Below are 461,373 nucleotides of genomic sequence, written 5' to 3' on the forward strand. Positions count from 1 at the left end.
CTGCAGAACGAGACCGCGCTCGATCCCGAAATCCGCTCGTGGCTGGCGTTCGCCGTGCAGAAGCTGGAAGAATTGCGCATCCTGGCCCATGCGCTCGACCATGGCCGCTCGCAGGTACAGCTCGAATTGGTCGAGAATGCGGCCGCGATCGACCGCCGCCGCGCCTCGAAGCGCGTGTCGAATCCTCAAGTAGCGCAGGCCCTGGGCGCGATCACCCCCGAGCTGGGCCGGCGCGCCAGCAGCCACGCCGAACGCAGCCTGCAACAGGCCGCCCTGCTCCAGCTGCCGAGCTACCCGACCACCACCATCGGCTCCTTCCCGCAGACGGCGGCGATCCGCCAGGCCCGCAATGCCCATAAAAAAGGCGAACTGGATGCGGAGGCCTACGAGGAAGCGATGCGCGCCGAGATCGCGCGCTGCGTGCGCGAACAGCAAGCGCTGGGGCTGGACGTGTTCGTGCACGGCGAGGCCGAACGCAACGACATGGTCGAATACTTCGGCGAGCAGCTCGACGGCTATGCCTTCAGTCAGAACGGCTGGGTGCAATCCTATGGTTCGCGCTGCGTGAAGCCGCCGATCCTGTTCGGCGACGTGCGCCGCCCACAGGCGATGACGGTCAAGTGGACCACCTACGCACAGTCGCTGACCGACAAACCGATGAAGGGCATGCTGACCGGCCCGGTGACGATACTGAACTGGTCGTTCGTGCGCGACGACCAGCCGAGGTCCGTGAGCTGCCGCCAGCTGGCGCTGGCCATCCGCGAAGAAGTGCTGGACCTGGAGCGCGCCGGCGTGCGCGTGATCCAGATCGACGAGGCGGCCCTGCGCGAAGGCTTGCCGCTGCGGCGCGGCGAATGGAAGGACTACCTGGACTGGGCGGTCGAGTCATTCCGCATCACGGCCAACGGCGTGGCGGACGAGACCCAGATCCACACCCACATGTGCTATTCGGAGTTCAACGACATCATCGCCGCGATCGCCGCCATGGATGCCGACGTGATCACGATCGAGACCTCGCGCTCGGATATGGAACTGCTGGACGCTTTCGACGATTTCCAGTATCCGAACGAGATCGGGCCGGGCGTATACGACATCCATTCGCCGAACATCCCGAGCCAGGATCACATCGTGGACCTGATGCGCAAGGCCGCCACCCGCATCCCCCCCAACCGCCTGTGGATCAATCCCGACTGCGGCCTCAAGACCCGCAACTGGGAAGAAGTGCTGCCGGCGCTGCGCAATATGGTGGCGGCGGCGCACACCCTGCGCGCCGCCTGAAGCCAGCCCTCAGTTGGTCTTTTTCAGAAAGTCGCTGACCGCCTTCACCAGCAATGGCGAGACCGGCAGCGACGGGTCGCTGTAGGCCGCGGCCTGCAGCGCCAGGTCGGCCCGCACGTGCTTGAAGATATGGTTCATGCCGGGGATGATGGCCAGGGTCGCATCAGGCTTGGCGCGATGCAGCCCGTATGCCTGGGCCACCTCCACCTGGATGTCGGTATTGCCCTGGACGATCAGCACCGGCATGGTCAAGGCGGCGATGCGCTGCGACGGCACGTACTTGAACCACGAGATCACGTAGGGCTGGATACTCGGCCGGTAAGCAGCCATCAGCGCGGGCGGCACCTGGTCGACCGTCGCGCCGTTCTCGAGCGCCGCCAGGATGCGCTCGTTTTCCTTGTCGAGCTCGGGCGGCAGCTTGCCGGCAAGCTGCTTGCGCAGGATGGCCGGGGCGCCGTCGGCGGCGCCGGCGATCGAGACGAAGGCCGCGGCGCCGGCCTGCTGCGCCGCCAGCATGCCGATCAGGGATCCCTCGCTGTGACCGATCACGGCCACCGGGCCGAAGCGCGCATCGGCCTTCAGCTTGCCGAGCCAGGCCGCGGCATCGTCGACGCCGGTCTCGAAGCGCAGCTCGGATTCAGGCGGTCCGGCCGCCAGGCTGGCGGCCACGCCGCGCTTGTCGTAGCGCAGCGAGGCGATGCCCTCCTCGGCCAGCGCCACGGCCAGCATCCTGAGGCTGTCGTTGCGGCCCGGAATCAGGGGGTTGTTGCCGTCGCGGTCGGTCGGGCCGGAGCCGGCGATGATCAAGGCGACTTTCAGGGTACCCTGCGGCTTGCCCTCTAGGGCGGCCGGCAATTGCAGGGTGCCGGCGATGCGGCCGGTCGGCGTGTCGAGATTGATGTGTTCTTCGGTCGTTTGGGCCGACGCGATGCCGGCGGCCAGGAACAGCAGCAGCGTGGCAACGAGGCTGGTGGCGGATTTCATGCGCGCTCCGCGGTGATCGTCCTGGGCGAGACCGCCAGGACCGTCAGCCAGCCCAGGAAGGAAAAGCAGCGCTGCAAACCCACGAAACACAGGAACCAGACAGCCCACTGCGCGGCGCTGAACTTGACCGGCTGGTACTGAATTCCGGCCGCGTGCAGCAACCCGATCGTCGAGATCGCCGTGAGGATCACCACGGGTATGAAAAACCACCACTTCCTTTCAAGCTCTGACATAGCATTCCTCATTCAATATCATTCACGCCGCCACCGGCAGGCCGCGCTGCGCCAGGCAGAAATCCTGGATCCGTTCCAGCGCCGCCTCGGCTTGTCGCTGGTCCAGCCCCGCCCCGAAATGGTAGCGGCGGGTAGCGGTCTCGATCTCGATCCGGCCATGGCCGAAGCCGAGGGCATCCCACTTGGCTTCCGGCGTCCAGGCCTCCGGCGCCGGCAGCAGCCGCAGCGCGCGGATCTCGTCGGGCCGGAAGGCCAGCTCGATCGGCGGCAGCTCGCCCGCAGGGGCGATGTACAGCTCATCCCGGAACACGAAATTGCGATACAGCGCCCAGGCGGCCACGCTCACGATGGCCAGCGCGCAGGCGGTGAAGATGACGACACCGGGCGACAGGTCGCGCTGCGCGCCGCTGGCCAGGCCATAGACCAGCAGGCAGACGAAGCAAAAGGACATGCACGCGGCAAAGCCGCGCTTCTGGGTTGGACAGACGATATGCAGGACCAGGCTGGCGCTCATTCCTTTTCTTCGAAAACGGCCTTGACCGTGAAAGATACCACTTCTCGGAGAATGGAAGATGCGCGGATTCTCTCGCGTCCTACATTCCCGGCTCCAGCGCGCCCATGAACCAGCCCAGCTCTCCGTCCAGCGCGGCCCGGATCGGTCCCGGCGTGAGGCCGGTCCAGCGCTTGAACGAGCGCCGGAAATTGGCGGCGTCATGAAAGCCCAGGTAGCGCGCGACCTGCTCGTTGTCGGCCCGCTCGACCTGGAACAGCCACAGCGCCACATGGGTGCGCACCTGGTCGAGCTCACCCTGGAAATGGGTATGGTGGCGCAGCAGCTGGCGCTTGAAGGTCGCCGGGCTGACGCCGAAGTCGGCGGCGGTGCGCTCCAGCGTCGGCGCCGTGCGCACGTTGGCCAGCAGATAGTCGTACAACGCGGCCAGGATGCCGGGTGCGCGCGCCTCTTCCTGCTCGGCGGCGCGCTGCGCCAGGCGCGCCGCCATCTCGCTGGCGCGCGGCCATGGCCGGTCGAGCCAAGCCGCCGGGAGCAGCATGGCGTCGAGCTGGCAACCGAAGCGCAGCTCGGCGCCCAGGTGGACGTGGTGCTGCTCGACGTGGCGCGGGGCGCCGCGGTTGAAGCAGAAGCGCCACGGCAGGCGCTCGCCGCCCAGCCAGCGGCACAGCGCCACCACCGCCGTCATGTGCATCTCGACCAGGGCCGGCCGGAGGCCGGGCGCGCCATAGGCCTCGACCCAGTACAGCAGCGCCACCTCGCCCCAGGTCTCGAAGCGCGGCCGCAACAGCGGCGTCAGGCGCGCATGGAAGCGGCACAGGGTCTGCAGCAGCGCGCGCAGGTCCGGGGCCTGCACCAGCGCGTGGCTGGCGGCGCCGTCGTGACCGGGCAGCAGCAGCTGGCCCAGCATGAAGCTGGTGTCGGGGCTGTCCAGCGCATGCAGGGTGTTCGCCAGTTGCTGCAGGTATTGCGCCGGCGCCACCAGGCAGTCGGGATGCAGGCCTGCCAGCAAACCCGTATCGCGCAGCAGGTCGGCGTCGCTCGCATCGCGCGAGCGGCCGTATTCCAGCGCCAGCGCGGGCTGCTGCCGCGCCGGGATCGACGGTTCTCCGGCCGGCTGCCAGGCGATCACACGGCGTCCATCTGGCGGCACAAGTCGGACAGCAGCGCATCCGGCGCGCCCTGGGCTGGCGCGCAACCGTGGCGCAGCGAGATCCGCACCCGGCCCTTGGGCGCATGGTGGCGCATCGAGGACACCATGCGGCACAGGTGCTGGGCGGCGTCGCGCGCCTCGCCCTCGTGCAATCCGGGCATCAGCACCGCGAAGCGGTCGCCCGCATAGCGGCACAGCAGGTCTTCGTTGCGCAGGTTCAGGAGCAGCATGTGCGCCACCGCCTGCAGCACGCGGTCGCCCTCCGCCTGGCCGTGTTCGCGGTTGATGCGGTGGAATTCGTCGATGTCGAACAGTACCAGCGCGCAGCCCTGGCCATCGTTGCGCCGGCTCTCCAGGCGCAGCTGCTCGCGCAGGTAGGCGGCGTCGGCCAGCTGGGTGATGCGGTCGAACGGGCGGTGGTTGCGAAACAGCCGCTCGCGCTTGCGCATGTGGTCGGACAGCGTGGCCTGCTCGAGCCTCCAGTAAGCCATGCCAACGGTGAGGACCAGCATCCCGAGCGGCAGCAGCGACTCCAGCGCGTTGTCCCACAGCGCCGCCTTGTCGACGTCGACCACCTCGTCCAGGCAGTCGGCCCAGGAACCGAGCATGATGCAGGCCAGGCCCCCGGACAGCAGCCGCGTGACCAGCCCGTCCGGTCGGCTGGACAGCACGATCAGGCACCACAGCGCCGCCAGCAGCGAGGTGCCGCCCTCGCTGGCGATGTCGACCCAATCCCATTCGGCCATCGGGATAAGCGACCCGGCGCCGACGAACAGGAAGGCAAAGGCGCCGAGCAGCGCGCCGATCAGCAGGGCATGGCGGATCACGTTGGACATGGGCAGCGTTCGAAGTGGATCGCCGGAACATAGCGCAGCCAGATGACCGCAGGATGACAGGATGGCAAAGCTGTGGCATCCCGGCACGGAGTCCGAACGGCTCACGTCGCATGGCGTCCCATCGCATTCACCCGCCGCCGCCCTGCGGCGTGCGCCATGGGTGGCGGGTCATTTCAGCTCATCTCCGGTCTACGCAGGCGCTCTTGCGGACCGGCGTCACCAGATCGTCACATTGAGACACCAGAATCCGCCCCACTCCAACTATCTTCTTGCCCCCATGCGCCATCTCGCCCTCCCCGCCGTCACCGCCAGCCTGCTGGCCGCCGCCGGCGTCCACGCCGCGCCGGCCCCGGCCCCGGCCGTCGAATCCAGCGTGGTCGTCACCGGCCAGCGCGCCAGCCTGGCGCGCGCCATCGCCGCCCAGGAACAGGCCGACAACATCGTCAGCGTCGTCAGCAGCGACGACATCGGCCACCTGCCGGACAAGAACGCCGCCGAGGCGCTGGCGCGCGTGCCGGGCCTGTCGGTCCAGCGCGACCAGGGCGAAGGCCGCTACGTGGTGGTGCGCGGCCTGGACGCCGACTACAACAGCGTGACCATCAACGGCGCCCTGGTGCCCTCGCCGGAAGCGACGCGCCGCGCGGTGGCGCTGGACGTGCTGCCGGCCGGCCTGGTGCGCTCGCTCGAAGTGACCAAGTCGGCCACGCCCGACCAGGACGCCAACTCGCTGGGCGGCACGGTCGAGGTCAAGACCCTGTCGGCGTTCGACCTGCCGGGCAAGCTGCTCAGCGTCGGCGTGGCCGCCAGCCACGACACCAACACCGACCAGAACAGCCCCAGCGCCAACCTGCTGTGGGCCCAGCGCTTCATGGACGGCAAGCTGGGCATCGCCGCCGGCCTGTCGGGCGAGAAGCGCAAGTTCGGCTCGGACAACGTGGAAACGGGCGGCGCCTGGGACGGCAACCGCCTGGAAGGCTTCGAGATGCGCGACTACCTGCCCACGCGCGAGCGCCGCGCCGGCGCCGTCAACCTCGACTACCGCCCGGACGCCAGCACCAGCTACGCCCTGCGCGGCTTCCTCAGCCGCTTCTCGGACGACGAGTCGCGCGACCGCATGACCGTGGGCGACTTCGAGAACGACGACGAAAGCGTTGTCGAAGGCGAGCTCGCCCCGGCGACCGTCGAGCGCCGCCTGCGCCAGCGCAAGTACACGCAAGAGATCCGCTCGCTCACCGGCTCCATGGACCGCCGCTTCGGCGACGCCTGGAAGATGCGCCTCGAAGCCGCCACCAGCCGCGCCACCGACGAGACGCCGAACGCGATCAGCGACGCGCGCTTCACCAACGTCGAGAGCTTCGAGGGCGTCGGCTTTGCCAACGCCCGCGCCCCGCACCTGATCGCCCCCGCCGGCGTGCTTGATGCCGCCAACTACGAGCTCGATTCGTTCGCGATCGAGCGCGCCTACGCCAAGGACACCAGCCACCAGCTGCGCCTCGACCTGCAGCGCGAATTCGACGCCGGCGACTGGAGCGGCGCGCTCAAGTTCGGCGCCAAGGCCACCCGCCGCGACAAGCGCACCGACACCGACGCCTGGGAATTCGGCAGCGACGACCCGGAAGACGGCGATTACTGGGGGGCCGGCCCGACCTCGATGAGCGCCTTCGTCAATGGCACACGCATCGACTACCCGTTCGGCAACCTTGGCTACACGCTCGACCCGAACCTGGTACGCGCCCGCCTGGCCGGCCTGAACCGCGAGGGCGCGCGCGCGATCGTCGACTCGGCGCTGGACGACTTCAAGCTGCAGGAAGACATCGACGCCGCCTACGTGCAGGCCAGCCTGCGCAGCGGCGCCTGGTCGCTGCTGGCGGGCGTGCGCGCCGAGCGCACCCGCTTCAAGGCCGACGGCTCGCAAGTGACGGACGAAGAAGAGATCACGCCGCGCGGCGCTGCGCGCTCCTACACCAACTGGCTGCCGGGCGTGCACCTGCGCTACGACCTCGACCAGCACACCAGCCTGCGCGCGGCATGGAGCAACTCGGTGGTGCGCGCCAATTTCGCCCAGCTGGCGCCGGGCGTCAGCCTGGATGGCGACGACGAAGCCACCATCGGCAACCCGGACCTGAATCCGCTGCGCTCGCACAACCTGGACCTGGGCATCGAGCGCACCATCGGCGGCGACGGCGTGGTGTCGGCCTATGTCTTCACCAAGGATATCAAGGACTTCACCTACGCCACCGACCTGGCCGGCCGCGGAGACTGGGTCGGCTTCAATAGCGCGATCTCGTACGCCAACGGCGAACAGGCGCGCGTGCGCGGCATCGAGCTGGCCTGGCAGCAGCCGCTGCGCATGCTGCCGGCGCCGTTCAACGGCCTGCTGATCGGCATCAACGGCGCCATCACCCACTCGCGCGCCGATATCGACAGCGCCGATGGCGACGGCGGCGTGGCTTCGCGCAGCATCCGCATGCCGGGCCAGTCGAACCGCATCGGCAACCTGATGGTGGGCTACGAGTCCGGCCCGTTCAGCGCGCGCCTGGCGATGAACTACAAGTCGCCCTACCTGCTCGAACTGGGCGAGGACGTGCTCGACGCGAGCCAGGACCGCTACGTCGACACCCAGAAGCAGCTGGACTTCTCGATGTCGTTCAAGCTCGACAAACGCTGGCAGCTGACGTTCGACGCCAGCAACCTGAACAACGAAAAATACTACGTCTACATGGGCGACAAGTCGCGCAACGCGCAACATGAACAATATGGCCGCACCTTCAAGATCGGCCTGAAAGCGAGCATCTTCTAATGAAAAAAATCGTTTCCCCGATCGTTGCACTCATCGTCCTGGCGGCGCTGCACGGCGCCGCAACCGCCGCACCGCAAGTGGCAAAGGCGCCGCTCGATGCCGACGAACTGGCTGCCCTGCCGGGCGGCGCCTGGCTGGCGCTGGACAAGCGCGGCCTGCGCCTGGTCGGCGCCGACGGCATCGACCGCACGACGCTGGCCCTGCGCGGCGAGCGGCTCGACCTGCGGCCTGACGTCCATCCTTCTTCAGGCGGCGCGCTGGCGGTGCTGGTCGACTCGAACCTCGAACAGGCCCAGCCCATGCGGATCGACCTGGCGGCCGGTACGCTGACCCGCCTGCCGGCGATCCCGAGCGCAGGCTTCGGCATCGAGGCGGCCTGCATGTACCGCGACGCCCAGAACCTCGACCACGTGTTCCTGGTGGGCGCGGATGGCCAGGCGCAGCAATGGCTGCTGGGCGAGCCCCACCGCCTGGTGCGCCGCCTGGCGCTGCCGACCGGCGTCGAACACTGCCGCGTCGACGACGCCTACGCCACCCTGTTCGTGGCCGAGGAAGGCATGGGCCTGTGGGCCTATGGCGCCGACGCCGAAGGCCCGTCGGCACGCACGCCGGTGGCGCTGCGCACGCCCTATGGCAAACTGAAAGGCGAGATCCAGGGGTTGGCCGCGCTGCCTGGCGGCGTGGCCGCCCTCGGCGAGAACGGCGAACTGCTCGGCTGGCGCCGTGCCGGCGCCGCATGGCAAGCATTGCCGGCGCGCGCGCTCGGCGCCAAACAACTGGTGGCCCTGGGCGGCGGCTCCCTGATGGTGCAGACGAAAAAAGGCTGGCAGTCGCCGGCCCTGGCCTGGAAAGCCGGCAGCGCGCCGCCGCGTTCCCTGCCGATCGTGATGCCGCGCATGCAGACCGCGCCGGTGGCGCAGATGGGCGACGCGGCCGACGACCCGGCGATCTGGGTCAACCCGCTTGATGCCAGCAAGTCGCGCATCCTCGGCTCCAACAAGAAGCAGGGCCTGCTGGTGTATGACCTGGACGGCCGCCAGACCCAGTTCCTGGCTTCCGGCCGCCTGAACAACGTCGACGTGCGCCAGGACCTGCGCTTCGAGGGCCAGCGCGTCGACCTGGCGCTGGCCACCCAGCGCGACGAGCAGGCGATGGTGCTGTACACGATCGACGCCGGCGGCGAACTGGCGGAAGCGGCGCGCCTGCCGACCGGCCTGGGCGACATCTACGGCACCTGCCTGTACCGCACGCCCGAAGGCGGCCTGGACGCTTTTGTGAACGACAAGGACGGCCGCTACGAGCACTGGCAGATCACCCGCAGCGGCGGCAAGTACGGCGCCAGGCTGGCGCGCCAGTTCAGGGTCGCGACGCAACCCGAAGGCTGCGTGGCGGACGACCGCAGCGGCCTGCTGTTCGTGGGCGAGGAAGACAAGGCGCTGTGGGTCACGTCGGCAAGGGCCGACCAGCCGGCCAAGCTCGAGATGGTGATGCCGGTGGGCGAATGGCTGCACGACGACATCGAGGGCATGGGCATCTACCACGGCGACAAGCGCAGTTACCTGGTGGTGTCGAGCCAGGGCAACAGCAGCTACGTGGTGTTCGATGCGGCGCCGCCGTTCAAGGTGCGCGGCGCGTTCCGGGTCGGCATGGATCCGGTGGCCGGCATCGACGGCGCCTCCGAGACCGATGGCCTGGAAGTGAGCTCGGCGAACTTCGGGGGCCCGTACACGCGCGGCATGCTGGTAGTGCATGACGGCTTCAAGCGCATGCCTGAAGGCGCCCAGAACTACAAGGCGGTGGCCTGGGACGATGTCGCCAAGGCCCTGAAGCTGGAAGATTGAGGCGGCGCGGGTTCCACCAGGTGGCTGCTCAACCAGCGCGCCACCTCGGCCGCCCGCTCCTCGATCCGCGGCCCGAAGCCCTGGCTCGCCAGCAGCGCGATGCCGTTCGGGTTGCGCAACACGCCCGGCGCCAGCACCGGCTGGCCGCTGGCGGTGTCGATGAAGAACGGCGCCAGCTGCGCGCGCAGCAGCGGCGCCAGCACCAGGTTGTGCGAGGACACCAGCACCAGGTCGCGCTCCGATAACTGTTCCAGCACGGCGCAGGCCGCCGACACCGACTCCAGGTGGTTCGTGCCGCGGAAGACTTCATCGATCAGGCAGATGCCCGGCGGCTGGCCGGCAACGTCCAGCAACTCCTTCGCGCGCCGCAGCTCCGCCATGTACAGGCTCTCGCCGCCCAGCAGCGAATCCTCGTTCTGCATGCTGGCGCGCACCGGCAGCGCCGGCAGGCAGGCGCGCGTCGCGTAACAGAAGCCGAAGGCGCGCGCCGCGATCGCGTTCAGGCCCACCATGCGCAGGAAGGTGCTCTTGCCCGAGGCGTTCTGGCCCGAGACGAAGGCGCCTTTTCCTTGCAACGTCACCGACAGCGCGACCGGCTGCGCCATCAGGGGATGGACGCCGCCCTCCAGCACCAGCGTGCGCGCGTCGCCGCGCTCGGCCCAGCACCAGCGCTCCATCGCTGCCAGGTGACGCGCCAGGGTCACGTCGGCCTCCAGGTTCGCGCAGGCCAGGTAGCACTCGCGCAGGAAGGCACGCTCGGCATGCACGATGCGACGCGTCTTGAAATGATAGACCACATTGGCCGCTGCGAACCAGTCGGCGTATTGCAGCGCGCCCGGGATCATGCGCAGGCTCAGCGAGCGCGCCAGGCGCACGTGCAGGCGTTCCGCCCTCGGGCGCGCCGCCACGAAAGGTTCCAGCAGCTGCCCGCCCTGCCCGCCCAGCAGGCTGGTCGCGCGCAGCAGCGCGTGCAGCGCGCGGATGGCGGCGGCCCATTCCTCGAGCGGGCGGTGCAGGCGCATCTGCAGCGCCATCAGGGGCGCTAGCGCCGCCAGGGTCAACATCCAGCCCAGCGGCTGGGTCGCCAGGGCGGCCAGCGACAGCAGCAGCGCGAGCGGCAGCAGCCATAGCCAGCGCGGCCACCACGGGATTGTCGGCGCCGTATCCTGGAACAGCAGGCCGGCCACCTCGGCATCGGCATGGCGCAAGGCAGACAGGCTGGCGTCGATCGCATCCAGCCGCGCCGGGTCATCCATCAGCGCCTGCAGGCGCGCGCGCTGCGCGACGCATGCCGCATCGTCGATGCCGGCTCGCAGGCGCCGGTGCAGCACCTGGCGCGCGAAGATGCTGGCCTGGGGCGCCAATTTTTCTTCGTACGATTCGAGCAGCAAGTCGTTCCAGGTCTGGTCGTCGATGCCGGCGGCGCCATCGAGGCGATACAGGCGCTCGACCTCGTCCGGGATGAAGAAATGGCGCCGCGGAGGGGCGGGTGGGACGAGCGCGAGGCTGCGCCACAGGTCTTGCAGGCGGTCGAACAACGACACTGATGGACTTTCTGGAGAACCGGCCGCGCCGGGTGCCAATCCAATATACGGGTCGATTGCCGTCTTGCAAGATCGAAAACATTTATGGACTGAAATTACCCGTGGCGCATGTTCAACATTGAATTCGACAATGTACGTTTCCAAACATACCGGTTTCCGAATCGCTGGCACGATCATTGGCGCAAGGCTCCCACAACAACGACCAAGAAAGGTAGGCCCCGATGAAACGCGCTTCGCTCGCAGCCGCGCTATGCCTGATGTTCGGCTCCGCCACCGCCCAGCAGGGTGACGGCACCCTGTTCTCCACCAAGATCAATGTCTGGAAACCCAACAAGGTGGAGGCCACGCCGGAGCGCATCGCGGCGCTGAAGGCCCCGCAAGGCTTCACGGTCAGCGCATTCGCCACCGGCCTCAAGAACGCGCGCATCATCGCGGTGGCGCCGAACGGCGACGTGTATGTGAGCCGGCGCGACCAGGGCGACGTGCTGCTGCTGCGCGACGCCAACGGCGACGGCCGCGCCGACGGCGCGCCGGTCACGGTGGCCAACCGCGCCGGGGCTCACGGCCTGGCGATCCGCGACAACAAGCTTTACCTGGTCACCGTCAAGGAGCTGTTCGTGGCCGACATCAAGCCGGACGGCCGCCTGGGCGAACTCAAGATGCTGCTCGGCGACCTGCCCGACTCGGGCCAGCATCCGAACCGCACCATGGCCTTCGGCCCGGACGGCATGCTGTACCTGAGCGTCGGCAGCACCTGCAATACCTGCAACGAGAGCAATGTGGAAAACGCCACCCTGCTGCGCGTATCCCCCGACGGTAAAAGCCGCACCATCTTCGCCAGCGGCCTGCGCAACCTGATCGGCTTCGGCTGGCATCCGACCACGGGCGAGCTGTGGGGCTTCGACCACGGCATCGACTTCCTGGGCGACGACGTCCAGCCCGAAGAGATCAACAAGATCGAGCTGGGCAAGCAGTACGGCTGGCCGCATGTGTACGGGGCCGGCGAGATCTACCCGCAAAGCACCCCGCAGGGCGAGATCACCAAGGAACAGTGGAAGGAACGCAGCACGCCGATGGTGCTGGGCTATACCGCGCACGCGGCGCCGATGCAGTGGGCATGGGGCGCCGGCAGCGCCTTCCCGGCGGAATACCAGGGCGACGCTTTCGTGACCATGCGCGGTTCGTGGAACCGGGTGCCGGCGTCGGGCTACGAGATCGTGCGCGTGCGCTACCAGGACGGCCAGCCAAAGTCCGTGGAGCCCTTCGTCACCGGCTTCCTGACGGATGGCGGCAAGACCCATATCGCGCGCCCGGTCGGCCTGGCGCTGGCCAAGGACGGTTCGCTGCTGATGGCGGACGACGCCAACGGCGTGATCTACCGCGTCGCCTACACCGGCGCCAAGGCGGCAACGGCCATGCCGCCGAAGGCGCCGGCCGGCCCCACGGAACAACAGGTCAACAAGGGCAATAACGTCCCCCTGGCGAACAAGCGTCCCGAGACCGACGCCAAGGGCCAGGTGAGCGTCTCTTCGTCGAGCTTCGCCAACAATGGCGCGATGGACGAGCGCTACACCGAATACGCGGACGGCGTTTCGCCGGCGCTGTCGTGGAAACCGGTGGCCGGCGCCACATCGTACGCCGTCATCATGGAAGACCCGGACGCCAAGCCGGTCACGCCCTTCGTGCACTGGGTGATGTGGAATATCCCGGCCACCATCACCAGCGTACCGGAAGGCGTGCAGGAGCAGCCCCGCCTGTCCGACCCGGACGGCGTGCTGCAGGGCCGCACCACGCGCGGCGCGCCCGGCTACTATGGTCCCAAGCCGCCGGTCGGCGAGTCGGCGCACCGCTACCACTTCCAGGTCTATGCCCTCGACAAGATGCTCGACGTGCCATTCGGCGCCGACCGCGACCAGGTGCTGGCGGCGATGAAGGGCCATGTGCTGGCCAAGGGCGAAATCGTCGGCAGGTACGGCCAGAAGCAGCAGCCGCAGAAGTGAGCGCGCCGCGGACAGTCCTGTCCGCGAACGACCGCTGGGAGGCCGGACGGACACCGCGGACAGCGGCGTTCGCCGGGCCTCACCTTATGAATCAATAACTTACATCCTGGCATGGATCGTGCTGTAACGACAAGCAACCCGTCGTTACTGGACACGCCATGATTCGCGATACATCCCTGCAAGACGCCGTCGTCGCCCCACAGGCCGGCCACAACATCAAGCGCCGCGCGCTGCTGCTAGGGGGCGCCGTCGCCCTGGCCGCCGCCAGTTTCTCCCTGTACGCCGCCTGGAGCGGCAGCGAGCATTCCGTCTCCGCGAGCCGCGTGCGCATCGCCGAAGTCCAGCGCGGCACCCTGGTGCGCGACGCCGCCGTCAACGGCCGCGTGGTGGCCGCCGTCAGCCCCACCCTGTATTCCACCGCCCCCGCCACCGTCAACCTGAAGGTCGCCGCCGGCGACACCGTCAAGAAGGGCGACGTGCTGGCGGTGCTCGAGTCGCCCGACCTGACCGACGCCCTCAAGCGCGAAGTCTCGACCTACGAACAGCTCAAGGCCGAGGTGGCGCGCCAGCAGATCCTGGCGCGCAAGCAGCAACTGCTGGCCAGGCGCGAAGCCGACACCGCCGAGATCGAGCGCCTGTCGGCCCAGCGCACCGTGGAGCGCTACGACAGCGTGGGCGTGGTCGGCATCATCGCCAAGATCGACTACCAGAAGGCCCAGGACGCTCTCAACTCGGCCGGCATCCGCGCCAAGCACGCGGCGCAGGCGGCCAACCTCGAAGGCGACGACGTCCAGCTGGCGATCCGCACCAAGACCAACGAGATGGAGCGCGCGCGCCTGTCGATGGCCAACGCCCAGCGCCGGGTCGACGAACTGACCGTGCGCGCGCCGGTGGACGGCTTCATCGGCACCCTGAACGTCCAGAACCGCATGGTGGTCATCGCCAATGCCCCGCTGATGACGCTGGTCGACCTGTCCAAGCTCGAAGTCGAGGTCGAGGTGCCCGAAACCTATGCCGGCGACCTGGGCCTGGGCATGAGCGCCGAGATCACCCTGCCCTCGGGCCGCGCCACCGGCAAGCTGTCGGCGCTGTCGCCCGAGGTGGTCAAGAACCAGGTGCTGGCGCGGGTGCGCTTCGACGGCGAGCAGCCCAAGGGCCTGCGCCAGAGCCAGCGCGTCAGCGCGCGCCTCCTGATCGAGGAAAAGCCGAACGTCCTGATGGTGCAGCGCGGCCCGTTCCTCGAAAACGAAGGCGGCCGCCACGCCTACGTGATGCGCGACGGCGTCGCGCAGCGCACGCCGATCCAGGTCGGCGCCACCAGCATTTCGGCGGTCGAGATCCTCTCCGGCCTGCAGGCCGGCGACCGGGTGGTGGTGGCCGGCACCGACGCCTTCGAGAACGCCGCACGTGTTTCGATCAACTGACATTATCCAGAACAAGGAGCCAACCATGCTGCGCATGACCAACCTGAGCAAGGTGTACCGCACCCACATGATCGAGACGCACGCGCTGCGCGGCTTCGAGATCCACGTCAGCCAGGGCGAATTCGTCACCGTGACCGGTCCGTCCGGCTCGGGCAAGACCAGCTTTTTGAACATCGCCGGCCTGCTCGAGGAATTCACCTCGGGCGAATACGTGCTCGACGGCGTCAACGTGAAAGGCCTGGACGACGCGGCGCGCTCGCGCCTGCGCAACGAGAAGCTGGGCTTCATCTTCCAGGGCTTCAACCTGATCCCCGACCTGAACCTGTTCGACAACGTCGACGTGCCGCTGCGCTACCGCGGCTTCAATGCGCGCGAACGCAAGGAGCGCATCGAGGACGCGCTGGCCAAGGTCGGCCTGGCCTCGCGCATGAAGCACTACCCGGCCGAGCTGTCGGGCGGCCAGCAGCAGCGCGTGGCGATCGCGCGCGCGCTGGCCGGCTCGCCCAAGCTGCTGCTGGCCGACGAACCGACCGGCAACCTGGACACGCAAATGGCGCGCGGCGTGATGGAGCTGCTGGAAGAGATCAACGCCGCCGGCACCACGATCCTGATGGTGACCCACGACCCGGAACTGGCGGTGCGCACCCATCGCAACGTGCACATCATCGACGGCCAGGTGTCCGACCTGGTGCGCCGTTCGCCGTCGCTGGTCGACAGCGTGGCTTCCGTCCCAGCCTGAGGAGCGGCCATGTTCGGCTATTACTTCAAGCTCGGCGTGCGCAGCCTGCGCCGCAACCGCTACCTGACCGCGCTGATGGTGCTGACCCTGGCCATCGGCGTGGCCGCGAGCGTCTCGACGCTCGCCATCCTGCACGCGATGTCGGGCGACCCGATCCCCTCCAGGAGCGACCGCCTGTTCGTGCCCTTCATCGACAACGCCCAGCCCGAAGGCTATATCCCGGGGTCCGAGCACATCGACATGCAGATGACCTACAAGGACGCGACGAACCTGCTGCGCGCCAAGCCGGGCGACCGTGGCACGGCCATGTACGGCACCGGCATGCCGATCGAGCCGCCGCGCACCGACATCCCGGCCTTCACCGGCTATGGCCTGGCGCCGACGCGCGACTTCTTCGCCATGTTCGAGGTGCCCTTCCTGCACGGCCAGCCGTGGAGCGTCGAGGACGAGACGCGCGGCGCCAACGTCGTGGTGCTGAGCCGCGCGGTGGCGGAGAAGCTGTTCGGCGACGCCAGCCCGGTCGGCCAGCGCCTGCGCATGGGTGGCGAACCGTTCACCGTGGTGGGCGTGCTCGACGAATGGAATCCGATGCCGCGCTACTACAAGCTGATCGGCAGCGGCCCGGCCACCGGTGAAGATTTCATGATTCCCTTCACCACCGCGGTGCGGCGCGAGTTGCCGGCCTACGGCAGCGTCAACTGCAGCGAGTCGCGCGATTCAGGCTTTGCCTCGCTGCTGGCCTCGGAATGCACCTGGATCCAGCTCTGGCTCGAAACCCGCTCCGGCATGGACCGCGCCGACCTGCACGCCTTCCTCGAAAACTACGCGAGCGAGCAGCGCAAGATGGGCCGCCTGAAGCGCCAGGCCCCGGTCGAGCTGTACGACGTGATGGAATGGATGGAAAAGCAGAAGGTGGTGGGCAACGATACCCGGCTGTCGGCCTGGCTGGCGTTCGGCTTCCTGCTCCTGTGCCTGGTCAACACCGTCGGCCTGCTGCTGGCGAAGTTCTCGGTGCGCGCCTCCGAGGTCGGCATCCGCCGCGCGCTGGGCGCTTCGCGGCGCGACATCTTCCGCCAGTTCCTGATCGAGACCGGCGTGGTCGGCCTGGCTGGCGGCGTGCTGGGACTGGCGCTGGCCTTCGGCGCGCTGGCCCTGATCGGCATGGAAAGCAAGAGCATGGCGGCCGTGGCGCGCATGGACTGGCAGATGCTTGCCTTGACCTTCGTGCTGTCGATCTGCGCCGCGCTGGTCGCCGGCCTGCTGCCGACCTGGCGCGCCTGCCAGGTGACGCCGGCCATCCAGCTCAAATCGCAATAATCATCAGGAGGACTGAATATGGAAATCCGACCAATCCTGTCCGCGCTGCTGCGCAACAAGACCGGCCCGATCCTGGTGGCGATGCAGGTCGCCCTGAGCCTGGCGATCCTGGCCAACGCCCTGCACATCGTGAACGAACGGCGCGAGGTGGCGTCGCGCCCTTCCGGCCTCGACGACGAAGCCTCGACCTTCTACTTCTCGGTGCGCAACCTGAACCAGGACACGCCCGAGCAGATGCTGGCCACCATCAAGCGCGAGCTGGACGTGCTGCGCGCCGTGCCAGGCGTCGTGGCCGCGGGCCAGGTGTCGCAGATGCCGATGTCGCAAAGCGGCAGCACCACCAGCGTCGCCGCCGATCCGCGCCAGGAGCGCGAGAGCGCCTATGCGTCGGCCTATATGTCGGACGGCGCGATGGTCAAGACTTTCGGCCTGAAGCTGGTCGAAGGCCGCGACTTCCTGGCGCACGAGATCCAGGAAGTCAACCAGGCCACCAACCGCGATCTGCCGACCACGATCCTCATGACGAAGGCGCTGGCCGAGAAGCTGTGGCCCGGCGCGCCCGCGGTCGGCAAGACCATGTACTTCGGCACCGGCAGCGAAGCGCGCGGCGCCCAGGTGGTCGGCGTGGTCGAGCTCCTGCAGACCATCCACGCCGAAGTGGGCCAGGATGCCGAGTATTCGATCCTGATCCCGGCGCTCATGTACGGCACGCCCGGCACGATGTATGCGCTGCGCAGCGAAGCGGGCCAGCGCGACCGCGTGATGCGCGAAGCCGAGCAGGCGCTGCGCAAGTCGTCGGCCACGCCGATGATCCTGCGCATCGCGACCGTCGAGGGCGACCGCAAGGACCGCTACCGCGCCGACATGGCGCTGTCGTGGATGCTCGTCACCGTGAGCGCGCTGCTGCTGCTGGTGACCTGCAGCGGCATCGTCGGCATGGCCAGCCTGTGGGTGACCCAGCGCCGCAAGCAGATCGGCGTGCGGCGCGCGCTGGGCGCGCGGAGAATCGACATCCTGCGCTACTTCATCGTGGAAAACGTCATGATCACCAGTGGCGGCGTGGTCGGCGGCGTGCTGCTGGGCGTCGGCCTGAACCAGCTCCTGGTGAGCAAGCTGGAAATGACGCGCCTGCCGCTGCCCTACCTGATCGCCGGCGCCCTGCTGTTCTGGGCGATCGGCATCCTGGCCGCCTATGGCCCGGCCTGGCGCGCGGCCAGCATCTCGCCGGCGCTGGCCACCCGCAGCACCTGACCCGGACAGTGCTATGCTGGCGGCCATGCCCACAGTTCTCATCATCGACGACAATGCCGCCGTCGCCATGGCGCTCGAAGTGCTGTTCTCGCTGCACGACATCGCGGCGCTGCGCGCGGCCTCGCCCGAGGAGGGCCTGGACCTTCTCGGCCGCGAACCGGTCGACCTGGTGATCCAGGACATGAACTTCACGGCCGACACCACGTCGGGCGAGGAAGGCGTGGCGCTGTTTCGCGAGATCCGCCTGCGCCATCCCGACCTGCCGGTGATCCTGCTCACCGCCTGGACCCACCTGGATGCGGCGGTCGACCTGGTCAAGGCGGGCGCCGCCGACTATCTTTCCAAACCCTGGAACGACGAGCGCCTGCTGGCCACGGTCGGCAACCTGATCGAACTGGGCCAGGCCAATCGCGCGCTCGGTAGCCGCCTGCAGCGCGAACGCAAGGCCAAGCGCGAGCTCGAGCTGAACTTCGACCTGCGCGGCCTGGTGTGGCAGGACCCGGCCACCGAACGCGTGCTGCACCTGGCCTGCCAGGTCGCGCGCGCCGACGTGCCGGTCCTGATCACGGGGCCCAACGGCACCGGCAAGGAGCGCATCGCCGAAATCATCCAGGCCAATTCGACGGTGGCCGACGGTCCCTTCGTGGTGCTCAATTGCGGCGCCCTGCCGTCCGAGCTGATCGAGGCCGAGCTGTTCGGCGCCGATGCCGGCGCCTATACCGGCGCCTCGAAGGCGCGCGAAGGCAAGTTCGAGGCGGCCGACGGCGGCACCCTGTTCCTCGACGAGATCGGCAACCTGCCGCTGGCCGGGCAGATGAAGCTGTTGCGGGTGCTGGAAACCGGCCGCTTCGAGCGGCTCGGCTCGAACCGCGAGCGGCAGGTGAAGGTGCGCGTGATCAGCGCCACCAATGCGGATCTCTCTGCGATGATCCGCGCCGGAACCTTCCGCGAAGACCTGTTCTACCGCCTGAACGTGATCGAGCTGCGCCTGCCGCCGCTCGCGAGCCGTGCGGGCGACATCCTGCCGCTGGCGCAATCATTCCTGGCGCGCGGCAAGGCCCTGCATCCGTCGGCCGAAGCCGCTTTGCTGGCCCACCCCTGGCCCGGCAATGTGCGCGAACTCAAGAACGTGATGGCGCGCGCCAACCTGCTGTCGGGCGGCGACACCATCACGGTGGCGGACCTCGGGCTGCCCGCGGCCAGCCTGCCGGCCCAGGACCTTGATCCCGACCGCGACGCCATCGTGGCGGCGCTGGCGCGCGCCGGCGGGGTGGTGGCGCAGGCGGCAAACGAACTTGGCCTGTCGCGCCAGGCGCTGTACCGCCGCATGGAGCGGCTCGGGATCGAACGTCCGTGAGCGAACGCCAGGCGCCGGCCCGGACCAGGTTCTCGCTGGTCACGCGCCTGTCGGCGCTGGTCGGCACCCTGCTCGTGCTGGCCATGCTGGCCGCGCTCGGCCTGGACGCCCTGTTCCCCGGCCGCCCGCTGCTGGTCGCGGGCCTGTGCCTGCTCGGATTGCTGCCGGTCGCGATCATCACCCTGCGCGCGCAAGTCCAGCCGATCCTGTCGCTGTTTCGTGCGCTGGAAGGCACGGTGGACAGCTACCGCGACGGCGATTTTTCCTTCAGTCTGCATTGGCCGCACAACGACGAGCTGAGCGACCTGATCGCGGCCCATAACCGGCTCGGCGCCGTCCTGCGCGAGCAGCGCCTGGGCCTGGCCCAGCGCGAGCTGCTGCTCGATTCGATGGTGCAGAACACGCCGGTGGCGATGCTGCTGGTGGCGGATACGGTCGGCCACGCCGGCATCATCGTCTATGCCAACGTCGCCGCCCGCCAGTTGCTGGCGCATGGCCGCAAGCTCGAGGGGCACGCCCTGCGCGCCGTGCTCGACGAGGCGGCGCCGGCCCTGCGCGAAGCGCTGGCGCGGGGCGGCGACGGCCTGTTCAGCGCCGGCGAAGGCGAGAACGAAGAGGTGTATCACCTGGCGCGCAGCACCTTCAACCTGAACGGCCGCCGCCACGAACTGCTGCTGCTGCGCCAGCTGACGGCCGAACTGCGGCGCCAGGAAGTGCAGACCTGGAAGAAGGTGATCCGCGTGATCAGCCATGAGCTCAACAACTCGCTGGCGCCGCTCGCCTCGCTCGCGCATTCCGGCGCCGAGCTGGTGCGGCGCGGGCAGGTGGAGCGCCTGCCGCAGATCCTCTCGACCATCGGCGAACGCACCCGCCACCTGGAAAGCTTCATCCTCGGCTATGCGCGCTTCGCCAAGCTGCCCACGCCGCGCCTGGAAGCCTGCCCGTGGCCGGAACTGGTAGCACGCCTGGCCGGCCAGGTCGATTTTTCCGTCGAAGGCGAGTTGCCGCCCGACCCGGCCTGGGTCGACGCCGCCCAGCTCGAGCAGGCGCTCCTGAACCTGCTCAAGAACGCCCATGAATCAGGCTCTCCGCCGGAAGACGTCCAGCTGCAGGTGCGGCGCGTGCAGGACCAGCTGCGCATCGACGTGCTCGATCGCGGCAGCGGCATGAGCGAGGCGGTGCTGACCCAGGCGCTGGTGCCCTTCTATTCGACCAAGCGCAGCGGCACCGGCCTGGGGCTGGCGCTGGCGCGCGAGATCGCCGAGGCCCACGGCGGACGCATCCTGCTCGCCAATCGCGACGGCGGCGGACTTGCCGTCACGCTGTTCCTGCCGGCGCTGCCGGCAGCTTCCCCACCCTGAAAGGACATCATGCTGACCGTCATCGGCAAGGCCACCTCGATCAATGTGCGCAAGGTGCTGTGGACCTGCGCCGAACTGGGCTTGCCGTTCGTGCGCGAGGAGTGGCAGGACGGCCACGCGGCGCTCAATCCAAACCGCATGGCGCCGGTGCTGGTCGACGACGGCTTCGTGCTGTGGGAATCGAACACCATCTGCCGCTACCTGTGCGAGCGCCACGCCGGCGCATCGCTGTGGCCGGCCGAGGCGCGGGCGCGCGCCCGCGTCAGCCAGTGGATGGACTGGCAGGCCACGGAGCTGAACACCGCCTGGCGCTATGCCTTCATGGCGCTGGTGCGCCGCAGCCCGGCGCACCGGGACCCGGCGCTGATCGAGGCCGGCATCGCGGGGTGGAACCGCCACGTCGGGCTGCTCGATGCGCACCTGGCCGCGCATGGTCCCTGGGTCGCCGGCGCCGGCTTTTCGCTGGCCGACATCGTGCTCGGCCTGTCGGTCAACCGCTGGCTGATGACGCCGATGGCGCGGCCCGACTATCCCCACGTGACGGCCTGGTACGCGCGTGTTGGAGAACGTCCGGGCTTCGGCACATGGTGCGGCAACGGGGTGGCATGAGCCGTCTCTGGTAAGATCGGCTCTGATTTTCCAGCCGCTCGACCATGCCGCCGTCCACCATCGATCCCCGCTTCGCCCAGCCCGGCCATCCGCCCGCCACCATCGACGAATTCGAAGGCGTGCGCTTCCTGCACCTCGGCACCTCCTGGGTGCAGGGCGCGATGCGCCTCGCCAAGCCGGACACGATCGAGCTCGAATACGTGCAGATGATGATGATGTGGACGCTGTTCCAGCGCGCGCCGCGCCACATCGCCCAGCTCGGGCTGGGCAGCGCCGCGCTCACCAAGTTCTGCTACCAGCGCTTTCCCGAGGCGAAGGTCACGGCGGTCGAACTCAATCCCAACGTGATCGCGATCTGCCGCGCGCTGTTCGGCCTGCCCTATAACGACGCCCGCCTGGACGTGCGCGAAATGAATGCGCTCGACTTCGTGCTCGACCGCGCCAACCATGGCAAGTTCGACGTGCTGCAGGTCGACCTGTACGACCAGGACGCGCGCGGCCCGGTGCTCGATTCGGTCGAGTTCTACCAGGGCTGCCGCGATTGCCTGGCGCCGGGCGGCGTCATGACCGCCAATGTGTTCGGCGACTTCAGCAACTACGACAAGAACTTCCTGCACATGGAGCAGGTCTTCGACGCCGTCGCCTGGCTGCCCGAGGTCCACGATGCGAATATCGTCGTGCTGGCCTTCGGAGAGGCTCCCGAACTCGACTTCGCGGAGCTGTACGAGCGCGCCGGCGAGATCAAGCGGCGCCTGAACCTGCCGGCCAAGAACTGGGTCAACGGCCTCAAAGAGTGGATGCGCGACCACTCGTGATCGTGTGGCGCGGCGTGGGCGGGCGGCGTCCCGGACGGGGGCCGGTCACGCCCAGTTCGGACGCCGGCACCGGCGCGCCGAGCACCGCGAACACCGCGCCGCAGGGTTCGCGCTCCAGCGCCAGCACCGGGAACACCCGTTCGAGATTGGCATACTTGGCCCAGGCGCCGGCGCCGCGCGACTGGCTCGGCGGGATCGACATCGCGGCAAAGCCGCGCGCGCCGCTCTCGAGCGCCGCGATGCTGCGCACGCGGGCGGCGCGCGCTTCTTCGTCGGCCCGTCCGGCCTCGCCGGCATCCATGCAGCGCACCCGCAGCTGCGCGCCGGGCAGCGGATGGTCATGGATCTTCTGGTTGGGAGCGTGCCAGAGCTGCATCAGCACGATGCCGGTCGGCCCGTGGGCGTCCCAGGCGCTTTCGAGGCTGCCGTGGTGCTGGAGGCCGTAGCGCTTGCATAGCTGGGTGATATTCATCTAGTCGTTCCGTTGCCGTTGGCGCCGCTCGCGGCTGCGGCGAGCGGCGGGATCCTGCATGGCGCGCAGCAGGATCTCTCGTGAGACATCGCAGCTCTCGAGGTACACCAGCCCGGCCGACACGCCGCGCGTCTCGGCCAGGAACAACGCATATTCGGTAGCGAGCGCGGACCGCTCGTCGATTCGTCGTTGGATCATGATGTGGCTGCCTACGAAGTGCGGCGAAAGCGCCGGCTTGAGATGTAATGCTAAAGCCACTCGGCAGCACACCCTTGGAAATCTTGTTAGAGAACGTAACAATCCAGCAAACTCTCTGCAGCAACATTTCTTACCAAAAAATTTCTTTATTCTCAATGCATTACCCGACACTCATGAAAATGTCGTGAAGTGTGAGGGCGCGTCTCTTTTGCGCGACGGCCACCCTGCCTATTTACCTTCGTATTTACTTATTTCAATAACTTCGTGGTGTAGCGACATGCCCCATTGCTAACATCAAATGACATCCGGACAGGCGGATGACATGACAAAACTCAATGCAGGGGGAAGAGGATGACCAAGAAGTTGAACAAGAAAACACTGCCGCAACGCGCCCTGCTGGCGTCGGCACTGATGGCGGCGCTGGCGCCGGCCAGCGCCCAGGAGACGGACAGCAATATGTCGCAGGTCGTGGTGCTCGGCTCGCGCACCCAGGCCAAGACCGCACTCGACACCGCGGTTCCGGTGGGCCTCATCAACAGCAAGGACATCCAGTCCGCCGGCACGCTCGAACTGGGCAAGGTGCTGCAAGACCTCGACCCCTCGTTCAACTTCACCAGCACCTTCGTGAGCGACGGCACCGACATCATCCGTCCCGCCACCCTGCGCGGCCTGGGCCCTGACCAGCTGCTGGTGCTCATCAACGGCAAGCGCCGTCACCAGCAAGCCCTGGTCAACGTGCAGCAGACCATCGGCCGCGGTTCGGCCGGCACCGACATCAATGCGATCCCGCTGTCGGCGATCCAGTCGATCGAGGTGCTGCGCGACGGCGCGGCGGCGCAGTACGGCTCGGACGCGATCGCGGGCGTGATCAACATCATCCTCAAGAAGGGCGCCGGCAACGGCACTTTGAGCGCCAGCGCCGGCACCACCGACGAAGGCGATGGCGACACCTATTCGGCCAGCGCCAACCGCGGCTTCGCGCTGGGAGCCGACGGCGGCTACCTGAACCTGTCGGTCGAGGCCAGGAAGCGCGACGAAACCAATCGCGCCGGCCCGGACACCCTGCGTGTCGACCCGCCGCGCGTGACCCAGCGCCTGGGCGACAGCAACGCCAAGGACTACTATCTGTGGATGAACTCAGCGATCCCGACCGCCGGCGGCGAACTGTATGCCTTCGGCGGCGCCTCCAAGCGCAAGGGCGATTCGGGCGGCTTCTTCCGCCCGGCCGAGGATTCGCGCAACGTGCCCGAGCTCTATCCGAACGGCTTCCTGCCGAATATCGTGACCACCGTGCAGGACGCTTCGCTCGCCGTTGGCTACCGCCACGACCTGCCCAACGGCTGGAACGCCGACGTCAGCGTCAACCACGGCCGCAGCCAGCTCAAGTTCCACGAGCGGAACTCGGTCAATGTCAGCTACTGGTACGAGAACGGCGAATCGCCGACGTCGGCCGACACCGGCACGCTCAAGTTCGAGCAGACCACCTTCAACCTCGATTTCAAGGGGCCGGTGAATGTGCTGGGCGGCGAGCTGTTCGTTGCCGCCGGCTTCGAATGGCGGCGCGACAACTACGAAATCGAGGCCGGCGACCCGGTCTCGTACCAGTATGGCCGCAACAACAATCCGGCCATCATCATCCGCGACCAGAACGGCGGCATCGCCGCCTCGGGCATCCAGGGCTTCCCCGGCTACACCCCGAGCACCGCGGTCGACGAGGGCCGCCACAACACCGCCTACTACCTGGACCTCGAGCGTAAGTTCGGCGCCAGCGTCACGCTCGGCGCCGCGGCGCGCCACGAACGCTACTCGGACTTCGGCAACACCACCATCGGCAAACTGAGCCTGCGCTGGGACCCGAGCCGCACGGTCGGGATCCGCGGCAGCGCCTCGACCGGCTTCCGGGCGCCGGGCGTGCAGCAGAAGTTCTACAGCTCGGTCTCGACCAACCTGAACGCCGCCGGCGTGCTGACCGAGACCCTGACCGCGCGCGAAGACAGCGCCGTGACGCGCGCCTTCGGCATCGCGCCGCTGCAGGAAGAAACCTCGAAGAGCGCCAGCATCGGCATGATCCTGCGCCCGAGCCAGGGCTTCTCGCTCACCGCCGACGTCTACCGCACCAAAATCGACGACCGCATCGTCTTTTCCAGCAATATCGCGCCGGAGTCCGGCCCCTGCCCGACGCCGGCCGCCTGCCCGATCCGCAACATCCTCGATCCGCTGCGCGTGGGCCAGGCCCAGTTCTTCACCAATGCGATCGACACCACCACCACCGGCTTCGACCTGGTGGCGCAGCAGACCATCCGCAGCCAAGGCTCGACCCTGGTGCTGTCGGGACAGCTGGGCTTCAACAAGACCGAGGTCGACGACCGTCACTCGCAGTCGCCGGTGCTCACCGGCGCCCAGCTGTTCGACGACGCCCAGGTGACGCTGATCGAACGCGGCCAGCCGCGCAAGCACCACGTGGTGTCGGCCGACTACACCACCGGACCGTGGAACGTGACGGCGCGCGCCAACTACTTCGGCGAGGTGCAGGGGCAAGGGTTCACGGCGCCGTTCGTGCAGATCTGGGAGGCGAAGTGGATCGTCGACCTGACCGGCCGCTATGCCTTCAACAAGAACCTCAGCCTGTCGGCGGGCGTGAACAACCTGTTCGACACCTATCCGACGCGCTGGGACCCCGAACGCGCGGCGCCTTTCCCGCAGATGGGCTTCACGCACTGCTGGGAGACCTGCCCGTTCGGGATGAACGGGCGCTCGGCGTATGTGAAGGCGGACTATACGTTCTGAGACTGGCGCGCTCGGCTCAGCGCAGTGCCGAGCGCAGTCCAGACGCCTCGAAATACACATGGCGGACCACCGGATTAGCGGCGCCGATCGCCGTTTCGATGCGGGCGATCGCCTGCTCCACTTCACCGATCTGCAGCCCACGGCGGAATTTCACGGAAGCTGCGAGCAGCACCTCCTCAGGGCCCAGCTGCATGGTGCGCAGGCTTTCCACGCTCTCGAGCGCCGGCTCGCGCAGGAACAGCGCGCGCAACGACTCCAGTTGCGCGCCGTCGATGCCCTCCCCCACCAGCAGGCCGCCGGTCTCGCGCGCCAGCGTGACGGCCGCCCCCACCAGCAACAGCCCGATCAGGATCGACGCCACCGGGTCGGCGTAGGGATTGTCCAAATAATGGCCGACAGCGATGCCGGCGGCAGCGATCGCGATGCCCAGCAGCGCGGCCGAATCCTCGATGAATACAGTGAATACCGAGGCGTCCTTGCTGGCGCGGACCGTTTGCCACAGCGTCATGCCGGGACCGCGCTTCGCGTTGAGCGCCTTGCGCGACACATTCCAGCTATAGCCCTCGAACAGGGCGGCCGCGCCCAGGACCACATAGTTCCATAGCGGGTCCTCCAGTGGCGGCGGATCCTGCAGCGCCGCGACGCCGTGGTAGATCGACAGCCCGCCGCCCAGCGAAAACACCGACAACGCGACGATCAGCGCCCAGAAGTACAGGGTTTTTCCGTAGCCGAAAGGATGCTTGCGGTCGGGCTTGCGCGCGCTGCGGCGTTCGCCCAGCAGCAGAAGCAGCTCGTTGCCGGTATCCACTGCGGAGTGGATGCCCTCGGCGACCATCGCGGCGCTGCCGGTGACGCCCGCTACGATGAACTTGGCGATGGCAATCCCAAGATTGGCCACGATGGCCGCGTAGATTACCTTGCGCGAATCCTGGCGCGGCGGTTCGGGCGCCGCGCCGCGTTCGCCGACCTGTGCTGCTTGATTCATACTTTTCTCCCGTTCGAGTGCACATGATGGAGCACTGCGTTACGGAGATCCGTACGGCCACGCACCTGCCGCTACCTGCGTTCGCGCCACCATAGCAGCAGCATCGCGGAGGCGAAGGCCAGGGCGAACGGCCAGGCCGGCATCGGGCGAGTCGGCCCTTCCTGGGCGCCAAGCGGCGAGCGGGCGGCGTAACGCGCCGTGGCGTCGCGTTTTTGCATCGCTTGCCACTGCGGCCAGTCGTTTTCCGCATACACGTAGACGGCATGCGCGCCCGCCTTGCGGTCCGCGATCTGCAGCCAGCCGGACTTCTGCGGCCACAGCGCGACGCAGGAAGCGTCGGCGCGATCGGCGCGGGCTTGCCAGCGCAAGGCCTGCTTCAGTTCGGGGAACGCGACCTCGCCCTCGACGCCACGGGCGCAGACTTCCAGGCGCTGTCCGGGCAGCGGCATCTCGGCGCCAGCCAGCCATTCGGTCTCCTGGCGGCGCTCGACGCCGACGCGGTCGAGCACACCCTGCCACCAGAGCGCCAGCTTGCGCGGTTCGGCGATCGCGTGGCGGTGCCATTCGCTCACGCCCAGCCAGGCGATGCGGCCCTTTTTCCAGTCGCGGGTCCAGACCATGTCATCCGCGCCGAGCCAGGGGCCGGCCTCGCGCGCCGTCGGCAGCATCGGCGCCAGCGGCATCTCCAACGGGGCCTCCAGCTTGCCGCCCAGCGGCTGCACGCGCAGCGGCAATTGCAGGGTGCGCGACCAGACGCCCGGATCGTTCGCATTCCCGCCCAGCACCAGGAGCGGCATGCCGGCGGCCACGCGCTCGAGCAACGCGGCACGTTCGCCGCCACCCATGCGCTCGAAGCGGGCGGCATCGATCACCATCAGGTTAGGCGCCGTCATCTCTTCGCGCGGCTGTTCAAGGCGGGTGATGTCGCGCCCCAGCGTGACCTGCCAGTCGAGCAGCGCGCCGCTGCCGGCCAGCAGGTCGTTGAGCACGCGCAGGTCGAACGACGGCGCGCCGAAGCGGCCCACGACCTGCAACTGGACCGGCTCGTGCACGGTGAACGGCACCGGACCTTCGGCGATCACCTTGTCCTTCGCGTCCAGCAGGCGCGCCTTGAGGACGACGCGCTCGGCCACCGGCGGCATCCACTCGACGGTCAGATTGCCCGCGCCGCGCGCCTGCGCGATCGGCTGGCCGTTCTCGGCCAGCAGTTCCAGGCGCGCTTCACTTTTGTCTTCGCGCTCGACCTTGAGGGTGAACAGGCGGCCCAGGGCCAGCTGGCTCGGGAAGTCGAGGCGCAGCGCGCCGCCCTTCGGCGCCTGCCAGGCGAGCGGCAGGGCCGGCAGGTCGTTCCATGCGGCGGCGCGCAGGCCGTCGCCTTCGAGACGCAACGCGTTCACGCCCTGGAGCGAGGGTAGCAACGACAGCGGCGGCGCGGCCGGGTCGACGGCGAGCGTGCGGCCGGCCTCTCCGGGCACGCGCAGGTCGGCCGCGAACAGGCCCAGGGCAGTGGCCGCGACGACGACCAGCAGCGCGTCCAGCCACTGGCGGCGGCGCAGGTAGAGCACGGCGCTGACGACGCCGGCCAGGGCGATGAGGCCGATGAGCAGGGTCTGGTTCATGGCGCGCCCGCCTCGCGCCAGTGGCGTGCGAACGGCGTCTCGACCTTGCTGCTGGCCTGCAGCAGCACCTGGCCCTCGCCGGCGCCGGTGCGCAGCCAGGCGCGCAGCACCGGACGGCAGGCGATGCAGCCGTCGGCCACGTCCTGGATCGCGCGCTGGGCGGCCAGGCGCTGTTCGTCGTCCTTCAGGCGCGTACGCACCCAGTCGTTGGCGGTGCGCATCCACAGCGCAGGCAGCGCGGCCTCGCCTGACAGGGAGGCCACCAGCGCGCGCAGTTCCTCCGGCAGCGGCGACGCTTGCGCCGCCTGTTCGCGGCGGTAACTGGCGGCGCCGGCCATCTCGCCGGTCATGCGTTTTTCTTCCTTGATCGGCGGCGGGGTGAAGGCGGTCTTGTGCAGGTAGATGCGTTCGGCCTGCTGCAACTCCTTGATCGCTTCCAGGGCCTTGTGCTCGGGCGGCAAGGCGGTTTTTGGCGCGATCGCGCGCAGCGACTTCTCGGCGTCCCACATCGCGACCAGCGCGCGGCGCAGCACCTTCTTGGTGCCCTCGTCGTACATGGTCGCGTTCTCGGCCTCGTCGTGGGCGTGGCCATAGGTTTCGAGGATGTGCTGGGTCTGGTTCACGATGGCGCTTTTGCGGGTGTTCGGGCTGCCGTGGTCGTGGCCGTGGCCTTCCTCGTGCGGATGCTCGCCGGGGCCGTGCTCATGGCCTTCGTGATCGTCATGCTCGTCCTGCTTTTGCGCGCCGCCGGTGCCGGAACCGGCGTTGTCGGCGAACAGCGTCGACTCCTCGCCCAGGAACTGGCCATAGCGCCGGCGCAGCTGCGCCTGGTCGTTGGCGATGCGTTCGCTGCGGTCGCGTACCTCGTCGGCCGCGATCTTCGTCCCGCGCATGTCGGCGATGAGTTGTTCGGTGTCGATGATGATCTGGCGCTGGCTGCGCAGCGACGCCGGCTTGACCAGCGACGGCATCGCCGCGCTCTCTTCTTCTGCCTCCTGTTCCGGTGCCGGCCGGCGCACGGTGTAGGTGGGCGACTGCACGGTCTGGGGACGGCCGGCGTTGTCGGTCGCGCGCACGAAGAAATACAGCTCGTCGCCCGGCTCCATTTCCAGCTCGGCGAGCGACCATTGCTTCGACCAGTCGCGCCGCTTCGGATCGCTGGATGCCGGCAGCGGCATCTCGCGGTCGGTGAACTTGACGTTCTCGCCGCTGCCGCGCGCCAGCGTCATGTGCAGGGTGGCGCGCCGGATCGCGTAGTCGTCGCGGATCCGGATCGCCATCGCAGTGCCGGTCGCGTTCTCGCGCAGGTCCTGGATCATCTGGGTCGGCGCAGCGATCGTGATCTCGGGCGGCTGGTCGGGGATGACTCGCAGCGTGTGGCGCTGGCCGCGCCAGCGCCACACCACCGACTCGGTGGCGGTCCAGCGCGCGCACTCCTTGCCCGGCTCGAGCACCTGGCCGTTGCCCAGTTCGATCCTGTTGTCGCCTGCCGTGCCGTCCTTCAGGCACCAGCTGACCACGGTCTGCTCGGGCGCCTGCAGGTCGCGCGGCGCCGATTCGGATGCCTTGATGCCGGTATAGGCCGGCGGCGCCAGCTTGATGGTGAGTTGGGCCAGCGTGGCCGCGGTCGCGCTGCCGACCGGGCTCGGCGCCACAGGGGCCGCGCCATCGGACGGCCTGGTGGTGGCATACCACACCATCCCCGCCAGCACGGCGCTGACCAGGATGATCGGATAACCGCTCGACACATGGCGCGCGACGATCCGGCGCAGCTGGGCCGGCGAAATGACGGCGTCCAGGCGGTCGAACAGGCGCTGCTGCTGCAGGCGGGCGATCGGCGAATCGGCCTGCTCGAGCAGGGCCGCGCTGTCCTCCATCTCGGGCACGGCGCCGTCCAGCCAGGCGGTCCACTCGAAGGTGACGCGGCGGCGCAGCTTGACCCAGTCCAGCGCGCACCAGCCAGCCCAGGCCAGCAGGCCCGGTCCCGAGGGAATCGCCAGCCATGGCAGCGCGCCGCCTATCCACAGCGGCAGGCGGCGCAGCTGGGCTGCGCGCCATACCCGTTTGGTGATCTCAACGCCTCCGTGCATGCGTGAGACTCCTTTCCAGTACGAAGAGTGCGGCCAGGACGGCCAGCAGGACGCCGCGCAGCGCGCCGCCCGGTTCCGGCGCATCGGCGGCGCCGCTCGCCGTGAATGCCTGCGACGCCATCATGAATGGACGCGGGCCGACGTGCAGCTGCTGCCAGTCGTCGAGCAGCGCGCGGGCGGCGTCCGGATCTTGCGGCGGCCAGTCGGCATGATGCCACAGGCGGCCGCGCGCGCTGTCGGCGTAGCGCAGGCCGTCCAGCGCAGGCGCCTTGGCCAGTTCGGGGAAGGCGGACGGGTTCGTCACCCACCACAACGACGCGCGCAGCGAGGCTGGCGGGGCTGCGGCGCGGTCCCAGACGATCAGCGACGTCGCGGCGCCCGGCGTGTCGTCGATGACGATTTTCTCTGGCCCGCCCTGCGCGATGAACATGCGGCGCCACTCGGCGGCGCGCTCGCTGGCGATGTGGACGTGGCGCTCGACCCTGGCGGGCGTGGCGGCCTGGGCACGCACCTCGACCGCACGGCCGAACGCCGGCCTGGCGGCCGGCATCGGCACGTCGCCCAGCACCAGCAGCCGCGCGTCCGATCGCCACTCGCGCTCGTGCGTGTGCACCCAGCCCAGGGCCTGCGCGGCGGGCAGCGTCACGCGCTCGGCGTTCGCCAGGCCGGCTTGCGTCGCTTCGCGCTCGACCCATGCGGGGTCGGCGCCTTGCGTCACCACGACCGTATCGCCGCGCCACGGATAGACCGGGTCGGCCAGCCAGGCGATGAGCGCCAGCAGCAGCAGGCAGCGCACCAGCAGCAATAGCGGGTTGCTCCAGCGCCAGACCCGTGTCTGGCGCGGCTCGGTGCGCGGCAGGAAGCGCGCGGTCGCCATTGGCGCCGCCTGGTTCTGCACGCGCTTCTTGCGGTGCCACCAGATCGGCAAAATGAGAACAGGCAGCGCGAGCCACCAGAGTGCATTCATGGGTTACCTTCCCGGACGTCGCAGCCAGCGCCGCAGCACCTCGATCGGCGACTGCTCGATCGCGGCCAGGGTCAGCGGCATATCGTTCTTGCGGCACTGCGCCGTGAGGGTATCGAAGTGGGCTTCGCGGTTGCGGCGGTAGCCTTCCTTCAGGTCGGCGCCGAAGCGGAACACGCCCTCTTCGCGTTCCGGATCGCGGTAGGCCAGGTCGCTGGAAAAGCTGGCGTCGACCTCGGCCTGCGTCTGCAATCCCAGCACACGCACGTCGTGGCGCATCTGGCGCAGGCGAATCAGGGCGACCGACAGCGGCGACGGCCAATCGAGCAGGTCGCTGGCCGCATAGATCGCGCTCGGCGACTGGGCGAAGTGCAGGCTCGCCTTCAGGGTCGCGGCATCCGGCAGGTCGCCATCGGGCTCGGCGCGCTGGAGCTGGGACAACACGCGCTGCAAGTGGCGCGGTCCGCGCAGGGCCGGCGTGAACGCCACCTTGCCGCCACCGAGCACCACCAGGCCGAAGGCGTCGCCCTGGCGCTGCGCGATCGCGGCGACGCAGCCGAGCAGCATGCGCGCGTAGGCCAGCTTGTCGAGGCCCGGGACGCTGCGGCTCGGTTCGGCCATCGAGGCGCTGGCGTCGAGCACCAGCCAGACCGCCACGTGGCTGTCGCGCTCGGCCTCGCGCACGAAGTAGCGGTCGGCGCGCGCGGCCAGCTTCCAGTCGACGCGGCGCCACTCGTCGCCGGGCACGTAGGCGCGGTATTCCGAGAACTCGACGCCCGCCCCGCGTTCGCGCCCGGCGTGGATGCCATGGCCCAGGCCCGCCAGCACGTGGCGGATCACGAGGTCGAGCTTTTTCGTGTGCGCGATCAGCGCGGTATTGGCTAACGACATGCAGCGAACGCCCGTTACGGAACCTTGATCTCGCTCTGCAGCGCCTGCAGCACGTCGGCGATGGCGATGCCGTCGGCCTCGGCCTCGAAGTTGCGCAGCACACGGTGCGCCAGCACCGGCAGCAGCATGGCCCCGATGTCGTCGCGGGTCACGGCCAGGCGGCCCTGCATCAGGGCGCGCGCCTTGGAGGCCAGCACCAGCGCCTGGCCGGCGCGTGGGCCGGCGCCCCAGCCGATGTGTTTTTTCACCGCGTCGACCGTGGTCTCGCTCGGACGGGTGGCGCGCACCAGGCGCGTCGCATAGCGCACCAGGTGGTCGCCGATCTCGATGTCGCGCACCAGCTGCTGCAGGCGCAGCAGGGTCTCGACGTCCATCACCGGCTCCGCATCCTGCAGGCCGGCATGGGTGGTGCGCGAGACCATCAGCACTTCTTCGTCCTCGGTCGGATAGACCACGTCGATGCGCAGCAGGAAGCGGTCGAGCTGGGCCTCGGGCAGCGGATAGGTGCCGGCCTGCTCGATCGGGTTCTGCGTGGCCAGCACGAAGAAGGGACGCGGCAGCTTGTGGGTCTGGCCGGCGAAGGTCACCGAACGCTCCTGCATCGCCTCCAGCAGCGCCGACTGGGTCTTGGGCGGGGCGCGGTTGATCTCGTCGGCCAGCAGCACCTGGGTGAACACCGGACCGGGCTGGAAGCGGAACACGCGCTGGCGGGTGCTCGCGTCTTCCTCCAGGATCTCGGTGCCGACGATATCCGACGGCATCAGGTCGGGCGTGAACTGCACGCGGCGGAACTGCATGTCGGTGGCTTGCGCCAGCGATTTGACGAGCAGGGTCTTGCCCAGCCCCGGCACGCCTTCGACCAGCGCGTGGCCGCCCGCCAGCAGGCAGGTGACGAGCAGTTCGACCACCTCTTCCTGGCCGATGATCACGCGCGCCATGCTGGCCTTCAGTGCGCCCACTTTCGCCGTCAGGGCGGCGATATCCTGTTCATTCCACGCTACTGCATCTTGTTGCGACACTGGTCATGCTCCCAACGCATATTGAATGATGTTCACCGCGAAGCGGGTGTTGTCGACCGCGAGGAAACGCTTGTTGCGGAAGTCGTAATCCCATTCGCAGCCATAGTCCTTGTTCGAGTACAGCACGCGCACGCGCCCCCCGATCTCGATCGCCTTCAGGTACTCGTGGACCAGGTCGTCGCCCCAGCCATTGAGTTCCATCGACGTCGTCGGCGGCCCGTCCTCGAACTTGAAGAAGCACGAGTACAGCGGATGGTTGTTCGGGATCTTCTTGAGCGCATGCAGCCCGAAGATCTTCGCCATCTCGGCCTCGAACGACTTGGCGAACAGGCCGTCGATGTCGTGGTTGCAATCGTCCACGAAGACGAAGCCGCCGCCGCGCACGTACTTCTCGAAATTGCTCCGTTCCGCCGGGGTGAACTGCACCAGCTTGTGGCCGGCCAGGTAGCAGAACGGCGCCTGCAGCATCTTCGGATCCGACAGGGCCACCATGCGCTCGGTCGTATCCACCTGCAACGTGGTGTACTCCACCAGGGAGTTCAGCACGTTGCTGGGCATGCGGATATCTACGTCCCAGTTGCCCGATTCATACATCAGGCGCGTGAAGTAGAAGTCGTAACTCGCCATTTACATTCGCAACCGTCAGACCGCGTCGGACAGCGAGGTGAAGTTGAAGTCGCGCACCTTCATCGGCGGCAGCACCATCTGGAACGGCACTTCGTCGCCGCCGATGATCTGCGGCTTGCCCAGCTCGTCGATATTGTTCAGGATCGTGACCGGGCTCTCGTTGAAGCGGAAGTTCTTGAGCGGGTACTTGATCTTGCCGTTCTCGACGTAGAAGGTGCCGTCGCGGGTCAGGCCCGTGAGCAGCAGCGACTGCGGATCGACCATGCGGATATACCAGGTGCGGGTGACCACGATGCCCTTCTTGGTGCCTTCGATCAGCTCTTCCAGCGACTTGGTGCCGCCGGCCATGATCATATTGCCGTGGCCCGCGGTGGCGCGCTTGCCGGTCTTCTGCGCCCAGTAGCGCGAGTAGTCGAGCGAGGCGACGCGGCCATCCTTGACCAGCTCGGTGCGTTCACGCGCCAGCAGCGATTCGTTGTCCCATGGCGCGACCGGCACGTCCTTGTCCCACGGGTCGGCCCAGATGTTCACCTGGCTGTCGAACAGCTTGTCGCCCAGGCGGTTCTTGCCGCCGGCCTTCGACAGGAAGCTGCGGCCCTCGTCGGCCGAACGCGCGTCGAAGGCGCCGAACATATTGCCGAGGATTTCCGAGGTCGCCGCCGGCTCCAGGATCACGGTGTAGCGGCCCGGTTCCAGCGCGCGCGCCTCGACCGAACGCAGCGCCTTCTCGATCGCGATCTCGGCCGCCTCACGCGCGTCGAAGCGCGCGGCGTCGACCGCCGAGCGGGTCACCCAGCCGGAACCGCGGCCGTCTTCGGTGCGCGCGGTGAGGCTGAACGACAGGTCGGTGAAGTCCTGGTGGCCGAACACGCCGTTCGAGTTGGCGATGGTCGAGAAACGGGTGCTGTCGGTGAAGAAGCCGGCGGTGACCAGCTTGTTCTTGCGCGCCAGCTCGATGCAGGTGGCCGCCACCTCGGCCCGGAAGTCCGGGTCGATCGCCGCGGTCTTGGGCACGAAGGTGGTGGTGGAGCGGTATTCCTGCTTGGCGATGGCGGGCATGAATTCCGGATTTTCGGGCGCCAGCTTCGCCAGTTCCTCGGCGCGGCGCACGGCTTTTTCCAGCGACTTGTCGTCGAATTCGTTGATCACGGCGGTGCCGCTGCGCTTGCCGAAGGCCACGCGCACGACCAGCTGCATGTCTTCGGTCAGGCCGGCGGTCGACACGCTGTTGCGCGCGAAGCGCACGTTGCCGACGCGGCTGCCTTCGATCCCCACCGTGCACTCGTCGGCTTTCGACAGCGACAGCACGCGATCGGTGATACGTTTTGCTTGTTCCTGATTCAGGGATTTCATCCTGGTCTCCTTATCCGATCTTGCGTGCGGTATTGATGACGTTGATGCCGTTGAAGCGGGTGGTGCTCGATCCGTGCGACACCGCGCTCACCTGGCTCGGCTGCCCCTTGCCGTCGAAGAAGGAGCCGCCCATGCGCCAGTCGCGCTCGTCGCAGATGGCCGAGCAGGCATTCCAGAATTCCTGGGTATTCGCCTGGTAGGCCACGTCCTCGAGCGGGCCGGTGATCTTGCCGTTCTTGATCTCGTAGTACAGCGTGCCGCCGAACTGGAAGTTGTAGCGCTGCTGGTCGATCGAGTAGGAGCCGCGGCCCAGGATATAGATGCCCTTCTTGACGTCCTTGACCATCTCGTCCGGGCTCAAGCGCGCTTTGCCCGGCTCCAGCGAGACGTTCGGCATGCGCTGGAACTGCACCGTGCTCCAGCTGTCGGCGTACGAGCAGCCGTGCGATTCCTTCTCGCCGATGATGTGGGCCTGGTCGCGCGTGGCCTGGTAGTTGACCAGGACGCCGTTGCGGATGATGTCCCACTGCTTGGCCGGCACGCCCTCGTCGTCGTAGCCGATCAGGCCCAGCGAGCCTGGCGTGGTGCGGTCCGCGACAAAATTGACGCGCTCGGCGCCGTACTTGAATTTCTTGCTCTGCCACTTGTCGAGACCCACGAAGCTGGTGCCGGCATAGTTGGCTTCGTAGCCGAGCACGCGGTCCAGTTCCGTCGGGTGGCCGACGTTTTCGTGGATGGTCAGGAACAAGTGTTCGGGGCTGAGCACGAGGTCGTACTTGCCCGGCTCGACCGACTTGGCGCTGAGCTTCTCGCGCGCCTGCCTGCCGGCCAGGCGCGCATCCTCGACGATGTCGTAGGACTTGGTGTACAGCGTGGTGACGCCGCCGGCGGCGCGCACCTTGTCTTCGGGACGCGCGTCGAAATATTCATAGCCCATCGAGGCCGGGGCGCCAAGGCCGCCGCGCGAGCGGAACTTGCCGGTGGCCTTGTCGACCGCGGTGGCATTGATCGGGGCCCACAGGCGGTGCACGTCCTGGTCGATATAGGAGCCGTCGGTCGAGGCGAAGTACTTTTGCTGGTTGATCTGGAACAGCGAGGCGGTCATGAAGTTCGCGCCCGCGTCCAGGCCGGCCTTGTTGGCGGCGATCAGCATGTCGGCCTTTTCCTTGACCGGCAGGGTGCGCCAATCCTTCTTGATCGGCGTGGCCCACGCCACTTCGCCCACGCCCTTGACCGGCGCCAGGCGCACCGGCTCGATCTGGAGTCTGGCGTTGGCCTTGGCGATCGCCACCGCCTGGCGCGCGGCCTGGGCGACGCCGTCCGCGGTCATGCTGTTGGTCGAGGCGAAGCCGTAGGCGCCGTCGGCGATCACGCGCACGCCCACGCCGCTCGATTCGGTATTGTTGATGCTTTCGACGTTCAGGTCGCGCGTGACGATGAACTGGTTCAGGTAGCGGCCGATGCGCACGTCGCAGTACGACGCGCCGGCCTGGGTGGCCGCGCCCATGGCGGTGTCGGCCAGGACCTTCTTGGCGCTTGCCGCCATCGGCTTGAGCAGGTCTTCGGCCGCGATCGCGTTGCCGAACACCGGAATGAGCATGGCGCCGGCAGTGCCGGCGCCGATCTGCAGGAATTTACGACGTTCCATGAATTCTCCAGGTGCGGTGCCCTCGGGTGGCATCCGCGTGGGCGGACAAGCCGCCCACCCTACGTTAAACGGCGTCCGACAGCGACGTGAAGTTGAAGTCGCGGATCTTCATCGACGGGATCAGCATCGAGTAGCGCGCTTCGTCGGCGCCGATCACCACCGGCTTGCCGATCTCTTCGATATTGTTCAGCATCGTCACCGGGCTTTCGTTGAAACGGAAGTTCTTGATCGGATGCTTGATCTTGCCGTTCTCGACGTAGAAGGTGCCGTCGCGGGTCAGGCCGGTCAGCAGCACCGATTGCGGGTCCACCATGCGGATGTACCAGGTGCGGGTGACCAGCACGCCCTTCCTGGTGTTGGCGATCAGCTCCTCGGTGGTCTTGTTGGTGCCGGCCATGATGATGTTGCCGGCCGCGCCCACCGCGCGCTGCTGCTTCTGCTGCGCCCAGTAGCGCGAGTAGTCGAGGGCGTTGATCTTGCCGTCCTTGACCAGCTCCACGCGTTCGCGCGGCAGCATGTCGTTGTCCCATGGCAGCACGGCGACGTCCTTGTCCCATGGGTCGGACCAGATGTTGACCTGGCTGTCGAACAGCTTGTCGCCCAGGCGGTTCTTGCCGCCGGCCTTCGACAGGAAGCTGCGGCCCTCGTCGGCGCGGCGCGCGTCGAAGCCGCCCAGCATGAAGGACAGCAGGTCCGACGTCGCCGCCGGCTCCATGATCACGGTGTAGCGGCCCGGCTCCAGGGCCTTGGCGTCGACCGAGCGCAAGGCCTTCTCGATCGCGATCTCGGCCGCTTCGCGCGGGTCGAACTTGGCGACGTCGCGCGCAGAACGCTTGACCCAGCCCGAACCGCGGCCGTCTTCGGTGCGCACGGTCAGGGTGAAGTCGAGCGAGGTCGCGACCTGGTGGCCGAACAGGCCGTTCGAGTTGGCGACGGTCTCGAAGCTGGTGCGGTCGGTGAAGAAGCCGGCCGAGACCAGGCCGCGCTTGCGGCAACCCTCGATCGCGTAGGCGGCGGCCTGCGCGCGGTACTCCGGATCGATGTCGGCGGTCTTCTGCACGAAGGTGTCGGACGGCTTGTAGGCGGTCTTGGCGATCGCCGGGATGAATTCCGGATTGTCCGGCGCCAGCTTCGCCAGGTCTTCGGCGCGGCGCACGGCGCGCTCGATCGACTTGTCGTCGAACTCGTTGATGGTGGCCGTGCCCTGCTTCTTGCCGAATGCGACCTGCACCTGCACGCGGGTGTCGTCGGCCAGGCCGGCGGTCGAGACGGCGTTGCGGGCGAAGCGGATGTTGCCGATGGTGCTGCCTTCGATGTTGACGATGCACTCGTCGGCCTTGGTCAGCGACATCACGCGATCGCTGATCTTCCTGGTTTGTTCCTGGGTCAAGATGCTCATGTGCGTCCCTGCCTTAGCCGATCTTGCGAGCGGTGTTGATCACGTTGATGCCGTTGAAGCGCGCGGTCGACGAACCGTGCGAGACGATGCTGATCTGCGGCGGCTGTCCCTTGCCGTCGAAGAAGGAGCCGCCCATGCGCCAGTCGCGCTCGTCGCAGATCGCGCTGCAGCCGCCCCAGAATTCCTGGGTGTTCGACTGGTAGGCCACGTCTTCCAGCATCTGGCCGATCTTGCCGTCCTTGATCTCGAAGAACAGCTGGCCGCCGAACTGCGAGTTGTAGCGCTGCTGGTCGATCGAGAACGAGCCGTCGCCGATGATATAGATGCCCTTCTTGATGCCCTTGACCATCTCGTCCGGGGTCAGCCTGGCCTTGCCCGGCGCCAGCGACACGTTCGGCATGCGCTGGAATTGCACCGTGTTCCAGCCGTCCGCGTACGAGCAGCCGTGCGATTCCTTCTCGCCGATGATGTGGGCCTGGTCGCGCGTGGCCTGGAAGTTGACCAGGATGCCGTCCTTGATGATGTCCCAGCGCTTGGTCTTGACGCCTTCGTCGTCGTAGCCGATCGCGCCCAGCGAACCCGGGGTGGTCTTGTCGGCGAAGATGTTGACGATCGGGGCGCCGTACTTGAAGCTCTTCGACTTCAGCTTGTCGACCGTGGCGAAGCTGGTGCCGGCGTAGTTGGCCTCGTAGCCCAGCACGCGATCGAGCTCGGTCGGGTGGCCGACGTTTTCGTGGATGGTCAGCCACAGGTGTTCCGGCGACAGCATCAGGTCGTACTTGCCCGGCTGGACCGACTTGGCGGTCAGCTTGCGCTTGGCGTCGCGGCCCGCGGCGCGCGCGTCCTCGACGATGTCGTAGGTCTCGGTGTACAGCGTGGCGACGCCGCCGGCGGCCTTGATCTTGTGCTCGGGACGGGCGTCGAAGTATTCATAGCCCTTGCCCACCGGGGAGCTCAGGCCGTCGCGCGAGCGGAACTTGCCGGTGGCCTTGTCGACCGCGGTGGCCGACAGCGGCGCCCACAGGCGATGCACGTCCTGGTCGATATACGAGCCGTCGGTCGACGCGAAGTACTTCTGCTGGTTCACCTGGAACAGCATCGTGCGCATGAAGTTGGCGCCGCCTTCCATGCCCGCCTTGTTGGCGGCGATCAGCATGTCGGTCTTCTCCGCGATCGGCACCGTGCGCCAGTCCTTGGTGTACGGCGTGCTCCACGAAACCTCACCGACGCCCTTGACTGGTGCAAGCTGCACCGGTTCGGTCTGCAGCCTGGCGTTCGCTTTCGCGATCGCCACCGCCTGGCGCGCCGCGTTGGCGATGCCGTCGTTCGACATGTCCGAGGTCGCGGCGAAGCCGTAGGCGCCGTTCACGATGACACGCACGCCGACGCCGGCCGATTCGGTATTGGCCACGTTCTCGACGTTCAGGTCGCGGGTGGTGATGAACTGGTTGAGATAGCGTCCGATGCGCACGTCGGCGTAGCTGGCGCCGGCCTTGGTGGCGGCGTTCAGCGCGACGTCGGCCAGGGCCTTCTTGGCGGCGACGGGCATCGTGCTGACCAGTTCCTCGGCAGCGATCGCGCGACCGAATGGCAACAGCATCGAGGCGGCGGCCAGGCTGCTGAGATTGAGAAAGGTACGGCGTTCCATGTGTTCTCCTGAATGACCTACTTCCGGGCAGCGGTTCCGCAAACAGCTCGGCGCCGCTCTTGTATGTACATCGCTATTGTTTTGGATTTGCCTGTGTGCCACGCGGCAAACCTCTCAACGATAGCATCGACTTAACGTTTTGAATAGGCAATCTTTGTGCCACCTCAATGCAATGTTCTCTGCCTGTGCAAGGCACTGTCAGTACAATGAATATTCCACGCATATGCATATACGGCGAACGCTTGACTATGGAGGTTGCCTGTTCGATCATCCTCGGGCTGACGGCGGCGAACCGCCTGCCGTCCCACCCACCAAGGAGACCTCGCACGATGAAACGACTGATCCTGGCCGCGATGCTGGCAACCGGCCTTGCCGGCGCCGCGCACGCGGACGACGCCCTGAAATCCGCCATCGCCGGCGAACACCGCGCCGCCGCCAACAAGGCCCGCGACACCTATCGCCATCCTTACGAAACCCTGACCTTCTTCGGCATCAAGCCGAACATGACGGTGATCGAGCTGTCACCGGGCGGCGGCTGGTACACCGAGATCCTGGCGCCCTACCTGCGCGACCAGGGCAAGCTGTATGGCGCCGTGCCGGACGCCGAGAGCCGCGGCGGCAAGGCCTTCCGCGACAGGCTGGCGGCCAATGGCGCCGTGTACGGCAAGGTGACCCCAGTCCAGTTCGCGCCACCGGGCAACATCGCGCTGGGCGCGCCGAACAGCGTCGACATGGTGGTCACCTTCCGCAACCTGCACAACTGGCTGGGCAATGGCGACGACGCCGTGCTCACCGTGCTGAAGGAAGCGCACAAGGTCTTGAAGCCGGGCGGCGTGCTGGGCGTGGTCGAGCACCGCCTGCCGGCGAAGATGGAGCAGGACGCCAAGGCCTCGAGCGGCTATATGCACGAGGCATACGTGATCCGCATGGCCGAACGCGCCGGCTTCAAGCTGGCCGCCAAGTCGGAGGTGAACGCCAATCCGAAGGATACCGCCGACCATGAAAAAGGCGTGTGGACCCTGCCGCCGGTGCTGGCCAACAAGGACAAGGACCGCGAGAAGTACCTCGCCATCGGCGAGAGCGACCGCATGACGCTCAAGTTCGTCAAGCAGTAGGCATAAGCGCCACGTCGCGAAGGAAGGCCGGTATTCCTTCGCGACGATTCCCGTATTTCCTTTTGCGCCGCGTGTGGTTATTCTTCGGGATGCATCCTGAACCGTCCATTCGAAGGAAACCATGAAGACTCTGCCGACATTGCGCCTGGCCGCCCTCCTCCTTGGCGCCTGCGGCGCCGCGCACGCCCAGGACACCGTGCCGCCCGAGGTCCAGGCCATGCCTGCTCCCGCTCCTGCTCCCGCCCCGGCGCCCGCCGTCGCGCCCGCAGTTGCTCCCCCTGCCGCCAAGAGCGCCGTGCCCGCGCCGGTCCTGCCCGCGGTCGAGAACTCGGTCGTGAAGATCTTCGCCACGATCCGCCGCCCCGAACCCTATAAACCCTGGACCAAGGCGGCCCCAGCCTCGGTCACCGGTTCCGGCGTCATCATCGAGGGCAAGCGCATCCTGACCAATGCCCACGTGGTCGGCTACGCGAGCCAGGTCGAGGTGCAGGCCAGCCAGTCGGGCGACAAGGTGGCGGCCAAGGTGATCGCGCTGGCGCGCGGCATCGACCTGGCCGTGCTGGAACTGGAAGACCCGTCCTTCTTCGACAAGCGTCCGCCGGTGCCGCGCGCGCCCGTGCTGCCCGACGTGCGCCAGCAGGTGTTCGCCTACGGCTATCCGGTCGGCGGCAACTCGCTGTCGACCACCACCGGCATCGTCTCGCGCGTGGAGTTCGTCAACTACGGCGCCTTCAGCTCGGGCCTGCGGATCCAGATCGACGCCCCGATCAATCCCGGCAACAGCGGCGGCCCGGTGGTGTCGGGCGAGCGCATGGTCGGCCTGGCCTTCGCCGGCGCGGCCAATGCGCAGAATATCGGCTACGTGATCCCGAACGAAGAGATCGAACTGTTCCTGCGCGACGTCGCCGACGGCCGCTACGACGGCAAGCCGCTGCTGCACGACAGCGTGCAGACGCTGGAGAATCCGGCGCTGCGCCAGTTCCTCAAGCTGGATAAATCGGTCGAAGGCGCGGTGGTGCACCGCCCCTACCGGGTCGACGCCAGCTGGCCGCTGAAGGAGTGGGACGTGATCACCCATATCGGCGAGCACGCGGTCGACAACCAGGGCATGGTCAAGCTGGGCTCGAACCTGCGCGTGCGCTTCCAGTACCGCATCCAGCAGGTGGCGAAGAACGGCAAGGTCTTGATGACCATCATCCGCGGCGGCAAGCAGATGAAGGTCGAGGTGCCGGCCACCGGCCCGCGTCCGCTCCTGATCTCGGACCTGGACGGCGGCTACCCGTCCTACTTCATCTATGGCCCGATCGCCTTCTCGCGCGCCACCAGCGAATTCATGAGCTTTGTCGCCGGCAGCGCGCCGGGGATGAACGCCTACGCCTTCAACGCCAGCCCGCTGGTCACGCAGCGTGGCGACTCGCCGACGCCGGAGCGCGAAGAGCTGGTGGTGATCAGCGCGCCGTTCTTCCCGCACAAGCTGGTGAGCGGCTACAACAATCGCTTCGGCTCGGTGATCGAATCGGTGAACGGCGAGAAGGTGCGCAGCCTGCGCCACCTGGTGGAACTGCTACGCGACCTGAAGGACGAGCAGGTGGTGCTGCGCTTCGACCAGCGCTACGGCGAGACCATGATCCTGCCGCGCCAGGCGACGCTGGCGGCGACCGAGTCCATCCTGTCGGACAACGGGATCAGGACGCAGGGGTCGGAAGACATGATGAAGGTGTGGGAGCGCAAATAAGCTCCCCGCCATGAAAAACGCCCGCGAACATGCGGGCGTTTTTTTGTCTTACTTCGCCTTTTTCACGGGCGTGAACAGCAGGTCCTGGAAGTCGTAGCTGAAGTCGGTCTCGGTCGACACCGGCTTCATGCGCAGGCGCTCGATCGAGCCGTCGTGATCCAGCGAGAAGGTCGCGTAGGCGTCGGCATTGAAGTTGCGCTCCTTCCAGCGCACGATGAAGGTGTCGTGCTGGAAGTGCTCCATCTCGCCGGTCAGGTCGGGGGTGCGCGAGAACGACATCACCAGCTTGCTGCCCTGGCGCCTGACGGTCGCCTTGCCATACCAGGCGTCCTCGTACTCGCCTTCATAGTCCCACAGCGGCAGCGACGGCTTCGAGGCCTTGGCGCGGCTGGCGCTTTCACCCTTTACGCGCGCCGCTTCCTTTTCGCGCGCTTCGCGGTCGACCTCGGCGATGCGGCCGATCCAGTCGGTCGGCGCCACACCCAGGTACTGGTCCAGCAGGCGGTATTGCAGCGCATTGAGCGACGGGCCGCTTTCGGCATTGGTGAAGATCGCGATGCCCAGCTTCGCTTCCGGCACCAGCATCACGCGCGAATAGAAGCCCTGCAGCGCGCCGCCGTGCATCGCCACCAGCTTGCCCTGGTAGTCGCGCAGCTGGAAGCCCAGGCCATAGGCGAAGAAGTTCGGCTTGGTCGCCGCCAGCGGTGGACGCGGCTCGTTGATCTTCATCGGCGTCTGCGCGGTCCACATCTCGCGCGCCTGTTTCTCGGACCACAGGCGCACTTCCTTGCCGCCCGCAGCTTGCGGGAGGCGGCCCTGGTCGAGCAACACGTTCATCCAGCGCGCGATGTCCTCGGCATTGGTGTTGATGCCTACCGCGCCGATCGCGTTTGCCACCGGCATCGGCTTGACCACCGCCGCCTTGCCATTGATCTTGCTGTGCGGCGCCGACACGTTCATGCCCGGCTTGTGCTGATCCAGGCTGGTGGTGGTGGCCTGCATGCCGACGGGATCGAGGATCCACTCGCGCATGGTCGCGCCCCAGTCCTTGCCGGATTTCTGGGCAATGATCTTGCCGGCCACGATGTACAGCAGGTTGTCGTAGGCGTAGCTGTTGCGGAAGCTCGTCGCCGGCTTGATGTAGCGAAGGTTGTGGATGATCTCGTCGGTGCTGAAGGTGGTGGTGGGCCACCACATCAGGTCACCGGCGCCGAGCCCCAGGCCGCTGCGGTGCGTGAGCAGGTCGCGCACCGTCATCTCGGCCGTCACGTACGCATCGTACATGCGGAAGTCCGGCAAGTGCTTGATGACCGGGTCGTCCCATTCCAGCTTGCCCTGGTCGACCAGCATCGCCAGCCCCGCCGCCGTGAAGGCCTTGGAGTTGGACGCGATCTCGAAGATGGTCTTGCCGTCGACCGGCGTCGGGTCGCCGAGTTTACGCACGCCGAAGCCCTGGGTGACGAGGACCTTGCCGTCCTTGACCACCGCGATGGCGATGCCGGGGACGTCGAAGGTTGTCAGGACGCGGTTGACGTCGGCTTCCAGGTTGTAGGCGGGCGCCGCCGCGGTGGCGGCTGGCGCGGCGGCGGTCTGTGCAACAGCGGCGGTCGTGCACAAGGCGAGCAGCAGCGCGCCGGCGAGTCGGTTCATGGTCATCATTGCTTGCCCATCGCCTTGTCGACGCTCGATTGCGTCTCTGGGTGGTAACGCTCGCGCGCCTTCTTGTAGATGCCTTCGGCCCAGGCGCGGTCGTCCGGTTTCTCGCGCAACGCGGCGTACAGCGGCACCACGAACTTCTGGCGGCCCACGCTCATCAGGAACGCTTCGAGCTGCGGACGCACGGCGCGGTAGCCGGCGTGCACCGAGGCGCGGTAGAAGCGGAACGCGACCTCGTTATTCCTGGTGTTGGCCAGGCCGTAGGCGCGGTCGAGTTCTTCCAGCTTCTTCGCATCGGCCTTGTTGTCGATATCGTTCAGGAACTTCATCCACTCGGCGGCGTTCCAGTCCTTGGCCTTCAGTTGATTGGTCGAGACCGTGCCCTTGATCCAGCCGTCGATCGAGGCATTCAGCTGCGCCAGGCGCTGCGAGACGGCGCGTTGGCCGCTTTGCGGGATGCCGGGACCGTAGATCCACTCGTCCAGCTCGGCCTCGCTCATGATCTTCGGATTTTTCGCCAGCAGGTTCTTGCGCAGGTAGTCCAGGAACTGGTCGTTGGTCACGCTCTGGAAGGCGTGGCCGTCGAACCAGCCGCGCAGGAAGGTGTCGAAGGCGGCGCGGCCGGCGCGCTGCTCGAGCGTGTGCAGGAACCAGGCGCCCTTCGGATAGGCCAGCGAGGTGTCCGGGTAGTATTCGGCCGAGGTATCCGGCTGGCGCGAGACCAGCGCCTGCTTCGCCGGCGGCAGGTCCTTCAGCATCTCCAGCGCCTCTTCCTGCTCGAGCTGCAGGTTCATGAGGGCGACTTCCTTGCCGTAGATCTCCTCCAGGATGCGGGTGGTGACGTAGGTGGTGAAGCCTTCGTTGAGCCACCAGTGCTTCCACGAGGCGTTGGTCACCAGGTTGCCCGACCAGCTGTGCGCCAGTTCGTGGGCGATCAGGTCGACCAGGCTGCGGTCGCCCGCGATCATGGTCGGGGTCAAGAAGGTCAGGCGCGGGTTTTCCATGCCGCCGATCGGGAACGACGGCGGCAGGACCAGCATGTCATAGCGTCCCCAGCGATACGGTCCGTACAGCTTCTCGGCCGCTTCCACCATTTTTTCGGTGTCCGCCAGTTCGTACTCCGCCGCCTTGATGCGTTGCGGCTCGGCGTAGACGCCGGTGCGCCCGCCGAGCGTGCGCGCTTCGAGCTCGCCGATGCCGATCGCCAGCAGGTAGGACGGAATCGGTTGCGGCATATTGAACTTCCAGCCGCCCTTGCCGGTGGCCTTCATGTCGTTATCGGCGCTCATCACCACGCGCAGCCCTTCGGGCGCCTCGATGCGCGCGCTGTAGGTGAAGCGCACCGCCGGCGTGTCCTGGATCGGCACCCACGAACGGGCATTGATCGCCTGCGACTGGCTGAACATGAACGGGTACTTGCCCGACATCGTCTGCACCGGCTGCAGCCATTGCAGCGCGGTGGCGGTCGGCGCGGTGCGGTAGTGGATGCGCACCTTCTTCTGCTGGTCCGGCAGCTTGACCTGCAGCGGCTGGCCCTTCTCTTCGTCGAACTTGCCGAGCGAGTAGTCGGCCTTGCGCCAGGCGCCCTTCGCATCCTGCGCCTCGATCTTCGAGATGGTCAGCTCGCGCGTGTCCAGGTCGAGCGTGGTCGCCTTCTTGTCCAGCCAGTCGAGCGTCAGCTCGGCATAGCCGTCCAGGCTTTTCTTCGCGAAGTCGGCCTTCAGGTCCAGGTGCAGGGCGGTGGTCTTGACCTGGTCGTATTTGGCGTAGCTGAGGGGATCGAGTGCGAAGGCGTAGGCGCTCCAGGCGCCCAGGAAGGCTGCGGTGCTGGCGCGCAGCAGGGTACTTTTGTTCATGGTCTCTCGCAGGGAAGGTCGGCCCGGCAGGCCGAGGCGGGTGCAGGATAGCATGCACGCCTGGCCAGCGAAAGCGCGCCGCCCGCGCGATAAATACACATGCCGGCGCAGCGACAGGGCCGCGTCTGCTATGATCGCGGCCTTCCTCCTGCTTCACCCGACTGATGGACGCCTTTCTCGTCTCGACCGGCATCGTGGGCCTCGCCGAGATCGGCGACAAGACCCAGTTGCTGGCTTTCCTGCTCGCCGCGCGCTTTCGCCGCCCCCTGCCGATCGTGTTCGGCATCCTGGTCGCGACGGTGGCCAACCACGCCTTCGCCGCCGCCGTCGGCGCCCTCGTCAGCGAGCTGCTGGGCCCTGGCGTGATGCGCTGGGTGCTGGGCCTGTCCTTCCTCGGGATGGCCGCGTGGGTATTGACGCCCGACGAGATCGACGCGGAAGAAGCGCAACTGGCGAAGTACGGCGTGTTCCTGACCACCCTGATCGCCTTCTTCGTGGCCGAGATGGGCGACAAGACGCAGGTCGCCACCGTGGCGCTGGCCGCGCGCTATGAATCGATGGCCGCCATCGTCGCCGGCACCACCTTCGGCATGATGCTGGCCAACGTGCCGGCCGTGTACTTCGGCGAACGCATCGCGAACCGCGTGCCGCTCAAGCTCGTGCACGGCATCGCGGCGCTGATCTTCGCGGTGCTCGGCATCGCGACCCTGCTGGGGATGGGCGAAGGACTCGGCTTTTAGTCTTCCTGCATGACCCACACCGGCGCCGACCACAGCACGTTGCCGTCGTCCTGGGTTACCTTCGCATAATAGAAGTGCGCGCCAGGGCTCGGGGTGAAGGTGGTCTCGGCCTGGTCCGACATCTGGGTGACCGTGCCATTGCGGCCCGGGACGCCTTCCATGATCGCGACCGAGGCCGCCTTCCGGCCGGTTGAACTCGCAAAATTCGTCACCAGCGCGAGCGGTCCGCGATTGGTGAAGCGCTCGCCCATCATCCGTCCGTTCGCGGTCAGGACCAGTTGCGAATCCTTGTCCATCGTCGCGAATACGCGGCGCGCCTTGAGCGCTTCGACGAAGGTGGCGCGGCTCAGGGCCGCGCCGTTCGGCAGCAGCACGCCGGTGCGGTTGGTGAACGACGCGCCCCAGTTGGCGCAGTGGTTGTCCTGGTTGGTGCTGAAGGCCAGGCGGTAGCCCGCTTCCAGCAAGCGGTTGCAGGCGCCTTCGAAATTGCTGCGGCGGGTCTCGGTCTCGCTGACGTTGGTCGAGAACGCGGTGCTGTTCATCACCTCGCACAGCGCCATCGCTTCGCCGCCGTCCTCGGTATAGGCGAGCGGCACGCCATCGACCTGGAACTGGCCCGAGTGCGCCGGATGGTTGAACTGTCCCACCCAGCCGCGCTCGCGCATCAGGGTGTACAAGGCCGCGTAGTCGCCGCGCGGCGTCACCGTGTCGGCCATCGGCTCGCCTCTGGCATTGGTCTCCCAGCCCAGCAGCTCGTCGCTGTTGAAGATGTTGATATGGCCGCCGTTGTTGATGACGCCCCATTCCAGGCCGTACACCGCGAGGAAGTCCGGGTGCTTTTTCGAGAAGCTGGCGGCGCTTTCCAGGCCGGCGCGGTACAAGCCCTTGGCGGCGGCGGGGTCGGCGTCCGGCGCGCTGCCCTCCGAGCCGTCGTACATGTGGTTGTGTTCCGAGGCGACCAGGATGTCGAGGCCGCGCCCGCGCGCATAGGCGAAGGCGTGGTCCGGGCCGTGCGGCGACTTCAATGGCGATTGGGCGCCCTTGCACTCGGCGATGTCGGCGCCGCCGTCGCTGTGGTTGGTCTGGCTGTGCAGGTTGCCGAGATAGACCGTGTAGGGCAGCGCCCCGGGCGCCGGCACGGCGGCCGGCGCGAAGGCGCGCGCCAGCGGCGAGAATGCCGGCATCGCGGGCAGCGGCGGTGCGCCGACCGCGATCTCCCAATCCTGCTCGGCGTCTTCGTGCGCGTCGCCGCGCACCGACGCGCGCAGCCGGACGCGATAGATGCCGCTCGGCGCCGGCGCCAGTCCCAGGCGGCCGGACCATGGCACGGCAACCGTCATGGCCTCGCCCGTGAACGGCGCCGCGCCGCGCCAGCGCAGGGCGACGCGGCCGTCGGGTCGGACCAGTTCGACCCGCCAGTCGACGGTGGCCGCGCGCGCCAGGCCGGGATAGGCGAAACTCAGCGTGAAAGTCCGCGCCGCCGCGGCCTGGAACGGCGCGAGCAGGGTGGCTTCGAATTCCTGGTGTTCTGCGGGCGCGGCTTGCGCCAGGCCGCAGCACAGCGACAGGGCCAGAAACGGGGAGAGGAATGAGGTTTTCATGATGCAATTTTTGCAATTTCATGCCTCATTCATATTGACCAGCCTCCCATAAAAATTGTCATTTCGTCCATAGGTTTTGATGAATTTCAATCATGACAACTTGCAACGGACGAGATAGCCGTTTATGTTGGCAGCCTCATGATCGACAAGCTCGAACTCACCCACCTGCGCACGCTCGACGCCCTGAACCGCTTCGACACCATCTCGGCGGCGGCCGAGCACCTGGACGTCTCGCAGCAGGCGGTCAGCCTGCAACTGAAGAAGCTGCGCACCATCCTGGGCGACCCGCTGTTCGTGCGCACCGGTCAGGGCATGGCGCCGACGCCGTATGCGAAACTGATCGCGCCTCACATCGACCAGGTGCTGGCCGGGTTGAACGGCATTCCCCTGCCCTTCGAGGTCCGGCCCGAGCAGGCCGAGCGCACGCTGGTGATCTCGGGCACCGACTACACCCAGAAGGTGATCGTGGCCGACCTGGTGCGCACGCTGAGGGCCGAGGCGCCGAAAGTGAAGGTGGCGGTGGTCGACATCGAGGTCAGCGCCCTCACCCGCAAGCTGCACCAGGGAGAAATCGACCTGATCTTCACGGTGGATGGATACGTGGCGCCCGGGCTGGTGACGCAGCCCCTGTTCCTCGAGCAGTACCGCTGCGTCAGCGGCAACCGCGCGCTGGCCGAGGGCGGCGTCATGCCGCTCGAAGCGCTGATGGCGCACGACTTCATCGTCACCAATCCGGGCGCGGCCAGTTTCACGGGGTCGGCCGACGGCTGGCTCGCGCGCCAGGGATTGCAGCGGCGCGTGGTGGCGTCGGCGCCGTCCTTCTTCATGGCGCTGGAATACCTGAAGGGATCGGACCTGGTCGCGTTCATGCCATCGCGCCTGCTGCCCTGCGAGGGCGTATTCGAGATCGCGCTGCCCAAGTACCCGCCGGGCTACCAGGTCGTGGCCGCCTACCATCCGAACGCGCACAACGATCCCTTCATTGCCTGGGTGCTGGAGCGGGCCAAGGCCTGCCTTGTATCGGCTACAAGCCGCGCTTGATTGCGGCGGCGGGCGCGCATGCCTAAGCTGGCGCCTTTCAACGCAAGGAACCCGCATGAGCATCGAACGCATCAATCCCCCTGCCCTGTACGACGGCGCCCCGCATGGCCTGTCCCACGCGACCATCGACCATGACACCGGCCTGGTGTTCGTATCGGGCCAGGTCGACTGGGACCGTGAGTACAAGGTCAAGCACACCACCCTGGCCGAGCAGACCGAAGGCGCGGCGCGCAACCTGATCGCGGTCCTGGAGGCCGCCGGGTCCTCGGTCGAGCAGATCCTGCAGCTGCGCGTCTACGTGCGCGGCGAGATCGGCGAGCACCTCGAGACCGTGGCGCCGATCCTGGTGCGCCACCTCGGCCTGCCGCGCCCGGCCCTGACCGGCATCGGCGTGGCCTCGCTGGCGTCGCCCGACACCCTGGTCGAAATCGAAGCGGTCGCCAAACGCCGCGCGCAAAATGTTTAGTAAACTGGCTAAACAGATGGGCTGAAACACGGTAAAGATTGCTTGGAAACCAGTCTCCACATATAAGTTTCACTTGGGTATAGTGCAACTAAAAGGCGGCGCCCGTCGCTGCTGCCACGTGTGGAGACCTCATGACGGCCAGACTCAATTTCGGACAACTCTCGATCGCCGCCAGTGCGGCATTCCTGTTTAGTGCAACTCCTGTCCTGGCCGCCGCGCCGGGCAGCCCGGCCGAAGCCGTGGACGTCTTCATCGGCACCGGTGGCGACGGCCACACCTTCCCCGGCGCCAGCCGTCCCTTCGGCATGGTGCAGCTCAGCCCCGACACGCAGCACCGCCACTTCCGCCAGAGCTATCCCTGGGCCTCGGGCTACAACTACGCCGACAGCTCGATCCTCGGCTTTTCGCACACCCACTTCTCCGGCAGCGGCCACTCCGACCTGGGCGACGTGCTCCTGATGCCCTACAGCGGCGAGACCAAGCTGGAGCCGGGCTATCCGGAGCGTCCGTTCTCGGGCTACCGCTCGCGCTTCTCGCACGACCAGGAAAAGGCCGAGCCGGGCTACTACGCGGTGCGCCTGAAGGACCATGAAGTCGATGTCGAGCTGACCGCCAGCGAGCGCGTGGGCCTGCACCGTTATAAATTCAAGGCCGGCGAGCCGGCCAAGGTGCTGCTCGACCTGCGCACCAGCATCTACAACTACGACGAGAAGAACCTGTGGGCGCGCCTGCGCGTGCGGAGCAGCACCATAATCACGGGCATGCGCGAGACGCGCGGCTGGGCGCCCGGCCGCCAGGTGCACTTCGCGATCCAGTTCTCGCGCCCGATCGACACCCGCCAGCTCCTGAACCGCGAAGAATCGATTCCGTATCGCGGCTTCGCTCCGCCCGGCAAGACCCCGGCCGACAAGGCGCTGGTCGAAGGCAAGCAGCTGATGGCCGACTTCAACTTCGGCGTGCCGCAGGACGGCACGCTGCTGGTGAAGGTCGCGCTGTCGGCGGTGAGCGAAGACAATGCGATCGCCAACCTGGCCGAGATGCCGGGCTGGGACTTCGACCAGGAGCGCGAGCGCGCCGGCAAGGCCTGGAACGACGCGCTGGGCGCGGTGAAGGTCGAGGCAGAGGGCCCGATGCGCACCAAGTTCTACACCGCCCTGTACCACACCATGCTGGCGCCGTCGCTGTTCATGGACCTCGACGGCAGCTACCGCGGCCCGGACAACCAGGTGCACAAGGCGAAGAACTTCCGCTTCCACTCGACCTTCTCGCTGTGGGACACCTACCGCGCGCTGCACCCGCTGCTCACCATCGTCGCGCCCGAGCAGCGCAACGCCGACTTCGTGAACTCGCTGATCGCCTCGCAGCAGCACAGCCCCTACGGCATCCTGCCGGTATGGCAGTTCCACGGCCTGGAAACCTGGTGCATGATCGGCTACCACGCGGTGCCGGTGATCGCCGACGCCTACATGAAGGGCATCCGCGGCTTCGACGCCGACAAGGCCCTGGCGGCGATGACGGCCAGCGCCGAATACGGTCCCTACGGCGGCCTGGAACACTATATGAAGCTGGGCTACGTGCCGATCGACCTCGAGAAGGAAGCGGCGTCGAAGACCGTCGAATACGCCTTCGATGACTGGACCATCGCGCGCATGGCCGAGAAGATGGGCAAGAAGGACATCGCGGCCCGCTACTACAAACGCGCCCAGAACTACCGCAACGTGTTCGACAAGGAGACCGGCTTCATCCGCGCCCGCAAGTCCACCGGCGAATTCCGCACCCCGTTCAATCCGGAGCAGTCGAACTTCGGCAGCGACTATACCGAGGGCAGCGCCTGGCAGTATTCCTGGTATATGCCGCACGATAACGCCGGCCTGATCTCCTTCCTGGGCGGCGACACCAAGCTGGTGAGCAAGATCGACCAGGTGTTCGACGCCAAGGTCGACGAGACCGTGTACGCCCACATGGAAGACATCTCGGGCCTGATCGGCCACTACGCCCACGGCAACGAGCCTTCGCACCACGTGGCCTACCTGTACAACTACGCCGGCGCGCCATGGCGCACCCAGGAACGCCTGGCCAACATCATGGCCACCCAGTACAGCGACAAGCCGGACGGCCTGTCGGGCAACGACGACCTGGGCCAGATGTCGGCCTGGTTCGCCTTCACCGCGCTCGGCTTCTACCCGGTGGCCCCGGCCAGCAACGAGTACGTGATCGGCCGTCCCTTCCTGGACAAGGCGACCCTGAACCTGCCGAACGGGCAGCGCTTCACGGTGCGCGCCGATAACCTGTCGACTGCCAACGGCTACGTCGGCCGCGTCACCCTGAACGGCAAGCCCTTGATGCGCACCTTCATCCGCCACGAGGACATCATGGCCGGCGGCGAACTGGTGTTCACCATGCAGGCCACGCCGAACAAGGATTGGGGCAAGGAACAGAACGCCCGTCCCTACACGCAGACCAGGTACTGACCGGGGGAAGCGCGCCATGGCCGTCACGATCCGCGACATCGCCCGCGCCACGGGCTACTCGATCGGCACGGTCTCGCGCGCGCTGAAGAACCAGGACGGCCTGACCGACAAGACGCGCGAGCGCATCTGCGCGGTGGCGCGCGAGATGGGCTACGACTTCGCCAAACTGCGCGAGGGCGACGTGCGCCGCATCGCGTTTTTGCTGCACCGCCAGCACAACACGCAGTCGGCCAGCCCGTTCTACCTGCCGGTGCTGCACGGCGTCGAGGACGCCTGCCGCAAGCGCGGCATCGCGCTGTCGTTCGTGGTGGTGGGCCCGGCCGAGCCGGTGCTCGACCTGGTGCGCCTGCACCAGCCCGACGCCCTGCTGTGCGCCGGCTTCTTCGAGCCCGAACTGGTGGCGGCGCTGCGCGACACCGGCAAGCCCCTGGTGCTGCTCGACATGCGCCTGCCCGGCTACCGTTCGGTCAATCCCGACCATGCGCTGGGCGGCTACCTGGCCACGCGCCACCTGATCCGGCAGGGCCGGCGCCGCGTCGCCATGCTCACCGGCCCGCTGGCCCACCACAGCATCCTGGAACGGTACCGCGGCTTTCGCAAGGCCTTGTTCGAGGCGCGCATGCTGGCCAATCCCGACCTCGAGGTCCAGCTGCCCAGCATCGGCAACAGCCTCGACAATGTGCGCCAGGCGGTCGACGCCCTGCTGGCGCGCGAGCCGCGGCCGGACGCGCTGTTCTGCTACAACGACAGCACGGCGCTGGCCGCCATGCGCCACTGCCTGGAGCGCGGCCTGAAGATCCCGCACGACATCGCGATCGTCGGCTTCGACGACATCAGCGCCGCCTCCAGCGCGATCCCGCCGCTGACCAGCATCCAGATCGACAAGGATTTGCTGGGACGGATGGGCGTCGATTCGCTGCTCGAGAGGGTGGACAGCGCGAGCCTGGAACAGACGCTCGCGGTCCAGCTGGTGGTGCGCGAGAGCAGCAACGACGACTGAGCGCTTTGCTGCCGCACCTGCTGCCGCACCTGCTGCCGCAAGCGGCTCAGAAGTGGTATTCGGCGCGGATCATCGGCGTGCTGGCGCGCTGTCCGCGCCCGCCCGTCGTGGCGCGGGTATTGCCGAACTTGTTGTTCCAGAACTGGTATTCGAGGCCGACACGGAAGCGGTTCTTCTTCTGGCCGAAGTGGGCGCCGACGTCGTACATCAGCTGCATGTCGATATTGGTTTCGGCCCCGGTCGGGTTGCCGGTTTCGTCCAGCCCCTTCTCGGCGATGAAGTTGGCATAGCCCTCGAAGGCCCAGCGTTCGTTCAGCGGAATGCCCCAGCTGACGTTGAGCATCGGGTGGTTCTCGTACTTGTAGCGCCCGCGCACGTCGGAGATCGGGGCGAAGGCGCCGCTCGGCGCATTGCTTTCGCGGATCAGGAGGATGCTGGTGCTGAGGAAGCCCGGCACGTCCCACATCAGGGTCGGCCCGACCACCAGCATGCGCTTGAGCGAGTTGTAGCCGACGTCGCGCTTGGTGTTCAGGTCGAAGCCGGCGGTGAGCCCGACGCCCTTCACCTTCCCGAAGCGCAGCTCGCGCCCGCTCAGCGCGCCGATGTCGAGCGTGTGGCGATACAGCAGGTAGGCTTCCTCGGCGCCGGAACTGCCGCCGAGCGAGCGCGGATCGTTGCGGTCGGACTTGAGCCAATCCAGGTTGAAGTAGTTGCTGCCGTACTTGTAGCCGCTGGCGTGGGTCAGCGCCAGGACGTGCTTGTCGATGTGTTCCGGATTGAAGGGCTCGGCGAAGCGGCTGCCGTAGCGCCAGCTGATGGCGGTGTCGCTCCAGTCGAGCGCCTGCGCTGGACCGGCCGCGAACCCCGCGGCCAGCAGGCAGGCGCCGAGGGCGCGGGTGATGATGTTCATGATCTTGATCCTATGCTTCGGGCGCTCTCGGGTCGCGCGCAACCCGCAATTCTACCTTGTGGTCACGCCGGTCGTCGCGCAGCATGATGGTCCAATCCGGGCAGGGTTGGCCGTCCAGCAGCATTTCTTCGGGTCCTTCGGTGGCGCGCACCGTGATCTCGTAGAAGGCGCCGCGATGACGGTAGCGCAGGCTGAAGCCCTCCCAGCCCGGCGCCAGGCGCGGCCTCAATGTCAGCGCATCGCCGTGGCGCTCCAGGCCCAGCAGCGCTTCGACGAACAGCAACCAGGTCCACGCCGCCGCCGGCGTGACGACGCCACCGATGGCGCGGCCGGCATGCGGCGCGATCGTGCGCAGGCCGCCGCTCATCAGGTAGGGCGGTCCGTCGTCATGCGTCATCGGCTCGAGCATGCGCGCCAGCTGCCATGCGTGGCCGGCGTCGCCCAGCCGTGCGAGTCCGGCCGCGGCCCAGGCGGTGGCGCGGTGGTCCTGGCCGGGGCTCGACGGCACCCGTTCGCTCCATTCGCCATCCACCGGCGGATCGCAGCGCGGCACGGCGCCGCCCGTGCGCAGGCGCCGCACCGCCGCGCGCAGCGCCTGCGGGCCTTGCGCCGCCCCGGCCTCCAGCGCCCAGCACTGGGTCGACAGCTCGACGCGGCAGGCCGCATTGGCGATCGAGCCGAGGGCTGTGCTGCTGTCCAGCCAGGTCCAGCGATACCAGTCGCCGTCCCAGCCGTGTTCCTCGCACTGCGCGCCCAGCGCCAGCGCCGCGCCGCGGCAGGTGGTGGCGAAACCGAAGTCGCCGCGCCGGTCGGCCACCTCGGCGAAGCGCTGCAGCACGGCCGCCATGAAGAAGCCGAGGCGCACGCTCTCGACGCGACCGGCCACCCCTTCCTCATGCAGGCGCCCCGCCGCCGGCGGCAGGCCGCGCGGCCCGAAGCGCAGGCAACCGCGCAGGCCGTGCACGCAGTGCTGGTACAGATCGTCACGTTCCGACAGGCGCACGGCCAGCAGCGCATGGTCGTCCGTCACTGCGAGATAGCGCGTCAGCGCATAGGGCAGCCACAGGAAGTCCTCGACATGGGCCCCCGTCGTGAACGCGGGCGCGGCGCGCAGCAGGGCCTCGCGCAGCAGTTCGGGGCGGGCGTGGGCACAGGCCAGGGCCGACTGCAGGCGCAGCGCCGGGTCGCGCTCGCCCATCATGGCGCCGATCGCCTGCCAGGGCAGCCAGGCGTTGACGCGCAGGTCGAACCCGGGTTCCGGCGTGCATGCGGTGACGGCGCCGAGCGTGTGGTCCCACCAGTCGCGCAGGCGCTGCCATGCGGCGGCGGCGGCCTGCGCCGTGCCATGGCGCTGCACGACCGCGCTGGCGTCCAGGCTCCCGGGACCGGCCACGCCGAGCACGAAGACCAGTTCGCACTCGGCGCCCGGCGCCAACGTGACGCCGACCTGCAGCGCCGCGCACGGGTCGAAGCCGGCGCCGGCAATGCCCGACAACCCGGCGCGCCCCAACGCCGCCGGGCGTGCGATGGCCCCGGAACGGCCGATGAATTCCTGGCGGTCGCAGGTCACGGCGACCTGCTCGGCGTCGACGTGGAAGAACGCGACCTTGTCATGGAAACCCGCGCCGAAGACGTTGCGCGCCAACAGCGCGCCGCTGGCGAGGTCGCGTCCGGTCACCACCTGCAGACCGGGCGGCGCGTGGCGCTCGTCCAGCAGCCACTCCACATACCCCGTCGCGCTCAGGCGGCGCGGCGCATCGCTGTCGTTGCGCAGGCGCAGCACGCTGTACTTGAGCGGCGCGTCCTGGGCCACGAAGCAGCGCAACTCGGAATGGATGCCGTGGACAAGGTGTTCGAACACGCTGTAGCCGATGCCATGGCGCGTCGTGTACGTCTCTGATGACGGCGCCGGCCACGGCGTCGGCGACCAGACGTCGCCACTGTCCTCGTCGCGCAGGTAGAAGGCTTCGCCGCCCTGCGGCGCGACTTCGTCTTCTCCCCCTGCGGTCAGGCGCGTGGCGCGCTCGCCGCTCCAGCTGACGGCATGGCCGCGCTCCGAGACGATGCTGCCGAAGGCGTCGTTGGCCAGCAGGTTGATCCACGGCGCCGCAGGCGCGGCGATGCCGGCGCCGCTGCGCACCACGACCTCGCGGCCGTCCGGCAAGGCCTCGGTCGCGGGCGAAGGCGGATTCGCCGCGGTCCATGCCTGCGCCGGCGTGGCGGCGACGAACGGCGGCGCCGCCGCGCCGGCCGCGCGCTCGGCGCGGCGCAGCTGGTCGGCCAGGTCGCCGCGCTCCCCGGAGAGCAGCACGCTGGCGGCGGAGCGCAGCAGGATGCGGTCTTCATGCGGCACGTCTTCCTTCAGGTGCAGGTGCAGTCCGCCGGGCTGGTCGAAGCTGGACGGATCGACCAGCGGCGCCGCCAGGTGCATCAGGGCTTCGCGCGCCGCGCGGCTGTCGCACAGGACCAGCAAGTCGACCGCCAGGCCGTGGCCGCGCCAATAACCGTGGGCCTGCAGCAGCTGGCGCGCGAGGCCGGTGTCCGGCCCCTCGCCCAGTTGCAGCAACAGCAGCGGCAAGTCGCCCGTGACGCCATATGCCTGCAAGTCGGCCCGCCCGCGCAGATTGCGCGCGATGACGGCGGGATCGGCGCGCAGCGCCGGCGCGGGCTGCAGCAGGCAGCCAGCCAGGCGGTTGATCAGCTGGGCGTCGGCTTCGCCGATCTCGGCGCGGCGCAGCTCGGCCTGGGCCAGGGTCCAGGCGGCCTCGATCGCGTGGTCGACCTCGTGAGCGACCCCATAGCGCGCCGCCAGCTCGCGCGCCAGCGCGCGGCTGGAGGCGGCGCCGAGCACCAGGTCGACCGTGATCTCCTGCTGCGGCGCCAGGGTCACGCTGCGCCGCAGCGCCAGCAGCGCCTCGTCGGGCTCCGGGTCCAGGCCGGGCAGCGCGCCGCCCTGGCTCACCGCCTGCGGCCGGCACAGCTCATGGCCGCGCCCGATGAAGCGCGCGCGATTCGTTTCCACGCTCGGCTGCCCCGCCGTCTCGCGCACCGTCATGCGATGCACGAGCACGGGCGCGCTTGGTGCGGTCAAGCACAGCAGGCTGTCGGCGCTCGCGTCGAACTCGATGCGGATGCTGCTGCGGCCGCCTTCTTCCAGCGGCGGCCCGGCCAGCGCCACGCAGCCGGTCAGCTCCAGGGTGAGCGTCTCAGGCGCGCGATTGACGATGCGGATACGGCGCAGCTCGACGTCGTCGCCCGGGGCCACCACCGCGTCGGTGCGCATCTCGATGCCGTGGTCCACGCGGCGCAGGCTGGCCCGCCCTTCGGCCAGCACCGCCTCGACCTCGTCGGGCGCCGGCGCGCCGGGCAGCAGGACGTTGGCCCAGGTGGCGCCGGATGCCGTGTCGCGCACGTGAAGCGCCAGGCCGCTCTCGCCGGCCCCGACTCGCGTCAGTACGGTTCCCTCCCAGCAGCTGGCGCCGGCGCCCGCGCTGTCGACGACCACGTGATAGCGGCCGTTCGACAGCAGCTGGACTTCCGGCAGCGGCGAAGCGTCCGGCTTGAGCACGCGCGCGTAGGGGCGGGCCGCCGCGACGCCGTCGAGCGCCACGCCGGCATCGATGCGCAGGGGCGGCTCGGCGCCGGCCGCCGGCGCCGCCTCTTGCAGCAGGCCGAGCGCGGCGCGCAGTTCGGGATCGCGCGCGAAGCGGCGCTGCATCGGTTCGCCCTGCAGGTGGCGCGCCAGCGCCAGCAGGATCGTGGCCTGGTGGCGCGCGAGCTGGGCCCGCACCACCGCCTGGCGTTCGCCTTGCGGCAGGCGCGCTGGCGCATAATCGAGCGCCTCGTGGAAGCCGGTCTCGCCCAGCAGGCCCTGCTCCGCCATGCGGCGCAGGTTGGCCGCCGCCAGCGCTGGCGCCGCGCTGAGCGCCAGCGCCGCGCCATGGGGCGCGGCGACCAGGTCGTCGGCCGCCCTCCGCCGCAGGGCCGCGGCGTCGATGCCGAAGCGCCCGATGCGGTAGCGCGCCGCCGCGTCGACCGCGTTGCAGCCCGATTCCGTATAGCCCCACAGCAGCCCGCGGCCCTTGGCGTGGGCCGCCTGCAGGCGCGCCACAGCCCGGCCGGCGTCGTCCAGCAAGGTGTCGCGCCACGACGGCATCACGAGCTGCGGCGCCAGATAGTCCGCCAGCGCGCCCGCGCGCGACAGCAGCAGCGCGCCGGCCCCCGTCATGCGCAAGGGACGGCCGAGCGACCACCAGTGCTGCTGCGGCAGCTGGTCCTGGGCGACGGCGGCGAAGCTGGCCATGCGCGCCTCGGACGCCAGCAGGTCGCAGCTGTCGCCGTCCAGGCGCCCCCCGCGCCCCTCGCGCACGTGACAGCCCGTGGCCAGCAGGCCGGTGGACGGGTCGACCAGCGCGCCGAAATCCACGCGCGCCGCTTCCCGCGCCTGCGCGGCCAGGCGCGCGATGCTCTCCATGCGTTCGCGCGCGCAGTCGCGCCCCTGTGCGACCAGCTGGGCCAGGCCCTCGTTGTCGCCTGGCGGTTCGAGCGCGGCCAGCTCGCGCAAGGTCGGGATGCGGGTCAGGCCGGCATCGAGCACGTATTCCTGCGCCGCCCGGGTCCACGGCGTGAGCGCATGCAGGTCGTCCAGCTGCGCCGCGCACTGCCGCGCCAGGCGCGCCGTCCAGGCGCGCAGCGTGGGGTCGGCGGGGTTTGCTTTTTCCGGCAGGCCGGCGTCCAGCTCGGCCGCCCTGGCCGCGACCGTGCGCAGGCAGTCGGCCAGGCCCGGCAGGGTATCGGTGGCGCGGCAGCGGCCCGGCGCCAGCGCTTCGCCCAGCGCGTCCAGCGCCGGCAGCTGGCCGGGCGGCGCATGCTCGCGCACCACCAACAGCGTGACGCGGATGCCGTCCAGCGCGGCGGCGTCAACGATCGGCCGGTCGGGCAATTCATCGAGGCCGGCGGCGAAGGTGCGCAGCGCCAGCGCCAGGCCCCCGCTGGCCGCGGTGTCGACACGCGCCGGTTCGAGCGGAGCGAGCGTGACGCCGTCATACCATTGGAAGGGGTGGCCATGCCAGCGCTCCAGCAAGGCCATCGACGCCAGCGCCTGTTCGCTGCGCGCGAGCAGGCCGCCCAGCGGCAGATAGCCGAAGTCGCGCGCGCTCAGGGTCGCCAGCAGGGTCGAGCCCATGCCGGCGGGCGACATGCGCTCGTCGACGGTCGGTTCGGAATGGTCGAACACGGCTTCCGGCGCCAGGCCGTGCCGGCCCGCGCCGTGCTGTTCGAAGAAGGCCCAGCTGCGGCGCGCCAGCGTGCGCAGGAACAGCGTCTGCCCTTTCGCCAGGCGCATGCCGCGCCGCGCCGGCTGGCTGACCCACCAGGCCAGCACCGGCGACAAGAACCATACCAGCAGCAGCGGCGCGGTCGCGAACAGGGCGTAGGGGTTGGCGAAGGTCAGGAGCACCGCGACGCCGACCGCCAGCAACGGCGCGAACCACATCGTGCGCCAGTTGTTCTCCAGCGCGCTGCTGGGTCGCGCCAGCGCCGGAGGACGCAGCTCGAGCAGCTTGCGGCGGCTCACGTCGCGCCGCCACAGGCCGCGCACGACCGCGTCGGCGTCAAGCCAGGCCCGGTGCGGCAGGAAGGCCAGCGCCAGCGCGGCGCGCACCAGGGCCGTGCGCGCGCCGCGCGTCCAGGCGTCCAGGTGCTGGCGCAGCGGCGCATCGAGCGCGCGGCCGGCCAGCGTGGCCAGCATGTCGAGCAGCGCCGGCAGCCAGAGCGGCGCCAGGATGGCCACGGTCCAGAACACGGGCGCGGCCAGCAGGCTCCAGCACAACACGAGCAGCGCGATCGACGCCGGTGCGGCCAGGCTCCCGGCCAGCGCGTCGAACAGGCGCCGGCGCACCCGCGCGGCGCGCAGTCGCTCGGCGCCGCGTCCGAGGCGGCGCGCTTCCTGCCAGGCGGCGCGCAAGGCGCGATGGCGGCGCAGCGCGTGTTCGCCATAACTGCCCGGATGCGCGGCATCCAGCCGCAGGTCGCCCACGCGCGCGGCGCGCAGGCGGTCTTCCTCGACCGCGCCGGGTTGCGCCCGGCCCTCGTCGCGCAGCTCGAGACCCATCGCGCGGCGCCAGGCATCGACGTCATAGATCGCGGCCCAGCCGTGGCCACCGGCGGGCCACAGGCGCTGGTAGCGCACGGCGTCCCGGCCCGGCAAGGAGGTCGTGATTTGCGGCAGCAGCATGGCATGGCCTTCCAGCACCCGCCCCGCTTCGTCCTGCAGCGCCCGGTGCAGCGGGTGCGCCATCGCCGCCACCAGGCCGCGCGCGGCGTCGCGCGGCAGGCCGGTATCGGCGTCGAGCGCGATCACATAGCGCATCTCGGCCGCGGCGCCGAGATTGCCGGCCGCGTGCGCGAAGCGGTCGCGCACGCCGCACAGCCAGGCATTCAGGTCGGTCAGCTGGCCGCGCCGCCGTTCGCGGCCGATCCAGGCCTGCTGGTCTTCGCTCCAGGCGCGCGCACGCGCCAGCAGCATGAAGGGACCGTCTCGTTCGCCGCCGTGCTTGCGGTTGAGCGCCTCAATCGCAGCGCCCGCCTGGGCCAACAGGGCGGCGTCCAGAGGCAGCGTCGCTTCAGGCGCGTCGGGCAGGTCGAGCAGCAGGCAGAAGCGCAGGCGCGGATCGCGGTTGCCGAGGTAGCGCACTTCGAGGTCTTCGCACAGCGCCGCGAGCTGCGCGGCGTCGGCCGGCTGCGCCGACACGGCCACCAGCGTGCGTGCATCGTCAGGAATGCCGGCCGCCACGTCGATGCGCGGTGTGGCCTGGGGCCGCGCCAGCCAACGCCCGGCCATGCCCATCAGGGCGCGCGCCAGGGCGCCGGCAACCGGCAGCGCCAGGATGCCCATCAGGACCAGCAGCAGCGGCCCGGCCCCGCCCTGCCAGGCATGGACCAGGCCCGCGCCCGTAAACAGCAGGGCCAGCGCCGCCGTGGCGCCCGTCTGCATGCCGGGGGAAGCGCCCTGCAATGCGGCGCGAACGCGCGGCGCCCATCCGCGCCGTCCGCGCAGCCTGGCCTCGAGCGTCGCCAGGCCAGGGCCGGCCAGGTAGTGGCCCACGTGACGGATGCGCATATCGAGCCCGCCCTCGCCCGGCGCGCGATGGACGCCGGCCAGCGCGATCGCTTCTTGCGCCACCGCGGCTTCGCTCACGCCGAGGGAATGCGCCAGGCGCGCGACCGTGTGGCGGTAGCGGTCGCGCGTGGCGCCGTCCATGCGCGCATAACTGCCGTCAGGATCGTCGCGCAGCAGCGCATCGACCACGCCCAGGCGCTCGGCGAAGGCGCGCCAGTCGACGCCGCCCAGCGCGCGCAGGCTGGCCAGGGCGTTGCCGGCGGCGACGGCTTCCTGCGCCTGGCTGCTCCTCTCGTCCTGCGTCAGCCCGGCGATGCTGCCCTGGCCATCGGCCAGGCGCGCATCGATCCAGTCCAGTACCTGGGCCAGCGGCGCGCCGCGACCCTGCAGGCGGCGCGCCAGTTCGACGATGAAAGCGCCGTTGTCCGCGTCTGCGCTGCGCGCCATGTCGGCGAACAGCAGCACCAGGTCGCCCGGGCGGGCCTCGGCGGTGTCGAGGAAGCGCGCGGCCCAGGCGGCGGCGCGCTCGCGGCCGGCGCAGGCATGCGCGGCGCGCGCGGCCAGCGCGGCCAGCCGGTCGATCAGCGCGAGACGCAGCAGCGCGGGCAGCGCATCGAGTTCGGCGACGCGCAACGGCGCGCCTTCCTGGCCCGCGGCGAGGACGCGCGCCAGTTCTTCGATGTCGACCACGCCGTCGGCGCGCGCCACCGCATCGAGCGCCAGGCCCCAGACGCGCGCGGCGCCGTCCTGGGCGGCGACCTGCCGCGATTGCGCGCGCGCCAGCCGCAGCTGGGTGTCGAGCAGGTGGTAGCCGTCGAGCAGGCGCGCGCCGGCGGGAGGCAGGTCGATCCCGGCGCGCACGGCGCGGTCGAGCATTTCGCAGGAACGAGCGATGCCCTCCGCATTCGCGGCCGGCAGCGGCACGGAGGCGGCGGCGGCGGCGCCATGTGGCGCATGCTGCCCCGCGGGCATCTTGTCGTTCTCAACTTTCAACGGGAACCTCGGGACGGAGGCGTGCGCGGCGGACCGCCGGAGGACGGGACACCCTAAGGCAATCAGGGCAAGAAACCAGACAAACGATGCTGGGCGCGCACGGCTGACTCCATGCTAGGGAAAGGTACGAAAAGTTACCGTGCGCTGGCGTACACACCGCCTGCCGAGCCGGCAGGCGGCCGGGGAATCGTCAGACGGCGAGCGCGAAACCGCCGGCCAGCGAGCAGGCGCGCGGATGGCCCAGGGCGCGCAGGGTGCGCGCGGCGCGGGCGCTGCGTGCGCCGCTGCGGCACACGAACAGCAAGGGGCGGGCCTCGGCGCCCAGCCAGGCGGCGGCATGTTCCTTCACGCTCGCCAGCGGCACGTTGAGCGCCGTGCGGCCGTGCAGTTCCACCTGGCCGGCGACGCTGTGCTCGCGCGCATCGCGCACGTCGACCACGATGGCGTCGGGATGCGCCGCCAGCCAGCCGCGGGCCGCGACGGCGTCGAGCTCCATGCCGGCGTCCATGCCGGCGTCCAGCGCGGCGTCAGGCGGCGCCGCATCGGGCGCCGCCGCCGGCGCCGGCGGCATTGCCAGCGCCGCCCCGCAGCGCGCGATGCGTTCGCAGGCCAGCGCCAGCACGGCGTCGTCCAGCAGCGGCCCGATCGACAGGCGCACCGCCGACGCGCTGCGCCAGGCCGGCAAGCCCATCGCGTCGAGCACATGGCTCGGCGCCGCCTTCGATGCGGCGCAGGCCGAGCCGGCGCTGACGCGCATGCCGGCGGCATCGAACAGGTCGAGCAGCTCGGCGCTGGCGACGCCCGGGATCGAGAAATTGAGCGTGGTCGGCAAGGTGTGCGCCAGCGGCGCGTTGAACACGATGCCGGGAAAGGCGCGGGTCAAGGCCTCGGCCAGGCGCGCGCGGCAGGCTTGCAGCGCCTCGGTGGCATGGAAGGTGTCGCCGCGCTCCAGCGCTTCCAGCACCGCCCCCAGCGCCGCGATGCCGGCCATGTTCTCGGTGCCCGAGCGCCCATTGTCTTCCTGGCCGCCGCCGCAGATCAGCGGCGTGAACGGCGCGCCTTCGCGCACGTACAGCATGCCGATGCCCTTCGGCGCATGCAGCTTGTGGCCCGAGAACGGCGCGTAGTCGATGCGGCTGGCGTCCAGGTTCAAGGGCAGCTTGCCGAGCGCCTGCACGCAGTCGACCATCCACAGCGCCGGGCTGGCCGTTTCGATCAGCGCCGCCGCGATGCCGTCCAGGTCGGACACCACGCCGGTCTCGTTGTTGGCGGCCATGGTGCAGACAAAGGCGAGGCGCGGCGCCAGCGCGCGCAGCACGTCCAGGCGATGGCGGCCGTCGGCGTCGACCGGCAGCACGCGCAGTTCGAGGCCCGTGCCCAGCAGCCGGTTCCAGTGCGCCAGGCTTTCGGACACCGCCTTGTGCTCGGTGGCGCCAATCAGCACCACGTCTCCGCATGCTTCGCCGCGCGCGCGCCGTTCGCGCACCGCGCACAGCGCCGACAGCGCCGCGGTCTGAATCCCTTCGGTGGCGCCGCTGTTGAACATCAGCCGTCCGTTCGGGGCGCCCAGCACTCGCCGTGCGCAGGCGCGCGCGCCCTCGCGCAGCGCCCGGGCGCGCAGGCCGCTCGCATGGCTGCTGCTCGGATTACCGAAGCACTCCTGCAGCGCGGCCATGGCGGCAGCGGCGGCGGCAGGCAGCACCGGCGAAGTCGCGTTGGCGTCGAGATAGATTTCGGTGATCATGGATTAGCTGCCAAAGACATAAAAAAAGGTGTCGCACAACACGTTATTGTCCAGTAATATGGTACGGAATTACGCCAATCGAAACGTCCCAAATTTCTCGATTTGTGGGCTGTTAATAGAATAATTATTCTTATAAACACGCTTTACGGAATATGAACTCACTCGACAAGTTTGATTGTGCGATTCTCGCCGCCTTGCAGGCGGATGCAACCCTTTCCATCTCGGGTCTGAGCGAAAAGGTCGGCCTTTCCAGCACGCCCTGCTGGAAACGCGTCAAGCGCCTCGAAGAAGAAGGCTATATCGAAAGCCGCGTCAGCATCGTCAACCGCGAAAAGGTCGGCCTGCCGGTCACCGTGTTCGTCAGCATCAAGACCACCGAGCACGACGAGAAATGGCTGGCGCGCTTCGCCGCCGCCGTGGTCGCCCTGCCCGAAGTGCTGGAATTCCATCGCATGAGCGGCGACGTCGACTACCTGCTCAAGGTCGTCACCACCGACATCGCCGGCTACGACCGCTTCTATAAAAAGCTGATCAAGGCCGCGCGCCTGACCGGCGTGTCGTCCGCGTTTTCGATGGAACAGATCAAGTCCACCACCGCCCTGCCGCTCGAGCTGATCTCGCACGGCGTGCCGGCCTGAGGTCGCTCCGAATCCTTACGCCGGGTCTTTACGCTGTCGCTTAACGCTTTCGCCGGCCGTGCGAATCGTGCGATGATGGCGGCCGTTGACATCAACGGAGACCAAGGGAATGCGATCGAAAATTAGGATGGCGCCGCTGGCGCTGGCGGCGTTAATAGCGTTGATCGGCACTCAGGCAACCGCCGCGGAGCAAATCGTGAAGATCGGCGTGAGCGGCCCGCTGTCGGGTTCCAACGCCTTCGCCGGCAAAGACAATGAGAACGGCGTGCGCCTCGCCATCGAGGAACTCAACGCGCAGAAGATCCAGGTGGGCGGCAATGTGCTGCGCTTCGTGCTGCAGTCCGAAGACGATGCGGGCGACCCGAAACAGGGCGTGACGGTGGCCCAGAAATTCGCCGATTCCGGCGTCAAGTACGTGCTCGGCCCGTACAACTCGGGCGTGGCGATTCCCGCTTCGCGCGTCTACAACGACAACGGCATCCTGATGTCGACCGTCGGCACCAATCCCAAGATCACGGCCGCCGGCTACCAGACGGTGTTCCGCATCGTGGCCAGCGACACCCAGGTGGGCGCCTCGGTCGCCGGCTATGCCGCCAAGGAGCTCAAGGTCAAGAACGTCGGCGTGATCGACGACCGCACCGCGTTCGGCCAGGGCATCGCGATGGAGTTCAAGCGCCAGGCGCAAAAGGCCGGCATCAAGGTCGCGGGCCACGAATTCACCAACGACAAGGCGAGCGACTTCGCCGCCATCCTGACCTCGCTGCGCGCCAAGAAGGTGGACGCGATCTTCTTCGGCGGCTACGCTCCGCAAGGCGCCCCGATGGCGCGCCAGATGAAGCAGTTGGGCCTGAACGTGCCGCTGCTTGGCGGCGACACCCTGTGCAGCCCAGAGATGGCCCGGCTGGGCGGCGAGGCGGTCGGCGAGAACGTGCGCTGCGCGCAGGCCGGCGCCATCGTCGCCAAGCAGCCGGGCGGCCCGGCCTTCCTGGCCAGCTACAAGAAGCGCTTCGGCCGCGATCCGGACGTCTACGCGCCGTCGTTCTACGACCAGACCAGGTTCATCGCCCAGGCGATCCAGCAGGCGAAGTCGGTCGACGCCAAGCAGGTCGGCGCCGCGATGCACGCGATCAGCTACCAGGGCGTGGTCGGCGCTTACGGCTACGACGCCAAGGGCAACCTCAAGAAGACGGCGGTGACGGTGTACACCTTCAAGAACGGCGCGTTGACGCCACTGGCCAGCTACTGACCCAACAAGGAAAAAAAATGAGAGAGAACTTCAGGCTCGGCGCGCTGGCGATTGGCGCCCTGCTCGCCTGCGCATCCGTCCAGGCCGCGCCGGCGCCCGACACCGCGCCCGCCAAGCAGAAGGTCGCCACGACCGAAGCCGGCAAGGCGATCAACAAGCTGGTCGACGAATACTACGAGGCCTATGCCCGCTTCGAGCCGGTGTGGGCGACCGAGAGCGGCGACGGCCGCTTCTTCGACCAGCTCGGCCTGTCGATCGCGCCGAAGAACCGCGACGCGCAGTTTGCGCTGTACCGCGGCTACCTGAAGCGCCTGGCATCGATCCCGCGCGAGCGCCTGAATGCGCACGAGCAGGCCAGCTACGACATCGTCAAGTTCGAGCTCGAGACCGCGCTGCGCCTGGGCGCCTTCCCCGAGCACCTGCTGCCGATGGACCAGATGTTCAATATGCCGGCCTTCATCGCGAACTACGCCGGCGGCGAAGGCGCGCAGCCGTTCGCCACGCCGAAGGACTATCGCAATTACCTGAACCGCCTCGACCAGATGGTCGCCTACATCGACCAGTCGATCGCGAACATGCGCGAAGGCGTCAAGCGCGGCATCGTGCATCCGCGCCAGCCGATCCAGTCGCTGCTGCCGCAGCTCAAGCAGCTGCAGGCCAAGAGCGCGGAAGCCAGCATCTTCTACACCCCGATCAAGAAGCTGCCGGAAGGCTTCTCGGCCGCCGACAAGCGCAACCTGCTTGATGCCTATCGCACGACGATCGGCAAGCTCAATCCGGCCCTGGATCGCCTGGCCAGCTATGTCGAGAAGGACTACCTGCCGAAGACCCGCACCACGGCCGGCTGGAACGCGCTGCCGAACGGCGCCGAGTGGTACAAGGCGCGCGTGGCGGCGATGACCACCACCGCCATGACGCCCGAGCAGATCCACGCGATCGGCCTGAAGGAAGTGGCGCGCATCCAGGGCGAATACGGCAAGATCGGGCCGAAGATGGGCTACGACGGCCCGGCCGCCGGCCTGCCGAAGTGGGTGTCCGAGCAACCGAAGTACAAGCCGTTCACCACGGACCAGCAGGTGATCGAGGTGTTCCAGAAGCTGGACACGCAAGTGCGCGCCAAGCTGCCGGCCCTGTTCACCCTGATGCCGAAGGCGCCGCTGGAAGTGCGGCTGGAGCCGGAACTGACGCGCGAGACCGCATCGGACCATTATTCGGCGCCGGCGGCGGACGGCTCGCGTCCGGGCGTGTTCTGGTCGGTCGTGAACGACCCGACCAAGTACGGCCGCACCGGTATGGTCACCCTGTACCTGCATGAAGGCCAGCCGGGCCACCACTTCCACATCGCCCTGCTGCAGGAACTGGGCCTGCCGAACTTCCGCAAGTTCGGCGGCAACACCGCCTTCACCGAAGGCTGGGCGCTGTATGCCGAGACCCTGGGCAAGGAGATGGGCCTGTTCGAGAAACCGGAAGACTATTTCGGCCACCTGAACGACGAGATGCTGCGCGCCGCGCGCCTGGTGGTCGACACCGGCATGCACAGCAAGGGCTGGAGCCGCGACCAGGCGATCAAGTACTTCCGCGACACGCTGGGTTACTCGGAGCTGGAAGCGCGCGCCCAGATCGAGCGCTATATGGTGATGCCGGGCCAGGCGCTGGCGTACAAGATCGGTTCGCTGAAGATCATGGAACTGCGCCAGCGTGCGCAGGCGGCGCTGGGCGACAAGTTCAGCCTGCCGAAATTCCACGAGGTCGTGCTGGACGAAGGCACCTTGCCGCTGGCGGTGCTGGAGGCGAAGGTCGATCGCTGGATCGCGGCGTCGAAGTAAGACGCGGACCGTAGGGTGGACGGGAGACCCGTCCACGCCACGCGATTCACGTGTCAGCGATGCGATCGCGATTCCGCAGTTAGCGCATGATCATGAAGACCGGATAGCGGTTCCACTCCGGCTCGCGATAACGCGCGCAGTTGGCGTAGATGAAGTCGAGCACCGCTTCCTGGCTGCTCAACAAGCCGGGATTGGCAGCCTTCCACTCGGCGAACTTCGCCGCCAGCTCGGGCTCCTCCGCCAGCAGTTTCTCCGCCTCGTCCTCGAACACATAATCCGAGTAATGCTCCTTCTTCTCCAGCACGCTGTTGAAGAAGCCCCAGCGGAAGAAGCTGTCGTGGGCCAGCGGCTCGAGCGTCTCGACCGCGTAGCGCGCCCGGTCCTGGTCCAGCGGCACGATGTAGTCGCCGGCGCGCAGCAAGACCTGGCCGACGCGGCGGTCCAGCGCCACCTCGTCATGGAATAGATGGCCTTCGTAGGCCGACGGGCGCGAGGTCACCGACTGAATCTGGTAGTACGTCACTTCCTGCAGGCGATCCGCTTCGATCCTCTCCATGCGCACGCCATTCCACTCCAGGCGTTCGATCGCCTCGCGCCACTGCTGCGGCACCACATAGGCTTGCGGCGCCGGCACCGCGACATCGACCGGGAAGCTGTTGTAATAAGCGATGTCGCGCTCCCACGGGCTGCTGCGGTCGTAGTACAGGCGGGTGTAGTCGCCGATGACGCTCTTCTTGTACCTGGCTTCGTAACCCTTGAAGCGGAAGCTCGCCGGATTGGCTTCGTCCATCTTCCAGCGCACCGGCCACGCGTCTTGCTTGCGGCCTTCCTCGCGCGCCGCGCGGCGCAGCGCCTGGATGCGGTCGGCGTTCTTGACGGTGAACTCGAGCGCCACTTCGACCAGCGCCACCATCGACTCGTAGCGGTCCTTGAACGGCTTGAGCATGTGCGTCTCGGGCATGAAGCCGATCGTGTGGTGCAGCGCCGCGTAGCCGGTCGAGAAGCGCGCCGTCTCGAGGAATTCGGCGATGCCGTGGTCCGGGCTGTCCTTGACCGGGTTCACGTAGGGGCAGGTCGGCCAGCCGCGCGCATCCATGCCGGCATACATCGCCGGCAGCATCTCGGCGCGCAGGAATTCGCCCAGCCCGCCGCCCAGCTTGTCGGCCTGGGTGTGGATCAGGGTCATCGTGTAGCTGTAGTCGGCGCCGTTGGAGGTGTGGGTGTCGACCATCACGTCCGGATCCCAGCGCATGAACAGTTGATTGAACGTGCGCGCTGTCAGGGTGTCGCACTTGACGAAGTCGCGGTTCAGGTCGAGGTGGCGGCTGTTGCCGCGAAAGCCGAACTGCTCCGGGCCGTCCTGGTTCACGCGCGAGGTGTCGGCGCGGTTGAAGCTGCCGTCCACGTTGTACAGCGGGACGAACAGGAACACGGTCTTGCCCAGCGCACCCAGACGCCCAGGCTCGACGCAGAAGTCGCGCACGATCGCCATGCAGCCGTCGACGCCTTCCGGCTCGCCCGGGTGGATGCCGTTGTTGTTGAAGAAGACCGGACGGCCGGCGCGCTTGATCGCATCGACGTCGAACACGCCGTCGCTGCTGACCACGCCCGCATGGATCGGCACGCCCGCATCCGACACGCCCACTTTCTCGAAGCGCAGCACCGAAGGGTAACGGCGCGCGAGGTCTTCGTACCAGGCGATGCATTCGCCCCAGGTGGTGGTCTGGTTCAGGTTGCCCTTCTCGTAGGGCGTCAGCAATTCAGTGGACATGGATCTTATCGTTGTGAGGTGGATGCTTCGGAAATCGTCGCCGGCACGCTTGGCGCCTGGGCCGGCAGGTTGAGCGGCAACGCGATCGCGACGTCGGTGCCTTCGCCCGGGCTCGAACGCACCTCGATCGTGCCGTGCAGCGCATAGGCGCGCTCGCGCATGCCGATGATGCCGATGCCTTCCGAGGCGCTGGCGGTGTCGAAGCCGGCGCCGTCGTCGACCACGCGGATGCGCAGCATGCCCTTGCCTTCGTCCAGCAGCAGGCTGACGTGGGCCGAGCGCGCGGCGGCGTGCTTCATCACGTTGGACAGGGCTTCCTGCACGATGCGGTAGGCGGAAATCGCCAGCTCGTTCGACAGGCGCGCGAAGTCGCCCTCGCTGTGCAGGTCGAAGCGGCAGCCGGACGTGGTGTCGTAGTGGCGCACCATCTCTTCCACCGCGCCGTGCAGGCCCAGCATGTCGAGCACCTCGGGACGCAGGCGGCGCACCAGGCGCCGGCCGTTGGCGTACAGGTCGAGCGCCAGCTTGGTGATGGCCTCGGACTTGCGGCGGATCTCGTCGACTTCGGGCCCTGGCGGCGCCTTGGCCGCCAGCAGGCCGATCGACTGCGCTTCCAGCCGCGCCGCGATCAGGGAAGCATTCAGCTCGTCGTGGATCTCGACCGCGATGCTCTTGCGCTCGTCCTCGATGATCTCGTTGACCTTCTGGATCAGCTTGCGCTTGTCGGCGTCGGCGCGCAGCGCCTCGTTGCGCGAGGCCAGCAGGTCGCGCGTGCGCTCGGCCACCTTGTTCTCGAGGTCGCGCTTGGATTCTTCCAGCGCCAGCGACATCTCGCCGATCGAGGCCTGCAGCTCGCCGATCTCGCCGCCGGTGGTGACCGGCGGATGCACACGGAAGTTGCCGCCCCGGATCTGGCGCAAGGTGCCGATCGCCTCGCGCAGCGGCACGATCAGCGAGCGCGCCAGCACCCAGGCCAGGATGCCGCTTGCGGCCAGCGCCAGCGCCGCCATCGACAGCTCGATCTGGAAGCGGTCGGTCTGCTTGGCCATCATGTTCGCCGGCGACATCGTCACCCGCACCCAGCCGACGACTTCGGTGGTGAGCGTGGGCGGGCGCGAATCGCTCGATGCCGACACGTGCGGCGTGCCGTTGTCCGAGAACAGGTTGATCCACACCACCTGCTTGCGGATCGGCGCCTCGTAGAAATGGGCCTGGGCGTCGCTGGCCGAATCGGACACCACGCGCACCGCGGCGCGCCCGCTGCCGTCGATCACGTCGACCTTGTAGATGCTGCGGTCGGACTGCACCAGGCCGTTGATGGTCAGGCGCAGGTCGGACAGGTTGCCCGAGATGACGTTGTATTCGGACGTCTCGGCCAGCGCGCGCGCCAGGATGCGTCCGCGCTCGGCCAGCTCCTCGGCCACCTGGGCGCGGTGCGCATACCAGGAATACCAGACGAAGGAGGTGAACAGCAGGATCACCGGCAGCATGGTGATGACGGCCATGCGCCGTCCGACACCCCAGCCGCGCCAGAAACGCAGGTTCATTGCAGCGCCGGCGCGCGCCGCGCGAAGTTGCGGGCGGCGTCGGTCACGCGCAGGTCGAGCGAACTGGCCACCCCTTCGTTGATGATGGTGCGGAAGTAGCGCGGGAACTGCGGCGGATCGAGTTCGCCGGTGCGCACGAAGTCGGCGGCCAGCTCGGCCACCTGGGCGTTGATCTCCTCGATCTCGGAATACGTGGTGGCCAGCGCGCCGACCTTGACCATGTCGGCCGAGAAGCCGATCACGCCCTGCTTGCGGCGGTAGGTCGAGAGCAGGATGTTGCGCACGTTCTCGGCGTTGTAGATGTCGCTGTCGGGCAGCGCCAGCAGGGTCTCGGCGCGCGTCATGCTGTTGAGTGTGTGATTCAGGTCGTCGCCCGGCGCGTACATCTGGATCTCGGTCGCGTCGTGCAGCGCCGGCTTGAGGAAGGCGGTGTCGGGGCCGAGCAGCACGCCGACCCGCACCGGGCGGCCGTACAGCAGTTCGGCCAGGCGCATCTGGTCGTTCGGCGCCGGCTCGGCATAGATCGCGGTCATGGCCATGCGGCGCGGCTTGGGCAGGCGCGCGGTGAGCGTGCGCCACACCTGGCTCGAGGTATAGGCCGAGATCACCACGCAATCGCAGCGGCGCGACAGCGCGTCGCGCAGCGCGGTCGGGCCGATCGCCACGTACAGCATGCGGCGCTTCTGCGCCAGCTCGGTGCGGAAGGCCGCGAAGGTGGGCACCAGGCGCTTGTACAGGTCGTCGGCGATCCGGTGGGTGACGGCGCTGTCGTCGCCGGTCAGGATCTGGAAGCGGTAGCCCTGCGCTTCTTCGCGTTCGCGCTCCGCCTGCTGGGCGGCGTGGACGCTGCCGGCCGCCAGCGCCAGCATGAAGGCAAGGGCCAGCAGCGGCGCCAGCGCGGGGGCGCGCCTGCGCTGGTGGGGCATGCGGCGCGGGAGGATGGCCATCGCGTCAGGGCTCGATCAGGCCGTGCTTGACCGCCAGCAGGGTGATGCTGGCCTGGCGGTGCACGCCCAGCTTTTCCTTGATCGACTGGCTGATGTTGCTGATGGTCTTGGTCGACAGGTCGAGCCGCTCCGCGATCTCGGCATTGGTCATGCCCTCGGCCATCAGCTTGAAGATTTCGAGTCCGCGCTCGTCGAGCTGCGACTGCGGCGTGACTTCGCCGCGCACTGCCATGCTGGCCAGGCGCGACGCGATATGCGGCAGGAAGTACAGCTTGCCCTCGTGGGCGTGGCGCACGGCGGTGGCCAGGTCGGCCGGGTCGCAATCCTTGGTGACGAAGGCGTGGGCGCCGAGGCGGTAGGTTTCCTTGATCAGGCTGTCCTGGTCAAACTGACTCAGGAAGACGATCTTGGCCGCCGGGTCGGACTTGAGGATGGCCTGGGCCGCGTCCATGCCGGTCAGCTCGGTGCCGAAGCGCATGTCGAGCACGGCGACGTCGGGGTGCTCGGCGGCGTACAGCGCGGTCGCCTCGCTCGGGGTCTTGGCCTGCCCCACCACCTGCATGCCCGCCGCTTCCAGCGACATGGCGAAACCGGTCATGACGATCGGGTGATCATCCGCGAGCATGACGCGGATGGGTTTGTTCTGTTCTGCCAATTTGATTCTCCTGGCGCGTGGCCGGTGTGCGTTGCCAGTGTCTGGCGTTGCGTTGGCCGGGCGAAAAGCCACGGCACAGTTGGGAATTATTTCATACAACGGGCGGGGAAGCGAATGGAAAGGCGGGGAGATTTTGTGCGCTCCGGTCCGTATTTTTGGGGCGCTTCCTTTCGCTGGACGCGTGGATGGCGAAGTCGTCCACCCTACGGATGGGCTTGCTTGGTACGTTGTCGCACACACAACCAGAAACAAATTTACTAGATTATGGATTTGCAAATTGCTATGACATAGCATATATTGATTCCAACGAGCTGTAGATATGCATTCTTCCAAGGTAGTAAACTTGGCCATCCCGAGGGGTCCCAGGACGAATAAAGGAGGTTGCCATGCATTTTTCTGACATCAATCAAGGCGCCGGCGGCAAGGCCGGCAAATTCGCCCTGGTGGCCGGCCTGCACGTGCTGGTGGCGATGGGCGTCATCAGCACGATGAACGCCAAGTCGATCTCGCTGCCCGCCATGCTCGAAGACAAGCTGGTGTGGATCCAGCCCGAGGTTCCTCCACCTGCCCCGCCGCCGGAGCCACCGAAACCCGTCGCCAAGGCCGCACCGCCCGACATCGTGGTGCCGGAGGTGGAAGTCGAGGTGCCTGCGCCGCCGCTCGAGCAGGTGATGGAGGCAAGCACGGAGCCAGCGCCCGAACCGGCCCAGCAAACCCAGTCCGAGGCTCCGCCGCAGCCCGCCGCCGCGCCGTCGTCAAACAGCGGCCAGATGCGCAGCGCCGTGCTGGCCGACGCCAACGGCTGCGCCAAACCAGACTATCCGGTGCGCGCTGCGCGCAATGGCGAGACCGGGACCGTGACCCTGGCGCTGCTGGTCGGGGCCGATGGCCGGGTGCAGGACTCGCGCATCCAGTCTTCCAGCGGCTCGCGTGAACTCGATCGCGCCGCCGTGCACGCCCTGAGCCTGTGCAAATTCCAGCCGGCGATGAACGGCGGCACAGCCGAAGCCGGATGGGCGCAGCTCGCCTACGTCTGGACACTCGAGTAAGCCCCTTTTCCTCTTGCAGCCCGCCCCTCTTCATCCGGCGGGCTTTTTTTCGCCCGGCTTTTTCGTTCCTTTGACAGGTGCATAGACGCCTGCGCGGGCGACATCCGCTCACAACAACAATGGAGAGAGAACACATGGATGCAACGAGCGCAGCAATACCGGCGATACGTCTCACCGGGTTCATGCACGCCCTTGCCGGCTGCCTGGGACTGGCCGTCCTGGTCATCCTGGGCTGGATGGCGTTGACGCGACAGGCACCGCCCGAGCCGAAGGCGGAGATCGCGGCCGGCAGCTGGAACGCCCGCGTGCAGGAGCACATGCGGGTGCTCGCGGCCAGGCCGCGTTCGATCGCGACCGAAGGCAATGCCCAGGCGCGCGCATACCTGGCGGCGCAGCTGCGGGCGATGGGCCTGGCGCCGGCAGTGCAGCGCGCCACGGTGCGCAAGTCGGTCGTCTACTACTTCGGCGCCATCCACAACACGGTCGGCGTCGTCCATAACGTCGTCGCCAGGATTCCCGGCAGCGCGCCGGATGCTGGCCGCCGCCCGGCGCTGCTGCTCACCGCGCACTACGACAGCGGCAACGCTGGGCGCGATGCCGCGCGCGGCGCCGCCACCATGGCGGCCCTGCTCGAAACGGCGCGCTTCTTGCGCACCGCGCCGCCCGCCAACGACGTCGTGCTGCTGTTCGCCGACGGCCACCACGTCGGCGCGCTGGGCGCCAAGGGCTTCGTCGAACAGCATCCGCTGGCCCCGAACATCGGCCTGGCGCTCAAGTTCGATCCTGCCGGCGACGGGGGCCTGCGCATGGTCGAGACCAGCGGCGCGGGCGGCGCCGCGCTGTCCGGCTGGATGCGCGCCGCGCCCGAGCTGCGTGGCTCCTCGCTCGAGACGACGTTGGCGCGCATGCTGAACGACGCGCCGCACATCGGTCCGCTGGCGGCGCTCGATACGCCGGTGCTGCTGTTCGCCGGCGGCGAAGCCGATCCGCGGCAGCTGGGCGACGCGATGCTGCGCCTGGCGCGAGCCTACGGCGACACGCCGCTCGAGCGCGGGGCGCAGACGGCCGCCGCCTATTTTTCGCTGCCCGTCGTGGGCCTGGTGCAGCACGCGGCGTGGCTCGCCTGGGCGCCGACGATCCTGTCCTGCCTGATGCTGGGCTTCGCCTGGCGCCGCCTGTTCGGCGCGGACGGCGCGGTCGAGGCGGCGCAAGGCGTGTTCGGCGTGTGCTTCCTGCTGCTCGTGGTGCGCGTCGGCAGCTGGACCTGGCGCGAAGAGGTGGCCGCCGCCGGCCTCGCGGGCGAGCAGCGCCTGCCGCTGATGGTGTTGGTCGTGGCAAGCTGCGTCTTCGTCGCCGGGCTGTATCTGTTCCGGCGCAGCGTCGGCGCCGCGGCGATGGTGCTCGGCGCGCTGGCCTGGCCCGCGCTGACGCTGCTGCTGGTCGTCTTCTTCTTGCCCGGCGCCGCCTACGTGCTGGCCTGGCCGCTGGCGGCGGCGCTCGCCGCCTTCCTGGTATTGCAGTCGCGCTGGGGTCAGCGCCAGGCCTTCGCCCCGCGCCTCCTGGTGCTGGTGGCCGGGCTGGCGCCGGCCGCCGCGCTGTTTCCGTCTGCGCTGCGCGATGCCTGGCTGCTGCTCGCGCCGCACCACATGTACCTGCCGCCGATGCTGATGGCGCTGCCGATGCTGTGCTTCGCTTGCCTGCTGCTGGTGCTGCGCATGGCGCCGGCCGTCGCCGCCGCGCTGGCGCTGCTGGCCGCAAGCTGCTTCGCCCTGCCGGGACAGGCGGCGCCGCGCATCGCGCTGCCGTCCACATCCGATGGCCTCGAACGCCTGGTCTACTACAAGGACGCGAATACCTGGCGCGCTTACTGGCTGCTGCCGGAGCAACCGCTCGACGACTGGCGCCACCAGTTGTTCCCCGGCCGCCAGCCGACCATCTTCGTCGAAGTCTTCGGCTGGAACAGCCCGCGCCAGTGGTATGCCGAGGCGCCGCGCGAGGACGCGATCGCCTTCCCGGAATGCTTCGCCCTGCTCAACACCGTCGGCAAGGTGCGGCGCGGCACGTTCACTGTGCGTTCAAAAAACCGCGCGCCGCACATCGAGCTGCGCATGTCGGGCGCCAAGGCGCTGCGCTCGCGGCTCGACGGCGTGCCGCTCACGTCGAAGGAGGCGCCGTGGATGCTGTCGCTGTACGGGATGGAAGACCGGATGCTGCACTTCGAGATCGAGAGCGCGCCGGACGAGATTTTCGCGATCACGGTGCAGGAGCGCATGCCCGGCGTGCCGCGGCATCTGCTACCGTCGCGCGAGCAAGGCGCCCCGTATTTACGGGAACAATCGGGAATGACGATGTCGACCGATATCCTGCGATTTTATTGAGAACTTGTCATAGAATGTTCCGCGCACGCCACGAACGTGCCCTTCCCGATCAACTCAAGTCGCAGGATTTTATGTACAAGATCGTCTCTTCCCTCGTCCTCACCGCCCTCGCCGGCAGCCTGGCGCTGGCCTATCCGGCCTATGCCCAGAACGTGCAAAACGTCCAGGAAGCGCCGCTGCGCGCGCACCTGGCCCACCTGTCGTCCGACGCCATGGAAGGCCGCGGCACCGGCCAGCGCGGCGGCGAGCTGACCGTCGCCTACCTCGAGGCGCAGGCGAAGGCCGCCGGCCTGAAGCCGGCCAACGGCAGCAGCTTCCGCCAGGCGGTCAAGATCGCCGGCGTGCGTTCGCTGCCGGCCAAGAGCGACATCGCGATCACCGCCGGCGGCAAGGCGCTGCCGCTGCAGTTCGGCGCTGACTGGGTCTGGGGCCCGGGCGACGGCAAGGCCGACCACAAGCTGGACGCGGACCTGGTCTTCGTCGGCTACGGCACCGTGGCGCCGGAAGAAGGCGGCTGGAACGACTTCAAGGGCATGAACCTGAAGGGCAAGGTGCTGGTGATGATGGTGAACGATCCGCTGCCGACCGCGGCGGAGCCGAACCGCTTCAACGGCGAAGGCCTGACCTACTACGGCCGCTGGACCTATAAATTCGAGGAAGCGGCGCGCCAGGGCGCAGCCGGCGCCATCCTGATCCACACCGACAAGTCGGCCTCGTACGGCTGGAGCGTGGTGCAGAACAGCTGGGCCAACGCCGAGCGCTTCCAGCTCACCGAAGGCAAGGTCGGCACCGGCCTGCAGGGCTGGATGACCGATGACACCGCGCGCAAGGTGTTCGCCGCCGCCGGCCAGGACCTCGATAAACTGCGCGCCGCGGCCGAAGACAAGAACTTCAAGCCGGTGACGCTGAAGGCCCGCCTGAAGGGCACGGCCCGCGCAGAGGTACGCAAGCTCGAAGAGTTCAACGTGGCCGGCATCGTGCCCGGCACCGATCCGAAACTCAAGGACGAAGTGGTGATCTACACCGCCCACTGGGACCACATGGGCAAGCAGGGCACCCAGGGCGACACCATCTTCAACGGCGCGGTCGACAACGCCTCGGGCACCGGCGCGCTGCTGGCGATGGCGGAGCAAGCCGTCAAGCACCCGGCCAAGCGCAGCCAGATGTTCCTATGGGTGGCCGCCGAAGAGCAAGGCCTGCTGGGCAGCGCCGCCTACGTCGCCAAGCCGCTGTGGCCGATCGCGAAGACCGCCGCCAACCTGAACCTGGACAGCCTGAACTGGGTGGGCCTGGTGAAGGACGTCAGCGTGCCGGGCAGCGAGCGCACCGAACTGGGCGCGATGGCGGCAGCCACCGCCCAGGCGATGGGTTTGACCGTCGCGCCAGCGAAACCTGACCTGGCCGGCGGCTACTTCCGCAGCGACCACTTCAGCTTCGCCAAGGCCGGCGTGCCGGCGTTCTCGGTGGGCGCCGGCCGCAGCTGGGTAAAGGACGTCGAAGCCAACAACGCCAAGGCCGCGACCTACCGCGACAAGTACCACCAGGCGTCGGACGAATACGATCCGAACTGGGACCTGTCGGGCATGGTGCAGCAGGCGCAGTACACGCTGAACCTGGGCCGCGCAGTGGCCGACGCGCCGAAGATGCCGGCGTGGAAGGAAGGCGATCCGTTCGGTAAGGCGCGCGCTGCCAAGTAAGAAATCAGGCAAGCGCTCGACATGAACGCGCCGGAGGACCACACTAGGTCCACCGGCGCGTTTTTTTTGGCCGACCTTTTTTGAGAGCGAACGATGCGCGAAGAAGACCTGGTGCTCGGCGACGGCCGCACGCTGCACTTCTACGACCTGGCGCCGCCCGGCGAGCAGGAGCTTGTCGTGTTCTGGCACCACGGCACGCCAAACATCGGCCGCCCGCCCGAGCCGCTGTTCGCCCTCGCGGCGCAGCTGGGCATGCGCTGGATCGGCTACGACCGCCCGGCTTATGGCGGCTCGTCGGAACGCAGCGGGCGGGACGTCGCTTCGGCGGCCTTCGACGTCGAGCGCATCGCCGACCGGCTGGGCGTCAGGCGCTTCGCGGTGATGGGGCATTCGGGTGGCGGGCCGCATGCGCTGGCTTGCGCCGCCCTGCTGCCCGAGCGGGTGGTGGGTGCGGTCAGCATCGCGGGCCTGGCGCCGCCCGATGCGCAGGGACTCGACTGGTTCAGGGGGATGGGCGCATACGGGGCGGCGGGGCTGCGCGCGGCGGCGCAGGGGCGCGCGGTCAAGGGACATCACGAGGCGCTCGGGCTCGCGTTCGACCGCGAGATGTTCACGCTTGAAGACTGGGACGCGCTGGCGGGGTCGTGGTCATGGTTCGACAGCGTGGTGGGACCGGCGGTGGCCAAGGGACCTGACGGCGCGATCGACGACGATATCGCCTATGTGACGCCGTGGGGATTCGATTGTTCGCACATCGCCTGTCCGGTGCTGTTCGTGCATGGGGTCCAGGATCGCGTGGTGCCGGCGTCGCATAGCGAATGGCTGGCGCGTCACTGCCGTTGGGCCGAGCTGTGGCGGCAGCCGGGCGATGGGCATATCTCGATGATGAACTACGCCGCGTCGAGCCTGGTGTGGCTGCGCGGGCAGTTGCGGGCGGACTGACCGACCTTGCGGCGGATGGCGCGCCGTGGGCCGCCATCCGTTTTCTGCTGCGAGTCGTGGCTTACTGGATCACGCCGCAAGCCATGCGGCCGCCTCCGCCACCCAGCGGCGCCGGGTGATCGGAGTGGTTGTCGCCGCCGACGTGGACCATCAGGGCCTTGCCCTTGATATCCGACATCTTCAGGCGCGGGGCCAGGACCGGGTTGGTGGCCATGCCCTTTGCATCCACCGTCAGCGCCGGCAGATCGCCCAGGTGGCCGTCGCCCCATGGAGTGCCGTGCTTGCCGGTCTTGGCAGGATCGAGGTGGCCGCCCGCGGCGCCGGCCGGGACGGTCTTGCCGTCGGCCTGGTTCGGCGCGCAGCTGCCGTTGGCGTGGATGTGGAAGCCGTGCAGGCCCGGGGTCAGGTCCTTGAGGTCGGGCGTGAGCACCACGCCGTACTTGGTTTCGCTGAGCTTCACGGTGCCCACGGTGGCGCCATCGCCTTTTTCGGTGGCCAGCTTGAGGGTCACGGTATTGTCGGCGGCACTGGCGGCAGCGCATACGGCGCTCAGCAGGACGGCGCTCATCCATCGCATTTTCATTGTTTGCTCCTTCAAAGATATCTACAGGATAGTAAAAAGCCAATTCAGTGTAGACCAATCCCATGCATTGGGGCGTCCTGCTGACTTGGGTTTTACTGGCGACAGCGGTTCTGTTCGGGTTCATTCAGTGCTGTCGGGATACATGAGTTACGTGGGGCCACGGTGATCGGATGCAATCGAATACGATTCGCCGACGCGCAAGTGCGCACGTTTGAGGAGGGGCAGATTGGCGCATCCACCGCTGGCTAAGCTGACCAGCAACGCCACGTGGTTTGACCGGAACTCCACTCTGAGAGAACGCTGTGCCTGAGCGCATTTGTCCAGCATGCCATGCCGATGATACCGAGGCCGTCGACTCAGTCGATCGGGCGGATCTGATCCGCAGTTATCGCCAGAAAGGTATCGAGGTCGGCGCCTATCTTCATAGCGGCAGCATTACCTTGTGTCACTGCCACCATTGCGAACTGGGCTTTTTCGATCCAGCCTGCGTGGGTGATGGTCTCTTCTACGAGCAGCTGCAGACCCAGGACTGGTACTACCAGGACGACAAACCGGAATACGCCCAGGCGGCGACGCTGGTACGACAAGACAGCTCGGTCCTCGAAGTCGGCTGTGGCAAGGGAGCATTCCGGCGCTGGCTGCCGCAATCGATCCGGTACACCGGGCTCGAGTTCAATGACGAGGCCATACAAAAAGCGCGTGCGGCTGGGCTAGACGTCAGGAAACAGCCGGTCGAAGAGCATGCCGCCGTGGGCTCTCGCTACGACGTCGTGTGCGCTTTCCAGGTGCTGGAACACGTCGAGCATCCTAAACAGTTTTTCCATGCCTGTGTCCAGGCGCTCGAGCCCGGTGGAATCCTGATGATCGCCGTGCCGGCTCAGGACAGTTTCCTGGCCATCGCACCGAACTCTCCGCTCAATATGCCGCCGCATCACGTGACGCGTTGGACCGACCGCGCACTGACCAATTTGGCCCACAGTGAAGGCTTGCGCGAAGTCGACATCTGGCACGAACCCGTTGCCGACTTCCACAGAGACTGGCATGCGACAACGTTGGCCTACCACGCGCTGACTCGGTTCGGACTCTATCAGCCACGTTTGATCGACAACAGCGTGCGCTACCGGCTGCTGGCCCGGATGGTGCGTTTGCCTGCGGTGCGGAGGTATCTCGTACGAAGCGCACTGAAGGCCAGTCCCCGATTGGCAGTTGGGCACACCGTGATGCTGATTGCTTCATGAGCTCGAAAGACTTTCGGATGCGGCATCCCTCTCTTCGAATATTACTGACGCTTGCCTGCTTCGCCTGCCCCAGTATCGTGATGGCAGAAGTCAGCGACAAGGAACCGGTTGCTGTCCTGTTTTGGCAAGTGGGCCTGGCTGCAGCGCTTCTGTGTCTCTTCACCGCCCGCCTGAGGCCATGGCTTGGCGCAGTTTGCTTTGCTCCCGCAGCAATCTGGTTTGCCAGTCTGCTCCTGGAACTTCACTCACCCGACGTTAGCCTATATCTGCGACTTGAACAGGGCAACGGTTACTACCTGCAAGCATATGGCGCCTTCGCGCTTGCCGTAGCCGGACTGGTTGCCGGCTACCTGTGGCACCGCAGCAAACCGCCCTGACGATCCCAAGCGATGACCCATCAGGCAAAAAAAAACGGCACCCCTCAGGGTGCCGTTTTCGCTAACAACTTACGCGATCACTCGCCGTCGTCATGCTGCTCAGCCGAAGCCTGTGCAGTCTGCTGGTCTTCCATCGCCTGCAGCTCGGCAGCCATATTGGCCTTCTCTTGCTGCAGCAGTGCCTGACGCTCTTCCGCTTCCCACACTTCCTTCTCCTTGCGGGCGCGGTGGAATGCCAGACCGGTACCGCCAGGGATCAGGCGGCCGACGATGACGTTCTCTTTCAGGCCGCGCAGACCATCGCGCTTGCCCATGATCGCCGCTTCGGTCAGCACGCGGGTGGTTTCCTGGAACGATGCGGCCGAGATGAACGAGTCGGTCGACAGCGATGCCTTGGTAATACCCAGCAGCACGTTTTCGTACTGCGCCGGCAGCTTGCCGACGGCGTTGACCTTGTCGTTCTCTTCCAGCAGTTCCGAACGCTCCACCTGCTCGCCGACGATGTAGTCGGTGTCGCCTGCATCGGTGATCTGAACACGACGCAGCATCTGGCGAACGATCACCTCGATGTGCTTGTCGTTGATCTTCACGCCCTGCAGACGGTACACGTCCTGCACTTCGTCCACGATGTAGCGGGCCAGCGCTTCGATACCCAGCAGGCGCAGGATGTCTTGCGGATCGGCCGGGCCGTCCACGATCATCTCGCCCTTGTTCACCACCTGGCCGTCGTGCACCAGCACTTGCTTGTCCTTGGTGATCAGGAACTCGTGCTTGTTGCCGTCCATGTCGGTAATTTCCAGGCGCTGCTTGCCCTTGGTCTCTTTACCGAACGCCACGGTACCGGTGACTTCCGCCAGCATGCCCGCGTCTTTCGGCGAACGTGCTTCGAACAGTTCGGCAACGCGCGGCAGACCACCGGTAATGTCACGGGTCTTCTGCGATTCGGTCGGGATACGTGCCAGCACTTCACCCACGGTCGCTTGCTGACCGTCCTTGACCATGATCAGCGCGCCGACCTGGAAGCCGATCGTCACGGCGTGTTCGGTGCCGGCGATCTTCACTTCCTGGCCTTCTTCGTTCAGCAGCTTGACCTGCGGACGCAGCACCTTGCCCGAACCACGACGCTTCGGATCGATTGCCACCAGGGTCGACAGGCCGGTCACTTCATCGACCTGACGTGCGACGGTGACGCCTTCTTCGACGTTCTCGAAGCGGATCGTACCGGCGTATTCGGTGATGATCGGACGGGTCAGCGGATCCCAGGTCGCCAGGGCGGTGCCAGCCTTCACGGTCTGGCCATCCTTGACGATCAGGGTCGCGCCGTACGGCACCTTGTGACGCTCGCGCTCACGGCCGTGGTCGTCGGTGATCAGCACTTCGCCCGAACGGGTAATGACGATTTGCGCGCCCTTGCCGTTGGTGACGTAACGCATGGTCGCGGTGAAGCGGACCGTACCGTTCGACTTGGCTTCGACCGACGATGCCACTGCTGCGCGCGATGCCGCACCACCGATGTGGAAGGTACGCATGGTCAGCTGGGTACCCGGCTCACCGATCGACTGCGCTGCCACCACACCGACTGCTTCGCCGCTGTTGACCAGCATGCCGCGGCCCAGGTCGCGGCCGTAGCACTTGGCGCACAGGCCGTAGCGCGTGTCGCAGTTCAGCGGGGTGCGGACCTTCACTTCGTCGATGCCGACGCGTTCGATCTCTTCGACCATGTCTTCGTCCAGCAGGGTGCCGGCTTCGTACAGGGTTTCCTGGGTTTCAGGGTTGACGACGTCGGTGCCTGCCACGCGGCCGAGGATACGGTCGCGCAGGGCTTCGATGACTTCACCGCCTTCGACCAGCGCCTTCATGTGGGTGCCGTTGCTGGTGCCGCAATCGTCTTCGATCACCACCAGGTCTTGCGTCACGTCCACCAGACGACGGGTCAGGTAACCCGAGTTCGCGGTCTTCAGTGCCGTATCCGCCAGACCTTTACGAGCGCCGTGGGTCGAGATGAAGTACTGCAGAACGTTCAGGCCTTCGCGGAAGTTCGCGGTAATCGGCGTTTCGATAATCGAACCGTCCGGTTTCGCCATCAGGCCGCGCATACCCGCCAGCTGGCGAATCTGGGCTGCCGAACCACGGGCGCCCGAGTCGGCCATCATGTAAATCGCGTTGAACGATTCCTGGGTGCCTTCGGTGCCGTCGCGCTTGGTGACCGGCTCGATCTTGAGCTGGTCCATCATCGCCTTGCCGACTTCATCCGAGGTCTTGCCCCAGATGTCGACGACCTTGTTGTAACGCTCGCCGGCGGTAACCAGACCCGAGGCGTACTGCTGCTCGATCTGTTTCACTTCGGCTTCGGCGGTCGCGATCATGCCCTTCTTGACGTCCGGGATCAGCATGTCGTCGACGGCGATCGAGATGCCGGCGCGGGTCGCCAGGCGGAAGCCCGACTGCATCAGCTTGTCCGCGAAGACGACGGTCGCACGCAGGCCGCACTTGCGGAACGACGTGTTGATCAGCTTCGAGATTTCCTTCTTCTTCAGCGCGCGGTTCAGCACCGAGAACGGCAGGCCTTTCGGCAGGATCTCGGACAGGATCGCACGGCCAACGGTGGTCTCGTAGCGGGTCAGGGTCTGGTCGAAGCCGCCTTCGGCGTTCTTCGGGAACTCGACGATACGCACGGTGATGCGGGTCGCCAGTTCGACTTCCTTGTTGTCGTACGCGCGGATGACTTCCGACACGTCCGGGAACATCATGCCTTCGCCCTTGGCGTTGATCGCCTCGCGCGACGCGTAGTACAGACCCAGCACGATATCCTGCGACGGCACGATCGACGGTTCGCCGTTCGATGGGAACAGGATGTTGTTCGACGCCAGCATCAGGGTACGCGCTTCCATCTGCGCTTCGATCGACAGCGGCACGTGGACTGCCATCTGGTCACCGTCGAAGTCGGCGTTGAACGCCGCGCAGACCAGCGGATGCAGCTGGATTGCCTTGCCTTCGATCAGGACCGGCTCGAACGCCTGGATACCGAGACGGTGCAGCGTAGGCGCACGGTTCAGCATGACCGGGTGTTCTTTGATGACTTCTTCCAGGATGTCCCAGACCACTGGCTCTTGCACTTCGACCAGCTTCTTCGCGGCCTTGATGGTGGTCGCGAGACCCATCAGTTCCAGCTTGTTGAAGATGAACGGCTTGAACAGTTCCAAGGCCATCAGCTTCGGCAGACCGCACTGGTGCAGTTTCAGCTGTGGACCCACCACGATGACCGAACGGCCCGAGTAGTCGACGCGCTTACCCAGCAAGTTCTGACGGAAACGACCGCCCTTGCCTTTGATCATTTCGGCCAGCGACTTCAGCGGACGCTTGTTGGCGCCGGTCATCGCTTTGCCGCGACGGCCGTTGTCCAGCAGCGAGTCGACCGCTTCCTGCAGCATGCGCTTTTCGTTACGCGTAATGATCTCTGGTGCGCGCAGTTCCATCAGGCGCTTCAGGCGGTTATTACGGTTGATGACGCGGCGATACAGGTCGTTCAGGTCGGACGTGGCGAAACGGCCGCCGTCCAGCGGGACGAGCGGACGCAGCTCTGGCGGCAGGACCGGCAGAACTTCCATGATCATCCACTCAGGCTTGATGCCCGAACGCTGGAACGCCTCGAGCACTTTCAGGCGCTTGGCGTATTTCTTGATCTTGGCTTCGGATTTCGATTCCTTGAGCTCCACGCGCAGGGCTTCGGCATCGCGGTGGATGTCGATCGAGCGCAGCAGTTCACGGATGCCTTCGGCGCCCATGAATGCGGTGAAGTCGTCGCCGTACTCTTCGTACTTGGCGGCGTAGTCGTCTTCCGACATGATCTGGCTCTTCTTGAGCGGGGTCATGCCAGGATCAGTGACGACGTATGCTTCGAAGTACAGCACGCGTTCGATATCGCGCAGGGTCATGTCCAGGACCATGCCCAGACGCGACGGCAGCGATTTCAGGAACCAGATGTGGGCAACCGGCGAGGCCAGTTCGATGTGGCCCATGCGCTCGCGGCGCACTTTAGCCAGGGTAACTTCGACGCCGCACTTTTCGCAGATCACGCCGCGGTGCTTCAGGCGCTTGTACTTGCCGCACAGGCATTCGTAGTCCTTGATCGGGCCAAAGATCTTGGCGCAGAACAGGCCGTCACGCTCGGGCTTGAACGTACGGTAGTTGATGGTTTCCGGCTTCTTGACTTCGCCGAACGACCACGAACGGATTTTTTCAGGCGACGCCAGGCCAATCTTGATGGCGTCGAAACTCTCGTTTTGCTGAACTTGCTTGAATAGATCGAGCAGTGCTTTCATGTATCACTCCAGAGGTGATTGATTCTGTACTGAGTACTACTACCGCCAGCTTCTCGCCGATTTTCGCCGGCGTTTGCCCAACCCGCTAGTTTACCCTAAAAAGCGTCATCCCCGCGCAGGCGGGGATCCAAGTTTGCCGGCGATATCACCGGGCTTAGGCCCCGGACTGCTCCGGGGCGACGGGTCAAGGGCGCGGGCCTAACCCGAAGGCTGGCGGCCATGCTGGCCCTGCTTAGTTGCGCTCGAGATCGATGTCGATACCCAGCGAACGGATTTCCTTCACCAGCACGTTGAACGATTCCGGCATGCCGGCGTCGATCACGTGGTCGCCCTTGACCAGGTTCTCGTACACCTTGGTACGGCCGTTCACGTCGTCCGACTTCACAGTCAGCATTTCCTGCAGCACGTACGATGCGCCGTACGCTTCCAGTGCCCACACCTCCATCTCACCGAAGCGCTGGCCACCGAACTGGGCTTTACCGCCCAGCGGCTGCTGCGTCACCAGCGAGTACGGGCCGGTCGAACGCGCGTGCATCTTGTCGTCGACCAGGTGGTGCAGCTTCAGCATGTGCATGAAGCCGACGGTGACCTTGCGCTCGAACGCTTCGCCGGTGCGGCCGTCGAACATGGTGACCTGGTTCTTCGACGGCGTCATGCCCAGGTGGGCAGCGATGTCGTCCGGGAACGCCAGGTCCAGCATGCGGCGGATGTCTTCCTCGTGGGCGCCGTCGAACACCGGGGTCGCGAACGGCACGCCGTTCTTGAGGTTCTGCGCCAGGCTCAGGATTTCTTCATCGCTGAAGCTGTCCAGGTCTTCCTTGCGGCCGGTTTCGTTGTAGATCTTGCCCAGGAAGGTGCGCAGATCCGCCGCCTTCGCTTGCGCCTGCAGCATTTCGCCGATGCGCCAGCCCAGGCCCTTCGCTGCCCAGCCGAGGTGGGTTTCCAGGATCTGACCGACGTTCATACGCGACGGAACGCCCAGCGGGTTCAGCACGACGTCGGCAGGACGACCGTCCGCCATGAACGGCATGTCTTCCACCGGCACGATACGCGAGACCACACCCTTGTTACCGTGGCGGCCCGCCATCTTGTCGCCCGACTGCAGGCGGCGCTTGACGGCCAGGTAGACCTTGACCATCTTTTGCACGCCAGGCTGCAGTTCGTCGCCCTGGGTCAACTTCTTGCGCTTCTCTTCGAAGGCCAGGTCGAACTGGTGACGCTTTTCGTTGATCGATTCCTTGATCGCTTCCAGCGCGTTCGCGGTGTCGTCGTCGGCCGGACGGATGTCGAACCAGTGGAACTTGTCCAGGTCCGCCAGGTATTCCGAGGTGATCGCCGCGCCCTTGGCCAGCTTCTTCGGACCGCCGTTGACGATCTTGCCGACCAGCATACGCTCCAGACGCTCGAAGGCATCGCCTTCCACGATACGCATCTGGTCGTTCAGATCCAGGCGGAAACGCTTCAGCTCGTCGTCGATGATCTGCTGGGCGCGCTTGTCGCGCTGGATGCCTTCGCGGGTGAACACTTGCACGTCGATCACGGTGCCGACCATGCCCGAAGGCACGCGCAGCGAGGTGTCTTTCACGTCCGACGCTTTTTCGCCGAAGATCGCGCGCAGCAGTTTTTCTTCAGGCGTCAGCTGGGTCTCGCCTTTCGGGGTGACCTTACCGACCAGCACGTCGCCGGCTTGCACTTCGGCGCCGATGTAGACGATGCCCGATTCATCCAGGCGCGCCAGCTGGTTTTCTGCCAGGTTCGAGATGTCGCGGGTGATTTCTTCCGCGCCCAGCTTGGTGTCGCGAGCGACCACCGACAGCTCTTCGATGTGGATCGAGGTGTAACGGTCGTCCTTGACGACGTTTTCCGAGATCAGGATCGAATCCTCGAAGTTCAGGCCGTTCCACGGCATGAACGCCACCAGCATGTTCTGGCCCAGTGCCAGCTCGCCCAGGTCGGTCGATGCGCCGTCGGCAATCACGTCGCCACGGGCAACGCGGTCGCCAACCTGCACGATCGGACGCTGGTTGATGTTGGTGTTCTGGTTCGAACGGGTGTACTTGATCAGGTTGTAGATGTCGACGCCGACTTCGCCAGCCTGCGCTTCATCGTCGTTCACGCGAATGACCACGCGACCGGCATCGATGTAATCGACCACGCCGCCACGCAAGGCCTGCACGGTGGTGCCCGAGTCGACCGCGACGGTGCGCTCGATACCGGTGCCGACCACGGCTTTTTCTGGACGCAGGCAAGGCACGGCCTGGCGCTGCATGTTGGCGCCCATCAGTGCACGGTTCGCATCATCGTGCTCCAGGAACGGAATCAGCGATGCTGCGACCGACACGATCTGGCCCGGGGCGACGTCCATGTACTGGATGCGCTCTGGCGAGACCAGGATCGTTTCGCCGGCTTCACGCGCCGAGACCAGTTCGTCGACCAGCTGGCCTTCGTCGTTGATCTTCGCATTCGCCTGGGCGATGATGTAGCGGCCTTCTTCGATCGCCGACAGGTATTCGATCTTGTCGGTGACTTTCGAATCCTCGACCTTGCGGTACGGGGTTTCCAGGAAGCCGTATTCGTTCAGGCGGGCGTACAGAGCCAGCGAGTTGATCAGGCCGATGTTCGGGCCTTCAGGCGTTTCGATCGGGCACACGCGGCCGTAGTGGGTCGGGTGCACGTCGCGCACCTCGAAGCCGGCGCGTTCGCGGGTCAGACCGCCCGGTCCCAGTGCCGAGACGCGGCGCTTGTGGGTGACTTCCGACAGCGGGTTGGTCTGGTCCATGAACTGCGACAGCTGCGACGAACCGAAGAATTCGCGGATCGCGGCCGAGATCGGCTTGCTGTTGATCAGGTCGTGCGGCATCAGGTTGTCCGCTTCGGCCTGGCCGAGGCGTTCCTTGACGGCGCGTTCCACGCGCACCAGGCCGGCACGGAACTGGTTCTCAGCCAGTTCGCCGACGCAACGCACGCGGCGGTTACCCAGGTGATCGATGTCGTCGACTTCGCCGCGGCCATTGCGCAGCTCGACCAGGATCTTGATCACGGCCAGGATGTCTTCGTTCGACAGGGTCATGTCGCCGGTCAGTTCGTCACGGCCGATGCGGCGGTTGAACTTCATGCGGCCGACAGCCGACAGGTCGTAGCGTTCCGGCATGTAGAACAGGCCGTTGAACAGGGCTTCGACCGATTCTTCGGTTGGCGGTTCGCCAGGACGCATCATGCGGTAGATCGCCACGCGTGCGGCGGTCTGGTCGGCGGTGTCGTCGGTGCGCAGGGTTTGCGAGATGTAGGCGCCCTGGTCCAGATCGTTGGTGTACAAGGTCTGGATGTCGGTCACGCTGGCGTCGCGCAGCTTGCCCAGCAGTTCTTCGGTCAGCTCGTCGTTGGCCACGGCGATGATCTCGCCGGTGTCCTGGTCGACGATGTTCTTGGCCAGCACGCGGCCCAGCAGGTAATCTTCCGGCACCGAAATGCTCTTGATACCGGCGGCTTCGATGTCACGGACGTGCTTGGCGTTGATACGCTTGTCCTTGGTGACGATGGTCTTGCCCGACTTCGGATCGACGATGTCGAAGCGCGCGACTTCGCCGCGCAGACGCTCGGAAACGAACTCGAGTTCGCCGCCGTCGTTACGCAGGGTGAAGTTGTCGAAGACGAAGAAGTTCGCCAGGATCTGTTCCGGCGTCATGCCGATGGCCTTCAGCAGGATCGTTACCGGCATCTTGCGACGACGGTCGACGCGGAAGAACAGGATGTCTTTCGGGTCGAACTCGAAGTCCAGCCACGAGCCGCGGTAAGGAATGATACGTGCCGAGAACAGCAGCTTGCCCGACGAGTGGGTCTTGCCGCGGTCGTGTTCGAAGAACACGCCAGGCGAACGGTGCAGCTGGGAGACGATGACGCGCTCGGTGCCGTTGATCACGAACGAACCGTTCGTGGTCATCAGCGGCAGCTCGCCCATATAGACTTCCTGCTCTTTCATTTCCTTGACGACTGGCTTGGTCGGCGATTCCTTGTCCAGGATCACCAGACGCACCTTGGCGCGCAGCGGCGACGCGAAGGTCAGGCCACGCTGCTGGCACTCTTTCACGTCAAACGCAGGGTCGCCCAGCACATACGACAGGAACTCGAGGCGCGCAAAACCATTGTGCGACACGATAGGGAAAATCGAGGAGAAGGCCGATTGCAGGCCTTCGTTCTTGCGCGAGGACGGAGCGAATTCGGCCTGCAGGAAGTTCTCGTAGGATTCCAGCTGGGTAGCCAGCAGGTAGGGAACGTTGTGAACGTTGGCGCGCTTCGCGAACGACTTGCGAATGCGCTTCTTCTCAGTAAATGAGTAGTGCATGGACACTCCGTGAGTGACAGAAAGGATGGAGAATTCAGGAATTGCCAGTGGCGAACGCCACTACCACACGCAAGCCCTGAAGTCTCTTACTCTTTCGCGCCAGATGAAAAGGACAAGCAAACTGCTGTGATACGATGCTGCTGAAACGGGGTACTACTTATTCCCTGTCGCCATGTAAATCTCGACGTTTGCCGCAGGGACGACAAAAGAGCCAAAGCCGCATCCCCTGCCTTCCGGCAGGTTTTGCAAGCTTTGACTCCCGCGCTGGGCACTGTATTTCAAGCGCCCGGTGCTTATGTATTACTTCAGCTCGGCCTTGGCGCCAGCTTCTTCCAGCTTCTTCTTAGCGGCTTCAGCGTCAGCTTTTGGCAGGGCTTCTTTCACGGTCTTCGGTGCGCCGTCGACCAGGTCCTTGGCTTCTTTCAGGCCCAGACCGGTGATTTCACGGACTGCCTTGATGACGCCGACCTTGTTCGCGCCGACTTCCGACAGAACAACGTTGAACTCGGTCTGCTCTTCAGCAGCAGCTGCACCGCCAGCGGCGCCGCCAGCTGCCGGTGCTGCCATTGCAGCTGCCGACACGCCGAACTTCTCTTCGAATGCCTTGACCAGTTCGTTCAGGTCCATGACGGACATTTCGCTCACTGCGTTCAGGATATCGTCTTTGCTAATTGCCATTTGAAACTCCAGTTGTATATTGTGTGTAGTTAGTACTTGAGAAAAAAGGCTGCGCTATTAAGCTGCAGCGGTTTCTTCGGCTGCAGGAGCAGCTTCCGAACCTTCGCCTTTTTTCGCTGCCAGTGCAGCCAGACCACGTGCAAAGCCCGACACCGGAGCCAGCATGACGCCCAACAGCTGCGAGATGAGGACTTCACGGGATGGGATGCTTGCCAACGCGGTAACACCAGCTACGTCGAGCTGCTTACCTGCGTAGTTACCGGCTTTCAGGACCAGCTTGTCGTTGGTTTTCGCGAAGTCGGCGAGGACTTTAGCGGCAGCAACGGCGTCGTCCGAGATCGAGTAGATCAGCGGACCGGTCATGGCGTCAGCCAGCGGGGCAAACTGCGTGCCTTCAACAGAGCGGCGAGCCAGCGTGTTCTTCAGAACACGCAGGTACACACCCTGGGCACGTGCGGTTGCACGGAGCTTGGTCAAGTGACTAACCTGGATGCCACGGTACTCAGCCACGACGATGGTTTGCGCAGTTGCTACTTTTGCGGAAACTTCTTCGACGACGACCTTTTTGTCATTCAGATTAAGACCCACGGTCAATCTCCTTAAATGATATGAACGGATGTCCATATCGGTTCGAACACACGGCGTCCGAAGTTAAGAAGTCTTAAAACTGGGCGGATACATTCACACAGCTGGACTACAAAACTTGTTCGGGTACACCATCTGCGTTGGGTGGTCTATTAACCGTCAGCTCAACCTCTGCTTTCGGCCCAACGGTCTTTGATTGCCTGCCGGGGCGGTGTTCAGCTCCGACAGCCCAAAGATGCGCCCAGTGCCGAAGCACCGGGACTTAATGCTGTTACTTAGGCAGCAGCCGAGATCGAAGCGTGATCGACACGGACGCCAGCGCCCATGGTCGACGACAGGGCGACCTTACGCAGGTACACGCCTTTCGAGGTGGCCGGCTTGGCCTTGTTCAGTGCGTCGATCAGGGCGACCAGGTTGGTCTTCAGATCTGCGTCGCTGAACGACTTGCGGCCGATGGTCGCGTGGACGATACCTGCCTTGTCGGTACGGTACTGGACCTGACCGGCTTTGGCGTTCTTGACGGCGGTAGCGACGTCAGGGGTCACGGTGCCGACTTTCGGGTTCGGCATCAGGCCGCGTGGGCCCAGGATCTGACCCAGGGTACCGACGATACGCATGGTGTCTGGCGAAGCGATCACGATGTCGAACGGCATGTCGCCGGCCTTCACGCGCTCTGCCAGGTCTTCCATGCCGACCACGTCGGCGCCGGCTGCCTTGGCAGCTTCAGCCTTGTCGCCCGAAGCGAACACAGCGACGCGCACGGTCTTGCCGGTGCCAGCTGGCAGCACGACCGAACCGCGGACCACTTGATCCGACTTCTTCGGGTCCACGCCCAGTTGAACGGCGACGTCGATCGACTCGTTGAACTTGGCGGTGGCGAATTCCTTGATGATCGACACAGCGTTGTCGAACTCATAGACCTTGTTACGGTCAACTTTTGCTTTGATTGCTTTGACGCGCTTGGACAGCTTAGCCATTACAGACCCTCCACCGTGATGCCCATCGAACGTGCCGAGCCAGCGATGATACGCACTGCTGCGTCCATGTCGGCGGCGGTCAGGTCCGGCTGCTTGGTTTTTGCGATTTCTTCAGCTTGAGCGCGGGTCAGCTTGGCAACCTTGTCGGTGTGCGGCTTGGCCGAGCCCTTGGTGATGCCGGCGGCTTTCTTGATCAGGTAGGTTGCCGGTGGGGTCTTCATCACGAAGGTGAAGGACTTGTCGGCGAACGCGGTGATCACGACCGGGATCGGCATGCCTGGTTCCATACCCTGGGTCTGCGCGTTGAACGCCTTGCAGAATTCCATGATGTTCAGGCCACGCTGACCGAGTGCAGGACCGATCGGTGGGGATGGGTTTGCCTTACCAGCTGGGACTTGCAGCTTGATAAAGCCAATGATTTTCTTTGCCATGTCTGGCTCCTATCTTGACTTGAGTAGTAGCGCCCCACCACGACTACTCGTCTCGGCGGGGCTCCTCTTACCGGATTCCGCCTGACTACTGCGACGCTCCGATTAAAGCGTTTAGACCTTTTCGACTTGCCCGAACTCCAGTTCCACCGGAGTCGAACGACCGAAGATGGTGACTGAGACACGCACCTTCGATTTTTCGTAGTTGACTTCCTCGACGTTGCCGTTGAAGTCGGTGAACGGGCCTTCCTTGATGCGGACTTGCTCGCCCACTTCGTACAGCACTTTTGGCCGTGGCTTTTCGACACCCTCTTGCACCTGCTGCATGATCTTGTCGATCTCGCGTGCTGGGATCGGGGTCGGCTTGTTCGATTTGCCGCCGATGAAACCGGTGACCTTGCTGGTGTTCTTCACCAGGTGCCAGGTTTCGTCGGTCATTTCCATCTCAACCAGCACGTAGCCCGGGAAGAAGCGGCGCTCGGAAACGGCTTTGGTGCCGTTGCGCATCTCGACGACTTCCTCGGTCGGCACCAGGATCTGGCCGAACTGGTCTTGCATCCCTGCGCGCTCGACGCGCTCGTTCAGGGCGCGCATCACGCTCTTTTCCATGCCCGAATAGACATGGACGACGTACCAGCGCTTGTTGCTGACCGGGACGCTCAGCGGCGCAGCCGCAGCGTCTTGTGCCGGGACATCGCCCGGCACTGGTGCATTGTCTTGCACGTTATCGCTCATGTTATTTCCAACCCAGGACAAAGTCGTACAACAGGAGCTCGAGAAGCTTATCCGTGCCCCACAGGAAAATCGCCATCACGACCACGAAGGCGAACACGATGCCGGTGATCTGCATGGCTTCGCGGCGGGTAGGCCAGACGACCTTCTTGGTCTCGCGCACCGACTCCTTGGCGAAGCTCAGGAAATCACGGCCAGTGGTGGAAGTCCACAAAAGCAGGACAGCAAAAACTAAACCAGCCACGAGGGCGCCTGCGGCGACCAAGGCTGGTTTGTTCTGGCCAGTCAGGTAGAAGAACCCGACGACGCCTGCAATCGCTGCAACCACCGCCAGCGCGACCTTGAACTTTTCATTCGAGGTGCTGACAGTTTGCACGGATTGATTAGACATTCTTCTTTACTTTCGGTGCTGCGCACCAGAATTCGGTGGCAGGGGCGGAGGGAATCGAACCCGCGACCTTCGGTTTTGGAGACCGACGCTCTGCCAATTGAGCTACACCCCTACGAAAACTTTACTGCTGAATCCAGCATTATACAGCAAGCGCGCGCTCGCTGGCAATGCTGTTCGAGGGAAACGGAGATGTTTCCGTTTCCCTCTATCGCCTGATGAATTAGGCGATGATTTTTGCCACGACGCCGGCGCCGACGGTACGGCCGCCTTCGCGGATTGCGAAGCGCAGACCTTCTTCCATCGCGATCGGAGCGATCAGCTTGACGGTGATCGAGACGTTGTCGCCTGGCATGACCATTTCTTTGTCTGCTGGCAGTTCGATCGAACCGGTCACGTCAGTCGTACGGAAGTAGAACTGAGGACGATAGTTGTTGAAGAACGGGGTGTGACGGCCGCCTTCGTCTTTCGACAGGACGTAGATCTCACCGGTGAAGTTGCTGTGTGGCTTGATCGAGCCTGGCTTTGCCAGAACCTGACCACGCTGCACGTCTTCACGCTTGGTGCCGCGCAGCAGCAGACCGACGTTGTCGCCAGCTTGACCTTGATCCAGCAGCTTGCGGAACATTTCCACGCCGGTGCAGGTGGTCTTGACGGTGTCAACGATACCGACGATTTCGATTTCTTCGCCGACTTTGATCACGCCGCGCTCGACACGACCGGTCACGACGGTGCCGCGGCCCGAGATCGAGAACACGTCTTCGACTGGCATCAGGAAGGCGCCGTCAACAGCACGTTCCGGGGTTGGGATGTAGCTGTCCAGGGCTGCTGCCAGGCGGGTGATGCACTCTTCGCCCATTTCGCCTGGCTGGCCTTCCAGCGCCATACGTGCCGAACCCTTGATGATTGGCAGGTCGTCGCCTGGGAACTCGTACTTCGACAGCAGTTCGCGCACTTCCATTTCGACCAGTTCCAGCAGTTCTGCGTCGTCGACCAGGTCGCACTTGTTCAGGAACACGATGATGTATGGAACGCCAACCTGACGCGCCAGCAGGATGTGCTCGCGGGTCTGTGGCATTGGGCCGTCAGCGGCCGAGCACACCAGGATCGCGCCGTCCATCTGCGCAGCACCGGTAATCATGTTCTTGATGTAGTCGGCGTGGCCTGGGCAGTCAACGTGAGCGTAGTGACGGTTTTCGGTTTCGTACTCGACGTGCGCGGTGTTGATGGTGATGCCGCGTGCTTTTTCTTCTGGAGCCGCGTCGATCTGGTCGTAGGCCTTGGCTTCGCCGCCGAATTTCTTCGACAGGACGGTAGCGATTGCAGCCGTCAGGGTGGTTTTACCGTGGTCAACGTGACCGATGGTGCCGACGTTCACGTGCGGCTTGGTCCGTTCGAATTTACCTTTTGCCATTTCAGACTCCTAAGATCTAACGATATTTTGGGGATTACCAGGCACACCTGACGGACGAGTGCAACGCGACTGCCGTACAAAATTCTGGTGCCCTTGACGTGGATTGAACACGTGGCCTCTCCCTTACCAAGGGAGTGCTCTACCACTGAGCTACAAGGGCTGATTTTTGCGATGTAGAAACCACCGCACTAACTGGAGCGGGTGAAGGGAATCGAACCCTCGTCGTAAGCTTGGAAGGCTTCTGCTCTACCATTGAGCTACACCCGCGAGGTACAACTTCAAATCCGACTTCACGATCTTCTTTTTGGTGGTGGGGGCTGGATTCGAACCAGCGTACTCAGAGAGGGCAGATTTACAGTCTGCTGCCTTTAACCACTCGGCCACCCCACCGCGAAGAACCGCAGAGTATGAAGCAAGCTCAACGTACTGTCAATCAGGTTTTGGTAGAAGATTTTCTACTTCGCCTGACAGCGTTGCTTCGGGGCGTGATTGTAACGGTCGGACTGTAAAGCTGCAAGGGTGATTTTGCCAAGTGCGAAAAAATCTTTATGAACTGATTCGGAATAGTTCCGACGGCACGTCCGCAGAATCGGACAACCCTACGGGTTCGGCCCCGCCGGCGCCAGCGCCGCCAGCACCTGCGCCTTGAGCGCCTTGATCAGGGCCGTCTCGTCCGGCGCCACGCCCTCGGGCGCGGGGAAGATGCGGTCGGCGTAGATCAGGCCCAGCCCGGCCTTGCCGACCACCAGCGGCAGGACGATGAAACTCTCGGCGTCCGGCAGCAAAGTCTTGTACCAGGCCGGCAGCAGGTCGCGGATCCTGGGGCTGAAGGCGTCCGCGATCATCATGTCGGCGTCGTTCTCGAGCGCCAGGTGGAACACGTCGCGCGTGAAGGCGCAGGGGAAGACGAAACCGTCCTGCAGCGGGGCGCTGCCCTCGCCCAGCGACACCCGCGCGCGGAACTGTTTCGTGCGCGCGTCGCGCAGGCAGACGGTGGCGAAGCGGAAGCCCAGCGCGCCGTACAGGGTCTCGAGCACGGCCATGATGATGTCGTTGAGGCCGGCGCCGGACCCGCCCAGCAGGGTCACGTCCTGCACGCCCGCCAGCAGCAGGTCGCGCGCATTCTTCGGCTTGCCGCTGGGGTGGAACTCGCCCTCGTCGTCCTCGCCCGCGTCCAGGGTGGCCAGCGCCAGCACGTTCGGCAGGCTGCTGGCGGCCTTCGGATCGGTCTTCGGCGCGCGCTCCATGTTCATGCTCTGCAGCATGCCGTTCATGCCTTCCTGCACCTCGTCGTACAGCGCCACCATGGCCGGATGGTCGACGCCCAGCGCCGCGCCATAGCGCCGTATCAGTTCCTGGGTCTCGGTCGCAGCGGCCGGATCGTGATGGCGCCCCATCAGGCGCGCCACATCGCGGCTGAAGGCGGCCACCTGCCGCATCCATTCGTCGCGATCAAACGCGGCCTCGAGCGGTCCCGGCGGCAGCGTCGCCTGGGCCTGCACGATCAACCCTGGCATCTGCCACTCGCGCAAGATCGCCTCAGACAAAACCTCAAAGCTGCAGCCCAGGATCAGCTGCGCAGCCTGGCTGGGAGTATGCTTGCCGGCCGCCACGAACGCGGCGATTTCCCGGTAGCGCTCCGGCTCGTGGCTGGCCAGCAGCAGCGCGCCCAGGTTCTTGAACAGCGCGCAGATCGCCGCTTCCTCGGCCCCGGGGATCGGGCTGTGGCGCGCCAGCTCGCGGCCGACCAGGCTGGCGCACAGGGCGGCTTCGAGCTCCACCCGCACGCCGTGCTCGGCGGTGTCGAGCGCATCGACCAGCAGCATCGCCAGCGCGGCGGCGCGCACATTGTCGAAGCCGAGCAGGGAAATGGCGCGCGAGATCGTCGTTACCGGCGTGCCGGACAGGGTGCGGTACTGGACCGTGTTGGACAGGCGCAGGATGCGCTGGGTCAAGGCGACGTCGGACACCACGTAATACGCGAGGTCGGCCGTGCCCAGGTCGTCGCTATATCCCATGCCGATCACCTGTGCGATGGCGCCGCCCAGCGTGAACATGCGTTCGGTGCCGCTGAGCTTGCGCATCAGGGCGGGTCGCACGCGGCGCGGGGCGCAGTCCTGGGGGATGTCGGCCATGGCGTCGCTCCGCTCAGCCGGCCTTGCGCAGCGGCGCTGCAGCATGCGCGCCTTGTTTGTATTGTTTCAGCACCTGCTGGTGCAGCGCCGCCAGCGCCGGCAGCTTGGGATTGAGCGCATCGAGCTTGCGCACATTGCCGATCAGGCCCGGCAGCTGGGCGCCGAGGCGATTGTCCCAGCCCTCGTGCTCGAGGCAGCGCAGCACCGCCAGCGCGGCATTGAAGGCCACCGCAGGATTGCTCGGCAACTTGGTGGCCGCTTCCAGCATCAGCCGCACCGCGCCCTGGTAGTCGCCGTCCCTGGCGCGCGCGGCGCCGCCGGCGACCAGGTCGACCACCTGCTGGCGGCTCTGCTGGGCCAGCGTCTGCGCCAGCTCGCCCTTGCCGGCCTGCTCCAGCACGCCCATGGCGCGGGTGACCATGGCGTCGCTCGAGGCATTGCTCATCACCTCGCGCACGATCTCGGAAGCGCCTTCTTCGCGGCCATTGTCGATGCAGGTGCGCGCCAGCTCGAGCTTGAGGTCGGGCGACAGATTGGGCGCATCCTTGCTTGACGCCAGGGCCGCGCCCAGCGCTTCGCCCAGGCGCTGCTCGTTGCCGGTGTATTCGTGCACCAGGGCCGAGGCGATCGCGCTGCACAGCGGGGTATTGGCGCGCCCGCCCATCGAGCGGTCGAGGTCGCGCACCATGGCGGCGGCCCCGACGGGATCGCCCTTGTGCACCAGCGCGCGCACCAGCTTGACGTGATCCTCGGGGTCGCGAAATTCGGAGTATTTGGCCTTGCCCACCACCTGGCGCAGGGCTTTCTCGGCGGTGTCGACGTCGCCCGCCTCGAAGGCGGTGTCGGCCAGGGTGCGCAGGCGCCGCACGGCATGCGGCGACACCGCCACCGCGTCGCTCAGCACCGCCTGCGACTTCTGCAATTCGCCGACCGCCGCGTGGGTGCGCGCCAGCCAGTCGTAGGCGTCGACGAAGTTGCGGTTGGTGTCGACCAGGTCTTCCAGGATGTCGCGCGCCTCGGTGAATTGCTTGCGCACGAACAGGGTCTTGGCCAGGCCGAGCCGGGCCCAGGCGATCGCCTTGATCTCGACCAGGTGGCGATAGATCGGCTCGGCCTGGTCGGCCTGGCCCAGGAACATGTGCAGCTCGGCGCGCAGGCGCAGGAAGTCGACCGCGTAGCGCGCGTGCAGGCGCTGGCCTTCGATGCAGGCGGCGATCGCCTCCTCCTGGTCGCCCGCTTCCATCAGGGTGTACACCGGCAGGAAGGCATTGCGCTTGTCGAGGGCGCGTGCGATGCGCTCGAGCAGGCGGTCGGCGGTGAACGGCTTGAGGATGTAGTCGGTGGGCGCCAGCTCGGCGGCGCTGACCACCTTGCTGTGGTTGCCTTCGGCCGTGACCATGAAGAACATGGTGGCCAGCTGCATCAGCTTGTGGTGGCGCAGGTCTTCCAGCAGTTGCTGGCCATCCTGGCCGCCTTCGAGGTCGTATTCGCACAGGATCATGTCGAACTGGCGCAGGCCAAGATGCTTGACGGCCTGGTTGGAGGTGCTGGCGTGCTCGATCCGGGTCAGGCCGCACAGCGTGAGCATGCTGTGGATGCTGGCCCGCATCCCCGCGTGGGGCTCGATGATCAGGGCCGTCAGGCCTTCCAGTTCGTTCATGATGGTCCGTGTAAGCCTGCGTTGGGCGTGGCGCCGCGGCTGCATGGGCGCGCGGCATTCGGCCAGTATATTACGGCGCGGAACGAAAATAATGAAATCGGGGTAGGTCCTGACACGAGAAAGTGTCAGTACGCCGAAAAAACGACAGCCAGCTGATTGTGGGCCGCTTATTGAATATCGGCCGCAGCCTGGCGCAGGGCCGTATGGCGGCCGTCGCATTCGGACTTGCTGGCGCCGTCGACCACGTTCTGGTAACGCACCTCGTACTTGCCGGCGGCCAGCTTGTCGAAGGTGAAGTTCGAGCGCTGCTGCACGAAGGCGTGCCTGACGTTGGCGCGGCGGTCGAGGTCGTACAGCTTGACGAATACCGGCGCCGCGTTGGCGCTGTTGTCGACCACGACCTGCATCTCTGTCCCCTCGTTGCCGACCGGGTAGCCGGGCAGGTAGGAAGACTCGAGCGGCCAGGGATCGCCGCTGGGCGACGCCAGGGTCTGCAGGTCGGTGCTGCAGTCGGGGGCGCGGGCCGGCACCGCCAGCTGGGTGACGGCGAGCGCGCGCACCTCGGGCGGCGGGCCCTTGGCGCCGTCCGGGCCGATGCGGCGGGCCCAGTCGTCACTGCTGGCGTCGACGCCCAGCGCGTCCGGGCGGCCGGTCTTGACGGGGTCCTGGGCGATGCCGCCCCAGGCCAGTGCGCTCGGGATAATGTTGGGTTGTTGTTCGATCGTCAGCACGGCGACGACGGCGCCGGCCACGAAGCAGCCCGACATGCCCAGCCACCAGCGCGGATTGCGCCACTGGCGTTTGCGGCGCGGCTTGGGCGGCGGCTGCCCCTCCCAGTTGTCGGCGTTCTTGCGCGGCTGGCCTTCCTTGGCGTTCGAGCTTTCCAGCCACTCGACTTCCCACTCCTCGGCGGCGATCCATTCGTCGTGCTCCTTGCGGCGGACGGGATCGGACAGGACGTTGTAGGCGGTATTGACGACCGCCATGATGCGGGCGGACTTTTCGTCGCCCGGGTTTTTGTCGGGGTGATATTTCTGGCTCAGGGCCTTGTAGGAAGCACGAATGACTTCCTGGGGCGCATGACGCGACACCTTCAGGTTGTCATAATGTGTATGAATCTTGGCCATGATCTGTCAAGTCTACCCGCTTCTACCCTGCGCGTTTTGTCTGTCCTCGGCCGAAGCCCGTCATGTGACGAGACGCGGGAATATCTCACAGCTTAGCCGGATTTGTGTCCGCTGTGCAAGATATCATAAAGTCTACAAGCGATGACTGCGGTCCGCGCGCACGATTGGCTCTGGCAATTCTACGTCCTGTCCGACCACCAGGACCTTGAACAATTCGCCCATTTCAGCAGGAGAAACCAGCTTTTGCACGGCGCGCGACCGGGGCAGGAAATGCTTGGCGTCTTCGGGGTCGTTTTCCAGCAACAGTTCGCCGATCCCGGCACCGAGCAGGAAGGAAGCCTGGCTCATATACGCCAGCACCGGCAGGCCGGCATCCTGGGATGCCAGCGCCATCGCCGTGAAATCGACGTGGGCGGTGATGTCCTGCAGGCCGGGCAAATAAAAGGGATCCGGGTGCGCATGGTGGCGGTAATGACACATCAGGGTGCCGCCGATGCGCTGGTCGAGGTAATACTCGTGGGCCGGGAAGCCGTAGTCGAACAGGATGGCGGCGCCGCGGCCGCCCGCGAACATCGCCGCCAGCGAGCGCATGAAGCCGGCGCCGACCGGGTGCAGTTCGGTCACATAGCCTTCGATCATCTGCTCGTGGTCCGGCACCTGGCGCGCCAGCTGGGCGGCCAGTTCAGCGCCGAGCGGCGCCTGGACGAAGGCGAAGGCGCCGTCCTCGACCGTGACCATTTGCCGGCGCCAGCCGTCGCCGGTACGGATCACCAGCTCGACCGGCATGGCGTCGAGCACCTCGTTGGCCAGCACCACGCCGCTGAACCGGTCCGGCATGGCGTCCAGCCAGCGCATCTGCGGCAGGTCGGCCAGGTTGGCCTGCTGGCGCGCGCGCAATTCGCCGGACAGTTCGATGATGGTGTAGGAGCGCACCTCGACACCCTGCCTGGCCAGCTCGGCCAGGACGTCGCGCGCCAGGCGGCCGGTGCCGGCGCCGAACTCGATGATGTCGGGCGCGCTTTGGGCGATAATAGCGGCTGCCACACGCGCCACGGCCGCCCCGAACAGCGGCGTCATCTCGGGCGCGGTGGTGAAGTCGCCGCTCGCGCCGAGCTTGGCCGCGCCGCCGCTGTAATACCCGAGCCTGGGCGCATACAGCGCCAGTTCCATGAAACGAGAGAATGCGATCGCACCGCCGTGCTGTTCGATGTCGGCGGCGATGAGCTGTTGCAGGGAATGGGACGCGGCCAGGGCGTCGGTATCGGGTGCGGGCAGGGACATGCCGGCATTGTAGCCAGAATAGCTTTTATCAACAATTTAAGACAATGATGACGGATAGCCCTTCGATCTCCCTGCCCCGGGTCGCGCTCGTGACCGGCGCCGGCCGTCGCCTGGGCCGCGCGATCGCGCTCGGCCTGGCCCAGGCCGGCTGGGACCTCGCCCTGCACTACCGCCATTCCGAAAGCGACGCGATCGCGACCCGCGACGCCATCCTGGCCCTGGGCCGGCGCGCCGCGCTACTGCAGTGCGACCTGTCCGACGAGGCGGCGGTACGCCAGCTGGTCGGCCAGGCCAGCGCGGCGCTGGGGCCGCTGTCTTGCATCGTCAACAACGCTTCGTTGTTTGAATACGACAGCGCCACCGCGTTCTCCTGGGAGCTGCTCAACGCCCATATGCAGGCGAACGTGGCCGCGCCGGTGCTGCTGGCGCAGGAATTGCACGCCGCCACCGCGGAGGGGCGGCAAGCCGTCGTGGTCAACTTGCTGGACCAGAAACTGTACAATCTCAACCCGGATTTTCTGTCGTACACGCTGTCCAAGGCGGCCCTGCACACGGCGACCACGATGCTGGCCCAGGCGCTGGCGCCGAAGGTGCGCGTGGTCGGCGTCGCTCCCGGCATCACGATGGTGTCGGGCGACCAGAGCGAGCAAGGCTTCGCCGCGGCGCACCAGATGACGCCGTTGCGGCGTTCGTCGACCCCGCAGGACATCGCCGACGCCGTGGTCTACGCCGCATCGGCGCGCGCGCTGACCGGCACCACCCTGCTGGTCGATGGCGGCCAGCACCTGATGCCCTCGCAGCGTGACGTGATGTTCCTGACTGAACCAAATAACTCCACCAAATAAGGCTATCCCATGTTGTCCGCCCTGTCCCACCCGAGCTTGCGCGATTGCCGCCGGCTGTTCCTGCGCAATTACGAAGTGATGATCAATATCGGCGTGCACGATTTCGAGAAGAAGGGCGAGCAGCGTGTCCTGATCAATGTCGAGCTGTACATTCCGCTGGAGCTGTCGACGCCGAAGGCGGACCAGCTGGCGGAAGTGGTCGACTACGATTTCATGCGCGAGACCATTGCCCAGCGCATCGCCAAGGGCCACATCCACCTGCAGGAAACGCTGTGCGACGACGTGGTGGCCGCGATGCTGACCCACCCGCGCGTGCGCGCCGCCGGTGTGTCGACGATGAAGCCGGACGTCTATCCGGATTGCGAAGGCGTCGGCGTCGAAGTATTCAGGATCAAGGAAGAAGCATGAACGAAACGGTGATTGAACGCGTCGTCGAAGACGACTTCCCGACTGCCGAGGCCGGCATTGACGCGAAGAAGCAAGAGAAGATCGCACGCGAGGACAACAAGCTGCACAAGCGCCTGTGCCGCCTGGTGGGCCAGGCCATCGGCGACTTCAACATGATCGAGGACGGCGACAAGGTGATGGTCTGCCTGTCGGGCGGCAAGGACAGCTATGCGCTGCTCGACATCCTGCTCACCTTGCGCGAGCGCGCGCCGATCCACTTCGACATCGTCGCGGTCAACCTCGACCAGAAGCAGCCGAACTTCCCGGCGCATATTCTCCCGGCCTACCTGGACAAGCTCGGCGTGCCTTATCACATCGAAAACCAGGACACCTACAGCATCGTCAAGCGCCTGATCCCGGAAGGCAAGACCACCTGCTCGCTGTGCTCGCGCCTGCGGCGCGGCATCCTGTACCGCGTGGCCGACGAACTCGGCTGCAACAAGATCGCCCTGGGCCACCACCGCGACGACATCCTCGAGACCTTCTTCCTGAACATGTTCTTCGGCGGGAAGCTGAAGGGCATGCCGGCCAAGCTGGTGTCGGACGACGGCAAGCACATGGTGATCCGCCCGATGGCCTACGTGAAAGAAGCCGACACCGAGCGCTACGCCGAGGTGAAAGGTTTCCCGATCATTCCGTGCGACCTGTGCGGCTCGCAGGAAAACCTGCAGAGGAAGCAAATCAAGAACATGCTGCGCGAATGGGAAAAGAAGCATCCGGGCCGGGTCGAGAACACGTTCTCGGCGCTGTCGACCGTGGTGCCGTCGCATTTGCAGGACCGCGACCTGTTCGATTTCGTCGGCCTGAAGACCGATGGCGTGCCGAATCCGCTGGGCGATATCGCGTTCGACGAGGAGCCGTGTTCGACGCCTGCGGCGAATACGATTTCGTTGACGCAGCTCTAAGAGCAGCGCATCGAGGAAGCAGAGGCCGGTGCCTCTGCTTTTTTTTCGTCATGATATACGTGCGGAACGACGACATGACCGACACCTCTGCGAGGCCCAGCCTGCAAGCCCATTACGACACGATGTGGGAGCACGCCTTTGGCGCGATCGCGCGTGGAGACGTCGATTGCGACACGCGACTTGCGGCCGGTCCCGACCCGCGCCGCGGCATCAGCCTGATCGCGCGTCCCGGCCCATCGCTGCAGGCGCGCTTCGACGGCCTGCTAGACTGCCTGGCGGGCGCCGAACCGCGCCAGTATCGCTACCCGGCAGCCGATATGCACATGACGATCCTGTCGCTGCTGACCGCCGGCGCCGGTGTCGCCATCCACCCGGCGCTGGTGGACGACTATTTGGCCGCGGCCCGGGCCGCCGTGGACGGCATCGAGGCGATCGGGATCGACTTCGGCGGCATCGCGCTGTCGCGCGGTGCGGTGATGGCGCGCGGCATTGCACGCGGCCCAGCGCTGGAAATCCTGCGCGAGCGCCTGCGGACGGCATTGCGCGAGCGGGGCCTCGACGGCGCGCTCGACCGCCGATACCGCCTGGTGACCGCGCATATGACGCTGTTTCGCTTCACCGAGCCCTTGCGCGATGCGGCGCGTTTCGCCGCCCTGCTCGACGCGCTGCGCGACGAGCCGCTCGGCGTCATGCGCATCGAACAGGCCGAACTGGTGGTCAATGACTGGTATATGTCCAGCCACTCGCTGGTGCGGGTGGCAGCGTTGCCCCTCGCCGGGCCGCAGCGCGATGCCAGTTTCCACGGTCGCCCTCTCCCAGATACCGAAGCCTGAGTTCCGCCGTGCTACGCTGGCGTCACCTCCACCGCCTAGAGAACCGCGATGCGCCTGCCTTTGAGCCAAGCCCCACGCCTGCTGCGAAACATCTTCATTGCCCTTGCCGTGCTCGTCCCAGGCACTGCCCTTGCCGAGCCCAGCGCGATCTACCTGGTCCGCCATGGCGAAAAAGCCAGCATCGGCAAGGACCCGGCCCTGACGCCGCAAGGCCAGCTGCGCGCCCAGAACATCGCGGGGATCCTGCAGCGCACCGGCATCCAGGCCATTTTCAGCACGCCGACCGCGCGCACGCTGCAGACCGCGCAGCCACTGGCCCGCCAACTGGGCTTGCAGGTCGAGCAGTACGACCCGGCCCGGCCGAAAGCGCTGGTCGACAAGGTGAAGACGCTGCGCGGCCCGGTGCTGGTGGTGGGCCACTCGAACACGCTGCCGGAACTGGTGCGCCTGTTCGGCGGCGAGCCTGGTCCCGATATCGCCGACGACGAGTACGACCGCCTCTACCAGCTCACGCTTGACGCCGGCGGCGCGGTAAGGACGGTCATCCTGACGTCCCTGCCTGCATCCGCCAGCGCGCCCTGAGCGTGGCCAGGCGTCAGGGCGCGACGTTCATGCGCAGCACCGGATACACGGGAACTACTGCCGGAACTACGGGGTCAGGTCTGACATTTGGACACGGCCTCTACAATGATTTGCTTTTATTTGCCCTCTCAAAGCCAGCAATCGCTCGGCTGACCGTTTTGGTCGACACACCAAACACGCGTGCTATTTCCGACATGGTGAAGGCGGTAGACGCGTAAGCACGTGCCATTGCCTCGCTCCTGTCCGGATACCGGTCCTGATAGTCGGACAATGGAAGCGCAACGGCACGTCGTTCAGATCTCTTTGTTTCTATAAGCTCTTCGGATTGCTGCAGTTGCTGGTGCACCAATATGAAGTTTTCATCGCCAAGCAGAATTTGATGGCGTGTAGCCTCCAATGGACTCATTTGCCCAAGGCCAGCAAGAACAAAATCCTGATATGCCGCGATCGCGCTCGTCGGCGTATTACCAAACTGCCTTAGAAGCCAGTTGCGCTCAAGCCAGTCGGGTGAAATGTCATCCCCTATAAAATAATGGTAGCTGCTCCATCTCCATTCTTTCAGCGCCGCCACGGTGTTAGCGCGTAGAGGATTTAGAACAATATAACGGGAAACCTCTAGCAGATAGCTATCTTTCTGCACCAATACCGCCTTATAGCGCCCTTGAAACAAGTGGCCAACAACACGATGCCGTCGATTGAAATACTGTGAATAATGACCGTTGAGTTGGCGCATGCAACTCGGTAGATTCCCTTCCACCGTTTCAATCAATAAGTGGTAGTGATTGGTCATCTGGCAAAAACTGTGAATGACGCAATGATAGCGTTCGCAAACCTTCTCCAGAACGTCTAGCCAAATACGTCGATCGGCATCATCCCGAAAGATCGATGCGCGTCGGTTTCCGCGCGACGTCACATGGTAGAGCGCCCCAGGAAAATTAACTCTAAGTGGTCGTGTCATCCGATAACGGTACTGGATCGGCAACCACCAGCGCTGAGATCGCTCAGACTTCCAAGGAACCTTGATTACTGCTGAACTCGTGTCCAAATGTCAGACCTGACCCCGATGTTACCGTGACCCCGATGTTACCGATATTGATTACTGCTGAACCCGTGTCCAAATGTCAGACCTGACCCCGATGTTACCGATATTATGCTGACCCCGATGTTACGTGCCCCCGGTGTTGCGATGTTAGTCGTTCAGGCCACCAAAACAAGGACATGGCATCGTATTTGCGCGACACGCCCGCATTTCGATTATTGAACACCTGGACTTTCGTTGACCGTTTTACCAAAAAACCGTGACATGGTGATCTACATCCATGCACGGTGCATGAATGGTGGATAGATCACTAGTCACGGAGGGATATCGTGGATTATGAATACAAGGTCAATGGCCAGACGGTTCGTTTGGCGGAAGATCCAGATCTGGTTGGCGTACGTTATCTGGAGCCGGCGCCGCATAGCCTGCGGGCGGCATTCTCCAGCAGTGTCGGGGCCGACGTTACCGAACGCATCGAAATCCCTAATGAAAAATTCACCTTACTGAAATCCCCGTCCGCGGCGCCCATGTCGGTGAGCCATGCCGTCAACGCGGCGGTCGGCAACCGGCCTGCCGGCGTTGCACGAACGACGCCCGTGTTCAAGCTGGGCGAAACCCGGGTGCTGGCCACGGACCGGATCCTGCTGGGCATGAAAGACCCGGCCACCCCCGTCAGCGGCTTGCTCAAGGACGTGAACTATGAATCGATCGCGCCACGCGGGTTCGGCGAGTACACGGTTACCCTGGCGCCCGATGTCGATCCGCTGGCGACGGTCCAGCAACTGGCGCCAAGCGAAGACCTGGCGTATATCGAGCCGGACTTCGTCAATCTGATGGTCAAGCCCGCGCTTGACGATGTCTCGGCCGATGCTGCCGCCCAGGGCGGCCCGGGCAGCGAGCGCGCCTACGCCGCGCGGCAATACGCGATACAGCTGACCGCCGCCGACCAGGCCTGGAAGCTGGTTCAGGGAAATCTCGCAATCAAGATCGCCGTGCTGGACGACGGCATCGATACCCGGCATCTCGACCTGCGCCAATCGGTCATCGCCGGCTACGACGCCTGCGACAAGGACAATTTTCAGGAGCCCAATGCCTGGGACGGCCATGGGACGGCGTGCGCAGGTCTTGCCGCGGCGGTTCCCAGCAGCACCGATGGCGTCCGCGGGATCGGTGGCGGCTGCTCGATCATGGCGGTCCGGATCGCCTATTCCGACCGGCCGCGCGGCGTCTGGACCACCAGCCCCGGCCAGATCGCCGAGGCGGTCGACTGGTGCTGGCAAAACGGCGCCTCGGTCCTGAGCAATAGCTGGAGCGACACATCCGCGTCGAGCGCCGTCATCGCCGCTTTTGGACGTGCGCTGACGCTTGGTCGCGGCGGCAAGGGCTGCGTTGTCGTCGTCGCGGCGGGCAACAGGCCAGGACCGGTCGGTTTTCCAAGCAACCTCCCCGGTGTGATCTGCGTGGCCGCATCCACGCCGAAAGATGAACCGAAGACGCCCTCCAGCGACGATGGAGAAAACTGGTGGGGCTCCAGTTACGGCCCTGAAGTACTGGTCGCCGCCCCTGGGGTCAAGAACTATACGACCGACATCACCGGGCCGGCCGGCTACAACCCCGGCGGCGATTACTATCCCGGCTTCAATGGCACCTCGTCCGCCACGCCGCTGGTCGCCGGGGCTTGCGCCCTGGTGCTGAGCGCCAACCCCACGCTGTCCGGCGCCCAGGTGACGGCCATCATCGCGCAGAGCGCCGACAAGGTCGGCTCGGTGTCCTATGTCGATGGACGCAACGACCAGATGGGCTATGGCCGCCTGAACGTGCTGAAAGCGGTGCAGCTGGCAATAACGTCGTAACGGCCCGGGCATCCACGACCCGAGCGGAAACACATTAACCCCGGACCGGTACGGAGGCGCCACCATGAAAACGCTGGTCACGACCCTGGGCGCGGTAGCCAGCCTGTGCGGCTGCGCCAGCTCGCTGCATATTTACGATGCGGGCAACAGGCAGGCGCCGGGCGTTCCGTTCAGGACGCACGAAACCTATGTCAAGACAGGGACGCATGACAAGGCGAGCGACGGCGGAAACTGCGAGCCGGCGCAATTCGTTACCAGCGCCACCCTGGCGACCGGGGCCTTGTACTACGCCAAGGTCGTCTCCGCCCAATTCGCCAAGACGGAATTCCACGTCAAGTATGGCGACAGCGGGGCGATCAGCGAGATCAGCCTCGGCACGGAGCCCTCCGCCGAAGCCCTGACCGCGGCCAAGGAATTCGTCCAGACCGTCATCCCGCTCGGACCGGCTGCGGGAGCCAGTCCCGCGGCGGCACGCGCGCCGGCGAAGGCCTGCGATGCCGGCGAGCGCGACGTCAAGTTCATCCGTCTCGACGACTTCATCCAGGGCAGCCGATAAGGGGTTCAGGGCGCGCTATTTGCGCGCAGCACCGGATACAGGTTCAGGCGCTCGTCATACGACGAATGGCGCTTGGCGAAGAACTCCAGGCGCGCCTGCGGATTCTTGGCGAAGGCCGGATCGCTGTCCAGGCGCTCCTGGAAGGCCTTGGCCACGGCCGGGTCGGCCGCCATCTGCTCGCGCGCGACCTCCTCGGCCACGTAGTCCTCCATGTATTCCTTGCGCTCGAAGGCCGTGTTGAACGTGCCCCAGGCCAGCAGCGAATCCGGCGCCTGCGGCTCCAGCATCGCCACCACCAGGCGCGCCTTCGGCTGCGCGATCGGCACGAACAGCGAGCCTGCCGCGACCGGACGGGCTTCCGCCTTCCACTTGCCTTCCACCGTCAGGCGCTGGTGGCCTTCGACCGAGGCCGCGGCCAAGGTTGCCTTGTCGGCGCGGAAGGACTGGAGCTGGAGGTCTTCCTTCGTCTTGTCCAGCTTGCGGAACTCGACGCCGTGCTGGCGCAGCTTCTCGCCCACGATCGCGGCGTAGGCGGCGGGCACGATGTAGCCGGCACGCGGCGCGGTGACCTGGAAGTCGGCCACGATGTCCTGCCACAGCGGCACGCGCCATACCTGTGGCTTGGTTTCGTCGTAGCGCGTCATCAGGGCGCCCGAGACTTCCGACGGCGTGCGGGTGTAGGCGTAACCGTTGAAGTTAACCATTTCCTTCTTGTCGGAGGCCTTGTACGACAGCGCCACCGGCTGGTTGCCCAGCTTGGCGGCGCGCGCGTCGGCCGCATACGCGGCCTGCTGCCATTGCTTGCCGTTCTTCGCCACCTGGTCGAGCACCGACACCACGGTGTTGCGGGTGATGCGCACGCGCACCGGATATTCCTTCCACGAGTGGGTTTCGACCAGCATCGCCATGCGGTTGCGCAGCTGGAAGTAGCCGGTCGAGAAGCGCGGATCGGACACGCCGTCCATGAAGCCCGACATCGGATCGTCATGCTTCACGAAGGACATGTAATAGGACTGCGGCGTCGAGCCTTCCTTGGCGATGTCCTTGATCACGTTGGTGCGGAGCAGCAGGCCGGCCTTGCGGAATTCCGGGTCGCCCGAATACACCGGCTCGACCTGGATCGAGATATCGTGCTGGAACTTGGCGCCATTGGTCGCGTGCAGGTCGACGTAGACCAGTGGATCCCAGGCGTTCACCAGCGCCAGCATGGCCTGCATCTCGGGCGCGTCGGCCTTCAGGTAGTCGCGGTTCAGGTTGTAGTTCTGGGCGGTGGTGCGCCAGCCCATCTCGACCGGGCCGCGCTGGTTCGGGCGGTTCCACTTGCCGAAGCGCTCGTGGCCGTCGACGTTGAACACCGGGACGAAGATGAACACCTGCTTGTCGAGCGCGCCCTTGGCCGCGCGGCCTTCAAGCGCTTCGCGCAGCGCCAGGAAGCCGGCGTCCTTGCCGTCGATCTCGCCGGCGTGGATGCCGCCCTGCATCAGGGTCACCGGCAGGCCCTGCTGTTTCGCCGCCTGCGGGGTGAACACGCCCTTGCCGTTCACCACCAGCGCCTTCATCGGGCGGCCTTCCGGCGTGACGCCGAAATCGATGCACCGCACCTGCTTCGGATACGCCTGCTGGAATGCTGTGCACAGCGCGATCGTCTCGTCGTAGCGGCCGGTGGCGGTGAAGCCCGAGCGTTCCGACACGGTGGTCAGGTCGGGAGCGGCGTGGACGGATTGGCTGAGGGGAATGGCCGACAACAGGGCCAGCAGTAACGCAGAACGGATCATTTAAACTCCGAGGATTTTTAAAAAGAAATTATAACCTCGGAAATAGTCCTTGAACCAGCAGATCCTGTCGACATCACTTCTCATCGAACTCTTTAAACTTCCAAACGCCTTTTGTCTCTTACCAACTCATCTTTCACTTTTAATCTTAGAGACTTATAGGACTCCAAATCAGTCTGCACCTCGATGAGCAACTGATCTATGCTAGCCTCTTTCAATACAATATTTCTATTTCGAAGCTTTTTAGAAAAACTCTCAAGATTTTTAAATTCACCCTCAAGTTCCGATAAAGAATTTTCTACAGCCTTAGTAGCGGCAGCATGCTGCGCTCGGCGTTCGTGCATATACTCTCGCGAAATTTTTTCAATATTAGAGATTGCCAGCCTCATTGACTCAAGCTCCTTCTCCAATTGCACCCCCTTGGAAACCAAGCTCGATTTCTTCTTCTCTATTACACTTATGAGTCGTGCGCCCAGTTGCTGATTTTCAATTGCGCGCAGCGCCTCTTCATTTGTACACAAACCAAGAATAATTTTCTTTTCCAGCTCATAAGTCCAAGCATCCAAGTTATCTGCCAGTTTTCGTTGATTCAACAACAAAAGAAGGAAGTACAATGCAACAATCAGAAATACAGTTTTTACCTCTAGCCTGGATAGCCAATTATCGGGATCGGTCCACAGCAAGACATTATCATAGACGATAGAAAACAAGATTACGAAGAAAAACCCTACCGCGAAGATCTTTGATGATTTAGACTTCCCAAATAATCGATTTGCGTCCTCATGATCAGCTTTCCCGAATAGCTCACTCAAAATCAACAGAGACATAACTAGAGAGAAAACTGCTGTCCCAACAGTAAAACCCCATAGCACTCCACAAACAATAAATGGTGCTGAAAAGATCGCATATAGAGTTGCCCAGAAGAGAGCAAGATCTGTTCTAGAGGCCATCCATGCAGGCAAAAATCGTAGATCTGACCTACTACCCTGAACCCTTACTGCTACGCCTAAATTTATTGTAACAATAAAAATTTGACAGATTACCGTTGCCCAAAGAAACACTTTTTCAGAAAGTATTGACTTAGTTGGATCCAACAAGGCCCAGACGATCACCCCCATTGCCCCGAAAATTACCCAGATATTAATTCCACTCAGTCTTGCCCTAATTTCTGTTTCTTTTTGCACATTCCGCAAATAATCAAAAATTTCTTTCCTCGAAATAGGTTCAGCCAAATCGCCAGATTTATCCATGAATTATCATTGTAGGCAGCAATTGATCATTTTTACACCCTGGATATATGTAAAATTTATAAATCACATCTATTTGGTATAAATCGAAATTTCCATGACCTCCGGCCGCACGATCCGCATCGGCACGACGCGCGCCCTGGCCGTGGTCGAGACCGGGCAGGCACCATTCGCGCGGTAAGCCAAGGCCGTGGCCAGCAAGCCTTCGTTCTGGTCTCCCACCGGCCGCGACAGGTCGTCGCTCGCCTGGCAGGTCGGCGTAAAGCCGTCGGTGAAGTCGCCGAAGCCCTTGTGGTTCACGCCCTGGAACTCGATCGAGAAATAGGTCGTGCCACAGTTCGGCACCGGCGTGAAGCCGTAGGGCTTGCCGCAGGTGGTGCCGCCGATCTGGATCACTTCGATGTCGGCGCCGCGCAGGCCGTTGATCACCGATTCGCTGGCCGAGCAGGTGCCCGGGGTGCTGAGCACGGTCACCCGTTTCAGGCCCAGGGTGGGCAGCGGCGTGCCGGTGCGTAGCGGGTTGCTCGAGGCGAAGCCCCAGGCGGTCGAGCGGAACATGATCGGCTGGTAGGCCGGCGTCTTGTCGTTGTAGCGGGATTGCTCGAACACCTTGCCGCTCGTCGACGCCGGGCCGGCGATCATATAGGCCAGCTGGCTGGCGACGTACAGCAGGCCGCCGCCGTTGTAGCGCACGTCGAGCACCAGGTCGTTGACGCCGGCCTGCTGGAAGGTGACGAAGGCGTCGTACAGCTGCTTCTCGGACACGGCGTTGAAGCTGTCGAAGGTCAGGTAGCCGACCTTGCCGCTGGCGGTCTCGATCACCTTGACGTTCTTCACCGGCGCCAGCACGACCTCGGCCCCGACCAGCGTCGCCTCATAGGCCACGCCGGCGCGCTGCAGGGTGAAGCGGTGGGTGGTCCCGGCGGACGCCGGGAACAGCCCGGCATTGATCCGGTCGACCGAGGCTTCATCGTCGGCATTGACGAAATCGACGCCGTCGACCTTGAGCAGCATGTCGCCGCGCAGCAGGCCGGCCGCGGCGGCGGGCGAGCCCGGCTCGACCGCCGTGATCAGCCAGGTGCGCGGCGCCAGGCCATCGGCGTTGCGGCTCCAGGTGATGCCATAGCCCAGGTCGATGCCCTGGGTCTGCATCGCCTCCCACTCGGCGGTCGGATAGGTGAAGTGATAACGGTCCTTCGGCTTGCCGCTTGCGGTCAATGCCGGCGTCTTGAGCACCGCGAAGTAGTCGAGCGCGCTCTTGAAGTCGGCCATCTTGTAGGTGTTCGGGATCTCGTCGTACCAGAGGTAGTACTGGTTGGCCCAGGCGCGCAGGAATTTCAGCTCGTCGAGCAGGGTGCCCTGCACGTCGGGATAGGATTTGCCGCTCGCATCCAGCCCCGTGCGCGGGACGGCGCACTTGTTCCAGTAGCTGCCGTAGGCGTCGCCCAGCAGGTTCGGGTTCAGGTCTTCCGGCGTCGGCTGGGTGGCGACCGGCGGTGTCGGGACCGGCGTCGGCGCCGGCGTCGTGGGCGCCGGATTTTGCGCCACCGGAGGCGCGCCGACGCTCGGGGAACCGCCGCCACCGCCGCAACCGGCGAGGACGAACAGCGCGGCGAGCGCACTGGGAATCAAACGCAATGGGAAGGTCTTGCGGGAGGTAGATAGCGAGCTCATGCGTCCGATTATAGACGCCGATATCCGGGCCGAATACAACCAACTGTAACGGTTGAGGCTAGAGCACAACGGCTGATATCAATCGAACAATCGTTGGCCTGACACTGAGCGCGTGGATGGCCGAACCATCCACGCGCTCACGATCAAGCCGCCCGTGGCGTCACGTCCGGCGCATGAAACGCCGCCACCAGCGCCGCCTCTTTCTCCCTGGCCGCCTTCAGGTGACGCTCCTTCACGTGACCGTAGCCGCGGATGTCTTCCGGGATGCTGGCGATCGCCACCGCTTGCGCCAGCTTGTCCTCCGTCAGCTTCGGCAGCAATGCCGTCACCGTCTCGCGGTATTGCTTGACCAGGGCGCGCTCCATCCTGCGCTCGGCCGTGTAGCCGAACACGTCGAAGGCGGTGCCGCGCAAGCCCTTGAGCTTCGCCAGCACGCCGAAGGCGCTCATCATCCACGGGCCGTACTCGCGCTTGATGGCGCGGCCTTCCTTGTCGTGCCTGGCCATCAATGGCGGCGCCAGGTGGAACTTCAGCCTGGTGTCGCCTTCGAACATGGCGCCGATCTTCTCGCGGAAGGCCGGGTCGGTGTGCAGGCGCGCGACCTCGTACTCGTCCTTGTAGGCCATCAGCTTGTAGTAGTAGCGCGCCACGGCTTCGGTCAGGCGCGTGCCCTTGCCGAGCCTTTCTTCCTGCGCGCGCACCTGGTCCACAAAAGCCTTGTACTGGCCGGCATAGGCCGCGTCCTGGTAGGCGGTCAGCAGCTCGATGCGGCGGCTGACGATGTCGTCCAGGGTCTGGATGCGCTTGAACTCGACCACCTTCGACGGCAAGGCGGCGCGGCTCACGGCGGCCAGGTCGTGCGCGGCGCTGCGGCCCCAGTTGAAGGCCGCCTTGTTGAAGGCGACCGACACGCCGTTCAGTTCGATCGCCTTGAGCAGCGAATTTTCCTGCAGCGGCACATGGCCCTTCTGGAAGGCATAGCCGAGCATAAACATATTGGTGGCGATCGCGTCGCCCAGCAGGGCGGTGGCGATTTGGCCGGCGTCGATGAAGTCGACGTTGTCCTTGCCGCAGGCTTGCTGGATGGCGCCGCGCGAACCCTCGGCCGGGAATTGCCAGTCCGGGTTCTTGACGAAGGCCGCGGTGGTCGCGCCGCTGGCGTTGACCGCGGCCCAGGTGCGGCCCTCGCCCATGCGGCTCAGGGCGTCGCGGCTGGCGGTGACGATCTGGTCGCAGCCGATCACCAGGTCGGCGCTGCCGGTGCCGACGCGGGTCGAGTGCAGATCGGCCTGGCGTTCGGCCAGGCGCACGTGCGACATCACCGGACCGCCCTTCTGGGCCAGGCCGCTCTGGTCGAGCACGATGGCGCCCTTACCTTCGACGTGGGCCGCCACGGCCAGGATCTGGCCCACGGTCACCACGCCGGTGCCGCCGACGCCGGCCACCAGGATGCCATACGGCGTCTCGACCGACGGAATGACGGGCAGCGGCAAGCTTGGCGGCGCCGCCTCGGCGCTCGATGATTTCTTCGGCTTCTTGAGCCCGCCGCCTTCGACGGTGACGAAGCTCGGGCAAAAGCCCGATACGCAAGAAAAGTCCTTGTTGCACGAGGACTGGTTGATCTGGCGCTTGCGGCCCAGTTCGGTTTCCAGCGGCTCGACCGACAGGCAGTTCGACTGCACCGAGCAGTCGCCGCAGCCTTCGCACACGGCTTCGTTGATCACGACGCGCTTGGCCGGGTCGGGGAACTCGCCTTTCTTGCGACGGCGGCGCTTCTCGGACGCGCAGGTCTGGTCGTAGATCACGGCCGACACGCCCGGCATTTCGCGCAGCTCGCGCTGCACGTCCATCAGCTCGGAACGGTGGCGCACCGTGGTGCCCGGCGCCCAGGCGTAGTCGCTCGGGTATTTATCGGGTTCGTCGGTGACGACGATGATCGGCTTGACGCCCTCGGCCGCAATCTGGCGGCTGATCATGCCCGGGTCGAGCGGGCCGTCGACGTTCTGGCCGCCGGTCATCGCGACCGCGTCGTTGTACAGGATCTTATAGGTGATGTTGACCTTGGCCGCCACCGCGGCGCGGATCGCCAGGATCCCGGAATGGAAGTACGTCCCATCCCCCAGGTTCACGAACACGTGCTTCTCGTCGGTGAACGGGGCCTGGCCGATCCAGGTCGTGCCTTCCGCGCCCATGTGCGTGAAGGTCGACGTTTCGCGGTCCATCCACAACACCATATAGTGGCAGCCGATGCCGGCCATGGCGCGCGAGCCTTCCGGCACCTTGGTCGAGCTGTTGTGCGGGCAGCCCGAGCAGAAGTACGGGATGCGGTCGGTCTGCGGATTCGGTTTCGCCGGAATGTTCTTGAGCACCAGCTCCTTCGCTTCCAGGAAGGCGATGCGTTCCTTGACCCGCTCGGCGACCGGGTGGCCGGCGCAGTAGTGCGAGATGCGCGAAGCGATGGCGCGCGCGATCTGGGCCGGATTGAGCTCATAGGTCGCCGGCAGCAGCCAGTCGCCGTGGCCCATGCGGTTCTTGTTGCTCCATTCGCCGGTATCGTCGAACTTGCCGACCACGCGCGGACGCTCGCCGTCCGGCAGGTTGTACAGCTCCTCCTTGAGCGCGTATTCCATCACCTGGCGCTTTTCTTCGACCACCAGGATCTCGTCGAGGCCGCGCGCGAACTCGTGCACGCCTTCGGCCTCGAGCGGCCAGGTCATGCCGACTTTATACAGGCGCAGGCCGATGTCGCGCGCGGCCTGCTCGTCGATGCCGAGGTCGGCCAGCGCCTGGCGCGTGTCCAGATAGCTCTTGCCGGCGGTGATGATGCCGATCTTCGGCCGCGGGCTGTCCCAGATGATGCGGTTGAGTTTATTGGCGCGCGCATAGGCCAGCGCGGCATACCATTTGTGGTTGCTCATCCGCACTTCCTGGTCCAGCACGGCGTCCGGCCAGCGGATGTTCAGGCCATCCGGCGGCAGCTGGAAGTCGGTCGGCGTGACGATCTGCACGCGCTCCGGGTCGAGGTCGACCACGGCGCCCGATTCGATGATGTCGGTCACGCACTTCATCGACACCCACAGGCCGGTGTAGCGGCTCATGGCCCAGGCGTGCAGGCCGAAGTCGAGGTATTCCTGGACCGAGGATGGGTACAGCACCGGGATGCCGCAGTGGGTCAGGATGTGGTCGGACTGGTGCGCGGTGGACGAGGATTTCGCGGCATGGTCGTCGCCGGCCAGCACCAGCACGCCGCCATGCTTCGCGGAGCCGGCGTTGTTGCCGTGCTTGAACACGTCGCCGCAGCGGTCGACGCCCGGGCCCTTGCCGTACCACATGGCGAACACGCCGTCGTACTTCGCGTCCTTGTACAGGTTGGTCTGCTGGGTGCCCCAGACGGCGGTCGCCGCCAGGTCTTCGTTCATGCCCGGATGGAACTTGACGTGGTGGGCGTCGAGGTGCTTCCTGGCCTTCATCGCGGTCTGGTCGACGGCGGTGACCGGCGAACCGCGGTAGCCGGTGATGTAGCCGGCGGTGTTCAGGCCGGCCTTCAGGTCGCGCTCGCGCTGCAGCATCGGCAGGCGGATCAGGGCCTGGGTGCCGGTCATGAAGGCGCGGCCGCGCTCGAGCGTCCATTTGTCGTCGAGCGTGATGTCCTGTTGCGGTTGGGCGGGCTGACCGGGCTGCGAAGGCGCGGGCGGGGATGACTCCGGCGGCGCCAGGTGGGCGCGGTCCGTGGGTGCGTTCATGGTGTCTCCAAGATTCTCATGGCGGATACGTCGCGGCGCATTTCCTGCATCTCGCTGACCGTATGTGAGCCAGTATAGTCCTGCCCCCCAAGCATTAAATTCCAAACAATTCCCCCGTCTTCTTGAATTGCGCAATAAAATTGCCATACAAAAGTCTGCAATGGGGTGGGTATGTCAAAGATTGAGCTGGATAAAACAGACCGCAAGATTCTGGAAATCTTGCAAAGCGATGGCCGGCTGTCGAACCAGGACGTGGCCGAAAGGGTAAACTTGTCGCCCTCGCCCTGCCTGCGCCGCATCAAACGCCTGGAAGAAGCAGGCGTCATCCGCCAGTACGTGGCGCTGCTCGACCCGGACAAGATCGGGCTTGGGCTATTGGCATATGTGAATGTGCGACTGGAAAAGCACAGCGAGGTAGCGAGCGCCACCCGCCAGCCGGGCTTGCCGGCGACGTCGCCGCGCAACGATTTCGCGGTGTCGGTGGGCACCTGGCCCGAGGTCGTGGCCTGCTACGCGATGACCGGCGACATGGATTTCCTGCTGCGCGTGCACGTCGAGGACATGGACCACTTCTCGCGCTTCATGATGGGCACCCTGCTCAAGCATCCGGCGGTGCTGGACGTGAAGTCGAGCTTTGCGCTGCAGCGTATCAAGGAAACGACGGCGATGCCGCTGGTGTGAGCACGTCATCCCCGCGTAGGCGGGGACCCAAGGTGCCTTTACTTATTTTTTCGGTGTAAAAAATTTCACCGCCGCGCGGGCATTGGCCTTGACCGTGTAATCGATCGCCGCGAACTGCTCTTCCAGCGCCTCGGCCATCACGCTGCCCGGGCTGGGCGGCGGCAGTTCGAGGTGGGCGTCGGCCTCGCCGTATTCGCGCTTGATGCGCATGCCGGCCTTTTTGGCGATATGCATCATGGTCTGGTTCGAGGTCAGGCATTGCATATACAGCGTGTCGACGTCGGAATTGCGGCAGTGGATCGCCGCGCGCTGGAACAGGCGCGTGCCCACGCCCTGGCCGCGCGCCGACTTCGACACCGAGACGCCGAACTCGGCCACCTGCTGCTTGGTCGTCGACTTGCGCCCGTCGGCCGAGGCGAAGGCAAGATGGCCCATCCCGACCAGCTGGAATACGTTGTTCACCACGCCGAACACGATGTCGCGCGAGAAATCGATCTTCGCGACGTAGGCCGTGATCTGTTCGTCCGGGATCATGCTGCCGAAGCGCAGCAGGCGGTCATTGCTGTCCAGCGCCAGCAGATGGCGCAGCACGCGACGGCGGTCGCGTTCGCCCAGTTCCTTGACCAGCACCGGCGGCTGGCCCTTCTTGCCTCTCAGGCCCTGGATCCAGCGGCGTAAGGGATTGTCCAGCATCTCGATACCTTCACATACTGCAACATTCGGATTCTAGCCGATCGGGTCCGCATTGGCGGCGCGATCGGTATTGTCGCGCGCGGCGCCGTCCAGCGCCAGTCCCGCCGGATGCTCCAGGCCCAGCCATTGCGATTGCGGACTGACCACGAACCGCCCCTTCCCGGCCTGCTTGGCCGCGTACATGGCTTTGTCGGCGTCCGCCAGCAGCGCTTCCTGCCCGCGCGCGGCGCCCGCCTGGCCGCGCGCGCTGGCGATGCCGATGCTGGCCGAGATCGTCACCACGTGGCCATCGGCCTCGGTGATCGATTCGATTTCGGCCAGGGCCAGGCGCGCCACGCGCAGCGCGCCGGCCTCGGAGGCCACGTCCTCGAGCAGGATCACGAATTCGTCGCCGCCCAGGCGCGCCAGCGCGTCCTCGGCGCGCAGCCTGGCCTGCACCCGGCGCGCGACCATCTGCAGCACCAGATCGCCGGCGGCGTGGCCCCAGGTATCGTTGACCGCCTTGAAACCGTCCAGGTCGATGAACATCAGCACCACCACGCTGTCGCGGCGGTCGGCGCGCGCCAGCGCCCGCTCCAGCAGGCGGGTCAGCTGGCGATAGTTGATCAGGCCGGTCAGGCTGTCATGCTGGGCCAGGCGCTCGAGCTGGCGCGACTGCGCTTCGAGCTCGGCGGTGCGCTCGGCCACGCGCTGTTCCAGCGTCTCGTTGGCCGACTGCAGGCGGCGGTTGACCACGCCGATGATGCGGTAGCTGCGGCGCAGCCGCGCGCCGGCGTACACCAGCAGCACCATCAGCACGGCGCTGTAGGCGAACAGGTAGCCGCGAAAGCGCTGGCGCTCCAGCAGCACGGCGTCGAAGGAACGGTCGAACTCGCGCTCCAGGCGATCCAGCGCGGCGGCGCTGCCGGCGGCGGCGATCTGCGCCTCGAGCAGGTTTTCCAGCGGGCGCTTTTCCAGGATCACGCGGCAGCTGGCGATCACGGCATCCATCTTGTCGTTCACGGCCGGCGAGAACGCGATCTGCTGGGCCGCCACGTCGCCCAGGATTTCGTCGATGCGCGCCGCCAGCACCGGGCTCGGCGCGATGTTGTAGCGCAGGGTCTCGGTCAGCAGCGCGTTCAGGGTGGTGTCGAGCCGCACCACGATGCGGCCCGGCGCCAGCGCGCCTTCGATGCCCGAAATCTCGGTCTTGAGGTCGGCCACGGCCGGCGGCATGTGCAGCAGTGCCGCGCGCAGCGGCGGATTGTGCTTGGCGAACTGGGCAACCAGTTGCTCCTTGCCCTGCAGCGCCTCCTGCAACTCGGCGTAGGCGGACTGGGCGTCGCTATCGCCGGTGAGCGGCAGGGTGTCGCCCAGGCGCGCCATCAGGTCGTGCATGCGCGGCAGTTGCGAAGCGAGGTCGAGCGGCGTGGCGGCGCGTCCCGTATGCGCGCGCAGGATGTTGGCATCCCATTCGGCGTCGAGCTTTTCGAGCTCGCGCAGGTTCAGCATGACACTGTTGCGGATTTCCGGGTCCACCGTCTCGGTGCGGACATAGAGAAACACCAACACCGCGCTCATGAAGATGACCGCCAGGCTTGCCAGAAGCACACGACGGCGCCGGCACCAACTTGCAACACGCCGTGCCAGCAAGGTGAACATCGTTTTTCTCCAACGCAACAATTTACAGTTACTGAAGGATAGCAAAACGTTTGGCCGCACCGCACGAACCGTGTAACTACATGTAACGAAATCCTGTCAATACAGGTGAATTAGTTGTCTTGATGCAACACTTGCCGTACGGCTTCGACGCGCGCGGCATGAACGGCCCCCGGAATCTCCGCCTTGCGCTCGGCGTGACGGGCCGCGACCTCGCCGGCGTTGACGGCGCGCGCCGCGTCCAGCGCGCGCGCCAGGTGCGGTCCCTGGGGCCGCTCGCCTTCCCCGCAACCGGCCGCCAGCAGCATCTGGGCGAAGCGCTCCGGTTTACGGAAGGCGTCGCAGCGTTCGAACAGCGTGACGATGGCGTCGGCGGGCAGCGCCAGCGCCCGGCCGACCTCGTCCCGCTCGCGCGCCGTCATCACGGCCAGGTCGCGGCACTCGTTGGGCACCTTGAGGCGCTTGCACACGGCCTGGATCGGCTCGACGGCCGCCAGAGTGCGCATCAGCACGGCGAAGCGCACTTCCAGCGGATGGCCGAGTGTGGCGGCGCGGTCGATCGTGCGCAGCGCCGGCTCGCTCCACAGCGCGTCCAGTTCGGGCAGGATGCGCGCCAGCGCGCCGCAGTCGCGCAGCACCTCGAGCATGCGCGACGGCTGGCGCTCCATCAGGCCGCGCGCCAGCTCCTGCCAGACGCGCTCGGGCACCAGGGCGTCGACCTCGCCCTCGTCGACCATGCGGCGCATCAGGGCGTTGGTATCGTCGGCCACCGTGAAGTCGGGCAGGCGCGCGGCGAAGCGGGCGATGCGCAGGATCCGCACCGGGTCTTCGGCGAAGGCATCGGACACGTGGCGGAACAGGCGCGCCTGCAGGTCTTGCCGGCCGTTGTGCGGGTCGACGATGCTGCCGTCCTCGGCCTGCGCCATGGCGTTGATGGTCAGGTCGCGCCGCACCAGGTCCTGCTCCAGGGTGACGTCGGGCGCGGCGTGGAACACGAAGCCGTGGTATCCGGGCGCGGTCTTGCGCTCGGTGCGCGCCAGCGCGTATTCCTCCTGCGTGTGCGGATGCAGGAAGACCGGGAAATCCTTGCCGACGGCGCGAAAACCGGCCTTGATCATCTGCTCGGGAGTAGCCCCGACCACCACGTGGTCGTGGTCCTTCACGGGCAGGCCCAGCAGGGCGTCGCGCACGGCGCCGCCGACGACATAACTGCGCATCGTCATTCGCCCGGCAGATCGGCGTCGTGCAGCGGGGTCGGGTCGGTCTCGGCCATGGCTTCCTTCACCCAGCGCGCCACCGCCGGGTGGGCCAGCACGCGGTCGCAATAGGCCTGCAATGCCGGGGCCAGCGCCACGCCATAGGTCTTGAAGCGGCACACCACCGGCGCATAGAAGGCGTCGGCGATCGAGAACTCGCCGAACAGGTACTGGTGGTGGCCGAAACGCGACAGGCAGTCTTCCCAGATCTCGCAGATGCGGCCGATGTCGGCCTGGGCGCCGGGCGTGCGTCCGCGGCCCGGCAGGCGCGCCTGGATGTTCATCGGCATGCTGTTACGCAGCTCGCCGAAGCCGGAGTGCATCTCGGCCACGATCGAGCGCGCCAGCGCGCGCGCGGCCACGTCTTGCGGCCACAGATGTTTATCAGGGAACTGCTCGGCCAGGTACTCGACGATCGCCAGGCTGTCCCAGACCGTCATGTCGCCCGACATCAAGACCGGCACCCGGCCCGCGTGCGAGTAGCGCGCGATCTCGTTGGCGGTGTCGGGCTGGTCGAGCAGGACTTTCACTTCGGTGAATGGAATGCCGAAGGCGACCGCCGCGACCCAGGGCCGCATCGACCACGAGGACAGGTTTTTGTTACCGATGATGAGGGTTAAACCGGGGTGTCGGGTTGCGTCGAGCGTGCGGGCAAGGATGGGGTCGCGTTCGATGGTCTGCATGGTTTGTCGTTTATTTTTCAGCGCCCGGCATGGGTGCGATAGGCGTCGAGGCGGTCGTGCCGGTTGAGGTAGTGCGGCGCGGCCGACTCGATCGCCGTGAGCTTGATCCCGAGCGACTCGGCTGTCAAGGCATGGGTGTCGGCGGCCACGACATTATCGACCAGCATCGAATCGAGATTGTCGCGGCTGACCAGGGGATCGCCCGGCAACAGCTCGAACAGCCGCGCCTGCAGGCGCGCCGCCCAGTCGGGCAAGCCCAGCACCGGGCGCTCGCGGCCGGCGAAGCGGCCCGCCAGCCGCACCAGCTGGCCCAGGGTATACACGGCCGGGCCGCCCAGCTCGATCGTGGCGTCGCGCAGGTCTGGCCGGGCCAGGGCGATCGAAAAGGCGGCGGCGACGTCGCCCACGTACACCGGCTGGAAGCGCGCGCGGCTGGCCGCCAGCGGCACCAGGGGCAGGTGGCGCTGCAGGCGCGCAAACATGGTCAGGAAGTGGTCGCCGGGACCGAACACCACCGAGGGACGGAACACGGTGGCCGCGACCGTCGGCTGGCTGCGCGCGGCCAGTTCGCCGTCGGACTTGGAGCGGCCATACATCGATGGACTGGACGAAGGATTGGACGAATCGGCGCCGAGCGCGCTCATGTGCAGGTAGCGCGGCACGCCCACGTCGGCGCAGGCGGCGGCGATGCGGCGCGGCAGCTCCACGTGCAGGTGGCGGAAACCCTCGCCATAGGGCCGGCCGTGGCCGCCATGCAGCACGCCGACCAGGTTGATCACGGCGTCGCGCCCGGCCAGCAGCTTGCGCAACACGGCGTCGTCGTGGATATTGGCCACCTCGACGTCGACACCCGGCAGCATGGTCAATTGCTTCGCGCTTTCGTAGTGGCGTACGGGCACCAGCACGCCCACGCCGTCGTCGGACAGCCGCGCGGCCAGGTGCTGGCCGATGAAGCCGGTGCCGCCGATCAGCACCACGTTCGGTGGCCGCACGCTCACGCTCATCCTCCCCGGCTCAGTCCAGGACCGAAGCGCTGCCCGGGCGCGGGCTGATTGTGCCCAGGCGCGCCTTCAGCGATTGCGGCTTGCCCTCGAAGATCGAGGCATAGTTGGTGGCATTGGCCATGACGTTGCGCACATAGCCGCGCGTCTCGGTGAAAGGGATGGTCTCGACGAAGATCGCGCCTTCCATCGGCGCGTCGAGCCGGCCGCGCCAGGTGCGGGAACGGCCCGGGCCGGCGTTGTAGGCCGCCGTGGCCAGCACCTGCGAGCCTTCGAAGTTCTCGAGCACCATATTCATGTAGTTGGCGCCGAGCGTGATATTCGTATGCAGGTCGTTGAGCATGGTGTGCACGAAGTTATCCAGGCCAATCTTGGCCGCCACCCACTTGCCGGTGGCGGGCATCACCTGCATCAGGCCCGAGGCGCCGACGCCGGAACGGGCGTCGCGGATGAAGCGCGACTCTTGCCGGATGAGGCCATACACCCAGGCTTTATCGAGGCTCAGGCCCTGGGCGGTGGGCTTGAGGACCTCGAGATGGGGCGCCGGGAAGCGCTGGTCGTAGCTCAGCTCGGTGCGCGTGCGCAGCGAGGTCTCGACCATGCGGTCGAGGTGCTCGTTGCGGCGCGCCAGCTCGGCGGCGGCCAGCAGCTGACGTTCAGACAACCCGCGCAAGCCCCAGTTCCATTCGCGGTTGCCTTCCGCGCGCAGGCTCAAACGGTAGAACTTCAGCGCCCGCTGCAGGCTCGCATTATTGGTCGCCTGCGACAGTTCCGGCGCCGTGATCGGCGCGACCGGCGGCGGCGCGACGATCTGGTTGCCCAGCTCTTCATGCGCCAGCTGGGTATAGAAGGTGGTCTGGGCGGCGATGCCCTGCCACAGCGCGCGCGCCTCCTGCGTGCGGCCTTCGGCCTGCAGGGCGCGGCCCAGCCAGTAGATCCAGGTCGACTCGGCGCGCAGGTTCGGCGGCATCGCCTCGATGGTGGCGCGCACTTGTTTCCAGTCGCCGCGGCGCAGCGCCATGCGCGCCTTCCACTGCATCTGGAATTCGGTGAGCGTCGCGCCCATGGCGCGGTCCCAGTAGCCGTGCGCCTCGGGCGCCAGCGCGATCGAGGCCGCCAGCGCCACGCTGGCCCAGCCGATGGCGCGCTCTTCGCTCGACAGTTGCGGCCCGTTCTTTTCCAGGCTCGCGACGGCGATCTTGAGCGTGGTGCGCGCCATGCGGCCGACCGCCACCAGGTACAGCTCACGTTCGGCGCGGGTCTTGCCGACGCCGCGCGCCAGCGCCACCGCCGGCAGGTCGACCGCCTGGGCGGCGCGCGTTTCAGGCAAGCCCAGCAGCACGGCGACGCGGCGCGCGGGCCCGGTGGCATTGTCCAGGCCGGCGATACGCAGCTGCCACAGCAGGTCGGCCTGGGTGAACTGGCCGTTGCCGGCCAGCTGCGCGATCAGGCCACCGCAGGCGTCGCCATAGCCGGCCGGCGTTTTCAATAATGCGCGCGCTTCGTCGGCCACCCGCTCGCCGCGTTCGGCGCGCGCCAGCAAGGCGTAGCAGCGGATCTGCAGGCTGCCGGTCCCGGCCAGCGCGCCGGCTTCGCGCTCGAAGGTATTCCATTCGCGCCGCTTGCCCAGCTCGATCAGCCATTCGGCGCGCAGCTGCTCGGCCACCGCCGTGCCTTCATGGCGGCGCAGCACCTGCAGCACCTCATCCTGGATGGCGTCGGGCAGGCGGGGTTTCAGACGATAATAGTCGACGTAGGATGCCAGCGAGTAATTCGACGGCAGGCGCGAGGCGATCGCATTGACGCGCGCGCCGTCGTTCTGGCGCGCCGCTGCCCGCAATAGCAAGAAATTGTCGTCATCGGCGCGGCTGTCGGCCACCAGCGCCGGCCCGGCGGCGGGCACGCCCACCGTGCCGGCGCCGGGAACGGACGGCGCACCGGCCGGGATGGGCGGCAGCGCCACGTCGGGCGCGGGTGCATCGGGGTCTTCCTGGGCCATCACGCCTGCAGGCAGTGCGCAGGACAGAACAAGGGCAATAGCGGCCGGCCACAAGCCGGCTGACAATTTCGATTGAAACATCCACAACTCTCACATTACGCTGCATTGAAACCATGACCGGCGATCAAAGAATACCACGCGCCTCCGCGCCTCCACCAGACACGGCAGCGAGCAAACTTGCCCAACAACAGGACAAGGCGCTGTTGCGCAACACGCTCAAGGCGCTGCGGCGCGCGATCGATCCGGCCACCAAACACGCCTGGGACGACCGCATCGGCGCGCGGGTGATTGCCTGGTGCCGCGCGCATTCCCACGAAACGCTGGGCGTGTACTGGCCACTGGCCGGCGAACCGGACTTGCGTCCAGCCTACGCGGAATTGGCTCAAGCAGGCGTACGGCTGGCATTGCCGGTGGTGGTCGAACGCGATGCGCCCTTGGGATTCGCCGAGTGGCTGCCTGGTGAGCCGACGGTGACGGACCGGCTGGGCGTGGCGGTGCCGACCGAGCTGCGGATGATCGAACGGCCACCGGCTTTGCTGGTGCCCTGCCTGGGCTTCAATGCTTTAGGGTATCGGGTGGGGTATGGGGGCGGGTTCTATGACCGGACGCTGGCGCCCGAGCCGAGGCCGGCGACGGTGGGGATCGCGTATGCGTGCCAGTTGGTGGCCTTCGATGGCGACGCGCACGACGTGCCGTTGGATAGCGTGATTACCGAACGTCACGATGATGCGAACGTGATTTGAACGCGTCGGCGGCGAAGCCGCCAACCCTACGTAGGGTTGGCAGCTATGCTGCCGACGCGTTCAACCGGCTGCTGAACAGCCGCGGATCAAGCCCGCAACCGCTGCCAGATCGCCGTCGTCGGCGCCGCCTGGTTCATGCTGTAGAAATGCAGCCCCGGCGCGCCGCCCGCCAGCAGGCGTTCGCACAGCCCCGTCACGACGTCCAGCCCGAAGGCCTTGATCGAGGCGCTGTCGTCGCCGAAGCTGGCCAGCTTGAGGCGCACCCAGCGTGGAATCTCGGCGCCGCACATGTCCGAGAAACGCATCAGCTGCATATAGTTCGTGATCGGCATGATGCCGGCCACGACCGGCACATCGACACCCAGCTTGCGCACATTGTCGACGAACTGGAAGTACGCGTCGGCATTGTAGAAATACTGGGTGATGGCGGCGTTCGCCCCAGCCTGCACCTTGCGCGCGAACGCCTGCAGGTCGTCCTGCGGCGAACGCGCCTGCGGGTGCATCTCGGGATAGGCCGCGACCTCGATGTGGAACCAGTCGCCGGTTTCCTGGCGAATGAATTCCACCAGCTCGCTGGCATAGCGCAGCTCGCCCGCGCCGCCATAGCCGCTCGGCAGGTCGCCGCGCAAGGCCACGACGCGCCGGATGCCGCTGTCCTGGTATTGCTTGAGGACGTCGCGGATCGATTCGCGCGTGGCGCCGATGCAGGACAGGTGGGGCGCGGCCTCGTGGCCGGCGGCCTGGATCTCGCGCACCGTCGCCAGCGTTCCCTGCTGGGTGCTGCCGCCGGCGCCGAACGTCACCGAAAAATACTTCGGATTGAGGTCGGCCAGCTTTTCGCGCGCGATGCGCAGTTTCTCGGCGCCTTCCGGCGTCTTGGGCGGGAAGAACTCGATACTGAAATCAGGAGTTTCCATCTTTGTCGGAAAGAAGCAAGGTAGAGAGCGCCCACGAAATGATGCTGTACAGGATGGCTGCCAGGAAGGCCGACCAGAAGCCCGCCACCTGGAAGCCGTCGACCACATTGGAGACGAGCCAGAACAGGAAGGCGTTGATGACCAGGATAAACAGGCCCATCGAGACTAGGGTGACCGGCAGGGTCAGGAGCACCAGCACTGGACGGATCAGGGTATTGACCAGTCCGAGCACCAGCGCCGCGATCAGGGCGGTGCCGATGCTGGAAACTTCGACGGAGTGCATCAGGTAAGGCAGGGCCATCAGGGCCGCGGCATTGATCAGCCAGGTAACCAGCAAGCGCATCGGTACAGACTTTCGTGGTACGCGTACGCCGCACGCAAAAAAGGTACGGCGCACGGTGTTTAGATAAACGAAACGTCCCGAAGGACGTTTCACATGACTACGAGCCGCTACCGATCAATAACGGTAGTGTTCCGGCTTGTACGGGCCTTCCTGGCTCACCGAGATGTAGTTCGCCTGCTCTTCGGTCAGCGTGGTCAGCTGGGCGTTGAGCTTCTTGAGCTGCAGGCGCGCCACTTTTTCGTCCAGCTTCTTCGGCAGCGTGTACACGCCCACCGGATACTGCGCGGTGTTCATGAACAGCTCGATCTGGGCGATGGTCTGGTTCGCGAACGACGAGCTCATCACGTACGACGGGTGGCCGGTGCCGCAACCCAGGTTCACCAGGCGGCCTTCGGCCAGCAGGATGATGCGCTTGCCATCGGGGAAGATGACGTGGTCGACTTGCGGCTTGATGTTGTCCCACTCGTATTTCTTGAGCGCGGCGACTTCGATTTCGTTGTCGAAGTGACCGATATTGCAGACGATCGCCTGGTCCTTCATCTTGAGCATGTGCTGCTCGGTGATGACGTGGTAGTTGCCGGTGCAGGTGACGAAGATGTCGCCGTGTTCGGCGGCGTAGTCCATGGTCACGACGCGGTAGCCTTCCATCGCCGCCTGCAGTGCGCAGATCGGATCGATCTCGGTGACCCACACCTGCGCCGACAGCGCGCGCATGGCTTGCGCCGAACCTTTACCGACGTCGCCGTAGCCGGCGATGACGGCGATCTTGCCCGCGACCATCACGTCGGTGGCGCGCTTGATGCCGTCGACCAGCGATTCGCGGCAGCCGTACAGGTTGTCGAACTTCGACTTGGTGACGGAATCGTTGACGTTGATCGCCGGGAAGGCCAGCTTGCCCTCTTGATGCATCTGGTACAGGCGGTGCACGCCGGTGGTGGTTTCCTCGGTCACGCCCTTGATTTCAGGCAGGCGCTTCGAGTACCACGACGGATCGCGCGCCAGGCGGCCCTTGATCGCGTTGAACAGGCAGATTTCTTCTTCCGAACCCGGCTTGTCCAGCACCGAGATGTCCTTCTCGGCGCGCACGCCCAGGTGCAGCAGCAGGGTCGCGTCGCCGCCGTCGTCCAGGATCATGTTGGCGTGGTTGTCGCCTGGCCATTCGAAGATGCGGTGGGTGTATTCCCAGTACTCGTCCAGGGTCTCGCCCTTGATGGCGAACACCGGGGTGCCGACCGAGGCGATGGCCGCGGCGGCGTGGTCTTGCGTCGAGTAGATATTGCACGATGCCCAGCGCACGGTGGCGCCCAGGGCTTCCAGGGTGCGGATCAGGACCGCGGTCTGGATGGTCATGTGCAGCGAACCGGCGATGCGCGCGCCCTTCAGCGGCTGCGTCGCGGCGTATTCTTCGCGGATCGCCATCAGGCCCGGCATCTCGGTTTCGGCGATGCGGATTTCCTTCTCGCCCCAGGAAGCCAGGGAGATGTCGGCGACGATGTAGTCTTGGGAGTCTTTGAGTACGGCGCTCATCACGCCCTCCTTTCAATGTTTAGAAAAAAGTAACGTGAGCGCAGTTGCTTGGATATCCGAGCCTGGCAGAGGGGGACCTCTCTGTCGCAACGCTCCTCGGAACGGGGTAGTTTAGCACGCCTGGATGGCGGGGGGAATGCTTGTTGGATCGCGGGATGGCGCGTGGGGTCGGCGGCCATGCCGCCGACCCCACGGTCGTTGACGCTTATGCCAGGCCGGCAGCGGCGCGCAGTTCGGCCGCCTTGTCGGTGCGTTCCCAGCTGAATTCCGGCTCTTCGCGACCGAAGTGGCCGTAGGCCGCGGTCTTGCAATAGATCGGGCGCAGCAGGTCGAGCATCTGGACGATGCCTTTTGGACGCAGGTCGAAGTGCTCGTTGACCAGGGCCGCGATTTTCTCGTCGGAGATCACGCCGGTGCCTTCGGTGTACACGGTGATGTTGATCGGACGCGCCACGCCGATCGCGTAGCTGACCTGCACCTGGCACTGGCGCGCCAGGCCGGCGGCGACGATGTTCTTGGCGACGTAGCGCGCGGCGTAGGCGGCCGAACGGTCGACCTTCGACGGATCCTTGCCGGAGAACGCACCGCCGCCGTGCGGGGCTGCGCCGCCGTAGGTGTCGACGATGATCTTGCGGCCGGTCAGGCCGCAATCGCCCTGCGGACCGCCGATGACGAAGCGGCCGGTAGGGTTGACCAGGAAGCGGGTTTTATCCAGCCACTCGCGCGGCAGGGTCGGCTTGATGATCTCTTCGATGACGGCTTCTTCGATCTGCGAATGGGTGACGTCGGGGTGGTGCTGGGTCGACAGCACGACGGTGTCGACCGCGACCGGACGGCCGTCGACGTAGCGCAGGGTGACTTGCGATTTTGCGTCCGGACGCAGCCATGGCAGGCGGCCATCCTTGCGCAGCTGCGACTGGCGCTCGACCAGGCGGTGCGAATAATAGATGGCGGCCGGCATCAGCTCTGGCGTTTCGTCGCAGGCATAGCCGAACATCAGGCCCTGGTCGCCCGCGCCTTGGTCCAGATCGATGCCGGCGCCTTCGTCCACGCCTTGCGCGATGTCCGGCGACTGCTTGTCGTAGCAGACCATGACGGCGCAGCCCTTGTAATCGATGCCGAAATCGGTATTGTCGTAGCCGATGCGCTTGATGGTGTTGCGCGCCACCTGGATGTAGTCGACGTTGGCGTGCGTGGTGATCTCGCCAGCCAGCACCACCAGGCCGGTGTTGCACAGGGTTTCGGCGGCGACGCGCGCGGTCGGGTCTTGCTCGAGGATGGCGTCGAGGATGGCGTCGGAAATCTGGTCAGCGACCTTGTCCGGGTGGCCTTCGGAGACGGATTCGGAAGTGAAGAGGTAGTCGTTCGACATGTAGGCTCCAGTTACTGTTCACATGAATTGCCGCAGCAAACTGTTGCCTGCGACGCTTTAGCGACATTTATATTCCGCTTCGCAAGTTGTCTGTTAACTCGGCGGATCCAGCATAAAGTGGTATTTTACGCTTCCTTGGAATTTTGGTGTGGAAACGCACGCGCAAACGCAACGCGATCCGACACCCATCAATCGACATGTTAGTAGTCATTTTCCGTATCTTATCTATTTTCCCGTTGCCAGTCCTGCACGCCTTGGGCGCCGCGCTGGGCTGGCTGGTCTATTGGCTGTCGCCGTCGTACAAGCGCCGCCTGCGCGCCAACCTGGCCCAGGCCGGCTATGACGCGCACTGGAAACAGGCCGTGTCCGAGGCCGGCAAGGCCGCGATCGAGCTCGCCTTCGTGTGGTGCGCCAAACCGGAACGGGTTGCCAGGCATGCCACGGTGGAAAACTGGGAACTGGTCCAGGAAAAACTCGACGCCGGCCGCGGCATTGTGTTCCTGACGCCACACCTGGGCTGCTTCGAAATGACGGCGCAGCAGATCGCGCTCAAGACGGCGTTGACGGTCATGTATCGTCCGCCGCGCAAGGACGCGCTGCGGCCGCTGGTCGAAGGCGCACGCGCGCGCCACAACCTGCACCTGGCGCCGGCCAACCTGTCCGGCGTGCGCATCCTGGCCAAGACCCTCAAGGGCGGACAGCCGATCGGCTTGCTGCCCGACCAGGTGCCACAGGAAGGCGAAGGCGTGTGGGCGCCCTTCTTTGGCCGCAACGCCTATACGATGACCCTGCCGGCCAAGCTGGCCCAGCTGGGCAAGGCCGACATCCTGCTGGTGTACGCCGAGCGGCGTCCGCACGGCGCCGGCTACATCGTGCGCTTCGTGCCGTTCGACGGTGACCTGAGCGGCAGCGCCGCCGACCAGGCGGCGGCGATCAACCGCGCCATGGAGCAGCTGATCGCGCGCGCGCCGAGCCAGTATTTCTGGAGCTACAACCGCTACAAGCAGCCGGAAGGCGTGGCCGGTCCGGAGAGCGAGGTCGCGGCATGAGGGTATTGCTCGGAATCCTGTGGCTGCTGCATTTCCTGCCGCTGCCCATCCTCGGCCGCATCGGCGAATCGATCGGCAGCCTGATGTTCATGATCATGGGCCGGCGCCGTCACATCGCGCTGACCAATCTGCGCCTGACCATGCCCGAACTGGACGAGCGGGAACGGCGCCGCATCGCGCACCGGCACTTTCGCGCCTATGCGCGCAGCATCGTCGAGCGCTCGATCCTGTGGTGGGCGCCCGAGGAACGCGTGCGCAGCCTGATCCAGGTCGAGCCGGCGGTGCCGCAGGCCGAGATGGAAGCCGGCCCCACGATCCTGCTGTGCCCGCACTTCGTGTGCCTGGACGTGGCCGGCGTCGCCTCGCGCGTGATCCCGGTGTGCAGCATGTACGTGCCGCAAAAGAACGAAGCCTTCGACCGCCTGCTGCGCCATGGCCGCGAACGCTACGGTCCGGTGCGCCTGGTGACGCGCAAGGAAGGCATCAAGCCGATCCTGCGCGCGCTGCGCGACGGCCTGCCCTACTTCATGCTGCCGGACATGGATTTCGGAGAAAAGGATGCCGAATTCGTGCCCTTCTTCGGCGTGCAGGCCGCGACCCTGACCGCGCTGGGGCGCATCGCCGCCACCACCGGCGCCAAGGTGATCCCGGTGATCGCGACCTATCTGCCGAACTACCAGGGCTGGCGCGTGCGCTTCTACCCTGCATGGGAAAACTATCCGGGCGACGACATGGTCGAAGCGACCCGCCGCATGAACGCATTCATCGAAGAGCGTGTGCGCGAGGCGCCGGAGCAGTATTTCTGGACCCACAAGCGCTTCAAGACCCGTCCGCCGGGTGAACCTTCGCTGTATGATTAATTTATGAAACTGAAATTCACCAAGATGCACGGCGCGGGCAACGACTTTGTCGTGATCGACGCCATCAACCAGAAGATCGACGTCGACGGCATGAGCGCCGACGGGTGGCAGCGCCTGGCCGACCGCCGCTTCGGCATCGGCGCCGACCAGATCCTGGTCGTCGAGCGCCCGGTCGACGCCGGCGTGGACTTCCGCTATCGCATCTTCAACAACGACGGCAGCGAAGTCGAGCAGTGCGGCAACGGTTCGCGCGCCTTCGTGCGTTTCGTGGTCGAGAAAGGCTTGACGCGGGAACGCAGCATCCGCGTGCAGACCATGTCGGGCATCATCAATCCGCGCCTGGAAGACGACGGCAACGTGACGGTGGACATGGGCGCCCCGCGCCTCGATCCGGCCGAGGTGCCGTTCGACAGCGCCGGCCTGGACGGCAAGCCCGAAGGCGAGGACACGCTGTGGCCGTTGCCGGTCGGCGGCGAGGCCACGCAGATCTCGGTGGTCTCGATGGGCAATCCGCATGCGGTGCAGGTGGTGCACAACGTCGACACGGCGCTGGTGGAGCAGACCGGCCCGCTGATCGAGCACCATGAGCGCTTTCCGAAACGCGTCAACGCCGGCTATATGCAGGTGGTCGACCGCCATCATATTCGCCTGCGCGTGCATGAACGCGGGGCCGGCGAGACGCTGGCCTGCGGCACCGGCGCCTGCGCGGCGGTGGTCGCCGGCATCCGGCGCGGCCTGCTCGATTCGCCAGTGCGCGTGTCCGCCCGCGGCGGCGAGCTCAGCATCGCTTGGGCGGGAGTGGGCCAGCCGGTCTACCTCAGCGGACCGGCGGTGTCGGTGTTCGAGGGCGAAGTCGAAATCTGACGCCGCCGTCACCACGTTCCAGGGCGCCGGTGGCGCCCTTTCCATTCGCAGTCCTGTCTGTTTTCAGGCCGCCAGCTCGATGTCGGCGCCGCCGTCGGCGTCGTTGCCGGGGATCGCCACATTGAGCAGGGTGCGCAGCCGGTACAGGCGCTGCCGATAATTTCCTTCCGGCCCAGCCAGACCGCAGTCGACCTGCTCGAACAGGCGCACGATGCGATCCAGCGCCTCGCGTTCCTGCGCCGATTCCACCATCACCAGCCGCCGCTTGCTGCGCCCGTAACTGGCGCGGATGTCGATGACGAGGCAATGGCCCTGGTCGGCGGCCCCCACGTCCAGCAGCAGCGCCTCGGCGCGCGACAGGCCGAACAGCGCCGCCAGCTCGATGCGCGCGGCCAGCAAGGGATGCGCCGCCAGCGCGTCGGTGTGGCTGGCCAGCAGCCGCCCGGTTTCGGTGTACGGCGCGGCCGTGGCGCGCGGCGCGATCTTGCGCAGCAGCTCGACGGCTTCGTGCGAGCCCTGGGCCGCTGCCTTCTGCAGCCAGTACACGGCGCGCACGTCGTTGTTCTCGTTCTCGCGGCGCGCGCGCCAGGCATTGTGGCCGCATTCGAGCTGGGCGTCGCGATACCCCATCTCGGCGGCCCGCTGCAGGTAGCGCTGGGCATCGGCCACGTTACGCTGTGAAAATTCGGGCTTGATATAGATGCGCGACAGCGCATACCAGGCCTCGGCCAGGCCCTGCTCTCCGGCCAGGTTCAGCCACCGGATCGCTTTCTTGAAGTTGGCGACATGCGCGTTGGCGACATGCGCGTTGGCGACGTGCGCGTTCGCGACATGCGCGTTCGCGACATGCACATCCGCGACCTGGCCATTGCTGCAACGCCTGCCATCGACCCGCATGCGCGCACAGCGCAGGCCCAGCGCCAGCTGTGCATGGGCGTCATGCTCGGCCGCGGCCAGCTCCCAGAACACGGCCGGTTCGCCCGGTTGGCAGCGCGCCGCCGCCGTGCCGGCGTCCAGCGCCTGCAGGCCGCTGACGCCATCGAGGGCCGGGTCGAGCAGGCGCGCGCAGCGCGACAGCAGGGTGATCTCGTCGGGGGCGAAACGACGCATTTCTCCTTGTTCGCCGCGCTCGCTGACCAGCGCGCGCGCCTGCGGCAGTGCGCGCTCGAGGTAGTCGTCCCAGCGGCGCGCCGTCCACGCCTCGTCGAGCGCGGCGTACTGCGCCGCGCCGGCGCCTGGCGGACGCGGCGACCGTTCCTGGCCGGACTGGGACACCGGCGGGCGCGCCGGCGGACGCCCGGCGGCGCCGGCCGCGGACGCCGGCTGCGCCGCGCCGCTCGGCGCCGCCGCCCGCGTACCGGGCTGGGCCGCGGGCGGCCTGCCCTGCCGCTGCGACAGCAACCATTGCGCGTGCGGGAAGCCGGCGCGCGCCGCGTCCTCGAGCGCCCGCACGGCCTTCGGATGCTGCTGGGATGGCGCTGCCGCCGGATCGAGCACCAGCTGGGCGAACACCAGGCCGGCATGCAGGCTGCCGTCGTCATAGGCACGCTCGTACCACTGGGCGACGGCGCCGGCGTTATGCTGGGCAAGCTCAAGAGGAATATGGTTACCGATCAACTGCCAGGCAGGTGGACAGTCTTGTCGAGCCGCACGTTCAAGCCAGTGGAGCGCCGTCGGCAGGCTCTGCGGGAGTCCGGCGCTGCCGAACAAATACAGCTTGCCCAGCTCGAGCTGGGCCGCCACCTGCCCGGCGCGGGCGTTGCGAATGATCGCCAATTCTTCGCGGTTAGCCATCGTTGGAATACGTAAAAAAAGTGAGTCGGCAACACGCAGCGACGACGGCATCACGGCCGTCCGGCCCCATGGCGCAAGCCGGCCTGGCGAGGTTGCCAATATACAAGGTATTGACAGGGCCTGTCGCCGCTCATGCAAATTTGGCCAAAGTCTAAGCCGCTGCAGCCGGCGATTCGATTCGATTCCGGGGTGAGTTGACGGGGCGCAAAGCTGGTTCAAGCGGATGAAACCGGCCACCCTGGCCGCACGACATCAACGCATGCTCGCGCTCGCTTCATGGATGAACGCCGCCGTCCATTTCTCGGACGCAAAAACCGCCGGCTTTATGTCATGCAAAAGGCATACGTTTCAAAAATACAACAGCACGATTGGATTTATTAGCGATCTACCAAGCGCGCCACTGATAATTGACCAAATAGCCAGCCCTGAAGTTTGAAACAATCAAGGTGACCCGAGCGGCCGGCCTCGACGTTCTGCATGCGCTCACCTCGATCCTGGGAACACCGATAATGAAGAAATCTCTCCTGGCCGTCGCACTGCTTGGCGCTTGCGCCGGCGCGGCCCATGCGCAGACGTCGGTGCAGGTCTACGGCAACCTCGATGCCGGCATCGTCAAGCGCAGTGGCGAGAACGTCAGCATCGGCAAGCGCGCCGCCAACACCCTCGGCATCCGCGGCACCGAAGACCTGGGCAATGGTTTCAAAGCACTGTTCCACCTTGAAATGCGTTATGAGCCGGATACCGGCAGCAGCGAGATCGGTCCCGACGGCAATCAGCGCCAGCTGTTCCAGGGCCAGAGCCGGGTCGGCCTGCAAGGCGACTTCGGCATGCTGCGCATCGGCCGCGGCCTGACTCCGTTCCATGAAACCATCGGCAACTTCGAACCCTTTCATGCGATCCCGACCGCGGGCGGCTTCTATACCGACCTGAGCGTCGCCGGCTACAGCTCGCAACCGCTCGACCCGGTCGGCGCATCTGGCAACCGCTGGTCGAACGCCATCTGGTACAACTCACCGATCGTCAATGGCTTCCAGCTCAACACCGCGATCGCGACCAGGGAAAACAATGGCGGCGTCGCGGTGATCGGCCGCGGCAGCGCCGGCGCGCCGCAGTATCCGGTCGGCGCCGAAGCCTCGGCCAATCCGTTCTCGGTCTCGGCCACCTACAACAACGGCCCCGCCGCCCTGATGGCGGCCTACGAGCGCAATGCGATCGAGTCGAAGGTCTGGTCGGTCGGCGCCTCGGTCCAGGCGACCCCGGAACTCAAGCTCATGGGCACCTTTACCAGGCTGGACGAAGACCACACCCGCCTGTTCAACGACGATACCAGTTCATGGGTGCTGGGCGCCAACTACACGCTGGGCCCGGGCAGGTTCCTGGCTGGCTACGGGCAGAAGGACACCGATGGACTGGAGAAGGTCAGGCAGCTGTCGCTGGGCTATGAATACAGCCTGTCGAAGCGCACCTATCTGTACATCGACGCTTCGCGCAAAAAAGGCTTGCTGACCAATCCGGGCAACGTCAACCAGTACGACATCGGCATCCACCATTCGTTCTAGACGTTCTGGCGTGAGGCGATCTGGCGCAACCAGCGTTGTCCCTGTCGTCCATCATCCATGTAGTGTTTTCACAACGCCAATCTACCCTCGGCGTGTTCGCGAACGAGCGTTCTGTACAGTGCGCCATGGCAATGGCATATTGGTAGAGCGAGCTTATGCATCGCGACAAGAAAATAATATGGAGACACGATGAAGAAAAGCCTGATCGCCGCCCTGCTCGGCGCTACGTTTGCATGCTCCGCCCTGGCCCAGACCAGCGTCCAGATCTACGGCATCGCCGATGCCGGCGTGATGTGGCAAAAAGGTGGACCGACCAAGATCTATAGTGGCGGCGCCGACGGCTCGCGCCTCGGCATCCGGGGTAGCGAAGACCTGGGCAATGGCTACAAGGCCATCTTCAACCTCGAAGCCCGCGTTGAACTCGATAACGGCTCGCAGCAGCCGGCCCTGATGAATGACAATCCGGGCGTCTACCTGCTGCGCGGCATGGACCAGATCCCGCAAGCCATCCGCGACCGCTTGCAGGCGGCGATCCAGCCGCCGGGCGCGCCGGCCGTCAACCAGGAAAAAGCCCTGTTCGACCGCACCGCGATGGTCGGCCTGATCACCCCGATCGGCGCCGTCATGCTGGGCCGCATGTACACCCCGGGCTACGAAGTGTTCAACATGGCCGACGCCTTCGAATCGGGCACCGCCGGCACCTGGGGCCACGTCACCGGCGGCACCGCCGGCTTCACCGCGCTGGGCGCCGACATCCGCTCGCAGGAAGCGATCCAGTACCGCATCGCCCTGCCGAACGGCCTGGGCGGCTCGGTCATGTATGGCGCCCGCAATTCCGGCTACCTCGGCCGCTATTACAAGTTCCGCGCCGGCGCCGTCACCTATAAGGCCAACGGCTTCGACGTCGGCATCGGTTACAACCACGGCTACGACATGCAGAACCGGCCGAGCCTGCGCACCCTGACGGTCGGCGGTTCCTACGCGCTGAACGACAGCTGGAAATTCTTCGCCGGCTTCCACAGCCAGCGCAACCAGAATTCGGCGCTGCTGCCGGATTACCTGGCTGGCTGGAACCAGGCCGTGGTGCCGGCGCTGGTGGCACAAGGCGTCCCGCAGGCGACCCAGGCCGCCCTGCTCAGGATCTTCCAGACCAATATCACCGCCAACACCCAGCAGGACGCGAACAGCTACCAGGTCGGCGTCCACTATCGTGTCGGCAACGGCCGCATCGTGGCCTCGTACGCGCACCAGAACGACCGCCTGGCCTCCAACAGCGACGCCGACCTGTATGCGGTGGGCTACAACTACTACCTGTCCAAGCGCACCGACCTGTACACCGCGCTGGCCTTCATCAAGAACGATAACGAGGCGCAGTATTCGCCGGGCACCTCGGGCAATCCGGGCGGCTTCACCGAAGCGCCGGGCGCCGACGGCCGCGCCTTGCAGCTGGGCATCCGTCATCGTTTCTGACGCGGTCCGCGCAGGCATGAACACCGCGGCCACGGCCGCGGTTTTTTTTTGATCGCCGGATCAGCGCAGCGGCGTCGCGCTCGCTGCAGCAACCGGAGCAGCAACCGGCGCCAGCACCGGGTTGTCGCCGCGATTGCGCGCCGGCGCCTTGTGCACCATGGTGTAGGCGTAGTCGACGCCCATGCCGTAGGCGCCCGAATGCTCGGTGACGATCTTCATGACCGCGTCGTAGGTGTCGCGGTTCTTCCAGTCGCGCTGCCATTCCAGCAGCACCTGCTGCCAGGTCACCGGCACCACGCCGGCCTGCACCATGCGCTGCATGGCGAAGTCATGCGCATCCTTGGTGGTGCCGCCCGAGGCGTCGGCCACCATGTAGATCTCGTAATCTCCTTCCAGCATGGCGCACAGCGCAAAGGTGGTGTTGCACACCTCGGTCCACAGGCCGGCCACGATGACTTTCTTGCGGCCGTTGGCAGCCAGCGCATCGCGCACTTTCTGGTCGTCCCATGAATTCATCGAGGTGCGTTCGAGGATCGGCTTGCCCGGGAATACGTCAAGCAGCTCCGGATAGGTATGGCCCGAGAAGCTGTCGGTCTCGACCGAGGTGATGATGGTCGGGATATCGAAGACCGAGGCCGCCTTGGCCAGTCCGACGACATTGTTCTTCAGGGTCTGGCGGTCGATCGACTGCACGCCGAACGCCATCTGCGGCTGGTGGTCGATGATGATCAGCTGCGAGTTTTGCGGGGTCAGGACGTCGAGTTTCGGATTGTGCATGATGGTTCTCCCAGGTTGTGTATGTGTAAACCATCGAACTGATCGACGCTGGATCGAGGCCTTCTGCCTGTTCCGTTGCTTCGTGTTCGATGCGATGGAGCCATTATGCGGTGCTGAAACGCCAAGGAAAAACGGAAAAAATATCAACATTTCATCGAAATTTTCGAACATCGATTTTGCCTCTATCCCATTGGCCGGGACGACCTGTCCCTGCTGCGGCAAGCCGCGTGGCAGGATGGCGCCGGCGGCATGTTTGTTCGCCGGCGCCATGCCTGGGTCGGGTAGAATGGGAGAATCATTTTCACGCCGGACCTCCCTCACATGAGCATCGCACCACTGGACGCCAACGCAGTCGCGCAATACCTGATCGATCATCCGCAATTTTTCCAGGAGCATGCCGGCCTGCTGGGCGAAGTGAAGCTCTCCAGCCCGCTGACCGGCCGCGCCGTGTCGCTGCAGGAGCGCCAGATGGAAGTGATGCGCGACAAATTCCGCGCGCTCGAGCTGCGCCTGTCGGAGCTGTCGCGCCGCGCCGAAGAGAATGCCGGCATCGCCAACCGTTTCCACGCCTGGACCCAGGCCCTGCTGGTGTCAAAGGGTGGCGCCGCCATGGCGCGCGACCTGGCCGACGGCCTGCGCACCCATTTCATCGTGCCGCAAGTCACCCTGCGCCTGTGGAATGTGGCGCCGGAGCATGCCGGCGAATGGTTCGCCCAGGGCGTGTCGGACGACGCGCGCATCTTCGCCAACAGCCTGCGCGCGCCATATTGCGGCCCGAACAACGATTTCGAGGCGGTGCGCTGGCTGGACGATGCGGAATCGATCCGCTCGACCGTCATGCTGCCGCTGGGCCAGCCGGGCCAGAGCTTCGGCCTGCTGGTGCTGGGCTCGCCCGATCCGGCGCGCTTCACGACCGCGATGTCGACCGATTTCCTGGTCCACATCGCCGCCACCTCGACCACCGCGCTGGCGCCGCTGCGCGCCTGAGCCAGCGGCCATGGACTGGGCCGCACGCTACCTGGCCGAGCTGGCTACCCAGCGCCAGCTGTCGCCGCACACGGTCGACGCCTACCGGCGCGACCTGGCCGAGCTGGCCGACCTGGCCGGCCACGCCGACTGGCCCCGGCTGACCCACTTCGACATCCGGCGCTACGCCGCCAAGCTGCATGCCGGCGGCCAGTCGGCGCGCACGATCGCGCGCAAGCTGTCCGGCTGGCGCGGTTTCTATGCCTGGCTGTCGAACCACACCCCGCTGGCCGCCAACCCGGTCGACGGCGTGCACGCCCCGAAACGCCCCAGGAGCCTGCCCAAGGCGCTGGCCGTCGACGATGCCGTGCAATTGATGGATGCAAATACGCGCGGCCACGCCGAACCTTTCGAGCTGTGCAACCGCGCCATGTTCGAGCTGCTGTATTCGAGCGGGCTGCGGGTATCGGAACTGGCCGGCCTCGATATCGCCTGGCAGGATGCGCGCGCCGGCCAGCCGGCCTCGCTCGGCTGGCTCGACCTGCAGGCCGGCGAAGTGGTGGTCACCGGCAAGGGCAGCAAGATGCGCCGGGTGCCGGTCGGCGGCCCGGCGCGCGAGGCGCTGGCGGCCTGGCTGGCGGTGCGTCCCGCCGCGCGCGACGGCAGCGCCGCCCTGTTCCTGTCGGCGCGCGACACCCGCATCTCGCCGCGCGTGGTGCAGAACCGGCTCAAGCAGCATGCGCTGCGCGCCGGCGCCCCGGTCCACGTGCATCCGCACGTGCTGCGCCACTCGTTCGCCTCGCACCTGCTGCAATCCTCGGGCGACCTGCGCGCGGTGCAGGAATTGCTCGGGCACGCCAGCATCACCTCGACCCAGATCTATACGGCACTCGATTTCCAGCACCTGTCGAAGGTGTATGACGCGGCCCATCCGCGCGCCAAGGCCAAGTAATCGCCTGACCGACGCAGGCGCGCCATTCTGGCCACATCCCCGGGTTGATGGTTTGAACTCGATCAAGCCCGGACACTGTTGATGGTGAGCTTGCAAGAATTGCGGCATAATCCCCCGGTTCTTTTGTCCAACCCCCAACACGAGTAGCGTACCAATGGACCTGATTCCCAGCACCATCCTGACCGGCTTCCTCGGCGCGGGCAAGACCACCCTGCTCAACCGTATCCTGCAGGAAGAGCACGGCATGCGCATCGCCGTCATCGAGAACGAATTCGGCCAGGAGAATATTGACAACGAAATCCTGGTGCAGGATTCGAGCGAGCAGATCGTCGAGATGAACAACGGCTGCATCTGCTGCACCGTGCGCGGCGACCTGATCGTGGCATTGACCAACCTGGCGCAAAAGCGCGCCGCCGGCGAAATCAGTTTCGACCGCGTGGTGATCGAAACCACCGGCCTGGCCAACCCCGGCCCGGTGGCCCAGACTTTCTTCGTCGACGAAGAAGTGGGCGCCAACTACCTGCTCGACGCCGTGGTGACCGTGGTCGACGCCCGCCATGCGATGGACCAGCTGACCCAGAACGAGGAAGCCCAGCGCCAGGTCGGTTTCGCCGACAAGATCCTGCTGTCCAAGACCGACCTGGTCGACGCCGCCGCCGTCGAGACCCTGAAGGCGCGCCTGCACCGCATCAATCCGCGCGCGCCGATCGCGACCAGCGACTTCGGCCGCGCGCCGATCTCGGACGTGCTCGACCTGCGCGGCTTCAACCTGAACGACAAGCTGGAACTGGATCCGGATTTCCTGAAGGTCGAGGAAGCCCATGACCATGATCACGACCACGATCACGCCCACTGCGGCCACGACCATGCGCATGGCGAAGCCTGCAATCACGACCACCACCACGGCCACCACACCGACGACATCGCCGCCTTCGTGTTCAAGAGCGAGCGCGCCTTCGACCCGGAACGCCTGGAACAATTCCTGGGCAGCCTGGTGCAAGTCTTCGGTCCGCAAATGCTGCGCTACAAAGGCGTGCTGCGGATGGAAGGCGTCGACCGCAAGGTGGTGTTCCAGGGCGTGCACCAGATCATGGGCAGCGACGTGGGACCGAAATGGGGCGAAAACGAGACGCCTGCCACCAAGATGGTCTTTATTGGTAAAAATTTACCAAAAGACGTATTTGTCCGCGGACTTGAACAATGTTTGGTATAAACTACATCGGTTTGACCGGCTGTTGAGGATCGCATGACGACCCGCCGCGACAGTTTGTCGCGGCCGACTCGCCGGACCGACCGGTGCGCTATATACTAGCCGCCAGCCTGCTGTAGCGAACTGTCCTTGCTGCATATGCGGCGCGGCCAGAGAAGGGATGGCGCCAGGTCGCCATCAAGGCAGCTTGCCTCACGCACACCTTTATCGGGTATAAAGTTGGCAAGCTGATAAAATGAAAACCTCTGTCGTATCGAAGGCATCATGACTAAAACAACGAAACCGAATACCGCCCAGCCCGAAGAACGCCTCCTGACGGAAGAAGAGATTCGGGCGATGAGCGATGACGACTACATGAATCCGGCCCAGCTCGCGTTCTTCAAGAACCGTCTGCAGGAACTCGAGAAGGAACTGCTGAAGAACGCCGGCGAAACCACGGAACACCTGCGCGAAACCGTCCTGGTTCCCGACCCGGCCGACCGGGCGACGATCGAGGAAGAACACGCGCTGGAACTGCGCACCCGCGACCGCGAACGCAAGCTGCTCAAGAAAGTGCAGCAATCGCTGCAATCGATCGACGGCGGCGAATACGGCTGGTGCGAAGAAACCGGCGAGCCGATCGGCATTCCACGCCTGATCGCCCGCCCGACCGCCACGCTGTCGCTGGAAGCCCAGCAGCGCCGTGAGCTGAAGCAAAAACTGTACGGCGACTGATTTATCGCCGACGCCATCGAGAAAAGCATGCGAGGGATCGCATGCTTTTTTTGTTTGCGCGCCCGTCTTCCGGCATGACTGCGCACGCTTCACGCGCCATGCATATGCTATCGTTTCCCATCGGATACACTAGGCCGAGCGGCGTGTGCGCAGCACACTGGCCGAAGGTTCGTGCTATGGTCTGGCACGGCTGGCCTAATTGACAACGGTGAGCATGGGGCTTTTCTCCTTCCTGAAGAGAAAGAACGACGATGCGGGGGTGCGCGATTGGCCGCCGCCCGAGTCGCGCCTGCGCGGCGAGCCGTCGCGCCTGGACACCGAGGCCGAGCGCGAACGCCAGCGCGAGATCGCGCGCGCCACCGCCGCCAAGATCGACGAGATCGAGCTCGCATTCGCTTCCGACATGTTCGACGACGAGCCGGCCTGGGGCAGCGGCGTGCGGCGCCCGGCCGCTGGCGTCGCGCCTGCGGAACATGACATCCCGCCCCAGGCCGCGGCGCCCGCCAGCGCCCCGGCCATCGACGAAAGCGCCATCCTGTACGCCAACGGCCAGCCTGACGCGGCCGAACAGCTGCTGCGCGCCTGCCTGCCGACCCTGGGCCGCGCCGAGCGCCTGCCGTGGTGGATGTTGTTCGACCTGTACCAGGCCGATGGCCGCGAAGAAGCCTTCGAAAGCGTGGCCATCGACTACGCCAGCCATTTCGAGACCTCGCCGCCGGCCTGGAAGCCGCTGCCCGCCGCGCCCGCCGCAACCGCTGCGGCCCGTCCTGGTCCCGGCCTGGCTGCGGTCGAGGCCTTCGCCCCCAGGATCGACGCCAGCGTCGCGGCGCCGCTCAAGCGCGTGCTGGATGCGCCGGCGCCGGTCGTGCGCCTCGACTTCGGCCGGGTGACGGCGATCGACGCCGACGGCGCCGCCTGCCTGCTGGCGGCGCTGCAACAATTACGCGGCGCCGGCCGCGAGCTGGTGCTGGCCGGCGCCGACACCCTGCTGGCGACCCTGCGGCCGATGCTGGCGATCGGCCAGCGCGACGCCAGCCCGGCGCCCTGGCTGCTGCTGCTCGAGCTGCTGCTGTTGACCGGTCGCGAAAAACAATTCGAGGAAGCGGCGATGGATTACTGCGTCACCTACGAGGTGTCGCCGCCCTCGTTCGAGGCGCCGCTCTACGTGTCCACCGCCGCGCCGGCGCCCGGCCATGGCGACCGCTTCATGTTGCCGGCGGTCGTGAGCGGTCCAGAAACCAGCCTGCTGGCGGCCATTGACGCCTATGCGCTAGAGCGCGAGACGCTGGTGCTGGACTGCTCGCGCCTGGCGCGCATCGACTATGCCGGCGCCGGCAGCCTGCTGGCGCGGCTGGATGCGCATGGCGCCGCCGGCCGCGCGGTCGAGCTGCGCGAACTGAACCATCTCGTCGCCACCCTGCTGCGCCTGCTCGGCGCGGGCGATGGCGTACGGCTGTATCCGCACCGCTACTGACCGATCAGAGCCAGCCGAAGGCCAGCAACAGCAGCAAGGTCACGACCAGCGACACCAGGATCGAGCCAAGGCAACCAAGCTTGTTGGAAAAAAATAAGAACATCGTTTAGCGGCTCCATTCTATCGGCGTCGGGACAGCGTACAGGCCGCTGCCCGCGCCGGGCGCACATTTGGCCTCGAGCATTTAAGGCTGAGCTAATCTTGCAATCCCGCGCACGATCCCCACCTGCTGTTGGCTAGAACATCACGAGGTCAAAATGGAACAATTTCACGGTACAACCATCGTCAGTGTGCGGCGCGGCAACCAGGTCGCGCTGGGTGGCGATGGCCAGGTCACGCTGGGCAATGTCGTCATGAAGGGCTCGGCGCGCAAGGTGCGCAAGCTGTACCAGGGCAAGGTCCTGTGCGGATTCGCGGGCGGCACCGCCGACGCATTCACGCTGCTGGACCGCTTCGAAGGCAAGCTGGAAAAACACCAGGGCAACCTGCTGCGCGCGTCGGTCGAACTGGCCAAGGATTGGCGCACCGACCGCGTGCTGCGCCGCCTGGAAGCGATGCTGCTGGTGGCCGACCGCGAGTCGACCCTGATCATCACCGGCAACGGCGACGTGCTGGAGCCGGAAGACGGCATCGGCGCCATCGGTTCGGGCGGCGTCTACGCCCAGTCCGCCGCCAAGGCGCTGTACGAGAACACCGACATGGCCCCTAGCGAAGTCGTCAAGAAGGCGCTCACCATCGCCGGCGAGCTGTGCATCTACACGAATATGTCCCACATCATCGAGACCCTGGATTGATATGAGCAGCATCATGAACATGACCCCACCCGAAATCGTTTCCGAGCTCGACAAGCACGTGGTCGGCCAGGGCAAGGCCAAGAAGGCGGTTGCCATCGCCCTGCGCAACCGCTGGCGGCGCCAGCAGGTCGACGAGAGCCTGCGTCATGAAATCACGCCCAAGAACATCCTCATGATCGGCCCGACCGGCGTCGGCAAGACCGAGATCGCGCGCCGCCTGGCCAAGCTGGCCGACGCGCCCTTCATCAAGATCGAGGCGACCAAGTTCACCGAGGTGGGCTATGTCGGCCGCGACGTCGACACCATCATCCGCGACCTGATCGACATCGGCGTCAAGCAGACCCGCGCCAGCGAAGCGAAAAAGGTGCGCCAGCGCGCCGAGGACGCGGCCGAGGACCGCATCATCGACATCCTGGTGCCGCCGGCGCGCGACTTCGGCTTCAACACCAGCAGCGGCAACGGCGATACGAAGGAAGGCGAAGCCACGCGCCAGACCTTCCGCAAGCGCCTGCGCGAAGGCTCGCTCGACGACCGCGAGATCGAGATCGAAGTGGCCGACGCCGCGCCGCAGATGGAAATCATGGCGCCGCCGGGCATGGAAGAAATGACCGAGCAGATCAAGTCGATGTTCGCCGGCGTGGGCAATGCGCGCAAGAAGCCGCGCAAGCTCAAGATCAAGGAAGCGATGAAGCTCCTGATCGACGAAGAAGCGGGCAAGCTGCTCAACGAGGACGAGCTCAAGCAGAAGGCGATCGCCAACGTCGAGCAGAACGGCATCGTGTTCCTGGACGAGATCGACAAGATCGCGACCCGTTCCGAACACGGCGGCGCCGACGTCTCGCGCGCCGGCGTGCAGCGCGACCTGCTGCCGCTGGTCGAGGGCACGACGGTGAACACCAAGTACGGCATGATCAAGACCGACCACATCCTGTTCATCGCCTCGGGCGCCTTCCACCTGTCGAAGCCGTCGGACCTGATCCCGGAACTGCAGGGCCGCTTCCCGATCCGCGTCGAACTCGAATCGCTGTCGATCGACGACTTCAAGAGCATCCTGACCTCGACCCACGCCAGCCTGACCAAGCAGTACGAGGCGCTGCTGGCGACCGAGGGCGTCAAGATCGAGTTCGTGGACGAAGGCATCCATCGCCTGGCCGAGATCGCGTTTTCGGTCAACGAGCGCACCGAGAACATCGGCGCGCGCCGCCTGTACACGGTGATGGAAAAGCTGCTCGAAGAGATCTCGTTCAGCGCCGGCTCCGAGAAGGACCAGGTGGTGCGGATCGACGCGGCCTATGTCAACGAACGGCTCGATGCGCTGGCGGTCAACGAAGACCTGTCGCGCTACGTGCTGTAATTATCTCGGCGGAGGCCCGCATGGCGAACAAGGCATTGGCGACACGGCAGAAGATGCGCCTGCGGGTCGAACCCTCGCAGCAGTTCGGCAAGCCGCGCAACCCGATCGCGGCGCTGGCCAAGGCGCGCTCGGCCGGGCCGCATGCCAAGCCGCTGTCGAGCGAGCGGCATGAGGCCAAGCGGGCGCTCAAGCAGGCCAAGCTGGTGGCGGACGAGGACGACTGAGCCTGCGTCAGCCTGATCAAGAATTTCTCCTTGCGGACACTTCGGTGTCCGCTTTTTTTCGTCCATCGGCCCGGCGCGCCGTTCGTCGCATGCGCCTTGTCCCTGTCCCCGTTCAACGGTAGAGTCAAGCGTCGTCATTCTTTACGGATACCATGAGTTCACCCGACCTGATCCTCGACGCCCTGCGCGCCCGCCTGCGCGCGGCTGGCATCACCTACAAGCTGCTGGCCGAGCGCATCGGCGTGAGCGAATCGAGCGTGAAACGCATGTTTGGCCAGAAGGACATGGCGCTGTCGCGGCTGGCCGAGATCTGCCAGGCGACCGGCATCCCGCTGGAAGAACTACTGCGCGGCGCGCTCGACACCCGGCCCCGGCTGGATGCCCTGAGCCTGCCGCAGGAGCGCTCGCTGGTGGCCAATCCGCGCCTCTTGCTGATGGCGATTTGCTGCCTCGGCCACTGGAACGTGGAACAGGTCGTCGACACCTACAAGCTGAGCGAGGCCGAGTGCATCACCCTGCTCGCCGAACTCGACCGGCTGGGACTGATCGAACTCAAGCCGCTGAACCGTTACCAGCTACGGGTGTCGAACGCATTCCGCTGGCTGCCGGATGGGCCGGTGCAGCACTTCTTCCGCGAACACGTGGTGGAGGATTATTTTGCCGGACGCTTCGACGGCGCCGGCGAAGCGCTGATGTGCCTGCCGGCGCGGCTGTCGCCTGCCAGCGCAAAAGAGTTGTCGCTCAAGATCGAACAACTGGCGGCGGAACTGGCGCGGCTGCACCTGAACGACCGGCGCCTGCCGGCCGAAGAGCGCGAAGGCTATACCTTGTTGCTGGGGTTCAGGTCGTGGGAACTGGCGGCGTTTACCGCACTGCGACGCTGATGGGCTCGGTGTGGTGAAGAGGCGATAAGAGCCTGCCGCCGCGCCGCTGCCCTTATTGGGTGATCGGTTGCTGGGTCTGGTTCATCGGCGGCGCATTCGGCGGCATCTGCACGTTGTTGCGGCTCTGCTGGGTCGGATCGCCCTGCTCCGGCGGCGGATCCTGCGGCTCTTGCGGCGCCTGCTGGTCTTGTGGCGCCTGCTGCTCTTGCACCACTTGCGCATTTTCCGGCGTGGTCGGCGTGCCCTGCGGACCGCCGCCCGGCGGCGGCACGCTGCGCATGGTGGGCGGCACGCTGACCACGCCCGGCGCGGTCTGCGGCTCCATGGCCGGCGCCGCAGCCTGCGGCATCTGCTGCTGCATGCGCGGCTCCGGCGGCATGATCGACGTCGACTGGCCGGTATCGGGCGCCAGTTCCACCCGCTTCATCACGCCGCCATCCGACAACATCACGTAGCGCCGGTGCACTTCGGCGACGGTCACGCCCGGCGCGATCTCGCGGCCGACCCGCACCGCCTTCGGCGGCTGGCCGTCGGCCACCAGGATGACCGCGCTGTCGGCGCCGGCCGACACCACGCCGGTGAGCTGGAAATTGGAAATCACCGCCGTCGGCTGGCCGCCGAACAGCGTTGCCGCCGCCTCGGGACTCGGCGGGGGCTGGGTCGCGACCGGCGCCGCCGCCAGCGGCCGTTGCTCCGGCTTGTACAGCTGCAGCACCCAGTAGGCGATCGAGGCCGCCAGCAGGATCAGGGCAAGCAGGCTGAGAAGAAGAGGCAAACGCTTGTTCATATTATTGACTGCCATTGTTTTACTGCACCAGCTGGTTGATTTCGATGATCGGCATCAGCACCGCCAGCACGATCAGCAGCACGACCAGGCCCATGGCCAGGATCAGCACCGGCTCGAGCAGGCCGGCGATGGTGAGCGTGCGGCGCTCGAGGTCGGCCTGCTGCGAATTGGCGGCGCGCTCGAGCATGGCCGGCAGTTCGCCGGTGATCTCGCCGGCGCGGATCATGTGCACCAGCATCGGCGGGAAATGTTTTTGCGCCGACAGCGCGCGCGCCAGGCTCACGCCTTCGCGCACGCTGCCGGTGGCCTGCTCGACCAGCTCGCGCATCGCCACGTTGGACAGGGTTTCGCGGCTGGTGTCGAGCGCGCGCAGGATGGGCACGCCGGAACCGGTGGTGATCGCCAGCGTGCTGGCGAAGCGCGCCGTATTGAGGCTGCGCTCGAACTTGCCGTAGATGGGCGCCGTCAGCAGCCAGGTGTGCCAGCGCCGCTTGAGGTCGGGATTGCGCAGCGCGCGCCGCCATAGCCAGAACGCGCCGCCGATCAGGATCGCGCAATAGATGCCGTAGGCGCGCACGAAGTCGGACACGGCCAGCATGACCACGGTGAGGAAGGGCAGCTTCTGCTTGGTGTTGGCGAACACCGAGACGATCTGCGGCACCACATAGGTGAGCAGGAAGATCACGATCGCGAACGCGACCACGGTCACGATCGCCGGATAGGTGAAGGCCAGCCGCACCTTCTGCACCAGGGCGTTGCGGCGCTCGATGTAGTCGGCCAGGCGCGACAGCACGCGCGAAAGCTGGCCGATCTGCTCGCCCGAGGCGACCAGCGCCCGGTAGATCTCGGCGAAGTCGCGCGGGTGGTGCGACAGCGCGGTGGAGAATGGCGAGCCGCCGATGACTTCGGAACGGATCGAGGCGATCAGGTCGCGCATATAGGCGCGCTCGGCCTGCTCCAGCAGTGCGGTGAAGGCTTGCTCGAGCGGCAGGCCGGCCTCCAGCAGGCTGGCCAGCTGGCGCGTGAACAGGGCCAGCTCGTTCTGCGACAGGCGCTCGCCGATGCCGCGCGCGCGGGTGACGCCCGAGGCGTCGACCTGGGCGGTGATCGCCTCGACGTTCAGCGGCGTCAGGCCTTGGGTGCGCAGGTCGGCGCGCGCCGCGCGCGGGCTGTCGGCGTTGACCACGCCCTTGCGGGTGGCGCCGCCGGCGTCGACGGCTTCGTAGCGAAATGCCGGCATCAGTCAGTTCCCATCCGCATCTTAATCCTTTGTCACGCGCACCAGTTCGGCGCGCGTGGTGGTGCCGTCCGCCAGCCAGCGTTCGCCGTCGTCGCGCATGGTCTTCATGCCGGTCGCCAGCGCCGCATCGCGGATCTCGGCTTCGGAGGCGCGGTTGTGGATCTGGGAACGGATCTGCTCGGTGGTCTCGAGCAGCTCGTAGACGCCGACCCGGCCATGATAGCCCGTATGGCCGCAGCGCTCGCAGCCGACCGCATGCCAGGTGGACCCGTCGAAGGTCTTGCACTGCGAGCAGAGCTTGCGCACCAGGCGCTGGGCCATCACGCCCAGCAGCGACGAGGACAGCAGGAACGGTTCGATGCCCATGTCCAGCAAGCGCGTCACGGCCGAGGCGGCATCGTTGGTGTGCAGCGTGGCCAGCACCAAGTGGCCCGTGAGCGAGGCTTGCACCGCGATCTGCGCCGTCTCCAGGTCGCGGATCTCGCCGATCATGATCACGTCGGGATCTTGCCGCAGGATGGCGCGCAGCGCTTTCGCGAACGTCATGTCGATGCGGGCATTGACTTGCGTTTGGCCGACGCCGTTCAGGTCGTACTCGATCGGGTCTTCCACCGTCATGATATTGGTGGTGGACGCGTTCAGGCGCGACAGCGCCGCGTACAGGGTGGTGGTCTTGCCCGAACCGGTCGGGCCGGTCACCAGCACGATGCCGTGCGGCTGGTTGATCAGGCGGTCGAACTGCGGCAGCATGTCTTCGGCCATGCCCAGGTGCGACAGGTCGAGGCGCCCTGCTTCTTTGTCGAGCAGACGCAGCACGGCGCGTTCGCCGTGGCCGGTCGGCAGCGTCGAGACGCGCACGTCGACTGGTTTACCGCCCACGCGCAGGGTGATGCGGCCATCCTGCGGCAGGCGCTTCTCGGCGATGTCGAGCTGCGACATGATCTTGATACGCGAGATCAGCGAGGCGTGGATCGCCTTCTTGGGGCGCACGATGTCGCGCAGCGCGCCGTCGATGCGAAAGCGCACCACCGAAGTCTGCTCGAACGGCTCGATGTGGATGTCGGACGCGCCTTCGCGCAGCGATTGCGTGAGCAGCGCATTGATCATGCGGATCACCGGCGCATCGTCGGACGATTCCAGCAGGTCTTCGATGGCCGGCACGTCCTGCAGCAGCTTGGTCAGGTCGAGGTCGGCGTCGAATTCGTCGACCACCTGCGACGCGTCGCCGCCGCCGCCGGCATAGGCGCCGGCGATGGCCGCGTCGAGCTCGTCACGGTCGAGGCGGCGCAGCTGGATGCGGCCGAAACGGCGCGAGACCTCGGCGATGGCGGCTGGCGCGGTGGCGCTGGACACCAGCACTTCGACGCTCTGGCCCGGTTCGCCGTTACCGCGCGCCAGCACGCCGTGGTCGCGGGCGAAGGCGTAGGGCAAGAGATTGTTCATGATTTAATTTCCGTTCGGTTGCTGCACCGGACGGGTTGGCGCGTTTGGCACTGCCGCGCCGGGCATGACCGCGCCCGATCCAGATTCAGACACGCCCGCCCCCGGCGCGGTTCCCGGCACGGTTCCCTGATGGCGCGACGCCGCGCCATCGTTGGATGCGCCCGGCGCCGCGTTCGGCGCCGGCTGGCGCTGGACCGGCACGGTCGCCATGCCGCCGCCGACCGGCGGCTGGCCGTTCACCAGCGGCGGCAGTTGCGGCGCGCCAAGGTCGCGCAGCAGCGCCGACGATTCGGGTTGGGCGGCGGCGCCGGCCGCGCGCATGTAGTCGTAGCGGTCCATCGCGATCGAATTCGAGGCTTCCTTGCTGCGCACCACGACCGGCCGCAGGAACACCATCAGGTTGGTCTTCACGCGGCTGCGGGTGCGGTACTTGAACAGGTTGCCGATCACCGGGATGTCGCCCAGGCCGCGCACTTTCTCTTCGCCATCGCCTTCGCTGTCCTCGATCAGGCCGCCGAGCACGATGATCTGGCCGTCGTCGGCCAGCACATTGCTCTCGATCGCGCGCACGTTCGTGGTCAGGCCGGATTCGGCGTTGCGGGTCGACGCATCCACGCTCGAGTTCTCGTGGTAGATCGCCATCTTGATGGTACCGCCTTCCGAGATCTGCGGCCGCACGCGCAGCAGCAGGCCCACGTCTTGCCGGTCGACGGTCTGGAACGGGTTGCCGCCGCCGGTGGTGCTGTTGGTGGCGAACGAACCGGTGATGATCGGCACGTTCTGGCCGACCTTGATCACTGCGAGCTCATTGTCCAGGGTGAGCATGTTCGGCGTCGACAGGATGTTGGCGTTGCCGTCGTTTTCCAGCGCACGCGCCACCGCGCCCAGCCCCAGTTCGCCGCCGACTTGGCGGAACAGGCCGAAGGTCAGGCCGGTCGGCAGGCCCGTCAGGCCGCTGGTGCCGTTGGTGGCGCTCGTGCCCTGGGCCGCCGCCAGCGCCAGGTTGACGATGCTGTTGTTCGAGCCGCCGCCGTTGAAGTTCTGCAGGCCGCCGAACCGGTATTTGCTGTCGGAGTCGCCGGTGGCGCCGACCCATTGCACGCCGAACTCGGATGCCTTGTTGGAGGACACTTCGACCACCAGCGCCTCGATATAGACCTGGGCCCGGCGCACGTCGAGCTGGTCGATCACCGAGCGCAGGTTGCGGTACACCGCATCCGGCGCGGTGATGATCAGGCTGTTGGTCGAAGCGTCGGCCTGGATGAATCCCGAACCCTGGCCGCCGCCCTGGGCTCCTTGCTGCCCCTGCTGGGTGGCGCTGTTGCCAGTACCACCAATGCCGGTACTGCCCTGCAGGCCCTGTTGGCCGCCGAGGCCGCCCTGCCCGCCCAATCCGCCCTGGCCTGCCTGGCTGCCGATGCCGGACTGGATCGAGCTGCCCTGGGTGCCCTGCTGCACCTGCAGGGCCGAGGTGTCTTGCGACACCACCGCGCGCAGGGTCTGGGCCACGCGCGTGGCTTCCGCGTTCTTGAGATAGACCACGTGGATATTGCCCTTGCTCGAGCTCTCTTGATCCAGGCGGGCGATCAGGCTCTTGGCCAGGTTGGCGCGCGCCTGCGACGGCGCGCGGATCACGACCGAGTTGGTGCGCGGGTCGGCCAGCACCGTGACCCGGCCCGAATCGCCGCCGGCGGCCGGTTCCATCAGGCGCGTCACGAGCTGGGCGATGTCGCTGGCGATCGCGTTGCGGATCGGGATGACATCGAGGTCGGCCGCCACCGGCGCGTCGAGCGCGGCGATGATGCGCGCCAGGCGGCGCAGGTTGTCGGCGTAGTCGGTGATGACCAGCGTATTGTTGCCCGGGTTCGCCATGATGGAGTTATTGGGCGAAATCAGCGGACGCAGCACGGCGGTGAGGTTGGCGGCCGACTCGTAGGACAGATAAAACACCTGGGTCGCGATCTGGTCGCCGGTGGCCTTGCTGGAGCGCACGCCGCCGACCTGGGTCGGCGAGGACTGCAGCTTGGCCTCGGCCTCGGGCACCACCTTGGCGTAGCCGTCGCCGCTGGTGACCACCGCGAAGCCCTGCAGGCGCAGGGTCGAGGTGAGCAGGCCGAAGGCTTCGGTCTTGCTCAGCGATTTTTCGGACACCAGGGTGAGCGTGCCCTTGACCCGCGGGTCGATGATGAAGGTCATGCCGGTGTAGTGACCGATGGCCTTGATCACCGACTCGATGTCGGCATTGACGAAGCTCAAAGCGGCGGCGTTCGCGCTGTCCTGCGCCAGCGCGGGCAGCGGCAGCGCGACCATCGTGGCGGCGCAGCACAGCATGGCGCCGGCCGCAAGGCGGCGCAAGGCCGGCAGCTGCATGGCCGAAAAGTCGAGGTGCGCGAAGGTGGAGCGGTCTGTTTTCTTCATTATCTGAACTCGAGTGCGATTACGTTTTTGCCGTTCACCATCCGGCGCTGGCCCAGCAGGTTCAACATGGTCCCGAGCTGGTCCTCATAGCCGTCGGCGGCGCTGGCCTGGCCCGAAAAGCGCAGGCGTCCATTTTGCAGTACACCTGAGCCCGACAGCAGCAAAGCGCCGCGCACGGTGCGCAGGGTCAAATCGGCCTGCGGTCCACGCCAGTCCATGATCATTTCATAACTGCCAAGCGGCTTGATGGGCGACATGCGCGCCCCCATATCGCTCATCGACAGGACGGTGCGCCCCTGCACCGTCACGGTGTTCTGCTGGCGCAGCAGGTCCAGCGCGTTCCAGGACAGCCGGATGCGGCCGCTCGGCGCCAGCGTATTGAGCGGCGCACCCAGGCCCGACAAGCCCTCGGCCGGCAGCAGCAGCTCGCCGGCATTGACCTGCCAGCGCGACCAGCTGCCTTCGATCCGCACCGGGTTGGCCAGCGCCTGGGGATTTTCCAGGCTCATGCTGACCTGGCCCAGCACCACCAGCGGCGACAAGGTCCAGGAAAAACGGCCCGGCAACAAGGGCGTGACCGACCCGCCCGGTCCCGGCGCCCCGCCGATAAAGGCTGAGCCGCGCCAAAGCGTACCCTGCGCATCCCCCAGCGTCAATCGACCGCCGGTCTGGCGCTCGACTATCGGGCCGAGCCAGGCCGCCGGCAGGAAAGCCAGCACCGTCGCCACTACCGCCAGGATGACCAGCAGGCCCCACGTCAGCGCCCGCCTCATGAAGCCGGATCGCTGCGCTGGCGCAGCGTGAGCGTGGCGTCGACCTGGCCCAGCGCGGTCTGGGCGCTGAATTGGGCGTCCTGCACCATCAGGCGGCTCTCGCGCCGCTGGGCGTCGAGCCAGGCCATCAGGTTGGCAAAGGAAACATTGTTGAGCTGAACCTTGGTGAACTCGCCGCTGACCGACAGCGAGGCCGGCTTGAGGCCGCGCCCCGCCATGCTGGCGGTGAGCGACTCGTTCGTGACTGGCGTGACGGCGGGCGCCGGCTCGCTGGCGGCGGCCCGGGCTTCGCCGGCAAGCGCCTCGAGCTGGGCCGCCTGCTGGCGCAGTTCGGGCAAGGAACGGCGCAATTGTTCGCGCCCTTCGAGCGCGGGCTCGAGCAGGACGAGATAGAACAGCGCCAGCGCGGCGACGGCGCCGCCGACCAGCAGGAACTTGCGCTCCTGCTCGGTGCGCGCGATCCAGTAGGCGGTGGCGCGTTCGCGCAGCCCGCTGATTTTGCCGGCGAAATTCATTGCGTAACTCCAGGTTGCGAGGCGCCAGTGCTGCGGATCAACCAGGTGTTGGCGTCGGGCGCTTCCAGGCTGAGGTGGCGTGCCGCCAGGGCCGGGCGCAGCTGGTCTGCGGCGCCGGGATTGGCAGACTCGGGTTTGACGCGCACCGTGAGGGCGCGTTCGCGAAACTCCATTGACGCAATCGCAGGCGGCGCGCCGAGGCCGCCGATGGCTTCGCCGAAGGCAGCCGCCATCCAGGTGAATTCGTCGCCGCCCACCTCGCCGCTGCCGGCCCTGGCGCGCGCGATATTCTGCTGCATCTGCGCCACCGGGTCGATCGCCGGCTGGCCCGGATACACCGAGCGGAACGTCTGGCTCATCTGCTGGCGCACGGCGTCGGCCTCGCGCTTCAGCCCCAGCCACTCGACGTTCAGGCCGATGACGTTGACCACCAGCGCCGCCAGGGCGAGCCGGATCGGCCAGCGCCAGCGGCGCCAGTCGCGCCGGGCCACGCCGGCCGTGCCCAGGCCGGGCACCAGGTCGAGCGCGGGGCCGACGGCGCCGCCGTTGTTGCTGCCGCGGGCGCCGGCGATCCAGTGCGCCCAGTTGTCGCTCTCGAGGGTGACGCCGGGGCCGGCCTCGGCCAGCAGCGCCTGGTACTCGCCCAGTTGCTCGTGCTCGACATACAGCACCAGCGGCGCATCGCCCGCCAGCGCGCGGGCCGTCTGCAAGGCCACCACCGGGGCGCCGTCGAGCGCCAGGCCGAGGCCTTCGTACTGGCTCTGGCGCAGGATCAGTTCGCCCTTGCCGAAGGCGGCGCTCACGCTGCCTGGATGCAGGGGCAGGCACAATTGTTCGGGCACGGCCACCACCGCGCGCGCGCCCATTTCCAGCAACTTGCGCACCAGCGGCTCGAGCCAGGCCTGCTGCACCACGGCCACCGGACGGCGGCCGTCGGCCATGGCCGGGCCGGCCACCAGCACGCAATCGAGCGGGTCGCCCAGGATATATTCTTCGACCAGGGCCGGCAGCGCCGCGCGCAGGCGCGCGCCGGCCAGCGGCGGCGCCTGCACCGCCAGCAGGGTGACGTCGCTGGCGGCCAGGATCAGCACCACGCGCCGGCTGGCTGCGACCACGTCGCCCAGGTTGCGCAGCGCGCCTTCGCCCTGCTGTCCGATGGCGCCGTTGTCGCCGACCATCGCGAACCGGCACAAGGCGCCTTCGCCTTCGCTCCTGGCCGGATGCCGAATATAAAGAGTAGTCAAACCGTCTCGCTTTCTTCTAGTTCTGGCGGGTCCAGATCACGGTCACACCATTGGCGGGACCAAGGTTGGCCAGGCTGCCTTTCTGCACCAGCGACTCCGCGTCCAGCGCCGCGCGGTCGAGGCGGATGCGGCTCTGCACCAGGAAGTAATTGCTGGTGATGCTGATCTTTGGCTGTTCCACCGCTTCATCCCTGCATTGCACTTCGCTCAAAAACTGCTGGACGTCGTTCCACGGCACCCGCTTGCGCTGCTCGACCAGGGCATTGGCCTGGGAGGTCGAACAGCCAGCCAGGACCGCCGCCAGCACCTCGGCCGGCGCCGTGTTCACGTTCACCGTCGTTCCTTGCGCCGGCAGCACGATCACAAACGGACGCAAGGCCTCGACCGTCTCGGGCTTGACGCCCTGCACCGCCAGCAGGTCGTCCACCCGCATGAGCGGCATCGGGTTGCCCTTGCGCGGCGTCTGCGCAGTGTTATTGTTGCCCGCCGCGTCCGGATCCACCGTCAGCGCCTGGCCGGCGGCGACGAAATCGGCGATCGGCCGCGCCAGCCGCGGCTCTTGCCGCAGATTGGTCAGCAGGCGGCCGAGCACCTCGGTCTCGATCGGTTCGCGCTTGCCGCCCGTTGCCAGGTTGTTCAGATTGTATCGCGCCGTCGCGTCGTATACCTGACCCGACAGGGATGCATTGAAATTTTCTCCCTGCACCCGCTCGCGTTCGATGTACTGGTCGAGCCGGGTTTCGGCCAGCGGCGTGGCCCACACCTGCTCGAGCGAGATGCGCCCGCCGAAGGGCTGGCGCAGGATCACGCTGGCCCAGTCGAGGGCGCCGCGCTGGATCCACTTGGTCTGCAGCTGCAGGCGCTGGTTTTCCATCGAGCGCACCTGCACCTGCTGCTGCCAGAACAGGCTGGCGACGATCGAGATCGCCAGCGTGGTCAGGAGCAGTGCGGTGACCACGGCGACGCCGCGCTGGCGGCGCGGTAGGGGCACGGGCCGCATCAGGTGCCTCCCAGCAGGAAAGACTTGACCATCGGCTGGCCCAGGCCCTGCACGGTGAGCGCCACCTGCACGCCGGTGGGCTCGCGCGAGCGCGCCGGGCCCAGGCCCGGATCGACAGGCGGGGGTTCCTGCTCGCCATTGCCGCCGACCGCGGTCGGCTCATTACGCCAGGCATTGTTTTGCCAGCCCTGTACCTGCATGCCGGTCACGCCCACCTGCAGCACGACCGACGGCGCATTCTCGGCCGGCGCATCGGACGCGATCGCCTGCCACAGCTGGGCGATGTGATCGAGGTCGCGCGTGCCGGGCGACTCGCGCCGCATCAGCTGGCCGTTGACCACGCGGTAGCTGACCACCTGCAGGCGCGACGGCTCGTGTTCGACGAACACCTTGCGCACCAGGGTCAGGCGGTCGGCATCCCACAGCAAGGCCGGGCGGCCGCGCATGATGTCGTTGCCGGCCGCGTTCTCGCAATCGTTCTGCATCTGGGCGAAGGCCAGCTGCATGCCGCGCGTGATTTCCATTTCGTGCGTGAGCGCCACGCGCGCGCGCACGATGCCGTCCAGCCCGCGCCAGCCGAGCACGGCCACCATGGCCAGGATGCCGATCGCCACCAGGAGTTCGACCAGCGTGAAGCCTGCATGCCGCGACCTGGCGTTCATATCGGGGAAGGCCTCAGGACCAGTTGGATGAGTTTGACAATGCGGCGTCCCGGGTTGTCGGCGTCGAACACCGAGACTTCGATCCTGCGCAACAGTGGATTGGGGCTGGACAGCACTTCTTCTTCACATACCAGGTTCAGGTCGCCTTGCGGGCAGGGAAAGCTGCGCTTGCCGATCGCGGGAAACTCGCGGCCCAGGCGGATCTGCACCAGCCGGTTCTCGGCCGACCAGGTCGCCATCATCGAGGCGCGCAGGCCGGCGCTGTTGGACGTCAGGCTGCCCACCGCGCGCAGGCCGGCGGCCAGCGCGGTGCCGACGATGACCAGCGCCACCAGCACTTCGAGCAGGGTGAAGCCAAGGCTTCTGCGAAACGGCATCATGGTCCTCGGCATCATTCGACGGTAAAGTGGCCGACGCCATCGGCGCGGATCGCGACCGCGTTGGCGCCCGAGGCCAGGGTCAGCACGAAGGGACGGTCGACCGGCTCGCGTCCGAAGGTGATGCGCAGCATATCCGGGCCACCCGTTCCGGACGGCTCGAGCACGAGCCGCAGCGGCGGATTCTTGAAGCTGCGCTCGCGCAGCAGGTCGTCGCGCGTGACCGGTTCCCAGCCGGTGTCGCCGCGCACCATGAAGCGGTAGCGCTCGCCGTTGGCCTCGAATGCGACCAGGCGGTTGCGCACGATGGCTTCGTCGCGCGCCAGCTGCAGCAGCAGCGCGATGCGCCTGGCCTCGTTCTCGAGGTCCTGGCGCGGGCTCGGGATGGCGTTCAGCGTAGCCAGGCCCAGCGTGATGCCGATGATGACCATCACGACCAGCAGCTCCACCAGGGTGAAGCCGGAGGATGCGCCCCGCGCGCGCCAGGCCGGCATGGGAAAGATGTCTTAGTGCCAGGAACCGACGTCGGCGTCCTCGCCGTTGCCGCCCGGCTGGCCGTCGGCGCCGTAGGAGAACACGTCGATCTCGCCTTTCACGCCCGGCGACAGGTATTGGTAGGAGTTGCCCCACGGGTCCTTCGGCAGCTTCTCGATATAGCCGCCTTCTTTCCAGCCGTTGGCGGCCGGGCCGGAGGTCGGCTTGGCGATCAGGGCATTCAGGCCCTGCTCGGTGGTCGGATAGCGCTGGTTGTCGAGCTTGTACAGCTTGAGGGCCTGCATCATGGTGGCGATGTCGACCTTGGCGGCAGTGACGCGCGACTCGCCCGTGCGGCCCAGCAATTTAGGCACGACCAGGGCGCCGAGGATGCCGATGATGACCACGACGACCATGATCTCGACCAGGGTAAAGCCGCGGGCGCGACGTTGTGTACGTTGGAAATTCATATGCAGTGTGATTAGGCTGGTGAATCGGTAGAGCCGGGACAGTATACGGCCGAAATATGACAAGATAATACTGCGGATGAATCTGCGTACAATTACTGTGCGAACGATTACATCGCTACCGGCAGCGGGTGTGCAATTGTAAGCTACCTACGCTCGTCACGACACCTTGGATCCGCGCCGTTAAGCGTGTCCTCATCAAACCTGGCTAGCGCCTGGCGCACACCGGGCAGTCGGGATTGCGCGCCACCTTGACGCCAGTCCATTCCATGAATTTCCCGTCCAGCATGAGAAGGCGGCCGACCAAGGGCTCGCCGACGCCCGCGATCAGCTTCATCGCTTCGGCGGCCTGGACCGCGCCGACAATGCCGACCAGCGGGGCGAACACCCCCATGGTGCTGCACGCAACGTCCTCAAAACCACTGTCTTCTGGGAACAGGCAGGCATAGCACGGGGTGTCGGGCTGGCGCGGGTCGAACACGGACAGCTGGCCGTCGAAACGGATCGCCGCCCCCGACACCAGCGGCACGCCGGCAGCGACGCAGGCGCGGTTGACGGCGTGGCGGGTGGCGAAGTTGTCGCTGCAGTCGAGCACGACGGTGGCCGTGCGGGCCAGCGCCAGCAGGCGCTCGGGGCCGGCCCGTTCGTTCAGGGCGACGACCTCGATCTCGGGATTGATCGCCAGCAGGGCCGCGCGCCCGGAATCGACCTTGGGCTGGCCGATGCGTTCGGTCGTGTGCATGACCTGGCGCTGCAGGTTGGTGAGGTCGACCGTGTCGTCGTCGACCAGGGTGATGCGGCCGATGCCGCCAGATGCCAGGTACAGCGCCGCCGGCGAACCGAGGCCGCCGGCGCCGATCACCAGGGCATGGGCCTCGAGCAGGCGCTGCTGGCCTTCGATGCCGATATCGTCGAGCAGGATGTGGCGCGAGTAGCGCAGGAGCTGGTTGTCGTTCATGGGGTCACCCCGACATCATTTCTTCGGCGACGCCTTCAATTCGGGCAATTTATGCTCCGCCCCCGGCAACGGCGCCGGCGCGGGTTTGTCTTCGTCGGGCACGCCCTTGGCCAGTTGCACCGGCAAGCCCTTGAAGTGCTTGATCGCCTGCGCCAGCTGGAAATCGTCCTGGCCGCCGAACTCGATCGGCTTGCGGTCCTTCAGCAGCGCCAGCGCGCGCTGCTGCTGCGCCAGGCTGGGGTTCTGGTCCTTGGACGCCGCTTCTTTCTTCTCGCCTTCGGCCGCCAGGTGGCGCTGGAGGTCCGCTTCGCGCACGCGCAGGGCGTTCAGCAGGTCGCCTTCCGCGCTTTCGTCGACCCGCATATCGGGTTCGATGCCGGTGGCCTGGATCGGCCGCCCTTTCGGCGTGTAGTAGCGCGCCGTGGTCAGCTTGATCGCGGTGTCCTCCGACAGTTGCCGCAAGGTCTGCACCGAGCCCTTGCCGAAGGTGCGGCTACCCATCACGATCGCGCGCTGGTAATCCTGCAGCGCGCCGGCCACGATTTCGGAAGCCGATGCCGAGCCGCCATTGACCAGCACCACCATCGGCACCGATTTGAGGCCGGCCGGCAAGCCCGCCAGCGGGTCGCCGCGCTGGGCATAGAACTCGCGCCGGCCATAGAATTCCTGGTTCGAGTCCGCTATCTGGCCCTTGGTCGACACGATCACCTGGTCCGGCTGCGGCAGGAAGGCGGCCGAGACGCCGATCGCGCCCGGCAGCAGGCCGCCCGGGTCGTTGCGCAGGTCGAGCACCAGGCCCTTGATGTCGGGTTGTTCGGCGTACAGTCCCTTGGTTTTCTTGGCCAGCTCGTCCAGGGTGTTTTCCTGGAACTGGCTGATGCGCAGCCAGGCATAGCCGGGCTCGACCATCTTGGCCTTGACGCTGACCACCTTGATTTCCTGGCGCGCGATCGGCACCACCCAGGGCTTGTCTTCGCCGGGACGGGCGATGGTGAGCGTGACCTTGCTGCCGACCTTGCCGCGCATGCGCTTGATCGCCTCGTCGGACGACATATTGCGCACGGGGACATTGTCGATGCGGGTGATCAGGTCGCCCGGCTTGATGCCGGCCTTGAAGGCGGGCGTATCCTCGATCGGCGACACCACCTTGATGTAGCCGTCCTCGTTCGAGATCTCGACGCCGACGCCCACGAACTTGCCCTGCACCGCTTCGCGCATGTCGCGGAAGGCCTTGGGATCGAGGTAGACAGAATGCGGATCGAGCGAGGCGACCATGCCGCCGATCGCTTCCGACAGCAGCTTTTTATCTTCCACCGGCTCGACGTAGTCGGTCTTGATCAGGCCATACACGTCGGCCAGCTGGCGCAGCTCGTCGAGCGGCAAGGGCGCGCCGGCCTTTTGCGCATGGGCCGACAGCTGGAACGATGCCGCCACGCCGACCAGGACGCCCACGCCGACCAGCCCGAAATGCTTTGCTTTCATGCCCATGTTGACCCTTGTTGTACCTAGAACCGGACCCAGCCCGCCGGGTCGATGGCCTTGCCGCGATGCCTGAGCTCAAAGTATAGCCCCGATTCCTCGTTGCCACCGGTATTGCCGGCACTGGCCACCGCCTCGCCGGCGCGCACGCTGTCGCCGGGACGCTTGAGCAGCGACTGGTTATTGCCGTAGATCGACAGGTAGCCGTCGCCGTGGTCGATGATGATCAGGTTGCCGAAGCCGCGCATCCAATCGGCGTGCACCACCCGGCCCGGGGCCACGGCGCGCACCTCGGCGCCTTCCGCGGCCTTGATGAAATTGCCCTTCCAGGTCGGGCCGTCGCCGCGGCGTCCGCCGAAGCGGGCCACGACGCTGCCGTTGACCGGGCTGGCCATGCGGCCCTTGAGCGACGCGAACGAGCCGCTCGGCGCGGCCGGTCCCAGCATCGGCGGCGCCGGTTCGTTCGACCGGGTGTCTTCCTCGACCGGCTCCTCGGCCACGATCGGCGCTTCCTTGATCGGTTCGGGCATCGGCTTCGGCTTGGCGCCCGGCTTGGCGTTTTCGCGCGCGATGCGCTCGCGTTCGCGGTCGCGCTCGGCCTTCTCGGCCGCCGCCTTGGCGCGCGCCGCCGCCAGCGCCCTGGCCCGCGCTTCCGCGGCGGCCTTGGCCTTGGCGCGTTTCGCCGCCAGGGCGGCCTGGCGCTTGCGCTCGGCTTCTTCCTGCTCGCGGATCAGGCGCTCGAGGCGGGTGACCAGCCCCGACATGCGTTCTTCGTCGCGCTCCAGGCGGTCGGCCTGCTTGCGCTGGTCGGCCAGGCGGGTCGACAGGTTGTTGAGCAGCGCGGCGCGCTTGGCTTTTTCTTTTTCCAGCAGCGCCTTCTGGTCGAGCTGTTCCTGGGCGATTTCTTCCAGCTCTTGCTTGGCGTTCTCGACCTTGTCGCGGTTGGCCTCGACTTGCGCCAGGTTGCCGCGCAGCGAATCCAGCAGGCGCGCCTGGGCCTGGGAAACATAGGCCATCAGCTGCAGGTCGCGGCTGATGCGGTTCGGGTTGTCGCCGGACAGCAGCAGCTTGATCCGGTCTTCGTTGCCAGCCACATAGTGTTCGCGCAGCAGCCTGGCCAGCTGCTTTTGCTGGGCGGCGATGGTCTGGTTCAGCTGTTCCTGCTGCGCGGCCAGGTCTTGCAGGCGCGTGTTGGTAGCGCCCTGCTCTTCCTGCAGGTCGCGCAGCGCCCGGTTGGCGTTGGAAATGGCGGCCTCGGACTCGGCCAGCGTGTCGGCCGCGTCTTCCTTGGCGCTTTCGGTCTGGCTGATGTCGCGCTTGATCGCCTGCAGTTGTTGCTGGATGCCGGCGCGCTGCTTCTCGGCCGCCGCCTTCTGGCGGCTGCGCTCGGTCTGGCGCTGGGCCCAGGCATCCGTTGCGAACGCGCCGGACAGCGCGACCGCCAGCAGCGTACCCAAGAGTACGCTACCGGCTCCCTTCGTGAATGGCAAATGCAAGACTTACTTTGCCTTCCCTTGGTTGGCCACGGCCGCCATGGCGGCGGCGATCGCTTCCTGGTCGCCCAGGTAGTAGTGCTTGATCGGCTTGAGGTCGGCGTCCAGTTCATACACCAGCGGCTGGCCGTTGGGGATGTTCAGGCCGACGATGTCGGCGTCGCTGATATTGTCCAGCATCTTGATGATGGCGCGCAGGCTGTTGCCGTGGGCCGAGATCAGGATCTTCTTGCCGGCGCGGATGGCGGGGGCGATTTCGTCGTTCCAGGCCGGCATCACGCGCGCCACGGTGTCCTTCAGGCATTCGGTCAGCGGGATCTGCTCGTCGGTGAGCGTCGCATAGCGCGGGTCGCCGAACGAGGTGCGCTCGTCGTCCTTCTCGAGCGCCGGCGGCGGGGTGTCGTAGCTGCGGCGCCAGACCAGCACCTGCTCGTCGCCGAACTTGGCGGCGGTCTCGGCTTTATCGAGGCCCTGGAGGGCGCCGTAGTGGCGTTCGTTCAGGCGCCAGTCGTTCTTGACAGGCAGGTACATCATGTCCATCTCGTCCATCGCCAGCCACAGGGTGCGGATGGCGCGCTTGAGCACCGAGGTATAGGCCATGTCGAAGGTGAAGCCGGCTTCCTTGAGCACGCGGCCCGCGGTTTTCGCCTCGGCCACGCCTTTTTCGGTCAGGTCGACGTCGGTCCAGCCGGTGAAGCGGTTTTCCAGGTTCCAGGTGGATTCGCCATGGCGCATGAATACGATCTTGTACATTAGTCTCTTCTTCTCGAAAAAATTCTGGTTGAAGTCCGGTCCGGCATCTATTTTATAATGCCCCGATTCAGTTCAACCAATCGGAACCCTTGTGAATTTCTTACTCGATAATATCTTCGTTGTTGCGATCGCCGTGATTTCGGGTGTCGCCCTGCTGTGGCCGGCACTGACGCCGCGCGGAAAACGCGCGACGCCGCTGCAGGTGACGCAGATGATCAACCGCGGCAAGACCACCGTGGTCGACGTACGCAGCGCGGAAGAATTCGCGGCAGGCCACCTGCGCGACGCGAAACACATCCCGCTGGCAGACTTGGGCAATCGCATCGGCGAACTGGACAAGTCGAAGAACCGTACCGTCGTGGTGGTGTGCCAGAGCGGCGCCCGTGGCGACAAGGCCGCGCGCCAGTTGCAGGCGGCCGGCTTCGAAGACGTCCACAGCCTGGAAGGCGGTCTGACGGCCTGGACGGCTGCAGGCCTGCCGGTCACCAAGTAAAACCCGCCGGCCCCTGTTCCGGGCCGGCAGACATGAAAGGATTTAGCATGACAGCCCACGTCGTTCTCTACCACACCGCAGCCTGCCCTTATTGCGTGCGCGCCGAGCGCCTGCTCGAAGCCAAGGGCGTGCATGACATCGAACGCATCCGCGTCGACCTCGACCCGGAACAGCGCCAGATCATGATGCAGCGCACCGGCCGCCGCACCGTTCCGCAGATCTACGTTGGCGACACCCACGTCGGCGGTTTCGACGATTTGTATGCGCTGGACCAGGCCGGACGCCTGGACCCGATGCTCAAGGGCGAGTAAGCTAATTGGGCTGAACGCGGCGGTGGGCGGCAAAGCCGCTATTGCTTCCAAGTTGGTTTTGCTACAATTGTCGTCGCGTTTGACCCGAAGTCGGGCCCGGCCCCATAGCCGCGCTCGACCAAAGCACCCGGAGTAGCCTCCTGCTCCCCACTATTATTAGAAAGCGTTCCATGTCTGACGAAAACCTGCAACCAGTATTCCAAATCCAACGCGTCTACCTGAAAGACATGTCGCTGGAGCAACCGAATTCGCCATCGATCTTCCTGGAACAGGAAGCGCCGGCAATCGAAGTGTCGCTCGACGTCGGCGCCGAAAGCATCGCCGAAGGCATCTACGAGTCGACCGTGACGATCACCGTCACCGCCAAGGTCAAGGACAAGGTCGCGTTCCTGGTGGAAGGCAAGCAGGCTGGCATCTTCGAAGCCCGCAACATCCCTGCAGAGCAGATGGATCCGCTGCTGGGCATCGGCTGCCCGAACATCATCTACCCATACCTGCGCGCGAACATCGCCGACGTGATCAGCCGCGCCGGTTTCCCGCCAGTGCACCTGGCCGAGATCAACTTCGAAGCGTTCTACCAGCAGCGCGCCGCGGCCATGGCCGAAGCAGCTGCCGCCGCACCGGCAAACTAAGCATCATCTCGCGGATGCGGCCAAGGCCGCGTCCGCGCCAGCCTTCCGGCGTCGCGGTTCACCCACAATCCAGGCCCGCCATGCGCTTTCCCCGACCACTTGCAGCTGCTCCACTGTTGGCGATGACAGTGCTGGCCGCGCCGAGTGCTCACGCCTTCGATTTCAAGACGGTCGGCGCCGCCCCGGCGATCCTGTACGGAACGCCATCGGCCAAGGGCAACAAACTCTATCTGGCGCCGCCCGGCATGCCGCTCCAGGTCATGATCGCCTATGGCGACTGGGTCAAGGTGCGCGACATGAACGGCGACGTGGCCTGGACCCAAGCCAGGTCGCTGAGCGCGCAACGCAATGTGCTGGTACGCACGCCCGGCGGCCGGGTCCATTCCGGCCCGGACGAAACCTCGGCGGTCCTGATGACGGCCGACAAGGGCGTTTTACTTGAACTGGTCGATCCCCATGCCATCGTCTGGGCGCGCGTGCGCCATCGCGACGGCGTCATCGGCTATATCAAGGTCTCGGACATCTGGGGCCTGTAAATCCACTCCAGGAGTTCCATGCAACAGAACAAACCCACTACCAAGATCACCGTCCTCGGCGCCGGCGCCTGGGGCACCGCCGTCGCCATCGCGCTGGCCGCACGCCACGACGTGCTGCTGTGGGGCCGCAATCCGCAACAGATGGCGGATACCGACGCGGCGCGCGACAACCTGGCCTACCTGCCGGGCCACCCGCTGCCGCCAGCGTTGCGCGTGAGCGCCGACTTCGAGGCGGCGCTTGCCCACGTGGCGCCCGGCGCCGCGCAAGACGCGCCGCTGCTGATCCTGGCCTGCCCGGTGGCCGGCCTGCGTCCGCTACTGGAGCAATTGCGTGGCCGCCCGATCCCGAACGTCGTCTGGCTGTGCAAGGGCTTCGAAGCCGGCACCGGCCTGCTGCCGCACCAGGTGGTGGCGCAGGTGCTGGGCGACAGCGTCCCGGGCGCGGCGCTGTCCGGCCCTTCTTTCGCGCAAGAAGTCGCGCGCGGCCTGCCGTGCGCGCTGACCGTGGCATCGAGCTCGGCCGAGCTGCGCGAACGCGTGGTGGCCGCGGCCCATGGCGACAACCTGCGCGTCTACTCGCACGACGACCTGATCGGCGTGGAAGTGGGCGGGGCGGTCAAGAACGTGATGGCGATCGCCACCGGCGCCGCCGACGGCCTGGGACTGGGCCTGAACGCGCGCGCGGCGCTGATCACGCGCGGCCTGGCCGAGATCACCCGCCTGGGGCTGGCGCTCGGCGCGCAGCCGGGCACCTTCATGGGCCTGTCGGGGATGGGCGACCTGATCCTGACCTGCACCGGCGACCTGTCACGCAACCGGCGGGTCGGCCTGGCGCTGGCCGAGGGCAAGGCGCTCGATACGATCGTGGCGGAGCTGGGCCATGTGGCCGAGGGTGTTCCCTGCGCCAAGGCGGTGCGCGAACTGGCGCGCCGGATGGGGGTCGACATGCCGATTACCGAGGCGGTGGCCAGCGTGCTGTTCGACGGCGTGGATGCGGCGCAGATGGCGGCGCAGTTGCTGGCGCGGGATCCGCGGGTGGAACTGGCGTAACTGGTATCGCAGCCGTGGGTGGACGGCTTTGCCGTCCACGCGGTACCTCACTTCGGCGGCGCCCCGCTCGGGTCGTCGCTCGGGCCGCCCGAACGCTCCGGCCCCATCAGGATGGTCATCAAGGCCACCGCATCCTTCAGCGCGCGCACCGTGTGCGGCACGCTGCCCGCCAGATAAACCATCTCGTTCGGCTGCAGGGTGGTCGTCTTGTCGTGGGCGTCGATCGCGATCTCGCCCTCCAGGCAGACGATGGTCACTTCGCCATCGACCCGGTGCTCGGGAATCGGCCGTTCGACCGGCAACACCAGCCGGATCAGTTCCATGTGCTCGGTCTTGACCAGGGCCACCGAAGTGAAATGGGCGATATCGTCGTCGCCGCGTTGCAAAGCAATCTTTTCGCCGGATACTGCGTGATGCAAGGCCATGTCGCCCTCCTCTATGTGCTTGTCGCTTCCTCTTGCGGTTCCGGCACGCTGCGCAGCCAGCTGACCAGCGCATAGGCGTCCCGGAATCCTTGCGCCAACCGCGGCACCAGTTGATCCGGTGCGTTCAGGTCCAGTTTCACCTCGGTCCACACGAAGAAGCTTTTCAGTTTCAGGTAATCGACATGCGGATGATCGGGATCGAAGCCCTTGGGTGGACGCTGCAACTTGTCCTCTTCCAGCATGTCGTTATAGGTGGCGCGAAGATTCTTATTCTTCAATACTTTGGCGAAACCCGTCGCATCGTTGACCACGTGCTCGCGGATCGCCTTCAGGCGCGCCGGCGGCGGCAGGTACTCTCCGACGCCGAAGCCCAGGGTGCCGTCGCGCTCGAGTTGAAAATAATAGGTCGAGCCGCCGCCCGCGCTCGGGCGGCGCTTGTCGTGCGGGGTGATGCCGGCCGAGAAGCGGGTTTTATACGGCGTCTTGTCCTTCGAAAAGCGGGTGTCGCGGTGGATCCGGAACATCGCCTTCTTGGGATTGCAGGCCGCCACTTGCTTGTCGAACTTCGTCAGGGCCTTGATCAGCTCCGTGACCGTTTCTTCGAATTCGGTGCGCAGGATGTCGTAGCGCGGTTTATTCCAAAGAAACCACGGCCGGTTATTGTTTTCGCTCAGTTCGGTGAGAAATTGCGTCAGGTCGCGCAGATGCATGGTGGTTCAGGTGTCGATAGAAAAGTTCAGGGCGCCTGGCGCGGACGGCGGCCCACCGTCACGTCGACCGTGGCTTCGCGCCGCTTGCGCAGGATCGTCATTTGCGTCTTGGCGCCGGGCTCGAGCTGGGCGATCAGGTTCAGCATCTCGCTGGTGTCCGCGATCGGCTCGCCGGCCACGGCCACCAGGATATCGCCCGGCACGATGCCGGCGCGGTCGGCCGGCCCGCCGCGCACCACGCCGGCGATGATGGCGCCGCTGCGCTTGGCCAGGCCAAAACTGTCCGCCAGCTCGGGCGTGATGTCCTGCGATTCGATGCCGATCCAGCCACGCACCACGCTGCCGTGCTTGACGATCGAATCGAGCACGGTCTTGGCGGTCGACACGGGAATCGCGAAGCCGATCCCGACCGAGCCGCCAGTCTGCGAATAGATTGCCGCATTAATGCCCAGCAAATTGCCTTCGGTATCGACCAGGGCCCCGCCCGAGTTGCCAAAATTGATCGCGGCATCGGTCTGGATGAAATTCTCGAAGTGATTGATGTGCAGGTTGTTGCGTCCCAGGGCCGAGATGATGCCCAGGGTGACGGTCTGGCCGACGCCGAACGGGTTGCCGATCGCCAGCACCACGTCGCCCACGCGCGCCTGCTCGGGATCGCCCAGCACCATCACCGGCAGGTTGCGCTCGCTCACGCGGATCACGGCCAGGTCGGTCTCGGGATCGGTGCCGACCAGGCGCGCCGCGGCCTTGCGGCCGTCGGCCAGGCCGACCTCGATCGCGTCGGCGCCGTCGATCACGTGGAAATTGGTCAGGATATAACCGTCGCTGCTGACGATGACGCCGGAGCCAAGGCTGGCCAGCTGCTCGTCGGGCGGCGCGCGGTCGCCGAAGAAGCGGCGGAAGAACGGGTCGCGCAACAGCGGATGCGACTGGCGCGACGCCTTGCTCGTGTAGATATTGACCACGGCCGGCATCGCCTTGGCCGCGGCATTGCGGAAACTGCCGCCCGCCGCCCGCGGCGGCGCCTGCAGCATCGGCACCGGATTGCCCGGCGTGCCGACCGCGACCGTGTCTGGCCTGTCGAGCCATTCGGGCCGCATGGCGGCCACCACGAACCAGGCCGCCAGCGCAATCGTCACCGCTTGCGCGAACAGCAGCCAAAGGCGGCGCAAAAGCGGCCGCTTGGGCTGCGGACGCCGGATGTCGTGGACCAGATCGTCTTTCACTTTTTGAGGGAATCCCGGATTTCGCGCAGCAGGACGATGTCTTCCGGTGTCACTGGAGCAGCAGGTTTGGCCTCTTCGGCCGGGCCACGCAGGCGGTTAATCACACGCACCATCTGGAAGATGATGAAAGCCAGCAGGATAAAGTTCAGCAAAATGGTCAGGAAATTACCGTATGCCAACACAGCACCGGCCTTTTGCGCTTCTGCCAAGGGGAGGTGATAGCCCTGGTTATTGAGAGGAATATAATAGTTGGCGAAGTCGAGGCCACCGAGGACCGCGCCGATCGGCGGCATGACCACGTCCTTGACCAGCGAATCGGTGATGCGCGCAAACGCGCCGCCGATGATCACGCCGACGGCAAGGTCGATGACATTGCCGCGCATCGCAAACTTCTTGAACTCTTCCAGCATCGCCATTGGAACTTCTCCCATTGTTATTGATACAAGCAATTGCATGATACCCGAACGCTCCGGAGGCTGTCTTTCGGCCGAATGCTGCAGGAGCACAAAAGACCATTCTGCTAAAGCGTGTAGCCCAGACAATTTTTTTCCCTCAGGTATTGCCGTTCACATATAATTTTGGATGCTGGAAGCTCGCTATTAATTCTTAAAATTCGTATATTCACGGAGTGGGGTTGGTATGAGTAATGAAAAGCAGGTCGATCCGGGCCGACGCGGATTGCTGGTCGCGACATGCGCGGCTGGCGGCGTAGTCGGCGTGTCCACGGCGGGAGCCCTGGTCAGCACCTTCCAGCCTTCCGAACGCGCAAAAGCGGCGGGAGCCCCGGTTGAAGTCGACATCTCCGACGTCGCTCCGGGTGAAATGAAAGTCGTCGAATGGCGCGGCAAACCGGTCTGGATCCTGCGCCGCACCCCCGCAATGATGGCCACGCTCGAGAAGGACCAGGGCGAACTGGCCGATCCCGCCTCCGATAATGTGTTCCAGCTGCCGATGCCGGAATACGCCAAGAACCCGTTCCGCTCGCGCGCCGAGCACAAGGAAGTGCTGGTCACTGTCGGCATCTGCTCCCACCTGGGCTGCTCGCCCTCCTCGCGCCTGGCCTCCGGCCCGCAGCCGAACCTGCCCGACAACTGGCCGGGCGGCTTCCTGTGCCCCTGCCACGGCTCGACCTTCGACCTCTCGGCGCGCGTGTTCAAGAACAAGCCGGCGCCGACGAATATGGATGTCCCCCCGTACATGTATCTGTCCGATAACAAGCTGGTGATCGGCAAAGACGAGAAAGGCGAGGCATAACAAATGGGCGCATTCAAGGAGACCAAGCTACCCGCCGACGCACCGGTGGCCCAGAAAGCCCTGGCCTGGGTCGACGACCGCTTCCCGGCATCGAAACTGTGGAACGACCAATGGGGCAAGTACTACGCCCCCAAGAATTTCAACGTCTGGTATCTGTTCGGTTCGCTGTCGGCCCTGGTGCTGGTGCTGCAGATCGTCACCGGCATCTTCCTGACGATGCACTACAAGCCGGACGCCGCGCTGGCCTTCGGCTCGGTCGAATACATCATGCGTGAAGTCCCGTGGGGCTGGCTGGTGCGCTACCTGCACTCGACCGGCGCCTCGGCCTTCTTCATCGTGGTCTACCTGCACATGGCGCGCGGGTTGATGTACGGCTCTTACCGCAAGCCGCGCGAGCTGGTCTGGCTGTTCGGCTTCGGCATCTTCCTGTGCCTGATGGCCGAGGCCTTCTTCGGCTACCTGCTGCCATGGGGGCAGATGTCGTACTGGGGCGCCCAGGTGATCGTGAACCTGTTCGGCGCCATCCCCGTGATCGGCGAAGACCTGTCGCTGTGGATCCGCGGCGACTACGTCGTCTCCGACGCCACCCTGAACCGCTTCTTCGCCTTCCACGTGATCGCGCTGCCGCTGGTGATCCTGGGCCTGGTGGCCGCCCACCTGACGGCGCTGCACGAAGTCGGCTCGAGCAACCCGGACGGCATCGAAGTCAAGGAACATCTGGGCCCGGACGGCCATCCGCTGGACGCCATTCCGTCGCACCCCTACTACACCACCAAGGACTTGTTCGGCGTGTCGGTGTTCCTGCTGCTGTTCTCGGCAGTCGTGTTCTTCGCACCCGAGATGGGCGGCTACTTCCTGGAGTACAACAACTTCCTGCCGGCCGACTCGATGAAGACGCCGCCGCACATCGCGCCGACCTGGTATTTCACCCCGTTCTACTCGGTGCTGCGCGCGACCACGGCCGACTTCATGTACGTGCTGATGATCGGCGTCGCCCTGTACGTGGCGTTCATCTGGCTGAAATCGCGCTTGGCCTTCCGCACCAAGGCGATCATCGCCGTGGTCGGCCTGCTGCTGATCATCGGCATGCTGCCGCAGGTGCTGGACGCGAAATTCTGGGGCGTGGTGCTGTTCGGCTCGTCGGTGATGATCATTGCCGGCCTGCCATGGCTCGATCACTCGCCGGCGAAATCGCTGCGTTACCGTCCGAGCTGGCACCGCTGGATCTATGCCCTCTTTGCGCTGGTGTTCGTGACGCTGGGCTACCTGGGCACCCAGCTGCCGACCCCGGCCTTCACCATCCTGTCGCAAGTGTGCACGCTGGCCTACTTTGCGTTCTTCCTCCTGATGCCGTGGTGGAGCACGATGGGCACCTTCAAACCGGTGCCGACCCGTGTCACCTTCACCCCGCATTGATCACCGGACAAGAGCACAAGGACACGACATGAAATTGTTTGCAAAGAAACTGATTGCAGTCCTGGCGCTGGTGCCGGGACTGGCTTTCGCCGCCGAGGGCGGCATCCCGCTGGACCGCGCACCGGACCGCAACGACATGGCCTCGCTGCAGAACGGCGCTAAAATCTTCGTCAACTATTGCCTGAATTGCCACGCAGCGGCCTCGATGCGCTACAACCGACTGCGCGACCTGGGCCTGTCGGAAGACCAGATTCGTGACAATCTGTTGTTTTCTGCCGACAAGGTCGGCGATATGATGACGACGGCGATGCGCCCGAAAGATGCGGCGGCCTGGTTCGGCGCGGTGCCGCCGGACCTGTCGGTGATCGCGCGCGCCAAAGCCTCGCCGGCCGGCTCGGGCGCCGACTACCTGTACACCTATCTGCGCAGCTTCTACCAGGACGAAACCCGCCCGACCGGCTGGAACAATATGGTGGTGCCGAATGTTGCGATGCCGCATGCAATGTGGCAGCAGCAAGGGATTCGCACCGCCAAGTTCGCCGAGGAAGCCGATCCGCATGAGCCAGGCAAGACGGTGCACAAGTTCGCCGGCTTCGAGCAAGTATCGCCGGGCACCATGAGCCAGCAGGACTTCGATGCCGCCACCGCCGACCTGGTCGCGTATATGGTCTGGATGGCCGAACCGGCCCAGGCTACCCGCAAAAAGCTGGGCGTGATCGTGCTGCTGTTCCTGTCCGTGTTCGTGTTTTTGACCTGGCGTTTGAACGAATCGTACTGGAAACAAGTGAAGTAATTCGCTTTCATTGCCCGGTTGGCTATAATACGGGCAATCATTTCTCTGGGGTGAGTGCTCTGCGCTACACCCCTTTGTTTCTTAAGGAACTATAAACCATGATGGTTCTCTACTCCGGCACCACGTGCCCGTTCTCCCAACGCTGCCGCCTCGTCCTGTTCGAAAAGGGCATGGACTTCGAGGTCCGCGACGTTGACCTGTTCAACAAGCCGGAAGATATTTCGACGATGAACCCATACGGCCAGGTACCGATCCTGGTCGAGCGCGAACTCATCCTGTACGAATCGAACATCATCAACGAGTACATCGACGAGCGCTTCCCGCACCCGCAGCTGATGCCGGCCGACCCGCTGATGCGCGCCCGTGCCCGCCTGATGCTGTTCAACTTCGAGAAAGAGCTGTTCGTCCACGTGCACACGCTGGAAAGCGAGCGCAACAAGGCGAACGACAAGAACCACGACAAGGCGCGTGCGGAAATCCGCGATCGCCTGACCACGCTGGCTCCGCTGTTCCTGAAGAACAAGTACATGCTGGGTGACGAGTTCTCGATGCTGGACGTGGCGATCGCCCCGCTGCTCTGGCGCCTGGACCACTACGGCATCGAGCTGTCGAAGACCGCTGCGCCGCTGATGAAGTATGCGGAGCGTATCTTCTCGCGTCCGGCCTACATCGAGGCGCTGACCCCGTCCGAGAAAGTGATGCGTCGTTGATGATGCGTCTGGGGTGGGATGCCTACGCATTCCGCCCCTGCCAGCTTGATTGCTTCACACGCGCCGGTCTTTGGACGTCCGTCGGACGATTCCGGTAAACTGGCGCAAACGCCTGTATTTCTAGACAACACCACCATGGCAGAAATTTCCACCAAACCCTACCTGCTGCGCGCCATCTATGAGTGGTGCACGGACAGTGGCTTCACGCCCTATATCGCCGTCAAGGTCGACGGGGCGACGACGGTGCCGATGGAGTATGTCCGGAAAGGCGAGATCATCCTGAACATCAGCTACGGCGCGACGTCGGGGCTGAAGATGGACAATGACGCGATCCACTTCCGTGCGCGCTTCAATGGCGTGTCGCGGGAGATCTATATCCCTGTGCACAATGTGTTGGCGATTTATGCCAATGAGAATGGGCAGGGGATGGCGTTTGAGGTGGGCACGGCGCCGGAGGGTGATGCGCAGTCGTCGGGGGCTTCGGTCGAGAGTGCGCCGGCTGCGCCGGCCTTGTCGGCGGTGCCGTCGAAGGGTGTGGATTCGCCGGTGGTGGCGGATGCGCCTACGACTACGCCTGGCGGGGATGATGAGCCGCCGAAGAAGGGTGGACGGCCAACCTTGACGCGGATCAAATAGCGTATAATCGTTGTCTTAAGGTCATGCCGACTTAGCTCATCAGGTAGAGCAGTTGATTTGAATACGTACCTCCATGGCCTGTTGCGTTTGCTTCCGGTCTGGTCTAGCATCGTCATTGTTGCCCTATGAAATCACTTCACAGGGCTCATCTATGAGGATGCGAGAATGGGTGCGCCGAAGTGCTGTTCGTCTCAAGAGTTCGATTTTCCGCCTTTGCGATGGCTTGCCATCGCTCCCCTCCTGACATTCCTCAACAGTCTAAGTTCAGCCGCCGGCTGCTTCACTTCCGTACGTCATTTGCGCGGCAACGTTTTCGCACAGCTCACCTCCCGCAGTTCTACTCTACGAACAAGCAGCTGGCAGCGTCGGTACGAGCCCCCTCCGCTCTTGGCCAACTGCAAGGCATTCCTTCCTTCGGCCAACACCCTCTCCTTGGCCAACCCTCTTCTCTTGGTCATCTAGCCCTATGCCCGTCATACGCACAGACGCGCTGCCTAGTCACGTCGTTACAGAGTCTTCAGTCCTTCCTCGGCCGCGGTACTGGTCAACCGTTTGGACCCTGTACGAAGGCAGAGATTGGGCAGATAACACCCTGACGCCACGGCTTCGCTACCTGGACCGCCTTTACCTCTTCTGCGATGACAGGTTTGGACATCATTCCCTCGATAGCGCTTTTGGCGACAAAGACGCAAAGCGACTACGCAATATATTTGATGAATTTTTCATCGAACTTACCTCGAAGCAGCCTAGAACTAGCACAGATGTCGCATGTTGGGACTCAGCCAGCAAATTCGTTCATTTCTTTGCTAATCACTGGGCAGTAAGCGACCCACAATGGCGTTCGCTGCAGAAGGTAATTCCTCAAGCGGGTGCTATTCGCGCTCCAAGCAAGGGGCGGGTGAAATTTACCCGAGCTTTACCTGATGCCTCCCTAAAGGATTTGCTTGCGATAGCGGAGCCTGGCTCTCAGGGAAATCCATATAAAACACCTGCCGCTCAGGTCAGGAACTGGTTGTTAGTACTTCTAATGCTGCTGTGCGGCTTGCGAAGGGGAGAAACCCTGCTACTTACTCTTGACTCGCTCAAGCAAGAGCTAAATATGGAGACGGGGGAAATCCAGTACTGGCTAAATGTTACCGACACCCCTGAAGAGGATGACACTTATGTCGATACCCGCGCGACTCGGCCCAGCATTAAAACGAATGCATCCTATCGGCACATACCAATCTCAGAAGAGCTAGCGCAGCTTATAGAACGCTACATTTCTGAGTATCGCGTAGATAGCAGCAAGCATCGATTTTTGATTACTTCGTACGTTGGTGCCCCTCTATCTGCCGAGTCCGTAGCGAAAGCTCTACGCGAGATTTCGCTTGCCATGCATCCTGAAGCCCTGAAGCAGTTCCGCCAACGAACTGATAAAGAGGTTATTTCGTCGCATGACCTCCGGCATACCTGTGCCTGTGTCCGATATGTAATGTTCCTGTCTGATGGAGACAAGGATAGAACAATGACTAGAATGCGAGTCTTCTTTGGCTGGGACATAAATTCGAATATGCCCGACACTTACGCGCGCGCTGCTATTCAAGACGATGTCAAAAATTCAGTCGCTAAAACTTTCGATGCGATGCTAGCCAACTTCAGGGGCATGAGATGATTTTTCAAAACGTACTTACCAACAGCGGTGCGCCGAAGGTTCCTCCGATACTGTGGGATTGGCCGAATGTTCCCCAAACATTTTCTCTGCATGACAAGTACACGGCTGAGGAAGCTAATGTGGTATTAGGTGAGTCCACATGGGTACTATCCGTTCAGGGAAAAGATAGAAAATTTACATTCTTGCCTGGCGAAGTGGGCTTATTTCAGCAAAAATTGGTTCTCTTGACACAAGCTGATTTTTCACCTTCTTCATTGTACAAATTTACTTTTACGTTGCTGCGTCACTGGGAGGTATACCTTGAGATGCTGCAAACCGACCCAGCTGACATCAAACTTTTTTGGGATGCAAAAATAGTTACGATTGACCTTGCGAAGGCTGCGAAATCTATTTTGCAACTGGCTGCACGGCACTCGCTTGGTCCGTGGGACATCAGACATAAAAAATTTATTAAAAGCCTTAGTACAAGGGCGAACTCTACAGTCGCCGCCCAAAAGGACAGGCTTGCAAAACGCTCAAAACTGATAGCACCCACTGGACAGGCTGACATCGTCCGTTTGTTGGATGAAAAAGGTAAAGCCGAGAACTTACTTGAGTGGCAAATCGAAGGTTTAGCAGCTTTAGCCCTAGGATTTCAACATGCAATTCGTCCAGTGCAAATACTTACCCTTATGACTAACCACGTCCAGCTTTTGAACGAGAAAGAGGGACAAGTAGCATGCATTATTTCTTTTCATGAGGCGAAAAAGAAGAAAGACCAAGGAAGCATAGAGATGGCCAGGCAAATTAAGCCTGAGTGGGCTCCTTTAATCTTTAAGCTATTAGATTCGGCTGCAATTGCAGGGCGTACTCGTGTTTTCTCGACTACAGATGGTACAACCCTTTGGACATATACCAAAAGGGTATGCAAAGAGTTTGGAGTTCGAATCACACACTCCTACTATAATTTGAGACATACTGGAGCTCAAATGTTGGCTGACGCCGGTCACAGTCGCAGCGATATAAGTAATTTTTTAGGGCACTCGCAACCTAGTTCCGGGGTGACCTATATCAAGTCGAGTAGAAAGCAAGCCGATTTCCTTAACAAGGCTCTAGGTACTTCAAAGCTGTACTCCACGCTCGAATCTATCGCTACCGGCAAATACGTCACAGTACAAGAGTTGGAAGCGGCACACGAAGACAAACAGATTGCTGGAGTTGTTGGTGACAGTTTAATCTCTGGAATTGGAATATGTGGGAGCAGACAAGGGGCGTGTGTCTACGACCCAGTTATGTCCTGCTACAACTGTAAGAAATATATGCCAGTTCTCAACCCCGTCGTGCACCAAGAGGCGATTGCTGGTATGCGACAGCAGGTACTCTTTTTCTTTAAGACTGGTGGTAGCAAGGAAAGCCCCTCGTACCTTCAGCTAAACGCTGCAATAGGCGGCGCTCAAAAAGCTCTTGCTATTTCACAACAACACATAAAACCAGAATGAGAAAGCCTCCAAATAAAACTGTCAACGTGGGCGCTCCAGCAAGCTATCGCCGCTTTATCGAGCAAGGTCGCGCGCTAGTCTTGGAAAAAGGTCTCTCATGGGAAATTCCGCATGATGAGATTGGCAATGTACCACGCAATGACAGTTGGGATTTGCGAAAATTCACATCAAACAACGAGCGTCATGCTTCTTGCCTGACCAGTTTTGCTATCGATAATACAGTTCGCGAAAAAGCGCTTGCAGCCGGATGGCCGGAAGTTTTTCTACCACTTGGCTCAGTGTTGAGCGAAGCAATTCAAGACTTTTTAAAAGCAATAGTCGCGCACCGCGTTTCAGAGGGCATAATTCCGAGAAATGTTAGGAACGAATTTTTTCTACTTAGGTCTTTTTTTCAAGTACGAACAAATTTCCATGGCAGCTAAATTCTGAAGACTTAAATAGATATCTAGAGCTAGTTCCCAAAAATGCGAAAGTTAGCGCAAGTATCTCAATTCTTGCGAACACAATTAACTCGAATTTGCTCTCCCCGCATGTTCCGCATATATATAGAGACGAAAAAGAAGTTAGGACTTTTTTGGACACTATGCTAAACGAAAGAAAAGGCGGAGAAAAGCTTCCGGAAGTCGATGCGTTACATGAAATGGTCCGCATAGTATTTCAAGAGACGCCGAGTGGACACCAGCATAAAATTCGCTTTGCAATGGCTCGTCTTCTAACTCTAACAGGCTTGAGGTTAAACGAGGTAATGTTGCTCCCCGCTGATTGCCTAAAATGGGAGCATCATATCGACATCGTTACAGGTAAGCCTGCTGGCGAGGTCGGCGGCATTAGCCGCTCTTTAAGGCTTAAGTACTTTGGAGAGAAAAGACGTAAGAAAGGCTCGAAAGTTCTAGTCGAAGACTTCCAATGGATTCCCGCTCGATTTGAGGAGCTTGTATCATCAACAGTATCAGAAATTCTTGATGCAACGCGGTCGCTTCGAGACGCTCTAAACGGACGTGCCGACTCAGGGCGAACGTTCAAAACCGAGTCAGGAGAGCAGCTTACTTTAGCAGATTTTTTATTTTTGGTGATTCACGGTGGTCGGGGTGAGCTACCTAGCGTTATTCCTGAGACTGCAACAATCGAGATTGCTGCGCAATCTTCGTTTATGGCTTTCTTGAGCGAAGAAAAGGCTTTAGGCAAAGATACAATTTTCACCAAATACAGCACTCTTCCAAACAAGTCAGACCTGTTCATAAAGCCTCACTCCTTACGCCATTTAATGAATACTGAGCTGTTCCGACAAGGCGTCCCGGACACCGTCGTCACCCAACACTTCGGCCGGCAGTCTGTGGCGCAGAGCTACGTGTATGACCACCGGAGTCTGGCTGAGCGGCTCAAGGACATTGAGATTCCGCTAAAGGCTGCCAAGCTCATCGTGCCAGGGTCTCCGCAAGAGACCGTTGCGAAGATGGTTCTGTCTGACTTGTTTGGTGGAAGTGCCATAGCTATGGCGTTCAGGAAGATACAGAGCGAAAGTGGTGATGAGGCTGCGTTTATGTACTTAGCCCAGAACAGTGATGGATTTCACGCAACGCCGTATGGGTTTTGTATAACGAGCTTTGCCGTGAACCCATGTGTTCGGCACTTGAAGTGCTTTGACAACTGTCGTCATTACCTTCCGAGTGGCATGAAGGAACATCGAATTTCTTTGGAATCGCTTCGAGCCAACCTACGGGTAATGAGAGACACTGCTGCAGCCAAGCCTTTGACCTCGACTGGACGCAAGAATCAGGTTGCGCATGCTGAGCGGTTGATTTCGGGCATTGACTTAGCCTTGGCTGCGCAACCAAATGTGCCCTTGTTCAAAGAGGGCGTCGACCACTCTGCGCCTGCAAAGGACTTGTTCAAATGAAGCCGAAACTTGACCCGTCGAACCTAGAACTGTCGAGGGTGTTGGATGCTTTGCTAGCTGCGGATACTGATATCACAGTGAGGGAGGTTTCTCGCAACCACGCTAGTCTGCACAACGCGTCAGCATTTACGAGGAATCCTGAGCGTATGGAGATGATAACGAATGCTCAGGCCCGTCAAAAGCAGCTCCGCGGTGCACTGAACCCCCACTTCGCGCAGTCGAAGTCTCTGAGCGACAAGCTGGCTCAAGCGAAAGACGCCAACGACTTGCTCGGCGCTCAGCTAAAGGCTTTGGTAGCCTCACACGCGGCCTGCATTCAGGCTGTGATGAAGGCGGGCGGACTCAACGCGCTCGAGCGCTTCTGGCATGACTACAAGGCGATTGGGGAGGCCGTACGGCCAGCGGCTATGCCTTCCGAGCACGCAGAGGTGATTCCCCTCAAGACGTCTAAGAAGCGCTCCCCGGGCAAGAGCAGCGTGTGATGCGCACGGACAGGAAGCAAGTGCTTCCTGTAGTCATGGACAATAGAGTATACTGGAAGGCAGTGCCGGGTTAGCTCAGTTGGTAGAGCAACCGCCTTGAACATACGAGTGCCCTGCTGGAAACGGTGGGAGTAGAACCCTTCAAATTCGGGGAACGCTAAGGCCGCAAGGCTAAGCCAATCCCGAGCCAAGCCTGCTTTTGCAGGAAGGTGTAGAGACTAGACGGAGGGGGCCTAAGGCTTTGCTATGGCTAAGGGATAGTCCAGACCACAAACAAACTGGCGGCGAAAGCCGTAGTGGTAAGGTAAGCGGTAGGTCGTCTGTTCGAGTCAGACACTCGGCACCATGTTCTTCAGTTCCAAACTTCGTTTGTCTATCGGTCCGGCTCTTCATAGCGGTGCTGTCTTCACACACGTCCTGCTACCTTTGGCGGTAGCGATAGTGTTTCATATCCTCTGTTCTTGGCTTTCACAGTCTTTGACGGGTTTCCTAAGCCCTACTCCAAAATTCTGCGGGAACGACAAGCGCTTCCAATGGCTCTCAACGCCAATTCCTTTGAGGACAATAGCTGGGCTAAGGGCCTTCATTGCGAAATTCTTAATAACCGTGGTCTAACTGTGTTTGATGTTGGCTTCGCTACCGCAATTAGGAAGTGCTTGAGGAGATTTGAAGCTGTGGTCGTCTGTACGAAAACCGGATTCCGAAAAGCCATGCGCTGTCCAGTACAAGGGCTCATCGTCGAGCTGACATAGATTAGGCCTCGGTATCGACTGAGCTGGTCTGGAGCGCCCTATCAAAGAATAGTTGCGGCGGGAAGTATCGGAGGTAGTCAAAAGCACGCTTCATGTCCGTTGCACTTGCTAGCGTCTCGTCGTCATCATAGGGCATACGACGAATTTGCACTGGATGCAAGCCGAACAACCATTGTGTATCTGTAACGTTCTTCAACGGTACGGCATATCCCTCTTGGGCACAGAGTGCAGCCAGCTCGCGCGAGATTCTTTCAGCTGCGGTAGGCTCCGCGTAACGGGCTAGCGATATCGCATGAATGTATAGGTCTCTAGCCTTTCTCGGCGACCGGGAAAAGACTTCGATACGTGCGGCCATTGCATAGATTTGATACTCGGCGATTCCATTGTTTGCCTCGACGAAGCGTCTGAGTTCTTCAAGTGCTGTCAGAGCCCTCTCACGGTCTCCTGGCTCCCGGTTAGTAGACTGCCGGCATAACAGGCGGTCGAGCATAGTGAACGGCTCAGGAACACCTACGCTTGTAATTCTGCTGTTGGACATCTCGATGAACGGACGCCTGGCGGTCGAGATGTCGAAACCGTGGCCGAGACAAGCTGTAATTTCCCGTCGAAAATCTGACCCAGCATCATCGAGCAAGAGCGCTATCCAGAACCAGAGACGATAACGAACGTTGCTGTTCAAGCCGTACAGTTGTCTGACTAGCGGCATTGAGTCCTGCCGCGGCTCACTCCTTCCGTTTTCCCATCTATCCATTTTTCCGATGACGTCGACAGGCTCCTGACCTGCCAATGCTGCCACCTTAGCCGCGGAAAGCCCCTCTAGTTTTCGAAACCATCGCAGGGCTATCGCACTTGGGTTCAAGTACTTTGTGTCGGCTTCGCTGGACATTTTGGGTAGCATGCGAGGCAAGAGGCCAATGCCCCACCGCTGCTCTAACCAGCTCAAGTCAACCGCTATACGTTGAGCGAAGTAGACCGGCCGTAGTACTGACATCACTTCGCCCGTTTCGAAATTGGCGGCAGAAATGGTTCGTACGAAGTCCTCCATGTAGGAGCGAATGTAGTCGGAAAGCCGCTTTGCAATCTCTGCAGCCATATCCGGCGTTGCCCAGGTCTGTGCCAGTTCCCTCTCGAGGGCTGAGGCAACACCAGGCAAATCCTTGGCTTTGCTTTGACCATCTGTTCGCGCATCCCAAAAGCCGTAAAGGCGCCGCTTGCCAGTTGTGAGCTCTCGGACGTCGGTGTAGATAGGGCTGGACTTCGGCACCAGCCTACTGGCTTTGACAAACGCAAAGACAAGTGACTCTACCGAAGGGTATCCATAGGTTTTTTTCGGACTGACTTTTTCCGACGCCATGCTTACTTACCCAATTTACTGTTACGTTCGTTCTTCATTGCTCTTGACATCGCGTCCGCAGCGAGCGAGCCTTTCTTTACTGTTCCACCCTCTCTCTTAGCTGTCACGCTCGCGATGCGGCTTGCAGCTTCAATCGTCCAGGGTGTCGTCGTTCGCTTCGCCGGAACTGGTTTAGCCCCGCTCTTGCTTCCATTAGGTGCAGCTGTACTTCCTTTAGGCGTTCCTGGTTTAACTGCAGACGAGGCAGCCGGGCGATGAGAAGACTGTTTGCTGGGTTGTGAAGGGCCGCGAAGCGGCTGCGTATTGTGCATTTTTTGCGGCGTCTGTGCTGCGCTCACAGGACGGGCGCCTTGGGGTTTCGATGCTATAGGTTGCGTTGCTTTCGCCGATGCACGAGCACCATCAGTGTGGGAACTGCGAGACTTAGAAATAGACATTGGTTTCTCCGTTAGCGTTAGTTCAGCAGGCCCCCGTCGACGCGAGTGCCTTGACGCACTATAAGGAAACGCAATGTCCTTTCATATCAGCAAATCGGTGAACAAAATTTCTTGAGCTGCCCCAGTAGGGGCTTAACGCATACGATAGCGCAGCAGCCTGAGTAGATGACCAACGCGAGGACCATTGAACTCCGAAAGACGCGGGCGCAGCCGCCTGTAGTGGAGGAATCGCGTCTAGACGAAGACGCGGTACTCGTTTGCCGCGCCAGGCAAAAAGTTTATGAACGCCTTGTGGACGGCTTACCTACAGCAACTAGTGACGTTTGAGTCTAGGCAGCTCAGTATAGCTTGAGGCCGCGATTCAAAACTGCACAAGCATCAAGAAGCTAGTCTGGTTTGTTCTGCGGTCCAGACTTCCAATGACGGGAGTAAGTAAGGATGAACTCACGGAGGAAGTCTTGCTCCCTTGTCGGCAGTTCCCTAAAAACCTCTGCGAGCAATGTGAGCGTATCAGAACTGTCGCCATGGTCGACGACCAGCGCTGCGAGCGACATACCAAGTACGTTAGCAATCTGCTGCAGTCGACCAATGGACGGTTGCTGTGCCCCGGTTTCGATACGTGACATCGTCACCGTCTCAACCCCAAGTGCTTCCGCAAGTTGCCCTTGTGTCAGGCCTTGACGCGTACGTGCCGACCTGATGTTCTGACCAATCCGGACGCCAATGTCACTCTCGTTTGCAGCCTTCGGCATCCTTGATGTGCTCCCATGAAAATGCAACATGGTCTACTGGCAGCACATCAAATCAAATGACACAAAACGATAATTTACTTGATGTAATACGATATTTCACTTAAAGTCGAGTCTCGTAGCGCTCCTAAACGATTCATTCTTCGACTTCGGTATTCTCGTGTTTCTCATTCGTGTGACGATTTGTTCGTTGCTATGGCTACCTTTGGCCTCGCACGGCCACTCTTCGGTTGCACACGTTCCAGGTAAGCCTGTTGGGACAATTTATGCGGCATGGAGCTACCCAACAGCTGGTGAAGCCGACAAAGGGGCACTGAGAGGCTGCCAAGCCGAGGCTAGGCGACACCGGGTAGCGGCGCAAAAGGGTGCCTGCGTCGTCTTTCATCGCCAAGATGTGCCAGGTGCGGGCGCCATCATATGTGGTGTGAACGGCTGTAGTGTTAGCTCGGGATTTGCCTCTAAAGACGAGGCCATGGTCGCCGCCTATCGTCAATGTGAGCGAGACGGGTTCAGAGATTGTCAGCGAACAGACATCACAAATTGGATTGATGACGTTGGCTACTCGAAGACAATCCCGGAACTTCAAGCCGCAAAGGTGTGTTCCCCTCCGAAAGTGTTGACGTTGCGCTCCACGTATAGATGCCAGAACGGAGATTGCGTACGGACGTTCGAGAACGGGTGCACAGTCAGGTTCCGCCCCCCCCTACTGTTTCGACCCTATCAAGTCGACATGGGAATGGAAGCTAGATGGATGTTAAGACTGCAGCGATAGAAGAACTCCATCCTAACTGCAAGTACATGAGCGCCACAGCCGCAGGACGGCGCTGGCCACAACGAACTAATTCCAATCAATCCGGATGCTTACCTACTTAGGTTAAGCATCTATTTGAACCTGTCCGCTGAAGGAAAGAATGAAAGCTACAACTAACACTCTGGGTCTGTTTCTTTGCGTTTATCTCACTGGTTGTGGCGGAGGTGGAGGCTCGACTTCCGATTCACCTACGCTGCCGCCGACTGGTACGAACCCGACCCAGCCGGTTCCGACCCCGACCCCAACAACCGTCACCAACCCGCTGACCGGCACGGCCGCCCCGGGTAGCCCAACCAAAGTCATCCGCGGCATCGCGGCGGTCGGCGCCACCGTGACCGCATATTCCGTGCAAGCGAACGGCTCGTCCGGCCCAGCCCTGGGCGCCGCGGTTACCGCCGACAAGGACGGCTACTTCACGGTCAACACGACCGAAGCACCGATGGGCATGATTCGACTGGTGGCAACCGGCGGCACCTCGGTCCGTGCGCTGGACAACACCACCCAGCCTGCAGGCACCCAACAGCTGGTGGCCCCCTTCGTCACCACCAGCTATAACAACTTCAAGATTTCGCCGCTGACCGACATCGCCGCGAATGCGATGGCAAGCCGCGCCAGCAAGGGTGAATCTTTGGCTAACGCCTTCTCGGCCGGCGCCCGTAACGTTCTCGAACTCGACTCGGCGAATTCGCTGATGCAGCAGGACACCTCGGTGTACCTGAACCTGCTCAAGGGTTCGGTGAAGAGCGATGCCCGCTACTACGACGCGCAGTCGCTGGAAGCTCGCGAGCTGCTGATGGGGCTGGAAGCTCTCGGCGTGATTCTGGACCTGCCCTCGAAGGATGTCGCTCGCGTGGTCGGCGCCTCCGCACAAAGCGACTATGCCGCCACTGGCGTAGACGGCAGCGGTGCAGCCATCGTGACCGGCGCCTGGGCGAACGGCACCTTCGACCCGGCCGCACCGACGACTCTGAAGGCCCTGATGGACGCAAAGGTGCCGGAAGCGCAGAAAGTGGCTGATTCGACCGGCGCCAAGGTCGCACCGCGCCTGAACGAGTACTTCCGCAAGTACATGGTGATGGACTTCGTGATGGATGCGGCCTGCGTGAGCGGCAGCTCGACCTTCTTCACCTCGCGCTACCCGTTCTACCAGGTGGACAGCCAAGGTCGTATGCAAGCGGCTGACTGCGCCGGCGCGGCTCAGCGCGTGGCTGAACTGCGTGCTCGCATCAGCACCAACAACAGCTCAAGAATGAAGTGACCATAGCTAAGCTGCTGAATCTCAGCCTAGCTTGACGACTAATTGATAGCCGCGGACGGACGAATGAACCCTGAAAACCCCAGCATGAGTACGAATAGTTTGATATCCCGCCTTCAAGGCCAGGGGCTTTCGGACGTCCTACCTGAGCATATGGACGCGCAGCTCATAACTACCGTTGCACAGAAGTTGGCAAAGTGGCGATGCGGCGAACTAGTAGAAACGACAGAAAGAGTGGAACTGGAAGAATTCTCGCAGCATTGGGGCACGATAGTTCTTCTAAGGTTCAATCCATCCCTAGCGGAGGCACTATATGAAACTCAGAACTGTGTTCTGGCGGTTCTCATGGTAATGAGCGAACTTGACTATCTAGTTCAGCAAGAGTGTATATCCCGAGAACTCTGCTACCGAACTTACAAGTCCATCGACATGTTCAACGTAGAGAGATTAGCGTACTCCGTGCCTCAGTTCGCCACCACCTTTTTTCAGTACAACGGTATGGCACCGTTCGCCCATGAGGGAGTACGGAAAGCCCTAACTACGTCTGTCGAACGCTTCCTTTCGCACCGCCTAGCGAAGCAGTCAGTGGATACCAATGCCGGCAGCGGTATCCCCAGTTAAAACTACTTCTCCTATAGTAGGTATCCCCCCGGGCGAAGATGCCCCCGTCTCCCAATGAAGCAAGCCCGCATCTTAGCCTGGTGAACAATGGTACAGTCCCGGGCATCCTGGTTCACGCAAATGTGCCAAGATTCCAGCCAGACTTCAGACGGATTTGCCCGCCCTACCTCACCTCTAGCTGCTGCCCAGTGTGCGTCCGTGGTAACCCGCTTGACGCGCTTATAAATTCTCGGCCGCGGGGTATCCAACCCTCTCCTCCGACGTAACGTATACGTCGCCGACTTAGGCTTTTTCGGCGCCGAGCTAGACGCTACCGCCTTGTCAAAAGGCTGCGGTGCAAAGAGTAGAACAATTTACCAGTGCCGGGCGCAATGCTCCCCACCATGACAGCCAGCCGCTAGCGGGCTGTGCCGGGCGCTGTAAACCAACTACGGCAGCTCGGGATGCGTGGCATGTTGCGCACGTATCATCAAGCGCTCCAAAGCAGCAGCGGGAGACCGGGTATCGATGATGGACACTGGCTTCGGTGGGAACAACAGCTCAATCGCTACAGTCCTCTCAAACACGCTAACGATGCGCAGAAACGCTTCCAGCGAATCACATTGTCCTTGTTCGAACCGCTTGTAGGTGCGAAGGGGAATCTGACATTGCTCAGCAAACTTCAGCTGACTTAACTTGAGTCGTCGGCGTTCGAGCCGGACGCGGTCAGCGATGAGCGAACGTAATTCAGGTGCAGAAGCCGACCTTGCGCTTGAAAAATTAGGTAAAGACATATTTCAGCTCAATTTTAGGGCCAATTATGGCACCAATTTCTGTGGATAAGTAGTTTATTACTACTCTGATGCAATTTGTGTTGTTACACTGGCCCTACTTAAACCCAAAACCCCTACGCGTCGTCTAGCAATGTGTCGGGAAGTGGCGTAGCTGCCAATGAATAGGAGCTGACTTATGACTTCCACCATCCGTGGCGGGTCGAGTGTGTCTGCACGCGACCGCACCCCATCTCTTCACCTTGCCAAACTGGCAGAGCTCGTTGCAAAGGCGGTTCCCAAAGGGGACGCCGGCATCTATACGATGCCTTTCATGCGACTTGAGGGCACCACCCTGCACTTGAACACGCGTAGCGTGATTTCGCGTTTGCTCGCTAACCCTTCATTTAAACCAGAGTTCGAGCCAGGTGACGAAACCGGATTCGTGCGCGACGTCGAGATGCCTCCCGTTGGCACAGCAGCGAAGCTGGGTGGGCGACTGCTGCCTGGTTCGGAAGCTGCGACGACTGAGGCTATCGAAAAACTGCGTATCTCGATTTCTGGTGAGCTCGATATATTGATGGGTAACGTTGATTTCAGCACACTTGCCCTGCCTTCCTTGCACAAAGCGCTGGACATTCTCGGAACGAGTGTTAGCGAGCGTATGCCGGAGTTGCCGAAAACGGCGACGATGCTCCCAATCCAGTTTGCTGCACCTGCACGCAAGGTAGAGGAGCGCACACGCGACGTGGCGCGAGTGCTGTCTGCTATTGAAACCATCGATGGCCGCGACTGGTTAGAGGTACTTCTCAATGGCATATCCAAGAAGCTGCGCAAGGATGGTCAAGAGGACGAGTTCATCGACGAAGTCGTCTCCGCAATACAAAGTCAAAGGACAAGACCCGGAAGCCAGGTGCGCCAACTTCTGGATTTCTTGGACGACGAGGCACTGTCACGGGTTCGGCTGCAGGTAACGCTACGTTTGATGGAATCAGTAGCAGCACAGAGCAATCGCGCTGGCATGCAAACGTACGTGCGTCGTGTGCGGGAATGTTTCGACAAGTTCGCTGGAATCAAGGCTGAATCGTTGCCGCTGGATGTGAGCGCCAGCTACGGAATCGGCAACAATTCTGACTTCGGTGACCACCTTCGCAAGGCGATGTTCTACACCTGTCTCCCAGCATGGGCGGAGTGGTCTGTGCAGCTTTTCGAGACTCGAACTGAGCCTACGCGCGGGTTTGCTACCGTTCGCGAGGTGTCATATCGCTTCAGGGTCAACGGTCAAAACCCGCAAAGCGGCAAGTCCGCTTTTGACACGCGTCTTGACCGAATCCATGAGCGGGCACTCGCGACCCCATCTCCAGACCAGAATGTGAAAAAGGCGGTTGCAGAGTTAATGTTCCTCTACCTCGTCGTTCCCAAATCTATCGATGACGCGGAAGAGCTGGACCTGGACACACTTGCTACGACTATCGCGGCCGAGTTGAAGACAAACCCGGTGAAAACGCTAGGTATCTTGCACGACCGACTCTCGCAGCGGTCCAAAGTGATGGACGAGATAGCCGACGAGCTAGTCAGCGTACTTCAGACGAAATCCCGCAGTTTGGTCGACGTCGTCAATCGCGGCGTCGACAAATTCACGGTGGCGTTGGACCGCGGCATCGTTAACTGGGAAGCGGTGGAAGCCCTAACGTCTTCGAAGACGAATATCTTGGTCGAAGCCGAAAAAGGGCCAAACTCGGTAGTATGGTTTGGACATCTAACGATTTCCGATTCGGCCATCGTCCCTGGAAGCATCGCATCCTACTCTGTGCAGACCGAGCTTCAGGAGCGGTCCTTCGCGCCTTCTGGAGAGACCGAAAAAATCAGGCTGGAACGGGACTTGTCCTCTGCAGTCCTGCCGGTGCGATTCATCCCGTTCAGGTGGACCAAGGAGACAATGGATTGGTCAACCGATATCCCTAATAGTGCAGCATTCAAAGCGGGCACGGGCGTACAGGTTGAGTATGACCTCAATACGCTCAAACTAAGCCGCAACGCTGACGCTGAAAAGGCTCGAAGCGAGCAATGGCGCGCCGCGGTGTTGACTGCGTTCTCCCTTGTCACGTACGTCGCATTGTGGGAAATCGTCAGACGAACAACCAAAGCGCTGGACCGTCCTTTGTCCATGACGATTTTGCGGCTTCAACACAGCGGGAAAAAGTCGTCGCGTGAAGAAGATGCGCACGACGGCAACACAGCAATTTACTCGGTCAGCCAGGCGCTGGAAAAAGCACTATCTCGTGAATTGCCAGTCAAACTCCAAGGCCTCACGACTATGGACCGAACTCCCGCTGACGGCTATCGCTGGAAGAAGCGCGGTGCGCTGCACGCACTGCTTGGAAGCCAGCCGGTGAAGTTCAAGATGCCGGGCGAGCTGCAAAAGGTAGCATTGGTCACATACGTAACGCGCCCGTGCGACCTTCATCCAAGTCACGCTGATGCCGATGGGTTCCTCTTTGTCAGCCGCACTTACAAGGCCGTAACCGAAAACGGACAAGCAACGCTACGCTTTGACCAGATGCAGTCGAGATTGGTCGACACTCGCAAGGACTTCAAGACGCCACAGCTGATTCTCGAAGAAATTCGCCGATTGGAAGAAGACGGTTTTCAGCACATCATGCTGCTGTCGCACCACTATGGAAACCGCCACATTGGGCGAGCAGCAGAGCGTCACTCTCCTCACGGCACTCTTGAGTTCCTGGATGACGCTGCCAAACGCTTTCCTGGAGTGTTTCTCTACACGCTTCGGCGCGACGTTTTCCCGGCCACTCGCTTACACCGCCGTGCCAGCCACGAGAGCGCTTTCGAGGTTGTATCCTTCAAAGCGCACCAGGCTATGTACGACGATATCGCACCAGACGTGTTACGTAGTCTGATGCCAATATATACCTTTGCCACCTTGGCCGTCGTTGGGGAAGAGTCCAGGCCACAGTCCGGCTTCTGCACATACTTCTTCGACGTAGAGCAGCGAGTGTCAGATATGCAGTTAAGTGAAACCATTCGCCAGAACATTCTCGGCATTGGTGCGGGAAGCGGCGTGCGCCAGTCGTTGGTTGCAGTCTTGAGGGGGATTCACTTCATGGAAAGTGAAAAGCCTTCTGACAAGTACAACCTGCTTCCGGTCCTGGACCCCTTTGACTGGGCAACGCCGACGACGACAGCTGCAGCCGGCGAGGTAGAAATCATGAGCCGTAGAGGTGGTCGCTCGGTTTTATTGTCTGTGCCGGCTGTTCTCGCCCACGTGACCAAAGTTCTCCATAAGAAGATGGAATCCGCATGAGAGAACTATCCTTCCAACAGCAAGCCGTCGTCTGGGGCCAAGCTTACGAAGTTCTCGTGAAACGGGGCGTGTTAGCGTGTCTTGTTGAGCGTAAACTGCTACCGCCCACTCATTCACGGCTCGCAGCATGGAACGAGACTCGGCTCCTCAACGTTTCCTCGAGCATTAGTAGAGAGCTTGATTTACTCGATGACAGCTCCAAAGATGTCGTAAAGTCCGCGGTAGAACACATGGCGCTGACGGCGTATGGCTTGGGCTACACAACGATGCGTGAATACCTCAAGCCGCTATCGAGGCGCCTTGAGAACGGTAGTTTGAAGCTGCGCGCCCTCTGGTGCCCTCTTTCGCTGCCCGGCAGTTCGTCCGCATCTGAGGAAGCTCGATTGGCGAACCGCGAGGCTTTCGTAAAGGAGTTTGGAATTGCAGGTCTCGCTGACCCAGCATTGTCGAACAAAGGCATGCCTGCGAATGCCGACTTCCTACTTTGGCTCTCTGGTGAATCCCGTGAAGACTTTCTGCTAGTTCAAGAGTATTCGTACGACATGCCATCAGAGCTTGGTGATTTTCGAGACCAAGACACTCATCTTGAAGAACTAATCCGCCATCGCCGGTACGTTGATTCACGCAGTGTTTTCGCACGCGTGGCCGCAGAAGTCAGCGGTGAAAGATTCGAGCTGTCGAGCGACATCAAGAATCATCTCGGTGCGCTCACCGGGGACAACAAGCCGCTTTACAAGCTATGCCAGGCAAGCGCCTACGGCGAGTCGACCGTGAGTGCACTTCAAAATGCCGGGGTTCTAACGAATCCTTGCGTAGTGCGCGCGTTGGCCATCACACCCAATGGCCTGGAAAGTTTGTCTGCTCGTTTTGACGGGGAAGTCGCCGACACTGGTCGTTCACTGATGGAGCAGATGGGCGCCGCATACCGCAATACGAAGAAGCTGGTGGATGGTGATAAGGAGGGATTGTCCGAGCAAACCGAAGCTGTCTTCAACAGCGTCTTACGCAAGCTGCCTGGTGCGCTACAGAAGGGTATGAAAAGCCTGAGGACGATGCCCAAGCCTGGTGAGGACTACCAATTCGACTTCCATGAGGTCCTGCCTGAATTTGCTAATCCTATGGACAAGTTCAGCTTGGCCGAGTCCTTGGATAAGGTCACCAATGATGTCGAGCTTCAAAAGTTCTTTGGCCGTCCAGCAAAAGAAGCGATGGCTCAGGCGTTTGCCAAATACGATGTAGACGAACAAGGTATCTCACTTCGCGACCTGCATGCTGCTGCAGTCGTCGCCGGCATGGAAAGGGAGTCGCCTGGCAAACTCAACGTCATTGCGCTTGAGGGGAACCCTGGAATCGGCAAAACGACTGCGGTGCGCCGACATCTTGGCGCGAAGCAGGACGGCTACCTATTCCTATACGTGAGCCCGCGAGTTGTCATCAACCGGGACGTGACGGAAAGCCTCGCCCGTGACAAGAATGGACCGACTGGCATCCTGACTGTTACCACCAACGCTCAGCTTATCGCCGCAGCGCCGCGCTGGTATCAGCAGCAGGTAAATGAAGGAAAGGCTGAACCCCGACACATTGAAGGTGCAGTTGTAGCGGACGGGATTCGCGACCTGGTTAAGCCTGAGAAGGGAAGCATCTTGGTGCTCGAGCCAGAGATAGAGCATCAGATAGAGGACAGTATTGCCGGCAGTCGCTACCGGAAGGCCACGCTGTCAGAAAACGAAGACAAAGTAACTGAGAAGACCTTGGTCGGTGTACTGAAGGGCATGTCATCGACGACACGCGAGCTGATAGCGCTGAACCGGAGTGTGAATCGTGTGGTCATGACAGCCGCGTTGCAAGGTTTCCGGGACCGTGGCGGCGGCAAGACGACCATGGACGCCCTGTCGTCTCTCTTCAAAAACTCTTGTGAGCGCCTCACTGCCGCAGTGAAGGAACGAAAGACTTTTGCTGAACGAATTCCTAACATCGTTGTCATGGTCGACGAGCTAGCTGGCGACGGCGCCGGTGCGCCGTTCGTGCACGCTGTGGCTCGATGGCTCCGCAAGGAATTTATCGACTGCTTCGACGAATACGGCGAGCCATGCCCATTCACTGTCACCCTTGTCGTGTCTGACGCTTCACTTGGTAACGAGGTTGTGCTCGACCGTTATTTAAATGCCGGAGAGCACACGCCAGACAAGGTGCTTATCTCTCGCTCTGAAGGCGACCAGGCGTTCCGCATCGCTGTGACCGATGTGAAGATTGGGGGAGTCAAGACCAAGACTTTCCATGTGATGACTAACAGCTACCCAGCGAGCGAATTAGGCATCCACTACCGCGTCCGGATGACTTCTGTGCGACCAGAGCTAACCCAGCAGGGTACCCTTGAAACTCCACGTCAAGCGATTCGACGAGAAGCTGAGGAGAAGTTAATCGAGGCTGCGGCAGACGAAATCTATCGGGGGTTAAGCAAGGGCGCGGCCCAGGTAATTTACTTTGCGCAGGACAAGCTCTTCCTAAGCAGTCTCAGGGACAACTTGATACGAGCAGACGACTTCGGGCTAACCGAAGAGAACATTCAGATTTTGGACTCTTCTGTACCCGGCTGGCGAAGAAAGCAGCTTGTTGAACCGGAAACCCGCGACAAGGTCCGGGTTTTCCTTATGACTTCCTCTGGCGCCCGGGGTGTGTCCTTTCCAAAGACTGACTGGATTATTGCAACGGTTCCGCGCTTCAACATTGAAGCTGCCTTGATGGAAATCGCTCAACTTATCTACCGCGGCCGTGGTGTGTATGTGAACGAAGAAGGCGAAACGGTCTCTGGTGACAACGTCCCCCGTCAACTAATTATGATGGTTGACGACTTCATCATTGGAGATGGGCCTATAGACAAGCGGCAGTGGCTCCGGCAGTCGTTAGACCTGCTCACGCTCCTAGTCATGCTGCGCTCGACTATCTACACGCGTATCACTGGCGACGCCGGACTACGGCAACGCTTGGCACTTGTACCGGTTGGCGCCGTGGGAACCCAAGAGCTTGTCAGCATCATGTCGCAACATGTGACTAATTTTTTGAAAGAAGCTGAGGTCTTCAAGGCTAGGGGGACAGACTCCACGCGCGTAGGTTTGGTTAAAACCGCTAGCGCTAACGTCATTGAGCTCTTCGCTCGAACGAAGCTGCAGGCCGTCGGCAAGAAAGATACCGACACTCGGACGGTGGTTAAGGAATCAGAACTGTCATCAGTGCGAGAGTTAGCTACCAGTGCAATCGCCCCTCTTCTTCGCTACAGCGAGACAACCAGCTTCCCTGACCATACATACTTCGCTGGCCCCGTGATATTCGAGCATTGGGAGGCGTTTGCCAAGCAGGAGGTCTTCACCTTCGAAGGACATGAAGCTGAAACTACGCAGTCAACCCGGATGCTTCTGAACCAGCTGTACCGAATTGATGAGGACAAGGCCTATCCCAGCGCACTTCGCACTCCGGCGAAGTCACTGGCTGACTTGCTGCGACGTGACAATCCGGATTCGCTAGTTGAATTCAATACGTTGAAGGACCTTAAGTCGCCTAACACCTGGGTAGCAGTGCCCGCGGGTTACCTGCAATTCATACAGGCCGAAGAGACGCACGCAGGAGTGTTCGAACTGGACGATGCGGACATGTGGCTTGGCGCCTTGGCAAAATCTTTGAATGCGGGCTCGGCGACGATGCCACCAGTGTCGAGATATCGCTCGTTCCCTTGGTGTGCTTCGGTAGGCGCCGTCGAGCCTTTAAATCTTGCGCAAGTCTTCGATGACCGCTACTTTATGGCTTCAAACGAACTGAATCTGCTCAATACTTTGCTGTTGTCTGAAAGCAGCCAGGTAGAAGCAGAATAGTTTGAACCTCGCCGTTTGTATGGCATTTTCGCGCCCTGTGCAGGTGTACACTAGAACTCGCGCAACTTATCCGCCAGCTCTTCTGCGATTCCTGGTTCAGCAAGTCCTAGTAATCGGTCAGTTGGGGCGACTACCCTATGTAGTTCACTGTCAGGCCAGCAGTAAAGGTCGTCGTCGAGCGCTATCCACTTTGCTAGGCCGCGCTCCTCGGCATCAATCTGGATGCTGTAGTAACGAGCAGGCGGCTCAAAGCGCATCGTGGGCTGCCAGGTCGAACCAACTACGCGCGCTTTCAGCTTTGGTGTTAGACAACTCAGAGCGAATTCATAACCAAACTCCCTGACCCAAGATGTCGCGAGAATGATGCGAAGGCTGGGAAACGGCTCTAAGATTGCCTCGAGCAGCCCGAGGTGTTCGAACAATGGATGCGACGAGGGCTTGCCCTTGATGTAGACTTGCGGTATGCGTAACCCTTCCCGATTCACGCGCACGTCTGCAGGGTGAAGTACCCCATCATAGTCGAGGTAGAGTGTTGGCTCGTCGTTCATCAGGTGTCATGCTGAAACAGCTTCTATCAACGTCAAGAGGCCGCATTAGGCTTATCATTTTTCTCGGGCGCTTCGGGGTCGTAGGTGGACTTATAGTAGCGACCGTGCTGCTGTCAGCTACATTCCTCTAACGTTTATCTTCGAGTTCTCAGCAGTTCGTCTACGATGGATAGCGGGGCCCCAACCCCTGGCGGCTGGCCAATAATTTTCCCACCAGACCGGATAAAATTTTCTACTTCCTGCCGGAGCCGCGTCGGCACTAGCATAGCTTCCATCCCAAGTGCACGGGATATTGATAGTAAAGTGTCTACTTTCGGGTCGACCTGACCGGCTTCGATGTCGGCTATGCTCCGCCTGCTAACTCCCGCTTTTTTTGCTAAATCCGCCTGGCTCATGCCGGCAGCGCTCCTGGCTCGCATGAGTTGGTCCGAAAGTATGCTCATAAAGCCCCCAGTGTCGAACTCATCCTCATGCACACAAACTTCTCGCGTTTCAGGCGTTTTGTAGGTGAAGTGAACATGGTGACAGAGTGTACGTGGATGCAATCTTAATCGCACGCAGATGTAGGGAGGACATCCAGTTGCATGTGAACGAAACCAGCAAGCAGAGCACTTGGAGAGCTGAACCTTCGAGGCAGAAACAGTGCTTGACATCGTTGCATTACTAGAATCGTCAAACATAAAGTCACTCGCAAGCTAACTTTGGAACCTCTCAACGCGCCTTAATGTGGAGATTCAAGCCATGTTCATAGCAGAGGTTAAGCACGTTGCGACATAGCATTGTCAAGGCTAGTGTCGAACAAGGCTGAAAGTAGTGACACTGCTCTACTACTTGCACAGCAATAGCCGGTTTTCCACCAAGAAAGCAAGACTTTGTTCTTGATTTTGTTACTACGTACTCTCGCCATTGAAGGGTTGGGCAACGTAATTAGCAGATGAAGGCGTTATTTTTCGAAGTCAGCTGCTTAAGATGTTCTACGGCTGCGGTACCACACTGCAGTAGCTTGGTTTACTCCTGAACCCTGTTCGGCAGGCATATCTCTTCGGACCTCGAACTGTTTGGATTCATGCAGCACTTGTCGCCAACTGCTGCAGTGGTATCGCTTTGGGAAATGAGTAGGAGCTGCATGGCCTATCCAAGCAATTGCATTGCTTAAGGGAGTCCAACCTCTCACGGCTAGCAGCTCCTCTGCTTCTCGAAGTGCTTGTACGATGCCGCTCCTAGTCCATGCGATGCTGCCATCTGGCGCGATGCCGTCAATAAGGTCTTCGAATACTGAATCCTGCACGACCGAAGCCATCACCGTGTGCGCATGGACCAATGCACTGGTCCATGCGCGAAGCATAAGGAGGTGCCCTTCAATGCGAATATAGCTGTGTTCTAAATAGGCCTCAGCTTTCTTACTGCCCTCATCGCTCTTCAGGTCGTGCTGCTCTATGAAATGGTGTATCAATTCGTTGCGCAAAGTCACCAGTTCTTTCAGAGCGGCCTTTGCTTCTTGATAGCGCTGGGCATCGAGTACAACCTGAGTTCGTAATGTAACCCACGCTGTATCGCCGATGTCTGCTTGGACGTCAAGGTCTTTGTCATCAACGGTTTCGGTAGTCAAGAAAGTTTTTGTCAACGCTCCGACCAGGTTACCTAGCATACTGTTTTGAAGCGATGAGCTAGTTGCCGCTAGCGAAGCGGACAAGCCTTCCGGCTCTCCGGAGACAACAGCGTACGGCAGGATTCGCTTCAAGAGCGACTCATACTCCTGCAGCTTGAGTACGCATCTACCCAGCAGCTGCTCTACAGAGCAATGACGCTCGGCCAATGGAACACTGTTACTTGGACCGTTTTCGCTCATAAATCCAAGCTATTTTTGTATGGCTGCAGTCTGCTGCAGGCGCCCCAGGGCACCTTGAAGGAAGCCTGGCGATTCCATTATCGAGTTGACGCCATCTGGGTGTTAAGGTTGCCCATTGCTTCCTTGCCGTGACGCCAATCGGCTTGACACTTCCTAATCTTAGCTTCCGAAAACTGAGCAACTAGCATAAATTGCTGTGCGACTTTAGCGTTAGCGCCGGCAGCCAAGCATGCGAAGGCGTAGTAGCGGCGCTCCGACAAATCGTGCTCATCCGTCAGTGCGTCAAGTGTCAGCCCTTGCTGTCGAAACACGTCAGAGAAATATTTGACTCCAAAGAGCATGTCGATAAGGTCTGCATCGTTTCTGGATGACGAAATCAAACTCACCGCAGCAAAGTTGTCAGCTTCGCTCTCCTGGTTGCCGAAGTTCTTTCTTGCCCGTCGATTGTGAAGCGCTGCATGTCCGAGCTCGTGCTGAAGTACGTAATGGACTGCATAAAGTAGTCGTTGCAATGCTTGCGGTTCTGTCGTTTGCCGGTCGGACAATGCATTCTGGTACTGCTGAATAAGGCGTTCCGTTAGCTCGTAGCAGAACACAACGGCCTCGCGCTCCCACAGATAGAACGCGTTTGGCGTCTTGCAGTTCATTGCGACGAGCTGGAGATTAGAAGGATACGGGTATCTTGCTCTGGCGAATGCCAACCCATTCTCCAAAATCTTGTTCTGGCGCATCCACTGCGCAGCCGCAGCTGAACCTTTTGTCGAAGCTTGGTAGTTCACTCCCACCGTGACAGCTCCGACAGCCGCCATCTCAGGCATGTTTATAGCTGCCCAGTTCCTAAACGTGCCAAGTTCAAATTGCCGAATCCGTGATTCATACGCTTGAATCAGGCACACGCTGTCGGCACAACGATTGCGCCCGTATTTTAGCCAATCGCGCTGAGATAGAACTGCATCGGGATATGCCTTCTTAATCGGCACATACAGAGCGTACATACGCTCATCGAGTTGAGACAACCGCGGGTCTTTACAAATTGCTTTCTCAACAGTAGTGAGCTTACCGCCACAGGCGAAAGATGCTGCCTTCGCTGCCGTTGGACATAGTGCCACTGCTATAAGAATAAGAAGTGGAGAGGCTACTTGAGACATACGACGGAACATCTGATTTAACTTTCCTTGCTATACCTAGAACTGAAGAAAATGGAGACACGATGAATCGCAAGCTTGCAATGACGACCGCGCTTAGCCTGTTCCTTACTCTGCCTACTGAGGCGAAGAGCAGCCAGGTGAACGTGGGTCTGCTCATACAGCATCCAATAGCGCCGGGCAGCAGCACTCAGCCCTCCACCTACTTCGGAGTTTCCACGTATTCTTTTCTGAACTCGACACTGGTACTGGCGATGAACAGAAAAGATTGTGCGGCGTTTCTGGCGGCCTATAAGAAGCTGGACTACTCACTCAACAGAGTGACCAAGGGGACGCGCTGCAAAGCTGTTAACGTACTGGAAGTGCCAAGGTTTTTCATACCAAATCTCCTAGCAACTGACCGCTAGATGGTTTCCCAGTGGCAATCACTATGGTACCAAATTGGCTGGTAGCCGACTGCGGTTTTCTCAGCAATTCAATAAAATAGGATGTTACCGCTCGCACCGCAGCGTCCAAAGATGTTGTTTAAGCGCAAAGTGCTGCGAGCTTGTTTTGAGCTGTTCCGCGATGCCTGGTTCGGCGAGCCCAAGTATTCGGTCTGTTGGGGCGACAACTCGATGCAGTTCGTTGTCCGGCCAACAATACAGGTCGTCATCTAGAGCGAGCCAGCGTTCAATCCTACGTTCCTCGGCATCTATTTGAATACAGTAGTAACGGGCCGGAGGCTCGAACCCCATCCCTTGGCGCCAAGTCGAGCCGACAACTCGCGCCTTTAGGCTCGGCGTTAGCTGCTCGAGCGCGTATTCAAAACCAAATTCTTTGACCCATGAGGTTGCAAGGATGATGCGCAGCGCTGGGAACGGCTCCAAGAGGGATTCCAGCAACTGGGTGTGCTCAAAAAGCGGATGAGAGCTGGGTCTTCCTCGGATGTAGACTTGCGGCTGCTGTGACGCGTCACGAGTAACCCGAACGTCAGCTGGGTGCAAGACGCCATCGTAGTCGAGGTAGAGGATAGGGCGACTGGTCATCGACTAAGTATACGCCATCGCTCATACACTATCCCGAACAAATCTAGACATCAAGACTACTGCAGTCAACGCAATCCGCCGCGAGGCTGAGCAGTGGCTGAAGGAAACCGCCATCAAGACGATTATTGCCTCCATCCCGTCCCGGGGTGCTGCTGGTCCAGCCGTGATGGGCACTGAGCTTGGCCAGTTTGTGATACGTGCTCACAAAGTGCTTAAGCCTATCATCGAGGTAGCAAACGATGCGAAAGACCTCGCGGAGGACGTAGGGTTTTCCACGAGTTGCGGTTGGGGACCGTGGTCCAGGTTTTGATTATGGGGTAGTCGTTAAGGCAGGCAAATTGGCTTCATATTTCAGCCGCGGCATTGAGAATTACGCTTGCAATTTAAGCAATGGTTCATTATGTACCTTTGCGCTAAGGCAGATGATGCATTCCAACGAGCTGCTTCTAGCACCTTCCAGTATGGAAGCTATTAGGAGTTGAGCCACGCCAAGCGCCGGCAGGTCTTGCAATTTTGCACACAGTTCCCATTTGCATGGTTGGACACTCCCGTCCAATAAACCTTGCTAAAGAACTACAAATGCTGAAAATTATCTCTATCAACAACACCGGTGACATCAAGAGTGAGCACGTGCTCCTAAAGGCTGAGGCCGACTGCAACGTCGGCGACTACCTTCTCACCGACAGCACCTACGGCTCCAATGAGACACCTTCCAACAAGCTTCGCCATGTCTTCTTCTTCCCCATCTTGACGGTGAAAAAGGGCGACTATGTGGTCTTGTGGACGAACCCGGGCAACTATACGGTCGGAAAAATGTCAAATATGGCCCCGCAACACAACATCCATTGGGGTCTGCAAGAGACTGTGTGGAACGTCAAGGGCGATAAGGCCTTCCTCTTCACGGCTCCACGTGCTCAACGCTCGTCATTTACTGTAGCGCCTAAAAAGTGATGTCAAGCCCTCGTGGGTGACCCTGTGCGGCCTACATTTTTGCACTTGGCTCATGTACGCTCACAAGACCCGCTGGCTATCACCAACGGGTCTATTAACTAATCTCCAATTGAAGTGTGCTCTGCAACGCCTTTACACAAGACCTCATCAGGCTCACTTGGATGCGTCCTACTGGCGGCGCCGACTCAAGCAGGGTGAGACTTGGAAAGAATTTCTTTAGCGGTGGCGCCAAGCCGTCCCACAGACTGACGAACCGCCTTCACTGCTTCATCAGCTTGGTAGCTTTTGTAGCCTGCCTGAGAAATCTTAAGCGGCACCTGTTCTGCAACATAGCCGTAAGCACGTTCGACGTTCGCCGCCAACGCCGGCACATTGTGTGGCTCAACAAACTCATGCTCCTGGTTAAGCCGTTTAACCAGGCTTGGTATGTTCAGAGTATGCATGGGTTGCCCCATCTCCCTCTCTAGCTTTAAGACGTCGCGAGCAAGTACGAGCTCAACATCGTCCTGAGCACCACCACTGAGCTTACCGAGTGGAATTTTGCGAATCAGCCTAGACATGGCTCCTCCAGTTCATAGTGTCATAGAAGGTCAAGCCATTGTTCTCCCGCGCTTAGGGGGTGTCAAGAAGGGGACGTTAGCAAGCTAAGCTTCCCTTTGCCGGAAGTCATCAACACCGGCTCCAGAGACAATGTGGCTTGTCCCATCACAGAACTGTGAGAAATCTAAGAGGCTGAGCTCGACTCAAGACGAACTCATCTGAGAAGGCCGAGAGGCCATATAGGTAGAGCCGCGATAGCTGCAGTTACATGGACGCCTGCTAACGCGAACGGCGTGCATCTGTGCATCTGTGCATCTGTGCATCTGTGCATCTGTGCCCGAGTGTAAGCGCCGAACACTAACAAAAAAGCCGAGCTACAAAGCTCGGCTTTCGTTAAGTAGCGGACTAGTCAAGCAGCGCAGGCTTCGTACTGAGCCTCGGCTTGCTCCATAGCGTCAATGCTGATTTCTGCGTTGCGGATGGCAAACTTTACCGACTCATCCCGCTGGTCCATCGTACGAAGTTCTGCCAGCCAAGCAGTCCAAGCTTCTTTTGGTTCGCCCAAGATTGGGCTTTCAAGAAAAATCATATCAAGCTCCTTTCTGAGCTACGCCAATCACAACGGCGTTGATGAGTACTTCAATGTCGGCAGAAGGAACGAGATTATAACGCAACTTCTGCTCCCTGCTAAGTTCATACGTGTAACGAATGAGCTTGGCCCTATCATACCCCAAGTTCAAGATGTGGTTGACGAATTCGTTAGGGATGCTCTTCATCATACCAGGCTCCACACGTACCTTCGCAAACTTCATGTAGCCGGCCTCGAGCAACCGCGCAAAGTCTCGCTTGCGCAGAGTCTCTGCTCGATACCACTCCCCCGAGTGCCCATGTGCGTACTTGAACAGCGTCCCTGGAAGGTGGGCCAAGTTGCGCAGGTCTCCAGAGGATAAGCTGGAGCCGCCTGGATGGTTGTGATGAATCACACCTCGACCGCGCTTGTCCGACAGCCGTGTCACCATGCTGTTTGGTATAGCTACCTTGCTAGGATGATTGCTCGTATGTCGACCCAACACTTTACCCGAACGCAAGCAGTAGCCTACCAAGTACTCGTTACCGGTTCGGCGTCCGTTTCCTACAACATAGGCCCTGCTGTGAGAGTCCAGTAACTTCCTACGCCTTGCTGAAATCAAGGTACCGCCTCTAACTATCTCGAAGAACCGAGCAGTATAGCAGCTGTAGAGAAAAACTTGCTCATCTCTCCTGACCATTGTCGCAAACGCAACACTAGAGTGCGGTCCGGTATTGGGCAACTCTTGGCACTACGACATCAGACCCTGCTAGTGGAGCTCAGCACCTTAGCAAGCGAGGTATTGGCCGGACTGCATTGCTGCGAACGGAGTTCTAGCTCACTACCCTAGTTTAATCTTCTAGATTGAAGAGCATAGCTAAGTTACACTGTATATAAAAACAGTATAACTCAAGAAAGTTGAAATTGTTTCAACATATTAAGTCGTGTACCGCGTGGTTGGGCGGTGCTCCTCCACGATAGGCAAGCTAAGGCAGACGCCCCTATGTTGTTCAAGTAGCTTCAGCTACCTAAGTGCATGAGCTGTTCAGAATCAAAATTTTAACGACCAATATGACCAGTGGAGGGCGAGTGGCCGAACAGGAGAGTTCTAACGACAATCAACCAAAGCCGTTCGTTTTACGGCGCCGTAACCGCGTTCCTGTTGAGATAGCGCAAGGTCGGTTTTTTGCCCGGCATATCGTTACAGGCGACTTACCTGTTTTCAACAAGTATCTCAAGGAGAACACTTCTGGTGCCGAGACAGACTATAACGAACTCGGCAAGCTTGGTATCTTGCGTCTAGTATGCATTGATGAGACTGGAGATTGTGTACCTGCATTGACTGAAGAGTCCTTCAGCAGTCTTACTGAGGCCGACGTCGCTGCCTTGGCCAAAGCTGTTGGTCAGGCATGTGAACTTACCTCCTCCGCGAACATCAGCTCTTTGCCTATCCTCGGCTCAGCATTGGCCAAATACTTGTCTGCTCTGGCTAAGCAGTTGAACAAGAGTTCGGAAGCAATCCGTCAAAGCGTCGGAGCAAATTTTGCGAATCTCTCAGCAACAGTTCAAGCTGCGCTTGGAGAGAGATTCTCAGCGCTGTCTGCTGCACGAAATGCCTTGGGTACTTCTACTGCGGTCGAGGCCGCACAGTTAGCTCACGAACGTCTAAACTCTTTCGTCGGCCAAGCAATCGCCGGCGCTCCGCGCGTTGGCGATGCAATCACGCCGCCTAGTCGCCCTATCGTCGTAGACATCGAACCGTTCCGACCACCGAAGCTTGGGAAATCCGGTATTTGGTCTTTACCGACTTCGATATCTCAAATTTAGATTAGTAGCCGATTGCGAGAGATTAAATTTAACAGCCTGTAAGTGAGTGCTTGGGTACTTACTCCATACCGCTCAGCCAGCGCCGAAAGCTGCTCGTCGTCTTCCATATCGAGCTTCAATGTAAGCAGGTCAGTTTTTAGCAGTGATTCTGGCATTAATAACTCTGCGGCAAACGTATTCGCTTCAATTTCATGAACATCTTGCGCTGTCGAGGACGCCGCCGACCGAAACATTACACTAAAACTTTTATCTATGTGTACTGTTGAAATTTGATGAAGTAATGCATGACCAAGTTCGTGAGCAATAGTGAATCGTTGGCGCACCACTGATTGTTCACTTGCTACGCCGATGATGAGCTTACCGGCATCCCTGAAAAGAAGACCGGATATCTCATCTTTGAAATCATTATAGACAATGGTAGCTCCGCATAAACCAGCAAGCTTATCCACGGGGATTGGAGCATTCTGACTAGGAAGCTTCGCAAGTAATGCGGAAACCTCTCTTGCAATGACAGAATAACGAGGGCGAGCTACAGTGTTCACGTAGTTCTATTGTGAGAGCGCAGATTATTAAGGAAGTCAGTGACGGCCGGCATAGACTCTAATTGCGTCGACTCATAATGAGAAATTCCTGTGGGACGTTCTGGTATCAACCTGGCGACCGAGATATGAAGCGCCTCCGCCAAATCTACAAGTTGGTCCACCAAAATTCTTTGTCTACCTAATTCAATATTTGTTAGGGATGTGCGAGATAGCCCAACGGCACTGGCCAGCTCGCCCTGCGTCATTTTTCGCTCTTCCCGGGCGACGCGCAACGAAGAGCCAATCTGCTTATAAAATCCCTCGGTGACCATTTTTCTATCTTTCGTACAATATTTCTCCTAAGGGTATGTGGTTTTGACAGAAATGTCAACCTCACTCACATTGTGAAGATGATAAGATTTATACCAAAATGGCTGCGAAACACAGCAGAACTTGCTAGGTACGTTAGCTAGAGTTGTGCTTAGAACCTTAACTCTTTGGCAGGTCGCCTGAAATAAATGGTTTCCACCCGCCAGCAGATGAAAATACACAAGGAATGTTTATGCAAGTGATTTTCCAAAATTCCTATAAAAGAATTCTACCGGCCCCAATTTATTTCTCGGATTACAAAATCCAAAGCGTGTACCGCATAATCGGCATCGAGCTCATCAACATTACGCAATGAATATTTAAGTAACTCGTTGTGCTTTCCGCGCGGGTGCAACCTGTTGATTGTTTCTAATGCACTTCGCAAAGCTACCCGTTGTTCATCACCGAAAAATTTTTTATCGTCTTTATCCAGATTCCCAAATCCTGCTCAACCGGTTTTTCTGCCGAAGTTACGGTCTGCATCCAACGTGACACAAGCCTCACCGCTGCGTTCCGACAATGGTCTACAACTGATTGAGGAAGTTCCCTGTAAGCTGAGTTTATCACTCGGTCTAATGCAGTTTGGACGGCAGTCAAACCACCGGCTGGAATCCGTGAGATGTCAAGAGGCGGTATCACTCCGAACGCGGATTCCGCCCTGAGAGTCACCAACACGTCGCCCGAGGCTATTCGCTCGGTTTGAAGAATACGCCATAGGGAATGACCGTCTCGCCGCCCTAAAGCAAGCTGAAGCCCCGCGCCCTGATTAGGCTTTAGAAGCAGGTCTGTGCATTCAATGAAAAGGCTGAGCTCTTTTCTACGCGGCCGTTGTTGTTCGCTGCCTTTAGTAGGTCAGAATTGATTGCAGATGGGCCTCGACTTGCACCATCTCCCACCCAGAGTTACCAAATTTTTGAAACAGCCGGCCGCGCCGTATCGGCTTCCTGGGTCGAAGCTACCATCTACGAATGTCCATCCAAAGGGACTGGAGTCGAAGGCACTTGGAAGTTGCGCCAGGTCCTCAGGCTTCTCTATTAATGTCGCTTGAGAGAGCGTCGGCGTAGGCCACACCGGATGAGTGGGGTCGGCCACACCCTCATAGATGAGCCCGGTACGCCTATCAAAGCCTAATCTCGCCATGCAAACTCCAAGCGCCCCTACGGAGCGAGCTTTTAAATTTTATTCGACCACAACGTAAAATGGCTGTGATTGACCGGCCAACCGCTTGTTGCTCTTTTTCACAAGGAATGCTTCCACTAAGTGAACGCCTCGGTACGCTAACTGCTCCATCCGAGTATAGCCTTGTTCAGAAGGATAAAAGTCGCCTCGTAACTGCTGCGCATCGTAGGCAGCTTTGTCAGTGTTGGTAATTCTCCACTCGACCGAATAGTCTGATGAGAACGGAACTCCAACGTTGTTCACTGCTGCAAACTTAATCCAGTAGTTTGCTTGCAAAGGCTCGAGCGAGCGAACTTGTCGGATTCCAGTAGAATATCTACCTCCATAGAGTTCAGCTTGAATCTTAACCGTTGCCATCGTCGAAGCCGGGCGCCATTTTGGCCTCTCGATATAAGGCAGCCTGAGAATTCTTGCAGGCAGGGCCTTCTCCCCGATTGACTTCACCTTCTCAACTAAATCCCTGAAGTGACCAGCCACAACAATCGCACCATCGGACCTGGCTACAGACTCACTAATACGCGAAGACTCTTTAGCCTCCCCAGCTGCAAATTTATCTCCAAAGACCCGTTGCCACTTACCGATACTCTCATCACGGTCCTGTTCATTGTAGGCATCGTCAATCCAGCCGCGGTATAGATTAATCTTGTCACGGAAGTTCGAGTATTGCATCTGGTCCCAGACACGACTCTGGTTCTCGGTAGGAAGTACCGGGTTCGATAGGTAGGGCACGTAGGGGTTCATCTGCAGCCAGTCATCGAGACGTCCGACCAGGGTCTTGAGAGTAGTCGGGAGGTCTGAAAACGCTGCGGTATCACGGTCATTCTCTTGGACCCGGTTACCCAGCAAAGTCGTGAACAGAAAGGATGGGCATGTGAAATTCCCTTTGATATCGCGAAGGTACTTCAGAAGCCGCGTGACTTTCTTCAAGTCGTTGCCACCAGCAATACCATTTTTCGTAACTACCCAGTCTGTATAGGCTAGCGGTGCAGAAGCCTCGAACGTATCAGTAGTTTTGTTGCAAACCTCGTAACGGCCGTAGTACTCCCGGTCGACGACACAGGGAGCGATGTCGATACGACGTTCACCTGCGTACTCAATCGTCACACAGTGGGAGTAGCAGCAGAGCTTGTCGCTGTACGTACCATTAGCACGCAGGGCCGAAGCCAGCTTGTTGACGTAATCCTTGGCCGTCCACCCGGACTTCGGCTTTACGAAGACAACCAGGTCGGCGTCGAACTCCTTGCCGGCCATAGGCTTGATGATGGTCTGGTGAGCCCAAGAGCCGTGCGGAGCAAACTTGATAATCTCCGGGCCCCAGTCACTTGCCGTGACGGCTTTTTGCACCGCTTCGATACTGCTCTCGAGCAAGTCAATTCGAGACGTGTTCAGATTGACATCGTCGTTCAAAAACGTTCTGAAATGTTCAAGCAACTTCATTACTGACCCCTACATTTTTTGCGATAGCTGACTTTGCCTGCGCAACTAGCTGTTGCGCAGCGTGCTCCGCCTCATCCTCGTTCCCGGAGCGCAAGCAGTTGTACACCCAGTCAAAGACTAAAGGCGAACTAGCGCGGTGTTGATAAATTGCGTTCTGTAAGTCCCGCGAGCTTTGCTCCATCTCCGCCTCTGTCGCGCCGCCCAAGGCCTTGTCCCACATCTTCTCGAACTCGGATTTGAGCGTTGCCAGCGTCGTCGCCGTGTCCAGCTACTTACGCTGCTCACGAAGCACCCAGGTAAAAAACGGCGCGAAGGGCAACCCTACTGCAAGCATCAGCTCAGATAGGTTCATGTTGAAAATAAGGCCAACTACAATCAGCACGACACCCAAGCCAATCGCGCCGTAGAGCAACGTGCTACCGTATTTCTTCCGCATGCGAGCGTCGTACGAAATATTTGTGCGCTGGCAAATCAACCGGCCAAAGGCCAGGGGGACCTCGCTCGCGCATACGTAGTACCAGCTTGCCAGCTCACTTTCGCGCTTCGCCGACAGCAGCTTCGCCGACGCCCTACGTACATCCTCGTGGTCAACCTGCTGGCCCGCAACGAACCGGTTCCATTTCAGCCCGAAGACCTGGGTGTCAAATTCCTCAATCAGCTTGGCGCCTCTCTTCACACGCTCCTTCTGAACGCGCTCGATGATGCCAGTGTCCAATAACAGCAACACAAGAGCAGCCAACGCAAGGTAAGGCTTCAAAAGAGGGAAACGCGGTGAGAGAAGCACACTCATCACTGGCAGGGCAATGGTGAGTACAACCAAGCCACCCTGAGTGAACTTGGCGGCGTGGTATGTGCATTCACGTGCACGGAGCAGCGCTACCAAATGGGGTTGAGACTGCTTAGCAGATATTTCGTTTGTCATTTGCATAATGAAGTACCTGCAGTGCAGTGGTGCAGCCAGGTCCAGTGGGGAAGACGTCTTCACTTTACGGACACCAACGGCTCATGTCAACCACACAAACAAATTAGCAACAATGTGATTGAAATTGCCATCGGCGGCAGTTCGATTGTAGTACCATGCTCGCCGCACTAGCACTTGCCAATTGACAACACGACAAGTTATCCTTGCTCGGAAACTTAGGCACGGTTCATCAGTTCTAGCTCCCTTCCGATTGCCTTAACTGGTCGATATTGAAATAGCACTTGGGTGTTCTATGGTCGCTGCAGTTTTTGGACTTATTGGTGTGATAGTTGGCTCCGTGCTAACGTTAGCTCGGGAGTGGTGGTTTCACCGACAAAGAAACCAAAAAGAGCGGGAGTACTTGGCCGTCGTCGTAAGCTGCGCCTTGGACGCGTACGCCAAGCAATGCGCTGACGTCGTAGCGGATGACGGCCTATACCAAGGTCAGACTGACGAGCAAGGCTACCATCGCATCCAGACAGACACCCCAAGGTTTGAGCCGGAAAAACTCACTGTTGAGTGGAAATCTCTGCCGGCTGCTCTGTTGCACCAAATCCTGGCGTTTCCGACTCGAGCCGAGTCCGCGGAGCGGAAAGTGAGCGGTGCGTTCGAGCATAGTGCCATGCCTCCAGACTTTGCTGAAGGATTCGAAGAGCGCATGCTCCAGTACGCCAAACTAGGACTAACAGCTGCGAATTTAGCTGAACAGCTAAGGGGACTAGTCAAGCTGCAAGCTCCAGAGAGGCCAACTTGGGACCCAGTTGAGTACATGAAGGAAAAGCTGGCAGAAATCGAGGCTTGGCGCTTGGAGCGCGAAAGACTATATGCGCCTTCTCTGCCAGGCATCACAGCAAGCGACGCAGCAAGCAGCTCGTGATGGATGGTCCGGCTACTAGCCGATATTCAAATCTGAAGGCATTCCATGACTCAAAAGAATCACCCTGTTTGGGGTGTGTATAACAAGCTTCGAACAGCAAGGCTCAACGTCAAGTATTACTGCCAGCGCCTGGAGCGGGCAGAGAAATGGAATACCTTCTTTGAGATTACTATGCTCGCCTCTGCACCGACGTCGGCAATCGCCGGACTATGGTTTTGGCAAACTGAGTATGGAAAGATGGCTTGGCAATGGCTAGGCTGCGCGGCAGCCCTATCTACTCTCATCAAGTCCGCGTACGCACCAGGTAGAAAAATCAAGCAATACGAAGGAGTAGTCGTAGGCTACCGCGCCTTGGAATATGACCTCATGGAGATAAAGGCCATGATAGAACAAAAAGGCAAGTACGACTCTACATTACAGAGTGATTTTAGACGCGCACTTCAGCGAGAGAAAACACTCGTCGGCAAGAATCCCGAAACGACGCCAAACATACGTGTATTAAAACGCTGCGAGCAAGAAGTGAGGGATGAGCTACCGGACAATTGTTTCATAACCCCAGGAGATAAAGATGACCGACCCGAAGAAGCCCTCCCCGCCACCTCCTCCACCTCCGCCGCCACCTCCTCGTGAACCAAGGCCTTCACCAGGACGCGATGAAAAAGCTCACGTAGAACCCACCAAACCTTGGTAACGTAGGTCAGCTTCAGCACCCAACACTCTATCTGGGGCCGGCGGCTCCAGGTAGAGTGCACTCTCGTTGGCCGGTCTCGCTCTGCTCGACCAAACCGTGTCCACAGCACTAATGCCATGTAAAAGGCGCCGTCGAAGCACCGTTATCGAACTTCGCTTTCCTATTCTTTAGTACTAAACAGTTTTCACTATGGCAAAAGACGTCGCGCGAAGTGCAGAGTCATACGCAAAGGAAGAGCTTCTCCTATCGATGTTGCCGGCCATACTGTTGGCCAAAGGCTTCCAAAGAGTAGTCGTCCGTCGAATCGGTGCAATGAAGTTCCTTGATGTCGAAAGAAGCGATGGAAGGGCAGTTACCTTCTGGCTCAAACAAGGTTGGTCGGACACACGTGACTACTCAGCAATCCAATTCGGAATGCTCGGAGGTGTCAATCCTGCCGCAAATCCAGACTCTGTCTTCATCGACTTCGTAGCAACTCGCACTGCCAATGCAAAGGAGCGTGGAGCTACATATGCACTGCTCGTGCATATGTACGATAACCGAGTAACTAACTATGTCGCGCTACCAATCGACAAAGTAGTTGAGGCATACGTAGCTCAGATTGGCGGTTGGCCACGGCGCGCGAGAGCAACGAAGATGCCTACCATGTTCTTTGAAGATAGTCGTAATTTACCTGATGCCGGGTACGTCGACGTCGTAACAGCTTTTGAAGTGCCTTTGGAGGTCTTGAGCGGCACAAAACAGGGCGATGGAAGTCAGAACAAAGTAGGCTCGAAAAAAATTACTGCCGAGATTGAGGTGCGTATGGCCCAGGCAGCATTCAGGATGGCAGTAGGGGCACGACACGGGTGGAAATGCGCAATTTCCGGGGTCGCGTTACGTGAAGTTTTAGATGCGGCCCATCTACCAGACAGGGATTGGCGCCTACACAACGAAGCCACAGACGGCATACTCCTGAGAACAGACCTTCACCGTCTTCTAGACCGAGGCTTAGCAGAGATACGGGACAACCTTTTTTGGGTTGCGCCCGGAGCTCGCGTTGGACCCTATTTAGAATTCCACAACAAGCCTGTCACGCTTGACTAAGTATCTAGAGATATCTGGATGGTTACACAACCGCTACCTATACCTCTGCGCAACGGTTCTTCGGAAGTAAAACCTGAAAAGCCTCACCAATTTCGCTAGTGAGGCTTCTGATGGGTCGACTCAAACTTCGTGCTACTGCAAGGTGCTGTTGCGCCGAAGCCGAAGAGTCTCAGGCCCAGCTTTCATCCGTACAGTACTGGTAGAGCACTTCTCCCACATCATCGAAATGATGACTTTTATATACTGCATCTAGAACCGCTACTACAATTTGGCTATTTGTCCAGTTCGCACGTGCTGCACCAGAGCGAAAAGATGCAATATCCGCAATCCCGTCCGAGAGGTCGAGTTGGCACGAAACGATGGGAAGGTTTGATAAAATATTCACGTTTTTGCTCCTAGATGGCCTAAAAACCAGTGTGGCGAGCAAATTTATATGGTTTCTGTAGATTTTTTTTGAGCTTAGGGCTAGGGACTCAGCCGTTAACGATTTCAGCACGCTCGAACATAAATTGAACGCTGCTCTCAGTTTGCCAGCCTCGAGCTGAGGAGTTGTCAGCATTCGGTCCACCTAACCCGACCTTACTCCAGGACGTGTTGAAGGAACGCCGGACGTTGCCCCGCGCTGGTGGCCTCTGTCCGTCTTGAGTTACTACCTCGACTTCCTCAGCAATTCGTCGTACGCGTGTATCCCGTCTGCGGGCTGCAATCCATTTATCCACCTTTGTACGACTTACCGACCCGTCATCACTTACTGCGTCTGCAAAAAGGTCCTCAATAGTCGACGGTAGGACTACCGTCAATGTAGTAATGACTGGCGTTTTCCTGCCGGTCTCCTCGGTGTCCTCGTCAAGAGACCGAAACTCAATCTTGCGCTTCCAATTTCCCGTGGCGCTATCTTTAGAGTAGCCAGCAAACGTTAGCTCGCCCTTAGCAAGATTACGAACAAAACTTACATTATCGGGATTTACCCGCTCGTCTGTGATAGCTGAAGCCGCAGTCCAAAGCCCAGCCATGCTAAGTGTCTTTGCAAGCGAAATGCGCCGTACGCCCTTACGTAATGCAGGCCTTCCGAGCTCAGCCAAAGCCCGCAGTATTTCATCTGCAGGAGGGTCTGCAAAAACTATCTCTGCAGCCTCCTTAGATTGATGTTGAGGCACGAAAATCCCGCCAACCATGCAGGACGTGAACAGCCAAGGATTGGAAAGATTGTTCTTTTGGGCAATCCCACGCCCGATAGCTTTTTTCAGCGCCTCTCTAGACGATTGCGTACCCTTGCATTCAATAATATGAAGGCGCCCCAGGTTGTCGACTGCAATGAAGTCTGGGCTCTTGAGGGGGCCACGTGAATCAGAACCAAGCAAAGACACAGACCCTTTAAGCAAATGCTCTACAAGATACTTCGTGTCGGCAAATGCCTCAAAACCATGATTGTCGACTAAGTAGTGGCACGGAAATCCCACCCCGAAATCGTCCGATAGAATCGTTTTCTGATGCGAATCGATATCACGCCATATACGTCGCAGCCGCAAATCTCCAATAGGATTCATCGCGATACCGTAACGAATCCATGCCCAATAGTTACTTAAACTAAGGCCTTTGAACCGCGGAGGCGTCGTGAGATTCCCTATCAAAAGCAAGGTCAGGTCAACATTACAGTCCCAAGTAGCTGCAGCCGGAAGTCCTGGCAAGAGACTGGCGGTTCCGTAGGATGTGTCAACACGAATTTCTATAGTACGAATCATTTGCTTCTTGCGGAACGTAAGACAACTTCGGTTTGAGATGAAAATTGAAAGTAACGATACCGCGAATGTTGCCAAAAGAAAAGCGGACTAGGTTTTTTACCTATCAACGTTAGATTCGGCCTTCGACTAAGACCAAACAAAAGTATGTTCGCGATAGTCGTAGTTTGGACATTTGTCGCGGGACTTAGCTTAGGCTCGTCGGGCAGGAGTGACCGCTTGTCCTTGCCATGCCTGACAGCCAAATTCTCATACCCCTCACAGCGTATAAATTCTGACGCTACACACTGCAGCTAAGTCAGACATCCGCCTGACTGCGACGTGCTACGTAGGCCGCCAGATGACAACATACTTAGATATTGATGAGCTAGCAACGCTGTTGGGAAGAAGCAGTCGCAGCATAAAGCGCGACATGGTACGAAACCCAAGTGCAGTGCCGCCAAAAATGCATGTTCTTGGGTCAGCTCTGCTACCCTGGAGACTTCATGAAGTGGAAAATTGGATAGTCGAGACTGGCTGGACGTTGAGGGCGCCCTGTGGACAACTTGAAAAACCGAAAAACGGCTTGCAGAGCGTGGCGTAAAACCAACGCATTTGTGTTGTCGTGTGAAGGTCTTAAAGCAACATCAGAACAAACCAAAAGCAACACCAGCCCCGCTCACGCGGGGCGTTGGTAACGCAACACGGCGGGGGTGCCGATTCTGATTTGTAATCATCAGGTGGCGGGTTCGAGTCCTGCAGTCGGCACCAGTCATTCAGCAAAAAGCCCAGTCCTCCAGACTGGGCTTTTTGTTTTTCGCGGTCCGCCTACCTCGCCTTGAGCGACAGCGCCATGCGGTGCCGCAGCTTCGGATATACCATAGGCACGGTCAACATCGTGCTGCCAATCGCCATCAGCAGCAACGCGGTAAACGTCTCGCTGGTAATGACGCCCTTGTCGAGCAGGATATTTGCAAAGATGATCATGATCAGCGCCTTGGTCTGCAGCAGCCAGCCGATGATCGAGGCTTCTTCCTTGCTCCACCCGAGAATGCGACCGGCGATCCGCACGCCCACCAACTTGCCCGACACCGACGCCGCCAGCAGGACGGCCGCCACGACGAACACCGCCGCCCCTCCCACTGCCCAATTGGTGCGCAAGCCGGTGCTCAAGAAGAACACAGGCATCAATACCAGCAATACGTTATGGCGCAGGAAATCGAGTTTCTCCTGGTCGAACCAGTCTGCATCCATGACGGCGCCGGCGAGGAATGCCCCCACCATATAGTGCAACCCGGCCCAGTCGGCAGCAAACCCGCAGACAATCAGCCACACCAGCATCACGAACCACCGATCCCGCTCGGGAATACTCACCATCAAGCGCCGGAACAGCCTGGTCGCGACGATAAAGACCAGGAAGAATCCCAGCTGCCGCCCCACCCGCTCCCAGTCGAGCAGGATCAGCGCCAGCACACCCCAGATCGCGATATCGTCCAGGCTGGCATACCGCAAGATGCGCTGCCCCAGCGGCTGCCGCAGGATGTCCAGCTTCTCCATCAGCAGAATCAGGATCGGCAACGCCGTCACCGCACACGCCATGCCTACCCCAAGCACGAACTGCCAGCTTTGCGCCTCAGCCCCGATCCATCCGGAATAGCCGAGCATGCCCACCGCAACGACACTACCGAACACCAACGGCACCCCAAGCGCCAGTCCGGCCGTAATGCTGCTCTCGCGCCGATGCTCCCACGCCTTCTTGAGATCGAGCTCGATCCCCGCCAGCATCACGAAGATCATGACCGCCCACCAGGCAATCCCGTTGAGAGTCTGAATAACCTGCGGATTGAAAACGAAGCTGTAGTACTCCGGATATGCCTTGCCCAACACGCCAGGCCCCAGCAACACACCGGTGATGATCTGCACGACGACCAGCGGCGCCCAGTAATCGGTATTGCCAAGCCGCCAGATGAGGTAAGGCACGGCAAAGATCAGCAACATCGCGATCAGGAAGATTTCGGTGGTACTCATTGCACTGTGCATCTGACTGTCTCAAGCTAATTATTATGGTGAAGGCGCCCGCCTGACGACGAGGCCCACGATCTCTCGCGAGTATCCCCGTAAATATCAGCGCGCAGCAATGTATAACGTGAAGTTTCCCTGAAGATTCGTGTCAAAATAACATAATGCAAGATTAGTTTGACCGAGAATTAACCCGGTGCTATAGTCGGGCCAAGCCGATGGTAACGTTTCCAAACTTACCAAAACAATAACGGCACCAATGGAGACAAGATGGTCACACCCCGCAACCTGGCTGCAGCCTGCGCATGGCTGTGCGCCGCTGCTTTCGCGCCAGGCATCGCACTGGCCAACGCTGCCGCGCCCAAGGCGGAAGTCATCCACTGGTGGACCTCCGGTGGCGAATCAAGCGCCGTCATGCAGGTCGCCCAGGCCTACCGCGCCGCCGGTGGCGTCTGGATCGACAGCGCCATCGCCGGCGGCGACCAGTCGCGCGCCGTCACCATCAACCGCATCATCGGCGGCAACCCACCCACCGCCGCCCAGTTCAACACCTCCAAGCAGTTCACCGACGTCATCGAGCAGGACATGCTCAACAACGTCGACTTGGTCGCCAAGGCCCAGGACTGGGACCGCATCCTGCCCGAGCCGCTGATCGACGTGATCAAGCACGACGGCCACTATTACGCGGTGCCGCTCAACATCCACATGCAGACCTGGATCTGGTACTCGAAGGCCGCCTTCCAGAAGGCCGGCATCGACAAGGAGCCGGCCAGCATCGATGAGCTGTTCGCCGCCCTGGATAAATTGAAGGCCGCCGGCCTGGTGCCGCTGGCCCACGGCGGCCAGTCATGGCAAGAGACCGTGCTGTTCTCCGCCCTGCTGGCCAATATCGGCGGCCGAGAGTTGTACCTGAAAGTGATCCGCGACCGCGACCAGGCCACCATCCTCTCACCGCAGTTTCGCAACGTGCTGCTCACCTTCAAGCGCATGAAGTCCTATGTCGATCCCGGCTCGCCGGGCCGTAACTGGAACGACGCCACCGCGATGCTCATCGCTGGCCGCGCCGGCTTCCAGGTGATGGGCGACTGGGCCAAGGGCGAGTTCACCAATGCCGGCCAGCTGCCCGGCCAGCACTATGGCTGCATCCCCGGGCTCAAGCCCGACACGCCCTACCTGATGCAGGGCGACGTCTTCGTCTTCCCGCGCACGAACAAGATGGAGGCGATCAAGGCCCAACAACTGCTGGCCAACGTCGTGTCGCAGCCCGAGCTGCAAGTCTCCTTCAGCAAACTGAAAGGCTCGATCCCGGTGCGTCTTGATGCCGATGCGTCGCAGCTCGACCTGTGCGCGCAAAAGGGCATCGAGATCGTCAAGGACCGCAGCCGCCAGCTGGGCGTCACCGAGGTCTACCTGACCCCGGACCAGAACGGCGCCATGCAGGACATCCTCACCGCCTACTGGAACATGGACATCAAGGTGGATAAAGTCCAACGCAGCATCGCCAACGCCCTCAAATACTGACGCCATGCTCGCCCAACGCCTCCACGTCCGCCTCACGCCTCACTTCGCCCTCCTGCCGATGGCGCTGGTGGTGCTGGGCGCCTACATCGGCGGCGCGCTGTGGACCTTGCGCACCTCGTTCACGGCCTCGCGCACCTTCCCGTCCGATACCTTCATCGGCGCGGCGCAGTACGTGCGCCTGTTCGACAACGAGCGCTGGCTGCTGTCCCTGCACAACCTCGCCGTCTACGGCGTCGCCTTCATCCTCGCCTGCATGGTGATCGGCTTCCTGCTGGCCGTCTTCATCGACCAGAACGTCAAGGGCGAAGGCCTGCTGCGCACCGTGTTCCTCTACCCCTACGCGATGTCCTTCATCGCCACCGGCCTCGTATGGCAATGGCTGCTGGCGCCCGGCAGCGGCATCGAAGGCGCCGTGCGCCGCATGGGTTTTGACGGCTTCTCGTTCGACTGGATCGTGCACCAGGACCTGGTGATCTACACCGTCGTCATCGCCACCGTGTGGCAAGCCTCGGGCCTGGTGATGGCGCTGATGCTGGCCGGCCTGCGCGGCATCGATCCCGAAATCTATAAAGCCGCGCGCCTGGACGGCATCCCAGCCTGGCGCGTGTATCTGCAGATCGTCCTGCCCATGCTCGGCCCGTCGGTCGCCACCGTGTTCCTGCTGCTGTCCACCGCGGTCGTGAAACTGTTCGACGCCGTGGTCGCGATGACCCAGGGTGGCCCCGGCATCGCCAGCGAAGTGCCGGCCAAGTTCATCATGGACCACCTGTTCCTGCGCTCGAACGTCGGCCTGGCCTCGGCCGGCGCGGTGACGCTCCTGATCCCGGTGCTGGCCCTGCTCGCGCCCTACGCCTATGCCCGCAGCCGCCGCGCGCGCCTGAACGGAGGCCACGCGTGAGCCACCATTCGCTGCAGGCGATCGCGCCGCCCATGTCCAGCCACCCCGCCCAAGCCGCGCGCCGCAAGCGCCTGTTCACGCCGGCGCGCCTGGGCGTCTACGCCTTCCTGTTCAGCGCCGCCCTGTTCTTTTTGCTGCCGCTGTACGTCATGATCATCACCTCGTTCAAGCCGATGGAAGAGATCAGGACGGGCAATGTGTTCGCCCTGCCCGCTGCCGCCACGCTCGAGCCATGGCGCGCGGCCTGGGGCGCGGTCAGCCACGGTTTCTGGAATTCGGTGGCGATCGCCGTGCCCAGCACCGTGATCCCGATCCTGCTCGGCGCCGTCAATGGCTATGCGCTGTCGTTCTGGCGCCCGCGCGGCGCCAACCTGCTGTTCGGCGTGCTGCTGGCCGGCGCCTTCATCCCGGTGCAGGTCATGATTTATCCGCTCGTGTGGATGATGGCGCATGCCGGCGTGTTCGGTTCGCTGCCGGCGATCGTGGTGGTGCACGTCATCTTCGGCATGCCGCTCATGACCCTCCTGTTCCGCAACTACTATGCCTCGGTGCCGCACGAGCTGTTCCAGGCCGCGCGCATCGACGGCGGCGGCTTCTGGCGCATCTTTATCCAGGTGATGCTGCCGATGTCGTTGCCGATCATCGTCGTGGCCGCGATCATGCAGGTCACCGGCGTCTGGAACGACTACATCCTGGGCCTGGTGTTCGCCGGCCGCGAGAACCTTCCCATGACGGTCCAGCTGAACAATGTGATCAACACCACCACCGGCACCCGCCTGTACAACGTCAACATGGCCGCGACCATCCTGACGGCCGCGGTGCCGCTGGCGATCTACTTCATCTCCGGACGCTGGTTCGTGCGCGGCATCGCCGCCGGCGCCGTGAAAGGCTAGGGTTAAAACTCGATATGTCGAACGTCCACCTGCGCAAACTGTGCATCACCCGCGGCAGCAACGAGATCATTCGAGATCTCGATTTGCAGATCGAGCCGGGCGAATTCCTCGTGCTGCTCGGCCCTTCTGGCTGCGGCAAGTCGACCCTGTTGCACAGCATCGCCGGCCTGATCGACCTGTCCGGCGGCGCGATCGAGATCGGCGGGCGCGACATGAGCTACGCCGACCCGAGCGAGCGCGGGATCGGCATGGTGTTCCAGTCGTATGCGCTGTATCCGACCATGACGGTCGAAAAGAATATGTCGTTCGGCCTCAAGATCGCCGGCACGCCGAAGGCGGAAGTCGCGCGCCGCGTGCGCAAGACGGCCGAGATGCTGCAGCTCGACGCCCTGCTCGATCGCAAGCCGTCCCAACTCTCGGGCGGCCAGCGCCAGCGCGTGGCGATCGGGCGCGCGCTGGTGCGCGAAGCCGGCGTCTACCTGTTCGACGAACCGCTGTCGAACCTCGACGCCAAGCTGCGCGCCGAACTGCGCCGCGAACTCAAGATGCTGCACCAGACGCTCGGTTCGACCATGATCTACGTGACCCACGACCAGGCCGAGGCGATGACGCTCGCGACCCGCATCGTGGTGATGCAGGGCGGCCGCATCCAGCAGATCGGCACCCCGGCCGAGGTCTACGACACGCCCGCCAACCGCTTCGTGGCCGGCTTCCTCGGTTCGCCCTCGATGAATTTTATTGACGGCAGCGTCGATGCGCGGGGCCGCTTCAATGCCGGCGCAGTGACGCTGCCACTTACGGGCGGCGCGTCGGCCGGCGCCGTCACGCTGGCCGCGCGACCGGAACACATCCACGTCGACGACAACGGCCCCCTGCACGCAAGGGTCACCCTGGTCGAACCGATGGGCAACCACCAGGTGGTGTGGCTCGACTGCGGCGGGCAGGCGCTGTCGTGCATCGAGCACGATGGACGGCCGCTGGCGTCCGGCCAGGCGGTACGCTTCGCGATCGACACCACCCGTGTTTCCTTGTTCGATCCTAAAAATGGACAGCGTTTATGAAGGATGGGTGCCATCCGCACGCGGATGCAGTATGCTTGGCGGTTGTTTTGATCGACGTATTTATTGAATAGGGATCGCAGGTGGCGACAATCAAGGACGTAGCGCGGCTGGCTGGAGTAGGTCTCGGCACCGCCTCGCGCGTGGTCAGCGGCAAGGGTTCGGTATCGCCGGCCACGCTCGAACGCGTGCGCAAGGCGATCGACGAGCTGGGCTTCCGGCCTTCGCACGCGGCGCGCGCCCTGCTGTCCGGCACCAGCCGGATGGTCGGCGTCTACATCCCCGTGTTGTCCGGCACCTTCTACACGCCGATCCTGCAGATCATCGACACCGAGCTGCGCGCGGCCGGCCTGCACATGGTGGTCGCCTTCGGCGTCGGCCTGGGCGACGCGCGCAACCAGGCCATCGAAGGCATCGAGTTCCTGATCGAGCGCGGCTGCGACGGCCTGATCATGATGAGCAGCGCCCTGCTCGACGAAGACATCGCCGCCCTCGGCGGCAAGCGGCGCCTGATCGTCGCGCTGAACCACGACTTCAAGGACATCCCGGAGCAGTGCTTCACGGTCGACCATGCGCAAGGCGGCAGGCTGGCGGCGCAGACCCTGCTCGAGCACGGCCACCGCGACATCGCCGTCATCGCCGGCCCCAGCGCGCTGGTCGACAACGTGGCGCGTATCGATGGCTTCATGCTCGAATTGAAAGCCAACGGCGTCGACACCGACAAGGTGTGGCTGGTCGAAAGCGACTTCTCGCCGCAAGGCGGCTGGCATGCCGCCAAGGCCCTGGTCGAATCGAAGACGCCGTGCACCGCCCTGTTCTGCGCCAACGACGAGATGGCGGTCGGCGCCCTGTCCTACTTCCAGGAAGCCGGCATCAGCGTGCCGCGCGACCTGTCGGTGATCGGCTACGACGACACGCCGAGCGCGGAGTTCTCGGCGCCGCGCCTGACGTCGGTCCACATGCCATGGCGCGAGATGACGCAGAACGGCATCAACGCCCTGCTCAACCGCTGCTATGACCTGAAGCGCCCGGTGGCGCGCAGCTTCCCGGTCGGCGTGACCATGCGCGCGTCGCTGGCCAGGGTCGGCGGCGGCAAGGCGAAAAGCACCAAAAGCAAAACCGGGAGCAAAGGCAAAAGTAAAAGTGAGTGAGGCATGTTTGCCTCACCCACGGCCGCGTGCGGCCATTTTTTTGGCGCCAGACTGGAAAGCTTTCCAATGTGTTGGTAAGCTTTCCCAAAATTTAATCAGAACATATTCTTTACCTGAAGCGAGACCATGACCACTGCCAACCGACCCGAGCCTTCCGCGCCGCAGCGCAGCGATTTCGCCCGCGATTTCCTGTGGGGTTGCGCCACCTCGTCCTACCAGATCGAAGGCGCCGGCCAGGAAGACGGCCGCGTGGAATCGATCTGGGACCGCTTCGCCGCCACGCCCGGCACGATCCGCGACGGTTCCAGCGGCATCGAAGCCTGCGACCACTACCACCGCTGGCCGGAAGACTTCGACATCGCGCGCGGCATGGGCCTGAACGCCTACCGCTTCTCGTTCGCCTGGCCGCGCATCTACACCGGCGTGAAGGGCCAGCCGAACCAGAAGGGCCTGGACTTCTATTCGCGCCTGGTCGACGGCATGCTCGAACGCGGCCTGCAGCCATGGGCCACGCTGTACCACTGGGACCTGCCGCAGGCGCTGCAGGACGCAGGCGGCTGGGAAAACCGCGCCACCATCGACGCCTTCCTCGACTACGCCGACGCCATGACGCGCACGCTGGGCGACCGCGTCAAGCACTGGATCACCCACAACGAGCCATGGTGCACGGCGATCATCGGCAACTTCGAAGGCTGGCATGCCCCAGGCAAGACCGACCTCAAGGCGGCGCTGCAGGTTGCGCACAATGTGCTGGTCTCGCACGGCAAGGCAGTGCCGCTGATCCGCGCCAACGTACCGGATGCGAAGGTAGGCATGGCGGTCAGCCTGCACCCGCTGCGCGCGGCCAGCGACAGCGAAGAAGACAAGGCGGCGATGGAACGCCACGACGGCCTGCGCTACCGCTGGTTCCTCGATCCGCTGTTCGGCCGCGGCTACCCTGAGGCCACGCGCGAACGGTTCGGCGCCGCGGCGCCCGACGTCGCACCGGGCGACATGGAGGCGATCGCGGTCAAGACCGACTTCATGGGCGTGAATTACTACTTCCCCGAAGTGATCAAGCACGAGGCCGGCCACGCGCCACTCGACGCGAAAGTGCTGCCGACCACCAGCGGCGAGATCACCGCGATGGGCTGGCCGGTGTCGCCGGAAGGCTTCACCGAACTCCTCACCCGCATCGAGAACGACTACCACCCGGGTCCGATGTACGTGACCGAGAACGGTTCGGCCTTCGAGGATACCGTCGGCCCGGATGGCGAGATCGACGACGTCCAGCGCCGCCACTACCTGATGCGCCACCTGGCCGCCATGAAGGATGCGATCGACGGGGGCGCGCCGATCAAGGGCTACTTCGCCTGGAGCCTGCTCGATAACTTCGAATGGGCCGAAGGCTACCAGCGCCGCTTCGGCCTGGTGCACATCGATTACGCCACCCAGCAGCGCCGCCTGAAGAACAGCGGCAAATGGTATGGTTCCTTCCTGCGCCAGGAATGAACCTTCAACATCAACGAACAATAAAGCGAGACAACCCATGACCTTCAAGCTTCGTCCTTCCACGCTGGCCCTTTCCATCGCCCTGGCCCTGCCGGCTGTCTGCGGCGCCGCCGCTCCGGTCGACACCAGGTTGGCCGACTGGCCGCGCGTGACCAGCGCCATCAAGAAGGACGAGGCGATCGAGAAGCGGGTCAAGGAAATCGTCGGCAAGATGACGCTGGCGCAGAAGGTCGGCCAGATGACCCAGCCCGAGATCAAGACCACCAGGCCCGAGGACGTGACCAAGTACTACCTCGGCTCGGTCCTCAACGGCGGCGGCAGCTGGCCAAACAACAACAAGGCCGCCGATGCGAAAGAATGGCTGGCGCTGGCCCAGGCCTACCATGAGGCCTCGATGAAGACCGACATGGCGATCAAGGTGCCGGTGGTGTGGGGCACGGACGCCGTCCATGGCCACAACAACGTGCCGGGCGCCACACTATTCCCGCACAATATCGGCCTGGGCGCGGCGCGCAATCCACAGCTGATGCGCGAAATCGGCGCCGCCACCGCCAGGGCGGTGCGCGCGACCGGCATCGCCTGGGTGTTCGGCCCGACCCTCGCGGTGGTGCGCGACGACCGCTGGGGCCGCACCTACGAAAGCTATGCCGAGCATCCGGAAGTCGTGCGCAGCTATGCCGGCGAATACGTCAAAGGCATGCAGGGCGTGTTCAAGGACGACGCCAACACTATCGCCACCGCCAAGCACTTCATCGGCGACGGCGGCACGAAGAACGGCAAGGACCGCGGCGTGACCGAGACCCCGGAACGCGACCTGATCAACATCCACGGCGCCGGCTATTTCCCGGCCCTGGAAGCGGGCGCCCAGACCGTGATGTCCTCGTTTAACAGCTGGACCGACACTGCCAGCGGCAAGGAATACGGCAAGCTCCATGGCAGCAAGTACGCGCTGACCGACATCCTCAAGGTCAAGATGGGCTTCGACGGCTTCGTCGTCACCGACTGGAACGGCATCGGCGAAGTGAAGGGCTGCCGCAACGACAGCTGCGCCCAGGCGATCAACGCCGGCAACGACATGATCATGGTGCCGGACGACTGGAAGGCCTTCATCGCCAACACCATCAAGCAGGTGGAAGCCGGCGAGATCCCGATGTCGCGCATCGACGACGCCGTCTCGCGCATCATCCGCGTCAAGCTGCGCGCCGGCCTGTTCGACAAGAGCCCGATGCAGAACGCCCATGCCGGCAAGGACGACGCGATGCAGGCGCGCGCCTTGGCGCGCCAGGCGGTGCGCGAGTCGCTGGTGCTGCTCAAGAACGAAGGCCCGGCCCTGCCCCTGAAGCGCGGCCAGAAGATCCTGGTGGTGGGCAAGAGCGCCGACGAGCTGTCGAACCAGAGCGGCGGCTGGTCGATCACCTGGCAGGGCACCGCCACCACCAATGCCGATTTCAAAAATGCCGACACCATCCTGACCGGCATCCGTGAAGCGGCCGGCAAGGACAACGTCACCTTCAGCCTGGATGCGAAAGGCGTCGACGTGTCGAAGTTCGACGTCGTGATCGCCGTCATCGGCGAGCGCCCGTATGCCGAAGGCGACGGCGACATCCACCCATCGGGCACCCTGCGCCACAGCAGCCGCTATCCGGAAGATCTCGCCGTGCTCAAGGCCGTCGGCGGCAAGGGCAAGCCGGTGGTCACCGTCATGGTCACCGGCCGTCCGGTGTTCGCCAACGACTTGCTGAATCTGTCGGACACCTTCATCTCGGCCTGGCTGCCGGGCTCCGAGGGCAAGGGCGTGTCGGACCTGCTGGTCGAAGGCCAGCAGCGCCATGACTTCCGCGGCGTGCTGCCGTTCTCGTGGCCGAAGTCGGCCTGCCAGATCAAGCTGAACGTCGGCGACAAGGATTACGCGCCGCTGTTCGCCTACGGCTACGGCTTGAAGGTCGCCACCCGCTCCAGGCTGGGCAAGCTGGATGAAAGCTATCCGCAAGGCGGCTGCAGCGCCGGCAACACCTTCCCGGTGTTCAGCCAGGCCGACCGCTTGAGCTATCCGCTGGCGATCCGCTCCGGCCAGCAAACCACCGTGCTCGGCGCCGACCTGAACGCCAGCTTCAAGCTGCCGAACATCACCGTCACCACCGCCCAGGTCAACACCCAGCAGGACGCCAAGCTGGGCGCCTGGACCGGCCCGGCCACGCTGGAAGCGCGCGGCGCACGCGCCATCGTGCTGCCCGCGGCGGCGGTCAAGGATGGCGCGCTGCGCTTCGACACCATCGTCGCCAAGGCCCCGGCCGGCAAGGTGACGCTCTCGATGCGCCAGGGTTCGACCAGCGTCGACCTGGATGCGACCGCCCTGTTCAAGCGCCTGGCCGTCGGCGCCAAGAACACCGTCGCGATTCCGCTGTCGTGCTTCCAGGCCAAGGGCCTCGACCTGGCCAAGGTCGATACGCCGTTCGCCGTCACCAGCGACGCCGCATTCTCGGCCGCCTTCGCCAATATCGAGATCGCCGGCGGCGCGGCGAAGGAAGCAGGCGCCGTGCAGTGCGGCGAACTGAAATGACGCGAAAGGTCGCGACTGAGCTGCGGCTGCTGGCCGACGTCGGCGGCACCAATGCGCGTTTCGCCCTGCAGTCGGCGCCGGGCGCGGGGTTCGACGACGTCGAGGTGCTGGCGGCCTCCGGCTACCCGACCCTGGGCGCGGCGATGCGCGCCTACCTGGCCAACGCGCGCGCCCGCGGGCTGGCGGTCGACACCGTCCGCCATGCGGCGGTCGCGATCGCCAATCCGGTCGAGGGCGACGAGATCAGGATGACCAATCACCACTGGAGCTTCTCGATCGAGGCCTTGCGCCTGGAGCTGGGTTTGACGACGCTGCTGATGGTGAACGACTTCGCCGCGCTGGCGATGTCGCTGCCGCACCTGGCGCAGGATGGCCGCCGGCAGGTCGGCGGCGGCATCGAGCTGCCGAACCGGACGATCGGCCTGATCGGCCCCGGCACCGGCCTGGGCGTCTCGGGCGTGGTGCCGGCGGGCGAGCGCTGGATCCCGCTATCCGGCGAAGGGGGCCACGTCAGCTTCGCGCCGGTCACCCGCGACGAAGTGGCGATCCTGGAAGCGCTGTGGGGAGAATACGGCCACGTCTCGGCCGAGCGCCTGCTGTCGGGAATGGGCATGGAGCTGATCCACTGGGCCCGCACCGGCAGGCGTCTCAAGGCGGCCGACATCAGCGCGGCGGCGCTGGATGGGTCGTCGAGCGATTGCCGCGGCTCGGTCGACGTGTTCTGCGCCATCCTGGGCAGCGTGGCCGGCAACGTCGCGCTGACCCTCGGCGCGACCGGCGGCATGTATATCGGCGGCGGCATCGTGCCGCGCCTGGGCCCCGTCTTCGAACAATCGGCGTTCCGCGCGCGCTTCGAAGACAAGGGGCGCCTTGGCGACTATCTGTCGCGTATCCCGACCTACCTGATCACCGAACAGTATCCCGCTTTGCGCGGGGTTTCGGCTATGCTGTCGGATCACGTCCTTACTCTGCAATAAAACGGAGACTCCATGCAGAACCCAATCCAGAACCCCACCGTGGCCAGCGCGGCCGTGGACGGGGAACACAACCAGCACACCGGTGCGCTGGTCATCGTCACCATCCTGTTCTTCATGTGGGGGCTCATCACCTCGCTGAACGACGTCCTGATCCCGCACCTGAAGTCGATCTACACCCTCACCTACATGCAGGCGATGCTGGTGCAGTTCTGCTTCTTCGGCGCCTATTTCATCGTCTCGCTGCCGGCCGGCGCGCTGATCCGCCGCCTGGGCTACCAGAACGGCGCGGTCACCGGCCTGATGATCGCGGCCGCCGGCTGCGCCCTGTTCTACCCGGCCTCGAACGGCGGCTACGGCATGTTCCTGTTCGCGCTGTTCGTGCTGGCCAGCGGCATCACCATCCTGCAGGTGGCGGCCAATCCCTACGTCACCGCGCTGGGACCGGCGCGCACCGCGGCCAGCCGCCTGACCCTGACGCAAGCCTTCAACTCGCTCGGCACCACGGTGGCGCCGGCGCTGGGCGGCATCCTGATCCTGTCGACCGTGGTGCTCTCGGCCGACCAGCTGGCCCTGCTGCCGGCGGCCGAACAGGCCGCGCACAAGGCCGCCGAAGCATCCGCCGTGCAAGGCCCTTACCTGGGCCTGGCCGCCGCGCTGGCGCTGCTGGCGGTGCTGTTCGCGATGGCGCGCCTGCCGAAGATCGCCTTCGACGACACCACCGCGGCGGTCGACGCCAAGGGCGGCGCAATGTCGTATCGCCACCTGGTGCTGGGCGCGCTGGGCATCTTCCTGTATGTCGGCGCGGAGGTGAGCATCGGCAGCTTCCTGATCAACTTCATCGGCGAGCCGCATATCGCCGGCCTGTCGCACGCCGACGCGGCGCGCTACGTCAGCATGTACTGGGGCGGCGCACTGGTCGGCCGCTTCATCGGCTTCGCCGTGATGCGCTATGTGAGCCCGGGCAAATCGCTGGCCGTCACCGCGCTCGGTTCGATCGCGCTGGTCCTGACCGCGACCTTCACCGAGGGCAGCCTGGCGATGTGGGCGATCGTGGCGGTGGGCCTGTGCAACTCGATCATGTTCCCGACCATCTTCAGCATGGCGCTGCATGGCCTGGGCAAGTTCACCGGCCAGGGCTCGGGCATCCTGTGCATGGCCATCGTCGGCGGCGCCGTGGTGCCGTTCGTGCAGGGCATCCTGGCCGACACCATCGGCCTGCAGATCTCCTTCCTGGTGCCGGCGGCCTGCTACCTGTTCATCATGTACTACGGAGTGAAGTACGCCAACCTGCACAAGCAGAAGATCGCGGCCGAATAAACCGCGCCAGCATCAGGCAAAAGGCCCGCAGGATCTGCGGGCCTTTTTTTATCAGCGGTTCAGCCGCTTGAGCAGCTGCGCGCGCACCATGCGCGAGGCATTGTCGTCGAACGGCGCCAGCAGGCCGCGCGCGGCCGGCGGGATGTGGGCCGCGGTGTCGGCATCGGCCTCGAACACGTAGTGGCGGAACAGCTCGGCCCAGGCCGCGCGCTGCGCGGGCGGCAGGTCGCGCACCGTCATCAGGGCGTGCATCAGGGCGTTGTTGGGCGTGTCCATCCAGTCCGGCGACTGGCGCCACCAGTAGTTCACCAGCACGTTGAAGCCATCCAGCGCCTCGACGTGGTGCCACCACATGCTGGGCACGAAGATCGCGTCGCCTGGCTCCATGTCGGCCACCTGGGCGTGTTCCAGCGCCTGGGCGAAGCGCGGAAAGCGTTCGGAATCGGGATGCTTGAAGTCCACCAGGCTGATGGGCTGGCCGGCCGGGGTCAGGTCGATCGGGCCGACGTAGAGATTGCGTTGCTGGCCCGGCGGGAACAAGGTGAAGCGGCGGCGCCCGGCGCCGATGCAGGCCAGGTTGTCCGGCAGGTCGTAGTGGGCCGAGATGCGCGTGCGGTTGCCGATCCAGATGCTGGCCAACGGATCGCGCGGGCCCAGGTCGACGTCGTTCTCGCCCCTGAAACCCGGCAGCGCCCCGTCGATCGTGGTGGAGCCGACGTAGATGGCCGGCGGCGTTGGATTGGCCAGGTGCTTTTCCAGTTCGTCCAGCACGGCGTCGAGCCGCACCCGCATGGACTGGAAATTGAAGCCGTCCAACGCCTCGTTGTAGAAGAAGCGGCCGTCGATCTCGGGCGCGCCGAGCATGGCGTTGACGGTGGCGTCGACGTACCAGCGGCGCAGGTAGGCGATGGCGGCCTGCGGCGACGTGCGCGCGGCGGCCACCGCCGGCCAGTCGGCCACCAGGCCGCGCAAGAGCAGCGGCTCGGTGGATGCGAGGATGGCGGGGCCGAGGTCGGCGGGCCGCAGCCCGGTGAGCTCGGGGACCGGCTTAGCGGCCGGCGCCATCGCGCGCGTTCCTGCGGTTCTTGCGGTCGATCAGGTCGCGGAAATGCGATAACGACGCCAGCGCGAAGTAGATGGGGGCCAGGTGGCCGGCCGCGTGCAGCTCGGCGATGGCGGCGCCGTCCAACGCGCCCAGGCGTTCCTCGTGGATGGTGAAGAAGCCGCTCATGCGGGCTTTTTCACCGTTGTCAAATTCGATGTCGAGCACAAAGGCATCGAGCAGCTCGTAACGCTTGAGGGCCTCGAGGAAGCCCGCGTTGGCCTGCACGCCGTTGTGGATGTTCGACAGCGTCTGGCTCATCTTTTCGAGCAAGTCGGTATTGCCGCCATGCGGCTTGAACACCGGTTCGCCCTCGGTCGTGCTGACGCGCGGGTGATCCAGGTCGACCTGGATCATCAGTTCGTCGCCGTTGCGGCCGATGTAGAACGGCAGGCGCTCGTGCAGCCACGGCACCAGCGGCGCATCCCAGCGGTCGCCCTCGAGGAACAGGTTCTCGTCTTGCTGGAAGCCGAGCAGCGCGATCGCCTCGTAGTTGGCGCCGTCGTCCAGCTGGCGGAAGATGATCGGATAGTGCGCCTGCAGCGAGCGGAATTCGTCGGCGAAGGTCGGCACCCAGGCGACTTCGCTGCCCAGGCCGGGGCGGTGGCCGTGGATGATGCGCAGGTCCTTGTGCTCGATATTGTTCAGCAGGGCGATGTTGGGCATGGATGTCTCGTTATCTTGTAGTGGGTGTCAGTGAAACGACAACGGCGGGCCGGCTGTTGCCGACCCGCCGTCAATACCGTCATCCGGGAAGTCTACTCCCGAACGACGGCACAGGCAAAGCCCGATCAGAACTTGTAGCGTGCGGCCAGCATGTAGCGCGGGCCCGACTGCGTCACGAACAGCACCTGGTTCTTGGTGCGGCCGTGGATGCGCTGGATCTCGTCGGTCAGGTTGATGCCTTCGAACGACAGCGACAGGTTGTCGTTCACGTTGTAGCCGACGCTCACGTCCAGCTGGCCGTATTTCTCGACGTAGTTCGGGTTCGGGCCCTGGCCGTCGAAGGTCGACGACAGGAACTCGTCGCGCCAGTTGTAGGCCACGCGCGCATTCCACTTGTCGTTCTCGAAGATGCCCACCAGGTTGGCCGAGTCGCCCAGGCCGACCAGCGCGAACTGCTCGCCCTTGCTGGCGTTGTCGTACTTCAGGCCCGAGTTCACGTAGGTGTAGTTGGCCTGGATGCCGAAGCCGCTGTTGCCGAACATGTGCTGGAGGTTGAATTCCAGGCCGCGGATGCGCGCCTTCTGCTGGTTCGAGTACGAAGTGATGCGGAAGTCCGCGATCGGATCGGTGCCGATGGCCGTGATGGTGCCGGTGGCGTCGCCCGAGGCGTTGTCCGGACCCGCGACCACGCCCGGCTGGCCGTTGAAGTTGCGGAAGATGTAGTTGCGGATGCAGGTGGTGTCCGCGGTCGTGCAGCCGTTGGCCAGCGCCGCGTTCCAATAGGCGCCGCCGACCGGGGTGCGCACGCCGAACGGCTGGGCGATGATCTGCGACTGGCCGGCGTAGTTGTCCAGGTGCTTGCGGAAGTGGTTGACCGAGAAGAAGCTCTGGCGGGCGTAGTACCACTCGATGGCCAGGTCGATGTTCTTCGACTTGACCGGCTCCAGCGCCGGATTGCCCTGCGAACCGGTGCCGCCTTCGACGCGCGCCAGGGTGTCGAGCACCTGGCCGCCGGCGATCTGGTCGTAGCGCGGACGGCCGATGGTTTCGCCGTAGCTGAAGCGGCCCTTCAGGTCGGGACGGAAGGAGATGTCGGCGTCGAACGTCGGCAGCACGTGGTTGTACTTGCCGGTCAGCGTGGTGAAGCCCGATTCGCCGAACACCACCGGCAGTTCGTTCTGCGACACCCAGCTGATCGCGACCGGGGTCGGCACCAGCGCGGTCGAGCTGACGTCGGTCTTCTCGTAGCGCACGCCGACCGAGGTGTTGATCGGGTAGCGGGTATCCCACTCGGTGTTGAACTGCAGGTACAGGCTCTTCGACTTTTCCTCGGTGCGGCGGTCGGTGTCGTAGGTGGTCTTCGGCAGGTACAGTTGCGGCAGGCCCGAGGCTTGCGCCACGATGTCGCGGATCTGGCCGAAGTTGAAGGTGTGGAAGCGGTTGAACAGGTTCGGGTTGCCGCTGCCATCGATCTGGTCGAAGTATTTGGACAGGCTGTCCGGCGTGAACAGGCTGGCCGGGTAGTCCGATGCCTGGGTGGCGCCGCCCCAGGTGTCGCGCTGCTGCACCGAGAACGCCGAGCGGTACTTGACCTTGGTGGCGCCGACGCCGAACTTGAACTCGGACGCTTCCATCACCTTCCAGCTGCCGTGGGTCTGGATCTGGTCGACTTCGGTCTTCATGTAGCCGTTCTCGAACACCGAGCCGGTCACCTGTTGCGGCGAGCGCAGGAAGTCGGCGCCGTCGATGGAGAGGACCGGGAAGTCCTGCGAGAAGTCGGCGGTGGTGTTGCCGCGGCTGAAGCTGGCGGTGCCGATCACGTTGCTCGAACCCCATGGGCTGTCCGGGGTCGATTCGGCCGACGAGCTGTGGGCGTCGAGTTCCAGGCGCAGATCGGGGTTGACGCGCCAGACGGTGTTGAAGCCCAGCGACTTGTTCTCGCTCTTGGTCGCGAAGTCCGAGGCGCCCATGGCGATGTCGCTGTTACCGGCCGGGATCAACTCGGTGTACACCAGCGGCGAGGCGATCGGACCGTCGGTCCAGCTGCTCGACGACGGGCCGAAGTTGAACCAGGCCGACATGTCGTTGCGGCGGGTATGGATCTTGTTTTCCGAGTAGGTGTAGTCGAGGGTCGAGGTGATCGACTTGTTCGGCGCGAACTGGAACACCACCTGGCCGTTGGTGCGCTCGCGCTGCACGCCGGAGAGGTTGTAGTTCAGGTTTTGCGGCACCTGGTACTGGTCGTTCGGGCCGGGACGGTTGGTGATCAGTTCAGAGCCCGGGGCGCCCGGCTGCGGGATCGTGCCCCAGGTGTTCTCGTCGCCGCGGAACGGGCCTTTCCAGCCATTCGGCACCGAGGCGCGGTTGTAGCCCAGGTTGCGCTCCTGGTAGCTGGCCGACAGGCCGATGCCGAAGCGGCCGTCGGCCGAGGTGTTCGAATAGATGCCCGACACTTCAGGGGTGACCTTGTTGCCGTGCTGGAGGCCGTCCGGCAGGTTGGTGGCCGAGGTGTCGTGCACGCCCTTGATGCCGATGCTGGCCTGCATGCCCGGACGCGACAGCGGACGCGCGGTGATCACGTTGATGGTCGCGCCGACGCCGCCGGTCGGGGTCTCGGCGCGGCTCGATTTGTAGACCTGCAGCTGCGAGATCGCTTCCGAGGCGATGTTGGCGAAGTCGAAGGCGCGGCCGTTGCGGTCGCCCAGGTTCGAGACCGGCATCTGGCGGCCGTTGAGCAGCACCAGGTTGAAGTCGGGGCCCACGCCGCGCACGGTGATCTTCGAGCCTTCGCCGATTTCGCGGTCGATCGACACGCCCGAGATGCGCTGCAGCGATTCGGCCAGGTTCGTGTCGGGGAATTTGCCGATGTCTTCGGCGACGATGCCGTCGACGAAGCCCTGCGCATTGCGCTTGAGGTTCATCGACGATTCGAGACTGGCGCGCAGGCCGGTCACGACGACGGTCTGGGTGCCCGGCTGCGCCGGGCCGGTGATCGAGCCGGTGGGGTTGCTGGCGGGGTCAAGTGCCTGGTTCGGGGCGCTGGTCGCGGTTTCGGCCGGCGCGGTCGCTTGGTCCTGCGCGAATGCCGGGATGAATGCCGTACATGCGCTGGCAACTGCCAGGCTGATCAGAGTCTGTTTCGCCTTCGGGTAGTACATGTCTTCTCCTGTTTTTTTATAAATATGACCGTCGCCTAGCTACGGTGTCTCCGCCAAATCGGACGCACTGCGGCATGCGTCGTGTTTTTCGCTACTCGCTGCTGATCCATCCTTGCCTGGTCACCTCCCGGCCAGGAAAACCTGCGGCGCGCCAAGCGACGCAACGAGGCCGCCGGCTGGTGCCGGTGGCCTCGTTGCGTGGATTGCCCGGTGCGCGTCGCGCTGTTTCATGTGTCCTCGGCTCCTTGGCCTTGTCGACCATTTGGGGAACGAAGCTGCCTGGTTCGAGACATGGAAACGTTTCCATGAAGTTGACTGAATATTAGGGTTAGGAAAAAAAATTGTCAACCGAATATCCAAGGGGGTATGACGTAGTTTTGCAACACTTTGGTGCAGCCCTAGAGTGAGCGCCGGTTACCGAAGGAAGGCGCGTCCTGTCGTTTCCCTCGTTGACACCGATTTTTCGGGGGTGCTATAGTCGGGTTGACGTTATGGTAACGTTTCCAAATTGGAGCATGGATGCACCACTTTCTTGCCCGTCGCGCGGGCCGCGCCATCATCCGGACCGCCCTGCTCGCGGCCGGCGTTGCCTTCGTCGTCACCAGCCCGGCGCATGCGCAGGAAGCCGCCTTTGCCTGGCCCGGCGGCGCGCGGGCCGCGGTCAGCCTGGCGTATGACGACGCCCTCGATTCCCAGCTCGACAACGCGATCCCGACGCTCGACCGTTACGGCATCAAGGGCACGTTCTTCCTGCAGCTGTCCAGCGAGCCGGTGGCCAGGCGCATGGAGGACTGGCGCGCCGCGGCCAGGGGCGGCCATGAACTGGGCAACCACAGCCTGTTCCATCAATGTTCCGGCGCGGGACCGGACCGCGCCTGGGTCGCGCCGCATCGCGACCTGGACACCACCACGCGCGAGCAGATGCAAGACCAGGTCCTGCTCGCCAACACGTTCCTGAACGCGATCGACGGCCGCCGCGAGCGCACCTATACCGCTCCCTGCTTCGACGTGCAGGCCCTCGGCGGCGACTACCTGCCGGCGCTGCACGCGCGCTTCGTGGCGATCAAGGCCGGCAATGGTCCCGGCGTGCCGGCCTCGATGGCGGCGGTCGATCCCTACCGGGTGGCCTCGATCGCGCCGGTGGGCGCGAGCGGCGCCGAGCTGATTGCGCAGGTCAAGCAGGCGCGCGAACGCGGCACCATGATCGCGTTCACCTTCCACGGCATCGGCGGCGACCACTTGAGCGTGTCATCGCAGGCGCACGAGGAGCTGGTCCGCTTCCTCGCCGCGCATCGCCAGGAGTACTGGACCGACACCTTCCTCAACATCATGAAGCACGTCAGGCAGCAGCGGGCGGCGACGCCCGCGGCGCGATGACGTCGCCTTGGAGACATATGAAGACAATGAGCAAACTGGCCGCGCTGCTCGTGCTGGCCGCCAGCGCGGGCTGCGCCACGCAGCCCACCGCCACCGACGACCTGGCCGGCTGGACCCTCGAATGGAGCGATGAATTCGACGGCGCCACGCTGGACCGCGGCAAATGGGTCCCCGAGACCGGCGGCCATGGCTGGGGCAACAACGAGATGCAGTTCTATACCGGCCGGCCCGAGAACGTGCGCGTGGAAGACGGTCACCTGGTGATCGAGGCGCGCAAGGAAAGCTACGAAGGCAAGGACTACACCTCGGCGCGGCTCAAGACGGCCGGGCTGAAGGAAACGCAGTACGGCCGCTACGAAGCGCGCATCAAGGTGCCGAAGGGCCAGGGCATCTGGCCCGCGTTCTGGATGCTGGGGGCGAACATCAAGCAGGTCGGCTGGCCGAAGAGCGGCGAGATCGACATCATGGAGATCATCGGCAAGGAGCCGGCCAATGCCTACGGCACCCTGCACGGGCCGGGCTACTCGGGCGAGCACGCAAACAGCCGCGCCAGCGCGCTCGAGGGCGCGGAGTACGGCGACGACTTCCACGTGTTCGCCGTCGAATGGGAGCCGAAAGAAATTCGTTGGTACCGCGACGGCATCCACTACCACACCGCGACGCCCGCGACGGTCAAGGGCGAGTGGGTGTTCGAGCATCCCTTCTTCGTGCTGCTCAACCTGGCCGTGGGCGGCTACTGGCCGGGCTATCCGGATGCGAGCACGCCGTTCCCGCGCCGCATGCTGGTCGATTACGTGCGCGTGTATCGCAAGGCCGCGCCCTGACGGCCTGGCCGGGCGGCCGGATTCATGGCCGCCTCCTGCAAACAATCCGCATCGGTGCGAGAATACGGCCAGGCACGCAACCCTGACACAGGGTGCATGCCAGAACCGATTCGACAATCCCCGATCTTTCTCCACAGCGACCACAGACCCGAGCGGCCATTTGCCGCCCGGCGCGCCAGTATTGGCGTCGTTGCGCAGGAAGCATCACCTGGAAAGCACCAATGACCGCATTATTCACTCCCTTCACCCTCAAATCCGTCACCCTGCGCAACCGCATCGTGGTGCCGCCGATGTGCCAGTACAGCGCCGTCGACGGCGTCACCAATGACTGGCATCGCGCCCACTACGCGTCGATCGCGCGCGGCGGCGCCGGCCTGGTGATCGTCGAAGCCACGGCGGTTACGCCGGAAGGCCGCATCACCCCGGGCTGCGCCGGCCTGTGGAACGACGAACAGGTGGCCGGCATGGCCGCCATCGCCGGCGCGATCAAGGATGCCGGCGCGGTGGCCGGCATCCAGATCGGCCACGCCGGCCGCAAGGCGAGCGCGAACCGTCCGTGGGACGGCAACGCGCATATCCCGAACGACGCGCCGGACGGCTGGCAGACCATCGCCCCATCCGCCCTCGCCTTCGGCGGCGACCTGCCGAAAGTGCCGCAAGAGATGACCCTGGACGACATCGCGCGCGTGCGCCAAGGCTTCGTCGACGCCGCGCGGCGCGCCCTGGCCGCCGGCTTCGAATGGCTGGAGCTGCACTTCGCCCACGGCTACCTGGCGCAATCCTTCCTGTCGCCGCATTCGAACCGCCGCGATGACCAGTACGGCGGCGACCTCGATGGCCGCGGACGCTTCCTGCTCGAGACCCTGGCCGCGGTGCGCGAGGTATGGCCGCAGCACCTGCCGCTGACGGCGCGCATGGGCGTGATCGAATACGACGGCAGCGACGAAGAGACGCTGGCGGAATCGATCGAGCTGACCCGCCGCATGCGCGAGGCCGGCCTGGACATGTTGAACGTGAGCGTCAACTTCACCGTCCCCGACGTCAAGATTCCCTGGGGTCCGGGCTTCCTGGCGCCGGTCGCCAAGCGTGTGAAGAACGAGGCCGGCCTGCCGGTGGCGTCGTCCTGGTATATCGGCGACCCGCAGGTGGCCAACCAGGCGGTGCTTGATGAGCAGATGGACCTGGTGATGATCGGCCGCGAGCACCTGGCCGATCCGCACTACGCCTTCCGCGCGGCCAAGGAGCTGGGCGTGGAAAATCCGTTCGCCATCCTGCCGCCGCAGTACGGCTGGTGGCTGGAACGCTACCGGTAAGCCAGCCGCTGCTGGTCCGCGGCCGGCGCGGGCGGCGCCAGCCGCAGCGCCGTGCCGTGGCGCGCCAGGTCGCGGCCCAGCACCAGCCGCAAGTTGACGGGCGCGCCCAGGTCGACTTCGCGCAGCTGGGTGCTGCCCAGGCGCCGCGCCAGCCTGCGCGCGGCGTCGGCATGGGACGGCTCGTATTCGATGCGGGTATGCGACACCGCGAAGCCCGGCTCGTTCGACAGGCGCGTCACCCGGATGCCCGGTTCGTCGATGCGATTCGACAGCGCGCGCGCCATGCCGGTCACGCCATTGCCGTTGCGGATCTCCAGCCGCGCCACCGCAGCCGAAGCCGGCGCCTCGCGTTCCTCCTGCGCCTCGTGCGCCGCGCGCGCCGCGTCCACCCGCCGCAATTCCATCATGCCGTCCGCGCCGACGTGGATATACGACTGGGACCAGTCGGGGTGGGCCTGCGGCGTTGGCGCGGCCAGGGCCTGGCCGAGCGGCGCCACTTCGGTCTTGCCGCCGGCGGCGGCAAAGTCCGCGCGCAGGTCGTGCTGGCGCAGCGCCGCCGCCTGTCTGCGCATCTGTTCCGCCCTTTCCGTTTGTCCCAAGCCTGCAAGCGCGTCGCCCAGCAGTTGCCAGGCGCGCGGATTGAGCGGGTCGAGCAGGCAGGCGCGTTCCAGCGCGCCCCGCGCTTCCTCGTGCGCGCCGCCCAGCAGGTAAGCCTGCCCCAGGTTTGCGAACAGATAAGCCTTGCCCGGCCCCGCATCCAGGCCGATCGACGCGGTCAGCTCGCGCCAGATGGCGCTCGCCCGTTCCAGGTCACCTCCTTCGGCGTGCAGGGTCGCCAGGCCGTTGCGCGCGCCGGGATGGCCGGGCTCCAGCTGAAGCGCGGCCTGGTAGGAAGCGCGCGCGGCGTCCGGCTGCTGCGCCAAGTGTTGCGCGCGGCCGGCGCCATAGAGTTGCTCGGCCTGCGCGCCGGTGTCGACGGCGGCGCGCCAGCCGGACGGCGAGCAGGCCATCAGGCCGGCGCACAGCAGCGCCAGGCGGGTCATCTTGAGGGTGCGTCGCATGGGAGTCGCTCCTTTCAGCGCGCGAAGGGCAAGGAGCCCAGGGTGCGCGAGATCTGGATCGCCGCCGGTCCGAGCAGGACCATCAGCAGCGTCGGGAAAATGCAGAAGATCAGCGGGAACAGCAGCTTGAGGCCGATCTTGGCGGCGGTTTCCTCGGCCATCATGCGCCGCTTGTGGCGCAGGTTGTCGGCATGCACGCGCAGCGAGTCGCCGACGCTGGTGCCGAAGCGCTCGGACTGGATCAGCATCGCGACCAGGGTGTCGACGTCGTCCACGCCCGAGCGCAGCGCGAAGTTGCGCAGCGCCTTTTCCTTGCTGAAGCCGGCGCGCATTTCCATCAGCACCAGTTGCAGCTCCTGCGACAGCACCATGCTCTTGATGTGGATTTCGGCCGCCACCTTGACCAGCGCCCGCTCCAGGCTCAGGCCGGCCTCGACGCAGACGGTCAGGAGGTCGAGCGCGTCGGGGATGGTCTCGAAGATCTCGCGCCGGCGCCGCCGCACCAGGCGCTCGAGCACCGCGTTCGGCGCGTAGTAGCCGAAGGCGGCGCCCAGCAGCAGGATGCCCAGCACCTTGCCGCCGTTCAGGGACGAGCCATACAGCACCAGGAACGGCGCGCACAGTGCAGGCACCAGCAGCGCCAGCGCGGTCTTGGACGCGAAGTACAGGGTCGGCGCCGACGGGTGGCGCCAGCCGGCGTTCATGAAGCGGGTGCGCAAGGTCGATTTTTCCCAGCCTTCCTCGGGGATCGACAGCCTGGTGAGGGGACGGGCGACGCTGGCGACGCGCTCGATCCAGCGCACGCCTGCTTCCTGTCCGGCGCGCGGGCCGAGGAAGCGGAGCAGGCGCTCGCGCAGGGCCAGCGGCGCGAACAGCACCAGCGCGACCCAGGCCAGCAGGCAGACGACGGCGAAGACGATCAGCAGGAATATCAGCTGGGAAGAAGTCATGGATGCCTCACACGCGGATGCGGATGGTCTTGCGCAGCCACAGCACGCCGAACACGATCATGCCCAGGCCGTACCACAGCAGGCGCACCCCGGACGGATCGGTCCACAGCATGCGCACGTAGGCCGGGCTGCTGACCAGCATCACGCCCATCACGCCGAACGGCAGCAGGCCCAGGATCCAGGCCGACATGCGGCCCTCGGCCGACAGCACGCGCACGTGCGCCACCAGCTTCAGGCGGGCGCGGATAATCTGGCTGATGTTGCCGAGGATTTCAGCCAGGTTGCCGCCCGACTCGCGCTGGATCAACACCGCGATGATCAGATAGCGCAGGTCGGTCAGCGGGATCCGTTCGGCCAGGCCGTGCAGGGCCTCGTTCATCGGCACGCCGTAGTTGATTTCCTCGCGCGTGATGCGGAACTCGCCGGCCAGCGGCTCGGGCAGCTCGTTGCCGACGATTTGCAGCACGTTGGTGAACGAGTGGCCGGCGCGCAGCGCGCGCGCGATGAAGTCGGCCGCTTCGGGCAGTTGGTGCTCGATGCGCACCAGGCGCCGCATGCGCATGCGGTGCAGGAGCCACCAGGGCAGGAGCAGGCCGCCGACGCAGGCCAGCAGACGCGCCGGCAGCGGCACCTCGACCGCGCTGACGGCGCTCGACGTGAGCACCAGCGCCGCCGCCAGGCAGCCGAGCGAGCCGGCGAGGAACTGGCCGACCGACCAGGTGGCGCCGGCCTGCACCAGCAGCGCATCGACGCGCTGCGCCAGCGTCGAGCGATGCAGCAGGCGGTCCAGCGCCTCGATGCGGCTGTAGCGGCGCTGCTTGAGGATCGAGATCCGTTCGCCGCTGCGGCCTTGCAGGCCGCCGGACATGATCTGCAGGCGGCGCGCGATGCGGCGCGCCGCCGCGCCATGGGTGCTCATCCACCACAGATAGAAGCCCTCGACCGCCAGGATCACGGCCGCGAACACCAGCACCACGAAGCCATAGAACAAGCCGTCCATATGCGCGCTCCCGGTCGCTCGATTCAGTCAAACCGGCGGTCGGGGTCGAACGAATCGTCCGGCACCGGGACCCCGAACAGCTTGAGGCGGTCGGCGAAGCGCGGGCGCACGCCGGTGGCGCTGAAGTGGCCCAGCACCTTGCCGTCGACGTCGACCCCGCGCTGCTCGAAGCGGAAGATCTCCTGCATCGAGATGATCTCGCCCTCCATGCCGGTGATCTCCTGCAGGCTGACCAGCTTGCGCGTGCCGTCGGTCAGGCGCGAGACCTGCACCACCACCGTCACCGCCGACACGATCTGCTGGCGGATCGCGCGCGGCGTCAGGTTCACCGCCGCCATGCTGACCATGTTCTCCAGCCGCGACAGCGCGTCGCGCGGCGTGTTCGAGTGGATAGTGGCCAGCGACCCTTCGTGGCCGGTGTTCATCGCCTGCAGCATGTCGAGCGCTTCCGGGCCGCGCACCTCGCCCAGGATGATGCGGTCGGGCCGCATGCGCAGCGCGTTGCGCACCAGCGCGCGCTGCGGCACCTCGCCCTTGCCCTCGATGTTGGCGGGTCGCGTCTCCAGGCGCACCACGTGCGGCTGGCGCAGCTGCAGCTCGGCCGCGTCCTCGATCGTCACCACCCGTTCGGTGGCCGGGATGAAGCCCGAGATCAGGTTGAGCAAGGTGGTCTTGCCGCTGCCGGTGCCGCCCGAGATCAGGATGTTGACCTTGGCCGTGCCCAGCCCTTCCAGCACCCGGATCATGGGCGTGGTCATGCTTTTATAGTCGAGCAGGTTCTGCACCGTCAGCGGGCTGCCGCCGAAGCGGCGGATCGACAGGATCGGCCCGTCCACCGCCAGCGGCGGGATGATCGCGTTCACCCGCGAGCCGTCCGGCAGCCTGGCGTCGACCATCGGGCTCGACTCGTCCACCCTGCGGCCCACGCGCGAGACGATCTTTTCGATGATCTTCATCAGGTGGGCGTTGTCGTGGAAGGTGATCTCGGTCAGCTCCAGACGGCCGTGGCGCTCGACGTAGACCTTGTTGAAGGTATTGACCAGGATGTCCGAGATCGAGGGGTCGGACAGCAGCGGCTCGAGCGGGCCGAAGCCCAGCATCTCGTGCTGGATGTCGAGCACCAGGTGGTGCCGCTCGTGCTGGTTGAGGACGATGCGCTCGTCCTCGATGATGCGCTGGACCAGCAGCGCCAGCTCGTGCTTGAACTGCTCGGCGGTCAGGCGCTTGAGCCGCTCCAGGTCGATCCGGTCGAGGATCATCTGGTGCATCAGCTTCTTGAGCTCCTGGTAGGCCTGGTTCGGCGCATCCTGCAGCTCGGCGCCGCCGCTGGGGATGCGCTCCTGGCCGGACAAGGCAAGTCGTTCGCGAAGGGACATGGGCGTCTTTCTTAACTGGTCAGTAATCGGCGTCCTGGCGCCCGAACAGGCGGTCCAGCAGGCCGCGGCTTTCCTGGACCCGGTGCGCGGTCACCAGCTCGACCATCTCGGCCAGGCTGCGCGCGGCGGAGCTCGAGCGCGACAGCTGCAGCACCGGCACGCCCTGGTTCACCGAATCGGTCACCGCGACGTAGTCGTTGGGGAAGGTGTGCACCACCTCGCAGCCGAGCGCCGCATGCAGGTCTTGCAGGCGCAGCTTGCCGCCCTTCTCGTAGCGGTTGACGATCAGGCGGATGTTGTCCAGCACGTAGCCCAGCGAGCGGAAGATGTCGAGCAGGCGCCGCGCGTCGCGGATGTCGGGCAGCGCCAGCTGCAGCACCGGATAGATGGTGTCGGTGACGTCCAGCGCGCGCAGCGACACCGCGTCGATCTGGCGTCCGACGTCGAGCAGCACGTAGTCGTAGTTCTGGCGCGCCACGCGCAGGATGGTGTCGATGTGTTCCGGCTTGGCCTCTTTCGCGTGGCCGGGATCGTCGGCCGCGGCCAGCACGCCGAAGCCCGGCGTGACGTGCACCAGGCACGATTCGAGGAAGGGCCCGTCCACGCGCGCGATCTGGGCGCACACGTCCGACATCGTCATGGCCGGCTTCTGGTCCGACACGTACAGGGCGGCGTCGCCGAACTGGCCGTGCAGGTCGATGAGCAAGACCTTCTTGCCCGCCAGCGTGGCCAGCGCATAGCCGAAGTTGGCCGAGATGAAGGTGGCGCCGCTGCCGCCCTTGCAGGCGATGAAGGCCAGCACCTTGCCATCGCGCAGGCTCGACACGCCGGCGGCGGTGGCGATCCGGTCCATCGCCTCGTGGAAGGCGCGGTGCACCAGCGGCAGTTGCAGCAGCTCGCGCACGCCGGCGCGCATCGCCGTGATCAACAGGTCGGGCTGGTGCTGGTTGGTGAGCAGCATCAGCTGCGATCCCGGATACTGGCGGCCCAGGCGCTCGAGCAGGGCAGCCTCCAGCGGCTCCAGCCCGCTGGCGTCGACGATCACCAGTTGCGGGGCGTCGGGTTCGGGGCGGTCGAGCGCTTCGCGCAGGCTGGCGCGGGTGGCGGCCAGGTGCAGGGGCGGCACCCGTGCCGCGCCCTGCGAGGCCAGCTCCGCGTACAAGTGGCTGTCGCGGCTGATCAGGAGCGCTCTCATGGCAGCCCCGGACAAAGGACGTTCGCTGCGCGCGCGTCCATCACTGGTCCACCATCGCCGCCGGCTGGCCGGTATCCGGCCGGGCGAACGAGCGCTGGTAGTTGTCGATGGCGGCGCGCGCGGCGCGGCCATCGAGGCCCAGGGCGGGATTGCCGCTGGCGGCGCCGCTCGGGTCGAGCACCTGGGCCGCCAAATTGCTGCGGGTGGCCGCGCCGAAGCGCGCATCCCAGTCCGGCGTGGTCGAGACGCATCCCGACGCGCCGCAGGCGAGCAGCGCCAGCGCCGCCCATCGTGTGAATGTGGTTCGCATTGCATTCCCCTGTGTCAGTTCGAAGCCGCCGGCGTCAGTTCGAAGCTCCCGGATACCGGACCGGATACCGCGGCCGGCGGCGTGACCGCCCCGGCAGGCGTCGCGGCGGCGGGCCGCTCTCCTTCCAGCCGCCCGCCCAGCATCAGGCCCGCGCGCGACGGCGCGACATGGCCGTCGGTGGGCAGCACATGGCTGCCGCCCGGCAGCGGCTTGACCAGGCGCGCCGTGATCACGAACACCAGCTCCGTGCGGTCCTGCTGGTAGTCGGTGCTGCGAAACAGCGCGCCCAGCACCGGAATCTCGCCCAGGCCCGGCAAGCCTTTCATGTTGGCGATCAGGTTGTTGCGCACCAGGCCGCCGATCGCGAAGCTCTGGCCGTCATGCAGCTGCACCGTGGTGCTGGCGCGGCGCGTGGTCACCAGCGGCATGATGGCGGTGCCGGTGATGCCGGTGGCGGTGATGCCGATCCCTTCGCGCGACAGTTCGGACACCTCCGGCGCCACCTTCAGGTTGATGCGCCCGCCCGACAGCACGGTCGGGGTGAAGCGCACGCCGACCCCGAATTCCTTTTCTTCCAGCGTGACGCGGTCGTCGTCCTGCGACACCGGGATGTAGAACTTGCCGCCGGCCAGGAACGAGCCTTCCTGGCCGCTGATGGCCAGCACGTTCGGCTCGGCCAGGATGCGCACCAGGCCATCGAGCTTGTCGGCCTCGATGGCGAAGCGGTTGCCATTGGTCTTGACTCCCGACAGGCTGCCGCCCAGCAGGCCGCTCAGGAAATCGGTGGCCAGGGTGGTGGTCCAGCTGCCGGAGCCGAAGCTGAAGCGGGTGCCGGTCTCGAGCCGTTCGAGCAGGGTGCGCGAGATCTCGGCCACCTTGACCTCGAGCTGCACCTGCTGCGGCGCGCTCACCGCCAGCAGGTTGATCACCCGGGTGCCGGCGCCGCCCGCCGCGCCGGCGCCGCTGGCGCCGTTCCTTCCCACCACGATCACGCCATCGGTATCGTTTTCCTTGTCGGCCGCCGGCAGCTGGCGCAGCGGACGCCGCACATAGGCGCCGGCCAGCTCCACCGCGCGCTGCACGACGGTGGCGTCGCTGACGGTGCCGGTCAGGATCAGGCTGTCGTTGGCCGCCATCACGCGGATATCCTGCTCGTCCGGCATCGCGGCCTTGAGCGTGGCTTCCAGCCCGCTCGGGTCCATCGCGATCGTGATGTCGATCACGCTGCACAAGCCGCTGCGGCCCTGCACGATCATGTTGGTGCTGCCGACGTCGACGGCGGCGATGTACAGGGTGTCCGGGGCGACCAGCATCGCCTGCACCACGGCCGGGTTGCCGACGCTGCGGCGGGCCACCTTCTCGGGCAGGCGCAGCATGGTCGACTTGCCCATCTGGAGCGCCATCACGGCCGGCCGCGCGGCCTCGCCGCGGCAGCCTTCGGCGACGCGCGCGGGCGCTTCGCTCGCGGTGCGGGCGGGCGCCGGCTTCTTCGGCGCCGGCTTCGGTTCCGCCACTTTTTGCGCGGCGGCGGCGGCGGGCGCGGCGCTGGCCAGGGCCGGGCCGGCCAGCGCGGCAAGGACGGCGGCAAGGGTGGCGCGCAATGCGATCGAGGGACGTCGTTTCATGATCGATCCAGTCGGTGGTCAGAAGCATTCCTGCGATGCGTGCAGGCCGTTGATGACGCTGATGCAGTCGCGCTTGGGCGGGGCCGGCGCGCGCGCCTGCTGCACGCGCGGCCGCGGCGGGGCCCGCACCACCGGCGGCGGCGCGGCGGCGACAGCGGGCAGCAGGTTCTCCTTGGTCGCGCCGAGGGTGGCGGCGGCGGCCGGATCGACCTGGTTGCGCAGCGCCAGCGACAGGGTGCCCACGCTGCGCGCCAGGTCCAGCTTTTCGGCCTCGCTTGGCGTGACCTCGAGCGTGACGGCATTGACCACCTTGGGCTTGGTCTCGTCGCGATTGACTTCCTGCGCCACCGCCAGCACCAGGATCCGCTCCAGCACGATCTTCGAGATGCTCTGCTCGCGCGCCCGGGTCGCGTTCGGGTCCGGCATGGTCTCGGTGCTGACGATGATGTCGACGTAGTTGCCCGGCAGGGTGAAGCCGGCCACCCCGATCACGTCGTTGACGCGCACCGTGATCGCGCGCTTGCCCTCGGTGATCAGGGCCGACAGGCCGCCCAGGGTGCCGGCCGGCGCCAGCTTGGCTTCGCTGATCGGTTCGCCCGCGAGCAGGCTGCTGCGCAATACCCGTCCGCCCAGCGGCGCGGGATCGGTGAAGGCGCCCTTCGGCACGCTGTCGGCCGGCCAGTCGGCCAGCTTGAACATCTCGGGCGTCAGGCGCTGGCCGATGTCGACGTCGGCCTTGGCGACGACGATCCGGCCGGCGCTTGCGCCCGGGGCATTGAGCAGCCAGCTCGCCGCCAGCGCCACCGCCAGCAGGCCCAGCAGCACCGCCAGTGCCATCATGATCACGGCACGCTTGTTCTTCATCGCGCATCCCCTTCCTTGTCTTCCCGCTTCACCGCCGCTGGGTTCGATGCACAAGGCAGCGCGGGCGGCAGGGCGCTGGCTCCGAACAGGCTGCTCCAGGCCTGGACCAGGCCGTCCACGTCGCAGCGCGGCGCGCGGCCGGCGAAGCCGGCGAAATCGGCGATGCGTCCCAGCAGCTCGTGCGGCCAGGCGGCCAGCAGCGGGCGCCGCGTGCGGCGATGCAGTTCGTCGACCAGGAAATCGAACGCCGCCTCGTCGACCTCGATGCGGCGCAGCCGCGCCTGGCGCCGCAGCAGCGCGCGGTAACTCGCCTCGGACAGCGGGCCCACGGCGATGCGGTAGCCGATGCGGCGCAGGCAGGCGTCGTCCAGCACCGATTCCGGCGCCAGGCTGGTGGCCAGCACCAGGCCGACGTCGAACGGCAGCGCGTGGCTCGGGCCGTGCGGCACCGTCACGTGGTCCTGGCCGGCCTCCAGCGCGCCCAGCCAGCGGTGCAGCAGCTCGCCGGCCGGCATCCGCTGGCGTCCCAGGTCGTCCAGCACCAGCAGGCCGTTATTGGCCAGGATGTGGGGCGGCGCGCGCAGCACGCCGCTGGCGGCGTCGACCCGCAGTTCCAGCATGTCGCGCGTGAGCTCGGCGCCGACGTGCACCAGCGGCCGCTGGCTCAGGGCCCAGCGCGCGTCGCAACTGCGGCGTTCTTCCAGGCCGCGCATCTGCAGCGGCAACGGATGCAGGGCCGGATCGTGCAGCTGGACGATCTCGTGGTTGACCAGCACCGCGTACGGCACCGCGATCGGATCCTGGCGCAGGCGGGCGAACTTGCGCGCCAGGGTGGTCTTGCCGCTGCCGGACGGGCCATACAGCAGCAGTGGACGGCCGGAATGCAGGGCCGCGCCGATCAGTTCGCGCATCGCCGGTTCCAGGCCGTCGCCGTCGAGCACCGCTTCGAGTTCGGCGCGCGCCACGCGCGGCGCATCCGGCTGGCGCTGCGACTGCTGCGCCACCACCGAGCGCCAGGCCGCCAGGGTCACCGGCGCCGGTCCGGCATAGCGCGACTCGGCCGTGTGCTCGCCGGCGGCGCGCGCGCCGGCGGCGGTGAGCTGGTAGTGCACGTCGAGATCGGTCTCGCCCGAATAGGCGACTTCGGCCTGCTGGCTGGCGACCAGGCCCTGCAGCACTTCGCGCACCACGCTGACCGACAGCCGCAGGCGTCCGGTCAGCCTGGACAGCGGCGTCTTGCCGCCCGCATGCAGGACCTTGAGCACCAATCCCGTCACCAGGCGCGGATCGAGCCCGGTGTCGCGCACGGTGCGCGGCTGGCGCGGCAGCACGGCGGCCACGTCGCCATCGCTTGACGACGCGCCGGCCCCGGACCCGAACGATGCATCGTGCCCGGCGGCGGCCGTGGTGGCCGACAACATTCCCATCATGCACCCTCCTGCCCATGAAGATGTTTCGGAAAACCTTGATTTGATTCTAGCGAGCGGCCTCATCAGGCACTTGATACCTGACAAAGGCCCGACCCGCTGCTCATAACAGCGGCCGGTCGGCGTAGCGACTGACCAGCAGCGCGATGGCGCCAGCGGCGATCGCCACGCCATAGGGAATCGAGCCGGCGCTGGGTTGGCCGCCGGCGCCGCCGATCGCGGGCGCCGGCCCGCGCGGCAGGCGCAGCAGCATGGGCTTCAGGATCGCCCATATATTGGCCAGCGCCATGCGCAGGCGGCCCTTGAAGACGATGACGGCCAGCGCCATGACGCCGCCCACGCACCAGGCCAGGATGGCGATGCGCAGCGCGTCGCCGGGACCGGCGAAGGCGCCGACCGCGGCCATCATCTTGACGTCCCCGGCGGCCATGCCGCGGACCAGGTAAAAGGGTAGGAAGATCGCCAGGCCGGTCGCCGTCCCGCCCAGCCAGGCGAGCAGCCCCGCCAGCGGTTGCGGCGACAGCAGGTGCAGGACCAGGGCGCATGCCATGCCGGCGGCCAGCAGCCGGTTCGGAATGCGCCGGCTCTCCAGGTCCTTGACCGCCGCCGCCGTCACCATCAGCAGCAGCAGCGTATCGAGGTAAAGTGCGACAGCCATGATCGGACTCCACGAAAAAAAAGCCCCCCGGGGCCGAACCGCGTCCCGGGGGGCAGGCGGATTACTCCGGAACGACCAACTGATCGCGGATGTAGATGAAGGCCGCCTCGATGTTTTCACCGACTTCGCCAGCGACACCGGCCATCACCACGCCGATGAGAGCGGCGATCAGGCCATACTCGATGGCAGTCACACCGTTTTCGTCAGCGAAAAATGCTTTGATGGCGAAGGTAATCGTGCTCATGACAAACTCCTTATGATGGTTGAGGAAATACTGGCTGCGACTGGGCCCCGTCGCTACTGCTGTGTTACGTTTGCCAGTGAGTTCACTGTACCGATTAGTGCCGTACGGCAAGTTGACCGTCCACAACTTTTCCGTATGGAAATTCATGCTTCTGATGAGAAACAAACTCCCAGGGCGATGTGTCAACGCGCGGGAAACCATGAATAAAAATTGTTAAGAATAGTTGCCGGTAATACAAAAAAGTATTATGCTGTTTTGCTTGACCGCTGAAAAATGCGGCACCGCCGATCATGGCGCTGGGCATCCATTCAGCGCTGTCCGCCCTGTGCGCCACGCCTTGCGCGGGGCGGTCTCCCGGTACCTCTTATTGCTTGGTCTGATAACGACGACATGGATTCCCTGCTGCGACACATGGTGGACATGACCGGCCACCGCGATCACACCATGCTGGACATCTCCGTGATTTCGGCGGTCCAGGAATTGTCCGGCGCGGCCCGCACCCGGGTGCTCACCATCTCCAGCGTCGGCGAACAGTACTTCGTGCGCTCGCGCGCCTGCATCCATGCCGGCGGCGTGGCCTGCCCCGAAGAGCCGCAGGACAGCGGTCCCGGCGAACCGATCGCGCTCTATCCCGAACTCGGCGCCTGCCTGCGCCGCCACGAACCGCGCGCTGAAAGCATCGGCGCCGACGGCCTGCGCCGCCTGTGGCTGCCGATCTGGTTCGGCGACAAGGCCGACACCTGCCTCGAGATCGTGCACGCCGAACCGTTCACGCCCGAGGCGCTGTACATGGTCAACGGGATCGTCAGCGTGTACCGCAACTTCCAGAACCTGCTCGACTACAGCGAGCGCGACTCGCTCACGGGCCTGCTCAACCGCAAGACCTTCGACGACCAGCTGGCGCGCATGCTGCACGCCTCCGAGACCGACGCCACGGCCCCCGGCCAGGCCGAGCGGCGCCACCACAACGGCGAAGAAAAGCAGTGGCTGGCGGTGGTCGACGTCGACCACTTCAAGGGCGTCAACGACCGCTTCGGCCACCTGTACGGCGACGAAGTGCTGATCCTGATCGCCAACCTGCTGCAGTCGTCGTTCCGCGCCCAGGACCGGGTGTTCCGCTTCGGCGGCGAGGAGTTCGTGGTGCTGCTGCGCTCGACGAACCTGGAGAACGCCCGCCGCATCATCGAGCGCTTCCGCGCCGACGTCGAGAGCCACGACTTCCCGCAGGTGGGCAAGGTCACGGTCAGCATCGGCTTCACCAGCGTCAGCGCCGCCGATTCGCCGGTGGTCACGCTGGGCCACGCCGACCAGGCCCTGTACTACGCCAAGGCCCACGGCCGCAACCGCGTGTGCCACTACGAAGAGCTGGTCGCCGGCGGGCTGCTGCAGACCGTGGCCGTCAACGACACCGCCGAATTCTTCTGATTCCCTGCACGTGAGGGCAGCGCGTTCAATCGCATGCCGAAGCAGCCGCGCGCCGCGCCGGCGGGTGGCAGGCGCTCAGGCCTCGGCCAGCTGCATGAAGCGCAGCGGCTCGACCTGCCACTTGGCGGCCGACTCGTGGCGCACGATGCGGTCGCCGCCGCCGAAGCCCGTCGCGCGCGACAGGTCGACCGTCTCGGGGCGGATATACACCTGCTGCTTCGCATGGAAGAACACGTTCACCTTCGGCGTGAGCAGGCTCGATTCGTGCGGCTCGACCACCACGCCCAGCCGGCCCGATTCCAGCAGCACCAGGGTGCCGACCGGGTAGATGCCGACGCAGCGCATGAACTCCTGGACCAGCGCCGGATCGAAGTGGTGCTTGCTCCACTCGTAGATCTTGCGTAGCGCCTCGGCCGGTGGGATGCCCTTGTGGTAGCAGCGGTCGGAGGTGATCGCGTCGTACACATCGACGATGGCCGCCATCTGCGCCAGCTCGCTGATGCCGTCCCCGGCCTGGCGGTCCGGATAGCCGCTGCCGTCGCGCCGCTCATGGTGGTGCAGCGTGATGTCGAGCGGCACCGGGCCGATGCCGGGCGTCTTCACCAGGATGTCGTGGCCGTCGCGCGGATGGCGCTTGACGATGGCGAATTCGGCGTCGGTCAGGCGGCCCTGCTTGTTGAGGATGGCGTCCGGCACCATGGCCTTGCCGGTGTCGTGCAGCAGGCCGCCCAGGCCGGCCTGGTAGATGGTTTCCTCGTCCATGCCGCGCGAGCGGCAGAAGGCGACCAGCAGCGCGCACACGCTGACCGAGTGCAGGAAGGTGTAGTCGTCCTTGTTCTTGAGCTGCAGGAGGCTGGGCAAGGCGCCCGAATTGCGCAGGATCGATTCGGTGACGCTCTGCACCACCGGGCTTACCTGGTCCAGCTCGACGGCCTTGCCCAGGCGCGCGTCCTGCATCACGGCGCGCACCAGACCCTCGGCCTGGCGCCGCACATGGATGGCGCGCTGCAATTCCTCGGCCAGCGGCACCCGCATGCGCGCGGAGGCCGTGGCGGCCTGCGCCAGCGCGGTCACCTCGGCCTCGGTGGCGGCCATGCTCTCGTCGACGGTGGGCGCGTCGACGTCCAGGCCGCGACGGCAATCGATCACGACGCCGCGGATACGCGCCTCGACGATCTTGCGGATCTCGGCCTCGTTCGTGATCAGGAACTGGTTGCGTACGAACGGGTGCTCCATCCAGCCGCAATCCAGGTCGTGGATGAACATGCCCACCCTGAGCTGTGAAGAATCCACTTTTTTCAGCATCTGTCGTGTCTCTTCTTCTGCATGAATTTCGATTATGCATTGAGTATAACAAGCAGATTGCGTAATGGAACTTAATGTTGCCTTAGGGATACGCAATGTGAAATGGATCGAAGCCAGCCGTATTACTTCGCCGCGAGCTTGACGTTAACGTTAACGTCATATACCGTACCAGCATCCGTCCTCACCGCTCACAAGGACCCGTCCCTCATGAACGACATCACTCCCGTCGCGAAGCTCGACCTGCCCGAACAGCCGCGCCTGGCCAACAAGGTCCGTTTCGTCACCGCCGCCTCGCTGTTCGACGGCCACGACGCCTCGATCAACATCATGCGCCGCATCCTGCAGTCGAACGGCGCCGAGGTGATCCACCTCGGCCACAACCGCTCGGTCGACGACGTGGTCACCGCGGCGCTGGCCGAGGATGCGCAGGGCATCGCCATCTCGAGCTACCAGGGCGGCCACGTCGAATACTTCAAGTACATGATCGACCTGCTGCGCCAGCGCGGCGGCGAGCACATCAAGGTGTTCGGCGGCGGCGGCGGGGTGATCGTCCCGAGCGAGATCGAAGACCTGCACGCGTATGGCGTGACGCGCATCTTCAGTCCGGAAGACGGCCAGCGCATGGGTCTGGTCGGCATGATCCGCTCGATGCTCGAAGCCTGCGACGTCGACCTGTCGCCCTACGCCCCGACCTCGCTCGAGGCGCTGCGCAGCGGCGACATCGCCGCGCGCCACCGCCCGCTGGCCCAGCTGATCACGGCGCTGGAAAACGATCGGGTCGACCCGGCCCTGCGCAAGGAGATCCTCGACACGGCCGACACGCTGCGCGTGCCGACCCTGGGCATCACCGGCACCGGCGGCGCCGGCAAGTCCTCGCTGACCGATGAGCTGATCCGCCGCATCCGCCTCGACCAGGGCGACCGCCTGAACATCGCCGTGATCTCGATCGACCCGTCGCGCCGCAAGTCGGGCGGCGCCCTGCTGGGCGACCGCATCCGCATGAACGCGATCAATCCCTGGAACGGGCAGCAGCGCGTGTTCATGCGCTCGCTGGCCACGCGCGAAGCGGGCTCCGAGATCTCGCAGGCCCTGCCCGACGTGATCGCCGCCTGCAAGGTGGCCGGCTTCAACCTCGTGATCGTCGAGACTTCGGGCATCGGCCAGGGCGACGCCGCCATCGTGCCGCACGTCGACACCTCGATGTACGTGATGACGCCGGAATTCGGCGCCGCCTCGCAGCTCGAGAAGATCGACATGCTCGATTTCGCCGATCTCATCGCGATCAACAAGTTCGACCGCAAGGGCGCGCTCGACGCGCTGCGCGACGTCGCCAAGCAATACCAGCGCAACCGCGAACTATGGTCGATGAGCCCGGACCAGATGCCGGTCTACGGCACCCAGGCCTCGCGCTTCAACGACGACGGCGTGACCGCCCTCTACCACGGCCTGCTGCCGAAACTGGCGGAACTGGGCCTGAAGGTCGAAACCGGCAAGCTGCAGGCGCCGGCGCAGCGCTACTCGAGCGGCAAGAACGTGATCGTGCCGCCCGCGCGCAGCCGCTACCTGGCCGAGATCGCCGACACCGTGCGCGGCTACCACCGCCGGGTCGGCACGCAGGTCAAGCTCGCGCGCGAGCGCCAGCAGCTGCAGGAGGCGAAGCGCATGCTGGCCGCGGCCGGCAAGAACACCGATTTCGACGACGTGATCGCCCAGCGCGACAACGCCATGGACGGCGAAGCCAGGGCGCTGGTGGCCTCCTGGCCGCAGCTGCAGGCGACCTACGCGGGCGACGAGCACGTGGTGAAGATCCGCGACAAGGAAATCCGCACGCGCCTGATCTCGACGACCTTGTCCGGCAATCCGGTGCGCAAGGTGGCGCTGCCGCGCTTCGAGGACCATGGCGAGATCCTGCGCTTCCTGATGCTGGAAAACGTGCCGGGTTCCTTCCCCTACACGGCCGGAGTGTTCCCCTTCAAGCGCGAGGGCGAGGATCCGACCCGCATGTTCGCCGGCGAGGGCGACGCCTTCCGCACCAACCGCCGCTTCAAGCTCGTCTCGACCGGCATGGACGCCAAGCGCCTGTCGACCGCCTTCGACTCGGTGACCCTGTACGGCGCCGACCCGGCGCTGCGTCCCGACATCTACGGCAAGGTCGGCAACTCGGGCGTGTCGATCGCGACGCTGGACGACATGAAGGTGCTGTACGACGGCTTCGACCTGTGCAGCCCGTCGACCTCGGTCTCGATGACCATCAACGGCCCGGCCCCGACCATCCTGGCGATGTTCATGAACACCGCCATCGACCAGCAGATGGACAAGTTCGTCGAGAACAACGGGCGCCAGCCGAGCGGCGAAGAAGCCGCGCAGATCCGCGCCTGGGTGCTGACCGCCGTGCGCGGCACCGTGCAGGCCGACATCCTGAAGGAAGACCAGGGCCAGAACACCTGCATCTTCTCGACCGAGTTTTCGCTGAAGGTGATGGGAGACATTCAGGAATATTTCGTGACGCACGGCGTGCGCAATTTTTACTCGGTGTCGATCTCGGGCTACCACATCGCCGAAGCGGGAGCCAACCCGATCTCGCAGCTGGCGTTTACGCTGTCGAACGGCTTCACGTTCGTGGAAGCGTATCTGGCGCGCGGCATGCACATCGACGACTTCGCGCCGAACCTGTCGTTCTTCTTCTCGAACGGCATGGACCCGGAATACACGGTGCTGGGCCGCGTGGCGCGCCGCATCTGGGCGGTGGCGATGCGCGACAAGTACGGCGCCAACGATCGCAGCCAGAAGCTCAAGTACCACATCCAGACTTCCGGCCGCTCGCTGCACGCGCAGGAGATCGACTTCAACGACATCCGCACCACCCTGCAGGCGCTGATCGCGATCTACGACAACTGCAATTCGCTGCACACGAATGCCTACGACGAGGCGATCACCACGCCGACCGACGAATCGGTGCGCAGGGCATTGGCGATCCAGTTGATCATCAACCGGGAATGGGGCCTGGCCAAGAACGAAAACCCGAACCAGGGCGCCTTCATCATGGACGAGCTGACCGACCTGGTCGAAGAGCAGGTGCTGCAGGAGTTCGAGCGCATCGCCGAGCGCGGCGGCGTGCTGGGGGCGATGGAAACCGGCTACCAGCGCGGCAAGATCCAGGAAGAGTCGATGCTGTACGAGCACCGCAAGCACGACGGCAGCCTGCCGATCATCGGCGTCAACACCTTCCGCAACCCGAAGGGCGCTTCGCTTCCCGCCACGATCGAACTGGCCCGTTCGACCGACGAGGAAAAGCAATCGCAGCTGCGGCGCCTGGACGACTTCCACCGCCGCAACGCCGATGCGGCGCCAGCCGCGCTGGCCGCCCTGCGCCAGGCCGCGATCGACAACGAGAACGTGTTCGCGCGCCTGATGGACGCGGTGCGCGTATGCTCGCTGGGGCAGATCACGACCGCGCTGTTCGAGGTGGGTGGGCAGTATCGCCGCAATATGTAGAATGGTTCCGTGTTCCCACGGAGCCATCCATGACGATCCAGCCAGACCAGCTCGCCGCCCTGATGCGCGAAGTCGAACGGGAAGACCCGATCGACTTCGCCGACCTGCCCTTCCCCGAGGACGAGATGCGCGCCATCGTCGCCGACCACCTGTGCGAGATGGCGGCGGCGATGGAGAATTTCAGCGAGGAAGACCGCACACTGACCTTGCTCGCCGTGGCGGCCAAGCTGGTGCTGGAAAACCTGGTGCTGCATGTCCAGCTGTTGCGGCGCCACGGCCTGCCGGTGGGCGAGAACGTCGAAGCCCTGCTGGGCCGGCTGCGCCGCGACCCCGGCCTTGACGGCAGCGGCGAGGGATAATTTTCCCCTGTAGTAATTTTTTCAACATTCATGCAACACGCATCGAATAAGTTTTGCAATAGCTGTGTCCGTTTGTACACTGGGTGCGCGGTTCCTTCAGGTATGATTTGTTGTTGAGAATTTCGCTTACCCAGCGAAACGACCGTCTCCACTGCCTGAGGAATTCCACATGCCGCGCCATCCCACCAAGCTCAAACTCACCGCCGCCCTCCTGACCGGCGCCCTCCTGACCGTCGGCCTGGCCGGCTGCAACCGGACCCAGTCGACCGAAACCCTGCTGGCGGAAGCATCCGAATACCAGCAGAAGGGCGACATCAAGGCTGCCCTGATCCAGCTCAAGAACGCCGTGGCGAACAGCCCGGAAGACGGCGAGGCGCGCCTGGCGCTGGGCACCCTGCAACTGTCGACCGGCGACAACGTCTCGGCCGAGAAGGAACTGGGCCGCGCGCGCGCGCTCGGCATCGCCGACGAGCGGGCGCTGCCGCTGCTGGGCAGCACCCTGGCGCAGCAGGGCAAATTCAAGGAAGTGCTGGAGCTGATCACGCCCGAGAAGGCCGGCAAATCGGCCGCGCTGCTGTCGCTGCGCGGCGACGCCTTGCTGGGCAGCGGCAAGCCCGACGAGGCGAAACAGGCCTACGAGGCGGCCCTGGCCGCGAACGCCAATTCCGGCGACGCCCTGATGGGCCTGGCGCGCCTGTCCGCCGTACGCGGCGAGCGCGACGCCGCCCTCCTCTACGTCGACCAGGCGGTGGCCAAGGATCCGAAGAATCCCGAAGTCTTCATCATGCAGGGCGCGATGCTGCGCTCGATGAACAAGCCGGACGAAGCCCTGGGCGCCTACGACAAGGCGCTGGCGCTCAAGCCGGATCACCGCGGCGCCCACATCGAGAAAGCGTATATCGAGATCGCGCGCGGCAAGTTTGACGCGGCAAAGAAGGAAGTCGAGGCGGCGGAAAAGAATTCGCCGGGCAGCCTGCTGGTGGTGTACACCCGCGCCCTATATGAATTCTCGCAAGGCAAGCACTCGGCGGCGCGGGATGCGCTGGCGAAGATCCTCAAGGTCGCGCCCAACCATTATCCGAGCATCCTGCTGGCCGGCGCTTCCGAGCTGCAGCTGGGCGGCACCCAGCAGGCCGAACAGCATCTGCGCAAGTACCTGGAAGCCAATCCGAACAACGTCTATGCGCGCAAGCTGCTGGCCCAGGCCCAGCTCAAGAATTCGCAGCCGGCCGATGCCGCCGCCACCCTGGCGCCGGCCCTGAAGGATGCGCCACAGGATGCCCAGCTGCTGGCCCTGGCCGGCGAATCGTACATGCAGGTGCGCGACTTCGACAAGGCCGCCAACTACCTGCAGCAGGCCGCCACCCTGGCGCCGGAGGCGGCCGCGGTGCGCACCTCGCTGGGCCTGTCGCGCCTGGCCCAGGGCGACCAGGCGCGCGCCCTGAGCGACCTCGAGATGGCCGCCACGCTCGATCCGAAATCGCTGCAGGCGACCATGGCCCTGGTCCAGACCGAGATCAATATGAAGCGCTACGACAAGGCCCTGGCCGCCGTCAATGCGCTCGAAAAACAGCAACCTGACAGTGCGCAAGTGCAGCAGCTCAAGGGCGCCGTCTACATGGTCCAGAACAAGCACGCGGAAGCGCGCGCCGCCTTCGAAAAGGCGCTGTCGCTGCAGCCGAGCTTCCTGCCGGCGGTGACCAACCTGGCGCGCCTGGACGTGCAGGACAAGAAGCCGGATGCCGCCAAGGCCCGCTTCACCGCCTTCCTGGACAAGAACAAGGACAACGTCGAGGCCATGACGGCGCTGGGCGAACTGGCCATGCTGCAAAAGAACCAGGCCGAGGCCACGAGCTGGTTCGAGAAGGCCAGCGCAGCCAATCCGAACGCCACCGCGCCTTCGCTCAAGCTCGGCGCGCACTACCTGGCCACCGGGCAGGCGCCCAAGGCGCTGGCGCTGGCGCGCAAGCTCCAGACCTCGCATCCGACCGATGCCGGCGTGCTGGAACTGCTCGGCCAGTCGCAGGCCGCGAACAAGGACCTGAACGGCGCGCTCGACACCTACAGCAAGCTGGTCAACGTGCTGCCGAAGGCGCCTGGCGCCCAGCTGCGCCTGGCTCAGGTGCAGTTGGCGCTGAAGAACGAATCGGCGGCCGCCACCCACCTCAAGCGCGCGGTCGACCTCCAGCCCGACTTCGTGCCGGCGCGCCTGATGCAGGTCGACCTGGCGCTGCGCGGCAAGCGTCCCGACGAGGCGCTGGCGGTGGCGCGCGAGCTGCAGAAGGCGGCGCCCAAGGCGCCGGTCGGCCACGTCATCGAAGGCGACGTGCTGATGTCGCAGCAGAAATTTGCCCAGGCCCAGCAGTCCTATGAAAAAGGCCTGGCCATGGCGCGCTCGTCGGAACTGACGGTCAAGGTGATGCAGGCCATGCAGGCCGGCGGCAAGAGCAAGGAAGCGCTGGCGCGCGGCCAGGCCTGGCTGGCCGCCCAGCCGGAAGACGTGCGTGTCTCGCTGCTGGTCGCCGAGCTCAACCTGGCGTCCAAGGACTACAAGGGCGCCATCGCCAGGCTCGAGAACGCGCAGAAGCGCGCTCCCGAGCATCCGCTGGTGCTGAACAACCTGGCCTGGGCCTACCAGCAGGTGAAGGACTCGCGCGCGCTGGCGACCGCCGAGAAGGCGTACAAGCTCGCCAGCGACAGCCCGGGCGTGATGGATACCCTGGGCTGGGTGCTGGTGGAGCAAGGCGACACCGCGCGCGGCTTGCCGCTGCTGCAGAAGGCCAGCAGCCAGGCGCCGAACTCGATGGAGATCCGCTACCACCTGGCGCAGGCCCTGCACAAGAGCGGCGACAAGGCCGGCGCACGCCGCGAGCTCGACAAACTGCTGGGGTCGAACGCGCCGTTCGCCCACGCCGACGAGGCGCGCGCGCTGCTCAAGACCCTGTAAGCGGGGCCTTCGCCGCGGGACCTGGCCCGGTCCCGCGGCGCACCCGTTGAGGCGCCCTTCTTCCCATCAGTAAAGGCTCGCGGCCTCATCCTATCGAACGCTGGATTTATTAATGTCGCGATAAGATAACGTTCTCCTAAATGAGGATGTTTATCGTGGACGACGATTCGTACGGAATCCGGCTTACCGATACGTCGGACGGTCGTAACACGGCCAGTATGCTGATCAACAGGATGTATGCCTGGCGCGGCTACGGCGGAAATCACCAGCCCAGTAGCGACCCCAACCGCATCACCCTGACCGCCACCGACAAGGGCGACGTGGTCGGCACGCTCAGCATCGGCATCGATTCCGAGGTCGGCCTGATGGCCGACGAAATCTTCAAGGACGAACTCGACGCCCACCGCCAGCGCGGCGCGAAACTGTGCGAGTTCACCAAGTTCGCCTTCGACCCTTCGGTGCGTTCCAAGACCGCGCTGGCCAATGTGTTCCACCTGGCCGTGATCTACGCGCGCGACATGCATGGCTGCACCGACATCGTGATCGAGGTCAATCCGCGTCACCGCCGCTTCTACGAGCGCATGCTGGGTTTTCGCAAGGAAGGCGAACTCAAGATCAATCCACGGGTCGACGCGCCGGCCTACCTGCTGCGCGTGAACCTGGCCTTCGTCACCGAACAGATCGACCGTTTCGGCGGCACCTGGGCCGCCGACGGCGAGACCGAGGAGCGCTCGTTCTATCCATATTTCTTTTCCCCACGCGAAGAGCGTGGCATTATCAATCGCCTGTTGCGCATGGACGAATCGCATCCGGCATGAGGCCGGGCTCTTGTTCCCCACTTTTTTCTGAACCAATGAATAAACCGTTCAACTACGAACAGGCTTTCTCGCGCAATATCGGCTGGGTGACGCAAGCCGAACAGCAGCAATTACGTGGCAAGCGCGTCGCCATTGCCGGCGGCGGCGGGGTCGGCGGCGTGCACCTGCTGACCCTTGCGCGACTGGGTGTGAGCCGCTTCCACATCGCCGATTTCGACAGTTTCGACATCGCCAATTTCAATCGCCAGGTCGGGGCCATGATGTCGACGGTCGGCCAGCCCAAGGCCGAGGTCCTGGCGCGCATGGCGCGCGACATCAATCCCGAGATCGAGATCGAGATCTTTCCGGACGGCGTGCACAAGAACAATCTCGACGCCTTCCTGGCGGGGGTCGACCTGTACGTCGACGCGCTCGATTTCTTCGCTTTCGACGCGCGCCAGCAGACTTTCGCCGCCTGCGCCCGGCTCGGCATCCCGGCCACCACCGGCGCGCCGCTGGGCATGGGAACGGCCCTGCTCAACTTCATGCCCGGCAAGATGACCTTCGAAGAGTATTTCGGCTGGGGCGACCTGCCCGAGCAGGAGAAGGCGATCCGTTTCGTGGTCGGACTGGCCCCCGCCGGCCTGCACCGGCCTTATCTGATGGTGCCGGGATCGGTCAACCTGGCGGAGCGGCGCGGCCCATCGACCATCATGGCTTGCCAGCTGTGCGCCGGGGTGTGCGCCACCGAGGCGCTCAAGATCCTGCTCGGCCGCGGCGACGTGCTGGCGGCGCCCTGGGGCATGCAGTTCGACGCCTATCGCAACAAACTCAAGCGCACTTGGCGGCCCGGTGGCAACCGCCATCCGATCCAGCAGCTGATGCTGGTGATCGGGCGGCGCCAGTTCGCGCGCATGGCGGCGGCCGGACGCTGAGCGCTGCCGCCGGCCGGCGGCTTCCCTGACGTCAAAAAGCCACTGCCGGATCGCTCCGGCAGTGGCTTTATTCGAGCTGCTGACGTCAGGCCTGCCAAGCAGGCCCGTCGTTATCAAGCAGCGTTCTTGTTGCGGCGGCGGGCGGCGTACAGACCCAGCATGCCCAGGCCCAGCAGGCCGACCGATGCCGGCTCAGGCACTTCGGCGTTGCTGAAGACCACGTCCAGCGAACCGTTGATTTCCTGGGTGCCGACCGGGTCGAAGTTGTTCAGCTGGCCCGACTGGAACGACAGGTTGTAGAACGGGTTAGGCGAGGTGAAGAATTCCATGCCGAAACCAACCAGGCCGAAGCTCGAGCTCGCGCCGAAGCTGCCGCAGTTGATGCCGCTAGGACCGCAGGTCGGCAGGGTTGGATCCAGGACGCCGAAGCCCGACAGCGGATCGCCTTCGGCCAGCAGCAGGTCGTCGCCGTCGTTGCCCACGGAGACCGGAGTGGCGCCGGTGCTTGGCATGGTGAAGGTGGAGTCCAGGTTGGCGTCCAGGTACATCGCCAGGCGGCCGCTGCCTTCGTTGAAGCGGAACACGTTGCTGCCGTTTTCAACGCCGAAGGTGCCGGATGCGGTGTACAGCGCGTACAGGCCGTAGTCGTTGTTCAGGCCGGTGCGGGTGACCGGGGTGGTGCCACCGTTGCCGACGAACTGGCCGGCGTTCCACACCAGCGACACGTTGAAGGTGCCGTCGGTGTTGAAGGTCGCGATCTCGTTGTAGTTGCCGGTGATCTTGTCGGCGGTGAATTCACGGCCGTCGTATTCCACGGTGAACGGGTTGAAGTTGTCAGCGTGGGCGGCGGCGCCGAACATCGAGGTGGCAGCGATTGCGCAAGCGATAATGGTCTTCGAAACTGCTTTCATCTTGGATCTCCTGGTTGTAGGGTTCGTGCTAACGACCTCTATGTAAGCAACCATCGTGCCAGCAAACTCAACTCTTTTAAAATCAAATACTTAAGTCAGTATTTCGTAGAAGAAATTACAACACTGTAAAAGATTCCGACAGCCCCGTTTAAGAAATTCTCATGGCGCTGTCGGTCTTGTCCTACAGGGGTTTCCGCAGCACTACATTCCAGGTATTTCCGGAGGTGAATTCGCTGGCGACCTCGTAGCCGGCCGCCAGCACCTTGGCGCGCAGCTCCTCGACGTGGAAGGGGCTGTACAGGATGCCCTTGCGGATGCCCCAGTCATTGATCTTCTGCGCCGCCCAGCGCAGCGGTGCGAAACCGGACGGATACAGCAGCACGTTGGCGGCCAGCGTCCCGCCCGGCTTGAGCACGCGCAAGATGTCGCGCAAGGCGCCGTCGACCGTCGGGAAGCAGTGGATCGAGTTGGCGATATTGGCGGTGTCGAAGCGGTTGTCGGCGAACGGCAGCTGGGCCGCGTCGGCATGCTGGACCTCGACCTGCGGATTGCCGGCGAAGCGGCGCTTGGCGCCGGCCAGCATCGACGGGGCGTAGTCGATGCCGGTCACCTTGACCGGCGGCAGCTTGCGGCGGCGGCGCCAGTTCAGGACCATCTCGAGCAGGGTGCCGGTGCCGCAGGCCACCTCCAGGTGGTCGGGTCCGAAATTCGGCCCGAAGAAGCGCATCTGGGTGCCGATCGTGCTGTTATAGGCGAAGGTGAGAATGAAAAAGCCGCGCAGGTCGTACCACCACGGTTCGGATGAATAGGCTTCGGCGATTTCATCCCTGGTCTTACCGGTCGTCATGGAGCGTCCTCGTGATTGGATAGAAGCGGAAAATATAGGTCGTTAATGAACTGCAGGCAAGCGAGGATCGGGCAGCTCAGCCCAGCTGGCGCAGGCGGTTGATGATGCCGGCCTCTTCGCGCGGCGAGAAGAACCACGGAAACAGCGAGCGCTCGCCCACCGCGCGGTCCTGCATGCCGCCCCATTTCTCCACCTGTTCGGTGCCGAAGGCGGTGTCGACGCGCAGCAGCACCGCCGGCGCCTGCACCCGCGGATTGGGGCGCGACTCGCACACGGTCTGGAAGCCGAGCATCGCTTCGTAGAAGCGGCGATGACGCGGATTGACTTCGATGAAGATATCCTTGCAGCCGTTCAGGTCGCGCGCATAGATCAGGGCCACGTGGAACAGCGAGGCCAGCACCGCCTTGGACTTGACTGCCGGGTCGACCGCCAGCTTGGTGATCTCGCACACCCGCCCGTCGCTGCGCCGCACATCGATGCAATCCTTGAACACCTGGTCGGCCAGCAAGCCGATCTCGGAATCCAGGCCCAGGCTCAGCGTGCCGAACACCTGGCCGTGGTCGGATGCCGTCAAGGTGATCCGGTTGGGGTCGCTGTGCACCTGATGGTTGCCGCTGTAGCCGCGCCAGGAATACATCTTACTGATGAGCATGCTGGCGGAATTGCGCTGTGAATCGATGTCGGCCGCGCGGATGCCGAACACGCGCTCGTTGATGGCGACGTCGATGATGCTGGGTCCGTCGGAAGCGGCGACCTCGTCGTCGCCTGGGCCGGCACAGAAGGAGGCCGGCGCTAATGTCTCGATCATGGTCATTCTCCAGGCAGTCCGGCACGTCGAGTGACGGCGGCATTCCTGATCATCATAGCATTATAAATTACAAATTATCAATTGTATTAACTAGGAGTATTTAATACTTTGACATTTTGAATGTCACCGCATGGTGGACGATAGCAGCTTCAGCAGGCACTGCGGCGCGCGGGGACAATATGTCTTGAAGAAAGTAACCGGCGCACTGGTGGTGACCGGTTGTGCGGCAAGGCGCCGCCGTGGCGAACGCCAGGGGGAAGACGACCGGCGCGAGGGCCGGTCGGGCAGGATGAACGGGCTTAGAAGAAGCTCTCTGGAATGACCAGGATGTCGCCTGGACGCATCATGACATTGGCCGAGATGTCGCCATCCTTGATCAGGTCGTCGAGACGCACATTGATTTTTTCCTGCTTGCCTTCGACGGTGCGCACGATGCTGGCCTTGTTACCCGAGGCAAACTCGGTGACGCCGCCCACCGCGATCAGCACGTCCATCAGCGACATCTCGCGACGATACGGCAGCGCCTGCGGGCGCGCCGCCTGGCCGATCACGCGGATCTGTTCGTTGAAGTTGCCGACGAAGTTGGTCACGACCACGGTGACCACCGGCTGCTGGATGAACTGGGCCAGGGCCTGCTCGATGTCACGCGCGAGCTGGGTCGAAGTCTTGCCGGCTGCCGGCAGGTCTTCGACCAGCGGAGTCGTGATCTTGCCATCCGGCCGCACCGGGACCGACATCGACACTTCCGGATTGCGCCAGACGATGATGTTGACGGCATCGCCCGGTCCAATCAGATAGTCCGGGTTGACCGGCGCCAGCGCGGCGGTGCTGGGAGGTACCGGAGTGGAACAGCCGCCCAGCAGCAGCATGCAAGCGGCGGCGCCGGTTGCCAACAGGTTCTTCATGGTCTTCGTCATCATCGCGTTCATCCCCTTCGCGCCTACCGGCCATCCCTGGTGGAATAGTGTTCGACGTGAATCAAAAATTGTAATTTCGCCATCACGGCCTGCGCTATTGTAGCGCAGACCGGCGTGGCGACAAGCCATGCACAATTGAAATACTTGCGTGTTGCTGCCGTACGCCAGCGCGCGCCGCCCACCGATGCTAGCGGCTCAGCAATTCCCGCACGTGGCGCACCGGAATGGCGTAGGTGATGCCGCTGGGGGTCGAGATCGCCGATTCCTTCAAGCCTTTCACGAACACCATATTGATCACGCCCACCACTTCCCCGGTCGCGGGGTCGTACAACGGCGAGCCGCTGTTGCCCGGATAGGCGGTGCCGTCGAGCTGGTAGATGCTGAACGGCGTGCGCTGCAGCCGGGCCACGGCGCGCGCATCGAGGCGGCGCGCGCTGAGCGAAGGCTGCATCACCGGCGTGATCGCAGCCAGCAGCGCGCGGTGGGTGGCCGGGTGGAGGCCCAGCACCATGCCAAGCGGAAAGCCGGTGAAGGCCAGGTCCTGGCCCTCGACCGCCCTGTCCGCGTCACCCAGGCGCAGGGCCGGCAGCGGCGCGCCTTCCAGGCGCAGGTGAGCCAGGTCGTGCTCGCGGTCCAGGGCCACCAGCTGGGCCGGGCGGAAGCGCACCCCGGCGCCGTCCGGCAGCACCACGCCGAGCTGCTCCATGCGCGCCGCATCGAGCTTGTCCGGCACCACGTGGGCATTGGTGATCACGCTCAGGCCGTCGCCGACCACGAAGCCGGTGCCGCTGAACACGATCGCCGGGCTGCGCGTCTGCAGCTGCGTGCCGACGCCCACGATAGACGGCTTGACCGCCGCCACCGTCTGCGGCAGGGTCGCCGCCTGCAGACCGGCTCCCGCCCACCAGAGCAGCGCGCCGGCGGCCAGGCGTTTTGAAAATAGTCTTCGCGTCATCAAACCTTCACAATCTTGAGGTAGTTGTAACAGAGCTGAGGCAATCGTACGGCCCCTTTCCATTTTTAAACATTACAATAAGCTTCTTTGAATTTCAGCAACTATTTGAAGAACCGCGCGGCCTGTAGGGCCACGAACCGAACCCCGGCGGATAGGTGGATTCGTTTAGCGAAATACAACATGCGAATTCTTCAGATGTTTGCGATAATGCAACAACTGGCATGATGCAATTTGTTTAACATCTTCTTATTGCAGTGCGGAACATGTGTTGCAAACCGATGGCATCGGTGACCACGAATCGCTGCATCCCTTAACCCTCAATTGCAATTGATTAGGGTACAAGCGATCATGCACATTGTTTATTTGTTGAGCCTGCAGCCCAGGCCCTGACCGACGAGATCGACACGATGGCTGAAATCACAACCCAGATTCTTCACCTCCTCAAAGCCATCGGCAAGTACCGCTGGCATGCAGTCGTCATCACCTGGGTGGTGGCGCTGGCCGGCTGGGGGGTGGTGTATTCGCTCCCCAATCAGTACGAGGCGTCGGCGCGCGTCTACGTCGACACTCAGACCATACTCAAGCCCCTGCTGTCGGGCATGACCACCCTGCCGAACCTGAACCAGCAGGTGCAGTTCATGCGCCGCACCCTGATGAGCCGCCCGAACGTCGAGCGCGTGGCGCGCGAGCTCGACCTCGACTCCCGCACGCGTACCCCCAAGGAATTCGACAGGCTGGTCGACGACATGATCGACAAGCTCAAGATGGCCGGCACCGGCCGCGAGAACATCTATACCATCAGCTACACCGGCACCAGCGCGCGCGAGAGCAAGGACGTGGTACAGGCCTTCCTGACGATCTTCGTCGAGGGCAGCTTCGCCGGCAAGAAGCAGGACTCCGAAAAGGCGGTCCAGTTCATCGACGAACAGATCCGCAGCTATGAAGAACGCCTGGCCGCGGCCGAGAACTCGCTCAAGGAATTCAAGATCAAGAATATGGGCATGCTGCCGCGCGCCGGCGCCGACTACGGCGCGCGCCTGATGTCAGCCACCGAAGCCCTGAACCAGGCGCAGCTCGACCTGGCCGAGGCCGAACAGGCGCGCAATGCGATCCGCAGCAGGATGTCGGGCGACTACAAGGGCGGCGCCGGCGCCCCGGTGCTGCGCGACCCGGCGCTGGACGAACGCATCGCTGCCGTCAACAAGAACCTGGACAGCCTGCGTACCCAGTACACCGAACAGCACCCCGACATCGTCGCCAACCGCCGCCTGCTCGAGCAGCTGATGGAGCGCCGCGCCGATGCGGCCAAGAATCCCGTGCAGAGCTCGGACCCGGGCGCCAGCTTCAGTCCCATGCTGCAGCAGCTGACCGTGCAGCTGTCCGACGCCGAGGCGCGCGTCGCTTCGCTGCGGGCACGCGTGAACGAATACAGCGCCCGCGTGGCGCGCCTGCGCGGCCAGAGCGAACTGGTGCCGGAGGTCGAAGCCCAGCTGGCCCAGCTCAACCGCGATTACGAAGTCAACCGCCAGAACTACCAGCGCCTGGTCGAGCGACGCGAATCGGCCAAGTTGTCGGGCGAGGTGTCCTCGGTCACCGACATGCTGACCTTCCGCGTGATCGATCCGCCGATCGCGCCGGCCGTGCCGACCGGTCCGAACCGCCTGCAGCTGTTCTCGCTGGTGTTCGTCGGCGCCCTCGCCGCCGGCCTGGCCGGCGCCCTGCTGCTGAGCCAACTGCGCCCGACCTTCCTCAGCCAGGCAACCCTGCGCGAGGCCACCGGCCTGCCGGTCCTGGGTTCGGTGAGCATGAACTGGACCTCCGAACAGACCGTGCTGCGCAAGCGCCGCCTGGTCGCCCTTGCCGCTTCGGTGTTGCTGCTGTTCGGCGCCTATGGCGCCGGCGTCGCCGCCATCCTGGTCCGCCCCGCGATGTAAGGCCGGATGGCCAATAAGGAGTAAATGTGAGCATTATCGAAAAAGCCGCCAGCCGCATCGACCAGCAGCGCCAGAACGCCGCCCCCGTCAATCCCGCCGCCAGCATCGTGCCGGCCGAGCCGCCACTGGTCGAAGCACCGGCCGCCGTGCTGGTCGACGTGCCGGTCGCGCCGGCCCCGACGCCGGACCTGGCCGCGGACGCCGCGCCCGCCCCGGCGCGCACCCGCCGTGTCGAACTCGACCTGGGCCGCATGCGCGAGCTGGGCATGGTCACCGCCGCCGGCGGCCGCACCAACCTGCTGGAAGAATTCCGCATCATCAAGCGCCCGCTGCTCAAGCGCGCCTTTGCCGAGCGCGGTCCGAAGGACAACCCGGCCAACCTGATCATGATCACCAGCTCGCTGCCCGGCGAAGGCAAGACCTATTGCGCGATCAACCTGGCGATGAGCATCGCCATGGAGCTCGACCACACCGTGCTGCTGGTCGACGCCGACGTGGCGCGTCCGTCGGTCCTGCGCACGCTCGGCCTGCCGGCCCAGCGCGGCCTGATGGACATCCTGGTCGACGACGCGCTGCAATTGCCGGACGTGATCCTGCGCACCAACGTCGACACCCTGGCGCTGCTGCCGGCCGGCGCCACCTCCAACGCCGCCACCGAGCTGCTGGCCAGCTCGACGATGGCCGCCATGCTGACCGAACTGGCCAACCGCTATCCGGACCGCGTCATCATCTTCGACTCGCCGCCGCTGATGCTGACCACCGAGGCGCGCGTGCTGGCCAGCCACATGGGCCAGATCGTGGTGGTGGTGGAAGCCCAGACCACGACCCAGCATGCGGTCAAGGAATCGCTGCAGCAGCTCGAAGGCATGAGCAACGTCAATCTCGTCTATAACAAGACCAGGGATATCCCCGGCATCGAAGAAACGTATGACTATCACTACGGCTAAAGAATCCGCCGTCATCCGCTCGCGGCGCATGCCGGGACGCCGGATGCCCGTCCTGACGCCGCTGGCGGCGGCGGTGCTGCTGCTGGCCGCCCTGCCGGCCCACGCCGACTGGCGTGTGACGCCGACCCTGAAGGTGGCCGAGACCTGGACCGATAACGTCAACCTGACGGAAGACGAACTCGCGTACAGCGACCTGATCACACAGATATCGCCCGGCTTCAAGCTCAGCAACCAGACCCGGCGCCTGACCGTGAACGCCAGCGCCCAGCTGCATACGTTCGCCTACCTGCACGACAGCGACAAGCGCAACCGCGATGGTTCCTTCGGCGACGGCGAGAACGACAGCGTGTCGAGCGTGCGGCGCAGCTACCGCGCCAACCTGCGCGGCGAACTGGCGCAAGACCTGCTGTACGTCGACGCCACCGCGTCGCGCGGCCAGCAGAACATCTCGGCCTTCGGTCCGCGCATCACCAACGACCAGTATTCGAACGCCAACCGTACCGACATCGATACCTGGAGCATCAGCCCTTACCTGCTGAAGAATTTCGGCAGCACCGCCGCGGGCCAGTTGCGCTTCACGCGCGACTCGGTCGGTGGCGGCGACAATATCGGCTTTCGGCGCACCGGCGGCAACACCCTGCTGGCCTCGCTGGTGAACGGCCCCGCCTTCCGTACCGTCGGCTGGGGCGTCACCTACACCAAGCAGGACCTGAACGGCGGGCGCTATGGCGACTCCTCGAGCGAAATGCTGGCCACCAACCTGCGCTACATGGTCAACGGCCGCTTCTCGCTGCTGGCCAACGCCGGCTACGACCGCTACGAGTTCGAGGGACTGGGCGGCGGCGAGCAAGGCGCCAACTGGTCGCTCGGCTTCGCCTGGACGCCGTCCTCGCGCACCAGCCTGCAGGCCACCGCCGGCCGCCACTTCTATGGCAACACCGGCAACCTGATGGCCCTGCACCGCAGCCGCCACACCAGCTGGAACGTGAGCTACAACGACGTCATCACGACGTCGCGCCAGCAGTTCACGCTGCCGTCGACGATCGACACCGCGGGCCTGCTCGACCGCATGTTTTCCACCGCCTACCCGGATCCGGTAGTGCGCGCGCAAGTGGTGCAGGCCTATATCGACCAGACCGGCCTGCCGCCATCGCTGTCCGACAGCATCAACTACCTGAGCAACCGCTTCATGCGCCAGAAGCGGCTGCAGGCATCGATGGTGTACCGCAAGGGCCGCAGCAGCGCGGTGCTGTCGGCCCATGCCAGCGACCGCAGCGCGATCTCGGACCAGCAAAGCGACAGCCCGCTGCTGGGCAGCCAGCAGGGCCGCTACAGCGACAACGTGCGCCAGCGTGGCTTCGAAGCGAACTACACTTACCGGCTGAACTCGCGTTCGAACCTGACCGCCCGCTACGACATCGACGAAAGCGAGTCGCGCGACCGCGGCTACAAGAGCACCCAGCGCGTGTTCCAGCTCGGCGTGTCGCGCCGTTTCGGCGAGACCATCGGATCGGTCGACCTGCGCCGTCGCAGCGGCGACCGTTTCAACGCCGGCACCTACACCGAGAACGCCATTTCGGCCAGCCTGTTCAAGACGTTTTAAGCGCAACAGACCCAGGGAACCACGATGTACGAATCCTATTACGGCCTGTCGGCCAAGCCCTTCCAGCTCCGCCCGGACCCGCATTTCTTTTTCGGTTCCAAGGGCCACAAGCGCGCCATGGCCTACCTCGATTACGGCCTGTCGCAGGGCGAGGGCTTCATCGTCATCACGGGCGAGGTCGGCGCCGGCAAGACCACGCTGGTGCGCAACCTGCTGGGCCGCATCCCGCTCGACCAGATCATCGCGGCGCACATCGTCAACACCAGCCTCGATCCGGAAGACACGCTGCGCATGGTAGTCTCCGCCTTCGGCCTGCCCTACGAGGGCGCCAGCAAGGCCGAGCTGCTCAATCGCCTCGAGCAGTTTTTACGTTCCGTCGACCGCCAGGGCAAGCGCGCCCTGCTCGTGATCGACGAAGCCCAGAACCTGAACGCGCGCACGGTCGAAGAGCTGCGCATGCTGTCCAATTTCCAGACCGACGACCGCTCGCTGCTGCAGACCTTCCTGCTCGGCCAGCCGGAGTTCCGCGCCACCCTGCACAGCCCCACCATGCAGCAGCTGCGCCAGCGCGTGATTGCCAGCTACCACCTGGGACCGATGGACGCGCAGGAAACCCGCGCCTACGTCGAGCACCGCCTGGCCACGGTCGGCTGGAAGGGCGACCCGTCGTTCGACGACGCCGCCCACGCCGCGATCTACGCCTACAGCGGCGGCATTCCGCGCAAGACCAACACGCTGATGGACCGCGTGCTGCTGATGGGCTACCTCGAAGAACTGCATGGATTCGGCGGCGCCCACATCGAGGAAGTGGTGCGCGACATCTCGGACGAGTTCCAGGCCCCGGATGGACTGGGCGAGCCGGAGCCGGCGTCGATGCGCGCGACCTCCGGCCAGCACGAGCTGCAGCATGGAGAACGGCGCAGCGCCAGCGTCGAGCAGCTCGACGAACGCATGATGCGCCTCGAAAAATCGATCGTGTCGGTGCTGTCGATCTTGAAAAAGATCGCCGCCACCCCACCTGGTGCGGCCCCGCGCCACGTGGACAACCAGGAATAACAGTTCAGGAACCCGGCAATGAAAATGACCGCTCCCGCAGCCCGGCCGCGTCCAGCGCCCGGCGAGAAGATCCGCAATGCGATGACCTGCGACGTCGAGGACTATTTCCAGGTCTCGGCTTTCGCCCCCTACATCGACCGCGCCAGCTGGCCGACCCGCGAATGCCGGGTCGAGGCCAATATGGAACGCATCCTGGCGCTGTACGAGCGCCACGGCGTGCGCGCGACCTTCTTCACCCTGGGCTGGATCGCCGAGCGCTATCCCGCCATGGTGCGCCGGATCGTCGCCGCCGGCCACGAACTGGCCAGCCACGGCTACGGCCACCTGCGCGCCTCGGACCAGAGCCGGGCCGAATTCGACAACGACATCCGGTCGAGCAAGGCGCTGCTGGAAGACATCGGCGGACAGGCCGTGGTCGGCTACCGCGCGCCGAGCTTCTCGATCGGCCACGCCAACCTGTGGGCGCTGGACGCGCTGCACGAGGCCGGCTACAAGTACAGCTCGAGCATCTATCCGATCGCCCACGACCACTACGGCATGCCGGACGCGCCGCGCTTCGCCTTCTATCCGAACGGTCCGGACGGCCTGCTCGAAGTGCCGATCACCACGGTCAAGATGGCGGGCCGCAACCTGCCGGCCGGCGGCGGCGGCTACTTCCGCCTGCTGCCCTACGCCCTGTCGCGCTGGATGATGGAAAAGGTCAACCGCGAGGACGGCGAGCCGGCCCTGTTCTACTTCCACCCGTGGGAAGTCGATCCCGGCCAGCCGCGCCCCGAAGGCCTGGGCGCCAAGGCGCGCTTCCGCCACTACGTCAATATCGACCGCATGGAGCGGCGCCTGGAACAGCTGGCGCGCGACTTCAAGTGGGACCGCATGGACCGCATCTTCCTGGACAAGCCATGAACTCGATCATCGAAGCGGCGCAGGCCAAGCGCGCCATGCCGGCCGCCGCCGCCGCCGCCCAGACCCTGCGCCTGATGCAGCCGCAGGACGCAGCCCGCTGGGACGCTTTCGTGCGCGCCTGCCCCAGCGCCACCTTCTTCCACCTGTCGGGCTGGCAGAAAGTCATCGAGCAGTCGTTCGGCATCAAGACCTGGTTCTACTACGTGGAGCAGGACGGGCAGATCCAGGGCGTGCTGCCGCTGGCCGAGATCAAGAGCCGCCTGTTCGGCCACTCGCTGGGCGCGATGCCGTTCTGCGTGTATGGCGGCGTGGCCGCGGTCGACGACGGCGCGCGCCTGCTGCTCGACGACGCGGCCGACCAGCTCGCGAAGAAGCTGGGCGTGGGCCACCTGGAGTACCGCGGCATGCAGCGCGCCCATCCGGGCGACGACTCCTGGCACACCAAGGAACTGTACGTCACCTTCCGCAAGGAGATCACGGGCGACGACGAGACCAATATGAACGCCATCCCGCGCAAGCAGCGCGCGATGGTGCGCAAGGGGATCAAGCTGGGCCTGAAAGGCGTGGTCGAGGACAACGTCGACCGCATGTTCGAGGCCTACGCCACCAGCGTGCTGCGCCTGGGCACCCCGGTGTTCCCGAAAAAATACTTCGCCCTGCTGCAGCAGACCTTCGGCGACGAGTGCGAAGTGCGCACCATCTATACCGAAGACGACCGCCTGGTGGGCTCAGTGCTGTCGTTCTACTGGCGCGACGAGGTGGTGCCCTACTACGGCGGCGGCACCGACCTGGCGCGTAGCGTGGCCGGCAACGACTTCATGTACTGGAACCTGATGCAGGCCGCTAGCGCCCGCGGCTGCCGCCTGTTCGACTTCGGCCGCAGCAAGCTGGGCACCGGCGCTTACGACTTCAAGAAGAACTGGGGCTTCACGGCCGAGCCGCTGCCGTATGAATACAAACTCTACGCATCGACCCAGCTGCCGGACAACAATCCGCTGAACCCGAAGTACCAGCTGTTCATCAAGATGTGGAAGAAGCTGCCGCTGCCGGTGGCGAACTTCCTGGGTCCCTACATCGTGCGCAACCTGGGGTAATGCCGTGCAAGACCTGCTGCTGCTGATCCACCGGATCCCCTACCCGCCCAACAAGGGCGACAAGATCCGCTCGTACAACCTGCTCAAGCACCTGGCGCGCGACTACCGGGTGCACCTGGCGACCTTCGTCGACGACGCCGACGACTGGCAGCACGTGCCCACCGTCGAGGCGATGTGCGCCAGCAGCCATTTCGCGGCCCTGAATCCCCTGCTGGCGCGCGTGCGCAGCCTGGGCGCGCTGGTCAAGAACCGCTCGCTGTCGCTGGACTACTATCAGGATGCTGGCATGGCGCGCTGGGTCGAGCAGACCGTGGCCGCGCACGGCATCAAGCGCGTGATGGTGTTCTCGTCGCCGATGGCGCAATACGTCGATGGCATCCGCGACGCGCGCCGCGTGATCGACTTCTGCGACGTCGACTCGGACAAATGGCGCCAGTACGCCGACAAGAAGTCGTGGCCCATGAGCTGGCTGTACCGCCACGAGGCGCGCCAGTTGCTGCGCTACGAGCGCCAGGTGGCCAGCCAGTACGACGCTTCGCTGTTCGTCTCCAAGCCCGAGGCCGACCTGTTCCGCCAGCTGGCGCCCGAGAGCGTGGCGCGCATCGGCCACTTCAGCAACGGGGTCGACACCGACTACTTCTCGCCCGAGCACGCGCTGGCCAGCCCCTACGCAGCGGGCGAAAAGGCGCTGGTGTTCACCGGCGCCATGGATTACTGGCCCAACGTCGACGCCGTGCAGTGGTTCTGCGACGACGTGTTCCCGGCCCTTTCCGCGCAAGATCCTGCGCTGCGCTTCTACATCGTCGGCTCGCGCCCGAATCCGCAGGTCCAGGCCCTGGCCCAGCTGCCCGGCGTGACCGTGACCGGCACCGTGCCCGACGTGCGGCCTTACATCCGCCACGCCACGCTGGCGGTGGCGCCGCTGCGCATCGCGCGCGGCATCCAGAACAAGGTGCTCGAAGCGATGGCCATGGGCACACCGACCGTGGTCTCGCCGCAGGCGCTGGAAGGCATCGATGCGGTGCCGGACCAGGAACTGGCCGTGGCCGACGGCGCCCCGGCGTGGATCGAAACCCTGGGTGCGCTGCTGGCGCGCGACAACCGGGAGATGGGCCGCGCCGCTCGGGCGCGGGTCGAACATCATTACAGCTGGCCGAGCAACCTGGCCTGCATCGAGGAGCGACTGGAATGCTCGTGAACCCACCCAAGGACCTGGCCGGCGCCGCGCCGCACGCCGCCACCGCCCCGCTGGCGCCCTCGAGCGCGATGCTGATCGCGCTCGCGCTGCTGGCGCCCTTCTTCCTCTACCTCGGCACCGCCGGGTCGCTGGTCGCGATCTGGAACAGTTCCGAGACCTTCGCCCACGGCTATGCGATCCTGCCGATCAGCCTGTGGCTGATCTGGCGCCGGCGCGCGGTGTTCAACGCGGTGCCGGCGCGGCCCTGGGCCCCGGCCCTGCTGCTGCTGGCCATGCTGGGCGCCGGCTGGCTGCTGGCGCGCATGGGCGAGGTGCAGGTGGTGATGCAGTACGCCTTCGTGTCGATGTTCCCGGTGATCGCGCTGGCCATGCTGGGCCCGCGCCTGGCGGGGGCACTGGCTTTTCCTCTTCTTTTCCTGTTGCTGGCGGTGCCGTTCGGCGAAGTCTTCGTCGGCCCCCTGATCAACCTCACCGCCGACTTCACCGTGTGGGCGGTCCAGGCCACCGGCATCCCGGTGCTGCGCAACGGCACCCGCTTCGAGCTGCCGACCGGCTCCTGGTCGGTGGTGGAAGCCTGCAGCGGCGTGCGCTACCTGATTTCGTCGTTCACCCTGGGCTGCCTGTACGCCTACCTGACCTACCGCTCCACCGCGAAGCGCCTGCTGTTCGTGGCGGTGTCGATCGTGGTGCCGATCGTCGCCAACGGCCTGCGCGCCTACATGATCGTGATGATCGGCCACCTGTCCGGCATGGAGCTGGCCACCGGCGTCGACCACCTGATCTATGGCTGGGTGTTCTTCGGCCTGGTGATGCTGCTGATGTTCTGGGTCGGCAGCTTCTGGCGCGACGACGACGAACCGGCAGTCGCCAATGCATCCACGCCGGTGGCCGCAGCCACCATGGCGGGCAACCCGGCGCCGGCCTCGACGGTCCGCATGGCGGCGATGTGCGCCGCTGTGGTGGCGCTCACCGCGCTGTGGCCGGGCTTCGCGCGCTACAACGACGCCGCCAACCTCAATCCGCAACCGGTCCAGCTGTCCACGGTGGCGGTGGGCTGGCCGCAGGTGGCGCCGTTCGCCGACTGGACCCCGCGCTGGGTCAACCCGGACGCGACCTACCGCGCCACCTTCCGCAACAGCGAAAGCATGCCGCCGGTCGCGCTCGACATCATGTATTACCGCAACCAGCGCAACGGCAAGGCCCTGATCAGCTCCGTCAACACCCTGGCCACCTCGGACGACGCCTGGCATGCCGTCGGCGGCGCGCTGCGCAGCGAAACCCTGGACGGCCAGCCGCTGACCCTGCGCGAGACCCGTCTGAACGGACCGACCGGCCAGATCCTGGTGTGGCAATGGATGTCGATCGACGGCCACCTGACGGCCAATAACTACGTCGGCAAGCTGCTGCAGGCCCAGGCCAAGCTGCGCTTCCGCGGCGACGACGGCGCCGTGGTGTTGCTGTCGGCGCCGGTGCGCGACAATCCGGAAGCCGCGCGCGCCGCCCTGCGCGCCTTCCTGGCCGGCCAGGGCCAGGCGGTCGAACGCGCGCTGGACCATGCGCGCACCCATTGACGGTCACGACCATGCATAGCGAGCTGTCGGTCCTGAACGCGCAGCGGCCCCTGGTCGTGCACCTGGTCTACTCGCTCGACGTGGGCGGACTGGAAACGCTGCTGGTCGACTGCATCAACCGCCTGCCGCCGGAGAAATACCGGCATGCGGTGGTCTGCCTGACGCGTTACTCGGAGTTCGCCCAGCGCATCACCCAACCCGGGGTCGAGCTGTTCGCCCTGAACAAGCCGCCCGGGAACGGCGTGCAAGTGCACGTCGACTTCTGGAAGCTGATGCGGCGCCTGCGTCCGGCCATCCTGCACACCTACAACCTGGCGGCGATGGAATTCTGCTTCACCGCGGCCCTGGCCGGGGTGCCGGTGCGGATCCATGCCGAGCATGGCCGCGACGCCTCCGACCCGCAGGGCCTGAACAAGAAACACAATTTCCTACGCCGTCGCCTGGCGCCCTTCATCGACCGCTATATCCCGGTGTCCGATGACCTGCAGCGCTGGCTGGACGACGTGGTCCGCATCCCGCGAGCGAAGAACCACCCGATCAAGAACGGCGTCGACACCGAACGCTACGCGCCGCGCGCGGATGCGATCACCGCCGCGCCCTGGGGGCCTGACGATATCGTGATCGGCGCGGTGGCGCGGGTGCAGGACGTCAAGAATCACCGCGGCCTGGTGGCTGCCTTCGCCCTGCTGCGCGAACGCCTGCCCGCCCTGCGCGCACGCCTGAAACTCACCATCGTCGGCGACGGCCCGCTGCTGGGCGCGATCCGCGAGCAGGTGGCAGCGGCCGGCCTGCAGGACGCCGTCTGGCTGCCCGGCGCGCGCGCCGACGTGGCCGAGCTGCTGCACGGTTTCGACGTGTTCGCCCTGCCCTCGCTGGCCGAGGGCACGCCGGTCTCGCTGCTGGAGGCGATGGCGTGCGGCCTGCCATCGGTGTGTTCCAACGTCGGCGGCATCCCGGAAGTGGTCGCCGACGGCGTGCACGGCCTGCTGGTGCCGGTCGAAGTAGATGCCCTGGCCGAGGCGCTGGCGCGCTACGTGCAAGACCCGGCATTGAAGGCGCGCCACGGCGCCGCCGCGCGCGCGCGCATCGAAGAGCAATACAGCATGGACGCCATGCTGCGCGCCTATATGGCGCTGTACGACGGCCTGCTCGCGCGCAAGGCGCCGGCCCGGCTGCATCAACCCTTGAATACCCAACAACGCAGGAAGTGAACGAGCATGTGCGGAATCGTCGGCATTTTTGATACCCAGGGAACTCGCGAGATCGACCGCGCGGCGCTGGGCCGCATGAACGAGAGCCAGCACCACCGCGGCCCGGACGAAGGCGAGCTGTATCTGGAAACGGCGCTCGGCATGGGCCACCGCCGGCTGTCGGTGATCGACCTGGCCAGCGGCCAGCAGCCGATCCGCAACGCCCAGGGCGACGTGGTGATGGTGTTCAACGGTGAGATCTACAACTACCGCGCGTTGCGCGACGAGCTGGTCGCGCTCGGCTTCGCCTTCCGCACCAAGTCGGATACCGAAGTGCTGCTGCACGCCTACCAGGCCTGGGGCCAGGACTGCCTGCAGCGCCTGCGCGGCATGTTCGCCTTCGCCATCTGGGACCGGAAAAAACAGACGCTGTTCCTGGCGCGCGACCACCTCGGCGTCAAGCCGATGTTCTACGCGCTGCTGCCGAACGGGCTGTTCGTGTTCGGCTCCGAGCTGAAATCGGTCATGACCCACCCCGAACTGTCGCGCAAGCTCAACCCGCGCGCGGTCGAGGATTACTTCGCCTTCGGCTACGTGCCGGAACCGCACACCATCTTCCACGGCGCCTTCAAGCTGGCGCCGGGCCACCGCATCACGCTGAAGGCCGGCGACAGCGAGGTGAAACCCGAGCAGTACTGGGACATCCCGTTCCAGCGCGCCCCGCAGCGCCCGATGCAGGAAATCGAACAGGAACTGACGGCGCGCCTGCAGGAATGCGTGCAGAGCCAGATGGTGGCCGACGTGCCGCTCGGCGCCTTCCTGTCGGGCGGCGTCGATTCGAGCGCGGTGGTGGCGATGATGGCGCAGCAGAATCCCGATTCGGTGGTCACCTGCTCGATCGGCTTCGACGACCCCGAGTACGACGAATCGAAGTACGCGAATGAAGTCGCCACGCGCTACCGCACCACCCACCACGCCCAGGTCGTGGACAAGGACGACTACGGCCTGATCGACACCCTGGGCCGGCTGTACGACGAACCCTTCGCCGACAGTTCGGCGATCCCGACCTACCGCGTGTGCCAGCTGGCGCGCAAGCACGTCACCGTGTCGCTGTCGGGCGACGGCGGCGACGAGAGCTTCGCCGGCTACCGCCGCTACCGCTTCGCGATGGCCGAGCAGCGCGTGCGCGACAAGGTGCCTGCCGGGCTGCGCAAGCCCGTGTTCGGCACCCTGGGCCGGCTGTATCCGAAGGCCGACTGGGCGCCGCGCATGTTCCGCGCCAAGACCACCTTCGAGGCGCTGGCGCGCGACACGGTGGAGGGCTACTTCCACGGCGTGTCGCGCATGCCGGACCGGATCCGGGCCCAGTTGTTCTCGGATAGCTTCAAGCGCGAGCTGCAGGGCTACGAGGCGATCCAGGTATTCCACGAACACGCGGCCAATTCGCCGACCGACGATCCGCTGTCGCTGATCCAGTACCTCGACTTCAAGACCTGGCTGCCGGGCGACATCCTGACCAAGGTCGACCGCGCCAGCATGGCGCACTCGCTCGAGGTGCGGGTGCCGCTCCTGGACCATACCTTCGTCGAATGGGCCTCGACCCTGCCGCCCGACATCAAGCTGGGCGGCGGCGAAGGCAAGTACATCTTCAAGAAGTCGCTCGAGCCGTTCCTGTCGCACGACGTGCTGTACCGCGCCAAGAAGGGTTTTTCGATTCCGCTGGCGGCCTGGCTGCGCGGCCCGCTGCGCGAGAAGCTGCGCGCGGCGGCGCTGTCGCCGCTGCTGCTCGACACCGGCATGTTCAACGAGCGCTTCCTGCGCGAGATGGTCGAACAGCACATCGCCGGCAGCAAGGACTACAGCACCCCGCTGTGGTCGGTGCTGATGTTCGAGACCTTCCTGCGGGTCAGCGCCGACGCCTGAAGCAATGTGAAAAGCCCGCGGTTCGCGAGAACCGCGGGCTTTTCAGCGAGTCGGGGGCGCCGCTCAGCGCGAACGCGTCAAGCGGCCGAGATACCACTGGGCCATCGAGACATAGCGCTTGCGCCATTGGCGCAGCCAGGCCTTCGGCGGCTTGATCGGATGCCACAGCACGTCCTTCTGGCGCCCGGGACGCAGGCGGATGTTCAGCGTGCCGAAGCTGCCGTTCTTGGCGAAGCCGTCGTTGGGCACTCCGTGGTAGCGCTTGTTGCGGTCTTCCTCGGCCACGAATTCGCCGGCGCCGCCGAAGTCGACCACGCTCATGCCGCCATGCTTGAGGATCGTGGCCCAGGCATTCTCGCTGTGGGCGGTCCAGCCGGCGCGGTAGTAGCGGTCGATGAGGTCGAGCGCCGCGCCGCTGATGCGAAAGAACGTCAGGAACACCAGCCAGCTGTCGGCCGGCTTGAGGTCCAGGCCGGGCGCGCGCAGCATCGACGCATACGTCCATTCGGCCTCGCCGCGCGCCAGGTGGGCCGCCAGCAGGTCGCCCTCGCGGTCGGCCAGTCCGGCGAACAGTTCATGCAGCTCGCCCGAGTACTCGACGTCGTCCTCCACCACCCAGTACTGGGTGTACTGCGGCTGCGCGCGCCGGAACAGCAGCGGCGGCAGGTCGCAGTTGCCGGGGATGAGCTTGAACGGACGCGCGGCGCCCTTGGCCGGATAGCCGAGGGTGTCGATGGCGTCCGGACCGTACACGTGGTGCTCGATCTCGACGCCGTCGAGCACCACCTTGCGCACGCCGGACTTCGCATTCGGCGTGTACGAGATGGCGGCGAAGCGGCACTGCGGGCCCAGGCGCAGGAAAGCGGCGCGAAAACGCAGCAGGCGCTTCTTCACGGCGGCCGGGTCGGTGGTCTGGAACAGCAGGATCTGCGGCTGGTCGTTCATGCTCGCTCCCGCCTCATGTGCGTGCCGGCGCCCAGTCGCGGTACCAGGCCCAGAAGTTGGCCAGGCCGGTGGCCAGCGGCGTGGTCGGCGCGAAATCGACCCAGGCCTTGAGCTTGTCGATCGAGGCATGGGTGGCCGGCACGTCGCCCGGCTGCATCGGCAGGAATTCCTTGCGCGCCTCGATGCCGATCGCGCCTTCCAGCGTCTGGATGAAGTCCAGCACCCGCACCGGATTGTGGTTGCCGATATTGAACACGGTGTGCGCCGCGCGCGTTTCCGTGGCCGGCGTCGGCTTGAACAGCAGCCGCACCACGCCTTCGACGATGTCGTCGATATAGGTGAAGTCGCGCGTGAGCAGGCCTTCGGCGAACACCGGAATCGTGGCGCCGCGCGCCATCTTCTCGGCGAAGCTGAAATAAGCCATGTCGGGACGGCCCCAGGGCCCGTACACCGTGAAGAAGCGCAGGCCGGTGGCCGGCAGCTTGAACAGGTGGCTGTACGAGTGCGCCATCAGCTCGTTGGACTTCTTGGTGGCGGCGTACAGCGACACCGGCGCGTCGACCTGGTCGTCCTCGCTGAACGGCACCTTGGCGTTGGCGCCGTAGACGCTGCTGCTGCTGGCGTACAGCAGGTGCTCGATCTTGCCGTGACGGCAGGCTTCGAGGATGTTGCCGAAGGCGACCAGGTTCGACTGCACGTAGGCTGCCGGATTCTCGAGCGAGTAGCGCACCCCGGCCTGGGCCGCCAGGTGCACCACCAGCGTCGGCCGCTCGCGTTCGAACAGCGCCGCGACCTGGGCCGTGTCGGCCAGCTCCACCGTGTGGCAGGGCACGCCGGCCGGCGCCAGCAGGGCCGCCACGCGGTCGTGCTTCAGGCGCGGATCGTAGTAGTCGTTGAAGTTGTCGCAGCCGACCACCTGGTGGCCCATTGCCGCCAGGCGCGCCGCCACGAAGCTGCCGACGAAGCCGGCAGCGCCCGTGACCAGGATGCGGTGGGCGCCCGTGATCATCAGGCGGCCTTCCGGCTGACGCGGCCGATGCCTTCGTAGGCCAGGCCGGCTTCGGCGACTTCCGCCGGGTCGTAGATGTTACGGCCGTCGAAGATCGCCTTGCCGCGCAGGGTCTGGGCCAGGTGGCGGAAGTCCGGCGCGCGGAATTCCTTCCATTCGGTCACCAGCACCAGCACGTCGGCATTGTCGACCGCGGCGGTGGCCGAGCTGGCGATGGTGAGCATCTCCTCGACGCGGGCGGCGCCGTGGTCGCGTTCCAGCACGCGCAGCGCTTCGCTGCTGGCCACCGGATCGTAGGCGCGCACGCGGCAGCCGGCGGCGAACAGTTCCTTCAGCAGGATCAGGCTCGGCGCCTCACGCATGTCGTCGGTGTTCGGCTTGAACGACAGGCCCCACAGCGCGACCGTCTTGCCGTTCAGGTTTTCCACGCCGCCGTAGAAGCGCGACAGCTTCTTGAACAGGACGTTCTTCTGGTTGTCGTTGACGCGCTCGGTCGCTTCCAGGATGTGCAGGGTCTGCTCGTGGTCGGCGCCGGTCTTGACCAGGGCCTTGACGTCCTTCGGGAAGCAGGAGCCGCCATAGCCCATGCCGGCATACAGGAATTGCGAACCGATGCGCGGATCCAGGCCCATGCCGTGGCGCACAGCCTCGATGTCGGCGCCCAGCACTTCGGCCAGGTTGGCCAGCTCGTTCATGAAGCTGATACGGGTGGCCAGCATGGCGTTGGCGGCGTACTTGGTCAGCTCGGCGCTGCGCACGTCCATCTCGACCAGTTTTTCATGGTTGCGGCTGAACGGTGCGTACAGCTGGCGCATCAGGCGGGTGGCGGTGGCGTCGTCGCTGCCCACCACGATGCGGTCCGGGCGCATGAAGTCGTCGATCGCCGCGCCTTCCTTCAGGAATTCGGGATTGCTCACCACCGAGAACGCGACGGTGCTGCCGCGCTTGTCGAGTTCGCCCTGGATGGCGGCGCGCACCTTGTCGGCGGTGCCGACCGGGACGGTCGACTTGTCGACCACTACTACCGGCTTTTCGATGCGCTGGCCGATCGAACGGGCTGCGGCCAGGATGTGGGTCAGGTCGGCGCTGCCGTCCTCGTCCGGCGGGGTGCCGACCGCCAGGAACACGCATTCGGCGTGCGCCATGGCTTCGTCGTAGCTGGTCGAGAACAGCAGGCGGCCGGCGGCAGCGTTGCGCTCGACCATGGTGTCCAGGCCGGGTTCGTGGATCGGGATAACGCCATTCTTGAGCATGGCGATTTTTTCGTCGTTGACATCCAGGCACAATACCGTGTTGCCGACGTCGGCGAAGCATGCGCCCGAAACTAAGCCCACATAACCGGTGCCAATGATAGTGATCTTCATGATTTCTCTGGGAGGTGAATTAACTGAACGAAAGAAACCGGTGAAAGCGCACGTCGTGCGCGCCGTTTTTCCTGTGCCGAGTGTTGCTTCAGCTGCTAACGATAAGGTGTAACAGTGCTGATCAGAACTTGAATTATAGTATCATGCTTGTCAAAAATTTATGCGTCTGGCGTCAATCGTGCTGCCCTCCGGAAAATTTTTTCGCATAATGGCGGCATTGCTTTTTAACAAATACCGATCCGGCGCCAGCGCTTCCCGGCGCGCTTTGGGACCTCCCATCCACATGACACCATCCATTCCAAGCATTCCGAGGCGGCCCGGCCATGCGTGACATCATTCTACTGTTCGCCTTCGTGGCGATCATTCCCTATATCTTCAAACGCCCGGTGGTCGGCGCCATGGCCTACGCCGTGGTCAGCCTGATGAATCCCCACCGCCTGAGCTATGGCTTCACGCAGAACTTCGCGTTCGCGATGTACCTGTCGATCATTACCCTGGTGGCGGTCATGGTCTCGCGCGAGCCCAAGAAGATTCCGATGTCCCCGCTGGTGGTAATGCTGATGATCTTCTTTGGCTGGATGACCGTCACCACCATCTTCGCCCAGGTGCCCGCCGCGGCCTGGCAGGACTGGGACCGTTTCAGCAAGATCATCCTGATGGTCTTCCTCACCATCATGACCGTACGTACCCGCAAGGATGCCCAGATGCTGGCCATCGTGGTGGCGCTGTCGATCGGCTTCTGGGGCGTCAAGAGCGGCATCTTCGTCATCTTCAGCGGCGGCGGCGAAGGCATGCTCGGTCCGCGCGCCAGTTTCATCAGCGACAACAACACGCTGGCGCTCGCTCTGGTGACGATCACGCCACTGCTGGTCTACCTGGTAACCCAGGTGCATGGAAAATGGCTCAAGCGAGGAGTGCTGGCCATGGCCGCCCTGACCGCGCTGGGCGCGATCGGCTCGTATTCGCGCGGCGCCTTCCTCGCTGTCTTCATGATGGGATTTTTCCTGTGGCTCAAGTCGCACCACAAGCTCAAGACCGGCATCGCCTTCCTGCTCCTGGTGCCGGTCGTCCTGCTGGCCATGCCCGAGGAATGGATGGGAAGGATGCACAGCATCCAGACGTACGACGAGGACGCCTCCGCGACCGGGCGCATCAACTCCTGGCTGTTCGCGATCAATATCGCCAACGAGTTCGTGCTGGGCGGCGGGCCGAATGTGTTCGCGCCCCATATGTTCATGCTGTATGCGCCGGAACCCGAACGCTACTACGATGCCCACAGCATCTATTTCCAGGTGCTGGGAGAGCAGGGCTATATCGGCCTGGCGATCTTCCTGACCATGTTCCTGGTGGCCTGGCGCCTCGGTTCGCGGGTGATCCGCTTCTGCCGCGACAAGCCGGACCTCGGCTGGGCCCTGATGCTGGCGCGCATGTGCCACGTCAGCATCATCGGCTACATGACCGCCGGCGCCTTCCTGACCCTGGCCTATTACGACCTGATCTACTACGTATTCGCGATCCTGATCGTGCTCGACAAGGTGCTGATCCGCATGCCGATCCAGGAAGACATTCCGCCGATGCGCATCCCGTTCATGCAGGACCGCATCGACCGCTGGCTGGGCAAGGCGCCCGACGCCAAGGCGCAGGGCGGCGCGGCGGCGCCGCGCCAGACTGGCTAGACCAGCACTTCGAGCGCCGGCGGATGCCCCAGGAATTGCGCCGGGCTGGCGCTGGCGCCGTAGGCGCCGGACTGGAACACCACCACCAGGTCGCCGACGCGGGCATGGGCCAGCGGCATGCGGTCGGCCAGGATGTCGAGCGGGGTGCACAGCGGGCCGGTGGCCGAGGCCGGGCCGCTGTCCGGCGCGTCGCCCGCGGCATTCATGCGGCTGCCGACCGCCACCGGATAATTCTTGCGAATCACCTGGCCCAGGTTGCCCGAGGCGGCCAGGTGGTGGTGCATGCCGCCGTCCAGCACCAGGAACACCTCGCCGCGCGAGACCTTGCGGTCGATCACGCGCGCTACATACACGCCGGCTTCGCCGACCAGGTAGCGTCCCAGTTCCAGCGCCAGCCGCGCCTGCGGCAGCGCCGCGGCCAGGCGCGGCAGCCAGGCGGCCAGGTGTTCGCCCATCGGCGCCGGATCGATGCGCGCCTCGCCCGGGAAATACGGGATGCCCAGGCCGCCGCCGATGTTCAGCTGGCGCAGCGCCAGCGGGCTGTCGCCGGCCAGCCGCATGGCCAGCTCGATGCTGCGCGACTGCGCCTCGACGATGGCGTCCAGGCGCAGGCTCTGCGAACCGCTGAAGATGTGGAAGCCCTGGAAATCCAGGCCCAGCGCCGCCACCTGCCGCAGCACGGCAGGCGCCTGTTCCTCGTCGATGCCGAAGGGCTTGGCGCCGCCGCCCATCTTCATGCCCGACGATTTCAGTTCGAAAGCCGGGTTGATGCGCAGCGCCACGCGCGGCGTGATGCCGAGCGCTTCGCCGATGCGCGCGGTGCGCGCCAGCTCGTGTTCGGACTCGATGTTCAGGCACACGCCGGCGGCGACCGCCTGGCGCAGCTCCGCATCCGTCTTCGCAGGGCCGGCGAAGCTGATATGGGCCGGGTCAATGCCGGTGTCCAGCGCGGTCTTGAGTTCTCCGCTGGAGGCGACGTCGAGGCCGTCGACCAGGCCCGCCATGTGCTGCACCAGGGCCGGCATCGGATTGGCCTTGATCGAATAGTGCAATGCCACCTGCGGCGGCAGGATCGCGCGCAGGCCCGCCACCTTGCCGCTGCAGACGGCGCGGTCGACGGCGAAGAACGGCGTGCGGCCGACGCGCTCGGCCAGCCGGGTGAGCGGGATGCCGCCGACTTGCAGGACGTCGTCGACCACGGGGAAATGAATCTGGGGAGCGTGCTGGGGCTTGGTGCCGGTCATGGGAATAGGCTGGAACAGGTGCGGTAAGGTCCGGACGTTTTTTACTGGCCGGGCTGGAAGGTCGTGCGCAGCAGGTTGCGGTCGATCTTGCCGTTCGGGTTGCGCGGCAGCGCCTCGGCGCGCACGACGATGTGGGCCGGGATCATGTAGGCCGGCAGGCGGCGCCGGCATTCGGCCAGCAGCGCGGCGCGGTCGACCGCGCCAAGGTCGGCCACCGCCACCGCCACGATCGCCTGGCCCAGCGTCTCGTCGGCGATGCCGAACACCGCCACCTCGCTCACCAGGCCGCTGGCATGCAGCACGCTCTCGACCTCGGTCGGGCTGATGCGGTAGCCCGAGACCTTGATCATCTCGTCGCTGCGGCCGACGAAGTACAGGTAGCCGTCGGCATCGCGCCGCACGGTGTCGCCCGACCACACGGCCAGCTCGGGCAGCGGCAGGGCCGGATCCTGGCCGGGGGCCGGGCGGAAGCGCTGGGCGGTGCGCGCCGGGTCGTTCCAGTAGCCCAGCGCCACCAGGGCGCCGCGGTGCACCAGTTCGCCCGGCTCGTCGGCCTCGCACAGGGTGCCGTCGGGACGCACCACCAGCACCTCGGCATTCGGGATCGCGCGTCCGATCGAATCGGGGCGGCGCGCCAGTTCGGCCGGCGGCAGGTAAGTGGAGCGAAAGGCTTCGGTGAGGCCGTACATCAGGTAGACCTCGGCGCGCGGCAGCGCCGCCCGCAGCGCCTCGACCGTCACCACCGGCATGGCGCCGCCGGAATTGGTGATGAAGCGCAGCGTGCAATCGGCCGGCCACTCCAGGCGCGACAGGGCGATCCACAGCGGCGGCACCGCGGCCAGGCCGGTGATGCGCTCGGCGCGCACGGCGGCCACGATGTCCTTCGGGAACAGGTAGTTCATCAGCACCACGCAGGCCCCGCGCAGGAAGGCGGTGGTCAGCTGGCTCAGGCCATAGTCAAAGCTCAGCGGCAGCACCGCCAGCAGGCGGTCGTCGGCACGCATGCCAAGGTAGCCGGCCACGCTGGCGGCGCCGGCCACCATGTTCCGGTGCGACAGCACCACGCCCTTGGGGGCGCCGGTGCTGCCCGAGGTATACAGGATGGCCGCCATATCGGTGTCGATGCGGCGGTGCGGAGTGAACGATACGCCGGTCTCGAGCTGCGACCAGCGCAGCAGCGCCAGGCCCGAAGGGGACGGCGCCGGCTGGGCGCCGTCGGTCAGCAGCAGCGCGCGCAGGTCGGGGCAGCCGCCCAGGCTGGCGGCCAGCTGGGCCTGGCGTTCGGGGGTCGTCACCAGCAGGCGCACATTGCAGTCGGCCAGGATGTAGGCCACCTGCTCGGCCTTGAGCAGCGGATTGACCGGCACGAACACGCAGCCGGCGGCGGCCGCGCCGAACATGGCCACCACGTTCTCGATGCGCTTTTCCATGTACACCGCGACCCGCTCGCCCGGCTGCATGCCCTGGGCCAGGAACAGGGCCGCCGCCGCGTTGACCTGGTCGGCCAGTTCGCGGTAGGTGCAGCGCGCCGCGCCATAGGCGAGGGCCTCGGCCTCGGGGGTGCGCGCCGCGCTGTCGAAGATGCTGTCGTGGATCAGGTGGTTCATCGCATAGTGGGTACGGTCGCCGCATGGCGCGAAATGGCGCGGCGCATCCGCCACGCATCTGCAATCTTACCAGTTCGGGCCGCGCCGCAAGAAAGCGGATGCTTTTTCGACATCTTTTCGGTGCGCGGGAACGGCGATACCGCATGTTATATTTAAATCATGCCTAGAATAAACACATCCGCAGCGCCAGCATGAGCGACATCCGCGCCATTCCCTCCGTCCCGATCCTCTCGCTCGGCGCCTTTGCCGGCCACGGCGCGACCCTGCCGGCGCTGGACGACGCGCCCGCGGTGCAGCCCGTCACGAGCGGCCGGATCGCGATCGGCATGGCGTTGCGCGCGCTCGGCGTCGGCCCCGGCGACAAGGTGCTGGTGCCGGCCTACCACAGCCCCTCGATGATCCCGCCGGTGCACTGGCGCGGGGCCGAGGTGGTGTTCTACCGGGTCCATCCCGACACCACGGCCGACCTGGACGACGTGGCAAGCAAGCTGGGCCCCGGCGTGAAGGCCGTCATGGTCACCCATTTCTTCGGCTTTCCGCAAGACCTGCGCGCCCTGCGCGCGCTGTGCGACTCTCACGCCGCCGGCCTGGTCGAGGATTGCGCCCACTGCTTCTTCGGCGAGCGCGATGGCGTCGCGGTCGGCGCCAGCGGCGACTACGCGATCGGCAGCAGCATGAAATTCTTCCCCATCTTCGAGGGCGGCTGCCTGGTGTCGCACCGCCACCGGCTGCCCGCGGCCCTGCATGGCGCCGGCGCCGGCTTCGAAGCCAAGGCCGCGCTGGGCGCGCTCGAAGCCAGTTTCGCCCAGGGCCGCCTGCCGCTCCTGCGCGCCGCGCTGGCCCTGCCGCTGCGCCTGAAGACGGCGCTGTGGAACCGGCTCAAGGCACGCAGCGCCAACCCCGGCGCCGGCGCGGCCCCGGCGCTGGCCCCGGCCTCGTCTGACAGCAGCTTCGACTTCGATCCGCGCTGGGTCGACCGCCGCTCGTCGTGGTTCTCGCGCGCCGTCCTGCGGCGCGCCGGCCGCGCGCGCCTGGTCGGGGCGCGGCGCCGCAATTACCTGGAACTCGAACGCGCGCTGGCCGGTGCGCCCGGCTGGCAGCCGCTGTTCGCGGCGCTGCCCGCCGGCGCCTGCCCCTGGGTGTTCCCGCTGCTGGCCGACCGGCCGGACGCGCTGTTCGAACGCCTGCGCGCTGCCGGCGTGCCGATGGTGCGCTTCGGCGCCAGCCTGTGGCCCGGGGTCGACGCCACGGTCTGCGCCAACAGCGTGGCGCTCGGCCGGTGCCTGTTCGGCCTGCCCGTGCACCAGGCATTGCGCGCGCCGGAGCGCGCCTGGCTGGCCGCCACCGTGCGCCGCGCGCTGGAAGAGACGGCGGGAGCGGCGTCATGAACTGGCGCGTGGTCCCGGCGACCGAACTGGCGGCCCGTTCCGAGCACCTGGAACGCTGGCGCCGCCTGCACCGCGAGAGCGCCGGCTCGCCGCTGCTGGCGCCGGAATTCGTGCTCCCCCTGCTGGCCGTGTTCGGCACCGGACGGGAAGTGCTGGCCTGGCGCGAGCGCGATGGAGAAACCGACGCGATGGCGATCCTGGCGCCGTCGCGCCTGGGCGCCTGGAACACCTTCCAGCCGGCCCAGGCCCCGGTCGGCCTGTGGCTGCAGCGCGACGCCGGGGCGCCCGGCGCCGGCCTGCCCGGCCTGTTGCGCGCCCTGCCCGGCGCCGCCCTCACGCTCGGCCTGACCCAGTGCGATCCGATGCTGATGGCGCGTCCCGCGCACGGTGACGGCGGCTTGCGCAGCATGGACTATATCGAGACCGCCCGCGTCACCCTGCCGGCCAGCTTCGAGGACTACTGGAATACGCGCGGCAAGAACCTGCGCAGCAATCTGCGCAAGCAGCGCAAGCGCCTGCAGGACGACGGCGTGCCGACCCGGCTCCAGGCCAGCCGCGCGGCACACGAGATGGCGGCCGCGGTCGAGGACTACGGCCGCCTGGAAAGCGCGGGCTGGAAGGCGCAGGACGGCACCGCCGTCAGCGCCGGCAACGAGCAGGGCCGCTTCTACCGCGCCATGCTGGAAGCCTTCGCCGCCATCGATGCGGCTTGCGTCTACCGCTACTTCATCGGCGAGCGGCTGGCGGCGATGGACTTGTGCGTCGAGGGCGGCGGCTGCATCGTGGTGCTCAAGACGGCCTACGACGAGGGCATCGGCAACGGCCTGTCGCCGGCGCTCCTGATGCGCGAGGAAGCCACGCGCGACATCATCGAAGCGCGCCGCTTCGAGCGCATCGAATTCTATGGGCGGGTGATGGAATGGCACTTGCGCTGGACCGGCGAGGTGCGCACCATGTACCACCTGAACGCCTATCGCTGGCCCTGGCTGGGCCGGCTGCACGCACGCGCCGCCGGGCGCTGATTTCAGCGCACCGCTTCGAGCGAGCGCGGCGCGACCCCGGCCTGGGGCGCCAGCGCCGCCCCCACCTGCGACAGGGCCAGGAACTGGCCGCCGATCTCGTCGCGGAACCAGGCGCAGTAATCGTGGATCGTGGAAATCAGGCGCTCGCGGTCGGCCGCGTCGCGCACATAGGGCGTGTGGCCAGGCACCAGCGAGGGGCTGTGGTAGGTCAGCGAGAACACTTCGCAGCCATCGGCGCGCAGCGCGCGCGTCAGGCGCCGCATCTCGGCGCCTGTGGCGACTTCGGGACTGAGGCGGATGCGCTCGAGCGCGCGGGTGCGCGCCAGCATGCCGCCCATGCGCAGCGCGCGTCCCGCCGGGCTGCGCGCCAGGTCGAACAGGCGCGACCCCATGCCGCGCAGCCAGCCGGCATAGCCGGTGGTCACCGGCAGCTCGAGCAGGCGCCGTCCGCCGGCCTCGAACCAGTAGGGATGCTCGTCGAAGGCGCGGAAGTCCGGCGCGCCGTCGTCCTCGAAGCGGGTATAGGGCACCACGCTGGCGTCGATCTCGTAGCCCAGCGCGGCCACCGCCTCGGCGCTGTGCGGCCCCAGGCCGTAGCGGCCCGACTTGAAGGCGGTCGGGGCACGCCCGAAAGCGTTGCCGATGGCGTTGGTGAGCATGCGCAGCTTGGCCAGCTCCAGCTCGCGCGGCAGGTTGCCGGCATAGGAATTGAAGCGCGTGACCTGTTCTTCATAAGGCGGCGAGACCCAGGGGTGCAGCTGGGTGCCGATATCGCAGCGTCCTTCCTGCATCAGCCGGCGCAGGGTGGCGACGGCCTGCGGGGCGGTGGCCACCGGCCAGTCGACCATATAAGCCGGCACGATGCCGAAGCGGTCGAACACGCGCTCGTGCATCAGCGGCTGGGCCGCGACCGAGGCGGTATCGACGTTGGCGCGGTCGAATGGCCGGTCCCAGGCGAATTCTTCCTCGGTATCGACGATCACGATCAGGACCGGCGGCCGTCCGGCCGCCAGCCGGGCCGCTACATGGTTGGTTGTGCTTAGCATTGCATCATTTCCGCGAAGCCCGAGTGCGCCACTTCGGCGCAGCACAACGGCCGGCACTGTGTCCTTGGATAAAGGGACCAGCCATGTCGCCAGTCCATTGATGTTGTCATCCTAGCACATTAAATAATTATTCAATGTCAACTTCGCAAGGGTGCGTGCGCGCACTCAGGCATATTCAGTAAATTCGAAACATGATTAGTGCACGAAAACGTAGCTATTCAGTTCTAGTTCCGATTTTGACCTGTCACAAGTGTAAAAAAGCCAAGAATATTGTAGCTTTTTTACGTCTTTCGGCAAAAATACGCTTGACTTTATTTGCGTAAATACTTTCAAGTTCGACATTTTCGTTGTTTTTGCGCAGGAAATCAGCAAAATCTGTTCAAAATTGGCCCATGGAAATGTTTGTCAGGGTAAAGTTCAGTTCCACACGGAAATTAATTCCACTGCGAAACGATACCCAACTCCCATGACCCCTGACCAGATCACCCCGAGCCGCGCGGAACGTGGCAGCAATCACGGCGCCAAGCCAGCCCGCCTGACTGCACGCTGCACCTCCGTCATCGCCACCGCACTGAGCGCCGCCATGCTGAGCGCCTGCGGCGGCGGCGGTGGCGACGACCTCGCGCCCGACGCGGTGTCGTACACCGACTCCGGTACGTCGCTGGCCAAGACCACCACCGGCTTCACCCCGAAACCGACCACCCCGACCGTCCTCACGCCGGTAGCCACGTCGGCCGCGATCGTCGCCGGCCCCACCTTGACCGATGTCGAGATCCAGAATACCGGCCTGGCCCAGACGAATGTGCCGTTTACCTTTGGCCAGGTAGTCGCGGCCGGCCAGATGGCGCCGACCGAAGGCCTTGCGGCCCGCCTGTCGAACGGCACCCTGCTACGCCTGCAGACCGATATCAAGGCGACTCATGCCGACGGCTCGGTGCGTCACATGATCGTGTCCGGCATCCTGCCGACCCTGGCCGTCGGCCAGATCGAGAAGATCCAGCTGGTCAAATCGACCGCGTCCGAAAAAAGCAGGGTGACCCTCGAAGGCCTGGCCGCGAGCGGCCTGAGCGCGAACGTCGTCATCACCGCCGACGGCGTGCAGTACAACGCCTCCCTGGCCGATGCGCTGGCTTCCCCGAAGCCCGTCAGCTGGCTGTCGGGTTCGGTTGCCAACGAATGGATCGTGAGCACCCCGGTGAAGAACGGCGCCGGCGTCGTGCATCCGCTGCTGACGGCCAGTTTCGCCGTGCGCTGGTATCCGGGCTTGTCGAAACAGGCGCGGGTCGACGTCGTCGTCGAGAACACGAAGACCTTCAAGGCAGGCGCCCGCAACCTCGTATATGACGTGAGCGTCGATGTCGCCGGCCGCCGCATCTACACCAAGGCTGGCCTGACCCATTACCATCACGCGCGCTGGCACCAGAGCGCCTGGTGGGACGCTGCCCGCGCGCCGCAGGCGCACGTGCGCCACAATACGTCCTACCTGATCGCATCGAAAGCGGTTTCGAACTACGACCAGAACGTCGTGCCGTCGGAAAGCATGCTGGCCGATCTGGGCAAGGGCATCACCACGGCCAACACCGGCCCGATGAAGATCGGTCCCGTCATGGCGGCCATGGGCACCACGGGCGGTCGCGCCGACATCGGCCCCCTGCCTTCCTGGTCAGTCGCTTATCTGCTGTCGAAGGACCAGCGCGCGCTGAACTCGATGATGGCCGCCGCCGATGGCGCCGCCAGCTGGTCGATCCACATGCGCGACGAGAACACCGGCAACCCGGTGCGCGCCGACAGCGCGGCCAACAAGAATATTTCGACCCACATGAATCTGGCAAACAAGGCTCCGCTGCCGGTACCGCGTTGCGCCAATAACAACAAGCAGCTGTGCAGTACGCCGTATTCGCACGATACCGCCCACCAGCCGTCGATGGTCTACCTCCCGTATCTGCTGACCGGCGACTACTACTATCTCGAAGAACTGCTGTTCTGGGCGGCTGCGAATCCGCTGGAAACCGATCCAGGCAATTCCGGCTATGGCCAGGGCCTGGTGCGCTGGCAGCAGGTACGCGGCCAGGCCTGGTCGCTGCGCACGCTCGGCCATGCCGCCTACGTCACCCCGGACAGCCACCCGCTGAAAGACTATTTTGTCAAACAGGTCGACAACAACCTGAACTTCTATCACGCGACTTATGTGGTCGGCAATCCAAACCAGCTGGGGGTGTACGACGGCTCTGGCGCCAGTTCGTTCAAGGTGGCCGCTTCGGCCCCATGGCAGGACGACTTCCTGACCTGGAGCTTCGGCTACCTGACCGAACTCGGCTTCGAGAAGGCCCTGCCGATCCTCCAATGGAAGGCGAAGTACGCTGTCGGCCGCATGACCACGCCGGGCTTCTGCTGGATCCAGGCCTCGGCTTATCACCTGGAGTTCCGCCCAAGCGCCAAGGAACCGATCTTCAGCGACCTGACCGCCATGCACACCTATAACTTTGCCGGCGACAGCATTCTGAACGAAAGCAAGCGCCTGAAGCATCCGCAGGGCCTGAAGTATATCGACCAGCCTTGTGCAAGCGTCCAGCAGAGCGATTGGCTGCGCGTCGCGTCGAAGGGGCGCTGGTCTCCGGGCCGCATGTCGGGCTACTCCGATTCGACCATGGGCTACCCGTCCAATATGCAGCCGGCGCTGGCGGTTGCGGCGACTTCGGGCATCGCCAACGCGACCCAGGCCTGGACCGTTTTCAGCGGCCGCGCAGACAAGCCCGACTACAGCAAGGGCCCGCAGTGGAACATCGTTCCACGCTGACCGCAGGCGGCATCCCGGCCGGCTTCGCCTGAAGCCAGCGTTCGGGAGCCGATCCGGGGCGGCGCCACCTACCGGTGGCGCCGCCTTTTTTACGCCGGGGACGCCGTTCGCCAGGCGCGCAGCCGGCAGCGCAGGCTGCGCAGGCCAAGGCCGGCCAGCGCCAGCGGCGCCGGTGCGCGGCGGCGCGCCGGGATGGTATCGAACAGCAATTCGGCCCAGACCCGGGTACATGCCTCGGCCCGCACTTCTTCACCGCGACGCAATCCGTTCTCGACCATGGCCTGGTACAGCGCCGGCTCGCTCGCCAGGCGCGCCAGCGCCTCCCCGGCCTCGCGCGCCGACGCCACTTCGATGTAATCCAGCGGCGAGCGGCGCAACTCGCGGTAGGCCTGCTCGGGACCGAGAATGGCCGGCACGCCGGCCAGCCAGGCATTGATCAACTTGCTGGCCGGCTTCTTGACGTGCAGGTGCGACACGTCCTTGCGCATCGCCAGCACCACGTCGGTATCGTGGTAGTCGTTCCAGCTGGTCTGGTAAGACGCGGCATTGCCGCCCCATGCCACCGCGTCGCAGCGCCATTCGATGCCCTGGCGCCGCAGGCCGTCGGCCCACTCGGGTGCGGCGAATTCCGGCGTCATCTCGCCCACCGTCCCCTTGAAGGACACCGTGCGCACGGTGTTGCCGCGCTGCGGATCGCGCGCCACCAGGCCTGGCTGCGGCCAGTGCTGGACGTGGAAGGCGCTGCCGCCGTGCGCGGACGCGGCGTTCTGCACGATCTCGACATCGGCATGCGGCTGGTGCGGACGGTCGGCGCGCGCCGCCACGATGGTCAGGGCCGCCCCCCAACGCCGCCGGCACAGCAGCACCGGCACATGGTCGGCATGGACCACCACCAGGCCCGCATCCGGCGCCAGCGCGCTGAGCGCCACCGGATACCCGGCCCGCTTCAGGCGCAGATAGGTTTGCCCGACCCATACCTGCACCCCGGTGCTGAAAAGGCGCCAGTCGCGGTCCGGATCGGCATCCTGCAACAAGCGCACTTGTTGCGGATCCGGCAAGAAAAATGTTACCTGCTGCTTACTCAATGGCGCTCCGTCAGGGATTTGGATGGCGGTATGCCGTCTTCAGGCATGAAGATAATGTCATCTGGCAAAAAATGCAGCACGGAACGCGTGCGCTGCACAATTCAGCATATAATAATCGCGCGCTATTGCAAGAAATGCAATAGTATCACGCCAGCGTCCGGCAAAGCTGCGACGCTTGCCGACATGCGGATACAGGAGTCAGTGAGGATGTCTTTAATTCAGAGGATCGTTCAGCGCCTGAAACGGGATTATTTCCGTTCCCGGCACACGAAGGCGACCCGGCAAATCTTGTCGACCCCTCCGGTCGAGCGCGGCAACCTGCCGTTCATGCTGTTGTCGATGGTCCATACCCGCGACGTTCTCGCCTACCTGGTCGCGCTCAAGTCCTTCGTCCGTTATGCGAACGCGGAACGGGTGGTCGTGGTGTGCGATCCCTCGATCACCGATGAGGACCGTGCCGTGCTGCGCCAGCACGTGCCGCACATCGAGCTGCACCACGCCGACGAATTCGTCCATCCCGACATTCCGCGCGGCGGCGTGTGGGAAAGGCTGTACGCGATCTCGGGCTTCGTGCGCGAAACCTATGTGGTCCAGCTCGACGCCGATACCGTCACGGTCCAGCCGATCCCCGAAATCGTGGAAGGCGTGCGCAACGGCACCGGCTTCGTGCTGGCCGACCTGCCCGACACCCCGCTGCGCCAGCTGCCGGCGGTGCGCGAGCACGCGCTGCGCGTGCTCAAGCCGGGCGCCCACATCCAGACCATTTCCGAGAGCGAGATGGTCAATGTCGGCCTGCCGCAGGACGCCCTGTACGTGCGCGGCTGCGCCGGCTTCACCGGCTTCCCGCATTCGGACACCATGCGCGACGCCATGCTGGACTTTTCGCGCCGCATGACCGCCAAGCTGGGCGAGGACTGGAAGCGCTGGGGCACCGAGCAGGTGACCTCGAACTACCTGGTGGCCAATGCCCGCGGCACCCGCACGCTGCCCTTCCCCAAGTATGGCACCCCCGATTGCGCTACCGCGGAAACGGCTTTCCTGCACTTCATCGGTTCGATGCGCTTCATTAACAGCAAGTATGAAGCCACCTCGCGCGACGTGATTCGCGCGCTCGACGCCGCGCCAGGGGCCGGCGCCACGCTCGCGCAGTCGACCACGGCGGGCTGACGCACCGACGCCCACCGCTGCGATGTCCGGCCCGTCCTCTTTTTCCGCGCCGCGCCTGTTCCGTCTGCTGGCGGCGGCGCTCGTGCTGACCAGCACCGCCGCGCTGGCGGCATCCCCTCTCGCAGAAGTCCGCATCCAGAACCTGCGCTCCGACCAGGCCGACGTCCCCTTCACCTTCGGCCAGGTCTTCGCGCCGGGCGACCTGGGCAAGAACGAGCGCCTGGCGGCGCGCCTGCAAGACGGCGCCCTGCTGCCGCTACAGGTCGATGTCAAGGCCACTCATGCGGACGGCTCGGTGCGCCATGCGGTCCTCTCCGGCGTCCTGCCGCGCCTCGGCGCGCGCGCAAACGCCGACCTCGACCTGGTGAAGGAGCGAGCCCCGCAGCCGCGCGCCGCCGACATCACCGTCAAGCGCCTGCTCGCCGACGGCCTGACGGCCAGCGTCACGCTCACGATCGATGGCGTGACCTACCGCGCCACCCTGGCCGAGGCGGCTGCAGGCGCCAGGGGCGAAAAGAACACCGGCGCCTGGCTCGACGGCCCGCTGGCGCGCGAGTGGCGCGGCCTGGCGCCGTTCAAGGCGCAGGGCGGCGCCGCCCATCCGCTGCTGGACGCGCGCTTTGCCGTGCGCTGGTATCCGGGCCTGGAACGACAGGCACGGGTCGAGGTCGTCGTCGAAAACACCAGGACCTTCCAGGCCGGCGCGCGCAACCTCGACTACGACGTCGAGGTCGAGGTGGGCGGACGCACCGTGTATGCCAGGGAAGGACTGCGCCATTACCATCACGCGCGCTGGCGCCAGCTGGCCTGGTGGAACGAGACGCGCGCCCCGGAACTGCACATCCGCCCCGACAGCGCCTACCTGATCGCCTCGCGCGCCGTGCCCAACTACGACCAGGGCATCAAGCCGAGCGAACGTTCGCTGGCTGACCAGGCTTCCCGGCTCGGCTCCGGAAAAACCGGCCCGATGACGATCGGGCCCGTCAACCGCTACATGCCGGCGACCGGCGGGCGCGACGATATCGGACCTTTACCGGGCTGGTCGGTGCAATACCTGCTGTCGTCGGACTTGCGTGCGCGCGCCAGCATGATCGCGGCCGCCGAGGGTTCGGGCAGTTGGTCGATCCACCTGCGCGATGAACGCACCGGATACCCGCTGCGCACCGACACACCGGCCAATCGCCTCGTCTCCACCCACATGAACCTGGCAAACAGGCCGCCGCTGCCGGTGCCGCGCTGCGCCGGCAAGGGCTTGTGCGACACGCCCTACAAGCACGACACCTCGCATCAGCCTTCGCTCGCCTACCTGCCCTACCTGCTTACCGGCGACTATTACTACCTGGAAGAGCTGCACTTCTGGGCCGCCAGCAATCCGCTCGAAACCGATCCGGGCAATTCGGGTCGCGGGCAGGGCCTGGTGCGCTGGCAGCAGGTACGCGGCCAGGCATGGTCGCTGCGCACGCTCGGCCACGCCGCCTACATCACCCCCGACGCCCATCCGCTGAAAGGGTATTTCGCCAAGCAGCTCGACAATAACCTGGCCTTCTACCATGCCACGTATGTGGTGGGCAATCCGAATCGCCTGGGCGTGTACGACAGTTCGGGCGCCAGTTCGTTCAAGGTGAAGGCATCGGCGCCATGGCAGGACGACTTCCTTACCTGGAGCTTCGGGTATCTCGCAGAACTCGGCTTCGACAAGGCGCTGCCCATCTTGCGCTGGAAAGCGAAGTATGCGGTCGGGCGCATGACGACGCCCGGTTTCTGCTGGATCCAGGCCTCGGCCTATCATCTCGAATTCCGCCCTGGGCCGAAGGAGCCGCTGTTCGACGACCTGGCCACCATGTACCAGTTTAATTTTGGCGGCGACAGCATTCTCAACGAAAGTAAAAAACTGAAGCATCCGCAGGGCCTGAAATATATCGACCAGCCCTGCGCGAGCCGCGAGCAGAGCGACTGGCTGCGCACGGCCAGCAAGGGACGCTGGTCGCCCGGCCGGATGTCGGGCTATTCGGACTCGCCGCTGGGCTATCCGGCCAATATGCAGCCCGCGCTGGCGGTAGCGGCGACGTCCGGCATTCCACATGCCGCAGAGGCCTGGAAACGCTTCGACGCACGGGCCGACAAGCCGGACTACAGCAAGATGCCCGTATGGGCCATCGTTCCCCGAAACAAAACGCAGGGCGATTGAGTCGCCATGTGGGCAATCACTGGCAGGCACACTCGGTTTTCATGTAAGAAATGTATCGTGCGACCCTGAGGAAATAGGGATGCAGCATATAATATTGTGCATTACAGCAATCGATCGCATGCCGCCAGGCGTGCATGCCGCAGATATTCGTCCATGAAGAATCCGATCCGAGTTCGCACTGCAGACAGCCATCCGTGCCTTGCCCGGCCTGGCGCGCCCATCGTCGCGCCGGGGCCGTGCGCCTGAAGCGCCATCGCCGTCATCGACAGTCCTGACAACCATGGCAAACCTGCGACGATCGCTGTTCATCACCTTCTGTTCCTCGACCGGGGCGACGGTGCTCAAGTTCATCGTCAGCGTCCTGCTCGCGCGCATCCTGAGTCCGAGCGAGATCGGCGTCTTTTCGATGACCGTGGTGTTCGTCAATTTCGCCCATGTGTTCCGCGATTTCGGCGTCAACCAATACATCCAGCGCGAGAACGATCTCACTCCCGAGAAACTCCAATCGGCGGCTGGCGTACTGTTTTCCTCGTCCTGGCTGATCGCCCTGTGCCTGTATCTCGCCAGTGGCCCGATCGGCGCCGCGTTCGACGAGCCGCAGATGGTGCCGGTCATGCAGGTGCTGGCCCTCGGATTCGTGTTCATTCCTTTCGGCTCGATCACCAATGCCATGCTCTCGCGCAAATTTGAAGCGCAGAAGCAGGCCTACGTAACGGCAGCGGGCACCCTGAGTTATTGCGCCAGTTGCCTGGTGCTGGCCAAGCTAGGATTCGGCAGCATGAGCCTGGCGTGGGCCAACCTGATCAATATTCTCGTGAGTATCGTGGCCCTGGCTCCCTTCCGGCCACGCACTATGCCATGGCTGCCCGCGTTCACCCACTGGCGCGGCATCGTCAATTTCGGCGCGGGTTCTCTCATTTCGAACACGTCTGTGGCGATCAATAATGCGATTCCCGACATCCTGCTCGGCAAGCTCGGCTCGGCAAGCCAGGTCGGCCTGCTCAGCCGCGCCAATTCCACCGTCCAGATTTTCATCCACATCGCCGGCTCGACCATGACCTACGGCGCCGTTTCCTACATGGCGCAGATCTTCCACCGCGGCGAATCGCTGGCGCCGGTGCTGACCCGTGCCACCGTCCTGCTGACCGGGGTCGGGTGGACCGCGCTGGGATTGACGGCGGTGCTCGGGCACGACATCGTCCTGGCGCTGTACGGCCCGACCTGGCTCGAGGCGGTGCCCGCCATCCTGCCGCTGACGCTTGCGGCCGCCTCGGTAATGACGTTCCAGTATGTCAGCTTCGCGCTGACCGCGATTGGGCGCCCTTACATGAGCGCGGTGTTCGTGCTCGCCATCCTGTTCGCGCGCATCGGGTTCGGGGTATGGATGTACGATGGTTCGCTGGTGCGCTTCGCATGGTCGCTGTGCCTGGCAACAGTGCTGACCATGCCGCTGCGCGCCTACATCCAGCGTCATTATTTCGACCTCGGCATCGGCCGCCTGCTGCGCGCCCTGCTCCCGAGCGCGGTGGTGGCGCTGGGCACCAGCGGCGCCGCCATGCTGCTGGCGATGGCGCTGCCGTCCTCGCTGGCGCCGCTGCTGCGCCTGCTCGCCATGGCGCCGGTCATCGCCGTCGCCTGGTACCTGCTGCTGCGCCTGACGCGCCATGAACTGGTGGGCGAGGTGCACCGCCTGGCGGCCCCGATCAAGACCCGGCTGGCGCTGCTGCGCCCCAATCCGTGAATGGAATTCGCATGATCCTCGACCAAATCAAGACCATCCTCACCGACGTCCTCAGCCTGGGCGACGCCGGCCGCCAGCTGACCGCGGACTCGCCCCTGCTGGGCGCGCTGCCCGAACTCGACTCGATGGCGGTGATCAGCCTGATCGCCGCCCTCGAGGAACATTTCGACATCGCGATCGACGACGACGACATCAGCGCCAGCACCTTCTCCACCCTGGGCAGCCTGGCCGCTTTCGTGGACGACAAGCGCGGCGCATGAAGGCCGCCGCCGGCGCGCCGGCCGAACCCTTCTTCCTGAAGGCGGACGGCGGGCAGCGTTTCTGCCTCTACCACCCGCCGGCCGGCCCGGCGCGCGGGGCGCTGCTGTACGTGCATCCCTTCGCCGAAGAGCTGAACCGCTCGCGCCGCATGGCGGCGCTGCAGGCGCGCGCCTTCGCCGCGGCCGGCCACGCCGTGCTGCAGATCGACCTGGCCGGCTGCGGCGACAGCAGCGGCGACTTCGGCGACGCGCGCTGGGAACGGTGGCAGGCCGACCTGGCGCTGGCCGCGGCCTGGCTGCGCGAGAGAACCGACGCGCCGCTGCGGCTGTGGGGCCTGCGCCTGGGCGCCCTGCTGGCGCTGGACTATGCGCGCACGGCCGCGCACCCGGTGGCCGGCATGCTGCTGTGGCAGCCGGTGCTCAAGGGCTCCACCTACCTGACCCAGTTCCTGCGGCTGCGCCTGGCCGGCGCGCTGCTGGCCGATGGCGACGCCGGCGGCGGCACGGCGCAATTGCGTGCGGCGCTGCTGGCCGGCGAAGCGCTCGAGATTGCCGGCTACGACCTCGATCCCCACCTGGCGCGCGCGCTCGATGCGCTCGACCCGCTGGACGCCTTCCGCCCGGCCTGCCCGGTCGACTGGATCGAGGCGGTCACCCAGGCCGGCGCCGAGCCGTCCCCCGGCGCCGCGCGCGCCGCCGCCGCCTGGTGCGACGCCGCTGTCGACCTGCGCCTGCACCCGGTCCACAGCGCGCCGTTCTGGACCACCACCGAGATCACCGAGAATGCGGCCTGGCTGGAGACCGGCACGGCCGCGCTGGAGGCAAGACTGCATGGGCATTGAAGGCGTGGAGATCAGGCATATGGAAGCCGCTACCGATCCGGACCGGCCCCCGGAAGAACGGGCGCTCGCCTTCGACTGCGGCGGCGAGCGGCTGTACGGCATCCTGAGCCTGCCGGGTCATGCCGCATCCGGCGCGCGCGGCGTGCTGGTGGTCGTCGGCGGCCCGCAATACCGGGCCGGGAGCCATCGTCAATTCACCCTGCTGGCGCGCGACCTGGCGCAGGACGGCGTGCCGGTGCTGCGCTTCGACTACCGCGGCATGGGGGACAGCGAGGGCGCGATCCGCCCGTTCGACGACGTCGAGGACGACCTGCGCGCCGCGATCGACGCCTTCATGGCGGCGGCGCCCGGCCTGCGCGAAGTGGTGCTGTGGGGCCTGTGCGACGCCGCCTCGGCGATCGGCATGTATGCGGCGCGCGACCCGCGCGTGACCGGCCTGGTGCTGCTCAATCCCTGGGTGCGCACCGAGGACGGCCTGGCGCGCGCCACGCTGCGCCATTACTACCGGGCGCGCCTGCGCGACCCGGCCTTCTGGAAACAGCTGCTGCGCGGGGGCCTCGACTGGCGCCGTTCGCTGAGTTCATTGGTGGCGCTGCTGCGCAAGGCCAGGGGCGGGCCCGCGCCTGCCGCCGCCACCGCCACCGCCACCGCCTCGCTGCCGGAACGGATGCGCGCCGGCCTGCAGGATTTTCGCGGGCAGGTATTGCTGGTGATCGCCGGCGCCGACCTGACCGCGCGCGAATTCTGCGACCTGGCCGACGCCGACCGCGCCTGGAAAGGCGTGCTGGCCCCGCCGCGCGTGACGCGGCGCCAGATCGACGACGCCGACCATACTTTCTCGCGCCGCGCCTGGCGCGACCAGGTCGCGCGCTGGACCGCCGAGTGGCTGCGCTCCTGGTAAATCCTCAGCGGCGCAGGCAGGCGCCGAAATCCTCGAAGGCGCCGTAAGCCTTCGCCTGGCCACGCGCGGCGCCGCACAAGTCGACGCCGTCCTGGCGCGGCATGGCGCGCGCCGGCGCCCCGTCGTGCCAAAGGAAATCACCGCTGGCCGGCGCCGCGAACAGGGCGCGCACCGGATGCAGTCCCGCGTACGAGCGCCACAAGGCCGCATCGCGGTTATCCCCCAGGCGCAGCAGGCCGCCGTCGCGGCTGCGGATCGGACCGTCGACCAGGTTGCCATCGATGCGCGCGCTGCTGGTGGCGAAGCGCACGTCGATGCCGGCGGTGTCGACCAGGGTGTTGTCCTCGATCCGGGAATCGGCCGCGCTATTGAGATAAATACCGACGTCGGAACAGCCGACGACCAGGTTGGCGCGCACGACGCCGCGCTCCTGCTCCGTGATGCAGCGGCCATCGCGGCAATACGGCTTGCCGGTGCCGCCTCCCCCCAGCGACAGCCCGACGCGCTGGCCCGGCTGGCCGGCCAGCGCCTGCTCGCACCACACCAGGTTGCGCTCGAACAGATTGCCGCTGCCGCCGCCCTTGGCGAAGGCGCCGTAGCTGATCCGGTCGCCGCCCGCCTTGACGAAGTCGCGGATGATGTTGCCGCGCACCGTCCAGTCGCTGGCCGCGACCAGGTCGATCGGGGTCACCGGTTTGCGCGTCGCGCGCGGCGCCGGATTGGACAGGGTGTTCGCCTCGATCAGGCCATGGTCGGGAAAGCGTCCGCCGGCGCCGTTGATCTTGAAGTGGGCGTTGAAGCCTTGCAGGGTGTTGTTGACGGCCGCGAAATGGCTGGCCGCGCCGGTCACCTGGAAGGCGTGCTCGCAGTCGTCGTGGGCGGCGCAGGCGCCGTCGATGGTGAGGTTCTCGAAGCGCCAGTAGGGAGCGTTGACCCGGATCGCGACCGGCACGTTCGACAGCAAGGTCACCGTGCCCGGCCGCGCGGCGCGCAGCACGACCGGCGCCTGCGCGCCGCCGGGCCGGCTGGCTTCCAGCGCACGGTGTTCGATGCGATAGCTGCCTGGCGCCAGCGTGATCGTCGTGCCCGGCGTGGCCGCAGCCATGGCGGCGCGCAGGGCGCCGACGTCGCCGACCACGGCATCATCGGAAGCGGCGGCTCCGGCCGGCTGCGGCTGGGCGCCCAGCGTCAGGGGCGCCAGGTCGGGCGCGGGAGCGCCGCCCGCTGCGCCGCGGTCCAGCGCCAGCAGGCCGCGGCTGGCGAACTGGCCGGCGCCGACGATGACGGCGTTGTGGCCGCTGCTGCGCTTCTCGATGTAGGGCGCCAGGGTGCGCGGCATCACGCCGGCACGCTCGGCCACGAACAGCCCCGCCGCCACGCCGCAGCCGGCCAGCAAGGCGGCCGCCAGCGCCAGGCGCGCGCCACGCTTCATGGGGAGCACCTCATAGCGAGCACTTCAGACGCTGCTCTTGATGCCGTGCCGGTTCATCAGGTCATACAGGGTCGGACGGCTCACGCCCAGCATCTCGGAAGCCTTGACGATATTGCCGTCCACCCGCGCCAGCACGCGCACGATGGCCGCGTGTTCGGCCTCGTCGCGCACCTGGCGCAAATTCAGCGGTTGCTCGACCTGGGTGCCGTCGTCGGGCAGGCCCAGGTCGTCGGCCACGATGGTCGGGCCGTCGGCCATGATCACGGCGCGCTTGACGCAGTTTTCCATCTCGCGCACGTTGCCCGGCCACTGGTAGCCCTCGATGGCGGCGATCGCGTCCGGCGCGAAGTGCAGGGTCGGGCGCGACTCCTGGGCGCAGAACTTGTTCTTGAAATGGTGGGCCAGCAGCGCCGCATCGCCCTGGCGCGCGCGCAGCGGCGGGATCGTGACCACGATCTCGGACAAGCGGTAGTACAAGTCTTCGCGGAAGCGCCCGGTGCTGCACAATTCCTTGAGCTTCTGGTGAGTCGCGCACACGATGCGCACGTCGACCGGGATTTCCTCATGGCCGCCGATGCGCTCGATCACGCGCTCCTGCAGGAAGCGCAGCAGCTTGGCCTGCAGCGCCATCGGCAGGTCGCCCACTTCATCGAGGAAGAAAGTGCCGCCGTTGGCCAGTTCGACCTTGCCCTTGGTCTGCTTGGCGGCGCCGGTGAAGGCGCCCTTCTCGTAGCCGAACAGTTCGCTCTCGAGCAGGTTCTCGGGAATCGCGGCGCAGTTGATCGCCACGAAACGCTCCTTGGCGCGCGGCGACAGCGCGTGCAGCGCGCGCGCCAGCACTTCCTTGCCGGTGCCCGATTCGCCCAGGATCATCACCGAGGCCGAGGTCGGGGCCACCTTCTCGATGTTGCGGCACACCTTGAGCATGCCGGCGTCGCGGCTGATCACGCCCGCCATCGGCGAATCGGCCTGGTTCGACTGCATGCGGCGGTTTTCCATCTGCAGGTTGTGCAAGAAGAACGCGCGCTGGATCACCAGGTTCAGCACCTCGGGCTCGCACGGCTTCTGGTGGAAATCATAGGCGCCCATGGCGATCGCCTTGACCGCGTTGGCGCGCTCCTGGTTGCCGGTCAGGACGATCACGCGGGTGTCCGGCGCCAGCGCCAGGATCTGTTCCAGCGTGGCCAGGCCTTCGGTCGAACCGTCCGGATCGGGCGGCAGCCCGAGGTCCATGGTGACCACCGCCGGCTCGTGGCGGCGAATCTGCGCCAGCGCGCTTTCGCGGTCGCCGGCGACGACCACGTCATACGCATCGAAGCTCCAGCGCAGCTGCTTCTGCAGGCCGGGGTCGTCTTCGATGATCAACAGTTTCGGTTTGTTTTGGGTCACGGCTATTCCTCAGTTCACGCTGCGCGATCGATGGCGCCGGCGGCGATGCCGGCGCCGGCCTCATGGTACAACGGCAGGGTGACGGTAAAAGTGGTTCCGACCGAGGGCGTGCTGGTCAAGTCCAGCGCGCCGCCCAGTTCAGTGATGTATTCGCGGCTCTCGAACACGCCGATGCCCATGCCGGCCGGCTTGGTCGACTCGAACGGCTTGAACAGGCGCTCGCGAATGAATTTCTCGGTCATGCCGGCGCCGGTGTCGGCCACCGTGATCGCCACCCCGTTGCCCTGGCGGCGGATGCTCACGTTCACGCGGCCGCTCTTGGGCGTGGCCTCGATCGCGTTCTGGATCAGGTGGCCCAGCACGCGCTCGAGCCGCTCGCGGTCGGCCAGCACCATCAGGCCCTGCTGCTCGACCTGCAGCGACGGATGCGGCTCGAGGGCGCTCTTGAGCGCGATCGCCTGGCGCACCACGGCCTCGACCGACAGGGCGCGCGGCCGCGCCGGGGCATCGTTGCGGCTCAGTTTCTGCAGCATCGACGTCATCTTCTGGATCGAATGGTCGACCGTATCGAGCATGTCGCGCTGGAACTCCGGATTGTCGCGGTGCTTTTCGGCGTTGGCGTTCATCAGGGACAGCTGGGACACCAGGTTCTTGAGGTCGTGCACCACGAAGGTCGACATGCGGTTGAACGAATCGAACTGGCGCGCCACCATCAACTCGTTGGCGGCGTCCTGCTGCGCCAGGTAGCTGGCGGCCTGGCTGCCCGCGATCTCGAGCAGGTCGAACACTTCCCAGTTCAGGGCCACCGTGCTGCGCGCGTCCTGCAGCACCACGAAGCCGAACAGTTTCGAGTGCATGATCAGGGGCACCACCAGCCAGCCGCGCGGGAATGCCTTCAGCCAGTCCGGCAGTTCGAGGTCGCCGTACTTCTCGGGCAGGGCCTTGTATTCGTGCAGGTCGATCACCCACTGGGTGGTTTCCAGGAAGCGGCAGAACTTCGAATCGGCCGGCTCGACGGCGCTGCTGGAAGCCTGCCAGCCGGCCGCCGGGCGATAGGCGCCGCCGCCGCCGCTGTCGGGTTCCCCGTCGCGGCGCTGCCACAGCACCCCGCCCGGGCTTTCGACCAGGGCGCCGACCGCCTCGATCGCGCGTTCGCCGATATTGGCGCTGTGCTCGGACAGGGTGCGAGTGAAGCGCATCCATTCCTCGCGGTAGTCGTAGCCGTAGCTGTAGAAATGCTTGCTGATGAAAACCTTGAGCCAGGCGCGGAAGGTGCCCGAGAACAGGGTCCCGGCCAGCACCAACAGCGCGCCGCACAGGAACACCACCTGCATCACGCCGCCCCAGCTGCCGCCGAAGTAGCGCAGGTAATAGCCGGCGAAGCCCATCGCCATCAGGTACAGCGCGGAGCCGAACAGCGCGGTCGAATGGAACATCACGCGCCGCGACAGCGCCAGCGCATTGGCGCGCGAGGCGCCGCGCTTGATCGCGGTGCCGATCAGCGGCATGGCCAGGGCGTTGACGATGCCGCGCGCGGCCCAGGTGTCCTGGTGCATCTCGTGGAACAGCATCGCCTGGCTGTACATGTAGAAGTCGTAGGCGAACATGGCGCCGATGCCGAGGCAGGCGAACTTGATGGCCCAGCGCTCCTGCACCGTCTTGTTGCGGTACACCTGCTCGACCAGCAGCATGCCCAGCACCGCCTGGCACACGCGCGCCGTCACGTTCGGCAGCAGGCCGTCGAAGTTGAGCATCAGGTCGGTGCGCAGCAGCGCCGTCGCCAGCAGCAGGCCCAGGTAGACCATGCCGCCCACGAATACCGGGGTGCGCAGGCCGAACGGCCAGCGGCTGCCCGGATCGCGGTAGTTGCCCAGCAAGAGGAGCAGCACGACGCACCAGGCGCCGCTGCGCAGGATCTCGAGCTTGTCGGTCCAGACCGACCACAGCCCGAGGCCGGACGCGGCTTCCAGGGCCAGGGCGCCGGACCAGAGCGCGGTGAGCGCGCAGGCGATCGCGACCGGCGCGACGTGGCTGCGGCCGCGCCAGATCGTCAGCAGGAGACCGATCAGCAGGAAGAAACCGACGGCGGCGACGCTATAGCTGTAGACGGCAATGCTGGTCAACGTGCGCCATCCATGAGAACGTGCATTGAAAAAATCCCGGTAAGGAGGCCACACCGATGCCTGGCCCCGGGACCACCCGGGGCACGGCCGTCAGCGCCCGCTGCGGAACAGCACGACCTTGAGCGTATTGATCAGGACCAGCACGTCGAGGAACAGGCTGTTGTTCTTGACGTAATACAGGTCGTACTGCAGCTTTTGCAGCGCATCCTCGGCCGAGGAACCATAGCCGTAACGAACCTGGGCCCAGCCGGTGATGCCTGGCTTGATGCTATGACGTACATTGTAATACGGCACCACCTCGATCAACTGTTCCACGAAATAGGCACGCTCGGGCCGCGGACCGACGAAGGACATCTCGCCCTTGAGCACATTGAACACCTGGGGCAGTTCGTCGATGCGGGTCTTGCGCATGAAATTGCCGACGCGGGTGACGCGCGGATCGTTCTGGGCCGCCCACTGCGGCTTGCCGCCTTTTTCGGCATCGGTGCGCATGCTGCGGAATTTGTGCACCCGGAAGATCTTGCCGTCCTTGCCGACCCGTTCCTGCGAATAGAACACGGGGCCGCGGTCTTCCAGCCACACGGCGATCGCCGCGGCCAGCATGATCGGCAGGGTCATGACCATGATCAGGGTGCTGCACACCAGGTCGAAGCCGCGCTTCATGAAGGTGCGGATATAGCTCTGGTCAAAACCGCCGCCGAAGACCAGCCAGCTCGGCTGCAGGGAATCGACCCGGATCTGGCAGGTTTCGCGTTCGAAGAAGGTGGCGGCATCGGTGACCTTGAGGCCCTGCAGTTTGCAGTCCAGCAGTTCCTTGATGGGGAAGCTGCCGCGCCGGTTCTGTACCGAGACCACGATTTCCTGCACGCCGTACTGCTTGGCGACCTTGACCAGCGAATCGCCGTCGCGCACCTTGAGCAGGTTGCCGGCAGGCACGCAGACCTCTTCGCTGGCGACCGGAATGAAGCCGGCGATATTGTAGCGGTGGTAGCTGGTCTTCTTCTGCGCCAGTTCGCTGCACTCCTTGGCCAGCGGACCGCTGCCCAGGAACATGATGCGCGACTGCATCAGGCGCAGTTCGGATGTCTTGAAGAAGATGATGCGCGCCGTAAAGATGCCGACCGCCGCCAGGCCGAACACCAGCAGCAGGATGCCGCGGCCGAAATACAGATCGGGGGCAATATAGAACACCAGGGTCAGGATCAGGAAGCCCATCAGGAAAGCGGGCATCAGCTTCATCAGGAAGGGATGGCGCAGGCCTTCGTCGAAATCGAGCTGGTACATGCCCATGGCGCTCATGCTGAAGCTCACCGCCACCGCGAAGGCGATTGCCGAGGCCATGAAGTGATCGAGCTGCAAGGCCGTCGTCGGCGCGCCGACATCAAGAAAACGCATGGCGGCGCCCGCATAGGCGGCCCCAAGCAGGATCAATATCTCTACGAACAGCAGGACGAATACGATCTTCGACACATAGTGATTAGAGATCCGAAACATTTTATTCCCCAGAATTTATTATTGCTTCACTGCTTGCTGAGTTGGCAAAACGACCACAAGGCATCGGCTGCATCGACAGCAGCGCGCGCATGGTCTCATACAATAGCTATAACGTGTCGCGCTCGCCAGGACGTGTTGTATTGACGACAATCGCCGACCTCGTCCGCCTCCTGGTTAATAAATTTTCCTACGCGACATTATCAATATAGCAAAGATTGAGATTTGTTTCTTTATCGCTAGATCTGCCGTGCGCGGGGTAGAAAAAATTTCCCACAGGGCAACAGCCCTGTCATCATGTTTCCCCACGCCGCTTGTCGCTGATCATGTGCTCGCCATAGTAGGTCAGCGCTGTGTAATGTCGATGACTTGTCGCCTGTACAAGCAAATCCAGCCAAACATTGCTGAACCATGCATTTTATATATCACAAGCATGGTTGTTTTTTGCTATATTTTTAACAGTAAATATAGCATGGAAACACAAGCGGACTCAACGATGGTTCACTGCCGCGTCAGGTCAATGCAACACGGGTAAGACAGGCTGTTGCAAAGCTCACCTGCGCTTAGGGAAAGAAATTTTAGCATTGACTCAACAGTATGCAGCGCAACGATGGATATCGTGCGCTATTGTTTTAAAGCCAATATTGATTTAGAGCAAGTGTGCGCCTCAGAGTTTCGCCCCGGCGGCCTGGGGCGCATCCACCACCGGCATGGCGCCGACGGCAGGTGCCGGCTGCCGCGCACGTCGTCCTGCGCCTATGAGCAGAGGGAACAGCCGCGGCATCAGGACGTTGGCGATACGGTAGGCGGCGACCAGGATGGCCGTCACCAGCACCGGCGCCATGACCCAGTACAAAGGATAGGGCAAGGCGCTGCCATAGCGGCTGTACAGGAGCCAGGTCAGCAACAGCACCGGGGCGTGCGCCAGGAACATGAAGAAGCTGTACTTGCTCATGCCGACCAGCCAGGGCCCGAGCCGGCTCGCCGCCAGCCAGGCGGTGGCCGGCCAGATCAGGAACGGAGCGATCAGGCGCAGATAGGTCGTGTTCGCGACACGGAAATGCACGATGGCGGCGCAGGCGAGCAAAAACAACAGGAAGCACGGCACTGCGTACCGGTCGAGCAGGCGCAGGTTCCAGCCGCGCACGGCGGCCATGCCGCCGACATAGAACAGCACCGCCATCACGTCGCGCAGCACCAGCACGCCATCGTAGTTTTTGAAGAACACCACCGACACCAGCACCAGGCCCGGCCAGGCGTAATTGCGCAGTAACCAGCCGAATGCCGGCGCGAGCAGGATGAGCACCAGCAGGTCGCGCAGGAAGTTCAATGGGTAATTCACGGGCGACGCCGTCAGGCCGAAGGCGGCGTTGAGCCAGGCCATCGGTTCAAAAGGCCACAGTTGCGCGGACATCTCGACACCGGCAAACAGTTGCGCGCCCAGCGCCAGGGGCAGCAGCGGCAGGTTGAAGCACAGGAAGGGCAGCAGGATGGTGCGCGCCTTCTTGCTGAACAGGCGGGCCGGCGCACGGTCGAGGGCGGCGCCAAACAGCAGGAAGCCCGAAATGACGGTCAGCACCGGGACGGTGGCGCGGAACACGGCGAGCTGGAAAAAGGCCTTGGTGGCATCGAACCAGCCATTGCCGATCTCGGCCATGGGCACGTACTGCGGTGTATGCAGCATGATCACGCCGAAGATCATGACGAACCGCAGAAGTGCGATACGGTCGCGAAGGCCATGGTCAAGGGTCATGGAAGGTCCTTTTCAAGAGTGCGGAACATGCGCGGGAAAGTCGTCGCGCATGGCACGAGAAACTGCCGAATCGAGCCTGCCGACAATGAAGGGCCTGCCAACTCCCACTTACCTTAAAGTCAACACTGATCAATGTCAATTGTGCGCGTGCGTCATTACACAAAAGTGTCGAATGCGCGGTATGAGCGGCGAGCACGGACGCGAGACCGCGACATGCTGGCGCATGCGGGACGTTCGGAAAGAGAAAGGAAAACGATGGCAATGATGCCGGAATGGCGCGGCTGGCTGGGATCGAACCAGCGACCCTTGGCTTCGGAGGCCAATACTCTATCCACTGAGCTACAGCCGCGCTGGAGGCGTGACGAAGGATACAGTCTTTCCGCAAGTACGTCCATGGGGAGAGGCGGAAAAACCCCTACACCAAAGCAGGATTACACTATAATAAGATTCTTGACGGCATTTGCAAAAAGCCACTAGATCGCAGTGCCCCAGTGGCCGGTTTTTTTAATTGAATTAAGGAAATCATGAGCGACGCACACAACGAACACCAATCCCTCATCCGCACGCCTAAACAGCTCGTCGTTGCCGTCACGGGATTCTTCTTGGTTATTGTTCTAGGTATCATTTTACTGGTCACGTTCGTGACCAGTACCGCCACCACCGGCGCCGGCACCGACGGCCAGAGCGCCGAAGCCATCTCCAACCGCATTCGCCCCGTTTCCGAAGAAGGTTTCACCCTGGTCGACGCCAATGCGCCGCGCGTGCTGCAGGCCGGCGGCGCCGTCTATGCCGCCACCTGCGCAGCCTGCCACGACAGCGGCATGGCCGGGGCGCCGAAGACCGGCGACAACGGCGCCTGGGGCGCACGCCTGGCGCAAGGCTATGACACCCTGCTGAAACACGCCATCGAAGGCATCCGCGCGATGCCGGCCAAGGGCGGCAATCCGGACCTGGACAATCTCGAGGTCGAGCGCGCCGTCGTCTTCATGACCAACAAGAGTGGCGCCAGCTTCAAGGAGCCGGCCGAACCCGCGCCTGCCCCGGCTGCGGCCGAGGCGCCGGCCGATGCCGCCGCTACCACCGTCGCACCGGTAGCGCCAGTTCCGGCCGCAACGCCCGCCGCTGCCCCGGCAGCCGCGCCAGCCATTGCCAGCGCCGACGCTGGCAAGAAAGCCTACGATTCAGCCTGCATCGCCTGCCATGGCGCTGGCATCGCCGGCGCGCCGAAATTCGGCGACAAGGCGGCCTGGACCGCGCGTCTCGGCCAGGGCGCTAACGTGATGTACGAACACGCGATCAAGGGCTTCCAGGGCAAGGCCGGCTTCATGCCCCCAAAAGGCGGCTCTACCCTCCCCGATGCCGATATCAAGGCCGCGGTCGATTACATGGTGGCCGCCGTCAAATAAGACGCGCTGCGGCTCCAATAAAAAAGCACCCAGCCGGGTGCTTTTTTGTTTGAAAGATCATGAACGTTGTTGCAGCGCAACCCAGCAATAACGTCGCTTTGATCAGTGCAGGCGGCGACGGCGCGTGGTCAGCATGGCCATGAACCCAAGTCCGACCAGCAGGACGCCAGCCGGCTCGGGGACTGCGGTCGGCTCGGTGCTCACGAAGAAATCGAAGTTAATGCCCAACACGCCAAGTCCGCCGATTTGTTCGGTTCCGAACGCATCGTCAGTGGCCGGGAAAAAACCGTCCCAAGGATAATTCTGATATACCCCGTCAGCAAGATTATCGGTTTCGATGAGCAGCTTATTATTTGAATCGAGGAAAGAAATACGGGCCTCGTACAAATTAACGACGCTCATCAATTCGAGCGGATAATCGAACAGACCGATACCCAAAATCGCTATTTCTCCCAACACCGGGAATAAATCGCCAGTGCTTCGAATCTGAATACTGATGAGTGATCGACCATTGCCCAAGTCACTCTCGGATTCGCTCACGGTGAGAAAACTATCTCCCCGAACCGCCATGGCTGCCTCGTCATCGAAAGTGGCGACGCCGGCAAACGCCTCATCGCTTTCGCTCCCTTGCAGATAGAAGGAGTAGGCGGAACCGACAGTGACGACCGGCGCCGCGACCGCAGCCTGCGACCCCGCGCCCAGTGTTGCGGCGACTACAAGAATCGATCCAATAAATTTACGCATGCTTTCCCCTTGATGCAAAATATTATACTTACATCAAAGCAAAATTCATGCCTTTTGGCCTGATTTCTATAAAAATCAGTGAATTAGCTCGAGCTTACCGGAAGCAAATCCAGGCGCTGTAAATTATCCCGACACTACCTCAAGTCGAGCGATCACCCTGCACTGTCGGTCTTCTGCGCAACTTTTCGTTCATTCTCCTCCTCTCGCAAGCTTCCCGGGCAGCTTCCAGCAACGGATATATGCCGCGTGGTATTTCGCTGCACTGTATTGCCGTTGAATCCCTATCGTGAATTTTCTTGAATACCAAAATAAAACCTGATTCAAAATATTGCTCGAAAGAAAATTTAAACTGCTCAGAAACAGTTGGCACTATTGAACAAAAATACTTGCATGAAATAGTTGCCGTTCATATTCATTGGTTAGTAATTGTTAAATATTTCCATATTGCACTGTCACAATTAGTTACAAGTAGACTGCCGTAAATATCGTATCCTTCAAAACTTTCCCACCGGAACAAATTCCAAGCGGAATTTTTTACAGGATAAATATCATGCAATTCTGCAACTCTGCATCGACCAAACACCACGTCTTTCGCCTGAACGCCGCGCTGCTGATGTCGCTGGCAGCCATTGGCAGCACCTCGGCCGCCACCCTGTCCGTCGGTCCTGGCAAGACCTACGCGGCGCCCTGCGCCGCCTTCGCCAAGGCCAAGGCCGGCGACATCATCGAGATCCAGGGTGGCAAGACCTATAGTGGTGACGTCTGCGCCATCAGCCCGAGCGACCTCGTTATCCGCGGCGTGAACGGCCGCCCGAAGATCGATGCTGCCGGCAAGAATGCTCAAGGCAAGGCGATCTGGGTGGTCAAGGGCAATAACATCACCGTCGAGAACGTCGAGATGTTCGGCGCCAAGGTGCCAGACAAGAACGGCGCCGCGCTACGCCTCGAGGGCACTCACTTCACGCTGCGCTCGTCCTACCTGCGCGGCAATGAAAACGGAATTCTGAGCGGCGCCAACGCCAACAGTAATATCGTGATCGAATACAGCGAATTCGAACGCAATGGCGCGGGCGATGGCTATTCGCATAACTTATATATCGGCAATGTCGCCAGCCTCGTGTTCCGCTACAACTATTCGCACGACGCCCTGGTCGGCCACAATCTGAAGTCGCGCGCCAAGGTCAATACGATTAGCTACAACCGTTTCTCGAGCACGCCATCGGCCACTGCCAAGGCAGGTGCACCAAGCTATGAGATCGACCTCCCGAATGCCGGTACCGCCTACGTCGTCGGCAACGTGATCCACCAGCCGGCGGTCCACAATAATCCAGGCATGCTGGCCTATGGCATGGAAGGTGCGACAAATCCGGGCAAGGACTTGTATGTCGTGAACAATACCTTCCTGAACGACGACAGCTCGCGCGGCACCTTCGTCCTGGTCGGCAGCAAAGTGACGACCCCGGTCTTACTGCAGAACAATATCTTTAGCGGCACAGGCACCGTGACCAGCCAGGGCAGCGCCGTGCAGAAGAGCAATTATCGTTCGGTGGCCGCAGGCTTCGTCAACCGCGCGCAGTTCGACCTGCATCCGCTCGCCAACGCACTGGTGATCAATGCCGGCACCGCACCGGGCAAGTCGGCGGCCGGCGTCAGCCTGGCCCCAACCGCGCAGTACAAGCATACGGCTTCGGGAGAATCCCGTCTGGTTTCCGGCACGCTCGATATCGGTGCCTATGAAGCGGCAGGTTCGACGGCGGCGCCGACGACTCCTGCGCCTGCGCCTACGCCTGCGCCGACGACGCCGGAAACCTGGAAGCAGTGCGCCACCGAAGGTTATACCTGCTCTTTCACCGGTACCCGTGAGGTGCGCTACGGCGTGCCGGGCGCCTACAGCACCAAGGTCATTACTGCAAAAACCGCCTGCACCTCCGCCGTATTCGGCGATCCGAAGAAAGGCTATTCGAAGACCTGCAGCTATTCCAGCCTGGCACGCTGACCGTCCTGTATCGCGGGGAACGGCCTACCAGCTCTTCCTCGCGTAGCCACGGTACAAGCACAAAGGCCCGGTCGTCGTCGACCGGGCCTTTTATATATGCAGCACTATTTTCGGCTTGGACAGCCCTGGCTTACCAGATGATCACGCGATCCTTCGGCGCCAGGTACATCTTGTCGCCCGCCTTGACCCCGAACGCCTCGTAGAAACCAGGCTGGTTCTTCAGGGTGCCGTTAGCGCGGTACTGCGCCGGCGAGTGCGGATCGGTCTTGATCTGGGCGATCTGCGCCGGTTCGCGCATCTTGGTGCGCCACACCTGGCCCCAGCCCATGTAGAAGCGCTGGTCGCCGGTGAGACCGTCGATGACGGGCGCCGGCTTGCCCTTCAGCGAGATCTTGTAGGCTTTATAGGCGATCGCCAGGCCCGAGTTGTCGCCGATGTTCTCGCCCAGGGTCAGTTCGCCGTTGACGTGGTAACCCTCCAGCGGGCTGAAGGCGGCATATTGCGCGATCAGGGCCTTGGTCTTCTCGCCGAAACGCTTGCCGTCTTCTTCGGTCCACCAGTTGCGCATATTGCCGTCGCCGTCATACTGCGAACCCTGGTCGTCGAAGCCGTGGCTGATCTCGTGGCCGATCACGGCGCCGATGCCGCCGTAGTTGACCGCGTCGTCGGCATTGGCGTCGAAGAACGGCGGCTGCAGGATCGCGGCCGGGAACACGATCTCGTTCAGTTCCGGGTTGTAGTAGGCGTTGACGGTCTGCGGCGTCATGCCCCACTCGTCGCGGTCGATCGGCTTGCCGAGCTTGTTCAATTCGCGGTTGTATTCCACTTCGCGCGAACGCATCACGTTGCCAACCAGGTCATCGCGTTTCACGGTCAGGGCCGAATAGTCCTTCCACTTGTTCGGGTAGCCGATCTTCGGCGTGAACTTGGCCAGCTTGGCCTGCGCTTCCTTCTTGGTCGCGGGGCTCATCCAGTCCAGGGTGTCGATCGACTCTTTATAGGCGGCCAGCAGGTTGTTGACCAGGACTTCCATGTGCGCCTTGCGCTCGGCCGGGAAGTGCTTCGCCACGTACAGCTTGCCGACCGCGTCGCCCAGGCTGGATTCCAGGGTCGAGACGCCGCGCTTCCAGCGCGGCTCCAGTTGCGGGATGCCGGCCAGGGTGGTGCCGTTGAAGGCGAAACGCTGGTCGACGAAGGCTTTCGACAGGTAGTTGGCGTAGCCGTTCACGGTCTGGAACTGCAGATAGGCTTTCCAGGTTTCCAGCGGAATACGACCAAGAACGTCAGCGAAGCCCTTCAGGTAAGAAGGCTGGCTGACGATCAGGTAGTCGGCCTTGCCCTGCAGGCCCGACGCCTTCAGCCACTGCTGCCAATCGTAGCCCGGCGCCATGGCGGCCAGTTTCGAGAGTTCGACCTTGTTGTAGGTCTTGATCGGATCGCGGTTCTCGACCTTGGTCCACTGCGCCTTGGCCAGCTCGGTTTCCAGCTCGACGATGGCTTTCGCATCGGCCTTGGCATTCTTGCCGCCGGCCAGCGCCAGCATCTTCTCGACGTGCTGCTGGTACTTGGCGCGGGTGTCCGCCAGCTTGGCGTCGTCCAGCTTCAGGTAGTAGTCGCGGTCGGGCATGCCCAGGCCGGCCTGGTACAGGTCGGCCACGTACTTGGTCGAATCCTTGGCGTCCTGGTGGATGAAGAACACGAAGGGCACGTTGACGCCGATGCGGCCCAGGTGGGCGAACATGGCCGGCAGTTCATTCTTGTTCTTGAGCGCGGCGATCTTGCCCAGTTCGCCGGCCAGCGGCTTGGCGCCCAGCTGCTCCAGGCGCGCTTCGTCCATATAGCTGGCGTAGAAGTCGCCGATCTTGCGCGCTTCGGTGCCGTTGGCCGCGCTGCGTTCCATCGCCGCCTTTTCGATGACGGCGCGCAGCTGCGGCAGGGTGTCGTCGCGCAGCTGGTGGAAGGCGCCCCAGGTCGACTTGTCGGCCGGGATCTCGACGCTCTTGAGCCACTTGCCGTTCAGGTGTTCGAAGAAATCGTCCTGCGGGCGCACGCCGGCATCGATGTACTGGGTGGCGATGCCGGACGCTGCCGCGCTGGCCTTGGCGGCGCTGGCAGGGGCGGCAGGGGCGGCGGCGCCGGATTCGGCGTGCGCGAACGAAGCTACCAGCACGAGTGCGGCAGCGCTGAACAAATGTCGTTTCATGTTCTCTCTCTTTGGTGTGAGTGCAATGCAAAACGGGCCGGCGCTCATGACGCCGGCCCGTCCCTGGACCAGATTACCAGATGATGACGCGTTCTTCAGGCGGCAGGTACATCTTGTCGCCCGGCTTCACGTCGAAGGCCTTGTAGAACTCGGCCATATTGCGCACGGTGCCGTTGGCGCGGAACTGGCCCGGCGAGTGCGGGTCGGTCTTGACCTGGTTGATCTGCTGCGCTTCGCGCATCTTCGAGCGCCACACCTGGCCCCAGCCCATGAAGAAGCGCTGGTCGCCCGTGAGGCCGTCGATCACCGGCGCCGGCTTGCCGTGCAGCGAGATCTGGTAGGCCTTGTAGCCGATCGCCAGGCCGGCGTTGTCGCCGATGTTCTCGCCCAGGGTCAGTTCGCCGTTGACGTTATAGCCCGGCAGCGGGCTGTAGCCGTTGAACTGGTTGACCAGCTTGTCGGTGCGGGCCTTGAACGCGGCCTTGTCCTCAGCGGTCCACCAGTTGCGCAGGTTGCCGTCGCCATCCGACTGGCTGCCCTTGTCGTCGAAGCCGTGGCCGATTTCGTGGCCGATCACGGCGCCGATCGCGCCGTAGTTGACGGCGTCGTCGGCGCGCATGTCGAAGAACGGCGGCTGCAGGATCGCGGCCGGGAACACGATTTCGTTCATCGTGCTGCGGTAGTAGGCGTTCACGGTCTGCGGCGTCATGCCCCATTCGGTGTGGTCGATTGGCTTGCCCAGCTTGCCGATGTTGCGCTCGTACTCGAAGGTCGAGGCGCGCATCGCGTTGCCCACCAGGTCGTCGCGCTTGATGGTCAGGCGCGCGTAGTCGCGCCACTTGTCCGGATAGCCGATCTTTGGCGTAAACTTGGCCAGCTTGGCGCGCGCTTCCTTCTTGGTCGCGGGGCTCATCCACTCCAGGTTGTCGATCGACTGGCCGTAGGCGATGATCAGGTTCTTGACGAGCTCTTCCATGCGCGCCTTGCGCTCGGCCGGGAAGTGCTCCTTCACGTACAGTTTGCCGAGCGCCTCGCCCAGCGCGCCTTCGACGGTGGCCACGCCCTTCTTCCATTCCGGACGCTGCTCGGTCACGCCGGTCAGCGCGGTGCCGTAGAAGGCGAAGTTCTCGTCCACGAAGGCCTTCGACAGGTAAGGCGCGTATTCGCGCAGCAGCTGCCATTCGAAATACGACTTGACGGTCGCCAGGTCGGTCTTCGCCAGCAGTTCATTGAAACCGGTGAAGTAGCTCGGCTGGTTGACGATGATGTATTCCAGCTTGTTGCCCACGCCGGCGGCGCCCAGGGCCGCCTTCCAGTCATAGCCCGGCGCCAGCTTGGTCAGTTCAAGCACGCTCATCTTGTTGTAGCGCTTGACCGGATCGCGGTTCTCGACCTTGGTCCACTGCACCTTGGCCAGCTCGGTCTCGAAGTCGACGATGGCCTTGGCCTGGGCCGCGGCGTTCTTCTCGCCGGCCAGGGCCAGCGTCTTCTCGACGTGCTGCTGGTACTTGGCGCGGATCTCCGCCAGCTTGGCGTCGTCCTGCTTCAGGTAGTAGTCGCGGTCGGGCATGCCAAGGCCGCTCTGGCTGATGTAGGTGGCGTACTTGGTCGACTCGCGCATGTCCTGGCCGACGTAGATGCCGTAGGGGCTCGAGACGCCGATCTTCGCCAGGTGGGCGGCCAGGGCCGGGATGCCCTTCTTGTCCTTCAGCGAGCGGATCCGCGACAGCTCGCCGGTCAGCGGCTTGTAGCCCAGGGTTTCGCGGCGCTCGGCGTCCATGAAGCTGGCGTACAGGTCGCCGATTTTCCTGGTCTCGGTGCCGGCCTTGGCGCCGGTGTCTTTCTGCGCGGCCTCGATGATCGCCAGCAGCTGCGGCGTGGTGTCTTCGCGCAGCTTCATGAAGGTGCCCCAGCTCGAACGGTCGCTCGGGATTTCCGTGTCCTTCAGCCACTTGCCGTTCAGGTAAGTGAAGAAGTCGTCCTGCGGACGCACGCTGGTGTCGATGTACTGGGTGTCGATGCCCGAAATGACGCCGGCCGGCGCGGCAGCGGTGGCGGCGGTGGCCGGCGCAGCGTCGGCAGCCTTGGCCGGCGCGGCGAAGGCGGCCATCAGGGACAGGGTCAGGGTGCTCAGGAGGTGTCGCTTCACGGGAAAAATCCTTACTTGCAGTGCGATTGCAGGGTGAATCGGTTCCGGCCGGATGGTCGGCAAAAAAACCATTCTAGCGGTTAGGCAATAAACCTCGCTGGCGGAGCACGGATTTTTACTTTTCGATACACGGCACACATGTGTTTTCGCGTATGCATGTGTTGGAAGATGACAACACGATGACAGGCGGGATGACATGTGCGCCCCGTGTCCGGTGAAGGGGAATGTACAATCTCCGCAGAGGCAGCCGACAGATCGCACAATGTGCGAAACCGGGACCGGAAAGAAAAAAGCCCGCGGTGGAGGCCGCGGGCAAAGACCACTTCAAGAGTGGAGAGAGAGAAAAACTGGTTCCAACTATAGGCTGCCTCATCCGCACGCTCTTCTACTCTTACAATTGCTTACCATCGTAGGATCGGGTGTAACAACTCCGCCTCCCAACGCATCCTTTTTCATTCCAGCTCGATAGCTTTTGCGCCGCCGCCCGCAGCCGCGCACGAACCGGTTTATACTGGCCTTGCGCTACCTCAGGCATAAGTTCGCCTGCCGGTTCCGTGCGCAAATGCCTCAACGGATCAACCACATGGGTTCCACCTTCAAGAATTCCTGCCTCGTCGGCCTGGGCGTGATCGCCGGGGTCGGCCTGACCATGCAATTCTCCGCCCTCGCCTTCAAGCCGCCGGTCGACGCCAGCATGCCGATCGCCGAGCTGCGCCAGCTGGCCGACGTCTACGGCGTCATCAAGTCCACCTATGTCGAACCGGTCGAAGATAAAGCCCTGCTGTCCGAGGCGATCGCCGGCATGGTCGCCTCGCTCGACCCGCATTCGGCCTACCTCGATCCGCGCGCCTACCGCGAGCTGCGCGAAGGCACCGAGGGCCGCTTCGTCGGCGTCGGCATCGAGATCGCCGTGAGCGAGGACGGCTATATCGAGATCGTCACCCCGATGGAAGATTCGCCGGCCTACCACGCCGGCATCAAGGAGGGCGACCTGATCACCCGCATCGACGGCCACCCGGTCCAGGGCACGCCGATCGACGACGCCATCAAGCGCATGCGCGGCGAGCCGGGCACGCGCGTCACGCTCACGGTCGCACGCAAGGACGCGCCCGAACCACTGAATTTCACCATCGAGCGGCGCGAGATCGTGCAGAAAAGCGTCAAGGCGAAGATGGTGGAGCCGGGCTACGCCTGGCTGCGCATCGCGCAGTTCCAGGAACCGACCGTGGACGACATGGCCGCCAGGCTGCAGGCGCTGTACCGCGAAGATCCGGACCTCAAAGGCCTGGTGCTCGACCTGCGCAACGATCCGGGCGGGCTGCTGCAGGGCGCGATCGGCGTCGCCGCCGCCTTCCTGCCGAAGAACGCCGAGATCGTGTCGACCAACGGCCAATTGGCCGATTCGCGCCAGCGCTTCTACGCGCGGCCCGAGTTCTACATGCTGCGCAGCGGCGCCGACCCGCTGGCCACCTTGCCACCGGCGTTCAAGGACTTGCCGATGGTCGTGCTGGTCAATACCGGCTCGGCCTCGGCTTCCGAAATCGTGGCCGGCGCCCTGCAGGACTATAAACGCGCCGCCATCCTGGGCAGCCAGACCTTCGGCAAGGGCTCGGTGCAGACCATCCGCCCGATCGGGCGCGACGCCGCGGTCAAGCTGACCACGGCGCGCTACTACACCCCGGCCGGGCGCTCGATCCAGGCGCGAGGCATCGTGCCCGACCTGCCCGTGGACGAAACGCTGGAAGGCGACGGCCTGAACGCGCTGCGCATGCGCGAGGCCGACCTGCAGCACCACCTGTCGAACGGCGCGGGACCCGAAGCCGCCACGCGCGAGGACGACATCGAGGAACAGATGCGCCTGCTGGCCGAGGCGCGCACCCGCAAGCCGCTCGACTACGGCAGCGCGGACGACTTCCAGCTGGCCCAGGCCCTGCGCCACCTCAAGGGCCAGGAAGTGGTGCTGTCCAAGCGCGCCGCCCCCGCCACCACGCTGGCCCAGCACGGGCGCAAGGACCAATAAACGCGACTGAACAGTCCCTGCGGCAGCCGATTCCCAGGCATGCGCCGAGCGTGTAGAATCGGCGCATCTTGCGGACAACCCCGCTTATTTTCCCTGAAAGTTTGCTGAATATGAAACCTGTCGTCATCAGCGGCACCGGCCTGTTTACCCCGCCGCATTCCATCTCGAACGACGAGCTGGTGACAGCCTTCAACGCCTATGTCGAACTGCACAACCAGGAGCATGCCGCGCAAATCGCGGCGGGCGAGGTGACGGCGCTGGAACCGTCGAGCAGCGCCTTCATCGAAAAGGCGTCGGGCATCAAGTCGCGCTACGTGATGGAAAAGAGCGGCATCCTGGACCCGAGCCACATGACGGCGCGCATTCCGGAACGGGCCGACGACGAGATCTCGCTGCAGGCCGAGATGTGCGTGGCCGCCGCGCGCGAAGCGTTGACGCGCGCCGGCAAAACGCCGCAGGACATCGACATGGTGCTGGTCGCCTGCAGCAATATGCAGCGCGCCTATCCGGCCATGGCGGTCGAGGTGCAAGAGGCGCTGGGCATCGACGGCTTCGGCTTCGACATGAACGTGGCCTGCTCCTCGGCCACCTTCGGCATCGCCACCGCGGTCGACGCGGTGCGCAATGGCCGCGCACGCGCGGTGCTGGTGCTGAACCCCGAAATCACCAGCGGCCACCTGAACTTCCGCGACCGCGACAGCCACTTCATCTTCGGCGACGCCTGCACCGCGATCGTGATCGAGGCCGCGGAGACGGCAAGCAGTGCGCACCAGTGGGAAATCCTCGACAGCCGCCTCAAGACCAGTTTCTCGAACAATATCCGCAACAACTTCGGCTTCATGAACCGCTTCGACGAAGCGGGCATCGGCCAGCCGGATAAACTGTTCCGCCAGCAGGGCCGCAAGGTGTTCAAGGAAGTCTGCCCGATGGCGGCCCAGACCATCGCCGACACGCTCGCGGCGGCCGGCCTGGAAACGAAGGACGTGTCGCGCTACTGGCTGCACCAGGCCAACCTGAACATGAACCTGCTGATCGTGCGCACCCTGCTGGGCCGCGACGCGACAGCCGACGAAGCGCCGGTGATCCTGGACAGCTATGCCAACACCTCGTCGGCCGGCTCGATCATCGCCTTCCACCGCTACCAGGACGACCTGCCGGCGGGCGCCAATGGCGTCATCTGCTCGTTTGGCGCCGGTTACTCGATCGGTTGCGTGGTGGTGCGCAAGAAGTAATCAACTTCGAATCCACTTCGAATCCACATCGGCGCGGCTCACAGCCGCGCCGCCAGTTCCGCCCCTTCGCGGATCGCGCGCTTGGCATCCAGTTCGGCCGCCAGCGCAGCGCCGCCGATCTTGTGGAAGCGCGGGCCACCCGTGGCCCCATCCGCCGGCATCAGTTCCGCCAGGCTTTCCTGCCCGGCGCAGATCACCACGTTGTCCACCTCGAGCAGGCGCGCTTCGCCCCCGACCGTGATGTGCAGGCCGGCGTCGTCGATGCGCTCGTACCCGACGCCGGCCAGCATGGTCACGCCATTGCGTGCGAGCGTGGCGCGGTGCACCCAGCCCGATGTTTTCCCCAGGCCGGCGCCTGGCCGCGTGGTCTTGCGCTGCAGGAGCCAAACCTGGCGCGGCGGATGCGGCGCCACCGGCGGCGCCAGTCCGCCCGGCGTGGCGACCAGCGGGTCGACGCCCCACTCCTTCATCCAGTGCGCGGCCGGCACCGGCAGGGCTACGTGCGGATCGTGCACCAGGAATTCGCCGGTATCGAAACCGATGCCGCCGGCGCCGATGATCGCCACCCGGCGCCCGACCGGGCGGCCGTCACGCAGCACGTCGAGATAGCTCAGGACCTTCGGATGGTCGATGCCGCGAATCGCCGGCTTGCGCATGCGGATGCCGGTCGCCACGATCACGTCGTCGAAGCCCTGGGCCAGCAGTTCCTCGCGTGTAATCAAACAATTCAAGCGAATGTCGACGCCCAGCAACTCGAGGCGGCGGCCAAAATAACGGATCGTCTCCGCGAATTCTTCCTTGCCTGGAATGCGCATCGCGATATTGAACTGGCCGCCGATGCGGTCCTGGGCATCGAACAGGGTCACGCGGTGCCCGCGCTCGGCCGCGACCGTCGCCGCCGACAGCCCGGCCGGCCCGGCGCCGACCACCGCGATGCGGCGCGCCGTGGCGGCCTTGCGAAACACGAGTTCGGTCTCGTGGCAGGCGCGCGGGTTGACCAGGCAGGTCGCGCGCCGGTTGGAGAAGGTATGGTCCAGGCAGGCCTGGTTGCAGGCGATGCAGGTATTGATCTCGTCGCTGCGGCCGGCGGCCGCCTTGGCGACGAAATCGGCGTCGGCCAGGAAGGGCCGCGCCATCGACACCAGGTCGGCGTCGCCGCGCGCCAGGATGCCCTCGGCCTCGTCCGGCATATTGATGCGGTTCGAGGCCACGACGGGAATGCCGATTTCCTTGCGCAGCCGCCCGGCGACCTCGGCGAAGGCGGCGCGCGGCACCGAGGTGACGATGGTCGGGATGCGCGCCTCGTGCCAGCCGTAGCCGGTGTTCAGGATCGTGGCGCCTGCCGCTTCCAGCGCCCTGGCGGACAGCACGATCTCGTCCCAGGTATTGCCGCCTTCGACCAGGTCGAGCACCGAATGCCGATACATCAAAATGAAGTCCTGCCCGACCGCGGCGCGGATGCGGCGCACCACCTCCACGGCGAGCCGCATGCGGTTCTCGATCGGCCCGCCCCAGCGGTCGGTGCGGCGGTTGGCGCGCGCGCACAGGAACTGGTTCAGCAAATAGCCCTCGCTGCCCATGATCTCGACGCCGTCGTAGCCGGCCGTGCGCGCCAGCCTGGCGCAGCGCACGTAGGCGCGGATCGTCGCTTCGATGCCGGCCTCGGTGAGCGCCTTCGGCTTGAAGCGCGAGATCGGCGACTTGATGTTCGAGGCCGAGACCACGAAGGGCTGGTAGCCGTAGCGGCCCGCGTGCAGGATCTGCATCAGGATCTTGCCGCCCTCCTCGTGCACCGCGCGCGTGACGCGCCGGTGGTTGGGCAGGTCGAACAGGGAGTTCAGGGTGCCGCCGAAGGGCAGCAGCCAGCCCTGGCGATTGGGCGAGATGCCGCCGGTGACGATCAGGCCCACGCCGCCGCGCGCGCGTTCGCGGTAGAAGGCGGCCAGCTTGCCGTAGTTGTAGAAGCGGTCTTCGAGCCCGGTGTGCATCGAGCCCATGATCACGCGGTTCTTCAGGGTGGTGAAACCCAGGTCGAGCGGCGCCAGCAGGCGGGGATAGGTAGCAGTAGTCATCGCGGCATTACACCGCGATTTTCTGGAGTCGTGCGTCTAAACGGCGGGAACGCGCATCAAGCCAGGTGGCTTTCGCGGTCGCGCAGTTCGGCGAAGCTTTCGATGCTGCCGATGCTGACCACCACCGGGTTCAGGCTGGCGCCGGGCGACATCGGGCGCCAGGCGAACTGCCATTCCTTTTCGCGCGCCTGGCCCAGGCTCTTGGTGAAGGCCGCGCCCAGCGGCGAACGGTTGCCGTACTCGATGGCGCCGTCGATGCCGGCCCAGTTGGGCAGCAGGCGCTGCACGGCGCGGTGCAGGCGCTCGCCGAATTCCTCGGTATTGTGGATCACCAGGCAGGCGTCGCTCGGCGTGATGATGTCGAACAGGCGCTTGTCCCAGACGGTGGAAAACGAGACGTGCAGGAAGCCGCCATTGGGCTCGAGGCGGAACTGGCCGGTCTTGAGCGCGTTTTCGAGTTCGGCGCGCAGCGCGTAGCGGTGCAGGGTCGGAGGGCGTTGGTAGTCGTGCATGGGATTCTTTCTTGCCGCATTCAAGGCTGAGTGGTTGGCGATGGCGATGGCGGTGGCGGCGGCGGCGATTGCAGCATCATGATGGCCTGGTGCTGCATGCGCATGAACTTCGACGCGATGAAGATCTCGCGCAAAAAATAGACGAAGCTGCTGATCAGGGCGATCATCGCGAACACGAAGCAGGCGGCGATGTACTGGTCGAGCGGAATGCCGGTGGTGTCGCCCGCGAACAGCATCGCGATGACCACGCACACCAGCAGGCCGCAGGCGGTGCTGGAGGCGATCGCGAAGTTGATCAGGTGCGAGCGCTGGTAGAGCAGTTCGAGTTCGCTTGAAAACTCGGCGTTGGGGCTGACCTTGAGCCGGTCTTCGAGCACGCGCGTGCGGTCGATGATGCGCGCCAGCCGGTTGGTCAGCACGGTCAGCTTGGTGGCCACGCCGGTGAGCAGGAAAACCGGCGCGATCGCCAGCTGGATGACATGGCCGATGTCGCTGATCTGGATATTCATAAGAACACGTTCGAATTGTTGTAATGTGCCTGGTGCGTCAGGTGCGCGGCTGTGCTGCCTGGGGGCTCGACGGCATGCGTAGGGTTGGCGGCTACGCCGCCGACGCGTTCAACTCCATGACGCATAGTGTAGCAGTCAACACCACCCCGCCCCAGCTTCATTCAAACCGGCGAAGCCGCTTGAACTGCTCGGTGGCCGCCACCAGCGCGCGCGCGATGCCCACCTCCAGCGCGCCATGGCCGCCGTCGGCGATCATCTCCAGTTTCGACCCCGGCCACGCCGTGTGCAGGCGCCAGGCCGACAGCGGCGGGCAGATCACGTCGTAGCGGCCCTGCACGATCACCGCCGGCAGATGGGCGATGCGCGCCAGGTCGCGCAGCAGCTGGTCTTCTTCGAGGAAGGCGCCGTTGAGCATGTAATGCGACTCGAGCCGGCCGACGCCGAGGTCGAGCGTATCGTTCGAGACTTCCTCGGGCTGCGGCAGCAGGAACACGCGCCGGCCTTCGAAGCGGCTCCAGGCACGCGCGGCCGGCCAGTAGACATCCGGGTCGTGGCACAGCAGGCGGCGCGCATAGGCGTCGAGCAGGTCGTGCCGCTCGTCCTGCGGAATCGGGGCCACGAATTCCTCGTACAGCTCGGGATAGAACCAGCGCACCTCGTTGATGAACCAGTCCACCTCGGCGCGGGTGCACAGGAAGATCCCGCGCAGCACGAAGCCCAGGCAGCGCTCGGGATGGGCCTGGCCATAGGCCAGCGCCAGGGTCGAGCCCCAGGAGCCGCCGAACACCAGCCACCGTTCGATGCCGAACAGCGCGCGCAGGCGCTCGATGTCCTCGATCAGGAGCTGGGTCGTGTTGTTGCGCCACTCGCCCAGCGGCGTCGACTTGCCGGCGCCGCGCTGGTCGAACAGGATCACGCGGTAGGCCTGCGGATCGAAGAAGCGGCGGTGCTGGGGCGACAGGCCGGCGCCGGGGCCGCCGTGCAGGAACAGCACCGGGATGCCGTTCGGATTGCCGACTTCTTCCCAGTAGATCGTGTGCATCTCGTCGACCGCCAGCATGCCGTGGCGGATGGGCTGGATCGGCGGGAACAGCGACGGCGGCGTGACGGGCATGGCGGCTCTTGTTGGCAGTGATTCAAGAAGCCGATTGTAGCGTATGGACGGTCTGTTTCAGAAATAGGTATTGAGCGCGTAGCGCACCGTGTAGGCGTCATCCACGGCCAGCAGCAGCGGCCACTTGTCGAAGGTGGTGCACGGGTGCGAGATGCCGCAGCCGACCAGGTCGCCCACCGCCAGGCTGTCGCACAGCGGGTCGCCTTCCGGCAGGCGCAGATAGGCGTGCTGGTCGTTCATCTTGAAGATCGTGCAGCCGGGCGGCAGCGTGGCCGGAGTCGCGTCGTCGTCCGGACGCGCCGTATAGAGCGGAACCGGCAGGTCGGCGTCGTAGGAGGCGTCGCGCTTGCCCATGGTGAGGATGGCCAGGGTCGGCTCGGGGCGCGACTGGACCATGCTCCAGACTTCGAGCGCGGGACGTAACCCTTCCTGCCGGCCGCCTTCGCGCGCGTTCAGCTCGTCGATATGGCGGCGGTACATGCCGTGGTCGCTCGTCAGGTAGCAGCCGCTGCGCAGGATGGCGCGCACTGGACGCGACAGGCCATCGACATCCTGGAAACCGCGCGCCACCAGGTCGAAATAGGACGAGCCGCCGGCCGAGACCACGATCTCGGACGTGGCGAACAGGCCCTCGGCATCGGCGCCGCGCACCAGCGCCACCAGTTGAGCAAGGAAAGCGTCGACCTGGCGCAGGTCGGCGGCGCGGTCGTCGCTGACGAGCAGGCCTTCGTAACCCTCGAAGCCGGCCAGCGCCAGGCCGTCGGCTGCCGCGATGGCGCGCGCCACCTCCATCGCTTCCTGCGGCGTGCGGCAGCCGGCGCGCTTGCCGGCCAGGCCCAGCTCGACCAGCACCAAGAGCGGACGCGCCAGCCTGTGCGCGCCGACCGCCTGCGCCAGGCGCGCCACGCCGGCGGGCGAATCGGCCAGCACGATGCACTCGAAATCCGGATCGCCATGCAGCAGGGCCAGCACGGCGTCGATGTCGCTGCGCGCCACCAGCTGGTTGGCCAGCAGCACGCGGCGCACGCCGAAGCGGTGCGCCACCTGGACCTGGATCGCGGTGGCGAGGGTGATGCCCCAGGCGCCATTGGCCAGTTGCGCGCCGAACAGCTGCGGGCTCATCGTGGTCTTGCCGTGCGGCGCCAGGGTGGCGCCGTGGCGCTCGCAAAAGGCGCGCATCCAGGCGAGGTTGTGGCGCAGGCTCGACTCCCTGAGCACGGCGACCGGATAGCTGGTGTCGCCGCGCAGCACATTCCAGCCCTGCACGCCGATCGCGCCCTGGCGCAGCGGTGCGCGCAGCGGCAAGCCCTTGGTGCCGGGGAGCAGCAGCTGTTCGTCGAGGCTGGACAGGGCGAGGCCGCCGTGGGGCAAGGTGTGCATGATCTGCTCCGGAAAATGGGTGGTCGTTTATTGTAATCGGCGAAAAAAAAAGCACCGCCTGAGCGGTGCTTCGTGGTTCGCCCTGATGGATCAGGACATGTGCTGCCCGCCATTGATGGCGATATTGGCGCCGGTAACAAATGCCGCCTCGTCCGACGACAGATACGCCACCAGGCCGGCCACTTCTTCAGGCTTGCCCAGGCGGCCCATCGGGATTTGCGGGATGATCTTGGTTTCCAGCACTTCGCTCGGGATGTCCATCACCATCTTGGTGCCGATATAGCCCGGCGAGATGGTGTTGACGGTCACGCCCTTGCGCGCCACTTCCAGCGCCAGCGCCTTGGTGAAACCGTGCATGCCGGCCTTGGCCGCCGAGTAGTTGGTCTGGCCGAAGGCGCCCTTCTGGCCGTTCACCGACGAGATATTGATGATGCGGCCCCAGCCGCGCTCGACCATGCCGTCGCAGACCGGCTTGGTCATGTTGAACACGGAATCGAGGTTGGTCTTGATCACGGCGTCCCAGTTGACCTTGTCCATCTTTTTGAAGGTCATGTCGCGGGTGATGCCGGCGTTGTTGACCAGCACGTCGATCGGGCCGACGTCGGCGATCACCTGGCGCACGCATTCCTGGGCGGCGTCGTAGTCGGCCACATCGCAGGCATAGGCCTTGAAGTCATGGCCCTGCTCTTTCATGGCGCCGAGCCACGCATCGACCTTGGTATTGCCAGGCGAAAAAGTGGTGACGACCTGATATCCCAATGCGGCCAGCTTGATGCACACCGCTTCGCCCAGGCCGCCCATGCCGCCGGTTACTAATGCTACTCGAGCCATTGTCTTCTCCAGTTTTATATTGTGTCACTTCACACCGCTTGAAACCGACGGCGCCGCCAGGCGGGCCGTCGCTGCCTGTCGCCAGGTCGTGCTCAGTCGCGCTCGACCGCCAGCGCCACGCCCATGCCGCCGCCGACGCACAGGCTCGCCAGCCCGCGCTTGGCGTCGCGGCGGATCATTTCGTGCAGCAGGGTGACCAGCACGCGGGCGCCGGAAGCGCCGATCGGGTGGCCCAGGGCGATCGCGCCGCCGTTGACGTTGATCTTGGACGTGTCCCAACCCATCTGCTTGTTGACGGCGATGGCCTGGGCGGCGAAGGCTTCGTTGATTTCCATCAGGTCGACGTCTTCGTGGGTCCAGCCGGCCTTCTTGAGGCACAGCTGCGAGGCCGACACCGGGCCCATGCCCATGATCGACGGGTCGAGGCCGGCCGACGAATAGGCCTTGATGCGCGCCAGCGGGGTCAAGCCCAGTTCTTTCGCTTTCGAGGCGCTCATCATGATCACGGCGGCGGCGCCGTCGTTGATGCCCGACGCATTGCCGGCGGTGACCGAACCTTCCTTGTTGAACGCCGGACGCAGGCTGGCCAGCGCCTCGAGGGTGCTGCCATGCTTCGGGTATTCATCGGTGTCGAAGACGGTCGTGCCCTTCTTGGTCACGATCTCGATCGGGATGATCTCGTCCTTGAACTTGCCTTCTTTTTGAGCAGTTTCGGCCTTCAGCTGCGATTGCAGCGCGAATTCGTCCTGCTCGGCGCGCGAAATCTCGTATTTCTTGGCGACGTTCTCGGCGGTGACGCCCATGTGGTACTGGTTGTAGACGTCCCACAGGCCGTCGACGATCATGGTGTCGGTGAGCTTGGCGTCGCCCATGCGGAAGCCGTCGCGCGAGCCGGCCAGCACGTGCGGCGAGGCGCTCATGTTCTCTTGCCCGCCGGCGATGACGATCTCGGCGTCGCCGCAGCGGATCGCCTGGGTCGCCAGGTGGGTGGCCTTGAGGCCGCTGCCGCACACCTTGTTGATGGTGTAGCCGGGCACCATGTCGGGCAGGCCGGCCTTGATGACGGCCTGGCGCGCCGGGTTCTGGCCCACGCCGGCGGTGAGCACCTGGCCCATGATGACTTCGCTGACCGACTCGGGCGCGATGCCGGTCTTGGCCAGCAGGTGCTTGATCACTTGCGCGCCGAGCTCGGCGGCGGGAATCTTGGCGAGGGTGCCGCCGAATTTGCCGACGGCCGTACGACCGGCGGCGACGATGACTACGTCTTCCATGTTCAAATCTCCGTTCAGCCGGCCGTGGCCGGCAACATACAGAATTCCCTCGGACTCGGCACGCCATTCTGCGATGGCGGGCTTTGTGCATGGGATCGATAAAAACCTCAAGTTACGGAATGAGGAACCCATGCTGCTGTTAAAGCATCAGCAATCTTAGCAGTTTATTCATCGAAAACAACATGCCAATCGTGCGTGTTTGATCTATCGCATGACTTAATTTCTGGTTGCTGACAAACGTTCAATTTCCGTTAGGAATGATGCGTGCGCTTCTGTCCTTTTCCACAATTTTCACAGTAGAATGCACAAGCGCAACGCCAACTACACCGTTTTATGCCTAAAACCACGCTTCCCATCGAAATCAAGATTTCCACGGTCGTTGCCATCTCCACGATCCTGCACTCGGCCGACCCGGAAGCCATCGATTCCGCCCTGGAGCAGATGACGGGTGGCGTGTCCGACTTCTTCGAGGACGAGTTCGCGGTGATCGACGTGGCCGCGATCGCGCCTGACGCGCCGCGGCTCGACTGGGCGGCGCTGGTCGCCCTGCTCAAGAAATACCGCCTGAACGCGGTCGCCGTGCGCGGCGCCAGCCCGGCGATGATCGAGGCGATCCGGGCCCAGGGCCTGGCGCTGGACGACGGCTCGAGCGGCGTGCGCGCCGGCGGCCACGCGGCCGCGCCGCCCGCCGCCCCAGCGGCGCCGGAACCGGCTGCTCCCGCAGTTGCCCCGGCGGCGGCTCCCGCGGCGCCGGCCCTGGAACCGGCCGCGGCCCAGGCGCCGGCCGCCCTGCCCCTGATCATCGACACCCCGGTGCGCGCCGGCCAGCGCATCTATGCGCGCGGCACTGACCTGATCGTCACCGCCGTGGTCAATAATGGCGCAGAATTGATCGCCGACGGCAGCATCCACGTGTATGCGCCGCTCAATGGCCGCGCGCTGGCAGGCGCCTCCGGCAATCCGGACGCGCGCATCTTCGCGCTGTCGATGCAGCCGGAACTGGTCTCGATCGCCGGCGTGTACCGCACGTTCGACGAAGGTTTCCCGTCCGACCTGGCGCGCCAGCCAACGCAGATCCGGCTGGTCGGCGACCGGATCGACATCCAATCGCTGGCTCCGGCATCCCGCTGATCCCGAACTGAACAGATACTGTAAAGGACTTTTTTGTGGCAAGAATTATTGTTGTGACGTCCGGCAAGGGCGGTGTGGGCAAAACGACCTCGAGCGCTAGCTTCTCCACCGGGCTGGCCATGCGCGGCCACAAGACGGCAGTGATCGACTTCGACGTCGGCCTGCGCAACCTCGACCTGATCATGGGCTGCGAACGCCGCGTGGTCTACGACCTGATCAACGTCGTCAATGGCGAAGCGACCCTGCACCAGGCGCTGATCAAGGACAAGCACTGCGACAACCTGTTCATCCTGCCGGCCTCGCAGACGCGCGACAAGGATGCCCTGTCCGAAGAAGGCGTGGAGCGCGTGCTCAACGACCTGGTCAAGATGGACTTCGAGTTCATCATCTGCGATTCGCCGGCCGGCATCGAGCACGGCGCGCTGATGGCGCTGACCTTCGCCGACGAAGCGATCGTGGTCACCAATCCGGAAGTCTCGTCGGTGCGCGACTCGGACCGCATCCTGGGCATCCTGCAGGCCAAGTCGCGCCGCGCCCAGAGCGGCAGCGAGCCGGTCAAGGAACACCTGCTGATCACCCGCTACTCGCCGAAGCGCGTCGAAGCGGACGAAATGCTCTCTTACCAGGACGTGCAGGAAATCCTGCGCATCCCCCTGATCGGCATCATTCCGGAATCGGAATCGGTGCTGCACGCCTCGAACCAGGGCAACCCGGCGATCCACTTCAAGGGGACCGACGTGGCCGATGCCTACGAGGACGTCGTCGCGCGCTTCCTGGGCGAAGAACGCCCGCTGCGCTTTACCAACTACGAAAAGCCGGGACTGTTCCAGCGCATTTTCGGAGCCAAGTGAGATGGCATTGCTTTCATTCCTCTTCCCCGAAAAAAAGAAGAGCGCGACAGCCGCCAAGGAACGCCTGCAGATCATCATCGCACGCGAACGGACCAACCGCGCCGGTCCGGATTTCCTGCCGGCCCTGCACCAGGAGCTGATCGCCGTGATCTCGAAGTACGTCAAGGTCAATCCCGACGACATCAAGGTCTCGCTCGACCGCCAGGGCAACCTGGAAGTGCTGGACGTGAACGTGGTGCTGCCGGATACCTGAGTGGCGCCGCCCTGCGCCCGACGATGCCCGCCTGGTGCGGGCATTTTCTTTGGTGCCGAGCATAGGAGCAGTGAGACGATCGGGCAATTATTAGTTGAGTCCGAGCATTCAAAGTATCGACGGGCCTGCCTATACTGGATTCATGGCTGCAACACATCGGCCAGCCAGCCACACCCGACGAACTTTCGACAAGGAGCTTCACCATGACCCGTCTCGCCTCCCGCCCCGTCCCGGACGCCACCGGCGCCGCCGCCCAATTGTTCAGCGCCATCCGGGGCGCCGTCGGCAAGGTGCCGAACGCCTACCGCGACATCGGCAGCAACAGCCCGGTGGTGCTGGAATCGGTGCTGGCCCTGGACGCCAGCCTCAAGAAAACCACGCTGTCGGCGCGCGACGTCGAAGTCATCAAGCTCGCGGTCAGCGCCGTCAACGGTTGCGACTACTGCGTGGCCGCCCACAGCCTGATGGGCAAGATGGCCGGCTTGTCCCCCGATGCGCTGGCCGCCGTGCGCCAGGGCCAGGCCACCGGCAATGCCCGCGAAGACGCGCTGGCGGAGTTCGCGCGCCACCTGGTGACGACCCGCGGCACCGTGGACGCGAGCAGGGTCGAGGCGGTCAAGGCGGCCGGCGTGAGCGATGCCCAGATCGTCGACCTCACCCTGGCGATCACGGCGATCACGCTGACGAACCTGTTCAACCGGATCAACGATACGGTGGTCGATTTTCCGAAGGTTGCCTGAACGCGCGGGGACTGCGCCGCCACGCGTCCGGGGCCCCTCGCCTTACATCACCAGCACCGGCTCCTTCGCCGGCCCGCTGAGCGCGCCGCCATTGACCTGCGCAGTGGCGGCGTCATCGTTCTCCTGCACCGGCTGCGGCGCCTCGCCCGCGGACTCGGCCCGCTCCAGCTCCTGCACCACCTTGACGCAGGCTTCGACGTGCTGCGCCCCCATCCGCTTGAACAGCGTGTAGCCGATCGCCGCCGACGCGATCTGGCCGGCCAGCGGCACTATCTTGGCCGTGGTCTTGACCGCCATCCGGCCGGCCACGACCCGGAACAGGCGCGCCACCGCGCCGCGCGTCACCAGTTTGCCGACCAGCATGCCGCCCACCGATGCCGCCGCCTTGTAGGCGATCACGCGCAGGCGCGGGTGCAGGCGCTCGATCTGCTTCTGGGTCAGGCCGAATTCGGCGTTGATCTGGTCGACCAGGGCGGCGAAGCCCGTGATGTCGGCCAGCAGGTCGAGGCCGGGCACCGGCACCGCGGCCACCGCCGCCGACATGGCGGCGCGTTTCTTGACCAGGGCCAGGCACGCGATGCGGGTGGTCTCGATGGCGGCGCCGCTGACGGGCACGCGATCCGCGGGCGCCGTCACATTTTTACGTGTAAACAACATAATTTACCCCTCTACATTATCTGAATGACATATGAAATTCAGTCTACGCCTGTAGCGAGATTTACTGCGTGGTCCCCTTAACACAACAGTCTTATAGTACAAATGTCACCTTTTGGTGTCTGGGCGAAGTTTATCAGTAGCATCGTTTTGTGAAAGTCTGATATATTTGGTTTAACTTTGTAGGAATCTTCCTACATAGGCAACCAAACAACATTTCGCCCGTCATGAAGATCGCCGTACTGGAGCAAGACCGCCCCCAAGCTGACCTGATTTGCCAGGTCCTCAGCGCTGCTGGCCACAGCTGTCAATCGTATGACAGCGCCAAGGAGCTGCTGGGGCAGTTGCGCAAGGACAGCGCCGACATGCTGGTGATGGACTGGAATGTCCCCGATATGGAAGGCGCCGAAGTGCTGCGCCGCGCCAAGGAAAAGCTGGCGTCCGCCGCGCCGACGATGTTCCTGGTCGGGAACAACGCCGAAGACGACATCATCGCCGGCGTCACCGCCGGCGCCGACGACTACCTGGTCAAGCCGCTGCGCCGCGGCGAGCTGGTGGCGCGCGTCTCGGCCCTGCTGCGCCGCGCCTATCCGTCGCAGAACAGCGCCGAGCAGCTGCAGTTCGGCCCGTACACCTTCGAGACCCGTCCCGGACGGCTGCTCAAGGACGGCTCGGTGATCGACGTGACCCAAAAAGAGTTTTCGCTGGCGCTGCTGTTCTTCCGCAACATCGGCCGCCCGCTGTCGCGCGCCTATATCCACGAATCGGTGTGGGTCCGCGAAAACGACGTGCCGTCGCGCACCATGGATACCCACGTTTCGCGCGTCCGCAACAAACTCCATCTGCGGCCGGAGAACGGCTTCCGCCTCGTGCCGGTCTACAGCTATGGCTACCGGCTGGAAAAGCTCGGCGCCTGAAACCCTCACAGCAAGAAGGTATAATGGCCCCAGTCCATTGACCTTCGCCCTCCCTCCGAAATGCAACTGCTTGCCGTCGGCCTGAACCACACCACAGCACCGGTCTCGCTGCGCGAGCAGCTGGCGCTCGCGCCCGACCAGATCGGCACGGCGGTGCAGTCGGCGCGCGGCTGGTTCGCGCGCCAAGGGTCCACCGGCGGCGAAGAGGCGGCGATCCTGTCGACCTGCAACCGCACCGAGCTGTACGCGGCGACGGGGCTGCCCGATCCCCTCGACGCTTCCGCCCAGTTCCTGGCGCATTATCACGCCCTGAACTACGCCGAGCTGCGCCCCCACCTCTACCTGCTGCCGCAGGACGACGCCGTGCGCCACGCCTTCCGCGTCGCGTCGGGCTTGGACTCGATGGTGCTGGGCGAGCCGCAGATCCTGGGCCAGATGAAGGATGCGGTGCGCACCGCCGATGCCGCCGGCGGCCTGGGCACCTATCTGCACCAGATGTTCCAGCGCACCTTCGCGGTGGCCAAGGAAGTGCGCACCACCACCGAGATCGGCGCCCACAGCGTGTCGATGGCCGCCGCCGCGGTGCGCCTCGCGCACCGCATCTTCGACCGCATCGCCGACCAGCACGTGCTGTTCATCGGCGCCGGCGAGATGATCGAGCTGTGCGCGGCCCACTTCGCGGCCCAGAACCCGAAATCGGTCACCATCGCCAACCGCACCATGGAGCGCGGCGAGGCGCTGGCCGCGCGCTACAACGGCCGCGCGATCCGCCTGGCCGACCTGCCGGACAACCTGCAGCAATTTGACATCGTCATCTCGTGCACCGCCTCGACCCTGCCGCTGATCGGCAAGGGCCTGGTCGAGCGCGCGGTCAAGGCGCGCCGCCACCGCCCGATGTTCATGGTCGACCTGGCCGTGCCGCGCGATATCGAACCCGAGGTCGCGCGCCTGGACGACGTGTTCCTGTACACGGTCGACGACCTGGCCCAGGTGGTGCAGACCGGCATGGAAAGCCGCCAGGCCGCCGTGCGCCAGGCCGAAGCCATCATCGAGACCCGGGTCCAGTCCTTCATGCACTGGGTCGGCGACCGCGCCGTGGTGCCGGTGATCCGCGATCTGCACGAATCGGGCGAGGCATTGCGCCAGGCCGAGCTCGAACGCGCGCGCAAGATGCTGGCGCGCGGCGACGATGCCGAAGCCGTGCTCGAAGCGCTGTCCAAGGGCCTCACCGCCAAGTTCCTGCACGGCCCGCAACAGGCCCTGCACCAGGCCCAGGGCGACGACCGCGCGCGCCTGGCCACCCTGCTGCCGCAGCTGTTCCGCGGCCGCCGTTAGCGCCCGATCCTCCCGGCGGCCCCGCCCGCCATGCGCGCCAGCTCGCGCAACCCGGCCCTTCGCTGCGGCCATCCGACCATCTTCATACCGAGACTGCCCATGAAACCTTCCATGCTGTTCAAGCTGGACCAACTCGCCAACCGCCTCGTCGAGCTGGATGAACTCCTGATGAGCGAAGGCGCCACCGCGAACATGGACAGCTACCGCAAGATGACGCGCGAGCACGCCGAACTGACGCCGCTGGTGGGCGTGTACCGCCAGTACCAGGGCGCGCTCGCGGATACCGAGGCGGCCCGCGAGCTGCTGCAGGATCCGGACATGAAGGACTTCGCCCAGGAGGAAATCGAGGCCGCGAAGGAACGCATGGCGGGCCTGGAACTCGAGCTGCAGAAAATGCTGCTGCCGAAGGACGCCAACGACGAGCGCAACATCTTCCTCGAGATCCGCGCCGGCACCGGCGGCGACGAATCGGCCCTGTTCGCGGGCGACCTGCTGCGCATGTACACCCGTTTCGCCGAGCGCAACCGCTGGCAGGTCGAGATGGTGTCCGAGTCGCCCTCCGACCTGGGCGGCTACCGCGAAGTGATCGTGCGCGTGGTGGGCCATGGCGCCTATTCGAAGCTCAAGTTCGAATCGGGCGGCCACCGCGTGCAGCGGGTGCCGGCCACCGAAACCCAGGGCCGCATCCACACCTCGGCCTGCACGGTGGCGGTGATGCCCGAGGCCGACGAGGTCGAGGACGTCGACATCAACCCGGCCGACCTGCGCATCGACACCTACCGCGCTTCCGGCGCCGGCGGCCAGCACATCAATAAAACAGATTCTGCAGTGCGTATCACCCACCTGCCGACCGGCCTGGTGGTGGAATGCCAGGATGACCGCAGCCAGCACAAGAACAAGGCCTCGGCCATGAAGGTGCTGGCGGCGCGCCTGAAGGACGCCCAGCTGCGCGAGCAGCAGTCGAAGGAAGCGGCTACCCGCAAGAGCCTGATCGGCTCGGGCGACCGCAGCGAGCGCATCCGCACCTACAACTTCCCGCAGGGCCGCCTGACCGACCACCGCATCAACCTGACCCTGTACAAGCTGGACTTCATCATGGACGGCGACCTGAAGGAGCTGACCGATGCGCTGGCCCAGGAACACCAGGCCGAATTGCTGGCGGCGCTCGGTGACTGATGACTTAAGTCATTGTTAAGTTGCCAGATTGAAAATGCACGACGTCGGGCGTGGCCGCTTCATGCGAAAATAAGCGCTTGCTCCGCCCCTTGGTACACGTTCTGAGAAAGCCACGCATGCCTACCAACCGCCAGGTCCTGTTCGCCATCTCGTCGATCTCGTTCGCGCTGATCGCCGTCGCCCTCTATCTGCAGCACATCATGGAGATGCGGCCCTGCCCGCTGTGCGTGATCCAGCGCTACATGTTCCTCGCCATCGGCGTGTGCACGCTGGTATCGGCCATCAGCGGCAAGGTGCGTGAAGGCACGATCCTGGCACTGCTGGCGGCCTTCGGCGGCCTGTACACGGTCGGCAAGCACCTGTACGTGATCGCCAATCCCGGCTTCTCGTGCGGCATCGATCCGATGGAAACGATGCTCAACAAGATCCCCACCGCCGAATACCTGCCGTGGCTGTTCCGCGCCGACGGGCTGTGCGAAGGCGCGACCGACGCCATCCTGGGCCTGGCCATCCCGCAATGGTCGGCGGTCTGGTTCGTGGTGCTCACCGTGCTGCTGGGCTGGGTGCTGCTGCGCCACTTCCGCGCCAAGCGGGCATGATCGAGGCCGGCGCCAACCTCGGGCAGGTGCGGCTGTCGCTGCCGCTCGATCCGCTGGAAAACCGCATCCTGCTGTGCCATGCGCTGCGCCTGCCGCGCGTGGCCCTGATCACGCAGTCGGAACGCGTGCTCACCGCTGAAGAAACGGCGCTCCTGGCGGCGCTGGTGCAACGCCGCCTGGACGGCGAACCGATCGCCTACATCGTCGGCGAGCGCGAATTCTTCGGGCTGCCGTTCAAGGTGACGCCGGCGGTGCTGATCCCGCGTCCGGACACCGAACTGATCGTCGAACTCGCGCTCGAGCGCCTGGCGCCGCAGCAGCGCGTGCTCGACATGGGCACCGGCAGTGGCGCGATCGCCGTCGCCGTCGCCCATACGCGGCCCGACGCCGACGTCACCGCGCTCGACGTGAGCGAAGAGGCGCTGGCCGTCGCGCGCGCCAATGCCGCCGCCAACGGCGCGCGCGTGCGCTTCCTGCGCAGCGACTGGTACGCAGCCCTCGGCGCCGAACGCTTCCACCTGATCGTCTCGAACCCGCCCTATATCGTGGCCGGCGACCGCCACCTGATCGAGGGCGACCTGCGCTTCGAGCCGATCGACGCCCTGACCGACCATGCCGACGGCCTGTCCGACCTGCGCACCATCGCCGATGGCGCGGCGGCGCACCTGGAACCCGGCGGCTGGCTGCTGCTCGAACATGGCTACGACCAGGCCGAGGCGGTGCGCGGCCTGCTCAAGGCGCGCGGCTACGGCGAGGTGCGGAGCTGGCGCGACCTGGCCGGCATCGAACGGGTCAGCGGAGGCCGCCGCGGTGCCTAGGGCGCCTGGGGCGCGCACCCCTGGGAATGGACTTGTTAAAATGACCAGTCCTGATTCCGGAGCATGCATGCGCATCCTGTTCGCCTCTCTCGTCCTGCTCGCCCCGCTGCATGGCGCCGCCGCCGTGCCGCCCGCGCCGGCCGCGCCGCCTGCCGTCACCCAGGATGCGCCGGGCGAGCAGCCGTCAAGGCTGGCGGCCCGGCTCTACGAGCGCGACTGGCAGTGGCAGTTGCGCCATGCGCCCGAGAAGGCCACCGCCTTGGGCGAGCATCGCTACAACGCCTGGCTGTCCGACACCTCGCTGGCGGGACGCGCGGCCGCGCTCGAGCACGAGCGCGCCATGCTGGCGGCGGCGCAGAAGATCGACCGCGCGCAGCTGGTTGGTGAAGACCGGGTGTCGTACGACCTGTTCGTAGCCGACAAGGAGCGCCTGATCACCGCCGGCGCCCTGACGCCCTTCGATCCGCTGCCGATCACCGCCTATGACGGCCTGCAGGTGCGCTTGCCGCGCCTGGTCGCGCAGATGCCGTTCGCGACCGACGCCGACTACCTGACCTATCTGGCGCGCCTGCAGGCGCTGCCGGCCCACGTCGACGGCCTGATCGAGCAGCTGCGCGCCGGCAAACAGGCCGGATGGACGATCCCGAAGGCCGCCATCGCGCCAGTGCCGGACGCCTTGCGCGCGCTGCGCGAAAAATTGGTCGACGGCGCGCTCGGCGCGCCCTTCCGGCGCATCCCGGCGACCATCGCGCCCGAGGTGCGCGAGCAGTTCCGCGCGGCCGGCAAGGCGGCCCTCGAACAGCAGGCGGCGCCCGCCCTGCGCAAGCTCGAGGACTTCCTGCGCCAGGACTACGTGCCCGCCGCGCGCGACAGCATCGGCGCCGCGGCGCTGCCGGGCGGCCCCGCGTGGTACGCCCAGCTGGTGAAGGACAGCACCACCACCGCGATGACGCCTTCCCAGGTGCATGCGCTCGGCCTGCAAGAGGTGGCGCGCCTGCGCGCGGACATCGAGCGTTTGATCCCGCGCACGGGCTTTCGCGGCGGCTTCGCCGAGTTCATCGCCTTCGCGCGCAGCGACCGGCGCCTGTTCTTCGGCGACGCGGCGGCCCTGCTCGACCGCTACCGGCGCACGCTGGCGCTGGCCCAGGCGCGGCTGGGCCGCGTGGTGACGGTCGTCCCGGCGGCCGGCATCGTCGTCAAGCCGATGGGCGTCGACGGCGCCAGCCAGCCGGCCGCCTATTACGAGGCCGGCAGCGCGGCGCGCACCGCCGCGCTGGTGGTCGACACGGCGCGCCTGGACGCGCGTCCGATCTGGCAGGTCGACACCGTGGCCCTGCACGAGGCGGTGCCCGGCCACCACCTGCAGGTGGCGCGCGCCCAGGAACTGGACCTGCCGGCGTTCCGGCGCCACGGCTGGTACGACGCCTACGGCGAAGGCTGGGCCACCTATGCCGAAAGCCTGGGCCCTGAACTCGGCCTGTTCCAGGATCCGTTCTCGCTGTTCGGCCACCTCAACGAAGAGATGTTCCGCGCCGCGCGCCTGGTGGTCGACACCGGCATCCATTCGCTCGGCTGGACGCGCCAGCAGGCGATCGACTACCTGAACACGCATACCGCCAATCCGCCGCTGGACAACGAGGCCGAGGTCGACCGCTATATCGCGCGTCCGGGCCAGGCGCTGGGCTACAAGATCGGCCAGCTGCGCATCCTGGCGCTGCGCACCCAGGCGCGCTCCGCGCTCGGCAAGCTGTTCGACCTGCGCCGCTTCCACGACGCCCTGCTCGGCGGCGGCGCCCTGCCGCTGGCCGAGCTGGAACGCCGGATGGGCCTCTGGCTCGCGGCCGAGAAGGATCCGGCCACGCGCGCCGGCGCGCCGCAGGCCGCGGCCGCCCCCGATGCCGAGTTCAACGCCGAGTTCGCATCGCGGCCGGAGCCGACCTGGATTCCCGCCTTCGAATTCGACTTCATGCTCGATGGCGAACTCCCGCCGGGCTACGACCCGGGCCCGGCGCCCGATTTCGCGCCGCCGTCCCCGCCTGCGCCGCCGCCTGCCAGCAAATCGTTCCGGGCGCCGCTCTGGGATGCGCCTTCGCCTGAATGAGGGGCGCCCGAACGCGCAGTCCGTTTTTCGGTTAATCTCTGCACCAACCGAACTGGCAGTATAAGAAAGGAAACACTGTGTCGAACCAATTCAACCGCCGCCTGGCCCTGCTCGACGACGACGACCACCGCGCCCTGCTGGGCCAGGGCCTGCGCGGCATCGAGCGCGAGACCCTACGGGTCGACGCGCAAGGCCGGCTGGCGCGCACCCCGCACTCCCCGGCGCTCGGTTCGGCCCTGACGCACCCGCACATCACGACCGACTACGCCGAGGCGCTGCTGGAATTCATCACGCCTGCCGAGCACGACATCGCGCTGGCGCTGCACCGCCTCGATGCGATCCACCGCTACGCCTACGCCAAGCTGGGCGACGAAATGCTGTGGGGCGTGTCGATGCCGGGCGAACTGCCGCCCGAGGAAGAGATCGAGATCGCCTGGTACGGCAAGTCGAATATCGGCATGCTCAAGCACGTGTACCGGCGCGGCCTGGCGCTGCGCTATGGCAAGGCCATGCAATGCATCGCCGGCATCCACTACAACTATTCGCTGCCGGAACGGTTGTGGCAGCTGTTCGCGCAAGAAGAAGGGATCACCGAGGAACGCCGCCATGCGCTGCGCGACTTCCAGTCGGAAAGCTATATCGCGATGATCCGCAACTTCCGCCGCTATTCCTGGCTGCTGATGTACCTGTTCGGCGCGACGCCGGCGCTCACCACCAGCTTCCTGCGCGGCCGTGAACACAATCTCGAGACCTTGTCGGGCGACACCCTGTACCTGCCCTACGCGACCAGCCTGCGCATGAGCGACCTGGGTTACCAGAACGATGCCCAGTCCGGCCTGCGTCCGCACGAGAACAGCCTGGAAAGCTATGTCACGAGCCTGATGGATGCGGTCAACCGTCCCTACGAGCCTTATGCCAAGCTGGGCACCAAGAAAGACGGCGAGTGGATCCAGCTGTCGACCAATGTGCTGCAGATCGAGAACGAGTATTACTCGACCATCCGACCCAAGCGCGTGATCCGCACCGGCGAGCGTCCGGTCCAGGCCCTGTGCAATCGCGGCGTGCAATACATCGAGGTGCGCTGCCTCGACGTCGACCCGTTCGAACCGGTCGGCATCGCCCTCGATACCGGCCGCTTCCTGGACGCCTTCCTGCTGTTCTGCGCGCTCGAGGAAAGCCCGCTGATCAGCGCCCACGACAGCCAGCTGCACGCGCGCAACTTCGCGCGCACGGTCAAGGAGGGCCGCCGCCCCGACCTGACCCTGACCCGCGACGGCGTCGAGGTGCCTTTGACGGAATGGGCGCTGGAACTGATCGAGCGCATCCGTCCGGTGGCGCAGCTGCTGGACGATCAGCACAACGAGGGCGACGTGCACCAGGGTTCGCTGGCCAGGCAGAAGGCGAAGATCGAGGATCCCTCGCTCACCCCGTCGGCGCGGGTGCTGGAAGAAGTGCGCGCGCTCGGCTCGGCCGCGGCCTTCGGCCTGCAGCAGAGCCGCCTGCATGCGGCCACCTTCCGCGACAGCCCGCTGATGCCGGCCGAGGAAGCGCTGTTCGACGAGATGGCGGCCAACTCGCACGCCGAGCAGGCGAGCATCGAGCAGACGGACACCGGCAGCTTCGACGACTTTGTTGCGGCCTACAATTGCAGTAGGCTATGCTCCAACAACTAAGTTCCGGTAGGCTGTAGTTCGACGGGGCGCGCCAGCGCCGCCACGGCCGCTCGCGCTTACCGCTTGACTCCGCAGCCCCGAGGACCACTTGCTCACGTTTTACAACGAACACCATGCCCAGCATGACGGCCGCGTCGAGCTCGATCGCGGCGAGCTGGCGCCTTGTTCGGAAAAACCCGAGCGCGCCGCTATCGTTCTGAAGGAATGCGAGCGGCGCGGCCTGGGCGCCATCGTCACGCCGCACGGCGTGCCGCTCATGACGCTCGAGCGGGTGCACAGCCCGCGCTATCTGCACTTCCTGCGCCAGGCCTGGAGCGAGTGGATCGCCCTCGACCCGCGCAATGCCGGCAAGGATGCCTTGCCGGGGGTGTGGCCGGTGCGCACCCTGCGCGCCGATATCGAGCCGGACGATGTTTGCGCGCGCCTCGGCCTGTACTCGATGGATGCCGCCACGCCGCTGACGAGCGGCACCTGGATCGCAGCCAAGACCGGCGCCGACTGCGCCGTCAATGCGGCCCATGCCCTGCGGCGCGGCGAGCGCGGCACCTTCGCGCTGACGCGCCCGCCCGGCCACCATGCCGGCAGCGATTTCTTCGGCGGCGCCTGCTTCCTGAACAATGCCGCGCTGGCGGCCCAGCACCTGCTGGACGACGGCCTGGAGCGCGTGGCCATCCTCGACCTCGACTACCACCACGGCAACGGCACCCAAAGCATTTTTTATCATCGCAACGACGTGCTGTTCGTCTCGATCCATGCCGACCCGCGCCAGGCATATCCGTTCTACCTGGGTCACGCCGACGAGACCGGCAGCGGCGCCGGCCTCGGCTACACGATGAATATCCCGCTCGCGCCCGGTTGCGGCAGCGGCGCCTGGTTCGCGGCGCTGGAAACCGCCTGCCTCAAGATCGCCATGACCCGGCCGCAGGCGCTGGTGGTCTCGCTCGGCGTCGATACGGCCGCGCAAGGACAGGATCCGCGCTTCGGCCTGCAGGGCGGCGATTTCCTGCGCATCGGCGAACGCATCGCCCACCTGGGCCTGCCCACGGCCTTCATGTTCGAGGGCGGCAACGCCGGCCCCGAGCTCGGCATCCATACGGTCAATGTGCTGGAAGGTTTCGAAACCGCCGCCGAATGACCGCCGTTCCACATTCCACCACCATCGCTTCGCATTTCATGACCACCTCTAGCCTCATCGACTGGCAATTCTCGCGCTTCGCCGACCTCTCCCCGTTCGACCTCTACGAAGTGCTGGCCCAGCGCCAGAACGTCTTCATCCTCGAGCAGACCTGCCTGTATCCCGACATCGACGGCCACGACCCCGAAGCCCACCACCTGCTGGGCTGGCGCAGCGTCGACGGCAAGCGCAGCCTGGCCGCCTACCTGCGCGTGCTGGCCCCGGGCGCCAAGTACGACGAGATGTCGATCGGCCGCGTGATCACCACCCCGGCCGCGCGCGGCACGGGCGCCGGCCGCGCCCTGCTCGACGAGGGCATCCGCCAGGCCGAGGCGCTGTATCCGGGCCACCGCATCCGCATCGGCGCCCAGCAATACCTGGAGCGCTTCTACGGCAGCTTCGGCTTCCAGACCGTCTCGGAACCCTATGACGAAGACGGCATCATGCACATCGACATGCTGCGCTGAACCGCCCGCACGACTGCGGGCGGCGCCGCGGCCTCAGCAATCGCATGGCGGCGGATCGAGCCGCACATACTGGCAGTCTTCGAGACGGCAGGCCAGGGCCAGGATCTGGCGCGCATCGTTGATGTCGGTCGCATCCACCAGCGTCCAGCCGGCGGGCATCGCGCTCAGCGCGTTCAGGTCGCGCATCGCGCCCCGCTCGTAGAGGAAGGCGTGCGACGCCGGGCCATCGGGTGTGTCGGCGCTCGACGAGCCGACGACCGATGCGGCGTTGTTGAGACCGTTGGCGACGCCATAGCCGAAGCCGCCCAGCGCGCCCAGGCCGTACATCACGCCGTCCGAATACAGGAACGGCTGCCATAGATAGCTGGCGCCGTCGATGACGATGCCGGTATCGGCGACGCCCACCACGTCGCCCGCATCGTTGATGTCGAAGGCGCTGCTGTTCTTGCCGCCCAGCGTCCCCAGGCTGCGCATGATCTGGTCGCGATACACGTAGGCAAGGTAGTGCGGCACCGGGATCGCGTCGCCCGTGACCGACGCGGTGCCGGTCACGGCGCCGTGGCGGTTGATCGCGGCGGAACCGCCCCAGGTGCCGCCGAACGTGGGAATGATGCGCGTGATGCCGTTGGCGACGACGAAGCCGCGGCCACGCTCGCCGACGCCAAAGGCGGCGTTGCCGGATACCGCCCCGCTGTCGTTCAGGCCGCTCGCCGAATTGAAACCCACCAGCACCCCGCGCCCGGCATTGCGCAGGCCGGCGGGCGAGAACACGTGGGCGGCATCAACGTAGGCCCCGGCCAGGTGGCCGTGACCGTTGATCGCGGCGGCGCTCGAACCCGGCGCCAGCGCGGCGTAATCGCGCACGGTGGCGCCATCCCACACGGCGGCCGCGCCGTTGCTGCCGGCCACATGGCCCTTGCCATTGATGGCCCTGGCATTGAGTTCGGCCGGAATGAAGGTGACCCGGAACAAGCCCGGCGCGGCCTGCGCCGCTTCCACCGGCGCTGTGGCCGGCGCGGCGGCCGCTGCCAGCGGCGCCGCCAGCGGTCCGATCAGGAGCGCCGGCGCCATCCGGTGCAGGCGCGCGCGCGGGCGCCGGCGCGCGCGCCAGGCCAGCAGCGCCAGCCCCGTCCCCAGCATCGCCCAGGTCCCCGGCTCGGGCACCGCCGTGACCAGGTCGAGCCGTACCGCACGGCAGTCGCCCAGCCCGTTGCAGGCCTGGGCCAGGATCTGGCCGGCATCGTTGACGTCGAGCGCATTCACCAGCTGCCAGTCGCCGCGCTCGCCCACCAGCGCATTGAGGTCGAGCATGCCGTCACGCCCGCCGTCGGCCCCATAAACGAAGGCATGGTAGTCGAAGCCGCCCACGCTGCCGATGCCGGACAGGCCCACCACGAGCCCGGCATTGTTGAGCGCATTGGCGCGCCCGGACACGCCGCCCAGCGTGCCGAGATCGATCATGCGGTCATCAAGGGGCGAGAACAGGAAGGGCCGCTCGCCGAAGTTGTCCTCGAGCCCGGACCAGCCGGCGACGAAGCCGGCGTCGTTGATGTCGTTCGCTTCGCTGAACCAGCCGCCCAGCGAGCCGAGGTCGTGCTGGACGCCGTCGCGATAGACCGAGGCCGTGCGGCGCGGATCGCCCCAGTCGTCGCCATCGCCGGCGCGGCTGGCGAAGCCCGCGATGTGGCCGCTGGCATTGATCGCATTGGCCACGCTGATCGTGCCGCCGAAGCTGCCCAGCTGGGTCACGGCGCCCGACTGGTACAGGAAGGCGTAGGTCTCGGAAAAGCCGACGGCGCCGAAGCCCGCCACCTGGCCGGCGTCGTTGATGGCGGTGGCCCAGGTGCCGTAGGCCGGCGGCACGTTGAAGATCGAGAACGCGCCGCCGGCATACACGAAGGCGTCGCTGCCGACGCGGCCGACGATGGAACCGCCGTTATTGATCGCCAGGCCTTCGCTGCCGGGCAGGAGCGAGGCCAGGTAGGTGGTGCCGCCCGTCGACCACACCGCCGCCCCGCCCTGCGCGGTGCCGACCACCCGCCCGGCGCCGTCGAGGCCGGCGGCGGTGAAGTCTTGCGGCAGCCAGGTCATGCGGTACAGCGGCGCCGCCATGGCCAGTCCCGGCAATGCCACTAATACCACCAACAATTTATTTAAGAAATGTTTGCGCAGGGACATGATCAATCCTTCCGGTGACCGGGGAATCTCAACGATGTCGCAAATAAAGCGCGGCCGTTCTGCGCCAGCGCAGGCGTATGCGGATCACGAGGCGGCCAAGCGGCCGGCCCCGAGCAGCAGCAGCGCGGCGGCCAGCAGCAGCCAGGCGGGCGGGTCGGCGGCGAGAACGGGATCAGCGACGACGCAAGCCGGGAAGACCGGCGCGGGCGCGGGCGTGGTGGCGGCGAAGGCAGAGTAGCTGGGCAGCAGGCAGACGGCAAAGTGGAAAGAAGAACGCATGATCGGCTCGGCCTAAAATCCCGAGCATCGCCTGCCGCCGTCCGGTGGAGCGTGCGCCAGGTCAGCCGTACACGCAAAAAAAGACCGGGGCGATGCCCCGGTCCGGTAGGTCATTAACGCCGGGCCTGGCCGGCTTACTCGACCTTGGTCAGGATGATTTCATACACCAGGCCCGAGTTCGGCGGAACCGGACCGTTGCCGGTCGCGCCGTAGGCCTGGTTAGCCGGGATCAGGACGGTGCGCTTGCCGCCGACCTTCATGCCGATCACACCCTGGTCGTAGCCGGGAATGACGGTGCCGCTGCCGACGACGTAAGGGCGCAGATTGCCCGATTCCAGACGCGTGCCCTTGAAGTCGGCGACCTTGTCGTTATACAGCCACAGCGTGTACTGGGTGGTCACCGTCTTGCCGGTCACGGCCTCGGCGCCGGTACCCACCGTGTTGTCGGTCTTGGTCAGCGCCGCAGGGCTGCTGACGACGGGCTTGTCGTCGTCGCTGCCCCCACCGCCGCAGGCGGTCAGGGCGAGCATGGCGGCAAAGGCGGCGATCAGGGGAAACTTCAGCTTCATGGGGGGTCCTCGACAGGAAAGGCAAATAAGGTTGGTATAACGAAACCTCGTACCTTATCGAATCAGTCCCATAAAACTGTCTTGAATTTGTCTGATAATTGTCGTGCCATTCTGCAACGGACGTGCCTGGATGACAGCGAGAGAAGTCAACCTCGCCCCCTCGGCCTGAAACGGCCGATGCGGGATGCCATGGCATTCCGCGGCGCTCAGCGACGCGACGCGATATCGAGCTGGTCGAGATAGAGTGCCAACGGACTGTACCAGTGTGTAGACGCACTGAAGGCTGAACTGAAGAGGGTCCGCACAGCGCGTGGAAGGGCAAAGCGCTTGTTGATCAGTCGTGATGATGGACGAAGCAGCAGGCGCTTGGCTACCTTCCTGCCAAATTCGGCGTGAAGCAGCATGAAGTCTGGCGAATCGGCGCGCTTTCCTTTGTCTTCATATGGAAGTCCTGCGTACTCGGGATATGCGCGGCTGATTGTATCTGTATGGAAGGTATGATCGACTAACATTTCTACAGGCAGTCCCGTAAGAAAGTCGTAGAGATCATGATCCAGGAATGGAGCATACACGGTTGGCACATCTCCCAGCAGGCCATAGGGTACCAAGGCAATCTCGCGTCGTGTACGGTTCCAGAAGAAGAACGAACCGACCGGATTTGGACTATCCAAATGAGTTTTTACTTCTTTTTCCAGATGGGTGACAGCAAGTTCCAGGCTTGTACTACGGTATAACTGCGGCGTCAGAAGATTGCTGAGTTTCCTCTCGGCTTTGCTAAGGAGCTGTGTTGCGATTTCTTTGGCAGAAGCGGTCTGGAATAATCGCAGGCGTTCCTCTGTCAGAAAAACGCTTTGCGAAAGAACATCTCCTGCAATACCGTCATAAACGACACGTTCTCGCGCGCGAATATTGGATACCGTCTCCAGATACCAGGCATGCTCATCGGTGCAATAACTGGTCAACAGATTTTTCGCCGCTTCCGCTGTGTAAAATGAGCCGGATTGCGGAATAATGTCATGCTTCAACCCGAATTCTTGCGTAAGCATGGTGGCAATGCGCGCATCTTCGTTTCCCCGTGGTGGGAAGTGGAGCGCAGTAATGCAGCGACCAGGCTTATGCCCTTGGCGGAGCAGTTCGAACAAGATATGTCGTGAATCGCGTCCTCCGCTCAATGGCACAGCGAAATTCGCATCGGAGGGAGCCCGCCGGGTCATCGAACGGCGGAAAAGTTCGTTATAGGTGTCGAGCGCAGATGTGCGAGATTCGCCACGGCTGGGGGCGCCACGGGCCCTGGTCGCGCGTTCAAGACGTAGTTCACCATCCCAACTCAGTGTCGCCGCCGGCGGCAGGGCGCGGATGTGGCGGAAAGGTGTATCGTCGCCGATAAAAAAGCCGAGCCTGAAGAATACGGATAGCGCCGTTTCATCCAGTTCGGGACTGGCACCGGCATTGAGAAGCTGATCGATGGACGACGATATCGCGAATTCCCCGTCGCGCGAGTAATAAAAAACCGGGAACATCCCGTAGCGGTCGTTGCGCGCAGTTAAGCACTTCCCATCCCAGTTCCATTCGACGTAGATGCCGTCGGGATTACCCGATTCTCGTGCGATCTGGTGCCCAAGGGCACAATGCGCTTTTCCCCGAACATCAAACCCTTCAGTCAGCCGTTTGACGTGGAAAAATGATTCGTTCATTCCAATATCCAATTCATGAAAAGATTGATGCACAAGTTCTATATCACAATCCGTTCAATGATCCAGTCTTGCGATGCCCGGTTGAGCTCGCTAAGGCAGCCTCATTGCTTCCGCGATGCTGCGTTTTTCAGATCATGTGCCTGATGCAAGAATCCACGCGTGTGATGGTAGTGGAAGCGCGCCTTGAACTTGGCTTCACTATCGCCACGCAACGTTGCCAAGGCAATTTGCAGTGCATGACGCATTTTTTTCGTATATAGCCAGCGCGGTACGCCAAATAATGTGGGGAAGTGCGTCATGTCGCCCGTTTCCAGACATGTACCGCGTCCTCCTCGGAAAGCGCGGCCCAGGCAAAACTCCTCAGTTAACTGATGTGGACGAATAAAATGGTTGACTCGCGGATTGTTCGAGAACCAGGCTTTATGGCCTGCGGCGACGACACGCTTATTGAATTCCGTCTCGCTACCCATGATATAGTTACCGCGGTTTGGTCCTACATTCGGGTTGAACCGGTGCCCGGCTTCGAACACCCGGCGGCGAACTGCCATATTCGGTCCCCATATGGCGCCGGGCTGAATCGGGCCGTCGCTGAAGTTGGTGATCGCGAACGCCAGCCCAAGTGGAACATGACGCAGCACCCAGTCAGGAGGTGGGGCGCCCCAATCGGGCAATATTGCACCACCAAACAGGTCATAGTCGGCGTTCTCCAGCATGCAAGCCTGCATCGCAACAAGCCAATCGGGCTCAGGCGTGGCGTCATCGTCTGTCATCACGAACAACTCGGCGGCCGGACGACGTTGCAGCGCCAGCTCAACGCCACGGTTGAGTGCTGCATTCTTGCCGCTTCGCTCCTGATGAACGTATTCGATCGGCAATAATTTTGCGTAAGATTCGACGATTGAACGGGTTTCGTCATCGCTCCCATCATCCACCACGATGGCCGACCACCCACCTACGGGTTGTGCGAGGTTCGCATATCCTTCAAACACTTTTGGCAACGTCTTGGCCCCGTTGCACGTTGCCATAATAATTATCATGGACAAGATTTATCTCCTATAGTCACCTAAATCTTCGCGAGTGTGTTGGCTGACCTGAATAACTGTCAGCTACAAGTGTATCGAGGAGGGGCTGTTCGGCTTCAAGTCCAGAATGCGGCAAGTCTGTACATGTCAGGTAACAGGCAGCGCCGTGGTTGACTGCTTCCCGTGGAACCTGCCAGTACTTCATGCAATACGCTTTTGCCTTACTCTCACGAAATTCATGGCGTCAGGCATATACAGTTTGGCATGACCATACACACAGGGTTCCCCTGACCATCGGTAAAAAATTGTCAACAATCTTAGCATTTTTCTGCCATGTCATCTTTCCAGGAGAAAATCATGACACCTGGCCACTCGTCTGCCCGATATCAGGCGAGCCCCTGTGATCGTGGTGCGGGACCGCCATGGCCACGCATGCGGACTGCCGGCAGGCTGCAACATGGCAGAATGACAATCGTACACTGAGATATACAGTTCCAGATCCGTACATCAATGGCGGCGGTCTCCTCAGATCTCGATCTGCGTGCCCAGCTCGATCACCCGGTTGCTGCGGATCTGGTAATAGTCGGCCGCGCTGCGCGCATTGCGCGACATCGCCACGTACAGGTGCTCGCGCCATGGCGCCATGCCGCCGCCCGGGCCCGAGATCACGGTCTGGCGCGCGATGAAGAACGAGGTTTCCATCATCTCGAACGACAGGCCGAGCGCGCCGCAGCGGTCGAGGATGTCCGGAATGTCGGCCTCGTCCTTGAAGCCATAGTGGATGTTCAGCTGGTAGCAGTTGTGGCCCAGGTCGACGATGTCGATCTGTTCCTCGAACGGCACCCATGGCTCCTCGCGCATGTGCACGGTCAGGAACACCACCCGTTCGTGCAGCACCTTGTTGTGCGACAGGTTGTGCAGCATCGCGTGCGGCACGCCGTCGCTTTCGCCGCGCAGGAAGATGGCGGTGCCCGGCACCCGCGTCGGCGGCGCCACGAACAGCGATTCCATGAAGGCTTCCAGCGGAATCGCATGCTTCTGCAGGTTCTCGAACACCAGAGCGCGTCCGCGCTTCCAGGTCAGCATCAGGGTCAGCAGCACGCCGCCCATCAGCAGCGGGAACCAGCCGCCGTGGAAGACCTTGGTGGTGGTGGCCGAGAACAGCAGCACATCGATGATCAGGAAGAAGCCGGTCGCGCCCAGGCAGACCCACAGCGGCATGCGCCAGCGGTAGCGGGTCACGAAGAAGGTCAGCACGGTGGTCATCATCATGGTCGCCGTGACCGCGATGCCGTAGGCGCCGGCCAGCTCGTCCGACGAGCCGAAGCCGACCACGGCGATCAGCACCACCGCCAGCTGCAGCCAGTTGACGGCCGGAATGTAGATCTGGCCGATCTCGCTTTCCGAGGTGTGCAGGATGCGCATGCGCGGCAGCAGGCCGAGCGCGATCGCCTGCTTGGTCATCGAATAGGTGCCGCTGATCGTGGCCTGCGAGGCGATCACCGCCGCCATGGTCGACAGGATCACCAGCGGGATCACGCTCCAGGTGCCGAGCTGGTGGTAGAACGGGTTTTCCACCGCGCCGGGATCGGCGATCAGCAGGCCGCCTTGCCCCAGGTAGTTCAGGGTCAGCGCCGGATAGGCGATCAGGAACCAGGCCATGCGGATCGGCTTGGCGCCGAAGTGCCCCATGTCGGCATACAGGGCCTCGGCGCCGGTGATCGCCAGCACCACCGCGCCCAGCGCGATAAAGGCCAGCAATTTATTGTCCAGCATGAAGTGCGCCGCATGCCAGGGGTTGAGCGCGTTCAGGATCTCGGGCGACTGGACGATGTTGACGATGCCCATCGCGGCCAGCGCCAGGAACCACACCAGCATCACCGGACCGAAGAAGCGGCCGATGCCGGCCGTGCCATGGCGCTGCACGCTGTACAGGGCCACCAGCACCACCACCGCCAGGGGCACCACGTAGTGCGACATGCCGGGCGCGGCCACCTCGAGGCCCTCGATCGCGCCGAGCACCGAGATCGCCGGCGTGATCACGCTGTCGCCATAGAACATGGTGGCGCCGATGACGCCGATGGCCAGCAGCGGGAAACTCCAGCGCGAGTGGCGCGGCACCGAGTTGGTCGCCAGCGCCATCAGGGCCATGATGCCGCCCTCGCCGCGGTTGTGCGCGCGCAGCACCAGGGTCACGTACTTGAGCGAAACGATGACCGTGAGCGCCCAGAAGATCAGGGAGATGACGCCGAGGATGTTGGGAGTATTGAGGGGCAGGCCGTGGGTGTCGTCGAACACCGCGCGCAGCGTGTAGAGGGGGCTGGTGCCGATGTCGCCGTAGACGATGCCGACCGCAGCCAGGGTAAGTGCCGCCAGGCTGCTTTTCTTGCTATCTGATGTCAAGATTACACCATCGCTTTTGTAGTGGTGCGGCGCACCATAAAATAGTGGCTGAAAAAAAGCAAGAATATTTCGTGGTGCATCATACACCCCTGCAAAAAGAGGCATGCTCCAGCAGCGGTGTACGTATTCAGGGATAATGTCATCCCTGCAATCCAGCCCCCACTTCCATGCGTTCCGGAATCATCTACGCGGCCCTCGCCTTTCTCTGCTGGGGCCTGTTCCCCATTTATTTCCACGCGCTGGACGGCGTGCCGCCACTGCAGATCCTGGCGCACCGCATGCTGTGGTCGCTCGGCTTCCTGCTGATCGTGCTGGTGCTGCGGCGCCAATGGAAATGGCTGAACGTGGTGCGCCAGCCGCGCGTGTTCTTCAGCTTCGTGCTGTCCGCCCTGCTGCTCAGCGCCAACTGGCTGGTGTATATCTGGTCGGTCACCAACCACCACGTGATCGAAGCCAGCCTCGGTTATTTCATCAATCCGCTGGTCAATATCATGCTGGGCTACCTGATCCTGAAGGAGCGCCTGCGCGCCGTCCAGTGGGTGGCGATCGCGATTGCCGCGCTGGGCGTGGCCTGGCTGACCTGGCAGACCGGCACGGTGCCCTGGATCGCGCTGTTCCTGGCGTTCTCCTTCGGCGGCTACGGCCTGCTGCGCAAGACGGCGGCGCTCGGCGCGCTCGAGGGACTGTCGTTCGAGACCATCGTGCTGTTCCCGCTGGCGGCCGCCTACGTCATCTGGCTGACCGTGAATGGCCAGAACGTGTTCATCAATACCGACTCCGACACCACGCGCGTGCTGCTGGTGATGGCCGGCCCGCTCACCGCGATCCCGCTGCTGCTGTTCGCCAGCGGCGCGCGCAAGATCCCGCTGTCGGTCCTGGGCCTGCTGCAATACCTGTCGCCGACGCTGCAATTCCTGCTCGGCGTGTGGCTGTTCAAGGAAGCGTTTACCGCCGATCGCCTGGTCGGCTTCGTGCTGATCTGGAGCGCGCTGATCCTGTTCGCCGGCGAAGGCCTGCTGCGCCGGCCGCCGGCGCCGGCCAAGGGCTGATCCGGCGCAGTTCCTCGCAGTTCCTGTTATTAACCCGCAGGATTTCACCGGCATCGGCCAAGAAATCCTGTGTCGGGCACGGGGTTCTGTCGTATCCTGTGCACCTTAAACAACACCAGAGTCAAAGCATGGCCAATTACGTCTATACGATGAACCGCGTGGGCAAGATCGTCCCGCCGAAACGTCAAATTCTCAAGGACATCTCGCTGTCCTTCTTCCCGGGCGCCAAGATCGGCGTGCTGGGCCTGAACGGCTCGGGCAAGTCGACCCTGCTCAAGATCATGGCCGGCATCGACACCGACATCCAGGGCGAAGCACGCCCGATGCCGGGCCTGAACATCGGCTACCTGCCGCAGGAACCGCAGCTCGACCCGGAAAAAACCGTGCGTCAAGAAGTGGAATCCGGCCTCGGCGAAGCCTTCGAGGCGCAAGCCAAGCTCGAAGCCGTGTATGCCGCCTACGCCGACGAGGACGCCGACTTCGACGCCCTGGCCAAGGAGCAGGAACGCCTGGAATCGATCATCGCCGCGGCCGACGGCGGCAACCTGAACCTGCAGATGGAAATGGCCGCCGACGCGCTGCGCCTGCCGCCATGGGACCAGAAAATCGGCGTGCTGTCGGGCGGCGAGAAGCGCCGCGTGGCGCTGTGCAAGCTGCTGCTGTCGAAACCCGACATGCTGCTGCTCGACGAACCGACCAACCACCTGGACGCCGAATCGGTCGAGTGGCTGGAGCAATTCCTGCTGCGCTTCCCGGGCACCGTGGTCGGCATCACCCACGACCGCTACTTCCTCGACAACGCCGCCGAATGGATCCTGGAACTGGACCGCGGCCATGGCATCCCATGGAAGGGCAATTACTCGTCGTGGCTCGACCAGAAGCAGGCGCGCCTGAAGCAAGAAGAAGCGACCGAATCGGCGCGCCAGAAGGCGCTGCAGAAGGAACTCGAATGGTCGCGCCAGAATCCGAAGGCGCGCCAGGCCAAGTCGAAGGCCCGCCTGGCCCGCTTCAACGAACTCTCCGAATACGAATACCAGAAGCGCAACGAGACGCAGGAGATCTTCATCCCCGTGGCCGAGCGCCTGGGCAATGAAGTCATCGAGTTCAAGAACGTCTCGAAAGCCTTCGGCGACCGTCTCTTGATCGATAATTTGTCGTTCACCATCCCGCCAGGCGCGATCGTCGGCATCATCGGCCCCAACGGCGCCGGTAAGTCGACCCTGTTCAAGATGATCGCCGGCAAAGAGCAGCCGGACAGCGGCGAAGTCGTGATCGGCAAGACCGCCAAGGTGTCGCTGGTCGACCAGAGCCGCGACGAACTGGCCAACAACAAGACCGTGTTCGAAGACGTCTCCGGCGGCGCCGACATGCTCAGCGTGGGCCGCTTCGAAATGCCGTCGCGCGCCTACCTGGGCCGCTTCAACTTCAAGGGTTCTGACCAGCAAAAAGTCGTGGGCAATCTGTCGGGCGGTGAACGCGGCCGTCTGCACCTGGCCAAGACTCTGCTGCAAGGCGGCAACGTCCTGCTGCTGGACGAACCGTCGAACGACCTGGACGTCGAAACCCTGCGCGCACTGGAAGATGCACTGCTCGAGTTCGCCGGCAGCGTGATGGTGATCTCCCACGATCGCTGGTTCCTGGACCGCATCGCGACCCATATCCTGGCCTTCGAAGGCGATTCGCAGGTTACCTTCTTCGATGGCAACTATCAGGAATACGAAGCCGACAAGAAGAAACGCCTGGGCGAAGAAGGCGCCAAGCCGAAGCGTATCCGCTACAAGCCGCTGACCACCTGATCCGTGGACAGAATGCAAGCGCTTGTTTCGTAACGGAAATCCCGCCTTGGCGATCGCCTTGGCGGGCTTTTTACTAGCGGAAATGGAACGGAGTCGGAATGCAAAATATGTAAAACTGTTTGCGATGAGGACTACCGGAAGCTCGTCGACCGCAGCCGCTTCATGCGCGCGGCGTCGGCCAGACCATGCTCGATTACCCTAACAGTTACCGCAATCTTTACCGCGATAACCGCGTCCCCGGCGGGACCTTCTTTTTCACGGTGCGCCTGCTCGACCGTGGCAGTCACCTGTTGACCGAACATATCTCCGCGTTCGGGGAAGCCATGCGGCTGGCGCGTACGCGCCGTCCTTTCCACGTCGATGCCTGGGCGGTCCTGCCCGATCACGCCCACGCCATCTGGACCCTGCCACCGGGCGACCACGACTGTTCCAGCCGCTGGCGGGCGGTCAAGATCGCCTTTTCCAAAGCGCTGCGCAAGACCGGCCAGCCCGGGGTGGACGACGGCGCGGTCTGGGAACGCCACTACCGCCACTACCGGGTCGGCCTGGACGACGATTACGCGGCGCTGGTCGACTATGTCCATACCGACGCCGTGCGCCATGGCCATTGCCTCGAGGCGCGCGAATGGCCGTGGTCATCGCTGCACCGTTTCATCTCGGCCGGACATGCGGCGCCCGAACCGTCGATCATCGTGCCGCCATGGGTGCAGCGGCCGCAGGGCCTGGCGCTGGCGCGGCTGTGATCGCCATGCCGCTTGCCCGGATGATCCGACCATGAAAAAAGGCCCCGAAGGGCCTTTTTGCTTGTGAAACGCTCGGCTTAGAACGAGTATTTCGCGCCGATGGTCAGTGCGTTCGGACGCACGCCGAAGTCACGGGTGCCGCCGAAGCGTTCGTATTCGGCGATCACCGCCACGTCCTGGTTGATGTTGTACTGCACACCCAGGGCGCCGTAGGCGTTGTTGTCGCTGTCGCGACGGTTCAGCGAGGCGTTGACCGCTGCCAGTTCGTTCACGTCATGCGACACGCCCAGCTTGGCGTAGCCGACCAGCTTCTCGGTCAGCGGCGAGCTGAACTTCGCGGCGACGTAGGTCGAACGGCCATCGACCTGACCGCTGGCAGCCACTGGGCCCAGGGTGTAGTAGATGTCGGCGCTGCGGTAGTCGGTGTGGCCGACTTCGACTGCCCAGTTCGGGGTGAACTCGTAGCCGCCGAACAGCTTGGCCGATGCCTTGATGGTATCGATGTCGGCGCTGGTTGCACCTGGGACGCGGCTTTCATAATCGGTAGCCACCGCACCGACGCCGACGTAGGCGCGTGGGGTGAATTCTTGTGCCTGGACAGCCGAGACAGCGGCGGTGGTAGCGAGCAGTGCAACGATCAGCTTTTTCATCTCAATTCCTCTTCTTGTTCATCTGGCTCGCGATTCCCAACGAATCGCGATGTGACCAAGATAGCACTGCCGAAAGAGCAAGTCCGTGCCGATTCCGTAAAAACTGTAAGGAAGTGTAACTTAATGACCCGACGGTTATTAATATTTCCGAGTGGATCGATGAAGTTGCGATCAGTTTAAACGATTTTCCTGAAAGTTAGGTTGACCCGCGCTTGTAACGCGCGTGTCATCTTATTGATGCCATGCAACCAATATTTCTGGGTTTCACCGCGCATCAACAACAGACTGCCATCGTTCAATTCCAATCGGACAGTCTTTTTGTTGTATTTATGCTTCAGGATGAAGGTGCGGGCAGCGCCCAGGCTGAGCGAAGCGATGACCGGTTGCGGTCCCAGTTCCGGCTCGTCGTCGCTGTGCATGCCCATGCTGTCGCGCTCGTTACGGTAGAGATTCAGCAGGACGCTGTTGAATCTGTGTCCACTCGCTGCCTCGACGGCCTGGCGCACCGTGTCGAGCAGGGGCGTGAACGGCGCCGGCTGCAGGCGTAGTCCGGAATAGGTATAGGCCGCGTCGCCGTACCAGGCGCTCAGGCGCGGCTGCAGGTGACGCTTGCCGTACACCACCACCGTTTCCTCGCGCCAGTCGGTCTCGCGCAGCAGGCGCGCCATGACCTCGGCATTGGTCCAGGGCAGTGGCAGCTGGGGCATCCAGGCGAGTTCGCCGTCCTCGAGCGGGATCGGAGTCGGGACGGAGTCGGCAGCGAATAAATCCATCGTCACTCTATGCGCAAAATTCACGGTTATGATGGTGAGCTTTCCACCACGCCGCATTCTCGCATGGAAAAACGCCATTTCCTCGGCGCCGCCGTCGTGGCTGGCGCAGCGCCGGCCTTCGCCAGCCGCGGTACGGGCACGGCCCCGGTGCCGACCGCAGGGCCGACACTGCTGACCATCACCGGCGCAATCACGCGCAGCAACCGCGGCGCCCTCGATCCGGCGCTCGACCAGATGATGGCCAGGCAGAAGCTGGCGTTCGACCGCGCCTATGCCCTCGATTTCGCCACCCTGGCCGCCCTGCCGGCGCGCACCATCCGCCCGACCCTGGAATACGACGGCAAGCCGCACACCCTGCGCGGACCGCTGCTGCTCGAGGTGCTGGCCCAGGCCGGCGCAAAGCCGCGCGACGCCGCCAAGGTGCTGATGCGGGCGGTCGACGGCTATGCCGCCGTGCTGGAAATACGACAGCTGCGAGCGTGGAATGTCATCGTCGCCACCCACCTGGATGGCAAGGCGATGCCGCTGGGCGGGCTGGGGCCGCTATGGGCCGTGTATGACGCCGACCGGGTGCCGGAGATGGCGGCGCTCCCGGTGGCGCAGCGTTTCGGCGCCTGCCCCTGGGCCCTGTATCACCTGGAAGTGATGGCCTGAGCGAGACGCCAGGGTGTCAGGCGTAGGCTTCCGCCAGGCTCATCACGCGCGGCGCCACCTTGATGCCGACATTGCCGAACAAGGCATCGATGGCGGCCAGGTTGGCGCTGCATTCCTCCGCCTTCCAGCCCTTGAACATATCGGTGCCGTCCTTCTGGAAATGCAGGTCGAGCACCTTGCCCTTGTCGCGGTGGACATAATTCTGCTGATGGACGTTCTGGAAACCCAGTTCGGCCAGGCCGGCAAGCACGGTGTGCGGCGGGTTTTCCGGGTCGGTGGCCAGGAAGACGCCAAAGGTCTTGCCCGGCGGCTTGGCTGCGACGTCGACCTCATAGATCCCTGGCGCCTTGGTTACACTCGTGCTCTTCAGAAACAACATATTGTTCTCCTGGCGCGCCAGTGACCATCAGGACGAGACGCGCGATGCTAATTCGTAGTCAGTACTCAAGCATATTTCCATACGGGAACTTTGTCGATCTTTGTATTCGCTTTTTTCGCTTTAGCGCATCAATAAGCCGAAAACTGTGGCGCCGATTAACGCAGCGCAAGCCAGCATGCCCAGAATGAAGCCCGCTTCGCGCTTGGCCGGGTCGCGGTAGTAGCCGAGCGCATACATGATGCGGCCCAGGCACCACAGCAGGCCGCCAGCCGCCGCCCACAGGTCGCCCAGGAAGGTGGCGCACAGCCACAACGGCACCAGCACCAGCGGCAGCATTTCCAGGGTGTTCATCTGAACGCGGTGGGCGCGCTGGAATGCCTCGGGACCCTCCATCGATGGCGCCGGCACCTTGTAGCGCACGCGGGCGTAGCCGGCGACGCCCCAGGTCCAGAAATAGACACCCAGCACGGCGAGTGTGGCCCAGGCGGTAAAGAACATCGCGTTTTCCTTATCGTGTCGAATTCATGCAGCAGCGTGCTTGCGCCGCGCCAGATCCGCCGTCAACGGCACCAGCGCCTCGTACAGCTTGCCGGTCGCCTCGTCCCACTCGAGCAGGGCCTGCTGCTGGCGCGCCACGGTCGCATGGTCGCCGCGCGCCACCGGCCCGCTCAGGGCCGCCGCCGGGCCGAGGCGGAATACGTTGGCCATGGTCTCGCTGGCGAGCGGACGCGCCAGCTCGCGCGCGATCGCCTCCGGCACCCCGGCCGCCTGCCAGGCGCGCAGCGCGGCGTCGAGCACCGTGGTCAGGTAATTCGACGCGAACACCGCCGCCGCATGGTAGACCGTCTTGGCCGCGGCATCGATGGGCACGAGGCGCGCGCCGATCGCCTCGAACGCCGGCGCCAGCCGCGCCAGCGCTTTGGCCTCGCCCTCGATGCCGCAGAAGGTGCCGGCGAAGTCGCGCGCCACGGCGTCGGGATCGGCGAAGCTGCGGATCGGATGCACGCTGGCCACCAGCGCCCCCTGGTCCGCGAGCGCCTGCAATTCGCCCGACGCCTTGGCGCCGCTGCAGTGGAACACGACCGCGCCCTTGAGATCATGCGCCTGCGCCAGCGCCGCGGCCATCGGCGCGATCTGGTCGTCGTTCACGGCCAGCAGCCAGACGTCGGCCGGACGCAGCGCCGTCAGGTCGGCGCAAGCGCGGCCGGCTCCGATGAAACCGAGCGCCGCCCGGGCGCTGGCCGGCGAGCGGGTCAGCACGTCCTGCACCACGTGCGCGCCGCTGGCCGACAGCAGGCGTCCCAGCGCCTTGCCGACATGGCCGGCGCCGATCAGGTTGAGGGTCGAGGCCACGTCAGAAACCCGCACCCGGCTTGGCCAGGTAGTCGAGTTCTTCGGGCGTCGAGGCGCGGCCCAGGATCGGGTTGCGGTGCGGGAAGCGGCCGAAGCGCGCGATCACGCCGCGGTGGCGGTGCGCGTAGTCGAGCGACTCGCTGAAGCCTTCATGGCTGGCGGCCAGGTCGGTGAACAGCTCGACCGCCTGCTCCTGGGTGCGCGCGTCTTCCGCGTGCTCGAACGGCATGTAGGCGAAGGAACGCTCCCACGGGCTCAGGGCCAGGTGCCCGCCCGACGCCACCAGCTGGCGCGCGGCGTTCAGCGCCAGCGCGTCGCCGGCGAAGGATTCCGGCGTGCCGCGGTAGGCGTTGCGGGTGAACTGGTCGAGCACCAGGATGCGCGCCAGCACGCCGCGCGGGCCCTGCTCGTCCCATTCGCGCAGGCCGCCGGCGATCGCGTGGTTGATCGCGGCGCCGAAACGCTCGCGGATGACGGCGTCGAAGGCGTCGTCCTTGCGGAACCATGCGGCGCGCTGCTGGCCGTGGCCCGGTTCGGAAGATGGCAGGAACCAGAAATCGAGAACTTCTTGTGCGTCCATTGGAAAACCCCGTTTGGCATTGTTATTGGTGTTGCCTGAAGATGAAGATGCGTGGCGCTTCAATTGCGCGCGTGCGACAGCTGGAACGAATCGACGCCGTCGAAGGCGGCCAGTTCGCGCGCCAGTTCGGACAGCGGCGCGCCGGTCTTGCGCGACAGCGCCAGCGCCACGAAGCGCCATTCCTGGCGCCCTTCGTCGCTGCTGATGGTCAGCGAGCTGCCGGCGATCTCGTAGCCGCGCTCGAGCGCCACCTTGCGGATCGCGTCTTCGCGCGGCATGAATTCGGGCCGGAAGCGCATCCGCACCGCCACCGCGTGGCGCGACGGCAGGAAGGTCTCCAGGCGGTTCAGGTAGATCATGATCATCGCCGACAGGAAGGCCAGGCCCATCGCGGCGAGGTAGAAGCCGATGCCGATCAGGACGCCGATCGCCGACGAGGCCCAGATCGAGGCCGCCGTGGTCAGGCCGCTGATATTGAAGCCGTCGCGCATGATGACGCCGGCGCCGAGGAAGCCGATGCCGGTGACCACGCCCTGGATGATGCGGGTCGGATCGATCGGCGCCAGCAGGCCCGCATGGCCGCCGTACCACAGGTCCGGATAGCCGGCCAGGATGGTCAGCGCGGCCGAGGCCATGCACACCAGGCCATAGGTGCGCATACCGGCGGCGCGCCCGTGATAGGCGCGCTCGTAGCCGACCAGGAGGCCGAGCAGCAGGGCCCCGACCAGGTGCAACAGGATCAGGCCATTGGTGAACAGCTCGTTCTTGGACCAGTAGGCCGCGAACAGGTTGGCTTCCGTCATGCGCGCATCGTGTTCATGGTCGGCCGGCGGTCAGGTTTTTTTCTTGACCAGCTGCTTCTCGAACGCCAGGTCGTTCTTGCTGATGCGCGGCTGCTCCTGCGGACCGAGACCCTTGACGAAGTTGACGAAATCGTCGAGCTCCATCGGCGGGCACAGCGGCGGGCTGCCGGGCGCCTCGGACAGGTAAAAATGGCCGTCGCCGGTGCGCGCCATCGAGTACAGATTGTTCCCGGTGCGCTGCTTCAGGCGCTCGACGGCGGTGCTGGCGCGGGTGGAACGCGAGCTGGCCATCAGATCGCCTCCGTGCGCAGCATCAGCCACTCGAATGCCGGGCCTTCGACGTGCGGCGTCAGGCGCGCGCGCACGGTCGCGTGGTAGTCGTTCAGCCACGCGATTTCGTCGGCGCGCAGCAGGCTGCGATCGATGGGGCGCGTATCGATCGGGCACAAGGTCAGGGTCTCGAAGCCGAGATATTCGCCGAACTCGGACGTCTCGACGTGCTGGTTCAGCACCAGGTTCTCGATGCGGATGCCCCAGCGTCCCGGACGATAGATGCCCGGCTCGATCGAGGTGATCATGCCCGGCTCCATCGCGGTATGCGGTTCCGGCGGCACCGCCGGCGAAATCGTCTGCGGGCCTTCGTGCACGTTGAGGAAGTAGCCGACGCCGTGGCCGGTGCCGTGGCCGTAGTCGATGCCGGCGGCCCAGATCGGGGCGCGCGCGATCGCGTCCAGCATCGGCGCGCGGGTGCCGCGCGGGAAGCGCGCGGCCGACAGGTTGATCAGGCCCTTCAGCACCAGCGTGTAGTCGCGCTTCTGCGCGGCGCTTGGCGCGCCGACCGGGATCACGCGCGTGATGTCGGTGGTGCCGCCCAGGTACTGGCCGCCCGAATCGATCAGCAGCAGGCCGTCGCCTTCGATGACGGCGCAGGTGGCGCTCTCGGCGCGGTAATGCATGATCGCGCCATTGCTGTTGAAGCCGGCGATGGTCGAGAAGCTGGCGCTCACGAAATGAGGACGGCGCGCGCGCGCGGCGGTGATGCGGGTGTCGATGTCGACTTCATTCAACGGCGCGCGGTTCGGGTCGGCCAGCAGCGGCTCGAGCGCGGCGAAGAATTCGCACAGCGCGGCGCCATCCTGTTCCATCGCGGCGCGCACGTTCACCGCCTCGCTTTCCAGCTTGCGCGACTTGGCGAAGGTGGTCGGGTTGATCGCCTCCACCACGTTCACGCCCTGCGCCACGGCGGCGCGCATGCCGGCGGTGACGCGGCGCGGATCGAGCAGCAGGGTCGCGCCTTCCGGCAGAGACTCAAGCGCGTGCACGGCATTGGCGTACGGCGCCAGGTGCACGTCGTCGGCTTCCAGGCGGGCGCGCACATCTTGCGGCACCTTGCCCTCGAGGACGAACAGGGTCGCGTCGCCGCGGCCGATCAGCGCATGCGCCAGGAACACCGGGTTGAAGCTGACGTCGGCGCCGCGCAGGTTGAACAGGTAGGCGATGTCGTCCAGCGTCGAGATGAAATGGAAGCCCGCGCCATGCGCTTCCATCGCGTCGCGCGTGGCGTGCAGCTTGTCGGCGCGGCTGACGGTGGCGTAGGGCGCGACGTGTTCGAACACGGGTTCGAGCGGCAGCGATGGACGCTCGCTCCAGACTTCGTCGAGCAGGTCGATGTCGGTGCGCAGGGTCACGCCCCTGGCGGCCAGGGCATCTTTCAACAGGCGCGCGCCGGCCAGGCCCAGCACGCGCGCATCGACGGCGGCGGTCTGGCCCGCTGCCAGGTTGGCGGCCAGCCAGTCGACGTGCAGCTGGCTCGCGGCGCCCGGGATCTTCATCAGCGCGATCTCGGAGCCTGCCAGCTCGGTCTCGGCCTGCGTGAAGTAGCGACCATCGGTCCAGACGCCGGCGAAACCGGCGGTGGCGATGAAGGTGCCGACCGAGCCGGTGAAGCCGGACAGCCATTCGCGGCCCTTCCAGTGGCCGGGCAGGTATTCCGACAGATGCGGATCGCTCGACGGGACGATGTAGGCGTCGATGCCGTGGCGCGCCATGGCGGCGCGCAGTTGCGCGAGGCGGCCTGCACGTGCGGCCTGGAATTCGTTATGGGACATGGCTGGTGCGTCGGTTTTGTTTTCCAAGCCACGTATCATACGCCGCAATCCTCCCGAATGGCCAACGGGAACGCATGGGTCCGACGGATGACGCATAATGGTCCCGCACTCAACTGAACTGAAGACCATGCACGATTTCCACCATGAGCGCGCGCGAGCGCTACTGGCGAATGCCACCCAGATCGTCGAACCCGTCGAAGTGAATGCCGCCGTGCGGCGGGTCGCCGAAGAACTCAATGCCCGTTTCAACGCCGAGGGCGCGGCCGAATTCCCGCTGGTGCTGGGCGTGATGGGCGGCGCGGTGGTGTTTACCGGCCACTTGCTGCCGCAACTGACCTTCCCGCTCGACTTCGACTACATCCACGTCAGCCGCTATGGCGACGAAGACCGCGGCGGCGAGATCGTGTGGAAGGTGATCCCGCGCCAGAACGTGGTCGGCCGCAAGATCGTGGTGGTCGACGACATCCTGGACGAAGGCGAGACCCTGGCCCACGTCAAGCAGCGCCTGCTCGACATGGGCGCCGCCGAAGTCATCGTCGTGGTGTTCGCCGACAAGGACCTGGGCCGCGCCAAGCCGATCCAGGCCGACCTGGTGGGCTTGACCCTGCCCAACAAGTTCGTGGTCGGCTTCGGCATGGACGTGTATGGCTACTGGCGCAACCTGCCGGGCCTGTGGACGATCCGGCCCGAGGATTTGAAGCAGGGGGATTGAGGGTTACAGCGCCAGCCTTGCGCGCGCGGCGTCGTACTCGCGCTTGAGCCGCTCGACCATCTCGGCCACCGTCGGCACGTCGTCCATCAGGCCCACGCCCTGGCCCGCGCCCCAGATGTCGCGCCAGGCCTTGGCCGCGCCCGAGCCGAAGCTCATCTTGCTCTTGTCCGATTCCGGCAGGTTGTCCGGATCCAGCCCGGCCGCCACGATCGATTTTTTCAGGTAGTTGCCGTGCACGCCGGTGAACAGGTTGGTGTACACCACGTCCGCCGCGCTCGATTCGACGATCGCGTCGCGGTAGCCGTCGCTGACGTTCGACTCCTTCGTGGCCAGCCAGCGCGAACCGATGTAGGCGAAGTCGGCGCCCATCGCCTGCGCCGCCAGGATCGCGTCGCCGGTCGCGATCGATCCCGACAGGGCGATCGGCCCCTTGAAGAACTTGCGCACCTCTCCCACCAGCGCGAACGGCGACAGCGCGCCGGCATGGCCGCCGGCGCCGGCCGCCACCAGGATCAGGCCATCGACGCCCGCTTCCAGCGCCTTCTCGGCGTGCCGGATCGAGACCACGTCGTGCAGCACGATGCCGCCATATGAGTGCACCGCATCCATCATCTCGCGCGGCGGCGCGCGCAGCGACGAGATGATGATCGGCACCTGGTGCTTGACGCACACCTCGACGTCGTGCGCCAGGCGATCGTTCGATTGATGGACGATCTGGTTGACCGCGATCGGGCCCACTTTCGCGCCCGGATTGGCGGCCGCGTAGTCGGCCAGCTCGCGCTGCAGGTCGGTCAGCCAGGTGTCGAGCAATTCGGCCGGACGCGCGTTCAGGGCCGGGAAGGAACCGACGATGCCGGCCTTGCACTGGGCCGCCACCAGGGCGGGACCGCTGGCGATGAACATCGGCGAGGCGATGACGGGAAGGGACAGGTCTTGCAACGCGGCGGGCATCGGCATGAAAGGACTCTCGGTGTTGGGTATCGGGCCATTATAGCCCCAGAAAAAGAACGACCGTGCTAGATTTCTTCCTCTAAAGATCGAGCAACATCTCCCCCTCGATGCGCGCCGCGCCGGCGCGCACCAGCGCTGCGGCTGCCCATTGCGCCAACGCATCGGCATCCAGTCCCAGCACCGTCGGCCGCACCCGCTCGACCAGCGGAATCGATGCAAGCAGGCGCGGCAGCGTTGCCACGGCAATCTTCCCACGCTCCAGCAACAGGAACTTGAGCAGCACCTTGACCGCGTTGCGCGCATTGCGTGCCGGATCGGCCGCCAGGTAGTCGAGGCGCGCCCTGGCCCGCGCCAGGGCCGCATCGACGTCGCCGAACACGGGCCCATGCCCGGGAATGACCACGCGCGGCGCCAGGCTGCCGATCAGGTCGAGCGTGGCCCCGACCTCGTCGAAGCCCGGCTCCCCGGCCAGCTCGGGGAAGATCACGCCGAAGCCGTCCTGCCACAGCGCGTCGCCGGACACCAGCACGCCTTCGTCTGCACAAAAGATGAGCAGCGCATGCGGATCATGGCCCGGCGCGGCCAACACCTGCCAGCGCAGCCCGCCCAACGATAAGATGTCGCCCGGCGCCAGCACGCCATCGAAACCGAAACGCGGGCATTGCTGGCCGGTGGCGCGAAAGCTCAGCGCCGCTTCGTCCCAGCGCGCGACCTTGTCGGCTTCCGGCGCGGGGATCGCGGTGTGGCAGCCGTAGGCGGCCTGCAGGGCCGCATTGGCGCCGCAGTGGTCGGAGTGCAGGTGGGTGTTGAGCAGGCGGTCGAGCGGACGACCGCGCAGCAGGTGGCGCACCAGCGCCAGCGTCTGCGGCGCATGGGTGACGTAGCCGCTGTCGATCAGGGCCGTGTCGTCAGGCCCGATCAACAGGACATTATTCGACGACAGCCAGTTGCGCTCGAGCACATGAACCGACGGCGGCAAACGCAGGTCCATGGCGCGCCCTTACTCGCCGAACAGTCCGGCTTCGCGGCGCCGGATCTCGGCCCAGATCGCGCGCTTCTCGTCCTCGCTGGCATTGCGCCAGGCGCGGATCTCGTCGATCGTGCGCATGCAACCCTCGCACAAGCCGGTTGCGGGCACCATCTTGCAGATATTGATGCAGGGCGAAGGGACGGGAGTTTGCAGTTCTGGAGCCATTGCCTGATGCCTGAGCGGATATGTGTCGGAGGCGGCATTATCGCGCGTCCGGCAGTCCAGCGCCGTTTTTGCTTGTGAGTCACTATACTCGTCAATACCCACTGTCTTTGGAACAGTGTCGCATTGATTCATATTGCTGCACGAGGTGACCCATGAACATTCGTTTCATCATCGCGAGCGCCCTGTTGGGCGTGTCCGCCACGGCGTCGAGCCAGGTGTTGTCGCCCGATGGCTACGGCAAGATCCGGTTCGGGCAGCGGCTCGACCAGGTCGAACGCACGCTGGGCCAGCGCGCCACGCCGCGGCCGCTCGATCCCTCCTGCCCCATCGTCCGCTTCAAGCGTTATCAACAGGTGAGCTTCATGGTCGAGAACGGGGTGATCGTGCGCGCCGACGCCAGGATGGTGGTGCGCAACAGTGCCGGCGTCACGTCGCGCATGTCGGCCAAGGATGCGTTGCGCCATGCTCCCGGGCTGCGCAGCGAACGCCACAAATACGACGAACAGGGCCAGTACCTTGTCTTGCCCAAAGGCGAGAACAAGGCCCTGATCTTCGAAGCCAGCAAAGGGAAACTGACGACCATGCGCGCCGGCATCAAGCCGGCTGTCGACTACGTGGAGATGTGTGGGTAAACAGTCGCAGAAATACTGCAACAACAGCCGCTCGGCAACGTTTGACAGGTTGGTGTAAGCTCATGGCGTGAAATTGTGCACTGCACAAAAGGAATGCCATGAAACTCAACCGACTACTGATGAGGCAGCTAAGCGGGGCCATCCGATCGCTGTTGCGATCGGGACCGGCCACGCCTGGCGCCGCCGTGCAGCAGGCCATGAAGAACGCGGCAGCCGTGCAGCGCGTGGCCGAGCGCCAGATGCGCGACTTCGTCATGCCTGCCCCCGCTCCCGCTCCCGCTCCCGCTCCTGCGCCGCCGGCGCGCGAGCCATTGACCGGCAGGTTCGAGGACGGCCATCACATGAACGCCGCCGGCCGCCGCGAGTACAAGCTGTATGTGCCTGGCAGCTATACCGGTACGCCGGCGCCGCTGGTGGTAATGCTGCATGGCTGCACCCAGGACCCGGAAGATTTCGCCACCGGCACCCAGATGAACGTGCTGGCCGAAGAGATCGGCTGTCTGGTGCTGTATCCGGCCCAGAGCAAGGGCGCGAACCTGTCGCGCTGCTGGAACTGGTTCAATGCGGTCGACCAGCGCCGCGACGAAGGCGAGCCATCGATCATCGCCGGCATGACGCGGGCCATCATGGCCAGCCATGCGGTGGACCCAAGCCAGGTGTATGTGGCCGGCCTGTCCGCCGGCGGCGCGATGGCGACCATCATGGGCACGCTCTATCCCGACCTGTATGCGGCGGTGGGCGTGCATTCCGGCCTGCCCTTTGCCTCGGCCAACAGCCTGTCGTCGGCGCTGGCGGCGATGAAGGGCGACTTCCGCCGCAGCACGACGAGCGCACAGCCCTTGCCGATCATCGTCTTCCACGGCGACCGCGACACCACCGTGCATCCGGCCAATGGCGAGGAAGTGGTCGCGCAAGGCGCGCGCCATCTGGCGCAGCCGGGCACCGCCGAACCGGGCCGCGTGCCCGACGGCCATGCCTACACGCGCACCTTGTATCCGGACGAGGACGGCATGGTGCAGGCCGAACACTGGCTGGTGCATGGCGCCGGCCATGCCTGGTTCGGCGGCAATGCGCGCGGCAGCTATACCGACGGCAAGGGACCGGATGCGAGCCGCGAGATGATGCGTTTCTTCCGCACGCGGCGCTGAGCTGTCAGTCGGCCGCTGGCGCGACTGGCAATGGGTGCGCGGCAATATGCGCGCGCAGGCACGCCGGGCACCAGCAGCCGGCCGCCTCCTGCGGCACGGCCACCGCCGGCGGCAAGGCCGTGCACCAGCAAGCTTCGGTGGCGCCGTCGGCCATTGCACATCCGAATTCGGCGCCGCAGCGCGTGCAAATACTCATAACTGATAAAGTACCGATTGCTGCCATAAAATACAACAGGACACCGCCCTTTCCCCACAAGGTTTACGCTGTTTTTACGGCATTTGCCTGTAAAATCTCGCGACATTTATTTCGGACCCTCCATGAACGCTCAAGTGACCAGCCTGAAGACCGACGACCAACCTGACGACTTGACTGCCGTGTCGACGGCGCTGAAGGCGCAGATCCTGGCCGAGGCGCTTCCCTACATCCGCAACTTCCACGGCAAGACCATCGTCATCAAATACGGCGGCAATGCCATGACCGACGAACGCCTGAAACATGGCTTCGCGCGCGACGTCATCCTGCTCAAGCTGGTGGGCATGAACCCGGTCGTGGTCCACGGCGGCGGCCCGCAGATCGACAATGCGCTGAAGAAAATCGGCAAGCAGGGCACGTTTGTGCAGGGCATGCGCATCACCGACGAAGAGACCATGGAAGTGGTGGAGTGGGTGCTGGGCGGCGAAGTTCAGCAAGACATCGTGATGCTGATTAACCACTACGGTGGCCAGGCAGTCGGCCTGACCGGCAAGGACGGCGGCCTGATCCGCGCACGCCGCATGGCGATGCCCGACAAGGAAAAACCGGGCGAGTTCCTCGACATCGGTTTCGTTGGCGAGATCGAGGCCATCAACCCGGCCGTCGTGAAAGCGCTGCAGGACGACGCCTTCATCCCGATCATCTCGCCGATCGGTTTCGGCCAGGACGGCCAGGCCTACAACATCAACGCCGACGTGGTCGCCGGCAAGATCGCGGAAATCCTGAAAGCCGAAAAGCTGATCATGATGACCAATATCGCCGGCGTGCAGGATAAGGCGGGCAATCTGGTGACCGACCTGTCGGCGCGCGAGATCGACGAGATGTTCGCGGACGGCACGATCTCGGGCGGCATGTTGCCGAAGATCTCGTCGGCGCTGGACGCCGCGAAGTCGGGCGTGAACACCGTGCACATCATCGATGGCCGCATCGAGCACTCATTGTTGCTCGAAGTCTTGACCGAACAGGCTTTTGGCACTATGATCCGGTCTCACTAAATTTTTTGTGACGGGGAAACCCCCACAGAAAATGTCGTTACGGTGGGCATTGCCCACCGCATCTACCCGCCCTTGTAGCTCAGTGGTAGAGCACTCCCTTGGTAAGGGAGAGGCCACGTGTTCAATCCACGTCAAGGGCACCACTTCCCTCCCCCTGTTTCATCCCGCTCCATGACGTCGTCAGGCGCCGCTGGCATAATCGCGTGTTGCATCTTTTGCGAGCCGATTACCCGTGTCTACTTCTTCTATCCAAGCCCCGGTCTGGCTGTTCGACCTCGATAACACCCTGCACGACGCCTCGCACGCGATCTTCCCGGCGATCAGCGCCAATATGAACACGTATATCGCGCGCGTGCTGAGCAGCGACGGCGTGCCGGCCACGCAAGAGATGGTCGATGCCGCGCGCCTGGGCTACTGGAAGCGCTACGGCGCCACCCTGCTCGGCATGATGCGCCACCACCAGGTGTGCGCCAGGGATTTCCTGCACCAGACCCACGACATCGGTCCGCTCGACGCCCTGCTGCGCGCCGAGCGCGGCCTGGCGCGCCTGCTGCGTCGCCTGCCTGGCCGCAAGATCTTGCTGACCAATGCGCCGAACAGCTATTCGACCGAGATCGTGCGCCGCCTGAAGCTGCACAACCATTTTTCGCACCATGTGGCGATCGAGCACATGCACGTGCACGGGCAATTGCGGCCGAAGCCGTCGAAGCTGATGTTGCGCCGCCTGCTGCGCAAGCACGGCATCGCGGCCCAGCGCTGCATCCTGGTCGAAGACACGCTGGCCAACCTGCGCACCGCGCGCCAGCTGGGCCTGCGCACCGTCTGGGTCACCCAATACCTGCGTCACACTGCGCGCATGAGCGATCCGATTGGAAAAGCGCCGCTGCCGAGGACCCTGAAATGCCCCGGTTACGTCAATGTCAAAGTAAAATCCGTGCGGCAACTTCCGACGCGGCTCTCCGGGCTGCGCCGCTCCAATAACAACTCCTAGGGATCCCATGGCAAGCACGAAGCCAGGCCAGCGCAAGCTGCAAATCCTCCAGGCCCTGGCCTCGATGCTCGAGCAGCCCAAGGGCGAGAAAATCACCACCGCCGCGCTCGCGGCGCGCCTGTCGGTGTCCGAAGCGGCGCTGTACCGCCACTTCGCCAGCAAGGCGCAGATGTACGAGGGACTGATCGAGTTCATCGAGTCGTCGGTATTCGGCGTGATCAACCAGATCACCGAGAAAGAAGACAGCGGCCTGTCGCAGGCGCACGCGATGCTGCAGATGCTGCTCGGCTTCGCGGCCAACAACCCGGGCATGACGCGCGTGCTGATCGGCGATGCGCTGGTGAATGAAGACGAGCGCCTGCAACTGCGCATGAATCAGTTCTACGACAAGGTCGAGCTGGCCTTCAAGGGCGCCCTGCGCCTGGCCGTCACCCAGGGACACGGCCAGGAAGCCGACGTCGCCGCGCGCGCCAGCCTGCTGGTGAACTATGTTACCGGCCGCTGGCACCGCTTCGCGAAGACGGGCTTCAAGCTCAATCCAACCGAAGGCACGTCGCTCCAGCTGTCCCTGCTGCTGGCGGCGTAGAATCGGGAGCATGGATACCGGCGAAGTCTTCGCGCTGCTGGACGATGCCCGCGCCGCCAGGGAAGCCCGCTCGCGCCTGTACAGCGGGCATGCGGGCACGCTGACCTGCGAGGACGCGGCCGGCTGGCCGCCACTGGTGGCGGCGCTGTCGCAGGCGCTGCAAAGCGGCCTGCACGCGGTGCCGCTGCTGAGCTATGAACTGGGGGCGCACCTGGAGGGCCTGCCGGCCCGCCCGCTCGCCGGTCCGCTGGCGCAGGTGCTGCTGTTTACCCGCTGCGAACGCATGACCGGCGAGCAGGTGGCCTCGTGGCTGGCAACGCGCAGCATGGACCTTGCGCCGGCCGGCATCGCCGGTATTACCGCGAATGTCGATGAGGCGCGGTTCACCGAGGCGATCGGCCGCATCCGCGACTACATCGTGGCCGGCGACACCTACCAGGTCAACTACACCTGGCGGCTGCGCTTCGAGGCCTTCGGCTCGCTGCTCTCCCTGTACACGCGCCTGCGCGCGCGCCAGCCGGTGCCGTATGGCGCGCTGGTGACGCTGCCTGGCGGTGGCGCCGTGCTGTCGTTCTCGCCCGAGCTGTTCGTGCGCCACGAGGCGGGCATGCTGGTGGCGCGGCCGATGAAGGGCACGGCGCCGGCCAGCGGCGATGCGGATGTCGACGCCGCGCGCGCTGCAAGCCTGGCGCAGGACAGCAAGAACCGCGCCGAAAACCTGATGATCGTCGACCTGCTGCGCAATGACCTGGGCCGCGTGGCGCAGACCGGCAGCGTCGAGACGCCGGCCCTGTTCGAGGTGCAGCGCTACGGCGCCGTGCTGCAGATGACCTCCACCGTGCAGGCGCGCCTGCGCCTTGACGCGGGCCTGGAAGAGATCTTCGAGGCCTTGTACCCGTGCGGCTCGATCACCGGCGCGCCGAAGCGGCGCACGATGGAGATCATCCACGAACTCGAACCCGATGCACGCGGCATCTATACCGGCGCCATCGGCTGGTTCGATCCGGCGCCCCCGGGTCGCGCCTTCGGCGACTTCTGCCTGTCGGTGCCGATCCGGACGCTGGCGCTCGGTCCATCGATCGATGGAGCAAGACGCGGCGAACTGGGCGTCGGCGCCGGCATCGTGTACGACAGCGATGCGCCATCCGAATACGCCGAGTGCCAGTTGAAGGCGGGTTTTCTTACCGGCCTGCCCAACGAGTTCGAGATCTTCGAGACCATCCGCGCCTCGCGCGAACACGGCTGCCGCCACCTGGAGCAGCATCTCGACCGCTTGAGCACATCGTGCGCCTGGTTCGGCTTTGCCTTCGACCGCGGCGCGGCCCATATCGCGCTGCTGGAAGCCAGCAAGGCCCTGCCCTCCGATGCGCTGCACCGCCTGCGCCTGGCCGTCTCCCACGACGGCGCGCTGACGCTCACATCCGGCGAGCTGGCGCCCTTGCACGAACCGGTGACCTTGCTGCTGGCCCAGGAGCCGACGCACAGCGGCGACGTCTTCCTGCGCCACAAGACGAGCATCCGCAGCCGCTACGACGCGGCGTGGAAGGCGGCCGAGGCGCAAGGCGCCTTCGATATGCTGTTCTTTAACGAGCGCGGAGAATTGACGGAAGGAGGACGCAGCAGCGTGTTCCTGCGCTTCGGCGAGGAGTGGCTCACGCCGCCGCTGTCGGCCGGCGTGCTGCCGGGCGTGATGCGCGGCGTGCTGCTGGCCGCGCCCGCATGGCATGCGCGCGAAGCCGTGATCACGCGCGCCATGCTCGAACAGGCCGACGACATCGTCGTCTGCAACGCGCTGCGCGGGCCGCTGCGCGCCGTGCTTGCGGCGTAATCGCAGGGCAGAATGAAGGCGTGGGTCGCGCCCCGCCCTTTCCCATGTTTGATGCTTTTGCTGGAAGCTCGCCCATGGAAGACGGGCAGGACGCGATCACGCACAAGCTGTCAGAAGCGGTAGCCGACGCCGAGGCCGAACAGGACCGGATCGACCTTCAGGTGGCTGGCATTGGCGCCGCCCACATAGACGTCGCTGCGCAGGTTGACCTTCTTGACGTCGGCGTTGATCGACCAGTGTTCGTTGAGGCGGAAGTCGACGCCGGCCTGCAGCGACAGGCCCCAGCTATCGTTTTCCAGGTCGCCGGCGCCATCGAGCAGCTTGACGCTCGATATGCGGGTGTAGTTCACGCCGGCGCCGATATAGGGGCTGATGGCCGCGCCGGGAGCAAAGTGGTATTGCAGGTTCAGGGTCGGCGGCAGGTGCTTGAAGGTGCCGATCTCGGCGCCGTCCAGGCGGACCTTGTGCTTCTGTGGATAAGTCAGGATCAGTTCGGCCGCGATATGCGGGGTGAAGAAGTAGCTGATGTCCAGCTCGGGAATGGTCTTCGTGCTCACTTCGAGGCGGTCCGCCGCGCCGACGCCGGCGATCGGGGTCGACTTGTTGTCCGGGTCGACGTACACGGCGCGGGCGCGCACCAGCCATGGGGATTCCTGCGCCAGCGCCTGGGCGGACGCCATGGCGATCAGGGCCACCAGCACGGTCTTCATCGTCGTTTTCATCTTTTTCTTACCTTTCTTCGTTTTTATGTCATCTGCGACGAAGGTAAGCTTATTGATGTGAAGCAAAACAAACTATGATCTACATCAAAATGACCATGCTATTAGTGTGGTTTATAAAACGCCTATCTCCTAGGTTATATCTGATCGCCCGAGAATGCCCTTACAGGGCCGCTTCGATCTTCCCGGTCAGCTGAGGATCTTCCGGCGTGACCTTGCTCGGGAAGTAGTCGAGCACCTTGCCGTCGCGGCCGATCAGGTACTTGGTGAAGTTCCACTTCGGTTCCTGGCCGGTGGCCTTGATCAGCTGCGCATGCAGCGGATTGGCTTGCGGGCCTTTCACCGAGCTCTTGGCGAACATCGGGAACTTGACGCCATAGGTGTTGAAGCACAGGTCGGCGATTTCCTTGGCGCTGCCCGGTTCCTGCTGGCCGAAGTCGTTCGACGGGAAGCCCAGGATCACGAAGCCGCGGCCACCGTACTTGGCATAGATCTTTTCCAGGCCTTCGTACTGCTTGGTGAAGCCGCAGTAGCTGGCCGTGTTCACCACCAGCACCACCTTGCCGGCATATTGGCAGAGGTCTTGCGGGGCTTCGTCCTGCAGGCGCTTGAAGCTGTGCTTGAGCACGGCCGGGCAGGCGGCCGGGCTCTTGGTCAGGGCGGCGACCGGCGCGGCCTGCGCGCGTGCCGGCTGGGTGACGCTGGCGGCGGCCGTGGCGGCGAGCAGCAGGGCGATGGTCTTGATCATGGCGTGGTATTGACGACGGTTGAAATGCGTCGATTGTAGCGCAAGCGGCAACCCCGGCGGCCAACGCTTTTTTCTCATTCCTCCAGGCTGCGGTGCTCGATCTTGATGCAGTGGTTCATGACCACGTCCAGCCCGGCGGCGCGCGCCAGGTCGGCTGCGGCCTGATTCTCGATATCGAGCTGCATCCACAGGCAGCCAGCGCGCACGGCGATGGCGTCGCGCGCGATCGGGCCGATGTCTTCGGATTTGCGGAAGCAGTCGACGATGTCGATGCGCTGGCCGCTGCCGGCGATGGCGTCGGCGGCCTCTTGCAGGCTGGCGTAGACCGTCTCGCCATGGATGGTCTGGCCGGCATAGCTCGGGTTGACGGGCAGGATGCGGTAGCCGTTGTGCTTCAAGTAGGCGCCCACTTCGTTACTGGCGCGGTCTTCCTTGTTCGACATGCCGACGATGGCGATAATCTTGCTGTCGCGCAGGATCTGGGTGATGGTTCGCATGGTGTGCTCTGCTGTTGTTATCGTTGGAATCAGCTTATCAGGTTTGCATATGCTGGCGCTGCACGGTCAAACGTGGAAAGATGGTGGCTCATCCATGTTGGATAGTCTGCCATGATCCCTGCATCTGTTTCACGCGCATCTGTTTCACATATTGGCGCCGCGGTTGCGCTGGCGTTCTCGATCGGCGGCGCGCACGGCGCCGAGTCCCTGCCCGACCTCGAACGCGCCATCGTGCCGGTCGCCGGCTGGGGCGGCACGCCGGCCGACGCGACGAAGGCGCGGCGCCACCGGATCACCCACATCACCTTGCACCACCAGGGCGAACCGTTCAAGCCGGGCGCCGACCCGCAAGCCTACCTGCGCCGCCTGCAGGCCTGGTCGCGTGCCGAGAAAGGCTGGCTCGACATCCCCTACCACTACGTGATCGACCTCGATGGCCGCATCTACGGCGCGCGCGACATCGCCTATGCCGGCGACACCAATACCGACTACGACCCCAAGGGGCATGCGCTGATCGAAGTGGTCGGTAACTTTGAGGAAGTCGAGCCGAACCGGCAGCAGCTCGATGCGGTGGTGAGCCTGATGGCCATGCTCGCCGCCAAGCACAAGGTCTCGCTGGACGACATCCAGAGCCACCGCGATTATTCGGACAAAACGGTATGCCCGGGCGAGAACCTGTACCGCTACGTGAAGGACGATTATTTCAGGCACAAGGTCGCCTTGCGGCTGGCGCAGGAACAGGCCGCGAAATAAGCCGCAGCCTGCTCATCCAGTAGTCTCGGTGAGTGCTTACTGCAGCCGTTTGCCGGGCGTAGCCTGGCCGTTCTGGTGCAATACGACCACTGGCGCCCCATCGGCACCCTTCTCGAACCTGAGTTCGGCATTCACGTCGCGCGAGAAGAACACGTCCTCGCTGGCCGGGAAGATCTCGATCTTGCGCTGTCCGGTCGCCTGCGCATAATAGCGTTCGCCCTCGCGGCTCAGCGTGATCGTGAACTGCGGCGCGAGCTGGTAGGCGCCGGCGCGCGCATCGAAGCCGGCGTTGTCGATCTTCACCGCCTCCCGTTCGGCGGGCGCATCGCCGACGCGTTCGTTGCGCGTCCGCTCGCCTGCGTTGTCGACCGTGACGTGGGTGACCTTGCCTTGCGCGTCGCGTCCGAACTCGAAGCGCGCCAGCGTCCCCGGGAAGAAGAAGCCGTCCTTCGAATAAGGCGTCAGGGCGGCCGGCGAGCGGTCGCCGCGCGCCATCATGAGCTTGCCGTCGCGGCTGGTGAAAGTGCGCTTTTCCTTGCCGTCGATGTCATATACGCCCGTGAATGCATCGAGGGCCTTGGCATCGAGCTTGAATGCCTTCGGCTCCATGAACGGCTTGCCCATCGCCAGCGCCGCCGCCTTCTTGGCCAGCACTTCCGGGTTGGCGCTGCCGCTGTCGGCATTGCCCAGCACCGCGACGAAGATCTTTTTTTCCGGCAGGCGCAGCGCATAGGTGCTGAAACCATTGATGCCGCCGCCATGCTCGACGACCGGCGTGCCCTGCAGGGTGCCGACGCCCCAGCCATAACCATAACCGGTCGACTTCTCGGGAGTCAGCTGGTAGGGCGTGAAGGCCATTTTCCAGCTCGCGGTTTTGAGCAGCTTACCGGACGCGATGGCGGCATCCCATTTCGCCAGGTCGTCCACGGTGGAGACCAGCGCGCCGGCCGCATACGGCTGGCTCATGGACAGGGGCTGCGCCGGCGCGAACCCCTTCTCCTGCGCGCTGTAGCCGATCGCGCGCGGCGCGTTCGAACGCTCGACGCCTTCATACGCGGTGTCCTTCATGCCCAGCGGCGTGAAGATGCGCTGCTCGAGGAAGCTGGCGTAGCTCGTGCCCGAAACCCGCTCGATGATCGCGCCGAGCAGGAAGTAGCCGCTGTTGTTGTAGCGGAACTGGGTGCCGGGTTCGAACTCGAGCGGATCGTTCCTGAAGCCGTCGATCATCTGGGCCACGGTGAAGTCTTTCGCCATCGTCGACACATAGCCCGACTTGCTGGTGTAGCTGACGATGCCCGAGGTATGGGTCAGCAGGTGCTCGACGGTGATGACCTTGCCGCCGGTAGGATAGTCGGGGAAGAAGCGCGTAATGGGATCGTTCAGGGCCAGCTTGCCCTCCTCGGCCAGCATCAGGATCGCCACCGCCGTGAACTGCTTGGTGATCGAGCCCAGGCGCAGCACGGTACCGGGCGTCAGCGGCGTCTTGGCGGCCACGTCGGCGGCGCCATAGGCCTTCCTGAACACCGTCTTGCCGTCCTTGACCACGATGACCGTGGCGCCGGGGTCTTCCGCCTTGTACTGGGGTTTGAATAGCGCATCGAGCTTGCCGGCCAGGGATTGCGCCGAGGCGGCCCTGGTGGCTGGTTGCTGCGCTTGCGCGAGCATCGGGTTCGACAGCAGGACGACAGCAACGGCGACGGCGGAGAGTTTCAGCATGACGGCTACCCTTCTTGACGAGTTGTGATCTTGCTACTGTAACTCTGCCGTATGGGTGGCGGTGAAAAATCCGACAAAAGGCGGTTCAGCCCGATGAACTGTTGGAAACAGGATAAAAAAAAGGCAGCCCGCAGGCTGCCCCTTCTATTGCCGAGCTTATTCAGCTCAACGGCCTTTCGACCGCAGCTTCTGGATCGCCGCCAGCTGCGCGACCGCCGCGGCCATTTCGGCCTGGGCTTTCGCGTAGTCGATGTTCGAATCCTTGTTCAGCATCAGCTCTTCGGCCTGCTTCTTGGCCGCGGTTGCTTTCGCTTCGTCCAGGTCGCCACCGCGGATCGCGGTGTCGGCCAGCACGGTCACGCCGTTCGGCTGCACTTCGAGGATACCGCCGGCTACGAAGACGAACTCTTCGCCGCCGCCGGCCACCTGGATGCGCACGGCGCCCGGGCGGATGCGCGTGATCAAGGGGGTGTGCTTCGGGTAGATACCCAGCTCACCCGCTTCACCCGGCAACGCGACGAATTCGGCCTGGCCGGAGAAGATCTGCTCTTCGGCCGAGACTACGTCAACGAGAAATGTGTTTGCCATGTGTGTCCTTCAGTTTGAATGAAGAAGCCGACTTAGGCAGCCAGTTTCTTGGCTTTCTCGATTGCCTCTTCGATCGTGCCGACCATGTAGAACGCTTGCTCCGGCAGGTGATCCAGTTCGCCCGATGCGATCATCTTGAAGCCCTTGATCGTGTCTTTCAGCGAAACGTACTTGCCTGGGGCGCCGGTGAAGACTTCAGCGACGTGGAACGGCTGCGACAGGAAACGCTGCATCTTACGTGCGCGTGCGACGACCAGCTTGTCTTCCGGCGCCAGTTCGTCCATGCCCAGAATCGCGATGATGTCACGCAGTTCCTTGTAGCGCTGCAGGGTACCCTGCACGGCGCGCGCGGTCGAGTAGTGCTCTTCGCCGACGACCAGCGGGTCCAGCTGGCGCGAGGTCGAATCGAGTGGGTCGACCGCAGGGTAGATACCCAGCGATGCGATGTCACGCGACAGAACGACGGTCGAGTCCAGGTGGGCGAAGGTGGTGGCAGGCGACGGGTCGGTCAAGTCATCCGCAGGGACGTAGACGGCCTGGATCGAGGTGATCGAACCGGTCTTGGTCGAGGTGATGCGCTCTTGCAGGCGGCCCATCTCTTCGGCCAGGGTCGGCTGGTAGCCCACCGCCGACGGCATACGGCCCAGCAGTGCCGAGACTTCGGTACCGGCCAGGGTGTAGCGGTAGATGTTGTCGACGAAGAACAGGACGTCCTTGCCTTCGTCACGGAACGCTTCCGCCATGGTCAGGCCGGTCAGCGCGACGCGCAGACGGTTGCCTGGTGGTTCGTTCATCTGACCGTAGACCATCGCCACTTTCGAGTTGGCTGGGTTTTCCAGGTCGACCACTTTTGCATCGGCCATTTCGTGGTAGAAGTCGTTACCTTCACGGGTACGCTCACCCACGCCGGCGAACACGGACAGACCCGAGTGTGCCTTGGCGATGTTGTTGATCAGTTCCATCATGTTGACGGTCTTGCCGACGCCGGCGCCGCCGAACAGGCCGACTTTACCGCCTTTGGCGAACGGGCAGACCAGGTCGATGACCTTGATGCCGGTTTCCAGCAGGTCGGTCGACGGCGACAGCTCGTCGTAGGCCGGCGCATCGCGGTGGATCGATGCCATGCGCTCATGGCTGACCGGACCGCATTCGTCGATCGGGTTGCCCAGCACGTCCATGATACGGCCCAGGGTCGGCACGCCGACTGGCACCATGATTGGATTGCCGGTGTTCTGGATCATCATGCCGCGACGCAGGCCTTCCGAGCTGCCCAGAGCAATGGTACGGACCACGCCGTCGCCCAGCTGCTGCTGGACTTCCAGGGTCAGTTCGGAGCCTTCCATTTTCAGTGCGTCGTACACTTTCGGCATGGCGTTACGTGGGAATTCCACGTCAACCACGGCGCCGATACACTGAACGATTTTGCCATCAGCCATGTTCGTTCCTTCAGATATATAGTTAGATTCTTTTACTTGATCGCTGGGCGCGGCCTTAGACGGCTGCGGCACCCGACACGATCTCGGAGAGTTCTTTGGTAATCGCAGCCTGGCGGGTCTTGTTGTAGACCAGCTTCAGGTCGCTGATGACACTGCCGGCGTTATCGCTCGCGGCCTTCATCGCGACCATGCGCGCCGATTGTTCCGACGCCAGGTTTTCCGCCACTGCCTGGTACACCAGCGCTTCCACATAACGCACCAGCAGCTCGTCGATGACGACTTGCGCTTCCGGTTCGTAGATGTAGTCCCAGCCGTGGGCGCCTGCGTCGGCTTCCAGCGCTTTGGCTGGCAACGGGAGCAGTTGCTCGACCATCGTTTCCTGCTTCATCGTGTTGATGAACTTGGTGTAGCACAGGTAGACGGCATCGAGCTTGCCTTCCTGGTACGCGTCCAGCATCACTTTGACCGGTCCGATCAGCTTGTCCAGTTGCGGGGCATCGCCCAGCTGGGTCGCTTGCGACACCAGCTTCATGCCGACGCGGTTCAGGAAGCCCAGGCCCTTGTTGCCGATGGCGACTGCCTCGACACGGTTGCCCAGCTGCTCCTGCTCACGCGCCTTCTGCGTTACCTGGCGCAGGATGTTGGTGTTCATGCCGCCGCACAGACCCTTGTCGGTCGTGATGACGATGAAACCCACTGCCTTTGCCGACACGCCCTTGGCTTGCGCCATGAATGCGTGCGTGTACTCCGGGTTTGCGTTGGCCAGATTGGCGGTGATGTTACGAACCTTGTCACTGTAGGGACGGGCGGCGCGCATGCGATCCTGCGCCTTGCGCATTTTCGATGCGGCGACCATTTCCATCGCCTTGGTGATCTTCTTCGTATTCTCTACGCTCTTGATCTTGCCACGAATCTCTTTGCCTGCTGCCATGAGTCCTTACTCCTTCCGGGCACCGGCGCCAACCTCGGTTGGCGCCGGTCCATCAATTAATATGCGCCGGATTTCTTGAAATCAGCAATGGCGGCGGCCAGCGCAGCTTCGCCGTCCTTGTCCAGTTGCTTGGTTTCGTCGATCTTCGACAGCAGGGCGGCGTGGCCCGACTTCAGGAAGCCATGCAGACCCTGCTCGAACGGCAGCACTTTCTTGACTTCGATATCGTCCAGGTAGCCCTTGTTGACGGCGAACAGCGATGCGGCCATCAGCGAGGTCGACAGCGGCGAGAACTGCGGCTGCTTCAGCAGCTCGGTCACGCGCGCGCCGCGGTCCAGCTGCTTGCGGGTCGACTCGTCCAGGTCCGATGCGAACTGCGCGAACGCAGCCAGTTCACGGTACTGCGCCAGGTCGGTACGGATACCGCCCGACAGGCCCTTGATGACCTTGGTCTGGGCGGCGCCACCGACGCGCGACACCGAGATACCGGCGTTGATCGCAGGACGGATACCGGCGTTGAACAGCGAGGTCTCCAGGAAGATCTGGCCGTCGGTAATCGAAATCACGTTGGTCGGCACGAAGGCCGAGACGTCGCCTGCCTGGGTTTCGATGATCGGCAGTGCGGTCAGCGAACCGGTCTTGCCGGTGACGGCGCCGTTGGTGAACTTCTCGACGTAGTCGGCGTTCACGCGGGCTGCGCGCTCGAGCAGACGGCTGTGCAGGTAGAACACGTCGCCTGGGTAAGCTTCGCGGCCTGGTGGGCGGCGCAGCAGCAGCGAAATTTGACGATAAGCGACAGCTTGCTTCGACAGGTCGTCATAGACGATCAGCGCGTCTTCGCCGCGGTCGCGGAAGTATTCGCCCATTGCGCAGCCCGAGTAGGCCGAGATGTACTGCATGGCGGCCGATTCCGACGCCGATGCTGCGACAACAATGGTGTATTCCATCGCGCCGTGCTGTTCCAGCGAACGCACGATGTTCTTGATGGTCGATGCCTTCTGGCCGATCGCGACGTACACGCAGGTGACGCCTTGACCTTTCTGGTTGATGATCGCGTCGACTGCGACAGCCGATTTACCGGTCTGGCGGTCGCCGATGATCAGCTCACGCTGGCCACGGCCGATCGGCACCATCGCGTCGATCGACTTGATGCCGGTCTGCATAGGCTGCGACACCGATTCACGCGCGATGACGCCTGGCGCGATCTTTTCGATCGGAGCGGTCAGCGTGGTGGCGATCGGACCCTTGCCGTCGATCGGCTGGCCCAGTGCGTTGACCACGCGGCCACGCAGTTCAGGACCGATCGGCACTTCCAGGATGCGGCCGGTGGTCTTGACGGTATCGCCTTCCGAGATGTGCTCGTAAGCACCCAGGATGACGGCGCCGACCGAGTCGCGCTCGAGGTTCATCGCCAGGCCGAAGGTGTTGCCTGGGAATTCCAGCATCTCGCCCTGCATCACGTCCGACAGACCGTGGATGCGGCAGATACCGTCGGCGACCGAGATCACGGTGCCTTGGTTGCGGACGTCTGCAGAGCCTTCCAGGCCCTGGATCCGGCTCTTGATCAGCTCGCTGATTTCAGATGGGTTAAGTTGCATGCTAGCTAACTCCAATTATAGTTTCTTGATGCGTAGGGCAAGGGCGGGACGTCGGCCGATGCGAGTGCACACTATCGATTACGACGCCAGCGCAACGTGCATCCGTTGCAGCTTGGCGCGGACCGAGGTATCGAGCACTTCGTCGCCGACGACCACGCGCACACCACCGATCAGCGAGGGATCCACTGTCACCGTTGGGTTCAGCTTGCGGCCAAATTTCTTTTCCAGCGTGGCGACCAGCTGGGTCAGCTGGTCGGCCGAAATCTCGAACGCGCTGAAGATCGTCGCGTCGGCTGCGCCTTCGTTCGCGTTCTTCAGGATCGCGAACTGGGTGCTGATCTCGGGCAGCAGGTTGATGCGGCCGTTTTCGGCCAGCATCGCGATAAAGTTCTTCGCTTCAGCATTCAGCGGAGCCTTGACCAGCGACGCAATCGTGTCCGCCAGTTGTGCCTGCGTGACGTTCGGGTTGCTGGCGAAGGCCTGCACATCGGGAATGGCGCCGATCTGGCCCAGTTCCGACGCGATGGCCGACCACGCGTTCATGTCGCCGGATTGGGCGACACGGAACAGCGCTTCGGCGTAAGGGCGGGCGACGGTTGCGAGTTCAGCCATGATCAGAGCTCGGTCGACAGTTTCGACAGCAGGTCGGCGTGAGCCGCTGCGTTCACTTCGCGCTTCAGGATCTGCTCGGCGCCGGCAACCGCGAGGGTTGCAACCTGGCCACGCAGTTCTTCGCGCGCGCGGGTCACTTGCTGCTCGGCGTCGGCCTTGGCAGCGGCGACGATGCGTGCGCCTTCTTCGGCGGCGGTTTTCTTCGCTTCTTCGATGATCGCTGCAGCGCGCTTTTCGGCGTCGGCGATACGCTTCTGTACTTCGTCACGGGCGCCAGCCAGTTCGGTCTGGACGCGCTTTTCTGCGGCAGCCAGGTCGGCCTTGCCGCGATCGGCAGCGGCCAGGCCACTCGCGATCTTCGCAGCGCGCTCGTCGAGCGCCTTCATCAGCGGCGGCCACACGAATTTCATCGTGAACAGCGCCAGGATGAAGAACACCACCAGCTGTGCAACCAAGGTGAAATTAAGGTTCACGGGTTTATCCTTCTTAGAAACACGGATGCCGAACCAGAAACTGGTTCGGCCCTTCAAGACCTCGAGAGGCGAGTCTTAGACTGGAACGAACGGGTTAGCGAACGCGAACAGCATGGCGATACCAACGCCGATCAGGAATGCCGCGTCGATCAGACCAGCCAGCAGGAACATCTTGGTCTGCAGGGTGTTCATCAGTTCTGGCTGACGTGCAGAAGCTTCCAGGTATTTACCGCCCATCAGAGCGATACCGATACAAGCGCCGATTGCGCCCAGACCGATGATCAAACCGCAAGCCAGTGCAACAAAAGAAAGGTCAGTCATGAAAAACTCCAAAAGTTAAATTAAAAACTAAATTAAAAACTACAACTTCTTTACAACCACATTCACTCGATGCTTGCGGCTTCGATCAGTGGCCTTCGTGAGCCTGACCGAGGTAAACCAGCGTCAGCATCATGAAGATGAATGCCTGCAGGATCACGATCAGGATGTGGAAGATCGCCCAGATGGAACCGGCAATCACGTGGCCGATGAAACCGAACATCGTCGCGGTCCCGCCCAGCAGTGCGATCAAGAGGAACAGCAGTTCGCCGGCAAACATGTTGCCGAACAGTCGCATACCGAGCGACACCATTTTTGCTGCGTATTCGATGAGGTTCAGGAGCAGGTTGAACGGCGCCATCCAGATGCCGAACGGTGCTGCGAACAATTCGTGGAGCCAGCCGCCGAAGCCCTTGATCTTGATGCCGTAGTAGACCATCAGCAGCAGCACGCCCAGCGACATGCCGATCGGCGCATTCAGGTCGGCGGTCGGGACCACGCGGTGATACGGGAAGATGTGCTCGACGCCGAAGGCGGCGAACAGCCAGGACCACATGTCGACCGGCAGCAAGTCCAGTGCGTTCATCAGGACGATCCAGACGAACACGGTCAGTGCCAGCGGAGCGATGAAGCTGCGGTCGCCGTGCACGATGGTCTTGGCCTGGTCGTCGACCATTTCGAACATCATTTCGACGAAGGCCTGGAAACGGCCGGGAACGCCCGACGTCGCCTTGCGCGCGGCGGCCCACATCAGCAGGCAGGCGGTCAGGCCCATCGCGATCGACCAGAACAGGGTATCGTAGTGGATGACCGAAAAGTCGACCGGCCCCACCTGATACTGGTTCTTCAGGTGGCCCAGGTGGTGAACGATGTATTCTGAAGCGGTGGGCGCGTGCGCTGCGCCGTCTACTGGAGTCGCCATGTTGTCATTGCCTAAATAATAAGATGATGTAACTTTTCAGTGCCACGATGATCCCAGCAACCAGTGCCAGCCAATTTAGATCGTGATACAGCCACGCAGTTGCGCCTAAAAGCGCCAGCGTTAATGCAATCTTTACAAATTCCCAGATGAAAAATGTCGCGGGAGTTGCCGTTCCAGACGCGGACGCGGCGAACAAGCGCACTGCCATGATCCCGTTGGGCACGACACAACACAAACCGCCCAGTACAGCCGAAAACATCGCAGCCCGTCCCCCCAGTAGTGCGGCGATCAGGCCGACGACTACCGTTGCTATCAACTGCAGGGAAACGATGCGTAGCATATTCTTTTAGCTCTTGCGCTAGCGCATTTTGGACGTACTACGAGGTGATAATTACAAGAATCGCCGGAATTATAAGTGGTTATACGGACGTGAGTCAAACGATTCCACACTTATAACTGGGACGAATAGTTGGCGAAAATGTGACACGATGCCGACTGATAGCGCAATATTTTCAGCTACTTACGCTCAAATGGTGTATAGGGGGTGATGTGACAATTGCGCTGTTGTACGTAGCTGCTGAAGCGGACCGGACGGCACGAGAGTTGGTAGCGCTAACGCGCACAAGGTGGTCGACGCGATAGCCGGCGCCCCCTGCGACGCCACCCCATCCGAGCAGGTGGCGTCCCTGTTTTTCACGCGCGCAGACGCGCGAGCACACCTTCCAGGATATCCAGGTCGGCGAAGTCGATGATCATCTGGCCCCTGCCCTTGGCGCCCATCTTGAACAGCACCGGCGTCGCCAGCTTGTCGGACAGTTCTTCTTCGAGGCGCACGATGTCGCCCGGCTTGTCCCTGGCGCGCGCCGGCTGGGCCGGAGCGTCCTGCTCTTCGAGCGCGCGCGCGACCAGCTTCTCAGTCTCGCGCACCGACAGGCGGCGGGCGATCACGTGGTTGGCCAGCGCGATCTGGTTCGCGCTGTCGACCGCCAGCAGGGCCCTGGCATGGCCCATGTCGATATCCCCCGCCATCAGCATGGTCTGCACCGGCTGCGCCAGGTTGATCAGGCGCAGCAGGTTCGACACCGCGCTGCGCGAGCGGCCGACCGCGCCGGCCGCCTGCTCGTGCGTGAAATTGAAATCCGAGATCAGGCGCTGGATGCCCTGCGCTTCTTCCAGCGGGTTCAGGTCTTCGCGCTGCATGTTCTCGATCAGGGCCATGGCCGCGGCGGCCTGGTCGTCGACGTCGCGCACCAGCACCGGGATCTCTTCCAGGCCCGCCATCTGCGCCGCGCGGAAGCGCCGCTCGCCGGCGATGATCTCGTACGGCGTACTGCTGCCCGCCGGCAGCGGACGCACCAGCACCGGCTGCATGATGCCTTGGGTCTTGATGGAGGCGGCCAGCTCCGACAGGCTCACTTCATCCATGCGGGTACGCGGTTGGTACTTGCCGGCCTGGATCTGGGTGACCGCCAGGACCGAAGGCAGATTGCTTGCGGCGGGCGCGGCGTCCATGTCGCCGCCGAGCAGGGCGTCGAGCCCGCGGCCCAGTCCCTTGAGTTTTTTGGTTGCCATTGTTGTGTCAGCTCTTCTGGTGATTACATGGTCTTGATGCGCTGGACCATTTCCGCGCCGAAGGCGATGTACGCCTGCGCGCCTTTCGACGAAGGATCGAAGGTCACGCCCGGGATGCCGTAGGACGGCGCTTCGGCCAGGCGGACGTTGCGCGGGATGATGGTCTTGAACACCTTGTCGCCGAAGTGCTGCTCGAGCTGGTTCGAGACCTGCTGCGACAAGGTCATGCGCGGGTCGAACATCACCCGCAGCAGGCCGATGATCTTGAGGTCGGTGTTCAGGTTGGCGTGCACCTTCTTGATCGTGTTGACCAGGTCCGATAGACCCTCGAGCGCGTAGTACTCGCACTGCATCGGGATGATCACGCCATGCGCGGCGCACAGGCCGTTGAGCGTGAGCAGCGACAGCGCGGGCGGGCAGTCGACCAGGATGAAATCGTAGTCGGCGTCGACCGCGGCCAGCGCGTCCTTCAGACGGCGCTCGCGGTTTTCGAGCGACACCATCTCGACTTCGGCGCCGGCCAGCTCGCGGTTGGCGGGCAGCACGTCTAAGCGCCCGGCCTCGGAGCGCACCCGGGCCCCGGCCACGTCCGACTCGCCCAGCAGCACCTGGTAGATCGACGACTCGAGCGCGGCCTTGTTGATGCCCGCGCCCATGGTCGCATTGCCCTGCGGGTCGAGGTCGACCAGCAGCACGCGCTGGTCCAGCTTTGCCAGGCCTGCCGACAGGTTGACGGAGGTGGTGGTCTTGCCTACCCCACCCTTCTGGTTCGCAACGCAAAAAATCTTCGCCATCTATTCTCTTTCCTGAAAGCGGCTACAAGACGCCATATCGTTCATACCGTACAAACCGTTTAAATGATTCATACTGAATAAACGATATAAACGGTTTATACAGTTAATATTGTTTACTAGGTTCGCTCGATGAAAACGAGGTGCCGCTCTGCGCCCAGCCTTGGCACCTGCAGCGGCTGCAAACCCGTCACTTTCCAGTCCTGGGGCAGCCGTTCGCGTTCCTCGCTTGGCGCCACCCCTTTCAGGGCGATGAATTTGCCGCCCTCTTGCAGCAGGTGCCCCGACCAGTTGACGAAGTCGGACAGGTCGGCGAAAGCGCGCGAGGTGATGACGTCGAATTTGTCGCTCACGGCCAGGTCTTGCACCTTCATCGTGTGCACGATCACGTTGGCCAGGCCCAGTTCGGCCTTCACTTGCGTGAGGAAGGCGGTTTTCTTGTGCACGGTGTCGATCATCGCCACTTTCATGTCGGGCCGGGTAATGGCCAGCACGATGCCCGGCAATCCGCCCCCTGCGCCCACGTCCAGCACATTGCGCGCATTGGCGAATGCCGGCACCGCGGCCAGCGAATCGAGCAGGTGGTGGGTCACCATCTGCATCGGATCGCGCAGCGAGGTGAGGTTGTACACCGCATTCCACTTGTGCATCAGCTGCAGGTAGGCCATCAGCTTGCCCTGCTGGGCCAAACTCACGTCGAGGCCCATTTCGGCGATGCCATCGGCCAGCACCCTGGCCAGCGCATCGCGGTCGAACGCATATTTCATTGCGCCGCCTCCGAGGTGGTCGGGGCAAAGCCCTTCACGCCGCGCTTCTTGAGGTGCACCAGCAGCAGCGAGATCGCCGCCGGGGTCACGCCAGAGATGCGCGAAGCCTGGCCCAGGGTTTCGGGACGCTGCTTGTCGAGCTTCTGACGCACCTCGAACGACAACGCGGCAATCTCGAGGTAATTCAGGTTCTCGGGCAGCTTCAGGTTTTCGTAGTGGTCATGACGCTCGACTTCACGCGCCTGGCGATCGATGTAGCCCGAATACTTGAGCTGGATTTCCACCTGCTCCTTTACCGCCGGGTCTTCGACGCCGGGGCCGGCCAGCGGCTGGCCCTCGTTCCCCTGCATCGTCATCAGGGTGTCGTATTCGACGCCCGGCCTTCTCAGCAGGTCGGCGAGGTTGTATTCGCGCTCGAGCGCCTGGCCAACGACGCGTTCCGATTCGGCGGCGGCCAGGATGCGCGGGTTGACCCAGGTCGATTTCAGGCGCTCCAGTTCGCGGGCGACGGATTCACGCTTGGTCTCGAACGCCTGCCAGCGCGCGTCGTCGACGACGCCCAGCTGGCGGCCGATGTCGGTCAGGCGCATGTCGGCGTTGTCTTCGCGCAGCGACAGGCGGTACTCGGCGCGGCTGGTGAACATGCGGTAGGGCTCGGCCACCCCTTGCGTGGTGAGGTCGTCGACCAGCACGCCGAGGTAGGCTTCGGAGCGGCCCGGCGTCCAGGCATCCTTGCCCTGGGTTTGCAGCGCGGCGTTCAGGCCAGCCAGCAGGCCCTGGGCTGCGGCTTCCTCGTAGCCGGTGGTGCCGTTGATCTGGCCGGCGAAGAACAGGCCCTTGATCGCCTTCGTCTCCAGCGAGGCCTTCAGGCCGCGCGGGTCGAAGTAATCGTATTCGATCGCATAGCCGGGACGCAGGATGAAGGCGTTCTCCATGCCGCGCATCGAGCGCACCAGCTCCAGCTGGACGTCGAACGGCAGGCTGGTCGAGATCCCGTTGGGGTAGAACTCATTGGTGGTCAAGCCTTCCGGCTCGAGGAAGATCTGGTGCGACTCTTTCGATGCGAAGCGGTGGATCTTGTCCTCGATCGATGGGCAGTAGCGCGGGCCGACGCCTTCGATCACGCCGGTGTACATCGGGCTGCGATCCAGGCCGGCGCGGATGATGTCGTGGGTGCGCTCATTGGTATGCGTCACCCAGCACGGCACCTGGCGCGGATGCATCGCCACATTGCCCATGTACGAGAACACCGGCACCGGGTCGAGGTCGCCCGGCTGTTCGGTCAGCACCGAGAAGTCGATGCTGCGGCCATCGATGCGCGGCGGCGTGCCCGTCTTGAGGCGGCCTTGCGGCAGCTTAAGTTCCTTCAGGCGCGCCGACAGCGAGGTGGCCGGCGGATCGCCCGCGCGGCCGCCCGAATAGTTCTGCAGGCCGACGTGGATCTTTCCGTCCAGGAAAGTGCCGGCGGTGAGCACCACGGCGCGGGCCCGGAACTTGAGCCCGACCTGGGTCACGGCGCCGACCACGCGGTCGCCCTCCACCATCAGGTCGTCGACCGCCTGCTGGAACAGCCACAGGTTCGGCTGGTTTTCCAGGCGTGCGCGGATCGCCGCCTTGTACAGCACGCGGTCGGCCTGGGCGCGGGTGGCGCGCACGGCCGGGCCCTTGGACGAATTCAGGATGCGGAACTGGATGCCCGCCTCGTCGGTCGCGATGGCCATGGCGCCGCCAAGGGCGTCGACTTCCTTGACCAGGTGACCCTTGCCGATGCCGCCGATCGACGGATTGCAAGACATGGCGCCGAGGGTTTCGATATTGTGGGTCAGCAGCAGGGTCTTTTGACCGGTGCGTGCGGACGCGAGTGCGGCCTCGGTTCCGGCATGGCCGCCGCCGACGACGATGACGTCGAATTCAGTAGGAAATAGCATGATGGGGTGTGGAGCGAGGAGACTAATGCGCGATTATAGATTCTTTTTTCCTGCTGGACTCTGCAAGGGTCTGAAAACGACAGATTTTGTTTCACGTGAAACCTTGCTCTTCAGTTCTCACTAGGGTGTTTCACGTGGAACAGTGAGCAAAAAAAAGCCGGGTAGCAACCCGGCTTTGATGTTTCACGTGGAACAAGACCTACCAGCCCAGCTTTGTGAACGAGTCGTAAGCTGTCTTTACAACCAGCGCCGACACGACCAGCAGGAACAGCTTACGCACGAACCCGCTGCCATGCTTCAAGGCCAGCCTGGTGCCGATCAAGGAACCGACGATCTGGCATCCTGCCATCAGCAAGCCCAGCTGCCACAGCAAATGGCCGCTGTAGCCGAACCACATCAGGGCCGACAAATTGCAGGCGACATTGACGACCTTGGCCGCGGCCGAGGCGCTCAGGAAATCGAAGCCAAAGAAGCGTACGAACAGGAACAGCAGGAAGCTGCCGGTGCCCGGTCCAAAGAAGCCATCATAAAAACCGATGGCGGCGCCGATGCCGATCGCCCAGTAGCGCTCGGCCATCCCGCTGTGCAGCGGGGCATGCACCGCGCCGAGATCCTTCTTCATGAAAGTGTACACGGCGACCGCCACCAGGACGAAAGGCAGCAGCGCGCGCACGAAATCGGCCGGCACCCGCGTCACGGTCCAGGCGCCGACGAAAGACAGGGCAAACGCGGCGATGGCGGCCGGCGCGGCGGTGCTCCACGCGACCCGTACCCGACGCGCGTAGCTGACGGCGGCCGAACCGGTGCCGAAGATCGCTGCGAGTTTATTGGTGCCGAGGATAGTCGCCGGCGCTTCTTTCGGCAACAGGGAGAACATGGCGGGAAGCTGGATCAGGCCGCCGCCGCCGACAACGGCGTCGACCAGGCCGGCGGCGAAGGCGGCGCCGCCGAGCCAGACTACATCGATCATGGGAGACTTTCAGGGGAAGCGCAGAGCCAATATTGTACGGCAAGCAAGCCGTACTGACACAGCGCCGCCCTTCCCCGCTCAGGCTATGCCGGCGTGACCGCCGCCTGCGATCTTGCGAAATCGATGAGCAGCCCATTGAGCCGGTCGGCGCCCGACAGCTGCAGCCAATGGCCCACGCCGTCGATCCGCGCATACGCGAAACCGGCGCGGCATTGTTCGCGCGTGTCCAGCATCTGTTGCTCGCGCAATGCGGGATCGTGCTCGCTCCAGACGCCCAGCACCGGCACGTCGACCGGCTTCCACCGCTTGCCGCCGGAAGCCTTCAGATTGGCGCGATAGTAATTCAGGGCCGCAGTCAGCCGGCCTTGCGGCGCCAGCGCATCGATCCAGAGTTGCTGCTGTTCGCGGCTGCGGTTCATCGCGCGCAGCGCCGCCCAATCACCTGCCCTCAACAGCATCTCGGCCATGACCGGCGTCATGAACACTGCCATGTACCAGAAGCGCAGTTTTTGCGCGAGACCCGACTTGGCGAGCGCCTTCGGGTGGCCGACCGACAGCGCCGCATAACGGCTGACACGCTGCGGCGCATGCATGGCCAGGTGCCAGCCGATCTGCGCGCCCCAGTCGTGACCGACGACCGTCGCCTCGGCGATACCCAGTGCATCCATCAGCTGCAGCACGTCATCGGCCACGAATTCGACTGCATAGGCGCTGACATCGGACGGCATATCGGTCTTGCCGTAGCCGCGCAGGTCGGGAGCGATGACCTGGAAACCAGCTGCGGCCAGGGCCGGGATCTGGCGCCGCCAAACCGCATGGGTATCCGGAAAGCCATGCAGGAGCAGGACTGGCGGGCCCTCACCGGCAGTCACGTAATGCATGTTCAAACCATTGACCCTGGCGTACCGCGACACGACATCCATGCGTTCCCCTGTACCTCAGTTCGATGGGAAACAGCTTACCAGAACGTAAACGCCTGTCCAAACCCCATCTGTGGATAAGCTACTTGATATCCACAGGTATCGTTTGTGCAAAACTCAGATTTTTTGCACAGGCAAAAATCTTGTTCAGATTTGCCACCAAGCAGTTAGCTCAGCAGTGCACGGACTTATCCGTGGCATAAATCCCTGATTTCTCATTCTTTAATCGGGTTGTCCACAGAAACCTGCGACCGTTAACCACTACTATCAGCGTTGTATACAGATATTGGTTGTAAACCTGGCGAGCCCGCGAAAAAAAAATTTTTGGTCGAGTGTGGCAAATCCGGGAAGCGATATCACGCTAGCCGACGCTCCCGGCCATCCCGACTGCAGGCGCTCGCACCTTGCTCGCCAGGGCCACCCACGCCGGCAGAATGCCGGCCTCTGTGGAAAACCGAATGAATATCCACAGGATGGAATGTGCAGAAACCCCTGTCTTGTCCAGGCGAGCAATTTCTATCCAACTTTCCTACAGCGCCGGCACAAGCGTTTTCCAGCGGGTTAACGCGATCGTAAACCCTTGATGTTGTGGAAAAAATCGGTTTTATCCACAAAGCGGCAGGCGTTTACTACTACTATCATTTTGTATACAAGCTTTTGGCTATAACAATCTAAGGAAACGCCATCGCTGCTGGCTCTGCACCACCCAAAAAGCTGCAACCAATGTATGGCGTACAAAAACACCGTGGTAACGCACTGGTCCCTGGTCATAGAACATGCACCTGTGCCGTCAACAATGCCTGCCGAACAGCAGTGACAAGGATCCGGCTGTGGAAAAGCCGCTGCATATCCACAGCATCAGATGTGCAGAACAGCGGCTTTTTCCTACTGCCGATTTGTTGTCCAAGAACCGTGCAAGCCGAACGCAAGCTTTTTCCAGCGCGTAAACGACGTCGTAAACCGTTGATACTGTGGAGTAAACCGGTCTTATCCACAGAGAACGTCGCGTTTACCTACTACTATCAACCTTGTATACATATCTCTTAATTAAATAAGCAAACACAGCGCAGGCAAAAAAGCGTCTTCCAGAAAAGGTCGTTCACCTCTTCCAGCAAGAACCACGATCGTTGCAATTCAAGGACTGCATGCGATGGAAGCTGTGTACAATCCGTCCCTTATGCACAGTTGCCGATCTGAATGGCCGCCTGGGTGCACAACGTCTCTACACACTCACTATCAAAAAAACATGCGTCTAGGGATCATCAGCGCCTTGCACGAAGAACAGGCAGGCCTCGTGGAAGCCATGGAAGGGCCCGCCAAGCTCATCCACGGCAAACGCGAGTTCTGGGTCGGACGACTGTGGGAAATCGACGCTGTGTGCGTTTTATCGCGTATTGGCAAGGTTGCCGCTGCGATGACGGCGACAACGCTTGTGGAAAAGTTCGGAGTTACGCACATCCTCTTCACGGGCGTTGCCGGCGCCGGGGATAAAACGATCCGTGTCGGCGACATCGTGGTGGCCGAATCGCTGGTCCAGCACGATATGGATGCCAGTCCCCTGTTCCCGCGTTTCGAGGTGCCGCTCACGGGTCGGACGCATTTCCAGCCAGACCAGCAGCTGTCGCTGCGCCTGTCCGGCGCCGCCCATGCCTTCCTGGAATGCGACTTTCTGGAGACGATCTCCGAGACCGAGAGACAGGCTTTCGGCCTGGCGCAGCCGCGCGTGCATCGCGGCCTGATCGCCAGCGGCGACCAGTTCGTCAACGACCGCCTGCGCATCGATGCCTTGAATGGCGCCCTGCCCGGGCTGGTGGCGGTGGAGATGGAGGGCGCCGCGGTGGCGCAGGTATGTCACGAACTGGATGTGCCGTTCGCCGTCATCCGCGCGGTATCGGACAACGCCAATGAAAACGCGGCCCACGACTTCATGCGCTTCGTGAAGTCGGTGGCCGCGCAATATGCTTTCCACATCACCAGGCGCCTGTGCCGGCATCTGGTGGAAGCGCCGCTTCAGCCCAGGAGCGAGTCGGCGGGGATGTAGTCGTAGCCGAGGGCCTGGGCGACAGCCTCGAAGGTCACCTTGCCCTGGCAGACGTTCAAGCCATGACGTAGGTGGACGTCGTCCGCCAGCGCGCGCCGCCAGCCCTTGTTCGCCAGCGCCAGGGCATGGCCGATGGTGGCGTTATTCAGGGCGAAGGTCGAGGTGCGCGCCACCGCGCCCGGCATGTTCGCGACGCAGTAGTGGACCACGCCATCGACCACGAAGGTCGGATCGGCGTGCGTCGTTGGGTGCGAAGTTTCGAAACAGCCACCCTGGTCGATCGCCACGTCGACCACCACCGCGCCCTTCTTCATGCGCGCCACCATGGCGCGCGTGACCAACTTCGGCGCCGCGGCGCCCGGCACCAGCACGCCGCCGATCACCAGGTCGGCGCTCACGACCGCTTCCTCGAGCGCATGGGCGTTGGAATACAGGGTCGAGATGCGGTTGCCGAACACCAGGTCGAGCTGGCGTAGCCGGTCGACGTTCTTGTCGAGCACCGTGACGCGCGCGCCGGTGCCGACCGCCATTTGAAGCGCGTTGGCGCCGACGACGCCGGCGCCGATGATGACCACGTGGCCGGCCGCCACGCCGGGCACGCCGCCCAGCAGCAGGCCCATGCCGCCCCGGGATTTTTCGAGGTGGGCGGCGCCGGCCTGGATCGCCATGCGTCCCGCGACTTCGCTCATCGGCGCAAGCAGGGGCAAGCCGCCGCCCGGGCCGGTGATGGTTTCATAGGCAATGCAAACGGCGCCCGATTTGACCAGGGCCGCGGTTTGCTCCGGATCCGGAGCGAGGTGGAGGTAGGTGTAGAGTATCTGGCCTTCGCGCAGCATCGCGCACTCAAGCGCTTGCGGCTCCTTGACCTTGACGATCATGTCGGCGCGTGAGAAGACTTGCTGGGCGCTGTCGACGATGGTGGCGCCGGCCGCGGTGTAATGCGCGTCGTCGAGGCCGATCTCGCTGCCAGCGTCTTGCTGGACGATCACCTGGTGGCCGCGTGTTATCAGTTCGTGCACGGACGCCGGCGTGAGGCCGACGCGGTATTCGTGGTTCTTGATTTCCTTTGGAACGCCTACAAGCATGGTTGTCTCCTGTTGTGATGTGGTGCTGCTGACTCTCCTGCTGATGTATTGATTGTTGAACGCGTGGGCGGGAAACCCGCCCACCCCACGTTACGGTTATTCTTACAGGCCCAGGGTCATCAGGCTTGCGTTGCCGCCAGCGGCCGTCGTGTTGACGCAGACCGCGCGCTCGGCGACCAGGCGCCACAGGTCCACCGGCACCAGGGCGTCGGTGTCGACGATGCCGACGATCGCGCCCGGACGCGCCGCCAGCTGCGTGCGCAGCAGGCCGGCCAGCCCGGTTTCGACCAGCGCGATCGCGACGTCGGCCGCGTCGATCTCTTCCTTGCCCACGAAGCGCACGCGTTCCTTCACCGCCGCCGGCAGGTTGGCTGGAATTGACTCAGGCGTCGGCGCCAGCACCAGCGCGCGGTTGCCGGTAGCCAGGGCCGCCGCCAGCTGATTGAGCAGGCCGGCGGAAGTAGCCGGCGCGCACAGCACGGCGCCGCGCGGCGTGAACGACAGGCGGTTGCTCTCTCCGGTCGGGCCGGGCAGGTCCATCGAGACGCCATTGAGCGAGGTGCGCGCGTAACCTTCGGCCAGCGCGGCCACCGGCTGCTGGCCAGCCGTGCGCAGCCAGCCGATCAGGGCTTCGAGCGCCGCTTCGGGCTGGCGCACGTGTTCCATCAAGGGCGTCGCGCCGCGTTGCAGGCGTTTCAGGTAGAGCGGGCCGCCGGCCTTCGGACCGGTGCCCGACTTGCCTTCGCCGCCGAACGGCTGCACGCCGACCACCGCGCCGACGATGTTGCGGTTGACGTAGATATTGCCGACGTGGGCGCGGTTGACGATGGTGTTGATGGTTTCATCGATGCGCGAATGCACGCCCAGGGTCAGGCCATAGCCGGTGGCGTTGATCGCATCGATCACCGCAGGCAGCTCGGCGCGGCGATAGCGCACGATGTGCAGCACCGGGCCGAAGACCTCTTGCTTGAGCTCCGCCAGCGAGGCGATTTCGAGCACGGTCGGCGGCACGAAGGTGCCTGCAGCGACGACCGAGGCCGGCAGCTCGAGCGCGAAGTGGCTGCGCGCCGTGGCCCTGGTGCGCTCGATGTGGGCCAGCAGGTTGCGCTGGGCCTCGGCGTCGATCACCGGGCCGATATCGGTCGCCAGGCGGTCCGGGCTGCCCACGCGCAGTTCCTGCATCGCGCCCTTGAGCATCTTGATGGTCTTGTCGGCGATGTCCTCTTGCAGGAACAGCACGCGCAGCGCCGAGCAGCGCTGGCCGGCCGAGTCGAAGGCCGAGCTCAGGACGTCCTGCACCACCTGTTCCGGCAGCGCCGAGGAATCGACGATCAGCGCGTTCTGGCCGCCCGTTTCCGCCACCAGCGGGATGTCGATGCCTTCCTGTTCGGCGCGCTTGGCCAGGGTGCGGTTGATCAGCTGGGCGACTTCGGTCGAGCCGGTGAAGATCACGCCCTTGATGCGGCTATCGGCCGTCAGGGCGGCGCCGACCACTTCGCCGCGGCCCGGCAGCAGCTGCAACGCGGCGCGCGGGGTGCCCGCCTCGAGGAACAGCTCCACCGCGCGGCAGGCGATCAATGGGGTCTGCTCGGCCGGCTTGGCCAGCACCACGTTGCCGGCCGCCAGGGCGGCGGCTACCTGGCCGGTGAAGATCGCCAGCGGGAAGTTCCACGGGCTGATGCAGCTGACCGGGCCCAGTGCCTCGGCCTTGCTCGAGCCGCGGATCTGCACCGCGTAGTAGCGCAGGAAGTCGACCGCTTCGCGCAGTTCGGCGATCGCGTTCGGCAGCGATTTGCCGGCTTCGCGCACGGCCAGGGCCATCAGCTCGACGCCGTTCTGTTCGAACAAAGCGGCGGTGCGCTCGAGGATCGCGGCGCGTTCATGGGTGGCGGTGGCGGCCCATTCGGCGGCGAAGGCGCTGGCCGCGGCCAGGGCGGTTTCGACGTCGGTGCGCGAGGCTTCGCTCACCTGGCCGACGATATCGCTCGACATTGCGGGGTTGATCACGTTGGCAGGCACGCCGGCGTCGCTTGATCCGGCGATCAGCGGGCCGGCGACGTGCTGGCGCTGCTGCGCGAGGCCCATCGCCACCTTGGCCAGGACGTCTTCGTTGACCAGGTCCATGCCGCTTGAATTCTTGCGCTCGGCGCCGAACATGTCGAGCGGCAGCGCGATCGCCGGATGCGGTTTGCCGCCGCTGGCGCGCGCGACGTCGAACGGATCGGTGAGCAGCGTGTCGATCGCCACGTTCTCGTCGACGATCTGGTTCACGAACGAGGAGTTGGCGCCGTTTTCCAGCAGGCGGCGCACCAGGTAGGCGAGCAGGGTTTCGTGCGAGCCGACCGGCGCGTAGATGCGGCAAGCCTTGTCCAGGTTCTTGCTGCCCACGACCTGGTCGTACAGCGTCTCGCCCATGCCGTGCAGGCACTGGAATTCGTAGTTGCTGACGTTGTCCTGCTTGGCCCAGGTGTAGATCACCGACAGCGTGTGCGCGTTGTGGGTGGCGAACTGCGGATACAGCACGTCGGCCGCCGCCAGGAGCTTGCGCGCGCAGGTGAGATAAGAGACGTCGGTGTACACCTTGCGCGTATAGACCGGATAGCCGGGCATGCCGTCGACCTGGGCGCGCTTGATCTCGGCGTCCCAGTAGGCGCCCTTCACCAGGCGCACCATGAACTTGCGGCCGCTGCGCTTGGCCAGGTCGACCAGGTAATCGATCACGAACGGGCAGCGTTTTTGATACGCCTGCACCACCAGGCCGATGCCTTCGAAGCCGGCCAGGTCGGGGTCGAATGCCAGCGCTTCGAGCATGTCGAGTGAGATCTCGAGGCGGTCGGCTTCCTCGGCGTCGATATTGATGCCGATGTTGTAGGTCTTGGCCAGCAGGACCAGGCTGCGTACGCGCGGCAGCAGCTCGCCCATCACGCGCGCATACTGCGCACGGCTGTAGCGCGGATGCAGCGCCGACAGCTTGATCGAGATGCCGGGGCCATCCTTGATGCCGCGGCCATTGGAGGCCTTGCCGATCGCGTGGATGGCGGCTTCGTACGAGGCGTAATAATTCTTGGCGTCGCTTTCGGTCAGCGCCGCCTCGCCCAGCATGTCGTAAGAGTAGCGATAGCCGCGCGTCTCGTTGTCGCGACTGTTCTTCAGCGCTTCGTCGATCGTCTGGCCGGTGACGAACTGGTTGCCCAGCATGCGCATCGCCATGTCGACGCCCTTGCGGATCAGCGGTTCGCCGCCCTTCGCGATCAGGCGCGTGAGCGCCGAGCCGAGACCCTGCTCGCTATTGGTCGAGACCAGCTTGCCGGTGATGAGCAGGCCCCAGGTTGCGGCATTGACGAACAGCGACGGCGATTCGCCCAAGTGCTTGCGCCAGTCGCCGCGGCTGATCTTGTCGGCGATGAGGCGATCGGCGGTCTCGCTGTCCGGGATGCGCAGCAGCGCTTCGGCCAGACACATCAGGGCCACGCCTTCTTCCGACGACAGCGAGAACTCGTGCATCAACGCATCGACGCCCGAGGCGCGGGTGCGCTTTTCGCGCACGCTCGACACCAGGCGATGCGCCAGCGGCTGGGCATCCGCGCTCGGCGTGGCGCCTTGCGCGAGCAGCCATTGCACGGCCTCGGTTTCATCACGGCGGTAGGCGGCGGTGATGGCGGCGCGGAGTAGCGTTTGCTCGCGCTTGGTTTCAGCGTGGAGGGCGTCGAAGGGAACGAAGGTGGAGGCCGGGGAAGCAGCGATCTGCATGGCTATCTAGTCAAAAGAAAAAGTCACAACGAAGGGCACCGCACAGCAAAAGCGCCGTCCCACAAATGGTGGTCGGCGCGGTTTGTACGTCGGTGGAAATGATTCGATTGTAGAAGGATTTCTTCTGGATTAATTCTGCTTTTAATCGATACTAGCAATAGATAGTTTTTGATGCGACAATCTGACCGAATAAAATTAACGGGAGACACCCGATGTTGGACAAGATCAGCAAAAAGATCCTCGCCGAGCTGCAGAATGACGGCCGCATCAGCAATGTGGAGCTGGCGGCGCGCGTGAATCTGTCGCCGGCGGCCTGCCTCGAGCGTGTGCGCAAACTGCACGAGTCGGGCTATATCATGGGCTACACGGCCCAGCTCAATCCGCAACTGCTCGACGTGTCGCTGCTGGTCTTCATCGAGGTCGTGCTCGATCGTACCACTCCCGAAGTCTTCGATGCGTTCAAGCAGAGCGTGCAGATGATTCCCGAGGTGCTGGAATGCCATATGGTGGCCGGCGGCTTCGACTACCTCGTCAAGGCACGCGTGAAAGACATGGCGGCCTACCGCGAATTCCTGGGCAAGACGCTGCTGCAGAAAGGCGTGCGCGAGACGCACACCTATGCGGTGATGGAAGAAGTCAAGAATACGACCAAGCTGCCGATCCGCTGATCACAAGCCAGCGCATCAATAAAACGGCCAGGCATTTGCCTGGCCGTTTTGTTTCACGTGAAGCATTTTGCTTCGTCGCGACTTGTGCTGGCGCTGTCAGACGACCTTGCGCACGCCGGTCTTGGAGGCGCTTTCGGCCATCGATTCCAGGTTCTTGCGCAGCCAGCGATGCGCCGGGCTGCGGCCGTCGCGCTCATGCCACAGCATGTCCAGGTGGACGGCCGGCAGCTGCAACGGGAGTTCCTTCCAGATCAGCACGTCGGTCATGCCGGTCGAGACCATCAAGTGCTTCGGCAGCACGGTGATCAGGTCGGAGTTCGCGACTACCCTGCCCGCCGTGAAGAACTGGTTCACGGTCAAGAGGATACGGCGTTCGCGGCCGAGCTGGGCCAGCGCCTCGTCAACCAGGCCGTGGGCACGGCCGGAGAAGCTCACCAGCAAGTGATTCGCCTTGCAATAGGTGTCGAGATCGAGCTTTTCCTTGGCCAGCGGATGGTCCTTGCGCATCACGCACACATAGACGCCGGAATACAGGCGCTCGTGGCGGATCGGCGAACCGGTTTCGTACGACAGCTGGGCCGCGACGCCGGGGAAGAAGCCGACCGCCAGGTCGATATCGCCGCGCAACAGCATCGGACGCGGTTCGCGCGTCGTCAGCGGCACCATGCGGATGTTCACGCCCGGCGCTTCGCGCTCGATCGAACGCATCAGGGAAGGAAGCCACAGCGCGGCGGTGGCGTCGGCCATCGCCATGCGGAAGGTCGCCTGCGCCTTGGAGACGTCGAAGGTTTCCGGCATCACCGCCGCTTCCAGCGCCGCCAGGGCCTGGCGCACGGCCGGCCATAAGGCTTCGGCGCGCGGGGTCGGTTTGACGCCATAGGCGGTGCGGATCAGGAGCTCGTCACCCAGGCTTTCTCGTAGTCGCTTGATCGCATTCGACACCGCGGGCTGGGTCATGGCCAGGTGGCCGGCGGCGCGGGTCAGGTTTTGCTCGGTCATCACCGCGTCGAATACGCGCAGCAGATTCAGGTCAAGCGTCAGAAAGCTCATGGGATCAAGGAGAAAACTGTTGTGAAGACAGGGGTACGCGTAGTGTACTCCAAATCATTCACAAACAGTATAAGTGCCATCAGTGAACGGAATTAGATTTATATGTTGCGACGCACTATAGTTCTCAACAATAACAGAACGAGCCTATCATGTCTTCTACTGCCACCCTAGTCCAAGCTGCCGCCGCCGTGCCCTACGGCCAGGTGTTCAGCACCACCGTGTATCTTGCCTTGCTGGCTGGCTTCGTCCTGTTTTTCCGCCCACTGCTGGTCGGCATCGGCCGCGCCCTGTACCTGACCGTACGTCCACGCCGCAGCAAGGCTGAACAGGCCGCGCGCCGTGCGCTGGACGAGGCGCTGGCGCTCAAGCGCAAGCTGGCCAGCCTGGATCCGGTGGACGCCGCCGAGGTGCGTGCGATGGGCATCCGCCACTGATCATTACCTGATTCCCCCTGACGCGGTCTCCGGCAACGGACACCGCGTTTTTTTTCGTCCCTGCCCTCCGTCGTACGCCGCCACGGCGGCACATCTTCTTTTCCCTCTGAAAAACGCCCGGATGTCGCTTCACGCCCGGTGACTTTGCGTTACCGGGCTTTTCTCGGTCTTTTAATTTAACAAAGTTCACAAAGAGTTAAAATAGTGGGTTTCGAAAGAGGTCGATGAAAAGTAAATTGATATGATGATGAGTATATTATGACGTTCGTTAGATGCATGTTGAGGAAATATAGATGAGTAGTGTGTCGCTCTCGATTAGAACGAGAATTTTCCAATATTGTGCCAAATTAGCGGCAGTTTAATGTAACTTGGTTGATGAATAGTGCAGGTTAAACAAAGTTCACATTCTAGATCATATAAAATGATACTTATGGTAATAAGGCGGACAAGCGAAAACAGCAGACCAACAAGCGCGAAAAAGCGCCGATGAAATTTGACCGGGAGTAGCAGCTCAGGACGAACGAGTAGCGATGGATGAAAAGATGGCGTTCAGGGACGTGCGAACGCTGCACGCCGGACTAGCCGGTATGCGGTCAGGAAAATCGAGGCGGGGAAACAAAAAGCCGGCAGAGTCGCCGGCTTGGGGGGAATCAGGCCGTGGCCTTGTCGGCCGTCAGGCGCTCATACTTGATGAGGAGTTCTTCGCGCGATTCGCGCCATTCCGGATTGAGCGGAATGCAGGCAACAGGGCACAGTTGCACGCACTGCGGTTCATCGAAATGGCCGACGCACTCGGTGCACTTGTGCGGATCGATCTGGTAATACTCTTCGCCCATCGAAATGGCATCGTTGGGGCATTCGGGTTCGCAGACGTCGCAGTTGATGCAGTCGTCGGTAATCAATAAAGCCATGATACGTCCTGGGAATCAGGCCTTCGGCGCTTGCGCCATGCTGGCGATTTTCTGCTGCAGCCAGCGGTCGACCGAAGGGAAAACGAATTTGGACACGTCGCCGCCCAGCATGGCGATCTCGCGCACGATGGTGCCCGAGATGAACTGGTACTGGTCGGACGGGGTCAGGAACATGGTTTCGACGTCGGGCAGCAGGTAGCGGTTCATGCCCGCCATCTGGAACTCGTACTCGAAATCGGACACCGCGCGCAGGCCGCGCACGATCACGCGGGCGTCGTGCTTGCGCACGAAGTCCTTGAGCAGGCCCGAGAAACTCTCGACCTGCACATTGGGGTAATGGCCAAGCACTTCGTTGGCGATATCCAGGCGTTCTTCGAGCGTGAAGAACGGACGTTTGTTGCGGCTGTCGGCGACGCCGACCACCAGTCGGTCGAACAGCCCGGATGCGCGACGTACCAAATCCTCGTGGCCGCGGGTCAGCGGATCGAACGTACCTGGATAAACGGCTACAACCATTGCGGCTCCCTGAAAATGAACACCCTATTGGAACGCGCATTATGCCTGAAAATACGGCATCCGCCCCAGGCCGGGGCATGGTTTGCCCAATGGTTGTGCGGTTTTCAGGCCCTTGGCGGGACTCAGGCCGCCTTTTCCTGCAGCTTCAGCAAATGGTAATACACCATGCCCGCCTTGTCGGCGCGCACCACTTCCCAGCCAATCAGCCAGTCGGGGACGTCGTCGCCCCCGGTCGGCAACGGCGCCTCGGCTTCGGCATACACCATGCCGCCTTCGAGCAGCAGCGCCGCGCACAGCGGCAGGGTCTTGGCCAACAAATCCTGTTGATAAGGCGGGTCGAGGAAGATCACGTCGTAGCGCTGGCCGCGGGTGGCCAGGTCGCGCGCCAGGGTCAGGGCGTCGGCGCGCAGGATCGTGATGTTGTCGGCCTTGAGCTTGTCGCGGTTGGCTTCGAGCTGGCGCACGGCCGGGCCGTGGTTGTCGACCATGGTCACCTTCGCCGCGCCGCGGCTGGCGGCCTCGAAGCCGAGCACGCCGGAACCCGCGTACAGGTCGAGAAAACCGGCCTGGTCCCAGTCGCTGCCGAGCTGGTGGTTGATCCAGTTGAACACGGTTTCGCGCACGCGGTCGGGGGTGGGACGCAGGCCGAGGGCGTCGACCACCGGCAGCAGCGTGCGTTTCCAGGCGCCGCCGATGATGCGGACCTGGTGCTGGGCCATGCGCGGCGCGCCGTGGGGTTTGGCGGCCTGGGGCCTTGATTTGATGGACTTTCTTTGCATGGGCGGCACTATAGCATGCGGGTTTCCCACCCTGCGGGGCCGCCCTTCCCTGCTTATTTACCTGCCGCCAAGGCCTCGAAATCATTGATCCAGCCCTGCATGCGTTGCTGCGCATGGGCCTTTTGCTGCGGCGTCGCCAGTTTGATCGCGGTCAGGATGTATTTCGTCGTGTGGTCGATGCTGGCGTCATAGAAGGCCTTGCGCTCGGGCGACTCCATGCGTGTGAACAACTCGCGCATCAGGCCTTGCACCCTGGCCGTGGTCTGCTCGCGGTTGAGCTTTTTCTGTTGCACCTCCTGCAGCAGCGCCAGGATGCGGCGCTGGCGGTACTGGCGCTCCTCCAACCATTGCTGGTTATCGAGTGGGCGCAGGTCGGAGGCGCGGCGCAGGGCGGCTTCTTGTTCGCTGGTGAAATTGCCAAACCACAGTTCCATTTGCTCCATCGACTTCTTGAAGCGCGCGCGCTGGCGCTTCTCGATGCTGCCGCTCATGAACTTGCGCCGGTATTCCTCGTTCTTGTCCTTGAACTTCTTGTCGATATTGGCGATCTGCGCGGGGGTGATCGACATGGCCAGCGTCGTCAGTTCCGGCACCGCGCGCTGGGACAGGCGTTCGCCGCGCACGCGGATCTCGCGGTAGGCCTGGAGCAGGTCGGCCTGGCTCGGGTTGCCGGCCAGTTTTTGCTGGAAACTGCCTAATAAAGCGGCATAGTCGCGCAACTGGGTCTGGCGATGCCACTGGAACAAACCATTGATGTCGCGCTTGGCGATGTCGGCCTGTTGTCCTTCGAAGTCGACATAGGAATTCATCCACCAGTACAGTAAGGTGTCGCCCTGGTTGTACGAAAAGCGGATGGTGCTGCAACCGGCCGCCAGCGCCATCAAGGCAATCGCGAATAACGCAAAGGTGCGCCGGAACAAGGTATCTCGCATGCTAGAATTTTTCATATTTTCAACTTTTTGAGAACGGCTTATGAACGTTGTGATCCTCGCCGCCGGCATGGGAAAGCGCATGCAATCCGCCCTGCCGAAAGTCCTGCATCCATTGGCTGGTAAGCCGCTGTTGCGCCATGTTATCGATACGGCACGTAGCCTGAGTCCGCAGAAATTATGTGTGATTTACGGGCACGGCGGCGCAGCGGTGCCCGACATGGTGTCCGCGCTGGCGCAAGAGACCGGTGTGTCGATCGATACCGCCCTGCAGCAGCCGCAGCTGGGCACCGGCCACGCCGTGATGCAGGCCGTGCCGCAACTGGACGACGGCGCCGCCACCCTGGTGCTGTATGGCGACGTGCCGCTGACCACGGCGGACACGCTGCGCCGCCTGGTCGAGGCCGCAGGAAGCGACAAGCTGGGCATCCTGACCGTCGAACAGGCCAACCCCTTCGGCCTGGGCCGCATCGTGCGCGAGAACGGCCATATCGTGCGCATCGTCGAAGAAAAGGATGCCAGCGAGGCCGAGCGCGCCATCCGCGAAATCAACAGCGGCATCATGGCGATCCCGACCCGCCACCTCAAGAAGTGGCTGGCGGCGCTGTCCAACAACAATGCCCAGGGCGAGTACTACCTGACCGATATCGTGGCCCAGGCCGTGGCGGACGGCGTGCCGGTCGTGTCGGCGCAACCGTCGGGTGAATGGGAAGTGGCTGGCGTGAACAGCAAGGTGCAGCTGGCCGAGCTCGAGCGTCGTCATCAACTGAATATCGCCCATGCCCTGCTGGAAAAAGGCGTGACCTTGATGGATCCGGCGCGCATCGATGTGCGCGGCGAACTGATCTGCGGCCGCGATGTCGTCATCGATGTCGGCTGCGTGTTCGAAGGCCGGGTGGAGCTGGCCGATGGCGTGAAGGTCGGCGCCAACTGCGTGCTGGTCGGCGCCACGGCCGGTGCTGGCGCCAATATCAAACCGTTCTGCCATATCGAAGACGCCACCATCGGCGCCGCCTCGCAGATCGGACCGTATGCACGCCTGCGTCCCGGCACCGAGCTGGGCGAGGACGTCCATGTGGGTAACTTTGTCGAGGTCAAGAACAGCACCGTGGCGGCGCACAGCAAGGCCAACCACCTGGCCTATATCGGCGACGCCACCGTCGGCTCGCGCGTGAACGTCGGCGCCGGCGTCATCACCTGCAACTACGACGGCGCGAATAAATTCCGCACCGTGATCGAGGACGAGGTATTCGTCGGCAGCGACAGCCAGCTGGTGGCGCCGGTGACGATCGGCAAGGGCGCCACCATTGGCGCCGGCACCACGCTCACCAAGGATGCGCCGGCCGGCAAGCTGACCATCTCGCGGCCCAAGCAGATCACCATCGAAGGATGGAAGCGTCCGGTGAAAGTGAAGAAGTAATCCACCGGCTGTCGACAGGGTAATCACAGGAAGCAAACAAGATAAACACAGGGTTTTACCGTGGTTACCCCCTGTCCATCCACCTGGTCTTCCACAATATTATCCACAGGCGGCGGCCCGTGTTTTACACGGCGATGCGGGTGTCGAATTTGCTGCGGTGGGTCGAAAAATAGGCTTTCACGTTGCGCACGTTCGCGTGCGACGTGAACAGCCGGTGCGCCAGCGCGTGGTAGGCCGGCATGTCGGCGACCTGCACGACCAGCACGAAATCGGGTCCCGGCGACACCCGGTAGCACTGCAGCACGGCCGCTTCCCTGGCGGCCAGGTTCTCGAACTCTTCCATGCGTTCGGCGGCCTGCACGTCGAGCGTGATCTCGACGATGGCGGACAGGCGGCTGCCGACCTTGTCGGGCGCCACGATCGCCACCTGGCGTTCGATGACGCCACTGTCGGTCAGCTGCTTCACGCGGCGCAAACAAGTCGGCGGCGACACGTGCACGAGCGCCGCCAGTTCGGCGTTCGTATGCGATGCGTCAGTTTGCAAAATATTCAGAATGCGACGATCGAGGTCGTCGAGGGTGGGTAGTTCGGTCATCGTGATGAAATATTCGGTAAATTTTTATGTGTATATGAAATATTATTTTGCTCATGGGTCGTCATGAAATAATCTAACAAATATGCCTGCGCACTGTAAGCTTATTTCATCACGATTGCCTTACGATAAGACTCAACAGTTTTTCCATTCGAGAGGTTAGCCATGTGCGGTATCGTCGGTGCAGTCGCCAAGCGTAATATCACCCCCGTCCTGATCGAGGGCCTGAAACGGCTCGAATACCGCGGGTACGATTCCTGCGGCGTCGCCGTCCACCTCGATGGCCGCCTGACCCGCTCGCGCTCCACCTCGCGCGTGGCCGACCTCGAATCGCAAGTCAAAGAGGCCAGCCTCGACGGCTTCACCGGCATCGCCCACACGCGCTGGGCCACCCACGGCGCCCCGGCGTCGCACAATGCCCACCCGCACTTCTCGCCGACCGAAGACAATGCCCGCATTGCACTTGTCCACAACGGCATCATCGAAAACCACGATGAGCTGCGTGCCGAGCTGACCGGCCTGGGCTACAAGTTCACGAGCCAGACCGACACCGAGGTCATCGCCCACCTGGTCGACCACCTGTACACCGGCGACCTGTTCGAGACCGTGCAGCAAGCCGTCAAGCGCCTGCACGGCGCCTACGCGATCGCCGTGTTCTGCCGCGAAGAACCGCACCGCGTGATCGCCGCGCGCCAGGGCTCGCCGCTGATCGTCGGCGTCGGCAAGGACGAGAACTTCGTCGCCTCCGATGCGATGGCGCTGGCCGGCACCACCGACCAGATCATCTATCTGGAAGAAGGCGACGTGGTCGACCTGCAGCTGGCCCGCTACTGGATCGTCGACGTCGACGGCCGTCCGGTCGAGCGCGAAGTGAAAACCGTGCACGCCCATACCGGCGCGGCCGAGCTCGGCCCGTACCGCCACTACATGCAAAAAGAGATCTTCGAGCAGCCGCGCGTCATCGGCGACACGCTCGAGGGCGTGACCGGCGTGATGCCGGAACTGTTCGGCGACGGCGCCTATGCCGTGTTCAAGAAGATCGACCGCGTGCTGATCCTGGCCTGCGGCACCAGCTACTACGCCGGCCTCACCGCCAAGTACTGGATCGAGTCGGTGGCCAAGGTGCCGGTGAACGTCGAGATCGCCAGCGAATACCGCTACCGCGACAGCGTGCCGCACCCCGACACCCTGGTGGTGACCATCTCGCAGAGCGGCGAGACGGCCGACACCCTGGCCGCGCTCAAGCACGCGCGCAGCCTCGGCATGCACCATACGCTGACCATCTGCAACGTCTCGACCAGCGCCATGGTGCGCGAGTGCCAGCTGGCCTACATCACCCGCGCCGGCGTCGAAGTCGGCGTGGCCTCGACCAAGGCCTTCACCACCCAGCTGGCGGCGCTGTTCCTCTTGACCCTGACCCTGGCGCAAGTCAACGGCCGCCTGACCGATGCCGAGGAAGCCGAACACCTCAAGATGATGCGTCACCTGCCGGTCGCGCTGTCGTCGGTGCTGGCGCTCGAGCCGCAGATCATCGCCTGGGCCGAGGAATTCGCGCGTAAAGAGAACGCCCTGTTCCTGGGTCGCGGCATCCACTACCCGATCGCCCTGGAAGGCGCGCTGAAGCTCAAGGAAATCTCGTACATCCACGCCGAGGCCTACCCGGCCGGCGAACTGAAGCACGGCCCGCTGGCGCTGGTGACCGAAGAAATGCCGGTAGTAACGATCGCGCCGAACGATGCGCTGCTGGAAAAGCTGAAGTCGAACATGCAGGAAGTGCGCGCGCGTGGCGGCCAGCTGTATGTGTTCGCCGACGTCGATTCGCGCATCACCTCGGGTGATGGCCTGCACGTGATTCGCCTGCCGGAACACTACGGCTTGCTGTCGCCGATCCTGCACGTGGCGGCGCTGCAGCTGCTGGCGTATCACACGGCGCTGGCGCGTGGGACCGATGTGGACAAGCCGCGTAATCTGGCGAAGTCGGTGACGGTCGAGTGAGCAGCTACGATCGAAGGGTGTAAGTAAGCGAGAACGCAAGCCAAACTCACTACCCAGCAGCATCTGAAAAAGCCCATGAGCTTCGGTTCATGGGCTTTTTCTTTCATACACGATGCAACGAGGCAGTAGATTTTCAATGTATTTGGATGTAGACTTCGATGTATTACAACCAAACAGGCATGGTTCGCTGCTTGCACGTGGCCGTCAACTTCGATGTATTACAACCAAAATCCAAAAGTAACCATGTCTCATCAATACATTTATGGCGCGGATGGCGAGCCTGCCTTCGTCGTTATTCCCTACGCTGAGTACTTACGTAACAACGGCTCCGGCGCCGCAGAAGGCCAGGAAATTGCCACGAGTTCGCTCCTCACCGCCGATGGACTTTTTGTCCGGCTGCCGTATGGTGGGCCAGGAGCAGCGATCGATCTTGTTCAGTTCATCGATGCCTGGATGCAGCGCGGAACGATATCGATGCTGGCAATTAGCAAACGACGTCAAGGCTACGACCGATTCAAGGGCGAGGCTGTGAACGGTCTCGATGCGATCCTGCGTCGCTGCTTTCTTCCAAAAGATTCCCCTTACCGCAACGTGATGCAGGCTACGACAGCGGTAGTGGACGCTCTCGTGGAGACCGGCGTGTTCGCATACAGTGTCGAAGCCATGCCAGGTTATTATCGCCCGGTGCAGTGTATTCGCATCGACACGGAGAAGGCGAAGGAGTTCCTGCAAAAAAACGGTCCTGCCAAGAATCCTTTGTGCGTGCACGAATTTATCCTGCCCGTCTAGATGACAGGCGACGTCATGCGGGTAATGGTGTCGCCCATCCAGCCATCCTAACGACTTGTTCGATATCCCCACCAACACATGCGGCCCGCCGGCCGCTAGGCCTTTGGCATAGCAGGACTATGCCGACCGAATGGTGTAGTCAGCCATCACCGACCAATCCCTTTCACCACCGCCTGCATTGACCGCCTCGCCCATTCGCTGACGAACCGCATCGAGCATCGGCAGCTGCCGCCCCAGCTCCTCCACCGCCGCATGCGCAAGCCGCAAATCCTTCAAGCCCAGCGATGCCTTGAATCCCGGCTCGTAGCGCTCGTGCATGATATTGGCCGAATACACCTGGTATGAACGACTGCCGAACAGGGTATGCAGGATCAGGTCGAAGAACCGCTCGCGCGCCAGTCCATGCGATTCGGTCAGCACGACGGCTTCGGCCATGGCCTCGATCGCCATCGTGATCATCATGTTGCAGGCGAGCTTGGCGGCATACGCGGTTGGCGGCTCCGCGCCCATGTCCCATACGCGCTTGCCGATGACTTCCAGCACTGGCCGAACCGTGTCCAGTGCCGCGGGCTGACCGGCGGCCAGCACCTGCAGTTCCCCCTTGGCGGCAACGTCCGGCCGCCCCAGCACCGGCGCGGCCACGTAGCCGATCTTCGCGGCGCCGTGATAGTCGACGAGTTCCCGTGCGAAGGCGACAGAGATGGTCGATGCGACGACATGCACCAGCTCCGCGCGCGCTTGCGCCAGGGCCCCCGACTCCAGCAACACACTGCGGATCGCCGCATCGTCGGACAGCATCGTCAAGGCGACGTCCGCCTGCAGCGCTTGCGCCGGCGTCTCCACCATCCGCACGCCAGCGAAGTCTCCACCGGAACGATTCCACGCCTTCACTGCATGCCCCGCCGCAGCCAGATTGCGCGCAATCGCGCGGCCCATTGCGCCCAGCCCGATGATGCCAACGTCCATCAGCGCATGCCTCCCGAACCCAGGACGATCTCGCCCGTCACCCAGCCGGCATCGCTTGACGCGAGAAAGGACACGATCGGCGCGATGTCCTGCACCCGGCCGACGCGGCCGAGCGGTGTCCGCTCCTCGTTCCAGGCCTGGAAGTCGGATCCGATTGCCCCGGCGGCGTGGGTGCCTTCGGTGTCGACCAAGCCGGGGTTCACGGCATTGACCCGGATGCCGCGCGGGCCGAGTTCGCGCGCGAGCACGCCGGTGATGGTGTCGATCGCGCCCTTCGTGCCGCTGTAGATGGCGCTCTCGGCCGGAAGAACGCTCGTGACGTTGGAACTGATGTTGATGATGCTGGCGCCCTCGCCCAGGTGTGGCGTGGCGGCTGCGGTGACCAGCAGCGGACCGAGAACGTTGATATCGAACTGCTTGCGATAGCGTTCTTCGGTGGTTTCTTCGATCCGGGCGAACTGGTAGATGCCGGAGTTGTTCACCACGATGTCCAGGCGCCCGAAATGGTCGATCGCCGCCCTGACCAGCGCTTCGACCTCCGTCTTGTTGGTGACATCCGCGCCCACCGCCACGGCGATCCCGCCGGCGGCTTCGATGTCGGCGACCACCTTGTCTGCACCGCTCTTGCTCGAGGCGTAATTGACGACGACCTTCGCGCCGTCGGCCGCGAGCCGTCGCGCGATGCCCGCACCGATACCTTTCGACGCGCCCGTCACGATGGCGACCTTGCCTGCTAACTTGTTCATGTCTTGCGATCCCGGATGAGGCCAGCCCGGAATGGGCCGGCACGCTTGAAGCGCCATGGTGACCCCTACGATATTGTTTGAGAACTGCCATCCATGTATATTCCAAGTACATTTTTGAACGGGTAGCGACGACATGGAATGGAGCGACGTCCGCATCTTCCTGGCAGTAGTTCGTGGCGGATCGTTCGGTGAAGCCGCCCGGACGCTGGGTGTGAGCCATCCGACAGTCGGCCGCCGGATCAAGGCGCTGGAGGACGAGGCGCAGCAGGCGCTGTTTCGCCGGACCAGGGATGGACTGGTTCTCACGGATGCCGGGGACGGCGTGCTGGCGCTGGCCGAATCCATGGAGAATTCCGCGCTGGCCATGGAAAGACGTTTGGCGGGCAATCACGAACGCCTCGAAGGCATGTTGCGGATATCCTCGGCAGAGTGGTTCGCAGGCTATGTGTTGGCGCCTGTGCTGGCCGAATTGACGCGCCGCCATCCGGCCGTCGTGCCGGAAGTCATCGCCAGCTACCGCCTGCTCGACCTGTCGCGTCGCGAGGCCGATGTGGCGTTTCGGCTCGTTCCTTTCAGCGAACCGGACATCGTCCAGCGCCGCCTGATGAGCATGGCATATGGCGTGTATGGTTCGGCCGGCACCGCATCCGCACTGCATTCCGATCCGGCATCGGTCGGCCTTGTTCTCATGAATACGGCGCAGTCCCACTTTCCCGATGTCGCCTGGCTGCTCGACAGGTTTCCACTGTCGCGGCGGGTCTTCACGAGCACGAGCCGGGCCTTGCAGGCACAGATGTGCCTGCAATGCCCATGCCTTGCAGGCACAGATGTGCCTGCAAGGCATGGGCATTGCAGTGCTGCCGAGGCCGCTTGGCGATGCGCTATCTGGCTTGCAGCGCATCGACATGCCGGACCAACCCCCGGGCAGGGATATCTGGGTCGGTTACCACCACGACCTGCGGCATATGGATCGCCTGCGGGCGATGCTGGATATCGCCGATACGATGCTGTCGGATACCCGATCGTGACACGATGATCGAATCGTGCTGCAAACAGCAAGAATGATCAGTGACCATGCTGGACCGTATGGGTAACCTTCTCTCATTCAATGTAGTTTCAATCCATCGAATGGGGAGCAGCAGTGAAGTCGATTTTATTCATCGGACTCATGGTATTAAGTGGCCTGAACAACGCCCTCGCGCAAGCCACTCAGGAAGCGCCAGGCGCCGACCTGATCGTCCATAACGCCAAGATCTGCACCGGCAATCCCGCACAACCTTCGGCATCCGCCGTGGCCGTCAAGAACGGCCGCATCTACTCGGTCGGCGCCGATGCCGACGTGCTGGGCCTGAAGAACGCCAACACGAAAATCATCGATTCCCGCGGCCGCCGGCTCATCCCGGGCATCATCGACGCCCACACCCACGTGCTCAACGAGGGCGGCTACAACTACACCCTGCGCTGGGACGGCGTGCCCACGCTGCGCCGGGCCCTGCAGATGCTGAGCGAGCAAGCCAGGCGCACCCCGGAAGGCCACTGGGTGAAGGTGATCGGCGGCTGGTCTCCCTACCAGTTCGAGGAAAACCGCTTCCCCACCATGGACGAACTGCGCAAGGCCGTCCCCAACCGTCCGCTCATCGTGCAGTACGCCTACAACCGCGCCTTCCTGAACCAGCAGGCGCTGGACGCCCTCGGCGCCGGCACCGACAGGTTCCCCAACCTGCCGGGCACCGAGCTGGAGAAAGACGCGCAGGGCCGCTTTACGGGCGTGGTCCACGGCTTCACGTTCACCTTCATCACCATGGAAACCATGGTTCCCCAGCTCACCCCGGAGGAAGAGGTGAGCTCGCTGGTCCAGACGGTGCATAGTCTGAACCGTGTCGGGGTCACGTCGATCGTCGATGCGGGCACGGGCTTCCGCGGCTATCCCAAGGCCGTGGGCACCGTGGACGCCCTCGCCCGCGACAACCGCCTCAACATCCGCATGCCCTTCATGGACATCCAGTTCGGCGACGGCGCCGACTTCAACGTGGTGGATGCCCAGATCACGGCGATCACCAGGACGGCGCCGATCGCTCCCGGCCACAACCTGCACCCGCACCTGGCCCATGGCCACTCCTACCAGGGCGCCGGCGAGCTGCTGGCGGTGGAGGTGCATGACCACGAAAACTTCGACCGTCCGGCGGTCATCATCGAGCCGGCCAAGATGCATCGACTGGTCGAGCGCGACATCGCCAAGCTGGTCCAGCGGCGCATTCCCTTCCGCGAGCACATCACCTACGACGAGAACATCACGCCCTTCCTCGATGCGCTCGAGAAGCTCGACCAGAAGATGCCGCTCGACGGCCTGCGCTGGAGCCTCGAACACGCCGAGACCATCAGTCCGGCCAACGTCGCCCGCGTGAAGGCGCTGGGCGGCGGCATCGCCCTGGACACCAAGATGGCGCTGCATGGCGACAGCTTCGTCAAGACCCACGGCCGCGACAAGGCCTTGATCACCCCGCGCCTGCGCGAGCTCGTCGACAGCGGCGTGCCGCTGGCCATGACCACCGACGCCTTCCGCGCCGCCTCGTTCAATCCGTGGATCGGCATCAGCTGGATGGTGTCCGGAAAATCGATCTCCGGCGCCGAGATCCTGGCCCGGAATAACCGCCTCACACGTGAAGAAGCGCTCAAGCTGTTTACGCGCAATGCGGCGTGGTTCATGAACACCGAGTCCGAGATGGGCATGATCGCCCCCGGCTACCTCGCCGACTTCGCGCTGCTCGACCGGGATTACTTTACGGTGCCGGAAGCCCAGATCAAGTCCGTTTCCTCGGTCCTGACGGTCATGGATGGCCGGGTGGTGTACGGCGCACAGGACTACGGTTCGCTGTCGCCGGCATTGCCCGAGATCTTGCCCGCGTGGTCGCCGATCAAGCACTTCGGCGGCTATTACCAGGCGCGGTAAGGTGAATGCGCACGCGGCCTGGCTCGCCATTCCTTTGCTGCTGGCAGCCGACGCCGCGCTCGCGCAGTTCCAGCCGTAGCGCTTCGACGACGACGTCAAGGTCCAGCGCCAGGGATGCGGCCGGCAAGGCAGCCGCACCGCATGCTGGAAGGGCCGCCCGCTCGCGGACCATGTGCGCCTGACGCTGGGAGGCGACTTGCGCCTGCGCTACGAGCACACCGGCAATCCGCGCCTGGTCGCTCGCGACCCGTATAGAGCGCGCACCGGAAATAGTTCTACAAAGAACTAAATCCTGTATAGTCAAGCTCCTGACCGACCGCCCCGGCGCGTCCACGCGGCCAGGGGCGCCGCACCGCGCCTGCCCGGTGTTTCGGTTTCCATTGTCATGCCCATCAACACCGAGAACCCCGACCTGATGTACCGCCTCCTTGTCCAGGGGGTGGTCGACTACGCCATCTACATGCTCACGCCGACCGGCGTCGTCTCCAGCTGGAACGCCGGCGCCCAGCGCGCCAAGGGCTATATCGCCGGCGAGATCGTCGGCCGCCACTATGCGTGCTTCTACGGCGCCGAAGACCGGGAAGCCGGCCTGCCCGACATCAACCTCGAGATCGCCACCCGCACCGGCCGCTTCGAAGACCAGGGCTGGCGTGTGCGCAAGGATGGCAGCGCGTTCTGGGCCCACGTCGTGATCGACGCCATCCGCGACGACGACGGCGCCCTGGTCGGCTTTGCCAAGATCACGCGCGACATCACCGAACGCCACCAGCAGCGGCGCAAGCTGGTCGAGGCCAAGGAGCTGGCCGAAGCCTATAGCCGCCAGATGGCCTCGCTGTCGCACTTCCTCGATTCGGTGATCGCCAACATCCCGGCCAGCGTGCTGGTGCTGGACGTCGCATCGCGCACCATCCTGCTGGCCAACCAGCAGGCGCAGCGCCTGTTCGCCCAGGTCTATGTCGACCTCAAGGGCTTGCCAGTCGGCGATTGCCTGAGCCCGAGCGTGGCCGACTACGTCGAGCGCCAGACGGCGCATGCGGCGCCCACCAGGGTCGGGCTGGACGACGCCGTGCTGGTCGAAACCTCGGTCGGCCCGCGCAGCCTGCGCAGCCGCACGGTGCTGGGCAAGCAGCCCGACGGCGAGGGCGATTACGTCCTGATCATCACCGAAGACGTGACCGACGAGCTGGCCGCCTATGCGCAAATCCACCACATGGCGCAGCACGACGGCCTGACCAATCTGCCCAACCGCAACCTGTTCAACGCACGCCTCGAGAGCGCGCTCGCGCACAGCGCGGAGGATGACTCCGGGGTGGGCATCCTGTGCCTCGACCTGGACAATTTCAAGAACATCAACGACGCCTACGGCCATGGCTTCGGCGACAAGATCCTCTTGACGCTGGCGGGCCGCTTGCGCAAATGCCTGCGCGACCAGGACACGCTGGCGCGCCTGGGCGGCGACGAGTTCGCCGTGGTCCTGCCGCGCATCAAGCGCCTGGAAGAAGCGCAACAGGCGGCGCAGCGCCTGATCGAGGCGGTGGCGCCGGCATTCTCGATCGAGGGCCACAGCTTCGCGGTCGGTATCAGCGTCGGCATCGCGCTGTCCACGCCCACCGGCAGCACGGCCGAGCAGTTGCTGCAGCACGCGGACATGGCCTTGTATGAAGCCAAGCGCAACGGCCGCAACCGCCATGAGGTGTTCCGGCCCGAGATGGAGGCGGCGGCGCGGGTACGGCGCCAGATCGAGATCGACCTGCGCCGCGCGCTGCACCGCGGCGAGCTGCAGATGCACTATCAACCGATCGTCGAGAAGGCCGGCAACCGCATCTCGGGCTATGAGGCCCTGATCCGCTGGCGGCATCCGGAACGCGGTCCGATCGCGCCGATCGACTTCATACCGATCGCCGAAGAAACCGGCCTGATACACGAGCTCGGCGCGCGCGCACTGAACCTCGCTTGCCAGGAAGCGGCGACCTGGACCAACGGCGAAACGATCGCCGTCAACCTGTCGCCGATCCAGTTCAAGAGCAGCGAACTGGTCAGCATGGTGGCGCTGGCGCTGGCCGATTCCGGCCTCGCGGCCGAGCGGCTGGAACTCGAGATCACCGAGTCGGTGTTGCTCGACAATAGCGACGGCAATATCCGCACCCTGAAAGCCTTGAAGAAGCTGGGCGTGCGCATTTCGCTCGACGACTTCGGCACCGGTTATTCCTCGCTGAGCTATCTGCGCTCCTTCCCTTTCGACAAGATCAAGATCGACAAGTCGTTCGTGCAAGAGATCGGGCAGAGCCGGGAAGCGATGGCGATCATTCGCGCCATCACCGGCCTCTCCAGCAGCCTGTTGATCGAGACCACGGCCGAGGGCGTGGAAACCGAGGAGCAATTGCAGCGCTTGATGGAGGAAGGCTGCTCGCACTTCCAGGGCTATCTGTTCGGGCGTCCGGAAGCGGCCGAGAACCGGATGCAGCGGCTCGACTGGCCTGCGGTCTGACTGGACAGCATTGGTCAGCCGCACTTGCCGTAGTATCAATAATGGAAAAACGGACAACGACATTTTCGGAGGGACTGCCATGCATCACGACGCCATCGATGTCGCCGAACGCGCCATCCTTTCCTACCTGGAGCAGCGCCCGGCCAGCGCCGACACCGCAGAGGGCATCCATCACCATTGGATTGCATGGGAAGGGCTGCCCGAACACATCGGTATCACCGAAGGCGCACTCGCGCGCCTGCGCGATGCCGGCAAGGTCGAAGCGGTCCACCTCGGCCACCGCACGATATGGCGCCTGAGCCGGCAGGCGAAAGGATCGGCCACCACGATGACCGATGACCAGTAGCACGGCCGCCCAGCCCTTCCTGCACCAGTTCAGGAATGTGACAAGAGCAGGACAGCTGCCCCCATTTTTTGCACAGACACAGGATCGTCCATGATCGACCAACACCTCATCCAGCGCGCCGAGCAGGCCTTGTCCAACGCCTGCGGCATGCCAATCGAACGATTGCTGGCGCCGATCGAGGGCGATGTCATCGCTGGCCGCGCCGGGCGGGCCGCCACCAACGAGGGCGTCGTCAAGGTGATCCGCCAGTGGCGCGCCGCCGACGACCCCAACTCGCCGATGGCCATGCACCAGCGCGAAATGGGTGGACCGGACTCGTACAAGGTGACGCGCATATGCTGTGAAGCCCTGGCCCACCATGGCAAGGACCTGCAGGTGGCGGCCTGGCTGCTCGAAGCCCAGATCCATCGCCACGACCTTGCGGCGGTCGCCGGCGCCTTGCACCTCATGGTGCTGTTGTGCGAGCGGTACTGGGAAGACCTGCATCCCCGGTCGGAAGACGGCACCGATGTGCGCCGCGCCAATATTTTCAGCTGGATCGACCGCAAAGCGGCGCCTGCCCTGCGCCAGGTGCCGCTGGCCTTCGACAACCACGGCCAGCCCTATGCGCTGACCGACTGGGCGCGTGCGCGTTACCATGAGCGACAGCGCCAGGCCGATCCGGACTGGGTGGGAGATGGCCCGACCGGCGCCCAACTGGCCGCCGCGCTCGCCGCGCTGCCGGACGACGCCTGTGCCGACATGGAGCGCGATCTGGCCGACGCGCTGGCGATGCTGCAACACCTGTCCGACATGCTGGGCCCGAAGCTGGGCGAGGACGCTGTGCCGTTCACCCTCTTCGCGGGCGTGCTCGAGCAGGCGCGCGGCCTGCTCGAGGAAGAACTACAGCGGCGCGGCCTGCCGCGGCATGCACGACCGAGCGCTCCGCCGCCGGCGCCACCCGCCGCCGCCGCGCCGGAGGATGCCGCCGAAGCCAGCGATGCCAACGCAGGGCCGGCGCCGCGCCTCATCCGCAACCGCGCCGAGGCCTATGCGCTGCTGGAGCAGGTGGCTGGCTTCCTGCAAGAGACTGAGCCGCACAGTCCGGTGCCCTGCCTGGTGCGGCGCGCCGCCGAATGGGGACAACTGAGTGCCGCCGAGCTGTACCAGGAGCTGTTCGTGCGCAGGGGCGGCCACGTCCACATCTTCGACGTCATGGACCTGGACGCTGCCGGGCAGGTCGGCAAGGAGCGCTGAAAACAGCGACGGCACGGCCGTCACGACGTGCCACCGCCGCGGACTCGGTACTACTACTGAGTCCGCCACAGGTCGAATACTGAGAGGACCACGTTTACCGGGGGTGGTCCGCGCAAGCCTGATTTGTTTGGGCTATACTCCGCTCAGTCCTCTATAGGACTTCCCGCTCAATGGACGCCAGGGATATCGACTGGCCTGCCTGACAATCCATGTCAGCGCGTCATATCCGTGTTGCCTGCAAGGCCGGTTTGACTGTCATCCAGTTTACCGTTGCCTTGCCTTCGCTATGCGTCGGTTGCCGAGTTTTGTTGCTGTTCTCACGGATCGCGACAGGTCCCGACAACCCGTTCCTTATCGGTGCTTCGATACCGCCAGCAGGCGGTGTGGAAACATTCCTTTACCGAGCCGTTGAACTTTTTAAATCTGATTGCATGCCAGGCCATCGCAAACATTTTTCAGGTGATACTCGTATGCGTACCTCGCTTCTAGTTGTCCTTTCTTGCTTCATCGTTGCATCTTGCAGCAAAGCCCCCGCTCCTTCCAATGACAAGCCGGTCGACGTCGTCCTGATCGGAGCCGGCGTCATGAGCGCCACGCTCGGCACCATGCTCAAGGAACTCGATCCCGAACTGACGATCGAGATGTTCGAGCGCATGGATTCGGTCTCGGCCGAGAGCTCCGACGCGATGAACAATGCCGGCACCGGTCACTCCGGTTTCGCCGAGCTGAACTACACGCCCGAAATGCCGGACGGCACCATCGACACCAAGAAGGCCGTCGACATCAACGAACAGTTCGAGATCTCGAAGCAGTTCTGGGCCTACCAGGTCAAGAAGGAATACCTGGGCGCGCCGAACACCTTCATCAACAACGTGCCGCACATGGCCTTTGTCTGGGGTGACGACAACATCAACTACCTGCGCAAGCGCTACGATGCGCTGCAGAAGGAAAACCTGTTCAAGGGCATGCTGTACACCGAAGATCATGAGACGATCCGCAAGTGGGCGCCGCTGGTCATGAACGGCCGCGACGCGAACCAGAAAGTGGCCGCGACCCGCATGGACATCGGTACCGACGTCAACTACGGCACCCTGACCCGCAGCATGGTCAAGCACCTGACCGGCACCCACGGCATGACCCTGAACCTGCGCAGCCAGGTCGAAGACATCAAGCGCGGCAAGGATGGCCTGTGGAACGTGACCGTCAAGAACCTGGCGGACAACAAGCTCAAGACCGTGAGCGCGAAGTTCGTGTTCATCGGCGCCGGCGGCGGCGCGCTGCCGCTGCTGGAAAAGACCGGCATTCCTGAAGCCAAGGGCTACGGTGGCGTTCCGGTCGGCGGCCAGTGGCTGGTGACCACCAACCAGGCGCTGATCGAAGCGCACCACGCCAAGGTGTACGGCAAGGCCTCGGTCGGTTCGCCGCCGATGTCGGTGCCTCACCTCGACACCCGTATCATCGACGGCAAGAAAGCCCTGCTGTTCGGACCGTTCGCGACCTTCTCGACCAAGTTCCTCAAGAACGGTTCGTGGGTCGACCTGCCGGCCTCGATCGGCACCGGCAACGTGCGTCCGATGGTGCAGGCTGGCATCGACAACATTCCGCTGACCAAGTACCTGGTCGAGCAGGTGATGAACTCGCAGGAAGACCGCGTGGCCACCCTGCGTGAGTACCTGCCGGAAGCCAAGATGGAAGACTGGGAACTGGTCAACGCCGGCCAGCGCGTCCAGATCGTCAAGGACGACCCGAAGAAGGGTGGCCTGCTGCAGTTCGGCACCGAAGTCGTTGCCTCGGCTGACGGCTCCGTGACCGCCCTGCTGGGCGCATCGCCAGGCGCCTCGACCGCCGCGCCGATCATGCTCAAGGTGCTCAAGGCATCGGCCTTCCGCGACAAGCTGGAAACCCCGGAATGGCAAGCCAAGATGCACGAAATGATTCCTTCGTACGGCCGCAAGCTGAACGACGATCCGGCCTTCGCCAACCAGATCCGCCAGCAGAGCAGCGCTGCGCTGGGCCTGAAGGCGTTCACGCTGGACGTGCCGGCGGCAACGCAGGAGTAATGGTGTAGAGAACGGCTGCGGCATGAGCCGCAGCCATTCAACAAGCAGTGATGCAACAAAAAAAAAGGCCTCGGTTCAGTGAACCGAGGCCTTTTTGTATTTCAGCCGACGCAGGCTTATTTGCGTGCGCGCAGGGCTTCGAGTTCGGCGCGCAGATTGCTGCGTTCGCTGCGCGAGTTGTCGAGCATGGTGCGCAATTCCTTGACCTCGGCCGCCAGGTTGTCGCGCTCGGTCGTGACGCCGACCAGCTCCATCTGGGCGCGCAGGCGCGCATCCGACTCGGCCGCGGTGGCCGCCACGTTGCGCTCGAGCTGCTGGCGCAGGTCGGCCAGCTGGGCATCCTTGCCATCGATCGCCAACTGATCCTTGGCCTTGCCGACCAGCGCATCGGCGGCGATCTGGCGCGCATTGCGCAGCTCGGCCGTGAGGCGCTCGATCTCTTCGTTGCGTTCATCCGCGATCAACTGAGCCTGTTCGCGCGCGACCCGCGCATCGCTCAGTTCGGCGTCCAGGCCGTCACGCTCGGCTTCGAGTGCATTGCCGGCCTCGAGCAGCGCATCCATGTCGCTCTCGGCGCGCGCCAGCGCATCGCGCATGCCGGCGCCGGCATCCTGCGCATACTGCTGGGCCCAGCGGCTCAGTTCGGCGAGCAGCTCGGGCGGCATCTCGGCCTTCGGCGGCTCGACCGGTTGCGCATGGCTGGCGCGCCAGGTGGCCAGGTGCTGGTGGATGGTCTTGGTCGAGCCGGCGCCGATCAGGGCGCGCACCGCCTCGATCGTGACTTGCTGCCTGTCGTTCTGGAGAGTGTTGGCCGCCTCGATGACGTCGCCGAGCGTCACGTCCAGGTGTGCCATATCCGTTTTCATACCGCGTCAGAATGTTCGTTGTAGGGCTGTCCATCATACGCTAGACGATGGTTTAGTTGCTCGAAAGCATCTCCCGATACGACCAAGTGTCGCGGATTTGCCGCTATTTCAGGCCGAGGCCGGCGTGGCTGCGATTATTCCATTTCCATGCTGACAAAATTCTCGTCCAGCCAGGCGCCCAGCGCCTCGGTTCCCGGCCCGTCGAGATGCGGCAGCATCGCGGCGTACCAGGCGCGTCCCTCCTCCTGGCCCAGCACGGCGCGGACGATGGGCAGGCTGTTCTGCAGGAAGATGCCGAACAGGGGCGCCCGGCGCACGAACAGCGAGGTGGCATCAAGGCAGCCCAGGCCCGTATAGATCGCGCGCATCTGTTCGAGATACGGCATCGCGCGCGCCGCCTGGCCCGACTGGGTCAGGGCAGTGATGAAGCTGGTCACGATCTGCGGGTCCGGCATTTCGCGCGAGGCGGCATTGCGTTCGCGCGCCCAGGCGATCCACTCTTCGCCGCGCGCCGTGTCGCCCGTCATGGCGCAGCAGCATCCGGTTTGCAGCGCGTTGAAGGCGCTCGGCTCTTCGTCGCACAAGGCGTTCCAGTAGCGCAGCGATTCGGCCCAGCGCCCCAGGCGCGCGCTGGCCATTGCGCACAGGCGGATCGCATCGATGCGCAAGCCGTCTTGCGTGGCTGCGGCATGGGGCATGGCGCCGGCCAGCGCTTCCTCCAGGCGGCCGGCGCCCAGATGGTCGATGGCGTCGGCCAGTTCCGGCGGGTCGGCCTGGGCCGCCCCTGCATTCATTGCGGTCGGTGCGCTGCATTCCTCGATGATCCGTTCGGCATCCATGCCTGGCAGGCGCAGGTAGGCGATGACCGGCCGCATGGTCTTCTTTTCCTTTTTTGCGTCACGCTCGAGCTTCACGTTGTCGATCGAGACGAACGGCTCGCCTGCGGTGCGGTACAGCGTCACCGCGCTGTAGCGTGAGGCGTTCGGCCCGACGCTGGCGCCGAGGATCGACAATAGTTCACCGGGCGCGGTTTCGAGCCGGTGCACGACGACATGGGGTTCCTCGATCCAGGCGAATCTGCGCGGCAGCTCGAACGGCGTCGCCCAGCTGTTGCTCAGCTCGCAGAACGGTTCCTCGGCCGCGTCGCGCGCCAGCGAACGGGGCACGGTGGTCAACAGGATGAATTCGACGACCCAGCCGGCGACCAGCGCGCTGCCCTCGATCCGCATCCCCGCGACGTGGCGCACTTCGTTCTCCGCCAGCACCATCCCGAAGCGCCACATGTCCTGCGGAGCGCCGAGCAGCGATGCGAAGCCGCCCGCGTCGGCGATGGCAAGCCAGGCGGCCCAGTGGGCGTACCAGCCCACGACGCCGATCGCCAGGCCCAGTCGGCCCATCCACATGGGGTTGCGCGCCTTCGCCTGGCGCGCCACCGCGCGCGCGGCCACGCCCATGACGAGCGCGAAGACGCCCATGGCGAGCCAGTTGAGCAGGATGAGCGGCGAGTGGATCGTCAGCCAGGCATACAGCCAGGCCGGAATGACGACGCACGGCGCGCAGGCCGCCGTCGAGACGATCGCCTGCGCCGGCAGGCGGCCCGACGGCACGTAATAGGGTGAGCTCATGGCGTGTCCTGTGGCTTGGGAGCGGGGCGGACCAGGGCCAGCGCGCGCAAGTCCGGCCTGTCGTTGCCCACGCAGAGCAGCGGCGCATCGTGTTCGAGCGCGGCGTGCGCGGCCAGCGCCAGCGCGGCCACGAAGGGCACGGCGCCGCATGCCCCGCAGGCCGGGCCGAGGCGGACGATGTCGCTGGCGTTGTCGAGGTGCGGCGTGATGGCGTCGCCGAATTCCATCAGTTCGAGCGCGTGGCGCGTGTCGGCGCCGGCGTCGGCGACCACCATGGCGATGGCGGCCGGCGCGATCGCTGCGCCCTGCAGCAGGCGCCCGGCGAGCATGTTCAGGCGCTGCGGCGACAGGCGTTTGAGGGTGGCGGATGCCGGATCGCAGGCGTCGGCTTCCAGACTGACGTGCGCAATGCCGGCGCCGTCCGCCGCCGGCGCCAGCAGCAGGCCGGCCGCGCCTTCGCCGGGGATGCGTCCACGCGGGTGAAAGGAGGTGAACAGCGTGCCGTCGGCCGACCAGCGGTCGACCGTCTCCTGGCCGATGTGGGAGCAGAAGGCGAGCAGGATCGTCGCCGCGGGCTCCGCGCTTTTTTCTGTTTGCTGCGCCAGCCGGGCAATGAAGGGCGCAGGAACTGCCGCTTCGTTGACGTCGATGCGCGCCGCGGGCCAGCCAGCCTGCGCCAGCACCTGCCTGCACCACATCGCTGCCGCCTGGCGTTGTTCCACCTGCCAGTCGTCCGGCAGCACCAGGGCCAGTTGCAGCAGAGGCGGCGCGCCTCCGTCCGCGCCCAGCAGCCCTGCCGCGCGGCCGGCAAGCTCGCGCAGGACCGCCGTGCCGAGAACGAGCGCGCGCCACCCCTCGTCGCCGACGCGCGGCGCCGGCGCGGCGCACGAGTCCAGCCAGTCGGCGATCTCTTCGCGCACCGCTTCGTCGCTGGCCTGTTCGCAGCGTGCGCTCATGACCGGGAAACCGTCGTCGTCGACCAGTTCGCGGTCAAGGTCGGCGTCGACCTTGTTGGCGGCAAGCGCGGCGCCCAGTTCTTCGGCGGATGCGCCGTGCGGCGTGCGCAGCGCGCCGGCGAGGATGGTCAAGGCCGGGCAGCGTGGTTCCTGGACGGCGTCCTGCTGCACCGCTGGCGCGGCGGCGGCCTGCGCGACGGCCTGGCGCGCGAGCAGCCTGCCGCCGATGCGGCCGAGCCAGCCCGGGGCCGGCGGCGTAGTCGTGGTGGACATGGGCTCAGACCTGGTCGATGGTGGTTTGCTGGCCGGCGATCAGCGTCGCGCCGCAGGCGGTCTTGTCGCCATGCCGCGCGGCCGCCTTGCCGTCGACGATCAGGGTCGCATCGCCTTCGATGATCGGCCCGGGGCCATGCTTGGGACAGCTCGTTCTGTCGCCCATGCGGGCGATGCCGACGCCGTCGATATCGCTGTTGGGCGAGGCTTCCAGCACGACGCCGCCGTGCGAGGTCTTGTCGCCGAGTCTGATCAGTGCTCCTGCCATGCTTGCTCTCCCTGTATTCAGGACATCAGGACATCACCGCCAGCAGCTCGAGCTTGAGCTCCTTCATGCCGGCCGGGACGTAGATCGAGATCGACTGCGCCTTGAGCATGCGCTCGTACATCGCCCCTTTCGCCTCGAGGATGAAGTAGCAGGTGTCGGGCCGCACGGGGATCGCCGCCGGCGGCTGCGGCGTGTACTGCAGGCGCACGCCGGGCAGCGCCGAGAGCACGAATTTCTCGACGTCGTCCGGGGCGCCGACCTTGAAGCGCAGCGGCGCCACGTCGACCAGTTCCACCGCCGGGATGTCGGCCGAGACGGCGATGTAGAAGGTGGTGTCGTCGTCGATCTTGCCCGAGTCGAGCATGCCGATGTGGTAGCAGGGCCGCACCTCGTTCAGGGCGATGCCGAAGTACTTGGCCGAGATGACGGTGTCAAGCAGTTCGCGGATGATCTGGTGCAGCTTGGCGAAGGCGGGGCCGGGATCGTGGTGCTGGTAGGACGGCAGGTCGGACAGGGTCCAGCTCTTGGAAAAGGTCATCAGGCCGCCGGCCACGTCCAGCAGCGCCTCGAACACGCGCTCGGGGTGCAGCGCCGGCTGGTTGAAGTGGTGCGACAGCGTCGCATAGGCCGAACTGGCCGTGTGCAGCAGCCAGAACGACGACATGTCGCCCGAGCGGAATTCGATGACGTTGCGGGTCGGCTCGCGGTGGTGGCCGTACAGCGCGCCGACCTTGGCCTGCAGCGCGTCGAGCAGGCGGCGCAACTGCTGGAACAGGGCCGGGGCGGCGCCCAGCGACATCGACGGCGGCACCAGCGCCGGATCGAGCTCGAAGCCGCCGGTGGCGCATCTGCGCACGCGCAGCAAGGGAAAGTGGATGTAGGCGTCGCGCGGCTCGAATTCGGACACCAGGCGCAGCGCGCGCTTCAGGTAGGCCAGCTGCACCGGCGCCGCCTGGGTGTAGAGGTCGGGCGTCTCTTCGTTTGCCTGGATGAAGCGGGTCGTGCTGGCGGACTGCGTGGCCGCCTGCCCCGGCTGGACGAAGTTGGCATTGAAGGGCTTGAGTCCCGGCAGCGCCGCGTAATACGTCACGGCCTGCACCGACTGCTGCAGGCCGCTCAGGTCGACGGTGCCGGGCAGCTCGTCGAGGCCGGGCGCCTCGTACAGCTCGCCGTCCTGGAAGCGCAGCGACAGTCCCAGCACGCGCAGCATGCCGCTCGCCAGCGCCTCGCGGTCGATCTCGAGCCCCTCGACCCCCCATGCATACGGGTGCGCCGCCTTGAGGCCCTTGTACAGGCAATGCTCGTGATAGGCATCCTGGCGCTGGAAATGCTGCGGGCGCAGCAGCAGGCCTTCGCCCCAGAGGACTTTGCTGGTCATGGCTGTTGTTCCTTCACCTTGTTCTTTGCGAAAGGAAACGATAACGACGAGATGCTGTTGCGCATGTGAACTTGATCAAAGGTTGGCGCTAAACGCCGTGGCAACATGCTTCGGTGCGCAACACCAGCTTGTGCCAAGGAGGGGGATCGATGAAAGGATTCACGCCGGACCTGTTCGACCGCCTGCTCGGCCAGCCGCTGCGCAATGGCGTGGTAGTGGCGCGCCTGAACGTCGAGGAACTGAAGGATGCGGTCGCGCGCGACCTCGAAGCGCTGCTCAACACGCGCTCGACCATCCAGGACGGCGCGCTGGCCGTCTTTCCCGAATGCGGCAAGTCGATGGTCGGGTATGGGCTGTGCGACTTCGCCGACCGCTCGCTGTCCAGTCCCACCGACCGCGCCCACATCTGCGCCTGCATCGAAAACACCATCGCGCGCCACGAGCCGCGGCTGCAGAACGTGAAGGCGCTGCTCGAGATGCAGGGCGATGCCGGCGCGCCCTCGGTCAACCGCCTCAGTTTTTCGATCACGGCGGTGCTGGTGGGAAGCATGTCGGAGGAGCCGGTCAACTTCGACGCCGTGCTGCAGCCGTCCACGCTCCAGTACAGCATCCGCAAGGCCGGCCGCGCGGGCGCGGCGGCGGCGTCATCGACGATGGCGGGAGCCTGAGTTGGACCGCCTGCTGCCCTATTACGAAAGCGAACTGGCCTACCTGCGGCGCAACCTGCGCGAATTCGCCGAGCGCTATCCGCGCATCGCCGGCCGCCTGGCGATCAGCGGCGAAGTATGCGAAGACCCGCATACCGAACGCATGATCGAGTCGTTCGCCTTCCTGAACGCGCGCATCGCCAAGCGCCTGGACGACGACTATCCCGAGTTCACCGAGGCGCTGTTCGACGTGCTGTATCCGCATTACCTGCGGCCCTTTCCATCGTGCTCGATCGCGCGCCTGGACGTCGCCGCCGCGGCCAAGCAGCAGACCACGGTGAGCACCGTCCCGCGCGGCACCAAGCTGACCACGCGCCCGGTGCGCGGCGTGACCTGCATCTTCCGCACCGTGTACCCGGTCGCGATGGCGCCGCTGGTCCTGAGCCGGGCGGTGTTCTCGCCGATCATCCACGCGCCGGACGCGGTGCGCCTGCCGCCCGGCGCCAGCGCGAGCATCAGCCTGTCCCTGAACGTCGGCTGCGAAGGCGGCGGCCTGGAGGCGATCGACCTGCCGGCGCTGCGCCTGTTCCTCGATGGCGAACCGTCGTTCTGCGCGGCCCTGCGCGACGCGCTGCTGGCGCGCACGGTCGCGGCCTATGCGCAGCCCGAGGGCGGCCACTGGATCGCCCTGCCGGCGCTGCCGGTGCGCGCCGCCGGCTTCGTCGAGGACGACGCGCTGATCGACTTCCCGGCCCGTTCCCACACCGCCTACCGCCTGCTGACCGAATACTTCTGCTTTCCCGAGAAGTTCAATTTCGTCGACCTCGACCTGGCGCTGCTGGCGCGCAGCCTGCCCGCGGGCACGCGCCGCCTCACCGTGCACCTGGCCCTGAACGGGATCCGCAGCGACTCGAACCTGGCGCGCATGCTGTCCACCCTGTCGACCAACAACCTGGTGGCGGGCTGCACGCCGGTGATCAACCTGTTCGCCCAGCGCGGCGAACCGATCCGCCTGACCCATGCCACGGCCAGCTATCCGGTGCTGGCCGATGCGCGCCGCGCCTATGCCTACGAGGTCAACGCGATCGACGAGGTCAATCTGGTGCGCCAGACGCCGCAGGGCGAGACGGTGGTGCGGTTCCAGCCCTTCTATTCGCTCAAGCATGCGCAGACGCCCGAGCAGAACGGGCATTACTGGGCCATGCGCCGCGACGACACGATGGCCGAGCGCAGCCCGGGCTTCGAAACCCAGATCTCGATCGTCGACATCGACTTCGACCCGGCCGACGTCGAGACCACGACCCTGAACCTGGAGCTGACCTGCACCAACCGCGATCTGCCGCTGCTGCTCAGCTACGGCCAGCCGGGCGGCGACCTGTTCCTCGAAGGCGGATCTGGCGTGCGCGAGATTTCCTTCCTGCGCAAGCCCAGCCCCACCTGGCGCTTCTCGCGCGGACGCAGCGCGCACTGGCGCCTGATCTCGCTGCTCTCGCTCAACCACCTGTCGCTGGCCGACGGCGGCGTCGACGCCTTCCGCGAGATGCTGGCCCTGCACGACCTGCCGCGCTCGGCGGCGTCGACGCGCCAGGTCGGCGGCATCAATGCGATCGCCTATGTGCCCACCAGCGCCTGGCTGTCCGGGAACCCCTTCAACTGCCTGGTGCGCGGGGTCGAGGTCAGGATCGCGATCGACGAGGAAGCGTTCGTGGGCAGCGGCATCCATGCCTTCGCCCACATCGTCGAGCGCTTCCTGGCGCTGTACGTGCACGCCAACAGCTTCACCCAGCTGGTGATCGTGTCCCACCAATCCGGAGAGGAGCTGCTGCGATGCGGGCCGAGAAGCGGAGAACTGAGCCTCCTGTGATCGAGCGCCTGCTGCGCGAGCCGTGGCGCTTCGAGTTCTTCCAGGCGGTGCGCGTGCTCGAGCTATGGCTCAAGCGCCGCGGCCGCGGGCCGCACGGCCTGGTGCCCGACATGCTGCGGTTCCGGAACACCCTCTCCCTCGGCTTCCCGGCCAGCCAGCTGGAAGCCATCGAGCCCGAGCTGCGCGACCTCGAGGTCGGCATGCCCTTCGACCTGCCGATCGACGCCGCCGCGCTGGGCGAGGCGGTGCGCGAAGGGACCTTGCGCCGGGTGCACCTGACCCCCGCCTTCATGGGCCTGCTGGGCGGGCACGGCGTGCTGCCGGCCCACTACACCGAGCGCATCGCCGAGCACGCGGCGCGCCACAAGAACGAAGACGAGGACCAGGGCCCGCGCGCCTTCCTGGACGCGTTCTCGAACCGCTCGCTGGCGCTGTTCTACGAAGCCTGGCGCAAGTACCGCTTGCCGTTCAAGTACCAGCTGGACGGCCAGGACGCCTTCCTGCCACTGCTGCTGTCCCTGGCCGGCCTGGGCGACGCCGCGCTGCGCCGGCGCCTGGCCGGCGCGGCCGACGGCGCCGTGCTGGACGAATCGATCGGGTATTTCGCGGCGGCGATCCGGCACCGGCCGGTGTCCGCCGTGCAGCTGGCGCGGGTGCTGTCGGAATACTTCGGCGAACAGGTCGAGGCCGAGCAGTTCGTCGGTTCCTGGTACGACGTGCCGCCGGCGCAGCAGACCACGCTGGGCCAGGACAGCGCCGTCCTCGGCGCGCGCGCGATCGCCGGCGCGCGCGTCTGGCAGCGCAACCTGCGCCTGCGCCTGGTGGTGGGGCCGCTGGCGCATGCCGGCTTCCAGGCCTTCTTGCCGGGCGGCCTAGCGGCGCGGGCCCTGGGGAGCGTGCTGGCGCTGTTCACCGGCGTCGCGCTCGAATACGAGGTCGAGGTGGTCCTGCGCGCCGCCGACGTCCACAACACCACGCTGGACGACCTGCATCCCGGCCGCCTCGGCTGGGACGCCTTCCTGGTGCTGGACGCCCCGCCGGGCGACCGCCACGACGTGCGCTATGACCTGGACGCGGCCGGACGGCCGCCGCACGTCTGCTGAACGCACCTGCCGGCGCCGATGGCGTATCCTGACGATGTCAGGCTTCGCGCCTCAATGAACGGGAATGGTGATGAGCGAACGTATCATCTCGGCGATCAAGCTGGGCGGCCAGCAGCTGGCCGCCGTGGTCACGCTGCCGGGGCCGGAGCGCTACGAGTACTTCATCAAGCGCGTCGCCGACGCGCGCGAGGTGTGGGGGCTGTACCAGGACGGCTGGGCCCTGGCCAAGACCGACGACGGCACCCTGGTGTTTCCGATGTGGCCGGCGAGCGACTACGCCAGCCTGTGCGCCGAATACGAATGGGACGGCTATGACGCCCAGGCGTTCTCGCTCGAGGAGCTGATCGACGAATTGCTGCCGCAGCTGGAAGAAGACCGGGTGTTGCCGGGCGTGTTCTATACCCCGGGCGACAAGGGCATCACGCCGAGCGTGGTCCAGCTGATCGGCGACCTGGAGGACGAGCTGCGCAGGACCTGATTCCGTGTTCTACAACCGCGCCAGCAATTCCTCCACCACCGCCAGCTGCACCGGCTTGGTGAGATGGTGGTCGAAGCCGGCCTCGCTCGAGCGCTGGCGGTCGCTTTCGGCGCCCCAGCCGGTCAGGGCCACCAGCACGATCCCATCCAGTTCCTCCATGGCGCGGATCGCGCGCGCCGTGTCGTAGCCGCTCATGCCCGGCATGCCGATGTCGAGGAAGGCGACGCACGGACGAAACGCGCGCGCCGCCTCCAGCGCCCCGTAGCCGTCGTGCGCCACCCGGGTGACGTGGCCCAACGCTTCCAGGATCATCGACAGCGTCAGCGCGGCATCGACGTTGTCGTCCACCACCAGCACTTTGAGACCGGCCTCGCCGCCGCCGGCCGGGCCGCCGTCGCCGGCCGGCGCGTCCCAACCCAGCGGGCGGGCGGCCTGATCGTCGGACACCTCAGCCAGCGGCAGGCGCACCGTGAACACGCTGCCGGCATTCGCGCCTCCGCTCTCGGCCTTCACGCTGCCGCCATGCATCTCGACCAGGCGCCGTACCAGCGACAGGCCGATCCCGAGCCCGCCCTGCGAGCGGTCGACGGTGCGGCCGATCTGGCTGAACATCTCGAACACGCCGGCCAGCGCGTCGGCGGCGATCCCGACCCCGGTGTCGCTGACGGCGATCACCGCGTCTGGCCCATCGCGCCGCACCGACAGCCGGATGCGCCCGCGCGCCGGCGTGTACTTGGCGGCGTTGTTGAGCAGGTTGGCCACCACCTGGGCGATCCGGGTGGCGTCGGCGTCCACCAGCAGCGGCAGGTCGGGCACGTCCACCTCGAGCGCATGCTGGCCGGCCTCGATCAGCGGCAGGCTGGTCTCGACCGCGCTGGCCAGGATCGCGCGCAGGTCGGCGCGCTGGCGCTTGAGTTCGAGCTTGCCGCCACTGATGCGGGCGACGTCGAGCAGGTCGTCGATCAGGTGCACCATGTGGCCAACCTGGCGTTCCATCATGTCCCTGACCTTGCCGACCGCCGCCGGATTGTCGCCGCCCAGGCGCATCACCGCCAGGCCATTGCGGATCGGCGCCAGGGGATTACGCAGCTCGTGCGCCAGCGTGGCCAGGAACTCGGTCTTGCGGCGGTCGGCCTCGGCCAGGTCGTCGGCCAGCCGGCGCAGCTCTTCCTCGGAGCGCTTGCGCGCCGACACGTCGGAAAACAGCAGCGCCACCTTGCGGCTGTCCGGGCCGCCGATGCGGTTGGCGTAGACGTCGAACCAGCGGCCCATGGCCGGCGCCTCGTTCTCGAAGCGCGCGGGGATGCCGGTCAGCGCCACCCGGCCATAGGTTTCGAACCAGAAGTCGTCCAGGCCGGGCAGCAGCTCGCGCGCGGTGCGGCCGGCCGCATCCACCAGGCCGGTATGGCGCTCGAACATCGGGTTCATCTCGAGGAAGCGGTAGTCGACCGCCTTGCCGGCTGCGTCGAAGATCATCTCGAAGATGCAGAAGCCCTGGTCGACCGACTCGAACAGGGTGCGGTAGCGTTCCTCGCTGGCGCGCAGCTGTTCCTGGACCTGTTCGCGCTCGGTGGTGTCGAGCACGATCGCGACCAGGCCCTCGAACTCGCCATCGGGCCCGCGCAGCGCATTGACGCTGCTGGTGGCCGAGACCAGCGAGCCGTCCTTGTGCAGGTAATACTTGTCGAGCGCCACGCCGGCGGCGCCGGCCTTCAGGCGATCGAGCGCGTCCTGGGTCTGGGCGCGCGACTGCGGCGCAGTGACCTCGGCCACGCTCATGCCGAGCAGCTCGGCCTCGCTGCGGCCCACCATCGCGCAATACTTCTGGTTGGCCAGCACGATGCAGCCTGCGGTGTCGATCTGGACCACCCCGGTGGAGGCCTGGCTGACGATCTTCTCGAAGCGCTCGCGGCTGGCGTGCAGCACGCGCTCGGTCTCCTTGCGTTCGGCATCGAGCCGCACCTGCTCGGTGATGTCGCGCGCGATGACCAGCAGGCGCGTTTCCTGGTCGCCGGTCGCGGCGGTGCGGGTGACCATCACGTCCCACCATTTGGGCTTGCCCTTGACCGTCGGACAGGCGGCGCTGAAGTGCCCGGTGCCGCCGGCGCGCGCTGCGTCCAGGGCCGCCTCGATGGCTGCGTGCGACGGCTGCGGCCAATATGCCTTCCACGGCTTGTCGCCCACCGTCCCGGCGTCGTCGATCTCCATCGAGAGCAGGCCGTTGCGGTTGATCGCCAACACCATGCCGTCCATGTCGAGCAGTTTCACGCAGTCGGGTATGGCTTCGAACAGGGCCCATCCCAAGGTGATCGTGTCCTGCTGCGGCGTGGGGGCGCGGTTTTCCTGCATCTGTCTGTTTCCGGTAAAACGTCATCTATACCACAACGGCCCGGCCGGGAGCGTCCGCGTCCGGTGAATGACACATAAATATTAAAAATGCCGCTAAGAAAAGCACAAGCGTGCCGCACCAGTGTCATCAAACTGTGACCAAACTGTCACGGAGTCGTCATGTTGCCTTACTACCATTTAGTGGCTTTCCTTTCCCACACTAGAAAACAGGATCCACTTCCGTGAACAAGCCGACCGATTTCGCCCGCATGCCTGTCGACCACGACGACATCGATTCGAACAACTCGTCGAACGAACACTTCAGCACCGTCCTCCAGACCCGCCTGAGCCGCCGCAACATGCTGCGCGGCAGCGCTGCGACGGCCGCGACCGCCCTGCTCGGCAGCTTCGGCCTGACCGCCTGCGGCGGTTCGGACGACGATCCTGTCACCCCGCCGACCAACCCGCCGACCGGCACCACCCCGCCGCCGGCGCCGGTCGAGAAGCTGCTCGGCTTCACCGCCGTGGGCAAGAGCCTGGCCGACACCGTCGTGGTCCCGGCCGGCTATACCGCCACCGTCCTGTACGCGCTGGGCGATCCGCTCACCAGCAGCACCCCGGCCTACAAGAACGACGGCACCGATACCGATTTCGAAAACCGCGCTGGCGACCACCACGACGGCATGGAATTCTTCTCGCTGTCCGACAGCGGCGGCGTCTCGACCACCGGTGCCACCCGCGGCCTGCTGGCGATGAACCATGAGGCCACCACCAATGAAGGCCTGCCGTCGTTCTTCGTGCACGCCAACGGCGGCACCAATGCGCTGCCGCGCCCGGCCCTCGAGGTGGACAAGGAAATGGCCCTGCACGGCCTGTCGGTCCTCGAAGTGCGCAGCAACAACGGCAAGTGGGAATACCTGAAGGGTTCGAACTTCAACCGCCGCGTGCACCAGCAGACCGAAGTCCAGATCTCGGGCCCGGTGCGCGGCAATGCCCTGGTCAAGACCAAGTACTCGCCGGACGGCACCAAGTTCCGCGGCACCATCAATAACTGCGGCACCGGCCGCACCCCGTGGAACACCTATCTGTCGGGCGAGGAGAACTGGGCCGGCTACTTCACCCGTTCGAGCACCGACAACGCCGCGCGCGGCGACAAGAGCGTCGCTTCGCTCAACCGCTACGGCATGTCGCAGGGCGCGTCCTCGCGCCACGGCTGGGAAACCGGCGGCGTGGACGACAAGTACCAGCGCTGGGACATCAGCAAGAAGGGCACGTCGACGGACGGCACCGACGATTACCGCAATGAACTGAACGGCGAAGGCTACATCGTCGAGATGGACGCCTACGACAAGACCCGCCCGCTCAAGAAGCGCACCGCGCTGGGCCGCTTCGCCCACGAAAGCGCCTCGTTCGGCCGCCTGACCGCCGGCCAGCCGCTGGCCGTCTACATGGGCGACGATTCGCGCGGCGAATACATCTACAAGTTCGTGTCGACCGCACCGTGGAACCCGGCCGACGCCGTCGCGCTCGATCGTATCGCCACCGGCGACAAATACCTCGACAGCGGCAAGCTGTACGTCGCCAAATTCAATGCCGACGGCAAGGGCCAGTGGATCGAGCTGACCATCGCCAACAGCGTCATCGCCAACTACGCGAACTACAAGTTCGCCGACCAGGCCGACGTGCTGGTCAACGCCCGCCTGGCCGCCGACGCCGTCGGCGCGACCAGGATGGACCGTCCTGAATGGTGCGCGGTGAACCCGGCCAACGGCGAGATCTATTACACGCTGACCAACAACAGCAACCGCCGCGTCGAGCCGAGCAGCTCGAGCCAGGTCGCGCCAGACGCCGCCAACCCGCGGTCGTACACCGACATGAAGGGCTCCACCGCCCAGCTGGGCAACTCGAACGGCCACATCATCCGCGTGCGTGAAGACGCCGCCGGCTCGACCGCCACCAGCTTCGCCTGGGACGTCTACCTGTTCGGCGCCGAAGCCGCCGCCGACGCCGCCCGCATCAACCTGTCGGGCCTGACCGCCGACCAGGACTTCTCGAGCCCGGACGGCCTGGCCTTCAGCAACTCGACCGGCATCTGCTGGTTCCAGACCGACGATGGCGCCTACACCGACGTCACCAACTGCATGATGGTGGCCGGCCTGCCGGGCAAGGTCGGCGACGGCAAGAAGGTCACCCTGAGCTATCCGAAGACCGACGGCTCGACGCTGAGCGTCGACACCTTCGTGGGCAAGGCCGCCAGCGCCGACACGCTCAAGCGCTTCCTGGTCGGCCCGGTCGGCTGCGAACTGACCGGCATCACCGAGACCCCGGACGGCAAGGCGCTGTTCGTCAACATCCAGCACCCGGGCGAGAACACCGCCGCCGCGAACGTCGGCGACGCCAGCAAGTACACCAGCCAGTGGCCGGCGAACGCGGGCTACGGCGCCGGCCGCCGCCCACGCTCGGCGACCCTGGTCATCACCAAGAACGACGGCGGCCGCATCGGTTCGTGATGTAACGCTGTAAGGCGTGAAAGGGCCGGTTGCATACGCAGCCGGCCCTTTCTTTATTGTGCGCAAGATGGGGCAGTCCGGCCCGTGTCAGCATCAAGCGGATCGTTCAACCGGGAGTCCGCCATGCCTGCCCTGCCGCTAACGACCTACCTGCGCCTTGCGCGCGCCAGCGCCGCCTACGACGTCGTGCAGATCCTGCCCTTCGCCACGCCGTGGACCTTCGCCCTGCTGCTCGACTGGCTATCCGGCATGAACGTGTGGCTGGGCGGCGCGCCGCTGCCGCCGTTCGCGCCGCTGCACCTGTTGTTGTCTTCTCTCCTTGGCACGCTGGTGCTGCTGTGGTGCGCCGTGCGCCTGAAGGAGCCCAGCCTGCGCCTGGGCCGCTTCGACGGCGTCGGACGCCTGCTGTTCGCATTCTGGATCGGCTGGGCGATGCTGAAGGCGGATCTGCCGGTGCTGTGGCTGTTCCTGGTCCCCGAGCTGCTGTGGGGCGTGGCGCAGTGGTGGCCGGTCGCTCAGGCGAGCGGCAGCAGCACGCCGCGCGCGGCCTTCACCAGCGCCGTGCCCATGCGCTCCAACCGCGGCGGCTGAATGCGCCAGGCGTGCCAGTACAGCGGCACGTCGTGGTACAAGGCCGGGGCCAGGTCGACCAGTTCGCCCGTTGCCAGCAAGGCGCCGCACTGTTCCTCCGGCAGCATGCCATAGCCCATGCCGTGGCGTACCGCGTGCACGAAGGGATCGCTGGCGGGCACGTAGTGAAACGGATAGGCGCCGTCCGGCAGGCCGAAGTGGGTGAGCAGAAAAGAAGACTGCATCGCATCCTTGCGGTCGAACACCACCAGCGGCGCGCGCTGGGCCGCCCTGCGCGTCATCCCGTCCGGGAACCAGCGCCGCGCAAAGTCGGGCGAGGCCACCATCCGGTAGCGCATCATGCCGAGCGCTCTGGCGCTGCAGCCGCGCATCGGCTCGATCTCTCCCGAGATGCAGGCCACCGCATGGCCGCCCTCCAGCAGCGCGAAGGTGTGGCCCTGGTTGTCGAGGACGAATTCGACCAGCAGGCCTTCGGCATCGAGGATCGGCGCCAGCACCGGCAGCAGCCAGGTCGCCAGCGTGTCGTTGTTGACGGCCAGCGTGACCCGCGCCGGGCCGGGATCGTCCTTCATCCCTGCCAGGAATTCCGACTCGAGCAGGGTTGAGCGGCGCAGGTACTGCAGCAGCCGCGTGCCGGGCGCGGTCGGGCGGCAGGGACGGCTGCGCACCAGGAGCGGTGTGCCCAACTCTTGCTCGAGCGCCGCGATGCGCTGCGAGATCGCCGACGGCGTGACCTTGAGCTGGGCGGCGGCGCCCTCCAGGCTGCCGCAATCGACGGCGGCCACGAAGGCGGCGCTGCGGCGGGGATCGATCGTCATGAATTAGATTTTCTTAAGTGGCCTGAATATTCATGAATATAATTGAAGTGGACCAGCCGGGCTGGGATAGTGGCGCTTTTCACAAAGAGGCGGCCATGTTCTCGCATCAAATCTATCTGCAGGGGCTGGGCCTGGGCGCCGGTCTCATCATGGGGATCGGCGCCCAGAACGCCCATGTGCTGCGCACGGCGGTGCGCGGCCGGCACGTGCTGCCGACGGTGCTCACCTGCATCGTGGTCGACGTGATCCTGATCGCCGCCGGCACTGCCGGCCTGGGCGCCCTGATCGAGGCGTCGCCGCTCTTGACGTCGGTGGCGCGCTATGGCGGCGCCGCCTTCCTGCTCTGGTATGGCCTGCGCTGCTGGAAGAGCAGCCTGCGCGGCGGCGCCTCGCTGGCCGCCGATCCGGCGGCGCAGACCCAGACCCTTGGCGCGGCGCTGGCGACCGTGCTGGCGCTGTCGCTGCTCAACCCGCACGTCTATCTCGACACCGTGGTGCTGCTGGGCGCCGTCGGCAGCAGCCTGGCGCTTGAAGAGCGCGGCTCGTTTGCCCTGGGCGCCATCACGGCCTCGATCCTGTGGTTCACGGCGATCGGTGTCGGTGCGCAGCGCTTCGCCCCGGTGCTGGCGCGCCCTGGGGTCTGGCGCGTGTTCGAGGCGCTCACCGGGGCCATGATGCTGGTGCTGGCGGCGTTGCTGCTGACAGACAGCTGAGCAAAAAAATGGATGGGTGAGAAGTTGTCCGGTGTAAAGTTGCTATTTACCCATCCATTGCCCGGAGGCTGCTTGAACCGCTTGACCCTGAACGTCCTATCCCTGTGCCTGGCCGCCGCCGGCTGGTCTTCCGCCCATGCCGCGGATGTCGTCATCAGCGCCGACCGCCTGCTCGACGTCAAGAGCGGCCGCATGATCCAGAACCCCGAGATCCTCGTGCGCGACGGGAAGGTCGTCAGCCTCAAGGCGGATGCCGCGACGCCGCCAGCCGCCGACGCGACCCGCATCGCCCTGCCCGGCATGACCCTGCTGCCCGGCCTGATCGACATGCACGTCCACCTCGATTCGGATCCGACCTATGGGGGCTACACCGGCCTCGAATACAACGACCGCTTCTGGTCGGCATTGGCCGTGGCCCATGCGGGCAAGACGCTCGACGCCGGCTTCACGACGGTGCGCAACCTGGGCGCCTCGGACTGGAACGACGTCGGCCTGGGCCAGGCCATCGCCGCCGGCAAGGTGCGCGGTCCGCGCATCGTGCCCGCCGCCTGGTCGTTCGGCGCGACCGGCGGCCATTGCGACAGCACCTACTTCCCGCCGTCGATGGAGGAAAAGAACAAGTACAACGCCGACAGCCCGGACGAGGCGCGCAAGTCGGTGCGCGAGCTGCGCAAGTACGGCGCCCAGGTGATCAAGATCTGCGCCACCGGCGGCGTCTTCTCGCGCAATACCGAACCGGGCCAGCAGCAGATGAACCTGGCCGAGATGCGCGCCGCGGTGGAGGAAGCGCACCAGTGGGGCCTGCAGGTGGCGGCCCACGCCCACGGCGCGGCCGGCATCAAGGACGCGATCCGCGCCGGCGTCAACACGATCGAGCATGCGAGCCTGATCGACGACGAGGGCATCGCCTTGGCGAAAAAGCACGGCGCCTGGCTGTCGATGGACATCTACAACGGCACCTACACGGCGCTGGAAGGCAAGAAGAACGGCGTGCTGGAAGATAACCTGCGCAAGGACCGCGAAGTGACGGAGTTGCAGCGCCAGAATTTCAAAAAGGCGCATGCGGCCGGGGTCAAGATGGTGTTCGGCACCGACGCCGGCGTGCACCCGCACGGCGGCAACGCCAAGCAGTTCGCCGTGATGGTCCAGTACGGGATGACGCCGCTGCAGGCGATCCAGGCCGCCACCGTGAACGCGGCCGAGGCGTTGGCGCGCAAGGACATCGGCGTCGTCGAGCCGGGCCGCTATGCCGACATGGTGGCGGTGAAGGGCGATCCGCTCGTGGACGTCACCCTGCTGGAAACGCCGGCGGCCGTGATCCAGGGCGGCGCCGTCGTCAAGGGCGGCGCGCTCTAAACCTCGCCCAGCCGCTCCAGCAATGGAGCGCAGCGCTCCTTCAGGAGCGCATGCAACAGCTTCACCGCGGGCGAGAACTGCTTGCGGTGCGGGCACACCAGGTTCAATGGGGTGGCTTCGCCGGGCATGTCCGGCAAGACCACCTCGAGCCTTCCCGCCGTCACGTCCGCGCAGACGTCGAGCCAGGATTTATAGGCGATGCCTTCGCCGGCGACGGCCCAGCGCCGCACCACGTCGGCGTCGTCGCTCACCAGCGATCCCTTGACCTGCGCCACCTGGTCTCCTTCGGGCAGCGGAAAGCACCAGCGGTCATAGATGCGCCCGCGCAGGCGGTAGGCCAGGCAGCTGTGTGAAGCCAGGTCGGCCAGCGCCGAGGGGCGGCCGTGCCGTTCCAGGTAAGCGGGAGACGCGATCAGCACCCGCCGGTTCTCTGGCGCCACCGGCAGCGCGATGAAGCTCGCGTCATCGATCTGGCCGTAGCGCAGCGCGATGTCGACCGGGTCGCGGAACACGTCCGCCACCTGGTCCGACACCAGCAGCTGGATGTCCAGGCCCGGGTGGGCACGCCGGAACTCGGCGATCCACGGCAGCAGCACGTTGCGGCCGAAGTCGGACGGCGCCGCCACCTGCAAGGTGCCGGACAGGGACGCATTCTCGCCGCGCATGCCGTCATGGCCGTCGCGCAGCGCCTGCAGCGCATCCTGGGCAAAGGGCAGGTAGCGCTTGCCCTCGTCGGTCAGGCGCAGGCTGCGCGTCGAGCGCGCGAACAGGCGGACGTCGAGTTCGCGTTCCAGCCTCTGGATCGCCGCGCTGGCCTGGCCGGGCAGCAGGTTCACCTCGCGCGCGGCCTGCGAAAAGCTGCCCAGGGCGGCGGCGCGCACGAACAGCGACAGGTCGTCCAGGCGGATCATTTTCTCTTCCACAGTGAAAGTGAAACTCTGCCATGGCACTGTTTCGCCGGTTGATGCATCCCTAAAATGGTCTTCACTGCCCTGCTCACTTTATGCCTGGAGAAGAAAATGAAAGCGATAGTCTATACCCAACACGGCCTGCCCATCGACGACCCGCAGGCCCTGCTCGACACCGAACTGCCGATGCCGCTGGCCGGCCCGCACGACCTGCTGGTCGAAGTGCGCGCCGTCTCGGTCAACCCGGTCGACACCAAGATCCGCCTGGGCGTCGCGGTGAACGAGCCGCGCGTGCTGGGCTGGGACGCCAGCGGCATCGTGCGCGCCGTGGGCGCCAACGTGACCCTGTTCGCGCCGGGCGACGAAGTGTTCTATGCCGGCTCGATCGTCCGCCCCGGCTCCAACAGCCAGTTCCAGGCGGTCGACGAGCGCATCGTCGGCAGGAAGCCCGCCAATCTGGGCTTCGCCGAAGCGGCCGCCCTGCCCCTGACCTCGATCACGGCCTGGGAGTTGCTGTTCGACCGCCTGCGCGTGCCGGAAGGCGGCGGTGAAGGCAAGTCGCTCCTGGTCGTCGGCGCCGGCGGCGGCGTCGGTTCGATCCTGACCCAGCTCGCGCGCCGGCTCACCAAACTCACCGTGATCGGCAGCGCCTCGCGCGACGCCACCCGCGAATGGGTGACCAGGCTGGGCGCCCACCACACGGTCGACCACACCCGCCCGATGCAGCCGCAATTGGAAGAGCTGGGCTTCGCCAACGTCGACATCGTGATCAGCCTGACCCACACCGACCGCCATTATCAAGACATCATCGACGCGCTGGCGCCGCAGGGCCAGCTGGCGCTGATCGACGATCCGGCCACGCTCGACGCGGTGCCGCTCAAGCGCAAGTCGATCTCGCTGCACTGGGAGCTGATGTTCACCCGCTCGATGTTCGAGACGGCCGACATGGTGCGCCAGCACGAGCTCCTGAACCGGGTGGCCGCGATGATCGAGGACGGCGCCCTGACCACCACCCTGGGCGAGCACTTCGGCACGATCAACGCCGCCAACCTGCGCCGCGCCCACGCCCTCATCGAGAGCAACCGCGCGATCGGAAAAATCGTCCTTGAAGACTTTTAAGCCGCAGATCGCTTAAGATCGTCGGATTCATTATCAGAAGGAACACCATGAATATCCTGTCGGCCGCACAAAAACGCCATACCGCCAAAGCCTACGATGCGGAGCGCCGCATCCCCGAAGAAGTGATGCAGCAAGTGTACGACCTGCTGCGCAGCAGCCCGTCGTCGGTCAATTCGCAGCCGTGGCACTTCGTCGTCGCCAACACGCCGGAAGGCCGCGCGCGCATCGCCAAGGCGGCGCAGGGCGGCTACAGCTACAACGCAGCCAAGATCAACGACGCTTCGCACGTGATCGTGCTGTGCTCGCGCATCGACATGGACGAGGCGCACCTGGAAGCGCTGCTGGACCAGGAACAACGCGATGGCCGCTTCCGCGATGACGCCGCGCGCGCCGGCCAGGACGCGGGACGCCGCGGCTATGTGCGCCAGCACCGCTTCGGCGGCAAGGACGTGGCGCAGTGGCTCGAAAAGCAGGTCTACCTGGCGCTGGGCACGGCGCTCCTCGGCGCGGCCACGCTCGAGATCGACGCGACTCCGATGGAAGGCTTCGACCAGAAGATCCTGGACGAGGAGTTCGGCCTGAACGCGAAAGGCTTGACCAGCCTGGTGCTGGTGAGCTTCGGCTATTCGTCGGAAAGCGATTTCAATGCCGGCCTGCCGAAATCGCGCCTGACGCAGGAAGCGACCTTCACCTTCATCTGATCGGCTGCGGGTTAGTTCGCAACGGCGTGCAGCGATGCACGCCGTTGTTGTTTGTGCGTCTCCCTCGAATCCGGTCATCCGCATGATGGCTGAAATCGAGGGCTATACGACCAAACCGACATGTTGCTTCTCCGTAGACTGTTCACATCAACAGCGAAACACCAACCAGGGAGAAGACCATGCAAATGAATGACAACATCATCCTCATCACCGGCGGCGCCTCGGGCATCGGTCGCGGCCTGGCGGAAGCCTTTCACAAGCTGGGCAATACCGTGATCATCGCGGGCCGCCGCAAGGCGCTGCTGGACGAGGTGGTCAAAGCCAATCCGGGCATGCACGCGGTGGAGCTGGACATCGCCGACGCCGCCAGCATCAAGCGCGTCGCGGCCCAGGTGACGCAGGATTTCCCGAATCTGAACGTGCTGATCAACAACGCCGGCATCATGCCCTTCGACGATGCGGCCGGCGAGATCGACGAAGACACGATGCTGTCGACGGTCACCACCAACCTGCTCGGCCCGATCCGCATGAGTTCCGCGCTGCTGGGCCACCTGAAGCAGCAGCCGCACGCCACCATCGTCAACAACACCTCGGTGCTGGCCTACGTGCCGCTGGCCTCGACCGCCGTGTATTCGGCCACCAAGGCGGCGCTGCACTCGTACACGCTGTCGCAGCGCTTCATGCTGCGCGACACCTCGGTGACCCTGCAGGAAATCGCTCCGCCCTGGGTGAACACGGATCTGATCCACAAGGGCGACGATCCGCGCGCCATGCCGCTGGAGGATTTCATTGCCCAGACCATGGCGGGTCTTGCGACCGACAAGGAAGAAGTGGTGGTGGAGTCGGCCCAGCCGATGCGCGACAACGCGGGGCCGGGCGAGCACAAGCTGGTCAACGAGTTCAATGCCTATCTGGCGGCGAACCCGATTCCGACGCACTAGACGGCACGCAGTTCGCATTCTCCAGGACGATCTCTTTGTAGATGTCGAGCGGCGGCAGCCCCAAGGCGGCGCGCCGCGCTTCCACTTTCTCGCGGTCGTCCATCGTGTTGAAGTCGAAATTGCAGGGCTGCTCGGCCGGCGCCATCAACTGGGTGCCATACAGCTGGGGGCGCTGCTCGGCCACGGCAACCCGGTCCGCAAGATAGGCGAAGCTGGGGCGCACCGGTTCGCCGCGTTGCGCGGCCGTCTTTTCGAGCAGCGACAGGGTGTACTTCTGGAACGCCACGTCGTGGTCGGCATGCTGGACCAGCAGCCAGGCGTTGCCCTGGGCCTTCTCGCCATGCTTGTCCTTGTCCGGAAAACCGCATTGTTCGAACAATGCTTTCAGCCACGCCGTATTGGCACGGTCGACGATGCCCATTTGCTGCATCAGCTTTTTCTGGTCCGGGCTGTCCATTCGGCTGTAATCGAGGCGCTTGCGCAAGGCCTGGTCGGCGCTGACTCGCGTGGCGAGTTCTTGCGGATAGTTGTCGCAGGCGGCGTGGGCTGGCAGGGCGGTCAGGATGGCGGAAATCGCGATCCCCAGGGTTGCAGGCAAACGGTGCATCGGCGCTTGGGCGAAGTGGACGAATGGCTGAGTGTAAGCGGCGCCGGCGCACCGGTCCATTCGCCCTGCATGAGCCGCTGTCTCAGGAAGGCCGGGCTAGCTGCTTTTCCATGAATACCGATGCGAGATCGACCCCGCATCGGTGCGAATACAACTCTTCGCGCAGCGACACGAAGCCGGCGCGCTCGTAGAACGGCACGGCATTGAGCGAGGCCGAGACGAACAGGCGGGCCAGTCCGCGTTCGCGCGCCATCGATTCGAGCTGCCGCAGCAATTGCAGGGCGATGCCGCGGCCCTGGTGGCTCGGCTCGACGAAGGCGGCATTGAGCTCGCCGGTCTCCAGGTTCAGCACGGCGTAGCCCACGATCTGTCCTTCTTCCTCGGCCACGACGGCGCCGCCGGCCTGGACCAGCAACGGCAGCGAGGCGGGAGCCGGCGCGGCGCACCAGATGTCGATCACCGCGGCCGGGTAATGGCCGGAGCAACCGGCGCGCACCGCCCGGGTGCGCAATTCCCATAATGTCGACAGGTCGGCCAGGGTGGCAGGGCGGCGCGATGGCATGGCGTCTCCTTGAATGCGGGCAATAAATGCATACTATACCGCCGCCGGCATAGCCATTCCCGTAGAGCAGCCGTGCGCGCTTCATTCCATGTTCAAGGATATGCTTGCCGCATGCATCATGGATTTCTTCACTCTGGAGGAAACAATGAAACGCGCACTCCTGGCCACCGTATTGTCCATCGTGGCCGCCACCGCTTCCGCCCATCACGGGTGGAGCGAATACGATGCCAAGCAACCGCAGCAGCTGACCGGCACCATCGAAGAATCCGGTTACCAGCAGCCGCACGGCTTCGTGCGCCTCAAGACAGCCGACAAGACCTGGCTCGTGGTGCTGGCGCCGCCGGGGCGGATGGAAAACCGCGGCCTGGCAAAGGACATGCTGGCCGTCGGCAACAAGGTCACCGTCTACGGCTATCCCAATCGCAGCAAGGCCGATGAGTTGCGCGCCGAGCGCATCACCGTCGGCGACAAGGTCACGGAGCTGCGCTGAGCGTCGCGCCGGACTTCGTCCAGGATGCGGCCGCCTGGGCCGCCGCGACGCCGCTGGCGCAGGCCCTGCGCGACGATCCCTGGTTGTATCCGATCGTCGAGATCGTCCACATCGTCGGCTTCACCGTGCTGGTGGGGGCGGCGGCGATGTTCGACCTGCGCCTGCTCGGCTTCGGCCGTACGCTTCCCGTGCAGGCGCTGGCGCGCCACCTGCTGCCGTGGTCCTGGTTCGGCCTGCTGCTGATCGTGCCGAGTGGGCTATTGATGTTCTCGACCCAGCCCGAGTTGCTGGACAACGACGTCTTCGTGCTCAAGCTGGCGCTGATCGTGGCGGCCGGCGTCAATGCTCTCGTCTTTCATGCCGGCCCCTGGCGCGGGGCCGCCGGCTGGCCGGCCGGCGCGCCGGCCTGGGCCAGGCTGCATGCGGCGCTGTCGCTGCTGCTCTGGATCGCCGTGATCGCCTGCGGGCGCCTGCTGGCGTATGTCTGATGCGCAGTCGGGGGCGAACCGATGGCGATCGTGCTACAGTCTGTTGCCGCTTTTTCAGTCAACCATGATGCTCAAACAGTTTTCCACCTTCGCCGTCGCCTGCGCCATCGCCTGCGTGAGCGCGGGCGCCGCCCAGGCCGCGCCGCCGGTCTACGGTTTCGTTGTCAAGAATACCTACCCCCACGATCCCCAGGCTTTCACGCAAGGCCTGTTCTACCGTGACGGCCACCTGTACGAAAGCACCGGCCAGTATGGCCGCTCGACGATCCGCAAGGTGGAGCTCAAGACCGGCAAGGTGGTGCAGAAGGCCGATTTGCCGAAGGAGGTGTTTGGCGAAGGGGCGACCGCGGTGGGCAACCACCTGGTCGGCCTGACCTGGACTTCGCAGGTCGGCTATGTGTTCGACCTCAAGACCTTCAAGCTCAAGCAGAGCTTCAAGTACGAGGGAGAAGGCTGGGGCCTGGCCAGCGATGCCAGGCAGCTGTACATGAGCGACGGCAGTTCCTTCATCCGCATCCTCGATCCGAAGACGATGAAGGAGCTGCGCCGGGTGCAGGTCACGAGCGAGGGCCGCCCGGTCGAGCGCCTGAACGAACTCGAAATGGTCGACGGCGAGCTGTACTCGAACATCTGGGGCAGCGAACTCATCGCCCGCATCGACCCCGACAGCGGCAAGGTGCTCGGGGTGATCGATCTCACCGGCCTGCTGCCGCCCGACCAGCGCGGCACGAAGGAGGTCGATGCCGTCCTCAACGGCATCGCCTGGGATGGCAAGGGCAAGCGCCTGTTCGTCACCGGCAAGCTGTGGCCCAAGCTGTTCGAGATCGAGCTGGTGCCGAAGCTTCGAAAGTAAGCTGCGCTGCTGATCTAGGAGCGGTCGGTGACGTCGATCACGACCTTGCCGAAGTGCGCGCCGGACGCCATGTGGCGATACGCCTCCCGCGCCTGGCCGAACGGGAACACGCGATCGATCACCGGCTTGACGCCGCTCACGTCCACGAAGCGCATCACGTCTTCGAGCATGGCGCGGCTGCCGACATAGATGCCCACCAGGCGCTTGGCGCTGGCCAGCAGCGAGGCCGGATTGACTTCGCCGCCGAAACCGCTGACGCCGCCAATGACGGCGACGGTCCCGCCCATCGCGGCGCTCGACACCGATTTGTTCACCGTCCCCTTGCCGCCCACTTCCAGCACCACCTGGGCGCCGACGCCGTGGGTGAGGTGCAGCACCTCGTCGTGCCACTCGGGAATCGCCTGATAATTGATCGTGTGGTGGGCGCCCAGCTCGCGCGCCCGCGCCAGCTTGTCGTCGCTGGACGAGGTGACGATGGTGCGCAGGCCCGCCGCGCGCGCCAGTTGCAGGCCGAGGATCGAGACGCCGCCGGTGCCCAGCAGCAGCACGGTATCGCCCGGCTTGACGTGATTGCTGGAGACGAAGATCGCGTTCCAGGCGGTGACCGCGGCGCACGGCATGGTCGATGCCTCGATGAAGGACAGGCCGGCCGGGATGATGGCCAGCGCGTCCTCGTGCAGGATGACTTCTTCGGCCAGCATGCCGTCGATGTCGCCGCCCAGGCCGTGGCGCACCTTGTCAGGCGTCGGCCCGCCTTCCAGCCAGTGCGGGAAGAAGGAGCCGGCCACGCGGTCGCCGACCTGCACCCGGGTCACGCCGGGACCGACCGCCAGCACTTCGCCGGCGCCGTCCGAGCACGGGATGATGGGGTCCTCGACCGAGACCAGGTAGTTGCCGCCGGCGACCATCAGGTCGCGGTAGTTGAGCGAGACGGCGTGCACGCGGATGCGCACTTCGCCCAGGCCGAGGTCGCGCTCCGGGTAGTCGATGCACTGGAGGCCGTCGATGTTCGCGCCGTGAAGAATCTGGTAAGCCCGCATGCGTAAATCTCCTTCTGGTTGATCGGTACGCGGGCCATTGTACGCGGCTGCCCGAGGGCGGGACGCTCGCCAGTCGCGCGTCTGTCGAGTGTCGGGTTTATGATAAATGTGGATTCTTGGTTGCAACCCGCAAGAGGTAGAACATGGAAGAACAAGCAGCTTGGAAATTGCTTAAAACAGTACTCGGAGTCGCTGCCTTCATCGCCTTTGGCGTGGGCGTCTGGGGCGGGTGGACGGTGGCGAAAACGTATTTCGATACGAAGGATGCAGCACACTCCCGTTACACCGGCTTGGCCACCATCAGCCAGAAAATCACGATGAACGCCGCGAACGCCGGCACGCCCAGCGTCACCCAGATCCTGAAATAACGCCAGTACAGCGCCGGCAATGGCGCGTCAAGGCGCGCCGCCTCCGCCGCCATGTCGCGCATGCGGATCTGCAGCCACACCACCGGCAGCCAGCAGGCGCCGGCGATCACGTACAGAATGATCGACCACATGATCCATTTGCTGTGCAGCGGATAGCCGGCCAGGTGGATCATGTAGAAGCCCGTCAGCGGCTGCAGGATGGCGGTGGTGGCCGTGAACAGCCAGTCGGCGATGACGACGTATTTCGCCACCACCGCGATCGCCCGCACGTCGCGGCTGACGTTCGCGAACAGCATGTACCAGGCCGATCCGATGCCGGTGCCGAACAGCAGCGTCGACGAGACGATATGCAGCCATTTCAGCACCACGTAATCCATTATTTTTCCTCGAGTTGATACAGCAGCCAGATCGCCGCCAGCATCGGCAGGTTCTTGGTCAGCGGCCCGTAGGGATGCAGCAGGAATTCAGGCAGCTTGAACGCTATCACGATCGTATAAAACCCGATCAGGCCCAATTGTGCGAGCCACAGCCAGCGCCGCCGCGCCAGGAACAGGATGCCAAGCCCCAGCAGCAGGTCGAAGCTGGCGGCGCCATACAGCATCAATGGCTGCAGGTCGGGAGGAATGCCGGTGCGCGCCAGCAGCTCGTAGCTGGCCTCGACCGGATACAGGCCGAAGGAGACGATCGCGGTCAGGATCCACACCGCCGCGATGCTGTAGCGGAGCATCGGCAGCAGCCAGCCGAGCTTGGCGCGCGCGCGTTCGCCGTCCGGGTCGCCGATGAATTCATCCGGTGAGCGCGGCAGATGGCCGAGCAGCATCGCCGTCTGCATGACGTCGGCCGTGTTGTCGCGGTCCAGCATGCTCAGCGCATCGCGGCTGATGAGCGAACCCGGCAGGACGGCGGCCGCCAGCCGCGCCACCGGTCCCGGCAGGGGCAGCACACGCTGGCGCCCCATGCCCATCGATGAGCGCAGCAGGCCGAGATAGTCGGTGAACGGCATCGCCTGCGGCCCCACCAGCGGCACCCGCATCGAGGTGCCCGCTCCCGGCGCCATCGGCAGGCGGTGCTTGAGCAGGCCGACGATGGCCAGCGCCAGGTCGTCGACGTGGATCGGTTGCACCAGCTGCGGCTTGCTGCCGAAGCGCAGCGTGAACGGCATGCTGGCCAGGGCGCGGAAGGTGCGCGCGCTGGCGCCGTCGCGGCCGTACACCAGCGAGGGCTGGACGATGTAGGAGCGCAGCGGCAGCGAGGCCAGGTAGTCGTCGGCATCGCGCTTGGACAGGTGGTAGGGCGTCGTCGCATCGCGGTCGGCGCCCAGCGCCGACAGTTGAATCACCATCTGCACGTCGTGCGATTCGGCGCAGGCGGCGAACAGCGCGCGCGGCGTGTCGCGGTGCAGGCGGGCGAAATCCTGGCGTCCGCTTTCGCGGAAAATGCCGACCGTGTTGATCACGACGTCGATATGCGACAGGCGCGCCAGCCAGGTGGATTTATCGGTATCTTTGGAAAAATCGGCGTGGATAGTGCTCAAGCGCGGGTCAGCGCTTTTCGGAAGCTTCGCTTCAGGTGCTCTCACCGCGCACACGACGTGGTGGCCTTCGGTGAGCAACGCCTGCAGCAAATGTTGCCCGATGAAACCGCTCGCCCCCGTCAGCAAAATCCGCATCCGTGCTTCCCTTCACATCAAGTAAAAGAGGATTGTATGGAAAATACGGCATTACAGCGCGCACTCATCTCCGGGGCGACTTCGAGCATCCTGTCGACGGTGGCGATGTCCGTGGTCGGCAAGATGCAGACCGGCAGCGCCTATGCACCGACCAATGCCGTCAGCCACTATGTGCATGGCCATAAAGCAGGCTACCGCGACCGCTTCTCGCTGCGCTACACGGTTCCCGGCTACCTGATCCACCATGCCAGCGCGACCTTCTGGTCGTTCGTGTTCGAACGCGCGCTCGGGGGTGTGATGGACGGCAAGAACCCGATGGCCATCGCCGCCGCCTCGGCGGCGACCTCCGCGTTCGCGGCCTTCACCGACTACAAGCTGACGCCGCGGCCGCTGCAGCCGGGCTATGAAAAGCGCCTGTCGCGCAATGCGCTGGGCGTGGTGTATGCGGGGTTTGCGATCGGACTGGCGATCGGCGCCATCATGTCGCGCAAGAACGAACCGCCGAAATGAATGGCGAGCGGCGCGGGCCGGATGCCCGCGCCGATGAACGGGATCAGTGCGCGGCCGCCTTCTTGCCGCGCATGCGCTGCACCAGCGTCACCACGCCCAGCACCACGGCGCCCACCAGCACGCCGACCAGGGCATCGACCAGGATCGGCGCCAGGAAGGCCAGCACCCCACCGACCGTCGGCACATCGGCTACCGCGGCGGCCGCTCCCTGCGAAAAGTGGTGCAGCGCCGGCACCCCATGCGAGATGATGCCGCCGCCGACCAGGAACATGGCGGCGGTGCCGACCACCGCCAGGATCTTCATCAGGCGTGGCGCGGCTGCCAGCAAACCCTTGCCCAAGCTACGGGCGGCGCCGCTCTGGCTCTTGCTCAGGTGCAGGCCGGCGTCATCCATCTTGACGATGGCGGCCACCAGGCCATAGACGCCGACCGTCATCACCACTGCGATGACGGTCAGCACCAGGGCCTGCTGTCCGAGCGCCACGCCGGCCACGGTGCCGAGCGAGATCACGATGATCTCGGCCGACAGGATGAAGTCGGTGCGCACCGCACCCTTGATCTTGTCTTTCTCGAGCTGGACGATGTCGATCGCCTGGTTGGCCACGGCCGCCTCGTGCTGCGCCTTGTGCCGGGCCTCGTCCTGCGCGCTGTGCAGGTACTTGTGCGCCAGTTTCTCGAAGCCCTCGAAGCACAGGAAGGCGCCGCCGATCATCAGCAGCGGCGTGATCAGCCAGGGCAGGAAGACCGAGATCGCCAGGGCGGCCGGCACCAGGATCGCCTTGTTGACCATCGACCCTTTGGCCACCGCCCAGACCACCGGCAGCTCGCGATCGGCTTTCACGCCCGAGACTTGCTGCGCATTGAGCGCCAGGTCGTCGCCCAGCACGCCCGCGGTTTTCTTGGCCGCAATCTTGCTCATCGCGGCGACGTCGTCGAGGATGGTGGCGATATCGTCCAGGAGTGCAAGTAAGCCGACTCCAGCCATAGTTCTGCTCCTTCATGTCAAGTTGCTACGATATTAACCGAGCCGCCAAATGCTCGCTACACGGTTCGCGGAGCCGTTCGGCGCGGCTTTTTGCATTTCATGCCTGGAAATCTGCATCTCGTCGCTTTTGCCGGGCGACTGCCGGTCTGCATACGTATAGTGCAACGCTGAAGGTTGCGGCACTGCAGCCTCGTCCCCCCAAACGAAGGAGATCATCCAATGAATACCGATTCGATCCAGCCTGCCGCTTCCACTTCCGCTCCGGTCCGCCGCGCCCGTCCGCCGAAGCGCAAGACCCGCATCACGATCTATCTCGACGACGAGGTGCTGAAGGAATTCCGCAACTTGTCCGAGCGTTGCGGCACCGGTTACCAGACCCTGATCAACGCCGCGCTGCGCAACCGTTTGAGCGGTCCGGTCATCGAATCTGGCGTCGCATAAGGCTTCCTTTCAAATTTCCCTCGGGGAGCGGCATTACACATAGCAATATTTATGCTAATCTTCCCGCTCTTTTAACCCCGGAGGGATTTATGAAAAAAGGCGAACTGATCGCAGAATTCGCGAAGCGCACCGAGATGTCGGGCGCTGCCGCTGGCGACGCCGTGAACACCATCATCGAGATCATCACCGAGCGCCTGAAAAAGGGCGACACGGTGGGCATCACCGGCTTCGGCACCTTCTCGGTGACCAAGCGCGCCGCACGCAAGGGCCGTAACCCTGCCACCGGCGAAGTGATCAAGATCGCGGCGTCGAAGAGCCCGCGTTTCTCGGCTGGCGCGACCCTGAAGGCAGCGGTCAACCCGACCAAGAAGAAGTAATCAGTACCCGGCCTCGCGTCGCGGCCCGTTCGCGGGTCGCGCGCGCTGGCTGAATGTGTCGTTTCCTGCCCCCCCGGCAGTCGTCTTCCCCCTCCTTCCGCAGCACCATTCATTTTTCACCACCATGAGCTTCGCCACCTGGATCGCCTTCGTCATCGCCGGTTCGCTGATCGCCATTTCGCCCGGTTCCGGCGCGGTCCTGTCGATGTCGCATGGCCTGGCCTACGGCCTCAAGAAGGCCAGCGCGACCGTCCTCGGCCTGCAGCTGGGCCTGGTCCTGGTGCTGGTCATCGCCGGCGCCGGCGTCGGTTCGCTGCTGCTGGCATCTTCGGTCGCCTTCACGGCGGTCAAGGTGATCGGCGCGCTGTACCTGATCTATCTCGGCATCAGCCAGTGGCGCGCCGCCCCGGCGCCCGGCCCGACGGCGTCGACCGCCGGCCTGGAAGCGCATCCGTCCTTCGGCAAGCGCGTGCTGACCGGCTTTCTCACCAATACCACGAACCCGAAGGGCATCATCTTCATGGTCGCCGTGCTGCCGCAATTCATCGCCAAGGATGCGCCGCTGCTCACCCAGCTGGCGATCCTGGGCGTGACCATGGTGGCGATCGATTCGATCGTGATGCACGGCTACGCCGCCCTGGCCGCCTCGATGCAGCGCTTCATGCGCGATCCACGCCACATGCGCCTGCAGAACCGCGTGTTCGGCGCGGTGCTGGTGCTGATCGGCTCGATGCTGTTCTTCGTCAAGCGCCAGCCGGCCTGACAATGTGCATGGCGCCGGCTACTATTTCCGCTAAGCCGGCAGATGCAACTTTGTGTAACCCGCGTTGTCCACGTGGGAGCTCGAGCGTTGTAATGAGGCTGAACCACCCCGTCCGCGTTCCATCCTGGAGCATGTCATGACCCATCGCCTCGTCCATACCGCCGCCCTGCTCGCCCTGGCTGCAATTTCCACCTGCGCGTCCGCGCAGACCGTGCTGCAGACCGATCCGCCAGGGCAGGTCGAAGCGACCGGCAACGGCGTCATGGAAACCGAGCCGCCGGGCCGGGTGGGCCGCGTTTCCCTGGTCCAGGGCCAGGTCGAGATCGGCGGTGACGTCGGCGCCGAGAGCGCCGCCGCCGTGGTCAATTGGCCGGTCACCACGCGCAACCTCGTCACGACCTCGCCCGGCGCCCGCACCGAGATCCGCATCGGCTCCACCTCGATCCGCCTGGACGGCGACAGCTCGCTCGAGTTCACCGAACTGGACGACGACCGCCTGCGCCTGCGCCTACACTTCGGCAGCGCCAGCATCCGCGTCATGAACAGCGAGGTCGTGCCCGAGTTCGAACTGCGCACGGCCCAGGCGACCGTGCGCCTGACCCAGCCGGGCCGCCTGCGCGTGGACGCCGACCGCGTGCCCGACACCAGCCTGGTGAGCGTGCTCGATGGCGAGGCCCAGGTCGACGGCGCCGGCGCCAGCCTCACCGTGCGCGCCGGCCGCAGCGCCGAGGTACGCGACGAGGACGTGAGCACGCGCCAGGCGCGGCGCGACGAATTCGACGACTGGGCCCTCACGCGCGACCAGGCGCTGGTGGCCGGGCAGTCGTCGCGCCACATCGGCACCGAGATGACCGGCTACGAAGAGCTCGACCGCTACGGCAGCTGGAGCACCCACTCCGACTACGGCAGCCTGTGGACGCCCACCGTGGTGGCATCCGACTGGACGCCCTACCGTGACGGCCAGTGGAGCTATATCGCGCCGTGGGGCTGGACCTGGGTCGACAATGCGCCATGGGGCTATGCGCCCTTCCACTACGGCCGCTGGGTGCAGGTGCGCAACCGTTGGGCCTGGGCCCCGGGCCGTCTCGAGCGGCGGCCGGTATGGTCGCCGGCGCTGGTCGGCTGGGTCGGCGGCGGCAACTGGAGCGTCGGCTTCGCCTCGCACGACCTGCACGCGCATGGCTGGTATCCGCTCAGCCCCTACGACCGCTACGTGCCCGGCTACCGCCTGTCCAGCGAGCGCCTGCGGCGCCTGAACGACTGGCGCCACGCCACCCGCCGCGCGGCCCAGCAGCGGCCGGGACACCAGGGCCTGACCGTGGTGCCGCGCGAGCACTTCGGCGGCCGTGGTCCGGTGGTCGTGCCGCGCGCGCCGCGCCCCGACCGCGCGAACTTCGCGTTGCCGCGCGGACCGGGCAGCGCCCCGCCGCCGCCGCTGGTGGCGCGCGCCGACTGGAACCGCGGGAACAACGAACGGCGCGACCTGCTCGAGCGGCGCGAGGTGCGCCAGCGCCTGGAGACCGGCCAGGTGACGCGCGACGGCTTCGTGCAGGATCGCGGCCGCCTCGAGACGGACCCGATGGCGCGCCAGCGCGAGAGCAACGAGCGCCTGTCGCGCGAACGCCTGCAGCAGCAGGAGCGCGTCGTGCGCCAGCAGGAAGAGCGCGACCGCATGCAGCGCGACCTGGACAACCGCATGCAGGCCGACCGCATGAGTTTCGGGCGCCACGCCGAGCGCGAACGCGAGCAGCGCGAACGCATGCGCGAGCGCGCCGAACGCAGCCAGCAATTGCAGCAGCAGCGCCCGCCGGCCATGGCGCCCACTCCCGCGCCGGCGTTTGCTCGCCCCGAACCGCGACCGATGCCGCGGCCCGACGTGCGTCCGCCGCCGCACATGGTTGCCGCGCCGCCGCCACGGCCCGCCCCGCCGCCGCAGATGGTCGCCCCGACCGCGCCGCGCCCGCAACCGTCCGCGCCGGCCTTCACCCCGCGCGGCGGCGGCGAGCAGCGCGCCCATACGGATGCGCGCGGCCGGCAAATTCAGGAACGCTGAGGAAAACGCCGGCATTGGCTACAATGCGCATTTACACAGGATTAGTCATGGACCCGAAAGAATCCCTCATCGAATACCCGAGCGAATTCCCGATCAAGGTGATGGGCGCGACCCATATCGATTTCGCTCCCACCATCGTCGCGCTGGTGACCCAGCTGGATCCGACTTTCCATGAAGGCAAGCTGGAAACCCGTCCTTCGGCCAAGGGCAACTACACCGGCCTGACCGTCACCGTCACCGCCACCAGCCGCGAGATGCTGGACGAGGTGTACCGCACCCTGTCGACCCACCCGATGGTCAAGATGGTCCTGTAAGGGCGGCTTGCCATCTCGTCAACGGGGCAGGCTGCCTGTTCGGCAGGCACGCCCCATCGTGCTGGCTTATAATGACGGGGCTGTCCATACTATGGCCCGATGCCTCGCCCCCGATTCCATGTCTTCGATCCACCCCGCCGCGCCGCTCGTCCGTGAACTCGGCCGCGCCGACTACGAACCCACCTTCGCCGCCATGCGCGCCTTCACCGACGCGCGCACGCCCGAGACCCGGGACGAATTGTGGATCGTCGAGCACCCGCCCGTGTTCACGCTGGGCCTGGGCGCCGATCCGGGCCACGTGCTGGCGCCGCACGGCGTGCCGGTGGTCCAGACCGACCGCGGCGGCGAGGTCACTTACCACGGCCCCGGCCAGGTCGTGATCTACCTGTTGATGGACTTGCGCCGCAACAAGCCGGGCGGCAAGCTGTATGCGCGCCAGTTCGTGGAAAAAATCGAACAGGCGGTCATCGATGTATTAGGGGCGTATAATCTGGCCGGTGAGCGCATCGCCGGCGCGCCCGGCATCTATATCGCCGAGGGCCCGCGCAAGGGCGCCAAGATCGCCGCGCTCGGCCTCAAGGTGCGCGGCAACGGCTGCACCTATCACGGCGTATCGCTGAACGTGGGCATGGACCTGGCCCCGTTTACCTGGATCAACCCGTGCGGCTATTCGGGATTGGCCACGGTCGACATGCGCACCATGGGCGTCGAGGCGCCGCTGGCCGATGTCCAGCAGGCGCTGGCCAGGGCCTTGACCGGGCATCTCGGCCAGTCGCCCGTGCCAGACAGTGTCCCAACCGAACAAACCAACTGACGCCCTTCTGGGGCAACGAGCCAAATGACTTCCGAAATCGACACCGGCATCGCCTCCGCATCCGCCTACAACGCCAGCGAAAAGCAGAAAGGCGCCAGCAAGACGTCGCGCATCCCGATCAAGATCGTGCCGATCGCGGACGTCGAGCGCCTGAAAAAGCCGGACTGGATCCGCGTCAAGGCCGCCACCGCCTCGTCGCGCTTCTACGAAATCAAGGACATCCTGCGCGCCAACAAGCTGGTGACGGTGTGCGAGGAAGCCAGCTGCCCGAACATCGGCGAATGCTTCGGCAAGGGCACCGCGACCTTCATGATCATGGGCGACAAGTGCACCCGCCGCTGCCCGTTCTGCGACGTCGGCCACGGCCGCCCGGATCCGCTGGATGTGAATGAGCCGGGCAACCTGGCCAAGACCATCGCCGACCTGCGCCTGTCCTACGTCGTGATCACTTCGGTCGACCGCGACGACCTGCGCGACGGCGGCGCCGGCCACTTCGTCGAGTGCATCCAGAAGACCCGCGCGCTGTCGCCCAACACCAAGATCGAAGTGCTGGTGCCGGATTTCCGCGGCCGCCTCGAAAAAGCATTGAACATCTTCGCCGACGGCCTGCCGGACGTGATGAACCACAACCTGGAAACCGTGCCGCGCCTGTACAAGGAAGCGCGTCCTGGCGCCGACTACAAGCACTCGCTGGTCCTGCTGCGCGACTTCAAGAAGATGTACCCGAGCGCGGTCACCAAGTCGGGCCTGATGGTCGGCCTGGGCGAGACCGACGAAGAGATCCTCGAAGTCATGCGCGACATGCGCGAGCACGACATCGACATGCTGACCATCGGCCAGTACCTGGCGCCGACCAATTCGCACCTGCCGGTGCGCCGCTACGTGCATCCTGATGTCTTCAAGATGTTCGAAGAAAAGGCGTATGAGATGGGCTTCGTGCACGCCGCCGTGGGCGCGATGGTGCGTTCGTCGTACCACGCCGACCAGCAGGCGCACGAGGCGGGCGTCGCCGCCTAAGCCAGCCCGGCCAGCCCGGCCACTTCGGCTGCCCCGGCAGCCGCCCTGCCCAGCCGGCGACAGCGTGCCGGCGGCGGCAGGCCATGGTTCCTGAAGTGCCGCCGCAGCGATTCGGCCGACCCCAGGCCGGCCAGGTCGGCGACGGCGTCGATGGTTAGCCCCGGCCTCGTTTCCAGCAGCCGTTCCGCCAGCGCGACCCGTTCGCGCACCAGCCAGGCCAGCGGCGTTACGCCGGTGACGTCCTTGAAGCGGCGCTGGAAGGTGCGCGTGCCCATTCGCGCCCGGGCCGCCATCGACTCCACCGTGTGCCCCGCGCGCACGTTTTCTCTTACCCAATCCATCAGCTGCGCGATCGCATTGCGCTCGCCCGGCGGCAGCGGACGCGCCACGAGCTGGGCCTGGTCGCCGTCGCGGTGGGCCGGGATCACCAGGCGCTGCGCCACGCGGCTGGCCAGCTCGGCGCCGAAGTCGCTGCGCACCACGTGCAGCAGCATGTCCAGGCCGGCGGCGGAACCGGCCGAGGTCACGATGCGGCCGTCCTGCACGTACAGCACGCCCTGCTCCACTTCTACTTGCGGGAAGTCCGTCGCGAGCCGCTCGAGATAGCGCCAGTGGGTGGTCGCCCTGCGGCCGTCCAGCAGGCCGGCATGGGCCAGCACGAAGCTGCCGGAACAGATCGCGCACAGCCGCGCGCCGCGGGCTTCGGCGCGGCGCAGCGCGTCGACCAGGCTTGGCGGCGGCGGCTCCGCCGCGTCGCGCCAGCCGGGGATGACGATCGTGTCGGCGGCGTCGAGCGCCTCCAGGCCGTGCGGCGCGACGACGCTCAAGCCGCCCATCGCGCGCAGCGGTCCGGGGTCCACGGCGCACACCGCATGCGTGTACCAGGGCACGCCGAGCTCCGGCCGCTCGAGGGCGAACAGCTCCACCGCGCAGCCGAATTCGAAGGTGCACAGGCCGTCGTAGGCGAGGATGGCGACATGGTGGGGCATGGCGCGATGTTACCAGTTTCTGTCGTCCCGCCACCTGCCCCGGCCCCTCGTTCGCTGCCACACTGCAGGCTCTTTCAACGAGGAGCAACCATGATGACTTCACCCGTTTCCGCGGTTCCGGCGGCGCCGAGCGACAGGGCGCTGGCGCATTTCAGCGCGGCGTTCGAATACGAGACCGATTGCGCCGACGTGCATGCGGCCTTCGAGGGCGGCCAGCCCGACTTCGTCCTGTTCGACGTGCGCGGTCCCGCGCTGTACGCGGCCGGCCACGTGCCGGGCGCCCTGAACATGCCGCACGCGAAGCTGGTCGAGGTCAAGCTGCGCGATTATCCGATGGACACGCTGTTCGTCGTCTACTGCGCCGGCCCGCATTGCAATGGCGCGCACCGCGGCGCCGCGCGCCTGGCGGGGCTGGGGCGGCCGGTCAAGCTGATGATTGGCGGCGTCACGGGCTGGGTCGATGAAGGCTATGCGCTCGTGAAAGACGGGGGCGCCTGACGGACAATGCGTCGGCCGCTTACGCGCTATAGTGGCGGCAAGCGATTCTGACGCATTCACTCATGAGCAACCACCACGACAATCTTTCTTCCGACAACCTCGAGAACGACGACGCCTTCCTCGAGCGCGAACTCGGCCTGGCCGCGCGCGGCATCGAGCTGGTCAAGCTCGAAGGCCGCGTGTTCCTGCGCTTTTCCGGCGAGGTGCAGTACGAAGGCCTGCGCGTGCCCTACCGCCTGGTGCCGGCGCGCGGCGTGCTGGCCAAGCCGAGCAAGTGGCGCAAGATGGACTTGCTGGCGCGGCGCGAGCTGATCGAAGAACGCACCGACCAGAAAGACCTGCAGCGCCTGCACCTCGAAGCCGAGGAATTCGTGCGCGACATCGCCGAGGATGCCGACCAGTTCGGCTGGGACCCGATGCTGTTTCTCGACGTGCTCGACGAGCTGGAAACGTCGGAGCCGGCCGAGTACGTGTTCCAGCGCATCTCGCAGCGCCTGACCCACGCGGTCGAGCGCGAAGAGGAAGAGCGCCATGCGGCGCGCACCAAGGAAAGCATCAACCTGGCCGAGTATCCGCGCTCGTTCGAGGTGGCCAGCCGCATGCAGCGCAAGTTCATCGCCCTGCTGGGGCCCACCAACTCGGGCAAGACCCACCGCGCGATGGAAGCGCTCGCCAAGGCCGGCAGCGGCGTGTATCTGGCGCCGCTGCGCCTGCTGGCGCTGGAAAACTACGAGCGCCTGCAGGCCGCGCGTCCGCACGGCGAGCCGATCAAGGTCAGCCTGATCACCGGCGAGGAACGGCGCCTCGAAGAAGGCGCGACACACGTCGCCAGCACGGTCGAGATGCTCGACACCAAGACACCGGTGGAAGTCGCGGTGATCGACGAGATCCAGATGCTGGCCGACCGCGACCGCGGCGCGGCCTGGACCACCGCCGTGGTCGGGGCGCCGGCGAATGTCGTGTACCTGGTCGGCGCGCCGGAAGCGCGGCGCGCGATCGAGGCGCTGGCCGAGCGCCTGGAGGTGCCGCTCGAGGTTCACGTGCTCAAGCGCATGGGGCCATTGTCGATGGAGCCGTCCAGCGTGCGCAAGCTGTCGAACCTGCGCCGCGGCGACGCCGTGATCTGCTTCTCGCGGCGCGAGGTCTTGATGTGGCGCGACATGATCACCGAGAAGGGGCTGTCGGTGGCGACGGTCTACGGCAACCTGTCGCCCGAGGTGCGCCGGGCCCAGGCCGAGCGCTTCCGCGAAGGGCAGGCCGACATCGTGGTCGGCACCGACGCGCTGGCGATGGGCCTGAACATGCCGATCGCGCGCATCGTGATGACCACCACGGTCAAGTACAACGGCTATGAGGAAGAAGAGATCCCGGCGGCGCTGGCCAAGCAGATCGCGGGCCGGGCAGGGCGCTACGGCGTGCACGAGGAGGGTTTTGTGGCCGGCTACGACGACGACACCCATCAGGTGATGCGCGCGCTGATGAAGGAAAAGATCCCGCCGGTGGCCGCCACCGGATTCGCGGTCGCGCCGTCGCTCGAGCAGCTGCACCGCATCGCGGCGGTGACCGGCGAGACCTCGCTGGTCAAGCTCCTGAAACGCTTCGTGCACAATATCGACGTGCCGGACGGCTTCTTCTACCCGCGCATCACCGAGGAGCAGAACGAGCGCGCCGAATGGCTCGACACGCTGCCGCTGTCGGTGGCGGAAAAATTCATGCTGTCGCTGGTGCCGATCTCGAGCCGCGTGCCGGTGCTGCAAAGCGCCTGGGAACACTGGGCGCTGTCGCTGGCCAAGAAGAAGGTGGTCAAGCTGCAGCCGAATCCGAATCCGCAGCACCTGTTCTACATGAACCTGCAAGAGGTCGAGGACACCTGCCGCGTGTATTCGGCCTATGCCTGGCTGGGCTACCGCGAGCCGGAATACTTCCCGAGCATCGAGCTGGCCCAGGAGCTGGCGCGCGAGGCGTCGGAGCGGGTCGACGCGATGCTGCAGCAGCAGAATTCGGCGGCGCGCAGGCGCCAGGGGAGCAAGCAGGGAGGCAAGCAGGGCGGACGACAGGGTGGCGCCAAGCGCCGTTGAGCCGGCCGAGTAGAAGCATCACTCGACCCGGTGGAACGATCCCGGTGTACGATGCCGTTTTTTACAACAACATCGAGACACACGTGAATACCAAGTACACCCCGGAAGCCTTCAACGAGTTCGGCGCCAAGTTCCTCCCTGGCCACCTGGGCATCCGCATCACTGACGTCAGCCCCGGCAAGCTGTCCGCCGAGATGAAGGTCGAGCCGCAGCTGCTGGCGCCCAATGGCTACCTGCACGCCGGCAGCGTGGTCACCCTGGCCGACACCTGCGCCGGCTATGGCTGCGTCAGCAACCTGCCGGAAGGCGCCCAGAATTTCACCACCATCGAACTGAAATCGAACCACCTGGGCACCGCGCGCGAAGGCACCCTGGCCTGCACCGCCACCGCGGTGCACCTGGGCCGCACCACGCAGGTGTGGGACGCCACCGTCACGGACCAGGCCAGCGGCAAGACCATCGCCCTGTTCCGCTGCACCCAGATGATCCTGTATCCGAAAGCCTGAGCCTCAGCCGGCCAGTTCCTTCTCGATCAGCTTGTGGACGGCCGCGAAGTCCGGCTCGCCCACATAGGTCTTGAGGATGCGGCCCTCTTTGTCGATCAGGAAGGTGGTCGGGGTCAGGGTGACGTCGCCGAACTGGCGCGCGATGTCGCCTGCCGAATCCAGCGCCACCTTGAACGGCAGCTTGCGCTGCTCGGTGAAGTTCAGCACGTAGTCGGGGCGGTCGTACTGCATCGCGACCGCGACGAATTCCAGGCCCTGGTCCTTGTACTTGTTGTAGGTCGCGACCATGTCCGGCATCTCCTTGACGCAGGTGACGCAGGAAGTAGCCCAGAAGTTGACCATCACGACCTTGCCGCGCAAGGATTGGGTGCTGATCTTTTCTCCGGCGATGCTGATGAAGGTGACGTCCGGCGCCTGTGTGGTGCTGCTGAACGAGGCGTAGCCGATGCCGGCCAGGGCGAGCACCACGGCGCCGATGGCGGCGGGCTTGAACCAGGAACGGGTAGCGGATGAATGCGTGGGAGCGGTCATGGTCGGTCGATATGAAAAAACGGCAGGACCATTATAGTCCTGCCGCTTCTGGTGGGCTGATGAAGGCCTTGTTTAATCCAGCGAAGCCTGCGCCGGGCTGTTCTGCCGCACGCGCGGATCTTCTTCGTTGATGTATTCAAAGATCTTCACCACGCGGGTGACGCCCGAGACGCCCTTGGCGACATCGGCGGCGATATTGCCTTCGCGCGGAGTGACGAGGCCCATCAGGTAGACCACGCCGCGTTCGGTGGTGACCTTGAACGAGATCGCCGACACGGTCTTCATGTCGACCAGGCTGGTCTTGACCTTGGTGGTGATCAGCGCGTCGTTCGAGCGCGAGGTGTAGCTCGACGAACCGGAGACCGCCAGCTCGTTGATGACCGACACCACGTTGGCGATCTTGCGCACTTCGCGCTCGGCCGCCTGCTTCATGGCTTCGTCGCGCACTTCGCCGGTCAGCAGCACGCGGCGGTTGAAGCTGGTGACGTTGACGTTGCCGGCATCGCCGGTGACTTTGCGCATTTCCAGCTCGGCCTTGACCGTGATCGACTTGTCCTCGGTCTGGGCGCCCAGCGTGCGGCGGTCGACCGTGGACACGGCGCCGGCCACGCCGGCGCCGACGATCAGGCCGAAGCAGCCCGACAGCGATGCCGCCAGGGCGGTGCCCAGCACGACTTTGGTCAATAGCGCGGCCATGGGCCGGCGGGTGTTACGCATTCTCGTCTCCTCCGAACAGCGCGACGTCGATGCCGTCGCAGATGCAGTGAATGGCGCACAGGTGGACTTCCTGGATGCGCGCGGTGCGCGCATGCTGGACGTTGATGTGCACGTCGGCGTCGGTCAGCAGCTTGCCCAGCTGGCCGCCGTCCTTGCCGGTGAAGGCCACGATGCGCATCTCGCGCTCCAGGGCCGCCTCGACCGCGGCCAGCACGTTGGCCGAGTTGCCCGAGGTCGAAATCGCCAGCAGGATGTCGCCCGCCTGGCCGAATGCCTGCACCTGCTTCGAGAAGATCTCCTTGAAGCTGTAGTCGTTGCCGACCGCGGTCAGGATCGAGGTGTCGGTGGTCAGGGCGATCGCCGGCAGCGGGAAGCGCTCGCGCTCGAAACGGCCGACCAGCTCGGCCGCGAAGTGCTGGCAGTCGGCGGCCGAACCGCCGTTGCCGCAGGCCAGAATCTTGTTGCCGTTGGAGAGGGCGCTGAACATGAGTTCTACCGCCGCCGAAATGGAAGGAGCCAGGGTGGCGGCCGACTTCATCTTCAGGTCGGCGCTCTCCTGGAAGTGAGCGAGGATGCGTTGAGTATTCATAGCCGAGGATTATAGTGCAGCGGCAACCCCACCTGAGCAAGCGCAGTAAAAATTGCTTACACTTCAATGATGTTCCGCAACCATTCGATATGCTCGCCATCGATGGCGACCAGGTCGAAACGGCAGGGAGGAGTGACGGGAAAACGCAACAGATAAACTTGCGCCGCACAGACCAGGCGGCGGATCTTGGCAGGGGTGATGCTGGCGGCGGCGCCGCCGTGTGCGCGGTCGGCGCGCTGGCGCACCTCGACGAACACCAGGGTTGCGCCATCGCGCATGATCAGGTCGATCTCGCCGCCCTTGCAGCGAAAATTCTCCTCGACCCGGGACAGTTTATGGTGTTTTAAGTAATCGAGGGCGGCGCGTTCCCATTCCCGGCCCTGGGCCTGCCGTCGGGACAGGCGCAAGGGCCACATTTCATAAACCGGTCGCGACCGGTTCGAACACGCGGCGCGGGCGCGGAAGGCTGTCGCCGCCGGCATCGTCGGTGAGGATTTCTTCAGTCGGGCCATTGTCGCGCACCACGACGCCGGTCTCGACGCGGCGGAAGGCGCGATCGCCCTGGCCGACGTTCACCGACAGGCGGCCGGTGGCGCCATCGAGTTCGAACGCGCCGGTGGGGCGTTGCGCCAGTTCGCGCGCGATGCGGTAGGCGTCGATGCCGAGCGCGTACAGGCGCTGCGGATCGAGCCCCTGGCCGCCATTGCTCCAGCGCGGATAGCCGGCGACGGCCGGATGGTCGGGCTGCACGGTCCAGGGCAGGTCGAGGAAGCGCACGCCGACCAGTTCGGCCGGCACGCTGGACATGTCGAGGCCCGGATTGACCGAGGCGGTGCCATAGGTCGGCAGCGAGGTGCCGATCGCCATGCGCACCTGGCGCAGGCCGTTGGCGTCGAGCGCGGCATACACCAGCTGCGGCGGCTCGGCCGACAAACGGGCGCGCAGCTCGGCCAGCGCATTGCCGTCGACGTAGCCGCCTTCGGCCGGCAGTTCGACCGTCGCGTGCATGCGGCCCAGTTCGGCCCAGCGCTGGCTGAAGGCGCCCGACAGGCGTTGCTGCCAGGCGGCGCGGCCGGTCAGCACCAGGGCCTGGCCGACCGGCTGCTCGCTCGCGGCCCACTCGGCCACCTGGCGCGCTTCGTCTTCGAGCGACAGGCCGATGACGAGCATCTGGCGCGGCAGCGGGGAGTTGACTTGCGGGTGGTTCAGGGCGATGGTCGGCTTGTTGACCGCGCCGCTGGTGGCCAGGGCCGCCACGGCGGACCGCGCCAGCGGACCGACCACGATATCGTTCTGCTCGGCCGCGCCGCGATAGGCGTCGAGCGCGGCCTGCGTCGAGTCGCCGGTGGGCACCAGGTTGACGGTGACGCCTTCGCGCTGCTGGTCGTGGGCGGCCATGAAGCCGGCGCGCACCGCTTCGGCCGGCTGGGCCAGCGCCTGCGACTCGAGCGGCAGCAGCAGCGCCACGCGCACGGCCGGGCCGCTGTACGGCGCCGACGATGGCGCCGCGGCACGCGGGCCGCCGCCGGCGCTCGGCGGCAGTTCGACCGGATTGGTCTGTACGCCACTTTCTTCGCGCGGCGGCGGCGTGTAAGCTGGCGCCGGTGGCGGCGCATTCGTCACCGGCGTCGCAGGACCGCACACTCCGCCTGGCATGCCGCAACCGGTATCGGGAGGCAGCGGCGTGCTGCCGCAGCCTGCCAAGAGTGTAATGACGGCGGCCGCGAGCAAGCCCGGTAGATTTTTTTTCTTCAGCATCGGAACCCTTTATGACAGATCAGCAGACCATCGACATCGCCCGACTTCCCGTCATGGGCGAGGCGGCCCAGCAGTCCTATCCTACCGCAACGCTGTACGTCGTGGCTACTCCGATCGGCAACGTCACCGACATCACCCTGCGTGCTTTACACCTGCTGGCCCTCAGCGACGTGGTCGCCTGCGAGGACACGCGCAAGACCGGTGCGCTGCTGCAGCGCTTCGGCCTGTCCCAGCCGACCATCGCCGCGCACCAGCACAACGAGCGCGAAGTGGCCGAGAAAATCGTCGAGCGCCTGCGCGCCGGACAACGCGTGGCGCTGGTGTCCGACGCCGGCACGCCGGGCGTGTCCGATCCCGGCGCGCGCATCGTCGATGCGGTGCGCAGCGCGGGCCTGAACGTGGTGCCGCTGCCGGGTCCCTCGGCCGCGATCGCGGCGCTGTCGGCCAGCGGCCTGGTGAACGACCGCTTCCACTTCGTCGGCTTCCTGCCGGCCAAGGCCAAGGGCCGCGAGGCGGCGCTGGCGCCGTTGGCGCGCGAGACCTCGACCCTGGTGTTCTATGAGGCGCCGCATCGCATCGTCGATTGCGTCGAGGCGCTGGCGGCGGCTTTCGAGCCGACCCGGCAGGTGGTGTTCGCCCGCGAGCTGAGCAAGATGTTCGAGGAAGTGCACCGCTGCGAACTGAAGGATGCGCGCGCCTGGGTCACGGCCGACCAGCACCGCGAGCGCGGCGAATTCGTGGTGCTGGTGGCCGGCGCCGTCGAAGCCACGGACGCCGAAGATGCCGAGGCCGAGCGCGTGCTGCAGATCCTGTTGAGCGAGTGCAGCGTGAAGCAGGCGGCGAACCTGGCGGCGCAGATCACGGGGCGCAAGAAGAATGCGCTCTACGAGCGTGCGCTGCAGATCAAGGGTGAATGACGGCTTACCACTTGCAGCCCGAATCCTTTTTCTCCATCAGTAAATAAATCGGCGCCAGCAGCCCGCCCGGAAGGCCGTCCTTGCAATCGGGCCGCTTGGCTTCGCGGATGCCGCGCGCCAGCTTCGATTCGGTCTGCAGCGCCGGCTCGGGGAATTGCGCGAGCGCCGTGCCTTCCTTCGACGGGTCGCGCAGGTGGGCATTCGCGCGCGCCACCGCGCGCGCCGCGTTCATGTCGAACTTCGGCGCTGGTTCCGCGGTTTCTTCCTGTTGCACGACGAACGGATCGGGCCCGGTGCGTGAACTTTCCGGGACCGCGATCACGGCTTGTGGCGGCGCAGGCCGGGTCGTGCGTGGTGCAGCGGCGGCGCTGGGGGCTGGCGCCGGGGGACGAACGATTTCCGGCGCGGGTGGTGGCGGTGGCGGCGCCGGAGGGGCGATCATGACGGACAGCACAGTCGGCTCGGCCGGCGCGATCTCCATGGTCTTGAACGTCGTATTCCGGTACGCCAGCAGGAATAATGCGTGCACCGCGATCGATACCGCAACGCCGATGACGATGCGCCGGTTGCCTCGTTGCAGGCTGACCGGGTCGCCAAAGTTCAGAGCCATATGCATGACATACATACCTCAACTTAACTTCAGAAAACTACCAGCTCGCTATTTTGCAACGAAAACTTGACCAGGTCACGCGAAACCGATATTATCTCGCTTCTTCGGAGTGTAGCGCAGCCCGGTAGCGCACCTGGTTTGGGACCAGGGGGTCCAAGGTTCGAATCCTTGTACTCCGACCAGCATTAAGAGAAAAGCCGACAACGTGAGTTGTCGGCTTTTTTCGTTGTGGGGTGCCGTCCACCCCGACGATTCATCCGGCGCGCTTGGCCGCGATCGCGTTGCCGGCGCGGCTGATGCTCTTGCGGCCCAGCTGCTGCGAGATGAACAGGCCGGCATCGACCACCTGGTCGAGATCCACGCCGGTCTCGATGCCCAGCCCCTGCATCAGGTACAGCACGTCCTCGGTCGCCACGTTGCCGGTCGCGCCCTTGGCATAGGGGCAGCCGCCCAGGCCGGCCACCGAGGAGTGGAAGATCGCCACCCCGACTTCCATTGCCGCATAGATGTTGGCCAGCGCCTGGCCGTAGGTGTCGTGGAAGTGGCCGGCCAGCTGGGCGATCGGGAATTCGCGCGCCGCGCGCAGCATCACGGCCTGGGTCTTGCGCGCGGTCGAGACGCCGATGGTGTCGGCGATGTCGATCTCGTCACAGCCCAGGTCGCGCATGCGCGCCACCACGTCGCCGACGGCGTCCAGGGGCACCTCGCCCTGGTAGGGGCAGCCGAAGGCCGTGCTGATCGAGCCGCGCAGGCGCAGGCCGTGTTCCTTCGCCGCGCGCGCCACCGGCTCGAAGCGGGCGATCGACTGGGCGATCGAGCAGTTGATGTTCTTTTGCGAAAAGGCTTCGGAAGCCGCGCCGAACACGACCACCTCGTCGGCCCCGCCGGCGAGCGCGGCCTCGAAGCCCTGCATATTCGGCACCAGCGCCGAATAGATGGTGCCGGGCCGGCGCGCGATGCGCGCCAGCACCTCGGCGCTGGTCGCCATCTGCGGCACCCATTTCGGCGACACGAAGGCGGCCGCTTCCACGTTGACGAAGCCGGCGCGCGCCAGGCGCTCGACCAGTTCGACTTTCACGTCGGCGCTCAGCGCTTCCTTCTCGTTCTGCAGGCCGTCGCGCGGGCCGACTTCGACGATCTTGACTTTGGTGGGCAATGCAGGCTGGTTCATCTCAGTATCCAAGTTGGCGGTCGACCAGGTCGTCGACCGGTTCGCCGTCTTCCAGGGCGCCGATCTTGGCGGCGATCTGGCGCACGGCGTCGAGGCGCATGGTGAGCGCCGAGATATGCGGGGTGAGGGCGATGCGCGGTTCGTTCCAGAACGGATGCGGGGCCGGCAGCGGCTCGTGGCGGAACACGTCGAGCGTGGCGCCGGCGATGTGCCCCGAGCGGATCAGCGTCATCAGGTCGGGCTCGGCCAGGATCGCGCCGCGCGAGACGTTGATCAGATAGGCGCCGGGCGCCAGCTTGCCCAGCCGGTGGCGGTCGAGCAGGTTGGTCGTGTCCGCGGTCAGCGGCAGCAGGCATACCAGCACCCGCGTGCCATGTAAAAAATCGTCGAGCTGCTCCATGCCGGCATAGGTCGGCACGCCGGGGATGTCCTTCGGGCTGCGGCTCCAGCCGCGCACCGGGAAGCCGAAATGGCGCATCGCCTCGACCACCGGCATGCCGAGCTTGCCCAGTCCCATGACGCCGATCGTGAACGACTCTTTCGGATGCTGGGGCAGCGGATTCCAGGCGCCGTGCCGTGCTTGCTGTTCGTATTCGTCGAAGCGCCTGAAGTAGCGCAGCACGGCGTGCGCCACGTACTCGGCCATCTGCACGCCCATGCCGGCGTCGCCCAGGCGCACCAGCGGCACGCGCGGCAGCGTGTCGCCGAACTTGAGCACGGCGTCGACGCCGGCACCCATCAGGAAGATCGCCTTGACCTCGTCCAGCTGCGCCAGCAGGCCGGGCGCCGGGTTCCACAATACCGCGTAATCGCAAGGGGGCAACAGCTGGCCCTCCTTCCAGGTGACCGTCTCGACGCCTGGCATCATGGCCGAGAACTCGCGTTCCCACGGCTCGATGACGCCATCGCCCCGGTACAGGACAATGCGCATGTCTCCCCCTCGTTTTTGTCAGGGTGGTTCTTGTATGTGTCTGTCTATGCTGCCTTGAAAGCCAGCAGCGGCGCGCCATCGGCCACCTGGTCGCCGACCTGGTACAGCACTTCTTCCACCAGGCCGTCGCTCGGCGCGCAAATCGTGTGTTCCATCTTCATCGCTTCCATGATCACCAGCGGCTCGCCCTTTTTGACGTCCTTGCCGGACTGGGCCAGTACCGCGACCACCTTGCCCGGCATCGGCGCCGTCAGGCGACCGCCCGCCGATTCAATCTCACCGGCATGTGCCATCGGGTCATTGTACGTCAGGGTGTGATGGCGGCCACCGGTAAACACGTGGAAGGCGTCGCCGTCGCGGCGCACACAGCCGTGCAGGGCGGTCTCGCCCAGGCGCAGGGCCAGCTCGGCATCGTTCTGCGATACTAGTTGTATGCGCTGACGCTGCTTATCAAGGTCAATTTCCCACCCACTATTGCGGTAAGTCAGACCGATGCGATAGTCGCCGTACTCATCGGTGAAGGACAGGGTGCGGCGGTAGTCGCCATTCATGCGCCAGCCGCTTGCCTGGCTCCATGGGTCGGCGTCGTTGGCGGCGCCGTGCACGGTTTCGTGGTTGGTAAGGGCGAGCGCGGCCAGGGCCAGCGCACCGAGCGGGGCAGGGGCCGCGGGCGGGAAAAGTGAGGATTGATTGCGTTCGATCAAACCCGTGTCGAGGTCGGCGCTCGCGAACGCTTGGCCTTCGACCAGGCGTTTCAGGAAAGCGATATTGGTGGCCAGGCCGACGATGCGGAACTCGCTCAGCGCCTGCGACATGCGCGCCAGCGCCTGCGTACGGTCCGCGCCCCAGACGATCAGCTTGGCGATCATCGGGTCGTAGAACGGCGAGATCGCATCGCCTTCGCGCACGCCGGAGTCGACGCGCACGGCGGCGGGATGCATTGCATCCGGGCCGAGCTCGAACGCCACCGCCTGCGGCACGTCCATGTGGCGCAAGGCGCCGATCGACGGCAGGAAGCCTTTTTCGGGATTCTCGGCATACACGCGCGCCTCGATCGCGTGGCCGTGGATGCCGAGTTCATGCTGTTTCTTCGGCAGCGGCTCGCCAAAGGCGACGCGCAACTGCCATTCGACCAGATCTAGCCCGGTGATCATCTCGGTCACCGGATGCTCGACCTGCAGGCGGGTGTTCATCTCCATGAAGTAGAACGAACCGTCCTGGTTGGCGATGAATTCCACCGTGCCGGCGCCGACGTAGCCGACCGCGCGCGCGGCATTCACCGCCGCTTCGCCCATGGCCGCGCGACGGTCCGCCGGCATGCCCGGGGCCGGCGCTTCTTCCAGCACTTTCTGGTGGCGGCGTTGCACCGAGCAGTCGCGCTCGTGCAGGTAGACGCAGTTGCCCAAGCTGTCGGCGAAGACCTGGATCTCGATGTGGCGCGGGCGGATCAGGTACTTCTCGACCAGCACCTTGTCGTCGCCGAAGCTGGAGATCGCCTCGCGCTTGCACGAGGCCAGCGCGGCTTCGAAATCTTCCGAGCGCTCGACCACGCGCATGCCCTTGCCGCCGCCGCCGGCGCTGGCCTTGAGCAGCACCGGGTAGCCAATGCGGTCGGCCTGCATATGCAGTAAATCCGGACTCTGCTCGTCGCCATGGTAGCCCGGCACCAGCGGCACGTTGGCGCTCTCCATCAGCTGCTTGGCGGCCGACTTCGAGCCCATCGCGCGCATCGAGGAAGCCGGCGGGCCGATGAACACCAGTCCGGCGGCCTGCACCGCCTCCGCGAACTCGGCGTTCTCGGACAGGAAGCCGTAGCCCGGATGGATCGCCTGGGCGCCGGTGGCCCTGGCCACCTCGATGATCTTGCTGCCACGCAGATAGCTGTCCTTGGCGGCCGCGGGGCCGATCAGGACCGCCTCATCGCACACCGCGACGTGCTTGGCGCCGGCGTCGGCCTCGGAATACACGGCGACGGTACGAATACCCATGCGGCGCGCGGTGGCGGCGACACGGCAGGCAATTTCGCCACGGTTGGCGATGAGGATCTTGGTGAACATGCGCTTATCTTTCGCTTATGGTTGTTCGGACGAATTGTGGGCGCGGCCGTGTCTCCCCGGCCGCGCAGGGTGCTGCATCAGCAGCCGCAAGCTTCCTTCTGTACCGAATCGAGCGTGGCAGCGCGCGTCTTGAGGCCCAGCTTCTCGAGCAGCACGCGGTCGTCGTCGGCTTCCGGATTGTCGGTGGTGAGCAGCTTGTCGCCGTAGAAGATCGAGTTGGCGCCGGCCATGAAGCACATCGCCTGCACCGCTTCGCCCAGCTCGCGGCGGCCCGCCGACAGGCGCACGCGCGCTTGCGGCATGGTGATGCGCGCGACCGCGATGGTGCGCACGAACTCGATCGGGTCCAGCTTGTCGAGGCCGTGCAGCGGCGTGCCCTCGACCTGCACCAGGTGGTTGACCGGCACCGATTCCGGATACGGGTTCAGGTTGGCCAGCTGGGCGATCAGGCCGGCGCGCTGCTCGCGCGTCTCGCCCATGCCGACGATGCCGCCGCAGCAGACCTTCAGGCCCGCTTCGCGCACGCGGCCCAGCGTGTCCAGGCGGTCCTGGTATTCGCGGGTCGAAATGACGTTGTTGTAAAAGTCAGGCGCGGTATCGATATTGTGGTTGTAGTAGTCCAGGCCCGCTTTTTTCAGCTGCTCGGCCTGGCCGGCTTCGAGCATGCCCAGCGTGGCGCAGGTCTCCATGCCCAGCGCCTTCACTTCGCGCACCATGGTCTCGACCTTTTCCATGTCGCGCTCCTTCGGGCTGCGCCAGGCGGCGCCCATGCAGAAGCGGGTCGCGCCGCTGGCCTTCGCCGCGCGCGCCGCATCCAGCACGGTGTCGATATCGAGGATCTTCTTGGCTTCGACGCCGGTGTCGTAGCGCGCCGCCTGCGGGCAGTAGCCGCAGTCTTCCTCGCAGCCGCCGGTCTTGATCGACAGCAGGGTCGCCAGTTCGACGTCGCCGTCCGGGAAGTATTCACGGTGCAGGGTCGAGGCGCGGTGCATCAGCTCGGGGAACGGCAGCGCGAACAGCGCGAGCACGTCGGCCAGCGGCCAGGTTGCGTTTTCCGCTGGTTTGATCGGGGCCGCCGGGCGATGCAGGGCGACGGTGTTCATATTGGACATGGTGGTTCCTTCAGGACTGGCCTCGCGTGGACGGCCATCCCGGCAGTCCAGCGAGATCGATGAATTCGGCCGCCGCGGCGGCCGTCGGTGTGTGCAGGCGCGGCACGCGGCCCAGCAGCGGCGCCGGGATGCGCTGTGCCAGCGCCTCGATGTTCTGGAGCTCGAAGCCCATCTTGGGATCGACCGTATTGGCGACCCAGCCGGCCAGCACCAGGCCGCGCGCCACGATCGCTTCGACCGTAAGCAGGGCGTGGCTGATGCAGCCCAAGCGCATGCCGACTACCAGGATCACCGGCAGGTTCAGTTGCGCGGCGAGGTCGGCGCTGTCGAAGTTGTCGTTGAACGGCACCCGGAAGCCGCCCACGCCCTCGACCACGACCGCATCGGACGCGGCCTGGATCTCGGCGAAGGCGGCGATGATCGGCGCCGATTCGATGGTGACGTTTTCCAGCGCGGCGGCGATGTGCGGCGCCGCCGGTTCGCGCAGCATATACGGCGTCGTGATCGACGACGGCAGGTGCACGTTGCCGGCAGCGACCAGCATGTCGGCGTCGTCGTTATGCAGTTCGCCGTCGCGCAGTTCGGCGCCGGCCGCCACCGGCTTCATGCCGCAGGCGCGCACGCCGCTGGCGGCGAGCTTGTGCAGGATGGCGCTCGAGACCAGGGTCTTGCCGATCTCGGTGTCGGTGCCGGTGACGAAGCAGGCGAAGCGCGAAGGCAGGCCGTCGGTGGCGCGCGCCTCGAGCTCTGGCTCAAGTTCCGGTCTATGAGCCGGCTCGTGGAGGTCGACCTCTGGCACCGCAGCGGGCGGCGCCGCGATCGGGTCGTCATTGTCGTTCAGGTTGTTCGGGTTGTTCATGGTGCGGCCATTTCCAGTCTGTTGAGCGCGTGCGCCAGTTGCGCGACGTCGTCGATGCCGTGGGCAGCCGACAAGGTCACGCGCAGGCGCGCCGTGCCCGGCGCCACGGTCGGCGGGCGGATCGCCGGCACCCACAGGCCCTGTTCATGCAGGGCGGCGGAGGCGCGCAGCGCGGCGTCGTTGCTGCCGATGATGACGGGCTGGATCGCGGTGGTCGACGCCGCCAGTTTCCAACGTTGGAAATCCAGCGATTCGCGCAACTGCCTGACCAGCCCCACCAGGTGGGCGCGTCGTGATTCTCCTTCGGCGCCGCCAATGATATCAAGGCTGGCGAGCAGGGCGTGCGCGAGGGCCGGCGGGCAGGCCGTGGTGTAGATGTAGGGACGGGCGCGCTGCACCAGCAATTCGATGACGCTGGCGTGCGCGGCGACGAAGGCGCCGCCGACGCCGGCCGCCTTGCCGAGCGTGCCCATGTACACCAGGTTGGGCGAGCGCAGGCCGAAGTGTTCGAGCGCGCCGCGGCCGTTCGTCCCCAGCACGCCGAAGCCATGGGCGTCGTCGACCACCAGCCAGGCGCCGTGACGTTCGCACACGGCCAGCAGCGCCGGCAGCGGGGCCAGGTTGCCGTCCATGCTGAAGACGCTGTCGGTGACGACGATTTTCGTGGCGGCGGTGCTGGCCTTCAGTTGCGCCTCGAGCGCGTCGACGTCGCCATGCGGATAAACGGTGACGCCGGCCTTCGCCAGGCGCGCGCCGTCGATCAGCGAGGCGTGGTTCAGCTCCTCCGAGAAGATCATCGCGTCGGCATCCAGGCCCAGCGCGGTCAGGATCGCCAGGTTGGCCATATAGCCGGTGCACAGCGTGAGCGCGCGCGCCTGTTGCAGGTGCGGCGCCATCCACTCGGCCAGGCGCTCTTCCAGCACGTGGTGGGCGCGGCCGTGGCCCGACACCAGGTGCGAGGCGCCGCTGCCGGCGCCGTACAAAGTGGCGCCCGCGCGCAATGCTTCGATGACCACGGGATGCGACGCCAGGCCGAGGTAGTCGTTGCTGCAGAAGGCCAGCAGCATACGATCGTCAACCCGTTGGCGCGGCGCACAGGCGCCGTCGGTCACGCGGCGCTTGCGCACCAGGCTGTGGGCGGCGAGCGCGTCGAGCTTGCGGTCGATGTCGGCAATCAGGTTCATGGTCACGCAGCAATCACCGATTCGAAGGTCTTGATGGTGCGCGCGGCCAGGCCGGCGACGTCCTCGTCGTCCAGCACATAGGGCGGCATCAGGTAGACGGTGCGGCCGATCGGGCGCAGCAGCAGTTCGTTCTCGACCGCGGTGGAGAAGAAGCGGCGCGAGAAGGTCGAGGCGCGATCCTTGTCCGGCTCGATGGCGTCGAACGCGAAGATCATGCCGCGCTGGCGGAAGTGGCGAGCGCGCTCGTGCTCGGCCAGCGGCGCCAGCGCGATGGTCATTTTGGTGGCCAGCTCGCGATTGCGGTTCAAGACATCGTCTTCCTCGAAGATG

General features: G+C 64.7%; 395 protein-coding genes, 7 tRNA genes, 1 pseudogene and 1 riboswitch (2 of these 404 cut by a window edge). Of the genes and pseudogenes, 182 read left to right on the forward strand and 221 right to left on the reverse strand.

Annotated elements, in window-relative coordinates:
* On the forward strand, nt 1-1,278 hold the 3' portion of the coding sequence (gene metE / locus LO55_RS05525) for a 5-methyltetrahydropteroyltriglutamate--homocysteine S-methyltransferase (protein WP_071363691.1). It extends 1,014 nt beyond the left edge of the window; only the last 1,278 of its 2,292 coding nucleotides appear in the window; the start codon falls outside the window, past its left edge; it ends in the stop codon at nt 1,276-1,278.
* A gap of 9 nt (nt 1,279-1,287) precedes the next feature.
* On the opposite strand, the gene LO55_RS05530 is transcribed toward metE, so the two are convergent.
* The 5 genes from LO55_RS05530 to LO55_RS05550 form a co-directional block, all read right to left on the reverse strand.
* On the reverse strand, nt 1,288-2,262 hold the full coding sequence (locus LO55_RS05530) for an alpha/beta hydrolase (protein WP_071360732.1): 975 nt from the start codon (nt 2,260-2,262) through the stop codon (nt 1,288-1,290).
* Nucleotides 2,259-2,495, reverse strand: coding sequence for a hypothetical protein (locus LO55_RS05535; RefSeq protein ID WP_071360733.1), 237 nt, complete (start codon nt 2,493-2,495; stop codon nt 2,259-2,261). The genes LO55_RS05530 and LO55_RS05535 overlap by 4 nt, the downstream gene beginning before the upstream one ends.
* A 22-nt stretch (nt 2,496-2,517) precedes the next feature.
* Nucleotides 2,518-3,009: a hypothetical protein gene (locus LO55_RS05540; RefSeq protein WP_071360734.1), complete on the reverse strand. Its 492-nt coding sequence runs from the start codon at nt 3,007-3,009 to the stop codon at nt 2,518-2,520.
* A gap of 79 nt (nt 3,010-3,088) precedes the next feature.
* Complete coding sequence (locus LO55_RS05545; protein WP_071360735.1) at nt 3,089-4,138, reverse strand: AraC family transcriptional regulator; 1,050 nt, start codon at nt 4,136-4,138, stop codon at nt 3,089-3,091.
* Nucleotides 4,135-4,995 carry a GGDEF domain-containing protein gene (locus tag LO55_RS05550; protein ID WP_071360736.1) on the reverse strand — a complete coding sequence of 287 codons (861 nt, stop codon included), beginning with the start codon at nt 4,993-4,995 and terminating at the stop codon, nt 4,135-4,137. Before LO55_RS05550 ends, LO55_RS05545 begins: the two co-directional genes overlap by 4 nt.
* 277 nt (nt 4,996-5,272) lie before the next feature.
* On the opposite strand from LO55_RS05550, the gene LO55_RS05555 reads away from it, so the two are divergent.
* Together LO55_RS05555 and LO55_RS05560 are read left to right on the forward strand one after the other, a co-directional pair.
* Nucleotides 5,273-7,795, forward strand: a complete 2,523-nt coding sequence (locus LO55_RS05555) for a TonB-dependent receptor (RefSeq protein ID WP_071360737.1) — start codon at nt 5,273-5,275, stop codon at nt 7,793-7,795.
* The gene (locus LO55_RS05560; protein ID WP_071360738.1) at nt 7,795-9,636 is read left to right on the forward strand and encodes a phytase; all 1,842 of its coding nucleotides are present in this window, start codon (nt 7,795-7,797) and stop codon (nt 9,634-9,636) included. The genes LO55_RS05555 and LO55_RS05560 overlap by 1 nt, the downstream gene beginning before the upstream one ends.
* On the opposite strand, the gene LO55_RS05565 is transcribed toward LO55_RS05560, so the two are convergent.
* Nucleotides 9,582-11,180, reverse strand: a complete 1,599-nt coding sequence (locus tag LO55_RS05565) for a MutS-related protein (protein ID WP_229410082.1) — start codon at nt 11,178-11,180, stop codon at nt 9,582-9,584. The genes LO55_RS05560 and LO55_RS05565 overlap by 55 nt on opposite strands.
* Nucleotides 11,181-11,401: 221 nt before the next feature.
* On the opposite strand from LO55_RS05565, the gene LO55_RS05570 reads away from it, so the two are divergent.
* The 9 genes from LO55_RS05570 to LO55_RS05610 all read left to right on the forward strand — a co-directional run bounded on the left by LO55_RS05570 (nt 11,402) and on the right by LO55_RS05610 (nt 22,053).
* The gene (locus LO55_RS05570; protein WP_071360739.1) at nt 11,402-13,180 is read left to right on the forward strand and encodes a YbhB/YbcL family Raf kinase inhibitor-like protein; all 1,779 of its coding nucleotides are present in this window, start codon (nt 11,402-11,404) and stop codon (nt 13,178-13,180) included.
* 158 nt (nt 13,181-13,338) lie between these two features.
* Complete coding sequence (locus tag LO55_RS05575) at nt 13,339-14,604, forward strand: efflux RND transporter periplasmic adaptor subunit (protein ID WP_071360740.1); 1,266 nt, start codon at nt 13,339-13,341, stop codon at nt 14,602-14,604.
* A 25-nt stretch (nt 14,605-14,629) separates the two neighbouring features.
* Nucleotides 14,630-15,343: an ABC transporter ATP-binding protein gene (locus tag LO55_RS05580; RefSeq protein ID WP_005663539.1), complete on the forward strand. Its 714-nt coding sequence runs from the start codon at nt 14,630-14,632 to the stop codon at nt 15,341-15,343.
* A 9-nt stretch (nt 15,344-15,352) separates the two neighbouring features.
* On the forward strand, nt 15,353-16,660 hold the full coding sequence (locus LO55_RS05585) for an ABC transporter permease (RefSeq protein WP_071360741.1): 1,308 nt from the start codon (nt 15,353-15,355) through the stop codon (nt 16,658-16,660).
* 18 nt (nt 16,661-16,678) lie between these two features.
* The gene (locus tag LO55_RS05590) at nt 16,679-17,911 is read left to right on the forward strand and encodes an ABC transporter permease (RefSeq protein ID WP_071360742.1); all 1,233 of its coding nucleotides are present in this window, start codon (nt 16,679-16,681) and stop codon (nt 17,909-17,911) included.
* Nucleotides 17,912-17,936: 25 nt separating this feature from the next.
* Nucleotides 17,937-19,268, forward strand: coding sequence for a sigma-54-dependent transcriptional regulator (locus LO55_RS05595; RefSeq protein ID WP_071363693.1), 1,332 nt, complete (start codon nt 17,937-17,939; stop codon nt 19,266-19,268).
* Nucleotides 19,265-20,629: a sensor histidine kinase gene (locus LO55_RS05600; protein WP_071360743.1), complete on the forward strand. Its 1,365-nt coding sequence runs from the start codon at nt 19,265-19,267 to the stop codon at nt 20,627-20,629. The genes LO55_RS05595 and LO55_RS05600 overlap by 4 nt, the downstream gene beginning before the upstream one ends.
* A gap of 9 nt (nt 20,630-20,638) precedes the next feature.
* Nucleotides 20,639-21,238, forward strand: coding sequence for a glutathione S-transferase family protein (locus LO55_RS05605; RefSeq protein WP_071360744.1), 600 nt, complete (start codon nt 20,639-20,641; stop codon nt 21,236-21,238).
* Nucleotides 21,239-21,282: 44 nt separating this feature from the next.
* On the forward strand, nt 21,283-22,053 hold the full coding sequence (locus LO55_RS05610) for a spermine/spermidine synthase domain-containing protein (protein WP_071360745.1): 771 nt from the start codon (nt 21,283-21,285) through the stop codon (nt 22,051-22,053).
* On the opposite strand, the gene LO55_RS05615 is transcribed toward LO55_RS05610, so the two are convergent.
* Together LO55_RS05615 and LO55_RS05620 are read right to left on the reverse strand one after the other, a co-directional pair.
* Nucleotides 22,025-22,525 carry a hypothetical protein gene (locus LO55_RS05615; RefSeq protein WP_071360746.1) on the reverse strand — a complete coding sequence of 167 codons (501 nt, stop codon included), beginning with the start codon at nt 22,523-22,525 and terminating at the stop codon, nt 22,025-22,027. The two genes, LO55_RS05610 and LO55_RS05615, sit on opposite strands and share 29 nt — an antisense overlap.
* Nucleotides 22,526-22,723 carry a hypothetical protein gene (locus LO55_RS05620; RefSeq protein ID WP_005663549.1) on the reverse strand — a complete coding sequence of 66 codons (198 nt, stop codon included), beginning with the start codon at nt 22,721-22,723 and terminating at the stop codon, nt 22,526-22,528.
* Nucleotides 22,724-23,074: 351 nt separating this feature from the next.
* Between LO55_RS05620 and LO55_RS05625 the strand changes: the two genes are divergently transcribed.
* A complete protein-coding gene (locus tag LO55_RS05625; protein ID WP_071360747.1) occupies nt 23,075-25,510 on the forward strand; it encodes a TonB-dependent receptor plug domain-containing protein in 2,436 nt (811 codons plus the stop codon).
* A gap of 16 nt (nt 25,511-25,526) precedes the next feature.
* Here the strand turns inward: LO55_RS05625 and LO55_RS05630 are convergent, their stop codons facing one another.
* From LO55_RS05630 to LO55_RS05680, 11 genes are all read right to left on the reverse strand, one after another.
* Nucleotides 25,527-26,495, reverse strand: a complete 969-nt coding sequence (locus LO55_RS05630) for a cation diffusion facilitator family transporter (RefSeq protein ID WP_071360748.1) — start codon at nt 26,493-26,495, stop codon at nt 25,527-25,529.
* A 71-nt stretch (nt 26,496-26,566) separates the two neighbouring features.
* Entirely contained in the window at nt 26,567-28,114 is a 1,548-nt protein-coding gene (locus tag LO55_RS05635; protein ID WP_071360749.1) for a hypothetical protein, read from the reverse strand.
* Complete coding sequence (locus LO55_RS05640) at nt 28,111-30,204, reverse strand: hypothetical protein (RefSeq protein ID WP_071360750.1); 2,094 nt, start codon at nt 30,202-30,204, stop codon at nt 28,111-28,113. The genes LO55_RS05635 and LO55_RS05640 overlap by 4 nt, the downstream gene beginning before the upstream one ends.
* Complete coding sequence (locus tag LO55_RS05645) at nt 30,188-31,171, reverse strand: BatA domain-containing protein (protein ID WP_071360751.1); 984 nt, start codon at nt 31,169-31,171, stop codon at nt 30,188-30,190. Before LO55_RS05645 ends, LO55_RS05640 begins: the two co-directional genes overlap by 17 nt.
* A gap of 3 nt (nt 31,172-31,174) precedes the next feature.
* Entirely contained in the window at nt 31,175-32,059 is an 885-nt protein-coding gene (locus LO55_RS05650; RefSeq protein ID WP_071360752.1) for a DUF58 domain-containing protein, read from the reverse strand.
* Between the two features lie 14 nt (nt 32,060-32,073).
* Nucleotides 32,074-33,078 carry an AAA family ATPase gene (locus LO55_RS05655; protein ID WP_005663556.1) on the reverse strand — a complete coding sequence of 335 codons (1,005 nt, stop codon included), beginning with the start codon at nt 33,076-33,078 and terminating at the stop codon, nt 32,074-32,076.
* Nucleotides 33,079-33,081: 3 nt separating this feature from the next.
* Nucleotides 33,082-33,705 carry a DUF4159 domain-containing protein gene (locus LO55_RS05660; RefSeq protein WP_071360753.1) on the reverse strand — a complete coding sequence of 208 codons (624 nt, stop codon included), beginning with the start codon at nt 33,703-33,705 and terminating at the stop codon, nt 33,082-33,084.
* 15 nt (nt 33,706-33,720) lie between these two features.
* Nucleotides 33,721-35,058 (reverse strand): TldD/PmbA family protein, encoded by a 1,338-nt coding sequence (locus LO55_RS05665; RefSeq protein WP_071360754.1) that lies wholly within the window; start codon nt 35,056-35,058, stop codon nt 33,721-33,723.
* A 10-nt stretch (nt 35,059-35,068) separates the two neighbouring features.
* Entirely contained in the window at nt 35,069-36,706 is a 1,638-nt protein-coding gene (locus LO55_RS05670) for a TldD/PmbA family protein (protein WP_071360755.1), read from the reverse strand.
* 64 nt (nt 36,707-36,770) lie between these two features.
* Complete coding sequence (locus LO55_RS05675) at nt 36,771-38,105, reverse strand: TldD/PmbA family protein (RefSeq protein ID WP_071360756.1); 1,335 nt, start codon at nt 38,103-38,105, stop codon at nt 36,771-36,773.
* 13 nt (nt 38,106-38,118) lie between these two features.
* Nucleotides 38,119-39,753, reverse strand: coding sequence for a TldD/PmbA family protein (locus LO55_RS05680; protein WP_005663565.1), 1,635 nt, complete (start codon nt 39,751-39,753; stop codon nt 38,119-38,121).
* A gap of 329 nt (nt 39,754-40,082) precedes the next feature.
* Here LO55_RS05680 and LO55_RS05685 point away from each other — a divergent pair, with 329 nt between their 5' ends.
* Together LO55_RS05685 and LO55_RS05690 are read left to right on the forward strand one after the other, a co-directional pair.
* The gene (locus LO55_RS05685) at nt 40,083-40,868 is read left to right on the forward strand and encodes a class I SAM-dependent methyltransferase (RefSeq protein ID WP_071360757.1); all 786 of its coding nucleotides are present in this window, start codon (nt 40,083-40,085) and stop codon (nt 40,866-40,868) included.
* Nucleotides 40,869-40,989: 121 nt separating this feature from the next.
* Nucleotides 40,990-42,603, forward strand: a complete 1,614-nt coding sequence (locus tag LO55_RS05690; protein ID WP_071360758.1) for a S1C family serine protease — start codon at nt 40,990-40,992, stop codon at nt 42,601-42,603.
* A gap of 48 nt (nt 42,604-42,651) precedes the next feature.
* On the opposite strand, the gene LO55_RS05695 is transcribed toward LO55_RS05690, so the two are convergent.
* Together LO55_RS05695 and LO55_RS05700 are read right to left on the reverse strand one after the other, a co-directional pair.
* Nucleotides 42,652-44,262 (reverse strand): serine hydrolase, encoded by a 1,611-nt coding sequence (locus LO55_RS05695; protein WP_071360759.1) that lies wholly within the window; start codon nt 44,260-44,262, stop codon nt 42,652-42,654.
* Nucleotides 44,259-46,115, reverse strand: a complete 1,857-nt coding sequence (locus tag LO55_RS05700) for a M1 family metallopeptidase (protein ID WP_071360760.1) — start codon at nt 46,113-46,115, stop codon at nt 44,259-44,261. The genes LO55_RS05695 and LO55_RS05700 overlap by 4 nt, the downstream gene beginning before the upstream one ends.
* Nucleotides 46,116-46,279: 164 nt before the next feature.
* Between LO55_RS05700 and LO55_RS05705 the strand changes: the two genes are divergently transcribed.
* Nucleotides 46,280-46,855 (forward strand): TMEM165/GDT1 family protein, encoded by a 576-nt coding sequence (locus LO55_RS05705; RefSeq protein WP_005663571.1) that lies wholly within the window; start codon nt 46,280-46,282, stop codon nt 46,853-46,855.
* On the opposite strand, the gene LO55_RS05710 is transcribed toward LO55_RS05705, so the two are convergent.
* Nucleotides 46,852-48,456: a CehA/McbA family metallohydrolase gene (locus LO55_RS05710; RefSeq protein WP_071360761.1), complete on the reverse strand. Its 1,605-nt coding sequence runs from the start codon at nt 48,454-48,456 to the stop codon at nt 46,852-46,854. The two genes, LO55_RS05705 and LO55_RS05710, sit on opposite strands and share 4 nt — an antisense overlap.
* Before the next feature lie 138 nt (nt 48,457-48,594).
* Between LO55_RS05710 and LO55_RS05715 the strand changes: the two genes are divergently transcribed.
* The 4 genes from LO55_RS05715 to LO55_RS05730 all read left to right on the forward strand — a co-directional run bounded on the left by LO55_RS05715 (nt 48,595) and on the right by LO55_RS05730 (nt 53,434).
* Complete coding sequence (locus LO55_RS05715) at nt 48,595-49,497, forward strand: LysR family transcriptional regulator (RefSeq protein WP_071360762.1); 903 nt, start codon at nt 48,595-48,597, stop codon at nt 49,495-49,497.
* Between the two features lie 55 nt (nt 49,498-49,552).
* The gene (locus tag LO55_RS05720) at nt 49,553-49,963 is read left to right on the forward strand and encodes a RidA family protein (RefSeq protein WP_071360763.1); all 411 of its coding nucleotides are present in this window, start codon (nt 49,553-49,555) and stop codon (nt 49,961-49,963) included.
* 131 nt (nt 49,964-50,094) lie between these two features.
* Nucleotides 50,095-52,434 (forward strand): GH92 family glycosyl hydrolase, encoded by a 2,340-nt coding sequence (locus LO55_RS05725; RefSeq protein WP_071360764.1) that lies wholly within the window; start codon nt 50,095-50,097, stop codon nt 52,432-52,434.
* A 16-nt stretch (nt 52,435-52,450) separates the two neighbouring features.
* Entirely contained in the window at nt 52,451-53,434 is a 984-nt protein-coding gene (locus tag LO55_RS05730; RefSeq protein WP_071360765.1) for a LacI family DNA-binding transcriptional regulator, read from the forward strand.
* A 46-nt stretch (nt 53,435-53,480) separates the two neighbouring features.
* Here LO55_RS05730 and LO55_RS05735 read toward each other — a convergent pair whose 3' ends face one another.
* From LO55_RS05735 to LO55_RS05745, 3 genes are all read right to left on the reverse strand, one after another.
* Entirely contained in the window at nt 53,481-54,344 is an 864-nt protein-coding gene (locus LO55_RS05735; protein WP_071360766.1) for an outer envelope protein, read from the reverse strand.
* Between the two features lie 10 nt (nt 54,345-54,354).
* Nucleotides 54,355-62,457 carry a GH36-type glycosyl hydrolase domain-containing protein gene (locus tag LO55_RS05740; protein WP_071360767.1) on the reverse strand — a complete coding sequence of 2,701 codons (8,103 nt, stop codon included), beginning with the start codon at nt 62,455-62,457 and terminating at the stop codon, nt 54,355-54,357.
* 190 nt (nt 62,458-62,647) lie between these two features.
* On the reverse strand, nt 62,648-64,201 hold the full coding sequence (locus LO55_RS05745; protein WP_071360768.1) for an aminotransferase class V-fold PLP-dependent enzyme: 1,554 nt from the start codon (nt 64,199-64,201) through the stop codon (nt 62,648-62,650).
* A gap of 152 nt (nt 64,202-64,353) precedes the next feature.
* Between LO55_RS05745 and LO55_RS05750 the strand changes: the two genes are divergently transcribed.
* The 3 genes from LO55_RS05750 to LO55_RS05760 all read left to right on the forward strand — a co-directional run bounded on the left by LO55_RS05750 (nt 64,354) and on the right by LO55_RS05760 (nt 67,911).
* Nucleotides 64,354-64,839, forward strand: coding sequence for an Lrp/AsnC family transcriptional regulator (locus LO55_RS05750; protein ID WP_005663596.1), 486 nt, complete (start codon nt 64,354-64,356; stop codon nt 64,837-64,839).
* A 109-nt stretch (nt 64,840-64,948) separates the two neighbouring features.
* On the forward strand, nt 64,949-66,085 hold the full coding sequence (locus LO55_RS05755) for a branched-chain amino acid ABC transporter substrate-binding protein (protein ID WP_071360769.1): 1,137 nt from the start codon (nt 64,949-64,951) through the stop codon (nt 66,083-66,085).
* Between the two features lie 17 nt (nt 66,086-66,102).
* Entirely contained in the window at nt 66,103-67,911 is a 1,809-nt protein-coding gene (locus LO55_RS05760) for a DUF885 domain-containing protein (RefSeq protein ID WP_071360770.1), read from the forward strand.
* Between the two features lie 79 nt (nt 67,912-67,990).
* Here LO55_RS05760 and LO55_RS05765 read toward each other — a convergent pair whose 3' ends face one another.
* From LO55_RS05765 to LO55_RS05780, 4 genes are read right to left on the reverse strand one after another with little or no spacing between them, the layout of a single operon-like run.
* Nucleotides 67,991-69,682: a M14 family zinc carboxypeptidase gene (locus tag LO55_RS05765; RefSeq protein ID WP_071360771.1), complete on the reverse strand. Its 1,692-nt coding sequence runs from the start codon at nt 69,680-69,682 to the stop codon at nt 67,991-67,993.
* Between the two features lie 5 nt (nt 69,683-69,687).
* A complete protein-coding gene (locus LO55_RS05770; protein WP_005663601.1) occupies nt 69,688-71,229 on the reverse strand; it encodes a sensor histidine kinase in 1,542 nt (513 codons plus the stop codon).
* Nucleotides 71,226-72,176, reverse strand: a complete 951-nt coding sequence (locus LO55_RS05775; RefSeq protein WP_071360772.1) for a hypothetical protein — start codon at nt 72,174-72,176, stop codon at nt 71,226-71,228. The genes LO55_RS05770 and LO55_RS05775 overlap by 4 nt, the downstream gene beginning before the upstream one ends.
* Nucleotides 72,177-72,180: 4 nt before the next feature.
* Nucleotides 72,181-72,831: a response regulator gene (locus tag LO55_RS05780; RefSeq protein WP_005663603.1), complete on the reverse strand. Its 651-nt coding sequence runs from the start codon at nt 72,829-72,831 to the stop codon at nt 72,181-72,183.
* 386 nt (nt 72,832-73,217) lie between these two features.
* On the opposite strand from LO55_RS05780, the gene LO55_RS05785 reads away from it, so the two are divergent.
* The 4 genes from LO55_RS05785 (at nt 73,218) to LO55_RS05800 (ending at nt 78,897) form a co-directional block, all read left to right on the forward strand.
* Complete coding sequence (locus LO55_RS05785; RefSeq protein ID WP_071360773.1) at nt 73,218-73,880, forward strand: energy transducer TonB; 663 nt, start codon at nt 73,218-73,220, stop codon at nt 73,878-73,880.
* 134 nt (nt 73,881-74,014) lie between these two features.
* Entirely contained in the window at nt 74,015-76,258 is a 2,244-nt protein-coding gene (locus tag LO55_RS05790) for a M28 family peptidase (RefSeq protein WP_071360774.1), read from the forward strand.
* A 71-nt stretch (nt 76,259-76,329) separates the two neighbouring features.
* Nucleotides 76,330-77,955, forward strand: coding sequence for a M28 family peptidase (locus LO55_RS05795; RefSeq protein ID WP_071360775.1), 1,626 nt, complete (start codon nt 76,330-76,332; stop codon nt 77,953-77,955).
* Between the two features lie 93 nt (nt 77,956-78,048).
* Entirely contained in the window at nt 78,049-78,897 is an 849-nt protein-coding gene (locus tag LO55_RS05800) for an alpha/beta fold hydrolase (RefSeq protein WP_071360776.1), read from the forward strand.
* A 61-nt stretch (nt 78,898-78,958) separates the two neighbouring features.
* Here the strand turns inward: LO55_RS05800 and sodC are convergent, their stop codons facing one another.
* A complete protein-coding gene (gene sodC / locus LO55_RS05805) occupies nt 78,959-79,480 on the reverse strand; it encodes a superoxide dismutase family protein (protein WP_005663610.1) in 522 nt (173 codons plus the stop codon).
* Nucleotides 79,481-79,782: 302 nt separating this feature from the next.
* On the opposite strand from sodC, the gene LO55_RS05810 reads away from it, so the two are divergent.
* Nucleotides 79,783-80,718, forward strand: a complete 936-nt coding sequence (locus LO55_RS05810) for a class I SAM-dependent methyltransferase (protein ID WP_083415185.1) — start codon at nt 79,783-79,785, stop codon at nt 80,716-80,718.
* A complete protein-coding gene (locus LO55_RS26205) occupies nt 80,715-81,095 on the forward strand; it encodes a hypothetical protein (RefSeq protein WP_143054458.1) in 381 nt (126 codons plus the stop codon). The genes LO55_RS05810 and LO55_RS26205 overlap by 4 nt, the downstream gene beginning before the upstream one ends.
* Before the next feature lie 77 nt (nt 81,096-81,172).
* Here the strand turns inward: LO55_RS26205 and rpoC are convergent, their stop codons facing one another.
* The 17 genes from rpoC to LO55_RS05895 all read right to left on the reverse strand — a co-directional run bounded on the left by rpoC (nt 81,173) and on the right by LO55_RS05895 (nt 101,164).
* Complete coding sequence (gene rpoC, locus LO55_RS05815) at nt 81,173-85,417, reverse strand: DNA-directed RNA polymerase subunit beta' (RefSeq protein WP_005663626.1); 4,245 nt, start codon at nt 85,415-85,417, stop codon at nt 81,173-81,175.
* A 232-nt stretch (nt 85,418-85,649) separates the two neighbouring features.
* A complete protein-coding gene (gene rpoB, locus LO55_RS05820; RefSeq protein WP_005663627.1) occupies nt 85,650-89,759 on the reverse strand; it encodes a DNA-directed RNA polymerase subunit beta in 4,110 nt (1,369 codons plus the stop codon).
* Nucleotides 89,760-90,059: 300 nt separating this feature from the next.
* Complete coding sequence (gene rplL / locus LO55_RS05825) at nt 90,060-90,437, reverse strand: 50S ribosomal protein L7/L12 (protein ID WP_005663628.1); 378 nt, start codon at nt 90,435-90,437, stop codon at nt 90,060-90,062.
* Between the two features lie 57 nt (nt 90,438-90,494).
* The gene (gene rplJ / locus LO55_RS05830) at nt 90,495-91,025 is read right to left on the reverse strand and encodes a 50S ribosomal protein L10 (RefSeq protein ID WP_005663630.1); all 531 of its coding nucleotides are present in this window, start codon (nt 91,023-91,025) and stop codon (nt 90,495-90,497) included.
* A gap of 272 nt (nt 91,026-91,297) precedes the next feature.
* Nucleotides 91,298-91,999, reverse strand: coding sequence for a 50S ribosomal protein L1 (gene rplA / locus LO55_RS05835; RefSeq protein ID WP_005663632.1), 702 nt, complete (start codon nt 91,997-91,999; stop codon nt 91,298-91,300).
* Nucleotides 91,999-92,430, reverse strand: a complete 432-nt coding sequence (gene rplK / locus LO55_RS05840; RefSeq protein WP_005663634.1) for a 50S ribosomal protein L11 — start codon at nt 92,428-92,430, stop codon at nt 91,999-92,001. Before rplK ends, rplA begins: the two co-directional genes overlap by 1 nt.
* A gap of 111 nt (nt 92,431-92,541) precedes the next feature.
* Entirely contained in the window at nt 92,542-93,162 is a 621-nt protein-coding gene (gene nusG, locus LO55_RS05845; protein WP_005663636.1) for a transcription termination/antitermination protein NusG, read from the reverse strand.
* Nucleotide 93,163: 1 nt separating this feature from the next.
* Nucleotides 93,164-93,550, reverse strand: coding sequence for a preprotein translocase subunit SecE (gene secE / locus LO55_RS05850; protein ID WP_071360778.1), 387 nt, complete (start codon nt 93,548-93,550; stop codon nt 93,164-93,166).
* 36 nt (nt 93,551-93,586) lie between these two features.
* A tRNA-Trp gene (locus LO55_RS05855) sits at nt 93,587-93,662 on the reverse strand.
* Nucleotides 93,663-93,770: 108 nt separating this feature from the next.
* Nucleotides 93,771-94,961: an elongation factor Tu gene (tuf, locus tag LO55_RS05860; RefSeq protein ID WP_071360779.1), complete on the reverse strand. Its 1,191-nt coding sequence runs from the start codon at nt 94,959-94,961 to the stop codon at nt 93,771-93,773.
* An 85-nt stretch (nt 94,962-95,046) separates the two neighbouring features.
* Nucleotides 95,047-95,121: transfer RNA gene (locus LO55_RS05865), tRNA-Thr, on the reverse strand.
* Nucleotides 95,122-95,154: 33 nt separating this feature from the next.
* Nucleotides 95,155-95,228: transfer RNA gene (locus LO55_RS05870), tRNA-Gly, on the reverse strand.
* Nucleotides 95,229-95,266: 38 nt separating this feature from the next.
* Nucleotides 95,267-95,351 (reverse strand) — tRNA-Tyr (locus tag LO55_RS05875).
* Nucleotides 95,352-95,560: 209 nt separating this feature from the next.
* The gene (locus tag LO55_RS05880; RefSeq protein ID WP_071363694.1) at nt 95,561-97,096 is read right to left on the reverse strand and encodes an HDOD domain-containing protein; all 1,536 of its coding nucleotides are present in this window, start codon (nt 97,094-97,096) and stop codon (nt 95,561-95,563) included.
* 13 nt (nt 97,097-97,109) lie between these two features.
* Nucleotides 97,110-98,756 carry a tetratricopeptide repeat-containing response regulator gene (locus tag LO55_RS05885; RefSeq protein WP_071360780.1) on the reverse strand — a complete coding sequence of 549 codons (1,647 nt, stop codon included), beginning with the start codon at nt 98,754-98,756 and terminating at the stop codon, nt 97,110-97,112.
* A 167-nt stretch (nt 98,757-98,923) separates the two neighbouring features.
* On the reverse strand, nt 98,924-99,883 hold the full coding sequence (locus LO55_RS05890; RefSeq protein WP_071360781.1) for a J domain-containing protein: 960 nt from the start codon (nt 99,881-99,883) through the stop codon (nt 98,924-98,926).
* Between the two features lie 132 nt (nt 99,884-100,015).
* On the reverse strand, nt 100,016-101,164 hold the full coding sequence (locus LO55_RS05895) for a class I SAM-dependent methyltransferase (protein ID WP_071360782.1): 1,149 nt from the start codon (nt 101,162-101,164) through the stop codon (nt 100,016-100,018).
* 44 nt (nt 101,165-101,208) lie between these two features.
* Here LO55_RS05895 and LO55_RS05900 point away from each other — a divergent pair, with 44 nt between their 5' ends.
* The 5 genes from LO55_RS05900 to LO55_RS05920 all read left to right on the forward strand — a co-directional run bounded on the left by LO55_RS05900 (nt 101,209) and on the right by LO55_RS05920 (nt 104,776).
* The gene (locus tag LO55_RS05900) at nt 101,209-102,009 is read left to right on the forward strand and encodes an SDR family oxidoreductase (protein WP_071360783.1); all 801 of its coding nucleotides are present in this window, start codon (nt 101,209-101,211) and stop codon (nt 102,007-102,009) included.
* A gap of 9 nt (nt 102,010-102,018) precedes the next feature.
* The gene (locus tag LO55_RS05905) at nt 102,019-102,417 is read left to right on the forward strand and encodes a dihydroneopterin aldolase (protein WP_005663650.1); all 399 of its coding nucleotides are present in this window, start codon (nt 102,019-102,021) and stop codon (nt 102,415-102,417) included.
* Nucleotides 102,414-103,361 carry a tRNA 2-thiocytidine(32) synthetase TtcA gene (ttcA, locus tag LO55_RS05910; RefSeq protein ID WP_071360784.1) on the forward strand — a complete coding sequence of 316 codons (948 nt, stop codon included), beginning with the start codon at nt 102,414-102,416 and terminating at the stop codon, nt 103,359-103,361. Before LO55_RS05905 ends, ttcA begins: the two co-directional genes overlap by 4 nt.
* Before the next feature lie 74 nt (nt 103,362-103,435).
* On the forward strand, nt 103,436-104,194 hold the full coding sequence (locus LO55_RS05915) for a 2'-5' RNA ligase family protein (protein WP_143054459.1): 759 nt from the start codon (nt 103,436-103,438) through the stop codon (nt 104,192-104,194).
* Between the two features lie 60 nt (nt 104,195-104,254).
* Entirely contained in the window at nt 104,255-104,776 is a 522-nt protein-coding gene (locus LO55_RS05920; RefSeq protein WP_229409710.1) for a SixA phosphatase family protein, read from the forward strand.
* Between the two features lie 100 nt (nt 104,777-104,876).
* Here the strand turns inward: LO55_RS05920 and LO55_RS25695 are convergent, their stop codons facing one another.
* Nucleotides 104,877-105,734: a transposase gene (locus tag LO55_RS25695; protein WP_143054636.1), complete on the reverse strand. Its 858-nt coding sequence runs from the start codon at nt 105,732-105,734 to the stop codon at nt 104,877-104,879.
* Between the two features lie 410 nt (nt 105,735-106,144).
* Between LO55_RS25695 and LO55_RS05925 the strand changes: the two genes are divergently transcribed.
* Together LO55_RS05925 and LO55_RS05930 are read left to right on the forward strand one after the other, a co-directional pair.
* Nucleotides 106,145-107,668 carry a S8 family serine peptidase gene (locus LO55_RS05925; RefSeq protein WP_143054460.1) on the forward strand — a complete coding sequence of 508 codons (1,524 nt, stop codon included), beginning with the start codon at nt 106,145-106,147 and terminating at the stop codon, nt 107,666-107,668.
* A 64-nt stretch (nt 107,669-107,732) separates the two neighbouring features.
* Complete coding sequence (locus tag LO55_RS05930; protein WP_071360787.1) at nt 107,733-108,224, forward strand: hypothetical protein; 492 nt, start codon at nt 107,733-107,735, stop codon at nt 108,222-108,224.
* Between the two features lie 5 nt (nt 108,225-108,229).
* Here the strand turns inward: LO55_RS05930 and LO55_RS05935 are convergent, their stop codons facing one another.
* The 4 genes from LO55_RS05935 to LO55_RS05945 all read right to left on the reverse strand — a co-directional run bounded on the left by LO55_RS05935 (nt 108,230) and on the right by LO55_RS05945 (nt 116,660).
* Nucleotides 108,230-109,999, reverse strand: coding sequence for a M14 family metallopeptidase (locus LO55_RS05935; protein ID WP_071360788.1), 1,770 nt, complete (start codon nt 109,997-109,999; stop codon nt 108,230-108,232).
* A 92-nt stretch (nt 110,000-110,091) separates the two neighbouring features.
* Entirely contained in the window at nt 110,092-111,246 is a 1,155-nt protein-coding gene (locus LO55_RS26210) for a hypothetical protein (protein WP_143054461.1), read from the reverse strand.
* 69 nt (nt 111,247-111,315) lie between these two features.
* A complete protein-coding gene (locus LO55_RS05940) occupies nt 111,316-112,917 on the reverse strand; it encodes a S41 family peptidase (protein ID WP_071360789.1) in 1,602 nt (533 codons plus the stop codon).
* A gap of 143 nt (nt 112,918-113,060) precedes the next feature.
* Complete coding sequence (locus LO55_RS05945) at nt 113,061-116,660, reverse strand: indolepyruvate ferredoxin oxidoreductase family protein (RefSeq protein WP_071360790.1); 3,600 nt, start codon at nt 116,658-116,660, stop codon at nt 113,061-113,063.
* A gap of 171 nt (nt 116,661-116,831) precedes the next feature.
* On the opposite strand from LO55_RS05945, the gene LO55_RS05950 reads away from it, so the two are divergent.
* Nucleotides 116,832-117,341 carry an Lrp/AsnC family transcriptional regulator gene (locus LO55_RS05950; RefSeq protein WP_071360791.1) on the forward strand — a complete coding sequence of 170 codons (510 nt, stop codon included), beginning with the start codon at nt 116,832-116,834 and terminating at the stop codon, nt 117,339-117,341.
* A gap of 42 nt (nt 117,342-117,383) precedes the next feature.
* On the opposite strand, the gene LO55_RS05955 is transcribed toward LO55_RS05950, so the two are convergent.
* The 6 genes from LO55_RS05955 to LO55_RS05980 all read right to left on the reverse strand — a co-directional run bounded on the left by LO55_RS05955 (nt 117,384) and on the right by LO55_RS05980 (nt 124,611).
* Nucleotides 117,384-118,034 (reverse strand): GNAT family N-acetyltransferase, encoded by a 651-nt coding sequence (locus LO55_RS05955; protein WP_071360792.1) that lies wholly within the window; start codon nt 118,032-118,034, stop codon nt 117,384-117,386.
* 33 nt (nt 118,035-118,067) lie between these two features.
* On the reverse strand, nt 118,068-119,624 hold the full coding sequence (locus LO55_RS05960; RefSeq protein ID WP_229410085.1) for a diguanylate cyclase: 1,557 nt from the start codon (nt 119,622-119,624) through the stop codon (nt 118,068-118,070).
* A 161-nt stretch (nt 119,625-119,785) separates the two neighbouring features.
* Nucleotides 119,786-120,889, reverse strand: a complete 1,104-nt coding sequence (locus LO55_RS05965; protein WP_071360794.1) for a tRNA nucleotidyltransferase/poly(A) polymerase-related protein — start codon at nt 120,887-120,889, stop codon at nt 119,786-119,788.
* Nucleotides 120,890-120,891: 2 nt separating this feature from the next.
* Nucleotides 120,892-121,611 carry a glutathione S-transferase family protein gene (locus LO55_RS05970; RefSeq protein ID WP_071360795.1) on the reverse strand — a complete coding sequence of 240 codons (720 nt, stop codon included), beginning with the start codon at nt 121,609-121,611 and terminating at the stop codon, nt 120,892-120,894.
* Nucleotides 121,612-121,628: 17 nt separating this feature from the next.
* Nucleotides 121,629-122,609: a complex I NDUFA9 subunit family protein gene (locus tag LO55_RS05975; RefSeq protein ID WP_143054462.1), complete on the reverse strand. Its 981-nt coding sequence runs from the start codon at nt 122,607-122,609 to the stop codon at nt 121,629-121,631.
* Nucleotides 122,610-122,625: 16 nt separating this feature from the next.
* Nucleotides 122,626-124,611, reverse strand: coding sequence for a lytic transglycosylase domain-containing protein (locus LO55_RS05980; protein ID WP_071360796.1), 1,986 nt, complete (start codon nt 124,609-124,611; stop codon nt 122,626-122,628).
* A gap of 113 nt (nt 124,612-124,724) precedes the next feature.
* On the opposite strand from LO55_RS05980, the gene LO55_RS05985 reads away from it, so the two are divergent.
* A complete protein-coding gene (locus LO55_RS05985; protein ID WP_083415186.1) occupies nt 124,725-125,354 on the forward strand; it encodes a 5-formyltetrahydrofolate cyclo-ligase in 630 nt (209 codons plus the stop codon).
* 86 nt (nt 125,355-125,440) lie between these two features.
* Here LO55_RS05985 and metF read toward each other — a convergent pair whose 3' ends face one another.
* The 4 genes from metF to metK all read right to left on the reverse strand — a co-directional run bounded on the left by metF (nt 125,441) and on the right by metK (nt 129,513).
* The gene (gene metF, locus LO55_RS05990) at nt 125,441-126,271 is read right to left on the reverse strand and encodes a methylenetetrahydrofolate reductase [NAD(P)H] (RefSeq protein ID WP_005663688.1); all 831 of its coding nucleotides are present in this window, start codon (nt 126,269-126,271) and stop codon (nt 125,441-125,443) included.
* Nucleotides 126,258-126,614, reverse strand: coding sequence for a phage holin family protein (locus LO55_RS05995; protein ID WP_071360798.1), 357 nt, complete (start codon nt 126,612-126,614; stop codon nt 126,258-126,260). Before LO55_RS05995 ends, metF begins: the two co-directional genes overlap by 14 nt.
* Nucleotides 126,615-126,728: 114 nt before the next feature.
* Complete coding sequence (ahcY, locus tag LO55_RS06000) at nt 126,729-128,141, reverse strand: adenosylhomocysteinase (protein WP_071360799.1); 1,413 nt, start codon at nt 128,139-128,141, stop codon at nt 126,729-126,731.
* Nucleotides 128,142-128,170: 29 nt separating this feature from the next.
* Nucleotides 128,171-128,245: riboswitch (S-adenosyl-L-homocysteine riboswitch) on the reverse strand.
* A gap of 101 nt (nt 128,246-128,346) precedes the next feature.
* On the reverse strand, nt 128,347-129,513 hold the full coding sequence (gene metK / locus LO55_RS06005; RefSeq protein ID WP_005663694.1) for a methionine adenosyltransferase: 1,167 nt from the start codon (nt 129,511-129,513) through the stop codon (nt 128,347-128,349).
* A gap of 176 nt (nt 129,514-129,689) precedes the next feature.
* Here metK and LO55_RS06010 point away from each other — a divergent pair, with 176 nt between their 5' ends.
* The 3 genes from LO55_RS06010 to dapF are packed head-to-tail and all read left to right on the forward strand — an operon-like array spanning nt 129,690 to nt 132,286.
* Nucleotides 129,690-130,562 carry a lysophospholipid acyltransferase family protein gene (locus LO55_RS06010; RefSeq protein WP_441293283.1) on the forward strand — a complete coding sequence of 291 codons (873 nt, stop codon included), beginning with the start codon at nt 129,690-129,692 and terminating at the stop codon, nt 130,560-130,562.
* A complete protein-coding gene (locus tag LO55_RS06015; RefSeq protein ID WP_005663698.1) occupies nt 130,559-131,422 on the forward strand; it encodes an LpxL/LpxP family acyltransferase in 864 nt (287 codons plus the stop codon). The genes LO55_RS06010 and LO55_RS06015 overlap by 4 nt, the downstream gene beginning before the upstream one ends.
* A gap of 3 nt (nt 131,423-131,425) precedes the next feature.
* The gene (gene dapF, locus LO55_RS06020; protein ID WP_071360801.1) at nt 131,426-132,286 is read left to right on the forward strand and encodes a diaminopimelate epimerase; all 861 of its coding nucleotides are present in this window, start codon (nt 131,426-131,428) and stop codon (nt 132,284-132,286) included.
* Between the two features lie 63 nt (nt 132,287-132,349).
* On the opposite strand, the gene LO55_RS06025 is transcribed toward dapF, so the two are convergent.
* A complete protein-coding gene (locus tag LO55_RS06025; RefSeq protein ID WP_071360802.1) occupies nt 132,350-134,080 on the reverse strand; it encodes a tetratricopeptide repeat protein in 1,731 nt (576 codons plus the stop codon).
* A 509-nt stretch (nt 134,081-134,589) separates the two neighbouring features.
* On the opposite strand from LO55_RS06025, the gene LO55_RS06030 reads away from it, so the two are divergent.
* The gene (locus LO55_RS06030) at nt 134,590-135,639 is read left to right on the forward strand and encodes a porin (RefSeq protein ID WP_071360803.1); all 1,050 of its coding nucleotides are present in this window, start codon (nt 134,590-134,592) and stop codon (nt 135,637-135,639) included.
* Between the two features lie 189 nt (nt 135,640-135,828).
* The gene (locus tag LO55_RS06035) at nt 135,829-137,109 is read left to right on the forward strand and encodes a porin (RefSeq protein ID WP_071360804.1); all 1,281 of its coding nucleotides are present in this window, start codon (nt 135,829-135,831) and stop codon (nt 137,107-137,109) included.
* 60 nt (nt 137,110-137,169) lie between these two features.
* Here LO55_RS06035 and LO55_RS06040 read toward each other — a convergent pair whose 3' ends face one another.
* On the reverse strand, nt 137,170-137,886 hold the full coding sequence (locus LO55_RS06040) for a hydrolase (RefSeq protein WP_071360805.1): 717 nt from the start codon (nt 137,884-137,886) through the stop codon (nt 137,170-137,172).
* 321 nt (nt 137,887-138,207) lie between these two features.
* Between LO55_RS06040 and LO55_RS06045 the strand changes: the two genes are divergently transcribed.
* The 9 genes from LO55_RS06045 to LO55_RS06085 all read left to right on the forward strand — a co-directional run bounded on the left by LO55_RS06045 (nt 138,208) and on the right by LO55_RS06085 (nt 146,458).
* Nucleotides 138,208-138,873 (forward strand): DUF484 family protein, encoded by a 666-nt coding sequence (locus tag LO55_RS06045; RefSeq protein WP_005663712.1) that lies wholly within the window; start codon nt 138,208-138,210, stop codon nt 138,871-138,873.
* 10 nt (nt 138,874-138,883) lie between these two features.
* Entirely contained in the window at nt 138,884-139,804 is a 921-nt protein-coding gene (gene xerC / locus LO55_RS06050; RefSeq protein ID WP_071360806.1) for a tyrosine recombinase XerC, read from the forward strand.
* Nucleotides 139,805-139,958: 154 nt separating this feature from the next.
* Nucleotides 139,959-141,017 carry a CobW family GTP-binding protein gene (locus tag LO55_RS06055; protein WP_071360807.1) on the forward strand — a complete coding sequence of 353 codons (1,059 nt, stop codon included), beginning with the start codon at nt 139,959-139,961 and terminating at the stop codon, nt 141,015-141,017.
* 261 nt (nt 141,018-141,278) lie between these two features.
* Nucleotides 141,279-141,728: an RNA polymerase-binding protein DksA gene (gene dksA, locus LO55_RS06060; protein WP_005663718.1), complete on the forward strand. Its 450-nt coding sequence runs from the start codon at nt 141,279-141,281 to the stop codon at nt 141,726-141,728.
* Between the two features lie 214 nt (nt 141,729-141,942).
* Entirely contained in the window at nt 141,943-143,202 is a 1,260-nt protein-coding gene (locus tag LO55_RS06065) for an STAS domain-containing protein (protein WP_005663720.1), read from the forward strand.
* Nucleotides 143,203-143,459: 257 nt separating this feature from the next.
* Nucleotides 143,460-143,996 (forward strand): ATP-dependent protease subunit HslV, encoded by a 537-nt coding sequence (gene hslV / locus LO55_RS06070; protein ID WP_071360808.1) that lies wholly within the window; start codon nt 143,460-143,462, stop codon nt 143,994-143,996.
* Nucleotides 143,997-144,009: 13 nt separating this feature from the next.
* Nucleotides 144,010-145,350 carry an ATP-dependent protease ATPase subunit HslU gene (hslU, locus tag LO55_RS06075; RefSeq protein WP_040775527.1) on the forward strand — a complete coding sequence of 447 codons (1,341 nt, stop codon included), beginning with the start codon at nt 144,010-144,012 and terminating at the stop codon, nt 145,348-145,350.
* 20 nt (nt 145,351-145,370) lie between these two features.
* Nucleotides 145,371-145,574: a hypothetical protein gene (locus LO55_RS06080; RefSeq protein ID WP_071360809.1), complete on the forward strand. Its 204-nt coding sequence runs from the start codon at nt 145,371-145,373 to the stop codon at nt 145,572-145,574.
* A 152-nt stretch (nt 145,575-145,726) separates the two neighbouring features.
* Complete coding sequence (locus LO55_RS06085) at nt 145,727-146,458, forward strand: helix-turn-helix domain-containing protein (RefSeq protein ID WP_005663729.1); 732 nt, start codon at nt 145,727-145,729, stop codon at nt 146,456-146,458.
* A gap of 52 nt (nt 146,459-146,510) precedes the next feature.
* On the opposite strand, the gene LO55_RS06090 is transcribed toward LO55_RS06085, so the two are convergent.
* The 16 genes from LO55_RS06090 to gpmA form a co-directional block, all read right to left on the reverse strand.
* Nucleotides 146,511-147,245 (reverse strand): hypothetical protein, encoded by a 735-nt coding sequence (locus tag LO55_RS06090; RefSeq protein WP_229410087.1) that lies wholly within the window; start codon nt 147,243-147,245, stop codon nt 146,511-146,513.
* 19 nt (nt 147,246-147,264) lie between these two features.
* Entirely contained in the window at nt 147,265-148,485 is a 1,221-nt protein-coding gene (gspF, locus tag LO55_RS06095; RefSeq protein WP_071360811.1) for a type II secretion system inner membrane protein GspF, read from the reverse strand.
* Between the two features lie 21 nt (nt 148,486-148,506).
* On the reverse strand, nt 148,507-149,928 hold the full coding sequence (gene gspE / locus LO55_RS06100; protein ID WP_005663735.1) for a type II secretion system ATPase GspE: 1,422 nt from the start codon (nt 149,926-149,928) through the stop codon (nt 148,507-148,509).
* A gap of 3 nt (nt 149,929-149,931) precedes the next feature.
* Nucleotides 149,932-152,346, reverse strand: a complete 2,415-nt coding sequence (gene gspD, locus LO55_RS06105; protein ID WP_071360812.1) for a type II secretion system secretin GspD — start codon at nt 152,344-152,346, stop codon at nt 149,932-149,934.
* On the reverse strand, nt 152,346-153,119 hold the full coding sequence (gene gspN / locus LO55_RS06110; protein WP_005663739.1) for a type II secretion system protein N: 774 nt from the start codon (nt 153,117-153,119) through the stop codon (nt 152,346-152,348). The genes gspD and gspN overlap by 1 nt, the downstream gene beginning before the upstream one ends.
* Complete coding sequence (locus tag LO55_RS06115; protein WP_071360813.1) at nt 153,116-153,634, reverse strand: type II secretion system protein M; 519 nt, start codon at nt 153,632-153,634, stop codon at nt 153,116-153,118. Before LO55_RS06115 ends, gspN begins: the two co-directional genes overlap by 4 nt.
* Nucleotides 153,631-154,878 carry a type II secretion system protein GspL gene (gspL, locus tag LO55_RS06120; RefSeq protein ID WP_040774936.1) on the reverse strand — a complete coding sequence of 416 codons (1,248 nt, stop codon included), beginning with the start codon at nt 154,876-154,878 and terminating at the stop codon, nt 153,631-153,633. Before gspL ends, LO55_RS06115 begins: the two co-directional genes overlap by 4 nt.
* A 16-nt stretch (nt 154,879-154,894) precedes the next feature.
* Nucleotides 154,895-155,878 carry a type II secretion system minor pseudopilin GspK gene (gene gspK / locus LO55_RS06125; protein ID WP_071360814.1) on the reverse strand — a complete coding sequence of 328 codons (984 nt, stop codon included), beginning with the start codon at nt 155,876-155,878 and terminating at the stop codon, nt 154,895-154,897.
* Nucleotides 155,878-156,540, reverse strand: a complete 663-nt coding sequence (locus LO55_RS06130; RefSeq protein WP_071360815.1) for a PulJ/GspJ family protein — start codon at nt 156,538-156,540, stop codon at nt 155,878-155,880. Before LO55_RS06130 ends, gspK begins: the two co-directional genes overlap by 1 nt.
* Entirely contained in the window at nt 156,537-156,920 is a 384-nt protein-coding gene (gspI, locus tag LO55_RS06135) for a type II secretion system minor pseudopilin GspI (RefSeq protein ID WP_143054463.1), read from the reverse strand. Before gspI ends, LO55_RS06130 begins: the two co-directional genes overlap by 4 nt.
* A gap of 11 nt (nt 156,921-156,931) precedes the next feature.
* Nucleotides 156,932-157,411, reverse strand: coding sequence for a GspH/FimT family pseudopilin (locus tag LO55_RS06140; RefSeq protein ID WP_005663746.1), 480 nt, complete (start codon nt 157,409-157,411; stop codon nt 156,932-156,934).
* 12 nt (nt 157,412-157,423) lie between these two features.
* Nucleotides 157,424-157,861, reverse strand: a complete 438-nt coding sequence (gspG, locus tag LO55_RS06145; RefSeq protein ID WP_005663747.1) for a type II secretion system major pseudopilin GspG — start codon at nt 157,859-157,861, stop codon at nt 157,424-157,426.
* 205 nt (nt 157,862-158,066) lie between these two features.
* Nucleotides 158,067-158,816 carry a HesA/MoeB/ThiF family protein gene (locus tag LO55_RS06150; RefSeq protein WP_071360816.1) on the reverse strand — a complete coding sequence of 250 codons (750 nt, stop codon included), beginning with the start codon at nt 158,814-158,816 and terminating at the stop codon, nt 158,067-158,069.
* Between the two features lie 15 nt (nt 158,817-158,831).
* The gene (locus tag LO55_RS06155) at nt 158,832-160,304 is read right to left on the reverse strand and encodes a S41 family peptidase (protein ID WP_071360817.1); all 1,473 of its coding nucleotides are present in this window, start codon (nt 160,302-160,304) and stop codon (nt 158,832-158,834) included.
* A 17-nt stretch (nt 160,305-160,321) separates the two neighbouring features.
* Entirely contained in the window at nt 160,322-161,752 is a 1,431-nt protein-coding gene (locus LO55_RS06160; protein ID WP_071360818.1) for a murein hydrolase activator EnvC family protein, read from the reverse strand.
* Between the two features lie 42 nt (nt 161,753-161,794).
* Nucleotides 161,795-162,541, reverse strand: coding sequence for a 2,3-diphosphoglycerate-dependent phosphoglycerate mutase (gpmA, locus tag LO55_RS06165; protein WP_071360819.1), 747 nt, complete (start codon nt 162,539-162,541; stop codon nt 161,795-161,797).
* Between the two features lie 91 nt (nt 162,542-162,632).
* Here gpmA and LO55_RS06170 point away from each other — a divergent pair, with 91 nt between their 5' ends.
* The 5 genes from LO55_RS06170 to LO55_RS06190 all read left to right on the forward strand — a co-directional run bounded on the left by LO55_RS06170 (nt 162,633) and on the right by LO55_RS06190 (nt 165,563).
* On the forward strand, nt 162,633-163,034 hold the full coding sequence (locus LO55_RS06170; RefSeq protein WP_071360820.1) for a rhodanese-like domain-containing protein: 402 nt from the start codon (nt 162,633-162,635) through the stop codon (nt 163,032-163,034).
* Between the two features lie 47 nt (nt 163,035-163,081).
* A complete protein-coding gene (grxC, locus tag LO55_RS06175) occupies nt 163,082-163,345 on the forward strand; it encodes a glutaredoxin 3 (RefSeq protein ID WP_005663754.1) in 264 nt (87 codons plus the stop codon).
* Between the two features lie 170 nt (nt 163,346-163,515).
* Entirely contained in the window at nt 163,516-163,977 is a 462-nt protein-coding gene (secB, locus tag LO55_RS06180) for a protein-export chaperone SecB (protein ID WP_005663756.1), read from the forward strand.
* 122 nt (nt 163,978-164,099) lie between these two features.
* Nucleotides 164,100-164,513 (forward strand): SH3 domain-containing protein, encoded by a 414-nt coding sequence (locus tag LO55_RS06185; protein WP_083415191.1) that lies wholly within the window; start codon nt 164,100-164,102, stop codon nt 164,511-164,513.
* 18 nt (nt 164,514-164,531) lie between these two features.
* On the forward strand, nt 164,532-165,563 hold the full coding sequence (locus tag LO55_RS06190) for an NAD(P)H-dependent glycerol-3-phosphate dehydrogenase (protein ID WP_071360822.1): 1,032 nt from the start codon (nt 164,532-164,534) through the stop codon (nt 165,561-165,563).
* A 47-nt stretch (nt 165,564-165,610) separates the two neighbouring features.
* On the opposite strand, the gene LO55_RS06195 is transcribed toward LO55_RS06190, so the two are convergent.
* From LO55_RS06195 to mscL, 4 genes are read right to left on the reverse strand one after another with little or no spacing between them, the layout of a single operon-like run.
* On the reverse strand, nt 165,611-165,988 hold the full coding sequence (locus LO55_RS06195) for a cupin domain-containing protein (RefSeq protein WP_005663760.1): 378 nt from the start codon (nt 165,986-165,988) through the stop codon (nt 165,611-165,613).
* An 11-nt stretch (nt 165,989-165,999) separates the two neighbouring features.
* A complete protein-coding gene (locus tag LO55_RS06200; RefSeq protein WP_071360823.1) occupies nt 166,000-166,698 on the reverse strand; it encodes a DUF2461 domain-containing protein in 699 nt (232 codons plus the stop codon).
* Nucleotides 166,699-166,724: 26 nt separating this feature from the next.
* A complete protein-coding gene (locus LO55_RS06205) occupies nt 166,725-167,870 on the reverse strand; it encodes a Do family serine endopeptidase (RefSeq protein WP_040775530.1) in 1,146 nt (381 codons plus the stop codon).
* 50 nt (nt 167,871-167,920) lie between these two features.
* Nucleotides 167,921-168,340, reverse strand: coding sequence for a large conductance mechanosensitive channel protein MscL (gene mscL / locus LO55_RS06210; protein ID WP_005663765.1), 420 nt, complete (start codon nt 168,338-168,340; stop codon nt 167,921-167,923).
* 223 nt (nt 168,341-168,563) lie between these two features.
* Here mscL and petA point away from each other — a divergent pair, with 223 nt between their 5' ends.
* The 10 genes from petA to LO55_RS06250 all read left to right on the forward strand — a co-directional run bounded on the left by petA (nt 168,564) and on the right by LO55_RS06250 (nt 178,244).
* Nucleotides 168,564-169,178 carry a ubiquinol-cytochrome c reductase iron-sulfur subunit gene (gene petA / locus LO55_RS06215; RefSeq protein WP_071360824.1) on the forward strand — a complete coding sequence of 205 codons (615 nt, stop codon included), beginning with the start codon at nt 168,564-168,566 and terminating at the stop codon, nt 169,176-169,178.
* A 3-nt stretch (nt 169,179-169,181) separates the two neighbouring features.
* Entirely contained in the window at nt 169,182-170,594 is a 1,413-nt protein-coding gene (locus LO55_RS06220; RefSeq protein ID WP_071360825.1) for a cytochrome b, read from the forward strand.
* Nucleotides 170,595-170,622: 28 nt separating this feature from the next.
* Nucleotides 170,623-171,387: a cytochrome c1 gene (locus LO55_RS06225; protein ID WP_071360826.1), complete on the forward strand. Its 765-nt coding sequence runs from the start codon at nt 170,623-170,625 to the stop codon at nt 171,385-171,387.
* Between the two features lie 98 nt (nt 171,388-171,485).
* On the forward strand, nt 171,486-172,097 hold the full coding sequence (locus tag LO55_RS06230; RefSeq protein ID WP_005663771.1) for a glutathione S-transferase N-terminal domain-containing protein: 612 nt from the start codon (nt 171,486-171,488) through the stop codon (nt 172,095-172,097).
* A gap of 135 nt (nt 172,098-172,232) precedes the next feature.
* On the forward strand, nt 172,233-172,733 hold the full coding sequence (locus LO55_RS06235; RefSeq protein ID WP_071360827.1) for a ClpXP protease specificity-enhancing factor: 501 nt from the start codon (nt 172,233-172,235) through the stop codon (nt 172,731-172,733).
* Between the two features lie 898 nt (nt 172,734-173,631).
* On the forward strand, nt 173,632-174,387 hold the full coding sequence (locus tag LO55_RS26630; RefSeq protein ID WP_177185505.1) for a tyrosine-type recombinase/integrase: 756 nt from the start codon (nt 173,632-173,634) through the stop codon (nt 174,385-174,387).
* Nucleotides 174,384-175,865: a site-specific integrase gene (locus tag LO55_RS26215; protein WP_143054464.1), complete on the forward strand. Its 1,482-nt coding sequence runs from the start codon at nt 174,384-174,386 to the stop codon at nt 175,863-175,865. Before LO55_RS26630 ends, LO55_RS26215 begins: the two co-directional genes overlap by 4 nt.
* Nucleotides 175,862-176,287 carry a hypothetical protein gene (locus tag LO55_RS26220; RefSeq protein ID WP_143054465.1) on the forward strand — a complete coding sequence of 142 codons (426 nt, stop codon included), beginning with the start codon at nt 175,862-175,864 and terminating at the stop codon, nt 176,285-176,287. Before LO55_RS26215 ends, LO55_RS26220 begins: the two co-directional genes overlap by 4 nt.
* Nucleotides 176,288-176,448: 161 nt before the next feature.
* Nucleotides 176,449-177,762 carry a tyrosine-type recombinase/integrase gene (locus LO55_RS25705; protein ID WP_083415195.1) on the forward strand — a complete coding sequence of 438 codons (1,314 nt, stop codon included), beginning with the start codon at nt 176,449-176,451 and terminating at the stop codon, nt 177,760-177,762.
* On the forward strand, nt 177,759-178,244 hold the full coding sequence (locus LO55_RS06250) for a hypothetical protein (protein ID WP_071360830.1): 486 nt from the start codon (nt 177,759-177,761) through the stop codon (nt 178,242-178,244). The genes LO55_RS25705 and LO55_RS06250 overlap by 4 nt, the downstream gene beginning before the upstream one ends.
* Before the next feature lie 753 nt (nt 178,245-178,997).
* Here the strand turns inward: LO55_RS06250 and LO55_RS06255 are convergent.
* Together LO55_RS06255 and LO55_RS25715 are read right to left on the reverse strand one after the other, a co-directional pair.
* The gene (locus tag LO55_RS06255) at nt 178,998-180,350 is read right to left on the reverse strand and encodes a hypothetical protein (protein ID WP_071360831.1); all 1,353 of its coding nucleotides are present in this window, start codon (nt 180,348-180,350) and stop codon (nt 178,998-179,000) included.
* 823 nt (nt 180,351-181,173) lie between these two features.
* Nucleotides 181,174-181,539, reverse strand: a complete 366-nt coding sequence (locus LO55_RS25715) for a helix-turn-helix domain-containing protein (protein WP_177185506.1) — start codon at nt 181,537-181,539, stop codon at nt 181,174-181,176.
* 908 nt (nt 181,540-182,447) lie between these two features.
* On the opposite strand from LO55_RS25715, the gene LO55_RS06260 reads away from it, so the two are divergent.
* From LO55_RS06260 to LO55_RS06275, 3 genes are all read left to right on the forward strand, one after another.
* A complete protein-coding gene (locus LO55_RS06260) occupies nt 182,448-183,605 on the forward strand; it encodes a hypothetical protein (RefSeq protein ID WP_143054467.1) in 1,158 nt (385 codons plus the stop codon).
* 1,566 nt (nt 183,606-185,171) lie between these two features.
* Entirely contained in the window at nt 185,172-188,294 is a 3,123-nt protein-coding gene (locus LO55_RS06270) for a hypothetical protein (protein ID WP_071360834.1), read from the forward strand.
* Nucleotides 188,291-192,160 (forward strand): hypothetical protein, encoded by a 3,870-nt coding sequence (locus LO55_RS06275; protein ID WP_071360835.1) that lies wholly within the window; start codon nt 188,291-188,293, stop codon nt 192,158-192,160. Before LO55_RS06270 ends, LO55_RS06275 begins: the two co-directional genes overlap by 4 nt.
* A 50-nt stretch (nt 192,161-192,210) precedes the next feature.
* Here the strand turns inward: LO55_RS06275 and LO55_RS06280 are convergent, their stop codons facing one another.
* The 4 genes from LO55_RS06280 to LO55_RS06285 all read right to left on the reverse strand — a co-directional run bounded on the left by LO55_RS06280 (nt 192,211) and on the right by LO55_RS06285 (nt 195,717).
* Nucleotides 192,211-192,708, reverse strand: coding sequence for an HAD domain-containing protein (locus tag LO55_RS06280; RefSeq protein ID WP_071360836.1), 498 nt, complete (start codon nt 192,706-192,708; stop codon nt 192,211-192,213).
* Between the two features lie 134 nt (nt 192,709-192,842).
* On the reverse strand, nt 192,843-193,388 hold the full coding sequence (locus tag LO55_RS27270) for a helix-turn-helix domain-containing protein (RefSeq protein ID WP_307188241.1): 546 nt from the start codon (nt 193,386-193,388) through the stop codon (nt 192,843-192,845).
* Nucleotides 193,389-193,672: 284 nt separating this feature from the next.
* The gene (locus tag LO55_RS26225) at nt 193,673-194,449 is read right to left on the reverse strand and encodes an OST-HTH/LOTUS domain-containing protein (RefSeq protein WP_143054468.1); all 777 of its coding nucleotides are present in this window, start codon (nt 194,447-194,449) and stop codon (nt 193,673-193,675) included.
* A 185-nt stretch (nt 194,450-194,634) separates the two neighbouring features.
* The gene (locus LO55_RS06285) at nt 194,635-195,717 is read right to left on the reverse strand and encodes a DUF4344 domain-containing metallopeptidase (protein WP_083415200.1); all 1,083 of its coding nucleotides are present in this window, start codon (nt 195,715-195,717) and stop codon (nt 194,635-194,637) included.
* Nucleotides 195,718-195,767: 50 nt separating this feature from the next.
* Here LO55_RS06285 and LO55_RS06290 point away from each other — a divergent pair, with 50 nt between their 5' ends.
* Nucleotides 195,768-196,109, forward strand: a complete 342-nt coding sequence (locus tag LO55_RS06290) for a hypothetical protein (protein WP_071360838.1) — start codon at nt 195,768-195,770, stop codon at nt 196,107-196,109.
* Nucleotides 196,110-196,193: 84 nt separating this feature from the next.
* Here LO55_RS06290 and LO55_RS06295 read toward each other — a convergent pair whose 3' ends face one another.
* Nucleotides 196,194-196,730 (reverse strand): HAD domain-containing protein, encoded by a 537-nt coding sequence (locus LO55_RS06295; RefSeq protein WP_071360839.1) that lies wholly within the window; start codon nt 196,728-196,730, stop codon nt 196,194-196,196.
* 579 nt (nt 196,731-197,309) lie between these two features.
* Between LO55_RS06295 and LO55_RS06300 the strand changes: the two genes are divergently transcribed.
* Nucleotides 197,310-197,681, forward strand: a complete 372-nt coding sequence (locus LO55_RS06300) for a lamin tail domain-containing protein (protein WP_071360840.1) — start codon at nt 197,310-197,312, stop codon at nt 197,679-197,681.
* Between the two features lie 185 nt (nt 197,682-197,866).
* On the opposite strand, the gene LO55_RS06305 is transcribed toward LO55_RS06300, so the two are convergent.
* From LO55_RS06305 to LO55_RS06315, 3 genes are all read right to left on the reverse strand, one after another.
* The gene (locus tag LO55_RS06305; RefSeq protein WP_071360841.1) at nt 197,867-198,241 is read right to left on the reverse strand and encodes a hypothetical protein; all 375 of its coding nucleotides are present in this window, start codon (nt 198,239-198,241) and stop codon (nt 197,867-197,869) included.
* Between the two features lie 389 nt (nt 198,242-198,630).
* Nucleotides 198,631-198,810, reverse strand: coding sequence for a hypothetical protein (locus LO55_RS06310; protein ID WP_071360842.1), 180 nt, complete (start codon nt 198,808-198,810; stop codon nt 198,631-198,633).
* A gap of 1 nt (nt 198,811) precedes the next feature.
* Nucleotides 198,812-199,240, reverse strand: coding sequence for a hypothetical protein (locus tag LO55_RS06315; RefSeq protein WP_143054470.1), 429 nt, complete (start codon nt 199,238-199,240; stop codon nt 198,812-198,814).
* A 581-nt stretch (nt 199,241-199,821) separates the two neighbouring features.
* On the opposite strand from LO55_RS06315, the gene LO55_RS26230 reads away from it, so the two are divergent.
* Complete coding sequence (locus tag LO55_RS26230) at nt 199,822-200,616, forward strand: hypothetical protein (protein ID WP_143054471.1); 795 nt, start codon at nt 199,822-199,824, stop codon at nt 200,614-200,616.
* Here the strand turns inward: LO55_RS26230 and LO55_RS25725 are convergent.
* From LO55_RS25725 to LO55_RS06325, 4 genes and pseudogenes are all read right to left on the reverse strand, one after another.
* Nucleotides 200,613-201,158, reverse strand: a complete 546-nt coding sequence (locus LO55_RS25725; protein WP_083415202.1) for an ImmA/IrrE family metallo-endopeptidase — start codon at nt 201,156-201,158, stop codon at nt 200,613-200,615. The genes LO55_RS26230 and LO55_RS25725 overlap by 4 nt on opposite strands.
* Nucleotides 201,155-201,469, reverse strand: a complete 315-nt coding sequence (locus LO55_RS27340; RefSeq protein WP_083415204.1) for a helix-turn-helix domain-containing protein — start codon at nt 201,467-201,469, stop codon at nt 201,155-201,157. The genes LO55_RS25725 and LO55_RS27340 overlap by 4 nt, the downstream gene beginning before the upstream one ends.
* Before the next feature lie 1,216 nt (nt 201,470-202,685).
* Nucleotides 202,686-204,122 (reverse strand): SMODS domain-containing nucleotidyltransferase, encoded by a 1,437-nt coding sequence (locus LO55_RS06320; RefSeq protein ID WP_071360844.1) that lies wholly within the window; start codon nt 204,120-204,122, stop codon nt 202,686-202,688.
* A pseudogene (locus LO55_RS06325) lies at nt 204,109-205,050 on the reverse strand (S-4TM family putative pore-forming effector). Before LO55_RS06325 ends, LO55_RS06320 begins: the two are co-directional and overlap by 14 nt.
* 955 nt (nt 205,051-206,005) lie before the next feature.
* Here LO55_RS06325 and LO55_RS26235 point away from each other — a divergent pair.
* Both LO55_RS26235 and LO55_RS26240 read left to right on the forward strand, forming a co-directional pair.
* Complete coding sequence (locus LO55_RS26235) at nt 206,006-206,590, forward strand: hypothetical protein (RefSeq protein ID WP_143054473.1); 585 nt, start codon at nt 206,006-206,008, stop codon at nt 206,588-206,590.
* A 373-nt stretch (nt 206,591-206,963) separates the two neighbouring features.
* Entirely contained in the window at nt 206,964-207,737 is a 774-nt protein-coding gene (locus LO55_RS26240; RefSeq protein WP_143054474.1) for an HNH endonuclease signature motif containing protein, read from the forward strand.
* 169 nt (nt 207,738-207,906) lie between these two features.
* On the opposite strand, the gene LO55_RS26245 is transcribed toward LO55_RS26240, so the two are convergent.
* The 3 genes from LO55_RS26245 to LO55_RS06335 all read right to left on the reverse strand — a co-directional run bounded on the left by LO55_RS26245 (nt 207,907) and on the right by LO55_RS06335 (nt 211,483).
* Nucleotides 207,907-208,122 carry a hypothetical protein gene (locus LO55_RS26245; protein WP_143054475.1) on the reverse strand — a complete coding sequence of 72 codons (216 nt, stop codon included), beginning with the start codon at nt 208,120-208,122 and terminating at the stop codon, nt 207,907-207,909.
* 88 nt (nt 208,123-208,210) lie between these two features.
* The gene (locus LO55_RS26250) at nt 208,211-209,479 is read right to left on the reverse strand and encodes a hypothetical protein (protein ID WP_143054476.1); all 1,269 of its coding nucleotides are present in this window, start codon (nt 209,477-209,479) and stop codon (nt 208,211-208,213) included.
* 804 nt (nt 209,480-210,283) lie between these two features.
* Nucleotides 210,284-211,483 carry a cation:proton antiporter gene (locus tag LO55_RS06335; RefSeq protein WP_370659595.1) on the reverse strand — a complete coding sequence of 400 codons (1,200 nt, stop codon included), beginning with the start codon at nt 211,481-211,483 and terminating at the stop codon, nt 210,284-210,286.
* A 261-nt stretch (nt 211,484-211,744) separates the two neighbouring features.
* Between LO55_RS06335 and LO55_RS06340 the strand changes: the two genes are divergently transcribed.
* The 9 genes from LO55_RS06340 to LO55_RS06380 all read left to right on the forward strand — a co-directional run bounded on the left by LO55_RS06340 (nt 211,745) and on the right by LO55_RS06380 (nt 223,340).
* The gene (locus tag LO55_RS06340) at nt 211,745-212,995 is read left to right on the forward strand and encodes an ABC transporter substrate-binding protein (protein ID WP_083415207.1); all 1,251 of its coding nucleotides are present in this window, start codon (nt 211,745-211,747) and stop codon (nt 212,993-212,995) included.
* A gap of 4 nt (nt 212,996-212,999) precedes the next feature.
* Entirely contained in the window at nt 213,000-213,893 is an 894-nt protein-coding gene (locus tag LO55_RS06345; RefSeq protein ID WP_005663778.1) for a carbohydrate ABC transporter permease, read from the forward strand.
* 32 nt (nt 213,894-213,925) lie between these two features.
* Entirely contained in the window at nt 213,926-214,786 is an 861-nt protein-coding gene (locus LO55_RS06350; RefSeq protein ID WP_071363698.1) for a carbohydrate ABC transporter permease, read from the forward strand.
* A gap of 14 nt (nt 214,787-214,800) precedes the next feature.
* Nucleotides 214,801-215,847, forward strand: coding sequence for an ABC transporter ATP-binding protein (locus LO55_RS06355; RefSeq protein WP_071360848.1), 1,047 nt, complete (start codon nt 214,801-214,803; stop codon nt 215,845-215,847).
* An 80-nt stretch (nt 215,848-215,927) separates the two neighbouring features.
* Complete coding sequence (locus tag LO55_RS06360; protein ID WP_005663783.1) at nt 215,928-216,995, forward strand: LacI family DNA-binding transcriptional regulator; 1,068 nt, start codon at nt 215,928-215,930, stop codon at nt 216,993-216,995.
* A gap of 126 nt (nt 216,996-217,121) precedes the next feature.
* Nucleotides 217,122-218,486, forward strand: coding sequence for a GH1 family beta-glucosidase (locus LO55_RS06365; protein ID WP_071360849.1), 1,365 nt, complete (start codon nt 217,122-217,124; stop codon nt 218,484-218,486).
* Nucleotides 218,487-218,523: 37 nt separating this feature from the next.
* Entirely contained in the window at nt 218,524-221,046 is a 2,523-nt protein-coding gene (locus tag LO55_RS06370) for a glycoside hydrolase family 3 protein (RefSeq protein ID WP_071360850.1), read from the forward strand.
* The gene (locus LO55_RS06375; protein WP_071360851.1) at nt 221,043-222,023 is read left to right on the forward strand and encodes a glucokinase; all 981 of its coding nucleotides are present in this window, start codon (nt 221,043-221,045) and stop codon (nt 222,021-222,023) included. Before LO55_RS06370 ends, LO55_RS06375 begins: the two co-directional genes overlap by 4 nt.
* 12 nt (nt 222,024-222,035) lie before the next feature.
* Nucleotides 222,036-223,340, forward strand: coding sequence for a sugar MFS transporter (locus tag LO55_RS06380; RefSeq protein ID WP_071360852.1), 1,305 nt, complete (start codon nt 222,036-222,038; stop codon nt 223,338-223,340).
* Nucleotides 223,341-223,391: 51 nt separating this feature from the next.
* Here the strand turns inward: LO55_RS06380 and LO55_RS06385 are convergent, their stop codons facing one another.
* From LO55_RS06385 to LO55_RS06395, 3 genes are all read right to left on the reverse strand, one after another.
* Nucleotides 223,392-224,405 carry a cupin-like domain-containing protein gene (locus tag LO55_RS06385; protein ID WP_071360853.1) on the reverse strand — a complete coding sequence of 338 codons (1,014 nt, stop codon included), beginning with the start codon at nt 224,403-224,405 and terminating at the stop codon, nt 223,392-223,394.
* Nucleotides 224,389-225,108, reverse strand: coding sequence for a SapC family protein (locus LO55_RS06390; RefSeq protein ID WP_071360854.1), 720 nt, complete (start codon nt 225,106-225,108; stop codon nt 224,389-224,391). The genes LO55_RS06385 and LO55_RS06390 overlap by 17 nt, the downstream gene beginning before the upstream one ends.
* A 125-nt stretch (nt 225,109-225,233) precedes the next feature.
* Nucleotides 225,234-228,266, reverse strand: a complete 3,033-nt coding sequence (locus LO55_RS06395) for a TonB-dependent receptor (RefSeq protein WP_071360855.1) — start codon at nt 228,264-228,266, stop codon at nt 225,234-225,236.
* 519 nt (nt 228,267-228,785) lie between these two features.
* Between LO55_RS06395 and LO55_RS06400 the strand changes: the two genes are divergently transcribed.
* The 3 genes from LO55_RS06400 (at nt 228,786) to LO55_RS06410 (ending at nt 231,780) form a co-directional block, all read left to right on the forward strand.
* Nucleotides 228,786-229,643 (forward strand): polysaccharide deacetylase family protein, encoded by an 858-nt coding sequence (locus tag LO55_RS06400; protein WP_071360856.1) that lies wholly within the window; start codon nt 228,786-228,788, stop codon nt 229,641-229,643.
* Nucleotides 229,644-229,660: 17 nt separating this feature from the next.
* Nucleotides 229,661-230,467 (forward strand): glycoside hydrolase family 16 protein, encoded by an 807-nt coding sequence (locus LO55_RS06405; RefSeq protein WP_071360857.1) that lies wholly within the window; start codon nt 229,661-229,663, stop codon nt 230,465-230,467.
* A gap of 221 nt (nt 230,468-230,688) precedes the next feature.
* The gene (locus LO55_RS06410; protein WP_071360858.1) at nt 230,689-231,780 is read left to right on the forward strand and encodes an NADH:flavin oxidoreductase/NADH oxidase; all 1,092 of its coding nucleotides are present in this window, start codon (nt 230,689-230,691) and stop codon (nt 231,778-231,780) included.
* Here LO55_RS06410 and LO55_RS06415 read toward each other — a convergent pair.
* The 11 genes from LO55_RS06415 to LO55_RS06465 form a co-directional block, all read right to left on the reverse strand.
* Entirely contained in the window at nt 231,771-232,841 is a 1,071-nt protein-coding gene (locus tag LO55_RS06415; RefSeq protein WP_071360859.1) for a tetratricopeptide repeat protein, read from the reverse strand. The two genes, LO55_RS06410 and LO55_RS06415, sit on opposite strands and share 10 nt — an antisense overlap.
* Nucleotides 232,842-232,855: 14 nt before the next feature.
* Nucleotides 232,856-233,791, reverse strand: a complete 936-nt coding sequence (locus tag LO55_RS06420) for a type II secretion system F family protein (protein WP_071360860.1) — start codon at nt 233,789-233,791, stop codon at nt 232,856-232,858.
* A 7-nt stretch (nt 233,792-233,798) separates the two neighbouring features.
* A complete protein-coding gene (locus tag LO55_RS06425) occupies nt 233,799-234,791 on the reverse strand; it encodes a type II secretion system F family protein (protein WP_071360861.1) in 993 nt (330 codons plus the stop codon).
* A 23-nt stretch (nt 234,792-234,814) separates the two neighbouring features.
* A complete protein-coding gene (locus LO55_RS06430) occupies nt 234,815-236,167 on the reverse strand; it encodes a TadA family conjugal transfer-associated ATPase (protein WP_071360862.1) in 1,353 nt (450 codons plus the stop codon).
* Between the two features lie 19 nt (nt 236,168-236,186).
* Nucleotides 236,187-237,362 (reverse strand): CpaE/TadZ family protein, encoded by a 1,176-nt coding sequence (locus LO55_RS06435; RefSeq protein ID WP_071360863.1) that lies wholly within the window; start codon nt 237,360-237,362, stop codon nt 236,187-236,189.
* Nucleotides 237,363-237,402: 40 nt separating this feature from the next.
* A complete protein-coding gene (locus LO55_RS06440; protein ID WP_005663816.1) occupies nt 237,403-237,672 on the reverse strand; it encodes a hypothetical protein in 270 nt (89 codons plus the stop codon).
* Between the two features lie 14 nt (nt 237,673-237,686).
* Nucleotides 237,687-239,297, reverse strand: coding sequence for a type II and III secretion system protein family protein (locus LO55_RS06445; RefSeq protein ID WP_071360864.1), 1,611 nt, complete (start codon nt 239,295-239,297; stop codon nt 237,687-237,689).
* Between the two features lie 18 nt (nt 239,298-239,315).
* Nucleotides 239,316-240,161 carry a Flp pilus assembly protein CpaB gene (gene cpaB / locus LO55_RS06450; protein ID WP_071360865.1) on the reverse strand — a complete coding sequence of 282 codons (846 nt, stop codon included), beginning with the start codon at nt 240,159-240,161 and terminating at the stop codon, nt 239,316-239,318.
* The gene (locus LO55_RS06455) at nt 240,158-241,591 is read right to left on the reverse strand and encodes a DUF8689 domain-containing protein (protein WP_071360866.1); all 1,434 of its coding nucleotides are present in this window, start codon (nt 241,589-241,591) and stop codon (nt 240,158-240,160) included. Before LO55_RS06455 ends, cpaB begins: the two co-directional genes overlap by 4 nt.
* 100 nt (nt 241,592-241,691) lie before the next feature.
* On the reverse strand, nt 241,692-242,246 hold the full coding sequence (locus tag LO55_RS06460) for an A24 family peptidase (RefSeq protein ID WP_071360867.1): 555 nt from the start codon (nt 242,244-242,246) through the stop codon (nt 241,692-241,694).
* 61 nt (nt 242,247-242,307) lie between these two features.
* Nucleotides 242,308-242,490, reverse strand: a complete 183-nt coding sequence (locus tag LO55_RS06465) for a Flp family type IVb pilin (RefSeq protein WP_071360868.1) — start codon at nt 242,488-242,490, stop codon at nt 242,308-242,310.
* A gap of 390 nt (nt 242,491-242,880) precedes the next feature.
* Between LO55_RS06465 and LO55_RS06470 the strand changes: the two genes are divergently transcribed.
* Nucleotides 242,881-243,915 (forward strand): GGDEF domain-containing protein, encoded by a 1,035-nt coding sequence (locus tag LO55_RS06470; protein WP_071360869.1) that lies wholly within the window; start codon nt 242,881-242,883, stop codon nt 243,913-243,915.
* A gap of 75 nt (nt 243,916-243,990) precedes the next feature.
* On the opposite strand, the gene LO55_RS06475 is transcribed toward LO55_RS06470, so the two are convergent.
* A complete protein-coding gene (locus LO55_RS06475) occupies nt 243,991-245,220 on the reverse strand; it encodes an HD-GYP domain-containing protein (RefSeq protein WP_005663830.1) in 1,230 nt (409 codons plus the stop codon).
* A gap of 207 nt (nt 245,221-245,427) precedes the next feature.
* On the opposite strand from LO55_RS06475, the gene icmF reads away from it, so the two are divergent.
* From icmF to LO55_RS06500, 5 genes are all read left to right on the forward strand, one after another.
* Nucleotides 245,428-248,715 (forward strand): fused isobutyryl-CoA mutase/GTPase IcmF, encoded by a 3,288-nt coding sequence (icmF, locus tag LO55_RS06480; RefSeq protein ID WP_071360870.1) that lies wholly within the window; start codon nt 245,428-245,430, stop codon nt 248,713-248,715.
* 29 nt (nt 248,716-248,744) lie between these two features.
* Complete coding sequence (locus LO55_RS06485; protein ID WP_071360871.1) at nt 248,745-249,074, forward strand: hypothetical protein; 330 nt, start codon at nt 248,745-248,747, stop codon at nt 249,072-249,074.
* A 169-nt stretch (nt 249,075-249,243) separates the two neighbouring features.
* Complete coding sequence (gene prsT, locus LO55_RS06490) at nt 249,244-252,021, forward strand: XrtA/PEP-CTERM system TPR-repeat protein PrsT (RefSeq protein ID WP_071360872.1); 2,778 nt, start codon at nt 249,244-249,246, stop codon at nt 252,019-252,021.
* A gap of 146 nt (nt 252,022-252,167) precedes the next feature.
* A complete protein-coding gene (locus LO55_RS06495) occupies nt 252,168-252,839 on the forward strand; it encodes a GNAT family N-acetyltransferase (RefSeq protein ID WP_229410247.1) in 672 nt (223 codons plus the stop codon).
* Between the two features lie 35 nt (nt 252,840-252,874).
* Nucleotides 252,875-253,753 carry a ThiF family adenylyltransferase gene (locus tag LO55_RS06500; protein WP_071360874.1) on the forward strand — a complete coding sequence of 293 codons (879 nt, stop codon included), beginning with the start codon at nt 252,875-252,877 and terminating at the stop codon, nt 253,751-253,753.
* Between the two features lie 113 nt (nt 253,754-253,866).
* Here the strand turns inward: LO55_RS06500 and pepA are convergent, their stop codons facing one another.
* From pepA to LO55_RS06525, 5 genes are all read right to left on the reverse strand, one after another.
* A complete protein-coding gene (gene pepA / locus LO55_RS06505) occupies nt 253,867-254,664 on the reverse strand; it encodes a flocculation-associated PEP-CTERM protein PepA (RefSeq protein ID WP_071360875.1) in 798 nt (265 codons plus the stop codon).
* Nucleotides 254,665-254,845: 181 nt separating this feature from the next.
* Nucleotides 254,846-255,511, reverse strand: a complete 666-nt coding sequence (locus LO55_RS06510; protein WP_005663846.1) for a class I SAM-dependent methyltransferase — start codon at nt 255,509-255,511, stop codon at nt 254,846-254,848.
* Nucleotides 255,512-255,587: 76 nt separating this feature from the next.
* Nucleotides 255,588-256,319 carry a GNAT family N-acetyltransferase gene (locus LO55_RS06515; protein WP_071363699.1) on the reverse strand — a complete coding sequence of 244 codons (732 nt, stop codon included), beginning with the start codon at nt 256,317-256,319 and terminating at the stop codon, nt 255,588-255,590.
* A 299-nt stretch (nt 256,320-256,618) separates the two neighbouring features.
* Nucleotides 256,619-257,248 (reverse strand): XrtA/PEP-CTERM system exopolysaccharide export protein, encoded by a 630-nt coding sequence (locus tag LO55_RS06520; protein WP_005663850.1) that lies wholly within the window; start codon nt 257,246-257,248, stop codon nt 256,619-256,621.
* A gap of 175 nt (nt 257,249-257,423) precedes the next feature.
* Nucleotides 257,424-258,191 carry a S1 family peptidase gene (locus LO55_RS06525; RefSeq protein ID WP_071360876.1) on the reverse strand — a complete coding sequence of 256 codons (768 nt, stop codon included), beginning with the start codon at nt 258,189-258,191 and terminating at the stop codon, nt 257,424-257,426.
* Nucleotides 258,192-258,598: 407 nt separating this feature from the next.
* Here LO55_RS06525 and LO55_RS06530 point away from each other — a divergent pair, with 407 nt between their 5' ends.
* Genes LO55_RS06530 through LO55_RS06575 form a run of 10 tightly spaced genes read left to right on the forward strand, consistent with a single transcriptional unit; the run spans nt 258,599 to nt 271,610 of the window.
* Nucleotides 258,599-260,125 (forward strand): XrtA system polysaccharide chain length determinant, encoded by a 1,527-nt coding sequence (locus LO55_RS06530; RefSeq protein WP_071360877.1) that lies wholly within the window; start codon nt 258,599-258,601, stop codon nt 260,123-260,125.
* Between the two features lie 26 nt (nt 260,126-260,151).
* A complete protein-coding gene (locus LO55_RS06535; RefSeq protein ID WP_071360878.1) occupies nt 260,152-261,072 on the forward strand; it encodes an XrtA-associated tyrosine autokinase in 921 nt (306 codons plus the stop codon).
* Complete coding sequence (locus LO55_RS06540; RefSeq protein WP_229410092.1) at nt 261,053-262,675, forward strand: TIGR03016 family PEP-CTERM system-associated outer membrane protein; 1,623 nt, start codon at nt 261,053-261,055, stop codon at nt 262,673-262,675. The genes LO55_RS06535 and LO55_RS06540 overlap by 20 nt, the downstream gene beginning before the upstream one ends.
* A 24-nt stretch (nt 262,676-262,699) precedes the next feature.
* Nucleotides 262,700-263,731, forward strand: coding sequence for an XrtA/PEP-CTERM system-associated ATPase (locus LO55_RS06545; RefSeq protein WP_071360880.1), 1,032 nt, complete (start codon nt 262,700-262,702; stop codon nt 263,729-263,731).
* Between the two features lie 18 nt (nt 263,732-263,749).
* Entirely contained in the window at nt 263,750-264,634 is an 885-nt protein-coding gene (locus LO55_RS06550; protein ID WP_071360881.1) for an XrtA system polysaccharide deacetylase, read from the forward strand.
* Entirely contained in the window at nt 264,631-265,728 is a 1,098-nt protein-coding gene (locus LO55_RS06555) for a FemAB family XrtA/PEP-CTERM system-associated protein (protein WP_071360882.1), read from the forward strand. Before LO55_RS06550 ends, LO55_RS06555 begins: the two co-directional genes overlap by 4 nt.
* A 4-nt stretch (nt 265,729-265,732) precedes the next feature.
* The gene (locus tag LO55_RS06560) at nt 265,733-266,926 is read left to right on the forward strand and encodes a TIGR03087 family PEP-CTERM/XrtA system glycosyltransferase (protein WP_071360883.1); all 1,194 of its coding nucleotides are present in this window, start codon (nt 265,733-265,735) and stop codon (nt 266,924-266,926) included.
* Nucleotides 266,917-268,497 (forward strand): exosortase A, encoded by a 1,581-nt coding sequence (xrtA, locus tag LO55_RS06565; protein ID WP_071360884.1) that lies wholly within the window; start codon nt 266,917-266,919, stop codon nt 268,495-268,497. The genes LO55_RS06560 and xrtA overlap by 10 nt, the downstream gene beginning before the upstream one ends.
* A gap of 11 nt (nt 268,498-268,508) precedes the next feature.
* Entirely contained in the window at nt 268,509-269,708 is a 1,200-nt protein-coding gene (locus tag LO55_RS06570; protein ID WP_071363700.1) for a TIGR03088 family PEP-CTERM/XrtA system glycosyltransferase, read from the forward strand.
* A 6-nt stretch (nt 269,709-269,714) separates the two neighbouring features.
* Nucleotides 269,715-271,610, forward strand: a complete 1,896-nt coding sequence (locus tag LO55_RS06575; protein WP_071360885.1) for an XrtA/PEP-CTERM system amidotransferase — start codon at nt 269,715-269,717, stop codon at nt 271,608-271,610.
* A 63-nt stretch (nt 271,611-271,673) separates the two neighbouring features.
* Here LO55_RS06575 and LO55_RS06580 read toward each other — a convergent pair whose 3' ends face one another.
* From LO55_RS06580 to LO55_RS06590, 3 genes are read right to left on the reverse strand one after another with little or no spacing between them, the layout of a single operon-like run.
* Entirely contained in the window at nt 271,674-272,555 is an 882-nt protein-coding gene (locus tag LO55_RS06580) for a hypothetical protein (RefSeq protein ID WP_071360886.1), read from the reverse strand.
* Between the two features lie 13 nt (nt 272,556-272,568).
* The gene (locus LO55_RS06585) at nt 272,569-273,564 is read right to left on the reverse strand and encodes an NAD-dependent epimerase/dehydratase family protein (RefSeq protein ID WP_071360887.1); all 996 of its coding nucleotides are present in this window, start codon (nt 273,562-273,564) and stop codon (nt 272,569-272,571) included.
* Entirely contained in the window at nt 273,564-274,928 is a 1,365-nt protein-coding gene (locus LO55_RS06590; protein WP_005663876.1) for a UDP-glucose dehydrogenase family protein, read from the reverse strand. The genes LO55_RS06585 and LO55_RS06590 overlap by 1 nt, the downstream gene beginning before the upstream one ends.
* Before the next feature lie 323 nt (nt 274,929-275,251).
* Here LO55_RS06590 and LO55_RS06595 point away from each other — a divergent pair, with 323 nt between their 5' ends.
* A complete protein-coding gene (locus tag LO55_RS06595) occupies nt 275,252-276,604 on the forward strand; it encodes a putative O-glycosylation ligase, exosortase A system-associated (RefSeq protein WP_005663878.1) in 1,353 nt (450 codons plus the stop codon).
* Here LO55_RS06595 and LO55_RS06600 read toward each other — a convergent pair.
* Both LO55_RS06600 and LO55_RS06605 read right to left on the reverse strand, forming a co-directional pair.
* Nucleotides 276,601-277,848 (reverse strand): pyridoxal-dependent decarboxylase, exosortase A system-associated, encoded by a 1,248-nt coding sequence (locus LO55_RS06600; RefSeq protein ID WP_071360888.1) that lies wholly within the window; start codon nt 277,846-277,848, stop codon nt 276,601-276,603. The genes LO55_RS06595 and LO55_RS06600 overlap by 4 nt on opposite strands.
* Before the next feature lie 41 nt (nt 277,849-277,889).
* The gene (locus LO55_RS06605; RefSeq protein ID WP_005663881.1) at nt 277,890-279,455 is read right to left on the reverse strand and encodes an acyl-CoA ligase (AMP-forming), exosortase A system-associated; all 1,566 of its coding nucleotides are present in this window, start codon (nt 279,453-279,455) and stop codon (nt 277,890-277,892) included.
* 191 nt (nt 279,456-279,646) lie between these two features.
* Between LO55_RS06605 and LO55_RS06610 the strand changes: the two genes are divergently transcribed.
* Nucleotides 279,647-280,843 (forward strand): aminotransferase class I/II-fold pyridoxal phosphate-dependent enzyme, encoded by a 1,197-nt coding sequence (locus tag LO55_RS06610; protein WP_071360889.1) that lies wholly within the window; start codon nt 279,647-279,649, stop codon nt 280,841-280,843.
* Complete coding sequence (locus LO55_RS06615) at nt 280,840-281,865, forward strand: GNAT family N-acetyltransferase (protein WP_071360890.1); 1,026 nt, start codon at nt 280,840-280,842, stop codon at nt 281,863-281,865. Before LO55_RS06610 ends, LO55_RS06615 begins: the two co-directional genes overlap by 4 nt.
* Nucleotides 281,866-281,867: 2 nt before the next feature.
* Here the strand turns inward: LO55_RS06615 and LO55_RS06620 are convergent, their stop codons facing one another.
* Entirely contained in the window at nt 281,868-282,911 is a 1,044-nt protein-coding gene (locus LO55_RS06620) for a polysaccharide deacetylase family protein (protein WP_071360891.1), read from the reverse strand.
* Between the two features lie 466 nt (nt 282,912-283,377).
* Between LO55_RS06620 and LO55_RS06625 the strand changes: the two genes are divergently transcribed.
* Nucleotides 283,378-285,708 carry a hypothetical protein gene (locus LO55_RS06625; RefSeq protein WP_083415210.1) on the forward strand — a complete coding sequence of 777 codons (2,331 nt, stop codon included), beginning with the start codon at nt 283,378-283,380 and terminating at the stop codon, nt 285,706-285,708.
* Nucleotides 285,709-285,797: 89 nt separating this feature from the next.
* Here LO55_RS06625 and LO55_RS06630 read toward each other — a convergent pair whose 3' ends face one another.
* Entirely contained in the window at nt 285,798-286,748 is a 951-nt protein-coding gene (locus LO55_RS06630; RefSeq protein WP_218145971.1) for a hypothetical protein, read from the reverse strand.
* 333 nt (nt 286,749-287,081) lie between these two features.
* On the opposite strand from LO55_RS06630, the gene LO55_RS06635 reads away from it, so the two are divergent.
* The 6 genes from LO55_RS06635 to LO55_RS06660 all read left to right on the forward strand — a co-directional run bounded on the left by LO55_RS06635 (nt 287,082) and on the right by LO55_RS06660 (nt 293,892).
* Nucleotides 287,082-287,960 (forward strand): glycosyltransferase family A protein, encoded by an 879-nt coding sequence (locus tag LO55_RS06635; protein WP_040774951.1) that lies wholly within the window; start codon nt 287,082-287,084, stop codon nt 287,958-287,960.
* A 22-nt stretch (nt 287,961-287,982) separates the two neighbouring features.
* Complete coding sequence (locus LO55_RS06640) at nt 287,983-290,148, forward strand: RIFT barrel domain-containing protein (RefSeq protein WP_083415213.1); 2,166 nt, start codon at nt 287,983-287,985, stop codon at nt 290,146-290,148.
* Between the two features lie 280 nt (nt 290,149-290,428).
* On the forward strand, nt 290,429-291,889 hold the full coding sequence (locus tag LO55_RS06645; RefSeq protein ID WP_005663898.1) for an oligosaccharide flippase family protein: 1,461 nt from the start codon (nt 290,429-290,431) through the stop codon (nt 291,887-291,889).
* Between the two features lie 11 nt (nt 291,890-291,900).
* Nucleotides 291,901-292,149, forward strand: a complete 249-nt coding sequence (locus LO55_RS06650; protein ID WP_071360893.1) for an acyl carrier protein — start codon at nt 291,901-291,903, stop codon at nt 292,147-292,149.
* Complete coding sequence (locus LO55_RS06655; protein ID WP_071360894.1) at nt 292,146-292,991, forward strand: hydrolase 2, exosortase A system-associated; 846 nt, start codon at nt 292,146-292,148, stop codon at nt 292,989-292,991. Before LO55_RS06650 ends, LO55_RS06655 begins: the two co-directional genes overlap by 4 nt.
* A gap of 19 nt (nt 292,992-293,010) precedes the next feature.
* Nucleotides 293,011-293,892 (forward strand): hydrolase 1, exosortase A system-associated, encoded by an 882-nt coding sequence (locus LO55_RS06660; RefSeq protein WP_071363703.1) that lies wholly within the window; start codon nt 293,011-293,013, stop codon nt 293,890-293,892.
* Between the two features lie 4 nt (nt 293,893-293,896).
* Here the strand turns inward: LO55_RS06660 and LO55_RS06665 are convergent, their stop codons facing one another.
* From LO55_RS06665 to LO55_RS06690, 6 genes are all read right to left on the reverse strand, one after another.
* Nucleotides 293,897-295,324 carry a NosD domain-containing protein gene (locus LO55_RS06665; RefSeq protein ID WP_071360895.1) on the reverse strand — a complete coding sequence of 476 codons (1,428 nt, stop codon included), beginning with the start codon at nt 295,322-295,324 and terminating at the stop codon, nt 293,897-293,899.
* A gap of 24 nt (nt 295,325-295,348) precedes the next feature.
* Nucleotides 295,349-296,713, reverse strand: a complete 1,365-nt coding sequence (gene prsR, locus LO55_RS06670) for a PEP-CTERM-box response regulator transcription factor (RefSeq protein ID WP_071360896.1) — start codon at nt 296,711-296,713, stop codon at nt 295,349-295,351.
* A gap of 14 nt (nt 296,714-296,727) precedes the next feature.
* A complete protein-coding gene (gene prsK / locus LO55_RS06675) occupies nt 296,728-298,836 on the reverse strand; it encodes an XrtA/PEP-CTERM system histidine kinase PrsK (protein WP_071360897.1) in 2,109 nt (702 codons plus the stop codon).
* A gap of 90 nt (nt 298,837-298,926) precedes the next feature.
* Nucleotides 298,927-300,330 (reverse strand): TIGR03013 family XrtA/PEP-CTERM system glycosyltransferase, encoded by a 1,404-nt coding sequence (locus LO55_RS06680; RefSeq protein ID WP_071360898.1) that lies wholly within the window; start codon nt 300,328-300,330, stop codon nt 298,927-298,929.
* A 664-nt stretch (nt 300,331-300,994) separates the two neighbouring features.
* On the reverse strand, nt 300,995-302,080 hold the full coding sequence (locus tag LO55_RS06685) for an acyltransferase family protein (protein WP_071360899.1): 1,086 nt from the start codon (nt 302,078-302,080) through the stop codon (nt 300,995-300,997).
* A gap of 273 nt (nt 302,081-302,353) precedes the next feature.
* Nucleotides 302,354-302,429, reverse strand: a tRNA-Arg gene (locus LO55_RS06690).
* Between the two features lie 175 nt (nt 302,430-302,604).
* Here LO55_RS06690 and LO55_RS06695 point away from each other — a divergent pair.
* Nucleotides 302,605-303,486 (forward strand): c-type cytochrome, encoded by an 882-nt coding sequence (locus LO55_RS06695; RefSeq protein WP_071360900.1) that lies wholly within the window; start codon nt 302,605-302,607, stop codon nt 303,484-303,486.
* A gap of 102 nt (nt 303,487-303,588) precedes the next feature.
* Here LO55_RS06695 and LO55_RS06700 read toward each other — a convergent pair whose 3' ends face one another.
* A complete protein-coding gene (locus LO55_RS06700) occupies nt 303,589-304,230 on the reverse strand; it encodes a PEP-CTERM sorting domain-containing protein (protein ID WP_071360901.1) in 642 nt (213 codons plus the stop codon).
* A gap of 550 nt (nt 304,231-304,780) precedes the next feature.
* Between LO55_RS06700 and LO55_RS06705 the strand changes: the two genes are divergently transcribed.
* The gene (locus tag LO55_RS06705; protein WP_071360902.1) at nt 304,781-306,226 is read left to right on the forward strand and encodes a right-handed parallel beta-helix repeat-containing protein; all 1,446 of its coding nucleotides are present in this window, start codon (nt 304,781-304,783) and stop codon (nt 306,224-306,226) included.
* 130 nt (nt 306,227-306,356) lie between these two features.
* On the opposite strand, the gene LO55_RS06710 is transcribed toward LO55_RS06705, so the two are convergent.
* On the reverse strand, nt 306,357-308,429 hold the full coding sequence (locus tag LO55_RS06710) for a M13 family metallopeptidase (RefSeq protein ID WP_071360903.1): 2,073 nt from the start codon (nt 308,427-308,429) through the stop codon (nt 306,357-306,359).
* 73 nt (nt 308,430-308,502) lie between these two features.
* The gene (locus LO55_RS06715) at nt 308,503-310,578 is read right to left on the reverse strand and encodes a M13 family metallopeptidase (RefSeq protein WP_071360904.1); all 2,076 of its coding nucleotides are present in this window, start codon (nt 310,576-310,578) and stop codon (nt 308,503-308,505) included.
* Between the two features lie 583 nt (nt 310,579-311,161).
* On the opposite strand from LO55_RS06715, the gene LO55_RS06720 reads away from it, so the two are divergent.
* Together LO55_RS06720 and LO55_RS06725 are read left to right on the forward strand one after the other, a co-directional pair.
* Nucleotides 311,162-312,598 (forward strand): S41 family peptidase, encoded by a 1,437-nt coding sequence (locus tag LO55_RS06720; protein WP_071360905.1) that lies wholly within the window; start codon nt 311,162-311,164, stop codon nt 312,596-312,598.
* Between the two features lie 110 nt (nt 312,599-312,708).
* Entirely contained in the window at nt 312,709-313,830 is a 1,122-nt protein-coding gene (locus LO55_RS06725; RefSeq protein ID WP_005663922.1) for a beta-ketoacyl-ACP synthase III, read from the forward strand.
* 38 nt (nt 313,831-313,868) lie between these two features.
* Here LO55_RS06725 and LO55_RS06730 read toward each other — a convergent pair whose 3' ends face one another.
* The 7 genes from LO55_RS06730 to LO55_RS06760 all read right to left on the reverse strand — a co-directional run bounded on the left by LO55_RS06730 (nt 313,869) and on the right by LO55_RS06760 (nt 321,519).
* The gene (locus LO55_RS06730) at nt 313,869-315,902 is read right to left on the reverse strand and encodes an NADPH-dependent 2,4-dienoyl-CoA reductase (RefSeq protein WP_071360906.1); all 2,034 of its coding nucleotides are present in this window, start codon (nt 315,900-315,902) and stop codon (nt 313,869-313,871) included.
* 56 nt (nt 315,903-315,958) lie between these two features.
* Nucleotides 315,959-316,414 (reverse strand): hypothetical protein, encoded by a 456-nt coding sequence (locus LO55_RS06735; RefSeq protein WP_005663928.1) that lies wholly within the window; start codon nt 316,412-316,414, stop codon nt 315,959-315,961.
* A gap of 20 nt (nt 316,415-316,434) precedes the next feature.
* Entirely contained in the window at nt 316,435-316,923 is a 489-nt protein-coding gene (locus LO55_RS06740; RefSeq protein WP_071360907.1) for a DUF2721 domain-containing protein, read from the reverse strand.
* Nucleotides 316,924-317,080: 157 nt separating this feature from the next.
* Nucleotides 317,081-318,037, reverse strand: a complete 957-nt coding sequence (gene pip / locus LO55_RS06745; protein WP_071360908.1) for a prolyl aminopeptidase — start codon at nt 318,035-318,037, stop codon at nt 317,081-317,083.
* Nucleotides 318,038-318,094: 57 nt separating this feature from the next.
* Complete coding sequence (locus LO55_RS06750) at nt 318,095-319,417, reverse strand: amino acid deaminase (RefSeq protein ID WP_071360909.1); 1,323 nt, start codon at nt 319,415-319,417, stop codon at nt 318,095-318,097.
* A gap of 90 nt (nt 319,418-319,507) precedes the next feature.
* Entirely contained in the window at nt 319,508-320,248 is a 741-nt protein-coding gene (gene phbB / locus LO55_RS06755; RefSeq protein ID WP_005663936.1) for an acetoacetyl-CoA reductase, read from the reverse strand.
* 92 nt (nt 320,249-320,340) lie between these two features.
* Nucleotides 320,341-321,519 carry an acetyl-CoA C-acetyltransferase gene (locus LO55_RS06760; RefSeq protein WP_071360910.1) on the reverse strand — a complete coding sequence of 393 codons (1,179 nt, stop codon included), beginning with the start codon at nt 321,517-321,519 and terminating at the stop codon, nt 320,341-320,343.
* Nucleotides 321,520-321,852: 333 nt separating this feature from the next.
* Here LO55_RS06760 and minC point away from each other — a divergent pair, with 333 nt between their 5' ends.
* The 4 genes from minC to LO55_RS06780 all read left to right on the forward strand — a co-directional run bounded on the left by minC (nt 321,853) and on the right by LO55_RS06780 (nt 324,494).
* Nucleotides 321,853-322,650 carry a septum site-determining protein MinC gene (gene minC, locus LO55_RS06765; RefSeq protein ID WP_071360911.1) on the forward strand — a complete coding sequence of 266 codons (798 nt, stop codon included), beginning with the start codon at nt 321,853-321,855 and terminating at the stop codon, nt 322,648-322,650.
* 35 nt (nt 322,651-322,685) lie between these two features.
* Nucleotides 322,686-323,501 (forward strand): septum site-determining protein MinD, encoded by an 816-nt coding sequence (minD, locus tag LO55_RS06770; protein WP_005663941.1) that lies wholly within the window; start codon nt 322,686-322,688, stop codon nt 323,499-323,501.
* A gap of 1 nt (nt 323,502) precedes the next feature.
* Nucleotides 323,503-323,754, forward strand: a complete 252-nt coding sequence (gene minE / locus LO55_RS06775; RefSeq protein WP_005663943.1) for a cell division topological specificity factor MinE — start codon at nt 323,503-323,505, stop codon at nt 323,752-323,754.
* Nucleotides 323,755-323,957: 203 nt separating this feature from the next.
* Nucleotides 323,958-324,494, forward strand: a complete 537-nt coding sequence (locus LO55_RS06780) for a carboxymuconolactone decarboxylase family protein (RefSeq protein ID WP_071360912.1) — start codon at nt 323,958-323,960, stop codon at nt 324,492-324,494.
* 42 nt (nt 324,495-324,536) lie between these two features.
* Here LO55_RS06780 and LO55_RS06785 read toward each other — a convergent pair whose 3' ends face one another.
* Complete coding sequence (locus LO55_RS06785) at nt 324,537-325,130, reverse strand: hypothetical protein (protein ID WP_229410093.1); 594 nt, start codon at nt 325,128-325,130, stop codon at nt 324,537-324,539.
* Between the two features lie 245 nt (nt 325,131-325,375).
* Here LO55_RS06785 and LO55_RS06790 point away from each other — a divergent pair, with 245 nt between their 5' ends.
* From LO55_RS06790 to LO55_RS06830, 9 genes are all read left to right on the forward strand, one after another.
* The gene (locus LO55_RS06790; protein ID WP_071360914.1) at nt 325,376-326,065 is read left to right on the forward strand and encodes a response regulator transcription factor; all 690 of its coding nucleotides are present in this window, start codon (nt 325,376-325,378) and stop codon (nt 326,063-326,065) included.
* 60 nt (nt 326,066-326,125) lie between these two features.
* Nucleotides 326,126-327,400, forward strand: coding sequence for a glutamyl-tRNA reductase (gene hemA, locus LO55_RS06795; RefSeq protein WP_071360915.1), 1,275 nt, complete (start codon nt 326,126-326,128; stop codon nt 327,398-327,400).
* A 99-nt stretch (nt 327,401-327,499) separates the two neighbouring features.
* Nucleotides 327,500-328,576, forward strand: coding sequence for a peptide chain release factor 1 (gene prfA / locus LO55_RS06800; protein WP_071360916.1), 1,077 nt, complete (start codon nt 327,500-327,502; stop codon nt 328,574-328,576).
* A gap of 116 nt (nt 328,577-328,692) precedes the next feature.
* Entirely contained in the window at nt 328,693-329,175 is a 483-nt protein-coding gene (locus tag LO55_RS06805) for a disulfide bond formation protein B (protein ID WP_005663953.1), read from the forward strand.
* A complete protein-coding gene (gene prmC, locus LO55_RS06810; RefSeq protein ID WP_071360917.1) occupies nt 329,172-329,993 on the forward strand; it encodes a peptide chain release factor N(5)-glutamine methyltransferase in 822 nt (273 codons plus the stop codon). The genes LO55_RS06805 and prmC overlap by 4 nt, the downstream gene beginning before the upstream one ends.
* Before the next feature lie 67 nt (nt 329,994-330,060).
* Nucleotides 330,061-332,094 (forward strand): DUF885 domain-containing protein, encoded by a 2,034-nt coding sequence (locus tag LO55_RS06815; RefSeq protein ID WP_071360918.1) that lies wholly within the window; start codon nt 330,061-330,063, stop codon nt 332,092-332,094.
* 77 nt (nt 332,095-332,171) lie between these two features.
* Nucleotides 332,172-333,767: a glutamate--cysteine ligase gene (gshA, locus tag LO55_RS06820; RefSeq protein WP_071360919.1), complete on the forward strand. Its 1,596-nt coding sequence runs from the start codon at nt 332,172-332,174 to the stop codon at nt 333,765-333,767.
* Nucleotides 333,768-333,855: 88 nt separating this feature from the next.
* The gene (locus tag LO55_RS06825; protein WP_071360920.1) at nt 333,856-334,902 is read left to right on the forward strand and encodes a histone deacetylase family protein; all 1,047 of its coding nucleotides are present in this window, start codon (nt 333,856-333,858) and stop codon (nt 334,900-334,902) included.
* A 38-nt stretch (nt 334,903-334,940) separates the two neighbouring features.
* The gene (locus tag LO55_RS06830; protein WP_071363704.1) at nt 334,941-335,408 is read left to right on the forward strand and encodes a GNAT family N-acetyltransferase; all 468 of its coding nucleotides are present in this window, start codon (nt 334,941-334,943) and stop codon (nt 335,406-335,408) included.
* Between the two features lie 33 nt (nt 335,409-335,441).
* On the opposite strand, the gene LO55_RS06835 is transcribed toward LO55_RS06830, so the two are convergent.
* From LO55_RS06835 to LO55_RS06860, 6 genes are all read right to left on the reverse strand, one after another.
* The gene (locus LO55_RS06835) at nt 335,442-337,586 is read right to left on the reverse strand and encodes a PEP-CTERM sorting domain-containing protein (RefSeq protein ID WP_071360921.1); all 2,145 of its coding nucleotides are present in this window, start codon (nt 337,584-337,586) and stop codon (nt 335,442-335,444) included.
* Between the two features lie 84 nt (nt 337,587-337,670).
* Nucleotides 337,671-337,865 (reverse strand): hypothetical protein, encoded by a 195-nt coding sequence (locus tag LO55_RS06840; RefSeq protein WP_071360922.1) that lies wholly within the window; start codon nt 337,863-337,865, stop codon nt 337,671-337,673.
* A gap of 134 nt (nt 337,866-337,999) precedes the next feature.
* On the reverse strand, nt 338,000-338,434 hold the full coding sequence (locus LO55_RS06845; protein ID WP_071360923.1) for an FKBP-type peptidyl-prolyl cis-trans isomerase: 435 nt from the start codon (nt 338,432-338,434) through the stop codon (nt 338,000-338,002).
* Nucleotides 338,435-338,640: 206 nt separating this feature from the next.
* The gene (locus LO55_RS26260; protein WP_005663965.1) at nt 338,641-340,128 is read right to left on the reverse strand and encodes an asparagine synthase-related protein; all 1,488 of its coding nucleotides are present in this window, start codon (nt 340,126-340,128) and stop codon (nt 338,641-338,643) included.
* A 101-nt stretch (nt 340,129-340,229) separates the two neighbouring features.
* Nucleotides 340,230-341,165, reverse strand: a complete 936-nt coding sequence (locus LO55_RS25745; RefSeq protein WP_083415216.1) for a glycosyltransferase — start codon at nt 341,163-341,165, stop codon at nt 340,230-340,232.
* A 510-nt stretch (nt 341,166-341,675) separates the two neighbouring features.
* A complete protein-coding gene (locus LO55_RS06860) occupies nt 341,676-343,553 on the reverse strand; it encodes a potassium transporter Kup (RefSeq protein WP_071360925.1) in 1,878 nt (625 codons plus the stop codon).
* A gap of 167 nt (nt 343,554-343,720) precedes the next feature.
* On the opposite strand from LO55_RS06860, the gene rarD reads away from it, so the two are divergent.
* From rarD to LO55_RS06875, 3 genes are all read left to right on the forward strand, one after another.
* The gene (gene rarD / locus LO55_RS06865; RefSeq protein WP_005663969.1) at nt 343,721-344,602 is read left to right on the forward strand and encodes an EamA family transporter RarD; all 882 of its coding nucleotides are present in this window, start codon (nt 343,721-343,723) and stop codon (nt 344,600-344,602) included.
* Nucleotides 344,603-344,730: 128 nt separating this feature from the next.
* Nucleotides 344,731-346,398 carry an energy-dependent translational throttle protein EttA gene (ettA, locus tag LO55_RS06870; RefSeq protein WP_005663971.1) on the forward strand — a complete coding sequence of 556 codons (1,668 nt, stop codon included), beginning with the start codon at nt 344,731-344,733 and terminating at the stop codon, nt 346,396-346,398.
* 185 nt (nt 346,399-346,583) lie between these two features.
* Nucleotides 346,584-347,141 (forward strand): REP-associated tyrosine transposase, encoded by a 558-nt coding sequence (locus tag LO55_RS06875; RefSeq protein WP_005663973.1) that lies wholly within the window; start codon nt 346,584-346,586, stop codon nt 347,139-347,141.
* 77 nt (nt 347,142-347,218) lie between these two features.
* Here LO55_RS06875 and LO55_RS06880 read toward each other — a convergent pair whose 3' ends face one another.
* Both LO55_RS06880 and LO55_RS06885 read right to left on the reverse strand, forming a co-directional pair.
* A complete protein-coding gene (locus tag LO55_RS06880) occupies nt 347,219-347,791 on the reverse strand; it encodes a porin family protein (RefSeq protein ID WP_071360926.1) in 573 nt (190 codons plus the stop codon).
* Between the two features lie 176 nt (nt 347,792-347,967).
* Nucleotides 347,968-348,564, reverse strand: a complete 597-nt coding sequence (locus tag LO55_RS06885; RefSeq protein WP_083415218.1) for an alpha-ketoglutarate-dependent dioxygenase AlkB family protein — start codon at nt 348,562-348,564, stop codon at nt 347,968-347,970.
* 63 nt (nt 348,565-348,627) lie between these two features.
* On the opposite strand from LO55_RS06885, the gene LO55_RS06890 reads away from it, so the two are divergent.
* Nucleotides 348,628-349,218: a putative pterin-binding protein gene (locus tag LO55_RS06890; RefSeq protein WP_071360928.1), complete on the forward strand. Its 591-nt coding sequence runs from the start codon at nt 348,628-348,630 to the stop codon at nt 349,216-349,218.
* A gap of 16 nt (nt 349,219-349,234) precedes the next feature.
* Here LO55_RS06890 and LO55_RS06895 read toward each other — a convergent pair whose 3' ends face one another.
* From LO55_RS06895 to LO55_RS06925, 7 genes are all read right to left on the reverse strand, one after another.
* The gene (locus LO55_RS06895) at nt 349,235-349,597 is read right to left on the reverse strand and encodes a hypothetical protein (RefSeq protein ID WP_005663981.1); all 363 of its coding nucleotides are present in this window, start codon (nt 349,595-349,597) and stop codon (nt 349,235-349,237) included.
* 120 nt (nt 349,598-349,717) lie between these two features.
* Nucleotides 349,718-350,095, reverse strand: a complete 378-nt coding sequence (locus tag LO55_RS06900; RefSeq protein ID WP_005663983.1) for an MAPEG family protein — start codon at nt 350,093-350,095, stop codon at nt 349,718-349,720.
* A gap of 24 nt (nt 350,096-350,119) precedes the next feature.
* Complete coding sequence (locus tag LO55_RS06905; protein ID WP_071360929.1) at nt 350,120-350,950, reverse strand: Rossmann-like and DUF2520 domain-containing protein; 831 nt, start codon at nt 350,948-350,950, stop codon at nt 350,120-350,122.
* A 1-nt stretch (nt 350,951) separates the two neighbouring features.
* Nucleotides 350,952-351,530, reverse strand: coding sequence for a DUF924 family protein (locus LO55_RS06910; protein WP_071360930.1), 579 nt, complete (start codon nt 351,528-351,530; stop codon nt 350,952-350,954).
* Nucleotides 351,531-351,589: 59 nt separating this feature from the next.
* On the reverse strand, nt 351,590-352,333 hold the full coding sequence (locus LO55_RS06915) for an MgtC/SapB family protein (RefSeq protein WP_071360931.1): 744 nt from the start codon (nt 352,331-352,333) through the stop codon (nt 351,590-351,592).
* Between the two features lie 30 nt (nt 352,334-352,363).
* Nucleotides 352,364-352,624: a hypothetical protein gene (locus tag LO55_RS06920; RefSeq protein WP_071360932.1), complete on the reverse strand. Its 261-nt coding sequence runs from the start codon at nt 352,622-352,624 to the stop codon at nt 352,364-352,366.
* The gene (locus LO55_RS06925) at nt 352,624-354,441 is read right to left on the reverse strand and encodes an aminopeptidase P family protein (protein WP_071360933.1); all 1,818 of its coding nucleotides are present in this window, start codon (nt 354,439-354,441) and stop codon (nt 352,624-352,626) included. Before LO55_RS06925 ends, LO55_RS06920 begins: the two co-directional genes overlap by 1 nt.
* A 127-nt stretch (nt 354,442-354,568) precedes the next feature.
* Here LO55_RS06925 and LO55_RS06930 point away from each other — a divergent pair, with 127 nt between their 5' ends.
* A complete protein-coding gene (locus tag LO55_RS06930; RefSeq protein WP_071360934.1) occupies nt 354,569-355,153 on the forward strand; it encodes a hypoxanthine-guanine phosphoribosyltransferase in 585 nt (194 codons plus the stop codon).
* 3 nt (nt 355,154-355,156) lie between these two features.
* Here LO55_RS06930 and LO55_RS06935 read toward each other — a convergent pair whose 3' ends face one another.
* The 3 genes from LO55_RS06935 to LO55_RS27345 all read right to left on the reverse strand — a co-directional run bounded on the left by LO55_RS06935 (nt 355,157) and on the right by LO55_RS27345 (nt 357,431).
* Nucleotides 355,157-356,110, reverse strand: coding sequence for an NAD(P)H-dependent flavin oxidoreductase (locus LO55_RS06935; protein WP_071360935.1), 954 nt, complete (start codon nt 356,108-356,110; stop codon nt 355,157-355,159).
* A 73-nt stretch (nt 356,111-356,183) separates the two neighbouring features.
* Nucleotides 356,184-357,095, reverse strand: coding sequence for an MBL fold metallo-hydrolase (locus LO55_RS06940; protein WP_071360936.1), 912 nt, complete (start codon nt 357,093-357,095; stop codon nt 356,184-356,186).
* Between the two features lie 9 nt (nt 357,096-357,104).
* Entirely contained in the window at nt 357,105-357,431 is a 327-nt protein-coding gene (locus tag LO55_RS27345) for a DUF1289 domain-containing protein (RefSeq protein WP_370659598.1), read from the reverse strand.
* 20 nt (nt 357,432-357,451) lie between these two features.
* Here LO55_RS27345 and LO55_RS06950 point away from each other — a divergent pair, with 20 nt between their 5' ends.
* Together LO55_RS06950 and LO55_RS06955 are read left to right on the forward strand one after the other, a co-directional pair.
* A complete protein-coding gene (locus LO55_RS06950; RefSeq protein WP_071360938.1) occupies nt 357,452-357,931 on the forward strand; it encodes a hypothetical protein in 480 nt (159 codons plus the stop codon).
* 98 nt (nt 357,932-358,029) lie between these two features.
* A complete protein-coding gene (locus LO55_RS06955) occupies nt 358,030-359,079 on the forward strand; it encodes an extracellular catalytic domain type 1 short-chain-length polyhydroxyalkanoate depolymerase (RefSeq protein ID WP_071360939.1) in 1,050 nt (349 codons plus the stop codon).
* Between the two features lie 4 nt (nt 359,080-359,083).
* Here LO55_RS06955 and LO55_RS25750 read toward each other — a convergent pair whose 3' ends face one another.
* Nucleotides 359,084-359,302, reverse strand: a complete 219-nt coding sequence (locus tag LO55_RS25750; protein WP_307160177.1) for a cysteine-rich CWC family protein — start codon at nt 359,300-359,302, stop codon at nt 359,084-359,086.
* Between the two features lie 95 nt (nt 359,303-359,397).
* On the opposite strand from LO55_RS25750, the gene argB reads away from it, so the two are divergent.
* From argB to LO55_RS06980, 5 genes are all read left to right on the forward strand, one after another.
* Entirely contained in the window at nt 359,398-360,327 is a 930-nt protein-coding gene (gene argB / locus LO55_RS06960) for an acetylglutamate kinase (RefSeq protein WP_005664009.1), read from the forward strand.
* A gap of 68 nt (nt 360,328-360,395) precedes the next feature.
* Nucleotides 360,396-360,470 (forward strand) — tRNA-Thr (locus LO55_RS06965).
* Nucleotides 360,471-360,559: 89 nt separating this feature from the next.
* Nucleotides 360,560-361,318, forward strand: a complete 759-nt coding sequence (locus LO55_RS06970) for a pyrimidine 5'-nucleotidase (protein WP_071360940.1) — start codon at nt 360,560-360,562, stop codon at nt 361,316-361,318.
* A gap of 7 nt (nt 361,319-361,325) precedes the next feature.
* On the forward strand, nt 361,326-361,904 hold the full coding sequence (slmA, locus tag LO55_RS06975) for a nucleoid occlusion factor SlmA (protein WP_005664013.1): 579 nt from the start codon (nt 361,326-361,328) through the stop codon (nt 361,902-361,904).
* Nucleotides 361,905-361,914: 10 nt separating this feature from the next.
* Nucleotides 361,915-363,732, forward strand: coding sequence for a chorismate-binding protein (locus LO55_RS06980; RefSeq protein WP_071360941.1), 1,818 nt, complete (start codon nt 361,915-361,917; stop codon nt 363,730-363,732).
* A gap of 110 nt (nt 363,733-363,842) precedes the next feature.
* On the opposite strand, the gene LO55_RS06985 is transcribed toward LO55_RS06980, so the two are convergent.
* From LO55_RS06985 to LO55_RS06995, 3 genes are all read right to left on the reverse strand, one after another.
* Nucleotides 363,843-364,454, reverse strand: a complete 612-nt coding sequence (locus LO55_RS06985; protein WP_071360942.1) for an OmpW/AlkL family protein — start codon at nt 364,452-364,454, stop codon at nt 363,843-363,845.
* A gap of 160 nt (nt 364,455-364,614) precedes the next feature.
* On the reverse strand, nt 364,615-365,199 hold the full coding sequence (locus LO55_RS06990) for a glutathione peroxidase (RefSeq protein ID WP_071360943.1): 585 nt from the start codon (nt 365,197-365,199) through the stop codon (nt 364,615-364,617).
* A gap of 74 nt (nt 365,200-365,273) precedes the next feature.
* Nucleotides 365,274-365,696 (reverse strand): CoA-binding protein, encoded by a 423-nt coding sequence (locus tag LO55_RS06995; RefSeq protein WP_071360944.1) that lies wholly within the window; start codon nt 365,694-365,696, stop codon nt 365,274-365,276.
* A 111-nt stretch (nt 365,697-365,807) separates the two neighbouring features.
* Between LO55_RS06995 and LO55_RS07000 the strand changes: the two genes are divergently transcribed.
* The gene (locus tag LO55_RS07000; protein WP_071360945.1) at nt 365,808-366,449 is read left to right on the forward strand and encodes a peptidoglycan recognition protein family protein; all 642 of its coding nucleotides are present in this window, start codon (nt 365,808-365,810) and stop codon (nt 366,447-366,449) included.
* A gap of 36 nt (nt 366,450-366,485) precedes the next feature.
* Here the strand turns inward: LO55_RS07000 and LO55_RS07005 are convergent, their stop codons facing one another.
* From LO55_RS07005 to LO55_RS07080, 16 genes are all read right to left on the reverse strand, one after another.
* Nucleotides 366,486-368,165, reverse strand: coding sequence for a serine hydrolase (locus tag LO55_RS07005; RefSeq protein ID WP_071360946.1), 1,680 nt, complete (start codon nt 368,163-368,165; stop codon nt 366,486-366,488).
* Nucleotides 368,166-368,330: 165 nt separating this feature from the next.
* The gene (locus LO55_RS07010; protein WP_005664028.1) at nt 368,331-368,753 is read right to left on the reverse strand and encodes a F0F1 ATP synthase subunit epsilon; all 423 of its coding nucleotides are present in this window, start codon (nt 368,751-368,753) and stop codon (nt 368,331-368,333) included.
* 32 nt (nt 368,754-368,785) lie between these two features.
* The gene (gene atpD / locus LO55_RS07015) at nt 368,786-370,189 is read right to left on the reverse strand and encodes a F0F1 ATP synthase subunit beta (RefSeq protein ID WP_005664031.1); all 1,404 of its coding nucleotides are present in this window, start codon (nt 370,187-370,189) and stop codon (nt 368,786-368,788) included.
* A gap of 55 nt (nt 370,190-370,244) precedes the next feature.
* Nucleotides 370,245-371,120 (reverse strand): F0F1 ATP synthase subunit gamma, encoded by an 876-nt coding sequence (gene atpG / locus LO55_RS07020; protein WP_071360947.1) that lies wholly within the window; start codon nt 371,118-371,120, stop codon nt 370,245-370,247.
* 56 nt (nt 371,121-371,176) lie between these two features.
* Nucleotides 371,177-372,718: a F0F1 ATP synthase subunit alpha gene (atpA, locus tag LO55_RS07025; RefSeq protein WP_005664034.1), complete on the reverse strand. Its 1,542-nt coding sequence runs from the start codon at nt 372,716-372,718 to the stop codon at nt 371,177-371,179.
* 78 nt (nt 372,719-372,796) lie between these two features.
* Nucleotides 372,797-373,330, reverse strand: a complete 534-nt coding sequence (locus LO55_RS07030) for a F0F1 ATP synthase subunit delta (protein ID WP_071360948.1) — start codon at nt 373,328-373,330, stop codon at nt 372,797-372,799.
* Nucleotides 373,331-373,332: 2 nt separating this feature from the next.
* A complete protein-coding gene (locus tag LO55_RS07035) occupies nt 373,333-373,803 on the reverse strand; it encodes a F0F1 ATP synthase subunit B (protein WP_005664039.1) in 471 nt (156 codons plus the stop codon).
* Between the two features lie 75 nt (nt 373,804-373,878).
* Nucleotides 373,879-374,124, reverse strand: coding sequence for a F0F1 ATP synthase subunit C (atpE, locus tag LO55_RS07040; RefSeq protein ID WP_005664041.1), 246 nt, complete (start codon nt 374,122-374,124; stop codon nt 373,879-373,881).
* An 85-nt stretch (nt 374,125-374,209) separates the two neighbouring features.
* Nucleotides 374,210-375,043, reverse strand: coding sequence for a F0F1 ATP synthase subunit A (gene atpB, locus LO55_RS07045; RefSeq protein ID WP_005664043.1), 834 nt, complete (start codon nt 375,041-375,043; stop codon nt 374,210-374,212).
* A gap of 4 nt (nt 375,044-375,047) precedes the next feature.
* Complete coding sequence (locus LO55_RS07050) at nt 375,048-375,383, reverse strand: ATP synthase subunit I (RefSeq protein WP_071360949.1); 336 nt, start codon at nt 375,381-375,383, stop codon at nt 375,048-375,050.
* A gap of 353 nt (nt 375,384-375,736) precedes the next feature.
* Complete coding sequence (locus tag LO55_RS07055) at nt 375,737-376,615, reverse strand: ParB/RepB/Spo0J family partition protein (protein WP_071360950.1); 879 nt, start codon at nt 376,613-376,615, stop codon at nt 375,737-375,739.
* 23 nt (nt 376,616-376,638) lie between these two features.
* Nucleotides 376,639-377,409, reverse strand: coding sequence for a ParA family protein (locus LO55_RS07060; RefSeq protein WP_071360951.1), 771 nt, complete (start codon nt 377,407-377,409; stop codon nt 376,639-376,641).
* A 116-nt stretch (nt 377,410-377,525) separates the two neighbouring features.
* Nucleotides 377,526-378,173, reverse strand: coding sequence for a 16S rRNA (guanine(527)-N(7))-methyltransferase RsmG (gene rsmG / locus LO55_RS07065; RefSeq protein ID WP_071360952.1), 648 nt, complete (start codon nt 378,171-378,173; stop codon nt 377,526-377,528).
* Nucleotides 378,170-380,101, reverse strand: coding sequence for a tRNA uridine-5-carboxymethylaminomethyl(34) synthesis enzyme MnmG (gene mnmG / locus LO55_RS07070; protein WP_071360953.1), 1,932 nt, complete (start codon nt 380,099-380,101; stop codon nt 378,170-378,172). The genes rsmG and mnmG overlap by 4 nt, the downstream gene beginning before the upstream one ends.
* 199 nt (nt 380,102-380,300) lie before the next feature.
* On the reverse strand, nt 380,301-381,071 hold the full coding sequence (locus tag LO55_RS07075; protein ID WP_071360954.1) for a sulfite exporter TauE/SafE family protein: 771 nt from the start codon (nt 381,069-381,071) through the stop codon (nt 380,301-380,303).
* Between the two features lie 83 nt (nt 381,072-381,154).
* Nucleotides 381,155-381,994 (reverse strand): alpha/beta fold hydrolase, encoded by an 840-nt coding sequence (locus LO55_RS07080; RefSeq protein ID WP_071360955.1) that lies wholly within the window; start codon nt 381,992-381,994, stop codon nt 381,155-381,157.
* A 1,243-nt stretch (nt 381,995-383,237) separates the two neighbouring features.
* Between LO55_RS07080 and LO55_RS07085 the strand changes: the two genes are divergently transcribed.
* Nucleotides 383,238-384,032, forward strand: a complete 795-nt coding sequence (locus LO55_RS07085) for a 5'-methylthioadenosine/adenosylhomocysteine nucleosidase (protein ID WP_071360956.1) — start codon at nt 383,238-383,240, stop codon at nt 384,030-384,032.
* On the opposite strand, the gene ald is transcribed toward LO55_RS07085, so the two are convergent.
* Both ald and putA read right to left on the reverse strand, forming a co-directional pair.
* Nucleotides 384,002-385,117 (reverse strand): alanine dehydrogenase, encoded by a 1,116-nt coding sequence (ald, locus tag LO55_RS07090; RefSeq protein WP_071360957.1) that lies wholly within the window; start codon nt 385,115-385,117, stop codon nt 384,002-384,004. The two genes, LO55_RS07085 and ald, sit on opposite strands and share 31 nt — an antisense overlap.
* Nucleotides 385,118-385,219: 102 nt before the next feature.
* Nucleotides 385,220-388,867, reverse strand: a complete 3,648-nt coding sequence (putA, locus tag LO55_RS07095) for a trifunctional transcriptional regulator/proline dehydrogenase/L-glutamate gamma-semialdehyde dehydrogenase (protein WP_071360958.1) — start codon at nt 388,865-388,867, stop codon at nt 385,220-385,222.
* A 212-nt stretch (nt 388,868-389,079) separates the two neighbouring features.
* Between putA and LO55_RS07100 the strand changes: the two genes are divergently transcribed.
* Nucleotides 389,080-389,535, forward strand: coding sequence for an Lrp/AsnC ligand binding domain-containing protein (locus tag LO55_RS07100; protein ID WP_005664065.1), 456 nt, complete (start codon nt 389,080-389,082; stop codon nt 389,533-389,535).
* Nucleotides 389,536-389,631: 96 nt separating this feature from the next.
* On the opposite strand, the gene LO55_RS07105 is transcribed toward LO55_RS07100, so the two are convergent.
* Nucleotides 389,632-390,585 (reverse strand): LysR family transcriptional regulator, encoded by a 954-nt coding sequence (locus tag LO55_RS07105; RefSeq protein WP_005664067.1) that lies wholly within the window; start codon nt 390,583-390,585, stop codon nt 389,632-389,634.
* Nucleotides 390,586-390,734: 149 nt separating this feature from the next.
* Here LO55_RS07105 and LO55_RS07110 point away from each other — a divergent pair, with 149 nt between their 5' ends.
* A complete protein-coding gene (locus LO55_RS07110) occupies nt 390,735-391,019 on the forward strand; it encodes a hypothetical protein (protein WP_005664069.1) in 285 nt (94 codons plus the stop codon).
* A 650-nt stretch (nt 391,020-391,669) separates the two neighbouring features.
* Here LO55_RS07110 and LO55_RS07115 read toward each other — a convergent pair.
* The 4 genes from LO55_RS07115 to LO55_RS07130 form a co-directional block, all read right to left on the reverse strand.
* Entirely contained in the window at nt 391,670-391,930 is a 261-nt protein-coding gene (locus tag LO55_RS07115) for a YfhL family 4Fe-4S dicluster ferredoxin (RefSeq protein WP_071360959.1), read from the reverse strand.
* 15 nt (nt 391,931-391,945) lie between these two features.
* Complete coding sequence (gene coaD / locus LO55_RS07120; protein WP_005664073.1) at nt 391,946-392,446, reverse strand: pantetheine-phosphate adenylyltransferase; 501 nt, start codon at nt 392,444-392,446, stop codon at nt 391,946-391,948.
* Between the two features lie 122 nt (nt 392,447-392,568).
* The gene (gene rsmD / locus LO55_RS07125; RefSeq protein ID WP_370659599.1) at nt 392,569-393,225 is read right to left on the reverse strand and encodes a 16S rRNA (guanine(966)-N(2))-methyltransferase RsmD; all 657 of its coding nucleotides are present in this window, start codon (nt 393,223-393,225) and stop codon (nt 392,569-392,571) included.
* A 53-nt stretch (nt 393,226-393,278) separates the two neighbouring features.
* Nucleotides 393,279-394,238 carry a DUF6279 family lipoprotein gene (locus LO55_RS07130; protein WP_307188242.1) on the reverse strand — a complete coding sequence of 320 codons (960 nt, stop codon included), beginning with the start codon at nt 394,236-394,238 and terminating at the stop codon, nt 393,279-393,281.
* Between LO55_RS07130 and glmU the strand changes: the two genes are divergently transcribed.
* A complete protein-coding gene (glmU, locus tag LO55_RS07135) occupies nt 394,198-395,574 on the forward strand; it encodes a bifunctional UDP-N-acetylglucosamine diphosphorylase/glucosamine-1-phosphate N-acetyltransferase GlmU (protein WP_071360962.1) in 1,377 nt (458 codons plus the stop codon). The two genes, LO55_RS07130 and glmU, sit on opposite strands and share 41 nt — an antisense overlap.
* A 124-nt stretch (nt 395,575-395,698) precedes the next feature.
* Here glmU and LO55_RS07140 read toward each other — a convergent pair whose 3' ends face one another.
* Nucleotides 395,699-396,169 (reverse strand): Lrp/AsnC family transcriptional regulator, encoded by a 471-nt coding sequence (locus LO55_RS07140; RefSeq protein WP_071360963.1) that lies wholly within the window; start codon nt 396,167-396,169, stop codon nt 395,699-395,701.
* A gap of 162 nt (nt 396,170-396,331) precedes the next feature.
* On the opposite strand from LO55_RS07140, the gene glmS reads away from it, so the two are divergent.
* Nucleotides 396,332-398,161 carry a glutamine--fructose-6-phosphate transaminase (isomerizing) gene (gene glmS, locus LO55_RS07145; RefSeq protein WP_071360964.1) on the forward strand — a complete coding sequence of 610 codons (1,830 nt, stop codon included), beginning with the start codon at nt 396,332-396,334 and terminating at the stop codon, nt 398,159-398,161.
* Between the two features lie 213 nt (nt 398,162-398,374).
* A complete protein-coding gene (locus LO55_RS07150; protein WP_071360965.1) occupies nt 398,375-398,950 on the forward strand; it encodes a hypothetical protein in 576 nt (191 codons plus the stop codon).
* Between the two features lie 117 nt (nt 398,951-399,067).
* Here LO55_RS07150 and LO55_RS07155 read toward each other — a convergent pair whose 3' ends face one another.
* Both LO55_RS07155 and LO55_RS07160 read right to left on the reverse strand, forming a co-directional pair.
* Entirely contained in the window at nt 399,068-399,916 is an 849-nt protein-coding gene (locus tag LO55_RS07155) for an NAD(P)-dependent oxidoreductase (protein ID WP_071360966.1), read from the reverse strand.
* Nucleotides 399,916-400,662: a glucose 1-dehydrogenase gene (locus LO55_RS07160; RefSeq protein ID WP_071360967.1), complete on the reverse strand. Its 747-nt coding sequence runs from the start codon at nt 400,660-400,662 to the stop codon at nt 399,916-399,918. Before LO55_RS07160 ends, LO55_RS07155 begins: the two co-directional genes overlap by 1 nt.
* A gap of 133 nt (nt 400,663-400,795) precedes the next feature.
* On the opposite strand from LO55_RS07160, the gene LO55_RS27425 reads away from it, so the two are divergent.
* The 6 genes from LO55_RS27425 (at nt 400,796) to mqo (ending at nt 409,742) form a co-directional block, all read left to right on the forward strand.
* Entirely contained in the window at nt 400,796-401,698 is a 903-nt protein-coding gene (locus tag LO55_RS27425; RefSeq protein WP_441293273.1) for a LysR family transcriptional regulator, read from the forward strand.
* Nucleotides 401,699-401,803: 105 nt separating this feature from the next.
* A complete protein-coding gene (locus LO55_RS07170; RefSeq protein ID WP_218145973.1) occupies nt 401,804-403,612 on the forward strand; it encodes an amidohydrolase in 1,809 nt (602 codons plus the stop codon).
* A 385-nt stretch (nt 403,613-403,997) separates the two neighbouring features.
* Entirely contained in the window at nt 403,998-406,100 is a 2,103-nt protein-coding gene (locus LO55_RS07175; protein WP_071360968.1) for a putative bifunctional diguanylate cyclase/phosphodiesterase, read from the forward strand.
* 79 nt (nt 406,101-406,179) lie between these two features.
* Nucleotides 406,180-406,446, forward strand: a complete 267-nt coding sequence (locus LO55_RS07180) for a hypothetical protein (protein WP_071360969.1) — start codon at nt 406,180-406,182, stop codon at nt 406,444-406,446.
* 90 nt (nt 406,447-406,536) lie between these two features.
* Nucleotides 406,537-407,682, forward strand: coding sequence for a type VI secretion system protein TssA (gene tssA / locus LO55_RS07185; protein WP_071360970.1), 1,146 nt, complete (start codon nt 406,537-406,539; stop codon nt 407,680-407,682).
* Nucleotides 407,683-408,152: 470 nt separating this feature from the next.
* On the forward strand, nt 408,153-409,742 hold the full coding sequence (gene mqo, locus LO55_RS07190; RefSeq protein ID WP_005664189.1) for a malate dehydrogenase (quinone): 1,590 nt from the start codon (nt 408,153-408,155) through the stop codon (nt 409,740-409,742).
* A 116-nt stretch (nt 409,743-409,858) separates the two neighbouring features.
* On the opposite strand, the gene LO55_RS07195 is transcribed toward mqo, so the two are convergent.
* The 5 genes from LO55_RS07195 to tssK all read right to left on the reverse strand — a co-directional run bounded on the left by LO55_RS07195 (nt 409,859) and on the right by tssK (nt 415,108).
* The gene (locus LO55_RS07195; RefSeq protein ID WP_229410094.1) at nt 409,859-410,596 is read right to left on the reverse strand and encodes a DNA-binding protein; all 738 of its coding nucleotides are present in this window, start codon (nt 410,594-410,596) and stop codon (nt 409,859-409,861) included.
* A 146-nt stretch (nt 410,597-410,742) separates the two neighbouring features.
* Complete coding sequence (locus LO55_RS07200) at nt 410,743-412,233, reverse strand: hypothetical protein (protein WP_071360972.1); 1,491 nt, start codon at nt 412,231-412,233, stop codon at nt 410,743-410,745.
* Nucleotides 412,230-413,462, reverse strand: coding sequence for a hypothetical protein (locus tag LO55_RS07205; RefSeq protein ID WP_071360973.1), 1,233 nt, complete (start codon nt 413,460-413,462; stop codon nt 412,230-412,232). Before LO55_RS07205 ends, LO55_RS07200 begins: the two co-directional genes overlap by 4 nt.
* Before the next feature lie 4 nt (nt 413,463-413,466).
* Nucleotides 413,467-413,730 (reverse strand): PAAR domain-containing protein, encoded by a 264-nt coding sequence (locus LO55_RS07210; protein ID WP_071360974.1) that lies wholly within the window; start codon nt 413,728-413,730, stop codon nt 413,467-413,469.
* A gap of 25 nt (nt 413,731-413,755) precedes the next feature.
* The gene (tssK, locus tag LO55_RS07215; protein WP_071360975.1) at nt 413,756-415,108 is read right to left on the reverse strand and encodes a type VI secretion system baseplate subunit TssK; all 1,353 of its coding nucleotides are present in this window, start codon (nt 415,106-415,108) and stop codon (nt 413,756-413,758) included.
* Between the two features lie 149 nt (nt 415,109-415,257).
* Here tssK and tssE point away from each other — a divergent pair, with 149 nt between their 5' ends.
* From tssE to LO55_RS07235, 4 genes are all read left to right on the forward strand, one after another.
* Nucleotides 415,258-415,776: a type VI secretion system baseplate subunit TssE gene (gene tssE, locus LO55_RS07220; RefSeq protein WP_071360976.1), complete on the forward strand. Its 519-nt coding sequence runs from the start codon at nt 415,258-415,260 to the stop codon at nt 415,774-415,776.
* A gap of 1 nt (nt 415,777) precedes the next feature.
* Nucleotides 415,778-417,619 (forward strand): type VI secretion system baseplate subunit TssF, encoded by a 1,842-nt coding sequence (tssF, locus tag LO55_RS07225; protein ID WP_071360977.1) that lies wholly within the window; start codon nt 415,778-415,780, stop codon nt 417,617-417,619.
* On the forward strand, nt 417,583-418,722 hold the full coding sequence (gene tssG / locus LO55_RS07230) for a type VI secretion system baseplate subunit TssG (protein WP_071360978.1): 1,140 nt from the start codon (nt 417,583-417,585) through the stop codon (nt 418,720-418,722). Before tssF ends, tssG begins: the two co-directional genes overlap by 37 nt.
* A 70-nt stretch (nt 418,723-418,792) precedes the next feature.
* The gene (locus tag LO55_RS07235) at nt 418,793-419,200 is read left to right on the forward strand and encodes a DUF2750 domain-containing protein (RefSeq protein ID WP_005664212.1); all 408 of its coding nucleotides are present in this window, start codon (nt 418,793-418,795) and stop codon (nt 419,198-419,200) included.
* A 9-nt stretch (nt 419,201-419,209) separates the two neighbouring features.
* Here LO55_RS07235 and LO55_RS07240 read toward each other — a convergent pair whose 3' ends face one another.
* Nucleotides 419,210-421,549, reverse strand: coding sequence for a hybrid sensor histidine kinase/response regulator (locus LO55_RS07240; RefSeq protein ID WP_071360979.1), 2,340 nt, complete (start codon nt 421,547-421,549; stop codon nt 419,210-419,212).
* 221 nt (nt 421,550-421,770) lie between these two features.
* Between LO55_RS07240 and LO55_RS07245 the strand changes: the two genes are divergently transcribed.
* The gene (locus tag LO55_RS07245; protein WP_083415220.1) at nt 421,771-424,038 is read left to right on the forward strand and encodes a PhoX family protein; all 2,268 of its coding nucleotides are present in this window, start codon (nt 421,771-421,773) and stop codon (nt 424,036-424,038) included.
* 123 nt (nt 424,039-424,161) lie between these two features.
* Nucleotides 424,162-424,629: a hypothetical protein gene (locus LO55_RS07250; RefSeq protein WP_071360980.1), complete on the forward strand. Its 468-nt coding sequence runs from the start codon at nt 424,162-424,164 to the stop codon at nt 424,627-424,629.
* Here the strand turns inward: LO55_RS07250 and LO55_RS07255 are convergent.
* Nucleotides 424,554-425,447, reverse strand: a complete 894-nt coding sequence (locus LO55_RS07255) for a LysR family transcriptional regulator ArgP (protein WP_071360981.1) — start codon at nt 425,445-425,447, stop codon at nt 424,554-424,556. The two genes, LO55_RS07250 and LO55_RS07255, sit on opposite strands and share 76 nt — an antisense overlap.
* A gap of 95 nt (nt 425,448-425,542) precedes the next feature.
* On the opposite strand from LO55_RS07255, the gene LO55_RS07260 reads away from it, so the two are divergent.
* Together LO55_RS07260 and LO55_RS07265 are read left to right on the forward strand one after the other, a co-directional pair.
* Nucleotides 425,543-426,160, forward strand: coding sequence for a LysE/ArgO family amino acid transporter (locus tag LO55_RS07260; protein ID WP_005664221.1), 618 nt, complete (start codon nt 425,543-425,545; stop codon nt 426,158-426,160).
* Nucleotides 426,161-426,232: 72 nt separating this feature from the next.
* Nucleotides 426,233-427,516 carry a Xaa-Pro dipeptidase gene (locus LO55_RS07265; protein WP_071360982.1) on the forward strand — a complete coding sequence of 428 codons (1,284 nt, stop codon included), beginning with the start codon at nt 426,233-426,235 and terminating at the stop codon, nt 427,514-427,516.
* On the opposite strand, the gene LO55_RS07270 is transcribed toward LO55_RS07265, so the two are convergent.
* Nucleotides 427,513-428,427, reverse strand: a complete 915-nt coding sequence (locus LO55_RS07270; RefSeq protein ID WP_071360983.1) for a LysR family transcriptional regulator — start codon at nt 428,425-428,427, stop codon at nt 427,513-427,515. The genes LO55_RS07265 and LO55_RS07270 overlap by 4 nt on opposite strands.
* Before the next feature lie 108 nt (nt 428,428-428,535).
* Here LO55_RS07270 and LO55_RS07275 point away from each other — a divergent pair, with 108 nt between their 5' ends.
* The 3 genes from LO55_RS07275 (at nt 428,536) to LO55_RS07285 (ending at nt 431,185) form a co-directional block, all read left to right on the forward strand.
* Nucleotides 428,536-429,543, forward strand: a complete 1,008-nt coding sequence (locus tag LO55_RS07275) for a zinc-binding alcohol dehydrogenase family protein (RefSeq protein WP_071360984.1) — start codon at nt 428,536-428,538, stop codon at nt 429,541-429,543.
* Between the two features lie 47 nt (nt 429,544-429,590).
* Entirely contained in the window at nt 429,591-430,244 is a 654-nt protein-coding gene (nfsB, locus tag LO55_RS07280; RefSeq protein WP_071360985.1) for an oxygen-insensitive NAD(P)H nitroreductase, read from the forward strand.
* A gap of 179 nt (nt 430,245-430,423) precedes the next feature.
* Complete coding sequence (locus tag LO55_RS07285) at nt 430,424-431,185, forward strand: SDR family oxidoreductase (RefSeq protein WP_071360986.1); 762 nt, start codon at nt 430,424-430,426, stop codon at nt 431,183-431,185.
* Here LO55_RS07285 and LO55_RS07290 read toward each other — a convergent pair.
* Together LO55_RS07290 and LO55_RS07295 are read right to left on the reverse strand one after the other, a co-directional pair.
* On the reverse strand, nt 431,145-431,792 hold the full coding sequence (locus LO55_RS07290) for a DUF6624 domain-containing protein (protein ID WP_143054478.1): 648 nt from the start codon (nt 431,790-431,792) through the stop codon (nt 431,145-431,147). The two genes, LO55_RS07285 and LO55_RS07290, sit on opposite strands and share 41 nt — an antisense overlap.
* Before the next feature lie 82 nt (nt 431,793-431,874).
* Nucleotides 431,875-432,354: a GNAT family N-acetyltransferase gene (locus tag LO55_RS07295; RefSeq protein WP_071360988.1), complete on the reverse strand. Its 480-nt coding sequence runs from the start codon at nt 432,352-432,354 to the stop codon at nt 431,875-431,877.
* A gap of 145 nt (nt 432,355-432,499) precedes the next feature.
* On the opposite strand from LO55_RS07295, the gene LO55_RS07300 reads away from it, so the two are divergent.
* The 3 genes from LO55_RS07300 to LO55_RS07310 all read left to right on the forward strand — a co-directional run bounded on the left by LO55_RS07300 (nt 432,500) and on the right by LO55_RS07310 (nt 434,185).
* Complete coding sequence (locus LO55_RS07300; RefSeq protein WP_071360989.1) at nt 432,500-432,844, forward strand: DUF6152 family protein; 345 nt, start codon at nt 432,500-432,502, stop codon at nt 432,842-432,844.
* A gap of 83 nt (nt 432,845-432,927) precedes the next feature.
* A complete protein-coding gene (locus LO55_RS07305) occupies nt 432,928-433,332 on the forward strand; it encodes a DUF6644 family protein (RefSeq protein WP_083415222.1) in 405 nt (134 codons plus the stop codon).
* A 64-nt stretch (nt 433,333-433,396) separates the two neighbouring features.
* Nucleotides 433,397-434,185, forward strand: coding sequence for a glutaminyl-peptide cyclotransferase (locus tag LO55_RS07310; RefSeq protein ID WP_083415224.1), 789 nt, complete (start codon nt 433,397-433,399; stop codon nt 434,183-434,185).
* A gap of 14 nt (nt 434,186-434,199) precedes the next feature.
* Here the strand turns inward: LO55_RS07310 and LO55_RS07315 are convergent, their stop codons facing one another.
* From LO55_RS07315 to LO55_RS07325, 3 genes are all read right to left on the reverse strand, one after another.
* A complete protein-coding gene (locus tag LO55_RS07315) occupies nt 434,200-435,225 on the reverse strand; it encodes a zinc-dependent alcohol dehydrogenase family protein (RefSeq protein WP_071360991.1) in 1,026 nt (341 codons plus the stop codon).
* A 280-nt stretch (nt 435,226-435,505) separates the two neighbouring features.
* Nucleotides 435,506-435,970 (reverse strand): DUF2269 family protein, encoded by a 465-nt coding sequence (locus tag LO55_RS07320; RefSeq protein ID WP_071360992.1) that lies wholly within the window; start codon nt 435,968-435,970, stop codon nt 435,506-435,508.
* Nucleotides 435,970-437,262: an SDR family oxidoreductase gene (locus tag LO55_RS07325; RefSeq protein ID WP_071360993.1), complete on the reverse strand. Its 1,293-nt coding sequence runs from the start codon at nt 437,260-437,262 to the stop codon at nt 435,970-435,972. Before LO55_RS07325 ends, LO55_RS07320 begins: the two co-directional genes overlap by 1 nt.
* 36 nt (nt 437,263-437,298) lie before the next feature.
* On the opposite strand from LO55_RS07325, the gene LO55_RS07330 reads away from it, so the two are divergent.
* Nucleotides 437,299-437,772 (forward strand): hypothetical protein, encoded by a 474-nt coding sequence (locus LO55_RS07330; RefSeq protein ID WP_071360994.1) that lies wholly within the window; start codon nt 437,299-437,301, stop codon nt 437,770-437,772.
* 43 nt (nt 437,773-437,815) lie between these two features.
* On the opposite strand, the gene LO55_RS07335 is transcribed toward LO55_RS07330, so the two are convergent.
* Nucleotides 437,816-438,757: a DUF808 domain-containing protein gene (locus LO55_RS07335; protein ID WP_005664250.1), complete on the reverse strand. Its 942-nt coding sequence runs from the start codon at nt 438,755-438,757 to the stop codon at nt 437,816-437,818.
* A 219-nt stretch (nt 438,758-438,976) separates the two neighbouring features.
* Between LO55_RS07335 and LO55_RS07340 the strand changes: the two genes are divergently transcribed.
* The 7 genes from LO55_RS07340 (at nt 438,977) to lipA (ending at nt 444,536) form a co-directional block, all read left to right on the forward strand.
* Nucleotides 438,977-439,198, forward strand: coding sequence for a BrnA antitoxin family protein (locus tag LO55_RS07340; RefSeq protein WP_071360995.1), 222 nt, complete (start codon nt 438,977-438,979; stop codon nt 439,196-439,198).
* An 89-nt stretch (nt 439,199-439,287) separates the two neighbouring features.
* Nucleotides 439,288-439,575, forward strand: coding sequence for an HU family DNA-binding protein (locus LO55_RS07345; RefSeq protein WP_005664253.1), 288 nt, complete (start codon nt 439,288-439,290; stop codon nt 439,573-439,575).
* Between the two features lie 124 nt (nt 439,576-439,699).
* Entirely contained in the window at nt 439,700-440,338 is a 639-nt protein-coding gene (locus tag LO55_RS07350) for a LysE family transporter (protein ID WP_005664254.1), read from the forward strand.
* Nucleotides 440,339-440,474: 136 nt separating this feature from the next.
* Nucleotides 440,475-442,391, forward strand: a complete 1,917-nt coding sequence (locus LO55_RS07355) for a DUF6600 domain-containing protein (RefSeq protein ID WP_071360996.1) — start codon at nt 440,475-440,477, stop codon at nt 442,389-442,391.
* 47 nt (nt 442,392-442,438) lie between these two features.
* Nucleotides 442,439-442,705: a DUF493 family protein gene (locus LO55_RS07360; RefSeq protein WP_005664257.1), complete on the forward strand. Its 267-nt coding sequence runs from the start codon at nt 442,439-442,441 to the stop codon at nt 442,703-442,705.
* A gap of 118 nt (nt 442,706-442,823) precedes the next feature.
* Nucleotides 442,824-443,519 (forward strand): lipoyl(octanoyl) transferase LipB, encoded by a 696-nt coding sequence (gene lipB, locus LO55_RS07365; protein ID WP_005664261.1) that lies wholly within the window; start codon nt 442,824-442,826, stop codon nt 443,517-443,519.
* Nucleotides 443,520-443,543: 24 nt separating this feature from the next.
* Entirely contained in the window at nt 443,544-444,536 is a 993-nt protein-coding gene (gene lipA, locus LO55_RS07370; RefSeq protein WP_071360997.1) for a lipoyl synthase, read from the forward strand.
* On the opposite strand, the gene ftrA is transcribed toward lipA, so the two are convergent.
* Entirely contained in the window at nt 444,533-445,525 is a 993-nt protein-coding gene (ftrA, locus tag LO55_RS07375) for a transcriptional regulator FtrA (protein ID WP_071360998.1), read from the reverse strand. The two genes, lipA and ftrA, sit on opposite strands and share 4 nt — an antisense overlap.
* 90 nt (nt 445,526-445,615) lie before the next feature.
* Here ftrA and LO55_RS07380 point away from each other — a divergent pair, with 90 nt between their 5' ends.
* The 3 genes from LO55_RS07380 to LO55_RS07390 all read left to right on the forward strand — a co-directional run bounded on the left by LO55_RS07380 (nt 445,616) and on the right by LO55_RS07390 (nt 448,607).
* Nucleotides 445,616-446,023: a rhodanese-like domain-containing protein gene (locus LO55_RS07380; RefSeq protein ID WP_071360999.1), complete on the forward strand. Its 408-nt coding sequence runs from the start codon at nt 445,616-445,618 to the stop codon at nt 446,021-446,023.
* Nucleotides 446,024-446,085: 62 nt separating this feature from the next.
* A complete protein-coding gene (locus tag LO55_RS07385) occupies nt 446,086-448,101 on the forward strand; it encodes a helicase-related protein (RefSeq protein WP_071361000.1) in 2,016 nt (671 codons plus the stop codon).
* A gap of 83 nt (nt 448,102-448,184) precedes the next feature.
* Nucleotides 448,185-448,607: a PaaI family thioesterase gene (locus LO55_RS07390; RefSeq protein ID WP_143054479.1), complete on the forward strand. Its 423-nt coding sequence runs from the start codon at nt 448,185-448,187 to the stop codon at nt 448,605-448,607.
* Nucleotides 448,608-448,610: 3 nt separating this feature from the next.
* Here LO55_RS07390 and LO55_RS07395 read toward each other — a convergent pair whose 3' ends face one another.
* The 5 genes from LO55_RS07395 to LO55_RS07415 form a co-directional block, all read right to left on the reverse strand.
* Nucleotides 448,611-449,138, reverse strand: coding sequence for a TlpA disulfide reductase family protein (locus LO55_RS07395; protein ID WP_005664269.1), 528 nt, complete (start codon nt 449,136-449,138; stop codon nt 448,611-448,613).
* A 72-nt stretch (nt 449,139-449,210) separates the two neighbouring features.
* Complete coding sequence (locus LO55_RS07400; protein WP_005664270.1) at nt 449,211-449,855, reverse strand: BON domain-containing protein; 645 nt, start codon at nt 449,853-449,855, stop codon at nt 449,211-449,213.
* Nucleotides 449,848-450,444, reverse strand: a complete 597-nt coding sequence (locus LO55_RS07405; protein WP_005664272.1) for a phosphoheptose isomerase — start codon at nt 450,442-450,444, stop codon at nt 449,848-449,850. The genes LO55_RS07400 and LO55_RS07405 overlap by 8 nt, the downstream gene beginning before the upstream one ends.
* Before the next feature lie 56 nt (nt 450,445-450,500).
* Entirely contained in the window at nt 450,501-450,860 is a 360-nt protein-coding gene (locus tag LO55_RS07410) for a YraN family protein (protein ID WP_071361001.1), read from the reverse strand.
* Between the two features lies 1 nt (nt 450,861).
* Entirely contained in the window at nt 450,862-452,202 is a 1,341-nt protein-coding gene (locus LO55_RS07415) for a penicillin-binding protein activator (RefSeq protein WP_005664274.1), read from the reverse strand.
* A gap of 11 nt (nt 452,203-452,213) precedes the next feature.
* On the opposite strand from LO55_RS07415, the gene rsmI reads away from it, so the two are divergent.
* The gene (rsmI, locus tag LO55_RS07420; RefSeq protein ID WP_005664275.1) at nt 452,214-453,119 is read left to right on the forward strand and encodes a 16S rRNA (cytidine(1402)-2'-O)-methyltransferase; all 906 of its coding nucleotides are present in this window, start codon (nt 452,214-452,216) and stop codon (nt 453,117-453,119) included.
* Nucleotides 453,120-453,123: 4 nt separating this feature from the next.
* Here rsmI and LO55_RS07425 read toward each other — a convergent pair whose 3' ends face one another.
* Complete coding sequence (locus LO55_RS07425) at nt 453,124-453,735, reverse strand: hypothetical protein (protein ID WP_143054480.1); 612 nt, start codon at nt 453,733-453,735, stop codon at nt 453,124-453,126.
* A 99-nt stretch (nt 453,736-453,834) separates the two neighbouring features.
* Between LO55_RS07425 and LO55_RS07430 the strand changes: the two genes are divergently transcribed.
* Nucleotides 453,835-453,911 (forward strand) — tRNA-Pro (locus tag LO55_RS07430).
* Nucleotides 453,912-453,982: 71 nt separating this feature from the next.
* Here LO55_RS07430 and LO55_RS07435 read toward each other — a convergent pair.
* The 7 genes from LO55_RS07435 to bioA form a co-directional block, all read right to left on the reverse strand.
* The gene (locus tag LO55_RS07435; protein ID WP_071361003.1) at nt 453,983-454,900 is read right to left on the reverse strand and encodes a hydroxymethylglutaryl-CoA lyase; all 918 of its coding nucleotides are present in this window, start codon (nt 454,898-454,900) and stop codon (nt 453,983-453,985) included.
* Between the two features lies 1 nt (nt 454,901).
* Entirely contained in the window at nt 454,902-455,831 is a 930-nt protein-coding gene (locus LO55_RS07440; RefSeq protein WP_071361004.1) for a 2-hydroxyacid dehydrogenase, read from the reverse strand.
* Nucleotides 455,832-455,875: 44 nt separating this feature from the next.
* The gene (locus LO55_RS07445) at nt 455,876-457,888 is read right to left on the reverse strand and encodes an acetyl/propionyl/methylcrotonyl-CoA carboxylase subunit alpha (protein WP_071361005.1); all 2,013 of its coding nucleotides are present in this window, start codon (nt 457,886-457,888) and stop codon (nt 455,876-455,878) included.
* Between the two features lie 77 nt (nt 457,889-457,965).
* Complete coding sequence (bioB, locus tag LO55_RS07450) at nt 457,966-458,991, reverse strand: biotin synthase BioB (protein WP_083415579.1); 1,026 nt, start codon at nt 458,989-458,991, stop codon at nt 457,966-457,968.
* A gap of 19 nt (nt 458,992-459,010) precedes the next feature.
* Nucleotides 459,011-459,859 carry a dethiobiotin synthase gene (gene bioD, locus LO55_RS07455; protein WP_229410095.1) on the reverse strand — a complete coding sequence of 283 codons (849 nt, stop codon included), beginning with the start codon at nt 459,857-459,859 and terminating at the stop codon, nt 459,011-459,013.
* Nucleotides 459,856-461,043: an 8-amino-7-oxononanoate synthase gene (gene bioF, locus LO55_RS07460; RefSeq protein WP_071361007.1), complete on the reverse strand. Its 1,188-nt coding sequence runs from the start codon at nt 461,041-461,043 to the stop codon at nt 459,856-459,858. The genes bioD and bioF overlap by 4 nt, the downstream gene beginning before the upstream one ends.
* A 2-nt stretch (nt 461,044-461,045) precedes the next feature.
* Nucleotides 461,046-461,373 carry the 3' end of an adenosylmethionine--8-amino-7-oxononanoate transaminase gene (bioA, locus tag LO55_RS07465; RefSeq protein WP_071361008.1) on the reverse strand. 1,013 nt of this gene lie beyond the right edge of the window, so only the last 328 of its 1,341 coding nucleotides appear in the window; its start codon lies beyond the right edge, outside the window; its stop codon occupies nt 461,046-461,048.

Source organism: Massilia timonae (assembly GCF_001866515.1).
Taxonomy (GTDB): domain Bacteria; phylum Pseudomonadota; class Gammaproteobacteria; order Burkholderiales; family Burkholderiaceae_D; genus Telluria; species Telluria timonae.

Bases quoted from the DNA above. Each gene is read 5' to 3' on its own strand.
- LO55_RS05705 (WP_005663571.1), top strand. From the start codon at position 46,280: ATGGACGCCTTTCTCGTCTCGACCGGCATCGTGGGCCTCGCCGAGATC.
- LO55_RS05730 (WP_071360765.1), top strand. From the start codon at position 52,451: ATGGCCGTCACGATCCGCGACATCGCCCGCGCCACGGGCTACTCGATC.
- LO55_RS06425 (WP_071360861.1), bottom strand. From the start codon at position 234,791: ATGGACGGCTTGTTCTATGGCTTCGTGGTGCTGGTGTTCGCGGCCGTG.
- LO55_RS07350 (WP_005664254.1), top strand. From the start codon at position 439,700: ATGAGCTTCGCCACCTGGATCGCCTTCGTCATCGCCGGTTCGCTGATC.
- LO55_RS06350 (WP_071363698.1), top strand. From the start codon at position 213,926: ATGTCCAGCCACCCCGCCCAAGCCGCGCGCCGCAAGCGCCTGTTCACG.
- nusG (WP_005663636.1), bottom strand. From the start codon at position 93,162: ATGAGCGATAACGTGCAAGACAATGCACCAGTGCCGGGCGATGTCCCG.
- LO55_RS07085 (WP_071360956.1), top strand. From the start codon at position 383,238: ATGCGTCTAGGGATCATCAGCGCCTTGCACGAAGAACAGGCAGGCCTC.
- LO55_RS05680 (WP_005663565.1), bottom strand. From the start codon at position 39,753: ATGGAACGCCGTACCTTTCTCAATCTCAGCAGCCTGGCCGCCGCCTCG.
- LO55_RS06310 (WP_071360842.1), bottom strand. From the start codon at position 198,810: ATGATTTTTCTTGAAAGCCCAATCTTGGGCGAACCAAAAGAAGCTTGG.
- LO55_RS07380 (WP_071360999.1), top strand. From the start codon at position 445,616: ATGATGACTTCACCCGTTTCCGCGGTTCCGGCGGCGCCGAGCGACAGG.
- LO55_RS06955 (WP_071360939.1), top strand. From the start codon at position 358,030: ATGAAACTCAACCGACTACTGATGAGGCAGCTAAGCGGGGCCATCCGA.
- LO55_RS26215 (WP_143054464.1), top strand. From the start codon at position 174,384: ATGATTTTTCAAAACGTACTTACCAACAGCGGTGCGCCGAAGGTTCCT.
- LO55_RS07285 (WP_071360986.1), top strand. From the start codon at position 430,424: ATGCAAATGAATGACAACATCATCCTCATCACCGGCGGCGCCTCGGGC.
- LO55_RS06015 (WP_005663698.1), top strand. From the start codon at position 130,559: ATGAGGGTATTGCTCGGAATCCTGTGGCTGCTGCATTTCCTGCCGCTG.
- LO55_RS06400 (WP_071360856.1), top strand. From the start codon at position 228,786: ATGCACCACTTTCTTGCCCGTCGCGCGGGCCGCGCCATCATCCGGACC.
- LO55_RS06290 (WP_071360838.1), top strand. From the start codon at position 195,768: ATGAATCGCAAGCTTGCAATGACGACCGCGCTTAGCCTGTTCCTTACT.
- ald (WP_071360957.1), bottom strand. From the start codon at position 385,117: ATGCTTGTAGGCGTTCCAAAGGAAATCAAGAACCACGAATACCGCGTC.
- LO55_RS05945 (WP_071360790.1), bottom strand. From the start codon at position 116,660: ATGAACGCACCCACGGACCGCGCCCACCTGGCGCCGCCGGAGTCATCC.
- LO55_RS07010 (WP_005664028.1), bottom strand. From the start codon at position 368,753: ATGGCAAACACATTTCTCGTTGACGTAGTCTCGGCCGAAGAGCAGATC.
- LO55_RS06190 (WP_071360822.1), top strand. From the start codon at position 164,532: ATGCAACAGAACAAACCCACTACCAAGATCACCGTCCTCGGCGCCGGC.
- bioD (WP_229410095.1), bottom strand. From the start codon at position 459,859: ATGAACAACCCGAACAACCTGAACGACAATGACGACCCGATCGCGGCG.
- LO55_RS06260 (WP_143054467.1), top strand. From the start codon at position 182,448: ATGAAAGCTACAACTAACACTCTGGGTCTGTTTCTTTGCGTTTATCTC.
- LO55_RS05715 (WP_071360762.1), top strand. From the start codon at position 48,595: ATGATCGACAAGCTCGAACTCACCCACCTGCGCACGCTCGACGCCCTG.
- LO55_RS07100 (WP_005664065.1), top strand. From the start codon at position 389,080: ATGTTGGACAAGATCAGCAAAAAGATCCTCGCCGAGCTGCAGAATGAC.
- LO55_RS07410 (WP_071361001.1), bottom strand. From the start codon at position 450,860: ATGTGGCCCTTGCGCCTGTCCCGACGGCAGGCCCAGGGCCGGGAATGG.
- dapF (WP_071360801.1), top strand. From the start codon at position 131,426: ATGAAACTGAAATTCACCAAGATGCACGGCGCGGGCAACGACTTTGTC.
- LO55_RS07310 (WP_083415224.1), top strand. From the start codon at position 433,397: ATGATGCTCAAACAGTTTTCCACCTTCGCCGTCGCCTGCGCCATCGCC.
- LO55_RS05605 (WP_071360744.1), top strand. From the start codon at position 20,639: ATGCTGACCGTCATCGGCAAGGCCACCTCGATCAATGTGCGCAAGGTG.
- mscL (WP_005663765.1), bottom strand. From the start codon at position 168,340: ATGGCGATGCTGGAAGAGTTCAAGAAGTTTGCGATGCGCGGCAATGTC.
- LO55_RS25705 (WP_083415195.1), top strand. From the start codon at position 176,449: ATGCTAAACGAAAGAAAAGGCGGAGAAAAGCTTCCGGAAGTCGATGCG.
- LO55_RS05980 (WP_071360796.1), bottom strand. From the start codon at position 124,611: ATGGCCCAGGAAGACCCCGATGCACCCGCGCCCGACGTGGCGCTGCCG.
- LO55_RS05760 (WP_071360770.1), top strand. From the start codon at position 66,103: ATGAGAGAGAACTTCAGGCTCGGCGCGCTGGCGATTGGCGCCCTGCTC.
- LO55_RS05615 (WP_071360746.1), bottom strand. From the start codon at position 22,525: ATGAATATCACCCAGCTATGCAAGCGCTACGGCCTCCAGCACCACGGC.
- LO55_RS05775 (WP_071360772.1), bottom strand. From the start codon at position 72,176: ATGGCCATCCTCCCGCGCCGCATGCCCCACCAGCGCAGGCGCGCCCCC.
- LO55_RS07050 (WP_071360949.1), bottom strand. From the start codon at position 375,383: ATGCTACGCATCGTTTCCCTGCAGTTGATAGCAACGGTAGTCGTCGGC.
- LO55_RS06055 (WP_071360807.1), top strand. From the start codon at position 139,959: ATGGACCTGATTCCCAGCACCATCCTGACCGGCTTCCTCGGCGCGGGC.
- LO55_RS05590 (WP_071360742.1), top strand. From the start codon at position 16,679: ATGGAAATCCGACCAATCCTGTCCGCGCTGCTGCGCAACAAGACCGGC.
- xrtA (WP_071360884.1), top strand. From the start codon at position 266,917: ATGCTCGTGAACCCACCCAAGGACCTGGCCGGCGCCGCGCCGCACGCC.
- gspK (WP_071360814.1), bottom strand. From the start codon at position 155,878: ATGCGGCCCGTGCCCCTACCGCGCCGCCAGCGCGGCGTCGCCGTGGTC.
- LO55_RS06575 (WP_071360885.1), top strand. From the start codon at position 269,715: ATGTGCGGAATCGTCGGCATTTTTGATACCCAGGGAACTCGCGAGATC.
- LO55_RS05575 (WP_071360740.1), top strand. From the start codon at position 13,339: ATGATTCGCGATACATCCCTGCAAGACGCCGTCGTCGCCCCACAGGCC.
- LO55_RS06920 (WP_071360932.1), bottom strand. From the start codon at position 352,624: ATGGCCAGCTCGCGTTCCACCCGCGCCAGCACCGCCGTCGAGCGCCTG.
- LO55_RS05685 (WP_071360757.1), top strand. From the start codon at position 40,083: ATGAAACGACTGATCCTGGCCGCGATGCTGGCAACCGGCCTTGCCGGC.
- LO55_RS05620 (WP_005663549.1), bottom strand. From the start codon at position 22,723: ATGATCCAACGACGAATCGACGAGCGGTCCGCGCTCGCTACCGAATAT.
- LO55_RS07385 (WP_071361000.1), top strand. From the start codon at position 446,086: ATGAGCAACCACCACGACAATCTTTCTTCCGACAACCTCGAGAACGAC.
- hslV (WP_071360808.1), top strand. From the start codon at position 143,460: ATGGAACAATTTCACGGTACAACCATCGTCAGTGTGCGGCGCGGCAAC.
- LO55_RS06500 (WP_071360874.1), top strand. From the start codon at position 252,875: ATGAATAAACCGTTCAACTACGAACAGGCTTTCTCGCGCAATATCGGC.
- LO55_RS25715 (WP_177185506.1), bottom strand. From the start codon at position 181,539: ATGCCGAAGGCTGCAAACGAGAGTGACATTGGCGTCCGGATTGGTCAG.
- ftrA (WP_071360998.1), bottom strand. From the start codon at position 445,525: ATGCCCCACCATGTCGCCATCCTCGCCTACGACGGCCTGTGCACCTTC.
- LO55_RS07335 (WP_005664250.1), bottom strand. From the start codon at position 438,757: ATGGCTGGAGTCGGCTTACTTGCACTCCTGGACGATATCGCCACCATC.
- atpE (WP_005664041.1), bottom strand. From the start codon at position 374,124: ATGACTGACCTTTCTTTTGTTGCACTGGCTTGCGGTTTGATCATCGGT.
- gspD (WP_071360812.1), bottom strand. From the start codon at position 152,346: ATGAAGAAAACAGACCGCTCCACCTTCGCGCACCTCGACTTTTCGGCC.
- LO55_RS06540 (WP_229410092.1), top strand. From the start codon at position 261,053: ATGACTATCACTACGGCTAAAGAATCCGCCGTCATCCGCTCGCGGCGC.
- LO55_RS07260 (WP_005664221.1), top strand. From the start codon at position 425,543: ATGTTCTCGCATCAAATCTATCTGCAGGGGCTGGGCCTGGGCGCCGGT.
- gspN (WP_005663739.1), bottom strand. From the start codon at position 153,119: ATGAGGCGGGCGCTGACGTGGGGCCTGCTGGTCATCCTGGCGGTAGTG.
- LO55_RS06375 (WP_071360851.1), top strand. From the start codon at position 221,043: ATGACGCGAAAGGTCGCGACTGAGCTGCGGCTGCTGGCCGACGTCGGC.
- LO55_RS07060 (WP_071360951.1), bottom strand. From the start codon at position 377,409: ATGGCGAAGATTTTTTGCGTTGCGAACCAGAAGGGTGGGGTAGGCAAG.
- icmF (WP_071360870.1), top strand. From the start codon at position 245,428: ATGAACGACATCACTCCCGTCGCGAAGCTCGACCTGCCCGAACAGCCG.
- LO55_RS07275 (WP_071360984.1), top strand. From the start codon at position 428,536: ATGAAAGCGATAGTCTATACCCAACACGGCCTGCCCATCGACGACCCG.
- prsT (WP_071360872.1), top strand. From the start codon at position 249,244: ATGCCGCGCCATCCCACCAAGCTCAAACTCACCGCCGCCCTCCTGACC.
- dksA (WP_005663718.1), top strand. From the start codon at position 141,279: ATGACTAAAACAACGAAACCGAATACCGCCCAGCCCGAAGAACGCCTC.
- LO55_RS05610 (WP_071360745.1), top strand. From the start codon at position 21,283: ATGCCGCCGTCCACCATCGATCCCCGCTTCGCCCAGCCCGGCCATCCG.
- LO55_RS06485 (WP_071360871.1), top strand. From the start codon at position 248,745: ATGACGATCCAGCCAGACCAGCTCGCCGCCCTGATGCGCGAAGTCGAA.
- grxC (WP_005663754.1), top strand. From the start codon at position 163,082: ATGACAGCCCACGTCGTTCTCTACCACACCGCAGCCTGCCCTTATTGC.
- LO55_RS06220 (WP_071360825.1), top strand. From the start codon at position 169,182: ATGGGCGCATTCAAGGAGACCAAGCTACCCGCCGACGCACCGGTGGCC.
- LO55_RS07400 (WP_005664270.1), bottom strand. From the start codon at position 449,855: ATGCGTAACACCCGCCGGCCCATGGCCGCGCTATTGACCAAAGTCGTG.
- LO55_RS06605 (WP_005663881.1), bottom strand. From the start codon at position 279,455: ATGAACCACCTGATCCACGACAGCATCTTCGACAGCGCGGCGCGCACC.
- LO55_RS06465 (WP_071360868.1), bottom strand. From the start codon at position 242,490: ATGAGCACGATTACCTTCGCCATCAAAGCATTTTTCGCTGACGAAAAC.
- LO55_RS06255 (WP_071360831.1), bottom strand. From the start codon at position 180,350: ATGGCGTCGGAAAAAGTCAGTCCGAAAAAAACCTATGGATACCCTTCG.
- LO55_RS06430 (WP_071360862.1), bottom strand. From the start codon at position 236,167: ATGTCCCTTCGCGAACGACTTGCCTTGTCCGGCCAGGAGCGCATCCCC.
- LO55_RS05955 (WP_071360792.1), bottom strand. From the start codon at position 118,034: ATGCTGGACAATCCCTTACGCCGCTGGATCCAGGGCCTGAGAGGCAAG.
- LO55_RS06035 (WP_071360804.1), top strand. From the start codon at position 135,829: ATGAAGAAAAGCCTGATCGCCGCCCTGCTCGGCGCTACGTTTGCATGC.
- LO55_RS06030 (WP_071360803.1), top strand. From the start codon at position 134,590: ATGAAGAAATCTCTCCTGGCCGTCGCACTGCTTGGCGCTTGCGCCGGC.
- tssG (WP_071360978.1), top strand. From the start codon at position 417,583: ATGCGGGCCGAGAAGCGGAGAACTGAGCCTCCTGTGATCGAGCGCCTG.
- LO55_RS26220 (WP_143054465.1), top strand. From the start codon at position 175,862: ATGAGAAAGCCTCCAAATAAAACTGTCAACGTGGGCGCTCCAGCAAGC.
- cpaB (WP_071360865.1), bottom strand. From the start codon at position 240,161: ATGAAGAACAAGCGTGCCGTGATCATGATGGCACTGGCGGTGCTGCTG.
- LO55_RS07300 (WP_071360989.1), top strand. From the start codon at position 432,500: ATGAAACGCGCACTCCTGGCCACCGTATTGTCCATCGTGGCCGCCACC.
- LO55_RS26240 (WP_143054474.1), top strand. From the start codon at position 206,964: ATGAAGTTCCTTGATGTCGAAAGAAGCGATGGAAGGGCAGTTACCTTC.
- LO55_RS06805 (WP_005663953.1), top strand. From the start codon at position 328,693: ATGCCTACCAACCGCCAGGTCCTGTTCGCCATCTCGTCGATCTCGTTC.
- LO55_RS06645 (WP_005663898.1), top strand. From the start codon at position 290,429: ATGGCAAACCTGCGACGATCGCTGTTCATCACCTTCTGTTCCTCGACC.
- LO55_RS07160 (WP_071360967.1), bottom strand. From the start codon at position 400,662: ATGAACAAGTTAGCAGGCAAGGTCGCCATCGTGACGGGCGCGTCGAAA.
- LO55_RS06090 (WP_229410087.1), bottom strand. From the start codon at position 147,245: ATGAACAAGCGTTTGCCTCTTCTTCTCAGCCTGCTTGCCCTGATCCTG.
- LO55_RS05710 (WP_071360761.1), bottom strand. From the start codon at position 48,456: ATGAAAACCTCATTCCTCTCCCCGTTTCTGGCCCTGTCGCTGTGCTGC.
- atpA (WP_005664034.1), bottom strand. From the start codon at position 372,718: ATGCAACTTAACCCATCTGAAATCAGCGAGCTGATCAAGAGCCGGATC.
- LO55_RS07345 (WP_005664253.1), top strand. From the start codon at position 439,288: ATGAAAAAAGGCGAACTGATCGCAGAATTCGCGAAGCGCACCGAGATG.
- LO55_RS06285 (WP_083415200.1), bottom strand. From the start codon at position 195,717: ATGTTCCGTCGTATGTCTCAAGTAGCCTCTCCACTTCTTATTCTTATA.
- LO55_RS07200 (WP_071360972.1), bottom strand. From the start codon at position 412,233: ATGAGCTCACCCTATTACGTGCCGTCGGGCCGCCTGCCGGCGCAGGCG.
- LO55_RS06305 (WP_071360841.1), bottom strand. From the start codon at position 198,241: ATGTCTAGGCTGATTCGCAAAATTCCACTCGGTAAGCTCAGTGGTGGT.
- LO55_RS06830 (WP_071363704.1), top strand. From the start codon at position 334,941: ATGACCACCTCTAGCCTCATCGACTGGCAATTCTCGCGCTTCGCCGAC.
- LO55_RS06250 (WP_071360830.1), top strand. From the start codon at position 177,759: ATGAAGCCGAAACTTGACCCGTCGAACCTAGAACTGTCGAGGGTGTTG.
- LO55_RS06140 (WP_005663746.1), bottom strand. From the start codon at position 157,411: ATGCCGGCCTGGCGCGCGCGGGGCGCATCCTCCGGCTTCACCCTGGTG.
- LO55_RS06280 (WP_071360836.1), bottom strand. From the start codon at position 192,708: ATGAACGACGAGCCAACACTCTACCTCGACTATGATGGGGTACTTCAC.
- LO55_RS06470 (WP_071360869.1), top strand. From the start codon at position 242,881: ATGGATTCCCTGCTGCGACACATGGTGGACATGACCGGCCACCGCGAT.
- LO55_RS07325 (WP_071360993.1), bottom strand. From the start codon at position 437,262: ATGCGGATTTTGCTGACGGGGGCGAGCGGTTTCATCGGGCAACATTTG.
- LO55_RS06760 (WP_071360910.1), bottom strand. From the start codon at position 321,519: ATGGAAGACGTAGTCATCGTCGCCGCCGGTCGTACGGCCGTCGGCAAA.
- LO55_RS07320 (WP_071360992.1), bottom strand. From the start codon at position 435,970: ATGGATTACGTGGTGCTGAAATGGCTGCATATCGTCTCGTCGACGCTG.
- LO55_RS05555 (WP_071360737.1), top strand. From the start codon at position 5,273: ATGCGCCATCTCGCCCTCCCCGCCGTCACCGCCAGCCTGCTGGCCGCC.
- LO55_RS06585 (WP_071360887.1), bottom strand. From the start codon at position 273,564: ATGATCACGGGCGCCCACCGCATCCTGGTCACGGGCGCTGCCGGCTTC.
- LO55_RS06380 (WP_071360852.1), top strand. From the start codon at position 222,036: ATGCAGAACCCAATCCAGAACCCCACCGTGGCCAGCGCGGCCGTGGAC.
- metK (WP_005663694.1), bottom strand. From the start codon at position 129,513: ATGTCGAACGACTACCTCTTCACTTCCGAATCCGTCTCCGAAGGCCAC.
- LO55_RS06335 (WP_370659595.1), bottom strand. From the start codon at position 211,483: ATGAGTACCACCGAAATCTTCCTGATCGCGATGTTGCTGATCTTTGCC.
- LO55_RS07250 (WP_071360980.1), top strand. From the start codon at position 424,162: ATGCCTGCCCTGCCGCTAACGACCTACCTGCGCCTTGCGCGCGCCAGC.
- LO55_RS26210 (WP_143054461.1), bottom strand. From the start codon at position 111,246: ATGGATAAATCTGGCGATTTGGCTGAACCTATTTCGAGGAAAGAAATT.
- argB (WP_005664009.1), top strand. From the start codon at position 359,398: ATGAACGCTCAAGTGACCAGCCTGAAGACCGACGACCAACCTGACGAC.
- rpoB (WP_005663627.1), bottom strand. From the start codon at position 89,759: ATGCACTACTCATTTACTGAGAAGAAGCGCATTCGCAAGTCGTTCGCG.
- LO55_RS05930 (WP_071360787.1), top strand. From the start codon at position 107,733: ATGAAAACGCTGGTCACGACCCTGGGCGCGGTAGCCAGCCTGTGCGGC.
- LO55_RS06475 (WP_005663830.1), bottom strand. From the start codon at position 245,220: ATGCTGAAAAAAGTGGATTCTTCACAGCTCAGGGTGGGCATGTTCATC.
- LO55_RS06385 (WP_071360853.1), bottom strand. From the start codon at position 224,405: ATGGCGCCGGCCGCTAAGCCGGTCCCCGAGCTCACCGGGCTGCGGCCC.
- LO55_RS06455 (WP_071360866.1), bottom strand. From the start codon at position 241,591: ATGATGGGAATGTTGTCGGCCACCACGGCCGCCGCCGGGCACGATGCA.
- LO55_RS06320 (WP_071360844.1), bottom strand. From the start codon at position 204,122: ATGAAGTTGCTTGAACATTTCAGAACGTTTTTGAACGACGATGTCAAT.
- LO55_RS07270 (WP_071360983.1), bottom strand. From the start codon at position 428,427: ATGATCCGCCTGGACGACCTGTCGCTGTTCGTGCGCGCCGCCGCCCTG.
- LO55_RS06365 (WP_071360849.1), top strand. From the start codon at position 217,122: ATGACCACTGCCAACCGACCCGAGCCTTCCGCGCCGCAGCGCAGCGAT.
- LO55_RS05770 (WP_005663601.1), bottom strand. From the start codon at position 71,229: ATGAACCTGCGTTTCTGGCGCGGCTGGGGTGTCGGACGGCGCATGGCC.
- LO55_RS05630 (WP_071360748.1), bottom strand. From the start codon at position 26,495: ATGAATCAAGCAGCACAGGTCGGCGAACGCGGCGCGGCGCCCGAACCG.
- LO55_RS06510 (WP_005663846.1), bottom strand. From the start codon at position 255,511: ATGACGACCGGTAAGACCAGGGATGAAATCGCCGAAGCCTATTCATCC.
- LO55_RS07445 (WP_071361005.1), bottom strand. From the start codon at position 457,888: ATGTTCACCAAGATCCTCATCGCCAACCGTGGCGAAATTGCCTGCCGT.
- hslU (WP_040775527.1), top strand. From the start codon at position 144,010: ATGAACATGACCCCACCCGAAATCGTTTCCGAGCTCGACAAGCACGTG.
- gspF (WP_071360811.1), bottom strand. From the start codon at position 148,485: ATGCCGGCATTTCGCTACGAAGCCGTCGACGCCGGCGGCGCCACCCGC.
- LO55_RS06750 (WP_071360909.1), bottom strand. From the start codon at position 319,417: ATGCACACCTTGCCCCACGGCGGCCTCGCCCTGTCCAGCCTCGACGAA.
- LO55_RS06195 (WP_005663760.1), bottom strand. From the start codon at position 165,988: ATGGCCTTGCATCACGCAGTATCCGGCGAAAAGATTGCTTTGCAACGC.
- LO55_RS07150 (WP_071360965.1), top strand. From the start codon at position 398,375: ATGTATTACAACCAAAATCCAAAAGTAACCATGTCTCATCAATACATT.
- rsmG (WP_071360952.1), bottom strand. From the start codon at position 378,173: ATGAAATATGCGTTCGACCGCGATGCGCTGGCCAGGGTGCTGGCCGAT.
- LO55_RS05915 (WP_143054459.1), top strand. From the start codon at position 103,436: ATGACCGACACCTCTGCGAGGCCCAGCCTGCAAGCCCATTACGACACG.
- LO55_RS26205 (WP_143054458.1), top strand. From the start codon at position 80,715: ATGAGCTCGAAAGACTTTCGGATGCGGCATCCCTCTCTTCGAATATTA.
- bioF (WP_071361007.1), bottom strand. From the start codon at position 461,043: ATGAACCTGATTGCCGACATCGACCGCAAGCTCGACGCGCTCGCCGCC.
- glmS (WP_071360964.1), top strand. From the start codon at position 396,332: ATGTGCGGTATCGTCGGTGCAGTCGCCAAGCGTAATATCACCCCCGTC.
- LO55_RS05580 (WP_005663539.1), top strand. From the start codon at position 14,630: ATGCTGCGCATGACCAACCTGAGCAAGGTGTACCGCACCCACATGATC.
- LO55_RS27345 (WP_370659598.1), bottom strand. From the start codon at position 357,431: ATGAATCAATGCGACACTGTTCCAAAGACAGTGGGTATTGACGAGTAT.
- LO55_RS06590 (WP_005663876.1), bottom strand. From the start codon at position 274,928: ATGAAGATCACTATCATTGGCACCGGTTATGTGGGCTTAGTTTCGGGC.
- LO55_RS06720 (WP_071360905.1), top strand. From the start codon at position 311,162: ATGGGTTCCACCTTCAAGAATTCCTGCCTCGTCGGCCTGGGCGTGATC.
- LO55_RS06525 (WP_071360876.1), bottom strand. From the start codon at position 258,191: ATGACGCGAAGACTATTTTCAAAACGCCTGGCCGCCGGCGCGCTGCTC.
- LO55_RS06610 (WP_071360889.1), top strand. From the start codon at position 279,647: ATGAGCGACATCCGCGCCATTCCCTCCGTCCCGATCCTCTCGCTCGGC.
- LO55_RS06890 (WP_071360928.1), top strand. From the start codon at position 348,628: ATGGAAAAACGCCATTTCCTCGGCGCCGCCGTCGTGGCTGGCGCAGCG.
- LO55_RS05905 (WP_005663650.1), top strand. From the start codon at position 102,019: ATGTTGTCCGCCCTGTCCCACCCGAGCTTGCGCGATTGCCGCCGGCTG.
- LO55_RS06445 (WP_071360864.1), bottom strand. From the start codon at position 239,297: ATGAAACGACGTCCCTCGATCGCATTGCGCGCCACCCTTGCCGCCGTC.
- LO55_RS05890 (WP_071360781.1), bottom strand. From the start codon at position 99,883: ATGGCCAAGATTCATACACATTATGACAACCTGAAGGTGTCGCGTCAT.
- LO55_RS05745 (WP_071360768.1), bottom strand. From the start codon at position 64,201: ATGATCACCGAAATCTATCTCGACGCCAACGCGACTTCGCCGGTGCTG.
- LO55_RS06885 (WP_083415218.1), bottom strand. From the start codon at position 348,564: ATGGATTTATTCGCTGCCGACTCCGTCCCGACTCCGATCCCGCTCGAG.
- LO55_RS06065 (WP_005663720.1), top strand. From the start codon at position 141,943: ATGGGGCTTTTCTCCTTCCTGAAGAGAAAGAACGACGATGCGGGGGTG.
- LO55_RS05595 (WP_071363693.1), top strand. From the start codon at position 17,937: ATGCCCACAGTTCTCATCATCGACGACAATGCCGCCGTCGCCATGGCG.
- tuf (WP_071360779.1), bottom strand. From the start codon at position 94,961: ATGGCAAAAGGTAAATTCGAACGGACCAAGCCGCACGTGAACGTCGGC.
- LO55_RS05640 (WP_071360750.1), bottom strand. From the start codon at position 30,204: ATGCACGGAGGCGTTGAGATCACCAAACGGGTATGGCGCGCAGCCCAG.
- LO55_RS06595 (WP_005663878.1), top strand. From the start codon at position 275,252: ATGCGTGACATCATTCTACTGTTCGCCTTCGTGGCGATCATTCCCTAT.
- LO55_RS06875 (WP_005663973.1), top strand. From the start codon at position 346,584: ATGCTCGATTACCCTAACAGTTACCGCAATCTTTACCGCGATAACCGC.
- LO55_RS06680 (WP_071360898.1), bottom strand. From the start codon at position 300,330: ATGTTTCGGATCTCTAATCACTATGTGTCGAAGATCGTATTCGTCCTG.
- hemA (WP_071360915.1), top strand. From the start codon at position 326,126: ATGCAACTGCTTGCCGTCGGCCTGAACCACACCACAGCACCGGTCTCG.
- LO55_RS07235 (WP_005664212.1), top strand. From the start codon at position 418,793: ATGAGCGAACGTATCATCTCGGCGATCAAGCTGGGCGGCCAGCAGCTG.
- LO55_RS05965 (WP_071360794.1), bottom strand. From the start codon at position 120,889: ATGCGCAGTTATGTCGTCGGCGGCGCCGTGCGCGACGCCCTGCTGGGC.
- LO55_RS06315 (WP_143054470.1), bottom strand. From the start codon at position 199,240: ATGGTGACACGGCTGTCGGACAAGCGCGGTCGAGGTGTGATTCATCAC.
- LO55_RS06815 (WP_071360918.1), top strand. From the start codon at position 330,061: ATGCGCATCCTGTTCGCCTCTCTCGTCCTGCTCGCCCCGCTGCATGGC.
- LO55_RS05570 (WP_071360739.1), top strand. From the start codon at position 11,402: ATGAAACGCGCTTCGCTCGCAGCCGCGCTATGCCTGATGTTCGGCTCC.
- LO55_RS06980 (WP_071360941.1), top strand. From the start codon at position 361,915: ATGGATACCGGCGAAGTCTTCGCGCTGCTGGACGATGCCCGCGCCGCC.
- LO55_RS06520 (WP_005663850.1), bottom strand. From the start codon at position 257,248: ATGAACGCGATGATGACGAAGACCATGAAGAACCTGTTGGCAACCGGC.
- LO55_RS06950 (WP_071360938.1), top strand. From the start codon at position 357,452: ATGAACATTCGTTTCATCATCGCGAGCGCCCTGTTGGGCGTGTCCGCC.
- LO55_RS05800 (WP_071360776.1), top strand. From the start codon at position 78,049: ATGCGCGAAGAAGACCTGGTGCTCGGCGACGGCCGCACGCTGCACTTC.
- LO55_RS06150 (WP_071360816.1), bottom strand. From the start codon at position 158,816: ATGAACGACAACCAGCTCCTGCGCTACTCGCGCCACATCCTGCTCGAC.
- LO55_RS06440 (WP_005663816.1), bottom strand. From the start codon at position 237,672: ATGCGAACCACATTCACACGATGGGCGGCGCTGGCGCTGCTCGCCTGC.
- rsmD (WP_370659599.1), bottom strand. From the start codon at position 393,225: ATGCAAAGAAAGTCCATCAAATCAAGGCCCCAGGCCGCCAAACCCCAC.
- LO55_RS05670 (WP_071360755.1), bottom strand. From the start codon at position 36,706: ATGGAACGTCGTAAATTCCTGCAGATCGGCGCCGGCACTGCCGGCGCC.
- LO55_RS05650 (WP_071360752.1), bottom strand. From the start codon at position 32,059: ATGTCGTTAGCCAATACCGCGCTGATCGCGCACACGAAAAAGCTCGAC.
- LO55_RS06415 (WP_071360859.1), bottom strand. From the start codon at position 232,841: ATGCGACGCACCCTCAAGATGACCCGCCTGGCGCTGCTGTGCGCCGGC.
- LO55_RS05790 (WP_071360774.1), top strand. From the start codon at position 74,015: ATGGATGCAACGAGCGCAGCAATACCGGCGATACGTCTCACCGGGTTC.
- LO55_RS05690 (WP_071360758.1), top strand. From the start codon at position 40,990: ATGAAGACTCTGCCGACATTGCGCCTGGCCGCCCTCCTCCTTGGCGCC.
- LO55_RS05900 (WP_071360783.1), top strand. From the start codon at position 101,209: ATGATGACGGATAGCCCTTCGATCTCCCTGCCCCGGGTCGCGCTCGTG.
- ettA (WP_005663971.1), top strand. From the start codon at position 344,731: ATGGCCAATTACGTCTATACGATGAACCGCGTGGGCAAGATCGTCCCG.
- LO55_RS05720 (WP_071360763.1), top strand. From the start codon at position 49,553: ATGAGCATCGAACGCATCAATCCCCCTGCCCTGTACGACGGCGCCCCG.
- minC (WP_071360911.1), top strand. From the start codon at position 321,853: ATGCCTAAAACCACGCTTCCCATCGAAATCAAGATTTCCACGGTCGTT.
- LO55_RS07425 (WP_143054480.1), bottom strand. From the start codon at position 453,735: ATGCATATGGCTCTGAACTTTGGCGACCCGGTCAGCCTGCAACGAGGC.
- LO55_RS05755 (WP_071360769.1), top strand. From the start codon at position 64,949: ATGCGATCGAAAATTAGGATGGCGCCGCTGGCGCTGGCGGCGTTAATA.
- secB (WP_005663756.1), top strand. From the start codon at position 163,516: ATGTCTGACGAAAACCTGCAACCAGTATTCCAAATCCAACGCGTCTAC.
- LO55_RS06990 (WP_071360943.1), bottom strand. From the start codon at position 365,199: ATGATCAAGACCATCGCCCTGCTGCTCGCCGCCACGGCCGCCGCCAGC.
- LO55_RS06840 (WP_071360922.1), bottom strand. From the start codon at position 337,865: ATGCGTTCTTCTTTCCACTTTGCCGTCTGCCTGCTGCCCAGCTACTCT.
- LO55_RS07110 (WP_005664069.1), top strand. From the start codon at position 390,735: ATGTCTTCTACTGCCACCCTAGTCCAAGCTGCCGCCGCCGTGCCCTAC.
- LO55_RS06555 (WP_071360882.1), top strand. From the start codon at position 264,631: ATGAACTCGATCATCGAAGCGGCGCAGGCCAAGCGCGCCATGCCGGCC.
- LO55_RS07315 (WP_071360991.1), bottom strand. From the start codon at position 435,225: ATGCGGGCTTACCAGATTCTTCACGGCGCGAACATCGACGGCCTCCAG.
- LO55_RS06985 (WP_071360942.1), bottom strand. From the start codon at position 364,454: ATGAAAACGACGATGAAGACCGTGCTGGTGGCCCTGATCGCCATGGCG.
- LO55_RS25745 (WP_083415216.1), bottom strand. From the start codon at position 341,165: ATGATAATTATTATGGCAACGTGCAACGGGGCCAAGACGTTGCCAAAA.
- LO55_RS06545 (WP_071360880.1), top strand. From the start codon at position 262,700: ATGTACGAATCCTATTACGGCCTGTCGGCCAAGCCCTTCCAGCTCCGC.
- LO55_RS05700 (WP_071360760.1), bottom strand. From the start codon at position 46,115: ATGAACAAAAGTACCCTGCTGCGCGCCAGCACCGCAGCCTTCCTGGGC.
- LO55_RS06570 (WP_071363700.1), top strand. From the start codon at position 268,509: ATGCATAGCGAGCTGTCGGTCCTGAACGCGCAGCGGCCCCTGGTCGTG.
- petA (WP_071360824.1), top strand. From the start codon at position 168,564: ATGAGTAATGAAAAGCAGGTCGATCCGGGCCGACGCGGATTGCTGGTC.
- LO55_RS06625 (WP_083415210.1), top strand. From the start codon at position 283,378: ATGACCCCTGACCAGATCACCCCGAGCCGCGCGGAACGTGGCAGCAAT.
- LO55_RS06665 (WP_071360895.1), bottom strand. From the start codon at position 295,324: ATGAAGCGTGGCGCGCGCCTGGCGCTGGCGGCCGCCTTGCTGGCCGGC.
- LO55_RS27270 (WP_307188241.1), bottom strand. From the start codon at position 193,388: ATGTTTGACGATTCTAGTAATGCAACGATGTCAAGCACTGTTTCTGCC.
- LO55_RS06910 (WP_071360930.1), bottom strand. From the start codon at position 351,530: ATGGACGCACAAGAAGTTCTCGATTTCTGGTTCCTGCCATCTTCCGAA.
- LO55_RS06925 (WP_071360933.1), bottom strand. From the start codon at position 354,441: ATGTCCCATAACGAATTCCAGGCCGCACGTGCAGGCCGCCTCGCGCAA.
- LO55_RS05765 (WP_071360771.1), bottom strand. From the start codon at position 69,682: ATGTCCACTGAATTGCTGACGCCCTACGAGAAGGGCAACCTGAACCAG.
- sodC (WP_005663610.1), bottom strand. From the start codon at position 79,480: ATGAAAATGCGATGGATGAGCGCCGTCCTGCTGAGCGCCGTATGCGCT.
- tssE (WP_071360976.1), top strand. From the start codon at position 415,258: ATGAAAGGATTCACGCCGGACCTGTTCGACCGCCTGCTCGGCCAGCCG.
- LO55_RS06895 (WP_005663981.1), bottom strand. From the start codon at position 349,597: ATGTTGTTTCTGAAGAGCACGAGTGTAACCAAGGCGCCAGGGATCTAT.
- LO55_RS06790 (WP_071360914.1), top strand. From the start codon at position 325,376: ATGAAGATCGCCGTACTGGAGCAAGACCGCCCCCAAGCTGACCTGATT.
- LO55_RS06930 (WP_071360934.1), top strand. From the start codon at position 354,569: ATGCACGATTTCCACCATGAGCGCGCGCGAGCGCTACTGGCGAATGCC.
- LO55_RS07330 (WP_071360994.1), top strand. From the start codon at position 437,299: ATGGAAAATACGGCATTACAGCGCGCACTCATCTCCGGGGCGACTTCG.
- LO55_RS06935 (WP_071360935.1), bottom strand. From the start codon at position 356,110: ATGCCGATGCCCGCCGCGTTGCAAGACCTGTCCCTTCCCGTCATCGCC.
- LO55_RS07155 (WP_071360966.1), bottom strand. From the start codon at position 399,916: ATGGACGTTGGCATCATCGGGCTGGGCGCAATGGGCCGCGCGATTGCG.
- LO55_RS06355 (WP_071360848.1), top strand. From the start codon at position 214,801: ATGTCGAACGTCCACCTGCGCAAACTGTGCATCACCCGCGGCAGCAAC.
- LO55_RS06085 (WP_005663729.1), top strand. From the start codon at position 145,727: ATGAGTTCACCCGACCTGATCCTCGACGCCCTGCGCGCCCGCCTGCGC.
- LO55_RS07360 (WP_005664257.1), top strand. From the start codon at position 442,439: ATGGACCCGAAAGAATCCCTCATCGAATACCCGAGCGAATTCCCGATC.
- LO55_RS06835 (WP_071360921.1), bottom strand. From the start codon at position 337,586: ATGTCCCTGCGCAAACATTTCTTAAATAAATTGTTGGTGGTATTAGTG.
- LO55_RS06995 (WP_071360944.1), bottom strand. From the start codon at position 365,696: ATGCGAACCATCACCCAGATCCTGCGCGACAGCAAGATTATCGCCATC.
- LO55_RS07205 (WP_071360973.1), bottom strand. From the start codon at position 413,462: ATGTCCACCACGACTACGCCGCCGGCCCCGGGCTGGCTCGGCCGCATC.
- rarD (WP_005663969.1), top strand. From the start codon at position 343,721: ATGCGTTCCGGAATCATCTACGCGGCCCTCGCCTTTCTCTGCTGGGGC.
- LO55_RS07240 (WP_071360979.1), bottom strand. From the start codon at position 421,549: ATGCAGGAAAACCGCGCCCCCACGCCGCAGCAGGACACGATCACCTTG.
- LO55_RS05885 (WP_071360780.1), bottom strand. From the start codon at position 98,756: ATGAACGAACTGGAAGGCCTGACGGCCCTGATCATCGAGCCCCACGCG.
- LO55_RS05625 (WP_071360747.1), top strand. From the start codon at position 23,075: ATGACCAAGAAGTTGAACAAGAAAACACTGCCGCAACGCGCCCTGCTG.
- LO55_RS07105 (WP_005664067.1), bottom strand. From the start codon at position 390,585: ATGAGCTTTCTGACGCTTGACCTGAATCTGCTGCGCGTATTCGACGCG.
- LO55_RS06045 (WP_005663712.1), top strand. From the start codon at position 138,208: ATGAGCATCGCACCACTGGACGCCAACGCAGTCGCGCAATACCTGATC.
- LO55_RS06340 (WP_083415207.1), top strand. From the start codon at position 211,745: ATGGTCACACCCCGCAACCTGGCTGCAGCCTGCGCATGGCTGTGCGCC.
- LO55_RS06900 (WP_005663983.1), bottom strand. From the start codon at position 350,095: ATGTTCTTTACCGCCTGGGCCACACTCGCCGTGCTGGGTGTCTATTTC.
- LO55_RS06080 (WP_071360809.1), top strand. From the start codon at position 145,371: ATGGCGAACAAGGCATTGGCGACACGGCAGAAGATGCGCCTGCGGGTC.
- atpB (WP_005664043.1), bottom strand. From the start codon at position 375,043: ATGGCGACTCCAGTAGACGGCGCAGCGCACGCGCCCACCGCTTCAGAA.
- LO55_RS06735 (WP_005663928.1), bottom strand. From the start codon at position 316,414: ATGCACGACTACCAACGCCCTCCGACCCTGCACCGCTACGCGCTGCGC.
- LO55_RS07195 (WP_229410094.1), bottom strand. From the start codon at position 410,596: ATGGCACACCTGGACGTGACGCTCGGCGACGTCATCGAGGCGGCCAAC.
- mnmG (WP_071360953.1), bottom strand. From the start codon at position 380,101: ATGCTATTTCCTACTGAATTCGACGTCATCGTCGTCGGCGGCGGCCAT.
- LO55_RS05750 (WP_005663596.1), top strand. From the start codon at position 64,354: ATGAACTCACTCGACAAGTTTGATTGTGCGATTCTCGCCGCCTTGCAG.
- LO55_RS06915 (WP_071360931.1), bottom strand. From the start codon at position 352,333: ATGACGGAAGCCAACCTGTTCGCGGCCTACTGGTCCAAGAACGAGCTG.
- nfsB (WP_071360985.1), top strand. From the start codon at position 429,591: ATGAATATCCTGTCGGCCGCACAAAAACGCCATACCGCCAAAGCCTAC.
- LO55_RS05735 (WP_071360766.1), bottom strand. From the start codon at position 54,344: ATGAACATCATCACCCGCGCCCTCGGCGCCTGCCTGCTGGCCGCGGGG.
- lipA (WP_071360997.1), top strand. From the start codon at position 443,544: ATGACTTCCGAAATCGACACCGGCATCGCCTCCGCATCCGCCTACAAC.
- LO55_RS06420 (WP_071360860.1), bottom strand. From the start codon at position 233,791: ATGACTTCTTCCCAGCTGATATTCCTGCTGATCGTCTTCGCCGTCGTC.
- rplA (WP_005663632.1), bottom strand. From the start codon at position 91,999: ATGGCTAAGCTGTCCAAGCGCGTCAAAGCAATCAAAGCAAAAGTTGAC.
- LO55_RS06345 (WP_005663778.1), top strand. From the start codon at position 213,000: ATGCTCGCCCAACGCCTCCACGTCCGCCTCACGCCTCACTTCGCCCTC.
- LO55_RS07055 (WP_071360950.1), bottom strand. From the start codon at position 376,615: ATGGCAACCAAAAAACTCAAGGGACTGGGCCGCGGGCTCGACGCCCTG.
- LO55_RS06695 (WP_071360900.1), top strand. From the start codon at position 302,605: ATGAGCGACGCACACAACGAACACCAATCCCTCATCCGCACGCCTAAA.
- LO55_RS05675 (WP_071360756.1), bottom strand. From the start codon at position 38,105: ATGAGCATCTTGACCCAGGAACAAACCAGGAAGATCAGCGATCGCGTG.
- LO55_RS06185 (WP_083415191.1), top strand. From the start codon at position 164,100: ATGACAGTGCTGGCCGCGCCGAGTGCTCACGCCTTCGATTTCAAGACG.
- LO55_RS06780 (WP_071360912.1), top strand. From the start codon at position 323,958: ATGACCCGTCTCGCCTCCCGCCCCGTCCCGGACGCCACCGGCGCCGCC.
- LO55_RS05535 (WP_071360733.1), bottom strand. From the start codon at position 2,495: ATGTCAGAGCTTGAAAGGAAGTGGTGGTTTTTCATACCCGTGGTGATC.
- LO55_RS07295 (WP_071360988.1), bottom strand. From the start codon at position 432,354: ATGCCATCGCGCCGCCCTGCCACCCTGGCCGACCTGTCGACATTATGG.
- LO55_RS05880 (WP_071363694.1), bottom strand. From the start codon at position 97,096: ATGGCCGACATCCCCCAGGACTGCGCCCCGCGCCGCGTGCGACCCGCC.
- LO55_RS05660 (WP_071360753.1), bottom strand. From the start codon at position 33,705: ATGGCGAGTTACGACTTCTACTTCACGCGCCTGATGTATGAATCGGGC.
- LO55_RS07340 (WP_071360995.1), top strand. From the start codon at position 438,977: ATGAATACCGATTCGATCCAGCCTGCCGCTTCCACTTCCGCTCCGGTC.
- metF (WP_005663688.1), bottom strand. From the start codon at position 126,271: ATGGAAACTCCTGATTTCAGTATCGAGTTCTTCCCGCCCAAGACGCCG.
- LO55_RS07290 (WP_143054478.1), bottom strand. From the start codon at position 431,792: ATGCACCGTTTGCCTGCAACCCTGGGGATCGCGATTTCCGCCATCCTG.
- LO55_RS05795 (WP_071360775.1), top strand. From the start codon at position 76,330: ATGTACAAGATCGTCTCTTCCCTCGTCCTCACCGCCCTCGCCGGCAGC.
- LO55_RS06370 (WP_071360850.1), top strand. From the start codon at position 218,524: ATGACCTTCAAGCTTCGTCCTTCCACGCTGGCCCTTTCCATCGCCCTG.
- LO55_RS07175 (WP_071360968.1), top strand. From the start codon at position 403,998: ATGCCCATCAACACCGAGAACCCCGACCTGATGTACCGCCTCCTTGTC.
- LO55_RS05985 (WP_083415186.1), top strand. From the start codon at position 124,725: ATGACCGGCGATCAAAGAATACCACGCGCCTCCGCGCCTCCACCAGAC.
- LO55_RS06620 (WP_071360891.1), bottom strand. From the start codon at position 282,911: ATGCTAAGCACAACCAACCATGTAGCGGCCCGGCTGGCGGCCGGACGG.
- LO55_RS06580 (WP_071360886.1), bottom strand. From the start codon at position 272,555: ATGAACGACCAGCCGCAGATCCTGCTGTTCCAGACCACCGACCCGGCC.
- LO55_RS06405 (WP_071360857.1), top strand. From the start codon at position 229,661: ATGAAGACAATGAGCAAACTGGCCGCGCTGCTCGTGCTGGCCGCCAGC.
- LO55_RS27425 (WP_441293273.1), top strand. From the start codon at position 400,796: ATGGAATGGAGCGACGTCCGCATCTTCCTGGCAGTAGTTCGTGGCGGA.
- LO55_RS06040 (WP_071360805.1), bottom strand. From the start codon at position 137,886: ATGCACAATCCGAAACTCGACGTCCTGACCCCGCAAAACTCGCAGCTG.
- rsmI (WP_005664275.1), top strand. From the start codon at position 452,214: ATGACAGATCAGCAGACCATCGACATCGCCCGACTTCCCGTCATGGGC.
- rpoC (WP_005663626.1), bottom strand. From the start codon at position 85,417: ATGAAAGCACTGCTCGATCTATTCAAGCAAGTTCAGCAAAACGAGAGT.
- gspI (WP_143054463.1), bottom strand. From the start codon at position 156,920: ATGATGCCGTTTCGCAGAAGCCTTGGCTTCACCCTGCTCGAAGTGCTG.
- LO55_RS07415 (WP_005664274.1), bottom strand. From the start codon at position 452,202: ATGCTGAAGAAAAAAAATCTACCGGGCTTGCTCGCGGCCGCCGTCATT.
- LO55_RS06700 (WP_071360901.1), bottom strand. From the start codon at position 304,230: ATGCGTAAATTTATTGGATCGATTCTTGTAGTCGCCGCAACACTGGGC.
- LO55_RS06410 (WP_071360858.1), top strand. From the start codon at position 230,689: ATGACCGCATTATTCACTCCCTTCACCCTCAAATCCGTCACCCTGCGC.
- LO55_RS07115 (WP_071360959.1), bottom strand. From the start codon at position 391,930: ATGGCTTTATTGATTACCGACGACTGCATCAACTGCGACGTCTGCGAA.
- secE (WP_071360778.1), bottom strand. From the start codon at position 93,550: ATGTCTAATCAATCCGTGCAAACTGTCAGCACCTCGAATGAAAAGTTC.
- LO55_RS06225 (WP_071360826.1), top strand. From the start codon at position 170,623: ATGAAATTGTTTGCAAAGAAACTGATTGCAGTCCTGGCGCTGGTGCCG.
- LO55_RS06295 (WP_071360839.1), bottom strand. From the start codon at position 196,730: ATGACCAGTCGCCCTATCCTCTACCTCGACTACGATGGCGTCTTGCAC.
- LO55_RS26250 (WP_143054476.1), bottom strand. From the start codon at position 209,479: ATGATTCGTACTATAGAAATTCGTGTTGACACATCCTACGGAACCGCC.
- LO55_RS05995 (WP_071360798.1), bottom strand. From the start codon at position 126,614: ATGCGCTTGCTGGTTACCTGGCTGATCAATGCCGCGGCCCTGATGGCC.
- pepA (WP_071360875.1), bottom strand. From the start codon at position 254,664: ATGAAAGCAGTTTCGAAGACCATTATCGCTTGCGCAATCGCTGCCACC.
- LO55_RS06740 (WP_071360907.1), bottom strand. From the start codon at position 316,923: ATGAATATCCAGATCAGCGACATCGGCCATGTCATCCAGCTGGCGATC.
- LO55_RS06600 (WP_071360888.1), bottom strand. From the start codon at position 277,848: ATGACCGGCACCAAGCCCCAGCACGCTCCCCAGATTCATTTCCCCGTG.
- LO55_RS07005 (WP_071360946.1), bottom strand. From the start codon at position 368,165: ATGCTGAAACTCTCCGCCGTCGCCGTTGCTGTCGTCCTGCTGTCGAAC.
- LO55_RS06435 (WP_071360863.1), bottom strand. From the start codon at position 237,362: ATGAGAGCGCTCCTGATCAGCCGCGACAGCCACTTGTACGCGGAGCTG.
- LO55_RS06460 (WP_071360867.1), bottom strand. From the start codon at position 242,246: ATGGCTGTCGCACTTTACCTCGATACGCTGCTGCTGCTGATGGTGACG.
- LO55_RS06730 (WP_071360906.1), bottom strand. From the start codon at position 315,902: ATGACTACTGCTACCTATCCCCGCCTGCTGGCGCCGCTCGACCTGGGT.
- LO55_RS07405 (WP_005664272.1), bottom strand. From the start codon at position 450,444: ATGAATACTCAACGCATCCTCGCTCACTTCCAGGAGAGCGCCGACCTG.
- rplL (WP_005663628.1), bottom strand. From the start codon at position 90,437: ATGGCAATTAGCAAAGACGATATCCTGAACGCAGTGAGCGAAATGTCC.
- LO55_RS06710 (WP_071360903.1), bottom strand. From the start codon at position 308,429: ATGAAACGACATTTGTTCAGCGCTGCCGCACTCGTGCTGGTAGCTTCG.
- LO55_RS07435 (WP_071361003.1), bottom strand. From the start codon at position 454,900: ATGAACCAGCCTGCATTGCCCACCAAAGTCAAGATCGTCGAAGTCGGC.
- LO55_RS06615 (WP_071360890.1), top strand. From the start codon at position 280,840: ATGAACTGGCGCGTGGTCCCGGCGACCGAACTGGCGGCCCGTTCCGAG.
- LO55_RS05665 (WP_071360754.1), bottom strand. From the start codon at position 35,058: ATGAAATCCCTGAATCAGGAACAAGCAAAACGTATCACCGATCGCGTG.
- LO55_RS05970 (WP_071360795.1), bottom strand. From the start codon at position 121,611: ATGCAGACCATCGAACGCGACCCCATCCTTGCCCGCACGCTCGACGCA.
- LO55_RS06390 (WP_071360854.1), bottom strand. From the start codon at position 225,108: ATGCCCAACATCGCCCTGCTGAACAATATCGAGCACAAGGACCTGCGC.
- prmC (WP_071360917.1), top strand. From the start codon at position 329,172: ATGATCGAGGCCGGCGCCAACCTCGGGCAGGTGCGGCTGTCGCTGCCG.
- LO55_RS07000 (WP_071360945.1), top strand. From the start codon at position 365,808: ATGATCCCTGCATCTGTTTCACGCGCATCTGTTTCACATATTGGCGCC.
- LO55_RS06550 (WP_071360881.1), top strand. From the start codon at position 263,750: ATGAAAATGACCGCTCCCGCAGCCCGGCCGCGTCCAGCGCCCGGCGAG.
- LO55_RS06880 (WP_071360926.1), bottom strand. From the start codon at position 347,791: ATGAAAAAGCTGATCGTTGCACTGCTCGCTACCACCGCCGCTGTCTCG.
- LO55_RS06025 (WP_071360802.1), bottom strand. From the start codon at position 134,080: ATGGCTAACCGCGAAGAATTGGCGATCATTCGCAACGCCCGCGCCGGG.
- LO55_RS07440 (WP_071361004.1), bottom strand. From the start codon at position 455,831: ATGCGCATTGTCCTGTACCGGGGCGATGGCGTCATCGAGCCGTGGGAA.
- LO55_RS06235 (WP_071360827.1), top strand. From the start codon at position 172,233: ATGGCAGAAATTTCCACCAAACCCTACCTGCTGCGCGCCATCTATGAG.
- prfA (WP_071360916.1), top strand. From the start codon at position 327,500: ATGAAACCTTCCATGCTGTTCAAGCTGGACCAACTCGCCAACCGCCTC.
- ahcY (WP_071360799.1), bottom strand. From the start codon at position 128,141: ATGAGCGCCGTACTCAAAGACTCCCAAGACTACATCGTCGCCGACATC.
- LO55_RS05585 (WP_071360741.1), top strand. From the start codon at position 15,353: ATGTTCGGCTATTACTTCAAGCTCGGCGTGCGCAGCCTGCGCCGCAAC.
- LO55_RS06725 (WP_005663922.1), top strand. From the start codon at position 312,709: ATGAAACCTGTCGTCATCAGCGGCACCGGCCTGTTTACCCCGCCGCAT.
- LO55_RS06155 (WP_071360817.1), bottom strand. From the start codon at position 160,304: ATGGGCATGAAAGCAAAGCATTTCGGGCTGGTCGGCGTGGGCGTCCTG.
- coaD (WP_005664073.1), bottom strand. From the start codon at position 392,446: ATGGTTGTAGCCGTTTATCCAGGTACGTTCGATCCGCTGACCCGCGGC.
- LO55_RS06660 (WP_071363703.1), top strand. From the start codon at position 293,011: ATGGAAGCCGCTACCGATCCGGACCGGCCCCCGGAAGAACGGGCGCTC.
- LO55_RS06130 (WP_071360815.1), bottom strand. From the start codon at position 156,540: ATGAACGCCAGGTCGCGGCATGCAGGCTTCACGCTGGTCGAACTCCTG.
- LO55_RS06940 (WP_071360936.1), bottom strand. From the start codon at position 357,095: ATGGACCTGCGTTTGCCGCCGTCGGTTCATGTGCTCGAGCGCAACTGG.
- LO55_RS06640 (WP_083415213.1), top strand. From the start codon at position 287,983: ATGTCCGGCCCGTCCTCTTTTTCCGCGCCGCGCCTGTTCCGTCTGCTG.
- LO55_RS07130 (WP_307188242.1), bottom strand. From the start codon at position 394,238: ATGCGCTTTCCCATGCCGGCGGCGAGGATCACAACGTTCATAAGCCGT.
- LO55_RS06275 (WP_071360835.1), top strand. From the start codon at position 188,291: ATGAGAGAACTATCCTTCCAACAGCAAGCCGTCGTCTGGGGCCAAGCT.
- LO55_RS27340 (WP_083415204.1), bottom strand. From the start codon at position 201,469: ATGGTCACCGAGGGATTTTATAAGCAGATTGGCTCTTCGTTGCGCGTC.
- LO55_RS06230 (WP_005663771.1), top strand. From the start codon at position 171,486: ATGATGGTTCTCTACTCCGGCACCACGTGCCCGTTCTCCCAACGCTGC.
- mqo (WP_005664189.1), top strand. From the start codon at position 408,153: ATGCGTACCTCGCTTCTAGTTGTCCTTTCTTGCTTCATCGTTGCATCT.
- pip (WP_071360908.1), bottom strand. From the start codon at position 318,037: ATGCCCGTCACGCCGCCGTCGCTGTTCCCGCCGATCCAGCCCATCCGC.
- minE (WP_005663943.1), top strand. From the start codon at position 323,503: ATGGCATTGCTTTCATTCCTCTTCCCCGAAAAAAAGAAGAGCGCGACA.
- LO55_RS05635 (WP_071360749.1), bottom strand. From the start codon at position 28,114: ATGAACCAGACCCTGCTCATCGGCCTCATCGCCCTGGCCGGCGTCGTC.
- LO55_RS05540 (WP_071360734.1), bottom strand. From the start codon at position 3,009: ATGAGCGCCAGCCTGGTCCTGCATATCGTCTGTCCAACCCAGAAGCGC.
- LO55_RS05725 (WP_071360764.1), top strand. From the start codon at position 50,095: ATGACGGCCAGACTCAATTTCGGACAACTCTCGATCGCCGCCAGTGCG.
- LO55_RS06655 (WP_071360894.1), top strand. From the start codon at position 292,146: ATGAAGGCCGCCGCCGGCGCGCCGGCCGAACCCTTCTTCCTGAAGGCG.
- LO55_RS06845 (WP_071360923.1), bottom strand. From the start codon at position 338,434: ATGAAGCTGAAGTTTCCCCTGATCGCCGCCTTTGCCGCCATGCTCGCC.
- LO55_RS06495 (WP_229410247.1), top strand. From the start codon at position 252,168: ATGTTTATCGTGGACGACGATTCGTACGGAATCCGGCTTACCGATACG.
- LO55_RS07080 (WP_071360955.1), bottom strand. From the start codon at position 381,994: ATGGATGTCGTGTCGCGGTACGCCAGGGTCAATGGTTTGAACATGCAT.
- LO55_RS26260 (WP_005663965.1), bottom strand. From the start codon at position 340,128: ATGAACGAATCATTTTTCCACGTCAAACGGCTGACTGAAGGGTTTGAT.
- LO55_RS05950 (WP_071360791.1), top strand. From the start codon at position 116,832: ATGTCAAAGATTGAGCTGGATAAAACAGACCGCAAGATTCTGGAAATC.
- LO55_RS06530 (WP_071360877.1), top strand. From the start codon at position 258,599: ATGGCTGAAATCACAACCCAGATTCTTCACCTCCTCAAAGCCATCGGC.
- LO55_RS25695 (WP_143054636.1), bottom strand. From the start codon at position 105,734: ATGACACGACCACTTAGAGTTAATTTTCCTGGGGCGCTCTACCATGTG.
- LO55_RS07140 (WP_071360963.1), bottom strand. From the start codon at position 396,169: ATGACCGAACTACCCACCCTCGACGACCTCGATCGTCGCATTCTGAAT.
- LO55_RS07075 (WP_071360954.1), bottom strand. From the start codon at position 381,071: ATGATCGATGTAGTCTGGCTCGGCGGCGCCGCCTTCGCCGCCGGCCTG.
- LO55_RS06300 (WP_071360840.1), top strand. From the start codon at position 197,310: ATGCTGAAAATTATCTCTATCAACAACACCGGTGACATCAAGAGTGAG.
- LO55_RS05695 (WP_071360759.1), bottom strand. From the start codon at position 44,262: ATGATGACCATGAACCGACTCGCCGGCGCGCTGCTGCTCGCCTTGTGC.
- LO55_RS07030 (WP_071360948.1), bottom strand. From the start codon at position 373,330: ATGGCTGAACTCGCAACCGTCGCCCGCCCTTACGCCGAAGCGCTGTTC.
- LO55_RS05785 (WP_071360773.1), top strand. From the start codon at position 73,218: ATGCATTTTTCTGACATCAATCAAGGCGCCGGCGGCAAGGCCGGCAAA.
- lipB (WP_005664261.1), top strand. From the start codon at position 442,824: ATGTCTTCGATCCACCCCGCCGCGCCGCTCGTCCGTGAACTCGGCCGC.
- atpG (WP_071360947.1), bottom strand. From the start codon at position 371,120: ATGGCAGCAGGCAAAGAGATTCGTGGCAAGATCAAGAGCGTAGAGAAT.
- ttcA (WP_071360784.1), top strand. From the start codon at position 102,414: ATGAACGAAACGGTGATTGAACGCGTCGTCGAAGACGACTTCCCGACT.
- gpmA (WP_071360819.1), bottom strand. From the start codon at position 162,541: ATGTACAAGATCGTATTCATGCGCCATGGCGAATCCACCTGGAACCTG.
- LO55_RS05530 (WP_071360732.1), bottom strand. From the start codon at position 2,262: ATGAAATCCGCCACCAGCCTCGTTGCCACGCTGCTGCTGTTCCTGGCC.
- LO55_RS25750 (WP_307160177.1), bottom strand. From the start codon at position 359,302: ATGGCAGCAATCGGTACTTTATCAGTTATGAGTATTTGCACGCGCTGC.
- LO55_RS06685 (WP_071360899.1), bottom strand. From the start codon at position 302,080: ATGACCCTTGACCATGGCCTTCGCGACCGTATCGCACTTCTGCGGTTC.
- phbB (WP_005663936.1), bottom strand. From the start codon at position 320,248: ATGGCTCGAGTAGCATTAGTAACCGGCGGCATGGGCGGCCTGGGCGAA.
- LO55_RS05895 (WP_071360782.1), bottom strand. From the start codon at position 101,164: ATGTCCCTGCCCGCACCCGATACCGACGCCCTGGCCGCGTCCCATTCC.
- LO55_RS06515 (WP_071363699.1), bottom strand. From the start codon at position 256,319: ATGATCGAGACATTAGCGCCGGCCTCCTTCTGTGCCGGCCCAGGCGAC.
- LO55_RS05935 (WP_071360788.1), bottom strand. From the start codon at position 109,999: ATGATCCGTTCTGCGTTACTGCTGGCCCTGTTGTCGGCCATTCCCCTC.
- slmA (WP_005664013.1), top strand. From the start codon at position 361,326: ATGGCAAGCACGAAGCCAGGCCAGCGCAAGCTGCAAATCCTCCAGGCC.
- LO55_RS06705 (WP_071360902.1), top strand. From the start codon at position 304,781: ATGCAATTCTGCAACTCTGCATCGACCAAACACCACGTCTTTCGCCTG.
- LO55_RS05940 (WP_071360789.1), bottom strand. From the start codon at position 112,917: ATGAGCTCGCTATCTACCTCCCGCAAGACCTTCCCATTGCGTTTGATT.
- gspE (WP_005663735.1), bottom strand. From the start codon at position 149,928: ATGAACAATCTCTTGCCCTACGCCTTCGCCCGCGACCACGGCGTGCTG.
- glmU (WP_071360962.1), top strand. From the start codon at position 394,198: ATGAACGTTGTGATCCTCGCCGCCGGCATGGGAAAGCGCATGCAATCC.
- LO55_RS05550 (WP_071360736.1), bottom strand. From the start codon at position 4,995: ATGTCCAACGTGATCCGCCATGCCCTGCTGATCGGCGCGCTGCTCGGC.
- LO55_RS07255 (WP_071360981.1), bottom strand. From the start codon at position 425,447: ATGACGATCGATCCCCGCCGCAGCGCCGCCTTCGTGGCCGCCGTCGAT.
- tssK (WP_071360975.1), bottom strand. From the start codon at position 415,108: ATGACCAGCAAAGTCCTCTGGGGCGAAGGCCTGCTGCTGCGCCCGCAG.
- LO55_RS06200 (WP_071360823.1), bottom strand. From the start codon at position 166,698: ATGCATCTGCGCGACCTGACGCAATTTCTCACCGAACTGAGCGAAAAC.
- putA (WP_071360958.1), bottom strand. From the start codon at position 388,867: ATGCAGATCGCTGCTTCCCCGGCCTCCACCTTCGTTCCCTTCGACGCC.
- LO55_RS06115 (WP_071360813.1), bottom strand. From the start codon at position 153,634: ATGAATTTCGCCGGCAAAATCAGCGGGCTGCGCGAACGCGCCACCGCC.
- bioB (WP_083415579.1), bottom strand. From the start codon at position 458,991: ATGAACACCGTCGCCCTGCATCGCCCGGCGGCCCCGATCAAACCAGCG.
- LO55_RS07210 (WP_071360974.1), bottom strand. From the start codon at position 413,730: ATGGCAGGAGCACTGATCAGACTCGGCGACAAGACCTCGCACGGCGGC.
- xerC (WP_071360806.1), top strand. From the start codon at position 138,884: ATGGACTGGGCCGCACGCTACCTGGCCGAGCTGGCTACCCAGCGCCAG.
- LO55_RS06270 (WP_071360834.1), top strand. From the start codon at position 185,172: ATGACTTCCACCATCCGTGGCGGGTCGAGTGTGTCTGCACGCGACCGC.
- LO55_RS07180 (WP_071360969.1), top strand. From the start codon at position 406,180: ATGCATCACGACGCCATCGATGTCGCCGAACGCGCCATCCTTTCCTAC.
- LO55_RS26235 (WP_143054473.1), top strand. From the start codon at position 206,006: ATGACTCAAAAGAATCACCCTGTTTGGGGTGTGTATAACAAGCTTCGA.
- tssA (WP_071360970.1), top strand. From the start codon at position 406,537: ATGATCGACCAACACCTCATCCAGCGCGCCGAGCAGGCCTTGTCCAAC.
- LO55_RS06395 (WP_071360855.1), bottom strand. From the start codon at position 228,266: ATGTACTACCCGAAGGCGAAACAGACTCTGATCAGCCTGGCAGTTGCC.
- LO55_RS07355 (WP_071360996.1), top strand. From the start codon at position 440,475: ATGACCCATCGCCTCGTCCATACCGCCGCCCTGCTCGCCCTGGCTGCA.
- LO55_RS06650 (WP_071360893.1), top strand. From the start codon at position 291,901: ATGATCCTCGACCAAATCAAGACCATCCTCACCGACGTCCTCAGCCTG.
- gspG (WP_005663747.1), bottom strand. From the start codon at position 157,861: ATGAATTTCCAACGTACACAACGTCGCGCCCGCGGCTTTACCCTGGTC.
- atpD (WP_005664031.1), bottom strand. From the start codon at position 370,189: ATGGCTGATGGCAAAATCGTTCAGTGTATCGGCGCCGTGGTTGACGTG.
- rplK (WP_005663634.1), bottom strand. From the start codon at position 92,430: ATGGCAAAGAAAATCATTGGCTTTATCAAGCTGCAAGTCCCAGCTGGT.
- LO55_RS05560 (WP_071360738.1), top strand. From the start codon at position 7,795: ATGAAAAAAATCGTTTCCCCGATCGTTGCACTCATCGTCCTGGCGGCG.
- LO55_RS07395 (WP_005664269.1), bottom strand. From the start codon at position 449,138: ATGACCGCTCCCACGCATTCATCCGCTACCCGTTCCTGGTTCAAGCCC.
- LO55_RS05645 (WP_071360751.1), bottom strand. From the start codon at position 31,171: ATGAATGCACTCTGGTGGCTCGCGCTGCCTGTTCTCATTTTGCCGATC.